Raw genomic sequence first — 452,184 nt, 5'->3', positions numbered from 1 at the left:
GGATCAGCTGATCGCCAACCGGCCGGTCATCGCCGCCGAGATCAACGACCGCCGCGAAGAGGGCGACCTCCGCGAGAACGGCGGCTACCACGCCGCCCGCGAGGAGCAGGGCCAGCAGGAAGCCCGCATCCGGCAGCTGCAGGAACTGCTCAACAACGCCAAGGTCGGCGAGGCACCGAAGCAGTCCGGGGTGGCGCTGCCCGGCTCGGTAGTCAAGGTGTACTACGACGACGACAAGAGCGACACCGAGACCTTCCTGATCGCCACGCGCCAGGAGGGCATCAGTGACGGCAAACTCGAGGTCTACTCACCCAACTCACCGCTCGGCGGCGCTCTTATCGACGCCAAGGTCGGGGAATCGCGCACCTACACGGTGCCCAACGGCAACACGGTCAAGGTCACTCTGGTGAGCGCCGAGCCGTACCACGCCTGACGCTGGGCGCGCGGGGGCAAGCACTACAGTCGGGGCAATGGCGCAAATCGCCGAAGATCTGTTTTTGCTGTTGCTGGACAACGCGTCCGCACAGCCGGGGCTGGATCGGCGTCGCCGGGAACGGGTCCTGAGCGCCGCGGTGCTGTTGGATCTGGCCTACTCGTGCCGGATCCGCCCAGCGATGGCCGGTGAGCCCGTCGAGCCCGGTTTGTTGATCGCGCTCGCGGGCAACTGGCCGGCCGATCCGGTCGCCGACCCGGCGTTTCAACTGCTGCAGCGGCGGCCCCTGTCCGCGCAGGCCGCCCTGGGCAAACTGAGCAAGCACGTCCAGCCCAGCCTTGAGACGTTTCTCGAACGCGCCGGGCAGATCCGCCGGGTCCGCATACCGGGCAAAGGATTCCCGGGCCGCAGCGTGTATTGCTGGCCGCTCACCAACCGAGAGCGGGTCAGCCAAGCCCGCGCGGCCCTGTTGGCCGCCCTGTTCGACGGGCACACCCCGGTGCCGCCCATCGCGGCGATCATCTGCCTGCTGCACGCGGTGGACGGTCTCGGCGCGGTGCTCAGCCTCAACGAGCGGGGGTGGCGCTGGGTGCACGCGCGGGCCACCGAGATCTCGACCGGCAGTTGGGTCGACGACAACGCGGCCGCGCTGCCGGAGATGAACCTCGCCGTGACGACGTCGACCCTGCGCCCGGCGCTGATGTAGCGGTCAGCCCGCGGACAGCGCCTGCTCGATGTCGGCAAGCAGATCGGCGGCGTGCTCGATACCGACCGAAAGACGCACCAGGTCGTCGGGTACCTCGAGTTGAGATCCCGCGGTCGACGCATGCGTCATCGCGCCCGGGTACTCGATCAACGACTCCACCCCGCCGAGCGATTCGGCGAGGATGAAAAGCTCGGTGCGCGAGCACAATTCACGGGCAGCACGCTGGCCGCCCTTGAGCCGCACCGACACCATGCCGCCGAACCCGGTCATCTGCCGGGCCGCCACGTTGTGATTGGGGTGGCTGGCCAGACCCGGGTACAGAACGGTCTCGACCGCCGGGTGCCCTTCGAGGAATTCCGCTATCAGCGCGGCGTTTTCGCTGTGCTGGCGCATCCGCAGCACGAGCGTCTTGAGCCCGCGCATGGTCAGGTAGGCGTCGAACGGGCCGGGCACCGCACCGGCGCCGTTCTGCAGGAACGCGAACGCCGCGTCGAGTTCCTCGTCATTGGTCAGCAGTGCGCCGCCCACCACATCGGAATGTCCCCCGAGGTATTTGGTGGTCGAATGCAGCACGATGTCGGCACCGTGCAACAGCGGCTGCTGCAGCGCAGGCGACGCGAATGTGTTGTCCACCAACACTTTCACGCCCGATGTCGAGGCGATCTGCACGATGCCCGAGATGTCGGCGATGGTGAGCAGCGGGTTGGTCGGCGTCTCCACCCAGATCATGCGGGTCCGCGAGGTCAGTGCCGAGCGCACCGCGTCGAGATCCGACAGCGGCACCGGGGTGTGGGTGATGCCCCACTGCGAGAAGACCTTGTCGATGAGCCGGAACGTGCCGCCGTAGGCGTCGTTGGGGATCACCACGTGGTCGCCGGGGCGCAGCACGGCGCGCAACGCACAGTCCGTGGCGGCCATCCCCGAGGCGAACGCACGCCCATACGCGGCCTCCTCGACCGCGGCGAGGGCGGCTTCCAGCGCCTGGCGCGTCGGATTGCCGGTGCGGGCGTACTCGAACCCGCCACGCAGCCCGCCGACGCCGTCCTGCGCGAACGTCGAGCTGGCATAGATGGGGGTGTTGACGGCCCCGGTGCCCGGGTCGGGCCGGTAGCCGGCGTGGATGGCTTTTGTGGCCAGGCCGTGCCACTTGCGCTGTTCACTCATAACGCTTCGAGCCTATCGGGCCGCGCCGGCTCAGCTGCGCAGCCGTCGTCCGTGCGCATCGGGCAGTGATCGCGTGAACATCATGACTGCATCCACCAGCGCCCAGATACCGACACCGGCCAAAAAGAACAGTCCGACGAGAAATATCGACGTGATCATGCCGACGATCGTGAGGCCCAGCTGGATCGCGCCGATCGTCGTGTAACCGATGTAGAACCGCCCGACTCCGAAACCGCCGAGGAACAACTGCAGTAGGCCGGCCGCGACGGCGGATTTGTCGGAGAGCGGCTGCCCCGTGGCCGGGTCACGACCGAACGGCGCCTGCGGATCGGCGGGATAGGCGCCGTAAGGCTGCGGCGGTACCTGGTACCCGTACGACGGTCCCTGGGGCGGATAGCCTCCGTACGGCTGAGCTCCGTACGGCTGAGCCGCCTGCGGTGGAATCCCTTGCGGCGGAACACCGTGGGAAGGCGCACCGTACATGTCTCCGGGCTGATTTGGCATCGACATCGCGGCCCCGACTTTCTCGAATACACCGAAATCCATGTGGAATCGGCATCGGCAGGTTAGCTCAAATGGGGTTATGACGAACAGCGCCCACGGTGCAGAGCTTCGGCTCTGCGCCGTGGGCGCCGTGACGTGAGTGCGTATTACGGGGTGAGCGGAGCCACCTGACCGCCGGTGAGCTTGCGGAAGGCGTACACCGTGATGAGGGAGATCAGCGGGTAGGCGACCAGCAGGCCGACGAGGCAGGCCAGCACACCGACGATCGCGATCGCGATCGTGACGAGCCAGGTCAGCGCGACGGGCCCGAAGTTGGCCTTGGCGATGTTGAAGCTCGTCATGATGCCCTCGATGCCCGACACGTTGCGATCGAGCACGGCAACGGTGGTGAACATCAACATGATCATCGCGATGATGCCCGGGATGACACACAGCAGGATGCCGACGCCGACGATGATGCCGGACACGACCGACGCGATGATGACGTTGCCGACGTTGCGCGGCTTGAAGAACGACCCGATCGTCACCGGCGCCCCGTTGGCGATGTCGAGCATGCCGCCGATGTAGGCGGACTGGATCACGGCCATGACCACGAGCATCACCAGGCCACCGATGATCGAGACGACGATGCCGCCGGTGCCCATCGAGTAGCTGGCCGAGTAGCCGTAATCGCCGTACGACGAGGTCTCAGTCGTCGCGAACGAACTCGAGATCAGCTGGATGATGCCCTGCAGGGCACCGTAGATCAGCCCGAAGACGAGCGTCGGCACGAGCAGTTCGGCCGGGTGCTTGGTGAACTTGTTCCACGCCCACGAGAACGCCTCGCCCACACTGTAACCCGCACCGGGACCGAATCCCGGGCCGCCGGCAGGCGGGTAACCGCCCGGCTGCCCGTAACCGCCGGGCGGAGGCGGATAGGCACCGGGTGCTCCCGGCGGCGGGGGCGGTGGGTAACCGCCGTGCTGCGGCGGCGGAGGCGGCGGGTAGCCGGCGCCGGGCGGCGGAGGCGGGTAACCGCCCTGCTGCTGCGGCGGCGGATAACCACCGGGCGGAGGAGGCGGCGGGTACCCACCCTCGGGCGGCGGGGGGTAGTTCCCAGGAGGCGGCGGTTGATCAGTCACGTTGAAAGCTCTCCTCATCTCGGATGGCGACCGCAACACGGCCGCTACTTGCTGCCAGCACCTAGATGTTGCGCGAGCGGAACGGCTCAACAGGCAGATTACGCACCGCGGACCCCTTTTGACACGACCACATGCGTGCTCGACAAGTGCGTCGTATCCGGGGATGGTGGACATCGACCGGTCATGGATGCCTTCCGGTATTGAGTTTGCTGGCCTTGAGCCAGCTCACCTTACCTGAGAAGCCGCTGACAGCACGGGATTCCACGCGATGTTCACAGCCCGGAAGTCCAGCCTTTGCAATTTCCGGGGCGTTCGTTACCGGCGGCCGCTGCCCTCGGAGAGGAATCCGAGCAGGTCGTGCCGCGTCAGCACGCCAACGGGTTTGCCATCCTCGACCACCATCACCGCGTCACACTCGCGCAGTGTCTTGGCCGCGGTGCTCACGAGCTCGCCCGCACCGATCAGCGGCAACGGCGGGCTCATGTGCTCGGATACCGCGTCCGCGAGCTTCGCCCGGCCCTCGAACACCGCCGAAAGCAGTTCGCGTTCGGACACGCTGCCCGCGACTTCGCCGGCCATCACCGGCGGTTCGGCACCGACCACCGGCATCTGGGAGACGCCGTACTCGCGCAGAATGCCGATCGCGTCGCGCACGGTCTCCGACGGGTGGGTGTGCACCAGGTCGGGCAGGGCGCCCGACTTGCCGCGCAGCACGTCGCCGACCGTCGGCTGCTGGATCGAACCGTCCAGCCGGTTGCGCAGGAATCCGTACGACGACATCCATGCGTCGTTGAAAATCTTTGAGAGATAACCACGTCCGCCGTCCGGCAGCAGTACGACGACGAGGGAGTCGGGACCGGCCTTCTTCGCCACCTCGACCGCGGCCACCACTGCCATGCCGCACGAGCCGCCCACCAACAGGGCCTCTTCGCGGGCGAGCCGGCGGGTCATGTCGAACGAGTCGGCATCCGAGACCGCGATGATCTCGTCGGGCACCGCGGGGTCGTAGGCCGACGGCCAGAAATCCTCCCCCACACCCTCCACGAGATAGGGGCGGCCGGTGCCGCCCGAGTACACCGAACCCTCCGGGTCGGCGCCGACGATCCGGACCTTCCCGTCGGACACCTCCTTGAGATAGCGCCCCGCGCCCGTGATCGTGCCGCCGGTGCCGACGCCCGCGACGAAGTGCGTCACCTGCCCGTCGGTGTCGGCCCAGATCTCCGGACCCGTCGTCTCGTAATGCGACTCGGGCCCCATCGGGTTCGAGTACTGGTCGGGTTTCCAGGCGCCGTCGATCTCGGTGACCAGGCGGTTGGACACGCTGTAGTAGCTGTCGGGGTGGTCGGGCGGCACCGCCGTCGGGCACACCACGACCTCGGCGCCGTACGCGCGCAACACATTCCGCTTGTCCTCGCTGACCTTGTCGGGGCAGACGAAGACGCATTTGTAACCACGCTGCTGAGCGACCAGAGCCAGCCCGACACCGGTGTTGCCGGAAGTCGGCTCGACGATCGTGCCGCCGGGTTTGAGTTCACCGCTGGCTTCGGCGGCGTCGATCATCTTGACCGCGATGCGGTCTTTGGCGCTGCCGCCCGGGTTGAGGTACTCGATCTTGGCCACAACCCGGCCTGCGCCTTCTGGGACAACGGAGTTCAGCTCGACCAGAGGGGTGTTGCCGATGAGCTCACTGACGTGGCGGGCGATGCGCATATGTCCATGGTCTCAGGCCCGCGTTCGGCCTACCAGGTCGCCTCTCGAATGTACTCACCGATCTGACGCAGCGAGCGCTTCGCTTCCGGCACCATCGGCCCGGCGATCTGGAAGACATGCATCTGACCGGGCCAAACGCGGACCTCGACCGCAACACCGGCCGCGGCGAGCTGGTGCGCGGCTTTGCGCGCATCGCTGATCAGCACCTCGGACCCGGACACATGGATGAGTGTGCGCGGCAGTCCCGGCTCGATGTGGTCGAGCGGCTCGTAGATCTCCTCGCCCTTGCGGGTGGCCGCGGCTGCGACGAGTTCGACCAGTGCGTCGAACGCCTTGGCCGGGAACATCGCGTCGCGGCGGATGTTCGGATGATTCGCGCGCGTCCGGTTGTCGATCTCGAACAGCGGCGACATGGTGACCAGAGCTGCCGGCGATTCGCCTTCGTCGAGCAGCCGTTCGGCCAGCGCCAGACCGAGATAGCCGCCCGCGGAATCGCCCGCGATCACGATCTGATCCGGCTCGTAGCCGGTGAGCCGCAGCCAGCGGTACGCGTCGTAGCAGTCGTCGAGAGCCGTGCCCACCGAGTGCTTCGGGACCATGCGGTAGTCCACGACCAGCACCGGGCTGTCGGCGTATTCGGACAGCGACGTCACGATGCCCGAGTGCGTGTTGGCCCCGCACACCAGGAACGCGCCGCCGTGCAGGTACAGGATGACGCTGCGCTTGCCGTCCGCGGGCAGCACGCCCGCCGCGCGCACGAGCTGCGCGGTGCAGTTCGGCAGCGAGATCGTGGCCTTGATGGTGCCGGGCACCGGGCGCAGGAGCCGCGCGGCGAAGTTGACGACTCCGAACGGCCACGGCAGATGCGGAACATGGCTACCGATTGCCAGTGTCGGACGGATTGTCAGCATGGCTGCCAGCGAAGCGAGCCGGCCGCCGATGCTCGTGCCGTCTTCCACGACCTCGACCGGCGCCGAGTCACTGACTGGATACTTGCGCCCGCGATAGGCTCTAGCTGGGCTTATGCCAGCATGATGAGACCTGGATACCTTACTCGGTGCGGTCATCGCCACCACTTCCTACGCCTTTGTAGTGCTCGGTGTGCAAAGTCACTCAGACAACCCGGGTAACTTAGCTTGACATCTCTAATCTGTTCAACAATCAAATAGATTGTTTTGATACCGCAGTTGATACCGCACCGTGATCCGCGAGCCGCCTCGCCACGCGGAGAACCCTCTCCTTCACCCCTAAAATGGCCCCGTGGGCTCAAGCAGTGATGCTCCTCGCGTGCGTCGGTCAACTGTCGCTCTGGCGGCCGCAGCCATGCTCGCGTCGACCGGCTCCGCGTACATCGGGGCGCGCAACCTGCTGTCCGGGCAGGCCGACAAGGCTCGCCAGGTCATCCCGAAGTCCTGGGACATCCCGCCGCGCGCGGACGGCGTGTACTCACCGGGCGGGGGTCCCGTGGAACGGTGGGAGCGCGGTGTCCCGTTCGACGTGCACCTGATGATCTTCGGTGACTCGACCGCCACCGGGTACGGCTGCCATGTCGCCGACGAGGTGCCCGGCGTGCTGCTGGCGCGCGGTGTCGCCGAACAGCTCGGCAAGCGAATCCGGTTGAGCACCAAGGCGATTGTCGGCGCCACGTCGAAGGGGTTGTCGGGCCAGATCGACGCGATGTTCGTGGCGGGGCCGCCACCGGACGCCGCGGTCATCATGATCGGCGCCAACGACATCACCAGGCCGAACGGCATCGGGGCGTCGGCGCGCAGGCTGGGCGCCGCGGTGCGCCGGTTACGTGCGGCGGGCGCGGTCGTCGTCGTCGGCACCTGCCCGGACTTCGGCGTGATCACCGCGATCCCCCAGCCGCTGCGCTGGTACACGCGTGGCCGCGGGTTGCGCCTGGCGCGGGCCCAGGCGGGGGCCGTGCGCGCCGCCGGTGGCGTCCCCGTGCCGTTCTCCGACCTGCTGGCGCCCGAGTTCTACAAAGCGCCTGAGCTGCTGTTCTCCGAGGACATGTTCCACCCGTCGGCGGCCGGCTATGCGCTGGCGGCCAAACAGCTGCTGCCCGCGTTGTGTAATGCGTTGGGCGAGTGGGACGGTGACGCGGCGCTCGAAACCGGTGCGGCCGATACCAGCACGTTGCTGACCCGGCTCGGCAGCATGAGCAGGCTGTGGCGGCGCTCGACCGGGGTGCCCGCGCCCGTCGTGGTGTCTGCGAGCTAGGTTCTAGCTAGCTACTCGATCTAGGAGCCCGTCATGCCTGAAGCCGTCATCGTCGCCACTGCCCGCTCGCCGATCGGCCGGGCCAACAAGGGATCGCTCGTCGATATGCGGCCCGACGACCTCGCCGCCCAGATGGTCAAGGCCGTGCTGGACAAGGTGCCCGCGCTGGATCCACGCGATATCGACGACCTCATCATGGGTTGCGGTCAGCCCGGCGGCGAGTCCGGATTCAACATCGGCCGTGCCGTCGCGGTGCAGCTGGGCTATGACTTCCTGCCCGGCACCACCGTCAACCGTTACTGTTCGTCGTCGCTGCAGACCACCCGCATGGCGTTCCACGCGATCAAGGCCGGTGAGGGCCACGCGTTCATCTCGGCCGGCGTCGAGACCGTGTCGCGATTCGCCAAGGGCAACGCCGACGGCTGGCCCGACACCAAGAACCCGGTATACGCCGACGCCATGGCGCGCTCGGATCAGGCCGCGGCGGGTGCTGAGGAGTGGCACGATCCCCGCGAGGACGGCCTCATCCCCGACGTCTACATCGCCATGGGCCAGACCGCCGAGAACGTCGCCCTGCACACCGGCATCAGCCGCGAAGATCAGGACCACTGGGGCGTGCGGTCACAGAACCGCGCCGAGGAGGCCATCAACAACGGCTTCTTCGAGCGCGAGATCGTTCCCGTGACGCTGCCCGACGGCACGATCGTGTCCAAGGACGACGGCCCGCGTGCCGGCACGAGCTACGAGAAGATCAGCCAGCTCAAGCCGGTGTTCCGGCCCAACGGCACGGTGACCGCGGGCAATGCCTGCCCGCTCAACGACGGCGCCGCCGCACTCGTCGTGATGAGCGACGAGCGGGCCCGCGACCTCGGCCTCACCCCGCTCGCGCGCATCGTCTCGACCGGTGTCTCGGGCCTGTCCCCCGAGATCATGGGCCTCGGCCCGATCGAAGCCGTCAAGAAGGCGCTTGCCAACGCGGGCATGACAATTGGCGACATCGACCTGTATGAGATCAACGAGGCGTTCGCGGTCCAGGTGCTCGGCTCGGCCCGCGCACTCGGCATGGACGAGGACAAGCTCAATGTCTCCGGTGGCGCCATCGCCCTCGGCCACCCCTTCGGCATGACCGGGGCCCGCATCACCGCCACGCTCCTCAACAACCTCCAGACCTACGACAAGACCTTCGGCATCGAGACCATGTGTGTCGGTGGCGGCCAGGGTATGGCGATGGTTGTGGAGCGCTTGAGCTAGTTTTTGTTGAGTCTGCGCGGAGGGCGCAAAAGTGCGAGAAGCCAACGCCCTCAGCGCAGAGTCAACGGCGAAGTCAGGCGATTCCACGCCCGAAGCAGGCGAGCGATGATGCCGGGCCTGCGATCGCCCGCGGCCACTCTGATGGTCGTCCAACCAGCGTCGGCGATGTACTCATGACGGGCAATGTCATACGCGAGTGTGCCGGCATGCTGCTTACCGTCGTATTCCACAGCCAACGGGATGTCCTCCCAACCCATGTCGAGGTAATACAGCGGCGATCCGTCAGGGCCGGGCACTGGGATCTGTGTCCGCGGCCGCGGGAAACCCTCGTCGATCACCACGAGCCGCAACCACGTTTCCTTCGGTGATTGTGCGCCCGGGTCGTACAGGTCGAGCGCGGCTTCGAGCTGACGAAGACCACGGACGTGAGGATGCTGTGCGGCCAGGCTCAAAACGTCAGCACGTTTCGGCCTGGTCGCATTGCCGAGCGCGTCGAGTCGAGCCACTGCCTCGTTGAGTCGGCCACGCCTGCCGAGGTCGAACGCGGTCCGCTCGGGCGTCGTCACGTTCAGTCCTTCGATCGATTGAAACTCCCCTGCCGGCAGTCGATCGGCACGGGTGATAACGCCTTTCGGTGCCCTGGCATTCGCCCAGATCAGTTCAACCGGGGCTTGAGCGTCGATCCACCTGGCCCCATGCAACGCCGACGCAGCAAGTCCGGCGACCACGGCCTCCCGCTTTGACCACAGCCACGCCGCCTGCACGCGCTGACGCAGCGTTGGAGTAATCCGTTTGTCCAGGTACACATTCGGCATCACGGCGCGGTAATAGCGACGTAGCTCGTAGCGGGTCAACGCACCCGAAGCCAGCACTTCGGTGCCAATGAAAGGGTCTGTGCCAATTTCCATGGCGTCAGGCTGATTATTGACGCCGACGCCGATGTCGGCCCCACGGTTCTTGGGCCATCAACTGTGGACGAAACGCGTTCTGTGGATGGCCACCGAATCGACTCTGCACGCACGGTGCAAAAGTGCGAGAAGGGTGCGCCATCACCGCAGAGTCAAAGCCATATGAAAAAGGCGCCCGCAATCGCGGACGCCTTTCTCGGGGTAGGGCTGCTAGTCGTTGTTGAAGTAAGACAGCAGCCGCAGGATCTCGATGTACAGCCACACCAGGGTGACGGTCAGGCCGAGGGCGATGCCCCACGCAGCCTTCTCCGGCGCACCGGCACGGATCATCTGGTCAGCAGCATCGAAGTCGAGCAGGAAGCTGAACGCTGCCAGACCGATGCAGACGAGCGAGAAGATGATCGCGATCGGGCCACCGTCGCGCAGCGGGCCCGCGCCATCGGTGAACAGCGCGTACACGAAGTTGCCGAGGGCGAGGACGACGACGCCGATCATGGCGGCGATCAGCATGCGGGTGAACTTCGGCGTCACGCGGATGGCACCGGTCTTGTAGACGACGAGCATGCCGAAGAACACGCCGAAGGTGCCGAGGACGGCCTGGCTGATCAGCCCGCCCGCGCTGGCGCCCTGGATGTTGAAGGTGAGCAGGAACGACACCGCGCCGAGGAACAGGCCCTCAAGAGCGGCGTAGGTCAGCACGATCGCCGGGTTGTCCTGCTTGCGGCCGAAGGTTGCGATCAGGACGAGGACGAGGCCGCCGATGCCACCGATCAGGGTGAACGGCGCGGCCAGCGCCATGTTGCCGGACACCAGGAAGTAGGAGACGACGGCGACGATCGACAGCACGCCCAGCGTGACGCCGGTCTTGGTGACGACGTCGTCGATGGTCAGCGGCCGCGACACGCCCGTCTGCTGCTGGTCGAGGTACTCAGGTGCATACTGCTGTGCGTGCACCTGCTGCGCACCGAAGCCGGCGGCTCCGGTACCGAATTGTGCGTATCCGCCCTGCGTCTTCGGCAGGCTGCGGAATACCGGGTTGCTGGTCTCGCGCACCGTCGGGTTCCTCTCTTATGAGACGTGTTCGGTTAAGAACTACGGGTTCAACGATCAATGATCCCGAGCGGTTCCCGTCGACGCCAGATATCTCTCAGGAAACTTCCAGGTTTGATCTTGAGGCAAACCCTACCCGGCGCACGCGACCGGTGGGCATCGAACTAGATTGCAAACCGTGACAGAAAACGAGGACGTCCTAGTAAATGTCCGCAACGGCGTCGGCATCCTCACGCTGAATCGTCCCAAGGCGATCAACTCCCTCAACGAGGTCATGGTCGCCGGCATCGCCGAGGCGCTCGGCGCCTGGGAGGACGACGACTCGGTGCACACCGTGCTGCTGACGGGCGCCGGTGAACGCGGCCTGTGCGCCGGCGGCGACGTCGTGGCGATCTACCACAGCGCGAAGACGGGCGGCGCCGACGCACGTCGGTTCTGGTACGACGAATATCTCCTCAACTCGCGGATCGGGAAATACCCCAAGCCGTATGTCGCACTCATGGACGGCATCGTGATGGGCGGCGGCGTCGGCGTGGCCGCACATGGCAGCGTGCGCGTCGCGACCGATACGACCAAGATGGCGATGCCCGAGGTCGGTATCGGGTTCATTCCCGACGTCGGCGGCACGTACCTGCTGTCGCGCGCGCCCGGTGCGCTCGGCCTGCACGCGGCGCTCACGGGTGCGCCGTTCTCGGGCGCCGACGCGATCGCGATGGGCTTCGCCGATCACTTTGTGCCCCACGACAAACTCGCCGACTTCACCGAGGCCGTCGTCGACGAGGGTGTCGACAAGGCACTCGCGAGCTACTCCATCGAACCGCCACCCAGCCCGCTACTCGCACAACGCGAGTGGATCGACGACTGCTACGCCGGCGACACGGTCGGTGACATCATGGCTGCGCTGCAGAGCCACGAAGCGGGCCCCGCCAATGACGCGGCCAACCTGATCGCGACCCGCTCCCCCGTATCTCTCGCCGTGACGCTCGAAGCCGTGCGTCGCGCCGCGAAACTCGACACGCTCGAGGATGTGCTGCGCCAGGAGTACCGGACGTCGTGCGCGTCGCTGCGTTCGCATGACCTGGTGGAGGGCATTCGCGCCCAATTGGTCGACAAGGACCGGAATCCGAAGTGGTCGCCATCGTCGATCGCAGACGTGACCCAGGCCGATGTCGACGCATACTTCGTTCCGGCAGATCCCGACCTAACGTTCGAGGAGGAGAAGAAATGAGCGACTTCGAGACAATCCTGGTCACCCGCACCGGCCGGGTCGCCACCATCACGCTGAACCGGCCCAAGGCGCTCAACGCCCTCAACAGCCAGGTGATGACCGAAGTCACCACGGCCGCAGCCGAACTCGACAAGGATCCGGGCGTCGGCGCGATCATCGTCACGGGCAACGAGAAGGCCTTCGCCGCGGGCGCGGACATCAAGGAAATGGCCGAGCTGTCCTTCGCCGACGTCTACTCGGCCGACTTCTTCGAGCTGTGGTCGAAGTTCGCCGCGACCCGCACCCCGACGATCGCCGCGGTCGCCGGGTACGCACTCGGCGGCGGCTGCGAGCTCGCGATGATGTGCGACATCCTGATCGCCGCCGACACCGCGAAGTTCGGCCAGCCCGAGATCAAGCTCGGCGTCCTGCCCGGCATGGGCGGCTCACAGCGCCTCACCCGTGCCATCGGCAAGGCCAAGGCCATGGATTTGATCCTGACCGGGCGCACCATCGACGCCACCGAAGCCGAGCGCGCCGGTCTGGTGTCACGCTTGGTTCCCGCGGACTCGCTGATCGATGAGGCGCTCGCCGTCGCCGAAACCATCGCCGGGATGTCGCTTTCGGCCTCGCGGATGGCCAAGGAGGCGGTCAATCGCGCGTTCGAATCGAGCCTTACCGAGGGCCTGCTCTACGAGCGCAGGCTGTTCCACTCGGCGTTTGCCACTGCCGATCAGAAAGAAGGCATGGCCGCGTTCACCGAGAAGCGCGCCGCCAACTTCACCCATCGCTAAAGTCGACGGGTGACCGCCGGGGAAAGCACTGCAGACACTGCCGAAATCTCCGAGGACGAGGCGCCACCCGCACCTCCCGAAAAGCCGATGTGGTGGGTGCGCCATTACACGTTCTTCGGCACCGCGGTGGGCTTGGTATTCATCTGGTTGTCGTTGACTCCGTCGCTGCTGCCGCGCGGTCCGTTGTTCCAGGGACTGGTCAGCGGCGGCGCCGGGGCGATCGGCTACGGGCTCGGCGTGTTCGGCGTGTGGTTGGTGCGGTACATGCGCTCGGCCGAGACCAGCCCCAAAGCGCCGAGGTGGGCCTGGGTGGCCCTCGTCGTGGTCGGGATCGTCGGCCAGATCCTGATGATCATCTGGTTCCACGTGTGGCAGGACGACGTCCGCGACCTCATGGGGGTGCCCCGCCTCGGGTTCTGGGATCACCCGCTGACGGCCGTGCTGTCGATCGTGGTGTTGTTCGTGCTGGTCGAGATCGGCCAGTTGATCGGCAAGCTGGTGCGTTTCCTCGACCAGAAGCTGGATCGTTTTCTGCCGCCCCGTGTTTCGGCCGTGGTCGTGGTGGCACTGCTGCTCGCGTTGTCGATTGCACTCCTCAACGGTGTGGTGGTACGCGTCGCGATGGACACCATCAACAAGACCTTCGCCGCCATCAACGACGAGACCGACCCGGATTTCGCGGCACCGAATTCGGTGCTGCGGTCCGGTGGCCCGCAATCGCTCACGAGCTGGGAATCGCTGGGCCATCAAGGCCGTGTCTTCGTCTCCGGCGGTCCCAGTGCAGAGCAGATCTCGCGATTCAACGGAACTCCCGCCGTCGAACCCATCCGGGCTTACGCGGGCCTGCATTCCGCTGACGGCATCCAGGCCACCGCGGCTCTCGCGGCGCGGGAGTTGCAGCGTATGGGTGGCCTGGATCGTGCGGTGATCGCGGTCGCGACGACCACGGGAACCGGCTGGATCAACGAGGCCGAAGCCTCGGCCCTGGAGTACATGTACAACGGCGACACCGCGATCGTGTCGATGCAGTACTCGTTCCTGCCGAGCTGGCTGTCGTTCCTCGTCGACCAGGAGAACGCCCGCCAGGCCGGCCAGGCGCTGTTCGAGGCGATCGATGCGCTCGTGCGTGAACTGCCCGAGGACCGCCGCCCCAAGCTCGTGGTGTTCGGCGAGAGTCTCGGCTCATTCGGTGGCGAGGCCCCGTTCCTGGCGCTCAACAACCTCATTGCCCGCACCGACGGGGCCCTGTTCTCGGGCCCGACGTTCAAGAACACGATCTGGACCACCCTGACCCGCGAGCGCGATGCCGGGTCGCCCGAGTGGTTGCCGATCTACGACAACGGCGAGAACGTGCGTTTCAGCGCTGAGGCCCAGAACTTGGACCGCCCCGACAAGCCGTGGGGCAACCCGCGTGTGGTGTATCTGCAGCACGCGTCCGATCCGATCTCGTGGTGGACGCCGGATCTGCTGTTCTCCAAACCGGATTGGCTGCGCGAACCCCGCGGTTATGACGTGTCACCCCGCATGGAGTGGATTCCGGTGGTGACGTTCCTGCAGGTGTCTGCTGACATGGCGGTTGCGGTCGAGGTGCCCGACGGCCACGGCCACGTCTTCGTCAAGGATGTCGCCAACGCGTGGGCGGCGATCATGCAGCCGCCCGGCTGGACGCCGGAGAAAACCGAAAAGCTGCGGCCTTTGCTGACCAGTAACGAAAATGCTTGAGCGCTCGGCGTTTCGGGCGCCGGGGGTGGCCACTGGCGGTCTGCCCGGCTATTAGCGACAAAGTCGCGGAAAACACCCCTTGGGCCACATCCGGCACGTAGGCCCCAGACCGGTAGTCACACCGGCACCTCTGACGACGTTGGCCACGATCGTCACAGGTTTTGGGCTGTCCACCTATCAGCGACAAAGTCGCTGACAAGCGGGCAGCTCGAAAACCGTTGCCAGAGTTGCCAATGCGTTCATTGCGCCCGCTGGGATTCCAGGCGTGTTGCGCCAGCTACCGCTGGGACCCGTGTGGCGATTTCCGCGACAAAGTCGCGCATAGGCGGGCAGGAAGGCACCCATGCTCAGATCCGCCGGCGCGCCACGCGACCGCGAAACCGCCCGTCACACCTGACCGTTGGCGACCAGCGCGTGATATCCACCGATGACGTCGGTGGCCCGGTGCAGGCCCAGGTCCAACAGCGACGCCGCGGCCAGGCTCGACGTGTAGCCCTCCGAGCACAGGATCACCCAGTACACATCGTCGTCGACGGCCTGCGGGATCCGCGCATCAGACGTCGGATCACACCGCCACTCCAGGACATTGCGTTCGATCACCAGCGCGCCGTCGACCTCCCCTTCGCGGGCACGCTGCGCGGCGGGGCGGATGTCGACCAGCACGGCCCCGTCCGCAAGCGCGGCGGGCACGTCGGCCGCGGGCAGGCGGTCCAAGCGGGCACGCGCCGCCTCCAGCACTGCGTCGATGCGGCTCATCGTCATCCCTCCGGCGCGTCGGTGAGTTCAGTGCGGCTGCGGCGCAGGGTGTTTCGCGAAGTCACTTCGTAATACGACATCGCGGTCAACGGTGGCGAATAGGCGTGGACGCTCAGCGTCGGCCCACTGACCGGGCCAGGTGCCCGCACGACATCGTGCACCCAGCCCAGCGGGAACGCCGCCTGACTTCCGGCGGACAACTGCCTGCGCTTCAACCCCTCACCGTCCCAGCGAGTTTCGGTCAATGTGCCGGAAACCACCGTCAACGCACCGAGCGAGCCACCGTGATCGTGCAACTCGGTCGACCGGTCGGGCACCCAGCTGATCAGCCAGACATCGAGCTCGTCGTTACCGACGAGCCGGGTGTACCAACGTTCGTCCTCGGGCAGCCCGCGCAGCATCCGGTCGTAACGACCGGACAGCACGTCGTCGGCCGCGCGGTCGGTGGTGTTCAACAGATCGGGCAACCGCAGCCGGGTGGGCGCGGACACCGCGGGGACAAAACTGGGCGCAACCGTAGGAACGGTGGAAAGCATGGAAGGACTCCAGGAATGACGGGTGGAAAGGGAGGTCGGTCGGTGCTCTACCGAGCCCGACAACACTCCTGATATCCGGTCCTTTCCGTCACGGCCGCCAGTGTTGCATAGATTGGCGGCATGCGCAGTTACACGTGGGTGTCGCGGGCGACCGCCGGAGCCGTCGCGGCGGCCGGTCTCAGCCTGCTCGTCGGATGTTCGTCGGGGGATGACAAAGACCAATCGCAGGAGTCCTCGGCGCCGGCGACGACAGCGACCACCACGGCCGAGTCGCCGACTCCGACGGCTGCGCCGGGTGAGGTCGCGGTGTCGCCCGGTGGGGTCACGACGGCGGTCGGCGCGGACGCGCAGTCCACGGAAGAGGAGTACTTCCAGGCCTGTCACGCCGCCAAGGTGTGGATGGACGAGAAGGGCGGCGATCCCAAAGCCCAGATCGAGCCGTACCTCGCGAGCCTGCAGGCGCCGGACGCTGCCCCCGGTCCTGGCACCTACAACAAGCCATGGGCGGAGCTCGAGCCGGCGCGGCAGGCGGCCGTCATCGTTGCGGTCCAGGCCGCGGCCGACCAGCTGTGCAGCTAGTTCGAATCACGTTGCGTTAAATCACCGGGCTCGCCCCGCTGGGCGGCGATCCAGGCGCGGCCCTGCGCGACGGCCGTGTCCAGCGCCCCGAACACGCGATCGGTGGCGGGCACGATGCCGTCGGGACCGAGCAGATCGTCGAGGTCGCCGCGTCGCAGCACCTCTGCGGTCGCCGCGTCGACGCCGCTGACGATCAGTCGCCCGTTGTTGGCCTTGAGCTCGCCGCCCCAGCGGCGCAGTGCCTTGATCGCGACCGACGACGGCACATCGGGCAGCGCACGCATGCTCAGTACGACGACGGCGTTGGTGCTCCCCTCGGCACGCGGCCAATCCTCGTCGATGCGGGCCACTTCGGCGAACAGCCCGACACCGGCGTAGTGCAGGATCGTGACGTCGTTGCTTGCGCACTGGTCGGGCACGGGCACGCTGCGCCAGCCGCCGTTGTCGGGCTCCAACGCCATCAGCTGTGCGGACTTCGCCGCCTTGGCGCAGTAGAGCACCAGAGAGGTGATGACACCGATGAGGATGGCGGTGTGCAGCGGCAGCTGCGTGGTCGCGGCGAATGTGATCAGCATGGCCAGCGCTGACAGCGGGGCGACCCGCAGCACCAGCTTGATGTCCTTCCACCGGCCGACGACGAGTTCGGCGCCGATCACCAGGATGAGTCCGCCGATCACCGGCATCGGGATGATCTCTGCGGCCGAACCGGCGATCAGCACCAGCAGGGCGAGCCAGATGCCGGCGAAGATGCCGGCCCACCGCGTCTGAGCGCCCGCGGACGTGGCGACTCCGGTGCGTGACAGCGACCCACCGGTCGGCAGCGCCCCGAAGAAACCGCCGACCGCGTTGGCCGCACCCTGTGCGAGGAAGTCGCCGTTCATGTTGGTGCGGCTGCCATCCGGGTTGGGTACCGCGGCCGAGATACCTGCCGCCTGGGCGAGTGCGACGAGCGCGACCGCGACACCGCCCATGAGCAACTCCGGCATGGCCGCGAAGTTCGGAACGGTCACCGGTGGAAGCGAATTCATGATCGAGGCGATGTCGCCGACGGTTTCCACATCGACTTTTGCTATCGCCACCACGGCGGTGACAACCACCAGCGCAAGCAGAGTCGCGAACGACTCCAGCGGTTTGATGAAGTGGAAGACGGCCCACACCGCAACGGTCCCGAGCGCGACCGCGACCGCAGCGCCCGACCACAGTCCGATGTGGGCCAGCGAATCGATGAACTTGCCGATTGTGTTGCCGCTCTGCGGTTTGTAGCCGGTGGCGTCGCCCAGCACGCCGGCGATGATCTGCAGCGCGATGCCGGTCGAGAACCCGGTCATCACCGCGTTCGACACGAAACTCATGATCGAACCGAACTTCAGCAGCCCGAACACCAGCATCACGATGCCGACGACGATGGCGAGCGCGGCGACGTTGGCCGGGTCGGCGGGATCGAGTCCGGCGTCGTGCAACACACTGCGCGAGGTGAGCGCGATCGCGCTGGTCAGCGTCGTCACCATCAGCACGGTGCGGGCGAACAGCGAGCCGATGATCCCCGGCACCACGCCTGCGTACAACCCGGCCACCGGGTTGAATCCGCCGATGCTCGCGTATGCCATGCCTTCGGGGATGGAGAACAACCCGGTCACGAGGCCGGCGATCGCGTCGCGAGGCGTGGGTTTGCCGAGCTTGCGCACGGCCGCCGTTGCCCTTGCTGGCACGCTCATGCTGAACAACCTTGCCACGGTTGGCCGCTCGGCGGGCGATACTCGGCCAGTGGCTGCCCGCAGCCACCGGATCGTGCGGTGATCGGGCGGCAGGGTAACCGCGAATAGCGCTGTGACACTGGGCGATCAGCTTGCGCTCGACGACCAGAGTCACTCGAGACCGCCTCGGCGGAACCGAAGACTGAATTTCCCCTTGCGTTGAATTTCCGGCGGCCGTAGCGTGACGCACTATGCCGCCCGATGCCGTCGCACTGGATCGTCCGTGGAAACGTCCTGGTGCCGCGCGTTATGCGCTGACGCGCCTGCGTGGAATCGTGCGTTCGCCCGTCGAGGTCTATGAGCCGGCACCCGGCGCCGTCCGGGTCCACCACGACGCGGAGGTGCCCACCCGCGACGGCACCGTGCTGAAGGTCAACGTTCACGTGCCCGCCTCCGACGATCGCTTTCCGGTGCTGTTGTGCGCGCATCCGTACGGCAAGGACAAACTGCCCACCAAGCGAAAGCGGGGCACGGGCTATGCACTGCCGTTCCAGTACCGCGTGCTTCGGCAGCCCAGCCCGGTCCGGTTTTCGACGCTGACGAGTTGGGAGGCGCCGGACCCCGCATGGTGGGCTGGCCGCGGGTTCGCCACGGTGAACTGCGATCTCAGAGGTGCGGGCACCTCGGGCGGGGTGGGTTCACTGCTGTCCGACCAAGAGGGCGAGGACGTCTACGACCTCATCGAATGGGCGGCCGCACAGCCATGGAGCACTGGGGCGGTCGGCATGGTCGGGGTGTCGTATCTGGCGATCTCGCAGTGGAAAGCGGCCGCGCTCAAGCCCCCGCACCTCAAGGCGATCGTGCCGTGGGAAGGCATGACCGATCCCTACCGTGACCTACTGCGGCCCGGCGGCATCCAAGAAGTCGGCTTCGTCAAGATGTGGGGTCGCGGGCTCAAGGCCGCGCGGCTGAAATATGAACTCGGCAAGGAGAATACGAACCGGCCGCGGTACGACGACTGGTGGCGCTCACTCGTACCGGCGCTGGACCGCATCGAGGTGCCCGCCCTCATCTGCGGCAGCTTCTCCGACAACAACCTCCACAGCCGCGGATCGATCCGGGGCTTCGAACGGATCAGCTCGGTCGAACGCCACCTGTTCACACATCGGGACGGCAAGTGGGCGGCGTTCTATTCCGATGAAGCCCTGCAGGCACAATTCGATTTCCTGGACCGGCACCTGCGCGGCGGCACCCGCCCAGCACTCCCCCGCGTGCGACTTGAGGTGCGGGAAAGCCGAGACCGCGTCGCGGGTGTGCGCGCCGAGACCGCCTGGCCACTGGAGTCCACGCAGTGGACACCCCGCTATCTCACCGAAGCCGGTCTGGTCACCGAGCCGGCCGGCGCACCGGGCTCACGAGAATTCGACTTGCGTTCAGCTGCAGTTCGTTTCGGTTGGACGATGTCGACCGACACCGAGATCACCGGCCCGATGGCGCTACGACTCTTCGTCTCGACCGAGGCCGGGGATGCCGACCTGTTCGTCGGCGTGGAGAAATGGCGTGGCCCGGACTACGTGCCGTTCGAGGGGTCCTACGGTTTCGGCCGCGACCGGGTGACCACCGGCTGGGCGCGGCTGTCGCTGCGCGCGCTCGACGAATCGACGTCCCGCCCCTTCCAACCGGTCCGTGCGTTCACTCACAGCCAGCCGATGCAGCCCGGAGAAGTTGTGCCCGTGGATATTCCGCTCGGGCCATCGTCGACGTTGTTCCGAGCCGGTGAGCAATTGCGCCTGGTGGTCGCCGGGCGCTGGCTGTGGCCCAGAAATCCACTCACCGGTCAATTCCCGGCCTGGTATGAACGCCGTTCACGAGGCGTCTGCACCCTGCACTGGGGCCCGGCCCGACAGGCTCGGCTTCTCGTGCCGGTGATCCCGTAGCGCCGTCGTCAGCGCACAATGAAGACATGCGAGTTGCGTTGGCCCTCGGCAGCGGTGGCGCGCGCGGCTATGCGCACATCGGCGTCATCAACGAACTCCGCGAACGCGGTTACGACATCGTCGGCATATCCGGCTCATCGATGGGCGCACTGGTGGGCGGCCTGTACGCGGCGGGAAAGCTCGACGACTTCGCCGATTGGGCACGCACTCTGACACAGCGTGCGGTGCTGCGTCTGCTGGATCCGTCGATCACGGCCGCGGGGATCCTGCGGGCCGAGAAGATTCTCGACAAGGTGCGCGACATCCTGGGCGAGGCGACCATCGAGGAACTGCCGATCCCGTACACCGCGGTCGCGACGGATCTGATCTCCGGGAAGTCGGTGTGGCTGCAGCGCGGGCCGGTCGACGCCGCGATCCGCGCGTCGATCGCCATTCCCGGCGTGATCGCGCCGCACGTGCTCGACGGCCGGCTGCTCGGCGACGGCGGCATCCTGGACCCGCTTCCCATGGCACCGATCGCCGCGGTCAACGCGGATCTGACGATCGCGGTGAGCGTCTCGGGCAGCGAGCCCGAGACACCCGCGACCGAGCCCGGCCCGCGTCCCACCACCGAATGGCTCAGCCGCATGATGCGCAGCACCTCGGCCGTGCTCGACACCGCGTCGGTGCGCAACGTGCTCGACCGGCCGACGGCGCGTGCCGTGCTCAGCCGGTTCGGGGCGTCGGTACCCGAACCCGGTGACGAGGCCGAGCCGGACGGCGAACTGCCCGAGATCCCGGAGGCCACAGGAGTTCCGCGGCTGGGAAGCTTCGAGGTGATGTACCGGACCATCGACATCGCGCAGGCCGCGCTCGCGCGTCACACGCTGGCGGCCTACCCGCCCGACCTGATGATCGAAGTGCCGCGCACGGTGTGCCGCAGCCTCGAGTTCAACCGCGCTGCCGAGGTGATCGCCGTCGGCCAGGACTTGACGGCCCGAGCACTCGACGGCTGATCAGGCCAGGAAAGCCGCGATCTCGGCGGCGACCTGCCTGCCCTGAGCGCGGCCGGCCCGCGCCGACGGCACGCGGCAGGCCGGGTCGAGCGGGTTGGCTCCGAACGCTTCGAGTGCGTCGTCGTCGGCGAAGATGCCGAACGCAGGTCCGTCGAACTCCTCGATTTCCGCGGCGGTGCCACCCCCACCGAACGGTGACGGCACCGAGCGGCCCGACGGCACGAGCACGACCGCGCTGTCGCAGTCGTCGGCCAATTCCATGTTGACGCTGCTGCCGACCCCGCCGTCCATGTAGCGGCGGCCGTCGATCGTCACCGGCGGCCACGCGCCCGGCACCGCGCAGCTGGCCGCGACCGCGTCGACGAGCTCGACCCCGGAGTCGCGGTCGAACCCGACCAGCTCGCCCGTCGCGATGTCGATCGCCGAGATCCGCAGCACCCGGTCGGGCCAGCGGTGCGAGGGCAGCCGTGCGGCGATGACCTCGCGACGGACCGGCTCGTCAACCGTCGGCGCACCGAGCGCGATCTCGCCGATGCGCTGCAACTTCTGCTGTTTGGTGGTGTTCGGGGTGAGCATCGCCGTGACGAACAGCTCGGTGATGCCGTCGATGCCCACGCCCGGGTTCAGCTCAGCTGAGACCGCGTCGATCTGGCGGTCATAGAGCTCGTCGAGGCTCAGTCCGCTGCCCAGCTGAGCGGCCACGGTCGAGCCCGCCGAGGTGCCCACCAACACATCACTCGCCAGCAGTGCGCGTGCCGTGTTCGGCGATTCGTCGGCGATGCCTCGCAGAATTCCGGTCTCCCAAGCGATTCCCGCGATACCGCCACCCGCGAGTACCAGCGCACGTTTCGACATGGCCCGAGTGTGCCAGGGCTAGGTGTGCTGCGACGCGGCCGCCTTGGCGCTGAGCTCGTCGCGGCGCAGTTGACGACGCGGCGGGTCGGGGAACGCCATCTGCCGGTGGATCTCCAGGTCGGCATCGACGTGCACGAGTTCGCCGGGGGCGATGAGTCGCCAATGTTCACCGTCCATCGGCTCACTGGCGAACACGATTGACGGCATTGTGGTCAGGTGCTCGGATTCGGCGTGGATGCGGCGACTGTGTAACCGCAGGCGCTTTTCGACGGCGCGCCGCCGATCGAGCACGTACACCTCGTGGGTTTCGGGGTAGCGCAGTGCCCAGATGTCGGTGGCCGTGCTGAGCAGGATGTTCACGGCGTAGATGGGAACGTTGTCGGCCAACCAGCCGATCGCGTCGACGATGCCGGCACCGATGTCACCGTCACGCGCCCGGATCGCCGCGGTGATCAGTGCGAAAACGCGTTCGGAGTCGGTCTGGCCCGCCACGAGCCCGTCGACACCCAACTCACGTAGCCGGGCGTCGAGCGCGTCCATTCCCTCGACAACGCCGTTGTGCGCGAAGATCCGGCCGTCCTGCAGGAACGGATGGGTGTTCGCCACGTCCAGCGCACCCGTCGACGCATACCGGACATGTGCGACGAACGTCGTCGCCGAGACATCGTGCGCCTCGGTAGCGAACTCGGAGTCCTGCCACGCCGCCACGGGCTCCTTGCGCACCACCGGAGCGCCGTCGGCGCCGAAGACCCCGAGACCGGTACCGTCGGGGTTGTGCTTGCTTTGCTCGGCGAGGTTGTCCGGTGCATCCAGCAGCCAGAAGGTCGCGGTCACCACACGGCGCCCGGCATGCAAGCCGAACAGTCGGCACATGAACGCTGATGTTAGTAGCTCGAGCGAGGAGAGCGATATGGCATCCACCATGCGGGCAGAGCGCTTCTATGCCGACACCAAAACAGTTGTGGTCGAAGATGTTCCGATTCCCGAGCCGGGACCGGGCGAAGTTCTGGTCAAGGTCGCGTTCTGCGGGATCTGCCATTCCGACCTGAGCTTGATCAACGGCACCTTCCCGGCGCAGGCACCGGTGGTGACGCAGGGGCATGAGGCGTCGGGCGTCATCGCGAAGCTCGGCCCCGACGTGACCGGCTGGGCGGAGGGCGACCGGGTGATCGTGGCGGCAGGCCGGCCCTGTATGAGTTGCCCGAACTGCCGCCGCGGCGACATCGCCAACTGCATGCGGATCCAGTTGATGGCCTTCGCCTATGACGGGGCATGGGCCGAATACACCGTCGCACAAGCAGTTGGACTCACCCGGGTGCCCGACAACGTGCCACTCGAGCAGGCGGCGATTCTGGCCGACGCGGTGTCGACGCCGTACGGAGCCGTCGTGCGCACCGGAAAGGTCGGCATCGGTGAATCCGTCGGTGTCTGGGGACTCGGCGGGGTCGGCACCCACATCGTGCAGCTGTCACGGTTGGTCGGCGCGGTGCCCGTTGTCGCTGTCGACATCAAACCCGAAGTGCTCGAACGTGCGCTTGAGCTGGGCGCCGACTACGCCTTCGACGCGCGCGACGAGAATCTCGGCGACGAGATCGCCGAGGTGACCGGCGGCCGTGGGCTGGACGTGGCGTTCGACGCGGTCGGCTTGAGGTCGACGTTCGAACAGGCGTTGAGTCAATTGACCGTTGGCGGGCGGCTGGTCGCGGTCGGGATGAGCGCCGAATCCCCCACCGTGGGCCCGACGTCGATGTTCGGTCTGACGCAGAAGCAGGTGCTCGGCCACCTGGGTTATCAGAACGTCGACATTTCGACGCTCGCGACACTGGTGTCCCTCGGCCGGCTCGATCTGTCCCGCTCGATCAGCGAGGTCGTGTCCCTCGAAGACATCGCGGCCGGAATCGACAAGCTCGAACGTCAGGAAGGCAATCCGATCCGCATTCTCGTGCGGCCCTGACCGCGCTCACCGCAATCCGGGCGCGGCCTTCGCGCTGAATAGCGGCAGATCGAAGTAGGTCGCGATACCGGGCTCGGCCGCACACACCGCCGGAATCGAGTTGACGCAGTGTGCCGCGGTGGCCACCACGCCAGGCTCTGGGCCGTCATCGCCGACGTCCCCCTGGAATCCCTTGATCGCAACGGTGAAGTCGGGATTGCCGCGGACCTCCATCTCGTAGCGCTGGCCCTCAGGACCGAAAGTCCATGCCGGGTCGAGGTTTTCCTCGCCCATCAGCCAATTGACGGTCACCCGGACGACGGGCTCGCCGTCGACGAGCGCCTCCCAGTGGAACTTCCGGGCAGCGACCTGCCCGGGCTCGATGACGCCGATCGGCGACTCGATCGGGGCCGTTGCCACCGCGATCTCCTGTGAGGCCCGTATCCGCGGATCGGCGTTGAATCCGGCTTGATCCACCACGAGTTTGACGGCCTGGATGAATCCACCATCGAGTAGCTTCTGCATCGGCCCGCTGAGCGCCTTGTCCGGGGTGTCGCCGAAACCCATGACATGGCGCACCACGTCGGGCGCATCGTAGGTGCGCAGATCCGAGAATTCCTCGGCCCGAATGAAAGTCACCCCCGTCGACATGACCGAGAACAGCAGCGGGAACTTCTCGCTGATGCCGCCGGGCGCGATGCCGGTGCCGTGCAGCGTGGCGTTGCCGGCTTGCGCCGCTTCGCGTAACGCCGCGCCTTGGCGCTCGCCGGGATAGATCCAGCCCACCGGGGTCACCACGTTCTTGCCCGACCGCAGCAACGCGGCCACCTCGTCGGCATCGGGCAGCAGCGGCGCATAGATCACCGCATCGGCGTCCAACACCAGGATGTCGTCGACGTTGTTGGTCGCGATGACGCCGAGTGGTTGCGTTCCGATGAGGTCACCGACGTCGCGACCGTTCTTGGCCTCCGAATGCACCCAGCAGCCGACGAGTTCGAGGTCCGGGTGTTCGAGCACGCCCTTGATGGCGGCCACGCCAACGCCCCCGGTTGCCCATTGCACGACCTTGAGCGCCACGCGACCTCCTCGGTGAAACTAGAACGCGTTCTACTTTAGGTCTACACCACCGTCGTCGTCAGGAGAAGTGCGATCCCGTCGCGCCACGTACGACACGACAAGAGCCACGAGGACGGCAGGCAGGAATGCCGGCACGGTGAGCAGCAGCGAATGGTCGGCGAGATAGGCCATACCGGTTGGACGAGATGGCACGCGCGATTGTGACTGTCACATCCCGGCGGGCTGCGTCGTCTGGTGAGTATGCAAATGAGATTCATCCAGATCGTCGTCGTTGTGGCCGCGCTGAGCATGCTGGTGACCGGGGTGTGGATGCGGATCGACCCGGCATCCTTCGCACAGTGGGCGAACTGGCCCAACCACGAACATTTTCTGCACGATGCGGGGGCGTTTCAGATCGGGATCGGCGCGACGATGCTGTTCGCGCTGTGGTGGCATGACGTGATCGCGGTGGTGCTGGCCGGGTTCGTGGTGGCCAACACCTTGCATGCGATCAACCACTTCGTCGACCGCGATGGCGGAAACGCCGCCGACTGGTGGCAGCTGGGCATCTTCTCTCTGCTTGCCGCCGCCGGGCTGGCGGTCCGCATGCGTCAGCTGCGGCTCAAGAACGTGTCCTTGTCCGCGAATCGTTAGCGTCGTATGTTCCTCGACATGGTTAACAAAGTGTTCGTTGTCGGGGTGGGGATGACGAAGTTCGAGAAGCCCGGTCGCCGCGAGGGCTGGGATTACCCGCAGATGGCCGACGAGTCGGGCACCAAGGCATTGGCCGACGCCGGCATCGACTACTCGCAGGTGCAGGCCGGCTACGTCGGCTACGTCGCCGGGGATTCCACGTCGGGCCAGCGCGCGCTCTACGAGCTCGGCATGACCGGCATTCCGATCGTCAACGTCAACAACAACTGCTCGACCGGTTCGACCACGCTTTACCTTGCCGCCCAGTCGATTCGGGGCGGCTTGGCCGACTGCGCGATCGCGCTGGGCTTCGAGAAGATGCAGCCCGGATCGCTCGGCGGCGGCGCCGAAGACCGGGAGTCGCCGATGGCCCGTCACGTCAAGGCGATGGCCGAGATCAACGAGTTCGGCTTCCCGGTGGCACCGTGGATGTTCGGTGCCGCGGGTCGCGAGCACATGAAGCAGTACGGTTCCACGGCTGAGCATTTCGCGAAGATCGGCTACAAGAACCACAAGCATTCGGTCAACAATCCCTACGCCCAGTTCCAGGACGAGTACACACTCGACGACATCCTGGGCGCCCGCATGATCTCGGACCCCCTGACCAAGCTCCAGTGCTCCCCCACCTCCGACGGCTCGGGTGCGGCGATCCTCGCCAGCGAGGCGTTCGTCGACAAGCACGGCCTGGCCGGTCAGGCGGTCGAGATCGTCGGCCAGTCGATGACCACCGACTTCGCCTCGACGTTCGACGGCACCGCCAAGAATCTCATCGGCTACGACATGAATGTCAAAGCCGCACAGCAGGTTTACGACCAGTCCGGCCTCGGGCCCGAGGACTTCCAGGTCATCGAACTGCACGACTGCTTCTCCGCCAACGAACTCCTGCTGTACGAAGCTCTCGGCCTGTGCGGCGAGGGTGAGGCGCCCGCGCTGATCGACAAGGACGACACCACCTACGGTGGCCGCTGGGTCGTCAACCCCTCAGGCGGGCTGATCTCCAAGGGCCACCCGCTCGGCGCGACCGGCCTGGCCCAGTGCGCCGAGCTCACCTGGCAATTGCGAGGCACCGCCGACAAACGTCAGGTCGACGGCGTCACCGCTGCGCTGCAGCACAACATCGGCCTGGGCGGGGCGGCCGTCGTGACGGCGTATCAGCGCGCCGAGCGCTGAATCCGGTTCACGCCAGGGGTTGTCACGCTGGCGTTTGTCACGCTGGCGTTTGTCACGCTGGAGTGGCTGCAGAAGCCAAGCGTCACTCTGGCGTGACAATGACCGGCGCACACACCCGCCACACCCCACGCTTGTCACGCTGGAGTGGCACCAGAAGCCAAGCGTCACTCTGGCGTGACAATGACGGGCGGCACACCCCGCCACACCCCACGCTTGTCACGCTGGAGTGGCTGCAGAAGCCAAGCGTCACTCTGGCGTGACAATCGCGGGCCAGCACCCCCGCCACACCCGCCACACCCAACTCCTAGAGCGTGATCACCTCATAGACGCCCTCGGCGTGGCGGGCGCGGATGGTCTTCTTGTCGTACTTGCCCACACTCGTGCGTGGAACTTGGTCGATGAACGTCCATCGTTCGGGCAACCACCAGCGAACGACCTTGTCAGCCAGGAACTCCCGAAGTTCCTCCGGGCTCGCGGAAGCGCCCTCCTGTAGTACGACGACCGCGAGGGGGCGTTCCTGCCAACGGTCGTCGGGCACTGCGACGACGGCGGCCTCGAGCACGGCAGGGTGGGCGATCAGGTGGTTTTCGAGCTCCACCGACGAGATCCATTCACCGCCGGACTTGATGACGTCCTTGGCCCGGTCGGTGAGCGTGACGTAGCCGAGCTCGTCGATCGCGCCGACATCGCCGGTGCGCAGCCAGCCGGAATCGAATTTCCCGGCGTCGCGCCCCAGGTAGTAGCTGCCGGTGATCCACGGCCCACGCACTTCTAGCTCGCCGACGGTCTTGCCGTCGGCCGGCAGCGGATTGCCTTCGTCGTCGACGATGCGGATCTCGACACCGCACATGGGCCTGCCCTGTGTCGCCCGCATCGACCAGTGCCGCTCGTCGGACACATCGCACAACGGCTTGGCGACCGTCGCGAGCGGTGACGTCTCGGTCATCCCCCACGCCTGTTGGATGTAGACGTCATGGCGTTCCTGGAAGCTCTGCATGAGCGACACCGGCACCGCCGAGCCACCGCAGGCGACCAGTCGCAGTGACGAAACATCATGGCCCGAAGCCTTTTCCAGACAGTTCAGTACGTCGTTCCAGATCGTGGGCACCGCACCCGCGACGGTCGGGCGTTGGGATTCGATCAGCTCGATCAGCGACGCCCCGTCCAGGAACCGGTCGGGCATGACCAGGTTCGCGCCCGCCATCAGCGCCGCATACGGCAGGCCCCACGCGTTGGCGTGGAACATCGGCACGATGGGCAACACCACGTCGGTGGTGCTCACGTCGAGTGCGTTGGCGGTACAGGTGTTGAGCGAATGCAGATAGCTCGACCGGTGACTGTAGACGACTCCTTTGGGGTTGCCCGTGGTTCCGCTCGTGTAGCACATTGCGGCAGCGGAGTTCTCGTCGATGTCCGGCCAGTCGAACTGCGGTGACTGCCCGGCCAGCGCCTCGTCGTAGCGCAGCACGGTTTTGCCGGAGGCAGTCAGCGGCGCCAGGTCACCGTCACCCACCACGAGCACGGTGTGCACCGTTTCCGCGAGCGGGAGCACCGGAGCCAGCAACGGGATCAGCGACGAGTCGGCGATGATCACGCGGTCCTCGGCCTCGTTGGCGATGAAGGCGATCTGCTCCGGGGAGAGGCGGATGTTGAGCGTGTGCAACACCGCGCCCATCGCGGGCAGCGCGAGGTAGGCGGTCAGGTGCTCGGTGTTGTTCCACATGAACGTGCCGACGCGCTCGTCGCCCGTGATACCCAGCCCACGCAGTGCATGCGCCAGCCTGGCGGCCTGCTCGCCGACCTCGCGGTAGCTGGTGGTGCGGTAGCCGCCCTGGCCGGTCGCGGTGGTGACCGTGCGGTCACCGTTGACGCCGCAGGCATGCCGCAGGATCGCCGTAATCGTCAATGGCCACTTCTGCATAGTGCTGTCCACGGGCGCGATGCTATCCGCGGCGGCGCCCGCTCCGGGGCGATTCGGCAGCTATGCGCCAGGCTTGAGCAGCTCCAGGTCGATGACCGCAGGAACGCTGTCCACCCCGACATAGCCGGGCAGAATGTCGGCGAACTGTTCGATGGCGTCGCCGAATCTCGACCGGTACCGATCGAACAGCGGCGCGGCCAGCGCGACCGTGACAAAGCGGACACCGTCGGACGACAGCGTTTGCGCGAGATGGCGCCAAAGTTGTTCGGAGACACCTGTTTTGCGGTGTGACGCAACCACCGCGTGCGTGGCGAGTTCGGCAACGCGGTTCGGCGAGACGGTGGCGAAGAACGCCTGCCAGTCGCGGTAGATCAGGTTCGCCTGCCCGGCGACGTAGGCCGTGCTGAAGCTGTCGATGCCGAGGTCGGGGGTCGCCCGCAGCGCCCGCGCGATACCGACGGGCTGCTCGTCCCCGCCGAGCCCGACGAAGAACTCCGATGACTGCTCCCAGCGCCGGAAGTGACACATCTCGCCGGCCGCGTCGTCGTCTGCGCCGGCATATCCGTTCCCCTGGCCGAAGACCTGATACTCCCAGCGTTTCGCCCGTCCGAATCGCTCGTCGGAACTGTCGATCCGGTCGATCTGCAGCACTGGCGCCGACATCGGCCACCCCTCCTTCGTCGTACAGCAAATATTCAGCAAGCTCACAGGAAGCATGCGTCGACAGAACTCGGCACCGGACGGAACTCAGCACTCCCCACCGCCCCTGCGCCGAATCACAAGCAACATAGAACGAAACACCGTTCCCGGTGGGGGCTTCGTTTCCGGCCGGGAGCATCTATCCGGGCCGCTTGACTCGATTACTACATGAACCGCCAGCCCTGTCAGCAAACATCGATACACCCGGTGACACCGGTACGAAACCCGCACACTGCCACCGTGTTCCGGTTCGACGAAAGCGGTCGAGCGCCCGCCGAACGCACATCTGGCGCACTTTGCTGTCCGGCCAGGTGTAAGTCACACAAACTCGGCCGCAGAACCGGGAACGAAAGGAGTTTCCGAAACGATGTATGGAGAGGAAGATGTGAAGTAACTGAGGAGAGGTGCGGTCAATGCGCGTGAAGTGGTCCCTGGTTGCAGTCGCTGCAGCTGCGATCGGGGTGATGGGCGCGCCTGCCGGTCTCGCCTCCGCCGAGGAAACGGCTCAGCAGGTGATCAGCCGGCTGCAGTCCGAGGGTTACACGGTCAACATCGACCGGGTCGGAACCGCGCCGCTGGACCAGTGCGTCGTCACCAGCGTGCGCAACCCCCAGCAGGTCAAGCAGTGGGTGCCCTACATCGGCCCGGGCTTCAACAACGACCGCGCCCTGGTCGAGGTCGTCACCAGCCAGACGGTGTCCGTCTCGCTGAACTGCCAGCGCTGAGCGAACCGTTCGAACTCCGCGTCACTCGCGCCCCGGTCGCTGCCGGGTCATGCGTTCCCGGATAGGGACGTAGTGCGCGCGGATTGCGGCGCGCAGTTGCTCGGCGTCACCCATCTCGATCGCGTCGAGTATCGCGACGTGCGCGTTGACGGTGGCCTGCAGATCATCCGGCGGGCCGACCGCACGGGAGGCCAATGCGTGCACGTCCCAGAACGCACCTGTCATACCGACTGCCAGCGCGCCGGTGGTCTCCATCAGCAGCAGATGGAATTCTCTGTCCTCGGCGGCGAACTCCTGCCCCTGCGCGGCCTTTTCGGCCATCGTCTCGGTGAGGCGCCGCATGCTCAGTGCCGCCTGCGGGGTGAGGCGCTCCATGATCTGTCCGGCGAGGCTGGTTTCGATCAGCTCTCGGAAGTCGACCAGCTCGGCGAAGACGTGTAGGCCGTCCTCGGCGTTCAGCATGCCCCGGAAGGCGAGCGATTCCACCATGGCGCGAAAGCTCAGCCGCCCGACGTAGGTGCCGTAGCCGTGGCGTACCTCGACGATGTCGAGCGCGGACAGCGTCTTGATGGCCTCCCGGATGCGGGACCGGCTGACGTTGAGCTGCTGACTGAGTTCGTTCTCGGTGGGCAGCGGATCGCCTGGAGACAGCCGATTGGCGAGGATGTACTCCTTGATGCGGCTCACCACGGTGCCGCCCCCGAGATCTGCGGGAGCAATGAGGCTCGACACATCGTGCTGCATCGACGGATCCGGTCCTTCCAGGGCTCGACGGGTTTCGCTCGGGTCAACAGACCACGTCCTGGCAACGAAGGTACTACATCAGATGTCCTTGGCAGCGCTGGCGCGAGTTATCTACCAGGCCTGAAGACGGGTCTTGTGCTGAGCGTCACTGCGCTCTACGGTCTACACGACATAGGACATCAGACATCCGACGTTCAAGGGAGAGCGATGTGGTGAGCACGGTCGGCGGCAGCACCAAAGAACCCACTGTCTGGTATCGGCAACTCACGCGACGGCAGTGGAAGGCGTTCGTCGCCTCGTGGCTCGGATATCTGCTTGACGGTTTCGACTTCGTGATCATCACGCTCGTCCTCACCGAGGTGATCCGCGAATTCCAGCTCACGCCGGTGATGGGCGCAACGCTGGTGTCGGCGGCGTTCATCTCCCGCTGGTTCGGCGGATTGGCTCTCGGTGCGTTCGGTGACCGGTTCGGCCGAAAGAACGCAATGGTCGTGAGCATCGCGTTGTTCTCGCTCGGGTCCGTACTGTGTGCGGTCGCGCCCGGCTACTGGGTTCTGTTCGCCGCGCGGCTGTTGATCGGCCTCGGCATGGCGGGCGAATACGGTTCCAGTTCGACGTATGTCATCGAGTCCTGGCCAAAACACATGCGTAACAAAGCTTCCGGGTTCTTGATCAGCGGTTTCTCGATCGGTGCCGTGCTGTCCGCGCAGGCGTACCGGTTCGTGGTGCCCGAATGGGGCTGGCGCGCACTGTTCGCGATCGGCCTGGTCCCCATCGCACTCGCGCTGTGGCTGCGCCGGACCCTGCCCGAGTCCGACGACTGGGAGCGTGCCAGGGAGCAACACCACGCCGGCACCCGCACCGCGGCACCCGATATGTTCAGCACGCTCTACAAGGGTCGCCGGTCCGTGTTCAACGTCGTGGCAACCATCCTCGCGTTCGGCGCGTTGTTGCTCATCTTCACCCACACCGTCGGCAACCCGTTCGCGGTGGCCGCGCTCGCGCTTCTTGCCGCGGCGGTGTTCGTGTCGTTCATGGTGCAGTTCGAAGGATCCCGCTGGCCAACCGGTTTGACCGTGATGGTGGTCATCTTCACCGCATTCCTGTACTCGTGGCCGATTCAGGCGTTGTTGCCCACCTACCTCAAGACCGATCTCGAACTCGACCCGGCGGATGTCGCGAACATCTTGTTCTTCTCCGGCTTCGGCGCCGCGGTCGGCTGCGTCGTCGCGGGCTTCACCGGCGACCGATTCGGCACCCGGCGGGCGTACTGGATGAGTCTCGTCATCTCACAGGTGCTGATCTTCCCGGTGTTCCTTGTCGGGGGCCACAATCTTCTCGTTCTCGGCCTGCTGTTGTTCCTGCAGCAGGTGTTCGGACAAGGCATCTCGGGACTGCTGCCCAAGTGGATCGGTGGTTACTTCTCGGTCGAGAAGCGTGCGGCCGGCCTCGGATTCGCCTACAACGTAGGCGCATTGGGCGGTGCGGTGGCCCCGGTACTGGGGGCAGGCCTCGCCACGAAGATGCCACTCGGCACCGCTCTGGCCGTGCTGTCCTTCGGGCTCACCGCCGTTGTCATCGTCTTGATCGGCATCAACGCCCCGCTGCGGGTCCAACGACTGGTCAAACCCAAACACGTCTGGCCGACCGACAGCACCGAGACGATGCCCGATGCTGCGCCCGCCGACAAGTAACACCTTCAACACGTTCCAGGAGCCACCGACATGAGCACCGCAGGCAAGCTGACCGGAGTCATCCCCCCGGTCGTGACCCCACTCACCGACGACCGCCGCCTCGACATCGCGTCGTTCGAGCGGGTGATAAACCGACTCATCACCGCCGGGGTGAACGGGCTGTTCGTACTCGGATCCACCGGTGAGGTGGCCTTCTGCACCGATTCCCTACGGGCGCAGATCATCAAGGAGGCCGCACGGATCATCGACGGCCGCGTCCCGTTGCTCGCCGGTGTCATCGACACCCAGACACCACGGATACTCGACCACGTCGCCGCGGCCACGGCCGCCGGGGTCGACGCGGTGGTCGCCACCGCACCCTTCTACGCGGTCACGCACGCCGAACAGATCAGGCGGCACTTCGAGATCCTCGGTGATCGCTCGCCGGTTCCGGTGTACGCCTATGACATACCGGTCGCGGTGCACACCAAACTCGATCCCGACATGCTCGTCGACCTCGGCCACGCGGGCGCGATCGCGGGCGTCAAGGACTCATCGGGAGACGACATCTCGTTTCGCAGGCTGTGCCTGAAGAACCGGGCAGCAGGCGAACCGCTGACATTGCTCACCGGGCATGAGTTCGTCGTGGACGGCGCCTACCTCAGTGGTGCGCACGGCTCGGTCCCCGGCCTGTCCAACGTCGACCCCGACGGCTACGTGCGACTACACCGGGCGTTCCTGGCCGGCGATTGGACGACCATGCGCCAAGAGCAGGATCGTTTGGCGGCTCTGATGGAGATCTGCCTGTCCGCCAAGGCCGTAACGGGCTGGGGTGCCGGCGTTGGCGCCTTCAAGACCGCGCTCATGCTGCAGGGCATCATCTCGACCAATCAGGTGCCGGAACCGTTCGATGCCCTGAGCGGCGACGACGTCGACGCTGTCCGCGCGATCCTCGCCGCGGTCGGCCCACGCGAGCCGCTGCCCGCCGGCGGACGATGACCGACGCGGTCGCAATCGGTGTGGATCTCGGTGGCACCAAGACGGCCGCCGGGCTGGTTCTACCGGGCGGCGATGTCGAATTGCATTGCACTGCATCGACTCCAGCTGCCGAAGGGCCCGAGGCGATGATCGACAACATCGTCGCCCTCGTCACGGAGATCCGCCACAAAGCCGCACACAGCGGGTTGCCGACGGCGGCCGCGATCGGCATCGGATCGGCCGGCGTGATCGACTCCGATCACGGGACGGTGTTGTCGGCGACCCACAACCTGTCCGATTGGGGCGGAACGCCGCTGGCGGATCTGATCTCGGCGCGCACCGGCCTGCCGGTACGCGTCGTGAACGACGTCCATGCGCATGCCATCGGCGAAGCCCGCCACGGTGCGGGCCGAGGTCTCAAGAGGCTGCTGATGGTCGCGGTCGGTACCGGCATCGGCGGCTCGCTGCTCGTCGAGGGTGCCCACGTGGCCGGCGCCCGGCATGCCGCCGGTCACCTCGGCCACACTCCGACACATGCAGCGGCCGGGCTGCTCTGCACCTGCGGCCGCACCGGCCACCTCGAGGCGATCGCCTCGGGGACGGGACTTCTCGCGATGTATCACCGCCGTGGTGGTAGCGCGCCCGACAACCGGAGTCTCATCGCATTGGCCGAATCGGGTGATCCGCTCGCACTCGACTGTGTGGCCGTGGCCGCCCGTGCCCTCGGCGAGGCCGTCGGCGGATGGGTCAACACCCTCGATCCCGACGCCGTCATCATCTCCGGTGGGCTGGCCCAGTCCGGTCCGCTGTGGTGGTCGATGGTCACCGAGGCCGCCCGGTCGCACTACATCGACGCCGTATCAGAATGTCCGCTACTGCCCGCCGAACGCGGCACGCAGGCGGCCATTCTCGGCGCAGCGGCATTCAGCTTGGGCGCCGAACGCCCATGACCGACGTGATCGACGCACTCGCCGGTGGGCTGATCGTGTCCTGCCAGGCCTATCCCGGCGAGCCGTTGCGTCACCCCGACACCATGGCCAGGATGGCCGATGCGGTCGTCGCGGGCGGCGCGGTGGGCATCCGCGCCCAGGGCGTCGACGACATCGCAACCATCAAGAGCCACACCACAGTTCCACTGATCGGCCTGTGGAAAGAGGGCACCGACGGTGTCTTCATCACACCGACGCTCCGCCACGCCACGGCAGTCCGGGAAGCCGGGGCGGACATCGTCGCACTGGACGGTACTCGTCGCGCCAGACCCGACGGCCGCACCCTCACCACGACCATCACGCGGCTGCGAGACAGTGCTCCGACGGTTGTGATGGCCGACTGCGCATCGCTGGACGACGCACTTGTCGCACGCGACGCCGGTGCCGACATCATCGGCACGACGCTGGCCGGATACACCGACTACCGGCCGATGACCGATGGCCCCGATCTGGATCTGCTGGCGCAGTTGGTGTCTCGGCTACCCGACGTGCCGATCATCGCCGAGGGCCGTGTGCATACTCCCGCACAGGCCCGCGCCGCGCTCGACACGGGTGCGTACGCGGTTGTCGTCGGGACCGCAATAACGCATCCCACCACGATCACCGGCTGGTTCCGGCAGGCGCTCACCGGCGACTAGCTGCCATCCGGGTCGTCTGAGAGTGCATACAGCGCTGGAAGATTGACGACGATGGCCTCCTGGGTGCTGCGTGCGATCACGACGACAGCCGGATTGTCGGGATCCGGGTTCTCCTCCCGATGCGGCACATAGGGCGGAACGAACACGTAATCGCCTGGCGCGGTGGCGATGCGCACCTCCTGAACACCGTCATGGAAGACGAACTCAGGGTTGCCGCTGCGCACGAATATGGCCGTCTCGGACTCGCCGTGGTGATGGTTGTCCGAGGCCGTGGCCGGCGAAACATGAGTCTCACCCATCCAGATCTTCTCCGATCCGACGGACCCACCACTGATCGCGGCGAACCGCTGCATACCGTCGGTCTGAGCGGTGGACGAGCTGAGTTCCGCTGCCCTCACATGATGTACTCGGGTGCGCTGCGGCCGATGACCATGCGCGGCTTCGGTGAGGTCCGGGTGAAACCCGTCGTGCCTTGCGGTGGAACTCATGATGTTCAGCCTTTCTGGGATCGCTGTCCCCCAGGCTTGCACACCGCAGGCCACCGCGACGGATGCTGAAGCAGTACCCGGTCTTCTCGCTACTCGCACGGCTTGGCGGTGGACACCGCTGACCGTCGGGACCCTAGCGCGAACAGTCCAGCGACACCGTGATCGTGCGGCGGACGACGACCGGGATCAGATCGAAATCGCGCTTGCCGTTCTTGCCGATCCGCTCGACGCGGATGAGCTTGGTCTGCGTCTGCGGATTGCGGACGCTCGTGACGATGCACTGATCCAGCGGCGCACTGCCCACCCGGTCGATGTTGACGGAAAACCCTTGCGCCTCGAGTTGGCCGATCGTCACGATCGGCGACTCTGCGCTTGCGTGCCCGGCGGGTGCCAAGATGGTTCCCACTGCCGCCCCCGACGCGGCCAGCATGACGATTGAAACTCGCATGGCCGTGTCTTCCTTACCTTCTCGTAAACGTTGTCGTGAATCGGTTCACCTGTGTTACGAGCAGGGCACGGCAAGGGTTCAACGGCGACAGGCCCGGCCGGGTTCACCGGCCGGGCCTGTCGTCGTCAGCTAGACGCGGGCGGGTTCCTCGACAACCGACGGGCGGTGGTCGTCGACCATCGTGAGCTCGTCGAAGGGATCGTCACCGCGCAGCACCGAGTCGACGCGGTCCTTGTCGATCGTCTTGGTCCATGAACCGACCAGGATGGTGGCCACGGCGTTGCCCGAGAAGTTGGTCAGCGCGCGGGCTTCGGACATGAACCGATCGATGCCGACGATCAGGCCGACGCCGTCGAGCAGGTCGGGGCGGTGGCTCTGCAGACCGCCGGCCAGCGTGGCCAGGCCGGCACCGGTCACCCCGGCCGCGCCCTTGGAGGCCACAATCATGAACACCAGCAGGCCGATCTGCTCGGTCACCGACAGCGGGTCGCCCAGCGCACCGGCGATGAACAGCGACGCCATCGTGAGGTAGATCGCCGTGCCGTCGAGGTTGAACGAGTAGCCCGTCGGCACCACGACACCGACCGTGCTGCGATCCACGCCGAGGTGCTCCATCTTGGCGATGAGCCGCGGCAGCGCCGACTCGGAGGATGACGTGGACACGATCAGCAGGTACTCGCGGGCGAGGTACCGGACCAGCTTGAAGATCGAGACGCCTGCGACGGTCCGCATGAGCAGCCCGAGCACACCGAACACGAACACCACGCACGTGAGATAGAACCCGAGCATCAGGGCCAGGAGCTGCGTCACCGCGGACCAACCGGTCTGGCCGACGACGTTGGCGATCGCCCCGAACGCGCCGATCGGCGCGAGCCACAGGATCATCACCAGGATCTTGAACACGAGCTTCTGCAGGTGCTCGATGCCGCGCAGGATCGGCTGACCCGCATCGCCCATGGCCTGCAGGGCGAATCCGACGAGCAGCGCGACGAACAGCGCCTGCAGGACACTGCCGGCGGTCAGTGACGACAGCAGCGTCTCAGGGATGATGCCGCGGACGAAGTCCATCAAACCGCCTGCCTCATGCGCGGTTTCGGCGAGCTCGGCGCCCTTGCCCGCAGCGCTGTCCGACAGCTGCATGCCGGTGCCCGGATGCAGAACATTGCCGACCACCAGGCCGATCGCCAGTGCGAACGTCGACATCAGCAGGAAGTAGACGAACGCCAGGCCACCGACCTTGCCGACGGTCGCAGCTTTACGTACGGATCCGATGCCGAGCACGATCGTGCAGAAGATCACCGGCGCGATCATCATCTTGATCAGGTCGACGAACATCGTGCCCAGCACGCCGACGCTCTTGCCGACCTCGGGTGCCAAGATCCCGACCGCCACACCGGCCAGCACCGCGATGATCACCGCGATGTAGAGCCAGTGCGTGCGGTCCCGGCGCCGCGGCGGCGCCGGCTCCGGTTGACGGTCCAGGGTGACGCTCATCGGGGACTACCTCCAGTTCGACATCGAATGCGGTCTGGAAGTAGGTTCGGCGATGACGTGAGCCAGGTCACGTTTTAGTTCATTACGTTCAGAACCGGAGGTGTTGTGGCGCGCTGGTGGCCCCGCTCACTGGCCGGTCAGGCGATCGCCCTGCAGGTCATCGTCGTCGCGGTTGTCGTGTTGGCCGGGACTGCGCTGGCACTGCTGGACGCGCGCCGCGACGGTGACGCCGCCGCGCGGCAGCAGGTGATCGGAATCGCGACCGCGCTGGCCGACTCGCCGTCGACGGCCGAGGCCATCCGGTCCGGGCGGGCGACGCAGGTCCTGCAGCCGGTCACCGAGGCGGTCCGGACGAGCACCGACATCGCGTTCATCACGATCATGGCGCCCGACGGCACCCGGTTCACCCACACCGACCCCAGCCAGATCGGCGGCAAGTATCTGGGCACGGTCGAACCGGCCTTGCGCGGTGAGACTTTCAGCGAGGTCTACACCGGCACGCTCGGTCCCTCGGTGCGCGCCGTCGCACCCGTACGCGACCGCGACGGGCGGATCGTCGGGCTGGTGTCGGCCGGCATCACGCAGCAGACCCTGGCGCAGCGCTGGCGCGCGCAGATCCCGATGATCGCGGCGATAACGGCTGGCGCCCTCGCGGTTTCGCTGGTCGGCGTGTGGGCGATCCGGCGCAGGCTGCTGCGGCAGACGCACGGTCTGCGGCCTGATGAACTGCGGGTGATGTACGACCATCACGACGCGATCCTGCATTCGGTGTCCGAGGGGCTCGTCGTGCTGGACCGCAACGGCGTGGCGCTCGTGAACGACGAGGCGCGACGCCTGCTCGGCTTGCCACCCGGACCCGTTCGGCCGGACGATCTTCCGGAGTTCTTGCGCAGTCACGATCCCGGGGTCCGCGACGAGGTACACGTGACCGATGAGCGGGTGCTCGTCGTGAACCGGGCCCGCGTCGCGGACTCCCGCTCCGAAGTCGTCACGATCCGTGACCGCACCGAATTGCAGGGAGCCCTCGGCGAACTCAGCTCACTGCAGGTGCTGACCGATTCGCTACGGGCCCAGGCCCATGAATCGGCCAATAAACTGCACACGGTGATCACCATGGTGGAGATGGGCCGGCCCGAGGACGCGGTGCGCTTCGCCACGAGCGAGCTCGAGCTGTCGCAGCGACTGGTCGACCGACTGTCGGACGCCGTCAGCGAGCCCGCACTGGTGGCGCTGCTGCTCGGGAAAACCGCGCAGGCCGACGAGCGCGGGATCGCGCTCACGGTCACCGAGGACACCCAGCTACCGGCCGAGACCGTGCTGACCGGACCGGAGATGGTCACCGTGCTGGGCAATCTCATCGACAATGCGATGGACGCCTGCGACCGCGACGATCCGTGGGTGGAGGTCACGGTCGGTCAGGACGACACCGAACTGCTGATCCGGGTGGCCGACAGCGGAGCCGGGATGGACCCCGCGACGTTCGAAAGGGCCATGCAGCGCGGCTATTCCACCAAGGGCGGGGACGGTGCGGACCACGGGCTCGGCTTGGCCCTGGTGGCGCAGGTGGTCAACAAGCACGGTGGCACGCTGCGCGCCGACGTGACGTACGGGTCGGTGGTGACCGTGACGGTGCCGCGCCGATGAGCGCTTGCGCGAAGAGCATGGGGCAGCGATGAGCGCTTGCGCGAAGAGCATGGGGCAGCGATGAGCGCTTGCGCGAAGAGCATGAGGCCGCGATGAGCATCAAAGTGCTCATCGTCGAAGACGATCCGCTGATTGCCGAGGCCCATCACGCCTATCTCGGTCGGCTGGAAGGGTTTTCCGCGGCAGCCGTCGTGCACACGGCACGTGACGCCATGCGGGCCGCGGCCGAGGCCGCCGCGGCCGACGAGCCGATCGATCTCGTGCTGCTCGACATCGGCCTGCCCGACGCCAGCGGAATATCGTTGGCATCCGGGCTGTCGGGGCTGCATCCGGCGCCCGACATCATCGCGATCACCTCGGAGCGGGATCTGGAGATGGTGCGTGCGGCGGTGGCCCACGGCGCGCTGGCCTATCTCCTCAAGCCGTTCACGTTCGCGGCGTTCCGCGATCGGCTTGAGCGCTATCGCCGCTACCGCACGGCGCTGCCTGCCGGCACCGATGCCGCCAGCCAGGCCGAGGTGGACCGCGCGCTGGCCGAGTTACGGGTTGCTGCAGACAAATCGGTCGCACCCAAAGGCGCGGCGCCGCAAACCACCGACGAGATCGCGCGGACAGTTCGCGACGAACCAAACGGACTCACCGCGGAACAGGTCGCCAAGCTGGTGGGCGTATCACGCGTGACGGCCTGGCGTTATCTGGAGCGGCTTGCCGACGACGGAACCGTCACCCGCAACACCGAATACGGCAAAACTGGCCGACCCCGCACGCGCTACCAGTGGCACTGAGCTGATCCCGTCGCACCCCGCACCGCGAGCGACCGTGTTTGTACCTCGACACGCCGCAAATGGCGTGCATTCGCGGTCGCTCGCGAAGCTCGGCCAGTAGATCAGGCGCCGGCAGGTGCCAGTGCGGGCAGTTCAGGCAGCGGAGCCGGCTCCGTGGCGACGAGCTGCGAGTACAGCGCGGGCAGCGGGGCGGCGACGTCGAACGCGTTGACGTGGCCGGTGTAATCGGCGACGTACACGCGCGCACCGTCGTCACGCACGGTGACCGCCGCGGGCTGCGCGTGCAAGACGACGCTGCCGAGAACCTCGTTGGTCAGCGTGCACAGGACGATGACGCGGTCGTAATCGACCACATAGGCGCGGGTGGCATCGGGGCTCAGCACCAATTGCGTAGGTGCGCCGCCGATCTGGACGGCACCCACGACCGTGGCGGCCGCGAGGTCGACGAGGTGTACGACGCCGCGGTACTGCCGGTCCGATGTCAACACATACGCGATGCCGTCGGCACCGAGAGCCAGGTCGCGGATCGGCGCGCCGATCCAAACTGTCGATTCGATCTGGGCGGTCTCGGCGTTGACGGTCACGACGCGGCTGCCGCGCGCGTCCGATGTGGCCGCATACAGCCGCTTGCCGGTGGAATCGACGTGCAGCGCGTCGAGGCTGACGCCCACGCCCGTCGCGATGTCGATGGTTCCGACTCGCTGCGCGGTGGTGTCGATGACGGCGATATCAATACGGTCGTCACCGCTGCGGCCGGCGAACACGCGCTTGCCGTCCGGGCTCATCGCGAGCGCGGTCACGGTGAGGGCGAGTGGATACTCGGCGAGCACCGCACCCGTGATGGTGTCGACGACGACGATCGCGTCGTGTCCGGCGGACGTCACGCTCACGTAGGCGCGGTCATCGGCCGCGGTTACCGCGAACGGCTCGCCGCCAAGCCGGACCGACCTGACCACGGCGAGGGTGTAGGGGTTGATCACGGTGAGGCAGTCGGTCGCGGAGTTCGTCACAACGATGGTGTCGCGCTCGGCGTCGACGGCGATGTCGCCGATCGGCCCGCGCCCCACTTCCACCAGACCGGCCACGTCCACGTCATCGAGCGCACCGTCGAACGTGACGCTGCCGGCCGACGGCTCCTCGGCAGCGGTCTCATGTCGTACGACGCGGCTCAACGCACGCAGAAAGTTCTTTGCCATGATCAATCGGCACCTCCGCCGGCATGGCGTTCACCGGCACTAGATTCCAGGTCAGTCTGCGCCGGGGTGGCGCGGTTGCATCGAGTCTAGCGACGGAAACAGCCAGCCCAGGACGGCTCGACAGCGAATGAGTCGCATGTGGCGACATTCTCTCAGACTGCGCTTAAGAAATTCTTCGTTATCCATTTGTTATGTTTTTGTCGCAATACGTTAAATGCGGGTTACCTGGGGCAACGCCACGGCCGGCAACCGGTTTTCCGGTTTCACCCGGCGGTGTTGCCAGAATGGATTCTTACCATTCCCGTCGAAAATGAGCGGTAAATCACACCCCGACACGCCAGCAAACTTTCTCCAGCGTCAGGGCGGCGGCCATCTGGAATCGGCCTGGTCCCATGTTACAGCTGTGAAAGATGAGTCGCGGTTGGCCATTTGTTCGCTGTTCACCCGTTGATAACCCTCACACCGCGCGCACAGCACGGCATGGGTCACAGCTCCACCCCCAAGGGTTCGCACCGAGCGTGCGGCCCGATACGGCAGAGACGGCATGTCGCGGATGGATCCGCACATCGGGCAGGGGCGCTAAGCGGCCGCGGGCGCGACCTTGAGCTTGAGCGCCGCCGCGGTAGCGGGGCCGACGATTCCGTCCACCTTCAGCCCGCCGGTCCGACGCTGGAAAGCGCGGACCGCCGCCTCGGTCAGCGGCCCGAACATTCCGTCGACCGCGAGATCCGCCGCGGATGGGGCGTTGACCGCGTTGAGCCGGCGTTGCAGTTCCGCGATCTGAGGCCCCTCCATCGGGCGGAACAGCAGAACGTCGGCATACTCGCCGACCGGGACCGGGGGCCGCGGGGTCGGAGCGGGGTTGGCGATCGTGCCGATCTGCGCCTGGACATCGGCGCGCAAAGTGTCCATGTCGATGGCGCCCGGATCCCACTTCCCCTGGGCGCGGCCCGCGTACTCCTTGTGTCCGATCGTGCGCGCCGAACTCTGCGCGAGGCGCCGGTTGATCGCGGCACAGCACCGCACCATCGCGAAATACTGTGCGTCGGGCCAGTTCTGGCGGTGTGGCGCGGTCGGGCTGGTTCCGCTGTTGGCGCATTCGATGCCGATCAGATGCCAGTTGCCCATGTTCGTCGGCAACCACGGATACATACCAGCCCCGGCATGCCAGGCGACGCCCACCGCCACGAGCGTGACCGTTCCGTCGCGCGCGATGTGCAACTGCGACAGCGGGCCTGCGAGATCCGGACGGCCGTCGGCGATCGAGGCCGCGGTCGCGTTGTCAGATCCGGTGTGGTGCACCATGACGCCGCGGATGTCCTTGAAGTCACCGTGCCCGCGGGTACGCCAGCCGGGATACTCGACGAGATCGACGCCTTCGGCGCGAAGTACATCGGCGAGCCAAACCGGATCTCCGGTCCATGGTCCCGTCTGCGGCACGGTGAATCCTCTCGGTCGTAGCAAACACTTGGGAACTTTGATGTTACGCAGCGCCTACGACACCCGTCCGCACCCCAAACTGGTGACGCGTCAATATTTCTACTCGCCACGAAGGCGGGCCGGTCAGCCGCCGATCCGGGTTCGCCAGGACGCTGCGCCGCAAACTCCGCACGCCTGCGGCGATAGATTGCTTGTCGTACCTGTCCCCCACCGCCCGCCGGATGTGCGAGCATCTGCGCATGGACCCGCAGGACGACCCCGAGGCCCGCATCCGCGAGCTGGAACGCCCGCTCGCCGACGTCGCGCGCGCATCCGAGCTCGGCACCGGTCACGACGTCAGTCCGACGCAGCCGTGGACGCACGGCAACACCTTCCCGCCGCCCCCGCCCGGGCCGCCGGCGCCGTGGCCCGGATATGCCGATCAGTTCGCGCCGCCGCCGCCGCAACCGCACAGCGGGTCCGGCGCACGCATCTTGGTCGTGCTCGGCCTCATCATGGTGTCCTTGTTCGCCGCGGGCATCGCGGCCTATGTCATGTTCAGCGGCAGCGGCGGTGACACCAGCACCGACGAGACGGCGTCGCCGCCCAACCCCACTGTGCAAGCCCCCGTCATCGCGCCGCCGCGAGTCACCACGGACAGCACGACCGTGACCGCACCCGGCGAAACGGTGATCGTGTCGGGCGTCAACGAGAACCGGACGGTCGCGTGCAATGGCAACGCGGTGATCGTCAGCGGCATCGAGAACACCCTGACGATCACCGGCCACTGCGCCAATATCGCGGTGTCCGGCATCCAGAACACCATCACGGTCGACTCTGCCGACACCATCGGGGTGTCAGGGTTCGAGAACCGGGTCACTTTTCACACCGGACAACCCGAGATCTCGAAGTCCGGCCACGACAACAGCGTCGAGCAGGGTTAGAGCACCTTCGACAGGAACTCTTGCAGCCGAGGGTGTTTCGGGTTGTCGAACACCTCGGCGGGAGTGTCGTCCTCGACGATGTTGCCGTCGGCCATGAAGATGACCCGTGAGGCCACCTCCCGCGCGAAGCCCATCTCGTGGGTCACCACCACCATTGTCATGCCGCCCTCGGCGAGCTCGCGCAGCACTTCGAGCACGTCGCCGACCATCTCCGGATCCAGCGCGCTGGTGGCTTCGTCGAACAGCATGATGGACGGGTTCATCGCCAACGCGCGGGCGATCGCGACGCGCTGCTTCTGGCCACCGGACAGGGTCGCGGGTTTGACGTGTGCCTTCTCGGCCAAGCCCACCTGTGTGAGCAGTTCCATCGCGCGCTTCTCCGCGGCGGCCTTGTCCATCTTCTTGGTGAGCAGCGGTGCCAGCGTGACGTTGTCGATCACGGTCATGTGCGGGAACAGATTGAAGTGCTGGAACACCATGCCGATGTGCTGACGCACCTTGTCGAGGTCGACCTTGCGGTCGGTGAGGTCGAACTCGTCGACGGTCACCTTGCCGCCGGTGATGTCCTCAAGCTTGTTGAGGCAGCGCAGGAACGTCGACTTGCCGGAACCGGACGGTCCGATGACGCAGACGACCTCACCCTTGCTGATCGTGGTGGTGATGCCGTCGAGCACCACCAGGTCGCCGAAGGACTTCTTGAGCCCTTCGATTCGAATCTTGACCGTGCCTTCCGGCTCGGATGCGGCGGCTTCCGGTACGAGCTGGGTCATTTGACGAGCCTCTTCTCAACACGATCCGACAGCTTGGTGAGCGCCATGATGACGATGAAATAGATGATGCCGATGATCAACCACATCTCGAAGGATTGGAAGTTGCGGGCGATGATGATGCGCCCGGTCTGCGTCAACTCGGCGATGCCGATCACCGACAGGATGGACGTGTCCTTGAGCGTGATCACGAACTGGTTGATGTAGGACGGGATCATGGTCCGGATCGCCTGCGGCAGAATCACTTTCCGCATGGTGGGCAAGTAGCCGATGCCGAGGCTGCGGGACGCTTCCATCTGGCCCTTGTCCACCGATTGGATTCCGCCGCGCACGATCTCGGTCATGTAGGCGCCGGCGTTGAGCGACAGCGTGATGATGCCTGCGGTCAAGGCCGACATCTGGAAGCCGAGCGCCGACGGGATGCCGAAGTAGATGAAGAACGCCTGCACCAGAAGCGGTGTGCCGCGGAAGATGTCGACGTAGGTGGTGCCGATCGCGCGTAGCACGATGTTTCGAGACACCCGGAACAAACCGAAGATGATGCCGAGCACCAAGGCGATGGCGATCGAGACGACCGTCAGGATGATGGTCATCTTGAGACCGACCATCAGGATCGGGAAGGTGCTCTTGAGCAGGCCGAAGAACGAGTTGTCGGTTTCGACCGCGTCCTCGCCCAGGTAGGTCTCGAGAATCTCGTCGTAGCGGCCGGAATCCTTGAGGCTCGCCAGCCCCGCATTGAACTTCTGCAGCAGTTCCCCGTTCTGGCCTTTGTTCACCGCGAACCCGTAGCTCGCGCCTTTCTCCTTGGGTGTGACGGTCTTGAACCCGTTGCCCTGCGCGATGCCGTACTGAAGCACCGGATAGTCCTCGAAAACCGCCTGCGAGTTGCCGGTACGGACTTCGTCGAACATCGAGGCCGAGTCCGCGAAGTACACGGTCGTGAACCCGTACTTGTCCTTGATCGACTCGGCGAACTCGGCGCCTTCGGTGCCGTTCTTGACGGCGACGCGCTTGCCGCGCAGGTCTTCATAGGACTTGATGTCCTCGTTGGTGGCGAGCACCGCCATCTGGACGCCGGACTCGAAGTACGGATCGGAGAAGTCGAACACCTTCTTGCGTTCGTCGGTGATCGACATGCCGGCGATGACACCGTCGGCCTGGTTGGCCTGCACCGCCTGCAGGGCGGCGTCGAAGCCCAACGGTTTGATGGTGACGTTGAATTTCTGGTCGGCCGCGATCTCGTTGATGAGATCGATGTCGATGCCCACGAATTTGCCGCTCGCATCTTGGAATTCGAACGGCGCGAACGTGATGTCGGTCGCGATGACGTACGTCTCGCCCTCCGCCGACGCGGTCGCGGGAGCGAGCAGCGCCGTCCCGAACAGGCCGACGAGTACGGCGGCGCAGAGCGCGAGAACACGGGCCGATAATCGCGAACCTGATCGTCGACTGGGAACGTGCTGTGGACAACCGGCTCGCATGGTGCGACTCCCATCGTTACGGCAGTGCAGGACAGCCCACCGTATCGCCACCCCGCAGCGGGATGGGAGATTTCGGGCCAGTTGCGGTTAGCTCCGCAAACGCGGCAAGCGACTGTCAGGTCATGGAGCGACCTTGTAGTGGCTGCTGATCGCGATCCGGTTGAACGCGTTGATCACAATGGCAACCCAGCGCAACGCCGCGATCTGCGCAGCGGTCAGCGCCGACAGTCGCTCGGCGTCCGATTGCGCGGTGGCGCGATCGGCGATGTGGGTGATCTCCTCGGCGATGGCCAGTGCGGCGCATTCCTCCGCGGTGAAGTACGACGTTTCACGCCAGGCCGGGATCACCGCGATCCGGTCCGTGCTCTCACCCTTCTCCAGCGCGTCGCGAACATGCATCCGCAAACAGAAGGCGCACCCGTTGAGCTGCGATGCGCGGATTCGCACCAACTCGACGGTCAGCGGATTGAGGCCGGCGTCAGCGACCGCCTTTTCGCACTGGTCGTTGAGTGCGAGCACCGACTTGTACGCCTCGGGCAACGCGGTGTTCAGGGCTGGGCGAATGGACATGTGCACTCCTGCCGACGACTACCGGTGATCTCCACCTGATCTCCATACAACCTTCAAGCACCACGTGTCCCACCGCGACACCATCGAGGACATAACAAGAAACGCCGGCATCACAACGGCTCATCCATCAGGGAGTTTCAGATGAAGAACATCCTCGTCGCAGCAGTGGGCAGCAGTGCGGCAGCACTCGGCGCGTTGCTCGCGCTCGCCGCGCCGGCACAGGCTGAATCCGCCGCGCTGACCATCGGTCAGCTCGAAGCGCAGGGTTTCGATGTGCGGCTCGACCGGATCGGCAGTGCACCACTGGACCAGTGCATCGTCACAGGCGTCCGAAACCCACAGGAACAAACCAGGATCGTGCGGTTCGACGGGCCCGGCGGCCGCGACCGTTTCGTTCCGGTGGTCGTCCGTCGCACCATCACGGTGTCGCTGGACTGCTCGCGCTGACTTACCGCCAGACGATGGCCTGCCCCGATACCATCACCTCATGGTCCGGGGCTGGGGGCGTCCGACATGAACCTGACCAGCGGCTGGCTGCCGATCACACTGCAGATCTCGACGTTGGTCGTGCTGGTGGCCGCGATCGGCTGGCGCACGCCGCGGTGGCGGACGCGCTGGGTGCCGATTGCGATCGGCGCCGGCGTGGCGTTCGCCGTGATCGTCCGGTTGTTCGTGAAGTTCCAGGGGTGGTCGGACCGGGCTGCCTCCACCGCCACGGTCGTCTGGGTCGCGATCACGGGTGTCGCGATCGCCATCGCCGTCCTCGGGTGGCGGAATGCGGCGTGGTGGCGGCGGTCGCTGTCGATACTCGCGGTGCCGCTGAGCGTGGTGTGCGCGGCAGCGGCGCTCAACACCGCCACCGGGTACTTCCCGACGGTCCAATCGGCATGGCAGCGCCTCACCGGGACCGAGTCGCCTCAGTGGATCGACGAAGAGACACTGGCCGCGATGCGACGCGACGGCGAGCGCCCGACTCGTGGCACGATCGTGAAAACCACGACGCCCGACAACGTCTCGGGCTTCAAGCACCGCCAGGAATTGGTGTACCTGCCACCCGCTTGGTTCGCGTCCGATCCCCCGCCACAGCTTCCGGCAGTCATGGCGCTGGGCGGCGAGTTCAGCCATCCAGAAGATTGGCCCGAGTCCGGTGGGGCACTGAAGACCCTCGACGAGTTCACGGCGCGACACCACGGCAACGCTCCCGTGATGGTGTTCCCCGATTCCACCGGATCGTTCAGCAACGACACCGAATGTGTCAACGGGCCGCGCGGGAACGCCGCCGGCCACCTCACCAAAGAGGTTGTGCCCTACGTGGTCTCGAAGTTCGGCGTCAGTACCGACCCGGCGAACTGGGGCCTCGTCGGGTGGTCGTCCGGCGGCACCTGCGCGCTGACACTCGCCGTCACCCATCCGGAGTTGTTCAGTGCGTTCGTCGATCTCGACGGTCAACTCGGGCCGAACACCGGAACCAAACAACAGACGATCGCGCGCCTGTACGGCGGCGATGCCGAGGCGTGGGCCGCGTTCGACCCCCAGACCGTGATCCTCGAACATGGCCAGTTCCCCGGCATGGCGGCGTGGCTCGGAGTCTCCGACGACACGCCCACCGTCTACCGGCCTGCCGGTGATAGGCCGCCACCACCCGAAGAGATCGCGGATTGGGATCCGTATTCCGAGGAGCATGCCGAGAACACCAAGAAGTTGTGCGCATTGCTCAGTGGGCACGGCGTGGAATGTTCGGTTTCGAGTTACTCGGGCTCGCACGATTTCCCCTCGGCGGGAAAAGGTTTCGCGGCAGCGCTGCCGTGGTTGGCCGGCAAGCTCGGCACGCCAGGCGTGCCCGTCACCCCCATGCCCGGTGCGTCGGAGGGCTGACCGCTAGGGACTCCCCAGCCGCGGGTGCTGGTCGCGCGCCGGTTGCGAATAGCCTGGGCACGTGACGTCGATCTCGAACTGCCGCCATTCGAGTTGACCGTCTTCTGGCGGCAGCCGACCGCTGATGTTGTAGGCGTCGTCGACCTTTGTCGCCACCATCTCGCCCGGGTCGTCGCCGAAACGACGAACCTCGGGCAGCCGGAAACCCGCGGCGTAGACGACCAGCCGGTGCTCGGTCCCGAGCAATACGCGTACGCGTTTCGTGGCGTCGAATTTCGACGGCGCCGCGTAGATCAGCAGCTTGCCGTCGGGGAACTTGGTGCAGCTCACCCGTGCGCTCACCGTGTGCGTGCGGCCGTCGACAACGATGGTGACGTCGGAAACCGGGCCGGAGGCACAGCCCGCAGCCGACAGGAGCGCTGCGGCGAGTGCAACCGCCGCTCCCGCCGTGACACCACGCATGTCAGCAGTATGGACGCCGTTCGGCGGGCCGACTCGGCAACGGCGGCTTCACGTGCGCGGTCAGCCGTCGACTGCCAGGTGCGCCCGCCAGCGGCCCTTTGCCAGTTTGGCAATCATTCTTGCCAAAGAGGCGATGTAGAAGCCACCATCGACGGCATGAACCCGTTCAGCGATCCGAAAACGGTTGCGACGTACGCGGACCGCCCACCGCGAGTGGTGCCGGGGTACGCAGCCATGCAGCAGATGGCCACGGTGCTGCTGGCCGAACACGTGCCGGACGACGGCCGCGTTCTCGTGCTCGGCGCCGGAGGTGGCCTCGAACTGAGAACGTTCGCGCAGGCTCGCGCCGGCTGGGCATTCGACGGCGTCGATCCGGCTCGCGAGATGCTGCGCCTGGCCGAAAACACGTTGGGGCCGCTGTTGCCGCGGGTGCGTCTGCACGAGGGTTACATCGACGACGCACCGACTGGCCCGTTCGACGGCGCGACGAGTCTGCTGACGTTGCAATTCCTCGACCCGGCTGAGCGCAGGCGGACCGCCGAGCAGGTACGGCGTCGACTACGGCCCGGTGCACCGTTTGTCGTCGCACACTTCAGTTTTCCGTACTCCACCGATGACGAACGCGAGTTGTGGCTGTCGCGGTACAGCGCATTCGCAACGGAATCGGGCATCGACGCCGCCGCGATGGCCTCCGCGCGCACGGCGATCGAAACAAAGCTGCACATCCTCACGCCCGACGAGGACGAGCAGGTGCTACGCGACGCGGGCTTCACCGATGTCAGCCAGTTCTACGCGGCATTCACGTTCCGCGGCTGGGTGGGATACGCGGCCGGCTAACCGTTCACGTGCATTCTTGCGCTGACCCTCTCGACCACAGTGGGCCCCTTCCCGAAGGAAAGGGGCCCACTGGGTCGAGCTACTACTCGGCTCCGCCGGATTCCGATCCGCCGGCCGAGCTGGACCCACCGGCGCTGCCGGAGGCCCCGCCGGAGTTGGTGCTCTCAGCCTTCGCCGGCTTGGCGGGCTTGGCGGTCTTGCCGCTCGCACCGGATACGGCGTCCTTGAACCCCTTGCCCACGTTCTTCAACGCGCCGCGGATGCCGTCGCCGACATCCTTGAGCGGGTTGGCCTTCTTGGTCGAGGTGTCAGTGCCGGTCTTGCCCGGGACAGCCTTCGGGCTCTCCTTCACCGCGTCCTCGGCAGGCGCCTCGGCGGCCGCTTCTTCAGGGGCGGCCGGCTCGGCCGCGGTCTCCTGCGCCGGAGCCTCGGCCGGGGTCTCGGCCGGTGCTTGCGGCGCGGAGGCCTCTGCGGAAGCGTCCTTGGTGGTCGACTCGCCGGCGGTCTCCGTCGACGAAACCTGTTCGACCGCAGTGCCTTCCTGAGCCTTCGGCGCCTCGATCGCCTGAGGCGCCACGTCCAGCGTGACGGTCGTCGAGGCGGCTTCGGTCTTCAGCAGGGTGGCCCCGGCGAGCGCGGACTTGGCCGCCGCCGGAGTGATCGCGTCAGCGACGATCTCGCCGATGGTGATCAGGCCGGCCACGATGCCGTTGGGGCCGAGCAGACCGGCCGCGAAACCGCCGCCCATCGAATTGCCGTTGAGGATGGCGTTGGTCAGGTCCGGGCCGAAGTTGAGCACGGCGTTCGCGACCTGCTCCAGGTCCCCGTCCTTGATGCCGGCGAAGATGTTGTCACCGGCACCGCCGACGACGTTCACCACGTCGGTGATGACCTGTACGGGGGCGAGCAACGGCCCGAGCAAGTTGATGATGTTGGCCGGCTGGAGCAGATCGACGATGGCGAGCGTGTTCGCGATGGGCTGGCGCAGCGCGTTCTGGAAGCCTTCCCAGACCTCCGGGTTGAGGAACAGCGTGTCGAACACCGCCTGCACGACCGGCCCCAGCAGGGCATTCTGCACCGTCGTGAGTGCAGCTGTCACGTCGCCGTCGGCAAACTGTTGCGCCGCGACCTTCAGGTGCGCAGGCACTTCGGCGTAGCCCTCGCTGAGGCTTCCGCCGAAGGCATCGACGAAGGCGCCGATTGCGGCCGCACTGGTGAGCTGGTTCCGCACGATCTGCGACAGGATCGGGGCAGGGTTGTCGGCGACTCGTTGCCCCAAAGCCACCGCGTTCTGGAATGCCAGGCTGAAGGCGTCGGCATAGCCCGCGATCGGATTGGCCAACGCGGACAGCTCGACGGCTGCCGACGAGTGCGCTGCCTGCACCTTGAGGTCAGGCATCGGCGGCGCTACGGGACTGGCGGCCAAGACGCCGACACCCGCGACCGCCACGCCCGTAGCCAAGTACGAGCGAACAGCTAGCTGCATGGGTACTCCTTTTGCTGGTTTACGTTCCCAGCCGGAGAACTTACCCCTTAGTAAGTTAAAAGCAAGCAAAATTCGCAGATCAACTGCCCTGTTTGTCATCGCAAGCGTTCGTGCGCCTCGGACTGTATCCAATTCGAAGTTTGCTCATTAGCGACGCGTGATTACGGTTCAGCTAACTACTTCTGTTGGCAAGTAGCTGACGGTCGCGCAAACATTCGCCAACGAAGCCGGCCGTGCGGTGCATCCCGCCCGCGAATTAACTGAGCTGAAGACAAAACTGGACGTCAGGCTCTACTTACCGATTGGTAACTAGCTTCGACTATGTCGCGGCTCACTTTGCTACTTCAACGTGCCCGCGGTCACGTCCTGGAGTGCCAGCTACAGAGTGGCACCTTCAGACACGAAGCGGCCAGCAATGAGCCGTGTACAAATCGCGCGACATGTCTAGTTCGCTGGCGTCTTCGCGTCACGTGTAAAGCGCGGATTCCGTTGCCGGCCGGTAGGTGTCCCCAGTCGTGCTGAGCAACGTCGGGAAGCACGCGAAACCGAACACCGGATCGTAGGCCGGTTCGCCACAGATTCTCGCGCCGGCCCGCAGATATCCACGCATGAGCGCAGGCAGCTCCGGTTGGCGGTGCGGCGCCAAATCGCTCAGACAGAGCGCATCGATCACGACCGGCCGGTGCGGGCGCACCGTGTAGCAATCGGGCGCGCGGTAGTTGCGCCGCAGGTGACTCCATACGTGGTGCATCACGTTTCTGCCGCGACCGCTCGTCTCGAAAGCCGGCATCGTCACACAACCCAGGACATGGTCGTAGCCGTACCGGTACGCGTACTCGAGGACGGCCGACCACATCATCAGCACCACGGCGCCGTTCCGGTGATCGGCGCGCACCACGGCGCGCCCGAACTCGAGCATCGAGAGCCGCAGCGGTTCGAGTGCGGAGATGTCGAATGACGCTGCGGTGCAAAGATCCCCTGCCGCGATCGCCCCACCCGAGGGCAGCATCCGGCAGCAGGCCACAAGTTCGCCATGTCGATTGTCCTGGATGAGCACGTGCACGCAGTGTTCGTCGAAACGATCGGCATCGAGCCCGAAACCGGATGCGGTGCGGCCGCGTTCCTCGGCAAGCACCGCGTAGCGCAACCGCTGTGCGCCATCGATGAGATCGGGGTCTGTCGTCAACCGCACGCTGTAACGCGGCGTCGCGGTCTTCGTGGGCAGCAGAGTGGTGAGGTTGGTCATCTGATCGCTCCTTCGTCAACAGCGTTGAATCACTGTGACGCGCAGGAGCGCTCGGATATATCGGGCGATCGGAGGATCGGCCGGATGAATCTGTTGTCCCCCGATCGCCCGACAGCAGTCAGCGCAGCTACGTGTCAGCGCGACGAGCCGAACTCGGCGCTTCACGGGCCATACCGCTTGAAAAAGCAGAAACACGAAGCGATTTGTCTCCTCGATGAGGAGCCGAATCACACTCGTGCGATATGCGGAATCGGCCGTGCTCAGTCGATTCGGATGACGTAGGTACCGTCGTCGTCGCGTTCGATCTGATGGTCCAGAGCGTTGACCCAGACGGGGGTATCGCGGCGCGAGCCGAGGAACGCGGCCTGGACGGCGCCGCCCGGCTGCAGGTCGACATTCCACTCGTCGTCTTCGGCGACGATCGTCAGGATCTCGTCACCATTCGCGCGCCGGATCGAGATCACCTGGCCGTTGAGGTCCTGGTCGTCCAACTCCGCCTCATACTCTTCCAGCTCGATTTCATCAGCGATCTCGGTGTCCAGCCCGGTGGCGTCGTCATGCACGCCGACGACTGTACCTACCTCTACCTGTCGCCGCTTCGGCGACAACACGCAACCGGTCACGAAATCGCAGGTCCAGCACAGCCAACGATCTTTGCCATCCGCCACCTTCCAATCCCACAACTGCACTGATGACGACACCGGCGATAGCCAGATAGAGAGGTAGTGCACTACTCGTGAACTGGTGCAACGTTCGCCGTAGGTTTCTACTCATCAAGCGTCAGATATTCCGGCGCTGCGATCAGAGGAATCTGAAATGGCCAAGTTGACAACGTCTTCCGTGTCTTCTGGGGCCTCCGCCACGAAACGCGAGACCCGAGAACACACCGCACGCGCGAGCGGGACGCATGTACTCATCACCGAACAGGAAGTGCTGTTCGGCACCGCGGCCGCCGCTCCGTTACGGCGGCGCCGGCCCATCGACATTGTGACGAGCGCGCTGTCCTCCGCCCGGGCGCGGTGGCAGACCAGCGCCGAACGCAAGCCGATTCGCCATGATCGCCCCTCGCGGCTCGGCTACCTGGAGCACTCGCTGATGTCGCGTGAGATGGATCGACTCTGATTCTGTGAATCGCGCGAAGAAACAAAGGTTCTGGTGGGCCGAATATCGGCAGCCACTGTTCAGATGCGATGCCGTGGGTCGAAGTTCGAGAGCTTGGGATCGGGGACCTCGGCGGCGAAGTCGCTGTCGGAGAATGTGTAGCGGTACCACGGGGCGTCATCGCAGCGGCCGAGCCGCGGGCGCAGATTGCTGAAGGCTCGGTAGATGACCTGGTACGGCTGGCCGTTGTAGTGCTGCAGGATCTCCTTCCAGGTGCGGGGCGCCTCGCCGATCAGGGTCTCCATGTCAGACGTCAGTTCGGCCTCGGTCATCGCCACGACGTCGGGCGGCGGATCACCGAGGACGAAGACCGTGCTGCGGTCGAAATGCTCGCGAGAAAACTGCGGCCCCATGGGAATCGTGCAGTCCATGCCCATCTTGGACGCCGTACCCGGCGCGACGTCCGATCCGATCATCGGGTCGACGGTCATGGTGTTGCAGCCGGGGATGATGATCGTGTCGAGATGTGGCATGAATCGGAAGGCCATCGCGAACTTCACCGCGTTGTCGTCCCAGATGTCGATGTCTTCGTCGAACACCATGGCGATCTTCGGCAATGCGAGTTTGGAGCACGTCAGCATGATGCCGAGCGCCTGCTTGCCGTCGCCCGCCCCGTTGGGCTTGATCTTGGCGTAGGCGATGTTCGACAAACCGCCGAGATCGCAGCGCACTTCCTTGACGTCGATGCCGGCGAACTTGAGCGCCCCGAAGATGTCGGCCTCCAGCGCAGGCAGCTGCAGCATGTTGTCGGTGTACCACGGGTGGGTTCCACCGATCGTGGCGTGCTGGTAGATACCGCCCTTGCGGTACGTCATGGCCTTGACGACCGCGCGGTAGTTCTTTTTGATGCCACCGCCGTACATTCCGGTGAATTCGCCGTAGGGTCCCTCGTCGTGCGTCAGCCCCTCGCTGGCCATCAGTTCGCATTCGAGGACGATCTCGGCGTTGGCGGGGACGAGGACGTCGATGGTCTCGCACTTCACCAGTTTGGCGGGATGTCCGTAGAAGCTGCCGAGCACCTCGAAATCGTCGGTGTCCGGCGGTACGCCCGTCAGTGAGGCGATCTTGTCGACGGTCGGACCGCCGATCACGATGGCGACTTCCAGATTCTCGCCTTTATCTTGCGCGGCAATGGCATTCAGCCGCTGACGATGCGACGTGCACGTCATGTCGAACATCTTCTCGTTCTTCGACCGGAACATGCTGCGGTAGATGCCCCAGTCGTAGACACCGGTGTCGGGATGCTTGCTGATCACCAGGTTGTCGTTGGTGAATGCGTGACCGTCCCGGTCGTGATGCAAAAACAGCGGCAGTCGGGTCAGGTCGACCTCGTCGCCGATCAGGACGACCTCCTTACACGGTGCGGTGTCGACGATCTCGGGCTTCACACGCCCCTTGGCGAGTTCACTCATGACGAGCCCGCTGCGGCTCTTGTCGCACCCGAGCGCCCACGCGGTCTGATCCTGGTTCGAGTACGCGTTGGCCAGGAACTGGAACTCGCAGTCCTTGACGTTCTCCACCAGGACGGCCGTGAGCGGGTTGGCCTCCATGACCGCGGGCAGTTCGTCCACCCGCTTCTCTTCGGTGACGCGGACGAGCATGCCCGCCTTTTCCATGTCGTCGACGAAGTCGCGCAGGTTCTGCTGTGGCACGGCCGCCCCCTAGTCGAATGCCGGTACGGCGTCACCGGTCTCGGCATAGTCGCGCAGGTGGTGCAACAGCACGCCCCACGTCGTGTTGCACTTGCGGAAGTTTCCATGCGTGCCGGGCCAGCCCGCGTGTTGAAGCTCCAACAGCGTGCGGTCGGCGACGGGCGTGATGACGAAAGTCGCAGTGGTGCCGACTGAATCGCCGGGCCCTCGCGTGCAGCGCCAGGCCACCCGGCCCGGGGCATCCGATTGCGTGATCTCCCATCTGAACTCCGGATGGTCGGCGAAGGCGAACACCCATTCGCTGCCGACCGATCCGTCGCCCGATGCGTTCGGTGTATGCCAGCCCTTGACGCCCTCGAGTGTCGTCAGAGCCGCGAACACGCGCTCCGGAGGGGCGGAAACTTTGATCTCGTGGTCGATTTCGGGCACTGTTCTCCTACCTCGCGTCGAGTTCTGGGAATGCATAGTCACGCCATCCGGGAACGTCGGCCACCTCGACGAACTCCCGGCCGTGCTCGGCCTGCGCGGGGCCGCATGCTTCACCGGCCACCTTGACGGCCGTTCCATATGGGTAGGTCGCGTCGATGCCGAGTGCCGATCCGGTACGGCGGTCCGGTGGCAGTGTGTCGTCGAGCGTCGGATCGAGCGGCCCGCCTGGCAGGTCATCGACGATGATGACGTCGCGCGCGGGCTGCGTCCGAAAGGCCAACGCCCACTCCACCTCTCCGGAATTCTGTACGTCGATGTCCGGGTCGACCACGATGACCGTCTTCGGCCGCACGTTGGATCCCATCGCCGTCAGGATGGCGTTGCGCGCCTCGCCGGCGAATCGCGGCCGCATGGCCATCACGACTCGGAAATTCACCCCGCCGGACGGCGGAATGGCGACTCGCTCGATCGTCGGGAACGTCTTTCGCATCGAGTCGAGAAACGAGGCTTCGAACGCCAGCTGCTTGAGAACGTGGTTCTCGGTTGTCGGCTTCCCGGTGAGCAGCGCCTGGAAATACGGTTTGTCCCGATGCGTCAGCGCAAGCGGACGGGCGATCGGTTTCATCGAGCCCGGCGTGTAGTAGCCGGTGTACTCGCCGAGGGGTCCCTCGAAGACAGTGTGGTCGAAATTCACCTCGAACTCGATGACGAACTCGGCGTGCGCGGGCACTTCCAGATCGATCGCGCGGCACTTCACCAACTCGACCGGCGCACCGCGCAATCCGCCCGCAACCTCGAAATCGTTGGTGTCTTCGGGAACTTGGATGGGGCCGGTGTAGGCCAGCATCGGGTCGACACCGATTACCAGCGCCGCCCGGAAGCTCTTTTGCCCCCGCGCAGCGGCCTTCGCGAGGTTCTTTCCGAATCGGTGATTCGGCATGGCCAGAAACGACATGGTGTGCTTGTCGATGATCTCGAAGCGGTAGTGGCCGATGTCGGGTGTGCCGCTGTCCGGGTCACGGCTGACCACGATGCCGGCCGTGATGTAGGGGCCCCCGTCGTCGGGGCTGTACCTCGGCACCGGCAGCGTCGCAAGGTCGACGTCGTCGCCGAGGATGACGTTTTCGTGCACGGGCGCGTGCTCGGTGACCACGGGTGGGATGCGCTGGGCGAGTCCGTGCAGGATGTGTTCCACGACCGTGTCCTCGTCGCAGCCATAGGCAATCAGGGCTTTGGCCCGCGAGTTGTACACCCCACCGACCAACGGAAACTCGCTGCCGTTGTTCGTGAACACGATCGCCGGGCCGGCCACCGCTGCGCTCTTGCGCATGGCCTTCGCCACCTCGAGTTCGAGTGCGACGGGACGGTCGACGTCGATGAGTTCGCCCCGCGCACGCAGCGCATCGAGGAACTCCCGGAAATCCTGGTACGGCACGAGGGAGCCTCATCTCTCTGCGGGGCGAGTCCAGCGAAACCAAGAAGTACGGTGTCATCGTTGCCGAGACCTCCCGCTTCCGCGAGCCGAATCGGCAAACACGTTGCCGGACAGGGGCTTGCAGAGGCAAGCCGCAGACGTACGAGTGGCGCGACCGAATGGGTCCGGCAACGTCATCGGCGCGTTTCGAACTGACGACGACGTCAATGCCCTGCTTGTAGCGGCCATGCGGCCATCGCCTACGGTGTCTCTGCTGCATGCCGGCCGGAAGGGAGGATCTCATGGCTGAAGCCGCCATTCGTCAGCGCATCGACGACGCCGTGGGCGCCGTCCGCTCGCGCGACATCGACACGCTCACGTCCCTGTATGCGCCGGATGTCGTGTCGTTCGACCTCGGCGCACCGCTGCGGTACACCGGGCGGGACAACAAGCGACGCGCCTGGGCCGAATTCTTCGCCGCCTACGTCGGACCCATCGCCTATGACGTCCATGAGTTGAACGTCACAACACAGGGAGATGTCGCCTTCGTTCACAGCCTCAATCACGTCAGCGGGACTCTTGTGAACGGCCGCGTGACCGACATGTGGGTTCGGTGGACGGCGTGCTTCACGCGTGTCGACGGAGTTTGGCTCGTCACGCACGACCACGTGTCAGTGCCCGCACACCTCGAATTCGGCAAGGCGATGGTGAACCTGACGCCCTGATTCATCGTCTGACAGCTATCCACGTTTACATCCGGTCCGCACGGGGAACAACGGACGCCTCAGCGACGTTGCCCAAGCACCGGCCTATAGAGGGAGGATCACCAATGGCTACCGACTACGACGCGCCTCGCACCAAAGAAGCTGATGAGGTCGGCGACGAGTCACTCGAGGAACTGGCCACCCAGCGACGGGCTTCCGTCGACACGGCAGTGATCGACGAGGACGAGACCGTCGATTCGTTCGATCTGCCCGACGCGGACCTGACCGGTGAGGAACTCACCGTCCGGGTGATCCCCAAGCAGGCCGACGAGTTCACGTGCTCGAGCTGCTTCCTCGTGCAGCACCGCAACCGCCTCGCCCTGCAGCGCGGCAACGAGCAAGTCTGCGTCGACTGCGTGTGACGCGGCGGCGTCCCGCTGTCAGAAATGCCAGCGGGTTGTCGCGACGCGTTCCTGGAACGCGCTCAGAGCTTCGAGGTCCTTTTTCATCAAAGGTTTGTTGACTTTCTCGGTGAAGAAATCGATGAGCGGACCGGCGAAGAACGCGGTCATGACGGTTCCGATGCCGACCTGCCCGTGGAACGCCAGGGCCAGCGCCACGAACGTGAGGTCCTGGGCCACGCGCACCACTCGATAGGGCAGTCGCCTGTGGTCGACGATGATCGGGGCGATCGCGTCGTATGGGGAGTTGCCAAGGGCGGCGGTCATGTACATCGACGCGCCCGCGGCGAACAGCGTGATCCCGATCAGGAACATCACGGTCTGCTCCAGCCGGGTCGGCTCGCCGGGAACCAGCGGGGTCAAAAACGCTGAGAACCACTGGATGAAGTAGCCGGTCATCACCATGTTGATGACCGAACCGATCCCGATGTACATCCGGCCGAACAACAGGATCGGGATCAGCAGCACCGCATTGCTGATGAGTTGATAGGTGCCCAGGTCGAGGCCGATCGTGTTGCTGATGCCGATGTTGGCGGCGGTGTAAGGGTCGACGCCCACCTGCGCGACGCGCAACACCGCAGACCCGAATCCCAGCACGGCGACCCCCACGAACGCCCAGAAGGCGCGCCGCCAATAGTGGTTCTCCCGGTTCGCCACGTTCCCCCTTCCGACGGCAGCCTGGTGCCGACTTTGCCATGGAATGCGGGTCGATCCGGGTGGATTTCACTACGGCGCGCGAGCCGGTCGAGTCACTGGCTGTGCGCCTGCCACGCTCGGGCCGCGATCAGTTCCGGCACCAGCGTCTCGGACAACAACCGAACGTCGTCGGCGTCGTCGCCGGGATAGCGCAGCGTCAACTGCGTGCCCGGCACGTCACCGCCGACGCCTACAACGGTGCTGTTCCGCATCGTGGTCCACTCGGAAAGCTGAGCCTCCCACGGAGATCCGGCGAACACGAGCAGCCGGTAGTCGGTCGTCTTCGTCAGGTACACGTCGACGTGGCTCCAGTCGCCCGTCTCACAGCCCACCGCACCGAGCCGGGGTCCCTCACGGAGCATGAGAGCGCCCTGTTGGGCGGAGGAGAACCGGTGCGCCGGTGCCGCGAGGTGCGTGCCGGCAGGGCCCAGCAGCAGATCGGCAGCCGCTGGCCGCCAGTCCGATTCGGTGTCGAGCAGATGCGCACTCGCGGTGGCCGCCGCACTGATGGCGGCCACGAGCGGATGGCTGTCCTCGCCTGCCAGCTGGTATTCGAGGGCAAGCAGCAGCGCGAGGGTGTGCTGATAGCTGCGGCAGGCGACGCCGCCCTCCTCCTTGTCGGCCGCCAGGTCGACGACGGCACCACAACGCTCCGCGAGCACCGATCCGGGCGTGTTCGTCAGGGCGACGAAGACCGCTTCGTCGTTCACGCTTTGCATACGGTCAAGCGCGTCAAGGGTTTCCGCCGAACCCCCGGTGGCCGAGATCGCCACCACGAGCGTGCCTCTCCCCCAGGTCGGCAACAGTTGCGACGACGCGATCTCCGACACGGCGACCATCCCGCGCGTCCGCATCCGCGCTGCGGCCACCCCGCCGGCGTAGGCCGACGATCCCATGCCGAGCAGCACGACGCGCTCGACGTCCGACGGCACGACGTCTGCCCATGGATTGCCTTGTGTCAGCGTGTCGGCGAGCCGGGTGAGGGTTTCCGGTTTGCGCTGCAGGTCGGTGTAGAAGGCATCCGGATTCACGGGGCGCTCCCTTCGTCGAGCAATGCGGGCAACGCCGCGTCGGGCACATACATCCAGCGCGGTAAATGCCGTGCTGCGTAGATGATTTCACGCAGCACCTGCTGCAGGCGAAGCGCCCGCAGCGCAGCGGGATCGTAGCTCTCTGCATATCCCAGCTCGGTGAGCCGGGTGGTGTAACTGTCCAGGAGTGTGCTCCGCGTGAGCGTGTTCACCTCGGTGAGGGTGGCTCCATCGAGCTCGGTGTACTTGCGGGCGACGATCGCGACGTGGGCGAACGACTGAACCATGCCTGCGACGTCGAGCGCGGCGGGTATCGGTTTCATCCGTTCCTCGGCCGCGAGCACGGGATTGCCATCGAAGTCGGTGATCACGAACCGGCCGTCCGCCAACAGCACCTGGCCGACATGAAGGTCGCCGTGCCCTTCTATCACCGGCGTTCCGCCGAGATCGCCGAGCCCGTCGAGGATCTGCTCGATCTCCGCGCGCCGGTCGCGCAGCACCGCCCGGCAAACGGAGGCACTCAGGGACACCGCGGTTTCCAGCGTCTCGAATGCGGCGTCGCGCCATCGGGCCACCTCTGTCTGATCGGCGACCGATGCGGTACCCGCCAGCGCCGCATGGAGTTCGGCGATGAGGGCGCCCACGTCAGCCGCGGCGTCCCGGATCCGCTCTGGGCGGCCCGCCCGCGCTGCATCTGTCACGAAATCCACGGCCCAGGTCCAGCCGTCGACGGCACCGGGCAGATACTCGTCGATCGTCGCGACGAGCGTTTCGGCCCCGTCCGCGGGCTGCCAGGTCACCAGACCCCACGGAGCGGGCATGCCGCGGAAACCGGCGGCGCGCAACGCGCTGATGCGGTGGGGCGCCGGGTGCGGGCCGCTCTGGAGGTGGGTTGCCCATTTGACGACCGCGGCATCGCCGACGATGACCGACTCATTGGTCTGGTCGACCGTGATGGGCCGCTCCCCCGCGGCGCTGCGCCCGGTCCACGAAATCACCGTGAAGGCACCGCTTTTTGCTGAACCGTTCACGCTGCACAACATGTCCAGCATGGCTTCGGCGGCACCGTCGCCAGGCCGCGCGCGGCGCCAGTCGCCGTCTGGATCGCGCACTGCGGGGACGGCGGCCAGACCCTCGGGGCTGGTGGTGACGACCAACCGTCGGCCCGGTCCGAGATCGAGGTGGTCGAGGTCGATCACGCCTGGTGTTCCAGGCCGACACGCTCGATGGCGTCGGCCCCGACACGCAGCCCATCACGCGCCCGGATCGCGGCGCCGATGTCGGCCAGTTTGGCGCGTAGCTCGGTGTCGGCCAGCAGACGGTCGACCGCGTCGGTGAGTTCGGCGTCGTCGAACGCGTAGGTGTCGAGCCGTATCCCGAAACCGAGTTCATCGATGCGCTGGGCGTTTTCGTACTGGTCCCAGAACAGCGGCAACACGATGAGCGGCTTGCCGAAGTGCAGGGTTTCGGTGACAGTGTTGTTACCGCCGTGGGAGATCACCAGATCGACCTGTGGGATCACCTTCGTCTGCGGCAGCATCTGTTCACCGACCATGTTGTCGGCCAGGGTGATTCGATCGGCTTGCGGCCCCTTGCTGACGATGAAGCGGTGCCGGGTCTTACCGAGCACGTCGACGAGACGTTGCATCAGTTCCACGTCGGCTCCGCCGAGCGAACCCAGCGACAGGTAGATGAGCGCACTGTCACCGGGCCGATCGGCGATCTGCCCGGGAACGACGTACTCGTCGTCGGTCTCGCGGACACTCGAGTCCATCCGGATCCAGCTGTCATCAAGCGGGCGGGCCTGCAGATAGTCTGCCTCGGCGGGGTACACATAGAGGTTCGCGGCGTTCGCGCGAGGCATGAATTCCAGGTCGGGTAACGGGTCTGCGCCCTGCGCCTGTACCCACGCGTTGAAGTCTGTCCACATCTCCCGGTGCGTCCGATTCAGCTCGGCGCGGTAGGCCTCCCAGTGCGATGAATCCGCGCTCGGCAGGCCCGAAAACGGCGGAGGCACGCGAGGGCTGGAGATCTCAAGGGGGCTGCAAGAGACGATCCGCACGAACGGGGCACCCGCGGTGGCCAGAGCCGGAAAGAGTACGACGTTGTCCTCGACGATGACGTCGGGCTGGTGCGTGGCGATGATCTCCCGCAGCCGGGGCTCACAGTATTTGGCCCCGTCGATGAGCGCCTGATACGTGGGCTGGATGAAGGTTTCGAGTTGCTCGATCGTGGGCTTGCGGAATTCCGGTGCGGTCTCGGCGATGAACTCAGTCCAGAATTTGCCCGCGTCGTCGTCTTCGCCTCCCGCGGCAGGCTCGGCCAGATCGACCAGTTCTTCGATGAAGCCGAACGGAGCGAGCTTGCCCGCCCACGAACTCTCGGCCGCGAACACGATCCTATGGCCGCGGTCGCGCAGCACGGCTGCCAGCCCGATGCACTGATTCGTTGGCCCGTAAGCCGATTCGGGCCAGAACATGATGGTCAATGGCCGGGTGTTGGATGACGTCATGGGCAGCCCTTCATGCTCGGACGGGACGGGGAAGCGGATGGCCGGTCGCCACCCGCGCGTAGTCACAGATCAGTTCGATCGCCGCCTCGGCATCGAGGCTCGGGTGCCGCGCCACCATGCGATAGCCGTACGCATCTTCCAGTGCGACGATGTTGCGCGCGGTCGTCAGCGACGACGATGTCAGGGTGAAAACACCTTGGGCGGCACCGGTTTCCAGGATGATCTGATACATCGCCACCTGGCGGTCATAGAGCGCGGTGAGCATGACCGCGTATGCGGGGTAGCGCGCCGCCGCCCCGCCGAGCGCGCACATGAGCTTGACGTCGGGGTCGTCGGAATCGGTGGGCAAACCGGATTCGATGGTGATCACGAGCTTTCGATCAGGCTCGGCGACGCCGTCGATCGCACGCAGCCGCGCGTCATAGAACCGCTCGATGCCGGCCCGATTGGCCTCGACGAGCAGGGTCTGGATGTCGGGAAAGTGATAGAGCACCGCCCCCGGCGTCAGGCCCGCCTCCGCGGCGACCTGCTTGAGCTGGACGTCGACACCGTGCTTCATCACCGCGGTCTGCGCGGCACGCAGCAATCGCTCACGGCGTTCGGCTCGGCTCACAGGCACGCGCCCATGGTGCCAAGCTCGGCGGCTGGCCGCTGGACTTTCCTGAACTTCAGTGCAGTTTTTATCCAGGTTTTACATGTGAGCTGCGTTTAAACGGCTGCATCCGCCCTGAATCAAGGTGCAGTAGAGGCGGCCTTCGCATCGTCGCCAGCGTCCTGCGTCGCGTTCGAAGCTCTCTTGTCCTCGGCATGCTTCTTGATACCGGCGGTCACTCGGTCACTCAGGTTCTTGACGGACGCCTCGATGCGCTTCACCGCGTCCTTGACGGGAGTGGCTCGTACCGGCTTCTTCGGCGCATCGGCGGACGGCTCCGTCTCGGGAACATCGGCCACCGGTGAAACATCCGGTTCTTCAACCGCTTTGACCGGCGCTTCCGGTTCAGCCTCGGGTACGGTCTCGACCTTCTCCTCGCTCACTGCGGGGGTGTCGAGTGTGACGGTCTTTACCGGCGCGCCGAGACCGAACGTTGCGTCTACCGCGGGCGTGCTCACTTCAGATGTGCCGAACGTGGGCGGCGGTGGCGGTTCGGTCGCGAGTGCGGTGGAGATGCCGAGCTGCGCCGCCTCGATGCCATCGACGATCAAGCGGGCGCCGTCGCCGAGGGAGATCAGGAAGTTCCGGGTGCCGTCGATCGCGGCATCGACGATGTTGCCGAGGTCGAACGTGAGCACGGCGGCAACGAGATCTTGCGTGCCCTGGATGAAGGCGTTCGCGACTCCGCCGCCGGCGTCGAGGAATCCGTTGGCCACATCGATGACCGCCTGCGGCCATGCGGCTGACAGCGCTGCCTGCACCACGAGGTACTTCTGATTGCGCCAGATCGCCGAGTCCAGCAGTGGTTGTCCCACTGCGACGACGGTGTCACGGACCGCGGTCGTGAATGTGTCGAAGGCACCGACGAAGTCGAGGTTGAACAGCTCCTGGATGATTTCGACGGCGATGCCGGGTATCGCCACCACGGATTGGGCCAGCCCGATACCGGACTGCGCGAGCCCGCGCAGGTAGACCACCCAGTTTTGAGCCCAGTTGTAGAGCGCCTGCCGCACGATCGGAAACGTGAGGATGTAAGGGATGTCGATATCGGTGAGTTGAACTTCTGTCGAAATCGTGGGTGTCGCAACGTGCACATTCTCCGCCGGCCACGAGGGCGTGATCGGGGCCATCGCCACTGCGCTCGCACCGACGAACGCGACTCCGGTGGTGAGCAACGGTCGTAGCGAAACGTCCATGTCTCCAACCCCGATCCTGAGAATTTCCTGAAGGTCACGCGAACTGTAGCCTGCTGCGCTGCCGCTCGCGCGTGAAGCAGAAAATCTGTTGGCGGGCCGAACGTTATGGTTTGTGGCTCGCGAGGAACGCTTCGCAGTCGTTGGCGGACGGTATCGACTTGAATCGTTCGCCGAGCCAGCCCAGTGCGGCGACGGGGCTGGTTCCTTGGTGGGCTTGATCGGGCCAGAACGCGATCTGAACGGTGTCGCCCATCTGGCAGGCGCGGGTCAGCGCACTGTCGGTCCACGCGGCGGGGATCGCCGGATCCCGGCCACCGTAGATGATGTACATCGGGGCGTCCGTGGGGCCTTGGGGCAGGGTCGTTTTCTGTAGATAGCCGCGAATGGCGGCGAGCGCCTCCGGGGACGCCGGCTTGAGGTCATCCGGGCCGATCTGGGCGGCCAGTCCCATGCGTTCGGTTTCGTTGCAGGACATCAGCGCATCCCAGTGCTGCTCGGCGCTGCCGCGCCGGTAGTCGTCGAGTTCGAAGTCGTAGGGGTACGCGTTTTTCACCGCAGCCAGGAACGCGACGTAGATGAGTTTCTGCTCGGGGGTCAACGTGCCCGCCATGGCGGCGTCGGCGAGACCTTCGAAGTCGGCGATCGGCGACAGGCTCGCGGTGGCCATCAGTTCCATGCCGCTTCTGTAGTTGGCCACGAGTTCATTGGCCGCCCAGGCCGCCTGTCCTCCTTGGTAATTGCCCAACGCGGCCCACGACGTCGAGGCTTCGGGGACCATCGTCAAAGCCGCCCGCACACCGTCGATGATGACGTAACCGGCCGTGGTGGAATCCAGATAAGGGTGATAAATGTCCTTGCCGTCCGACGGCTTTCCCAGCCCTTGATAGTCGGGTACGAACACCACGAAGCCGGCCTTCAACAACTCCTGCACGGTCCCGGAGTTGCCGCCCAGGTTCGGTGAGAGGGATGCAGCGCAATCGGCGGCCGTGCCGTTGACCTCAGGCGCCAGCGCCACGACGGGAAACCCGCCGTCGGGTGCGTTTCCCTTCGGGACGAACACCGAGCCGGTGACATGGGTGTTGTCATCGTCGATTCCGGAGCGCGACCGATACGTCATACCCCTGGCCGACGAGGCCGCATCACGCAGCGCCTGGTCGAGATGGTCCAGCGGCGCTTCTGCGACGACGGTTCCCGCGCCGGGCTCGCCTTGTGCGGTGTCGGACGCGTCCCCGGAGCCTCCGCCGCAGCCGGCGACGAGGAAGATGACCGACAACAGCGCCAGGACTCGAACCATCTCTTGCGTCTCCAACGTTGGCTTGTGTGCGAGTTCTCACCACAATCTCGCACACAAGCCAACGTTCGGCGTCAGACTGACCCGAGTTCTCTGGCCGCAATCCCGAAAATCTCGTCAGCGCAGCCGATCGCGACGAAGTGACCCGCGCCCTCGACGGGATGCCAGATGGCCCCGGGCATGTGGTCGGCCACCGCCCGATTGATGGGATCGGGAACCATTCGATCGTCGAGGCCCTGCCAGATATGTACCGGCCGGTCGATCTGCGCCACATCGAAAGCCCAGCGTCGGTACAGCAGTTCGGCGTCGCGTACCAGCCCCGCACTGCCCTGTGCGAAGCACTCGGCCAGTTCGTCGACGAACACGGATTCGTTCTCCGGCTGAAGCAGGATCTGCCGGTCGTAGTCGTTGACGGCGGCACGCGTCTGCTTGACGAAGCTCGCGCCAAAGTGCTTGGCGGTCAGGCCAAGACCGGCGTACATCAATCGAAACCCGGGCTTGAACCGCAGCGCGAGAGTCGCGCCCAAGGCATCGATCTTCGACAGATACTGCGCCGCCGAATTGTCACCGAATGCCCCGTAACTGCCGGGCGCGATGCTCGTGACATGTCGCAGGCGCGTGGGGTCGATGTAGGCGGCCGCGGCAAGAGCCCACGGACCACCCTCCGACCAACCGGTCACGCCGAATTCCCGATAACCCATCGCGTCGGCGATGCTGGTCAGGTCGTCGGCCCAGCCGGCATACGTGCGCGCCTTCTGGGGCGTGGACCCGCCCATACCCGGCCGGTCGACGCAGATCAGCCGGAGGCGGTTCGTGGTTGCCGCTTCCGCGAAGAACTGCGCCTCGTACCTGCTGCCCGGACCGCCGTGGTTGTGAATGACGAGCGGGCCCTGCGGATCGCCGACTTCGGCGTACGTGAGCTTGCGGCCGTCTGTGGTCGTCACCGATTGGGCCACCTCGGCCACCTCTCGTGTGCGCGGTGACGGAGCCGCTCACGACTACTTCGGCGTGATGGTCTCTGCGAACGTCCCGTCACCGTGGTTCAACCACGTGATCGTGCCATGCTGGAACTCGCTGATCCAGCCCCCGTTGGCGACGTCCGGCCCGCCGGCCGTTTCCGCCTCGTCGGTGGTGGGGAAACCCAACTGGCCTGCCGGTCCGCCGTTTTCGGTATAGACCCGCAAGATCTCACCCTGCACCACATGGGCGCCGGTCGAGGGCGACGAGTAGATCGTGCCGTTGGCGAAAGCCTGAACCGTGCCATCGCCCACCTTCTCCGGCTGCGCCGTCGGGAGACCCAGGGTGGCCTCGCCGCCCGCCTTCGCGAACGCCTCGGCGGTGGGGCCGTCAAGTGTCACCTCACCGACACCGGGCGCGTTGATGGTGCTGAGCGCGCCGCCGATGGCCGACGACACCGCGCTCGATGCCGAGCTTGCCCCCGATTCCACTGCGCTCGTGCCGGCATCGACGGCCGACGACGCGGCACTCGATGCACTGGACAGCGTGTCCTTGGTGGCATCTTCTGCTTGCGAGCATGCGACGGCAGCTGCGCCGGAGATGGCTAAAGCTGCAGCTACCGCACCTGTGCGTTTCATCAGCTTTGCGTTCATTTGCCGAACGTAACACCGAGGCCCGCGCTTCGTCAGCACCTGACCGAACACTTGGGACAACAAGCCCAAATCTGGGATTCCGCGCGAAAAGTCCGACGCGATACCTCAGACAAGTAGTTTGCTAGCCGCATGCAGCGGCCCTCACCAGGCGTTTACCAGCGAACGACGAATCACTTCAATTCGTGGTTGGTCGCCAGGACCGCAGCGTGCGCAAGAGCGTGTTCTTCTTGTACAGATGCTCTTCCATGCGGTCGAGAATGCCCGCCAGCGTCTGCACGGCGTCGACGATGTAGGGCCCCTTGTTGAGCATCACGCACTCTGCTCGGACACCCATCGACGCATCGCTGACCTCCGAGCGCGCCGGTTGGCCCTTCTTGGCCAGCTGCTCCAACACCTGGGTCGCCCAGATCACCGGCAGATGCGCGGCCTCACACAACCACAGCATCTCCTCCTGCAGTTCGGCCATGCGTTCGTAGCCGACCTCGACGGCCAGATCGCCGCGCGCGATCATCACGCCGACCTTGCGCCGCGCCATTGCCGCCATGACCAGCTGAGGCAGGTTCTCGAAGGCCGGCCGTGTCTCGATCTTGAGTACGACGCCCAGGTGGTCGGCGCCGATCCGATCCAGTTCGGCGAACAGCTTGTCGATGTCGTCGGCGGTCCGTACGAACGAAAACTCCACCACGTCAGCCACTTCGGCAACCGTGCCGAGGTCCTCGATGTCCTTGTCGGTCAGCGCCGAGATCGGCAGTTCGGTGTCGGGGACGTTGATTCCTTTGCCGGCCTTTAATTTTGCCGAGTTCAGCGCCGGGTGGTCGATCCGTACCTCGAGGACATCAGGCTTGGCTTCCACAATGGTGCCTGCGAGCTTGCCGTCGTCGAACAGCACCCGCTCCCCCTTCTCCGCGCGCTCGAAGACCTCGGGCAGCGTGCAGCCGATCCACGGATCGTCGGTCTCTACCGGGGCGGGCGAGCAGTCGCGGGCCACCCGCAGGACATCGCCGCGCTGCAGGCGCAGCGCGCCGTCCTCGGGCTCCAGCGGGCCGGTGCGCAGCTTCGGTCCGGCGAGATCCATCGCGATCACGCACGACTCGCCGGCCTTGCGCACGTGCGCAGCCATTTCGCGCCACGCGGCAGCGTCGTCATGCGCGCAGTTGATGCGAGCGACGTTCATGCCGTTGTCGACGAGGTCGGCGATGAGTTGCGGGTCATCGGCCGCCTCCGACGGCAACGTCACCATGATGCGGACACTGCGCTCCGCGGGCGATGGTCCCAACAGTTCGGCCGCGTTGTGCATGAGGAGTTCGGCGCCTTCCCCGACACGCACGACGACGTCGTCGGGCGGCACATAAGAAGCACCCGCAATCGACTTGAGCGCAGCCGAGACGAGTTTCAGCGTCGCCTGCACATGCGCCTCACTGCGACCCAGTGACGACAGACCCAACTCCGCGAGCCGGCCCTGCAGGTCCCGTAGGTCGGATTGCCTGATCGCCCAGTAGTGCGCGAGGTTGACGGCGCTGCGTCGATGCTCGGGCACGGTCCGTTCGATCCACGACGCCCACTGGCGCTCGGCGTCGTCGAGCCGGCCGAGCAGCGCGTCGATGTCGCGTTGCAGTTCATCGAGATCGACGTTGGTGTCGGAGGCCATGGTGGTTGATTGCCCTGACCGTGGATGCTCAAACGGAGCCCGCCGTGCAGTCTGTGAGGGCATTCACTTTTGGGCTCGCCGCAGGTGGGTTATGCGGTCAAACGTGGAATTCGACACCCAACGTCAGCGCGCTCTGGCCGATCGCGTCGGACCGGCCATCCAAGTGCCCGCTACCAGCAACGAAAACGCACGTCTGCGCTCGGTGAAGGCGCAGGTGAAGGAGAAGACCAACGTCGACCTGCGCGACGACGTCGTGCTCGCGTGGTTACGGCGTCGTGAGCAGCCGTAGCCGGCCGCGCGCTATGACAGCTTCGTCAAGGTGAATGACCACGGATCGCTTCGCTCCGCGGGGCCACATGCGCTGGCTTCCGTATCGGCAAATCCGCTGCCTTCCAATGTTGCGGCGTCCCATGAGAGGGTGCGGGTGCCGGTCATCGGAACGCCGTCGCACGTCCCCGCATCGGGCCACGGGCTCACCATCGTCCACCGCCCGCTGTCCAACCGGGCCTGGCCTCCGTATGGTTCCCACCCCGCGCCACCGGTTGCGGCCACTTCGGCGCATCCCGGCCCGCACGACGTCACGGTCCAGGTGCTCCACGTCGATGGCCCGCCCACGTCATAGCGGTAGGAACCGGCGAAATCGTCCGCCGCGGCGGCCGGGCTTGCGAAACCCACTGCCGCTGCGGCCAGAACCGTCGCCGGGAGCACGCCCAGAACAACCCTCAACTTCGCCCTCCTGAGTTGGCGTCGACCCACATCCCCACAGATGCGCGGCATGAGCATTGCATGTGCCGTGCCCTACCCCCTAGTGGCAGTCAGAACTTCCAAGGTGACGGGTTCTGTGAAGAGTCCGCTCGGGTCGATCGCGAGCAACGTGTCGGTTATCGCCTGCTCGAAGGCAGCTTGCCGTTCCCCGAGTAGCCGGCGAAGCGGCAGCGAGGTCGAGTAGAGGTATCCGATGGCTTGTTCGATGGTCCATGGACGGTCGTATTCATAGGTGGTGCGGTCGAATGCCGGAAACGGTGAGCGGGCCAGGATCGCCTCATGGGGTTCCGGGGTGCCGGCGGGGGTCCTGAGTGTTTCGGGCGGAAGGAAGCGGCTCTGGAGGTCCTCGATAGCTTGTTGCCATCGGGTCGTTGGGCGAACGAGGCAGCCGTCGTTGGCGATCACCAGGCCACCGTCGTCGTCGACCATTCTGTCGAGGTCGGCGAGGACCTGTTCGCGGTTCATCCAATGGAATGAGCGGCCCATGGTCACCAGTTTGAATCGTCGGAGGCCGTCGGGCAGATCGTTCGAACTGCCTTGTGCCCAGGCCACATTGGTGACGCCGGCTGTCTGGGCTTGTCTGGCCGCTTCGGCGAGCATCTCCGGCTCGGGATCCATGCCGACTGCTTGCGCGACATGCTCGGCGAGTGGGAGCGTCAGCTGGCCGGTCCCGCAGCCGAGGTCGAGGAGTCGGCCCGTTCCGTCCAAGGAGAACCGGGCGACGATGCTGTCGAAGAACCGCTTCGGGTAACCGGGCCGGTATTGCGCGTAATGCCAAGCGGTTCCAGCGAACAGGCCGCGGCCTGGTGAATCAGTCACACCGTCGCCTCATCATTTTCGCCACAGCGCTCGCGCGGCCGCGACAACCACCGATCCCCCGACGCTCAACGCGAACACCGCGACCACCACGTGGCGGGGGCGATCGGTGTCGACGAACGCCCATAACTGCAGACTGCCTGCGACCAGAGCCAGGACGCCGAACGCCAGTCCGGCGAATGCGAGACGCCTGTCTGCCATGCCCACAAGTGTAGGTCGGCTCGCGTCCGGGCCATGGAATTGGTTGTGGGAGAACAGCTTCTTACCGCTGCAACGGCGCCCTGACACCGAGAGCTATGGTGGGAATGGCGATTGGAGGCCATATGACGCAACTCGACCGCACCGGCGCTGCCACCACCGTGACCGAACACCCCGACCGGTTCACGATCGAGGTTGAGGGCCGCTCGGTGGGACTCGCCGACTACCACGACCGAGACGGCCGCCGGATCTTTCCGCACACCGAGGTCCTGCCGCAGTACCGGGGCCGCGGACTCGCGACGATCCTCATCGCCGAGGCCCTGCGTTCCACGCGTGCCGCCGGCCTGCGGGTAGTGCCGCAGTGCCGGATGGTGGCCGAATATATCGACAAACATCCGGAGTACGCCGACATCACCGATGACCGGTGAGCGTTGAGATTGCCGTCACGGCTGCGATTCCCGCAGAAGCGCAGCCCTGACGGCAATCTCAACGCAGAACGTCAGCGGCTGACGAGCGTGAAGATCGCTTCGGTGAGCCGATCGAGATAGTCATCGTCAGCGTCGACCTGCATGACCGACTGGCGCCAATAGAGCGCTCCCCCGACCATGTCGAGTGCGACCTCGAGGTCGACATCGTCGGCGATCTCGCCACGCCGTCTGGCGCGTTCGAAGAGTTGAACCGCTTTGAGCCGCCGAGGTTCTCGGATCTGGGCGGCGATCGTGGCGGCGTATTCGGGATCGCGGGCGGCCTCGGCGAGCAGGTCCGGGATGATCGTGCGGGCCAGCCGATGCGTGAGCGCCGCACGGCCATTGGCGAGATACGCCCTGATGTCCCCGCGCAAGGTTCCGGTGTCGGGGACGTCGATCGCCGCGACAGCGACCTTGGTCACGAGGTCGGCGGCCAAGTCCTGTTTCGATTTCCAGCGGCGGTAGATCGCGGCCTTACCGACGCCGGCGCGCTTGGCCACGGCATCGACGGAAAGTCTGCCGTAACCGACGGATGCCAGTTCCTCGAAGAACGCCGACTCGATCGCTGCGGTCACGTCATCGAGGAGGACGGGACCGCCCGACGTCCGTCGCGCTGGTGTGGCCACGCCCCGATTGTACGAGACGGAACGGTTGCGTTCCGTTAAAGTCACGCCTACTCTAAACGAGACGATGCAGTTCCGTTTCGTTGAGGAGACACCATGAAGTTCCTGTTCGACGACGAGTCGTTCTCGTTTGAGACACTGCGCGCGGCCGGCTACGCGAACGCCGGCGGTGCCGATCTGGGCGAGATCCTGGTGACCGCGCGCGCCATCCCCGAGGGCGACGAGGCGGCATGGCATCGGGAATGGAAGGCAACCGCGCAGCGCGTCGAGGCGCTCGGCCGTCAATCCTTGGCCGCCGGCCGCGCGGTCAGCGCGCGTGAGGCGCTGCTGCGGGCTTCGAATTACTACCGCACCGCCGAGTTCTATCTCCGCGAGAATCCCGCCCACGATCCTGAGGCAAAGGAGTTGTTCGCGCGTTCGCGCGAGACCTTCCTGGACGCAATGCCGTTGTTCGACTTCGGTTTCGAGCGCATCGCCATCCCCTACCAGGACACCGCGCTGCCGGGTTTACCTCTATCGGGCCGATGACTCCGGGCGTCCGCGGCCGACGGTGATCTTCAACGGTGGATACGACTCGACACTCGAGGAGTCCTACGTCGCGCTCGCCGCCGGAGCACTCGCCCGCGGGTACAACGTGCTGGCGTTCGACGGACCCGGACAGGGTGCGGCGTTACGCGAGCAGGGCCTGACCTTCCGGCCGGACTGGGAGGCCGTGCTGACCCCGGTGGTCGACTTCGCACTCACCCGCCCGGAGATCGCACCCGACGCGATCGCGCTCTTCGGCTACAGCCTCGGCGGTTACCTGGCGGCCCGCGCGGCCGCCTTCGAGACCAGGCTCGCCGCGGTGATCCTCAACGACGGCGTCTACGACTTCTACGGAGCGTTGGCCAACATGATGCCGCCGTTCCTCATCGACTGGATCGAACAGGGCCGCGACGAGGCCGCCGACGCGGTCATCGGACTGTTGATGGCGGTGAACACCCAAACCCGCTGGGCGGTGCGAAACGGTCTGTGGGCCTTGGGAATCGACACAATTCCCGATCTGGCGCGGGCCTTCAAGGCCTACACGATCGCCGACGTCGCCGCCAAGATCACCACCCCGACGCTCGTGCTCGACGCCGAGAACGACCAGTTCTTCAAGGGGCAGCCCGAACAGGCCGCCGCGGCGATGGTCAACGCGAAGACCACCCTGGTGACGCTCCATGAGGCCGACGGCGCCGGCGAGCACTGCCATATGGGTGCGGCGTCCCGCGCGAATCAGGTCATGTTCGACTGGCTCGATGCCGAGCTACACCGGGCAGTTGCCCCCGGTGAACAGATCGCAGGTGGTCTGTAGGCCGTTGAGTACACCGGCCGGGATGGCGGAGATGAAGTCGGTGACGCTGATGGCGCGCAACGAGGTGAGATCTCTGGCTCGTTGGGAGCCGATCACCACCGCGACTGCGTCGCCCTCCGGCGTGGTGATGGTGAACGAGTCGCCGCCGTCGCCGTATTGCCCCGCGCAGTCACTCTCGCATTCCCCGGTGGTGGGATCGATTTTCTCGTCGAACATGTCGTTGATCCATCCGGCGGACAGCTCGCGGACGGCCAGCGGGTTCTGCGGTTGCGGGAATCCGGCGATGACGTAGGCGGCGACCTGGATGAGCGGGTTACCGCCTTGCATGGGATCCATGTGCACGCCGTCTTCGAGCACCACACCGGTGAACTGGCCCGGGCGGGCCTCCGACAGCTGATCGTTGACGTCGCTGAACACGTTGAGGTAGTTCAGCGGTGCGCCGATCTCGTAGATCGGGATGTAGTCGTTGGGGTCGTCGTCGCTGGGGTCGAGGGTTCCGTTCGTCTCCAGCTCATCCAACCGCCCCATGGCGTCGGGCACGATCGAGCCCATCGGCACCGCGTCGTAAATCACCGCGCCCGCAAGGTCATTGGGCGCGTCTTCGCCGGCCTGACGCCGCGCGATCAACCCCTCCGCGTAGTACCCGGCAACCCCGGGCGCGAAGCCGCCGCCCAACGAGTGACCGACGAGGACGAACTGCGTCGGCACGTCGACGTCGCCGGTGCGGCCCGCCTTCAACTCCGCGGTGTCCATGCTGGCGTTGAGGGCCGTGCGCTCCGGATCGAGGAACAGCTGAGCGACCGCCTCGTGCAGGTTGTCGCCGCCCAGCCACATGCCGTCGGCCTCGAATGGGTTCGATGTGAACGTCGTGGTGACGACGATGCTGTTGGTCTGGTGGGCCAGATACGACGCGGTATAGCTGTAGATCGGCCCGTTCGCCAGGAATCCGTGCTGCAGATAGATCATCCGGGTCGGCGCTGGTTCGCCCTCCGCGGTATTCGGGAAATACCAATTGGATTCGACTTCATGGCCTTCGGAGACGACGAGCGTGGACGTGCTGACCTCGACGTCGTCGCGCAGCGCCGGCGGCACCACCGGGTCGCCGCCGACGGCGCGTTCCAGCGTGGCCAGCGTGTCGAACACGACGTCGCCGATCGCCGACAACGGCTTCGGATAGTTCTGCGGCTCGGGATTGAGCACCAACGCCCCGAGACTGCGGATTACGTCGTGAATGGTCTCGACGGGATCGTGCGGCGTCGGGGTGGCCGACTCCAAGGCGTTGCGCTGCGTCTTGCCGACCGGGATATCGCGTTGGTCGGCAACGTGTTCCGGTGGCGTGGCCGCCGAACTGATGTCCTCCGACCGCGCGGCAAGCGCCGACCGAAGACTGATCGGAGGCCGGACCCGGACTTCGGCGGTGCGCGGGGTATTCGCTGTGACGTTGGTGGTCGCATCCTCGACGGCTTCGCGAGCGGCGTCACCGATGTCGCGTACCGCGTTCCGAACGTCGCGGGTGGAATCCTGAATCGCGTTGCGTACCTTCGTCCGAACCGCTTCACCGACCGGACGCGCCGGCCGCTCGGACTTCTCGGTCCGGGTTTTCTGTTGTTCGGTGTCGTCGGCCTTGTCTGCGGTCGCGGTGTCGGCCGCTTCGGATTTCGCCCGCTGTTTCACCGAGCGGGTGTTGCTGCGGTTGGGCCGTTGATTCTCGTTCTGCGACGACGACGGCTTCGCCTCCTGCTTCGGTCCGCCGTCCTCATCGGCGTTCGCGGTTCCCGCCCCGGCGAGCACGGCCGCCGACAACCCCGCCGTGAAAACTCCAGCACCAACCCACGCTGCTAATCGTGTCATTCCCCCGCCCCCTTGCGTGTCGAACTTTAGCGACGCTAACGGATGCGACCGGGGTTGCGGGCGAGTTTCGACGAGATCAGTTGGTGTGCACCAGCGTCGTCGATTCGGGAGAGAATGGAGCCACCAGGTTGGGGGGCGGTGTGGCGTACACGGTGTCGAAGGTTCGCAATTCGAAACCAGACTTGCTGAACGCTGCCTCTCGGGATGCCGAGCAGTCGGCGTTGCGGGTCGACGCGCAGATCACCCAGGGGCGCGAGCAGATGGACACGCTGCGTGAGGACTGGATCGGCACCGCGTCGGACGCCGCCGGCAAGCAGTACGGCGAGCTCATCGGCTATCAGCAGACCTACCGCGACCAGTTGCGGGCGCTCAAAAAGGTGCTCGCAGAGCGAGGCCCGAAGCTCGTCGAATTGCGGTCCCAGTTGGACACCGCGGTCAACGACGCCGAGGGTAGATGGGATGTCGCCGACGACGGCTCGGTGTCGCCCGGCTTCTGGTTGGCGTGGTATGTGTTCACCAGCCCCGCGGAGGCGTTGAGGATCGAGGCTATGCGGATCGAGATCGAGTGCAACATCAAATTGCTGCTGGCTCAGTTCGAGGCCGAAGACCTCGCCACGGGCAACGCGATCCGCCAGATCGGCAGGGAGCTGGCATGACACAGCCGACCACCATGACGGTGGTGATTGACGACCTGCGTGCCACCTCCGGGGTGATGAACAACATCGCGAGCGGGTTCTACAACGACGGTGGCGGGCCGATCCTCAAGAGTGTCACGAGCGCGGACACCGAACTCGACAGCACGAAGGCCTGCGGCGAGGTGGGTGACATCCTGCTGGCCTATGCGCAGACCCTCGGCGACGGTGTGTCCGAGCACGCCGGCAAGCTGAGCGCCGCCGCCGGCCACTACGAACGAGGCGACACCGCGGCCGCCGAATCGATCGACTTCGATCCGCCCGAGGAACGCGAACTCGAAGTCGGAGACGATCCCGGCGAACCGGGATACGACCCGGTCAACGAGTACGAGCAGGCACTGCAGAATGCGGGTCTGCTCAACGGCCCGAGCTCGGGCATGTACCGCGAATGGCTTCAGAACGCCGCCGACAACGACGTGCCCCCGGAGACGATCGTCGAGATCGCCCGCCAGCAGAACATCTCGCCGGCGAGCTTCGATGTGCTCAACGGCCTGGAACGCGTCACCAACGACAACCAGAATGACGATCCCAAGGACGACACCGACTACTTCATGTTGCCCGAGAATGTCACTGCGGAGCAGGCGCGTCAGGCGGCGCTGATGACCTACATCTTCAACGCGGGCACCGGGTACGGGTCCTCGCGAGGCAACGCCAACAACGACTTCGCGGAGACGCCCTACTCAGCGGCGGAGGTGCAGCGGATCAAGGACCGTCAGGAAGCCAACAGCTGGAGCTACGACTTACTCGAACGGGCGACCGGAACATTCGCCGCCACACCGAACGGCATGGTGATGGGCGTCGGCGGCGAGTTAATTCAGCAGACCGTCAGCGCACAAGCCGGCACATGTGTCGGCGATGTCTTCGCAGTCAACATGGACCATCCGCCCGGTGGCGCCGCTGAGGAGCTGCGCAAGATCATCCAAACGGGAACGCCCGCATGGCAGTCCGACGATGGAAAGGTCCATCGGAACGTGGATCTCGACCTCGACCGAGTCCTGCACCACGAGGAGCGGCACTCTCAGCAATGGGCCCAAAAGGGTTTTCTGAAATTTGTGCAGGAGTACTTCACACCGACCGGCGCCGAACACAATCCGTTCGAGACCAACGCCGGCGCCGGCGACGGCGGGTACCACTGATGCTCCGTCGTGTTGGCGCGCTCCTGGCGATCACCGCAGCGATCGTCTCATCGACCGGTTGTGGACCATTCCGGCAAGAGAATCCGATGGAAACCTCACTGCCGTCCGCCAAGTTTGGTCTGCGCGTCACCGACGGTGAGTTGCGTTTCTGGACCGGGGCGCCATGTCCCGGCACCACTGGGGTCACCCTCGAGTTCTCGAATCCACAGACCGACGATGCCACCCTCGAGCTGTCCACGCCGTCCTACGACGAAGGGCTCATGCCCGGAGTCGAGCTCGAGCACTTAACCCTCGACGGGCCCTATCCCGGCTTCAGCGTCAAGCAGCCCCTGCCACAGGGATTCGATTGGCACACCGCACAGCGTCTGGATCTGCTCATCTACGGACCCCCGCACTCACAGGGCATCGGGATCGATTTCGCCCCGATCGCCACCGAGATCAGCGAGCATTCGGCCGAGCACCCTGAGGACACCTACTACTTCCCCGACATCGGCTGGCTCAGCCCCGCAGAGGTCGCCGCGAAAGACGGCAAAGAGTTCATGACCGTCTGCACACCCGACCCTGCCGGGGACGAGGCCGTTGCGGCGACCGTCGGGGTCCGCGTCACCGATGGGACGCTCCGATTCTGGACGGGCACACCATGTCCGTTCGACTCCGGTGTGGTCCTTACCTTCCAACCCGGGCAGGTCGAGACGACCCTGAAAAACACCGAGCTGGACCCCGACTTCGAACACCTCAATCTCGGCGAGCCGGCTCCGCAGTTCACAGTCACTCGCCCACTGCCGAACGACTTCGACTGGCGCACGGCCAAATCGGTCCTCTTCCGGCTTGTCAAGACCGATACGGCAACCAATCGCGCCAACCAACTTGTGTGGAGCAAGACCACCGAATTGGCCACTCCGATCGCCGAGTCCGCACAACATCCCGCCGACACCTATTACTTCGAGGGTCACGGCTGGCTCAGCCCCGCAGAGGTCGCTGCGAAGGACGGATCAATTCAGACCATCTGCGACAAGTAGCGTCCCAGGAATCGCTAGAGCCGGCCGGCCGTGAAATCAGCTGCCTGCGCGACCTTTCCGGACTGCACATAGGACACATGGGCGCCCATGTCCCAGCCGCCTTCCCAACAGATCGGGTCGCCCTGGTTGCACTGGTCGATGGAGTTGCCGGCGAATTGCGGCGCCAGCGTCGGTAGCGCCCTTCCGGCGAGCATGTTGGCGAATCCGGTGCGCGGGGTACCGAACAGCGCCGTCGCTGCCACCCGATCGGCGACCTGGGGAGACGCCTCGTTGGTGGCCAGTTCGATGACCGCAGCCCCCTGCGAGTAGCCACCGAGCACGATCTTCGTGTTCGGACAGTCGGCGGCGATGGACTCGATGAGGGATCGCGCAGCGTCGACACCGGCCGGCGTGCTGACGTTGAAGTCATTGCTCGCCGGGTACTCGACCGCGGCCGCGTCGACCGTGCGCGGTGCGACCCGCGCACGCAGGTCCTCGACGAACGGACCACCGACACTCCCCAAGCCAGGCGGCTCGTTGGTGCCGCGCGCGAACACCACCTCGACATCGGCGCATGGCGCAGCTGAGGCCGGCGCAGGTGTAACGGTCGGAGCAGCTGCAGCCAATGCCGCGAACACCAAAATCCATGCGGGCTTGATCGTCATACCGACCGATCGTAGGAGCCCCACGCTGACGGGACCGGTTTGAGCCGGGTCACGAGGCCAGCGAGTTGCCCTCTCGCGGCGTCGAGGTCGACCCGCCCCGGATCCGTGGCCGCAGGCCGTAGTCGTCTGGGCGGAGCGCGATGTCGCCGTAGCTTGCGAGGTCTTGTTCGGTGCCCAGGGTGAGCTCGACCGCGGTCTTGGCCTGGAAGAGCGCGATCACCGCCTGCTGATGATGTTCGGTGCCGAAGGACGTGAGAGCCAGCGTGAGCTTCCGGTCGACGTACTCCACCGACTTCTGCAGTTCCGAATCGGCCGGCTCAGCGGGGCGGGCATCGGTGCGCTGAGCCGTTTCCTCGCCGAGTCTGCTGTACCAGCGGTGCCCGAGCGCGCCGAGAACGCCTGCGCACACCGGCACCACCGCGACCGTGCACAGCACACCCAGAGCGTTGTCGAGCGCGATGGCGCCGGAGATTCCGAGGAGTAACGCGAGCAGCGTGAGCGAGGACAGCTTGCCCGCTGTGGGCACCGCTTCGAACCGACGCCACATTTTCGCGACACTGATCGCGCCATACCGAGCAGCGGTCGCAACGAACCCCGCGACGCCGGCCATGGCCTTGAGCACGCGGCGGCCGATGTCGTCGACCTGCTTGCGGTTGATCGGCGGCTTCGGCATCGACCACGTGCGCTGCTGATTCGACGGAGCGTGCCCCGCCTGTTGCTCAGCCGACGTTTCGACGGTCGGTTCCACGCCAGTCACATTTGCCTCAGCAGACACATGCGTATCATCACTCACTTAGCTCGGATGCTTGCGCTGGCGCGCCGATAGCCGACACAGCTGTCGTACCTTTGACCCGATGCGGATCGCAGTGGTGGAGGACGACGACGGCGTCGGTGAGGCGCTGGTCGACGCGCTCGCCGAGGTCGGCCACTCGCCGGTCCGGATGCGCCGCGGCGCCGACCTTCTGCTCGGCCATCGCGACGTCGACCTCGTCCTGCTCGACCTCGGCCTGCCAGACGCCGACGGGCTGACCGTCCTTCGGCAGCTGCGGGCGGTCAGCCAGATCCCCGTAGTGGTGCTGACCGCCCGCGACGACGAGCGGTCGGTGGTCCGAGCCCTGCGCGGTGGCGCCGACGACTACGTCGTCAAACCCGCACGCCTCGGCGAACTGCGCGCCCGCATCGAGGTCGTCGCGCGCAGGCGGATGGCAGCCGCCGACGAGGAGCCCGACACGGTCGAGTCCGGCGACATCGTCGTCGACCTCAATGCCCGGCGGGTCGAAGTCGGCGGCGAGGAAATCTCGCTCGCGCCCAAAGAGTTCGAGGTGTTGGCCTACCTCGTGGCCCGCCGGGGCGAGGCGGTCAGCAGGCAGGAAATGATGGACGCGATCTGGGGCGACGCCTACGTGGCGATCTCCCGCAGTCTCGACGTGCACATGACGTCGCTGCGCGCCAAGCTCGGCCGGCCGGAGGCCATCACGACCATCCGCGGATACGGCTACCGGTGGAGCACATGACATGTGGCGGCGTGTTCTGCTGGTCCTCGTCATCTACTCCGCGATCGCCGTCCTCGGCCTCGCGATTCCACTGGCAGCGACCCTCGGCCGAGAACGGCTGCAACGGTTCGGCGAGAACAGATTTGCCGCCGCCTCACACTTCGCCGACCTGGCTTCGCGGCGGGATGGCTACCAGGACGTCGATCTCCAGCAGGCGGTGGACCGCTACTACGCGCTCTATGGCGAGCCCGTTGTCATCGTCGACAGGAGCGGCAATCCACGGGCATCGGCAGGTCCGGGCACCAACTCACCAGACGTCGCGGGCGCCGTCTCCGAGGCCCTCCGCAATCAGCGCAGCCGCGTTCCGGGCACCCTGACTCCGTGGTCGCCCGCACAGGTACTGATCGCCGTACCTGTCGGAACCGGCACACAGGTCGACGGCGCCGTCGTGCTGGCCGCCTCGACCGCCGCCGCCAAAGGCGACGTGACCCGCGCGTGGCTGATGATCGTCGCCGGAGCGGCCGCATTGCTGGCCGTGGCATCATTGATCGCTCTTGCGCTGTCGCGGTGGACGATCCGACCGCTGACCGAGCTCGCCGCACGAGTATCCTCCCTTGGCCATCGCGTACTCGATCACGCGCCCGCGTCTGGCGACCATGACAATGGACAGCCCGCCACCGTGGGTAGATACGCCGGCCCGCAGGAGGTCCGGAGGCTTTCGGCCGTCTTCGACGCCATGGCCCGTGATGTGGAAGCCGCCGCCGCCGCCCAGCGTCGGCTGGTCGCCGACTCGGCACATGCACTGCGAAACCCGCTGGCGGCGCTACGGATTCGACTCGACACCCTCGGCATGGCACTGCCGGAATCCTCGGCTGCCGCGCACCGCAAGGCAGCGGCGGAAGTCGATCGGCTCGAAGGCATCGTCGCCGACCTACTCGCGTTGGCCACCGCCGAGACTCGTCCCGACCCCGACGGCGAGATCCGCAGCGCCGACGTGAGGGCCGCGATCGCCGATCGCCACGAGTTCTGGTCGGCTGCCTTGGCCGAAGCCGGCATCGAAGCCGGCGTCACCGACGAATCTGATGACCCGCTGTACGCAACCATCCCCGACCGCGACCTCACCCAGATCCTCGACATCGCCCTGAGCAACGCGGTGAAATACGCAGGCGCAGGCGCCCACGTCGATCTCGGCGCCCGACGCATCGGCGACGACATCGTGGTGTGGGTCGAGGACAACGGTCGCGGGGTCTCCGAGCAGGATCTTCCGTTGATCTCGACGCGCTTCTACCGCGCCGCCAACACCGTCGGACAGGGCACCGGGCTCGGGCTGTCCATCGCTCGGGCACTCACCGAACGTGCGGGCGGGGTGTTCGGCGTCGGCCCCGGCCGCAGCGGCGGTCTACGCATCGACCTGCGGCTACCGGCTGCCGATCGCGACGAACGGCTTTCGTCCTAAGGGAGTGTTAGGAATCGCGCCCGAGCCTTCCTAAGACCCTGTGACTGCTACCACAGTGTCCTTGCGACGGCGATGTCGGCGACTCCGGTTCCGCCACATCCCCGTCGCGGACAAGGAGAAAGCAGCCATGACCAGTTCGGCCATCCGCGAGCCGCTCGACGGCGGCGCCGGGTCGACGACACCCGTGTCGTCCCCGGCAGCCACCCGCCGCGCGATCTTCAACACGTTGCGCGGGTCCTCGGGCAACCTCGTCGAGTGGTACGACGTGTACGTCTACACGGTCTTCGCCACCTACTTCGAAAGCCAGTTCTTCGACTCCGCGGACAAGAACTCGACCGTCTACGTCTACGCGATCTTCGCGGTCACCTTCCTGATGCGTCCGGTCGGTTCGTGGTTCTTCGGCCGTTTCGCCGACCGCCGGGGCCGTCGTGCGGCGTTGACGTTCAGCGTGTCGCTGATGGCTGCGTGCTCACTGGTGATCGCGTTGACGCCGGGCAGGGAGAGCATCGGCGTGTGGGCCGCGGTCATCCTGGTGCTGTGCCGCCTGGTACAGGGTTTCGCCACCGGCGGGGAGTACGGAGCGTCGGCGACATACATGTCGGAGGCGGCGACCCGCGAGCGGCGCGGATTCTTCTCCTCTTTCCAATACGTCACGCTCGTCGGCGGTCACGTCCTGGCGCAGCTGACCCTGCTCGTGATGCAGGTGTTCCTCGATCGGGAACAGATTCAGGAGTTCGGTTGGCGCATCGCCTTTTTCATCGGCGGTGTAGCCGCGGTGGTGGTGTTCTGGCTGCGGCGCAGCATGGACGAGTCGTTGACCCGCGAACAGCTCGATGCGGTACGGCGCGGCGAGGACGACGGCTCGGGCTCGATGAAAGAGTTGGTGGTACATCACTGGCGGGCCCTGCTCACGTGCTTCGCCGTCACCATCGGCGGCACCATCGCGTTCTACACCTACAGCGTCAATGCCCCGGCGATCGTCAAGTCCACCTACGAAGACCACGGCATGACGGCGACGTGGATCAATCTCATCGGGTTGACCTTCCTGATGGTGATCCAGCCGATCGGCGGATTGATCAGCGACAAGGTGGGCCGCAAGCCGGTACTGCTGTTCTTCGGGTTCGGAGCGGTGGTCTACACCTACGTACTCATCACCGTCCTGCCCCAAACCACCTCGGTGGCAATGTCTCTCACGCTGGTGTGCGTCGGCTACGTGATCCTGACCGGATACACCTCGATCAACGCCATCGTCAAGGCAGAGCTGTTCCCGTCGCACGTACGGGCCCTCGGAGTGGGTCTGGGCTACGCGCTGGCGAATTCGGCCTTCGGTGGCACCGCGCCGCTGATCTACCAGGCGGCCAAGAACGGTGGTCACGTTCCGTGGTTCATCGGTTACGTCACCGTCGTCATCGCGGTATCGCTGTTCGTCTACCTGTTCGTGTTGAAGAACAAGTCCGAGACGGCGCTCGATCGCGAACAGGGCCGCGCGTTCGTGTGACGTTCTAGGCTTGCCGACTGTGTCGTCGATGTCCCGAAGGTCTGTCCTCCGGGGCATCGCGATGCTGTCGGCCGGCGTGTCGATCGCGTCCTGCCGCACCGGGGACGACGCCCCGGTACGTCTCGCGGCGGGCGAGCAGGGCGGCTTCTTCTGGGAGTTCTCCGGTCTGCTCGCCGCGGCAGGCGCCCGATCGGCGACCGCGCGCATCGAACCACTGCAGACCAACGGGTCAGCCGACAACATCGAGGCTTTGAGATCGGGACGTGCCGAGCTCGCGATGAGTCTGCTCGACACCGCGCAGGACAGTCCCGACGCCGACGCGCTGACGGCGGTCGGCCGCGTCTACGAGAACTACTTTCAGGTCGCCGTGCGCGACGACTCCCCCATCACGTCGCCGTTGGACCTCCGGGGACGCGTCGTCAGCGTCGGTGCACCTGGTTCAGGGGCGACGTCGCTGTCGCAGCGCGTGCTCGACGCTGCCGGTCTGGCCGAGCCGGGCGCTGTTCGCCAAGTGCAACAGACGATGAGCGACGCCGCGGCCGCCCTCGTCGCAGGCGACATCGACGCGGCCATGTGGGCAGGAGGCCTGCCCACCCCCGCCTTCGACGAGTTGAGTGTCGGCATCCGACTCCTCGACCTCGCAGCGGTGGTGCCCATACTGCGACAGACGCACGGGACCACCTACGAGCCGGTGTCGGTGCCGCCCGACGTGTACGGTCACCACCCCGCGGTGGTCACCGTGGGGGTCGCCAATCTGCTATTGGCCCGCCGCGATGTCCCCGACCACATCGTCGCCGCCATCGTCGATCTCCTTCTCGACGACCCGTCATCACTCGTCCCGACACAGGCCATCGGAAGCCAATTCCTCGACGCCCAATCACTCATCCAAACCGGGCCTATCCCACTGCATCCCGGGGCGGCCGCCGAGTATCGGCGCAGGCACGGTTGAGACGGAACGGAATGGTGTCTCAGTGACGTACTCCGACCGGCACGATCATGACTGCCCTGCCCGCACGTCGGGCCTCGGCCGTGTTCACGTGCGCAACACTGGCCCGCAATCGTGACCGCTCGGCATAGAACGGCACGACGACACGGCGCTGGGCCGTGTTGACGATGTGGTCGATGAGGATGTCGCTCATCATCGAAGGGTGGTAATCGCGTCCGTAGGTCTGTTTGAGGACCTTCTCGAGCGCGATCCGGTTCACCTCCGCTTCGCCCTCGCCGAAGAACAGTTCTTCCATACCCTTGCGGATCCACGTGTTGCTCAGCTGAGTCCCGGATCCCGTCTGCCCGAGTTGAATCTGCCACGAACTGCCTTCCCGAACGTACTTGCATTCGATCACCCAGAACGTGACCTGATCGCCGTTCCGTGACACGCCGAGGAGATCGATGCCGTTGCCCGACTCGTTGTGAATGCCCGGGACGACGCGCATCTTCGGCAGTCCATTGCCCGCGAAGTCGCCGCGTTGCAATGCCTCGGCGACCGCGAGCTCGAAATCGGAACCGGAGAAGCCCGCCAGGCCGGGCGCCAACTGCGGAAGCGGCGGTAACGGAGGCATCGGCGGTTCCGGCTCGCGCTGAACCATCTTCTGCGCCACCGGCTTCTTCCCCGCGACGACGCTGAACGCACTTGCCAGGTCGATTGATGCGGCGCTGCCACCGATGCCGACGCCGACGTCCTGTGCCATCCCGCCACCCTCCATGACCAACGAAACGGTCACGCCCAGTGCGGCTTCCGCGACGGCGGGTGCGCAGCCGGCGGCCTTGGCCAGGTAGTCGCGCGTGGCCGACACCGGGTCGGCGAGGTCGGCGTGGCTGGCCCAACTTTGGGCCTGCGCTACGACACTGTCACGCCAAGCCGCGAGCCGCGTCAGCGCAGGCCCCTCGCCCAGCATTGTCGCCGTCATCTCCCACGATGGCAGTCGCTTGACCGTCTCCGCGGGCCCGAGCACGTCGAGGGCCTGTTGGATGAGCTGTTGGCGCTGCGCGGTCGGCTGCTTGTCGATCGTAATGAGGCGCTCCCGGATCCCGGGCGCGTCCAGGGTGTTCACCCCGGACGCGAGATACTCGGAAATCCTTCGTCCACTGGGGCTTTCGGCGCCGACCAGGTCCCGCAGTTCCTCTGCAGGGCGGTTGGTCTTGTGGACGGTCGGCCCGACGCCCTCTTTGTCGATCGCCTCGGCGATCAGCGCGCGTTGTTCGTTCTCGGGCAGGGTTTTTATCTTCGCCAGGCGTTCGGTGAGCCTCAGCCCGGCCATGACGGCGGACACCGCTCCGGTGATGCCCGCGCCGATGGCCGCGTTGGCGATGCTGGTCTTGAGGATGTGGGCGAGCCCGCGGTCGCCGCCCTGCGCCCACGTCTCGTTGTGCACCGACGCCTCCACGGCCGTCGAGAGGGCGCCGGTCACGGCGTTTTCGAGCATTTTCTTGCCGGTATCGGCAGCGAACGTGCGGAACGACGCGGGAGCCGCGGCGCGGGCGGCATCCGTCGCGGCCTCCTTCAGCGCACCTGTGGCGACCCCGGCGGTGACGACGCCGGCGATCACGTTGAGCGCGCCGTCCACGGCGCCGGCGACGAAAGCGCCCGCGCCGTCGTCACCGATGACGTCGAATCGGTCGCCCATCACCACCTTCTTGGTCACGACCTTCGCCATCGCGGAAGCCACCGCTGCCCGGGCGATCGCCGCCACCGCCATCTCGACGCTCGCACCGCCGGTCGCGAGTCCGAGAATCAGCCCGACCGCGGCACTGACGACGGCGTCGACCGTGGCCTCCAGTTCGTCGCGGTAGCGAACGAACGCACGCAGCGAACCTTCGGTCGCCGCTGCGAGTTTGGCGATCTCGGCAAGCTGCTTCTCGTCGAGTGGCTTACCCGCGGCTTGTGCCCGAGCGACCGCCGCCTGTAGTTCACGGTTCTCGTCCGCCACGGCGTCGGCGGCGTTGGTCACCGAGCCAACCCCGCTGCTCGTTTCACGGCCGACGGCGTCATTGAGCCACTTCGCCTTCTCCAGCGGCGCCATATCCGGTGGCGCAAGCGCCATGAGCACCTTGTTCGCGTTGGCAGTGCCCTGCCCGCGGACCTTGGACATGAACGCCGCATCGCGAGACAGCTCACGCCGCGTCGTGCCGTCGGTGAAATTGTTGATGATATGCACGAGATAGTCGGTGTTGCCCGGGTTCGCGAAGGTCCACTCGATGCGCGCCTTGGGGTCGGCGAAGACCTGGCTGTCGAGCCAACCCTTCTCGGCGGCAACGCAATACGTGCTGACGAACTGATTCAAGGGCGACTTGACGTCGCGATAGCCGTTCTTGAACCGTTCCCACTGTGGCGGTGTCGACATCTTGAGCACGTCGAACACGCTGCCGCTGCCGGTGCCACCCGCCTTCTGCAGTTCCTGAACGAGCGGGTCGGCGAGGATGCCGGCTCCCCCGATCCCGACCATTGCCTTCAGCCTGTTCAAGTCCTCCTCGCCGAGACCGCCGAAGAAGTCCTTGATGCCCTTCAGCTCGCCCTCGCCGCGGAGACCGGCCTCCACGGCCGTCTTCACCGGGCCGAAATCGGTGAGCGCGCCGAGGACCTGCCAGATGATCTCGGGTGCGGACTTGACGCCCGACGTGCAGATCTTGATGACCTTGACGGCACGCTCGGCCGGTGAGCGGTTGCCCTCCAACAGTGCGGCCGCGACGTCCCGATCCTTGAAAACCGTTGACATCTCACGGTTCAAGTTGTCGGCGAGTTCCTCACCGTACGAGGCCTTGTACTGGGCCTTGATGGTCTCAACCTTCGGGTCCTGCACGAGCGCGCCGATGAGCATCTGCGATTCATTGATGAACCGACCCGCGACGGCGATGCGGGCCCGGTCCGCCGGCCGCAAACTGCCGTACGCGAGCAGAGCCTTGGCCTTGGTGAAGTGCCAGTCCAGCGACAGCGACGCCCGCTCCATCTGTGTGATCACCGCACCGGCGATGGTGCTCGAATTGCCATCGGGCAGCTTCTCGTTGCGGTTGCCGTACTTCGACGAGTAGCTCGCCGAGAAGTCTGTCTCTGCCTCCTTGAAGGAGCCACGGAGCTGGGTCAGGACCGTCTCCATGGTGGTCAGGTCCACTCCCCACCCGGATATGGTGAAGTAAATCTTGTCGGCGGCCCGCAATCCACCGTGCTCCAGATACACCTGGCCGCGGATAGCATCGTTCCCGCCAAGCTTCTCGAGATCCTTGATCAGGTCACGCTTCTTGCTGTCGGCGTACTTCTGCTTGAGCTCTGCGCCCTTTCCTTTCTGCAACAGCAGTGTCTGCAGCACGCTCTCGACGGGCACGACGTTCTTCAACACCAACGCTTCGTGGAGATCGGTTACCGCCGCGTCGAGGTCACCGGGTTTGGCCAGCCGCTGGACATGGGCGATGCCGTTCTGCGCGGGCGTTGACGTGGTGGTGGTTTGCAGCCATGACGCCATCGCCGCGTTGCCCACCAGCCGCTGCAGATCTTGCACTGCGTCCTGGGAGGGCATGGGCCGCTTGGGAATCGGCCGCTTGCGCGGCAACCGTGGGGCCGCACCTGGACGGTCTGATTGAACCTTCTCGCTGCGAGCAACGCGTTGGTTCACGCCACGACTTCCTTCCCGGGGCCACTCACAGTATGAGTTGCTCACCGGGTTGGTCGCGACGTCGCGAGGCGCGCCAAAGGGGTAATGTCGAGTGCCCGAATGGGCTGTTCAGTCGCGTTCGGCGCGGCGTCGAGATTGCGCTCAGGGCTGTGGTCGCTGCCCAATCACGACCGTGGACGCAATCTCAACGCTCGCCGCGGTCAACGATTAGGCCGGCACTCTGTGCGTCGCCGACTATGTGTTCCCAGTTGACCACCGCGGCAGCGATCAGTGTGATGGCGGTGGCAAAGCCGAGAAGTGAAGCGAGCACTTCCGCCCACTCCCCGCTGGTGCCGGCGCCGAGCAGGATGGCCACCACCGCGCCTGCGATGACCCATCCGGCGGTCAACGCGCTTCGCCACCACTCCCGGCGCCGCATGCCAAATGCGGATTGGGCGCCAGCCCGGCGCGGAGATTCGATCGGCGTGGTCATGAGATCCACTGTCCCGTTGCTGACTGAGAAGGTGTGAAGCGTTCGTTATGGAAATGCTCTGAACTCCGGCCTGCCGGTCAATCAGTCCGGTGAACGAAACCGGCGTCATTTCGTTCACCACAACATCGGCCGTTACTGCACTTCGAAAATATCGTCAAGATTTCCCGACGCAAGTTTCGGCAATCGCACTCGACACGTCATCTCTGGGCATAACTTAAACGACGTTCGCGTCAATTTCCTGGGGAGGAAGGTAGCCATGAGTATCTCGATGGACAAGGTGACGAGGGCGGGAATAGTGGGTGCGGTGGCCTCGGCCATGGCAGTCGGAGCGTTCGGCGCGACCGCACCCGCGCACGCATGGTGCGTCGGAATCAGCGGCATCAATATCGGTGGGGGCTGCTCAAGCACCTTGGGCAACTTCGCACTCGGCCTAGGGCCGAACGCGGTGGCGAGTTCGAGTGGGTTCATCACCGGCGCCATCGCCTTCGGAGACGCTTTTGCCGCGTCTGCGGGCACTCTCACCGCCGCGTGGGCAGGCGGCACCGGTTCGGAGTCATACACCAACGGCTTCTTCAATTGGGCTGTGGCACAAGGCACCAACGCGTCCGCAGTCGCAGGTAGGCAGAACAGCGACTTTGCCAACTTCGCCTTCAACTTCGGCAACGCCGTGGAGCCATGGCTCGGCGGAGAAAACGAAGAGTTGGGAACAAGCAACGTCGACGCGAGTTACGGCAGCTTCAACCTCGCAGCCAACCTCGGCGGAAATGCCAATGCCGTAGAGGGAACCACGAAAGACCTGCGCGTGTGGGCCGGCGGTTTGGAAGGCGAGGAGAATTTCGGTTCCGCGGCACTCAATCTCTTCGGCAACCGTAACGATGTGCAGGCATTCGGCTCTGGCGTTGCGGCCATCGCCGTGGGCAATCCCTTCGGGTTCCCGAACGGCAGCGACAGCATCGTTCGGGTCGGCGATTTCGTTGAGGGGATATCCGGCGGAAGCCTGAGCCTGGCGTTCAATATCCAGCCACCCTTCATCACCGAGGAATGCGACACCGGGCAATGCGGCAACACCGTGACGGTCGGCAACGGCTACCTGTCCATCGCGGGAGCGGTCGGGTTGGTCAATCGGGTCGTCGAACAAATCGGACCGGGCATCCGGATCAACACCCCATTCAATCCGCCTCCGACCGTCACGAACGAGCTTGCCGCTGACAGCACGTCGACGACGACGCTCACAGCGTCAGCGCCGAAGTCCACCAGCGATGGCGTCAAGGGCAACCAACAGCGAAGCCTCGTCCGATCCAGCCTCGACTTCAGCGGAGGCGCCAAGGCGGACGCGGATCGGAGTGACAGCACGTCGAAGGCCAGCGACCAGGGACCGTCCGCACCGAAGTCGCTCAAGACTCGGTTCAGCGAGACCAAGAAGAAGGTGAGCGACGCCGTCAGCAAGGTCACCGGCAAGAAGTCGACGAAGTCCGACGCCAACACCGGTGGTTCCGACGACGAGTGACGCTCCGACTTGAACCCGTCTCAGTGACCGGGCCCTAGCCCGGCGCCCATACGGTGCTCTAATCGCGATCGCGCTTGTCGCAACGCTCCAGCTTCAGTACGGTGAGGTACCAGATCGGTACCAGCGGTACCGCATACTCGCGCCTTCCGAACGGAGTCACGATGCCGGTCAAGGATCACCCCAACAACGCTCCTGGCATGCCGATGCTCTTTCCAGCTTGGATCGACCGGCTGCAGATGAAATACATGAATCCGGTGGCACGGCGGTTCGCGCGATTCCTACCAACGTTCGCGGTGATCTACCACCGGGGCCGCAAGTCGGGCCGTCCCTACGAGACAGTTGTTCAGGCTTACCGAAAAGGCAACGTCCTGGCGATCCTGCTCGGTCACGGTCAAACAGATTGGGTCAGAAACGTTTTGGCCGCAGGCGAGGCCCATGTGCGCCGCTCAAACCACGACTTACATATCACCGAACCACGCGTGGTCCCGATGGGCAGTCGCGCTGAAGGCTTGCCATGGATCGCCCGACTCGGAAGCCGGCGCATGGCCGTGCTCATCGCCAATATCAACTGACACGGCCCCGCACGCTCTGAACCTGTCCTGATGTCGGTGCCCCCAGTCGGACTCGGACCGACACTGTGCTTGAGCCGCTTCCCGGCTCTGAGTCCGGTGCGGTACAGAGGTCAGCCCGCAGAGCCCGCATTCGTCAGCAGAACGGCTGCCTCGTTGTAGGGAAACACGCGGTAGAGCGGCCGAGAACGCGGTATGACGAGGGCCGCGGCCTCGGCCTTGCTCACCACACGTGGGTTGACGAGCGCGACAGCCCGTCCACGCTTGCGCAGCACCGTCGGTCCGCCGGCCAGCACGTTCTTCAACCAGTCCGTCTGTAGGCCGTAGCCGATAAGGATGGCGTAGCCATCATGGGTCTTGAATACCAACAGGGGCGTTCGATATCGCTTACCCGACTTCCGCCCGACGTGCTCGAGAGTCCCGAGGTTCGGAAGCCACGGTGCGATCGTGCGAGCCGCCGGATTGGTGACTCGCTTGTTGAACTCTGCAATTCGGCGAGGCACGCGCATTCTCGGAGTCTAGGTATTGGTCGAAGTTCCTCGCTCACGCGGTGCTGACACGAATCTTTCAAGGCCCAACAAGCGCTTGCGTGTTCGGCGTGAATACTGCATCTACCTGCCAGAAGGCCTGTGCCCCCAGTCGGACTCGAACCGACACTTGGCGGATTTTAAGTCCGCTGCCTCTGCCAATTGGGCTATGGGGGCCTTGCAGCTCAGCGCGTAATTTAGGCCCTTTCCGCCCCGTCACGATGCTCTGAATACCGCAGTGATACCGCAGTTCTATCGATAGCCTTCCCCAGGGCGTCCGCCACACCGCTCAAATCGTCATTGAGAAGATGGCCGTAGCGGTCGAGCGTCATCGCGGCGGTCGCGTGCCCAAGCAGTCTCTGCACGACCTTGACGTTAGCGCCTGCACTGATCGCCAGTGACGCCGTGGTATGTCTCAGCCCGTGCGGTACCAGCCCGTCGATGCCGATATCAGCACACGCGTTGTCGAACGCCCAGCGGTATTCGCCGAGTGGAAGGAACCCGCCCTTTCGGCTGGGAAAGACCAGCGCGTTGGGGTCGGCGGGCAGCTCGGCCTTGAGCTTTTTCCAAACCGGTTCGGGCACAGGCACGTGACGATCCCGCTTCGTCTTAGTCGTTGACTCCACGATGCCCTTACCGGTGACGGCTGTTGCGGACGAGCGCACCGTCAGCATCCGATCCCCCACATGCCGGCGGCGCAACGCAACGGCTTCGCCGAACCTCAGTCCGCAGTACCCGAGAACGAGCGTCAGCGTCTCGAACCGATCAGCAGCCTTCGCCAGCATTAGGAGCTCGGCATGGGTCAGATAGCGCCGCTCACGCTCGCCTTGCTCGGGAAGATCTTCGTCCCGCTTGATCTCGAACGCGACGTTCTTCGCCACCTTGCCAGTCCGTTGGGCGTACTTCAGGACAGCGCCTACCAGCTGATGAGCTTGGGTGATCCGACTTGCCGACAGGCCGGTTCCGCGTTGCCCGCCGTTGACTGACAGCGCCCCTAGCCACGTTGAATATGATTCATAGTCAATCCTTTTCAGCTGAACACTTTCCCACTTCGGCAGCACCACAGTGTCGAGCAACGAGCGATATCCGGCAACGGTTTTCGGCTTGCGGTGCTGTTTGGTGGCGAACCACTGCTCGGCCACCGATCCGAAAGTCTCCGCACTCTTCCGCGGATCGACATACTCGCCGCGCTGCACATCGGCGGTCAGCCCATTTAGGTAGGCCTGCGCATCCGGCTTACGCTGGAAACTCTTGGTGCGCTCGGCTCCACTGGCGTCAACCCACCTGACACGCCATCGCGACACCTTGCCATATACCGCAGACCGCTCAGTGCGCATCGCGCCGTCCGGCGCCTTGACTCGTTTGTGCCAGCGGTCGTCAATTCCCGCTCGCTCGTTTCGAGTCGTCATACGCTGAAAGTACCGCAGTACTCCGCTCCCCCCATCCGCTTCGTTGTCTGGAGGCCGGACTATGAGCCCGCCGAAGACGTCACGACCCCCGAGACGTTGAAAAACTCTTCTTCAAGCGAATGTGGCTGTGGTCGTGGACAGACCGTCATGTAACCAGTCACTGTTGGCTCAGGCGAACCGACCATAGCTGAGGAGGAATTTGATGGATTTGCTGGGAGCGAAGGAAGTTTCGGACATTACTGGAGTTCCGATGGGAACGCTGAGGTACTGGCGGCATTCGAATATTGGGCCGGCGAGTTTCACCTTGGGACGCCGAGTCGTTTATCGGAGGGCCGAGGTATTGCGCTGGATATCGGAGCGAGAGAGCGCAACCCGCCGCGGAGGCGGCGACGCCGCTTAGTGCCTGCGCACGAAAAAGACCTCGGGGACTAGCCGAGGCCTTCGTTCGAACCACCCGATCACGCCACACGGAAGTTCCTCATGAGACTAGCGCAGCATGCCCATAAGCGACAGCACCACGGGCAGGAAACCCCTTGAGCGGCAGGGGGGAAGGGGACAAGAAGTCAGTCGCGGCACGCTTAGTCGATATGGCCCGGGAACGCTATGTTCTCGGAGTCTCCAAGGACGGCGAACCATTTGGCGCCGAACGCAGTCGACCCCACCTCGCGATACTCCTGCGTGGTGGGAGGGCTGGCCTACGGGCAGATCTCGCCGCTCGCTACTTCACCGAGACCGGTGCGGTCGCCGGGGGCCAAGCACTTACCGACGCCACACTGATTTTGGAAGGTCTGGCGGCCACGCAGGCACCCGACAAGTTGAACCTACGCGTTGCCGACCACCACGGAACGATCTACATCGACACCGGAGATCCAAACGGTCAAGTAATCAAAGTCTGCGACGGAAGGTGGTCGATGGCTCCCACTGCGCCGGTGCGGTTCCTCCGAAATACGAAGCTGACGGGGGCGATGCCGGCACCAAGCTCCCGCGGGGATGTGACGAAGCTCTGGGAGTTCGTCAATGTCGCCGTTGAGGACCGCCCAGTTCTTCTCGCGTTCCTAGTAGCTGCTTTGGTTCAGTGCGACGTCCCGCATCCGGTACTAGCCCTGTTTGGCGAGCAAGGTAGCGCTAAAACGACATCGACACGGAGCTTGGTCGAACTCATCGATCCTTCGCCCGCCCCCTTTCGTCAGGCGCCGCGGGACGCGGACTCATGGGCGGTTGCCGCGTCTGGATCGTGGGTCGTTGCTCTGGACAACCTGTCGGCCATCCCGCCGTGGCTGTCGGACTCGTTATGCCGCGCTGCGACAGGCGACGCCATGGTGAAACGGTCTCTATACACCGATGCCGATCTGGCTGTCATCAAGTTTCGTCGATGCGTGATTATTAACGGAATCGACGTCGGCGCCATCCGACCCGATCTGGCAGAGCGGCTAGCGATAGTCGAGCTGCGACGCATCGACCCCAGAATGCGACAGTCAGAGGCCGAGATGCGACAGCGGTGGGAAACAGCTCTACCAGGTATTTTTGGCGGACTACTTGACTTGGCTGCCTCCGTTCACCATCGGTTGGAGACCATCAAAGTTGAGGACTCGCCCAGGATGGCGGACTTCTGTCGCACGCTGGCGGCCGTGGACGAGATCTTGTCGACTAATGGCGTACGCCGGTACATGTCGCGCGCCAATCAGTTGTCTGAGGACAGTTTGTCCGTCGACCCGTTTATCGAACAGCTTCGCTCGCGGACATTAGAACCTGCTGTTGGTCAATCCGGCAGTGATTTGCTGATGCTGCTCACACCGGTCAACGACGACTGGCAACGACCGAGGGACTGGCCGAAGAACGGTCGCGACGTTTCTGGGCTGCTGCGTAGGCACGCACCCGCTCTACGCAACCTCGGATGGGTGATCGAAGATGATGGCGCGCGCAACCGCAGGAACGTACTGCTGTGGACAATCTATCCGCCGTACAAAGATGTTGTGGCTCAGCGAGCCTCGCAACCCTCGCGTCTCTCGCTTACACAGACCAGCGAGAACGCGAACTTCGACCGGAGTCAGCAGAAAGCTTTGAATGCCGACGCGAAGGCTGGCGAGGGTCGCACGGCGGCAGCGTCGTGACCGTGCGCTGTGGTGCAGAGAATCAGGTGCCCAGATAGTTGATCGCATACCGTTTCATCCGGTTCGATGATGCGTCAACGCCGGCGAAGCGTCGACGAGTGGCAGCTCGCCTCGGTGGGTCGGCTGGGTCCTAGAGCTCATCCTGAATCGGCAGCAGCAGGGCGATGGCGTGACCATCCTCCGCCCGGATTTCGAATGAATTCCCTACCGACGCTCAAGAGCACTTCGTCGAAGTTCTCTAGGAGGTCCTGCATTGCAATGATCTTCACGATTGGTCCAAGAGTATGAGGTCACCGGTTACATGCCCGAGAGCAGTGAAGCACCGTGAGGCCAAAGACTGCCGCAGGCGCCACTCTCGCATTTGCGTCGGCCTAGTATCAGCCGGCGGAGCAGGTCAGGGCGTGGGAGGGCACCAAACTTCCTGGACTGCTCTGCAATCCGCGACAGCTTGCGGGTCTACGACCTCGATGTCGCGAAGCACGGAATCACAATCACCCAAGGAGCACCCATGGTCGGTCAGTGCCTTCATCCAACTCACCAGCACGGTCATTGAACGAGTTCCATCCTCGGAAGATCCGGCAGCCCACGCACGACCAAACGTGGCGGCCGCACTGTCGAGAAACGCTCTGTGCACCACCCGATATGCTTTGTCGAACTCCGATCGAGCCATCCAACCGTACGCAACTAGTTGCGGCACACCGATTTCGCGTTCGATGACGCTTGGGCTCGCAAGGCGAAGGGCAGCGCTCCACTGTTCCCGAGCGGTAGCCGGGTATCCGTGTGGCGAAGTGGGCTGAAGCATCAGCAGGTACCGACCGCCTTCCGAGTAATCGGCCCGTCGCCAATCTGGGTCTCGCCCGGGCACCGCTATAGCCGGGGGCGCATGCAGGGTCGTGCGGTCCCAGGTCGGCGGCGGAGGCTGTAGCGAAGCAATTGCGCACACTCTTTTTAGTGCTGAGCTGAGCTGTCTCAGCCTGTTGGCGTAGTCCAGCAGGGGATAACTCTTTATTGAGGTGTAGTTGCCGCACAGCTCAACCTCAGTTTGAACGTGGAACTCGCGCGTCCAGGCACATGCTTGATCGACAACGTTCGCCAGATACGTATGCTGCCGCGCGAGCTCGGCGCGCCAAGCTTCACCATTTACCTCATGAGGCAGCGAATCCATTATCAGGATGAACCGCCTGCAGCGTCGAAAATTGCAGTGATCCAGCCGGTTCCCCGACTGTCGAGGTAGGCATGTGCTGCGGCGTAGATCATGTCTTCCAGCGGCAGGTCCGCCTGCATTGCCCCGCAGTTGTCGTCAGCTAGCCACCCCAGGACCACCTCAAGCGCCCGGCAAATAAGCCATTGCCCCCTGTACTCTGCACAGACGGTGTCAGTGCGTTCATCTTCCCAACCCGGCTGCACCATTCCAATGCTGAACCATTGCTGCTGAACCGCTTCGGCGAAACGGGCGCGGTCCGAAGCATCTACTCTGCCGTCTGCTGCAGCCGGCCATACCGAGTCGAAGTTCGGCGGAATTCGGGGGCCACCGTCGGCGACGATCGCAAGGCGCGCGTCGGAAACGATTGCTTCCGTGACCAGTTTGGCGGCTCGCTGGGTAAGCCCTCTGGCACGAAGTTGCGATACTCGTTCGAAAAGGTCGGGGTACTCCCGCTCCAATCGGTGCGGAGTATTCGCGTTGGCGATAGCGTCCCGTTTTCCGATTGAGGCGGGCATGGACATACCGGAGCAGGTGGCCCACTCAGTGCCCCAGCGTTGCGCGGCAGTCATGAGCGCTGTTACGTCAGACCAGGTGGTCGCTGCAGCGGCTAAGCGCCAGCCAGCCGGCTCCGCGGCCTTGACTTCTGCGAAGGCGATCAGTGTCGCAGCCGGATCGAGATTTCCGATCCATCGGCTACGAAAGCCCTCTCCAATAGCTTGGTCAGACCAGAGCATCCGCACGCCCTTAGGGACCACAATCCCCGCGGGGACGTAACCCGCACCGTGATGTGTCAGCGCCACAACATGCCGATCGCCAGCCGCTGAATACATCAGGCCGACGGCCCACAGTGCGAAGGTTCGGCAGGATTCGGTGGCGTACAACAGTTCCCACGCCAACCATTTAACCGTCTGTAGATCGCTCGACTCGTTGCGCCGCCGTTCCAAGTCCCGGGCCGCCGCGGCCGCTACCCGGGACGGCAGCGTCGCGGCGGGAGTTGTCAACGCTGCCGTCGCGACCGATGCGGCGGCAGGCGCCATTGAGGTGTGAGCGCCGCCAATCAATGGGACAGCACCGGCGGCCGGTGGAATTGCGGCCGGAACTGAAGGCGGCGGACCCAGCGGCCCCGGGGGCAGCAAGGGTGCTGAAACCGCTGGATAGGGATTAGTACTCGACACTACCTGTGGCCCGGCAATAGACGCTGGCACGGCACCCGTGGTCGCTCCTATTAACGAATGCCAGATTCCACTCGGAGATGCCGTCGGCTGCGCCGGCGTCGCAGTGGCTATGACAGCAGGAAAGCTAGTCGTCTGAGCGCCGGTGACCGATGACAGCGGCGCAGGACCACTTGCAGGCATGACCCCTTGCAGCGCGACAGCAGGAGACGGCGATGCAGATACTGCCGGTCGTACCAAACCCGACTGCGACATTCCTCCAGTGCCCGCTCCCGGTAGCGGCGATGCCGAACTTCCGAACGCGGCCAACGAGCCTATGGATGAGGAACGTCCTGGTCCGGCGAGGCCTACCCCACTGCTTCCGATGTCACCAACCGCGGCTACGGACGCAGGACTGGCGCTCTGCGCCGGGGGGTGCGGTGACAGCGATGAAGGACCAGGGGTAGGCCCGGTGCTGACTCGCGGCGCAGTGTTACCAGACCTGGATTCGGCATCAGACGGGTCTGGCACCGAAAGACGGGGCTGCGTATCACCGGTCTCCACTGCTGCCTCGGGTGGACGCTCAGGCGATTCGTCGGATCGCTTATCGGTCGACCGATCGTCATCGCCGGTACTAAACGGATCGCCATTCGGGGGTCCCTCCGGCAGAGGCGTAAACCCCTGGACGAATTGCACAGTTAAAGCGCGGATCTCATCGGCGGCCCCTACTGCGATTCCTCGCGCCCGCGCGGCAGCACTGGTAATGATGTTGATAGCGGTGGGACTTCTGCTCGGCACGTGTACCAGTTGTTGATGTGCCTCAGCATCAATCGTGTCAATCATCAGCTCAGCACTCATCTGGATCGCCGCAACACTCTGCATCAGATCAGCGGCAGCCATATCCGCGTCGGCCTTATCGTCGGCCCGAACCTGAATACGCCTGTAGGCAGCGTGCATTGCTTCGAAGCCATTTGACTGCGCCACACCGACAACCTGCAAGCCGTGCAAGGCGATCCGATGAGCATCTACTGCAGCCGCAGTCGCCATCGCCAGACGACGTTGAGCAGCAGCCCGCCCTTCAGATTGCTCGCGGGTGACCGGCCATACATCGGGCGCCACGATGAAGCGTGAATAGCTACGAGCGGGTGGTGAAGCGGCCATTAGCCGACCCCCGTTGCTTCGCAGGCACTTTCAGCGGCCCGCAGGGCACTCGAGTACTGATCAACCATGTCGTTGGAAACGGAGGCGGGTTCACGGCGCAAATCTGCGTCGACCACAGCCACGATCGACCGCCGGACACCAGCGAGCGCATCAACAATTTCTCGTGGTACGCCTGGACCTAGCCGGGTGGCCATATAGTTCAACTCCGCACCCACCGCGCCGAAGTAGTAGCCCTGCACCCCCAGGCTTTGTGATGATTCCCAGTCATTGGCCCGGTCGACGCGATCGATGAAGGCGCCACGCGCAATCCCAACACCGCTCTTGAAGTTCCTCAGGCCAACACACGCCTCAATTGCTGCGTCGTGCTTTTCTGAGGGCTCCGCAGCAGACGTGGACGAGGTCGACGGCCTTATCGCGTGTTCAGTCTGCCCACGTGGGAAGATATTGAGACTCACAGCGAGTGACATGATGGCAACGACGGTGCTAACGACCGCGAGGTAGAACGCCAGCTTGCTCACAGTCACTCCACCACGGATTGAAGCTGTGTCGCGTTCAGTTCATCAACGACAACAAGGGAATTAACTGCTGCGGCCGCTGCAGTGCTCAACGCTTCAACACGCAGAAGAAGCCCCGCCGCGTGACCCTGCTGGGCAGCGACAGAAGTGAAGTCTGCGAGGCCGGCTGCGGCGTCGATGATGGACAGTCTGCCGCTAGCGATTGGACCGGCCGGTTCAACAGACGCGGCGTCTGAACCGGCCACGGCAGCTGCCGCAATTCCGCCCCATGCGGGCGCCGGCTGCAGATCTAGACGCTCCATGACTCATAAAGTACCGCTTCGCACAGACAGTTCGCCACAGTTGAGCACACATTTGTTCAGCGGATAATCCCAGTTCAGTAGGCTGATCTGCAATTTCACGCAAACAGGACACTGGCAGCCGCGTCATGTCCAAAACGTTTGATTCCAACCGAACTCTCATATGTCAGGATCAGTCACGCTGGGATTGACGCCGGCGCCTGTTTGCATGGCCAGCCATGCCTCATCAAGTGAAGGCGGAACACGACATGCTTCGCATCTGACGGGGTAGCGCCGAGCCAGGGTATGCGGCGTTAACCCCTATTTGGATAGACCACTTTGGCGAGTTCTCGGGCGGCCTCAAATGTGCTGCGGTCCAGCTCTTTACGCCGTGCCCGCTCAGCCACACTCGACAATAGTATCTTCATGGCATCCGCGTTTTGGAGCGCGAATTCTACCGCGTCGCATGCGGAACGAATTACCGGAGCGGTGGCGCCGTGTTGCTGTGTACTCGATGCACTTCGGACGGCAGCACGAGGAACCTCGACGATGCGAATCGGTTCTCCGTGCCGCTGTGCTGCTGTACGCGCCGCCGAGGCGTCTCTGCGGCACGTGTCAGAGCAATAGCGACGCGGACGCCCTCGCCGGGAAGTGACTTCGGGATCCAGCATGACCGCATCGCAACGGACGCACCGATTCGGATCGGATGTCGGGTAGTTGTCCGCTGCGATCGGTTGATGATGGTCAACGCCAACTGCGCTATGGCTCACCAAACTTGCGCCGTTTGCGCTTAGAGCCGCGGCGTTTCGAGACTCCGTTGCACGCTGCGCGCCGCCCTCGTCAGCACGCGCTCTGCGAAGGACATTTTGGAGGTCGCGAACCTCGACCTCCGCAAGAGTAGCGATCGACGCGATCGTCTGACCGCGGTCCCTCATCCGCCCGGTAACCGTTTGCAGGTTGACGAAGTGACTCACACGCTTGCGGGCTGCGTCCATGCGCACGTTTTCATTCACTTGATCGAGGCGCACACTCTCCCAAGCGTCAACGGCGCGCAGCCGCTGGAGCAGTACACGAACCGAGGCGGCATCGTCTACGTTGGCACGTTCAAGGTTCGCGCGTTTCTCGTTCGCCCTGCGCTGCGCTTCCACCGCACGCTTGCGCGCCCGCAACTTCTCACTTCCGCTCATAGACGCAAACGTAGGACGGGCCGCGCGCTATCGTCCACCACCACAGCCACATTCGCGAGCAACTAGGGCTGGCTGCTCGGAATCTCCGAACTGCCTACGATGCCACCGCGCCGTCTACGCAGGGAGAGTCGGTTAATACACCAGTCAGCGGCAAGCCGATTAACCGTCAGTCGTCGACGGTTGTTTCGCCCTCACGGCGGCTTATGTAGTTGCCGCGCGCCGCGCGCCTCTCTGCGTCGGCGACGTCAGCGTTGAACGTGGCGGCGAACTCTGTGTACTTGACGTCGAGCAGGTGCTCGTCAGGCGGCGCGGGTTGCACGGCGGCTGGATTTGTGAGGGCGTAGTAGGCGTAGCGGCTGTCGAGACGGTTTTCCGGCACCAAGGTGATTAACCGTGGGGTGAGGCCGCACTCTGCCGCCAGGTTCCAAAACCCTTCGATGGTGAAGGTGGTGGTCGATGCGAGGTTTCGGTCGTAGGCTATCCCGGCGAAGCCGCGGGTCCGACGATCGCTGGTGTGGTACTTGATTTGGACCAGCGCCATGCCTCCGGGGGCCAACACGGTGCGGGCGATTTTAAGGATGGCCCGTACCGCGTTCGCGCCCGTCGTTAGCTCGATCACGTATAGACACAGGAAGACATCGCAGCTGCCCGCCAATCCGACGGTGGCTTGTTCGGGGCAGGCGAGGTCGATGCGCCGTGTCTCGACGGGTGTCGTGCACGTTGCGCGGACTTGTCGGACGCATTCGTCGAGGTTTTCTTGGGAGATGTCGGCGGCGATGAAGCGCTGCGCATGGGTGGCGAAAGCCACGGCGTTGGCCCCGCCGCCGGCGCCCCACTCCATCACCGTGTTCGGGCTGAGCGAATTAAGGGCTCGGGCGAAGGTTTCATAGATCTTCCAGTGGTCGTCACCAACCTCTAGCCAGGCTTGATCGCCGATTCCGTTGCGCCAGTGTGAGTTCGCTTCCCAGGCCGATCCTGTGGGCGCAGACCAGTAGCGGGCGGCTTGCCCGGCGATCCGGTTCCGGAATCGCCGCCTTCCCGCTGCTGCCAGCGCTGCTGCCAGGAATCGCTCGCCTCGCACTGCCACGTCGATACCTCCGGTCAAGGACTTGTTTCCGGTTGGGCTGACAGTAACCGGCCTTCCCTGGACATCGCCGCCTTCGACGCCGGACCGACCCCGCACCAGTCGCCGCACTCTAAGACTCGATGATCATCCCGCCGATTGGAACGGGTGTCGCGTCCACACCAGTCAGCTAGCAACCGGCGCCGACGATCGCTAGCGGCACACCACTGCGCCTCCAGAGACACCTGCGGGCAGCTTGCGGGCCAGCCAGCGCGCGGCCGGTGGCCGAGCGGGCAAGGAATCCTCGGACAGCTATCTGGAGGCTGTTGGCGCTGCTAGGGGGCACGACATTGTGCGGCGCTGCACCCGCGGTGGTGAGCGCATCTGCAATGATCGAGCGAGCGGCATTGTGCAAGGAGGGGGCCATGGCGAGGTCTGACCTGGTGATTGATCTGGTCGAGGCGCAGCAGCGTGGCGACGTCGCCCGCTTTCGCATGCTGGTGGAGGCGATCATCGCCGAGGAGCGCAATAATCAGCACCATCTTGTGGCTGATCGTCTGTCTGAATTGATCACCACTGCCGGTGCTCGCAGCCTGCTCGCCCGTGATGACACCGCCCGCCAGGTCGCTGATCTGGTCACCGAAATTGTGCCTAAGCGGCGATTGTCAGAGGTGCATCTGGCGCCGGCCGTCACGGCGGCGGTGACCGAGACCATCGAGGAGCATCACCGTAGCGAGCTTCTCCGCAGCCACGGCCTGGAACCGCGTAACCGCATCCTTTTGGAAGGTCCGCCTGGTAACGGTAAAACCTCGCTTGCTGAAGCGTTGGCAGCAGAGTTGATGGTGCCGTTCTACGCCGTGCGTTACGAGGGAGTTGTATCTAGCTTTCTTGGAGAGACAACGAGTCGAATCGATCACGTTTTCGAGTTCGCAAGGACTCGGCGCTGCGTGCTCTTTTTCGACGAGTTCGACACCATCGCAAAGGAGCGCTCCGACGCGCACGAAACCGGCGAAATCAAGCGCGTCGTTTCGACGTTGCTCCTACAGATCGATCGCTTGCCCTCCCACGTCGTCGCCGTCTGCGCGACCAACCATGGCGAACTGCTCGACCGCGCGGCATGGCGCCGCTTTCAGGTGCGGTTAACGCTGCCTCCCCCGTCGCGCATACAGGCCACGGCTTTTCTCGAGCAGCTGCGTATGCGGCTCGGCGGGAACCTCGGTATGGCGCCGCGCACCCTCGCCGACAAGCTTGCCGGCGCCAGCTACGCCGACATTGAGGAGTTCGCGCTGGATGTCATGCGGCGCTATGTGTTGTCGCTACCCGATGGCCGTGTCGAGGATGTGGTGCGCGAACGGCTCAAGCAGCGCAACGCCATGAGGGAGATGTGACCTCTCCGCGTCCACCGCTGTCGTTCGGCGCCCCGGTGACCGGGCCTATACCTACCGGCGCGCCCCGCTTTCCTGGGACTCGCATCGCCGGACCGGAACCGGCCCGGCAAGGGCAGCGGCTAGCACCACAGTTCGCCGCTCTCCAAGAGGCTTTGCAGGCTGGGCGCGTCGACGTGGACGGTGACACCAGTGAAGCCGATCCCGAGCTTGTGGTGGTCTTCGACCTCGCCGCGCCCGTAGCCGAGTTCGCGCGAGCCGCAGGCCGTGTGCCCGGCCTGGAGTTCCTCCTCGAAGTTGATGGCGACGAGTTCGCCGCCGACGACGACTTCCACGCCGTACGCGATGGCGAACCGAGCGACGATGCCGTGACCGACAGTCTCTATGTTGTGATGTCGAACAGCCAGGCCGTCGTTGAGCTCCTCACCCTCTTCGCGCGATGGCAGGAGAACCGCGATGCAGCAATGCCTTTCGGGTTAGCTCCCTTACGCGATGTCTTTTCGCTGTTGCGCGAGGTGAGGCGCTGGGGACCCCAAGATCGGGTCCGTGAGACTGGTCTGCTGGAGCGCTGGCGCGAAGACGTCGCCGTCGTGGGACAGTCAGCCACCACGGCCCGCGTCGAAGTCGAGCTGTGGTTCCGCCGCGATGCCGCCCGCCGGGCGGTTGCCGAAACGACTGTACGGGAACTCATCACCGCAGCCGGCGGCCAAGTCATCACTCAATCGACACTCACCGGCATCGGCTATCACGCCATTCTCGCTGATATCCCCTACAGTCAGGTCGAAGCGGTCCTTGATCGCGGGCCCGACGCGATCGCACTGTTGACTACCGACACCATCATGTATGTGTCCCCGGCACGGCCGATGACCATTCCGTCAGCAGCGCCCTCCGACGAACCTGTTGAACCCGAAGTGTTTTCGGTGAAGCCCACCGACCGACGTCCACGGATCGCCCTGCTCGATGGCCTGCCGATGGCCGGTCACATCGCCCTCTCCGAACGACTGATCATCGACGATCCTGACCAGATCGCTGCGTCCTATACCGCATCACAGATGCAGCACGGCACCGCCATGGCGTCGCTGATTTGCCACGGCGACCTCAACGCTCCCGGCAGACCAACACAGCGCCGCGTGTACGTGCGGCCGATCATGCAGCCACACCCATTCAGTGGCCAAGGCGAAACCGTGCTGAGGGACCGGCTATTAGTCGACCTCATCCACGAAGCCTTTCGACGCCTGTTCGAGCGACACGGCCAACACGATCCTGCGGCTCCCAGCGTGAGAATCGTCAACTTTTCCATCGGCGACCCCATCCAGATGTTCGTGCGCCGTATCAGCCCCCTAGCGAAATTGTTGGACTGGCTCGCCCACACGTACAACGTGCTCATCCTGGTCAGCGCGGGCAACCATCCCATTGACGCCGACATCCCCGCAGCAGCGCTGCTCGATGTATCCGAACTACGGCGCGCGGTGGGCACCGCCATGTACGCGCAGGCGCGCCGTCGACGACTCCTCTCCCCCGCTGAGGCAGTGAACGTCATCTCCGTGGGAGCCCTGCATGCAGACGCCGCGACCACCCCAACCAGCGACACGGTGCTCGACACCGCCGACGCGGGAATGCCCGCGCTCTACAGTCCCGTGGGTTTCGGCCACCGCAACTCGGTAAAACCGGAAATACTGCTGCCCGGCGGTCGAAGTCTGCACCAGCGTCCGACTTCGGCCGAAGGAACCACGACCTTGTATCCGGCGGAAACAACGATCACCGGCCCCGGTATGCGCGTCGCCGCACCCGGACACGGCGGCGCGCTCAACGGAACGGCCTATCTGCACGGAACCAGCAATGCCACCGCCCTCGCGACGCGCACCGCCGACCACATCTTCGATGTGCTTGAAGCCCTACAGTCCGCCGACGGCGAACCACCGTTCGCCACCGCCGAATACCATCCTGTGCTTGCCAAGGCTTTGCTTGTTCACGCCGCATCCTGGGGCGCCATGCGCGAGGGGCTGACCCGCACCATAGGCGGCGGCGCCGATCTCAACCGTCGTGACATCTCTCAGCTACTTGGCTACGGCGCCATCGACGCCGAACGGATCGTCACAGCCGCGACCAACAGAGTTCTCCTCCTCGGCGCCGGGTCCATCACAGCCGACCAACGCCAGACATTTGCACTGCCTCTGCCGGCCAGCCTGGCTGCGACGACCGACTGGCGACGGCTGACGATAACCCTGGCCTGGCTTTCCCCGGTCAACACAGCGACGCGCCGACATCGTATGGCCCGTTTATCTTTCGAGCCGCCGCGTCAGCCACTGGGAGTCGAGCGCCTGGAAGCTGAAGCGCGCGTGTCCCGCAACGGTACGGTTCAACACGAGATTCTTGAAGGTCAGCGGGCCGTCGTGTTCACTGCCAGCGATGCGCTGGAGATCAACGTCGACTGTCGCGTCGACGTAGGACGCCTGGCGGCACCAATTCGCTACGGACTGGCGGCGACACTTGAAGTTGCCCCAACCATTCGTGCTGATATCCACCAGGACGTTCGTCAACAACTGCAAATACGACTGCGCACCAGGACACGGTGACACGCGTAGTCCCGGCGACACTCTGAGCCGTTTCCGGACGCGAACAGCGACGTGCGCTACTGCCGCATCGGCGAGGTCTCAAGAGAAGCCGGTGTTGGTTATCGCCGAACGGCGGTGGTTGAGACGCGCAGACGAAGGGTCGCATCGAGCCATCTACGTAGGACGGCAGTAGTTGATGACGAATGAATCTCGTTCGTATTGAGATGTGGCCTCATGCCGCCAGTGTCGAGGGTGGCGCTGTCATCCTGGTTCGGTGGCGCCTAGGACAGCGAAGAAGACCGACAGCCGGTTAGCGGCTCGGCTTGCCGCGCTCGCCTCACTAGGCGCTTCTGTCATCCATTTCGCCGTCGTTCCCACGCACTGGCAGGAATGGATGCCAGCGGGCCTGTTTTTCGCTGGCATCGCGCTGTTCCAACTGTTGTGGGCGCGGCTAGTACTCACCCGTACCACCACCCCGGTGCTAGCTCTCGGCATCATGGTCAACCTTGCCGTTATTGCGCTTTGGTCCGTGTCGAGAACCGCGGGAGCGCCGCTTGGGCCCCACGCCGGTCAAGCCGAACTGATCCAAGCCGCGGATCTATGCGCGTTGCTGCTTCAGATCTATGTCGTCATGGGCGCTGGCTGGGTCTGGCACCGCGGCCTTCAAGGAGAATCGGTGCCCGCCTTCGGCAGTGCCATGGTGCTCCTGGGCGCGATTGGGATCGTCACGTTGGCGTCCACAGTGGGCGCTGCCTCTGGTCTACGGCACGGCCACCACGCCCCAGCCGGCGCTGAAGCAGGGGCTCATCACCACGGACCTGGTGCAGAGCAGACTGACGACCATCACAGCCATCCTGAACCATCCCCTGCAGCGCCCGCTGGGGAGCCCGCCTCCGATGATCACGGAACCGGTGCAGAACACGTCGACGACTATCACAGCCACGATCCGGAGCCGACGTCTCCCCCGCCTGCCGTGCGCCCAGCCGAAGCTCCTGCGCCCGGCGCTGGCTCTGGCGGCGCGCCTGAGCAGTCTACGCCCGTGCCCATCAGCGAGCCGCTTCCAACGGCGACGCCGCTAGACGACCACCAAGACCACGACCATGTGCATTGACCTACGCCTGGGTGGCCAATTCACGGCCTGACGGCTAGTTTCCGCCCGTCAGGTCTGCCCGCCCGATGGCGTCGCCCGGATGACGCACGATGTCGAGGGCCGACATTCCGATGCCGTAGGTGGATAACCATCGCCTCGGCCGGACCGCGATGAAGCACAGCTCAGCACGCTGAGAGACGATGCGCTCCTCGGCGGCGAGAATGCGACGGAGGAACCAGCCCGCGTGGAATGCCCCTCGCGCGTCAGCGTTTTCGTGGTTCAGTATTTCGGCCGACCCCGCAAACTGGACAGCTGCCGGCGGCATCATGGGGAGAAAGCGGTGCGGCACGGGAATGACGAAGGCTACCTGTGGGCGTCGTCGGATGTTTCCCACCTTGACGTTCGTAGTCCGGGTCGTGATGTACAACGTCAGGTTTGTGCCTTCACCGGCCGCTGCGTACGTGACGGCCGTCGCGTGGGGGTTGCCGCTGCTATCGAGCGTCGACAGGGTGCCGAACGACCGTCGTCGAATCGAATTTTCGACAGTGGCGAGGTCGGTCACTGGTGCTCCTTCCTCCGCTTCCCCGGCTCCGATTGGGTGGCTTGTCGCTCAGCTACACGCCGTCTACGGCGCATCCGAAGGTACCGGCGGTCGACGGATAATTGAGAATTCGACCGGCGACTGCATTTGCTTTCTTCGTGCGAAGCTCCACATGGTGGGGAGCGGCGATTCGAACTTCCCATGGTCGCCGGATGCTCCACATGGTGGGCCGTCCCCTAACGGTTGAGAACGGCACGGGTGCTCGCCTCGGGCGCCAAATCGAGGCGGCGCAGAAGTTGCGCGTTGAGCGCTACGACGATCGTTGACAGTGACATGAGGATGGCGCCGACCGACATGGGCAGCACGATGCCGATGGGTGCCAGCACACCAGCAGCCAGGGGCACAGAGATGAGGTTGTACCCGGCGCCCCACCAGAGATTCTGTTTCATCTTGCGGTAGCTGGCGCGGGACAGCTCGATGACCGACAGCACCGAGCGGGGGTCGGAACTGGCCAGGATGACACCGGCGGAAGCGATGGCGACGTCAGTGCCGGCACCGATGGCGATGCCGACGTCGGCCTGCGCCAAGGCGGGGGCATCGTTGACTCCATCGCCGACCATGGCAACCTTTTTGCCCTCGTGTTGCAGGGCAGCAACTTTCGACGCCTTGTCTTCGGGGCGCACCCCCGCGAACACCCGGTCGATGCCCAGTTCGTGGCCGACACTATTGGCGACGGCTTCGGCGTCGCCGGTGATCATGACGACTTGCACGCCAAGCTTGTGCAGCGCATCGACGGCTTCGCGGGATTCGGGGCGGATCTCGTCGGCCAAGCGCAGGCCGCCGAGCACCTCTCCGTCGCGGATGACGTGCAGAATGATGGCGCCTTCGCCGCGCCACGCGGTGGCCGCGGGGACCTCCTGGGCGCCGACTTCTTCGAGAAGTCGGGGGCCGCCCACTCGGATTTCGTGCCCGTCGACCGTCGCAGTCACACCGACGGCAGGAGAGGACGAGAAGCCGCTGGCGCGCGGCACGGTTAATCCCCTATCCTCGGCGGCTTTCACGATGGCCCGCGCCAGGGGGTGTTCACTGTCGGTCTCGGCGGCGGCGGCGAGCGCGAGCACGGTGTCGCCGTCGTCGTCTCCGGTCGCCTCGACGGCGGTGACGGTGGGTTCGCCTTTCGTCAGGGTGCCGGTCTTGTCGAACAGCACGGCGTCGACAGTGCGCATACCTTCCAGGGCCAGCCGGTCTTTGATCAAGACGCCGCCTCTGGCGGCGCGTTCGGTGGCGATGGACACGACCAGTGGTATCGCCAGGCCCAGCGCATGAGGGCAGGCGATGACCAGCACGGTGATCGCTCGTACCACCGAGGCATCGGGGTTGCCGACGATTGTCCATGCCGCCGCGGTGATCGCGGCGGTGATCAGGGCGAACCAGAACAGCCAGCCGGCGGCCTTGTCGGCAAGGCGCTGGGCACGCGAGGACGAATTCTGTGCTTCGGTGACTAGGCGTTGGATGCCTGCTAGGGCGGTGTCGTCGCCGGTGGCGGTGATCTGGACCCGAAGCCCGGAATCGGTGGCGACGGTGCCGGCTGTGACGGGATCCCCGACGCCGCGGGTAACGGGCCGGGATTCGCCGGTCACCATGGACTCGTCCATGTCGGCGCGTCCGTCGACGATCTTGCCGTCGGCAGGGATGCTGCCGCCGGGTCGGACTACAACGACATCGCCGACGTGCAGGTCGGTCGGCGAGACGGTGACGGTGCGGTCGCCGTCGATCTTCTCGGCTTCGTCGGGAAGTAGTGCGGCCAGTGAGTCCAGCGCTGAGGTGGTCTGGGCCAGCGAGCGCATTTCTACCCAGTGGCCGAGCAGCATGATGACGATGAGAAGGGCGAGTTCCCACCAGAATTCCAGCTCGTGGTGGAGCAGGCCCAAGCTCGCGCCCCAGGACGCGAAAAAGGCGACGGTGATCGCCAGTCCGATCAGGAGCATCATTCCTGGTTTGCGGGAACGGATCTCGTTCAGCGCACCGGTGAGGAAGGGGCGGCCACCGACGACGTACATCACTGTCCCGAGCAGGGGCGCGATCCAGCGTGCGCCGGGGAAGTCGGGGACGTCGTAACCGAGCAGCATCGCGAACATGGTTGAGAACGCGACGACCGGTATGGCGATGATCAGGTTGATCCAGAAGAGCTTGCGGAATTGGGCCACGTGGTCACCGCCGTGGCCGCTATGGCCAGTGTGGCCGGTGTGATTGTCATGGCCGTGGTGTTCGCCGTGTGGGTGGGTGTCAGGGTGTGCGCTGGGGAATTGGTGGTGGGCGTGCCCGCCAGGGTGGGATGTTGCTACGCCGTGGTCATCGCGGTTTGTCATGTTCTTTCCTTAGGGGACTTCGCGTTTCAGTCGACGCGCATTGATGATGTGGGTGTTAGGAACGCACCAAGCGGGCGATGGCTTCAGAGGCTTCTGTGAGTTTGGCGTCAGCGGCCGGTCCGCCGGTGGCGGCGGCGTCACGGACGCAGTGGCGAAGATGGTCGTCAAGCAGTGCCAGCGCGACGCCTTGGAGGGCTTTGGTGAGCGCGTCTGTTTGGGTCAGGATGTCGATGCAGTACCGCTCCTCTTCGATCATTCTGCTGATGCCGCGGGCTTGGCCTTCGATGCGCTTCAACCGCTTGAGGTATTTGTCTCTATCGGTGATGTAGCCGTGGTGGGTGGTGCCTGTTGAGGGGCAGTGCCTGGTGTTGTCGGCGTGGGTCATGACGCTTTCCTTGTGCGTGGTGGTGACTAACTTTGGGTGCCCGGCGAGGAGTGCGCGACGAGGGTCGCGGTCATGCGGCGGAGGCATACTTGTCGGGGTCGCGGTCGAAGCGTGGTCCGCATCCCTTGCAGCAGAACCAGTAACGCCGACCGCGATAGTCACGGAATAGTCCCGCTGCTTCGGCGATCGTCTTGTTCACCGGCGTGCCGGGCATCACGGGGCAGGTGGTCTCGTTCTGCGATCCGAGGTCAAGCAGGTTCCTCGCCGTAGGGTCGATGGCTGAGGTATCGATTTTGTCGGCTGCGCCGCTGCAGCAGCAGGCTGACGTGCGGTTCTGATTCTCGGACATTGGTTCTCCTCACAGGTGGCGGTGATTTAACTGGTGGTGTCGGCGGAAGTGGTTTTGAAGCGGCGCAGGCGCAGGCTGTTGCCCACCACGAAGACGCTGGAGAATGCCATTGCGGCTCCGGCCAGCATCGGATTGAGCATGCCCAGTGCTGCGACGGGGATCGCTGCGACGTTGTAGGCGAACGCCCAGAACAGGTTGGTTTTGATCGTCGACAGTGTTTCGCGGGACAGCCTGATCGCGTCAACGGCGCTGCGCAGATCACCGCGCACCAGGGTGATGTCGGAGGCCTCGATGGCGACGTCGGTGCCGGTGCCCATCGCCAGACCGAGGTCGGCTTGGGCGAGGGCGGGCGCGTCGTTGACTCCGTCGCCGACCATGGCGACCGTCTTGCCTTCGGCTTGGAGGCGTGCGATGACGTCAACCTTGCCTTCGGGCATGACTTCGGCGATGACGTCGTCGATGCCGACTTCGGCGGCGATCTGTCGAGCGACGGCTTCGTTGTCGCCGGTGAGCAACACGGGGGTCAGCCCAATGTCACGCATCTGCGAGATTGCCTGTGCGCTCGTCGATTTCACGGTGTCAGCGATGACGAGTACACCGCGCGCCTGCCCGTCCCACCCGACCGCTACCACGGTCTTTCCCTGGGCTTGCGCGCGGGCCTTGGCGTGGGACAGATCCGGGCTGAGGTGTTGCGCCCAGTCGGACAGCAGTGATTCGCGCCCAACGATGACGGCGTGTCCATCCACGATGCCGTGGACGCCTTTACCTTCGACATTCGCGAAGTCCTCCGGAACGGGCAGGGCCTGGAGTTCCTCGGCCGCCGCGGCGGCGACGGCTTGGGCGATGGGGTGCTCGGAGGCGTTCTCCAGGGCGCCGGCCAGTCGAAGCAGCTCCGCGCGTTCGGTTTCCGGCGCTGTGATGACATCGACCAGCGTCATTTTGCCGGTGGTGACGGTTCCGGTCTTATCCAGCACCACGGTGTCAACCTTGCGGGTGGATTCGAGCACCTCGGGACCTTTGATCAGCACGCCGATTTGTGCGCCGCGACCGGTGCCCACCAGCAGGGCGGTGGGCGTGGCCAGCCCGAGGGCGCAGGGGCAGGCGATGACGAGGACCGCGACCGCTGCGGTGAACGCGGCGGCGACTGAGAATCCCGCGCCCAGCCAGGCGCCGAGGGTGATCACGGCGATAGCGATGACGATCGGTACGAAGACGCCGGAAATGCGATCGGCCAGGCGTTGCACTTCGGCCTTGCCGGTCTGGGCGCGTTCGACCAGCTGGGCCATCTGCGCGAGCTGGGTGTCCGAGCCGACGCGAGTGGCCTGCACCACCAGCCGACCGCCGGCGTTGACGGTGGCACCGACCACGGTGTCGCCGGTAGCGACTTCCACGGGTACCGCTTCGCCGGTCAGCATCGAGGCGTCGACAGCCGAGGAACCGGACACCACCACGCCGTCGGTGGCGATCTTCTCCCCCGGGCGCACGATGAACTCGTCGCCAACCACGAGTTCTTCGATGGCGATCTTGGTTTCCGTCCCGTCGCGCAGGACGGATACGTCTTTGGCGCCTAGGTCGAGTAGGGCTCGTAGTGCCGCTCCGGCCTGCCGTTTGGACCGCTTCTCGAAGTAGCGTCCGGCCAGGATGAACGTGGTTACGCCGGCGGCGACTTCGAGGTAGATGTTGGCGGCGCCATGCGACGGCGCCAGGGTGAACGCGAAGGGATGCTTCATACCCGGCGTGCCGGCGCTGCCCAGAAACAGCGCATACAGCGACCACAGGAACGCTGACACGGTGCCCAGCGAAATGAGCGTATCCATGGTCGCGGTGCCGTGTCGCAGGTTGGCCCAGGCGGCCCGGTGGAATGGCCATGCTGCCCACACGACGACGGGGGCCGCCAGCGTGAGCGACGCCCACTGCCAGTACGTGAACTGCAGCGCCGGGATCATCGCCATCGCGACGACCGGCACCGTCAGGACGGCCGAGGCCCTCAGGCGGTGCCGCAGCGAGGCCAGTTCGGGGTCGGCGGTGTCCGCGGCGTGCGGGGTGTCACCGGATGCGTCGGAGGGCATCGGCGTGCGCGGTGTCGGGAGCGCGGCGGTGTAGCCCGTCTTCTCCACCTCGGCGATCAGCAGCGCCGGATCGTATCCGTCAGGCACCGTGACGGTGGCCTTTTCCGTCGCGTAATTGACTGTCGCGGCCACGCCGTCGAGCTTGTTGAGCTTGCGCTCGATGCGGTTGGCGCAGGAGGCGCAGGTCATTCCCCCGATGCGAAGTTCCACACTCGGGCCAGACACCGGTGTCGATGTCGTCATGAAGCCACTGCCTTTCAGTTTCTGATTCGGACGGGATAGCTCAGTGCCCGCCGGCATGGCCGGCGTCACGCGATGGCTCTGGCGCGGGCTCGTTGGTGCCACCGGGTGCGGCGTCGACGACGAAGCTGGCGGTGTGCACGGTGTCCTGGACTTTGAAGTCGAGGTAGAGCAGGTAGCGCCCCGCTGTGGGTGCGGTTGCCGCGAACGACACCGCAGGCCCACCGGTGCCGCCCGGTACCGGCTCGGCCCCCTCAGGGTGCACATGTAGATACGCCAGGTCTCCCTCACGCAAGGCGACGAGATGGCCGTAAGCCCCCAGGTAGGGCTGCAAGGTCATCACCGGCCGGCCGTCGCGCGTGACTGTCGCGGTGAGTTGGTGGGAGACGCCCGCGGTGAGTGCACCGTCCAGTTTCACGGTGTATCCGGCGATGTCATCCACGGTGCGTGTGGCACTCGCCACCGCCGGGACGAACGCGCCGGCCACCTGCACGGTTCGGGTGAGGGTGAGTTTGGCGCTGCCCGCCCCTGCGGGTTGGAAGTCGGCGAACACGCGGTAGGTGCCGGCGGCGTTCCACGTCCACGGCGTTGACCACGTGCCGGTGGCCGCGTCCAGCCTTGGGTGTACATGGGCGAAGTGCTGGCCGTCGGAACGGACCACGATGAGGTGCAGTTGCTTGTCGTGCACGGTCGCGTAGTCCAGCAGCGGCGTGCCGCCCGGGTCGACGATGGTGAAGCTCATCGTTCCCCGATCGTTGGGTGCGCTGGGGGACCGCACCGGGCTCAGGACGTATCCGTCTTCGGCCAACGACAACCCCGGCGGGTCGGCGAAGGGATCGACTGGCGACGCCTGCTCGGTCGGCGGCGCGCTGTGATCCGCTGCAGCATCGGAAGTTTGGGTCTGGGGAGATGTCGCCGCGGTATCAGGGACGACCGCTGCGGCGGTGACGTATGCAGCCGTGAACGCCACTGCCAGTCCGGCGCCAAACGCTGTCAATCGTCCCGCGGCGTTCATGCGACACGCACCGCCGAGTAGCCGGCCTCGTCGACGGCGTTGAGGATCTGCGCGTCGTCGACGGGACGGCTCGACGTCACGATCAGGGTGCCGGTTTTGGCGCTAACTTCGACGTCTTCAACTCCGGCGACCTCGCTGACCTCTTCGCGCACCGACAGCTCGCAATGTCCGCAAGTCATTCCTGTGACGGCGTACGTGCTCGTGCTCATCACCAATCTCCTATCCTCGACGGGTGTAGATACCCCTACCGGGTATACGTAAGAGAGCATATACCCCTTGGGGGTATGCTTCAAGGGTTACTTTCCGGGGTCATTGGTTTGGTGTCGACGCGCGTATCACTATCCCGGAACGACGGGAGGGATCAGTTGGTGGTGCGCGCGTTGCACGTCGGAGATGATGGCTGGCCCCTCATGGGGGAGGTCGTCGGGCGCGGCGAACTGATCATCATGCTTCATGGTGGGGGTCCGGATCACTACAGCATGCGACCGCTTGCTGACCGGCTCGCTGGCCGGTATCGCGTTGCGTTGCCTGACATTCGAGGGTACGGAGCATCGCGTTGTCCCGACCCGACGTTGCACCGATGGGATCAGTACGTCAGCGACGTCATTGCGATCGTTCACGCGCTCGATGACACCTGCGCCCACCTTGTCGGCGCCGGACTGGGCGGCACCATCGTTTTGCGGACGTGCCTCCAGCACCCCCGTATCGCCCGGTCGGCGGTGGTCATCAGTGCTGAAGCGATAGAGGACGATGCGGACAAAGCCGCAGACACCGATCTGATGGATCGTTTCGCCGAGCATGCCCGTTCCCGCGGTCTGCAGGCCGCCTGGGAATTGTTCATTCCTGATCTTCAGCCGCTGATCGCCAACCTGGTCGCTGAGGCTATTCCGCGCGCTGACGCCCACAGTGCGGCGGCCGCGGCGTCAATCGGTCATGACCGCGCCTTTGCAACGGTCGAGGACCTCCGGCGCATCGACACTGCGACGCTCGTCATCGCCGGCGACGACATCCGTCACCCCGAGTGCTTGGCCCACAGCCTCGCCGATGTCCTTCCACGAGGGGTCCTCGCCGAAGTTTCGATGTCCCGCCAATTCGTCAACGCTGAGGACATGGCACACGCTTTCGGCCCAGCGATCGAGAACTTCCTTCGCAGAACATCGGACCGGGACACTCGGGTCCATAAAGACTAGGCACTAAGGACGGCGGCAGCAGTGAGGGGCCTCACGCTCCGGCGGCAAGCCGCTCGGGGGCAGCCTGTCGCGGTGCTGTCAGCCGCAGCAGGACTTTCCCTCGCCGGCCTTGCCTGAGCGGCGCCCACTAGTGACACGACCCACCGCGCACAAAGCGATGCATTTGGCGATCGACCGTGCGGTCTGGCTTTGCACGAGCTGCCGAAATCTTTCTTGTACGCTCACCAGCGATACGCCTTCCAGTCGTCGGGCTACCCGCCCCGGGTGATACAACGAAGGTACCCCTGAGGGGTATACGGTACAAGGGCAGCCCGAGCTAGGCGCGGCGGTGGGTGACTGGCCCACGGCGCATATCCTGCATTACCCGTGGCGGCGGATGGCTCCACGCCTGATTCGATGTTCCCCGTTGCTGGCGCCGCGGTAAGTCGATTAATGGAAGGCCGTAGCATCGATTCGTGGCGATGATGCGGGATGGCGGTGGTATCACCGGTGAACCGCACTGGGGCGGGACTGCACTGCTGCGACCTGGGGTGTTGGCGTTCACCGGATCGATTGGCACCACCGACCTACACGCCCACCATGCCGTCCAGATTGTCACCGCAACAACACCTTTCACGATGCGTGACGAGCACGGCAACCAGCATCGCGGCACCAAGGTGGTCGTGCCCGCCGATGCGCCACACCGAGTCGAAGTCGGCGCGCCGGAGGGCACCGTAGTGTTCTTGGAACCGGAGTCTGCCCCAGGGCGCTCGGCGCACCTGCGCGCGCTTCGGTCCGGCTGGACTGTTGCTCCGGTGTTGACGTTCACCCGCCGACGTCCGTTGGCCGTCGTGGTCGACGAGCTGATCGATGTCCGTTCTCATTGAATCTGGGGCACATTTACTAGTCTGACCTGCATTGCCCCAGATTGGATGAGAATTTCGATCGCGACGTTTCTCATTGAATCTGGGGCTACCCTGCTTCCGCGCCCGGCTGCGAGCGCAGCAGGGTAGCCGGAATGGTCTCCTGTCGATTCCGTTGGCTCGGGTACGTCTTCGGTATAACTACTGTGATCGTGTCTCTCGTGACACACGATCATGATTCTGTGGTGCGCTCGCTCGTGTTGGTAGTTCGGGTGCCGGCTGCGGCCTTTGAGCACCTTGGCCACCGCCCGTTTTAGATTGTCATAGCGGATACGGGCCGGGACATCACCAAAGTGGTTGAACGCCAACACATGCCGATGCAGGAGCGCCTCCTGGCCCTGAGTGGTGAAGTTGCTCCGAGCTAGAGGGCGAACGCTCCGCCTTTGATGAGGATGAGGGCCCCGATTGTGATCAGTGCAACGGGCAGAACGATGTGGCCCCAGCGTGAGAGTGCTTTGGCGATGATCGGGTGGGAGGCGAAATATCGGCCGGCCGCGCACCAGATGGCCACACCGATGAGGAACACGATGATGTAAACACCGATGGTGGCGATCGTTGAGACGGCGAAGATCGGAACGTACACGCCGATGTTGTCGCCGCCGTTGGCGAAGGTGATGACTGCGACCTGCCAGGTGCCAGGCGTCAACAGTGTTGCGGGATCATCGGTCGGCGCCGGTTGGGTGCGGCGATCCCGCCAGGCCAGCCATGCCGCCCGCAGCCCCAACACGATGGGCAGCAGCCCGAAGTACGGCAGTGCGGCTGGAGGAAGCAGCGTGGCACCCAGGAGTGCGCCGCCGACCGAAACTGCCAAGATGGCGGTGAAGCCGAGGTACTGACCGGCGGTCACTCGGATGGCTGCGCCACGATGACCGGGCGCCTGGCCGAACATCACCGCGAGGACCACGATGTCGTCGATATTGGTGATGGCGAAGGTGGCGATCGCCTGAACGAGTGTGGCTGGGCTCAGCACGGCCAATGCGACCAGCTTCGAGTGAAATCCCACCGCATCGGGTGAGCCTACTGCTCAGCAGGCCCCGCGCTCCCGCGCACCAACGACCTCCAGTGGGGCGGAAATTCATGACGACTGCCGGGGTCAACGGACTTGACGAAATACATGCCTCCGGTGCCACGGAGGTGGCTCCTAGAGGTATCGACATACGTCATCGGCGCTGCATGATTCCGGGTCGACGCTTTCGGCGCCCTGCCGCAGCCGGGCGATGGTCTCGCGCAGTGCCACCAGTGCGCTGATCTGCTCGTCGAGGTCGGTCAGTCGGATGTCGAGCAGGTCGCGCACGTGCGTGCACGGCGCGTGGCCGCTGTCACGGATGTCGAGGATCTGCCGAATCTGGGCGAGGCTGAACCCGGCGGCCTGTCCCCGTCGGATGAAGCCGACCCGGGCGATCGTGTCGGCGGCATAGTCGCGATACCCCGCCGGGGAACGTTCGGCGGGCGGGAGCAGGCCTTCGTCTTCGTAGTAGCGCAGCGTCGCGGTGGTGGCCCCGGTCGCCTCGGCGAGCTTCCCGATTCTCACGATGTCTCCTCAGAACACTTGACCTTCAAGCCTACTTGAAGGTCAAGGATGGGTGCATGAGTCAGGGATTGGACCTCGCGGTCATCGGTTCCGGCGGCGCGGCGATGGCCGCGGCGATCCGCGCTACCGCGCTCGGCAAGTCCGTCGTCATGATCGAGCGCGGCATCTTCGGTGGCACGTGTGTCAACACCGGCTGCGTGCCGTCAAAGGCCCTGATCGCAGCGGCCGAGGCCCGGCATACCGCAGCCGACACTGCCCGGTTCCCGGGGATCGCCACCACGGCCGGCCCGGTGGACATGGCGGCCCTGATCGCCGGCACGCACGATCTGGTGGAGTCGCTGCGCTCAGAGAAGTACCTCAACGTGGCCGAATCGTATGGCTGGCAGCGCATTCAGGGCCAAGCGCGGTTCGCCGGAACCCCGGACGCGCCCGTCATCGAGGTCGGCGATGCCACCATCGAGGCCGAGCACTACCTGATCGCCACCGGCGCGAACCCAGTCATCCCGCCCGCATTCGAGGGCGTCGCCTACCTGACCTCGACCACCGCGATGGAAGTCACCGAGGTCCCGGAGTCGCTGCTGGTGATCGGCGGCGGCTACGTCGCGTTGGAGCAGGCGCAACTGTTCGCCCGGCTCGGGTCAACGGTGACGGTGCTGGTCCGCTCCACGCTGGCATCGAAGGAAGAGCCGGAAGTCGGCATGGCGCTGCTGGAGGTGTTCGCCGACGACGGCATCCGGGTGGTGCGCCGCGCCACGGTGAGCGAGGTCGAGCAGGCCGACGATCAGGTCACGGTCACCGCGACCATCACCGGCGGAACGCAGCAGTTCCGTGCCGCGAAAGTCCTCGTCGCCACCGGCCGCCGTCCGAACACCGACGGCCTGAATCTCGAAGCGGTGCAGGTCAAAACCGGCGAGAACAACGAGGTCGTGGTGAGCGACGGGCTGCAGTCGTCGAACCCACGGATCTGGGCGGCCGGCGACGTGACCGGGCACCGCGAGTTCGTCTACGTCGCCGCCCATCACGGCGCGATGGTCGCCGACAACATCTTCACCGACGCCGGCCGCAGGGTCGACTACCGCCATCTGCCCCGCGTGACGTTCACCAGCCCCGCGGTCGGTGCGGCCGGGACGACCGAGGCCGAGCTCCTCGCCGCCGGGACACGGTGCGACTGCCGGGTGCTGCCGCTAAAACATGTGCCGCGTGCGGTGGTCAACCGAGACACCCGCGGTTTCATCAAACTCGTCGCCGACGCCGGCACCGGCCGCATCCACGGCATCACCGCCGTCGCCAAGGATGCTGGCGAGATCGCCGCCGCCGCGGTCTACATCCTCGACGCCGCGATGACCGTCGACCAGGTCGCCGGGTCCTGGGCCCCGTATCTGACCATGGCCGAAGGCATCAAAATCGCCGCCCAGTCCTTCAGCGCCGATATGTCCCGACTGTCCTGCTGCGCATCCTGACGCATGGCTCACTCGAAAGGTTCCTGATGCCCAATTTCCTTGACCGCCTGACCATTCCGGAAGAGTCCGGGCTCGACCCGACGATGCTGGTGCCGTTGCTGCGGCTGCTCGCCGCCGGCGAGCCGGTCACCGTGGAGGCGCTCGCCGCGGCCGTCGGCCTCCCGGTTGACGAGGTGACCCGGCGTCTGGCCGCGGTACCCGACACCGAATACGACGAGCAGGGCCGCATCGTCGGCCAGGGCCTGACCCTGCGCCCGACCCGCCACCGATTCACCGTGGCCGGCCAAGAGCTCTACACCTGGTGCGCCCTGGACACCCTCATCTTTCCCACCATCCTGGACCGGCCCGCCAGCATCGAATCCGAATCACCCGTCAGCGGGCACCCGATCAGGGTCTCGGTCGGCGAAAACGGTGTCACCAGCGTGCAGCCCGAGACCGCGGTGGTCTCGCTGGTCAACCCCGACGACCTCACCTCGATCCGGTCCTCATTCTGCAACCAGGTGCACTACTTCACCTGCGCGCAGGACGCCGCGCCGTGGCTCGCCGAGCACCCCGAAGGTCAGATCGTCAGCGTCGCTGAGGCCCACCAACTCGGCGCAGCCCTGACCACACAAATCCTTACCCAGCTCCATACCCCGCCAACTGCCCACCCCGGCTGCTGCAGCTGACCAGCCGCACCCAACCTGATGAGGAGAAATCAATGAATCAACGTCCACGAAGAAATCCCGTGCTGCTGGGTGCGGCAGCGGTGCTGGTGACGGCCCTGTGTTGCGCCGCGCCAGTCCTGATCGCCGGCGGCGCGCTCGCCGCCGTGTGTGGACTGCTCGAGAATCCATGGGTCATCGGGGCAGCCGTCGCGCTGCTGCTGGCGGCTGTGGTCGCCTTCGCCCGCCGCGGTCAACGCGGCGATCACTGCTGTCCCGCCGACAGCCATTCACCCGCGACGCACACGCTCGACGACCTGACGAAAGGAAGCATCGACAATGTCTGAAACGCGTTCGTTTACACCCCACAGGTGGGCGGGCGTTACGGCTGTGATGCTGGCAGCGGGCGCGCTGACCGCGTGCGGCCAATCGGCCACAACCAGCAATCCGACCTCACCGCCACACGCCAACGCCACAACCCAGGCGACGGCGGCGACACTGACCACGGTGGACGGCAAAACCGTCGAACTGCCCGCTGCCGCCCCGACCGCGATCCTGTTCTTCTCCTACGGGTGCGGCGAATGCGTCGGCGGCGGTAAATCCCTGGCCGCTGCTCGGGCGGCCGTGGAGAAAGCCAGAGGCAGCGCCAAGTTCCTAGCCGTCGACATCGTCCCCACCGAGAAACCCGCCGATGTTCGCCACTTCCTGGACCAGATCGGCGGCACCAGCCTGCCCGCGGTCGTCGATACTAACGGGGCCCTGACCAGCCGCTACCAGGTGACCGCGCCGACCACCGCCCTCGTCATCGACCCGTCCGGGCAGATCAGCTACCGCGGCCACGCCCCGTCCCAGGATCAGATCCTGGCCGCCCTCGGCAGCAGCGCCGCACGGTGAACCTGCTCGCGCTCGCGTTTACCGCTGGCATGCTCGCCCCGGTCAACCCCTGCGGGTTCGCGCTGCTACCGGCGTGGATCACCGGCACCATCGCCACCGGCGGCACCGATGCGGTGCTCGTGCGGCTGGCCCGGGCACTGCGCACCGGGGCCGTCCTGACCATCGGGTTCACCGGCACCCTCACCCTCGCCGGTATCGCGATCAGTGCCGGTGCCCGGACCCTGGTGACGGCTGCTCCCTGGCTCGGGATCACGATCGGGCTCACCCTGGCCATCTTGGGCGGCTTCATGCTCACCGGCCGCACCATCGGTCTGCGTATGCCTGCCCGGACGCGTCATCGGCCGGACTCCCCAACAGCCGGTGGTGTGCTCGCGGCCGGAATCGGCTACGCCCTGGCGTCACTGTCCTGCACCTTCGGGGTACTGCTCGCGGTGATCGCCCAGGCCCAGGCCACCAGCGGATGGGGCGGTCTGCTGGCAGTGTTCACCGCATACACAGCCGGTGCCGCCACCATCTTGATGCTGGTCAGCGTCGGCACCGCCATCGCCGGCACGGCCCTGACCCGGCATCTGGGTATCCTCGCCCGCCACGGGACCCGCGTCACCGCCGTTGTCCTCATCGCCACCGGCGCCTACCTCGCGTGGTACTGGCTGCCCGCGGCCACCGGGCACACCGCCAGCGGCGGCAACCTGCTCACCGGCTGGTCGGCCACCGCGACCGGATGGCTGCAGGACCACGCCCTCCCGGCCAGCGTCATTGCCGCCTTCGCTGTGGTGGTCAGCGCGGTGGCCGCGTGCTGGACCACCCACCGCCGGCCAATCACCGGCAAGCAGCGCCGCCGGTGATGATTCACCGGCCGATACACCCAGCCAGATACCACTGTCCCTAACGATTAGAAAGCCGATAGATACAACCGTCGGACACAGTCAGATGCACACCACAAGTGCCTTACTGATAAGGCACATTCAAGACTGCCGACCCCTAAGCGCGACACGCCAGTTCTGCGCCGTCTGAGCGTGTCGTCAATACGGCAGTGGCGAATAGGCGTCGGTACTGCGCCCATTGCTCGACGGGGGTGGCGTCGGCATGGTGGGCGCCGGTGCGTTCGTTGATGCGGTCGAGCAGTAGCGTCGGCCAGGCGGGTTCCGTTGGCGTCCTGGGCTGTTCAACCCGAGGGCGAGCTGTGAGCAATGTTGCGGCTACGGCGATCACATCGGGGTAGGCCACCACGTGCGCTTCTAGGCCATTCTGCAGAATCCCCGCCGCCACGTGACGCTCTGCGTGAGCCCAGAAGACCAGGATGTGGCGGGCGTCGCCCAAGGCGTCATGAAGGTCGACCTCTGAATACTGACGGGCCAAGCGCCGATGCGTGCGCCCGGCACTGAGCACCGTGGGCCGGTCACGAAGATCCACCTGGTCGTCAAGAACGCGCGTTGGTGAACCGATCCAGCGTCGGTGACGGTGGCATACGGAGACATGTGCAGGCAGGTAGCAGTAGACGGGTTCGTGTATTCCCTTGCGTGCCATACATCTTTGACACAAAGGGCGGCGGAGATATTGCTTGAGCGCGGTGGGGTCGCCAGCAAGCCCGCAGAGACGGGACCGGATTACCTGCTCAGGTTGGCCGCTGACGACGGCCAACCAGTCCGGTCGCGGCCGGGCTGCGCATGATTCGGCGACATGGCCGCGCAGTGTGGAGACGCCGATATGGTTGGCGCGGGCCAGCCTGTCGATGTAGGACGATACGGCTTCCCAACGGAACGGTGCGATCGTTCGCGGGAGCCGCTGGTGTGGCACCGCTCATCCTGATCGGTCTGCCCGTCAACGTCGCCTCCCTGCTCGCAATCGCGGTGGCGATCCAGCTGCTGCTGCAGCACTCCAACGCCGACTACCGCGTGGGCCCCGCCAAGCACGTCTTGGCTCTCAACGAAGGCCACCGCTTCCATCACCTCAAGTGGGCCGGCATCGGCGACGTCAACTTCGGGCTGTTCACCCTGGTCTGGGACCACCTCATGCGCACCTACTCCTATAACCCCACCCGCCGATTCGACTCCACCCAGCTCGGCATGGCCGCACACCCCGACTACCCCACCGCGTACGGGCGGCAGCTGATACACCCCTTCACCCCCGCCGGAGGGTGCAGCCTCAAGTCCACCACCGCGACGAAGGACCCCACCGCGACGAGACCGACACCGGAGCAGGGCTGAGAGGGACCAGCGTCTAGCGCTCCCGGACCGTGATTGCCTCAAGCGTTCCCGATCAGCCCAGAACGCGTACTAGACCCATAGCCTTCTACGTGGCCTATTGCGCGCCACGGTCCGACGATCGACGAACAAAGGATCGGCAGCCCGTTCGGCGCCTGCCAGAGCTAGCCGGATGCCATGTCGGGCAGACCAGTGCGCAAGTCTGCGTCTTTACTGAATCTTCATCGAAGGACTAAGAAAGCCAAATGACGCATCAGCACACTTGAACCATATCCGTGAACGGTGCACCGCCGCCCGCGAACGGCTGTCGCGGCGCACGCAGTGCCCGCTCATCAGCGATGTCAACATTCGGATACGGAGACCACACTGATGCCGCAGGCGACTTGCCTCCCACCGTTTCGCAGGACGGCGCAGTGGCTGCGGACGGCCGTCCTGGCGATGGCGGTGCTGCTGATCGCGGCCGCGTGCAGCTCGTCGCCGGCCGCCGCGCCCCAGCCCGAGGTCATCACTGATAAAGGCACCCCGTTCGCCGACCTGCTAGTGCCCAAATTGCAGGCGTCGGTGACCGACGGAGCGATCGGTGTCGCGGTGGACTCCCCTGTTACCGTGTCCGCCGGTGACGGCGTTCTCGGCCAAGTCTCGTTGACCAACGAAGCCGGCGATCTCGTCGACGGACAGCTCAGCCCCGATGGCGTGTCCTGGTCGTCTGCCGAGCCGCTGGGCTACAACAAGCAGTACACCCTTCATGCCCAGGCCCTTGGACTGGGCGGCGCGACCACTACGACAGCGACCTTCGAAACCCACTCGCCCGACAACTTAACGATGCCCTACGTCCTGCCCAACGACGGCGAGACGGTTGGCGTGGGCCAACCCATCGCGATCCGCTTCGATGAAAACATCACCGACCGGATTGCGGCGCAGCAAGCGATCAACGTGACCACCACCCCCCCGGTCGAGGGAGCCTTCTACTGGCTCAATAATCGCGAAGTACGTTGGCGCCCAGCCGAATACTGGAAACCGGGAACAACAGTAGAGGTGGCGGTCAACGCCTACGGCGTCAACTTCGGTGACGGGCTATTCGGTCAGGATGACGTCACTACCCAGTTCACCATCGGTGACGAGGTCATCGCCACCGCCGATGACGCCACCAAAACGATGACTGTGCGGCGCAATGGTCAGACCGTCAAGACCATGCCCATCTCCATGGGCAAAGCCAAGACCCCGACCGATAACGGCGCCTACATCATCGGAGATCGTTACTCGTTTCTGGTGATGGATTCGTCCACCTACGGAGTTCCAGTCAACTCTCCCGACGGATACCGCACCGAGGTGGAGTGGGCGACCCAGATGTCCTACAGCGGGATCTACGTGCACTCTGCACCGTGGTCGGTGGGCAGCCAAGGCATCGCCAATGTCAGCCACGGATGCCTCAACGTCAATCCGGCCAACGCCCGATGGTTCTACGACAACACCCGACGCGGCGACATCGTTGAGGTCATCAACACCACCGGCCCCACGCTGTCGGGAACAGACGGTTTAGGTGACTGGAACATCCCTTGGGATCAGTGGAAAGTCGGCAACGCCAACCTCTGAAATCAGATCAGAAGCGGAGACTCACAACCGCCGCCTCCCAGTCACCTCGTGGCACCAGTTACGCGTGTCAGCAGGACGTTCGCATCCACCGAACCGGGTTTCGCATGCCGAGTGTCACCCAAGCATCGCGCGCCGTGGGGCCCACGCCGCACAGGTAGCGCAGCCCTTTCCGCTACGACACCTTTGGTTTGCCGCCCCCAGGTAACGGCGTTTTCACATGTCCGGACCACCGCTACTTCGTAGTCCCGCCATCGACGATCGACTCTTTCAGGCACCCATCGCAAAACACCATTCGCAATTTCAGCCGAAATTCCAGCATTGTAATTATGTTGCTGATGTTACTAATGAGGCATATGTGAGTTAGGCTGATCTACGTATTTGCTACGTATATCGTTGCTGCGCAGTATGGAACGCTCTGTTTCGCCTTTGTTGGCGAAACCAATCACCGGCGCTCCGACAGCCGAAAGAAAGAACGCCATATGGAACCGATGGCCCGATGCGTCCGCCCGGAGGAAGGCCGCGTATCTGCGTTCGGCTTTCGCCTGACTGGGGTGATCGTTGCCGTCGTCGCGACGGTACTTCTGGCGTGCACGCCAGCAGCCTCCGCCGAGCCGACAGGCGGTCCGTGGGATCCACTCCTGCCCAAGATCCCGAGTGCGGGAGCGCCCGGCGATCCGGTTGCCATCGCCAACGCGTCCTTGCAGGCGACGGCCGTTGCCACCCAGACTGCGATGGATTTGGGGCGTAGCTTCCTGAGCAGTCTCGGACTCGTCAGTCCCGCGGCAAGCCCCCAAACGAGCGTCCGCGGCAACCGCCTCTACGGTGCCCAGGCGATCGAATACGTTATCCGCAGGGCAGGAACGCAGATCGGCGTTCCCTACTCCTGGGGAGGGGGCAGCCTCACCGGCCCTAGTCGCGGTGTCGACCAAGGCGCAGGCACCGTCGGTTTCGACTGCTCAGGACTGACACGATTCGCCTTCGCCGGCGTCGGAGTACTGTTGCCGCGATGGTCCGGCGACCAGTACAACGCTGGCCGCAAGGTACCTCCCGCGCAAGCTAAACGCGGTGACCTCCTGTTCTGGGGGCCCGGCGGAAGCCAACACGAAGCGATCTACCTGGGCAACGGAAAAATGATCGAAGCGCAACAAACCGGCGTTCCCATCAAGGTTTCACCGGTGCGTACCGCCGGGATGACACCCTACGTCGTACGGATTATCGAGACCTGACCGAACGCTTTCGCCACAGCTCCTCCCACCAAAAGCCTTGTCCGCACCGGGTAACGGTTCAGCCGGCCAGACAGTAGCCGATGCCGCGGACCGTCCGGACATAGCGCGGACAAGACGGGGCGTCACCGAGCTTGCGACGAAGATTGCCGATGTGCACACCCAGTGCCGACCGCCCGCCGGGCTGCGTTGCCCCCCAAAGGGCTTCCTGAAGTCGTCGGCACGTAACGGGCTCCCCTGGATCATCGGACAAAACCCGGAGGATCGCGAACTCCGTTCGAGTCAGCGATATGACGTTGCCGCGCTGATAGACCCGCCGGACCCCCACGTCGATCACCAGATCGTCGACGTGGCGTCGCTGCGCGCCGCCGTCCTCGCTGCGTTGGTGAGAATGCCTGAGTGTCCGCCGTATTCGCGTGCTGAGCATGTCGCGGGAGCCGATGGGAACCACTCCGACGCGCGATACCAGAGGCGCCACCTCTGTGTCGGCGAGCGCGACGACGCCGCACTGGGCAGCCTGGCGAACACGGTCAAGGACGACGGCGCCGTGCGCGGATGATCCCAGGCACACCACCACCACGTCGGGGTCATCGTCGCGCACCGCGGTGAGCGCTGCAGCGTGTGAGCGTGCGACGTCGACGGCGAACTCTTCGGCGCGCAGGGTGCGGGCCAACATGTCGGCGTAGATGCGCCGAGGTTCAACCAGCAGAACGCGAATGCGCCCAGCAGCTATCGCCGGAGAGGCAACGCTGCCCGAAGCGGGGTGCGGCTCGATGGTCGTGGCAGTCTCCTTGCCAGCGTGGGCCATTCACGGCGTGAAGGTGTTCGCGCGGATGCTGGAACCAGCATATCGCCATCTACGTAGTTATTACGTAGATGGCGATATGGGGTGTCGGGCATGTTCGCGTCTTCGGGTGTTCAGCGGGGGGTTTGCGGGCCAGAGGATGTCAGCTGTTCGGGTTGAAGTCGGCCGCGTCGGTCCAGCCGGAACAAGGCCGCTGCGGAGGCCAGCCCGATTGCCGACAGCAGAACCCACAGCAGCCAGGGTTGCCCGAGATCTCGGGCGGCCTGCATCAGCGAGCCGGTGGCCAGATTGCCGACAAGAATGCCGACTCCGACGATAGTGTTGTAGAAGCCATAGTGCGTTCCGATGAGACGGTTGTTGGCCAATGAGACGACGGTGTCCATCTCGAACGGGAAGACGGCCGCCGACCCGACCGCCAGCACCGCCGTGGCGACGAGTAGCGCGGTCGCGGCGGCGACTCTGCCTGCCCTGGTGTCATCGGGCAGCACGATCAGCGGCAAAAACGACGCCGCGAGGATCAGCATGCCGATCACCAGGGAGCGGCCGGCGCCCCAGCGGTGGGCGAACCATCGGGTGATCCGCATCTGGCCGAGGACGGCAACCAGACCCGAGACCACGAAGATCATGGCGGTGACAACGGAATCGTTGCGCGGAAACAGGTCTCGCGCCTGAAGCGGCAATGCCAGATAGACCTGGAATGACAAAACATACGACCCGATCATGGCCGCGGCGAAGAGCAGAAAGGAGCGGTTGGCCGCTACTGTTCGCCAGTCCTGCAGCACCGATGTCTTCTCATCAGGCGTCCCCGCGGCGCGGTGGGGCAATGCTAAGAGTTGGGCCACGGTCAGCGCTGCGAACACGACCGCTGCGGCGGCTGCTGTCATTCGGAAATCGACGAACATCAAGGCCAGCCCGACAAGGGGTCCGGCCAGGATGCCCGCCTGATAGAACACGTTGAACACCGCGAAGGCTTCCACGCGCCGTGGGCCCGCGTCGGCCGCCAGATAGGCGCGCACCGCAGGATTGAACAGGGCGCCGGCGAAGCCGGTTGCTGCCGAGGCGATCAGGACCGCCGGCAGCGATTCGGCGAAGACGAGCAGGCCGAATCCTGCTGTCCGTAGGACACATCCGCAAACGATGAGCGGTTTGTAGCCCAGCCGGTCTGCCAGAGTGCCGCCGATGAGAAACATGCCTTGCTGGGAGAAGTTACGTACACCCAGCACCAGGCCGATGGCCCACGCGGCCAGCCCCAACGGGCCGGCGAGGTAGCCGGCCAGGTAAGGCATGAGCATGTAGAAGCCCAGGTTGATGCCGAATTGGTTGATCATCAGCATCCGGCTGGGCCAACCAAAACTGCGGAAGGCTGACAGCAGGGTCATCGTGGCTGCACCTCGGTGGGGTCGACAACGGTGGTGCATCGCGTCCACGCCGTGACTGTCTGGGTCATCGGGTCCTCAATGGTGGCGGGATGCCGTGGGGGCGCTGCGTCGAGCAGGCCGTGGGCGCGGCAGTAGTCGTCGTTGTAGATGGTGTCGAAGTAGCGTTGCGGACCGTCCGGGAAGATCGCTGCGACAGTGGCTCCGGCAGGGCTATTGCGTGCGACCCAGCCTGCAACCAGGGCGACCGCACCGACGCTCCAGCCGCCACTGGCGTAGTGGGTGGCCGCCAGGGTGCGGCATGCCCACACCGACTCCGCGGGGGCAACCCAATGCACTTCGTTGAACGCTTGGTAGTCGACGTTGCCGGGATAGATGCTCGATCCCAGGCCGCGCATGAGCCGAGAAGCCGCGGGCTGGCCGAAGATCGTCGAGCCCACCGTGTCGACGCCGATCAGCCGCAGCTGCGGGTTGAATTCACGAAGGACGCGTGCGACGCCGGCCGAGTGGCCTCCGGTGCCCACCGAGCACACCAGGACATCAACGGCGCCGAGTTGTTCGTTCAGTTCCACTGCCAGGCCGCGGTAGGCCTCGACGTTATCGGGGTTGCTGTATTGATCGGGATGCCAGGCGCGTGGGTCGGTGGCCAAGATCTTCTGCACGCGGTCACGGCGGGCCTGCTGCCAGCCTCCCTGTGGGTGCGGTTCAGTGACCAATTCGATGTCGGCGCCGAACGCGGCGAGCATATTCTGGATGATCGGCTCCATCCCGGGGTCGGTGACCAACGTGACGGGGTGCCCGTAGACCGTTCCGGCTAGTGCGAGACCCAATCCCAGTGTGCCGCTCGTGGATTCGACGATGCGGGCGCCGGGGGCAAGTGCCCCGCGGGAGCGGGCGCGTTCGACCATGTGTAGCGCGGGTCGGTCTTTCATTCCTCCCGGGTTGAAGCCTTCGAGTTTGGCCCAAAAGCCCCGCTCTTCTGACGTGAACGGTGCGCTGATTCTCAAGACAGGGGTCTGGCCGACCATGGTGGCCGGCCGCTCGTTGCGGCCGCGTTGTGGCTGTGCCGATCGGGTGTGGGAAGTGCGTGCATGGCGGATTGGCAGGGCAGGATTCATCGATGAATGTCGCTTCTGTGAGGCCGCGACGATGCGCGGCGACTGACGGCAGGTAGCGGTCACCGGCCACCGTCGAAGACGACGGGGCCTGACGCTAGCCGATCAGCGGCGCGCGATACACAGGTGGGCGAGCACGTCGCGGCCGGTGCGCAGGGCGCGGGCGTTCCGTGGTGGACCGCGGATAGGCGCCTTCGCCGCCTGGCACCACAGCAGCGGAAGCACAGCCACGACGAGGCCCAACGCGAGCGCGATCAGGGAGACCGTTCCCCGCGGCAGGATCGCTTCGGCCAGGGTGTCGGGCGTGCACTCGGCGTCGGGTTGGGAGACGTGGGGGTGGTCGAGCTCGACAGACATCGGCGCGCCGACCGCACTGGCGGCCAGTGTGTGCGGTCCGTGCGCAGGTGCCGCATTCACGCCGGGCAGTGCCCACTCGGCTCCGACGATGACGGTCCAGAACGCGATCAACGCCGCGACGATGGCGCGGCGGCGTTGCTCAGAGTTCGCGTCGAAGTACTTCACGATGTTGCCGACTGTAGCAGCGGATCGGCGAATTCAGGCTCGGCCCCTGAGCCGATGCCGGGTTGTGATCAGACAGCGACCGCCGTTGCGCCGAGCCAACCGGCCGTTCCGTCGCATGATCGACTTCGCCCGATGCCCCTGCGAATACGCCCTTTTGAGGTTCCGCGAAGGAGATGCAATAGACCAGTGCGCTGCCTGTACCGCAGATCATCTACGGTTTTACTACGTAGATAATCTGCTCTCTATCGGCCCGCGCGCCAAGCGGTGTTTCCTTTGCTGACGGCCTACGCGCATTGGCTTCACCTGCGGAACGTGCGGCGGGCGTTGAGGCGCTAGTGGTGGCAGAGCACCTGAATGAGAGCGGGTGTGGCGAGCATGGCGGTGATCGCGGCTGTCAGGCAGATGCGGTGGCGCCATCGCACGTGCCGACGTGTCGGGGTGAGCAGGCGCTGCGCTCGCGCGATGACCGCTGTTCCCGCCGCGGCGAGGCCTTCCCGTGCAGGCGGGTGTTCTCCGGCCAGAGCAGATAATCCAGCCAACAGCGGATGCGTGCCGACGCGGCGCACGGCGGTGTCGTCAGCGCACATCTCCAGCAGTTCACCCACACGATGAGGGGCCGTCGCGAAAAGCGGAAGCCACGGCAGTGTGCCCCCCAAAGCGCGGAGCGCCATGAGGATGTGGTGGTGGCGCCCCGAGATGTGCGCGTTTTCATGCGCCAGAACCGCTTTGAGCTGTGATCGGTTCAACGACTTCATCGCCGCGGAGGTAACGATGATGGCGTTCGGGCGTCCGACCACGCAGTAGGCAGCAGGCCGGTCGGCCTCCACGACCACCACATTGGGATGGTCGGTGGGTCGGCCGACGATCCGCGCGGCATGCGCGTGCTCGTGACTTCGCGCCCGCAGCCGCGACAAGCAGCGACCGATCCGCATGACGACGAACCCTGATGTCAGGGTTCCTACCGCGATGAGAACAACAGAACCGATTCGTCCGGCCATGGGTGTGTGCTCGGAGAAGCCAAACAGCTCCAGGCACAGCGTCACGACCGCGCCCGTACGAATACTATCCGTCGTTGCGCCGATGACCAAGATCAGCGCGACGAGCCACGCCGCCAACGTCGCGGCGACGGTGGCCAGCCAGGCGGCCACTCCCATATGGGGGCTGATGCCGTGACTGGTCATCCGCCTCAGAACCGGTGGCGCCCACCAGGCCAGCGCGCTGCCATAGACGAGCAGCCACAGCGCGGCGGTCATCACCGACGCCCCTTGCGCAGAGCCGCCTTCAATTGAGCGGACTGCTCGGCGTTCATCTGCTCAACAAAGAAGGCCAGCACCGCATCGGTATCCCCGCCGGCGTCGAACGCGGCCTTCATCAAACGCGCGGAACGCTCCTCGCGGCTCATGGACGCCTGATACACGTACGCTTTCCCATCGCGCTGACGTTGCAACCAGCGCTTGCGGTACAGGTTGTCCATCGTCGACATCACGGTGGTGTACGCGATCTGGCGCCGTTGAGAGATCTCGTCGAAAACCTCACGCACCGTGACAGGCTCGGCGTAATCCCACACGCAATCCATGACCACCGCTTCGAGGTCGCCGAATCCTCGCTGTTCCATTTGCGCCTCTCCCGCTCTCCGCGACGAGCTGGCCTCCTCGCGCCCCGAGCCCCTTCAGCCCCCAATGTAGCCGCCGAGCTGGCAAAAGCCGCGATACGCCTCACCTCGACCGCATAGGCCAGCATCTCTGCACTACCGGCCGCGGCGCGTGAAACTAGCGCCCGTGGCGCACAGTCGTAACCGATCTGAGACTGTGACAGACGTTCCTCCTGATACCAAAGTGATGTACGTTCCGACTGAGTACTATCGTGCTACGTACTCAGCTCGATAGTAGAAGTGCCGCGGGCGCCGTTCGGCTTAGGTGCGCGGCTCGACAACGCTCACCCCAGCTGAGGAGATTCGATGCTGCGCCTCACTTCTTTTCTGAGTCTCTGCGCACTGACGCCGGCACTGGTAATCAGCGCCCCGGGTACCGCTGTTGCCGGTCACGACGGCACCCCCGACCGCGACGACGTTCCCTCATTGGTTGCAGCGGTCGCCGACGCGAACCAGCGGATGGCCGACGTCGGTAGCGACATTCAGATCAAGCAGGAGGGCGTCAACCGTGCCCTGGTCGAGGTCGCGGCCGCCCGCGACACCCTCGCGCAGGCCCGGCGCGACGTTGTTGCCAGCGACCAAGCCCTGACCGACAGCCAACACGCAATCGAGGCCGCGCAAGAGCGCTTCGACCGCTTCGCCGCGTCGACCTATATGAACGGGCCGTCGGGTGCGTTGCCGCTGGCGCAAAGTCCCGAGGAGATCCTGGCCGGGGCATCGACCCAGCAGACCCTCACTATCAGCTTTCAGCGGGTCCGCAACAACCTCCTGCGCCGGCAGACCGATCAGGCCAACAAGCTTTCTGCTGCGACGGCAGCGCGGGCGCGCGCCGAGAGCGCCGCCGCGGACGCCCAACGCCGCCAAGACGACGCGGTAGCCGCACTCCGGGACGCCCAACAGACGTTTACCGCACAGCAACGCGAGGTCGAACGGCTCGCTACCGAACGCGACTCCGCTCAAGCTCGACTGGAAGCCGCCCGACCGGTGGCGGCGACAGCCGCCGCGCCCAGTGCCGCGCAACCCGGCACTGTGCCGGCATCCGGTGCTCCGTGGGACCGCGGCACCACGTCGCCGGGGGGCGCCACCAAGGGGGGCCTGTGGGACACCACGTTGCCGATGGTGCCCAGCGCTAACGTGGCCGGCGACCCGGTGGCCATCATCAATGCCGTCCTCAAGATCATGGCGACCTCGGCGCAGCTGACGGCCGACATGGGCCGCAAGTTCCTCACCAAACTCGGCATTCTGTCTCCTGTCACCGCCGCCGCAGATCCCGGCATCACCAACGGACGCATCCCCCGCCTCTACGGCCGCCAGGCCTCAGAGTTCGTGATTCGCCGCGCCATGTCACAACTGGGGGTGCCTTACTCCTGGGGCGGCGGCAACGCCAACGGCCCGTCACGAGGCATCGACCAGGGCGCCAACACCGTGGGTTTCGACTGTTCGGGCCTGATGCTGTATGCCTTCGCCGGCGTCGGCATCAAACTCGACCACTACTCCGGGTCGCAATACAACGCAGGCCGCAAAATTCCCTCGTCACAGATGCAGCGCGGTGACCTTATCTTTTATGGCCCCAACGCCAGCCAGCACGAAGCGATGTATCTGGGCGACGGCATGATGATCGAAGCCCCCTACACCGGGTCGGTCGTCAAGATCTCGCCCGTGCGCACCTCCGGCATGACGCCCTACGTCACCCGCTTGATCGAATATTGACATCGCCGCGATGTCGAGCCGGTGGACCGGTCAGTGCGCCGCGGTGCGGCCGCTGCGGATCGGCCTCCTCGGGCACGTCAGGCCGCCCCGAACGACGCGGCCAGCGAGACGCATTGAATAGCGCCGTCGCGCCGGCGATCGCAGCCGCCCACAGCACCACGACCACGGCACACAGGATCAGCCACGCTTGCCACCCGAGACCGTTCGGGCACACGTCCATCAGCCAACGCATGTCAGGCCCTCCTCCACAGTGAGCCTCACCCCACCGCAGGAGGAAAACGGTATGAGTCCTGTGAAGATCTGCTGAAGATCGAGCCGCTCGGGCAGCCACGCCTCGTTACGGGCGCACCAGCAGGCACCATATGGGACATGCAGCACCACCACCTGGGCGCGCCTGAGAGCGCGAAGGGATACCGCGCGCTGGTCGTCGACGACGAACTCCCCCTAGCCGAAGTGGTAGCCAGCTACCTCGAACGCGAGCAGTTCGAAGCCGTCGTCGCCGGCAACGGTGTCGACGCAATCGCCGTCGCACGCGACCTGGATCCCGATGTCGTCATCCTCGACCTCGGCCTACCCGGCATCGACGGACTCGAGGTCTGCCGGCAATTGCGGACCTTCTCCGACGCCTACGTCGTCATGCTCACCGCCCGTGACACCGAACTCGATACCGTGCTCGGCCTCACCATCGGCGCCGACGACTACATCACCAAACCCTTCAGTCCCCGCGAGCTGGTAGCGCGCATCCGCGCCATGCTGCGGCGACCCCGCATCCTGCAAACAGCCGCCGCACCCGCCGAACGAGAGACAGCCCCGCCGCGCCGCTTCGGCGCACTGAGCATCGACGTCGCCGCCCGTGAGGTACATATCGACGACGAACTAATCCTGTTGACCCGCACCGAATTCGACATTCTCGAAGCCCTGTCCGCGCGGCCAGGAATCGTGCTGAGCCGCCGACAACTTCTCGAAATAATCCGCGACGAACCCTGGGTCGGCAACGAACACCTCGTCGACGTCCACATCGGACACTTACGACGCAAACTCGGCGACGACGCCGCACGCCCCCGCTACATCGCCACGGTTCGAGGTGTCGGATACCGGATGGGAACCGGACAGTGACTCCCCCACCTACGTCGACCCCTCGCCGGCGTCGACGGCCGGGCCGTCCCGGTATCGGCCTGCGACTCCTGGCGGCCCAAGCCATCGTGCTGGCGGCCGGAACGGCGACGACCGCGGTGGTCGCTGCCGTGGTCGGCCCACCGCTGTTCCGCGAACACCTCCACCGCGCCGGTGTCCCGATGGACTCCCTGGAAGAAGTCCACGCCGAAGAGGCCTACGGCTACGCAACGGTCATCTCCATCGGAGGCGCCCTAGCGGTGTCAGCACTGGCCGCCCTCGCGGTCAGCTTCTACGTCAGTCGACGCCTCCAACGCTCCGTCACCGAAGTCGCCGCCGCGGCCACCGATGTCGCTGAAGGGAACTACGACATCCGCGTGTCACCGCCGCGCCTCGGCGATGACTTCGACGCCCTCGCAACCGCATTCAACCAAATGGCCTCCCGGCTTCAAGCCGTCGATTCGACACGGCAGCAACTGTTCGGAGACCTCGCGCACGAGATCCGCACACCCGTGGCAGTACTCGAGGCCTACATCGAGGCACTCGAAGACGGTGTGCGCTCCTTGACACCCCAGACAGCAGCCATGCTGCGCGACCAAACCCGTCGGCTGGTGCGATTCTCCGATGACGTCGCCGCGCTGGCGAAGGCGGAGGAAAGTGCGGTGTCTATGTCCTACGCCTCCCTCGACGTGGACCGCCTAACCCGCCAGTGCGTCGCAGCAGCACAAGAACGCTATGACACCAAGGGGGTCAGACTGCACGTACACCTCCAGCAACCGCTGCCGCCGCTGTGGGCCGACGAACAACGACTGTCTCAAGTGTTGGGGAACCTGTTGGAGAACGCGCTACGGCACACACCGCCCGGCGGGTCGGTACACCTTCATTGTCTTCGTGACGGCGACCGAGTAAAAATCGCTGTCGCTGACACCGGAGAAGGGATCCCCGCCAAGCACGTCACCCGAGTGTTCGAACGGTTCTACCGGGCAGACACCGCCCGCGACCGCGAGCACGGCGGCGCCGGATTAGGTCTCGCCATCGCCAAAGCGCTCATCGAAGCCCACGGCGGATCCATCTCGGTAGCCAGCGCTGGACCCGGCGCCGGCGCAACATTCACCATCGCCCTGCCCATCACCCCGATACGCAGCGAGCACCACCCTGCGACGGCTGACTCAACGCGTCCCTGACGAGTGCCCCCTCCGCGCTACTTGTCCAACATTCCCTGCATCGTGTCGATCTCCGCTTGCTGAGAAGACACGATGTTGCGCGCCATCTCGACCGCCGCCGGGAACTTGCCGTTGTCAACTTCCTGCTGCGCCATCATGATCGCGCCCTTGTGATGCTCGATCATCTGCGTCAAAAAGAGTCGGCTTGCCTCAGCGCCTTGCGCGTTCTGAAGTGCAGCCATATCGGCCTCCGACATCATGCCCATACCCCCGCCGCTCATGCCCGGCATGTCACCCGCGTCTCCGCTGGGCATTTGATGGCCGGGCATGTCATGGCCGGGCATTGCGGCGGTGGTGGAAGCAGTTGTCGACGAGGAGGCTCCCCAGTCCTGCAGCCAGCCCTGCATCTGTTCGATCTCAGGACCCTGAGCGTTCTTAATCTCGTTGGCGAGTGACACTACGGCAGGATCAACTCCCTGCTTGCCGAGCAGCATGTCGCTCATCTCGATCGCCTGCTGATGGTGCGGGATCATGCCCTGAGCGAACGTCACGTCAGCATCGTTATGGGCAGCGTCGCGGCTAGCAGTACTGGGCGAAGCCGACGCCGACGCTGCTGCCGAGGTGCTGCTCATCGATGACGGAGACTCGTTTCCCGCATTCGAACAGCCGCTGATAAACAGGGCCGACACCGCAAGCGCCGCAACCCCGAATCCAAAACGCTTGTGCTGCATCGCACATCCTTCCTCGAACATCGTCGTGACACCGTGCCTCAACGGCACGCCCTCGCGCCGCCGCACTCAAGCGTCGGCAAGCCGGGTATGGGTCGGCTCGTGATCCGATGAAGATTTGATGAAGACGTTTCCAGCTGCGAAGAAGTGTTCGAGCTACCCACTGCCGCGTCACGCGGTAGCCGAAAACCGCCCCTCTATTATTGACTTACGTAGCCTGAACCTCGGGTTGTTACTGGAATGGTGCACATCCACGGCCTTGACATCAACCCGTCGAACGGCAGCTTTACGTGGCAACTCAATACTGCCCCTACACCCCTGAGCAAAATAAGGCGCCGCAGCTACTGCACCAGGCGGATCTTCCTCAATTACCGACAGACGGACGTCAGCGGGTCGACGGTCGTCATCCCTAGGAGGCTGCGCAGCGCCGGGCATGCTAGCTCTCTAAGCGTCGCGGCATCAGAAAGGTGTTCCACGGCATTCCCACGGTGGCGCGGACCAGCTGATCACGCGTGAACTGCATCCCGAGCTGGTTCTATTTAGAGAGTGCCTCCTTGATCGCGGTGCCGAGGTCTGCATAAGTTTGGATCTGCAGTTGCTCGCCGTTGAGGAAGAAGGTGGGTGTGCCCTGGACGCCGAGTGCCGTGCCGTCTGCGACATCCTCTTGGATCCGATCGAGCGTGGCCTGCGCGTTGTAGGCTTCGTCCCACGCGGCCATGTCGAGGCCGAGTTCCGTTGCGAATCCGCGAAATACGTCGTCAGCCGGTACCTGCTTCTCGCCCCACTGGTCTTGCGTCTCGAACATCTTCTTGTACATAGCCTCAAACTGGCCCTGCTGGGCGGCCGCCTCGACTGCGCGGGCTGCTCGCTCTCCGTTGAAATGGCCGGGCATCGGGAAGTAGCGCGCAACGAAGTTGACTTGCTGGCCATATTGGGTGCGCAGTTGTTCAACGGCAGGGAAGGCTGCGCGGCAGCCTTCACACTCGAAGTCGAGGAACTCGACAAACGTCACATCGCTGTCCGGAGCCGAGCTCAGGCGATGGCTATTCTCGCGGACCACCTGCGGCCCGCCTTCTGCCTGCGACGTCGGTGCAGATCCCCCGTCCCGGGTCGAGAAGTACACACCCGCGCCAATGGCGACCGTTATGGCGAGGAAGGCGGTCAGCAAAATTCGCGTCATTGGGTTCATGGTGCGTTTCCTTTCGCTCCGTAGCACTTCGCACGCGGAGCGATCTACGGTGTATCTACGTAGATAGTTCTACCATGGTGACGATCATCGGCGTCCGAGCGCCAGTCGCTTCATGCCCCACCAAGCGACCGGAGCAAGCACGATTACCGTCCACATGCCAGGAACATAGGCGAACACGCGATCGTTCAACCACGGAAAGACGAGGTAATGGGCCAACTCGGTGATGCCCATGGAAGTGAAGAACGTCCACGCGAGATAAGTTCCGAATGGGCTCTCGCGCTTCATCAACGGCGGGATCAATGACCACGCGCCGACCGAAACGATCACCAACGCAAGGACCGTCGGCGACAGTGTCGAAGGTTTGCTGGCCCCAGTGACATTCGATAGGAAGTCGAAGAAGCCGAACTGTTTCTCCTCGACGCGGTGGAGGACAAACAAGAACAACGCGATCCAGTATGGCGCCTTCACATCGGCCCAGTTTCCGTTGGATGGTGTCACCAGCCATAACACCAACCCGCCGGCGAATCCCACAGTGAAGATCAGCATGGTCAATGGTCCGAATGCCACCAAACCCAGCACCAGCGTTCCGGCACTGAGGCAGACCGCGAATAGAACCGAACTCAAAGACGCCTTACCTAACGGTTGCTTGGCGGCTCCAACGCCGTTGCCGGATGGCGGTTCGTCGCTCGTCCCGATAGTTCCGCCATCAGGTCGGGCGGAATCGCCATGGGAGTCATCAGGCCGACGGTGGCCCGGCCGGTGTTTCCCGGAGGATAGCGCCCGCTCAGCGAGCCTGGCGCCGCCACGGTCACCCGGAGCAGTTGTCCGAGTGCTTCGCGCCTATCCCGCTGGCACACCGCGAGATACAGCATCGCAGCGTGGTTGCGCGTGTGAAGCCAGGGGTAGGGCTGCGACACGATGTGAGCACGTTCTAGGTGCAGCCAGCGGTCATCGGTTGAAGCCGCTGCTCTGGCCGAGCCCATCTCTCGGTCATACAGTTCACGAACGTGAGCTGAGGGTCGAATCATGGTGTCTGCCGCCTTTCGGTGAAAGTCGCTTGCTTGCCATTCCTCTGTACGACTCAATTCATTCGCGGGTCGCGAAGTTCGGCGCGGACGATCTGAAACGGCACGGACCAGCTGCTGGCAGGGTGATGGTTAGTGACGACGAGGCGATGGTCGACGAACAGATCCGCAAGGCCGCTCCCCAGAACCTCTCGCGCATGCGCGCGCTCAATCAGTCCGATGTACGCCCGATAAGCCCGGCCAAGTTTGGGCGGCGCGTCGTGATCGATCGCGATAATGGCGCCACCGGGTCGAAGCACCCGAACGGACTCCTTGACTGCCTCGCGGCGGGTATCCGTGGGTAATTCATGCCAGCCGAAGACACTCATCACCACGTCGAAGGTGTTGTCGGGGAATGGGAGTATCGCAGCATCTCCTCGGTGAAGTGTGACGTTGCCAACTCCGCTGCGCCGCAGTTGAGAGCGGCCGACGGCGAGCATTTCCGGCGAGATGTCAATCGAATCAATTCTTGTATTGGGCCTGAGCTCGGCGACCAACCGTGACGCGTAGCCGGTACCGCCACAAAGCTCGAGCACTCTGCGCGGCCGCTCGGCCGCGACCTCCTGGGCGAGGCGCTGGTGCGGGCGACCGAGCATGAACCGATTGCCGGCCTCCAGCAATGGCCCGGCGAGGAGAAACTTCAGTCTGTTCCGCGTCCACCGTGACGACGTGCTCATGCTGTTTTGCCCTTCCGTGTTCACCACACCATACATAGTGACATTCGCATATGTCTATATGTTTCTACGTCAGCGAGCGTCGCTCAGCGACTGCAGGAGTGCGGGTATCCGCCGGCATGGCCGTCACCCGTTCCACGAGTCGATCGAATTCCTCGCCCCAGCCCGCGTTGTCGGTGCGCGCCAATCCCCCCATCTCGACCTCGGCGTGCTCCGAATCCAGTCCCTGCCGGATCTTGATCCACAATCGTCGGCGTCTGACGACCAGCGACACCAGAAGTCCCCCCATCATCGTGATGGCGAAGACCAGCACCCAAACCTGCGCCGGGTCGTAGGAGACCTGGAGGCTCACGAAATCTGTGACGGCGTCGAATCTGATGATGGTGCCATCGTCGAGTCGCGTTTGCTCTCCGAGACTCAGATTGACGCGCGCCATCCGGACGAGGCGGCCCTGGTCGATCATGCGTCTGTCGAGCGCGAAGATTGATTGCGGCCTACCGGTGTCGAGCCCCGTGTCACCTTTGTAAATGTCGATAGCCACTGCGGGGTCATTCGCGGCCGGGAATGCTGACGACAAGAGCGTGCCGTCGCGCTGCTGCGTAGGCGCGAGAAGCCCTTCAATCGCGATCTGGTTCTTGCGTCGCTCGCCAGGATCAGGGAACGTACCGGCCGGAGGATCGAATCTCAGTGCGCCCGCGGACAACAGCGTCTGCAGCTCTTCGGGCTGCCATTGCAATGTCTGGGTTCGTTCTTGCCCGTCGGGGAAGACGACCGTGAAGGTTGGCGCGTAGCCATGCCCCAGGAGGTAGACACGAACGTCGCCGACCCGAAGGGGGTAGTTGACCCGTAGCGGGTAGGACCGCCAGGTGCCGTTGATAAGGTCTTCGTCCGCCTGATACTCGACGTCCGCGGAAAATGAGGTCGCCTGACCGCTGGGTTGAAACTCGGCGTCGAAGTTGTTGACTCTCAGACAGATCGGATAGAGCGATGTGCCGTCAACGGTAGTTCCTGGCCGGAACGCGTCGAACGCGGCGGGCGACGCTGAGCACAACCCGGGCCGTCCGTCAGCGATCACGATGGCGTTTCCCTCGTAGGCAAAGAGTTTGCCCGCTGCCATCGCGACCAGGAGGCCGATCAGCGAGAAATGAAAGACGAGGTTCCCCGCTTCGCGCAGATAGCCGCGTTCCGCGGATAGCTCTAGAACATCGCCGTCTCTGCGTAAGACGGTGCGCCACCCGCGGAGTCGGCGCGACATCTCGTCGGCGACCGTCTGCGGATCCCCTATAACAGCGGGGTTCTGATGTTTGGGGAGTCGGCTGAGGTTGCGCGGAGCGCGCACGGGCGTGGCGCGAAGACTGCGCGCGTGATCGATTAACCGCGGCACCAGGCAGCCGATTAGCGATACGAAGAGCAGGACATAGATCGAGGTGAACCACACGCTGGAGAACACGTCGAAGATCTGCAAGCGGTCAAGCCATGGGGCGAGATTCGGATTGTCAGCGATGTAGCGGTCTACGGTCGTCGGGCTGACGGGGCGCTGCGGCCACAACGCCCCGGGAATCGCTGCAAGAGCCAACAAAAACAGCAGGGCCAGTGCGGTACCCATCGAGGTGAGTGTGCGCCACGTATTACGCACCAAGGCGCGAGCGCGTTTCATATCGGCAACGTCGTGTTCGTGACGAATGCGTCTCGGACCCACGTGACGAATTCATTCCACAGTCCGGTCACCAACGCGGCACCGACCGCGACGAGCATCACTCCCCCGACGATCTGGATGGTGCGCGTGTGGTCGCGCAGCCAACTCAGAGCGTGTATTGCACTCGCAGAACCCAAGGCGAGCAAGAGAAATGGGATGCCGAGCCCCATGCAGTAGGCGATGACGAGCACCATTCCGCGAGCAATGTTCGCGCCTTGGGTCGCCGACGCTACGGCGATGACACCGGTGAGCGTCGGCCCCAGACAGGGTGTCCACCCCAAACCGAAGACTGCTCCGAGCAGAGGGGCACCGCCGACCGTGGACAAGGATCGAGGGGTGAATCTGATGTCCCGTTGGAAAGTGGGGACGAACCCCATGAACACCAATCCCATGAGGATGGTGACGACGCCGCCGATACGTTGCAGCAGAATCTGATTGGCGATGACGGACGTCGTCAGCCCGAGAATCGCGATCGTTCCGAGCAGGAAGACGGCGGTGAATCCCGCAACGAACAGCGCGGCCGCCCCCGCCACGCGGAGTCGAGCGCTTCTGGACGCGCGGTCGGCCGACCGGTCATCGACGCCGACCACCGCGGCCAAGTACGAGAGGTAGCCCGGCACCAACGGCACGACACACGGCGATGCGAACGACACTAACCCCGCCAATACAGACACCAGGAGGGCGAGCGCCACCGGCCCAGTGGTGGCGATCTCGGTGAAATCGTTCACTGCCGCCTCCAACACGTCACGCCGTGACTGCGAACGCCCAAAGAGTGTCCTCACCAGAATGTCTACGTATCTACTACGTAGGTTAGTAACATTACGAACACTGGCAAGTTCTTGTCCAACACCGCAGTGCGACATCCCAGCGCAGACAGGTACCGTCTGTCCTACGTACTTCGTTAGTAGATTGCGATCGGGAGGCTGCAGCGTGGCCGATTCCACGTCCTCCGGCTTCGCCGCGCATGTTTGACGGCCTTGGCACGCTCCCGTTAGAGCCGCCCACACTCGGCACGTTGATCGGTTGGTACCCGACCGCCGTCCCGCTGTTCCCGGCGCTGGCCGCCCTGGCAGCCACCCTTTACCTTGTTGGTGTACTTCGCTTGCACAGGCTGGAGCGGCCGTGGCCCTGGCCGCGCACGGTGAGCTTCCTCTGCGGATGCCTCGCCCTGGCGGCGGTCACCGGGCTGGCGATCGAGGGATACGGATTTCGGCTTTTCAGCGCCTTCATGTTTCAGCACCTGACGCTGTCGATCCTGGTGCCGCCGCTGCTCGTGCTGGGCAGCCCGGGGGCCTTGCTGCTCAGGTCGACGCCCCATCACGGTGTTGGCCGGTTCGCACTCATCGTCGCCCTCGGCGCATTGCGCAGCCGAGCTGCGCGGATCCTGCTACACCCCGGCGTCACGATCCCGCTATTCCTGTTCAGCTACTACGGCCTGTACTTATCGAGCCTTTTCGACGTCGTGGCGTCGTCGTGGATCGGCCACACTGCCCTGGAAGCGTTCTTCCTCGCTTCCGGAATCTTGTTCATCGTGCCAATCCTGTCTGCGGATCCACTTCCGGTGCGGCAGTCGAACCTGGGCAGATTTTTCGACATCTTCCTGGAGATGCCGCTGCACGTGTTCATCGGCGTGATCTTGATGATGGCGCCACGGGCATTGACGACTACCTTCGCTTCGCCGCCTCCGGAATGGGGCATCGATCCCGTCGCAGACCAGGCCGTCGCCGGGGCCCTCGCCTGGTCATACGGGGAGCCCATCGCACTGTTGACGGTCCTGATCTTCGCCATTCGATGGCGGCGGGACGAGGAGAAGACGGCAGTGCGGCACGACATCGAAGGCGGAACCCATGATGAAGACCTGGCGGCGTACAACGCCTTTCTGCAACGTCTGCACAATCCTTCAGCCACTGACCCGGATTCCTCGTCGGACCGCACACCCTAGAAAGTCATTACAACGTCCGTTAGTATGTCGAGATGACCGAGTCAATGGACAGTTGCGATCTCCTCTGCCTCGATCTGCCTCACGCGGAATCAATCCGCGCATCACTCCCCAACCTGGCGGCGGTCGAGTCCGCCGCCGCGGCGTCCCGCGCCCTGGGCGATCCCACACGTCTGTCCATTGCGACCGCGTTGAGCAACGGGGACGAGCTGTGCGTCTGCGACATGGCATGGGTAGTCGGGTTGGCACAGAATCTCGTCTCCCACCATCTGAGGCAGTTGAAGATCGCCGGCCTGGTCTCCTCGCGGCGCAGCGGCAAGCTGGTGATGTACCGGCTGACCGAACGTGGCCGCCAGCTCGCCGCGGCAGTACTGGCTCCGATACGCGCCGAGGAGGTTGATCATGTCTGATGCATGCTGCGCGACCGACGTGAAGGATCCAGAGTCAGGGCCCGCACGGCTCTGGCGGGTCCGCGAACTGCAAATGTCAGCCGCCGCGGCGGCGCTGCTCGCCGTCGGCTGGCTGATCGGGCCCGCCGGCTATGAGCGCATAGCGTTGGCGACCGAGCTGATCGCCGCGGTCGTCGCGGCATCGACGTTTGTCCCCGACGCGATTCGAAACGCATGGCACCGCCGCATCGGGGTCGGGACACTGATGACCATTGCCGCGATCGGCGCCATTGCTCTCGGCCAGATTGCAGAAGCGGCCCTCTTGGGCATCTTGTTCTCGATCGCCGAGGGGCTGGAGCACTACGCCGTTACCCGTACCCGCCGGGGTCTTCGCGCGCTGTTGTCACTAGTGCCTCCGCAGGCCTCTGTCATCCGCGACGGTCACGAAGTGGTGGTGTCGCCGGAGGACCTCGTCGTTGGTGATGTCATGGTCCTGCGTCCGGGCGAACGCGCCGCCACCGACGGAACGATCACTACAGGCCGGACCAGCCTCGATCTGTCAGCCATCACCGGTGAATCCGTCCCTGTGGAGGCTGGCCCGGGCAGCGATGTCTACGCAGGTGCGATCAACGGAGGTGGAGCGATCGAGGTCAAGGTCACCGCCTTGGCCGCCGACAGTTCTCTTGCCCGCATCGTTCATATCGTCGAGGAAGCGCAGGAGCGCAAGGGCGTCGGGCAACGACTGGCGGATCGGATCGCACGCCCCCTGGTTCCGGCCATCATGGCGCTGGCCGCAGCCATCGCGGCCCTCGGGGCGCTACTGGGTGACCCGATGCTGTGGATCGAGCGGGCGCTGGTGGTTCTGGTCGCCGCCTCACCGTGTGCGCTCGCCATTGCGGTTCCTCTCACGGTGGTGGCGGCCATCGGTGCCGCCAGCCGCCAGGGGGCCCTTGTCAAGGGTGGCGCCGCGGTCGAAGAACTTGGGCGCATCAAAGTCGTCGCCCTGGACAAAACCGGGACGTTGACGCGGAACAAGCCTCAAGTGGTGGAGGTCGTCACCGTCGAAGGGACGACCGCATCGGAGGCTTTGCGGGCAGCTGCAGCCCTCGAATCACGCAGCGAACACCCTCTCGCACAAGCGATTTTGGCTGCCACAACCAACGTGCCGCCCGCTTCCGACGTCACCGCGATCGCCGGCCACGGCATCGAGGGCCGCATCGACGGAGCGCAACTGCGACTCGGTAAACCCAGCTGGGTAGCCCCGCTCTCCCTCGCCGATGACGTCGCCCGCATGCAGGGTGCCGGCGCGACCGTGGTGGTGCTCGAACGGGACGGCCGAACGCAGGCTGCGATCGCCGTACGCGACGAGCTTCGCCCCGAAGCTCCCGAGGCGGTGAGACTGCTGAGCAAGATCGGTATCGAGGTGGCGATGCTCACCGGCGACAATGCGCTGACCGCCAAGGCGCTTGCGAGGGATGCGGGGATCACGAGAGTCGAGTCTGAGCTCCTGCCGGAGGACAAGGCGCGAATGCTCGGCGAATTGTCGCGCGGTCGCCCCATCGCCATGGTCGGAGATGGCGTCAATGACGCCCCAGCTTTGGCCACTGCCGATATCGGGATCGCGATGGGGGCGATGGGCACTGACGTCGCCATCGAGACCGCTGATGTCGCGCTGATGGGTGAGGACCTGCGCCACCTCCCGCAGGTCCTGGCCCATTCCCGCCGTGCACGGCGAATCATGGTGCAGAACATCGGCTTTTCGATGGCAATCATCGGGTCTTTGATTCCGTTGGCGGCGTTCGGCGTGCTCGGACTAGCAACCGTGGTGTTCATCCATGAGGCTGCCGAAATTCTGGTGATCCTAAACGCAATTCGAGCTGCACGCACCCCATCATTGCCCGGGTTGACAGCGGCGCCCGTTAACAACTCGGCAGCGCATCACCTCAATATCGGTCAGGCGCCTACCCCCATTGACGCGTGCTGCGGTCCTGCCGTCGTCGCACCGCAACGCTCATCGCTGCCGTTGACCCTGATCGAACCTGCCCCTCAGGGCTCGCCAGATGACGGGTGTGACTGCTGCTCCGCGGTTGAATCCTCAGCGCCACAACAGCTAGAGATCAGCAACAGCGAACGGCGCGATCAGCGTTGACGAAAAAATGCCGACGTTGACGCCGTGAACGATCCCGACCCCGATCGCGCTAACCTTCCTTCCTCTGCGGCACTACCCGGCATCGGTGCGCGGACTGCGGCGGTCCTTGTATTCGCCTCGTCGGCCGCGGTGCTCGTCGTCGAGATCACCGCGCTGCGGTTGCTGGCGCCCTACCTGGGGCTGACGCTGGAGACCAGCACACTGGTTATCGGGATCGCTTTGGCAGCAATTGCTCTCGGCTCCTGGGCAGGAGGACGGCTTGCTGACCGCGGCGATCCTCGCCGCTACCTCGGGTTGTCTCTGGGAGTATCCGGCGCCGTGGTGGCGTTCACGCCGGCCGGAATTCGGATGGCGGCCGAATGGGCGCCTCCGACGCTGCTGCTCGTCGCTGCGCTGGCGATCCTGGTGCCCGGCGCTCTGCTGTCCGCGGTGACTCCGATGGTGACCAAGATGCGCCTGCTCACCCTGGCGCAGACCGGGACCGTCGTGGGACAACTCTCCGGACTAGGCACGATGGGCGCTATCGCGGGCACCGTCCTCACGGGGTTCGTGTTCATTTCGCGAGTGCCAGTCAGTGTCATTCTCATCGGGCTCGGCCTCCTGCTGGTTCTCGGTGGCATTCTCATCGAATGGCGCCTACGCCGCTGGAACACCAGGACCGCCATCGTGCTCACCATCGCTGTCTTCGGCGCCGGACTGGCCGGCTATACGGCTCCTGGCGGATGCGATGTGGAGACCAAATACCATTGCGCCCGGGTTCTTTCCGACTCCGAACGAAACACTGGCCGCACGCTCGTCCTCGACGGTGCGCGTCACTCCTACGTCGATGTACTGGACCCGACACTGTTGAAGTTCCTGTACATCCGCGCCTTCGCAGCGGTTGTCGACGGGGCCTTCCCGGCAGGCGAGCCGCTTCAGGCCCACCACCTCGGTGGGGGCGGGTTAACATTCCCGCGGTACCTCGCCGACTCACGGCCGGGAACCCAGAGCCTCGTCTCGGAAATCGACGGTGGTGTGGTGAACATCGATCGCGAACAGCTGGGATTGGTTTCCGACTCGGGTATTGAGGTCCGCGTCGAGGACGGTAGGCGCGGGCTGGCACAACTTGCCGACGACAGCCGCGATCTGATCGTCGGTGACGCCTTCGGCGGCGTCAGTGTGCCGTGGCATCTGACTACTGTGGAGGCGCTTGCCGACGTACGCCGGGTCCTCAAGCAGGATGGCATCTACGTCGCAAACCTTATCGACTACGGCAGCATGGCATTCGCCCGCGCTGAAGTTGCCACACTCACAGAGGTTTTCGACCATGTCGTCCTCAGCGGTGAACCCAACGACATCGGCATGAATTCGGCGGAACCCAACGGCGGGAATGTGGTCGTAGTGGCCTCTGATCGCCCCGTGGACCGTCGCGCGATACAGAGCATCTTGGACACCCGCCAGACGCAGTGGATCACGACAGCTGGTGCCGAACTCTCGACGTGGATCGGTAATGCCCGGGTGCTCACCGATGACTATGCGCCAGTAGACCAACTCCTTGATCCCTATCGGCGGGAACTGAGCGGGTCGTAGTCGGCGCTATGGCGGCGCCCGTCTGATCCGTTTAAAGACTCAAGAGAATTCGGCTGAGTTCGGTGGTCGTAGTGACCCCGTCCTCGTATCCGCCCTCGCCGCCGAGTGAGTTCATGATGGCCAACGTGTATCGCTGCTGTGGTCCGGCGAAGCCAACGGAGTTGACGACCCATCCACCTTCCTCCTGGGACCAGCCGTTCTTACTCCCGGGATTCATGGCCTTTCCCGCTCCCCACACTCCCCACTGCTGATCACCGACGACGCGTTGCATCTCGGCGACGACGGCGGCTGCGTTCGCCGGTGTGAGCTTGGTCAGGACGTAGTTCATCAGTCCGTCGAAATCGTCGGCAGTTGCCTTCTGATATCCCCAGTACGGATAGACATCACCAAAACCAGGCTGTGGTCGCACGTTTGGCATGCCATAGCGCGCGAAATTGGTGTTGAACACCTGTATCGAACCACCGTAGCGAGACCACAGCGCGTCAGCCGCAGCGTTATCAGAACTGCGCAGCATGTCGGCCATCTGCTGCCGGTCGGCGGCGGGCAGGCGAAGGGCACCAGCCTGTTCGCGCGAAAGAAGGTCAGCGACCATCGCAAGCTTGATCGTCGACGCGGTCCAGATCGGCGTGCCGGCCTCGGCATTGCGATATCGAGCCCCCGTCGCGCGATCCCGGAGGACAAATCCTACTGTTCCTGGCCGGGTGGCGATGTATCGCTCAGCGGCGGCGAAGCGATCACGCAACACACATTGGACATCAACGGAGGCACAGGACGAGCTCGTGTCGGGCTGAGCCTGGACACCGGCGGTCACGGTCAGGGATCCACTCACGGCGACGACGGTCGCCAACAACCTCCAGCAGAACGATTGAGCCACTACACCACTCGATTCCAGCCGCGACGCCACCGACCTGTCATCGCTTCTACTGCTTCAGTACGTAGGTAGGTGTAGCACGGACAACACCGTGAGCGGCGGCGCAACCGCGGTGTGTCGATAAGATCAGCGGTGTTTCAGCAACACGGAGATTCGGCGTTGTCACGCAGGGCCGAGACGGCAGCTCCCTCGGGCACATACGTTTGCGGCCGCCGGACAAACTGCTCAGCACAGAGCGGGGAACAGAACCAGTACAAGCGGTCCTCATGCGTCGCCGCTGAATGCCTGGCGTCAGCCGAAAGGTGTACGCGGCAGACCGGGTCGACGTGATCTTGGTGGCTGGACCCTGAGTCGATGATGACGACATCGACGGGCGCACGCACATTACGGATGGTGGTCGAGCCGATGTCCCTCACGAGGTCAGCAGGCACACAGGCACGCGAGGCGACGTCGCGTGTCGTCGCGACTTGTCCGCCGTGGGCGAGTCCAGCCAAGCGCGCTGCGGTATTCACCGTGGCACCAAAGATGTCACCGCGGCGCCAAATCACCGGGCCTTCGCTGAGGCCGGCACGTACCAACGGGAAGCCGGGAGTGCGACGGGCCGCCTCGCCGAGACGAGTGAGATAGGCAAGAGCCGCGTGGGCATCCGGCGCTGTCACCATGACGGCATCGCCGATGGTTTTGATGAGAGCATCGCCAGGGCCCAGGACTTCCGTCGCGATGGAGCCGAATTGATCTGCCAGTTCCGCAGCGCGGTGATCCCCATGGACCTCGGTTGAGTGCGGTGTAGCCTGACATGTCGGCGAAAATGACGACGGCCTTCGCGTCTGCATGCTCGAAGCCGCTCACCCGACACCTCCCGTCACGGTCACCGAACCCACAATACATGCATATATGCGCATATGTCTATGCGCTCGTTAGCGGGGCACACGCCTGTTTGTCCGACCCGGTCAGCTTCGGACTTCGACGTCGTCGATCCTCGTCACGTCGCCGTCTTCGGGTCCGTGGGCACGGCCGACGTGCGCTTCTCGACGCATCCGCTCGATCATGTGCGGGTAGTGCAGCTCAAATGCCGGACGCTCCGAACGGATCCGGGGCAGCTCGGTGAAGTTGTGCCGCGGCGGTGGGCAGCTGGTGGCCCACTCCAGCGAGTTGCCGAAGCCCCAGGGGTCGTCGACCGTGACGACCTCGCCGTAGCGCCAGCTCTTGAACACATTCCACAGGAACGGCAGCGTCGACGCACCCAGGATGAAAGCACCGATCGTCGAGATGATGTTCAGCGTGGTGAACCCATCGGTGGGCAGGTAGTCCGCATAGCGCCGGGGCATCCCCTCATTGCCGAGCCAGTGCTGCACCAGGAACGTGGTGTGGAAGCCGATGAACGTCAGCCAGAAGTGCACCTTGCCCAGGCGTTCGTCGAGCAGCCGGCCCGTCATCTTCGGGAACCAGAAGTAGATGCCCGCATAGGTGGCGAACACGATGGTGCCGAAGAGCACGTAATGAAAATGGGCCACAACGAAATACGAATCCGTCACCTGGAAATCCAACGGCGGACTCGCCAGCAGCACGCCGGACAGACCGCCCAACAAGAAGGTGATGATGAAGCCGACCGAGAACAGCATCGGTGTCTCGAACGTCAACTGCCCCTTCCACATCGTGCCTATCCAGTTAAAGAACTTGATACCCGTGGGCACGGCGATCAGGAACGTCATGAACGAAAAGAACGGCAACAGCACCGCACCGGTGGCGTACATGTGGTGCGCCCACACCGCCACCGACAGCGCCGCGATGCCCAGCGTCGCGTAGATCAGCGTCGTGTAGCCGAAGATCGGCTTGCGGCTGAACACCGGGAAGATCTCACTCACGATGCCGAAGAACGGCAACGCGATGATGTACACCTCGGGGTGCCCGAAGAACCAGAACAAGTGCTGCCACAACAGCACACCGCCATTGGCGGGGTCATAGACGTGGGCGCCGAGATGGCGGTCGGCGGCCAGGCCAAATAAGGCCGCCGTCAAGATGGGAAAGGCCAACAGCACCAGGATCGACGTCACCAGGATGTTCCAGGTGAAGATCGGCATCCGGAACATCGTCATACCGGGAGCCCGCATGCAGACCACGGTCGTGATCATGTTCACCGCCCCGAGGATGGTGCCCAGACCACCGACGGCCAGACCCATGATCCACAGGTCAGCACCCGCACCCGGCGAGTGGATCGCGTCCGTCAGCGGCGAGTAGGCGGTCCAGCCGAAGTCGGCAGCACCACCAGGGGTGACGAAGCCCGCGGTGGCGATCAACGCACCGAACAGGAACAGCCAGAACGAGAAGGCGTTCAGCCGCGGGAACGCCACGTCCGGAGCGCCGATCTGCAGCGGCAACACCAGGTTCGCGAACCCGAACACGATCGGGGTGGCATAGAACAGCAGCATCACCGTGCCGTGCATCGTGAACAACTGGTTGAACTGCTCGTTCGACAAGAACTGCAAGCCGGGAGAAGCGAGCTCCGTGCGCATGAACAGCGCCATCAACCCACCGATGAGGAAGAACGCAAAGCACGCGACGCAATACATCATGCCGATCAGCTTGTGATCGGTGGTCGTGATCAGCTTGTAGATCAAGTTGCCCTTGGGGCCGATCCGCGCCGGGAACGGACGCCGGGCCTCAAGCTCACCGATAGCGGAGACATCCAGTGCCACACCGACCTCCAGAGCTACGGGCCGGGTATTCACAGCCCGTCCATCTACTATCGAGCTTAGTAGATAAACGTCTGGGGTTGAAAGCCCCTATCGTCAGATGGATACAGGAGATGGATGCTCTCGCTTCCACGCCCATTCCGAACCCTCTTCGCCGCGGCTGTCACCACCGTGGTGCTTGCCGCGTGCACGGAGTCCGGACAGACATCGCCGGGTAGCGGAAGCTTCGACTTCGTCTCGCCCGGCGGAAAAACCGTGTTGTTCTACGACCCGCCGACGGACCGTGGATCCATTGGCGCAATGTCCGGTCCCGACTTGATGAACGACGCCACTGTCAGCGTGGCCGACTTCGCCGGCGACATCGTCGTGATCAACGTGTGGGGGTCGTGGTGCGCACCCTGCCGCACGGAGACACCGGAACTGGAGACCGTCCACGCCGAGTTCCAGAGACGTGGCGTTCAATTTCTCGGGATCAATGTTCGCGACAACCGTGAATCGGCACGCGATTTCGTCACCGATCGCAATGTGACGTACCCATCGATATTCGATCCCGAGATGCGCTCACTCATCGCGTTTGGGCGCCGCTATCCGACCAGCGTCGTGCCGACCACCGTCGTCCTCGACAGACAACATCGGGTGGCTGCGGTGTACTTGACGGCGGTACTTGCCGAGGATCTGCGGCCCTTACTCCAACGCCTCACCGCGGAGTCCTGAGTCGTCCGAAGATGGCCTGCGCCAGCCGTCGAGCAGATATCCAAATCCACTAGAAACGAGATCGGCGCGCAGTGCCGGACTTGGCCTGTGAGCACCAAGCCATTGACGTAAGACCTCTGCCTGCTTGCCGTGCGGCGCGTCCGCGGCGCCGGCGTCATCGAGGATGAAATAGCACAACGTTTCCCGCCCATAGCCCCCGAGTTCCATCGTGTAGTCGGCACAGCGCAGGTCCATTGCGGCCAGGTGGAGCTCCAACCACACGGGCATCCACGGGTCGCACGGATCCAATGGCGGCGAAGTAACGAACCACTCGTGAAACTCGTCAAATAGATTCCGCGGCAGCGGTATCCGACACCGCACCAAGGCGCGCACTGACGCGAGAATGACATGGACCGACTCCGAAGCGTTGAGTGCCACACACATCGTTGAACGCTCGGTATCCGATAGACATGAGTCAGCGACCTCCCACATCAATTCGGCGAGTGCAAACTCCTCGCGCATTCAGCCTCCGGCAGACCCGCTAGCACCAATGCCTTACTATCTCAGATAGTACTGAGTTAGTACGTAGATAAGCTGATCGAGCAAGAGGCGGACGATGGCAACTGGTACTGCGATCACCTCGCGGGTGCACTCGCTCAATCGTCCCAACATGGTGAGCATCGGCACCATCGTGTGGCTTTCGAGCGAGTTGATGTTCTTTGCCGGCTTGTTCGCGATGTACTTCACCGCCAGGGCTCAGGCCGAGGAGTGGCCACCGCCTCCGACTGAGTTGAACCTCACTCTGGCAGTGCCGGTGACTCTCGTTCTGATCGCCTCGTCGTTCACCTGTCAGATGGGGGTATTCGCAGCCGAGCGAGGCGACGTCTTCGGATTACGCCGGTGGTACACGGTCACATTCTTCATGGGCCTGTTCTTCGTGCTCGGCCAAGGCTACGAGTACTTCAAGCTCGTCGAAGAGGGCACGACAATCGCGAGCAGCGCCTACGGGTCAGTCTTTTATCTGACCACCGGTTTCCACGGTCTCCACGTCATCGGCGGTCTGATCGCCTTCGTCATGCTGCTGGCGCGCACCAAGATGAGCAAATTCACGCCCGCCCAGGCGACGTCAGCGATCGTCGTGTCCTACTACTGGCATTTCGTGGACGTCGTGTGGATCGCCCTTTTCGCTGTCATCTACTTCGTGAGATGAGATTCCAGCGTTGGCTGGCGGCCGCCGCCGCAGTCGCATGCCTAGCCATCAGCGTGCCATCAATCGCAGTAGCGCAGACCTCGCAGCCCGCCGCTCCGACAACTCATTCCTACGACGACTCCCATACGTCGGAGAACCGCAGCGAATCGCTGCCGGCGTTGTGGATCTTCGTCGGCGCCGTCGGGGGGCTCGCGCTCATCGCCACACTCCTCATTCGGCATAACGCCTCTGGCGGGCGCCATTCGACCACTCAGGAATGACAGATGACGGCGATGAGCACTGGGGCGAGGACCACCGCCGCCAGGGCTGAGATCGTTGCGATTCGCTCGCGCAGGAGGGCGCCGGCTACGGCCGGCACGGCGAGACGCTCAGCCCTGGCTAGCACGGCAGTGTCGGCCGCTCCGAGCGCGCCGTCTGCAGTTCGAGGGGCTCCCGCGAGAGCAATCAAGCCATCCAGAACAGTCTCACGTCCGTGACGGCGCGCCGCCGTATCGTCGGCACACATCTCGAGCAACCGACCTACCACTGCAACGGCGTTGGGAAGCAACGGGAATCTCGGCATCGAGGTTGCCAATGCTCGTAATGCCATCATGAGCTGAGGATGACGGCCCGCCAGGTGGGCACGCTCGTGGGCCAGCACTGCCGCCAGCTCTGCCTCGTTCAGTGTCGACATCGCTGCGCTGGTCACTACGATCGCGTCCGGACGTCCCACGACGCAATATGCGGCCGCGCTTCGCTCCTGGAGCACGACAACTCCCGGATGTGTCGACGGCGACCCGAGGATGTGCGCGGCGTGCGCATGCTCCCGGCTGCGCCGCCAGAATCGACGGACCGCGACCAGCGACCGGCGCGCCACCACTGACGTCGCGATCAATGCGGCAGCGCAGGCCACGATGATGGCAACGTGGCCGGCCCACCCCAGATGGTTGAGCGCCAGCAGTGCGTCCATGCAATAGCGCAAAGGGCCGGCGGGGTGGGGGCCAAAAACTTCAGCAAGCATGCCGACCGCGCCAACGAGCCACGCGGCAATAGCGATCACAATGGTCACCAACCACAGCACGACCGACAACCGAGGCGCTCCACCACCGCGTGACAGCCAGGAAAGAAGTCGCGGCCCCATCCACACCAGTGCTGCCCCATAGACCAGCAGGCAGAGTGCCGCGCTCATGATTTACGAGAGCGACGACTGACTTTGCGCAACGCCGCACGGAGTCGCTCCGACTCGTCGTCGTTCATCTGGCGCAGAAAGTAGCTCAAGACGACGTCGACGTCTCCCCCGTGCTGAAACGCGTCACGCATGAGTTGAGCGGACCGTTCTTCGCGGGTCATTGCCGCCCAGTAGCTATAAGCTTTGCCAACCCGTCGACGCTCCAACCAGCCTTTACGGTGGAGGTTGTCCATGGTGGACATCACGGTTGTGTAAGCGATATCCCGTTCAGCAGCCATGTCATCGAAGATCTCCCGTACGGTGACCTCTTCGCCGTAGCCCCACACGTGATCCATCACCGCCGACTCCAGGTCGCCGAATCCCCGCTGCTGCACCGCCCTGGCTCCTACCCGTCGGACAATATCTGCACCTTATGTTAGCTGCCAGCCTCGTCGAAGTGCGTCAAGCGACAAGCCGCCAAAGGCGGAGTCCCCGCGCATGCCAACGACCGAGCGCCTGATCCACCTGCACAACGCGGCTGCACGAGCGATCGATCCCCGACGGGAGCACCTTGCCCCGCCCACAGCATCATCTACTATCCGCCTACGTACTATTGTACTTAGTAGCCGGTGGCCTCGGCCACGACCCATTGCGCGCGGACATCAAGAGGAGACTTGCGGAGTGTCACTTTCGCATCGAATGCTCGGCAGCCAACCCGGACATCACGCGGGGATAATCCACAACCCACGCACGTACGAGATGCTCGCCAACCTGCAATTCCTCGGCAAGCGGCGACGGATATGGAGACAGTTCGCAACAGCATCTCGCGCCACCCTCGGCGAGAAAGTCATCGACATCGGTTGCGGGACCGGCTACTTCGCCGCGACACTCGCACCCATCGTGGGTAGCGGCGGTTTCGTCGTCGGTATTGATCCGTCCGCGCAGCTCATCCAGTACGCCGACGATCACACTCCCGTGAACTGCGGCTTCACCGTGACGGGCGCTGAGAATCTACCGTTCCCGGACGCAGCTTTCGACCTGGCCGTGTCAAGCCTCGCATTCCACCACATTCCCGAAGAACTCTGGCCCCAGGCCCTCAGTGAGATATTTCGCGTTCTACGACCAAGTGGCCGACTGTTCCTGGCCGACTACCGTCCGCCCGAGCGCCGCTGGGCGCAGAAGTTATTGAAATCTGTCGGAGGCGAGCAAGCCACGCACGACCCTCGGCCAGACCTCAAATCCGCGATTTTGACAGCCGCTTTCGCCATTTCCGACGTAGGCACATATCCTCGCATGCACCACATCGTGGCCTTCAAGACACAGACGGCTGCATGAGGTAGCACTCACGCCACCTCCACCCACCCACTTTCACGTTTGGCAGAGCGCGATGACCACGGCTGGTGCCGAGATGATGAGCGCCATCAATGCCAGCAGCACAACACGGTTGAGGGTTTCGCCGACTCCTCCGCCAGAGGTGCTGAGTCGGCTGGCACGCAAGGTAAACCCCTGGTCGGCGACTCCCAGAGCGCCGCCGGGCGACAGTCGATACGGCGCGGTGAAAACCAGCAGACTGTCCAACAGAGCATCGCGACCATGGCTACGGGCGGCGCGGTCGTCGGCACACATTTCGACCAAGAACTCGACGGTAGCCGCAGCAGCCCGGAATAGCGGTACTCGCGGCACTGATGACGCCAGTGCACGCAGAGTCATCTTGATTTGAGGGTGACGGCTCGATAGATGAGCACTTTCGTGAGCCAAGACAGCGGCAAGCTCGGTCTCCTTCAAACGCGCCACCGCGCCGGTGCTGACCACCACGGCATGCGGGGGCCCTGCTACGCAATATGCCGCGGGCTGATCGGCCTGGATGAGAAAGACTCCCGGATGCTCGGTTACTGATCCGAGAATCCTTGCTTCTCTAGAGATCTCACTGCTTCGCTCCCGAAATCGCCGTAACGTCAGGAAGACACGTTTGGCGATCAAGATGGACACTCCCAGGACAAGAAGCGCGGAAGCGACAAAGACGACGTGCCCACGCCAACCGAAGTGATTGAGCGCGAGAAACATATCCACACAGAGTTGCGCGGGCAGTGCCGCGTGTTTGATCAGGAGCTCGGCCATGACATTGACGCTGGCCGCCATCCAGGCGGCGAGGGCACAACCCACGGCAGTGAGCCAGACCGCCACGGACAGGCGCGGATTGCGTCCACTACGAGTCACCTTCTCAAGGACCGGCGGCAATAGCCAGGCCAGAACGAAGCCGTAGAGCAGAATGCAGAGGGCGAAATTCATGACGCCCGGTGCCGAGGCGCCTTGCGCACCGCAACCCGAAGTCGTTCCGACTCCTCGTCATTCATCTGACGCAGAAAGAAATTCAACACCTGATCGGCGTCGCCTCCGGAATGCAGCGCATGCGCCATCAGGTGAGCCGACCTCTCCTCGCGCGTCATCGTCGGCCAATAGCTATAGGCCTTCCCGATCCGCTTCCGCGCGAGCCACCCTTTCCGATGCAGGTTGTCCATCGTCGACATCACCGTGGTATACGCGATGTCTCGGCTCGCGACCAAATCATCGAACACTGTGCGGACCAACACGGGGCCCCCCGTTGCCCAGACCCGATCCATCACCGCCGACTCCAGGTCTCCAAAGCCCCGCTCCTGCACCGTCACTCCTACCGCGAATGTCGTCACAACGATGATTCCTTCAATATGCCCGCCGCTAACAAGTTAACCGCACGGGGACCACTTACGTACAGCGTCACCGCATTCAATTGGCCACTAAACCCCCGCGTCGAGGTCCCAGGTCTGTGACAAACGTGAATTGAGAGACCAAAGTGATATACGTTGCGTCCACGTACGTAGCTGCGTAGTAGATTGGCTCACCGCGGAGGCGAAAGGTATATCCCAATGGATCCGGCGCAAAGACCGGCACGATGGGTGCTAGCGCTGTCCATGGCTTCAAAGCTGGCGTTCAATTGGGTCGGCACCGCCACTGCAGAACCCGGCTCAGCGCAGGACAATTCCATCGCGCGACTGGGCGGAGATGTTGCGCGCGCCGATCAACGCCTCGCCGATCTGCAGGCCTCTGTCCACAGCCAGTCATGAGAGCGCTCGTCCAGGTCGAAAGCGCCCGCGCCGACAAGACTTCTGTCCAGACTGCCCGCAGCCGGGCCCAAGACGCCACCACCCGGATGGAAGACGCCCAGCGTCGGTCGACGAGTTCACCGCCACGCAGTACATGAGTGGACCCGCGGAGAACACGATCTGGGCCCCAAGCCGAGAAGAGGTCGTTTCCGTCGCGCGAACACAGCAGACGCTCGCGTTGGCCTTCACTCGAAGCCCGTAACGAGCTGAAAGCAGCGAGAACCGAACACACGAATCTCGAATCCGCGGCTCGTCGAGCTCAATCCGACGCGAGATCGCAGAACGTCTGGCGCAGAGTCGCTACGACGAAGCTGTCGACGCTGTGCGCGCCTCCGAGGATGCCTTTATCGCGCCACGGAGCGAAATCGACTCTGCCACCGACGAAGCGCGGACGGCGCGGGGGCGACTCGAGAAGGCCCGCAGTACCCCACCACCGTCCGAGCCGGGTAGCTGGGATTCTGCGCCCGACACCCAGGTCACTGGCACAGAGTGGGACACCGCCGTGCCGGCGGTTCCCGCCGCGGACCTCTCGGATCCGGTGGCGATTGTCAACTCGGTGCTGCAGATCTCGGCAGCGTCCGCACAAGTCACAGCCAGCCTCGGGCGGCAGTTCCTTGTCAAGCTTGGCTTGATAGCCGAACCCTCGCCCTCTGTTGCCGCCGTTCCTGGGCAGATTCCGCGCGTATACGGCCAGCAGGCAGTGGAATTCGTCATTCGCCGAGGCATGACCCAGCTCGGTGTCCCGTATTCCTGGGGCGGCGGGAACGCCAGCGGGGCCACCCGTGGCGTCGATCGAGGTGCTGGCACAGTCGGTTTCGACTGTTCCGGGCTCATGGTCTTCGCCTTTGCCGGGGTTGGCATCAGCCTTCCGAAATACTCTGGCGCGCAGTATGAAAAGGACCGCCGGGTGCCTGTGGGAGAAATGCGTCGAGGTGATCTGATTTTCTACGGCCCCAACGGCAGTCAGCACGTTGCGATCTATCTGGGTCAGGGCCAGATGCTGGAGTCACCGTTCACAGGCTCCCAAGTGCGGATCGCTCCTGTCCGCACCAGCGGGATGACCTCGCACGTCGTGCGACTCATCGACTACTGACAGTCGGTCAGCGCAGGGCGCTTCCGCTGATCCACTTCTCCCAAGGCACGGACCAGTCTCCGTTCTGCCACTGTTCCAGCGGTGCGCCGCCGGTATTGCGAATCTCCACCACGTCACCCGGGTTGGCAAACTCGTAGTACCACTCGGCGTTCTCTGCACTGAGATTCAGGCAGCCCGCTGACACGTTTGTGTTGCCCTGCGCCCAGACTGTTGCCTCACGCTCGTGGAGGTAGATGCCGTCGGGGCTGATCCGAACCGCGTGCGGGACGCTGATCTTGTATCCGGACGCGGAATCCACCGGTAGCCCGTACGTCGACGAGTCCATCAGGACGGGATTCTGCTTCTCCATCACGGTGTACACACCGGGTTGCGTCCAGAACGCAATAGTCTTGCCGCCGACGGTTTCCGTGCCGCCCCTGCCCATCGACGTCGGCATCGTCCGTATGAGGACGCCGTCTTCGTAGACGCTCACCTGCTTGGTGGTGTCGTCGGCGATCGCGATCCGCGATTGCCCGATCCGGAAACTGACCTGCTTGTCCTCTTCACCGAAAAGGCCATCCCCCAGGGGGGTGCCGTAGAGACCGGCCTTGACCGTCACTTCGGTGCCGGAGGGGAAGTATTCGCGCGGGCGCCAGTGTGCCTTTCGGTCGTTGATCCACGTCCAGGCACCCTCGATCTTGGGCGCCGTGGTGACCTGAAGTCGACGCTCGGCGGCAGCCTTGTCCGATATTGCCCTGTCGAATGTCGCCACGATGACAGTTCCGACGCCATAGACGCCGCCCTCCGAAAGGGAAGCGCCATTGGTCATCCCGAGTGTGACGCCGACTTGCGCCTGTGGCGAGACGGTGGAGAACTCCGAGACAGTGGTCACTGTGGTGGCGCCGCTGCCCTGGCCGGTTGCGCTGAGGGTGTATGTCCGTCCATACCCAAGCGGCTCGTCGGGCTGCCAGGCGCGGCCGCCCGCCGTCAACCGACCCGTGACTACTCGACCGTGTTCGTTCTGCATGCGCACGTCGGTCAGCGTGCCTGATGTCGCGGTCACCTTTACCGCGCCGACAGGCACAACATCGCTCGCGCCAGTTCGCGGAAGAATGTCGACCGCGGGCGGTTCGGGCACGGCCTTGGGCTTCTGTTCAGCCTCCAGAGCGCTGGGAGCCACCACTGCGTCAGACAGCCGAGACTTGAGCGCGCTTGTCTGCGATGCGGTCACAAGCACGCCGACCACGGCGAATACGCTCAGCGCAACTATCTTTCGGTGTCCAGCCAACACTTTCATCACAACTATCCGTCGGGGTGGTACCTCGTCAAATTACGTATCCACATAGTAGTTGGTCGATGCGGTGAAGGTGCGACGGCGCGACGACCAGCGGAACGAGTCGCCACACAGGTTCAGTACCGACGCGCGTTGTAGATCGGCGCCATCGTGATAGGGGCGACTTTGACAGGAGTCCCGTAGGTGGATGCGTGCACCATCATGCCGTCGCCGATGTAGATGCCGGCGTGGGAGGCGTCGCTGTAGAAGGTCACGATGTCGCCTGGAAGCAGGGCTTCCAGCGCCACAGGCTGGCCGCCACTGGCCAATGCCTGGCTGGAGCGGGGTAACGATTTGCCTTGCTGCAGGAATGACCACTTGATGAGTCCCGAGCAGTCGAATGCGTTGGGCCCATTCCCGCCCCACACATACGGGAGCCCACTCGACTCAAGGCCGTCTGCACTACTGCAGCTCCGCCGCCGGTTCCTGCCGGCGGCCCCGGGACGGCGCCGTCAGGGTTCGGCATCGCGACGATATCGGACGGCGGTGGCGGTGCGGCCCCAGAAGGCGGGGGCGGTCCGGGCGCAGCGAGAACGGCGCGCTGCTCCGTGGTCAGAGCCGCATATTGTGCTTCGACACTTGAGATCTGAGTGCGCAGATCACCCTGCCGACGTTGAATGTCGGCGCGCACTTTCGCGGTGGCATCGGTCGCTGCACGCGCCTGCGCGGCAGCGACACGAGACTCGTCTTCGGCCGCGGCAGCACGGGTGCGCGCTGCGCTGAACTGAGTCATCGCGTCTCTCATCTGCCCGGACATCACTCGCTGCACAGACAGCCGGTCGAGCAGCTCCTGGGGTGAGCCGGCACCCAGCGTCGCAGAGATATTTCCGGAAGGTCCACTGACGTACTCGGCGACAGCGACGCGGTCAACAGCAGCTTGATAACTACGCAGATCCGCCGAGGCGGCCTCCGCTCGACCAAGATCCTCCGCCAGTTTCTCCTCAGCGGCTCGCTGCGCCTCGACTTTGAGGTCGAGATCCAATTCAGCCGAATACAACTCTTCGCTGGCTTGTTCGGCTTGTCGCGAGAGCTCCGCCATTCGCGCGAGCGCGTCCGCGGCAGGGTCTGCGCTGACCACGCCCGCGACGCTGGAGGCACCCACCGTCAAGACTGCAAGGGTAAGTAGAGCGATGACGCTTCGCAAAATCTGCGGCGGGCGCCCGTGTCTCAAAGCGACTGTCCTCCGGTGACCTTGATCTACGTAGTTGGTACGTAGATAACGGATCACACTAGAGAACGCTCACACTTTTGTCCAAACAATCAGCCCGCAGAGCATAGGCAAGGCCCGACCCGGGATGACTATGGCGGAATCCCCCGACAGGATTCCGCCATAGCGCCTTCGCCGGGATCAGCCCATACGCGGCGCCGCTCCCGACGTCTGGATAATCTACTATTCAACTTAGTAGATGGTTTGACGTTCTGCTTACGGACGCGTGATCCTCAACCGCCGAAGAGCAGGTACAACCCTGCGAACGTGTAGCCGACCATTGTCAGCATCATCGCCACTTGGCCGGTGATCTGATGATCCCGCGGCAACAGTCGCAGAGCGCGATCATGTGCAGACACCACCGCAACCATGTGTCCCACGACCACGCACGAGACCTTGATCGTCCAGAGCACCGAGGGATGCTGAGACAAGATGTAGCTGACGTCGTCCTGCGTAAGCCCGAGGAGCTGCCAGCCCAGCCCGAAAGGATCTGCTAGGCGCACGATCGTCTCTTGCCCGCGTTCAACGAGGTACGACAAGTAATGGGCGAAGATGTAGCCGACGACGATCGGAATAAGTGAATGCGCCAACTGTCCCGGAAGTTGCTGTCGCTGCTGTGGATTGATGCCCCCCGTCGCCCGAGCGGCGCCACAGAACGTCAGTCCGACGACGGCGACGAACACGAACAGTATCGCCGTCCGCAACGCTGTCGCGCCGCCGGCATCCCCCACGAGTGGAACTGCCGCCGCCGCGCGATCGACGAAGTTCCGAAATGTCGGGGACTGGGAGAAGCTGTCGAACGCCGTGGAGCCCAGCAATACCGCCAGAACTGCCACCGTTCCAGGTCGGACCGGCAGCGTCGGCAGGTGGTCGAGCGGATTGACCCACTCCACGCGTCCGGTGCCTCGGGCACGTCGGAAAGGCGACATCCGCGACACGGCCATGCTGTACACCTCGAAGGGGTCAGCGCGTGCGAACCACCGAGCGCCGAAGACCCAGGCACCGATCCCCACCACCGCCGCGTAGATCAATAGCCACAGCTTGATGGCCGTCAGCGAACCGGGGTCCGGGCTTGCTAGCTGTACTGACCACGGACGTTGGTGACGGCGTGGTGAGGTGACAAGACGAAGACCTCCGAGTGAAGTGCGAACTGCCTAGGAACGCACCAACTCACTTCGGAGGTCTTCGTGTCTCACCGTAATGCCCCTTTGTCCGAAACCGGTCGCCTGCGGCTGGCTCGTTGCGTCGTCGATGATGGCTGGTCTTTGCGTCGGGCTGCCGAACGTTTCCAGGTGTCGGTGTCCACGGCCTCGCGGTGGGCGGGCCGCTATCGCGAGCAGGGTGAGTCGGGGATGGCCGACCGCAGCTCACGCCCACACCACAGCCCCAATCGCACACCTACACGCACTGAGCGGCGCATCATTGGCGTGCGCGTCACCCGGCGGTGGGGGCCAGCCCGTATCGGCTATCTGCTCGGGATTCATCCCTCAACGGTGCATCGGGTGCTGAGCCGCTACCGGATCGCCAAGCTGCGCTGGCTCGACCGCGCGACCGGACGCGTCGTTCGCCGAATGGAGTCCGCAGGCTGCGGCGACCTGGTGCACGTCGATGTCAAGAAACTCGGCAAGATCCCCGCCGGCGGCGGCTGGCGCATGGTGGGCCGTACGAAGGGCAACCGCAACGCCAGGGCCGACAAGAGCAGCGGGGTGACCAACAAGTACGGCAACCCGGTCCGCGGTTACCACTTCATCCACACCGCCATCGACGCGCATTCGCGGCTGGCCTACTCCGAATTACTCGCCGACGAGGGCAAGGACACCGCCGCCGGCTTCTGGCGGCGTGCCAACGCGTGGTTCACCGATTGCGGCATCACCGTTCGAAAGGTGTTGACCGACAACGGGAACTGTTATCGATCGCACGTCTTCCGCGATGCCCTCGGCGATATCGAGCATCGTCGCACTCGGCCCTACCGGCCGCAGACCAACGGCAAGGTGGAGCGCTTCCATCGCACTCTGGCCGACGAGTGGGCCTATGCGCGGCTCTACACCAGCGACGCGCAACGCTGCGACGAATACCCGCGCTGGTTGCACACCTATAATCACCACCGCGGCCATCACAGCACTCGGCGGTCAAGCACCAGCCAGCCGCGTACCTAACCTCTCAGGTCAGTACAGCTAGCTCGAGCCACACAAAGGCGAAGAGCCCCATAGCCGCCGGCCAGTAACCCCATCGTTGCGGATACGGGCGGGGTAGCGGTCCAAGGTCCCCTTTGCGGACGACTCCGCAGAACCGATACACGGTGCGCAGGGGAGACAGCAGGCGCCAGACGGGTCCGATGCACACCGACACCGCGACCAGCCCGACCCAGAGCAGGACGTAGAACGCGCCGGCCAGCGCATTGTCGCTGCCTTGTGGACCCCATAGGGCGGCCGCCGCCACCCAGAGGGCGAAAGTCAGTGCCGCTAGCGCAGCGATCCAACGCAGCACCGCGTTATCGACGGTCCGGGTTACCCACTCTGGTAACTCGCGGCCCGGCTTCGCCGGGTCGAAGCGCGGGTTCTTCCACGCGAGCGCGACGACGGCGAACGTCGCCGTAAGCGCCCACGCCGCGCCGATCAAGGCGAAAGACAGCGGTACAGGGAGATCTGTCGACCCGCCGACGCCATGGGCAAGGATGTCGACACGTGGGGTCACGGGCGAACTTGAATGGTGACGACAGTGCGGTTGACATCGTGGAGCTCGACGTCGACCTGACCAGGCACGTCGACGGTGAATTCGAAATTCTGGTCCGGGCGCGGTTCGACATTGAACGTGTGCTCAGGCACAGAATGCACGTGCAGCTGGTCGGCAACGTCGCTGGTCACCTGGAGCACGATCGGTTTCCCGATGGTCGCCTGGGTCTGCCCGTTTGTCGGGGTAACCGTGCCGCCGCTGATGGCGATTTCGACGATCGTGGCTTCTTCGGGAAGTGGCGCCTGATGAGCCCGCGGCGATTGGGTAGCGCCGGCCGCAGAAGGCGTGGGAGCCGCTGACGGACTGGTCGATGCCGAATCGGTCGTCGTCGAGCCGCAGCCGGCCAGCAGGACGAACAGCGCCACCGGGGCGAGGGTCACGACAGATCTGGCTGTTCAGTGGTCATGGGCGTTCGTTCCTCTCAACGACGGGATTCTCGGCGGAACCCGCATCTACAGCGGGTTCGCGACGACGATTTCGGCGCGCGATATAGAACACGACGCCGACAATGATCAGCGCGGGCGCAAACGCGGGCAGGGACATCCACAGCCCTACATCGGTTGCGAGATATGTGACTACGGGAGGCTTCATGATCTTCGAGCCGATTCCCTCGTCGCCGTGATCGCATCCCGATCAACCGCGGCGAACTTCAACATCTGCGACTCCCCACGACATGCATCAGCACCTACGTACTGTCTCCGTAATTCGCGTGGACGAAACATACCGGAACCTCCGGTACCGCGTACCGCTAGGTGAGTCGAACGCCTCGTCGGGCATCGATGGGTGCGAGGCCGAACATCTCGTGAAAAGCCCGGTTTGCATGGGAGCTGTCACTAAAGCCGGCGGCGTGTGCGGCATCGGTGATGGTTCCACCATCACGGGCCACCGCCATCGCACGAATGAGTCGACTCCACCGCACGTAGGCGGGAAACGACATACCGACCTCCTGCGCCATCAGCCGTCCGAGTCGGTCGGCGGACAGGTGCACCGCCTTGGCTACGTCGGTCAGCTTGACCGGGCCGCTGAGCATGTCGGGCAGCATGCCGACCACCGCTTCGACGCTGGGGTGCAGCGCGCCACTCGCCTGCTCCTTCGGCCCGACCAGTCGCGCAATCACGTCATCCGCAGCTGAGGAAAGAGGTTGTCTCGCATCGATGTTGAGGATGCCGGCACCGAGGCGCACCCATTCGTGGACATCAGGGCGGATAGTGCTGCCGAAGAGACGCGTCACTTGCCGGCCGACGACGCTCGTAGGTTCCAGGTACACCATCACTCCAGAGCCTGTGCCGGTGTCGATAGAGTGCGCAGCGCCCGCGGCGATCACCGCCGCAGACGCGGACAGCCTTTGGCCATCGGCGTCGGACAGGGATACCGCACCATCAGTGAGAGTCACAATCTGAAGGGCTGCGTGCGCGTGCTTGTGGGCCGAGCCGATCCGTCCCCGGAAAACGAGCCGCCCCGGCTCGATCAGCGCCTCGCCAGCCCACGTCACGTCCTTGAGTATGCCGTGTGCCGCCATCGCTAGGTTCAGATGCGCAATCCCGAGCGTCTCGGTATCGCCTACCGTGCGACTTCCTCGGGTGATACGGTCGCATCGTCGTTCATGGCACCGAATTTGCATGCGCCACTTGCCCGGAACGGTTCCGCCAGCTGCGCGAGATATCCCGCCGGGTAGTTGGGTTTTGCCGCCATGCCGAGATCATCCGAGCGAAAACGGCGGTCAGGATCGAAGGAGAACGTGCGCAAAGCGTGATCCCATGTCAACGTGAATAGTCCGAAGTTGACATCACCAATACCAGCCCACTTGAGGTGGTGGAAACGGTGGCCTTCGTTGAGTGCCAGCACTTTACGTAGAGGTCCGACGCGGTAATCGGCGTTGGAGTGCTGAAGCAGAAGCTGTACCGCGATCGCCACCGTGAGTACCTCTGCAACGGGTTTCGTCAACCCAAGGATCAGCAGGGGTGTGATGCCTGCCGCCAGTTCAAGTGCTCCGTGCAGCGGGTGCTTCATGAGGCCATTGAAGCCGTAGAAACGCTTGACACTGTGGTGGACAGCATGGAAGCGCCACAGCCACCCGACTCTGTGACTTGCCAGATGTACCAAAGTGACTCCAAGGTCGGTGACAAAGATTGCGATGACAACCTGAACAACAAACGGCAACGACGAAGGCCACCATGCACTGAATGGATTAAGCATCGCCAGGACGGGAACGACGAGCACAGTCAACAGCAACGACGTTTCGTTGATCAGAGCATGTGCGACATCGCGCCGACTGTCACTGATCGGCTCGTTCCAAACATCGCTGTAGGGCAACACCCGCTCAGCCGCGAACGACAAGCCGATCGCAATCAGAATGAGCCCCGCCATGCAGACCTCTGCCCACGCGGCGTGCGCCAACGCGATGGCTGCGCCGTTGACGCCTATCAACATGATCGGCGCATAGCCGTATCGGACGATCGTTGTAACCATGATTACAGCGTCGGCGCAGAAAGATGTCCACCGCTTGAACAGATCCGTTCAATCGCGAAGAGCTGGCGTTCAATGCTAATTAGACAACGAAGTAACGACAGCCAGCTGCTATAAGCCGTGCGGCGTCCCGCCACCTACCGGGGCGTGTTGTTATGCACGATAACGTTACGGTTTGGCGCCACGCTGACGCGCCTATAACGATATGAGAGTTAGCCTGATGCCCAAGCGCAGTCACCGGGAGCACACGACAGCGGGGATCGACTGCAAGGTGTTCGATCTTGTGCAATCCCTTGCAGAAGCGTGCTTATGCGGCAATGCGAGTATTTCATTGGGGTACCTTCGACGGCGAGACGCGGACGGCGACTGTCCAATACATAGGGTTCAGTGAAGATGTCCTCTTTCACGGGCGGCTGCATCGCCGAGGGGTGAGCATCACGGGGGATCGGCAAAGCTACAAATACATGACGGGCTTGCCGGTCCAGGCCTGCTCGGACCGATGCATTCCAGAACACCACCCGGCGGTTGGCACCATAGAGAAGCGTCGTGGATAACGACTGATATCCATAGCGCGGTTGACTTGTCCCCCACGACCCGATCGAGTCGATGCGACAATATGCGGGAATCGAATATGCAGGTTTACCGGTATTAGTCTGCTCATTGCATCCGGTGAATTTGGCATCCTCGCACGGTCAGGACAACAAACATTCCCCAGCCGAGCGAGCGTCCAACAAGAACGAGCTGCAAGACGCTCCCCTGGGGCGGGGAGCAGGCCGCCGCCCCTAGTTAAGGGTGCCGCAGTTCTCCGTAGCGGATAGGTGTCAGATCCTCGCTGTGGCTGACGTGGAGCTGACCGGGGCGGGTCCGTTGTTCGTAGGCGGTGATGACCAGCCAATTCCCCCGGCGGCAGGCACCAGTACGCCTTGCACATGCAGGAACCATGCGGCATGGCCCACCGCTTGGCACGCCGGCCAGTCGTCGCCATAGATGTCGTCGTCCTCGAGCCCCACCGCTTCGCGGGCGTCAGAGGTGATGAGATCCAGGACGGCCAGGTCGGTGGCCTCGATGGTGTGCAGTCGATACGAAGCTTCGAGCATCTTCTCGCGGGTCGTCGACGCCGCCCGCGCGGCGCGTTCTACTTCGACCATGCACGCTTGCGTGGAGTCGGCCAGATAGATCGCCGAGAAGAGTCCGGCAGGGTTTCCATCTTCCGCCGAATCTGCGCGCCCCTTCCCCGACAAGGGGTCACGGTGGGCGCCCCTGTAGCGAGCGCACGTGCCCGACCACCGGCTGGTGCCGCGCGCGTCGATGCGCTGCACCAGGTCCTCGTCGAGCGCATCGCTCACACGAAGATCCCTTCGGCCATGGCGTCGATGAGGGCCAAGACGCGCTGGTACTCGCCGTCACGCACCAGGTCGGCGGGCTTGGCGTGGGCCAGTAATCGATTCGGGGAGAACATCCAGACGTTGGCCTGGTCTCGGGGAAGCACTTCGGCCAGCGCGTCGGCGACGTAGGCCAGTTCGATGAGTCGTTGTTTGTTGAGTCGTTGTGGAACGACCTGTCCCGAGGTCCAGCGCGCCACCGAGCGCGCCGACGCGTCGACGATGTCGCCGACCTCTTCGTAGGTCAATCCCAAGCGCTCGATCGCACTCGACACGGTCGAGGCGAGCGCGTTAGCTCCCACATCGTCTGCCTGTCTTGCTTTTGTCTGCGTGTGTGTCATGCATTCTGTCATGAAACAACGCCCGAGGTCGAGAGGACGTTTTCACACGATGGGCATTCAGTTTCGGCTCGGACCCAACGACCACAAGCAGGTCGAAGATTTCCTGTCGCGTGAGCACGCTGGCACCGACGCCATCACCCTGGACACCAAAGCTGCACGTCACCAGGCCGCTGCGGCGGCAGCCGCCGTGGAGGCGGGCCTGCGGGTGTACTGGGAGCCCGCCGCTGAGCGGCTTGCCGACGAGGGCTTCGGCCTCGACAAGCTGCCGTGGACCGGCCGTCCCTACGGCATCAATGCCCTTGCCGAGGATCAATCGGCACGCCGCGCTGGTAGACCTGACGGTGCAGAAGCACCCGGAGCTCGTCACCCACGTCACGGCCCCGCACTTCTACGTCACCGACGAACGCACTGCACGACTGAACGTCGATCTCGCCGAACGCACCCGCCTGGCCGTCGGCAAGGACAAGCCCACCCGGGCCGTGATCGCCGTTCACGCTCAACGTCAAGTTCACCGACCTCAATAAGGAGTACGGCCTCACCGTCGAGAACGCGGTGCTGCACTACGCTCCCGAGCCGGTACCGAACGCCAACGCCAGCCTGACACTGCTAAAGCCACGCTGGACGATATTCAGCTGGGCACCATCACCCTTGACGACGCCAAGAAGCAGAACAAACTCACCATCGATGGCCAAGAAGCGTCGTTCAACGATTTCCTTGGCCTACTCGACACCTTCCCGTTCTGGTGCAACATCGTCACCCCATAGCCCGAAGCCGGCGTGGCCGTTCACCGAAGACTGACCTGAGATAAAACCGGCCCTAGCCATCGGCACCGATGGCACCTGTCCCAGATGTCGAGTCCGACACCGTGGGCCCGCACACCACATGGCGGTGAAACGCGCGATCTCCGAGGCGTGCGCCAGCCGGTCCACGATAACCTCGCCGCGCTCCTCAAGGACCGGTGAACCTAACAGCCGGCACCGACGTTCACCGCGGCCCGCGTATTCGGCCACCGCACCACGCCGCACGCCCCATCAGACAGCGTCCGCGTCGACACGACCGCGACCCCGCAGCCGCGCTGCGGCGACGCATCGCTCAGTGCGCCCAGCAGGCCGGCGGGAGTGCGGGATCGCGGCCCCGCGGCAGCGTCCCCGCGACGGCATCAACTTGCGCGCTGCCCTGCGCCGTCGCAACGCCGCGCCGAGCGCCCTTCTGTCGTCGGGTTCAGGACGTAGCGCACCCTTGAGACTTCCGTCGCCGCGCCACCGCCGAACCGTCACGCTGGCGCCGCTCCGGCCGGCGGTTCGCCCGCGTCCGGGCCGACCTCCCCGTCCGCCGCCGCCTCCCCCGTTCCGGACACATTCCGACCTAGTGCCTGCGAACCGTTCCGCGATACCGGATTTGCCGCTTTCGGCGCATGCCGTGCCATCACGCGAACGATTGCGATCCCGAGGTCGTGTTTGGTGGCGATCGTCGTCAGCGTCTCACCCCGCTCACGCATCCGTTCGACGGCCGCGCCCGCCGCTTCGCGATCGTCGCCTACCCGTTTAGCTTCTTCGCGCGCCAACTGCGCGTCGGCCTGCGCGCGCAGCTCCGCGCGCCGCTGCTTCTTCCACTCGCCAATCGCGTCGAGTTTGTCGATCGCGTGAAGCAGGATCGTCGCGTCCTTAAGGTTCGCCTTCTCCCGCGCCGCAAGCTCCTCGTTGGCGCGCCGAGCCGCTTCCACAGCCCGGCGCCGGGCCTCCGCCTTGGATGTTCTCGCTGCCGTCATGGTTGAGGACCTTAGAAGTGTTCGGGCCGTGCAGGCCACCACCACAGCCACATTCGTCGCCCACGACTTTTTTCGTCCGCCCTCCTGACCGCTTCACCGTCGCCACCCTCAACCCACCGTCACCCACCCCACTCGCCAACCACCGCACCCACCGCCAGCCGCCCACCTCACACCCCGTTTACAGCCCGCCGACAGACCACACACCTCTTGCACTATGGGTCGGAAGGTCGCGAATCAACCTGAAGTTGACGCGTATATCTGGCGCATGGGACCAGCGCCGGATGCGCTTCATTGAACCACTTTCGTGTTCCTCCTGGTAGACGGATTTCGCTCGCAGGTGTGGTAACTTGCGGTTGTCATTGACAACTCTAAGTTGACGATAGATGGAGGTTCTCTTGTGAGCGTTCCGGGGTCGGCGCACTTGGTTCTTGCCTCGGGCGTGGTTCACCTGGACGAGGCCAGCGCAGTCTTCGAAGCGATGCTGTCTGGGTGGGGTCGTCAACAGGCGTCTCGGCTACTCGCTGCTGAGGCCACGATCGAGCCGCGGCTGGCGTTGGTGCGGCGGTTCGCAGAGTTCGCCGGGGCGCCTCCGTGGGACTGGACTGCCGGCGATGTCGAAGACTTCACGGCCGCTTTGATGTCGGGCCCGGAACGCAAAGCACCGTCGACCATTCGCGGCTATCACATGTCGTTGCGGATGTTCTGCGACTACCTACTCGATAGCCGCTACGGTTGGATCGCGCAATGCGAGAACAGGTTCGGACGGATCCCATCGCAGGTCTGTCACGACTACAACACCGCCGCGCATCTGGTCGACTACGAGGGCAAGCCCGCGCGTCGCCCGTTCACCTACGACGAACTGGAAACATTGTTCGATTTCCTCGATGATCGCGTCGATGTTCTCGCTCGGTCCAGGAACAAAGGCGCGTTCGCGGCGCTGCGCGACGCACAGATGATCAAGACGGCCTACGCCTTCGGTTTACGCCGCCGCGAGCTGTGCTATCTCGATCTCGCCGACCTGCGTCCGAACTCGCGGATGCCGGCCTGGGGCACGTTCGGCGCCGTCCACGTTCGCTACGCCAAATCACGTCGCGGCAGCTCTCCCAGGCGTCGCACCGTGCTCGCCGTTCCGGAGTTCGACTGGGTGATCGACGGACTGCGCCAATGGGTCGACCACGGCCGCCCACTCCTCAGCCCCGGGAACCGTCAAGAGCTCTGGCTGACCGAGCGTCGACGGCGCGTGGCGACCAAGACCATGGATAGGCGATTCGCCGTCGCACGGGTGCAAGCGGGACTGCCTGCCGAGCTCACCTTGCACTGCCTGCGGCACTCCTATGTCACCCATCTGATCGAGTTCGGTTATCCGGAGCGGTTCGTCACCGAACAGGTGGGGCACTCGTATGCCTCGACCACCGCGATCTATACCTCGGTGTCCGACGACTTCAAGACCAAAACACTGCAGGCGGCGCTGCGCCGCGTCTACGGATCATCCACGACGACAGGTGAAGGCGGAGATGAGCACTAGGACCGTGCTGCGGTGGAACCTGCGTCAGCTGATGGCCCAGAACGGAATGTTCGCCACCACCGACCTTGTCGCACCGCTGCACGAGCGTGGCGTGGAGATCTCCCGACAGATGGTGCACCGGATCGCGACCAAGCCCCCGCAGCGCATCAATCTCGACCTGCTCGCCGCCCTCTGCGACATCTTGTCGTGCACGCCCAACGACCTGCTCGAGCTCGTCGCCGAACAAGTCCGTGAGGCGCCCGCGGTCAACGACAGCGGACCCGGCATCGGCGACCTGCGACCCATCCGCGCCACCATCCGCCGCCCCCACGACAACCAGTGACTCAGCGGGCCTGCTGGGAGTGTGCAAGCACCATCCGGCTAACCCCACTGACGCACGGGCGTCGCATCTGTGTCGCATGCCGTCGCAGACGGCACTATCACCCCGAGAAATGCCCGCGGTGTGAGACCGTGCGGCCACTGGCGTGGCAGCTCGACGATGCCATCGTGTGCGCCTCCTGCGCCGGTGTCGCATCGATCTTCACCTGCAGCGAATGCGGCCGCGAAGAACACCCCTACGGGTTCTACCGATGCGCCCGCTGCTTCCTACGCGAGCGCCTCACCGAGCTGCTCACCGACCCGATCAGCGGCACGATTCATCACCGACTACGGCCCGTGTTCGACGAACTGATCAACGCCGACCGCCCACAGACGGTGCTCTGGTGGCTGCGAAAGAAGCCCGGTACCGGCCCGCAGCTCCTTCGCGACATGGCCTGCGGAACGCGTGAAATCAGCCACGACACCTTCAGCGATCTTCCCTCGGACCGAGCCCACGATTACTTGCGCAGCCTCCTGGTCGCGGTCGGCGTTCTGGGCCCGATCGACATCCGCGTCGAACGGATGCTGCCCTGGATCGAGGACGTTGTAGCCGAGCTTCCGGCCGAAGACGCCGCCATCGTTCGCCGATTCGCGCATTGGCATGTACTGCGCCAGATGCGCAAGGCCTCCCACGAGAACCGGCTGACGAGATCGATGACCGATGCCTGCCGTCGTCGCGTCCGCGTGGCGATTCAGTTCATGGCGTTTCTGCACACCCACGACGCCACTCCGGCGACAGCGACACAGGAGATGCTGGAGCGCTACCAGGCGCTCCACCGGAGGCCGCTCACTGCCGAGTACGCCTTCCTCGTCTGGCTACGCCAATCCCGCATCAACACCACACTGAGGGTCACCGATCCGCCACGGTCACCTCCCTCGGTAACCGTCTCGGATTCCCAGCGGTGGGCCGCCGTCGGGCGGCTGCTGCACGACGACACAATCCGCCGCAAAACCCGCATCGCGGGACTGCTCACATTGTTGTTCGCCCAACCTCTTTCGCGCATCGTCGCCCTGCGATCAAGCCAAATCTCGATCTCCGACGATCACGCCGTGCATGTCGTCTTCGCCGCCATCCCCATCCAAATGCCTCCCCTACTCGACGACCTCATCCGCGAGCATCTGGAGCAGCAATGCGAAAGCCGCTACACCCCATCCCATACGGGCTGGCTGTTCCCCGGCCGACTTCCCGGCACCCACCTGTCCACCGAGAACATCCGCACCCAGCTCGTCGCGGTCGGGGTGAAACCCTACGAACATCGCAAAGCCGCCCTCTTCCAGCTCGCCAGCGACATGCCCGCACCCGTGCTGGCCGAACTGCTCGCGATCACCACCAAGAACGCAGCCGCCTGGGCCAAACTCGCCGCCCGCGACTGGACCGATTACGTCACCGAACGCGGCAGATCAATGCCGCATCGAAGGCGGAGCTAACTCGCAACAGCGATGTCGTAACCACTCCATGCCGCCGAGGCCACGATTCGCCTGCTCTCGTCAAAGTTGTTCTTTGTCAATCCTCCTCGCCACAAGTCAAGCAATCGAGAAACGGGTTCAAGCAGTTGCGCGCCCTCAAGCGTCTGAGACGCCGAACCGCGGGTGACCTGCACTTCGGGTAGCTCACTACCCTGCTGCGAGTCTCCGCACCTCGCTGTGGAACGGAAACCAGCGTACGGCCTCGCCGATGATGGCGACGAATGGTCCTTCGATGCCATCACCGACGCGATTTGCGAGAGGCGAAAAGGGCCCGAAGACCAGCCGGCTCGACATTGTGATTTCGTTGTGCCTAGCGAGCTGAGCGCGCCGGGCGGCCCGTCTTCTTGGTGGCGATGTTCGATTTTATGGCGTCGCTGTCGGTGTTGCGGTGGGCGGCGAGAAAGTCATCGACGATGTTCGCGCAGTCATTGTGAGTGATAGTGCGAAGCCCGGTCATTCGGGCGAAGGCGAGTGGTCCGACGAGTTGGCAAAGCGCCAGTTCCTGGTCGAAGTCGTTGAGTTCGGCTTGAGCTTTTGGGCTGGTGAGTACGGCGTCAAATGGTTGACGATATTGATCGACAACTCGGGTCCGTAGCGCCCCGGATGTGTGGCGGTCTTCCGCTTGGGCATTGGAGCCGGTGGGCCCCAATGAGAGCCACGCGAGTGTCGTGACATGCAGCGGTGCGTCGTTGAAAAGGGCGGCTTGGCGGCTGAGCAATTCGATCAGCTGCTCACGGAGGGGTCCGCTGGTCGGTGCCGGAGTGGTCACTTGTGGAAGTAGGCGTTCGAACGTGGCTGCCAGTAAATGCGACGAACTGTGGAAGTGGCGGTACAGCGTGGTTCGGGCCACTTTGGATGCTTTGGTGACGGCATCGATAGTGACCGCTTCCACCCCACCGGTGCTCAGTAGCGTTGCCGCAGCATCCAGCAGCCGGGTGCGTGACCGGATGAGCCGAGGGTCCACGTCGTCGTCAGGGACGGGCACTGCCTGACTGTCGCTCACTCGTTCACCTCGGCGGTCGATCTTCACGCGATGCTGTCACGGCAGTCTAGCAGTGTGGTACTAACGGTAGCGCAGCGAAACCGATCGTATTGGAGGGTGACGGTGCCCGAAAGCCTGTTGCCGCCCGAGCGGCTGCCCTCGCACACCACGACATGCATGGGTTGCGGCCCGGACAACCCCCACGGACTGCGGTTGGTGGTGCATCGTAGCGGCGACGCGGTGTACACCGATGTGACGTTCGATGAGCGCCATATCGGGGCCCCGGGCCTGGCCCATGGCGGGGCAGTGGCCGCGGCATGTGATGACGTCCTGGGCTTCACGTTGTGGATCGCCGGAACCCCGGCGGTGACCCGCACCCTGACGGTCGAATATTTGCGGCCGGTGCCGCTGCATCAGACCCACCGGATTACTGCCCACATCGTCTCTCGTGAAGGGCGGGCGCTGCATGTCACGGCGACAGGCACGGGTGAGGGTGGGATCGCCCGCTTCACCGCCAGTGCAGTGTTCATTGTCGTCAGCCCTGAGCACTTCGCCGCACACGGCGATGTCAGCGCTTTCGGCGATCTTCTGGAGCAGTTCTCGCGCCGCGGCGGCCTCGACCCGGAGCCGTCATGACTGTCCCTCAGGCGCGCAGCCACGGGAAAACCCCGCCTTCGGAAGCGAACTCGGTCGCTGCAGAGAAGCGAGCCGCTAACGCGTCGCGTTCACGCGCGTCCGCACGGCGCCGGGAGACCATTCTTGATGCAGCTTTGGTCGTGGCCGCGGCGGGTGGTTACGAGGCGGTTCAGATGCGGACAGTTGCCGAGCGGGTCGGCATCGCCGTCGGCACGCTTTACCGCTATTTCCCGGCGAAAACCCACTTGCTGGTGGCAGCGCTGACGCGCGAGTTCCGTCGACTCGACTCGGCCGGGGACTGGGCGAGTGGTGAGGGCACACCGCTGGAACGGCTCGAACGGCTCACCGCACATCTGCATGACCGCTGGCAGCGCGACCCATGGCTGACGACGGCCATGACACGGGCCTTCGCAGTCGCAGATACCCGCGCCGCCGCGGAACTCGACCGCGCGGCCGATGAGATCCAGATCCTGCTGGCCCGCACGCTCAGGGGCGGCGAGCCCACTCCTACCGATCTGCACGTGGCTGGGATCATCTCCGACATCTGGCTGGCCAACCTCGTGGCCTTCAGCGGCCACCGCGCGACAGCCGCCGACACCCGCGACCGCATTGACCGAGCCACCAGGCGCGTCGTGACCAGCGCTGCTAGGCCAGCCGTCTACCGGTAACGATACTGCTGGTATCGCAGCGATACTTGGCGTACTCTTTGGGGATACGGCTCAACGATGCGTCGAAAAGAGACTGCCATGTACACCCAATGGATCGAAAACCTTGTCGTACAACGCCTCTCGCTGCACGGCGGCCTGGTTCTGGATTTCGATGATTACAACGAAATCGTCATCTCCTGCCCCCTACTATTGACGCTTCCTGCCGTCGGCACCTACCCCATCGAGGCGGTGCGTATTGACCCCCTCAGGATCGCGACCCACGAACGCCCGCTGCTGAACCTCGCCGGCGCACTGTGCACCCAGGCCTGGTCCAGCGACGATGGAGGGCTACACCTGAGCTTCTCGCGCGGACATCGCATCGATGTCGATCCCGACGCTGAACAGACAGCGTGGGAGCTCTATGGCATGCGCCACGGCTACATGGCCTGTCTACCTCAAGGACGGGTACGCGTGGTCCGCCATGACCTCCCCGACACCGACGACGCCAACATCGTCAACAGCGTCAGGCAATCATCGGCGGGGTCGGCGCGGCAGACCCACTAATCCGGCCGCGGACACTGCGACGGGTCGACTTGGGCGGCAATACGTGGATCAGGTTGAACGTGGACAGGACCGCCCTGGCGACATCGAGGCGGGCGAGCATTCCCGGATGATGCTGTCGAGGTTTTGTTGCACGCGTTCGGCAGTGATGCCGACCGATGGTGAATACAGCATGATGTGGTCGAGGACGCCGTTGTACCGTCTCAATTGTTCACGGACCTCGTGCGCCGTCCCGGCGACACCCATGGCGTCGATCATCTCCTCGGACACAGCGGCGAACATCGCCGGGAAATCGCGCTGGGCGAATGCTTGCCGGATGGCTCGGCCTTCGCTGGCGAAGCCGTTCACATCGAGTACCGTCTCGTAGGATTTGACCGAGGAGTAGAACGCAATCTGCTGCGCCAGTTCGCGCCTGGCGACCTCGGCGTCGTCGTGGATGGCGCACATCACCATGGAAATGATTTCCACGTCATTGGGGTCGCGGCCGGTGTGCGCGGCGCCCCTGGCGATAGCGGGCCGGACGACCTCTTCGACGTAGGTGGTTGTGAACAGCGGATGTCCGGCTAGGCCGTCGGCCACCCGCCCGGCCGCCTCGCACATCCGGGGCCGGACACCGGCAGTGACGATCGGGATCGGCCTGCTGGAGGGTCCCACGTCGCCGGTCGGGGTGAGATTCATTCTGTAGAAACGGCCCTCGTGATGGATCGGGCCTTCATGCAGGTTCCATATCCGGCGCAGCAGCATCACGAGTTCTTCCATCCGCAGGGCGGGTGCGGAGGTGTCGGGCACGCCGTGCCAGTCGCCCATCATCCGTTTGGTGCCGTTGCCGATGCCGAGTACCAGTCGTCCGTTGGAGAGTTCGTCGAGGTCGCGCGCCTCGGTGGCCAGCACCAGGGGGCTTCGGCCGACGCCGTAGAGAATGGAGGAACCGATCCGACAGTTCTGGGTGCTGTTGGCCATCGCGGCCATGGAGATCGATCCGGACCGAGAATAGAACTCCGAGGCCCATACGGCGTCGAACCCGGCCGCATCAGCGGCCTGGGCGGTCTGGGCCAGTGACTTCAGATCCGCGCCGAGAACCGACAGGCCGTAGGTGCTCATGACTGGTCTCCTGTGCGCGGGCGCAGCCCGTCGAACATGACGGCGCTGAGGGTGCTGGCGACCACCGTCTCGTCGAGGTGGTTATCGGTGACCAGGTACATGAGTGCATTGATGGTGACCGCGCCGAACAGCGCAATCGACGTCGATCGCGCATCGGGCTGAGCGACGAGGGATCCGTCGCGGGCCCCTTCGATGAGCAGGGTTTCGACGGGTTGTTGGTAGGCGGTATTGATCATCTCGGCGATAGCCGGCATGCGGGCCGCTCGTCCCAATTCGCCGATGAGTGCACGGCATACCGCTGGCCGCTGCGCCATTGCCCGCAGTTGTGCGCGGATCACGAGTTCGAGGCGTTCGGCACCGGTGCCGCCGGTGTGCACGATCGCGGTCACAGCATCGAAGATGTCCTTGAGGAGGTCTTCGAGCAGGAAAGCAAGGATGTCCTCTTTACCGGCGAAGTAGTAGTACAGCGTCGCTTTCGGCACACCGGTCACCGCGGCGACGTCTTCGATCTTGGAGTCGTTGAGCCCCTTCTCGGCGAACAAGTCCGCCGCGGCGGGAAGCCGGTCAGAGATCTGACGTGGAATCTTGCGCATTGCCCCCCTGTCCCGTTCGGCCGGTTTAGACTGCGAGTCTAAACCGTCGTTACTTTGGTGGTCGGAGGTCTTGGTGGTCTCGGTGCAAATTCGTTACGACCCGTTCGACGCCTCGATTCTCAACGACCCCTATCCGACGTATCGGTCGTTGCGTGACACGGCTCCGGTGTACCGCGCCGAGGAATCCCATACCTGGGTGTTGAGCCGGCACGCCGACGTCCAGGCCGCAGCACTGGATCACGGCACGTACTCCTCGGTGGACGGCATCTTCCCCACCCCACCGGGATCGGACTTCATCGGCTCGTTCCTGCCGATGATGATCGTGATGGACCCTCCGCGCCACGACCAGTTGCGTGCCCTGGTGAGCCGGGCGTTCACTCCCCGGCGGGTGGCCGGGCTGCAGGGCGCCATCACACAGATGGCCGCGGAGTTGTTCGAGCGCCTCGACGAGGGCTCTGGTTCGGCGGACTTCGTGACCGACTTCGCCGCGATCCTGCCCGCCGCGGTGATCGCCGATCTACTGGGCATTCCCGCCACCGATCGTGATCAGTTCCGATTGTGGTCGAGCCAACTGGTCCAGGTCGACGTCAACCACGGACAAACCACCGACGCACTGACCGCCGCCACCTCGATCTACGCCTACTTCACCGACTTCCTCGCCGACCGCCGCCAAACCCCCCGCGAGGACATGATGTCGGCGTTGGCGAACGCCACAGTCGACGGGATCAGACTGACCGACGAGGAAGTCCTCGGCTTCTGCGCGCTGCTGCTCGTCGCGGGCTACGAGACCACCACCAATCTGCTGGGGAACTCCGCGGTCGTGCTGGCCCAGCATCGGCAGACCCGCCGACGCCTGGCCGCCGATCGAACACTATTGGGGCCGGCAGTTGAGGAGTTGCTGCGCTACGACTCACCGGCACAGGGACTTTCACGAACCCTGACCCGCGACGTCACACTGCACGACACGACCATGCGTCAAGGTGAGAAGGTGCTGCTGCTGTTCGGGTCGGCCAACCGCGACGAGCGCGCCTTCCCCGATCCTGACGTGTTCGACATCGAGCGCACCAGTGAGCACCAGGTCGCCTTCGGTCGCGGCATCCACTTCTGTCTGGGCGCGGCACTGGCGCGGATGGAGGCCCGCATCGCTCTGGATGCTCTGTTGGACAAGGTGCCCGACTGGGAGGTCGATCTTGAATCGGCGCGGCGGCTGCGGTCCGGACCGATCCGCGGCTACACATCGCTGCCCATCACTTGGACCACACCGGTCTAGCCCGTGCCCCTCCTCGACGACGCGTCGTGTGCATCACCGCGCGGCCAGGTTCTTCATCGCCGTCGATATCGAGCACTCCGCCGCGCACGGCGACCTCGGCGCATTCGGCGACATGCTCAAACGATTCGCGGGCTCGAACGGTGATCGACCCATGACCGGACAGGAGAAAGGGGCATGGTGGTGGCAGTGACATTCGCGCACTTCGATGAGCAGATCGCCGACCAGCTGCTCAGATCGCCGAACACAGCAGGTGGACTGTCGAGGTTTCTGAGCTTTCGGCACACCGAACTCGCCGCCGGTCGGCTGGTGGCAGAGATGGAAACCCGTGCCGAACTGCTCACACCCTTCGGCACCCTGCACGGCGGATGTCTATCGGCGATGGTCGACCACTGTCTCGGAGTCGTGTTCTACCCCGTCATTCCGGCCGGATCATGGGTCGCCACCACCGAATTCAAGCTAAACCTGCTGCGACCCGTGTCCACCGGTGTGTGTGTCGCCGTCACCGACATCGTGTCGCTGGGCAAGCGCAGTGGAGTGGCGCGCATCGACATTAGCAACGGCGACAAAGCCGTCTGCGTAGCCCAGGGCACGGTCACGATCGTGAACGCCGCGGGCAACGCACTATGAAGGCGCTTGCTGCCGGGCCCACGCTTCGGGCGGACGACGATCTCGCCAGGAAGGTGTCATGACCTCCGCCGTGCAGCATCGGGTCCGAACCCAGGACGGGATCGCCCTGGCTGCGGACTGCTACGGCCACGATGACGCCCGTCCCGTCGTGCTGCTCCTGCACGGCGGCGGCCAGAACCGGCACGCGTGGAGCACTTCAGCGCGTCGCCTCCACGCATGCGGATACACAGTCGTCGCCTACGACACCCGCGGTCACGGCGACAGCGACTGGGACCCAGCCGGCAGGTACGACATCGAGCGACTCGCGACCGATCTTCTCGCCGTGCGCGAGCACTTCAGCGCCTATACCGCCCCTGCGGTCGTAGGTGCATCCCTTGGGGGCATGACCGTGCTCGGCACGCATCTGTTGACATCCGGGGCGTCGTGGGCGGCGGTCGTCCTGGTCGACGTCACCCCGCGACTTGAATTCCAGGGCGCCCGTCGCGTGGTGACGTTCATGGCCGCACATCCCGATGGCTTTAGCACCCTCTCTGACGCCGCAGAGGTGATCGCCGCGTACAACCCCCATCGCTCGCGCCCGGCCAACGTCGACGGCCTGCGCAAGGTGCTACGGCAGCGTCACGACGGCCGCTGGATCTGGCGGTGGGACCCGGCATTCATTCACTCCAACTTCGACTTTCTCCGCGACGAATCGACCACGGGAACGGAGCAATTCGACGCAATCAGCCACCTGCTGATCGACGGAGCCCGACGGGTCAATGCCCCAACACTTCTCGTAAGGGGCCTCTTGTCCGACGTGGTCTCCCAAGCCACCGTCGACGAGTTCAAGCAACTGGTTCCCCACGCCGAGACCGTCGACGTATCCGGCACCGGACACATGATCGCCGGCGACGACAACGACGCCTTCGGCTGCGCCGTCACCGAGTTCCTCGGCCGGAACCTCCTGTAGGTCGCGACGTTGGTCGAGCACCATCGATCGGCCAGTAGTCAGAACCGATCTTGACTTCACAGCGCGCGAAGCGGAGCCCATGAAGTGTTCTTCGGTTAAGGCCGACTTTGAACTGTGCCGGGCTCTGGTCGAGCTAGACGCCACTACGCACTTGCTGGCCACCATCGGCGTCGAAGAGTTCCTTGGTCCAGCGTTCGAGGATTTCTGCGCTGTCCCAGTCGTCGGGATGAAATCCGGCGCGGGTGTAGGAGCGAAAGCGCGCAATTGCTGCTGGGCTGAATAGCGGGTTATGACGGAAGGCTCGAAGGCTGCGCAGCAAGCGCACCGGGTTGTAGGCGGAACGGTCACCAGCCAGAGAGCGGGTGGTCTGGATGACCAACTCGCTGAACAAGAGGAGGCTGGCGATCCGCATCCCCCAGACCCTGGTGCGTTCGCTTCCACCGACCGTCTCGTAGACATCGAAAGCAACGGCCTTATGCTCGCATTCTTCCAGTGCGTGCCAGAGCAGAATAGGCCGCACTTCGGTGTCGCCGATCAGTTCTTGAGCTTCGTCGCTGGTGAGAATGATCTCGGCGAATGTCGCCGTGTAGTGCTCGAGGGCGGCCGTCACAGCCAGGCGCATCTTGGGAGAAAAACGCTTCTCAAGTCGGCCAACCAGCTTCTTGACATGCCGATCGATCCCCTCGGTGGGATAGCCCATTGCTTGAAGCCGATCGTTGAGCAGCCGATGCTGGTGTCGGTGGGTGGCCTCTTGTGCGATAAACCCCTTGACCGCCTCCTTGAGGTCAGCGTCGCTGATGTGGTCCCGGTACTCGCGGACTGACCGGATAAAGAAGTCTTCGCCTTCGGGGAACGTGGCCGACAAGGTGGACACAAAGTGGCTCATCACCAAGTCGCCATCAACGAAGTGCTGCCGACTGGTCCCAGCAGGCATATCGAATCGAACACGGCGGGGCTTCGGGACGACCCGTGCGGTGGGCCGTGTGGACGAATCGTCGCTCATGTTGTTCTCCCATTCGCCAAGGACGCGCTGTCAATCTGACTCTAAGCCTTGTCAGAATTAGATGGCAAGCTATCCACGTGGTTTCGGCGCGGGTGTATAGCGGAATGTCCGCCGAGGAGCGTCACCGGAACCGGCGCACCCGTCTCATCGAGGCCGCAACGGAGTTGATCGGCACGCGCGGCGTTGCCGCCGCCACTGTGACTGCCGTCTGCGCTGAATCGGGTGTCACGTCACGGTACTTCTACCAGCACTTCTCCGACCGAGACGCACTCCTGCGGGCTGTCTACCAGCAGCTCTATGCCACCTTCCAGGAGGTGATAGTCGACGCGATCCCCGATGCCGGCGAGCCACCGGAGGTATTGGCGTACGCGCCAATCCGCAGGCTGGTCGGCATGATCGACAACGACCCGCGGCTGGGTCGGATCCTGTTCGTGGAATCTGCAACCGAGCCGCTGCTCCGAGAGCTACGCAGCGAACTAATGGCAGGTTTCACCGACCTTGTCTTGCGCGAAGCCAGACTTCACCTCGACATCGCCGACTCTGCCGTGGGGGTTGCCCATTTGGCTTCGACCTTGGGCGTGGGAGGGCTATTCGAAGTCTTGCGCCGCCGACTCGACGGAGAACTGGAATTCACCACAGATGAACTCGTTCAGCACTGCGCAGGTTTCCTGGGCAGCCTAGGCAATTACGTGCTGCTGCAGAACACGGGCCAGTCGGCCACAACCGAAGCGCAAACCTAGAGCTAGCGGCCCCGCTACGCGATGTGGCCGTGCGTGCGCCCGACGACCAACGTCCGAGAACAGCAACAGCAAGACCCTGAACGGCATCCAAGGCCAGTGTCGTCGACTTACAGCGTCAGCCCTGGCTTCCAGAAACCCACTGAGTGTTCGATCATTCCTCTGCCCACTGCGACCGTCGGCCCGGTCCCGACTCGATAGCGGTCGCCGGCCCCTTCGCCAGCCGCGCGCTTTGCGCGGCCTGGCGACGACGGCCCCGCCACCACTTGCACTACATGCGGTAGCGTAGCGATACCGATAGTATCGCTACGATTCGCTACTAGTGGAGGCCCAGTGACCGACGGCACTGCAGATTCCCCAGGCCAGGCCACGCGCCGTGGCCAGCGGGACAACGGATCCCCCAACCCGGCCGAAACCCGCGAGTACAGCGAACGGTTGGCAGCGCTAGCCCGATTCACCCTCCGACACAAAGCGCTGGTCATCGGGGTATGGCTAGGCGCCGCGGTCGTCCTCGCGTTGCTGTTCCCCCAGCTAGAAACCGTGGTGCGCCAACAGTCGGTGGACCTCATCCCTCGCGATGCGCCGTCCTTGCAGACGGTTGACCGCATGAGCGCCGCTTTCGGCGAAGAAGGCTCAAAAACCATGGTGTTCGTCGCCATGGAAGACCCCAATGGCTTGACTCCGACTGCACGGCAGCGCTACGGCGAACTCGTGCGCCGGTTGCAGGGCGAAGGCAACCACGTCCTGCTGGTGCAGGACCTACTGTCCGATCCGATTACCGAAGCCCAGGCAGTCAGCGCCGACCGCAAAGCTTGGTACCTGCCCGTAGGTGTCACCGGCACCCTCGGAGACCCCACGGCCGCCGAATCGGTAAACGCGGTGCGCAACATCGCCGCCGAGGTCTTCACCGGCTCGACCACGACTGTGCAAGTGACGGGACCACCGGCAACCTTCAGCGACATGATCGCATCCGCCGAGCACGACCTGCTGCTGATCTCAATCGCTACCGCGGGCGTGATCGCCCTGATCCTGCTGATCGTCTACCGGTCGGTGTTCACCGCGCTGTTACCGCTGCTAGTAATCGGGTTGAGCCTGGCAGTCGGGCGCGGCGTGCTGTCCGCCCTCGGCGAGATGGGCATGCCCGTCTCCCAGTTCACCGTCGCCTTCATGACTGCGATCCTGCTCGGCGCGGGAACCGACTACACCGTATTTCTGATCAGCCGATACCACGAACAGCGCCGCGCCCAAGTACCCGCCGATCAGGCCGTCATCCACGCCACCGCCAGCATCGGGCGCGTCATCCTCGCCTCCGCCGCCACCGTCGCACTCGCGTTCCTGGCCATGGTCTTCGCGCGGCTCAGCGTCTTCGCCGCCCTTGGCCCCGCGTGTGCCATCGCCGTACTGTTCGGATTTCTGGCCACCGTAACCCTGCTGCCACCGGTGCTGTCGCTAGCCGCCAAACGCGGCATCGGTGAACCCAAACCCGATCGCACCCGCCGCTACTGGAACAGCGTCGCCGTCGCCGTGGTCCGCCGTCCCGTGCCACTACTCATCGTCAGCCTGGTCATCTTGCTCGCCCTGTCGGCAGCGGCAGCAACCATCAAAATCAGCTACGACGACCGCAAGGGCCAACCAGACACCACGGCCAGCAACCTGGGCTACCACCTGCTGGACCGCCACTTCCGCAAAGACGTCGTCATCAGCGAATTCCTCGTCGTGGAAAATCCGACCGACATGCGGACCGGCAAAGGACTGGCCGATCTTGACGAGATGGCCTCCCGCGTCTCCCAGATCCCCGGCGTCACCAAGGTTTCCGGAGTCACCCGCCCCACCGGAGAGCGCCTCGACCAAGCAGAACTGGCCTGGCAGAACGGCCAGATCGGCGACAAAATGGCCGGCGCCGTCGCCGAGGGCAACTCCCGCAAGGACGACCTCACCAAACTCACCGACGGCGCCGACCAGCTCGCCGACGGCCTCGCCCAACTCGACAGCACCGTGCGCACCGCCTTCACACCACTAGCCGGAATCCTCACCCAAGCCCAATCCGCAGGAACTCAGGTCAACCAATTCCGGCCGCTGCTGCAACAACTTTCCGCCACTGCCCCCGCCGTCGACCAAGCCATCCAATCCGGCCCAGGACTACGACCGCTGGCCAACCAAGCCCAAAACGCAATCACTCAACTCGACCCACTCGTCGGCGCCCTCAACACCTCACCCTGGTGCGCCACCACCCCACAATGCGCCCAAATCCGCAACCAGGTCCAGATCCTGGTCACTCTGCGCGACAACGGATTCTTCAACCAAATCGCCGACCTCGGGGACCGCTACGATCCCGCCACCAATGCCACCGTTGGTGGCACCCTCGCCAACGTCCAGAACGCAGTCGCCTCACTGGACAAGGCATTCGGAGCCCTGGGTGACCCCGCCGACCTGACCACAAATCTCCGCCGATTGCAGGACGGAATCGGACAGCTGGCCTCCGGCGCCCAAGCACTCGCCACCGGCGTCCGCACCCTCGCCGACAGCAACATCGAAATGCTGTCCGGCATGAGCCAGATCGCCACCCAACTACAGAACTCCTCGCGCGCAGCGGCCGACTCCGACTCCTCGAGCGGTTTCTACCTGCCCGCCAACGCATTCGAGAACCGGCAATTCACCGACGTCGCCGAACAATTCCTCTCACCGGACGGCAAAACAGCGCGGTTCATGATCGAAAGCAGCCACGACCCATACAGCGTTGAAGCCATGGACCTCGCCAGCCGCATCACCGACACCGCCAACACCGCACGACCCAACACGTCACTCGCCGACGCCACCGTGTCCGTAGCCGGCTTCCCCGCCGTCAACTCCGATATCCAACGACTCCTCTGGGCCGACTTCGCACAACTAGCCATCGCCACCATCATCATCGTCGGCGTCATCCTGGTCCTACTACTGCGCGCACTCCTAGCACCGCTCTACCTACTAGGCACCGTCGTGCTCAACTACCTCGCATCACTCGGCATCGGCGTCGTAGTCTTCCAATGGGGACTGGGCCACGAAATCGCCTGGCCCGTACCGCTGCTGGCGTTCATCATCCTCGTCGCCGTCGGCGCCGACTACAACATGCTGCTCGTCTCACGGCTCCGCGAAGAATCCGGAACCAACATCCGCGTCGGCGTCCTGCGCACCGTGGCAAACACCGGAGCCGTCATCACCTCCGCTGGCCTCATATTCGCCGCCAGCATGTTCGGCCTCATGGTCGGCTCAGTCGCCATCATGATCCAAGCCGGCCTCATCATCGGCTTCGGGCTGCTGCTCGACACCTTCCTCGTGCGCACCCTCACCGTGCCCGCCATCGCCACACTCCTACGCGAAGCCAGCTGGTGGCCCACCAAAGCAACAAACCCGCGACCCGGTCAGACCAACCCAGGAGGCATTAAGGACGCACCTCACGTGCTGGTCCAGGAGAGGTGAAAAGCGAACAGAGCAATACCCGGCGCTACATGCCGACCAGCGTGAAGGCGTATTCACCCCGAATGAATACGACCCCTGCGCCGGTACAGCGGACCGCTTATCGACGGACGAAAACGGGTACGGCTGCCGATCGGCCCCCGGTGCTGCGAGGATGGCGAGGCTCGCTGACGTCCGACGTCTGCCGCGGCGACGCTCGTCGAAGGGCACGGATTGCATCTCGGAGGCCCCGATCATTAAGACCTGCGGAAAGCGGTTGAACGACCAGGCCAATGCAGAGAAGTCCGCGCTACCGTGCAGCAATGGCATCGACGGTCGGCGCTCTGTTCGCCGCGGCCGGTGTTCGGCGCCTCGGCGCCGTTCCGTGGCAGACAGCCGTGCCATCGGTGTGTCCGGGCGTTTACGTCGTGGCCAGAGTCTCCGACCCCGCCGGGCAGGTTTCAGGCGACGCGGACATCGACCTATCCGCGGTCAGACAGCTGTTGGAGATCCGCAAGGAGTTGACCCTAGACGGGCAGCGACCCTCGCCAGAAGCGCTGTCCGACCGGCTCATGTCAATGTGGCTACCAGACGAACCTGCGATCTACGTCGGGCGAGGAATTGTCAATACCTGTGGATCGGCGTGTTTCAGGCGACCTCCGTTCCGGCTTGCTGATCGCCGTCTGAGGGCGGTGTCGGTGGGGTGATTTCGGTGGGGCGTTCGAGCAGTTTGCCCTTGTGGAAGACCGCGCCGGCGCGGACCAGGGCGACCAGGTGTGGTGCGTTGACGGCACGCCAGCGGGCCGCGGCGGCGTCGATGAGCTTGTAGGCCATGGCCAGACCAGCCGCACGTGATCCCGGCCCCTTGGTGACCTTGGTTCTCAAACGTACTGTGGCAAAGGTGCTTTCGATCGGATTTGTCGTGCGTAGGTGGATCCAGTGCTCGGCGGGATAGTGGTAGAACTCCAGTAGGGTGTCCAGATCGTCGGTGATCTTGGCGACCGCCTTGGGGTACTTGGCCCCGAAGTCGACCGTGAAGGCCTTGACCGCGACCTGGGCCTTGTCGATATCCTCGGCGTTGTAGATCTCCTTGAGCGCCGACAACGCCGACGCGTGCGCTGATTTCGGCAGGGCGGCAAGCACATTGGCTTGCTTATGAAACCAGCACCGCTGTTCTTTGGTGGCCGGGAACACCTCGCGTACCGCTTTCCAGAAGCCGAGTGCGCCATCGCCGACGGCGAGCACGGGTGCGGTCATGCCGCGTCGTTTACAGTCGCGCAGCAGATCAGCCCACGACTCGGTCGATTCCCGGTAGCCGTCGGTGATCGCCACGAGCTCTTTGCGGCCGTCCGCGCGCACGCCGAGCATCACCAGCAGACACAGCTTTTCCTGGTCCAGGCGGACCTTGAGGTGGATGCCGTCGACCCACAGGTAGACGTAATCGGTGCCCGACAGGTCCCGGGCGGCGAACGCGCGGGCCTCGTCCTGCCACTGGCTGGTCAGCCGGGTGATCGTGGTGGCCGAGAGCCCGGCACCCGAGCCCAGGAACTGCTCCAGAGCGGGGGTGAAGTCGCTGGTGGACAGCCCGTGCAGGTACAGCAGCGGCAGCACTTCGCTCATCTGCGGTGACTTGCGTGCCCAGGCCGGCAGGATCGCCGAGGAAAACCGTTTCCGCTCACCGGTGTCGGGGTCGACGCGTTTGTCGTTGACTCGCGGTGCTTTCACCTCAACTGCCCCGGCTGCCGTCAGCACCTCGCGGGCCTGGTGATAGCCGTTGCGGACCACCAGCCGATGCCCCTTCTCATCGAGCTGATCGGCGAACTGGGCCACGTAGGCGGCGACCTCAGCCTTCAACGCGGCGGCCAGCATCTGACGGGCGCCGTCGCGGACGATCTCGTCCAACAACGACCGACCAGCACCGCCAGTGCTTTCGTTGGCCTCGATGGCATCGTGAACTACGGTGAGCATGGGCGTACCTTCCCGAACCAGCGCGCCAACGCCGGCTCATGATCGGACCTTCGGATATTCAGATCATCCTCGGGAAGGTGCGCCCACTTTCACGCCCCCTCACCGAGGCTCATCCACAGGTTCTGATCATTGCTCACGTCGGGCTGGCTAGCTGTACTGACCTGAGAGGTTAGGTACGCGGCTGGCTGGTGCTTGACCGCCGAGTGCTGTGTGGCCGCGGTGGTGATTATAGGTGTGCAACCAGCGCGGGTATTCGTCGCAGCGTTGCGCGTCGCTGGTGTAGAGCCGCGCATAGGCCCACTCGTCGGCCAGAGTGCGATGGAAGCGCTCCACCTTGCCGTTGGTCTGCGGCCGGTAGGGCCGAGTGCGACGATGCTCGATATCGCCGAGGGCATCGCGGAAGACGTGCGATCGATAACAGTTCCCGTTGTCGGTCAACACCTTTCGAACGGTGATGCCGCAATCGGTGAACCACGCGTTGGCACGCCGCCAGAAGCCGGCGGCGGTGTCCTTGCCCTCGTCGGCGAGTAATTCGGAGTAGGCCAGCCGCGAATGCGCGTCGATGGCGGTGTGGATGAAGTGGTAACCGCGGACCGGGTTGCCGTACTTGTTGGTCACCCCGCTGCTCTTGTCGGCCCTGGCGTTGCGGTTGCCCTTCGTACGGCCCACCATGCGCCAGCCGCCGCCGGCGGGGATCTTGCCGAGTTTCTTGACATCGACGTGCACCAGGTCGCCGCAGCCTGCGGACTCCATTCGGCGAACGACGCGTCCGGTCGCGCGGTCGAGCCAGCGCAGCTTGGCGATCCGGTAGCGGCTCAGCACCCGATGCACCGTTGAGGGATGAATCCCGAGCAGATAGCCGATACGGGCTGGCCCCCACCGCCGGGTGACGCGCACGCCAATGATGCGCCGCTCAGTGCGTGTAGGTGTGCGATTGGGGCTGTGGTGTGGGCGTGAGCTGCGGTCGGCCATCCCCGACTCACCCTGCTCGCGATAGCGGCCCGCCCACCGCGAGGCCGTGGACACCGACACCTGGAAACGTTCGGCAGCCCGACGCAAAGACCAGCCATCATCGACGACGCAACGAGCCAGCCGCAGGCGACCGGTTTCGGACAAAGGGGCATTACGGTGAGACACGAAGACCTCCGAAGTGAGTTGGTGCGTTCCTAGGCAGTTCGCACTTCACTCGGAGGTCTTCGTCTTGTCACCTCACCACGCCGTCACCAACGTCCGTGGTCAGTACAGCTAGCACGTCTCTGCGGAATCGCGTGAGCCAGTTCTACCGGACACGCCTCGCCGCGAGGTCGCCGCACGCCGGAGGGGGGACTGCCCCGGGTTCAGTTGACTCGCAGGGTGTGAATTTCAGGCCGCGGTTGCGACCGGTGTGTGAAGCAGTTCGAACTCTATCGGGGTGAGCCTGCCGAGGGCGCGTTGGCGCCGGCGTCGGTGGTAGGTCCGCTCAATCCAGGTCACGATGGCCAGGCGAAGTTCGGCTCGGGTCGACCAGCGCCGCCGATCGAGAACGTTGCGTTGCAGAAGAGCGAAGAACGACTCCATGGCGGCGTTGTCCCCGCAAGCGCCCACGCGGCCCATCGATCCGTGTAACCCGTTGTGCGACAGTGCATGGACAAATTTTCGCGATCGAAATTGGCTACCCCTGTCGGAGTGGACGATCGTCGCGACAGGCGATCGAAGCGCCACGGCATGGTCCAGGGCAGTCACGGCCAACGTGGACTTCATTCGGGAGTCGATGGAGTAGCCCACGATCCGGTTGGAGTAGACGTCTTTGATCGCGCAGAGGTAGAGCTTGCCTTCGTCGGTGCGGTGCTCGGTAATGTCGGCCAGCCAGACCTGGTTGGCAGCCTGGGCGCTGAACTGACGCTGCACCAGGTCGTCATGCACCGGCGGGCCGGATCGACGATTTAGCCCACGCTTCTTGGCGAAGATCGACCAGATCCGCTCCTGCGAGCATAGCCGTGCGACGCGGTTCTCCCCGGCGGTGATCCCGCGGCCTGGCAGTTCGTCGGCAATGAATCGGTAGCCGAATGCGGGGTCATCGGCGTGGATGGCGCGGGCGGCGTTGATCAGGTGGGCATCGTCCCAATCCCGCTGTGACAGGGGTGCTTTGCGCCACTTGTAGAACGCCTGGGTGGAGAATCCCAGGACCCGGCAGGTCACCGTGACGGGCACGCCGTCCGCGGCAAGGTCGAGGACCAGCGGGTACATCATTTTGGGTTGGCATCCCGCGACAGGTAGCCAACCGCGCGGCGCATCACCTCAGCCTCCTGCTCGAGGAGCTTGATCCGCTTGTGCGCTTCGCGCAGCTGCGCGGCCATGTCGTCAGCATCGGCCGCTGAGGCGGGCTGGCCGCGGCCATCCTCACGGTCAGCGATCTTGAGCCAGCGGTGCAGGCAGGCCTCCGAGATGCCGAAGTCTTTCGCGATCTGGCGCAGCGGAGCCTCGCCCTTGCGGGCCACGGCGATGACGTCGGCTCGGAACTCGGCGGGAAACGGTGTCGGCACGAGATTGATCCTTCCAGCAAGGACGAATCCTCACAGGTCAGGAGTCAACTAAACCGGGGGCAGTCCCGGGTGGCCCCTCAAGTGCATCAAGGACTTGAGTACCGCCTGGGTGCACTTCGGTGAGTGCGCCAACGTGAAGGTCGCTGAGCGCAAGATGTTGGAATCTTTCATGTCAGCGTTGGGGCCTGTTGCGAGGGAACGCACGATCGATCCTGAACTTCCCTTGCCTTACGCGAATCTCGAGATCAAGGACTCCTCGAATCGCCGCCGAATCAAGCGACATGGAATCAGCGGTGCTAAAGCTACCCGCTGAAATGCAAGATACGAGACGCAAGCTGGCACCAATAGACCAGTGCCCAAACCCGTTCGGCCGGTTCAGTACGGATCCAGCGCCGATGCACATCCCGAGTCGGATCTTGGGCAGACAAAATCAGTTCGTCTCAGTCTCTTGCAGCTCACGAATGATTCTGCGACCGAATTCATTTACTCCGGTGATGCTGTAGTTCTCAGCTCGGGGGATGCTGTACAGGCCGCTGGATACAGGCTGTGAACCCACCAATACAAGTCCGGTTCTTACCAGAACCGCCTTCACCGCCGGTGGCTCGTTGCTAAGTGCGGTCTGCAGGGTTTCGTCGTTATTGCCGGGATCTTTTCGGTTCTCGTCATCGGCGGCTATGAGTCTGACAAGTGCGCGAACGTGCGGACCCTCAAGCTCGCGCAAGGCGGCCACGATGAACTGAGCGTCATCCATCTTCGTGTCGTCCGTTAGGGCATTCGCCACCACGCGCGCAAGATAGATGCGCTTACCGCTGTCTGCCGCCGACATCGCGGCTTGGATGCCATCCCAGAGCAGATTCTGGAGCCCCGGATCTGCCCGGACCTGTTCCAACAGTCGGTGTGCATCCACGAGATCGGCAACACCATCGACGAACTCTTCCGCACGACCTTGACGAGAATCGATCAGCCCCTGAACCACGGCGCCGGTTCCCGCGCCAACACCCGGCACACCAGCCTGCCAGCCGAGCACCTCCGCGCCGGAAGCAACCGCAGCTCGCACGACTATCTGTTTCCACGAAGGCACTTCTTCGTCGACCATGCGCCGATGCTATGCCGACGCTCGCGGCTGGAGCTGGCCTCGGCAGCGAATGCAGTCAGGCATGCGACCTGCAACCTCCCCGATCCAGTCGGCGCTAGCGGGTTGAATAGAGCGAGCGTAAGACGGCTCCCGACGGCGATAACGGCACGATCGGGGTTGGATCGAAGGAGTCAGCCATTGCCCGAAAGCCGGCACCGATACCTCTACGAACGCCTTGGCGATCACGATTTTCAGCAGCTCGTCAGCGCTCTGTTGGCAATACAGTTCCCCGACTACTGCCCGATGGCGCTGAGGCAGACCGACGGCGGTGTCGACGGTCTCCGCAACATCGATCCGGAGACATTACTGATCTATCAGGTCAAGTGGTCGGTCAGCGGCACGGAGAAGAACCCCGTCAGCTGGCTGGACGCGGTCGTGAAGAAGGAGCTAAACAACCTGCGCCAGCTAGCGAAGGACGGCATACGCAACTACGTCCTGGTGACCAATGTGGCAAGTACGGCCAAGCCAAAAACCGGCACGTTCTCCCAGCTAAACCGAAAGCTAAAGGAGCACGCCAAGAACGTCGGTTTTGACCAAATGACATGCATCTGGCGTGAGGCGCTTAATCCGTGGGTCGACAACGCTCCGGACTCGACAAAGTGGGCCTACGCCGACATGCTCGCAGGCTGGGATCTCATCCGATACTTGGTCGCTGAGCAGGTCGGCACCGCCAAGAACCAGGCAGACCGCAAGCTGATCCGCAAAATCGCCGCGGCGCAATGGGACGACGACCAGCGTGTCAAGTTCAGCCAGGCTGACGTCGACCGCGAAATGGTGGTGGACCTCTTCGTCGACGTCACCGCCGATCAGGTGCATTCCCCGACCGAAACCCGGATGCGATCAAGCGCGCCGACCCCACTCGGCGGAGCGGCCGCTCACCTGCTGCACTCACCAATACCGTTCACATTGGTGCGAGGCGCCCCCGGTCAAGGAAAATCCACTCTCAGCCAGTACATCTGCCAAGTGCACCGCAGCGCGTTCATCCCGGAATCGGAGCGGCCAGAATCGCTTCCAGAGCTGAAGAACCCTCGATTCCCGATCAGGCTGGACCTCAGCGACTACGCGCTCTGGCTCGCCGGCAACGACGTGTGGGACCACTCCGACGATCGCAGGCCGGCGACGAAGAAGCCACGCAAGGGTGAGCAGGCGGCCATCGAATGCTTCCTCGCCGACCTGTTGACCCATGACAGCGGCGGTATCACCACCACCGCGACAACCGTGCAGGACATATTCGAGCGAGTACCCAGCCTCGTCGTACTTGACGGTCTCGACGAAGTCGGCAGCGCCAGCATCCGGCGCAGGGTGGTCAACGAGATCGACGCGTTCGCCAGCCGGGCGAAGACTTACAGTGAGCCGCTGAAGGTAGTCGTCACCACGCGCCCCAGCGCCGGTGAGCTTGCGGAACCGTCGCCACACATGTTCGGGATCGTCACCTTAAACCAACTCACTGGTGACCAGCGGGCTGATTACCTACGCAAATGGTGCGCCGTCCGAGGGATCAAGAGCAAAGACGGTCGCGCGCTGCGCAGGAGCTTCCAAGAGAAGAGCCGCGAGCCCTACATTCATGAGCTCGCCGGTAACCCAATGCAGCTCACAATCCTGTTGGACCTTCTCCACCAGCAGGGGGCTGCCACCCCCACACAGCGGACCGACCTATACGACAAGTACGTTGACCTGCTCTTGGCCCGCGAAGCCAACAAGCACCCGAAGGCCGTCCGCGACCACAAGGAAGAGCTCCTCGAGATCATCCCGTTCCTCGGCTGGTACTTGCACGCACACACCGAAGAATCGCAGATCAACGGGCGCATGAGCATCGGCGATTTGAAAGCGGCGATGCGCCACTTCCAGCACACCTACGGCAACCGCGAGTCGATTGTCGATCAACTCTTCGAGGGCGCGAGCGACCGTTTGTGGGCTCTGACGAGCAAGGTGGATGGCACCTACGAGTTCGAGGTGTTGTCGCTGCGGGAGTACTTTGCTGCGCGGTTCCTCTACCGCACTTCAGGCGAGGACAACGCTGATTTCGACAGCACAACGGTGCTTCGGGAACTTCTGAGACGCCCGTACTGGCTCAACACCGCAAGGTTCTACGGAGGAAACGCTAAGGGCAGCGACGTTTACTCGTTGACCGCCGGGATCGAGCAGGAACTGGGGAAAACCTCAAATGCCCCGTCGTACCTCGCCGCGTGGGCGCTGCTCACCGATGGCGTCTTCCTGCGTCGTCCGCGTGAAGCTCGAAAGGTGCTGACCGCGCTTTGTTCGGACACCGGAAGCGCGATCTTGCTATCCGCGCTCGACCGCCGGGACATCGTTGCACTCCCTGAACTTCCCGACCTACCCGCCGACGACGGTGTCGACCCGACCTGGGCACGGCTGACGGCCCTAATCAGCAGGAATCCGAGCGATGTCGAGAACCCACAGCGTGTGCGAGTCCTGCGGGAACTGCTTAACCAATGCAGCGACTTTACGGCGTGGTGGTACCAGCAGCTCACTGCAGCGATTGGCACGACCCAGCAGAACGCGTGGCTCGCTGTCGGTGCCTGCTGTGAAGCTGGAGCCGGCATCACCTCGAAATTCGAGAACTTGGATCTGTCCAACGGCGCCGCCGAACTCTTCCCTCAGTACCGGGCTAACCCCGGAGCGTGGAAGTTCGTTGGAGGCAGCTCTGCTCACCGCGGTGCTGGATGGGCAATGTCCCTGCGTCACGTCGACGCGCTCGATGCCTGCGCAGGTCGCGGTCGCCCTGGCGCCCGGAGAGTTCCTGACCAGCTCCACGACAGGCTTCATCTCCGGCGACGAGAGGGCGAAACGTCGCAGATCTGAGGCGATCAACCAGCTCAGAAGGGCCCGCTCACCGTGGGAGCAAGTCGGAAGGAAACGCACGTTTAGGTCCGGTTATAAGGCGAGCACATTTCCGTGGGCAGACACCGCCAAAGCGGTGTACGAGCAAGCCGGTCGTTGTTGGATCGCTACGGAGATCGCCATCATCGGCGCGGCCTCTCCGTTCGGACTCGCGTACAGGAAGTGCGCTGACGCTACGGCCTTTGGAACGATGAGCCACCCGACCGAGCTCCTTGCTCAGACCACCACGCACTCACGCAATCCCGGCTGGTGGCGGGAACAGCTGGAGGTCATCGACGACGGCGACCTAGGCCAAGCGGAATGGGCACTGGCCCTATGGTCCGTCGCATCAGGAGCCGTCGTCTCCGAACTCCTGCCGGAATTAACGCTCGTTCTCGGACAGCTCTCGGCGGGGCGACGACGTACGGTCCTCCGCGCGGCTGAACAGATCGCTCGCTTCGGCTGGCTGACAAACCGCCCCGTCACCGGCGACACGACCGACGCCGAATTGGCCGAACTCAATCGGCTCCGAGTGGCAGCACCACCGGCGGAGCGGCCAGGCAAGACCGAGGCTCTTGATCACACGACGATGCCTTCGCTCCTCAGCGTTGCCCGCGCCGAACGGTGGCTGAAGGTCGACAACGCGGCCGCCTACCGCTGAGGGTCCCCGCCCGCGCAACGACAGATACCGGCCGCGTACCGATCAGCACGCCCTTCACACTTGCGAGAGCGTTGCGATCCGCAATTGAACGTCACAGATGCTCCGTTTGATGCGAATGTTGCCCACCCCTCCTTTGGGCGTTTGCCAACACTAGCGCGTCAACCAGTACATTTCGGCCAACGGGTCACACGCTAGCCTGTTTGTGACGTAAGCAGCAGAACGCGTGCGCGCGACGAAAGGCGAGCTCCATGTCAGTCACAACGAAGATCCGCCGTCGACCTGCGCCGGCGATTGCTGTCGTTGGGTTCGGAGCCGCGGAGGCGTTCGCCATCAACAAGGTCACTTCGACGCCGGCCTGGTGGTGGTGGTTACTCCTCGTCGTCGCTCTCATTGGCGCAATCGGTTGTGCGGTGTTGGTGCAGCGCGCGCCTGAAAACGACGCTGGCCGCGATGACCCTAGCAACAAGGTGGAGGGCCCGGTGTCAGGCGGTAGCGCGATAACGCAGCAGTCAGCCGGTGACAAAGGACAGAATATTTCAGCCGACAACGGATCCTTCGCTGCAAACCGCGTGGACAAAATCGGCGACATCACGCTTGGAGGGCAGCGACCCACGGGCGACGATCCCAAGAACCGCTGACGTTTGTGACCTCCCCATCGGAAGGATCAGAAGCGCAGCAGCAAGGAGTGGCGGCCAACGACCACTCCGTCGCGATCGGCCAAGTGGGATCTCTCGGCACTCTGAATGTCGAAGCACGCACGGTGCATATGAATTTCCATGTGCCGGCCCCCAGCTCCTCCATTGCAGAGGCAGTTGGGCCGAGCCCCCTTGACACTGCAGATGCCGTATCACTCGGGCCTCTCGCCAGCACTGAAGCCCAGGGCCTGCTCGACAGAGCGAATCAGCTCGCTGCCGACGACCCACGTGCGGCGCTCGAGCTTTTCCGCGAGGTTCAAAGACGTTTAGTGGCTGCTGGTTTCCCGATTCACGCTGCAGAATTCGACCATCGGGTCGCGGCCCTGTGCGTCAGTACCGGGGAGGAAGACACCGCCGTCCGGCTGATGCTGCAATCGCTATGGGAAGCCGACATCTCTGGAAGCTCAATGCGCGCCGATCGGGTGCTCGGGGCGTTAAGGAATCTGGCGGGTTTTCCCGATTTCCCGAAAGGCTCAGAAGAACCCCTAACTGCGCGCCTGGGTGCTGCGGTCGAGATCGCCGAATTCGTCTCAGATCACCTGCAAACTCCTGTGCCGTTACCAATCGAAATCCCCTCCGAGGCAATATCACTGGTCGATGCGGAAGACCGTGCACGGACCGTCTTGTTCGCAGCAGAGAGCGCGCTAGGCGACGACAACCTGGCCTGGATCGTGAATAACCGCCAAGTGATCACGACGGCCGCGGACGAGATCGCGCATACCCTCCCGGAAATCGCGCTTCGTTTGAGACTGGCATCTGCGGATGCGACGGGAGAATGGGGCGACCTGCTCCACGCGTCAAGTTCTGGAATAGCGAGAAACCTCAAGGCATTGGTGCTCGCGCGACATGCGCGCCACAAGCTACTGCAGGCCGTGCCAATTGAAGCCGACCGGGACTGGCGCGCAGCAGTCAATGAGGCATGTCTGTCGGAGCGCTACACGGACGCTGCCGACTGGCTCTTGAGTCAGCGGTTCGTTGCGAACCGCTTCGGTGTGTTGGCCGACGACAAGTGGCACCCTCTCGCTCAGGCGCTGCTGAACATGCCATCCAAAGCCCGTATCGTGGCTGGGGCTGAGAGCGTTCGCGAACTTGGGCTAGCAGCTTTGCATTTCAATAGCCCGCGTATCGCCGCCATCAATCTAAGACGGCATCTACTTGAGGGAATACGGTCAGCGTCCTTCTTTGACGAAAGAGACGCTCGCGGGCTACTCGGAGCTCATTACCTCGCGTGCGGTGAGTTGCCCCTCGCTGCCTTCTACACCATCGGCGCCGGCAACTATAAGGAATCTCGGGACGTTGCCAAAGCTTTTGGCGACACCTACCACGATGTTACTGAGCTCATCAAGAGTCCACTATCGTGGGTGTGCGCATCCGCACTCGAATTCACAACTCAGCAAGCCGATCTCATCCCTGACAACGATCTCAATTCCGTCGTAGCGCAGGCGCTATCGACAATTGATGACGTCGCTTCGGGTGCACGGCTCGACTCTCCCGTCTTCAGTCCTCAGATGCGCCGATCTGCCTACGGCCTTCTGGCCGCCGTGTCTGAACGTCTTACCGCCTGTGACGCGGAAACCGTCCTCAAGCTGCTATCTGGGTTTGTCGAGTGCGAGAAGCACCACTACCGTCCCACTGACGAAAGCCACGTTCTCATCGCGGCCGGCATAGCTCAGACACACACCGGCGAGCTCCGTGGCGCCGCCGTTGAGCAACTAATCGGTCTCTACGGGAGGGCCTCTCACGCGTTTGGCGATTCGGCTCGCAGAGCGTTAGCGGCCAACTTCGACCAAGTCCGCGATCGACTCCATGAGATGGCGGAAGGTACCCACCTCGACGCTGCAGCTTTCCTCGCGTGGCAAGACCCCGCCGACACGACGACCGATGCTGCGCAAGCTGCTGCACAACGATTGTGTCAACCTGCGAAGAGCGGTCCAAATGGTTTTGGCGTCGGAACTGGGGCAGTCAACGACTCGCTGCTTGCCGCGTCCCTTTCTGAGCCAGAACGCATCAGCTGCATCGAGATGCTTTTTAAGAAGGCAGAGTCCTCGTGGGAACCGGCCACGAATCGCGACGATTACCTCCGCGCCGCCAGCAATCTCGTTAACGGAATTCCCGAGGATACCCGCCGCACATACTTCACGAAGGCGCTGTCGTTCGCTTCGGACATGCCTCATTCGAAGGCCGACGCTTTTCAAGCGTCCATGAGCAGTCCTTTGAGCGCAATGAGGGTCAATGACGGCAGTGACTGCAGACCGGCGGCGGTGTATCTAGCAGGCAGGCTCGCAGACACAGTCGAGGAGAAACAGCGGGTACGAGATGCAGCTCTCCGTCTCGTTGGTGTCGGAACGGACGAAGACTACAGAGTCACGAAAACCTTGCAGCTCGTCCAGTCTCAGCTTGACGGAAGTGTCGGCCTGCTTGCTCAGGGAAGTTGGACCCTGAAAAGTCTCGCGGCCATGTTGTGGGTCGAATCGACAACGTTGCCGGACGAGGTTGGTATTGCATTGAGCCGCGACCCCGATGTCCGAGTCAGAAAAGCTCTCGCCCGGGCCCTGAGTTCGTCACCGAACCGTGCCGACTCCATCGCGCGAATCACTCTTGCCCAAGACCCGCGGTGGTCAGTTCGCACACTGTCGAATAACCGCAGCACCGACAGATGAACAACGGCAGTAGCTCGCAAGGCGCTGAAATACGTGTCAATCAGCGTCATCGTATTACCCTCGGCAGCAACCGCCTACGGCGACCTCGAAGAGACACACAACAATTACCGGCGTCCACAGATACGACAGCAAGAATGCTGAAATTGAATACGCGAGGCAGACGGCACTCAGCGAAAATCCTACGGCCGGCGCAGCATTCCGATGCCGCCGAGCAGGTCGCCACCACCATCGTTGCAGCCGTTAGAACCACGCGGGGCGACCGCCGTGCTCAACGGAGCATCGCGCCGCTTGATCTCTTCACTGTTGCGTTCGCTCGCATAATCGAACGCGTCCCGCCCAACGTCCGCCGCCTGCCCGAACGCGGCGAATCTGCTCACAGGGTGTCGCACCCGACGTTCGATAACGTCAGCGCTGCAATTTTTACTCGGCTCGTTCGTAACTGCTTTTTCTCTGTGCCAGCTGACGGAGGACATGCTCAGGATCACGAACTTCTACCCCTCATACCGCAGTAGTTACCGCAGTGCTTTCGTTTAGACTCAGCTCCGGCCAACGCAGCCAACACCGTATCCGCAGCTAGAGGCATATCTCCCGACGGATTCCAGAACTGGCAAACACAACAAACGCCCAGTTCAGAGGATTTTAAGTCCGCTGCCTCTGCCAATTGGGCTATGGGGGCTGTCTCGGATGAGACCTTATTTCATGAGGTCGGTCAGGATGGAATCGCGTTCGACATGAGCCGACCGTGCCACCTCACGGAAGAGTCAGTCGATCAGACTGAAGTCGGCGGGCTTCCAGGTCCCGTCGAAGGCCGGCTTGTCGGGCCCATAGATGCGGAAGTACGCGAACCAGCCCCGCCCCGGAACCGTCTGAATCCACCGGTCGGCATGGTCGGCGGGGGCGGTCGGGCCGAAGTACAGGTCGACGGTGTCGCCGGTCAGGTCTCTCAGCTCGAACAACGATCGGAGTGCGGCGTTGGCCTGCTCGGTCTGGACTTGGCTGCGGGTCTCGGCGTCGTAGACCGTCACCGACCAGAACAGGTGGGCCGGGACCGGGAGCGGCACAGTCAGCCGGTAGTTGTTCGAACCGTCCAGGTAGGCGCCGGAGCCGTCGCGCAGGCCCAGCCAGTACAGCGAGCCCGCGCCCGGGTCGCGGCGGAACATCGCCGGTGAGGTGGCGATGGCCTGGAAGAACCATTTGTCGAGCGCATAGGTGTCGCGGTAGTCCGCAGTGTCGAACGTGCCGTTCTCGAACCGCAGACTGACCCATTCCCACAGCCGGTCGGGCCACACGATGCGGTCGGGCCGCCGGTCGGCGAATCCCTCCGCACGCATCTGCGCGAACCCGATCTGGGCGGCCTGCTCGAAGATCGCCGTCATCCGGGCATCGGGCGCGAACGGCAGCCCCTTGGCGATCCCGAGGGCAGCCAGGTCGCCGCAGTGCGGACGGCTGTCCGCCAGTGCCGGCTCAGAGTCGACGACGCGGTGGAGCACTTCCCAGAACTTCATCGTCTGCTCGTAGACATGCGGCGTGGTGTCCTGCGGCATGTCGGTCATGTCGAACCATGTCGGTGCCGTCCAGTCCGGTCCGGCGTCCAGCGGATACACCTTCACTTCGCGGATTCGCGCCATCGCCGTCTTCACGTCGCCGTGCTCGGGCAGTGAGCGCAGCGCACCGATGACGCGATACGAATCAGCCTGTCCCACTTGGTGATCCGCCGGGACAGCGCCTTGGTAACCCGGGGGCAACAGCAGGTGTTTGCCACCGCGGCCGCCGTCGGGCCCCGGCAGGCCCATGTCGAAGATCCAGCGTTGGTGGAGATCGAGTGCGGCGCCGATGAAGGGCCCGGGCGGTAGCTCGATGACCATCGGACCGGCGTGCAGGTCCAGCAGCAACGCGCCGTACGGGGTGTCGGAGTTCAGCGTGTAGCCGACATGGTGTGGGAGGGTCTCCATGTAGCCGAACGCGTGGTTGGGCCGCACGCCCACCGCGGCGGTGCCGTCGAAGATCGCGGCTCCCGACACCGAACGATAGAAGTAGCGGTACATCGCGACCGCACGGTTGAGATCCAAATAGTCGTAGGCCGTCGCTGCAGCCTCGGGGCCGGGAAATCCGCCTTCTGACATACGACCACCCTAGTGCGTGTCGGGCGAATGCCTGTTTGAATGATGAGGAATCGAGGGGTATGACAATGCCGAGCACCATCGCGAATTCCATTGCTGTAGTTGCCGAACGGATCGCGTCGCTTCTCGGCCCACGCATGATGCGGCTCATCGCACGGTTCAACAAGTACGTGACCAACCCGCTGCAGCGAATGTGGGCACCGCGTCTGCCGTACATGGCAGTCATCGAGCACACCGGCCGCAAGTCGGGCAAGTCGTTCCGCACCCCGGTCATGGCGTTCGTCGGCGACGGCACCGTCTCAGTCGTACTGAACTACGGCACGCAGTCGGACTGGGTGCGCAATGTGCAGGCGGCGGGCTCGGCCGGGGTGGTGCACCGGGGCAAGCACTACCGCCTCACCGAGCCACGCATCCTGCTCGGCGACTCCCCACACCAGAAAGCACGCCTCGTCGCCACCTTGGCAACACCGCGAGTGTGAGCTTGTGTGCGAGTTTTGTCGAGAACTTCGCACAGAAGCCCACGTTCGACGAGCCGGGCGCTACACCCGCACACTGCCCGGCTGAGCGGAGACGACAACCACCGGCCGCGGGAAACGCAATGTGGCGCAAGCGTCGTCGAGCGTTTCGTCGATCGCGTTCGCCACCTCGGACAGATCGCCGGGGCCCGCCCCGAAGGTCAGGCCACAACCGCCGAGCGCGATGCGCGTGAGCACGACGCCGTGAGTACGACGGATCTGACTCATCTCCAAGAGCATGTCACCGATCGCCGCGGAGTAGCTCACGAAATGATGTTCGTCGGGCCCGATCTCGCCGTACAAGCCCACGAGTTCGAACCGTCGGCAGTCGGCAACCGGTGCAGCCAAGCCGCCGCGGCCCATGCTCACGAGCACCCGATGCCCACGCCGGCCGGTCGCCGCCAGCACATCGACCTGAGCGGGCCCGTTGACGACGACGCGACCGACCCCGAGGTTGGCGGCGCAGAACACGAGCTCGTCGGCGGTCAGACCGGCGCCGTGCGCGGTCATCCGGATCGGGTGGATGCCTGCCCCGACGGCCACCGCGAGCTCTCGGCCATCCCGAACATCAACCGCCACACTGTGATCCCGTGCCCACCGCGCCACCACCGCATTGCGCAGCGCCATGGCGGGTAACACCAACTCCACCATGCCGAGCGACCGGCGACTGACCGCACAGCGCCGCAAGGTTTCCCGGTCCTGCGGGGGATCCGCGGGCCGGGATGAGACGGAGCGCTTGGACAGGAATGCCGCCGAGAATGTCACAACTCGACCGTCCACGAGACGGGCCATACCGGCCAGTGTCCTTACGAACTCTTGACGCGCCCTGTGCGGACCTTGACGATCTGCTTAGCTCTGCCTTCGCCACACCGTCCCGCGCCGCTCATACTCCAGAACCTCCTCGACGGCGATGGCCACATCCGCACTCAGCTCCCGCTGTATGAGCCATAGCGCGAGGTCCAGCCCAGACGTCACACCGCCGGACGTGACGAGATCGCCGTCGTCAACGATCCGCGCCTTGGTGATGACGCCGCCCTCCCGCTCGAGCTGCTCGAGCAGCCGGTGATGCGTTGTGCATGGCCGGTTTCGGGTGATCCCGGCCGCCGACAGCAACATCGCGCCGACGCACACCGACGCCACGGTGAGGCCTGGGCGTCGTGCCGCGCCCAGCAGCCGAGGCAGGTGCCCGCGCGTGATCTCACTCGGGACACCAGGCGAACCCGGCGGTCGGCCGTAGCCACCGCCGGGGACCACCAGCACATCGGCACGCTCCGGGGACCACCCGGACCGGACCTCAATTGTCGTGCCGGACATGAGCACAACTGCGCCCGGACCAGCACCGGTCACCAGCTCGACCTCGGCACGAGGGTCGAAATGCGTGGCGTAGCCGAAGACCTCCAACGGCGCGAAGATGTCCATGTCATCCACACCGTCGAACACCAGGATCTGCACCCGCCACGGCCCCTCTGTGGGCGGGCCCGACGCGGGCGCATTCGGACCGGCCAAGAATCCCGCGGCGGTGGCAGCGCCGAACCCGGCACCTGCCCGCAACACCGCGCGCCGATTCACGAGCACGTGCGCTCATCGCGGGCCAGCGCCGTCATCACAGCGAGAAGTAGGGGTCATCGATCACGTAACGCCAGGATCCGTCGTTACCCCGCCGGGCAACCTCAGTTGAAGTGGAAGTGGTGGCACCGCCCGACGCCACACCCGAGACCGTGGCGTCGTTGGAGATCAGCGCGAGATCTCCCACCACGTGCACACGGCGGGTCCGTAATTCGATCTTCGCTCCCGAGTTGATCATCGCGCCGAGCGCATCCTCGGTCGCCGTGCCGGATTGTGCGACCCCGGGGGCCGGAAACACCAGTGCCGCAGGCTCATACAGCGACATCACCGCGGCGAGGTCACCCGCATTGAAGTACTGCATGAACAACGACGCCAGCTCGGCCGGTTGCGCGGCGCCGGCGCGACCGGAGCCGGTGGCCACCGGGCGATCGTTCCAGCCGGCGTTCTCGACGGCGTCGAACCACGTGGTCGGCGCATGTTTCGGGTAGTACAGCTGACAGAGCTGCCCGGGAAACGTGAACCAACTGCCCTTGTCCGGGTTGTCGCTCACCTGCTTGGCGAGCATTTCCCCGAACACGTACCCGAGATTGTGGCGTGGCCATACGGCATGCACCCGGTCAGCGAAACCGTCCGGGAGCAATTCGCGCTTCAATCCGACGATGTCAGCTCCGGTGCCCATCTGCATGAGGCCCTCGACGATCCCGAAACGAGGCGCGATTCCGTCGCTGGTGTGCAACGCGACAGCGTTCCACACCGTCTGCACACGTGCCGCGTCCACACCTTTGCTCCTGAGGAATTCCGCAGCGGCGTCGGCTCCGTCGAGCTCGAAACGCTGGCTTCCGTTGGCATAGTCCACTGCCCCCAGATCGTGGAGCATGCAGCTGAGATAGAGCAGTTCGTCATCGTAATCGACCCTGGCCCGAAAACCGTTGACAGTGGCCAGCTCCCGCGCATAGAGATAGGCGCGCACGCAGTGGTTGTAGACCAGGGGTGGCGAAACCTCGGCCACCAGCGCGTCCGCCGCGACGGCAAGCTCGGAGGTGGGCAGTCCGAACTGGGTCCGCTCGATTTCTTGAACTGTCATGGTGCTCCTTCCGGAATGTGCGCACTCAGTGTGTGCCCGGAAGGAGCGGTCGCCCAGCGGCCAGATGGCCAATAAGTGACAAAATCTGGCCACCGCGTCGGCCGCGTCAGATGCCGCCGTGTTCAGCCGGCCTTGGCGGCACCGGCGTGGTGAAAACTGTTGCGGTAGGCCAGCGGAGACGTGTGCGTCAGGCGCGCGAAGTGGTAGCGCAGCGTGGTCGCGGCGCCGAAGCCGGCCTCCTCGGCGATGCGATCGACAGACAGGTCGGTGGTCTCGAGCAACTGCTGTGCGCGATGCACCCGGGCGCGCAGCAACCACTGCAACGGCGTGGTGCCGATCTCGGCGCGGAAACGCCGGGTCAAACTACGCACACTGATCGCCCCGTGCGCGGCGATGTCGTCGAGGGTGAGCGGACGATGCAGGTTGGCTTCCATCCAGTCGAGAACCGGTTGCAGCGTGTCGGGGCTCTGCGGGTCTGTGTGAGCGATGAATTGCGCCTGCCCGCCATCCCGTTGCGGTGGCATCACGATCCGGCGTGCGGTATCGGCGGCCACCGTGGCACCGAGATCCCGGCGAACCATGTGCAGGCACAGATCGAGCCCAGCCGAGGCCCCGGCCGAGGTGAGCACCGCGCCGTTGTCGATGAACAGCACCGAGGCGTCGACCTCGACACGGGGGTACCGGCGCGCGAGCTCGGCCGCGTATTCCCAGTGCGTCGTCGCCCGCTGCCCGTCGAGCAGTCCGGTCGCGGCAAGAGTGAACGCGCCCACGCAGATGGAAGCCATCCGCGCGCCACGGGCCGCGGCGTCCCGTAGCGCGTCGCGGACGGGGCCGGCCGGTTCACTGAAGAAGCCGACCTGCCCGGGCACGACGACGGTGTCAGCGTCGGCCACGGCATCGAGATCCCACTCCGTTTCCAGTCGCACCGCACCGTGCATCGGGGCGATGACGCTCGAGCCGCCGATCGTCACGACGCGGATGTCGTAGTGATCGTCTCCGCTGACCGAGTTGGCCGCCCCGAACACGAAACCCGGAAGCATGACCTCGAATCCGAGCGCGTTGTCGAAGGCCAAGACCGCAATGATCGCCATGGCCGGAATTTAGCAGGTGCCCGTAAAACAGCCACTGACGCAGCCGCGCGATCGAAGACCGTTAAGGACCGCCGCCCGGGCGTAAAGAAACCGTCAAGAACCCGTACACCCTCCTGAACTGGGCAGATCCTGGTTCAGGCCGCCGAAATCCGGAGGCCCGTAAACGTGGAGACGAGATGTCTGTACTCATCTACACAGTGCTGACGGTGGCGGTCTTCGCGCTGCTCGGCCTGGTGCAGAGGCTGGTCGAACGCCAGTGATCGAAAACGTCGTCGGCTTGATTCTCGCGATTCTCATCGCCGTGTTCATCTTCGCCGCACTGCTGTTTCCCGAGAGGTTCTAGTGACTACCACCACCGCGGGGATCGTGTTCCTCGCGTCGCTCGTCGTGGCCATAGCACTGGTGCACGTACCGCTGGGCGACTACATGTACCGCGTCTACACCAGCCAAAAAGATTCGCGGGCAGAACGATTCATCTACCGGGCCATCGGCGCGGACCCGAAGTCCGAGCAGACCTGGGGCTCCTATGCCCGCAGCGTGCTCGCGTTCTCGGCCGTGAGCCTGCTGTTCCTGTTCTTCTTCCAGCTGCTCCAGGGCCGGCTTCCGCTGCACCTCAACGATCCGGGCACCCCGATGACCCCGGCGCTCGCGTGGAACACCGCCGTCAGCTTCGTCACCAACACCAACTGGCAGGCCTACTCCGGTGAATCCACCCAGGGCCACCTCGTGCAGATGGCCGGGCTCGCGGTGCAGAACTTCGTCTCGGCCGCGGTCGGCATGGCCGTCGCGGTCGCGTTGGTGCGCGGCTTCGCGCGCCGCCACACCGGTGAGCTCGGCAACTTCTGGGTGGACCTGGTGCGCGGCACCCTCCGCATCCTGCTGCCCATCTCGATCGTCGGCGCGCTCGTGCTGGTCGCCGGCGGCGTCATCCAGAACTTCGCGCTGCACGACCAGGTGATCACCACGCTGAGCGGCGCCCAGCAGACCATCCCGGGCGGCCCGGTGGCCAGCCAGGAGGTCATCAAGGAACTCGGCACCAACGGCGGCGGCTTCTTCAACGTCAACTCAGCGCATCCGTTCGAGAACCCGACGACGTGGACCAACTGGTTCGAGATCTTTCTCATCCTGCTGATCCCCTTCTCGATGCCGCGCACGTTCGGCCGCATGGTCAACAGCACGAAGCAGGGTTACGCGATCGCCGCCGTGATGGGCGTGATCGCCACCGCGAGCGTCAGCCTGACCATGCTGTTCCAGCTGCAGCACCACGGCACGGTGCCGACCGCCGTCGGCGCGGCCATGGAGGGCGTCGAGCAACGCTTCGGCGTCGCCGATTCGGCGGTGTTCGCGGCGTCGACGACGCTGACGTCGACGGGTGCGGTCAACTCGTTCCACGACTCGTACACGAGCCTGGGCGGGCTCATGACGATGTTCAACATGCAGCTCGGCGAGGTCGCACCCGGTGGTGTCGGCTCAGGCCTGTACGGCATGTTGATCCTCGCGATCATCACGGTGTTCGTCGCGGGCCTCATGGTCGGGCGGACCCCGGAGTACCTCGGCAAGAAGATCACACCGCGCGAAATCAAGCTCGCCGCAAGCTATTTCCTGGTCACGCCGCTGATCGTGCTGACCGGAACGGCGGTGGCAATGGCGATGCCCGGTCAACGCGCAGGCATGCTCAACACCGGGCCACACGGCCTGTCGGAAGTGCTGTACGCGTTCACGTCCGCGGCCAACAACAACGGCTCGGCGTTCGCGGGCATCAGCGTCAACACCGAGTGGTACAACACCGCACTGGGTCTGGCGATGGTGTTCGGCCGTTTCCTGCCCATCATCCTGGTGCTGGCGCTGGCCGGATCGCTCGCCAGCCAGGGCACCACCCCCACATCGATCGGCACCCTGCCCACCCACCGCCCACAGTTCGTCGGGATGGTCGTGGGCGTCACTCTCATCCTGGTGGCCCTCACCTTCCTGCCGATGCTGGCACTAGGGCCTCTCGCCGAAGGAATTCACTGACATGTCCAACCCCCGCACCTCCGTGCCCCTCGAGCGTCACGCTGGAGTGGCAGCCGCGCCCGCGAGCCACTCTGGCGTGACAAACACGGGCGAAGCGACCCACACGCCAGGCAAATCCAAGCCCGCCAAGGCTGTCCAGGGCGGCCTGCTCGACCCGACCGTGCTGTGGCGCTCGCTGCCCGATGCGCTGCGCAAGCTCGATCCGCGCACGCTGTGGCGCAACCCGGTGATGTTCATCGTCGAGGTCGGCGCCGTCTGGTCCACGATCCTCGCGGTCGTCGACCCGACGTGGTTCGGCTGGCTGATCGTCGTATGGCTCTGGCTGACGGTGATTTTCGCGAACCTGGCCGAGGCCGTTGCCGAGGGCCGCGGCAAGGCTCAGGCCGAGACGCTGCGAAAGACCAAGGCCGACACCATGGCCCGCCGGCTCAGCGACTCCGGAGCCGAAGAATCCATCCCGGCACCCCAGCTCAGACAGGGCGACATCGTCGTCGTCGAGGCCGGCCAGACGATCCCTGGCGACGGTGACGTCGTGGAAGGCATTGCCTCGGTGGACGAATCGGCCATCACCGGTGAATCCGCGCCCGTCATCCGCGAATCGGGCGGTGACCGCTCGGCCGTCACCGGCGGCACCACGGTGTTGTCCGACCGCATCGTCGTCAAGATCACGCAGAAACCCGGCGAGAGCTTCATCGACCGGATGATCGCCCTCGTCGAAGGCGCCAACCGGCAGAAGACGCCCAACGAGATCGCGCTCAACATCCTGCTGTCGGCGCTGACGATCATCTTCGTGTTCGCCGTCGCGACGCTGCAGCCGTTGGCGATCTACTCCAAGGCCAACAACCCCGGGGTCCCGGACAGCCTCGCGCTCACCGCAAACGGCGTGAGCGGCATTGTGATGGTGGCGTTGTTGGTGTGTCTGATCCCGACGACCATCGGCGCGCTGCTGTCGGCGATCGGCATCGCCGGAATGGACCGGCTCGTGCAACGCAATGTGCTGGCCATGTCGGGCCGTGCGGTCGAGGCGGCAGGCGATGTGAACACGCTGCTGCTGGACAAGACCGGCACGATCACGCTCGGTAACCGGCAGGCCGCGGCGTTCGTCCCGTTGACCGGGGTGTCGGCCGAGCAGCTCGCCGACGCCGCACAGCTGTCGAGCCTGGCCGACGAAACCCCCGAGGGCCGTTCGATTGTGGTGTTCGCGAAGCAGGAATACGGATTGCGGGCCCGCACCCCCGGCGAGCTCGCCACCGCCACGTGGATCGAGTTCAGCGCCACCACCCGCATGTCGGGCGTGGACCTGGACGGGCACAAGCTGCGCAAGGGCGCGGCAAGCGCGGTCGCGGACTGGGTGCGCGGCGAGGGCGGTGTCGTGCCTGCCGAACTGGGCAACATCGTCGACGGCATCTCGGCGGCAGGCGGCACTCCCCTGGTCGTCGGCCAGGTGACCGACAAGGCCGAAGTGCTCGGCGTCATCCACCTCAAGGACGTCGTCAAGCAGGGCATGCGCGAGCGGTTCGACGAGATGCGCCGCATGGGCATCCGGACGGTGATGATCACCGGCGACAATCCATTGACCGCCAAGGCGATCGCCGACGAGGCCGGGGTCGACGACTTCCTCGCCGAGGCCACACCCGAGGACAAATTGGCGCTCATCAAGGAGGAGCAGGCCGGTGGCCGGCTCGTCGCGATGACCGGTGACGGCACCAACGACGCGCCCGCCCTCGCGCAGGCCGACGTGGGTGTTGCGATGAACACCGGCACCTCGGCCGCCAAAGAGGCCGGCAACATGGTCGATCTCGACTCCGACCCGACCAAGCTGATCGAGATCGTCGAGATCGGAAAGCAACTGCTGATCACGCGGGGCGCCTTGACGACGTTCTCGATCGCCAACGACATCGCGAAGTACTTCGCGATCATCCCGGCGTTGTTCGTCGGCCTGTTCCCTGGCCTGGACCTGCTGAACATCATGCGGCTGCACAGCCCGCAGTCGGCGATCCTGTCGGCGGTGATCTTCAACGCGATCGTGATCGTGGCGCTGATCCCCTTGGCGCTCAAGGGCGTCCGGTACACGCCGAGCAGCGCGTCAAAGCTGTTGAGCCGCAACCTCTACCTCTACGGCCTCGGCGGCATCATCGCGCCGTTCATCGGCATCAAACTGATCGACCTGGTTATCCAACTCCTTCCTGGGATGTCCTGACATGCAATTCACCAATCTGATCCGCCAGCATGCAGCCGCGCTGCGTGCACTGCTGGTGCTCACCGTGATCCTCGGTGTCGCCTACCCGGTGTTCATCTGGCTGGTCGCGCAACTGCCCGGCCTCAACCACAAAGCCGACGGATCGATCATCGAAGCCGACGGAAAGCCCGTGGGTAGCAGCCTGATCGGCCAGTTGTTCACCGACGCCGACGGCAATCCCCTGCCGCAGTACTTCCAGGGCCGTCCGTCCGCGGCCGGGGACGGCTACGACCCGATGGCGACGAGCGCGAGCAACCTCGGCCCCGAGAGCATCGTCGACCAACCGGACAAGCCGAGCCTGCTGACCCTGGTGTGCCAGCGCAGCCAGGCCGTCGGGGAACTCGACGGGGTCAGTGGAGCGCGCCCGTTCTGCACGGGAGACGGTGTCGGTGCGGTGCTCTCGGTGATCGGCCCGCGGGATTCCCGCGGCAACGTGATTCACCCGACCCGCGTGGTCAGCGTCAACGAGCCGTGCGATACGACGAAGACGCCGTTCCTCAACACCTACGAAGGCGTGCGGGTCGAATGTGCACAAGCCGGCGAGGATTACAGCGCCGGCCAGATCGTGCCGATCCACGGCAGTGCCGACGCGCAAGTGCCCGCCGACGCGGTCACCGCGAGCGGCAGCGGACTCGATCCGCACATCTCGCCGGCGTACGCCGACCTGCAGGTCAACCGGGTCGCCGAGGCCCGCGGCCTGGCGCCCGAGCAGGTTCGCCAACTGGTCGCGCAGCACACCGACGGCCGCACCCTCGGGTTCCTCGGCGAGCCGCGGGTGAACGTGCTGGAACTGAACATCGCGCTCGACACTTTGTCCGCAGGTGGATGATGGGCTGGTGAGTACGTCGGCGCCGGCCACAAAACGCGGGGAGCTGCGCATCTATCTGGGCGCGGCTCCCGGCGTCGGCAAGACTTACGCGATGCTCGGCGAGGCCCACCGCCGCCTGGAACGCGGGACCGATCTGGTGGCCGCCGTCGTGGAAACGCACGGCCGCAAGAAGACCGCCGAACTGCTCGACGGCATCGAGGTCATCCCGCCCCGCTACATCGAGTATCGGGGCGGGCGGTTCCCCGAACTCGACGTACCTGCCGTGCTGGCCCGCAAGCCTCAGGTCGTGCTGGTCGACGAACTCGCCCACACCAACACGCCGGGCAGTAAGAACGCCAAGCGCTGGCAGGACATCGAGGAACTCCTCGACGCGGGCATCACGGTCATCTCGACCGTGAACGTCCAGCACCTGGAAAGCCTCAACGACGTCGTCACCGGCATCACCGGTATCGAGCAGCAGGAGAAGGTGCCCGACGAGGTGGTGCGGGCCGCCGATCAGATCGAGCTCGTCGACATCACCCCGGAAGCCCTGCGACGCAGACTGTCCCACGGAAACGTGTACGCGCCGGAACGTATCGACGCCGCACTGTCGAACTACTTCCGCCGCGGAAACCTCACCGCGCTGCGGGAATTGGCGTTGTTGTGGCTGGCCGACCAGGTCGACGCCGCGCTGGCCAAGTACCGCGCCGACAACAAGATCACCGACACCTGGGAGGCCCGCGAACGCGTCGTCGTCGCGGTCACCGGCGGTCCGGAGTCAGAGACGTTGGTGCGCAGGGCATCCCGCATCGCCTCGAAATCCAGTGCCGAGCTCATGGTGGTGCACGTCGTGCGCGGTGACGGGCTGTCCGGGGTGTCGGCACCGCAGATGGGCCGGGTCCGTGAGCTCGCGACGAGCCTGGGCGCGACGCTGCACACCGTCGTCGGCGACGACGTGCCAACCGCGCTGCTGGATTTCGCGCGCGACATGAACGCGACCCAACTCGTGCTCGGCACCTCACGGCGCTCACGGTGGGCGCGGATCTTCGACGAGGGCATCGGCTCGACGGTCGTGCAGCAGTCGGAGAAGATCGACGTCCACATGGTGACCCACGAGGCCGCCAAGCGAGGCTTCCGGTGGTCATCGACCACACCGCGCCAGCGACACGTCGCGTCGTGGCTTGCCGCCCTGGTGGTTCCGTCGGCCATCTGCGCGCTGACGGTCGCGCTTCTCGACCCGTTACTCGGTGTCGGCGGCGAAAGCGCGCTGTTCTTCGTCGGCGTGCTGGTCGTCGCACTGCTCGGCGGTGTCGCGCCCGCCGCGCTGTCGGCCGTGCTGTCCGGGCTGCTGCTCAACTACTTCCTGATCACTCCGAGACACACGTTCACGATCTCCGACCCCGACAGCGCCCTGACGATCGTCGTGCTGCTGGCCGTGGCGGTGGCCGTCGCGGCCTTGGTGGACGGCGCGGCCAAACGCGCCAGGGAAGCCAGGCGTGCTTCGCAGGAGGCCGAACTGCTGGCACTGTTCGCCGGGTCGGTCCTGCGGGGAGCCGACGTGGCGGCCCTGCTGGAACGGGTCCGCGAGACGTACAGCCAGCGGGCGGTGAGCCTGCTGCGTGAGACCGACGGCCACCCTGCCATCGTCAGTTGCGTCGGCCAGGATCCGTGTGTGCAGGTCGACACCGCCGATACCGCGATCGAGGCCGGTGACGACGAGTTCTGGCTGCTGATGGCGGGCCGCAAATTGTCCGCCCGCGACCGCCGCGTGTTGACGGCGGTGGCCAAACAAGCCGCCGGCCTCGTCCGGCAACGCGAGCTCACCGAGGAAGCCGGCAAGGCCAACGCGATCGCCAAGGCCGACGAACTGCGCCGCTCCCTGCTCTCGGCCGTCAGCCACGACCTGCGCACACCGCTCGCCGCGGCCAAGGCCGCGGTGTCCAGCCTGCGCAGCGACGACATCGACTTCTCCCCCGAGGACACCGCCGAACTCCTGGCCACGATCGAGGAATCGGTCGACGCGCTGACCGCCCTGGTGGGCAATCTGCTCGACTCGTCGCGGCTGGCGGCCGGAGTCGTGCGGCCGGAGTTGCGCGCGGTGTACCTCGAGGAAACCGTGCAGCGGGCCCTGCTGGGAATCAGTCGCGGCGCCACCGGCTTTGGCCGCGAGGGCCTGGACCGGGTCAAAGTCGAGGTGGCGGATTCGGTGGCCCTGGCCGACGGTGGCCTGCTGGAGCGGGTCTTGGCCAATCTCATCGACAACGCGCTGCGCTACGCCAAGGACGGGCCGGTGCGGGTGACCGCGGGCCGGGTCGGAAACCGCGTCCTGATCGCGGTGATCGACGAGGGGCCCGGTGTTGCGCGGGGCACCGAGGACGCGTTGTTCGCGCCGTTTCAGCGGCTCGGTGACCACGACACCAGCAGCGGCGTCGGGCTGGGGCTTTCGGTGGCCAAGGGCTTCGTCGAGGCGATGGGCGGCACGATCTCGGCCACCGACACCCCGGGCGGCGGGCTCACCGTCGAAATCGATTTGGCGGCACCGGCATGACGGTCAAGACCAGGGTGCTGGTGATCGACGACGAACCGCAGATCCTGCGGGCCCTGCGCATCAACCTGTCGGTGCGTGGTTATGAGGTCAGGACGGCGGCCACCGGGGCCGAGGCGCTGCGCAGTGCGGCCGACCACCGCCCCGATGTCATCGTGCTCGATCTCGGGCTGCCCGACATGTCGGGCATCGACGTGCTCGCGGGTCTGCGGGGCTGGCTGTCGGCCCCGGTGATCGTGCTGTCGGCCCGCACGGACTCCTCCGACAAGGTCGAGGCGCTCGACGCGGGCGCCGACGACTATGTGACCAAACCCTTTGGTATGGACGAGCTTCTGGCCCGGCTCCGCGCCGCGGTACGCCGGGCGACCGTGACGGAATCCGATCAGCCGGTCATCGAAACCTCGTCGTTCACAGTCGATCTCGCGGCCAAGAAGGTCACCAAGAACAACGCCGAGGTGCATCTGACCCCCACCGAGTGGGGCATGCTGGAGATGCTCGTGCGCAACCGCGGGAAGCTGGTCGGCCGTGAAGAGCTGCTGCGCGAGGTGTGGGGCCCGGCATACGCCAAAGAGACCCACTACTTGCGGGTCTATCTCGCGCAGCTGCGTCGCAAACTGGAAGACGATCCGTCGCACCCGGTACATCTGTTGACCGAGGCCGGTATGGGTTACCGATTCCAGGAGTGAATTTTCTCCGACGAGCAGTCGTCGAGGTGCCGAGAAGTCAGGCGTATCGGGTACGTTGGCGTCTGCTCGCGGAGATCAGGGAGTCGGACGATGTTCGAACGCGTGAAATACATGGTCGGCTTTGCCGGCGCCTACCGCCGGTCGCGCAGCGCCGGTGCCGACCACTTCGATGCGCTCGACACGGCTGCGCGCGACATGATGCTGCGAAAACTGGACGATCGGGATGAGCCGACGGCAGACCAGACGCTTCCCGAGCCGGTCGCCGAGATCTGGCGGGACCCGGAGTCGACGTGTGCCCTGGCCGACGGCGCGTGGTTCGGCGACGGGTCGATCGAGATCACGAGCCGTCACATCGGCCTGCTGCGGCAGATGAGGTTCGGCTGGGACGGCGCCGAGCGGGGCGCGCCGATGCTCGACCCGAAACAGCCGTACGGGCGAACGGATCTGCTGGCGCAGCTCGGCGAGGTTTTCGAGTCGGACGACGCGCGCGAGCTCGCCCGCCGGCACGTGGAGATGTTCTTCGTGCTGGCCCGCGCGTTGCGACACGGCGAACTCGCGCCCGGCCGATACCCGCTCGGCAACATCGGCCCGGACGACGCGCGCCGCGCGATGCGCGGCTATCCCGACGTGACCGATGCCGACCTCGGGCTCGACGCCGACGGCCAGGTCACGATCAGCGACGATCATGTGCGGTTGTTACGCGCGATCGACATCCGCTGGCCTTCTGGGTACGACTGCGAGGACCTTCTCGCGATCGGTCGGTATCCGGCCGCCGCGGCAGACCCGAAGCGAACCTACGGCGACTTCAGCTTCATCGAAGTCGACATGGCGCGCGTCCTCGACGTCCTGCCGCCACCGCCGGTGGACGGGCCCCCGGTGTTCGAGCCGAGTCCCGAACTCGCCGCCCGATTGCAGCGACTGCACTGGCAGATGCTCGTGGCGATGCAGGTGTTCGTCGAGCACGCGAACTTGGCACCGGGCGTATATTCGCTCGACGGATAGCCGGTTCACCGCACGGTCAGCACGTCGCCGATCGCGTCGACCGACAGCACGCGGTAGCCGTAGTAGTCGAACAGCGCGGTGATGCGGTCGGCATCGCCCTGCAGCACGACGCCGGGTCCCCATTCGCGATGTTCGACATGCGTGCCCGCCGCGATCGCCGGCTTCTCCGACGTCGGCGCAGCGCCACCGTCGCGGCAACGGTCGCAGTTCCCGCACGGCTCGGGCAAATAGTCACCGAAGTACGCCAACAGGAACTGGCGGCGGCAGTCCGGTGTCTCCGCATATGAGCGCATCATCTCCACCCGGGTCCGGTCGACGCGTTCGCCGATCTCGGCCATCTCGACGGCCTTGCGCACCGCCTCGTCCTCGGCGAGGCCCGTGCCCGAGAACCCCGATCGCCCCGATGCGACGGCGCCGGCCTGCTCCAGGAGGTTGAGGGAAGCCGTCAACGGGCGGCCCCGCACCTCGAGTTCGTTACGAAGTTCCTTGAGCCGCTTCGGCTTCCGTTCGCCCAGTGCCGCGTGCACCTGGCGCAGCAGGTCCTCGTCGACGTGCCGGGTGGCGAAGAAGGTACCTAGCGAGAGGTCTTCGGCGCGGTAGAACAGCACCGCCCGCGCCGGGGCGTCGTCGCGCCCCGCCCGCCCCACCTGCTGGTAGTAGGCGTCAACCGAATCCGGGATCGAGGCGTGTGTGACGAACCGGACATTCGGCTTGTCGATTCCCATCCCGAACGCCGACGTCGCGACCACCACGTCCACGTCGTCGGCGAGGAATCGGTTGTGCACGGCGTCGCGCTCGGCCGCGCCGAGGCCCGCGTGGTATTCGACGGCGGCGACACCGCGTTGTCGTAACTTGTCGGCGTAGAACGCGGTGTCCTTGCGGGTGGCGCAGTACAGCAGCCCGGGGCGCTCGAGCGCTGCGACCGTGTCGACGACGGCCTCGCGCTTGGCCGCATCCTCGGTGTGGTGGCGCACCTCCAATGCGATGTTCGGCCGGTCGAAGCCACCGGCGATGACGACGGGCTCACGCAGCCCCAGCAATTCGACGATCTCGCGGCGTACGACCGCCGAGGCGGTCGCCGTGAGCGCCGCGACGGGTGGCCGACCGAGACGCTCGATCGCATCGCGGACGCGGAGATACGTCGGACGAAACTCGTGTCCCCACGCCGAGATACAGTGCGCCTCGTCGACGACGACCAGCGCCGGGCCGGCGTCGGCGAGGCGGGCCACCACGTCGTCCTTGACCAGCTGCTCGGGCCCGAGGAAGACGTAGCGGGCTTCGCCGTGCTCGACTGCGGCCCACGCGTCATGGAGCACCGTCGCTTTCTGGCGCGAGTTGATCGCCACCGCACGGGGCGCATCGGCGCGTTCGAGTTGCGCGATCTGATCGTGCTGCAGTGCGATCAGCGGCGATATCACGAGCACCGGCCCGGACAGCAGCACCGCGGGCACCTGGTAGATCGCCGACTTCCCGGCTCCGGTGGGCATGACCGCGAGAACGTCGCGGTTGTCGAGGATCGCCGACATCGCCTCGATCTGGTCGGGCCGCAGCGTGTCCCACCCAAAGACTTCGGCGGCAACGGATTCCAGCGAGCGCCGACCGCTCATCGCGTCATCAGCGACAGCACGGTGCGATTGAGCCGTCGGCGCGGCCAGCCAAGCACGCCGGCGCCAGCCAGCGCGGCTTTCGCGGCGTTGCGGCCGCACACACCGTGCACGCCGCCGCCGGGGGTGGCGCCCGCACTGCCGAGATAGACGTTGTCGACCGGTGTTTCAGCGCGCCCGAAGCCGGGTGCCGGCCGAAAGATCAACTGCTGGAACAGCTGAGACGTCCCGCCGTTGACGGCACCGGTGTGCAGGTTCGCATCACCGGCCTCCAAGTCCGACGGCCGTTGAATCGTCTTGCCGACGATGTGCTGACCGAAGCCCGGTGCGTACTCCTCGAGCACGTCGTCGACCCGTTCCGCAAGCCGGTCCGCGGATGCGTCGTCGGACACCCCGCGCGGCAGATGCGTGTAGGCCCATGCGCTTTCGGTGCCGGCGGGCGAGCGGCTCGGGTCGGCCGTGGTCATCTGGCCGAACAACATGAACGGTTTGTCGGGAAGGGTCGCGGTGTTGAGGTCGGCCATCCAGCGGATGAGGCCGTCGTGGTCGGCGCCGACATGCACCGTGCCCACGTCGTTCAGGTTTTTCGACCGCCACGGTATCGGCGCGTCGAGCGCGTAGTTGACCTTCAAGACCGGTGTGTCCCAGACGAACCGGCTCATGTCGCGCACCATCGCGTCGGGTACCGCGTCGGCGGGCAGGAGGTCGCGGAACAGGCGCGGCGCCGAGGTGTCGGCGATCACGGCGCGGCGTACGCGCACGCGCTGCCCGTCGGTCGTGCGCACCGCGACCGCACGCCCGCCACGGACCTCGATCCCGTCGACGTCCCGCCCGCATTCGATGCGGGCGCCCGCCGAACTGGCCCGGTTCACCAGGGCCGCCGTCAATTGTCCGGCGCCGCCGACCGGTACGGGCCAGCCACCGTCCTGGGCCATCATGATGAGCAGGTAACCCATGACACCGCTGCCCGGCGCGTCGATCGGCACATCGGCGTGCATCGCATTGCCCAGCAATAACAATCGGGCCGCCTCGCTGTCGAACAACTGCTCGGCCATCACGCCGGCAGGCAGCAGCAGGAGATGAGCAAGCTTGAGCGCGTCGGAAGTCCCCAGCGCGCGCAACAGCTGCGCGAGGCCCCGCACGGGAGGGAACGGCGCGAACAGCGACGAGATGAGACCGCCCTTGACGCGCTGCCATTGCTCGAACAGCGCAATCCACCGGTCACCGTCGCCGCTGTGATGGTGGTCCAGTTCCGCTGCGGTGCGGTCGATCTCACGATAGATCACCGCGGCGTCCTCGTCGCCGGGCGAACGGGGGTGGCCCACCACCGCGGGGGCATGCGTCCATCGCAGGCCGTGGTCTTCGAGCTGTAACGCCGTCAAGGCCGGCGACGCGACCGACAACGGATAGAACGCGCTGTAGAGATCGCTGATGTAGCCGGGAAAGAGCTCGGCGCTCTTCACCGCACCGCCGGGCTGGGGCTGCGCCTCGAGCACCTGGACGTCCCAGCCCGCGTCGGCGAGCATCGCCGCGGCGACCAATCCGTTGTGGCCCGCGCCGATCACCACCGCATCTGCGCTGTCGCGGCTCATTCAGGCTCGGCCCGGCGTTCGGCGAGGGCCACCAACCGCTCCGTGCATTCGCGGTTGCGGGGATAGGCCAGAAGCAGGGCGAGCCGGCGGGGCACCCAGTCGAGCGGTCCGCCGACCGGCACCTCCGCCATCTCGACCCGCGAACCGGTCTCGGTGTCGTACAGCCGCAACGCGATCTGCGCGCCACCGAACGGCCGGCCCTTCGCCCGCAGCACCAATTCCTCGCCCGGGACACACGATTCGACCACCGTCTCGTCGTTGAGCACCACGGGCCAGATGCCGATCGTGTGGTGGATCTTGCTGCCCGGGGCCGGCCAGCTGGGATCGACGGCCCGCATGCGGGTGTTGCCGACGACCCACTGCGAGTACGTCCACCCGTTCGCGATCACGTCCCAGACCTGCTGCCGGGTTGCGGTGGTATCGCGTTTGACCGTCAACGAACTGTCGACAGCTGCCGGTGTTGACTCCATGCTCATATCCCTTTCATTTCCGGATTCGGTCTACGGGAAGGGAAATCACGCGACTCGTGACCGCCTTGACCGAATCCGGCAGCACGCGGTTGGCCAGGCCCATGGCCTTGGTCATGACCGACTCCGCGACGACCTTGCGCTGCCCGCTCAGCAACGCCTCGTAGCCCTGCTTGGCGACTTCGGCGGGGTCGTCCTTCGGCATCCGCCCGACGACGGTGTCGAGCATGTTTCCCCGCCGGAAGAAATTCGTGTCCGTCGGCCCCGGCATGAGCGACGTGACCGTGATGCCGGTATCGCGCATCTCGTCGTAGAGGGCTTCGGAGAACGACTGGATGAAGGACTTGGAGGCGTTGTAGACCGTTTGCAGCGAACCCGGCATCGTGGCCGCGATCGACGACGTGAACAACACCTTGCCGGAGCCCCGCGCCACCATGTCACGCAGCACCAACTTGGCGAGGTGCACCGTCGAACGCACATTGAGATCGACGATCGACAGGTCGGAGTCGAGGTCCCCCTCGACGAACGGGCCGGCCCGCCCGACGCCCGCATTGAGCACTGCGACGTCAAGGGACCGCCCGTCGTCGGTCGCGGCGAAGTAGAGGCGTTGCACGTCTTCGGGGTTACGCAGATCGACCTGCACGGCGCGGACGCCGCTGCCGCCCGCCCGGAGTTTGTCGGCGCTCGCGTCGATCGCGCCGTTGTCGGCTGCCACGACGAGGTCGTAGCCGTCGTCGGCGAGCAGCTTCGCGAGTTCGAATCCGATGCCTCTCGAAGCCCCGGTCACCATCGCCAGTGGTCGCGTTTCCACCATGACGGCTGGCTACCCGGAGGCGCCCACCTCAAACGTGTCGCAGTGTTTTGCGGGGTTGCACCAACGTTGCATGTGACGCGGATTACGGTTTGCGATATGTCCGGCAATCGCGACCTCTACCGTGCCTTGTTCGATGCAAGCATCAACGATCCGACCACGTTCTGGGCCGACGCCGCCAAAGCGGTCGACTGGACCAAGAGCCCGGAACGGATCCTGGACGACACGAACCCGCCGTTCTACCGCTGGTTCCCCGACGCCGAGCTCAACACGTGTGCCAACGCGCTCGACCGGCACGTGGACGAGCGCGGTGACCAGGCCGCACTCATCTACGACTCCCCCGTCACCGGGACCCAGCGCACGTATTCCTACCGCGAGCTGCGCGACGCGACCGCCCAGTTCGCCGGGGCCCTGCGCGGACTCGGTGTCGGCAAGGGCGACCTGGTCGTGATCTACATGCCGATGATCCCGGAGGCCGTCATCGCGATGCTGGCCTGCGCCCGGCTCGGCGCGGTGCACTCCGTGGTGTTCGGCGGGTTCGCCGCACACGAACTGGCCGCCCGCATCGACGACGCGCGGCCGACGGTCGTGGTGAGCGCGTCCTGCGGCGTCGAACCGACGCGCATCGTCGAATACAAGCCCATGCTCGATGCCGCGCTCGACCGGGCCGAGCACAAGCCCCAGGCCTGCGTCATCCTGCAGCGCGAGCAGCGGCCGTGCGAACTCGTCGACGGACGCGACCGGGACTGGCGCGAACTCGTGGCCGCGGCCGAGCCCGTCGACCCGGTACCGGTCGCGGCGACCGACCCGCTCTACGTGCTGTACACGTCAGGCACGACCGGCAAGCCCAAGGGCATCGTGCGCGACAACGGTGGCCACGCCGTGGCGCTGCTGTGGAGCATGCGCCACATCTATGACGTGCAGCCCGGCGATGTGTACTGGGCGGCCTCCGACGTCGGCTGGGTCGTCGGGCATTCCTACATCGTCTACGCGCCGCTCATGCTCGGCGCGACAACCGTTCTCTACGAAGGCAAACCGATCGGCACGCCCGACGCCGGGGCGTTCTGGCGGGTGGCCGCCGAGCACAAGGTCAAGGTGCTGTTCACCGCGCCCACCGCGATCCGCGCCATCAAGAAGGAAGATCCCGACGGCACCCACATCGGCAAGTACGACCTCTCGGGGCTGAAGTACCTGTTCCAGGCCGGCGAGCGGCTCGACCCCGACACCTACCACTGGGCCGCCGACAAGCTGGGCATCCCCGTCATCGACCACTGGTGGCAGACCGAGACGGGCTGGGCGATCGCCGCCGACCCGATGGGCGTGGAACCGATGCCGGTCAAGCCGGGCTCGGCGACCGTGCCGATGCCGGGCTACGACGTGCAGATCCTGCGGCCCGACGGCTCGGTGTGCGAGGCCGACGAGGAGGGCGCCATCTGCATCAAGCTGCCGCTGCCGCCGGGCACGCTGCCCACGCTGTTGGGCGACGACAAGCGCTACGTCTCGTCGTATCTGTCGGCGTTCCCCGGCTACTACCTCACCGGTGACGGCGGCTACCTCGACTCCGACGGCTACCTGTTCGTGATGGGCCGCACCGACGACGTCATCAACGTCGCCGGGCACCGGCTCTCGACGGGTTCGATCGAGGCCGTGCTCGCCGAGCACCCGGCGGTGGCCGAATGCGCGGTGATCGGTGTCGCCGACGAGATCAAGGGTCAGGTGCCGCGTGGCTTCGTGGTGCTCAAGTCCGGCGCTTCGGCCGAAGGGCTGAGCGACGCACTCGTCGCGGCAGTACGCGAAAACATCGGGGCGGTAGCGGTTTTCAAGGCGGTCGACGTGGTGGCGGCGCTGCCGAAGACCCGGTCCGGCAAGATCCTGCGCAAGACCATGCGCGGTATCGCCGACGGCCGTGACGAGCCGGTGCCGTCGACGATCGAGGATCCGTCGGTGCTCGAGGCGCTCAAGGATGTCCTGCGCGGCTGAGTTTCCCCGCGAGCAGACGCGCAGGTACCCGAGAACGCACGTTCTGCGGTACCCGCGCGTCTGCTCGCGGTACTAACGGGAGGCGCGGCGCCAGGCCCGGTTACTGAGCAACCGCAGGCCGTTGAGCGCGACCAGGATCGTCGATCCTTCGTGCCCGGCCACGCCGAGCGGTAACGGCAAGTGCCCGAACAGATCCCACGCGACCAGCACCATGATGGCCGTGGCCGCGATCACCAGGTTGGCGATCACCATGCGCCGGGCCCGGCGGGCCAGCGCGATGACCGTGGGAACGGTGCCGAGTTCGTCGCGGATGGTCACGACGTCGGCGGTCTCCACGGTCAGGTCCGCGCCTGAGGCACCCATTGCCATCGACGTGTGCGCGGCGGCCATGGCGGGTGCATCGTTGACGCCGTCACCGACCACCAGCACACGCATACCGTCGGCCTCAAGCCGTTGCACCGCATGGACTTTGTGATCGGGCAGGAGTTCGGCGTGTACATCGCCGATCCCGACCTGCTGCCCCAGCCGCCGGGCCGCACGCTCGTTGTCGCCGGTCAGCAGCACCGGCGCCCGCTCGGTCAGGGTACGGAGTCGCGCGACGGCGGCCGCGGCGTCGGGCCGCACCCGGTCGGCAAGGCCCAGCACGCCGACTGCCGCCCCGCCAACGGTGACGACGACCGCGGTGGCGCCGGAGTCCTCGATCTCGCGCACCGCGACGAACTCGCCGCCGTCATAGGCCGCGGGGCTGAGCACCTCGACGGTCTGTCCGCCGAGCACCGCGCGGACGCCGCGGCCGGGAAGTGCCGCGAAATCCGTCGCGGCCGGGACGGTGATGCCGCGTGCCCTGGCCTCGCCGACGATCGCGCGACCCAACGGATGCTCACTGAATTGCTCTGCAGCGGCCGCCTTTTGGAGCACATCGGATCCGTCGAACGTCACCACGCGCGACACCTGCGGGGTGCCGGCGGTCAGCGTCCCGGTCTTGTCGAGCGCGACCACGCCGGTATCGGCCAGCCGTTCCATCGCCACCGCGGATTTCACCAGCACGCCGTGGCGGCTGGCGTTGGCGATCGCCGACAGCAGCGGCGGCATGGTCGCCAGCACCACCGCGCACGGCGACGCCACGATCATGAAGGTCATGGCGCGCAGCAGAGTCGAGCGCAGATCCTCGCCGAGGGTCAGCGGCACGATGAACAGTGCGAGCGTCGCGACGACCACGAGCATCGAGTAACGCTGCTCGACCTTTTCGATGAACAGCTGTGTCTTGGCCTTCGTGGCGGACGCCTCGGCGACCATCGCCACGATGCGCGCCACGACGGTCTGCGACGGATCGCGGGTCACCTCGACGCGCAGGGAGCCCGATCCGTTTAGCGTTCCGGCGAACACCTCGTCGCCGGGTCGTTTGACGGCGGGCATCGGTTCACCGGTGATCGAGGATTGATCGACCTCCGAGGAGCCGTCGACGACGGCGCCGTCGGCGGAAATCCGCTCCCCCGGCCGGATCACGATGCGGTCGCCGGGCCGCAGAGCGTCGGCGGCGACCGCGCGTTCGGTGCCGTCGTCGTCGACGATGGTCGCGCTGTCGGGCGCCAGGTCGAGCAGGCCGCGCACCGAGCGTTCGGTGCGCGTGGTCGCGACATCCTCCAGCGCACCCGACGTCGCGAAGATGACGATCAGCAACGCTCCGTCGAAGACCTGCCCGATCGCCGCCGCACCGACGGCCGCGACGATCATGAGCAGGTCGACGTCGAGCGTCCGGTTCTTCAACGCCTGGATGCCCGCCCACGCGGGCTCCCATCCACCGGTGACGTAGCAGGCGAGATACAGGCCCCACCACAACGGTTCGGGTGCACCGGCGAGCTGGGCCGCCAACCCGGCGAGGAACAGTCCGAGGGCGCCTGCCGCCCATCGCACCGAGGACACCGACCACAGCCAGCCGGCCGAGCTCGAAGCCGATGCCGCGGACCGGCTGGGTGCCGGCGCGTTGGCCAGTGTGGTCATCAACCGTCTCCTGTCAGATGCAACAACGCACACCTTTATACATGTAGAGATTGAAATGTATCAACGGTTACTTGCCCGCCATGCTTGAATGGATCACATGGGACACGGAGTCGAGGGGCGTGCTACGCCTGCGGCATCCCTCGATGCCGCATCGGCGGCCAAGGTCGCCGAGACCCTGCAGGCCCTCGCATCCCCCAATCGGTTGCTGATCCTCACGCGGCTGCGGGAATCACCGTGCACGGTGACCGAATTGTCGGCAGCGGTCGGCATGGAACAGCCGGCGGTATCCAATCAGCTGCGGCTATTGCGGGCTTTGGGGCTGGTGTCGGGTGACCGATCCGGTCGCAACATCGTCTACCGGCTTTACGACAATCACGTCGCACAACTTCTCGACGAGGCCATCTACCACATCGAACACTTGCGACTCGGGGCCCGCGACACCACCGCGTGAATTCAGAAAGCGTTGCCGGCAAAGAGTTTCACACGCTGTTCACCGCTGCGCCATATCACTGCTGATGCAGGCGCGCCGACGCTCGCATGATCCCGGAGTTCCTTTATTTTCGAGATGACCCGAACTATTGTGAAGTCGTTATATGTTGATATCCGCCCGTGCCCGGGCGTTTGCTACCGGCCACCGCCGGTAAGACCGGGCGAGTAAGGAGTGAACAACGATGCGCATCGCAACCAAGGGAAACTGCACCTGTCGCTGCAATGCCTGCGACGGCGGCCACCACTGCGGAAACCCCCCGAACTGCAACGTCCGACGCTGACGCGTGGGTGACCTGCCGCCAGGACGTCCCGCGGCAGGTCACCACCACAATTCAGTTCTGAACATCCGAGCCCATCGATCGCGGTGATCGATCGGGCTCGTTTACGTTGCGGGCCGTATGCTCCGAACTGTGCTCACCGCGCTGCTCTGGGGCTTGGTCGCCGCATCGTCGTTGGTCATCGGTGCGGTCGCCGGTGTAGTCCGCGACTGGAACCGCCGATTCGTCGGCCTGGTTCTGGGCTTCGGCGCCGGGGCGTTGATCTCCAGCATCTCGTTTGAGTTGGCGGAGGAAGGTTTTCGCGCCAGCGGCGCGCTCGCGGTCGCGGTCGGGCTCGCGGTCGGAGCCGTCGTCTTCTACGTCGCCGACACCGCCGTCGACCGGATGGGCACGTCCAACGGAACCCAAACAGCCGGTCTCCCACTGCTCCTCGGCGCACTTCTCGACGGCATACCCGAACAGGCCGTCCTCGGTATCGGTATCGCCGGCGGTGCGGGCGTGAGCCTTGCCCTGGTGGTCGCGATCTTCGTATCCAACCTGCCCGAGTCGATCGGATCGGCCAGTGACATGAAGTCCGCGGGCCACTCGGTTTCGCGAATCGTGGGTGGCTGGACCGCGATCGCGGCGGTGTGTGCACTGGCCACCGTCGGCGGGTATCAGCTGCAGAAGGTCGCGGGAGGCGCGCTGCAGGGCGGCATCAACGGATTCGCGGCCGGCGCACTGCTGGTCATGCTGGTGGGCTCGATGATCCCGGAGGCGACGGAAAAGGCCCGCGAGAACGCCGGACTGGCGGCGGTGCTCGGATTTGCCGTGGCCGCCGGTCTTTCGCTGGCCGACTGACCGGCCGGGCGCTAAGTTCGGCAAATGGAACCCGTGTGGCAGGTCGGTCCGGTGACCGTCCCGGTGCACGGACTGTTCGTCGCGCTCGGGGTTTTCGCGGCGATGCTGGTCTTCATCGCCGAGGCGCGCAGGCGCGGCGCGGTCAACGAGCAATCGGTCGTGGCCGTCGCCGGTGCGCTCGTGGGCGGTGCGATCGGGATGCGGCTGTCGGGCTGGGCCCAGCACCTGGATTTCAGCGCCAATCCAAGCCTCGCGCAGGCATGGCAGTTCGGCTCACGCAGCATTCTCGGCGGCCTGCTCGGCGCCTACCTCGGGGTGCTCGTCGCCAAGCGGCTCGGCGGCTACCGCGGTAAGACCGGTGACCTGTTCGCGCCCGCGGTCGCACTGGGCATGGCGATCGGCAGAATCGGTTGCCATCTCACCGAAGCGCCCGGCCGGCCCACCACGCTGCCGTGGGGCATCCACGCCCCGGCCACCACGCCGGAATGCCCGGGATGTATTGCCGGGCAGGCCATGCATCCCTCGTTTCTCTACGAAATCGCCTTCCAGCTCACCGCTTTCGCCATCCTGCTGTGGTTGCGCAACCGGATCAGCCATCCCGGCGAGCTCTTCGTCATCTATATCGCCGGCTACGCGGCATTCCGCTTCCTCGTCGAGTTCGTCCGCGCCAACGACACCGTGTGGCTGGATCTGACGCGCCCGCAATGGTTTCTGCTGCCGTCTTTGCTGATCATCGGTATTCGCCTGTGGTACGGCCACCGGCACGGTTACTATCGCCCAGCAGCCCGCAACCAGGAAGTGCCGGTATGACGACACCACCGCCAGGGACGCCGCCCGGCGATAATCCGGGCGACTCCCCACAAGACGTTCCGCCGCAGGACATTCCGCCCGCATACCAATACAGCACTCCGCCGCCGAACTACCAGCCACCGCCACCGGGTTATCCCTACGGGGCGCCGCCGCCACCCCAGTCCCGCATCTCGATCGGCATGGTGTTCATCGGCCCGATCCTCTACGCCACGATCAACCTGATACTGGGCTTCATGGCCTTTATCGCCGCGGGTTCCTATGACAGTCAGGGCGGCAACCCGAACATCGTGTTGGCAGCCGCGGCAGTGGTGTTGGCGGTCATCGCGTTCGGCGGAGGCATCGTCCTGCTTCGTCAGAGCAGCCGGTACGCCAAAGGGCTCGGCATCGGCCTGATGATCGGCTGGGCCCTGGTCTCACTGTTCACCGCCGGATTCTGCACTGGCGTCAACCCCCAGCTGTACACGATATGACCGCCGGGATGGGGTTGCGCGGCGACCGGCTGCACCGCTACGTCACCGCGTTCTGCCCGCGCTGCCACGACGAGGCACCCGAACGGCCCCTGGCCGACGTCGTGCGGTTGAGCGGCATGCTGATCGAGCGCGACGGACACATTTGGCTCGAGCGCGGCTGCCCCGCCCATGGTTTGGTCCGCACGCTATACGACGAGGACCCCGAGATCCTGTCGTATCTCGAGGAATGGACCGCACCCACCAAGGCCCACACACCGGATGTCGCGGGCAACTTCGACCCCATCCCGTCGGCATATCTGCGCGGGCTCCCCGAGATGCAGACCCAGCACACCTGCATCCTCCTGGAAGACATCGCCGAGACGTGTAATCTGCGCTGCCCAACGTGTTTCACCGACAGCTCGCCCGATCTGCGCGATGTCGTGCCGGTCGCCGACATTCTGGCCAATGTCGACCAGCGGCTGGCCCGTGAGAACGGCCGCCTCGACGTGCTGATGCTCAGTGGCGGTGAACCCACTCTGCACCCGGCGCTCCCCGACCTGCTCGCCGCACTGGTGACGCGGCCGATCACGCGAATCCTCGTCAACAGCAACGGTGTCCGCATCGCCACCGATGACGCGCTGCTCGACCTGCTGACCACACACCGCGAACGTGTCGAGGTCTATCTGCAGTACGACGGGCTGTCCGCCGAGGCCCACCGCCACCATCGCGGCGGCGACTTGAGAAGATTGAAAAGCCAAGCATTACAAAGGCTTTCCGAACGCGAGATCTTCACCACGCTGGTCATGACGACGGCGTTGGGCGTCAACGACGACGAGATCGGCGCGATGGTACAGCTCGCACTCGACACGCCCTACGTCGGCGGGCTGACGATCCAGCCGCAGTTCGGCTCGGGCCGCTCGGGACGCATCGACCCGCTCGAGCGGCTGACGCACACCGGGGTGCTCAAACGGCTCGGGCCGCAGACCGACGGTGCGGTCACCTGGCGCGATCTCACCGCACTGCCCTGCTCACACCCGCACTGCTGTTCGGTCGGATATCTCGTGCGCGACGACGGCGGGCAGTGGCGCTCGTTGGTGTCGTTGATCGGCACCGAGAGCCTCAAGGACAAGCTGGGATTGGTGGCGAACCGGATCGCCGACACCGAGATTCCGCGCCAACTACGCCTCGCCGTGCAGGAGTCCCTACTGGGCCTGTTGTCGGAACAGTCGTCCTTATCGCATCCGCAGATCGGCGACGTCTGGCGCAACATCTGCGAGAACTGCGATCTCGGCATGTCGACGCTGCTGACGCTGGCGTCCTCGGCACTGCCGGGCCGCCGTCGCAAGATTCGAAAGCTGCTCGGCGAGCGGGTCGTGCGGCTGACCGTCAAACCGTTCATGGACATGTCGACGATGATCGAGGAACGCCTGGTGCAGTGCTGCGTACACGTCGGCACGCGCTCGTCTCAAGATCAGTGCGCTCCGTTCTGCGCGGTCCAGGCCTGGCCCGCACTCGGGCGCCAGCGGCTGTCGCTGAGCGCAGGCGCCGAATTACCGCTATTACCGCTCATCGAGATTCCATGAGCCAGCAGGCGGGCGAGCCCTACGATCCGCTGCGGCTGTGCGTGTATGCCACGGTGGCGCTGCTGGCGTGGTTGTTGGGCCCATGGGCGGTCGCGGCGTTCGCCGTGCTGGGGCTGGCCGGCTACATCCGCGCCCGTCGGGCCGGCCTCCTGCACAGCAAATGCGTGTTGCGCGATACCCGGCTCGTGATCGGGTACCTGGGAGTCATCGCGGCGATTGCCATCGCTGGGATCGTCGTCAGCTACCTTCCTCAACAACCTGCTCCGTGACGTTTTCGCCGGGCGGCGTCACCACAATCTGCCCACACCTGTTTCACAGACTCCTCTAATACTGCTAACTTCGCTAATGAAGTGGGCAACCCCACTGTCGGGGGCCTGCCGTCTATCGGATTACTCAGGAGTGAATGCCTTGAAGATCGCGAATGCCAGAACCGCCCTGGCCGCGGCCGCAATCGCCGCAGCCGGAATCCTCGCCAGCGCGCCCGTCGCGCTCGGTGACGCCAGCGCCGTCACCACCGCCACGCTGGGCAGCCAGGCGAAGTTGGACAACGGAAACGTGATCCAGGGCTGGACGGTCACCGACCTCAAGCCCAGCACCGACGCCATTCCTTACGACGTGCGCGGCACCCTGTGGGAGGTCACCGCTACCGATGAGGCCATCCAGGGTTCGGTGACCCCGATCGTCTCCAACTTCAACCTCCGCGGGGCCGGCGGCGAGAACTACCGCGCGCTGTTCCAGGTCGCCACCCCGCAGGGCGTCAACCCGGCCACGATCCCGCAGGGCCAGAAGACCAGCGGCAAGATCTACTTCGACGTGACCGGTGCCCAGCCCACCTCCGTCGTCTACAACGCCGGTGGCCGCGATCTGCTCGCGTGGGACAAGCCGGCCGCACCGGCACCGGCACCCGCCCAGAGCGGCAGCCGGCCGGCGACCTCGGCCGCCACCCCGGCCACCGCCGCTCCTGCCGCGGCCGCCGAAGCCGAAGGCGCCGAAGCCACCCCGGCGCCTGCCGCGGCCGAGGCCACCCCGGCTCCGGCAGGCACCGAGGCCGTCCCGGCCGGCGCGGGCACCCGTGCGACTGACCTGCCTGCCGCCACCGCCGCAACCCCGGTCGGCACCGAGACCGCTCCGGCTCCGGCGGGCGCCGAGGCCACACCGACCCCGGTCGCGCACGGCACCCCCGTCGCCGAAGGTGGACCGGCGCCCGCAGCCGTGCCCGCGGGTGCGGGCAACGCCGCGACCGCTGTTCCGCCCGCTGAGGTCGCACCGGTTCCGGCAGGCACCGAGGCCGTCCCGGCCGCTCCGGCCGACCCGGCGCTCGTGCCCGCCGGCGTGCAGCCGACGACGACGGTTGTCCCGGTTCCGCCTGCGCCCGGCACCGCCCCGGCCAGCAATCACGGCCCGGCGGCATAACCCAGAGCAGTACGGCAACGGCCGGAGGTGGGAAACCACCTCCGGCCGTTCGCTTTTCCGGCGTCTGGTCTTCTCATGAATTCGTGACCCGTCGTTGGTGGACACCGCCTCGGGCCGATGTCAGGCTGACCGTGCGGGGTGGTCAGTCAGCCAGGGAGGGCCTGAAGGGCACCATCTCCGCAAGCACGCCGTCGTCTGCGGCGCAAGCATGGCCGGATTACTCGCGGCTCGAGTGTTGTCCGACTTCTACGAATCCGTCACGGTTGTCGAGCGTGATGTCTTGCCGGACAATGCGATCCAGCGCCGCGGTGTTGCCCACGGCCGACATCTGCAGATGATGCTGAGCGGCGGGTCGTCGCGTCTGGCACACTTGTTTCCCGGCTTGTTCGACGAACTCGCCGCCGCCGGTGCGCATGTCATGGACGGCATCGACGATCCGTCACTGTTCTATCTGCGGGTCGGTGAGCACGTGGCCTGCCGATCCGGGCGCTTCACCCGATCCGACGACGTGGTGATCGTTCTGGCCAGCCGACCCTTGTTGGAGACACACGTCAGGCGGCGCGTTTCGGCGTTCGGCAACGTCACGATCATGGACGGTCACGACGTGATCGAGCCGGTCCTGGATTCGTCCGGTCGGATCAGCGCTGCCCGGGTGGCCAACCGTGAGACGGGTGCGGAACGGATGCTGGAGGCCGACCTCGTGGTCGACGCGACCGGCCGCGCGGGCCGCACGCCCGCATTTCTCGAAGCGAGGGGTTACGAGCGTCCACGCGAGCGGAAGTACCCGGTCGGTCTCAGCTACTCGAGCCAGTTCTTCCGGTTGCCGTCCGGCGCGCTCACCGAGAAGGTCGCCGCGGTCAACGATCTCGTCGAAAAACGCTGCGGCGCCGGCGTGTTGGCGTACGAGGACGGCACGGCAATCCTCACCCTGATCGGGGTCGCGGGGCACAAATTGCCCACGGACCTACCGGGTGTGCTCGACGCCGCCACCGAACTACTGCCGCCGCAGTTCAGTTCGGCGCTGCGCGCCGCGCAACCGCTCGGCGCAGTGACCGCTCAGCACTACCCCGTGAGCGTGTGGCGCCGCTACGACAAGCTCAACCGATTACCGCAAGGTCTCATCGTGATCGGCGATGCGGTATGCAGTTTCAACCCGGTATACGGCCAGGGCATGACCTCGGCTGCGTTGCAGGCCATGGCGCTGCGCCAATGCTTGTCCTCGGCCGATACCACCGACCTCGCCACGCGGTACTTCCGCGCGGCCGCCAAGAAACTCGCGCCGATCTGGTGGTCGAACCGGTTCACCGATTTCAACTTCACGCCGACCGATGACTGGCGGACGAAACCCAGGCGGCTACTCAATCGTGGCATGGACAGAGTGTGGGCAGCGCTGGCCACCGACATCGTGCTTGCCGAAACCTTCATCCGTACACTGCAATTGGTCGACGCGCCGACTGCCATGTTGCAACCGGCCATGCTGCGGCGCCTGCTCGCGGGCGGGCGCGTCAGCCCGGTGCGATAGACAACGCGATGCCGTCGAGGATGTCATGCTCGCTGACCACGAGCTGATCGATGCCGGCCCGGTCACCTAACACCGCAGCCAGTTCCTCGACGATGATCGCGCCGCCCCCGATGACGTCGGCCCGCCCCTCGTGCATGGGCCCGAGCGCGAGGCGCTGCTGCTTCGTCATGCCGATGAGCTCATCGCACACTCGCAGCAGATCATCGAATCCGATGCGCGACAGGTGAATAGCGTCGGCATCGTATTCGGTCATCCCCTGCGCGAGCGCGGACAGCGTCGTCATCGTCCCCGCCACACCCACCCACGTGTGCGCGCCGTCCACGGGAACCGCACGCAGCGCCTCGGCAAGCCCGTCACGCACCACGGCGCGGGCAGCCTCGACCTCGGCGGCGGTCGGCGGATCGCTGTGCAGGCACCGCTCGGTCAACCGCACGCAGCCGATGTCGGCCGAGAAGCTGGCCTGAACCGAATCTTTTCCGACGACCAGCTCAGTGGAGCCACCGCCCAGGTCGACGACCACGAAAGACGCCTCCACCGGGTCGAGTTCACCCACCGCGCCGCGGAACGAGAGTTCGGCCTCCTCTGTTCCGGTGATCACCTCGGCGACACTGCCCGGCACGACCGCGCCCAACTGGCGCGCGGTCATCGCGAAGAACTCGTCGCGGTTGCCGGCATCGCGGGCGGCCGAGGTGGCGACCATCCGCACCGCCGACACCGAGTGCTTGGTCATCAGCGCGGCATAGTCGGCCAACGCGGACTCGGTGCGCGCCAACGCTTCCGGCGCGAACTCACCCGTCGCATCGACACCCTGACCGAGCCGCACGATCCGCATCTCGCGATGGACGTCGTGCAGCCGGCCGTCCACGGCGTCGGCGATCAGCAGGCGAATCGAGTTGGTGCCACAGTCAATTGCTCCGACGCGACTCATACCCAGATACTCCGATCCAGTATTCCGGCCATGGCAGGTTCGACGGCGAGGATCGCCAACGCCTCATCGCCCAACGGGTTGACACCCGGCCCCTTGGCCAGCGAGTGCGCCATCAGCACATGCAGGCACTTGACGCGGTCGGGCATGCCGCCGCCCGTGAAGGTCGTGCCCAGCGGCTCGATCGCGTCGCGTTCGGCCAGATACGACTCGTGTGCGGCCCGGTAGGCCGCGGCCAGCTCCGGATCCTCCTGCAGCCGTTGGGTCATATCGCGCATCAGGCCCGACGATTCCAGCCGGCTCGCGGCCGCGGTCAGCACCGGATGCGTGAGGTAGTACAGCGTCGGAAACGGCGTGCCGTCCGGCAGCTTGGGCGCGGTTTTCACCACACCGGGCTCACCGTTCGGGCAGCGGTAGGCGATTTCGAGGACACCGCGCGGCTCACGGCCCAATTGCCGTGTGACAGCGTCGATGTCGGCGGCGTCAACCACCGGGCGCCGGGGGTGGTGGGGGTCCCGGAGGCGGCGGGACCGGCGGGACGGCGGGCGTCACTCCGTGCGGCTGATCGGCGATCGTGTGCCACAACGAGGTGTACCAGGGCTGCCCGGCAGGCACCGTGGAGCCGGGCGCGCCGGGGACCCCGGGCTCGGCGGGCACGGCAGCCGTGGGCGGCAACTGAACCTGATACGGGGTGTCACCGGGCATGACGAAGCCCAACCGCTCACGCGCCTGGGCCGCGATGTACACCGGGTCGGCCAGTTTGACCTTCTGCTGTTCGAGCTCGGCAATCTGCGCTCGCAATTGCTCCTCGCTGGCCTTGAGCTGTTTCATCTCGGTGCGTTGCGCGAAATATGTCCGGACCGGTCCGGCGATGGTCAGCGTCAGCACACACACCACGGCAGCCAGGATCGCAGCGCGCCGGGCCGCCGAGCCGAACCGCTGTTCGGACTGCAGCTCGGCCTGTTGTTGCGCTTGTACCGCAATGGCTTTGGTGACAGCCTCGTCGGGCGCCTGCTCGATCTGCGCAGGCCGGTTGTCGGTCACCCGGCGCCGGGCCTGCGCCGGTCGCGGCCGATTCGACTTGCCCGACTTCCCCGGCCCTCCAGGTCGGGAGGCCGGGGATCGTCGCTTCGGATCGGGCATCGTGGTCAGGCCAACCCGGTCAGGTCCGCATCATGGGGCGCTCGGCTACTTGGCTTCGAGCCGCGGGAACGCCAGATCGCCTGCGTAGCGGGCGGCGTCGCCGAGGGTTTCCTCGATGCGCAGCAGCTGGTTGTACTTGGCCACCCGCTCGCTGCGGGCCGGCGCGCCGGTCTTGATCTGGCCGCTGCCCACCGCGACCGCCAGATCGGCGATCGTGGTGTCCTCGGTCTCACCGCTGCGGTGGCTCATCATCGTGCGGTAACCGCTGTTGTGCGCCAACGCCACGGCATCCAAAGTCTCGGTGAGCGTGCCGATCTGGTTGACCTTCACCAGCAGCGCGTTGGCCGCGCCGCGCTCGATGCCGTCCTCAAGCCGCTCGGGGTTGGTGACGAACAGGTCGTCGCCCACGAGCTGGATCCGGTCACCGATCGCGGAGGTCAGCGCGACCCAGCCGTCCCAATCGTCCTCCGACAGCGGATCCTCGATCGACACCAGCGGGTAGGACTCGATCAGTCCCCGGTAGAACTCGGTCATCTGGTCGGCCGTGCGGGTCTCCTTCTCGAAGGCGTAACCCGTTCCGTCGGTGTAGAACTCGGTGGCGGCCACGTCCAGTGCCAGCGCCACGTCGCTGCCCAGCTTGAAGCCGGTGGCCTCGATGGCCGACGAGATCAGGTCCAGCGCCGCCTTGGTGCCTGCGACGTCGGGAGCGAAACCGCCCTCATCGCCGAGGCCCGTCGCCAGGCCCTGCTTCTTGAGCACGGCCTTGAGGGAGTGGTAGACCTCGGCACCCCAGCGCAGCGCTTCCTTGAACGAAGGCGCACCGATCGGGGCGACCATGAACTCCTGCACGTCCACCCCGGTGTCGGCGTGGGCACCGCCATTGAGGATGTTCATCATCGGCACCGGCAGGATGTGTGCGTTCGGCCCGCCGATGTAGCGGAACAGCGGCAGGCCGGCCGATTCCGCGGCGGCCTTCGAAACCGCAAGCGAAACACCGAGAATCGCGTTGGCGCCCAGGCGGGACTTGTCGGGCGTGCCGTCCAGGTCGAGCAGTGCCTGGTCGACCAGCCGCTGATCGTCGGCGCCGAGCCCGATGACCGCGGGCGCGATCTCGTCGAGCACCGCCTCGACGGCCTTTTCGACGCCCTTGCCGCCGTAGCGGGCTCCGCCGTCGCGCAGCTCGACTGCCTCGTGCTCGCCGGTCGACGCGCCGGAGGGCACCGCCGCCCTGGCAAACGTGCCGTCGGTCAGGGCCACCTCGACCTCGACCGTCGGGTTGCCGCGGGAATCGAGAATCTCGCGGGCTCCAACCTGCTCGATGATGGGCACTGGCTTCTCCTTATTGCGTCCTTGATCGAGTCCTTGGCGTGCTTGGCGCTACTGCATGAGCCTAGAGCCTGCGGTAGCCGGAGTCGTGTCAGAGGGGGTGACCGGACGCGTACGCGGTGGCCCAGTCCCGCACCGCACGCGCGTACTGCTCGGAGTTGTTGTAGGCCTTGAGCGCCTTCATCCAGCCGCGCGGGTTGGACAGGTCCTTGCCGTTCCAGCACAGCAGGCCGGCCGCCGAGAGCGCGGCGTCGTCGAAATTGTCGGGGCTGACCTTGCCGTCGTTGTTGGCGTCCACCCCGAAGTGGCCCCACGTCTCGGGGATGAACTGCATGGGCCCCATCGCGCGGTCCAGCTCGTCGTCGCCGTCGAGCTTGCCGCCGTCGGTGTCGGCGATCCGCAGATTCCCCGCCGTCCCGTCGAGCTGCACGCCCCGGATGGGCGGGCTGACGTCACCGTTCGGGGCGACCATCGCGCCGCGGTAGGTGCCGTGGTGGCTCTCCACCATGCCGATGCCGGCCAGCGTGGTCCATTTGACGTTGCAGTTCGGGTTCTCGACCTCGGCGACGCGGGCGGCGTAGGCGTAGGCCTCCAGGGCGTTGACGGGCATGCCCAGCGCGGGAGCCCGCTCGGCCGCCCACTCGCGGAGCGCATCGGCGGGCCTGCCCTTGGCGTAGGTGTCGATCTGGGGAACCGGATCGCCGGCGGGCGGCGGCACGCCCTCGGGGATGGGGGTGCCGAGCTGCCATGAACAGCTGGAAGCCATCAGCAGTGCTGTCGCTGCGATCACCGCGACAGCCCGCAGCCAACGAACTGGCGACACCGGACTCCCTCAACCTGCTCTACTCGTGGCCCATCGTCCCATGCGCGGGGCCCGGCTCGGTGACCGACAGCCCCAGCGCGAACTCGACCGAACGTTGACCGCCCCCTGCTAAGGTGAGCCACGCCTTGCTATGGCAAGCCAAGGCTACGTATTTTCTCCGGTCAAGCGAGGACGCTTTGATGACTGCCATCGCAGACGCTCCGACCAGCCTTCTGGCCGCATCCAACGTCACATCGCAGCTGTTCGGCAGCGGTTTGATCGGCCTGCGCGAAGGTTTGGAAGCCGCGATCGTGGTCTCGATTCTCGTCGCGTTTCTCGTCAAATCCGAACGCCGAGACACACTCAAATGGGTGTGGCTGGGAGTTGGCTGTGCGATTGCTGTGACCATCATCGTGTTCCTGGCGATCCAGTTCGGGGAGAACACGATCAGCGGTCTCGGCGCGGAAGCCATCGCCGGCATCGCCTCACTGCTCGCGGTCGTCATCGTCACCACGATGGTGCTGTGGATGAAGAAGGCCGCCGCGTCGATGTCGGGCGAGCTACGCAGCGAGATGTCGCGGGCACTGCAGACCGGCGGGCCCGCGGTCGCGCTGCTGGCGTTCCTCGCGGTCGGCCGCGAAGGCGTCGAGACCGCGCTGTTCATGGTGGGCTACGCCGAAGCCGAGACACTCTGGCCGCTGACGGGCCTCATCATCGGCGTGCTGATCGCGGCTGCGATCGCCTACGGCATGTACGCCGGCGCGGTCCGGATCGACCTCGCGAAGTTCTTCAAGTACACCGGCGTGTTCCTCATCGTCGTGGCGGCCGGGATCCTCGCCTACGGCATCAAGGCGCTGCAGACGGTCGGCTGGATCCCCGGCCTCGGCTCGGTGGCCTTCGACATGAGCGGTGCGTTCGACTGGTCGGCCTGGTACGGCGAGATCATCCAGGGCATCTTCAACATCGACCCGACGCCGACGGTGCTGCAGTTCGCCGCGTGGCTGGCCTACATCGTCATCGTGCTCGCGCTGTTCCTCAAGCCGGCCCGCTCAGCTGACGTCTCCACATCCTCCGAGCCGAGTGTCGACCCGGAGACCTCCACCTCCTCCGAAAGGTCGCCCAAGTGAAGATCACCCCCGCTGTGAAGTCTGGAGTTGCGGCCACTGCCGCCGTCCTTGCCGGTTTCTCCCTGGCCGGCTGCCAGGCCAAAGAATCCGCGCCCAGCGGCGAGGCGGGCGGCGACAAGCCTGCCCAGATCACCGTCGACGCGTCGGACACCGAGTGCAAGCTGTCGGGCACCGAGGCAGCCACCGGGCCGAGCACATTCGTCGTCACCAACAACGGCACCAAGGTCACCGAGTTCTACGTCTACGGCGAGGGTGAGCGTGTCATGGGCGAGGTGGAGAACATCTCCCCCGGGCTCAAGCGTCAGCTCATCGTCCAGTTGACCCAGCCCGGCACCTACCAGACCTCGTGCCGGCCCGGGATGGTCGGCGAGGGCATCCGCGGTGACTTCGTCGTCAGCGGCGAAGCCGTGCAGGTCGACACCGAGGGCAAGTTCAAAGAGGCCGCCGACAGCTACAAGCGTTACGTCAACAGCCAGACCGACGCGCTGATCCCGGCCGTCGAAGAGTTCGTCGCCGCGATCAAGGCCAAGGACATCGCCAAGGCCAAGTCGCTGTTCCCGACGTCGCGCACGTACTACGAGCGCATCGAGCCGGTCGCCGAGTCGTTCCCCAACGACCTCGACCCGCGCATCGACCTGCGTGAGGCCGACCTCGAGCCGGGCCAGAAGTGGACGGGATTCCACCGCCTGGAGAAGGACCTTTGGGTGACCGGGCTGCAGCCCGACACCAACGCGATCGCCGACCAGCTCGTGGCCGACGTCAAGGAACTCGACGCCGGGGTCAAGGCGCCGGACTGGAGCATCGACTCCACCCAGATCGCCGGTGGCGCGCAGGGCCTGCTCGACGAGGTCGCGATCAGCAAGATCAGCGGCGAAGAGGACATCTTCAGCCACACCGACCTGTGGGACTTCAAGGCCAACGTCGAGGGCTCGCAGACCGCGGTCGCCTCGGTGCGCCCGATCCTCGACGAGCGCAACCCCGATCTGGGCAAGCGCGTCGATCAGCGCTTTGCCGAGGTCGAAGCCTTGCTGGAGAAGTATCGTGAAGGCGATGGTTTCGTCTCCTACGACAAGGTGACCGAACCGCAACGTCAGGAGCTCTCGCGCGCCATCGACGCGCTGAGCAAAGAAGTCAGCCAGGTGCAAGGTGTCATCGCCCCACAGTGAGTCCGTCGACGAGTCCGTCGACAAGCGGGAACCCCAGCCGTCGGGCATTTCTCGACGCAAGCTGTTCGGTGCGGCCGGGGTCACCGCGGCGGTAGTCGGTGCGGCCAGCGCGGGTGCGCTGGCCGGCCGCGCTTCGGCGGCGGCCAGCTCGCCCCACGGCCAGCTGCAGGGTCCGGTGCCGTTCCGCGGTGAGCGGCAGGCCGGCATCATCACCGAGGCGCAGGACCGGATGCACTTCTGTGCGTTCGATGTCACGACCGACAAACGCGAGGACGTCATCGCGCTGCTGCAGCAGTGGACGGAGATGGCCGAGCGCATGACCCGCGGCGAGGAAACCGAGCCGGGCGGAGCGGTCGACGGCAATCCCTACGCGCCACCGTCCGACACCGGCGAAGCTCTCGGCCTGCCCGCCTCGCAGTTGACCCTGACGATCGGCTTCGGGCCGACCTTCTTTCTCAAGGACGGCAAGGACCGCTTCCGTATCGCCGACCAGAAACCCGCCGAGCTCGCCGCCCTGCCGAAATTCCCCAACGAGACGATGGATCCGGCGAAATCCGGCGGCGACATCTGCGTACAGGCCTGCGCCAACGATCCGCAGGTTGCCGTGCACGCGATCCGCAACCTGGCCCGCGTCGGTTTCGGGACCGTCGCAGTGCGCTACTCGCAACTCGGGTTCGGCCGCACGTCGTCCACCACGCGCGATCAGGCCACACCGCGAAACCTGTTCGGGTTCAAGGACGGAACCAACAACATCAAGGCCGACCAGACCGATCTGCTGGACAAGCACGTGTGGGTCGCCGACGGTGACGGCCCGGCCTGGCTGACCGGCGGCACCTACCTCATGACGCGACGCATCCGCATGCGCATCGAGAACTGGGACCGCACCACCCTGCTCGAGCAGGAGCGCGTCATCGGACGCCAGAAGGGCAGCGGCGCCCCCAACGGTCTGCAGGAAGAATTCGAGGAACTCGATCTCAACCTCGCCGACGACAAGGGAACACCGTTGATCGACGTCGACGCCCACGTCCGGCTCGTCTCACCACAGAATCTCGGCGGCATCGAGATCCTGCGCCGCGGCTACAACTTCACCGACGGCACAGACGGTTTCGGCCATCTCGACGCGGGCTTGTTCTTCATCGCGTTCGTGCGCAGCCCGGAGAAACAGTTCATCCCGATGCTCGGCGAGATGTCGCGCAAGGACGCCATGAACGAGTACATCACCCACACCGGCACCGCGGTGTTCGCCTGCCCGCCTGGGCTGAAGGAGGGCGACACATCGGGCTATTGGGGTTCGACGCTGTTCGCCTGAGCGCTGTCTCCTGCGCTGTTCCCCGGCGCTGTCCCCCTGCGCCAGCCGGAGCGCCGCCGCTGTCCCCACGGTGGGGTTGTGCCCGCCTATTAGCGACAATGTCGCGGAAATCGCCTCACGAAGCCCACTGGTCCCGTAAGCACCACGCCGTGAACACCTTCAGGCACTTGAGTCGCAAGCGCCTCTCCTGCAACGGAATTCGGCGTGCCCACCTATGAGCGACTTTGTCGCTGTTGGCCGCATCAAGCGGCGGCGCGTGGCCCCGGCCCGCGCGTGAAGCGCTATGGCCAAAAAGAGCCCCGGGACCGCCATCACGCTTCAAACGCGGAACGTGGAGCTCGAATGGTTGATGTATCTGGCAATAAATTTCGAGTGGTCGGCCGACCGCCAGCGACTTTGTCGCTGTAATGCGGGCAGCCTGTTGCCTCATGTCAATATGCCCGCGGGGGGATTCGTTGCCTCATTTGGAAAATGCCCGGCTGGGATCGTTGCCTCATTTGTGGGTGCCCGGATGGGCTGGCGGGTTAGGCGCCGGCGGCTGAAATATTCGTTGCCTCAGATTCGGGTGCCCGCCGAGGGTGGGGTTTTGGCCGCGGGCCAGCTTTGCTGGTAGTCAACGTGAGCAGCTCGGAGCACAGCGCCTGGATGTGGCGTTGCAGGGCGGCCGGATTGAGATCGGCGTAGACCTCGGTGAGGCGTTTGACCTCCTCGACGGTGGTCGTCTTATCCGCTTGCGCACGCCGGTACGGAGTGCGGGCTTTTTCGTATTTCTTGGTCACCTTTGCGCCGGTGCGCACCTTCGATTCGAGCTTTTGCTGTGGATAGAAGTAATTGGCCAGCAGTGACTGAAGTTCCCAGATCTTGTTGAGTAACACCAACTCCGCGGCCGTGTCGTAGCGGTGATAGCCGACCATCACCCGCACCGTGGTCCAGTTTTTCTGCTCGACATGACAGCCATCGTTCTTGTTGCCCACCCGTGACCGGGTGAAGGTGATGCGCCGCTTGCGACACCACTCGAGCAAGGTGAAGTTGATGAATTCCGATCCGTTGTCGGAGTCGACCCCTCGGATCGGAAACGGCATCACCACCACGATCTCGTTGAGTGCGGCCATCACCCGTTTCTGCGCTTTGCCCAAAATGCTGCGGGTCTCGGTCCAGCCGGTGGCGATATCGGTGACGGTCAACGTCCAGGCATGCACCCCGGCGGGGTTGCCGCCGTCGTGGCTGACCAGATCGATCTCGACGAAGCCGGGCACCGCGTCATCCCACGCCGCCCAGGTGCGCACCGGGATCTGCGATTTGAGCAAGGTTCCCGGTTTCGTCCTACAACGGCCCTTGAGCTGGTACTTCTTGCGTTCAGAGGCCAGTCGGCGGTCGATGGTGGCCGCCGACATCGCCACCAGCTGCCCGGCCACAGCGTCGTCGATGACCAACTCGCCGCACCGGCGCAGCACCACCACCAATTCACCCAGCATCGGTTCCAGCCGTTTACCGGCCGGCATACCCAGTACTTCCCAACAAAACACGAGAGCCTCAACCACTTTCGGGCCATACGTGGGCGGTCGTGGCCGCCGCGCCCGCACCACTCGCGGCACCAGCGCACCCCGCAACGCCTTACGGGCATGATCACGATGCCAGCCCGTCGTCGCACACAACTCATCCAGAATCGTGGCCCTGCCGGCCCGCTGATACCGAACCGCGATCGCCCGGGTCACCGCCATGCGCTCAGCCAATGTCAACCCCATCCTCCGGCCCTAGCCCACCCCGCAACCTCACCGCCCACGACACACCGCACGCGGGCATTTTCAAATGAGGCAACGAATCAGCAAAACGGGCATTTTTGATGAGTCAACGCGGCAGCCGAAAACGTGCGACGGACGTGGTGGATGGTGCTGAGGGTAGCGGTGTGATCCGGCAGCTGAGACACCAGAGGTTTATGCGGCGCATGTGGCGATTTCCGCGACATTGTCGCTATTAGGCGGGCAGCACGGCACCTAGCCCAGAGCCGCGCGAAGGTCGGGCTCAGTCGTCGGCGCGGTCGGGTTGTGAGGGACCCTCGGATTCGGTCTGCGCTTCGTCGGGCTCGGATTCCTCGTCCGGCGTGGGCTCCTCAGCCGGCGTCTCGTCGGGCGCGGATTCTTCGTCGACGTCGGCGGTTTCGTCGACTTCGGGTTCCGGCTCTGCCGCAGCGAAGTCACCTGTCGGCCAGTAAGTCCGCCACTCGTCCTCGGTGATCGTGCCCAATGGGGTCACATCGAGTTCCTCGGGGACGTCCTCGCCCCGGCGGCCGGCAGCGACGTCGGATTCCACCAGCCGCACGGTGTCCATGAACTCCAACACCGCTGTGCGGAGCTCATTTTCGGCGTCGGTATCGCCCGACACCGTGACCGATGTCAGCGACGCCGGCACCAGATCGGCGGGAAGGCCGGCTTGTGTCACGCGGGCAATCACCTTCTGCGCCAACGCCAGCGCCGGCTGTCCGGTGGGCACGTCGTCCATGCTGGACGTGCGGGATTTCACCGACCGCTCCTGGGCCTTGCGTTCTTCCCATTGGGCGAGTTGTTCGTCGAGTGAAATGGATTCGCCCGCAAGGACTGCCGGAACGCGGTTGCCGAGTTTGCGGACGAGCGCGTCGGCGACGTCGTCGATGTTGAACGGATGGTGTGGCGCGTCCTCGGCGATGCGCGCGTGGAACAACACCTGCAGCAGCACGTCGCCGAGTTCCTCGCGCAGCTCGTCGGCGTTGCCGCCGCGGACCGCGTCGAACAGCTCGTAGGTTTCTTCGAGGAGGTAGCGGCGCAGCGAGTCGTGGGTCTGCTCACTCTCCCACGGCCCGGAGGTGCGCAGCTTGTCCATCATGGCCACCGCATCGACGATCCGCTCACCGGGCTGCGCCTCGGGCGCGGCGATGAGGCGTTCGCCTGCGGCGAGACGGGCCTTGACCGCTGGATGCTCGGGATCGGAGGACAGCAGGACGGGAGCGTCGTCGCCGTCATAGGCGGGGCGCGCGGCAGGCAGCGACCACGGCACCTTGACCGGCATCTCCTCGGTGTACTGCACATCACCGGTGAGCAGATCGATCGCGTCGACTGGGATGAGTGACGGGCGGCGGGGGTCGACCAATACGACGGTCATCGGGCAACACCCCCTCACGCATTTCGACGAGACCGCTGATCTCGGTTATACCAACACGTTGCCGGACCCGGACGCGCCTGGTCACACGGGATGGCCGCCCTGCCCGAAGGCAAGGCGGCCATCATGTCACATCCGGGCGAGTCAGGACTCCGGCGGGAACGGAACGTCCGGGATCACCCAGTGACCCGGCACCTCATCGAAGAACGGGTTGACGATTCCGTTCACCGTGGGAAGCTTCTTCAGCTCGCCAGGGGGAATTCCGAAGAACGGATTCGCGACACCGTTGATGGTCCGTGAATTCTTCAGCTGCCCCGGCGGGATGTGGCCGTTCGGGAGCCCGAAGAAGTTGTCTACCTCAGGGAATTGCACCGTCGGAACTTCGACGTCCGGGACATTCACGTCCGGCACGTTGACATCCGGCAAATTCACATCCGGCACGTCGACGTCGGGAACGTTCACATCCGGCACTTCGACGTCGGGAACGTTCACGTCCGGCACGTCCACATCCGGGACGGCAGGACCCGGAATCGGCGGTGGCGCAGGCACATTCGGTTCCGCCTGCGCGAGACCTGTGCCCAGGCCGAGCGCGCCGAGTCCCAGTGCACCGGCCGTCGTCGTGGTTACTGCGAGCTTCTTGATGTCCATGGTCACTCCTTCGCCTTGCGTCATGCGAAAACTCACCAATCGGTGGCAATCGCGTGATGTTCGGTTTAGGAAATTGCATGACCGCCCTATGGCTGACGATCTTGCCGTCTCTTCTCAACGACAACGCAACACCTTGACCCCCCGTGGTGTATGTCGAATCCGCACCCCGGATGCGTTATCAGCGTTTCGCCGATTCGACCGCCACAGGCGCGCAAAATGCGCGCTTACCAGGCAATCAGCCCGAGAAATTAAATTTCGCGGTCAGGTCGACACTGCCCGGCGTCTGTCCGTTGAGCACGAGCACCAGTCCGGCCACCCACTGCACGAGCTCAAGATCGCGGATGCGGGGCGCGCCGACGCCGTCACCGGCGCGAGGCAACGGCACCTGCACCGTCGACGTGGTGGCGCGGTAATGCCCGCCGGGGTACATGCGCTTGAGCCGCAACTGTGCGGAATCCGGAAGCACCACGGGCGACAGCTTCACCGTCGACGCCGACACCGCACCGATCTCGGTGATGCCGTACTCGCGGCACAGCAGCCGCAGCAACGCGACCGCGACCAGGCGCTGCGCGGGTTCGGGCAGTGGGCCGTAGCGGTCGACGAGTTCCTCCACGACGGCGCGCACGGCATCCTCGTCGGAGGCCGCGGCGAGTCGCCGGTAGCCCTCGAGCCGCAGCCGGTCGCTGCCGATGTAGTCGGGTGGCAGATGTGCGTCGACCGGAAGGTCGACCCGTACCTCTTTCGGTTCCTGAGGTGTGGCAACGGTTTTCCCGTCGGCGGCCGCCCGATAGGCCTCGACGGCCTCGCCGACCAACCGCACGTACAGGTCGAAGCCGACGCCTGCGACGTGTCCGGACTGCTCGACACCGAGCACGTTGCCCGCGCCGCGGATCTCCAGGTCCTTCATGGCCACGGCCATGCCCGCGCCCAGCTCGTTGTTCTGCGCGATGGTCGCCAGGCGGTCATAGGCGGTCTCGGTCAGCGGCACCTCGGGCGGATACAGGAAGTAGGCATAGCCACGTTCCCGGCTACGGCCGACGCGGCCGCGCAACTGGTGCAGCTGCGAGAGCCCGAACGTGTCGGCCCGCTCGACGATCAGCGTGTTCGCGTTCGAGATGTCCAGGCCGGTCTCGACGATCGTGGTGCAGACCAGGATGTCGTACTCGCGGTTCCAGAAGCCCTCGACGGTTTTCTCGAGGGTCTCCTCGTTCATCTGACCGTGCGCGACGACGACCCGGGCCTCCGGAACGAGCTGGCGCACACGGGCGGCGGCCTGGTCGATCGAGCGCACGCGGTTGTGGATGTAGAACGCCTGCCCGTCGCGCAGCAGCTCGCGGCGCAGCGCGGCGGCCACCTGCTTGTCGTCGTGTGGGCCGACGTAGGTCAGCACCGGGTAGCGCTCCTCGGGCGGGGTGAGAATCGTCGACATCTCGCGGATGCCGGCCAAGCTCATCTCCAGGGTGCGCGGGATCGGGGTCGCGCTCATGGTCAGCACGTCGACGTGGGTGCGCATCGACTTGATGTGCTCTTTGTGCTCGACGCCGAACCGCTGCTCCTCGTCAACGATGATGAGGCCCAGGTCTTTCCACGTCACGCCGGTCTGCAGCAGGCGGTGGGTGCCGATGACGATGTCGACCGAACCGTCCTTCATGCCTTCCATGACGGCGCGGGACTCCATCGGATCGGTGAACCGCGACAGGCCCTTGACCGTGACCGGGAACCCGGCCATACGTGCGGTGAACGTCTGCAGATGCTGATCGGCCAGCAGCGTCGTCGGCACCAGCACCGCAACCTGCTTACCGTCCTGCACGGCCTTGAATGCGGCCCGCACCGCGATCTCGGTCTTGCCGTAGCCCACGTCACCGCAGATCACGCGGTCCATCGGCACCGGCTTCTCCATGTCGGCCTTGACCTCGGTGATCGCGGTCAGCTGATCCATGGTCTCGGTGAACCCGAACGCGTCCTCCATCTCGGCCTGCCACGGCGTGTCGGGGCCGAACGCATGACCGGGTGCGGACTGGCGTTTGGCGTACAACGCGACGAGCTCGCTGGCGATCTCCCGAACCGCCCGGCGCGCTTTGGTTTTGGTATTGGCCCAGTCGCTGCCGCCGAGCTTGGACAGCGACGGCGCTTCACCGCCGACATAGCGCGACAGTTGGTCGAGCGAATCCATCGGCACGTACAGCCGGTCCGACCCGCCGCCGCGTTTCGACGACGCGTACTCCAGCACCAGGTACTCCCGCCGCGCCCCGCCGACCACGCGCTCGGTCATCTCGACGAACTTGCCGATGCCGTGCTGATCGTGCACCACCAGGTCGCCGGCGGTCAGCGCCAGCGGGTCGACGACGTTGCGCCGTTTGGCGGCAAGCTTTTTGCCCTCCGAGGCCGTCACGCGGTTACCGGTGAGGTCGGTCTCGGTGATGATGACGAGATTGGCGCCGGGCAGGATCACGCCGTCGTGCAGCGGACCTTTGAGCACGCCGACGACGCCGGCCTTGGGCGCCGTGCCGGGCTCCAACATCGTTGCCGCGATGTCGGATTCGGCGAGCTGCTCGACGACGCGGTGCGCGGTGCCGGTGCCGGGCGTGACGATGGCGGCGTAGCCGCCGGTCGAGACGTGCGCCCGCAACATCGCGAAGATCTCTTCGAGACTCTGCTGACTGCGGGCCGATGGCGCCGGACGCAGATCGAGTTCGGTGGCGGACTCGTCCGACAGCTGTGACAGCGTCCACCACGGGTGGCCGGCCTTGCGGGCACCGTCACGCGCCTCGCTGAACGGCACGAAGCCGGATGCACCGAGCGCCTCGATGTCGATCGGGGCGTCGCCACCCACCGCGGCCGTCGACCACGACGCCTCAAGGAACTCGCGGCCCGTCTTGATCAGATCCGCTGCGCGCGTGCGCACCTTCTCCGGGTCGCACACCAGAACCGGGGCGCCGTCGGGCAGGTGGTGGGTCAGCGTCGTCGGCTCGACCGGATGCAGAAGCGGCAGCAGCGCTTCCATGCCGTCGACCGGGATGCCTTCGGCGAGCTTGGCGAGCATGTCCGGCACGCTGCCCGGCACGGTGTTCTCGTGCGTCGGGTGCTCCGCGGCCAGCGCGGCGGCACGTTCGCGCACGTCGGGTGTCATCAACAGCTCGCGGCACGGCACCGCGACCACGGTCTCGACCGGAATCTCGGGGATCGACCGCTGGTCGGCGATCGAGAACATGCGCATCTCGGAGATCTCGTCGCCCCAGAACTCGACGCGAACCGGATGCTCGGCAGTGGGCGGGAACACGTCGAGGATGCCGCCGCGGACCGCAAACTCACCGCGTTTGCCGACCATGTCGACGCGGGTGTAGGCCAGGTCGACGAGCCGCGCGATCACGTCGTCGAAGTCGGCGTCCTGCCCGAGCGACAGCTGCACCGGCTCCACGTTGACCACATCGGGTGACATCGGCTGCAGCAGCGACCGGGCCGTCGTCACGACGACCCGCAGCGGCGGGCCGAGCGTCGCGTCGTCGGGATGGGCGAGCCGGCGCAGCAACAGCAGCCGCGCGCCGACCGTCTCGACGCCCGGTGACAGCCGCTCGTGCGGCAGCGTCTCCCACGACGGGAACAGCGCGGCCGCGTCGCCGAACACGCCGCGCAGCTCGGAGGTCAGATCGTCGGCCTCACGCCCGGTGGCCGCCACCACGAGCAACGGGCCGTTCTGGGCCAGCGCGGCAGTCACCAGCACGCGTGCGCTGGCCGGTCCGACCAACGCCAGATCGGCGGGCCGGCCTGCGGCACGACGAATGACGTCCTGCAGGGACGGATCGGACAATGCCAGCTCGACGAGACCCGCGATCGGGGTCTGGACATGGGTGTGCCCCGGTGCGGTCATGATTGCTCCATCCTAGGCGGCGTCAGTTCGTCAGGATTGGGCCCGGTGACGTAAAGAGACCGTCAAGCCCGCTGACCGTCTCACCAGCGCGGTCCACCGTGAAGTCATGACATTGCTGGACATCCTGCCGTCGCTGCGATACGCCGCCACCCCGCGCCTCGATCCGGCGATCTGGCCGCTCACCACCGGAGTCGACGCGCAGGGCCGGATCACCGTCGGCCGGGTGGCGCTGACCGACATCGCCGACGAGTTCCACACCCCCGCCTATGTGCTCGATGAGACCGACTTCCGGACGCGGGCACAGCGCTACCGCGAGGCACTGCGCGGGACCGAGGTGGTGTACGCGGGGAAATCCCTGCTGACCACGGCGGTGGCGCGGTGGGTCGCCGAGGAGGGTCTCGGGCTCGACGTGTGCTCGGCAGGTGAGCTCGCGACGGCACTGGCCGGCGGCGTCGCCCCCGAACGCATCGTGCTGCACGGCAACGCCAAGTCGTGCGATGACCTGCGCAACGCGGTCGACGTCAGGGTCGGGCGCATCGTGCTGGATTCGTCGATGGAGATCGCCTACCTGGCCGGGCTCGCACGTAAGCGTCAACGCGTACTGATCCGGGTGACGCCGGGCATCGACATCGCGGGCCATCGGGCCGTCGCGACGGGCGTGTGCGATCAGAAGTTCGGCTTCACGCTCGCCGACCGGCAGGCCGCGCAGGCCGCGGCGCGGGTCCTGGCCACACCACAGCTCGACCTGGTCGGCTTGCACTGCCACATCGGCTCACAGGTCACCGATCCGCTGCTGTACGGCGAGGCGATCCGGCGGCTGATCACCGCGATGGCCGACATTCGCCACGCCCACGGCGTGGTGCTGACCGAGCTGAACATCGGTGGCGGGCATGGGGTTCCCTACGTCGGGGGTGACGCCGCGCTCGACCTGGGCGCGCTTGCGGGCGTCATCGACGAAGCCCTCGACAGCGCATGCGCCGCCGAAAGGTTCCCGCGGCCGCGGCTGGTGGTCGAACCCGGCCGGGCGATCAGCGCCCGCGCGGGCGTCACGCTGTACCGGGTCTGCGCCGTGAAGGCCCAGCCCGGCGGGCGGACGTTCGTCGCAGTGGACGGCGGCATGAGCGACAATCCGCGGGTCGGACTCTACGGCGCGAAATACACTGTGGCGCTTGCCAACCGGCACGCGCTAGGGCCGACGATGCGGGTCACGGTCGCGGGCAGGCACTGCGAGGCCGGTGACGAGATCGTGCGCGACGTCGACCTACCCGCCGACATCCATCCCGGCGACCTGTTGGCGGTGGCCGGGACGGGCGCCTATCACCACAGCATGGCGTCGACGTACAACATGGTGGGCCGCCCGCCCGTGGTCGCGGTGCGCGACGGTGCGACGCGACTGCTGGTGCGCCGCGAGACGACGGCCGATCTGCTCGCGCGGGATATGGGTTAGCTAGTCGGCTTCGAGGTGCGGATCGGCCTCGAGGTGGGTCAGCCCGTTCCACATGAGGTTGACCACATGCGCGGCGACCACTTCTTTCTTCGGCTCCCGGACGTCGAGCCACCACTGCGCGGTCATCGACACCGACCCGACGAGGGCCTGCGCGTACAGCGGGGCCAGGTCGGGATCGAGACCGCGCCGGGAGAAGTCGCCGGCCAAAATCGAGGCCACCTGGTTGACCGCGTCGTTGAGCAACGTGGCGTAGGTGCCCGACGTGATCGCCGCGGGCGAATCGCGGATGAGGATGCGGAAGCCGTCGGTGTGTTCCTCGACGTAGGTGAGCAGCGCGAGCGCGACCCGCTCGACCCGTACTCGGGACCGGTTGTTGGTCAGAGACGACGTGATGCCGTCGAGCAGCGCCGACATCTCCCGGTCCACGACGACGGCGTACAGCCCCTCCTTGCCGCCGAAGTGCTCGTAGACGACGGGTTTCGAGACGTTCGCACGCAGCGCGACCTCCTCGATCGAGGTGCCGTCATAGCCGCGTTCGGCGAACAGCGACTTGGCGATCTCGATGAGCTGTTGCCGCCGCTCGCTACCGGTCATCCGGGCGCGAGGTGCACGCACTTCCTTATCGGGTGCTGCCACGCGTATCAGGCTAGCCCTTTCGACTAGAGTCTCACCCGGACATTCCGTCGTGGTGTAATCGGCAGCACCTCTGATTTTGGTTCAGATAGTTCAGGTTCGAGTCCTGGCGACGGAGCTCAAGCAGCGCGAGTGACCCCAAACTGACAGCGTTGACGGCGTGTTTTTGTACAGACACGGTCGCTCGCGGAGGAGGAGATTGGTGTCCACCACCGAAACCGCCGTGATCGTCCTGGCCGCGGGCGCGGGTACCCGGATGCGGTCGGCCATCCCCAAAGTCCTGCACGCCGTGGGCGGGCGCAGCATGCTGGCCCACACGCTGCACGCGGTCACCGCGCTGACGCCCAGCCACATCGTCGTGGTCGTCGGACATGGTCGTGAACAGGTCAGCGCCGAGGTGGCCAGGGTCAGCAGCGTGGCCACCGCCGTCGTGCAGGACGAGCAACTCGGCACCGGGCACGCGGTCAGTGTCGGCATGGCCGGGCTGCCGAGCGATTTCGGCGGCACCGTCATCGTCACCACCGCCGACGTTCCGCTGCTCGACGGTGCGACGCTCGCCGGTCTGGCCGCAGCCCACCGGGGCGCGGGTGTGACCATCCTGACCACCACGCTGGCCGACCCCACCGGCTACGGCCGCATCATCCGTGACGCCGACCGCGCGGTCACCGCGATCGTCGAGCACGCCGATGCCGACGAGGCGCAGCGTGCGGTCGCCGAGATCAACTCCGGGGTGTATGCCTTCGATGCGGCCGCGCTGCGCTCGGCGCTCACGCAGTTGCGCACCGACAACGCCCAGGGCGAGCTGTACCTCACCGACGCGATCGCGTTGATCCGCAATCAAGGTCTGCCGGTGCAGGCCGAGCACGTCGACGACAGTGCGCTCGTCGCGGGCGTTAACGACCGGGTCCAACTCGCCGACCTCGGTGCCGAACTGAACCGGCGCATCGTCGCCGGACATCAGCGCGCCGGGGTGACGATCATCGACCCGGCTAGCACGTGGATCGACGTCGACGTGACGATCGGGCGCGACACCGTCGTCCGGCCCGGCACGCAGTTGTTCGGCACGACCGAGATCGGCAGCGGCTGTGAGATCGGCCCGGACACCACGCTGACCGACGTCGAGGTCGGCGACCGCGCCTCGGTGATCCGCACGCACGCACAGCTCGCAGTGATCGGCGAGGCCGCGACCGTCGGCCCGTTCACCTATCTGCGGCCCGGCACCACGCTCGGCGCCGACGGCAAGCTGGGCGCGTTCGTCGAAACCAAGAACGCCAAGATCGGCACCGGCACCAAAGTGCCGCATCTCACCTATGTCGGAGACGCCGACATCGGCGACCACAGCAACATCGGCGCATCGAGCGTGTTCGTCAACTACGACGGCGAGAGCAAGCACCGCACCACGGTCGGCTCGCATGTCCGCACCGGCTCGGACACGATGTTCATCGCGCCGGTCAACGTCGGTGACGGTGCCTACACCGGCGCCGGGACCGTGCTGCGTGAAGATGTCCCGCCCGGTGCGCTGGCCGTCTCCGACAACGCACAACGCACGATCGAGGGCTGGGTCGAGCGCAAACGCCCCGGCTCGGCGGCCGCGGAAGCCGCGCGCAAAGCGCGGGGCGAAAGAGACTAACTCGACGTTTTCCGTTGGCAATCTGGTAACCCGGCTACGAGCACCAGGAAACGCTACGTACGATTGGCCCGTATCGATTCCCGACCGCGAAGGCAGCACACAGTGGCCACGGACTGGACCGACAATCGCAAAAGCCTGATGCTGTTCTCCGGCCGAGCCCATCCGGAGTTGGCTGAACAGGTCGCCAAGGAACTCGACGTCCATGTGACGGCGCAGACCGCGCGCGATTTCGCCAACGGCGAGATCTTCGTCCGGTTCGACGAGTCCGTGCGCGGCAGCGACGCATTCGTGCTGCAGAGCCATCCGGCGCCGCTCAACCAGTGGCTCATGGAGCAGCTCATCATGATCGATGCGCTCAAGCGCGGCAGCGCCAAGCGCATCACCGCGATCCTGCCGTTCTATCCCTACGCGCGTCAGGACAAGAAGCACCGCGGCCGCGAACCGATCTCCGCGCGACTGGTCGCCGACCTGCTCAAGACCGCGGGCGCCGACCGCATCGTGTCCGTCGACCTGCACACCGACCAGATCCAGGGCTTCTTCGACGGCCCGGTCGACCACATGCGCGCGCAGTCGCTGCTGTGCGGCTACATCGCCGAGAACTACTCCGACCACGACATGGTGGTCGTCTCCCCCGATTCGGGCCGCGTGCGCGTCGCCGAGAAGTGGGCCGATTCGCTGGGCGGCGTGCCGCTGGCATTCATCCACAAGACCCGCGATCCGCTCGTGCCCAACCAGGTGAAGTCCAACCGCGTCGTCGGTGAGGTGAGGGGCAAGACCTGCATCCTGACCGACGACATGATCGACACCGGCGGCACGATCGCCGGCGCGGTCAAACTGCTCAAGGAGGACGGCGCCGCGGACGTCATCATCGCGGCCACTCACGGCGTGCTGTCGGATCCGGCCCGCGAGCGGCTGGCGTCGTGCGGGGCGCGTGAGGTGATCGTCACCAACACCCTGCCGATCGGCGAGGACAAGCAGTTCCCGCAGCTGACTGTGCTGTCGATCGCGCCGCTGCTCGCGAGCACCATCCGCGCGGTGTTCGACAACGGTTCGGTCACCAGCCTCTTCGACGGGTCGGCCTAGTGGCTACCGAAGCCACCATCTATCACAACCCCAAATGCTCGACGTCACGTAAGACGTTGGAGTTGTTGCGCGGCAACGGTATTGAGCCCGAGGTCGTGCAGTACCTCAAGACGCCGCCGACGCGCCTCGAGCTGAAGAAGTTGATCGCCGACGCGGGCATCGACGTGCGCACCGCGGTGCGCAAGCGCGAATCCCTTTATGCCGAGCTGGGTTTGGCCGATGCGTCCGACGACGAGTTGCTCGATGCGATGGCCGAGCATCCGATCCTGATCGAGCGTCCGTTCGTCGTCACCGCCAAGGGAACCCGGCTGGCCCGGCCGATCGATTCGGTGCAAGAGATTCTGTGAACCGGCTGATCGCCGTCGGCGCCGCGGCGGCCGTGCTGCTCACCGGGTGCGGCGCCGAGACCCCCGACTACCAGTCGATCTGGACGACGACCACGACCACCACGTCGTCGTCCGACGCGCCGCCCGTGCCGCTGTGGCAGTACCTGGAGAACTCGGGCGTCGTCGGCGAACCGGTCGCACCGGAAGACATCCCGGACCTAACGATCACGATGCCGACCCCGCCGGGCTGGCACCCGTACAACAATCCCAACCTGGCGCCCCGCACCCGGATGATCGCCAAGGGCGACACGTATCCGACGGCCATGCTGCTGGTGTTCAAACTGCACGGCGACTTCGACGTGCCGCAGGCCCTCAAGGACCACGGCTACGCCGATGCCCAACTGTCGGAGAACTTCAAACAGCTCAACGCCTCGACCGACGACTGGCGTGGTTTCCCGTCGGCGATGATCGAGGGCAGCTACGACCTCAACGGCAGGCGCATGCAGAGCTACAACCGCGTCGTGATCCCCACGACCGTCGAGGCACCTCCGCAGCGGTACCTGATCCAGCTGACAGTCACCACGTACGCCGACGAAGCCGAGGCGCAGGCCGCCGACATCGAATCGATCATCTCGGGGTTCACGGTCGCGAAGAAGTAAGTTGTCCGCATGACCGAATGGACCAGCGCCGACCTGCCCTCGTTCACCGGCCGCAGCGTCGTCGTCACCGGCGCAAACAGCGGGCTTGGCCTCATCACCGCACGCGAGCTGGCCCGCGTCGGCGCGAAGGTGATCGTCGCCGTCCGCAATCTGGACAAGGGCACGGCCGCCGCGGCGACCATGACGGGCGGGACGGTCGAGGTGCGCAAGCTCGACCTGCAGGACCTGGCCTCGGTCCACGAGTTCGCCGACACCGTCGAGACCGTCGACGTCCTGGTGAACAACGCAGGCATCATGGCGGTCCCGCTGAGCCGCACCGCCGACGGCTTCGAGAGCCAGATCGGCACCAACCATCTCGGCCACTTCGCGCTGACGAATCTGTTGCTGCCCAAGATCTCCGATCGCGTGGTCACGGTGTCGTCGCTCATGCACTGGATCGGCGTCATCAGCCTGCGGGACCTGAACTGGAAGTCGCGCCCGTACTCGGCGTGGCTGGCCTACGGGCAGTCCAAGCTCGCGAACCTGATGTTCACCTCTGAGCTGCAGCGCCGGCTGTCGGCGTCCGGTTCGCAGGTGCGTGCGGTCGCCGCCCATCCCGGCTACTCGGCCACCAACCTGCAGGGCCACACCGGTAGCCGGTTCGGCTCGCGGATGGCCGCGGCGGGCAACCGGTTCATGGCCACCGAACCCGAGTTCGGGGCCCGCCAGACGCTGTACGCCGTGTCCCAGGACGTGCCGGGCGACAGCTTCATCGGGCCACGGTTCGGGCAGTTCGGCCCGACCCAGCCCGTCGGGCGCAGTCCACTGGCCAAGCGCACGGAGACCCAGAAGGCGTTGTGGGACCTGTCCGAGCAGCTCACCGGGGTGTCCTATCCGCTCGACCGCTGACGCCGTTTTGGGAACCGCGCCCTGCCTTTGCTAACCTGACCAGGCGTCACGGCGAGGGTGGACCATGTGGACCACCGTTATCGACGGGAACTTCTGTAAGTGTTGCGACCCTGGCCGTGCTGACGAATGACCGCAGTACCGCATATGAGGAGCAACACAATGGCCAAGGCCGCAAAAACCAATGCCACCAACAAGCTGACCGCGACGGTCCGCACCCGCACCGGCAAGGGCGCGTCGCGCCAGGCCCGCCGTGCCGGCCTGGTGCCCACCGTGCTCTACGGCCATGGCACCGACCCCCAGCACCTCGAGCTCAACGCCCACGAGTTCGCCGCCGTGCTGCGTAAGGCAGGCACCAACGCCGTCCTGACGCTCGACATCGACGGCAAGGAAGAGCTCGCGCTCACCAAGGCGCTCGACATCCACCCGATCCGCCGCAACATCCAGCACGCCGACCTGCTCGTGGTCAAGCGCGGCGAGAAGGTGACCGTCGAGGTCACCGTCGTCGTCGAGGGTGAGGCGCAGCCGGGGACCCTGGTCACCCAGGACGCCAACACCATCGAGATCGAGGCCGAAGCCCTGTCGATCCCCGAGCAGCTCACCGTCTCGGTCGAGGGCGTCGAGGCAGGCACGCAGTTCACCGCGGGCCAGATCGCGCTGCCCGCGGGCGTCAACCTGATCTCGGATCCCGAGTTGCTGGTGATCAACGTCGTCGAGGCCCCGAGCGCCGAGGACCTCGAGGCCGAGGGTGCGGGCGAGACCGCCGAGGCTCCGGCCGCCGAGGAGCCCGCGGCCGAGGCAGCCGAAGAGTCGGTCGAGTAATCCTTCGTGGCCGAGCCGCTTCTGGTGGTGGGCCTGGGAAACCCCGGGCCCGCCTACGCCAAGACCCGGCACAACCTCGGCTTCATGGTGGCCGACCTGTTGGCCGGGCGAATGGGCTCGGCCTTCAAGGTGCACAAGAAATCCGGTGCCGAGGTGGCGACCGGCCGGCTCGCCGGTGCACCGGTGGTGCTGGCCAAGCCACGCTGCTACATGAACGAATCAGGCCGCCAGGTCGGGCCGTTGGCGAAGTTCTATTCGGTTCCGGCCTCACGCGTCGTGGTTCTTCATGACGAGCTCGACATCGACTTCGGCCGGATCCGGCTCAAGCTCGGTGGCGGCGAAGGCGGGCACAACGGGCTCCGCTCGGTGGCGTCAGCGTTGGGCACCAAGGACTTTCAGCGCGTACGCATCGGCGTGGGACGCCCGCCGGGTCGCAAGGACCCGGCAGCGTTTGTGCTGGAGAACTTCACCGCCGCCGAGCGGGCCGAGGTTCCGACGATCTGCGAACAGGCCGCCGACGCGACCGAACTGCTGATCGCCCAAGGTCTCGAGCCGGCCCAGAACACCGTGCACGCCTGGTAGTTCCCGTTCACCGCCCGCGGATGCCGCTGTCGACGACCTTCACGGTCTTGTGTGGATACCGCTTCTCGGCGTGCGCCTTGGCCGCGGAGTTCGGCAGCACGTAGAGCGTTTCCTTCTTGTCCTGCAACGGTTTGAGCACCAGGTCCATGAAGCCCTTGCGGTCGTCGAGGTACGGCTCGATGACGTCCTCCCCCGCCGGGCACACCGCCAGGCAATAGGCAGCCTTGTAGTTCGCCTTGAACGACAGGCTCTGCCACATCGACGCGTTCTCGGAATCGCTTACCCGCGAGCGGAAGTCGGCCGCGTCTGCGCTGTCGGCGATGGTCTGCGCCCAGTCGGTGAACCCGCCCATGAATTCGCGGTAGTTGTGCACCGAGCAGGCGAGGAAGTCGAACTCGCCGTCCTTTCCGATCGCGCCGACCGGGCAGGCCGCCACGCACAGTTTGCATTCCAGGCACGGTGAATAGTCCAGTGGTGCACCGTAACTGCTGATCGGATCGCCGACCAGAATGGTGGCGAGCAGGATGAAGTTGCCGAAGCGGGGATGAATGACGTTGCGGTGGATGCCCATCACGCCAAGGCCCGCGGCCACCGCGATCGGTTTGTGTGCGACGACCCAGATCCGGCCGGGGAACCGGTCCATCTCCATCGGGAAGGTGGCCGACGGGTTCACCGCGCGGTGGCCGGCATCCTCCAGTGCGCGGGTGATCCGGTGGGCGGCCTCGTTGATGATCTCGCCGCTGCGGTGGAATTCCTGATTGGCGACGCTGCGGGCGGTGGACCGGACGTTGTCGCGGTTCATCTTGACCACGAGCGAGATGTAGCTGCGCACGCCGGGCAACGCCACGCCGGCATGCTCGCGTTCGGATTCCAGCGCGGGATCGTCGACGCCGGCGAAGGCGACGTCGTCGGCTCCCGCGTCCAGGCACAGCTGACGCAGCCAATCGGCGTCGATCACGCGCGGCGGCGGCGCTGCACTGCGGGCCCGCACCGCGCGCACTGTCGGGTGGTCGGCGAGGCGGGCGGGGAGTCTTTCGGCCATGCAGCTGAGTATAGAGATCTATACTCAGACTGCAAAGGGAGGCGGCAGCGGCGTAAAGAATCCGTTCGGGCCGGGTATGAGGGCCGCGGGCCGGGGTACACCGGAGGTATGAACACCGGGGCGTTGCGTCGCTTCGGCGAGCGCCTGCTCGACGGCACCCGTGCGTGGGGGTCGGTCGAGATCCGGCCCGGCCGATTCGGGATCGTGCAGTACCGCCTGGTGGTCTACCCGCCCGGGTTGAGCCGCTCAGAACGCCGCTGGCTGCGGCTCGCGCGGGGTTGGCCGGTGTGGGGCTTCATGGTGTGGCTGCTGTGCCAGATCGTGCTGACCGGGACCATGACGTCGTGGGCGGTGTTCGGCGCGTCCACCGCGGTTGCCCTCGGCGCGGGCGTCGTCGCGTTCGCGATGGCGGGTGACGCACGCACGCGCGTGCGCAGCATGCTCGTGACGACGATGCTCGGCTACCCCGATGCGACGGCCGAGGCGAACCGTGACCGGCTCGCCGAGCTCGCGGCCGTGCTACTTGAGGCCGACGAATGGCTCGCGCGCGGTGACATCGGCGTCGTCGAGCACGAGCTGATCTGGTGGCAGGTCTACGACCGGCTGGCCGACAGCGTCGCCGCCGGACCGCATGCGTGATGGCCGACCTGTTCGAGGAGCTGGCGTTGATGGCTGCGCCCGCCGTACTTCTGCTGGCCATGCGCGCGAACATCGTCCGGCAGAACCGGGCCGCCGCGAAAGCTGAGCGGATGCCGATGGTTGCGAGCGTGCGCCTTGGGTGCCAGCGGGCAGCGCCTGTGTCCCTAATGCCGTTGCGGCCGCACCGGCGGCGCCTGCCCGGGCGGCGGCGGGGCCGGGTACCACTCCTCGGGCTCCGGCCACACGAAATCCGAAGGGATCGAATAGGTTTCGAATACGGTGCCGGTCGCCGACTCGGTGTCAAAAAAGGCGAAGGCGTTGGCGTCGACGAACCGGCCCGATTGCACCAGCGGGAATCCGCGACGCCCGAACTCGCCCAGCCGGTCCTGCCACGGCTTCTCGTCGCAGTCGAAGGCAATGTGCTGGATGCCCTCGCCGTGGGTATCGAGGAACTCCTGGAAGATCGACGGCCCGTACAGCGGTTCCATGATCTCTACAGCCAGGTCTCCGACGTCAGCGAAGCACACCTTGATGCCGTAGTCCGCCGTCTCCCCGCGGTAGGTCCGCTCGGTGACAGTGGCGGAGTCGAAGGTGTACACCCGCCACGGCCCGATGCCCAGCCGCACGAGGCCTTCCATCGTGCGCCGGTGGTCGGCGGTGACGAAGCAGACCTCGATCAGTTTGCCGAGGAAGCTGTTCGACAGTTCCGTTGCGCTTACAACCTGCGGTAGTTTGCTGTCGTCGGTCATGCCCGCACCGTACGCCGAGCGAGCACGAAGTACAGGATGCCGGCGACGAGACTCCCTGACAGCCAGGAGAAGTCGGTGTTGCCGAGTGCGGTCGCGAGCGGGCCCTGCATTGCCGGCACGAGACCGTACTGCCATGCCCAGCCGGCGACGACGCCTGCTGCGAGGCTCGTCAACCCGGCGGAGTTGAACATTCCGTATATAGACGCCTCAGCCGGCAGATACAGCGAGTCGGTGTCGAGACGGCCACGGCGAATTGCGAAGTAGTCCACCAGCATGATGGCCGCCCACGGGCTGATCCAAACCAAGATGGAGACCATCCAGTTGTCGAAGGCATGCGCGAAGCTGTCGGCGTTGACGAACACCGCGAGCACCGCCGAGGCCACCAATCCGGCGATCAGAGTCACCTTCCATCGCGTGGCCCGCACTCCGATCGACAACGCCGCGAGCGAGCACGAGTAGAGGTTCAGGATGTTGGTTGCGATCGGACCGTGCACCAGCAGTAGCAACACGGGGACGGCCATTACGCCGAACGTCCCGACCACCAGGGCCGACGGGTCACTGCCGCCGCCTGCGCTGGCCAGACACGCTCCGAGTGCGGCCAACCACACCGTCGGGATGTACATGCCCAGCGAAGACGACCAGAACACCGCGCGGGCCGACGCGCCGACGCGAACGAATCGGCTGTAATCCGACGCATACGGGATCCACGTCAGACCCCAGCCGATGCCGATGGCCGTCAACAGTTGTGTCACCGCCGTGATCTTCTCGCCGGGCTGCAGCTCGGCTCCGGCGAAACTCCAATTGATATCGGTGGTCGCGATCGCCAGCACGGTCATCGCCGCCATCACGACCACGGTGGCCGGCACGGTCCACTTCTCAAAGCTGCGGATCGCATAGAACCCGTACAACGCCAGACCGAGTTGCACCGCCATGATTCCCGCGGCTACCAAAAAATCCAGCCAGGCCCCGCCGGTGACGCCGAGTTCCGCCAGGACGGCCAGCACCAGGTCGAGCACCACCCAGGTGTTCACCCCGACCCAGCCCATCGTGAGCAGGAACTGCGCCACGCCCGGCACGATGGCACCGAGCCGGCCGAACGGTGCCCGGCCCAGCACCATCTGATTCACCGCGGTGCGGTGGCCGACGACATTGAAGAGGCCGAAGACGCTGCAGCCGAGAAGGTTTCCCACCACGACGACCGCGAGTGTCTCGACGAGGCTCAGACCAAGCGTGATCCCGAGTGCACCGAGCACCCAGTTGATGGGCGCGATGTTGGCGCCGGCCCAGATCCAGAACAGTTCCCACGGTGAACAGTCCCGACTGTCGTCGGGAATGGGTTCGATGCCATGCGCGTCGAACGGTACGGCTGGGTCAGACCCCTGAGTGCGCGACCTGGTCTCAAGCGGACTGGTGGACATCGGCGGCTCCTCGCTGATTGACTACCGCTCATCGAAACACCGCGAACTGAAGGCGCCGAGTGTATAAACATCCACAAACTGCCCGTTTGAATGGATGTAGATACACCGATGCTGAGCCTGCAGACACTCCTCGCGGACACCACCTTGGAACTCACCCTGCTGACGCCTGGTCCGGTCGACGCGCTCGACAGCGAGGTGCTGTGGCTGCACAACACCGAACTGCCCGACCCGTCGCCCTACATCCGGCCCACGGAACTGGTGTTGACCAACGGCTTGTGGCGCGATTCAGTGACCGCCGGCGAGTTCGTCGCCGCGCTGCAACGTGCCCGCGCCGCCGGACTGATCTTCGGTCTCACCGCGCAAACACCAGTCGCCCCAGACGATCTCGTCAAAGCCTGTGTCGTCGCGGGAATTCCGCTCGCCACGGTGTCGATCAGGGTGCCGTTCACCGCCATCACCGAGACAGCGGCACGGATACAGGGTGCGGCACGACAGGATGCGCTGGCTCGTCTCGTCCGCCGCGGCAATGCGCTGGCAACGTCCATCTCGCGCGGCGGCGGCGCCGAAGGCGTCCTGGAGGTCTTGCGACGCGACCACGAACTGCCGCTGCTGGTGGTCGACAGGATGGGGAGGCGGCTGGCCGGCGATGCGCCCGGTACCGACGCCGACACCGACCGGGCGGCCGCCGAGGCGCTGGCTCGTCGGCCACCGCCGCTCGAAGTCGATCTGCCAGGCGCCGGGCTGGCATCGGTGTACCTCGTCGAAGGCGCAATGGGCGATATCGACGCCGGGCTGTTCTGCCTGCGTCCGCTGGCAGAACTCAGCGGAGTCGAGCGTGACGCGATCGATCAGGCCGCGCGATTCCTCAGCCTCGAGGTCACCAAACAGCAAGCGCTGCATGCGATAGAGTCACGCTTCTCCAGCGAGCTGCTGGAGATGATCCTGTCCGGTGCCGCTCGGGCTGCCGATGTTCAGGATCGATTGCGGGCGTTCGGCATCGACCCCGCCGCGCAGCTGGCCGTCATCACGATGGTGGTCGGCGACGAGCCGGTGCGACCCGCCGGTTCCACCGACGAGATCGAAGGGTTCTTCCGGCGCCGTGGCATCCCGGCGGTGGTGGTGGCGGGCAGCCAGGACACTGTGGTCGTGTTCCCTTGGAGCAGCACCGGCGAGGACCTCGCCGGGTTCTGTCATCAGCTGTCCGACGCAGTGCGCCGACGCTTTCCGGAACACCGTGTCGTGGTGGGGATCGGTGCACCGGCGGCCGATTCGAGGGAACTGCGCGAACCGCTGATCGGCTCCCGAGAAGTGTGCCAGGTCCTTCGCCGACGCAGCAAAGACTCGCGCGTCGGCACTTTCGCCGATGTCGGTACCCATCGAATGCTGCTCGGACTGCACGACCGGGCGCTGCTGCGCCGCTTCGCCGACGACATCCTCGGCCCGTTGCGCACGAACGACGAGCACAACGGCACTGAGCTGGAGCGCACCCTTCGCACGTTCTTGAGCAACGACGGGCACTGGTCGGCCACCGCGGGCGATCTGTACGTACATGTCAACACCCTCCGTAACCGGGTGTCTCGCATCGGCGAGCTGACCGGACGTGATGTGACTCGACTCGAGGACCGGGTCGATCTGTTCCTGGCGCTGGAAGCCGATGCCTTGAGTTGACGAAGAGTTGACGACGCTGCGTCAGTCCGGGTAGACGTCCGCTTGCGCGACCGGCGGTCGGAGGGTGCGCGGCTGGATCGCGCCGTCCCCGTCCACTGCCTCGGCCACGTCGCGGCACCGCGCGAACCGGACGTCACCCAGTTCCAGCGCGTGTTCGATCACGCCGCGCAGGGCCATGATGCGCCCGGGGCGGCCCGAAAGAAACGGGTGCACACAGAGGTTGAACAAACACCGGTATCGGCGCATCCCGTCGAGCTCTGCACGCCACATCTCGGCGACCTTCACCGGTGACTCGATCACCGAACCGACGTGCGGGTCGGGCAGGTAGGCGTACTGCTCCCAGTCGTCCAACGACCAGTGCACCGGCAACTCCACGATGGGGGCGACGTCGGTGTTGATGCGGTACGGCCGGTCGTCTCCCATCAGGGAGGAGTCGTAGGACAGACCGTACTCGGCGATCAGACTCGGAGTCTGCCAGCTCGCACCCCACAGGGCGGCACGGTGTCCTCGAATGTCGATGTCCTGCTTGGCGAAAACCTCCATTCCACGCTCGAAGTCCGCGCGTTCCTCTGCCGCCGTCATCGTCACAGGCGATCGGTGGCTGTAGGAGTGGTGTGCGACTTCGTGACCGCGCTCGACAATCGAGGCCGCCAGCCCGACCCGCTGCTCGGCCACCCATCCGGGCACGAAAAACGTTGCCGGCACATGAAGTTCGTCGAGCATATCCAGAATGCGCGGCACTCCGACATCAGGCCCGTACGACTGGTGCGCCATGGTCATCATGTGGTCTGCATAGCGACGCCCCTGCGCGAGGATCGGCGTTTCGGCGTCGAGGTCGAACGTCAGTGTCGCCACGGCCGCAGCGCCGCGATGCCAAGGCGTGGTCATGAGTGAACGCTCTGGGCTGCTCGCCAATTGCGGGCGTTGGCAATTGTGGCCATCGGCGAGAGCATTTCGTGATCGAACCGTTCCAGGTCCTCCCCAGCCGCCACCCGCCTCGGCAGGTCGGGATTCGCCAGTGCGCCGCGGCCGACCGACAACAGATCGGCATGTCCGCCCTCGAGTACGTCGGAGGCCTGTCGCAGGTCGTGCATACCACCGTTGGCCATCACCGGCAACCCGCTGACCTCGCGGGCGAGCGCCGTGATGGTCCTGCCATCCGAGAACCGCGCGGTGTCGATGAAATCGCGGCCCTCGCTGGCGATGTGCAGATAGTCGGCACCGGTGCCGGCCAGTGTCGCGAAGATGATCTCCGCGTCGGCCGCGCCGCCCGGCCACCGGTAGGTGAAGTCATTGACCTTGGTCTGTGACAGCCGGACTCCCACCAGGAATCCCTCGGCGACCCGGTTGCGGATCTCACTGAGCACGCGTGCGGCGAGCTTGATCCGGTTGGCGACACCGCCGCCGTACTCGTCATCGCGGGTGTTGGTGTAGACGGTCAGAAACTGGTCGAGAAGATAGCCGTTGGCCGCGTGCACTTCCACACCGTCGAAACCGGCGGCTTGCGCACGGACGGCGGCATCGCCGAAACTGCTTACCACAGTATCGATCTCATCGCGGGTCATTTCCTGCGGGGTTGGCCATCTACCAGAGCCACCGTATTCGTCGAGCATCGTACCGCGCGGTGTGATCGCCGACGGCGCGACCGTGCCGGCGCCGTGCGCATTTCCCTGCGACAGTGCGCCGGCGTGCATGAGTTGCGCGACGATCGGTACGCCATGAGCGTGTACACCATCGGTCACCGGCCGCCACGCCTGAACATGGGCGTCGGTGGCCAGGCCTGGCTGGTTGAGATAACCCTGGCTGTGGGTGATGTCGGTGTAGATACCTTCGGTCAGTAGCAGGCCGAATCCCCCGCGCGCGAAATCTCTGTAGTAATCCGCCATTTCAGTAGTGGCAGCGCCATCCGGAGTTGCCGACACGCGTGTCATCGGCGCGACGGCGAACTTGTTGTCAAGTGTCAGGGTGCCGACCCGCTGGGCCGTCAGTGCCGGGTGTGCGTTGGCCATGCTCGAATCTCCTCGGTGTCGATGTGGGGCGTTGTGATGCGTAGGGCGAGCGGAGTGGGCCGATCACCATTGATCGGGTTGAGATCCATGGGGCAGGCGGAGACCACGACGACGCAGTCCATTTCCGCTTCGAGGGTGACGGAGTCGCCGGAACGACTCACGGCGGGCAGCCAACTCAACGTGCCCTCCGCGCTGACCGGGATATTCATGAACAGATTGACCGGCTGAGGCACGACATCCGTGACGAGTCCCAGCTCGGCCAGCGCTGCTTGCAGGTTGGCGGCGCACGAATTGTGGTCGTCGACACCGAGTTTGCGGTAGCGCTCGGGATCGCACGCGGCGATCAGCATGTCGTGCGTGCCCGGCGAAGTGTCTTCGGCCAGGGTCAGAATGGGCCGACGGCGGTTGGTGACGAATTGATCGCCGATCTGCGGGAACAGACTGCCGGTTGCCGTGCGGGTGTGGCTGGCCGACAGATACTCGCCGACATCGGCTGTCGCGAAGGCGAATAGGTCGCCCACCTGCCCGCCGTCAACGTCGATCACTTGCAATCGGTCACCACGACAGATCTGCACAGCGCGCCCGGCGCCGGCCGGCACCTCGAGGTAGCCGGTGGTGTTTCTCAGCTTCATGTACGCATTCAACGGGCGACACCGTGTCGACCATCATGGTTGTTCACACACTCTCACCCGCCGCGTAGTGGAGCTTCCTCCATACAGGTGCCCTCAGGAGGCTGCCTAGCCTGCGGTAATGCCGCAGACCACCAGTGCGCAGCAGATGTGTGAGCTCAGCCTTGCCCGCGCCCACACCCCCGCTGCGCGATCGACCATGATCACGATGACCGCTGATCGGGCCCGCCGTGAAGCCTTCGACAGTGATGCCCGTCGGCTGCGCGGCACCCTGCGCAGCACAGTCGACGGCGTTCCGGTGGTGTGGAAGGACCTATTCGACGTCGCCGGCACCGTGACCACCTGCGGGTCGTCTTCGCGGCTCGATGAACCGCCCGCGCAGGCGGACAGCACGCTCGTGCGCCGCCTCCGTGCGCTCGGCACGGTCACGGTCGGCAAGACCAACCTCAGCGAGTTCGCGTTCTCAGGGCTCGGCATCAACCAGCACTTCGGTACACCGATCAACCCGCTGGATGCGGCGCGCGTACCTGGCGGATCCTCCTGCGGTGCCGCTGTTGCCGTCGCCGTCGGGGTCGCGAAGCTGGCCGTCGGCACCGACACCTCCGGCTCAGTGCGTGTCCCGGCCGCATTCACCGGCTGCGTCGGCTTTCGGGCGAGCCACCACCGCTACGGGCCCAACGACTTTCACGCACTGTCGCCGACCCTGGACAGTGTGGGGTTCATAGCACGCTCGGTCGGCGACATCCAGCGCGTCGACCGGCTGTTGGTGCGCGGGCAACATCCCGTCCCACCGGCATCGCAGCTGATCATCCCGGCAGGCGAATGGGTCGACGACTGCAGTCCCGGCGTGCACGCGTCGTTCACGGCAGCCGTCGAGGCGTTACGGCGCAACGGAGTCGTCGTCACCACCCGCGAGTTGCCGTCACTGCGGCAGGCTCAGCGCCTACTCGACACGCACGGCACGATCGTCGGCGCCGAGGCCTACGCGGCATTCGGGGCGCTGCTTGCCGATCCGGCCGCGATGGAGGCGGCGACCCGACGTCGGTTGCGCCGCAATGCCAGTGCCGATGTGGCCCCCTTGCGCGCGGCGATGCCGTTGCTGCGCCTGCGATTCCGTGCCGAACTCGGAGGCGCGATAATGCTGTGTCCGACGGTGCGCCACGAACCGCCACACATTGCCGACCTGCTCGCCGGCGCTGCGGCGTACGACGCCGCCAACGCGTCGACGCTGCGCACCACGATGGTGTTGAGCTATCTGGGCGCGTGCGGGGTTACCCTGCCCGTGCCGGGGGTCGACGACGAATTGCCGAGCGGGTTACTGCTCTCAGCGCCTGACGGGGACAACGGCGTTCTGCTCGCTACGGCAGCCGATTTCAGCCTGCCCGAGGGCCGCGAGCGACCGCAAAATGCCGCCGGATAGCGGCGTGTCGGCGTACAGACACGGTCGCTCGCGGTGCCGAGTCAGCCGGTGACCAGCGAAACCGAATTCGCGCGGCGGAGCTTGCCCGACGGCGTCTTCGGGATGGTGCCGGGGCCGAGCACGACGACGTTGCGTGGCCGCACGTCGACCTCGGAGACCACCTCGTGGGCCACCTGATGCTCGATGCGACGCACCTCGGCCGGATCCTGCCAGGCGTTGGATTCGACTGCGACAGCGAAGGTTTCGCGTGAGTGCCCGGCGTCCAGGCGCACCGCCACGGCGCAGCCGGGGCGCACGCCCTCGACGCGGCCAGCGGCGCGCTCGATGTCGGTCGGGTAGATGTTGCGCCCGGCCATGATGATCACGTCCTTGACGCGGCCGCACACGACGACGTTGCCTTCTTCGGTGATGTAGCCGAGGTCGCCGGTGTCGTACCAGCCGTGCTCGTCCTGAGCAGGCAGGAAGCCGCCCATCGTGATGTAGCCGGGGGTCAGCGATTCCCCGCGCAGCTCGATGACGCCGACGCCGCGGGCGGGCATGACCTCACCGTTCTCGTCGACGACGCGGGCCTCGAGGTCCTTGAGCAGCGGGCCGAGCGAGGCCAGCCGCTTGGTGTTGCCCTTGGTGGCGGGCACGGCGCGGCGAAGTGCGGCCAGCAGGTCGGCGTCGACCTCGTCGACCACCAGGCCGGCGTTGCACGGCGAGAACGACACCGCCAGGCACGTCTCGGCCATGCCGTAGGCCGGCAGGATCGCCGACGACTTGAGCCCGAACGGCTTGCCCGCGTCCAGCAGGTCCTCGACGTCGGCGGGCTCGACCGGCTCGGCACCCGACAGCGCGAACCGCAGCGTCGACAGGTCGAAGTCGCCGGGCTTGGCCTGCCGGCGCAGTCGCTTGGCCAGCAGCGCGTAGGCGAAGTTGGGCGCCGCCGTCATGGTGCCCTTGTACTTGTCGATCAGCTTGGCCCACAGCAGCGTGTCGCGCAGGAAGTCCATCGGCGTGACCTTGACGAGCTCGGCGCCGAAGTACATCGGGATGGTCAGGAACCCGACCATGCCCATGTCGTGGAAGCACGGCAGCCAGCTGACCATGACGTCCTTGTCGACGTCGTACTCCGCGCCGATGAACATGGCCTCGGCGTTGGAGTGGATGTTGCGGTGCGTGATCTGGACGGCTTTGGGCGATCCCGTCGATCCGGACGTCAGCTGCATGAGAGCCAGATCGTCCTCGCCGGTCTCGACGGGGTCGATCGGATCGGCGGCCAGCAGGTCGGCGACCTTGAGGACCTTGACGCCCTTCTCCTCCAGCACCGGGATCGCGACGAGGAACGGCTCGGAGACGATGACGGCGTCGGCCTCGATCATGCCGATGACGTTCATGGTGTCCTCGGCCCACACCGCCAGGTCGGTGCGCGGGGTCGGCTGGTGCAGCATGGTCAGGCTCGCGCCGCGCATCCACACGCCCTGCGCGGTCGGCGCGATCTCCACCGGGAAACCGGCCAGGACGCCGACGGCGTCGCCGTGATTGATTCCGGCCGCGGCCAGACCGCCTGCGATACACCGGGCGCGCTCGTGCACCTCACCCCAGGTGTGTCGCACCGGCTCGTGCGGCTCACCGGTCACCATGCCGCGCTTGCTCTCACGAGCGTTGCGGTACATCTTCTCGGTGAATCTGCTCACGACGACCTCCTAGGTGCCGGCGTCATTGCCCGGCTATCCATGCTCCGCCCTGTGCGCGGCGCTTTTAAGTAGGCACACGCACACAATTGGGCAGCAGTTATGTCTCGGTTCGGTGATGACTTCCGTAAGGGCACAGCCACCGCCCGCAACGTTGCGGGAGTAAGGGCACCGGTACCGGCTACAGGCCTGTAGAACCGCCCGCCCACACCTGCGGCGGGCGAAGTCGCGTCCGATGCTTGACCGCTAGCTTTCACCGTCGATCATCTTAAGAGACCCTTAAGTAGCTGCCAAACTCTCGCGACAATTGAGGTCTGTGTCACACCGCGCGCCCGTCAGACCGACGGCGACGGAGCAGGGACGACGCGGGCCCCGTGCACCGGTCCGCTGGCGACCCGGACCGTCCGGCACACGCCGGCCCCGGCCAGCTCAGCGCCCACGTCGACGGCCGCGGTCGACGACGGGCACAAGAACGCGCACGTCGGCCCCGAGCCGGACACGATGCCGGCCAGCGCGCCTGCCTCGACGCCCGCCCGCAGCGTGCGGCGCAGATCGGGATACAGGCTTAGCGCGGCCGGTTGCAGGTCGTTGCCGAGCAGCGCGGCGAGCTCGGCCGGATCGCCCGAAGCCAGCGCCGCGAGCACGGGCTCGGGCTCCTCGGTTCGCGGTAGCTCACCGCGGCTCTCGTCGGCCCGCAGGCGGTCCAGCTCCCCGAAGACCTTCGGCGTCGACAGCCCGCGGTGCGCGAACGCCAGCACCCAGTGGAACGTATTTCGCGCCAGCACCGTCGCGAGCTCCTCGCCGCGCCCGGACCCCAGCGCGGTCCCGCCGTGCAGCGCGAACGGCACGTCGCTGCCCAGCTGGGCCGCAAGGGCATGCAGGTCGCGCCGCGGCACGCCGAGTTCCCACAGCGTGTTCATCGCGACGAGCACCGCCGCGGCGTCGGCACTGCCACCGGCCATGCCGCCGGCGACCGGGATGGACTTCTCGATGCTGATCGCGACGTCGGGCGCACGGCCGACGTGCTCGGCCATCAGCACCGCGGCGCGCCACGCCAGATTGCGCTCATCGGTCGGCAACGATTCGACGCCCTCGCCCGACAGCGTCAGCGACAACACATCGGCGTTGCGCACGGTCACCTCGTCCAGCAGCGAAACCGCGTGGAACACCGTCGTGAGGTCGTGGTAGCCGTCGTCGCGCAGATCTCCCACCGCCAGGTACAGGTTCACCTTGCCGGGCACACGCACCGTCACCGACCCAGTGGGAACCCACTCGGATGCGGTACTGCCGTCGGATGCGGACACGGCCACGACACTATCGCCGACCGGTCCATACCGTCGCTGAACCTAAGCTGTGATGGTGGTGTCACCCGGCGAGACGATCGCGGGATACGCCGTCGAAGAGGTCGTGGGCCGCGGCGGCTGGGCCGTGGTGTACCGGGCCCGCGACGGCGCCGGGCGTGCGGTCGCACTCAAAGTGCTCGACGATGCGCACCGTGAACCCGATCATCTCGCGCGGTTGCAGCGCGAGTTCGACTTCGCCGGGCGCGTCGAGCACCCCAACATCGTCAAGGTCTTCGAAGCCGGGCCGGCCTGGCTGGCCATGGAACTGATCGACGGCGGAACCGTCGGCGCGCTGCCGACGACCGGTGAACGCCTGACCGCGCTGCGACAGATCGCCGCCGCACTCGACCACGCGCACCGGCTCGGAATCGTGCACTGCGACGTCAAGCCGACGAATATTCTTGTGGACCAATCGGTCCCGGCTGACCGGCCGAGGGCGGTGCTGATCGACTTCGGCGTGGCGCATTCGGTCGCCGAGGACGTGGCCATGCGCCTGTCACACGACGGCGGACGTCTCACCCTCGACCCGGCCAAACGGATCGCCCGCCAAGCCCAGGGCCCGCACCCGCAGGTGCAGGCGTCACTGCCCTATTCGGCGCCCGAATTGCTTTGCGGCCGTTCGCCTTCGGCCGCCACCGATGAGTACGCCCTGGCCTGCACGACGGTCGAGCTGCTCACCGGGTCGCCGCCGTTCGCCGCCAAAACCGCGATGGGCATGGTCGACCAACAGCTGCAGGCCGCGCCGCCACGCATCTCACGGCAACTCGACTGGATACCCCACGCCGTCGACTCGATCCTCGCCAAGGCTCTGGCGAAAGACCCCGAGCGGCGCTATGACTCGTGCGCCGAGTTCATCGACCTGATCGCCAACGCGCTGCGTTGAAAACGACGAAATGGTCGCGCACTGCGAAAGGTGGACGACCATATCGTCGATCTCAGCGCCCTAGGTGGCGCGGATGGTCTCGGCCGTCTTGCTTTCCCAGGCGTCGCCCGCCGCTTCCTTCGCCCGCTGCAGCAGCCGCACGAAATCGGCGATTCCGAGGGTCTCGCCACGACGCGACGGGTCGATGCTGGCAGCCAGCAACCGCTCCGCCGACTCGTTGCCCGACCCGGCCCACTCCGCGAACGCGTTACGCGACGTCTTGCGACGCTGCGCGAACCCGATGTCGATGAGGTTGAACACCTCGTCGCGGAACTCCGCGTCCATCGGCCATGCCGGATTCTCGTACCGGTCGAGGCGGACCAGCCCGGAGTACACCCGCGGGATGGGCCAGAAGACCGTCGGCGAGACCATGCCGTGCCTGCGCACGTTTCCGTAGAAACGCATCTTGGCACTGGGCACGCCGTAGTCCTTGCCGCCCGGCTCCGCGGCCAGGCGTTCGGCCACCTCGGCCTGCACCATGACCATGACCGTGCGAATCGACGGGAACTCGGCCAGCAGGTGCAACAACGCGGGCACCGCGACGTTGTACGGCAGGTTCGCAACGAGCGCCGTGGGCTGCTCGGTGAGATCGGCCGGCATCAACGTCAGGATGTCGCGGTTGAGCACCGTGAGACGGTTGATCTCACTGTGCGAGTGGTCGGCGATCGTGGCGGGAAGTTGCCGTGCCAGCAGCGGATCGATCTCCACTGCGGTGACGCGGGCCCCGCGATCCAGCAACGCAAGTGTCAGAGAACCGAGTCCCGGCCCGACCTCGAGGACATGGTCGTTTCGATGGACACCGGACGCAGACACGATGCGCCGCACTGTGTTGGCATCATGGACAAAGTTCTGCCCAAATGACTTGCGTGGCCGAAAGTCGATCTCTTTGGCCAAGCGTCTTATCTCGGTCCGCCCGAGCAGTCGAATAGTCAGCGCGCCCCAATCCTCCCGCTACAAACCGGCCAGGCTCCCCAACCTTGCCGGGCTTGCGTCACCGTAGCAATCGCAATCTGCTCTTCTCTAGTCGCCAAGTCGGCTCTCGGAGCATACCGCAGACCGCCGCTTCTCTCCCAAGTGTTTTGATCAAATTGAACACCACCGTAAAAACCGTTACCAGTGTTAATGGCCCAGTTACCTCCGGCTTCGCACTGCGCAAGCGCGTCCCAGGCGGCCGCATTGGTAACCGGCGGCACTTCGGTGCCCGGCTTTGCTCCCACTCGGAGCACACCGTCGCGGGCCGGATTGATAACGACATTGGCTACTGGCAGCCTGCCGGTTTCCACCCCGTTTACCTTTGCGACGGCAAAAGTTACATCCTGGGTGCCCGGCGCACCCGGATCCTCGACGACCTGACGGCTCATGTTGAGGGTGACGTCCTCGATTCGCTTGTTGCCCGGGGCAAGAGGCACGCGTTCGGTCACCTTCTCGATGCGCATGCGCGTCACCTGGATCTGCATACCGTCGATGACCGGCGACGATGCGGCAGGAACGACGGTGTCGTTCTGCTCGAGCGGAACACCGGCGGCCCGCAACAGGCCCGCGACGTTCGGCGCCGCGAGATGCACCGTCGAGACCACTCCCCCGTCGTCGATCTGCACGGTCTTGGGGCTGACCACGGGCAGGGCCATGCCGGCCAGCGGCACCCGGCTGCCGCGCGACGCCGCGGCGGGCGCCTTGTCGGTCATCCGCAGCTGCGCGAGCGCCTCGTCGACGGTCGATGCGGTGGTCCAGACCTGCTTGCTGTCTTGACCATCGAGCGACAACTGCAGCGGCCGGCTACGGCGGAGCACGATGGTGTCGGACTGGTGCACGGCCTGCTCGGCGGCCGGGTAGAGATCGTCGCGCTCGCCGACGTCGAACCCGTTCTCCTCGACGACGTCGATCACGCGGGACTTCATCGTCGTCACCGTCATGGGCGATCCGTCGACGCTCAGCGTCACCGTCTTGTGCGACGACACGGCGTAACCACCGGCCGCGGTGAGAGTCACCAACAGGGCGCCGACGACGCCGCGAAGCAGGGGGGATCGGGATTCATGAATTTTGTTCAGCGCGTCCACGGTTCTCGCGTTTCGGTTCTGCCGGCACAGTTCACCGCCGGCCAGTCGGAGCGTTTGATCACAAGACGGTAACGAATCGGTCTAGGACCGGCAACTCCCGTTAAGTCCGTACACCCGCGCGGCAGTGGCCGCGGTCTCGGACGCGACCTCCTCGGCGGGCCGGTCCAGCAACTCTGCGAGTGCCCGGACAGTGTATGGCAGGCAATAGGGCTCGTTCGGCGCTCCGCGGTACGGGTGCGGCGTCAGAAACGGCGCGTCGGTCTCGACGAGCATCTGGCCGGCCGGGATCAGCCGCGCGGCTTCCCGCAGCTCATGCGCGTTCTTGAAGCTCACGGTGCCGGACAGGCTCAGCACCCAGCCGGCGTCCACACATGTGCGAGCCATGTCCGGTCCGGACGAGAAACAGTGGAAGATCACAGTCTCGGGCGCACCTTCGGCACGCAGCACGTCGAGCACCTCGGCGTCGGCGTCGCGGTTGTGGATCATCAGCGGTTTGCCGCTGCGCTTGGCCAGCTCGATGTGCCAGGCGAAGCCGTCGCGCTGCTCGGCCGGCGTCGCGCAGCCGTCGAGCCGTCCGGGCCAGTACATGTCCATCCCGGTCTCGCCGACCGCGACCACCCGCGGATGGGCGGCCAGCCGCTCCAGGTCGGCCTTCGCGTCGTCGGTGAGCGCATTGGCCCGCGTCGGGTGTAGCGCCACGGCCGCGTAGACGCGCTCGTCGGCGTCGGCCGCCGTGGTCACCCAGTGCGCCGACGCGAGATCGTCGGCGATGGTCACGACCTGCTGCACGCCGACCGCGGCCGCCCGGTCGAGGATGGCCCGCACATCGTCGGCCGTCTCGGCGCCGCACGCATCGAGATGGGTGTGCGCGTCGACCAACGGCGTCAACGGATCCGGGGCGGGCGGCTTGTCCCTGGCTGAGCGTTTGGAACTCACCACCGAACAATAGAGTGGGAGCCCTGATGAGCAAGCCTGCCTACTACATCACCACGGCCATCGCCTATCCCAACGGTGCGCCGCACATCGGCCACGCCTACGAGTACATCGCAACCGACGCGGTCGCGCGGTTCAAGCGGCTCGACGGCTTCGACGTGCGGTACCTGACCGGAACCGACGTGCACGGCCAGAAGATGGCCGAGACCGCAGCCGCCGAGGGCGTCACCGCCGCCGAGCTTGCCAACCGCAATTCCGACGTGTTCCAGCGTCTCCAGGAGAAGCTCAACGTCTCCTTCGACCGGTTCATCCGGACCTCCGACGCCGACCATTACGAGGCGTCCAAGGAGATCTGGAAGCGGATGAACGAGGCCGGTGACATCTACCTGGACTCGTACAAGGGTTGGTACTCGGTCCGCGACGAGCGGTTCTTCACCGAAGGTGAGACCACCGAGCAGCCCGACGGCACGCGCATCGCGACGGAAACCGGCGCGCCGCTCACCTGGACCGAGGAACAGACCTACTTCTTCCGGCTGTCGGCATACGCCGAGCGGCTCCTGGCGCACTACGACGCGCATCCGGAGTTCATCGCACCCGAAGTGCGCCGCAACGAGGTGAAGAGCTTCGTGTCGGGTGGGCTACGCGATCTGTCGATCTCGCGCACCACGTTCGACTGGGGTGTGCCCGTCCCCGACCATCCCGATCACGTCATGTACGTGTGGGTGGACGCGCTGACCAACTACCTGACCGGCGTCGGGTTCCCCGACACCGCGTCGGAAGCCTTCCAGCGGTACTGGCCGGCGGATCTGCACATGATCGGCAAGGACATCATCCGGTTCCACACCGTGTACTGGCCGGCATTCCTGATGTCGGCGGGCATCGAACTGCCGAAGCGGGTATTCGTACACGGCTTCCTGCTCAACAAGGGCGAGAAGATGAGCAAGTCGATCGGCAACGTCATCGACCCGGTGAACCTCGTCGACACGTTCGGCCTCGACCAGGTGCGCTACTTCCTGTTGCGCGAGGTGCCGTTCGGCCAGGACGGCAGCTATAACGAAGAGGCCATCATCGGCCGCGTAAACGCCGACCTGGCCAATGAGCTCGGCAACCTCGCGCAGCGCTCGCTGTCGATGGTGGCCAAGAACCTCGACGGTGTCGTACCCGATCCGGGTGAGTTCACCGACGACGACACCGCGCTGCTGGCCGCGGCAGACGATCTGCTGGAGCAGGTGCGCGCACACTACGACGTGCCTGCGATGCACCTTGCGCTGGAGGCGATCTGGTCGGTGCTGGGTGCGGCCAACCGCTACTTCTCCGCGCAGGAGCCGTGGGTGCTGCGCAAGTCCGACGCTCCCGCCGACCAGGCGCGGTTCCGCACCGTGCTCTACACGACGCTGGAGGTGGTCCGCATCGCGGCACTGCTGACCCAGCCCGTGATGCCCGAGTCGACGGCCAAGCTGCTCGACCTGTTGGGCCAGCCTGCCGACGAGCGCAGCTTCACCGCGATCGCGACCCGGATCAAGCCCGGCGTCGCGCTCCCGGCCCCGACCGGCGTGTTCCCGCGCTACCAGGCGGACTGACGTGGCCGAACTACATCCCAAGCTGCAGGCCATCTTCGAGGAAGTGACGCGCCGCAACGCCGGCGAGACGGAATTCCACCAGGCCGTCACCGAGGTGCTCACGAGCCTCGGGCCGGTCGTCGCCAAACATCCCGAATACGCCGACAACGCGGTGATCCGCCGGCTGTGCGAGCCCGAACGGCAGATCATCTTCCGCGTGCCGTGGCACGACGACTCCGGCACCGTGCAGATCAACCGCGGGTTCCGCGTCGAATTCAACTCGGCGCTCGGGCCGTTCAAGGGCGGGCTGCGGTTCCACCCGTCGGTCTACCTCGGCATCGTGAAGTTCCTCGGCTTCGAGCAGATCTTCAAGAATTCGTTGACCGGCCTGCCCATCGGCGGCGGCAAGGGCGGATCGGACTTCGATCCCAAGGGCCGCTCGGACGCCGAGGTGATGCGGTTCTGCCAGTCCTTCATGACCGAGCTCTACCGTCACATCGGCGAATACACCGACGTTCCCGCCGGCGACATCGGCGTCGGCATGCGCGAAATCGGTTACCTGTTCGGCCAATACAAGCGGATCACCAACCGCTACGAGTCGGGCGTCTTCACCGGCAAGGGACTGACGTGGGGCGGATCGCAGGTCCGCACCGAGGCCACCGGATACGGCACGGTGTTCTTCGTCGACGAGATCCTGCGTGCGATCGGGCAATCCTTCGACGGCAAGCGCGTCGTGGTGTCCGGCTCGGGCAACGTCGCGATCTACGCGATCGAGAAGGTCCACGCGCTCGGCGGGATCGTGGTCGCCTGTTCGGATTCGGGCGGCTACGTGGTCGATGACAAGGGCATCGACCTCGACATCCTCAAGGAGATCAAGGAGGTGCACCGCGGCCGCATCGATGACTACGTCGAAGCCCGCGGCGGCACATCGCAATTCGTCGCCGACCGCAGTGTGTGGGAAGTGCCGTGTGACATCGCGCTGCCCTGCGCGACGCAGAACGAGGTGTCCGGGACGGATGCCGGCCTGCTGATCGAATCAGGCTGCCGCATCGTCGCCGAGGGCGCCAACATGCCGTGCACACCCGAGGCCGTCAAGCTGTTCGACCAGGCCGGCGTGACGTTCGCCCCGGGCAAGGCCGTGAACGCAGGCGGCGTCGCCACGAGCGCATTGGAGATGCAGCAGAACGCGTCGCGCGATTCGTGGACGTTCGACGAGACCGAGGCGCGCCTCGCCGAGATCATGCGCCGCATCCACGATCGCTGCCTGTCGACCGCCGACGAATACGGGCAACCCGGCAACTACGTCGCCGGGGCCAACATCGCGGGGTTCATCCGGGTCGCCGACGCCATGCTGGCGCTCGGCCTGGTCTGAGCGATCATCGAGGTGATGTAGACCACAGGGGCGGCCTGGCTGTCACATTCCGGCGACGCGCGGTGTCTTGAGGGCACAAGCCTTTGAAAGGAGACACTCGTGACCAACCAGACACCACACGTAGTCGTCATCGGCGGTGGATACGCCGGCGTCCTGGCCGCCAACCACCTGCAGAGCAACCCGCGCGTGGCGATCACCCTGGTGAACCCGCGGCCGACGTTCACCGAGCGGATCCGGCTGCACCAGATGGCGGCAGGCAATTACGACGCCGCCGCGAACTACGCCGAATTGCTGGGCGACCGGGTCCGGCTCGTGGTCGACGGTGCCGAGCGCATCGACGCCGACATTCGTCAGGTGCAGCTGACCTCGGGGGACGTGCTGGACTACGACTATCTGATCTACGCCGTCGGCAGCACCGGCGGCGTGCCGGCATCGGTGCCGGGCGCAGCCGAATTCGCCTATCCGCTCAGCGAATTCGAACAGGCCCAACGCCTGCGGGCCCGGCTGCAGGACGTGCCGATGTCCGCGCCCCTGGTGGTGGTCGGTGGCGGCCTGACCGGAATCGAGGCCGCGAGTGAGTTCGCCGAAGCGGGACGCAACGTCACCCTCGTCACCGATGTGGTCGGGGCTTCCCTCGGCGTCCAGGCCCGGCGCTCGGTGGTCAAGGCGCTCACGAAACTCGGCGTCACGATCGTCGACGGCCCCGACATTCTGGTCGCATCGGTTTCCGCGACTGAGGTGTTCATGGCCGACGGCAATCGGCTGCCCAGTGCGGTGACGGTGTGGACCACCGGATTCGGTGTCCCGGGCCTGGCCGCGGCCAGCGGTCTGACCACCGACGGGCTCGGCAGACTGCTGACCGACGAAACCCTCACCAGTGTCGACGATGCTCGCATCGTCGCGGCCGGCGACGCCGCATCGCCGTCGGGCGTGCCGCTACGGATGAGCTGCCAGGCCGCCGGGCCCATGGGCGTGCAGGCCGCCAACACCGTCCTCGCCCGCATCGCCGGCGAGAAGCCGGCAGAGCTGAACCAGGCGTTCAGCGGGCAGTGCATCAGCGTGGGCCGCACCTTCGGATCCGTGCAGATCTCGCATTCCGACGACACTCCGCGACGCATCTACATCGGCGGGCGCACCGCGGCTTTCGTCAAAGAACAGGTCTGCCGGGCCACCTTGACCTTCATGCGCAAGGAAGCCCGCAAACCCGGCTCGTACTTCTGGTTCAAGGGCGGCGACCGGGAACGCCAGATCGCCGAGGCACGCAAGGAGGCCGTGGCCCGATGACGTCACCCAGCGCGGGTAACTCGACCGAGCACGCCGAACGGTTCACGCTGCTGCGGCCGTTGCTGTTCACGATCGCCTACGAAATACTGGGCACCGCAACAGAATCCGACGACGTGCTGCAGGAGAGTTACCTGCGCTGGGCCGAGGTGGACCTGGCGACCGTGACCGACACCAAGGCCTATCTGGCCAAGCTCGTCACCCGCCAGGCCCTCAACGCCCTGCGCGCCGAATCCCGCAGGCGCGAGGACTACGTCGGGCCGTGGCTGCCCGAGCCGCTGCTGCTCGACCACCGCGACGGCGCGGCCGACGCGGTGCTCGCCGAGTCGGTGTCGATGGCCATGCTCGTGGTGCTGGAGACGTTGACGCCCGACGAGCGCGCGGTGTTCGTACTGCGCGAGGTGTTCGGTTTCAGCCATGACGAAATCGCCTCGGCGATAGGCAAATCCGGGAGCGCCGTGCGGCAGATGGCCCACCGGGCTCGCGAGCACGTGCAGTCGCGGCGCAAGCGCTTCGAGCCGGTCGACCCGCAGGTCTCGATGGAGGTCACCGCACGGTTCTTCGCGGCGGCCTCGACCGGTGACATGGACACGCTGCTCGAGGTGCTGGCACCCGACGTCGTGTGGACGGCCGACAGTGCGGGCAAGCGCAGCGCAGCCCGGCGCCCGGTTTCGGGGGCCGTGGCGGTGGCCCGGCTGGTCATGGGCCTGGTGCGGATGGGCGGCGAGTCGGCGCGCGTCGAGCCCGCGATGTTCAACAACTCCCCGGCACTCAAGCTCTACCTCGGCGACAGCTTCGAAGGCGTGATCACCGTCGAGATCGTCGACGGCCGCATCACCCACTTCTACGCGATGCGCAATCCCGACAAGCTGACCGGCGTCGACATCCCGCGAACGATCAGCCGCTGACGTTCTGCCACGCTGGTGGCATGCGGATCGAGCGGCTCGGCGACCTGGGTGAGGCACCCGCCGTGCTGCGCAGCGTCGCGGCCGCGGCGGCCGCCGCTCACTTGCCGCCGCCCGCCGCACTCATCGGCGACTGGTTCGGCTCCCGCGCGGTGATCGCGCCGTCACTGGCGGCCACGCCCGTCGGTCCGGCGGAGGTGTTCTACGCACCGCCGGGGACCGCGGACGTGATCGGCGGCGGCTGGTTCGGCTACCTGTCATATCCCGATCCAGGCGCCGACGAGTCGACGCCGCGTATCCCCGAGGCCGCCGGTGGCTGGTCGGACTGCGTGCTGCGCCAGGACGGCGGCGGCAGTTGGTGGTACGAAAGCCTCACCGGCGCGGCACTTCCCGATTGGCTGGGCACTCTGCCGCCCGCACCGCCCGCGCCGTACGCCCTCGAGTGGATCGCGCCCGACCGCGCTCGCCACCGGCACGGGGTGCTCGCTTGCCTTGAGGCCATCGCGGCGGGTGAGGTGTATCAGGCCTGCGTCTGCACGCGGTTCACCGGCCGGATCGAGGGGCCGCCACTGGAGTTCTTCGCCGATGCGGTGACCCGGACCGCACCCGCCCGCGCGGCGTACATCGCGGGCGACTGGGGTGCGGTGGCGTCGCTGTCACCGGAGCTGTTCCTGAGCCGGCGCGGCACATCGGTGACGTCGAGCCCGATCAAGGGCACGTTGCCGAAGGATGCCGATCCGGGCGGCCTGCTGGCGTCGGTCAAGGATGTCGCCGAGAACATCATGATCGTCGACCTCGTCCGCAACGATCTGGGCCGCGTGGCGCGCACCGGCAGCGTGACGGTGCCCGAACTGCTCGCGGTGCGCCCCGCCCCAGGGGTGTGGCATCTCGTCTCGACGGTCAGCGCGCAGGTCGACGCCGCGGTGCCCATGTCGGCGTTGCTCGACGCGACGTTTCCGCCTGCGTCGGTGACCGGAACGCCCAAGGGCCGGGCCCGCGAGCTACTGCGGGTGTGGGAGCCCGCGCGGCGTGGGGTCTATTGCGGCACAGTCGGTTTGGCGTCACCTGTGGCGGGGTGTGAGCTGAACGTGGCGATCCGCACCGTGGAGTTCGACGCCTCGGGGGCCGCGGTGCTGGGTGTCGGCGGCGGTATCACCGCGGACTCCGACCCCGACCGCGAGTGGGACGAGTGTCTGCACAAGGCATCGAGCCTCGTGGCCCGGACGCGAGGAGGAAAACCGGCTCAGCCCCGCGCGCGAAGCACGGCGTCGTAGAGCTCGCGCCGTGACGGTGCGCCGGGATGTGCGGCGATCACCTCGGCGCACGCGTCCTTCACGCGGGCGCCCCCTTCGACCAGGTCCTCGACTTCGGCCACCAACGTGTCGAGATCGGCCGTCGGCGTGGCACCGGCCAGCACGACGGTGATCTCTCCCAGGACTCCGTCGGCGGCCCACTCGGCCAGCTCTTCGAGAGTTCCCCGCACGATCTCCTCGTGCGTCTTGGTCAGCTCGCGGCAGACCACCGCTCTACGCGCCGGACCGAGCGCGTCGACCGCATCACGCAGCGTCTCGGCGAGCCGTCGCGGCGACTCGAAGAACACGCACGTGCGCTGCTCGGTCGCGAGCGTCCGCAACCACGTCATGCGGGCCGCGTGCTTGCGCGGCGAGAAACCTTCGAAGCAGAACCGGTCGGATGCCAGCCCCGATACCGCGAGCGCCGTCGTGACCGCCGACGGGCCCGGCAGGCAGCTGACCGGCAGGCCGGCCTCTATGCAGGCACCCACCAGGCGGTAGCCAGGATCGTTGATCAGCGGCATTCCGGCGTCGCTGACCACCAGGACCGTCGCACCGGACGCGATGTCGTCGATCAGGCCAGGCACTCGGCTGGCCTCGTTCTGGTCGAAGAAACTCAGCACCCGACCACGCGGGGTGACCTCAAGGGCCTGCGCGAGCGACCGGATCCGCCGGGTGTCCTCGGCAGCGATGATGTCGGCGCTCTTCAGCGCCGTGACCAGCCGCGCCGACGCGTCCGAAGGCTGGCCCAACGGCGTGGCGCCGATCAACAGTTTGCCGGGTGTCACGACCGACAGCCTACGATCGCTTGCGTGACCGCCCCCGCCACCGATGTGCCGACGGCTGGACGCTCGGTCCCCCTGATCAGCCCGGCGCCGGTCATACCGGCACCCGATTTCGGTCCGGTCGACCGGTTGCAGGGCTGGGCGATGACGGCCGTCATCACCGCTCTCGCCGCCGTGAGCCGATTCCTGAACCTGGGCTCGCCGACCGACGCAGGCACGCCGATCTTCGACGAGAAGCACTACGCACCCCAGGCCTGGCAGGTTCTGCACAATCACGGTGTCGAGGACAACCCCGGCTACGGACTCGTGGTGCATCCCCCGGTCGGCAAACAACTGATCGCCATCGGTGAGTGGCTGTTCGGCTACAACGGGCTCGGCTGGCGGTTCTCCGGCGCGGTGTGCGGTGTCATCCTCGTGATGCTCGTCGTGCGGATCGCGCGACGGATCACCCGCTCGACACTCGTCGGCGGTATCGCCGGACTGCTGCTCATCGCCGAGGGCGTCAGCTTCGTCTCGGCGCGTACGGCACTGCTGGACGCGTTCCTGACGATGTTCGTGGTCGCGGCGTTCGCCTGTTTGATGGTCGACCGCGATCAGGTCCGCGAACGCATGCACGTCGCGTTCATGGAGGGCCGCATCGCCGAGACGCCGTGGGGCCCGCGCCTCGGGGTGCGCTGGTGGCGGTTCGGCGCCGGGGTTCTCCTCGGATTGGCCTGTGCGACAAAGTGGTCCGGCCTGTACTTCGTGCTGTTCTTCGGTGTGATGACGCTCGTGTTCGACGCCGTCGCGCGCAAGCAGTACCACGTGCCGCAACCGTGGCGCGGCATGCTCCGGCGCGATGTCGGCCCCGCGGTGTACGCCCTCGGGTTGATTCCATTCGGGGTGTACCTGGCCTCATACGCACCGTGGTTCGCGTCCGAGACCGGGGTCGACCGCCACGAGGTCGGCCAGTCGATCGGCGAGAACAGCATCCTCCCGCTGCCCGACGCCATCCGGTCGCTGTGGCACTACACGTATGCCGCGTACCGGTTCCACTCCGGGCTCACGAACGCCGACGGCAACCACCATCCATGGGAGTCCAAGCCGTGGACCTGGCCGATGTCCTTGCGGCCCGTGCTCTACGCGATCGACAACCAGGATGTGCCGGGTTGCGGCGCCCAATCGTGTGTGAAGGCCGTGATGCTCGTCGGCACGCCGGCGATGTGGTTCATCGCGGTGCCGGTAATCGGCTGGGCGTTGTGGCGCGCGGTGGTGCGGCGTGACTGGCGCTATGGCGCGGTGCTCGTCGGCTACTCGGCGGGCTTTCTGCCATGGTTCGCCGACATCGACCGGCAGATGTACTTCTTCTACGCGACCGTGATGGCGCCGTTCCTCGTCCTGGCGATCGCACTGATCCTCGGCGACATTCTGTACAAACCCAATCAGAACCCCGAGCGACGAACCTTGGGCCTGTTGACGGTGTGTTTCTATGTGGCGCTGGTGATCACGAACTTCGCCTGGATGTATCCGATCCTCACGGGCCTGCCGATCTCACAGGCGACGTGGAACCTGCAGATTTGGTTGCCGAGCTGGCGGTAGTGCTCGGTGGCTGCGCGTTGAAATTGCGCTCAGGGTTGTGATTTCGAGTTATCCACAGCCCTACGCGCAATCTCGACGTCAACGCCGAGAATTGTCGGTCGGGCTGCGCAACATCACGCCATGCTCGACGTATTCATCGGCAGCGAAATGCTCAAAGCCGGTGCTCTGACGCGTGGCGAACTGCGGTGGAACTACCGGGCGATATTTCCCGACGTCTACGTGTCGAAGACGGCAGCGCCTTCGCTGCGCCGTAGAACCGTGGGCGCATGGCTGTGGTCGGGCCGCAACGCCGTGATCGCCGGACGGGCGGCGGCCGCTGTACACGGTGCACGATGGATTTCTGCCGCCACACCCGTCGAGTTGATCTGGCGCAACGGTCGTCCACCTCCGGGCATCGTCGTGCGGAACGAGCGGTTAGACGCAGACGAGGTCATCGAGATCGACGGATTGCCGGTGACGACGCCGGAGCGCACGGCGTTGGACCTGGGACGGCATCTACCCCGCGACCTCGCGGTCAGCTACCTGGACGCGCTCGCCCGCGCCACCCACGTCAAGGCAGTCGATGCGCTGATGCTGGCCGACCGTTACCCACGGGCACGTGGCCTGCGCCGATCCGAGATCGCTCTCGACCTGATGGACGGAGGTGCCGAGTCGCCGAAAGAGACCTGGCTGCGCCTGGTTCTGATCGACGGCGGTCTACCGCGACCAAGCACGCAGATCCAGGTGACCGACGGGTTCAACGAGGCGTTCATTGACCTGGGCTACGAAGGGCCGAAGGTCGGCCTCGACTATGAGGGCAAACATCACAGCGAGGACCGCAGGCAATACGTGTTCGATATCGGGCGAGCCGAGCTGATCGACCGCGAAGGCTGGGACGACATCCGCGTGGTAGCCGAGCACAGCAAGTCCTACATCCTCCACCGAGTGCGCGAAGCGTTGAAATTGCGCTCAGGGTTGTGAGTTCGCCGAAATCACAGCCCTCACCGCAATCTCGACGCCCAACGGCGATCTAGAGCGGATCCCGCGCCGCCGGGCACGACATGCAGCGTGGTCCGCCGCGGCCGGTGCCGAGCTCCGACGCCGCGATCGGCAGCACTTCGATGCCGGAATCGGCAAGGCGGGCATTGGTTTCGGAGTTGCGCTCGTAAGCGACGACCACGCCCGGCGCCAAAGCCAGGGTGTTGTTTCCGTCGTCCCATTGTTCGCGTTCGGCGGTCACCGGATCGAGCCCGGTATCGATGACCCGCAGTTTGTCGATGCCCATGGCCTCTGCCGCGGCCCGCACGAAAGGCACCTCGTCGTCGATGCGGACTTGACCGGAATCGCGATGAATCGTGAACGCCGACAACGAATCCACGATGTTGGGATACATGACGACGGCGTCGACGTCGACCATCGTGCACACGGTGTCCAGATGCATCTGGGCACGCTCTTGCGCGATCGGCACCGCGAGCACGGTGTGCGCGAGATCGTCGTCGAACAGGCTGCGGGCCAAGGCTTCGGCACCGGCAGGCGTCGTACGCTCCCCCACCCCCACCGCGACCACGCCGGGCGCCAGCAGCAGCACGTCGCCGCCCTCGACGGGCGCGGACCGCGATTCGTAGGCGCGGCGCACGCCGAGGAAGCGGGGATGGTGGGCATAGATCAGGTCGGTCAGCGACGTCTCACGCACACGGGCCGGCAGCGCCAATGACGTGATGGCCACGCGTGGCCCGATCCAGAACGACGAGTCCCGGGTGAACAGCAGGTTGGGCAGCGGATCGATGACGAAATCCCCGCCGTGGTGCATGAGCCGGACGAGTGAGAGCTCGGCGCCGCTGAACGGCAACTCGTTGAACGTCATCCCGGCCATCAGGACATGGGCCAGCGCGACAGGTTCGAGAGTGCGCAGGTATGCCGAAAGCTCTTGTGCCAGGGGCAGGCCCAGTCGGCGTGCGTCGACCGCGGCGGAGATGCCGTGCATGCGGGCCGCACCGCTGTGCGCGAGCGCCTCGGTCAGCAGATCGGCCAGCAGCAGCACCTCGACGCCGCGTGAGCGCAGCAGGTCGGCGAACGCATCGTGCTCCTGCTGCGCCTTGGTCACCCACGGCAAACCGTCGAACAGCAGGGCGTCGTTGTTGCGGGGTGTCAGGCGCTGCAGTTCGGGGCCGGGCCGGTGCAGGATGACCACGCGCAGCGTGCCAACCTCGGAGTTCGAGCCCAACACCACATCAGTCACGTTTAGAACGGTAACCCCATCCATCACCTCAAGTAGGGTTTAGGTGTCATGGATATGCACGAACTCACCCCGGGCGAAATGGCGCAGCGCAGCGGCGTCGCGGTCTCGGCGCTGCATTTCTACGAACGCGAAGGGCTCATCATGAGCCGTCGCACCTCGGGCAATCAGCGCCGCTACGCACGCGAGACGCTGCGCCGCGTGGCGTTCATCCGGATGTCGCAGCGCCTGGGCATACCGCTGGCCAGAATCCGCGAAGCCCTTGCCACGCTGCCGACCGACCGGGTGCCGACGAGCAAGGACTGGGCGCGCCTCTCCGCGGGCTGGCGCCAGGATCTCGACGACCGGATCCTGCACCTGCAACGCTTGCGCGACAACCTGACTGGCTGCATCGGCTGCGGCTGCCTGAGCCTGAAAACGTGTCTGCTGACCAACCCGGGCGACGTCCTGGCCGAACAGGGACCGGGTGCGGCTCGCCTCTGACATATCGAACGTGTGTGCGATACACTCGCGCGCATGGAGCTGGCGCTGCAAGGCTCGCTGTTCGAGCACGCGGAACGTCGCCGACTCGGCAGTGGCGCGTGGGTCGAGCTGCGGTCGGGCTGGCTGCCCGATGCCGATTCGCTGTTCGAAGAGCTCATGGACGCCATCCCGTGGCGGGCCGAGCAACGGGAGATGTATGACCGCGTGGTCGACGTGCCGCGCCTGGTCAGCTTTCACCATCTGGTGAACGAGCCGGTGCCACACCCGCGGCTCAAGCAGATCCGCCGCAGGCTCAACGACACCTACGGCGGTGAGCTCGGTGAACCGTTCACCACCGCGGGTTTGTGCCTGTACCGCGACGGCAACGACAGCGTGGCCTGGCACGGCGACACGATCGGGCGCAGCCGCGATCAGGACACCATGGTGGCCATCGTGGGCCTCGGAGCGACAAGGGTTTTCGCGCTCCGGCCACGCGGCGGCGGGCACGCGCTGCGGCTGCAGCACCGGCACGGTGACCTGCTGGTGATGGGCGGCTCGTGCCAGCGCACGTGGGAGCACTCGATTCCGAAGACCAGCCGCTTGATCGGGCCGCGCATCAGCATCCAGTTCCGGCCGCACGACGTGCGTTAGCGCCTACCCCTTCACGGCGGCGACGGCGGCCGTCAGCAGATCGCGGGCCCGGGCGGTGTCGACGGGGGCGACCGGCTTGTCGGGCACCACGAGCGGATTGGCCGTCACGATCACCATGAACGACCCGAAGCTGGCCACGTAGTTGTAGAGCTCGCCGGTTCGCGGCTTGCCCTGAACCGTCGTCTGCACGACACGATGCGTGCCGACCGTGCGCGCGCCATCGATCTGGGGCGATTCGACCACGTCGACCTGCCCGCGCGACCCCGGCCCGAGGAATTTGACCTGCTTGCACGCATCGCCCGGATCGCTGAGCGGTATGGGCTCCGAGGTCTCGACCGCCAGGACGATGAACCGGTTGCCCGCGCCTTCGGCCGCGGTCGCGGCCATGTTGCCCTTCAACCCGGGCGGCATCGACTGCCCTTCGGCGAACTTCGCGCAGTCGGCGGGTTCGAACTTGACCCCGGGCGGCAACTTCTGCGGTGCGAGCATTTTCGGGTCGATCCCCGTCGGGGCGACATCGCTGACCTTGTACTCCGGGCCGAAGTTGGACCGAACCTTGCTGACGTTGGCGATGTCACCGTTGGGATACTCCGGTTCGTCGGATTGACCGCAGGCGACCAACGCGGCCGCACAGGCTCCAATGCACATCACGACGGGTAGCACGTTCCGGTTCGGCATCGCGGTAAATGTACCCGCCGCAACCGGTTCAGCCCCGTAACGCCGACACCGTTTTCACCAGCAGGCCCGCCGCGAAGTCCGCGCCGAGTGCGGCATTCGGCGATCCCGGGTCGGTGACGACGGTGACGAAGCAGTGGTACGCGCCGAGGTCCGCGGTGAAGGTGTCGGCGTGCGAGCGCGTCTCGGTGCCGCCTTCGACGACGGTGTCGATGGCGGCCGCCATCCCGGCCGTCTGTGCCCCGTCGATCGTCGGGGCGGCGAGGCCCGTGACGATCGCGGTGGCGTGGCCGCCCGACAGCGTCCACTGCCCGCACTGACCGGCAAGCGCGGGGTCCGGGGGCGCGGTGGTGCGCGCAACGACGGCGTAGACGATCCCGCCCGCGCCCGACGCCGACCAGCCGCGTGCGGTTGCCGGGTCCACCGCCGCGGCGGCCAGTGTCGCGCACGGTTCCGGCTCGGCCTGCCAGTCGGGGCCGAAACCCCACAGCGCTATCGGACTGGTTCGGGTGTCGATGCTCGTCACCTCATACCCGTCCGGTAACTCCTGGCGTACCCGGTCGATTCTCGCGGGATTCACCGGCCCGTCCGGGGCTGTGGTGGTGACCGGTGTCGACGTCGGGGCCGGAGCCGGCGGCTGCCCGCAGGCCGCCGTACACAAGGCAACGGCCACTCCGGCAGCAATCAGGCGCACGGCGCGTTGATATCACAAAGTTTGCTACCGAGGAACCGTCCGGCGGGAATGTCAAGCCGTTTTCCGGCGTCAGGAACACGGCAAGCGTTGCGATACAGCGGAATTTAACGGCGGCACGGTCGGTTTCAACCAGCAGAGCGCCGAGGTCGCGATAGCCCGGCGATGACATTGCGAGAGGCACGACAGGTGTACGAATTGGCAGTCGCTGCGCTGACCGGCAGTGCGTTGTCCGCACTGACGCTGGGCTTCCCGGCTGAGACGCTGGCCGCACCGTCCGGCATCGGGTCGGCGCAGGACACCGTGAACGAACTCGAGCAGGACGGCTACCGCGTCGTCCTCTACAAGATGGGCCCTGCGCCGCTGGACCGCTGCACGGTGGATTCGGTTCGGCCGGGCGAGGCCGTGACGCAGACGGTTTACCTCACGGCCAGGTGCTGACCGGTACCGCCGCCAGTGAACTAGTCTGCGGCCATGTGCACTCGGGTTCTGTGGAACAGCAACGATCTCGCCGTCCTCACCGGCCGCAGCATGGATTGGCCGGAATCGACTGAACCGCTGATCGTCGCGTTCCCGGCGGGCCGCTCGCGCGACGGCGGGCTGCTGGCCGGCCACCCGGTGGTGGCCGAGAACCCGTTGCGCTGGACGAGCCGCTACGCGAGCCTGGCCACCACGGTGTACGGACTCGGCACGGTCGACGGCATCAACTCCGAAGGCCTGGGCGTCCATGCGCTGTACCTGCGCTCCACTGACGTCGGCCCGCGCAATCCCGACCTGCCGGGTCTGCACACGGGGGTGTGGGCGCAGTATCTGCTCGACCAGGCGGCCACGGTCGAGCAGGCGCTGGCCCTCATGGACGGCGTCCAGTTGGTCATGGTGGGCGCCCGCGGCCGCGAGGCGACCCTGCACTTGGCCATCGAGGACGCCTCCGGCGACTCGGCGATCCTCGAAATGGCTTCGGGCAAGCTCGTAGTGCACCACGGCAGGCAGTACACCCTGATGACCAACGACCCGACGTATGACGAACAGCTGGCGTTGTTGGCCGAGCAGGATTTCTCGCACCCGAGCCGGGAACTACCGTTGCCGGGCAACGTGAATCCGGTCGACCGGTTCCAACGGGCCGCCTACTACTCGGCCCTGTTGCCCGAGCCGGCCAACATCCGGCAGGCCGTGGCCGGCGTGATGGCGATCATGCGCAACGTGTCGGTGCCGTTCGGCGCGCCCTACGGTGACTTCGGCGTCTACAACACCGAATACCGCACCGTCAGCGACCTCACGCAGCGGCTGTATTTCTTCGAGCTCAGCACCAGCCCGAGCACCCTCTGGGTCGAATTCGACCGGCTGGCACTGCCTGCCGGGGGTCAAACGCTCGCGATCGACCCGTACGACGAGTCGCTGGTCGGCAACGTCACCGAACGCTTCACGCCGCGCGACATCGCCTTCTGAATCACTCGGCGGCGTCCGCGCCCGCCTGCGCTCCAGACTCTGCGGCTGATGCCGGCTCGGGCTGCGACGTCTGGTCGGCGGTCTCCGATTGACGGCCGGTCAATGCGTTGACCACGCGCTTGAGCGGCCGGCTGACCGAGAGCTTGGGACCGTCGAAGGATATAGGTCCACGAACCTTGGGGCGCACCCGTTTTGGCCGATCGGATTTCTTGGGTTCCGGTGCGTCGTCAGTGTCGGCTACCGGTTCGGCGGCCGGTGCGGCCAATGTCGTCGTCGTGGAATCGTTTGACGCCGTGGTGGTGGTCGTGGTGGCGGCGGCCGGGTTCCCGAGCGGTATGAAGCCGGGTGGTGCCCCTTCGAGGTCCTCGTCTTCGCCACCGACCCCGAACGGGCCGGACGGCGTGGTGCCCAGCGGCCGGCCGAGATCGCTTGCCTGCAAACCGTCGTCGATGCCCACCGGAATGGCGGCGACGAAGTTCGTGGTGAGCGATACCGGGTTGATGACGGGAACGAGGTACGCGGGCGTGGGTGCACCGGGATCGATGTCGCGGCGGTACCCGGCCTCGATGAGCACCCGCACGGGCTCGTCGACGGCGAGCAGGATCGGGCGGGGCACGCCGATCTGTTCCAAGGGCATGAGTAGCGGCACGATCTCGGTTTCGATGACGAAGTACTCGGTGTCGCCGGTGCGGCCCACCGGTACCAGCTCGGGCTGGTCCAGCTCCGGATATGTGCCGTGCAGCAACACGATTCCGGCGATCCCGTTCGCGAGCGCCAAACCGTTCAACGGGTAGATCGGGAAATCCGACCAGCCGTCGTGGACGATGGTGATGCTCTTGGTGTCCAGCGCGTAGTCGTCCGGTCCGACCTGCGGGCTGTCGGTGCGCGTGGCGCCGTCGAAAGTCACTCCGAGCAACGGGATTTCCCATCCCGGGAACCGGGCCAGCACGCCGCCGTTGCCCTTGTTAACGTCAGACACCAGCACGAAGCTGATGTCCCTTTCGAAGTCCTGGGCCGCGATCAGCTTGTTCTTCTCGGCCGATACCAGCCGCGTGCTCGACGAGTACCCGAGGATCACCAGCGGCACGCCTTGATGTTCGGGCTTGGCCATCTCGGCTTCGAGGTCCGCCACGCCCTGTGCGGTCGATTGATCGAACGTCATGGTGCCGTTGACCGGCCAGAACTGCTGGGGCGTGTGCACCGGGTAGCGGTACTGATCCGGGAACCCCACCCCGATGTAGTTGTCGACCATGTTGTCGACGTACTCGGGACTCGGATCGGGATTGGTGTTGCCGCCGATGACGAGGGCATGGGGTTGGTTCAACACGAGTTGGACGACGGTCGACATGGAGGCCGAGATGGCAAGCGCCACCACTCCGACCATTGCGAGCACTGCCAAGCCCAGCGAACGTAGGGCACGCACCATGGTGTCGACCTCCTCCCGATGCCCGCCCCGCCCGGGCAATGACCGGACAGTCCTCATCAGTTACGCCAACGTCAATCCAGAGTGTCCGGTAAAGCAGTATTTTTCACTCGTTCGGCTAACCGTCAAGCAGATTCGCGAAGGTCGACGGGCAATCCGTGAACATGCAATCAAAGTTGCTTGATGTCTCAACAGATGGCGTTGACACCCGATGCTGGCAAACGTCGAACCGGCGGCTGCGGCGGTTCCAATCCGTTTCCAATCGGTGCCCGCTACGGTGCGTGCCGATTTCTCCAACGGATAGGAGACCCCATGACCACATCGCTGCGCGCCGGCGGTATCGCCGTCGCCGCCATGGCGCTCGGCATCGCGCTGGCCGGCTGTGGATCCAACACGACCGAAGGCGATGCCACCACGGAGTCGGCGACCGCGACCAGTGAGACGACCACCTCCGAGAAGGAAACAACCGCGGCAGCGACGTCACCGGCGCAGGCGTCCGGTCCGAACTACACGATCGTCGACTACATCCGCGACAACAAGATCGTCGAAACCCCGGTGCACCGAGGCGATCCGGGAACACCCGCCGTCAATCTCCCGATCCCCGAAGGGTGGGAGGATGCCGGCGCAACAGCCCCGGACTGGGCGTGGGGTGCGATCGTCTCGACCGATCCCGCGTTCGCCGCCGACCCGCCGTCGATCATCGCGCTGATGTCGAAGCTGACCGGCAACGTCGACCCCGCGAAGATCCTCGAGTACGCACCGAACGAGATCAGGAACCTGCCGGGTTATGAGAATCAGGGCGACGGCTCGGCCGGAACGCTCGGCGGATTCGACTCATACCAGATCGGCGGTATCTACGTTAAAGACGGTGCCCGCCGGTTGATCGCACAGAAGACCGTGGTCGTCCCCGGGCAGGACGGTCTGTTCGTGTTGCAGCTCAACGCCGATGGAACCGAGGACCAACTAGGTCCGTTGCTCGACGCCACTGCGATCATCGACGAGCAGACCACGATCACGCCCTGAGGTCAGCGGCCACCCCGGCCGGCCGCACGGAGTGCACTGTGCACGCGCAACACCTCGCGCGAGCGCCCCGCGACGTGGCTGGGCCGCGCACTCGGCGACGAAACGGCAGAACCCGTTCGCCTCCAGTGGAGTTCGGTTGCTTCGTCACGGATGGCCGCGGCGATCCGTTGCAGCTCAGCACCGGGCTCGACACCGAGCTCGGCGTCCAGCAGAGCGTGCGCCCGCCGATACGCCTGCAGGGCGTCAGCGCGTCGGCCCGCCCGGTACATCGCCAACATCAGTTGGGCCCACAGCTTTTCGCGCAAAGGATGGGCCGCCACCTCGGATTCCAGCGGTGCGATCAGCTCCCAGTTGCGACCCATACCGAGTTGCGCGTCGAACCGCGCTTCGAGCGCATCGACCCGCAGCGCCTGTAACCGGTGCACCTCGTGGTGGACGAACGCCTGATCGCGAAAATCGGCCAGTGGCGTGCCGCGCCACAGGCGCAGCGAGCATTCCAGCACACGTGCGGCAGCGACATCGTCGCCTGCCGCGAGGAGGCGACGGCCGTCGCACACCAACGATTCGAACTCACGGATGTCCACGAGATCCGAGCCCAAGTTCAGGCGGTAACCGTTGTGATCGGTGACGAGCCGGTCGCCGCTCAGGATGCGGCGCAGGTTCGCGATGTAGGCCCGCAGCGACGCGATCGGCTTGGGCGGCGGGGTGTCGCCCCACACCATGTCGACCAACGCGTCGGTGTCGATCGTCCGTCCCCCGGCCAACAGCAAAGCGGCCAGGACACCCCGCTGGCGAAGGCCGCCCAACCCGACCAATTGATCGTCCCGCACGACCGACATCGGGCCCAAGAGCAGATAGTGCATCAGGCTCCGATCGGTTCGGCAGGCGGCACACGGCGTGACTCCTCCAGCATCCAACCGCGTCGCGCCACGTCGCGCAGCACAATCCGTCAGCTCGGCGGCAAACTCAGGAGCGGGAGAACTCCGACGCGGCGGCCACCTGCTCGGCAGTCGGCCGCACGCCGGTGTAGCGCTCGAACTGCTCGGCGGCCTGCAATGCGATCACCTCGGCGCCGGTGATCACGCGTCTGCCCGCGGCCCTGGCCGCCGAGATCAGGGGCGTTTCGGCCGGCATGGCGACGACGTCGAACACGGTGTGCGCGGCCTCGATCGTGCCCGCCCCGAATGCGTTGCGGTGCTCGTCGGGGCCGTCCGCCATGCCGATCGGGGTGACGTTGACGACGACGGGTGCGGTCAGGTCACCGACCTCGGGCGCGTAGTCGTAGCCGAGGCGTTCGGCGAGCGCAGGGCCCGCCTGACGGTTCCGTGCGACGATCACGCCGCTACGAAACCCCTTGTCCCGGAAAGCGGTTCCCACCGCATTCGCCATACCGCCACTACCGCGGATGATCACGGCGTCGCTCGGATCGAGACCGTCGATCAGCGTCTGCACGGCGACGTAATCGGTGTTCGACGCGGTGAGATGTCCGTCATCGTTGACGATCGTGTTGACGGCGTCGATCGCACGAGCCGACGGCTCGATGTCGTCGACGAGGCGCATCACGTCCTGTTTGAACGGCATCGAGACCGAACAGCCGCGAATTCCCAGCGCGCGCACCCCGCCGATCGCCGCTGCGATGTCGGTGGTCGTGAATGCCTTGTACAAGAAGTCCAGCCCGAGCTGTTCGTAGAGGTAGTTGTGGAACCGGGTGCCGATGTTGCTGGGCCGTGCGGCCAGCGAGATGCACACCTTGGTGTCCTTGTTGAGTTGCGGCCTCACTGGCTCACCGCCCGGATGACCTGGCGTGTGGCGTCGCGGATCTGGCCGATCAGATCGGGCGAGAACGGAACGGTATCGACCGGCGGCACGTCCACCTCGGTCACCACCACCCCGAGATCTTCGCGCTGCCACGTCGCGCCGAGCCGATCGAGAATCCTTCGCATGGCGTAATTGTCGCTCAGTACGCGTGCGGAGAAACGTTGGACACCAACATATCCCGCCGAGACCACCAGCGCCCCCATCAACAGGGTGCCGATTCCGCGGCCCTGATAGTCGTCACCCACCGTGAACGCGACCTCGGCCGTCGTCGCATTGTGGCCCTCCCGCACGAACCGGGCGTCGGCGATCACCGGTCCCAGCGCACCCTCGGTCAGCACCCACACGAAGTGATCGGTGTAGTCCACCTCGAACAGGTACTCCAGCAGGGCCTTGGTGGGCTTGCGCACCGACTGGAAACGGCGGTAGAGGGTCTCGCTGGAGAACTCGACCGGACCGTTGAGAGTACGTTCCACATCGCCGGGCAGCACCGGACGCAGGTAGAACCAGTCGCCGTTGCGCACCTGCACCGGGATGGGCGTGATGAACGCCGCGAGCCGCTGGCGGGCGATCCGCACGAGCCGGTCGAACATCCCGGGCAGGTGCAGGATGGTGTCGAACGCATCGCGGTCACCGATCCAGCCGGTGACGGCCTCGGTCGCGATGACGGTGGCGGTGCGCGGGGCGTCGCGCAGCAGGGCGATCTCCCCGACGATGAGGCCGGGTTCGATGTCGAGGACCACGGGTTCGGCGTCCGGGACCGCATGACTGATCTGAACGCGACCGGATTCGATCAGCATGAAGGTCACGGCCTGGTCGCCTTGCCGGATCAGCACCTGGCCGGCAGCAGCGTGGAGCGGACGTAGCTGGGCGGCGAGCTCCACCAGACTGGACGGCCGACATCCGGCGAAGAACTCCAGAGCAGCGAGGTCGGCGGCGCTGGCCTCGGTCAGTTCGGCCACGTCCCCCAGGCTACGGCGCGACCGCCCGTTCGGTCAGGGCTTGGTGAATCCTTCTTCGGCGAGCACCTTTTGGCCCGCCTCACCGGTGACGAGATCGACGAAGCGGTTCGCGAGCTCGGAGTTCTGCGAGTCCTTGAGCACCGCAATCGGATACGTGTTGACGGCCTGGGCGGCCTCGGGGAACGGAACGCTGGTGACCTTGTCACCGGCGTCGGCGGCATCTGTGACGTAAACGATGCCGGCGTCGGCTTGTCCGGTGGTCACCTTGTTGAGGACGTCGGTGACCGACGTCTCCTCGCTCACGGGTGACAGCGTCACAGCAGTGGCCTTCTCGACTTTTTCGGTCGCACCGCCGCACGGCACCGGCGGCGCGCATACCACGACGGCCACCCCCGGCTTGGCGAGATCCTGAAAACTCTTGATGCCTTTGGGGTTTCCCGGCGCAACGGCGATCGTGAGGGTGTTGGTCGCGAAGTCGACGGGAGCGCCGTCAACAAGACCGGCCTGGGCGGCTTTGTCCATGTTGCGGGTGTCGGCGGAGGCGAACACGTCGGCGTCGGCCCCCTGGGTCAGCTGGGTGACCAGATCCGAGGAACCCGCGAACGAGAACTCGACTTTCACATCGGGGTTGTCCGCCTTGAACTGTTCGCCGATCTGGGTGAACGCGGGTTTCAGCGACGCGGCGGCGAACACCACGATCGAATCTCCGGCAGGCGTGGACGGCTCCGATGAACAAGCACTGACGAGCGTTATCGCGGCGAGCATCGCCACACCGGCCCGCACACGGGTCATGACTGTCCTTTCGGGGTTTCCACGATTACGGTGGTGGCTTTGACCACCGCCACTGCGACACTGCCGGGTTCGAGACCGAGATCCCGTACTGACCGACTACTCATCAGCGACACGACGGTGAATGGGCCGCACTGCATCTCGACCTCGGCCATGACCTCGTCGGCGACGACGTTCGTGACCAGACCGGCGAACCGATTCCGCGCCGAACTTCCGATACGCAGCGGGTCTTTGGGCGCGGCGGCGGCATGGGCGCGCGCGAAGGCCGCGAGCGCCGCACCCTCGATCACCTTGCGCCCGGAGGAGTCCAGATGCGCGGGCAGCACGCCGTCGTCGATCCAGCGCCGAATCGAGTCATCGCTGACTCCGAGCAATTCGGCCGCATCGCGGATCCTGATCTCCGGCACCGCGTCAGCGTAGCGATCCAGCGGGCCCGATACAACCGCATCTGCGGATGTATGACGGGAATAGATCCGCAGGTACGGATTACTCGCCGAACAACAGCGGCCCTAACACTCTGGCCGAGTCCAGCACTCCTGGCTGTTCGCCGCCGTGCAACACCGTGGCGTAGACGTGATCGGCACCGGCGGCCCGTTGTTCGCGCAGCCGTTCCGCGATCTGGCCGGGCGTCCCCCACGCCACCAACGAATCCACCAGCCGATCGCTCAGGCTGTTCACATCGGCCTCGGTAAAGCCTTGCCGCAGAGCGGAGTTGACGTAGCTGGGCATCGAGAACAGGAAGCGCAGCGGAACGCGCGCGGTGTCGCGGGCGGTCTCCGGGTCCTCGTCCATCACGACGTACTGGCCCAGCGCGAGGATGCGGTCCTCACCGAGCCGTCGTCGCGCCGCGGCGGTGCCTTGCGGGGTGAACAGCATCGGCACCGCACCGGCGCAGTACTCGCGCGCCAGCGCGAGGCGGCTCGGCCCGAAGGCCGCCAGCAGCCGGCGGTTCGGCGGGATCGAAAACTCCGGATCGCCGAAGTATTCGGCCAACCGCCTCGACGCGTGCGCCCCGGCGAGCGGCCCCAATCCCATCACCAGTCGACCCGGAGTGCGGTCTTCGACCTGGCGGTAGAACGCACCCAGTTCGCCCGGGCGGTAGCCGTCCGGCATGACGACCGCCGGGGCGACCACCGCTCGGCTCGTGGCCTCGATGAGTTCACGCAGCCGATCCAGGCGATCCAGTTGGCCGCCGTTGACCCACAGCGTGCCGAAGCCGAGAGCTTCGATCTCCGGGGCGGTTTCCAAGTACTCGGCGCCGACATCCACGGCTATCCCGAACGGGCCCATCGTGTTCATGATGGGAAACCTAGAACCTCAATGATTGTTCAGGTCAAGCCGCTCAGGCCTCGAACTGCATCCCGTCGAGCTCGAGCGCTTTTCCTTGAAGTCGTTGGCCGAGATAGATGTCGGTCTGCACGAGCCGTTCGGCGTGCCACCGAATATCCTCGGCATGTTCACGGGAAGCGGTGTAGCGCTTGGCCATCGTCGAGACGTCGATGCGGCGGGTATCCCGGACCGACAGGTCCTCGCCGACCTCGAACCCGTCGGCCTCGGCCGCGGCAATGGCGTCGAGTACCTGGCCCACGGCGAGCCGAAGGTCCCGGCTGCCGTCCTCGGCGATGTTGGCCGCCTCACGTTGAATGTCGCCCTGCTTGCGGACGACGGCGGCATCGGTGGTGACCCTATTCAACGCGGACTCCCCGGCGTCACCGGACCATTCGGTCCCACCGGGGGCGGCCACGTTTTGCCGGTGCCACTCGAACAACTCCTCGGACTGCGCCGCCATCTGACGCCAGCGAGCCGCCGCGTCGTCGAGATGCGTTGTGTCCCAGGCCTCTATCCGGGAGCGGGTCAGTTCTTCATCGGATGACCCAGCGTTGTCAGTCGAGCTCACATCAACTCCGCCAGGCCCCCAGCGGTTTCCTCATCGACGGCCTCGAACCGGCTGGCGCCGGCCAGCATGCCTCCGGCCTGTGCACTCACGCGTGTGGATTGGCGGATCCGGACTGCGGACACGGCGGCGTCCATCGCCGACACACCCGTGTGGGTAGGGCTGCCCGAGGCGACACCGACGGACGCCGTCGTCAATTCGGCAGCGATCATCTCGCTGCTTATAGCGCCTGCCCTGAGCCCGCCCGGGTCGACTCTCAGATCGTTCGCCACCACAATCCCCCAACTGGCCAATCTGCTCAAGGCAGGCTACTCCACCGGCACCCCGTTCCCCTACTAAGGGGGGTATTGATTCTGCTCCGAAAATACTGCGAAATCTCCAGCAATGAAAATGGCAGATCAGTTGCCGGGTCCGGCATTTGAGAATCATGGCGCAGATCGCATTCGCCGAATCATTGTCGGGCGCGTCAGTTCAACACGAACCGTCAAATCTGGCAAAAGCTAGTGTGTCGCCTGCCCGCCATAACGGCGTCGAGCAGCAAATTCCGGCACGATTTCATTCGCTGGGCAGCCGGACGGCATGCGACGCCCGCTCGATACGGCTGCCGAATCCACGGCCCAAACGCACCAACATCGGCATGGCACGCAACGCCTGATTCCGTGCCACGATCGCGCCACGAGTGGACGGAAGCAGCATGCGCATGCCGGATGCGGCCAGGCGCTGATTCTCGATCACATTGGGCCGAAAACCCCGCTCCCACCGCATGAATGCGGCTACACTGCCTGACCCTTCCCGCAGGGCATGTGCCAGGAGGTACGCGCCGATCAACGCCAGGGACGTACCTTGACCGGACAGCGGCGACGGGCCGAACGCCGAATCGCCGAGCAGCGCCACCCGCCCAGTCGACCACTGCGGCAAGTGAACCTGACTCATCTCGTCGAAGTAGAAGTCGTAGGCGCCCGCCATGGCGTCGATGAGTTCCGCGGTGCGCCAGCCCATCGACGCGAACCGCCGCGCGAGCAGCGCCTTGTGCGCGGCGTCGTCGCGAAGGTCGATATCCAGGGGTTCGGACCGAAACAGCAGCAACGCCTTGGCCCGCTGATTGCCGCGCACCGTGAACACCGCCGCGGCACGGTTGGGTTCGTTATAGAGAATGGCGCGATCGGACAATCCGAGCACGTTGTCGATCGTGAATATGGAGACATAGGCCCCGAGCGGACGGATGAATCGGTCCTCGTCGCCGAAGGCCAGCAACCGAACGGACGAATGTTGCCCGTCCGCACCGATCACGAGATCGAACTCGCCGCTGCGCCCGCTGGCGAACTCGATCGCTGCCGGCCGATCGGCAGGCTGAGATATGGCACGCACGGAATCGCCGAATACCGTCTCGACTTCATTGCGGACGCCAGGCCCATCCGCTCGACGACTTCGAGCGCGGTGCCGCGGATGTCGACCGCATGCCCGCCGGTTCTCAGTTCGGCCGTGCGTTCCACGAGCGTGACCTGATATCCGTGCCGCACAAGCCAGTACGCGACGGCGGGACCGGCGATGCCGGCTCCGACGATCAGCACCCGTGGTCGAGATGCCATGTGAGGACACTAGCCGCGGCTTGCCCCGCGGAGTCGGCCACCTCGGTGGTTCACGAGTGCAGTTCGGCCCAATCCGCGAGTGCCGCTTCGGTTGTCACGTGATCGATGGCCAGCGCCGCGGCCCCGTACATCGGGGCGTCCTCGCCGAGGAGTCCGTCGCGGACCGGGGGCGCCGAAGCCTTCCGGAACGTCATCAGTCCATCGCGGTATGCCGTTTCGAACGCTTCGGGCGCGGCCGCACGCAGTGGGGGTGCCAGGCCGCCCAGTGTGACGATGTCGGGATCGTGGATGTTGACGAGCCCCGCGACGCCGCGGCCGAGCGCGGTCGCCACGGCATCGAACGCGGCCCGCAGCTTCGGCTGCGCGGGGTTGGCCTTCAGCTGTTCATAGGCGAACGCGATGGGGTCGCGGGGCTGCGGCAGCTTGAGATGGCGTGCCAGCGCGCGTCCGTCGACAGTCTGATCCCAGCAGCCGCGGGCGCCGCACGGGCAGCGCAGGCCGGGATCACCGAACGGTATGTGCCCGTATTCGCCTGCGGCACCGTGGGAACCGGTGACGGGCTCGCCGTTGACGATCAGCGTGCCGCCGATACCGACCGTGATGATCAGATGCAGCGCGGTGCCCGCATCGCGGGCCGATCCGGCGCGTGCCTCGGCCAGCCCCGCCAGTGTCGCGTCGTTGCCGAGCAGCAGCGGCGGCCTGGTCCGGGCCGGTAGCCGCGACATGATCGCCGAGAGGTCGATGCCGCTCCAGCCGCGTGGCGTGAATTGCACGAGCCGCGAATCGCTTACCGTCCCCGCCACCGCGACCGCAACGGCCCGCACTCGGCCGGCGTGTTTCCGGTGGGCCTTGGCGATCTCGCTTGCGATGTCGTCGAGCAACCGCGCCTGCTCGCCCGAGCTCCCCTCGGCCACGATGTGCGGCACGCCGTCGAACCCGGCTTGCGCGAGCCGCCAGTCCCCCGGGCGTAGGTCGGCGACCAGAACAAGTGGCCCGTCGGGGTGCGGACCGAGCACCGTTGTCGGCCGGCCACGGCCCTGTGCGGGCGCCGGAGTCTCGTCGAGCAGGTGTACGCGCCGCAATCGGGCCAGCAGATCGGTCGCGCCGCCGCTGCTCATGCGCAGCCGTTGGGCGGCGACGGCTCGGGTGATACCCGGCTGAGACCGCACCAACCCGATCATCTTGGCCGCGCCGTACCAACGCAGCTGAGACGCGGGTCGGTGCTCGGTCGGCATTGAACAAATATCCCATTTGATTTAACTCGCCCTCTGAGTATATTCGGCATCATGACGGCCACGCCTCTGACACAGGGCGAATCCACGCGCTCCGCGGCGGGTTTGCGGGCCAATCTGCCTGGCCTGCTGTCATTGGCCGCCGCGTCCTGCCTGGCCGTCACCACCGAGTTGTTGCCGGTGGGACTGCTGCCCGAGATCGGGAAGGCCTTCGGCGTGTCAGCATCGCTGACGGGCCTGCTGGTCAGCCTCTACGCGGTCATGGTCGCCACGCTGGCCGTGCCGCTGACGGTCGTCACCGCACGATTCGGTCGCAAACCACTGCTTCTGCTCACGCTTCTCGGTTATGCGGTGTGCAACGTCATGGTCGCCCTGGCACCGGTGTTCGCGCTCGTTGCCGCCGGGCGGGTGATCGGGGGCATCAGCCATGCCCTGTTCTTCTCGCTGTGCATCGGCTACGCGCCGCGACTCGTGCCGTCGGCCTACGTCGGTCGCGCGCTCGCCATCGCGGGCGGCGGCGCATCGGTGGGAATCGTTCTCGGCGTGCCACTCGCCACGTCACTGGGGACGGCCTTCGGCTGGCGGGTGTCGTTCGCCGTACTCGCCTGCGTCGCGGTGGTGATCCTGGCTCTTGTCGCACGACTGCTGCCGAGCGTCTCCGGCGACCACCCGGCAGGCACGGTACGCGGCAGCCGGGCCAGCCTGGCCGCGGTCGTCGGCGCCAACGCGCTGACGTGGCTCGGGCAGTTCAGCATCTACACCTACATCAGCGTGGTGCTGCTGTCGTCCGGGCTGGGCTCGGCGTTCGTCGGGCCTGCGCTCCTGGTCTGCGGCGCGTGCGGGGTCATCGGACTGTTCTGCAGCGCAAAGGCTTTGGACCGCAATCCACGGCGAACGGCCACCGTCGTCCTGCTGATCGTCATCGGCGGGCTCGCCATGCTGGCCCTCACGTACCCGGCACTGACGTGGGTGCTGCTCGCGGTCGCACTGTGGAACGGCGCGTTCGGCGGTATGGCGTCGATCTATCAAGCCTGCGCCGTCCGGTGCCACGCGGTCGGTCCGGAGCTCGCGGGCGCGTGGGTCAACGCGAGCGCCAACCTCGGCATCGCGGGTGGTGCGGCAATCGGCGGCGGATTGCTGAACGTCGCCGGGATCGGCGGCCTGCCGATCAGTGCGATCACGCTGATCTCCGCGGGACTTGCCGTGGTCGTGATCGCGCGGCGGGCGTTTCCATCCCGGCCGTAGCCGAGCCGCCGCGAACGTCGAACTGAAGTGGAGCTAAGGGGAATCGAACCCCTGACCTACTCGATGCGAACGAGTCGCGCTACCAACTGCGCCATAGCCCCTGATACCGGTAGCACAGGCTACCAGCCGAGTGCCCAACTACAGAAACCGACCGGCCTACTGCCCGGAAGCCCGTGGTAGATCGTATGCACGTGAAAACGGCGCGTAGTCCAGATGCTCGAAGATCGGGTCCTCGTCGTCGATCTCAAGGACCACCGAACCGGGCCTGCGCAGCCGTGCCGGCACGACGTCGAGCTTGTGATCGTCGGTGTTCTCGACGCCCAGCCGCGACCGCATCATCCGCTGCGCGCGGCGGCGGCGCAGTTGTTCCTCGATGCGGGTCTGGCGGCGCAGATAGGCCAGGTACAGCACCGTCAGGGTGGCCGCGGTGCCACACACCCACCACGCCGTGGGGTTCACCAGGAACGCCATGACCGCCGACGCCACGAGCACGATCGCGAACACCGCGAGCACGCGCTTGCGGAACTTGTACTTGCGTGCGCTCACCTGGGCGGCGGTCTTGGATTCGTAGCGGCGTTGCCGGTTGGCGCTCAGCGACGCGACGGGAGTCTCGGTCCGCTGATCGCGGTCATCGCCATCGGATTCGGCCTCCAGACCCGACGAGTCGTCGACGTACTCGTATTCGTCGTCCGTTGGGTCGGAACGGTCCTCATGCTCATCACTGTCATCGATGAGATCCTCGGGGTCATCGAGATCCAGTGGCAGCTGGCCGGTTTGAGCCTCAGCGACGGGCTCGGGTTCTTCGGATTCGGCGACCTCTTCGACCGCAGGCTCCGGCTCGACCACAGGCTCGGGTTCAGAGTCGGCGACAGTCGCACCGACCGGAAGGGCTCCGGAATCCTCCTCGACGATGTCGACGTCGAGGTAGTCGGGCTCGGGCTCCTCGGCGACCGCCGCCGCCACGACCACGGTGCGGCGCGGTTCGTCGTCGACCTCGTCGAGTTCGCCGTCGAGGTCCTCGTCGAGGTGGTCTGCCTCGGGCTGCCAGTGCGGGTCGCTGTGATGGCCGGCGGCGGGACCGCGCCGTAGCCGTTGCGCATTGCGCCCGCTGTTGAGCACGCGCGTCGCCAGGGCGACGTCGCTCGTGCGACGAACCGAGTCACGCTTGCTGATCAACATCGGAACCAGCACGAAGAGCCAGAGCACGACGAGGGAGATCCACAGCAATGATTGGGGGATGCTTGGCATGACGCCTGCTCCTTTCCCCTCCAGGCTAGGTCTGTGACCAGCGCATCCATGGAGGCGCGCCGAGGACAATTACACACCTGTAATTCGCTGGAGACAAGCACCACCAGTCACAAATGTCACATTTGTAACAGCTTCGGAAATCGCTTCCCGTCGAATTTGCTTCCAGGGCTGTATATCCGGAGAAATCACGACCGTGAGTGCAATTTCGGCGCTCGGCGCGCCGTGAAGCTCACGCCCACCTGGCGCGGCCGGCCTGCACGAGCGCATGGGCGGCCGGCTGCGACAACTCCTCCACGGTGATCGCCACGAGCAGGTGATCGCGCCACGCCCCGTCCACTTCGAGATAGCGCCGCAGCAAGCCTTCTTCGCGGAATCCGACGCGCGCGAGCACCGCCCGGCTCCGCGCGTTCTCGGGCCGCACCGTGGCCTCGACGCGATGCAGCCGTACACCCGTGAAACAGTGGTCGAGCCCGAGTGCGAGCGCGGCCGTCGCGATGCCGCCACCGGTCTTCGAACTGGCCACCCAGTAGCCGATCCAGGCGGACCGCAGCGCCCCGTGCGTGACGTTGCCGATCGTCAGCTGACCGACGAACTGCCCGTCGAGTTCGATCACATACGGCAGCATCCGCCCCCGTCTGGCTTCCGAACGCAAGCCCGAACAGACCGCCGGCCATGACGAAACCGCATGGCGCACAGTCCATTCCGCTCCGGTGACCGGTTCCCACGGCTCAAGGTGTTCCCGATCGGCGAGCCGGATCCGGCTCCACGTCGCCGCATCGCGCAACCGAACGGGACGCAACCGCACCACACCGGCGGGTACGCGCAGTGGACCCACACAATCGGGCCAGCCCGGATGCGGACCCTCGGCGCGGAAGAGACCCATGACGCTTCAGCCCCGTTGGGCCAGAAACGCAACATCAACGGTCTCGCCGGTGCGGACCTCTTCGACCTCGCTGGGAACCACGACCAGACAATTTGCCTCGGCGAGCGTGGCGAGCAGATGGGTGGACGCACCCGGCGCGCCGCCGAGCGCCTGCACCAGGTACTCCCCGGTGTCCTGGTCGCGCATCAGCTGACCACGCAGATAGCCCTTGCGGCCTGGCACCGAGCTGATCGGGGCCAGCGTGCGGGCCTGCACGATGCGCCGCATCGGCTGCCGCTTACCCAACGACAGCCGGATCAGCGGACGCACCATGACCTCGAACACCACGAGTGCGCTGACCGGATTGGCGGGCAACAGGAAGACCGGCACCCGGTCCCGCCCGAGCTGTCCGAAACCCTGAACCGAGCCGGGGTGCATGGCGATCCGGGTGACCTCCATATCGCCGAGCTCCGACAGCACCGTACGCACGGACTCGGCGGCCGCGCCGCCGACCGCACCCGCGATCACCACGATCTCGTTGCGATTGACTTGGCCCTCGACGGTTTCGCGCAATTCGCCGGGATCGGTGCTGATGATGCCGACGCGGTTGACCTCGGCACCGGCATCGCGGCCCGCCGCGGCTAGCGCGTAGGAGTTGACGTCGTAGACCTGCCCGGTGCCGGGCGTGCGGGATACGTCGACGAGTTCACCGCCAACGCACATCACCGACAGCCGGGGCCGCGGATGCACCAGCACCCGATCGCGCCCGACCGCCGCGAGCAGACCGACCTGCGCCGCGCCGATGATCGTTCCGGCCCGTACCGCGACGTCACCGGGCTGCACATCGTCACCGGTGCGCCGGACGTAGGCACCCGACCGCACACCACGCAGCACCCGAACCCGGTTCTGGCCCCCGTCGGTCCACCGCAACGGCAGCACCGCATCGGCGAGCGTCGGCATCGGCGCTCCGGTCTGCACACGCGCGGCCTGACGCGGTTGCAGCCGGCTCGGTGTGCGCGCGCCCGCCTCGATCGCTCCCATCACCGGCAGGCTGATCTCACCGCCGCCGTCTTCGGAGTCGGCGTCCCCCACGCCGAGGACATCCACGCTGCGCACCGCGTAGCCGTCGATGGCGGCCTGATCGAATCCCGGCATGGGCCGCTCGGTGACAACCTCCTCGGCACACATCAGACCCTGCGATTCGGCTATGGCCACCCGCACCGGCCGTGGTGCCACCGCGGCGGCCGCCACCCGAGCCTGCTGCTCCTCCACCGAACGCACAACACGCCTTTCTACCCGTCAGCCGGGTCCGGCGCGCGGCCAGGGGTAGTGCACTACTGGCTAGTGCTACCGCCTACTTCACGTTCGGCCAGACCCAGTCGTTCGACCAACCACTGCCGCAGTTCAGGGCCGTAGTCATCCCGTTCCAAGGCAAAGTCAACCGCAGCCTTCAGGTAGCCGCCGGGATTTCCCAGGTCGTGTCGAGCGCCGCGGTGCACGACGACGTGCACCGGATGGCCCTCTTCGATGAGGAGCGCGATGGCGTCGGTCAACTGGATCTCGCCGCCGGCACCGCGCGAAACGCGGCGCAGCGCATCGAATATCGCCCGGTCGAGGACGTAGCGGCCGGCCGCGGCGTACGGCGACGGCGCATCCTCGGCCTTGGGCTTTTCGACCATGCCCTTGACCCGCAGCACGTTCGGATTGGCCGCGTCGGGCACGGGCTCGACGTCGAACACGCCGTAGGCGCTGATCTTGTCGCCAGGCACCTCGATCGCGCACAGCACCGAGCCACCGCGCTTGGCCCGCACCTTCGACATCGTCTCGAGCACGCCGGTCGGCAGCACCAGGTCGTCGGGCAGCAATACGACGATGGCGTCCTCGTCGGGCGACAGGGCAGGCTCGACACAACTGACGGCGTGGCCCAGGCCAAGCGGCTCGGCCTGAACCACCGATTCGACCTTGATCAGGGCCGGCGCGCGTCGCACCTTCTCGAGCATCGTCTTCTTGCCGCGGGCTTCGAGCGTGCCCTCGAGCACGAGGTCTTCGACGAAGTGGGCGACCACCCCGTCCTTACCCTCCGAGGTGATGATGATCAGGCGCTCGGCACCGGCCTCGGCGGCCTCGGCGGCCACGAGTTCGATGCCCGGCGTATCGACGACGGGCAGCAGTTCCTTGGGCACGGTCTTGGTCGCCGGCAGAAAACGCGTCCCCAGACCCGCAGCCGGGACGACCGCTGTGTAGGGAATAGGCACCTCAGGTGCCTTTGGAGGCGTGGTCATCGTTCACACATTAACGCCCAATTTGAAATGGTGGAGGTCGTGGTGCAAAGGACGAAGAACCAGTTACGCGCTGCGCTTTTGCGAAAACGGCGCGGGCTGGCTCAGCACATCCGCGAAGCCGAGGCCACCGCACTGCGCGGCTGGCTGCCCGCGCTGGTCGCCCATGGCCAGACGGTGTGCGCGTACGTACCGGTCGGCTCCGAGCCGGGCTCGCCGGCAATGCTCGACACCTTGCTGAATCTCGGTGTGCGAGTTTTGCTTCCGATAGCCCGTAACGACTCCGACGGTGAGCCGATGCCGATGCAGTGGGGCACTTACCGGCCGGGCGGCCTGCTCGACGCGGAGTTCGGTCTGCGCGAGCCACCGCCGCCGTGGCTGCCCGCCGAGGCGGCAGGCGAGGCCGACGTCATCCTGGTGCCCGCGCTCGCCGTCGACCGGTCGGGCTCCCGCCTGGGTCGCGGCGCCGGCTTCTACGACCGCACGCTGGGCTGCGTCGCGCCGGACGCGCGGCTGGTCGCGGTGGTGCGCGACGAGGAACTGCTCGACGAGTTGCCCGCCGAACCGCACGACGTCCGCATGACGCATGCGCTGACGCCGGACGGCGGAATCGTGGCACTGGGCGGCTGACACGCATCGACCACGAAGAGCCCTGTGGGCAAAGCCCCCGAAGTGGGTATGTGACTTCAATCACTTCTCACGGAGGGCCGGTGACCGAAATGGGCGAAACCCTGGGACTCAAGAAGGCGCTGAGCCAACGGCAGCTGCGCATGATCGCGATCGGCGGGGTCATCGGTGCGGGCCTGTTCGTCGGCTCCGGTGTGGTGATCGGCGACACCGGGCCGGGAACCTTCATCACCTATGCGCTCGCGGGCGTGCTGATCATCATGGTCATGCGGATGCTGGCCGAGATGGCCGTGGCCAATCCCTCGACCGGATCCTTCGCGGACTACGCACGCAACGCCATGGGCAACTGGGCAGGTTTCTCGGTGGGCTGGCTGTACTGGTATTTCTGGGTCATCGTGGTCGGCTTCGAGGCGATCGCCGGCGCGAAGATCATCCAGTACTGGATGGATGTGCCGCTGTGGCTGACGGCGCTGATCCTGCTGATCGCGATGACGGCGACCAACCTGTTCTCGGTCGCGTCGTTCGGCGAGTTCGAGTACTGGTTCGCCGGGGTCAAGGTGGCCGCGATCCTGGTGTTCATCGGGCTCGGCTCGTTGTTCGTCCTCGGCCTGTGGCCTCAGAAGAGCCTGGATTTCTCCAATCTGACCGCGCACGGCGGGTTCTTTCCGCTGGGCGTCACGGCCATCACGGTCGGCGTCGTCACCGTGATCTTCTCGATGGTCGGTGCCGAGATCGCGACGATCGCCGCCGCGGAGTCATCGGATCCCGAACGCGCCGTGGCCAAGGCCGCCAATTCGGTGATCCTGCGCATCGCGATCTTCTTCGTCGGCTCGGCGTTCCTGCTCGTGACGATCCTGCCGTGGAACAGCGAGCAGACCGCCGCGTCGCCGTTCGTCGCGGCGTTCACCGAGATGGGCATCCCCTACGCCGACCACATCATGAACGCCGTGGTCCTCACGGCCGTGCTGAGCTGCCTGAACTCGGGCATGTACACCGCGTCGCGGATGCTGTTCGTACTGGCCGCGCGTCGTGAGGCGCCGGCCCAACTCGTCGCGGTCACCCGGCGCGGCGTCCCTGCGGCGGCGATCCTGACCTCGTCGGTGATCGGTCTCATCTGCGTCATCGCTGCGGCGTTCTTCGAGGACACGATCTTCGCGTTCCTGCTGGCCTCCAGTGGCGCGGTGATCCTGTTCGTCTATCTGCTGATCGCGGTCTCGCAGATCGTGTTGCGTTACCGCACACCGGATTCCGAGCTCAAGGTAAAGATGTGGTTGTTCCCGGTGCTGTCGGTGCTCACCGCGCTGGCGATCGGGGCGATCCTGGTGCAGATGTTCCTGCAGGGCGGCGAGAACCGTAAGGCGTTGATCCTGAGTCTGTGTTCGTGGGCGGTGGTGATCGTGCTGTTCCTGGCGAACCGGTGGTTCATCCGACGCCGGCCCGAGGTGGCCGGTGTCGCGCCGACACCGCACCCGCACCGGGTCCTCGTGCTGGCCAACCAGACCGTGCACTCGGACGAGTTGCTCGACGAGCTTCGCCGCATCGGCGCCGATCGCGAATCCACCTATCACGTGGTGGTGCCCGCGAGCCCGATCGACACCGGCGTGGCCGCCACGCACGGACCGCTCGACATCTCCGAAGCCACCCAGCAGGCCGCACAACGCCGGCTCGAACACACGCTGGCCACGTTGCGCTCGGACGATCTCGAGGCGAACGGCGAAGTGGGTGACTACCGGCCGCTGCGTGCCCTGGCCACGGCCGTCAACACATTCCGTCCCGACCAGATCGTGATATCCACACTGCCGCCGGAAGAGTCGGTGTGGCAGCGCTTCGACGTCGTCGACCGGGCGCGTGCCGAGCATAAGATTCCGGTGACCCACGTGGTTTCGCGGATCCGCACGGAGGAGCACGCATCATGACGATCCTGGCGGCGTTCAGCGCCAGCAGGCAGGGCAGCGCACCGCTGCACCTGGCGGCTCAGATCGCGCGCGCCACCGGCGACACGGTCGTCGCGGCCGCCGTGATCGAACGGCCGTGGCCGCCGAGGGGCGATCCGGTCGAACAGGAATACCTGCGATACATCACGACCCAGACCGAGTCGGCGCTGCGCCGGGCGTTGCCCCGCGATGTCGAGATCCCGACCTTCATCCACGAAGCCACATCTGTCCCAACGGGTTTGGCGGAGCTGACCACGGCACACCGGGCCAGCCTGGTGGTCGTCGGATCGTCCTCGTCGGGTCTGCTGGGCCGGGTGGCGCTCGGCAGCGTGACCGAGCGCCTGGTGCACACCGCGGAAGTACCGGTCGCGATCGCGCCCCGCGGATATGCGCAGAGTTCCGGGCGGATCCGACGGCTCACCGCGGCCTACGGCGGCGAATCCGATGTCAACGGGCTCATCCCGGCGGCCGTCGACCTGGCCAAGGCCTGGTCGGCGACGCTGCGCATCGTGTCGTTCACGGTGCGCAACGTGGCGGCGTTCAGCGGCACTATCGAATCGGCGGCCGAGGACTTGGTCGTACAGCAGTGGTCGCGTCGGACGTACGACGACATCGTCAAGCTGCTCAACAGTGTTCGTGAACGCGCGTCGGTGCCCGACGTCGACGTGGTCGTCGGCAGTGGGCCGGATTGGCACTCGGCAGTGGAAGACGTGACGTGGGAGACCGGCGACATGCTGCTGCTCGGCTCGGGGGCCGCCGCACAGACCGCGCACGTGTTCCTCGGTTCGGCCGCGGCCAAGATCCTGCGGCATTCGCCGGTGCCGGTGATGATCGTGCCGCGCTACCCGACGTGACCGGCTGGGCCTAGCAGCCGGCCAGCACCGCCGTCATCGCCTGCTTCTCCTTGGCCGAAACCCACAGTCGATAGGCGGCTTTGACGGCGACTTGCCTTGCCACGAATTCGCAGCGGAACGCCGGGTTGGGCGGCAGCCAGCTCGCGGCGTCGCGAAGAGCCTTGTCGAAGTTGGGTTGCGCGGCCACCGCTACGAGGTTGCGCGGGTCGTTCGCAAAATCCTTGCGCCGCTGCGGGTCCCACTCGCGAGCGCCCTTGTACCAGGCATCCGACAGCGACACCAGATGATCGATCTGCACGGCACCCGACGTGTCGGGCCCGCGGACGAACCCGATGGCGGTGCCGGTGTACGGATCGTGCAGCAGGCCCCGATCGGCGAAACACGTGCCCGGTCGCACCACGAGATCGGCCAGGTCGCGGCGCAGGATGTCGTCGCGGGTGTTGCATCCGTTGCGCCCGAACTCGACGTCGACGTCGTCGCTCCAGGCCTCGCCGAACAGTGCGCGCGAGTAGTCGGTGTGCCGGTCCCATCCCTTGACCGGAAGTTGGGCAAGCAATGCGCGGGCATGGTCATAGCCGGGGTCGTGCGGCCGGGCCGCCGTCGACGGCTGGGGTGCGGCCGGGGTCTGGATCTCGCGTGCGCGGGCCAGAACCAGTAGCGCGACCACGGCCAGGATGACCGCGACCACTGCCAGTACCGCTACCCTTCGGGAGCGCCTGCGCCGCCGGCCCGCGGGAATGACATGGCCCACGTAGCGGTTCTAGCACTTGAGCCGGTAGAGTGCTAACAAGTTTGACGAACTCGGAGGTTTTCGTGCCTACCTATTCCTATGCGTGCACCGAGTGCGGAAATCGGTTCGACGCGGTGCAGGCCTTCAGCGACGATGCGCTGACGACGTGCCCCAAGTGCTCCGGCAAGCTGCGCAAGCTCTTCGGCTCGGTGGGAGTGGTGTTCAAGGGCAGCGGTTTCTACCGCACTGACAACCGGGACTCGAGCAAGAGCTCGTCCAACGGGTCGTCGTCCAAGAGCTCGGAGAGCGGTTTGTCGGAGAAGTCCTCGTCTTCGTCGTCCTCCTCATCGGACAGCTCGTCGAGCAGCTCCAGCTCCACGCCCGCCGCGGCCGCCTCGAGCTGACAGCCGAGTTATCCACAGGCCGGCAATTTCACCGTTCTGGCCGGGCGCGGTTGCGCCTACGGTGACGCCATGGCCGAATCCCTCAATCCGTCGGCACTGCATCGGCTGACTGCTGCCCTTCGCCCGGATTGGACCCGCACGGTCGCCGCGCGCCGAGCAGTCGCCGCCGGGTTGGTCGTGCTTGCCGCTGTTGCCGCGGTTCGGTCGGACCCGCGCGGCGATCACGCCGACATCGCGGTGGCCACGCGTGACCTGGCCCCAGGCACTGAATTGACCGCTGCGGACGTAACGCTGGAGAGCCGCAGCACGGCCACCCTGCCCGACGGCACCCGTAGCGATCTGGCCGACCTGGTCGGCGCCACCCTGGCCGGGCCGGTCCGCCGCGGCGAGGTGCTGACCGACGTCCGAGTACTCGGCCCGCGGCTGGCCGAATCCGCCGCTGGGCCCGACGCGCGAATCGTGCCGCTACAGCTCGGCGATGCCGCTCTGCTCGACCTCATCCGTCCGGGTGACGTGGTCGACGTACTGACTGTGACGGAGGGCGCCGAGCAGGCCGGCGCGCAGCCGGCGCGGCCGGTGGTGGTGGCCACCGACGCGGTGGTCGTGCTCGTATCGGACAAGCCCAAGGGAACCGGAGGCGATCGAGTGGCGCTCGTGGCGCTGCCCGCTCGCTCAGCGAATGAGGTGGCCGCCGCGAGCCTCGTACAGGCGGTGACGCTGACGATTCACTGAGCCGGCCGGGGCGCCGGCGCGGTGCTCGTCGCGGGACCCTGCTCCAGCGCGTCGAGCACCATGTCCGTCAGCTCGTCGGTCGTCGACGTCTCCGACGGCACGGCAGGCGTCGTGGGGGTGGCAGGCTCCGCCCAGCCGGCGGGTGCGAATGCGAGCCCGATTCCGAAGCCCACCGCCAGCCCCGCGACAACCGTGCGGGCTTTACGTGGGCTCATCTCGGCTCCGTTCCGATATCACTGGCACACAACTCAATTGGAAGTCCGCGAAGACCGTAGCAGTCCAATCCTGATGCCGCACGCCGAACTCGGTTAGTGTTCGCTTGTCCCACGAACACACTCGTTACTGCAGGAAGGGTCCCCGCATGTTAAAGGGCTTCAAAGAGTTTCTATCCCGGGGCAACGTCATCGACCTTGCGGTTGCTGTGGTCATCGGTGCCGCCTTCACCGGCCTCGTCACGTCCTTCACGGAGAAAGTCGTCCAGCCTCTGGTCGATCGCGTCGGCGCGGGCGGTGACCGCGAGTACGGCATTCTCAAGATTCCGCTCGGCGGCGACCCGGAGCAGTTCGTCGACCTGAACGCGGTGTTGTCGGCGTTGATCAACTTCCTCATCGTCGCCGCGGTGGTGTACTTCGTCATCGTGCTGCCCTACAAGAAGCTGCGCGAACGCGGCGAGGTCGAGCAGGCGCAGGACACCGAGTTGAGCATCCTCACCGAGATCCGCGATCTGCTCGCCGAGAACGGCAACGGATCCACCGGCAAGCACGTCACCGGCCCCGGCACCGGGCCCAGCCCAGACACCGCCAAGCACACGAGCGCCGACCGCACCTGACCGAACACGGCGCACACAAAAACAGCCCCCGGCCGAAGCCGGGGGCTGTTTTTTGCCTGGGAGATGTCAGTTCATGTTCCAGGGCTCGCCGTAGGTGGTGACGCTGTCACCGGTCGAGGCGATCAGGCGAGCGAACGGACGCAGCAGCACACCGCCGGCCGCACCGGTCACGGTGCCGTGGGCGTTGGAGACCGCCACGCCGCCGGCCGCACCGGAGACGTCGACCGAGAAGGTGGCGACTTCCTGGATACCGGGGCCGTTGCCCAGGTCAGCCGAGATCGACACGCCGGGGAACAGGTTCGGGGTGATGACCGACTCCAGACCGAACGGCGGCTGGGTGATGTTGCCATCGTCGATCAGGATGTTGGGGGTGGTGTAGCTGAAGTTGATGCCAACGCCCAGCGACCACGGGAAGCCGATCTGGTAGCCGAGCTCCAGCGTGCCCTCGAACTCATCGGCACCGGGGCCGGCGACGATGTACTTGGCGCGACCGGAGTGGAACCACTCACGGGTCAGGCGGTTGCGGTCCAGGGGGAACACACCGTTGAGGAAGGTGTCCCACTGCTGGATGGTCAGGGTGCGGTCCTGACCGTCAACCAGGCTCAGCTCGTTATCCAGACCTGCGTGAGAGGTGCCAGTGCTCGTAAACAGAGCCGCGATGGCCGCAACCAACGCGATCAGCACCCGACTGATTGCCTTCATGTTCTCCCTAGCTATGTCGCCGGTGGATCCCGGAGGTCCACCGATTTTGTTGTTTGGTGCCCGGCCCTATGCAAGACCACACACCCTGCAAGACCCTCATGTGGTGCGAATTAAAGACTCCACATGCTGCTCTTACGTTTCGCTCATCGTTGACACGAGGAACATAACGGGGAGGCATCCGACCGGCAACGCAAGGACACACATGCGTGGACCTGTATGGCCATCCGGAAGAACTTTGCTGAGATTGCGCTGAGAGATCACTTACTGCAGCGTCACGGTGCGACTTGGCCCACCTGGCAATGATGTGACGTAGTTCGCTTTGCTAAAGACGAGCGACGCATGTCACATGCCGTGACCATGCGTTTTAGGCGTTCACTGCCCTGTCGCAGCTCAATCGTGATGAGGCGGAATATTGCTCTGCAACCACTGGTCGTGGTCGGCGTCGTCGTCTGGCGAAGCTGCATCACGTTCGTCGGGCGCGATCCCCGGCAGTTCCTCACCGAAGATCTTGTTAACTGCGTGGCGGCTCGGCTTGTCCGGATCTGTCATCGACATTCCCCTTTGTGACGAAGATCACATTCGACCATAGCGTCGAGCGAGGCACTTGTTAACCTGCTGGTAACCACGAGCACCCCGCTCCATTCTCATTCGCCACGCCTACGAAAACGGCGGCCGTTTGGCCGCCGTTTCGTCTTGGTTAGATCTCCAAGCTTGATAGCTGGCCGATTATCTGCACCGCGAGCGGACTCAACGTGGCCATCCCGTCGCGGACTGCGGCCCGCGACCCGGCGATGTTCACCACGAGCGTGCTGCCGGAGATGCCGGCCAATCCGCGCGACACCCCGGCGTCGACGATGCCCGCCGACAGCCCCGAGGCACGGAGCGCCTCGGAGATCCCGAGCAATTCACGGTCGAGGATGTCGCGGGTCGCCTCCGGGGTGACGTCGCGCGGTGTCACGCCGGTGCCGCCGACGGACACCACGAGATCGACTCCACCGATAACGGCAGTGTTCAGCGCGTTGCGGATCTCGACCTCATCGGCCGCGACGACCACGACGCCGTCGACGACGAATCCGGCCTCACCCAACAACTCGGTGACCAACGGACCGCTGTGGTCCTCTTCGCCATGCGCTGTGCGGTCATCGACTACGACGACGAGCGCGCGCCCCACCAACTCCCCTGGCTGTTCCATGTCTGCAACCGTATATGTGGGGACGGACAGCGGCCCATCCACCGTTGATGTCACTCGCAACGTGACCGTCCCACGGCCCGGTGTCAGCGTGCTCACTGCTCGGCCCTACCCAAGGTGACCTCCAGAGTTTGTGGTTTGCCAGCCGGATCGAGGTAGGTCAAAGTGACCTTCTCACCGGGAGCTTTGGACCGGACCGCGGCCACGAGCGCGTCGGCACTGCTGATCACGCGGTCGTCGACTTTCGTAACCACCACGCCACTTGGCAGACCGGCAGCGGCAGCGGCGCCGCCGTTGGTGACCTCGACGATCTTGGCTCCGTCAGTGGCTCGGTCGTTGGCCACCTGAACGCCCAACGAGGCATGCGATGCGGTGCCGTTCTGGATGAGTTCGTCGGCGATCCGCTTGGCTTGGTCGACGGGAATCGCGAAGCCCAGGCCGATCGATCCGCTCTGCGCCTGCGGTGAATCGCCGCCCATGGTCGCGATCGCCGAGTTAATGCCGACAAGTTCGCCATTCATGTTGACGAGCGCACCGCCGGAGTTGCCCGGGTTGATCGCGGCATCGGTCTGGATGGCGTCGAGCACGGTGTTCTGGTTGCGGGTGTCGCCGCCCGCGGCGACCGGTCGGTTCAGCGCGCTGATGATGCCCGTGGTGACGGTTCCCTCAAGGCCGAGCGGCGAGCCGATGGCCACCACGTCCTGGCCCACCCGCAGGTTGGCCGACGAGCCGAGCGTGATCGGGGTCAGACCCGACACATCCTGTGCCCGTACCACCGCGATATCGCTGCTGGGATCCGTGCCGACGACCGTGAACGGTTTGGTGCTGCCGTCCGAGAACGTCACCTTGGTCTGCGCTGCCGTTTGCGCACCGGGCCCCGGCTTCGCGGCCTCGACGACATGGTTGTTGGTCAGGATCAGCCCGTCAGCGGTCAGGATGATGCCCGAACCCTCCTCGGAGGCCCGGCCCAGGTCGGTCTCGAGCTTGACCACGCTCGGCACCACCTTGGCCGCGACCTGCTCGACCGAGCCGGCCGGCAGGGCCGCCGCGGGAACCGTCGGCGCCGCACTGCTCGACGATCCGAGGCGCGGGCTGTCCTGATGCACGAGTGTCGCGACCCCGCCGCCGACACCGGCCGAGACGACCGCGACGGCCAGCGCACCGGCGGCCAGTCCGGCCTTGGACCGCTTCTTGGTCACCACGACCGGCGGCTGTGGGCTTGCCGGGATCCGGTACGGATCGTAGGGCGCGCGATAAGCCTGCTGCTGCGTCTGATGGGCCTGCTGGGCGTAGCGCCAGTCATAGTGCTGCTGCTGATACGGGTCAGGGCGTCCACCCGAGTAACCGGGCGCGGCGCCAGGACGCTGGTCCGGCTGCTGTGTGTACCTCGGATGGTTCGTCATCTCGCTGCGGTGCTTCTCTCTCTTCTAAAGGGTCCTGCGATTGTGCCGTGCTCACTACGTCCAACGAAGGTGCTGGCCATCAGGTTGCATAGGCGGACTGAGAATCCACTTAGAGATCATTCGGCCCCACCCATGAACCGCCCCCCGGCTGAGTTAACTGTCTCACCTTTTCTCGGCGCCGACAGTGTCCTCGTCATGGTCGCTGTGATCGTGTGTCGTGGCGCCTGCGGGTAGCGGTCGGCCCGGCAGCATCATGTGGATCGACGTGCCCGGCGGGTTGCCGCCCGGCACGGTTTCGTCGATGCGAAGGGCGCCACCGTGTTTCAGCACGACCTGCTGCACGATGGCGAGCCCGAGACCGGAGCCGGGCATCGCGCGTGCCGCGGCCGAACGGTAGAACCGCTCGAACACCAGGCGCCGTTCCTGTGGGGGTATGCCGGGTCCGTGGTCGGACACGACAAGCTCGGCGTGCACCGGGTCGATCTGGTACAGCCGCACACCGACGCGTCCGTTGGGCGGGCTCCACTTGGCGGCATTGTCGAGGAGGTTGAGCACTGCCCGGCCGAGCCCGGGCCCGTCGCCGAACACCTGCCAGCCGATCACGTCGACGTCGAACTCGATGTCGTTGCGGCGCCGCCGGACCCGTTCGAGGCTGCGGTCCACGACGTCGGTCATGTCGACCGGTTCCGGCGTGATGCCACCGGCGTCGTCGCGCGTCAGGTCCACCAGATCGCCGACCAGAGTCGACAATTCCTCGATCTGGGCGATCACGTCCGCACGCAGCCCCGCCATCTCCTCTTCCGGGAGCCGGGGCGCGCCGGGTTCCTGTGCGGCCATGAGGAGCTCGACGTTGGTGCGCAGTGAGGTCAGCGGTGTTCGCAGTTCGTGGCCGGCATCCGATACCAGGCGGCCCTGCCGTTCACGGGATTCGGCCAGGGCGCGCAGCATCAGGTTGAACGCCTCGGTCAGCCGGGCGAGTTCGTCGCTGCCGACGACGGGGATGGGCCGCAGGTCGTCGGTGCGCGCCACCCGTTCGGCGGCCTCGGTGAGTCTGCCGACCGGGCGCAGGCCCGCCCGGGCGACCGCACCACCTGCCATCGCCGCCACCGCGACGCCGATCCCGCCGACGATGAGCAGCACCGTGCCGAGCCGTCGCAGCACCTGCCCGGTGGGCGCCAGACTCTTGGAGATCAGCAGCGAGCTGCCGTTGGCCAGATGCACCGCGAGCACCCGCTGATGATTGGCGGTGCGCAACGACATCAACAGCTCCCCGGAGATGACGTCTTTCTCGGGTTGCCCGAGCGGCAGCATCTGCCCCTGCTGGTTGGCCGTATAGATGGACCGGCCGGGGATCACGAGCATCGCGTTGACGTCGGAGTAGGCAGTGCCTTCGATCGCCTTGCCGGGGTCGGCGGCCAGCGATCCACTCTCGATGAGCAGTCGCGCCCGGCTGTGCAGCTGATTGTCGAGGTCGTCATAGAGCGCGCGCGACACCACGGCGTAGACGGCCACCGCCATCAGGACGACGACCATGGCCACCATCGACATCGCGAGCATCATCACGCGCCAGCGCAGCGACAGTGAGCTGGTGTTCGGCAGCGCGGTGGTGGGCCGCCAGAAATTGGAGTTGAGGGCCATCACCGATCAGGGTGGGGTTTCGCGCAGCACGTAGCCGACCCCGCGCACGGTGTGGATCAGCCGGGGCTCGCCTTCCGCTTCGGTCTTCCGGCGCAGGTATCCGATGTACACCTCGAGAGCATTGCCCGAGGTCGGGAAATCGAATCCCCACACCTCCTCGAGGATGCGGCTACGGGTGAGCACCCGACGCGGATTCGCGATCAGCATCTCCAGAAGCGAGAACTCGGTGCGGGTGAGGCTGATCTGGCGCTGACCGCGCGTGACCTCACGCGTCACCGGGTCCAGCGTCAAATCGGAGAACGACATGATCTGCGAATCCGCGCCGTCATCGGAGACCGTGCGACGCAGCAACGCCCGCATCCGGGCGAGCAGTTCTTCGAGAGCAAACGGCTTGGGCAGGTAATCGTCGGCCCCCGCGTCGAGCCCGGCCACCCGCTCGGAAACGGAGTCGCGGGCCGTGAGGACGAGAATCGGCAGATCGTCGCCGGTGCTCCTGAGCTGCCGGCAGACTTCCAGCCCGTCGAGCCGCGGCATCATCACGTCCAATACCACGGCGTCGGGCCGGTCATTCGCGATCACATCGAGGGCTTCGACACCGTCTTGGGCAAGCTCGACCGAGTAACCATTAAAGGAAAGCGACCGGCGCAGAGATTCGCGCACAGCGCGATCGTCATCAACGACAAGAATGCGCACAGGCACAGTCTCAACCTGCTATCTGAGAGTGGCCTGAGAGGCGCGCCGCAAATTGACCCAACATTTGTGCCCGCACGTCGAAAGCCTGCCGAATCCGCGCACGCGAAAAAGCGCTATCACACGTGATAGCGCTTTTCGGTTGCGTGCGGAAGGCTAGCGCTTGTCGAGGTCGATCAGACCGAGGCGAGCGGCCTTGAGCAGGCGACGCGGCACCTTGCGCTGCTGACCCGCGACATTGACGCTGACGAGACCCGTGGCCTCCGCCTTCCACTGCGCGCGCCGGCTACGGGTGTTCGCGCGCGACATTCTGCGCTTGGGCACAGCCATGACGTGCATCTCCTTGCTTGGGGTGGTGCGGCCGCGCGAACGTGTTCTCTCGCCGGCGGCGACGATTGCACTACAGAGTAACGGTTGACCTGCGTCGGCTCCAAAACGTCGGGGTACCGACGCAGGCCCGCCGCATGATCAGGGGACGATGACCGTCTTTCCGGCCAACCGCCCGGCGTCAGCGTCGGCGTGCACCGCCGCCAATTCCGTCAGCGGGCGGCGGTCGGCCACGTCGATGCGCAACTGCCCCGCGTCGACCCGCTTCACGAGGCCGCCCAACTGCTCGGCGTCGCTTCTGGCGAACACCCGCACGGTGCGGACCCGACGATTCTCCGGCGCCGGGGTTGTGGAGCTGACGAGAACACCACCATCTTTGACCAGCTCGACGAGTGCGGCCGTCTCGTCGGATGTCGTGTTGACCAGGTTGAGTACGACGTCGAACGGCGCACCGTCGACGGCGAGAGCCGCGTAATCGAGATGGCCGATGATGCGGTCGGCCCCGTATGCCTTCACCCGGTCGGCGCTGCGCGCCCCGCCTGTCGCGGTCACGACGGCATCGGCCTGTTTCGCGAGCTGCACCGCATAACCACCGACCGCTCCCCCGGCACCGTTGATCAGGATCGTCTGACCGGCCTTGAGCCCGGCGTGTTCGAACAAGGACTGCCATGCGGTCAGGCCGACGGCGGGCAGGACGGACGCGTCGGCCAACGGCACGGTGTTCGGCGCGGCGGCGAGCACGGCGGCGGGTGCGATGACGTACTCGGCGGCAGCACCGTCGGCATTCATGGGCAGGAAGCCCACCACGGATGCGCCGACCTGCCAGTTCGACACTCCGTCGCCGAGCTGTGCGATGGACCCGGCCACATCGATGCCGGGCACGTGCGGAAAGTCGAGCGGGAACGCGTCAGTGAGGTAGCCGGCACGGATCGCGGCATCGACCGGATTGAACGATGTGGCGGCCACCTCGATCAGCACTTGGCCGGCACCGGGTGCCGGGCGGTCGGCGTCGCCGTACACCAGGACGCTGCTGTCGCCGTAGCTGTCGTAACGCACTGCTTTCATGGTTCCTCCTTCATCAGATTTGCTTCGAATTCGAAGCATCTACGGTTTGCACAACCGCTTCGATGTCGAAGCAATTCCCGGAACGGCCGAATATTCTGAACCGGTGGGCGAAGCACTGGAGCCGGAGCAGCTACACACATACTTCGCGTTGATGGAGGCCGTGAGTCTGCTCCAGCACGCGGTCGCGCAACAGCTGCGTGCCGAGGGAGACCTCAGCTACGTGCAATTCCAGCTGCTGGCCAAACTCGTCGACGCCGACAAACCGCTGACCATGACTGAACTCGCCGACGGGGTCGTCTACAGCCGCAGCGGGTTGACGCACCAGGCCGGGCTGCTCGAGAAAGCCGGGCTCATCGAGCGGCGGCACAGTACCGATGATCAGCGCGCCACCCTGGTCAGCATCACCAAGAGCGGACGAGCGCTCGTGGCCAAGGTGTTGCCCGGGCACATCGATGTCACGCGCAGTCTGCTGTTCGACCCCTTGAGCGAGCGGGATCTGCGTACCCTCGGCGACATCATGACCCGGGCTCGCGACCACATGCGCAGCCTGCCGCCCCGCTCGGCGCGCCGAAGCGCCCCTTGACGTGAGACCGGCGGTACCCGCTAACCTACCGGTTGGTTGGGTACCGAGGTCAGCGACGACGGGAGTGTGCGTGACGGTCCGTATCGGGAACTGTTCGGGCTTCTACGGTGACCGGCTCGCCGCGATGCGCGAGATGCTCACCGGCGGAGATCTCGACTATCTCACCGGCGACTACCTCGCCGAGCTCACCATGCTCATCCTGGCTCGTGACCGCGCCAAGGACGCCGACCGCGGCTACGCCAAGACCTTCCTGCGCCAGCTCGAGGAATCGCTGGGACTGGCGCTCGACAAACGCGTGAAGATCGTCGCCAACGCCGGCGGCCTCAACCCCGGCGGGCTGGCCGCCGCGGTCCGGGCACTCGCCGAACGGCTCGGCCTGACCGTCAACGTCGCCCATGTCGAGGGCGACGATCTGGTGGCCCGCGCGAACGAACTCGGCCTGGGCAACCCGCTGGCCGCCAACGCCTACCTGGGCGCGTGGGGAATCGTGGATTGCCTCAACGACGGCGCCGACGTCGTGGTAACCGGCCGGGTCACCGACGCATCGGTGATCGTGGGGCCGGCCGCCGCGCATTTCGGCTGGGGCCGAACGGATTACGACGCGCTGGCCGGCGCGGTGGCCGCCGGGCACGTGATCGAATGCGGCGCGCAGGCGACGGGCGGAAACTACGCGTTCTTCACCGAGGTTCCGGACCTACGTCACCCCGGATTCCCGCTCGCCGAGATCGCGGCCGACGGCTCGTCGGTGATCACCAAACATCCCGGCACCGGCGGACAGGTCAGCGTCGGCACCGTGACCGCGCAACTGCTCTACGAGATCGGCGGCGCGCGGTACGCGAACCCCGACGTGACATTGCGCGTCGACTCCCTGAAGCTCAGTCAGGACGGCGATGATCGCGTGCGGATCTCCGGGGTCAAGGGCGAAGCTCCGCCGCCGACGTACAAGGTGTCGCTCAACAGCATCGGCGGTTTCCGCAATGCGACGACGTTCGTGCTCACCGGCCTCGACATCGAGGCCAAGGCGCAACTGGTGCGTGACCAACTGGAGGGCGCGCTGAAAGTCAAACCGGCCGAGCTGGAATGGACGCTCGCCCGCACCGACCATCCCGACGCCGACACCGAAGAGGCCGCCAGCGCACTGCTGCACTGCGTGGTCCGCGACCCGGACCCGAACAACGTGGGCCGCCATTTCTCGTCGGCCGCAGTCGAGCTCGCGCTGGCCAGCTACCCGGGCTTCACCGCGACCGCGCCGCCCGGCGACGGCCAGGTGTACGGGGTCTTCACGCCCGGATATGTCGATGCCACGCAGGTGCCGCACGTTGCCGTGCACGCGGACGGCACGCGCACCGACATCGCGCCCGCGACCGAAACCCTCGAACTGTCAACGGTTTCGGAGCCACCACTGCCCGAGCCCCTTCCGGCCGGGCCCACCCGCCGCGCACCGCTCGGCCTGATTGCCGGCGCGCGCAGCGGCGACAAGGGCGGCTCGGCCAATGTCGGGGTGTGGGTGCGTACCGACGAGCAGTGGCGGTGGCTGGTCCACACGCTGACGGTCGACAAACTTCGTGAACTGCTGCCCGAGGCCGCCGAATTGCCGGTGACACGACACGTGCTGCCGAATCTGCGGGCGGTGAACTTCGTGATCGAAGGCATTCTCGGCCAGGGCGTGGCCTATCAAGCCCGGTTCGATCCGCAGGCGAAAGGGCTGGGCGAATGGTTGCGCAGCCGTCATCTCGACATCCCGGAGGAACTCATCGGATGAGCATTTGGACCACACCCGAGCGCGAAGCGCTGCGTAAGACCGTGCGCGCCTTCGCCGAACGCGAGGTGCTGCCCAACGTCGACGAGTGGGAACGCACCGGCGAACTGCCGCGCGAACTGCACCGCAAAGCCGCCGACGCCGGCCTGCTCGGCGCGGGTTTTCCCGAATCGGTCGGCGGTGGCGGCGGGGACGGCGCCGACGCGGTGATCATCTGCGAGGAGATGCATCACGCCGGTTCACCGGGCGGCGTGTTCGCCTCGCTGTTCACGTGCGGCATCGCGGTTCCGCACATGATCGCCTCGGGCGACGAGCGGCTGATCGAGACGTATGTGAAGCCCACGCTGCGCGGGGAGAAGATCGGGTCCTTGGCCATCACCGAACCCGGCGGTGGCTCCGACGTCGGCCACCTCACCACCAAGGCAGTGCGGGACGGGGATGACTACATTCTCAACGGCGCCAAGACGTACATCACGTCCGGCGTCCGCGCCGACTACGTCGTCACCGCGGCCCGCACCGGTGGCCCCGGCGCGGCCGGAGTATCGCTGATCGTGGTCGACAAGGGCACGCCGGGATTCGAGGTCAGCCGCAAGCTCGACAAGATGGGTTGGCGATCGAGCGATACCGCCGAGCTGTCCTACACCGACGTGCGGGTTCCGGTCGCGAATCTGGTCGGGGCGGAGAACTCGGGCTTCCTGCAGATCGCCGCGGCCTTCGTCTCCGAACGGGTGGGCCTTGCGGCACAGGCGTATTCGAGCGCTCAGCGGTGCCTGGACCTGACTGTCGAGTGGTGCCGCAACCGCGAGACCTTCGGCAAGCCGCTGATCGCGCGGCAGTCGGTGCAGAACACCTTGGCCGAGATGGCCCGGCGCATCGACGTCGCACGCGTGTACACGCGCAACGTGGTCGAGCGTCAGCTCGCGGGTGAAACCAACTTGATCACCGAAGTATGCTTTGCGAAGAACACCGCGGTCGAGGCCGGCGAATGGGCGGCCAACCAGGCCGTGCAGTTGTTCGGCGGCATGGGCTATATGGCCGAATCCGAGGTCGAGCGGCAGTACCGCGACATGCGCATCCTGGGCATCGGCGGCGGCACCACCGAGATCCTCACCTCGTTGGCGGCAAAGACGTTGGGATTCCAGTCGTGACCACCCTCAAGTCCGCCATCGATCCCGGCTCCTCCGCGTTCGCCGAGGCCGCCGAGGTCATGGCCACCAAGCTGGCCGAACTCGAAACCGAGCATGCCAAGGCCCTGGCCGGTGGCGGCACAAAGTACGTCGAACGCCATCACTCCCGCGGCAAGCTGACCGCACGCGAGCGCGTCGAACTGTTGCTCGACCCCGACGCACCGTTCCTGGAGCTGAGCCCGCTGGCCGCCTGGGGCAGCGATTTCGCCGTGGGCGCCAGTGTGGTCTGCGGTATCGGCGCGGTCGAAGGTGTCGAATGCCTGATCGTGGCCAATGACCCGACGGTCAAGGGCGGCACCAGCAATCCGTGGACACTCAAGAAGATTCTGCGCGCCAATCAGATCGCGATGGAGAACCGGCTTCCGGTGATCTCGTTGGTGGAGTCGGGCGGCGCCGACCTGCCGACGCAGAAGGAGATCTTCATCCCGGGCGGGCAGATGTTCCGCGACTTGACCCGGTTGTCGGCAGCGGGCATTCCGACCATTGCTTTGGTGTTCGGCAACTCGACAGCCGGCGGTGCGTACGTGCCCGGCATGTCCGATCACGTCGTGATGATCAGGGAACGGTCTAAGGTGTTTCTGGCCGGACCGCCGCTGGTCAAGATGGCCACCGGCGAGGAATCCGACGACGAATCGCTGGGCGGGGCCGAAATGCACGCCCGTACTTCGGGTCTCGGCGACTACCTGGCCAACGACGAGCACGACGCCATCCGCATCGGCCGCCGCATCGTGGCCCGCCTCAACTGGCGCAAAAAGGGCCCGGTGCCCGCGCCCGTCGTCGAGCCGTTGTACGACCCGGAAGAACTGATCGGCATCGTGCCCGCCGATCTGCGGATCCCGTTCGACCCGCGCGACGTGATCGCACGCATCGTCGACGGCTCGGATTTCGACGAGTTCAAACCGCTCTACGGGTCGTCACTGGTTACCGGGTGGGCCACGCTGTACGGCTACCCCGTCGGCATCCTGGCCAACGCGCGCGGTGTGCTGTTCAGCGAGGAATCCCAGAAGGCCACGCAGTTCATCCAACTGGCCAACCGGGCCGACACCCCACTTCTCTTCCTGCACAACACCACCGGCTACATGGTGGGTAAGCAGTACGAAGAGGGCGGCATGATCAAGCACGGCTCGATGATGATCAACGCGGTGTCCAACTCGACGGTGCCGCACATCTCGCTGCTGATCGGCGCCTCCTACGGAGCCGGCCACTACGGCATGTGTGGGCGGGCCTACGATCCGCGGTTCCTGTTCGCGTGGCCGAGTTCGAAGTCCGCGGTGATGGGCGGGGCGCAGCTCGCGGGTGTGCTCTCGATCGTCAGCCGCGCGGCGGCCGAGGCCCGCGGGCAGGCCTTTGACGAGGCGGGCGACGCCGCGCTGCGGGCCGCGGTCGAGGCGCAGATCGAAGCCGAGTCCCTGCCGATGTTCCTGTCCGGCCGGCTCTACGACGACGGCGTGATCGACCCCCGCGACACCCGCACCGTGCTTGGAATGTGCTTGTCCGCCATCGCCAATGGCCCGATCGAGGGGACGTCGAACTTCGGCGTCTTCAGGATGTGAGCGGCTCGATGATCACAAGAGTTCTGGTCGCCAACCGCGGGGAGATCGCCCGCCGCGTGTTCGCCACCTGCCGTCGTCTCGGTATCGGCACCGTCGCTGTCTACACCGACCCCGACGCCGGTTCACCGCACGTTGCCGAGGCCGACGCCCGCGTGCGCCTGGATGGCAACAACGGCTACCTCGATGCCACCCAACTCATCGCCGCGGCCCGCGCCGCCGGCGCCGATGCGATACATCCCGGCTACGGGTTCCTCTCGGAGAACGCCGATTTCGCGGCCGCGGTGATCGACGCGGGCCTGACCTGGATCGGCCCGCCCGTGCCGGCCGTGCAGGCCATGGGTTCCAAGATCGAGGCCAAGAAGATGATGGCCGCGGCCGGTGTCCCGGTGCTGGCCGAGCTCGACCCGGACACCGTCACGGCAGATCAGCTGCCGGTGCTGGTGAAGGCCTCGGCCGGCGGCGGTGGCCGCGGTATGCGCGTCGTGCGGGAACTGGCCGAGCTGCCTGCCGAAGTCGCCGCGGCGCAGCGCGAGGCACAGTCGGCGTTCGGCGACCCGACCGTGTTCTGCGAGCGCTACCTCGCCGCGGGCCACCACGTCGAGGTGCAGGTGCTCTCCGATGCGCACGGCACGGTGTGGGCGGTCGGCGAACGTGAATGCTCCATTCAGCGCCGTCACCAGAAGATCATCGAAGAGGCTCCCTCACCTCTCGTGGAACGCACACCGGGCATGCGCGACAAGCTGTTCGAGGCGGCACGACTGGCTGCAGAGGCCATCGGCTACACCGGTGCCGGCACCGTCGAGTTCATGGCCGACGATCATGGCGATTTCTTCTTCCTCGAGATGAACACACGCCTGCAGGTCGAGCACCCGGTGACCGAGGCGACCACCGGCCTCGACCTCGTCGAGCTACAGCTGCGGGTCGCCGAGGGCGCACGGCTCGATCCCGCACCACCGCCGTCGCGGGGCCACGCCATCGAGGCGCGGCTGTATGCCGAAGACCCCGCGAAGAATTGGCAGCCGCAGGCCGGAACGGTGCACCGCTTCGATGTTCCCGGTGACGTGCGCGTCGACACGGGCATCGTCGACGGCTCGGTGGTGTCGATCTTCTACGACCCGATGCTGGCCAAGGTCATCTCGTATGCGCCGACCCGCCGCCAGGCCGCCGGTGTCCTGGCCGATGCACTGGCCCGCACCAAGATCCACGGGGTGCGCACCAACCGGGATCTGTTGGTCAACGTGCTGCGGCATCCCGCTTTTCTCGACGGGGCGACTGACACCGCGTTCTTCGACACACATGGGCTGGACGCCCTTGCGGCACCACTGACCGATCCGGCGGCGGTGACACTGTCGGCCGTCGCCGCCACACTCGCCGATGCCGCGCACAACCGCGCCACCGCACGAGTTTTCGATGCCGCCCCGAGCGGGTGGCGCAATCTGGCGTCGGGCTATCAGTCCCGGCTGTTCCGCGACAGCGCCGGCGAGGACCTGTCGGTGCGGTACCGGTTCACCCGAACAGGTGTCGATCTGCCCGACAACGCCGCCGTCGCGCTGGTATCGGCGACGCCCGAGCACGTCGTGCTCGCGGTCGACGGAGTGGAACGGCCGTTCGAGGTGGCTCGCTACGGCGCGGACGTGTTCGTCGATTCGCCGCTCGGTGCAGTGCAATTGGCGGCCCAACCGCGCTTCCCCGACCCCGACGCCGCCGTCGCGCATGGTTCCCTGCTGGCGCCCATGCCGGGCTCGGTGGTGCGCGTCGGCGCCGCTGTCGGCGACACCGTGACCGCGGGCCAACCGCTCATCTGGCTTGAGGCCATGAAGATGGAGCACACGATCGCCGCACCCGAGGACGGGGTGCTCGCCGAATTGAATGTCGAAGCCGGTCAACAAGTCGAAGTCGGCGCCGTACTTGCCCGCGTCCAAACCCCTGAAGGAGAACAGTCATGAGTGGCTTCATCGAGACCGAGGAACAGCAGGCGCTGCGTCAGGCCGTGGCCGCGATGGCCGCCAACTACGGTCAGGACTATTACCTGGAGAAGGCCCGCGCCGGTGAGCACACCACCGAGTTGTGGAACGAGGCAGGCAAACTCGGCTTCATCGGGGTGAACCTGCCCGAGGAGTACGGCGGCGGCGGTGCCGGCATGTACGAGCTCAGCCTGGTCATGGAGGAGATGTCGGCCACGGGCTGCGCGCTGCTCATGATGGTGGTCTCCCCCGCGATCAACGGCACGATCATCTCGAAGTTCGGCACCGAAGAGCAGAAGAAGCGCTGGATCCCCGGCATCGCCGACGGATCGATCACCATGGCGTTCGCCATCACCGAACCTGATGCGGGCTCCAACAGTCACCGGATCACGACCACGGCCCGCAAAGACGGCAGCGACTGGATCATCAAGGGCCAGAAGACATTCATCTCGGGTATCGACCAAGCCCAGGCCGTACTGGTCGTGGGCCGCACCGAAGACCACAAAACCGGCAACCTCAAGCCAGCGCTGTTCGTCGTCCCGACCGACACCCCTGGGTTGAGCTGGACCAAGATCGACATGGAGATCGTCAGCCCGGAAAGCCAGTTCCAGGTGTTCCTCGACGACGTCCGGCTTCCGGCCGACGCGCTGGTGGGTTCCGAGGACGCCGCTATCGCGCAGTTGTTCGCCGGCCTGAACCCCGAACGCATCATGGGTGCGGCCAGCGCGGTCGGCATGGGTCGGTTCGCCATCAACAAGGCCGTCGAGTACGTCAAGAACCGTCAGGTGTGGAAAGTTCCGATCGGCAGCCACCAGGGCCTGTCACATCCGTTGGCGCAGAACCACATCGAGATCGAACTCGCCAAGCTCATGATGCAGAAGGCCGCGACGCTCTACGACGCGGGCAACGATTTCGGCGCGGCCGAGGCCGCCAACATGGCGAAGTACGCCGCGGGTGAGGCGTCGGTGCGTGCGGTGGACCAGGCCGTGCAGTCCCTGGGCGGCAACGGTTTGACCAAGGAGTACGGCATCGCGGCAGCGGTGACGGCGTCCAAGCTCGCGCGCATCGCACCGGTCAGCCGCGAGATGATCCTCAACTTCGTCGCGCAGACGTCGCTGGGCCTGCCCCGGTCGTACTGATGTCCAAGCTCGTTCAGTACACGGTCGACGGCGCCGTCGCTCGCCTGACCCTCGACTCACCGCACAACCGCAACGCACTGTCGACCGCTCTCGTCGAGCAATTGCACGAGGGTTTCGCCGGCGCCGCCGCCGAACCCGGTGTGCGAGTGGTGGTGCTCGGCCACACCGGCGGAACATTTTGTGCCGGAGCCGATCTCAGCGAAGCGGCGGGCCGGGATCCGGGCGATGTCGCCGTCGACCGGGCGCGGGAGATGACCAAGCTGCTGCGCACGATCCTCGAGCTGCCGCTGCCGGTGATCGGCGCGATCGACGGGCATGTCCGCGCAGGCGGCCTCGGTCTCGTCGGCGCCTGCGACCTGGTGGTGGCCGGCTCCAACAGCACGTTCGCGTTGACCGAGGCACGCATCGGCGTTGCACCGTCGATCATCTCGCTGACCTTGTTGCCCAAGATGACGCCCCGCTCGGCGGGGCGTTACTTCGTCACCGGTGAGAAGTTCGGGGCCGCCGAGGCGGCTGCGATCGGCCTGATCACGCTGGCCGCCGACGACGTGTCCGCCGCTGTGGCGGCATTGACGCGCGAGATCGCCAAGGGTTCACCGCAAGGGCTGGCCACGTCGAAAGCCTTGACTACTGCGTCGATCCTGCGCAGTTTCGATGAACACGCCGAGGACCTCACTCAGCAGTCGGCGCGGCTGTTCGTGTCGGACGAGGCCCGCGAAGGAATGATGGCATTCCTGCAGAAGCGGCCGCCGAGTTGGACGACGGTGTGATCTGACTCTCAAATAGCAATTGGCGTCGATATCCGGTTTGGCCGTCCGGGAGCCGTGGGAAGGACACGGTACGTGCCTGAGACGATCGAGCTCGAGTCCGCCACCCATTTCGCCATCACGGCGGCGTGGGTAGCCGCTGCCGTCGCCCTCGCATATGGGGTTGGCCTGATGCTGTCGTGGGTGATGCAACGCCTCGGCAGGCGCAGCGCGGTCCTACGCGACGTCGCGCAGCTGACGCGACGGCCGGTGCGCGCCACGCTCATGGTCATCGCCGCAACGGTGGCGCTGCAACGGACTTCGGATGCGCAGGCGAGTTGGCGTGGCTGGATCGACCACATCTTGGTCATCGCACTGATCGCGACGATCACGTGGCTCGTCGCGAGTTTGGTCGTGGTCGCCGAGCGGCGCGCGATTGCCCACTTCGCCGGCGGCGACACCGGCCTGACCGACGCCGATCGGCACTGGCGCAAGATCCGCACTCAGGTGACCGTGCTGCGCCGGATCGTGATCGCGATCGTCGCCGTCCTCGGCGCCGCAGCGGCGTTGATGACGTTCCCGTCGTTCAGCGACGTCGGCAAGACGCTGTTCGCGTCGGCGGGCGTGCTGTCGGTTGTCGCGGGCCTGGCGGCACAGACGTCGCTGGGCGCCGCGTTCGCAGGCATTCAGATCGCGTTCTCGGATGCGATTCGCGTGGGCGATGTCGTCGTCCTCGAAAAGGAGTGGGGCCGCATCGAGGAAATCACGCTGACGTACGTCGTCGTGCACCTCTGGGACGAGCGGCGCCTCGTGCTGCCGTGTACGTACTTCACCACCACGCCATTCCAGAACTGGACCCGCAACGCCACCGAACTGCTGGGCACGGCCGAACTCGACGTCGACTTCACGGTCCCGCTCGACGAGATGCGCGCAGAGCTCGACCGGCTGCTGCGTGCCAATCCGTTGTGGGATGAGCGGGTCGGCGTGCTCCAGGTGACCGACGCGGTCGGGGGCCTGGTACGGGTGCGGATGTTGGTGAGCGCATCTAATGCGGGTGCGTTGTTCGACCTGCGCTGCGATGTCCGCGAGGGCATGGTCGAGTGGCTGCAACGGACCCATCCCGGCGCACTGCCGCGCCAACGGCTGGAAATTCCTCGTGAGCAGCCAGTCGAACCGCCAAGGCGCACAACAACTGTCGGACGGCCCCAGGCCGATTCCGGACTGTTCACCGGCAATCCCGAGGCTGAGCGGCGGGGCCGGGCCTTCGACCAGTCCGAACCAGATGCGCCTGGCCGGACCGACCGCGAACTGGTGCGAGTTCCGTATGCTGACGAGTAAGCATCGGCACACTTTATGCAGCTCAGCATAGGTAGTTGTGGTGTGTTAATTGTTGCCAGTGGCAGAACTTGGCTCGTCGCATCTGTCGCAGCGGTGGCGCGCGACATACCGTTTTTTGTGCGGACATCCTCTGCCGCGCGGTTTCACCGAAAGGCCGGAATCATGGCCGAACACCAGAACAAAGCTGTGGCTCGGCGCGCTTGGGAGATATTCGCCTCCGGCGATCTCGACGCGCTCGACGATGTCGTCGCACCGGGAGCCGCCTTTCACGACACGCAAGATCCGTTCGGGAGCCAGCGTGGACCCGAGCACATGAGAAACCTCATCCAGATGTATCGAAATGCCTTCTCCAACATGCGCTTCGATGTCAAGCTGCAAATCTCCGAGGGCGATTACGTGTGCACACTGCTCGAAGCGCAAGGCGACAACACCGGCGAGCTCATGGGTCGGCCGGCCACCGGCAGGCACAGCAGGATTCAGATCACCCAGACCGACCGCATCGTCGACGGCAAGATCGAAGAATCGTGGGTCACCTGGGACACCCTTGGGATGTTGCAGCAATTGGGGCTCGTCCCGACGGGGCCGCAGGCGGCTCACACCTGAGTGACGCGACGCTGTCCGTCAACGCCCAGCGGCTGATTCACGCAGGCGGTCGAACGCGCGCGCTCTCGGCGCGGGATGACGCAGATAGTTGCGGATCTGCGCCGAGCAGCTTTCGGCGGAGTCAGTGCTGGTGTCCACCTCGACGTCATAGATCCGGTGGGCGTGGACGGTCGCGATCTGACCGATCGCGGTTCCCAACGATCGGTCTCGCCTACGACCTTCGCGCTCATGCGCGTCGGCGACTGCGCAATGCACGCCGACGAATACGACGTCGATACCGGCCATGACCTTGAGCAGATCACGCAGGCGCCAAGGTTCGCTGAGCACGTGGTCCATCACGATGTCGTTGCCGGCCCGCGCCATCCCGGCGACCGCGCGGTGAAATCCGGCGCGAGTGCGGCGCAGCACCTCTCGCAGATCGGCGGGGTTGCATTCGTGTGTGCGCTGCTCGGCGCGCATCGCGCCGAACATGTCCACGGCCATGTGGAACCACGGGCTCTCGAAGTCGGCCAGTAGTTGGCGAGCGATTGTCGACTTCCCAGAACTGGACACCCCGTTGAGAAGCACCACCTGGCCGGGAGACGTGAAGCTCATACTCCGATTCTGCCCAATGGATTCTTCTTAACTTGACCTTATTTTTGTCTTATTTTTCTTAAACTCGAGGTACGGTGTCGGTACGACGCCGAGGGGGAACATGAGCATCGTTGGCGAACACGCAGTAGTCGTAGGTGCCGGAATGGCAGGCCTGCTCACGGTCGGAGCCGCCTCGCAGTTCTTCCGATCGGTTACCGTCGTCGAGCGAGATCCGTTGCCGGACAACGCGGTAGTACGCAAGGGCGTGCCACAGGGTCGACACCTGCACAGCTTTCTCAGCCGCGGACCCCAAGTGCTGGAGGAGTTCTTCCCGGGCCTGCTCGATGAACTTGGCGCGGCGGGAGCGGTCGTGGTCGACGACGACATCCTGTCGCACATCTATGCCCGCATCGGTCGGCATGAGTTCAACCAGTCGGGCCGGCTCGCCGATCCGGCGGCATTGCGGTTGTACCTCGGCAGTCGGCCGTTCATCGAACTGCATGTTCGCCGGCGCGCTCAGGCGCTCGACAATGTCAGGTTCCTGGACGGCTACGACATGCTCGAGCCGGTCGTCACAGCGGATGCTGCGGTATCGGGCGTGCGCGTACTCAACCGCACCAGCGGCACCGAGTCGGTACTGCACTGCGATCTGTTGATCGACGCCAGAGGGCGCACCGCGCGACTGCCCGCATTTCTCGACGACCACGGTTACGGCCCGCCTCCCGAGGAGACCTGCGTGTCGGAGTGGGCCTATTCGAGTCAGTTGATGACGCTGCCGCAGCCCGGGTTCGCCGAGCGGTTGCTCATGGCCAACAATGGCGATCACAAGCCACGAGTGTTGCTGGTGGCCTACGAGCACGGCCGATGGATGCTGGCGGTCGGAAGGTCAGGTCGGTTCGGCGCGCCACCATCGGATTTCGCAGGCATGCTCGCGTCGGTCGCGGATGCCTTCCCCGCGCGGATCGCAGCCGGGCTGCGCGGTGCACAACCCGTCGGCGACGTGGCGGTGTTCCGCAAGACGGACTCGGTGTGGCGGCGCTTCGACCTGATGCCCCGGTTCCCTGCGGGTTATCTGGTGATCGGTGACGCGTTGTGCAGCCTCAATCCGCTATACGGGCAGGGAATGACGATGGCCGCGCTCGAAGCCCTCGCGCTGCGCGATTGCCTGCAGGCCGGCCCAGATGCCCTGTGGCGAGGCTTCTTCGCCCGGGCAGCCGAACACATCGGCCCAACCTGGGCACGGAACGTCGCCAACGACCGCGTCCCGCCACCGGCCACGGAGCGCCCGACACTCGGCGAGCGTCTTCAGAAATGGTTTGTCGCCTCCGCGCTCATCGCCGCCCGTTCTGACGCCCGGGTGGCCGAGCAATTGCTTCGCGTCATCCATCTCGTCGACCCGCCGACCAAGCTGCGGGATCCCTTGCTCGTCCTTCGCATCCTCTCGGGCCGGGTACGCAGCCGCGCGCACGCGCGCCCATTCGCCTGCGCTCGCCCAATCTCGGGCGCGCACCCATGCTTCAGGCGCATTCGGGTCCGTCGAAGTACCGCTCCGGATGGTGGTATTCGTTGACCCGCGCCTGGCCGGTGTCCAGCTGAGGCGGTGGAATCCATTCCGTGCGGCCATCTTTGCGTATTCGCGTTTTCCACCCCTTGTTGGTGAGCAGTCGATGATCGGGCTTGCACGCCAAGGTCAGCTCGTCCACGTTGGTATGACCCCCGGCGATCCAGTCCTTGTCGCGGTGGTGAACCTCGCACCAGTACGGCGGCGCCGTGCATCCCGGCCGCGTGCAGCCGCGGTCCCTGGCGTACAACACAATCCGTTGGCCCGGTGAGGCGACGCGTTTGGTGCGGCCGAGGTACATCGGGACCTCGGTGTGCGATTCATAGACGCACAGATAGTGGTGGGCGTGGCTGGCCAGCCGTATGACGTCGGCCATCGGGAGCATGCTGCCGCCGCCGGTGACAGCCCATCCCTCCCCCGACTCGATCTCGGCGAGTGTGGTGGTGACGACGACCGTGCACGGCAACCCGTTGTGTTGCCCCAACTCACCGGAAGCCAACATGGCGCGGCCGACCGCCTTGAACGCATCGTGGTTACGTTGGATCTGGGTACGGCTGTCCCGTTCGACGGCCTCTTTGTCGGGTTCGCCGTCGACACAAGGGGTTTCGTCGTCGGGATTACACATGCCGGGCGCGGCCCATTTGGCTGAGATCGCGTCCCACACGGCCCGGGCCTCCGGGTCGAGCAGGCCCTTGACCTCGCTCATGCCGTCGGGACCCTGCTTGCCGACGTACAGGTAACGACGCCGGGCCCGGTCCGCATCAGACGGCGGTTTTCCGTCCGGGTCGATCGTCATCAGCATCCGGTCGGTGGCCTGACGCAACTCGTCGGGCGACAGTCTCGGAGCGGACCGAGCGAGGATCGTCTCGGCCTTGGCCCGGTCATCGGCGCCGACCCATCCCGGCAAGCTCGCGAAGAACTTACGAATAACCCGGACGTGTTCGGTGCCGACCTCACCGCGCGACTGCGCGGCCGCCGTCTTGGGCAGCTTCGGTTGCAGCGATTCGCCATTCACTGCCCGTCGCGGCCCAAGGTCAGCGGCATCGGCGATCCGCCTGCCGGCTTCGGCGCGGCTGATACGCAGGCAGTTCACCAACACATCCCGCATCGAATTGCCGCCCATGGCTTGAGGTGTCGCCTCGGCGGTCATACGAGCGATGATCACGTTGTCCACCGCGCCGTGGGCGCGTTGAATCCGTTCACGAAGCATCGCCACCCGCATCAGGTCGGGCAACGTCAGTGTGTCGTGGGATGCCGCGGCGATGAGGGCACCGGTCTCTTCGAAGACTTGATAGAGCGCGAGCAGCGTTTCGCGATCCATTCGCTCGGCGGTCGCGCTCACGATTCGAACATTAGTGCGAAGGACAGACAAGTCGGCGTGCGTTCATGGCCCGCGTTGTGACAGCTGTACATGAAGTTAATCCGCGCAACCAAAGTGGCCAGAGTTTTTTGAATCGACGATCGCGCGCGGTTCGCGACGCACCAAGATCATGCGAATCTCGCAACGAACTTGGCAGAGACTGCCACTATCGCCTCGCGCGTTTGGCGCGCCGGCCAGAATTCCGGGCACGATTGACGCACACTCGGGGTCACCGCGAGATCGCCCAGGCGAGTTCAGAAATCGCGCACCCGCGGATGCAGTAACTCGCGTATCCGCGTGCCGACATCCGCGCTTCATCAGGCCGAACTGCACAGATTGACGCCACGGAAAGTTTTCTCCGCAAACCTAAGATTTAGCTGAGTACGAATTGCTACCGTGTGCAAGCACTGTTGGCCAGCTCATACCGAAGGCGGCGCGCTTAATGTCCAAGCCAACCCCTCCCCGTCTCCAGAAAGCCAAAGCAGCCGCCGTCACCGCTGCCGTCGTCGCCACGACAGCTGCGCTCACTGCCGGGGCCGCTTCACAGGCGCCCGAGGCTTACTTGGCCCACAAGCGGACGGTCGAGGCCGAGGTTGCGTTGGCGGCATTGCCCGAAGTGCCCGGCCTCGACGACCTCCTGAACGTGCCCGACCTCGTAGGCATCTACGGTGTGGGCCCGGTTTTTTGGGCCGCTCAGCTCTTGGGCCTCACGCCGACGGACGTCATCCAGGCCGCGGCCGGTCTACTCGGCGGCAGCGAAGTCGCCGGTGCGGTAACCGGCCTTCTGGAACTGCTCGACGCGATCTCGCCTGTCGATGCGGGCATCAAAGGTCCGCTGCCAAGCGATGTGTACAACGCCGTCAACGGCCTCGAGTACACGCTGGACGGCGTCACCGACATCCTCGGGGAACCGATCCAAGCGATTCCGATCGTCGGCGACCTCATCTGGAATGCGATAGATGGTCTCGTTGCCGAGATCATCAACGAGGCACCCATCCTCAACCAGCGCCGTGCGATCATCTTTTCGGAAAGCCTTGGTGGACTGACCACATCGCTCGCGTACCGCGACATGATCAAAGCGGTGCAATCGAACGACCCCAACTGGGGCGAGGGTGTCACGGGTCAGTGGCTGATCTTCTTCAACAATCCGAGCCGTCCCGGCGGCGGTCTCTTCGCGTTGGCCACCCCGATCACCAACTTGTTCGGGTTGAACCTCTCGACACCGCCGGCAGGTAGCTACACCAACGAGGATGCCGACGGCGACATCACGAAGGTCCTCAACACCTCGATCCTCGACATCAGCTGGGCCTACAACATCCTGTCGGATGCACCGACGACGCTGAATCCGTTGGCGTGGGCCAACGCAGCAACCGGCGCAGTGTTCCTGACGTACCTGCTCCCGAGCGAGGGCAACAACATCGCGAGCCATGTGCTGCCGCAAGCAGTGGCCGGGATCCTCGACGGGCTGAAAGTCATGGTCGACATCACCGGCGGGCAGGGACTGGAGATGGTGCCGGGCTGGAACGAGATCGTGAATGTCATCGACGATCTCGACATCCTCAACCTTGGACTGGATGAAGCGTTGGAAGCGGTCGCCAACGCCACCAAGTTCCCCGGCACCGCAACGTACATCACTTATGACTCAGGCAATCTCCCGTTGCTCGAGCCGTTCCGGATGGTGCCGCGTCTCGTCAGCCTGCTCCCTGGCGTCGACATTCCCACGCCGATCACCGACAGCTTCGAAGAAGCGCTACGGATGATGGTCAACATGGGCTACCAGGATGTCGACCCGGTGACGCTCGAACGGGGCTTCGACATGGCGGGTGAACAAGCGTATTTCTATGATTCACCGCTCACCCCGACGCAGAAGCTCGCGGCGAGACAGACGATCTTCAACGCGCTGATCGACGGTATCCAGGAGAATGCGCTGGACCCGCAGAAGTGGACCCCGACGATCCCCGGCATCGACCTGTCGCCGGTCTTCGAGAACCCGCTCACCGAGACTGCGGCAGCGGCGCTTTCGGCCGCGCTGGAAGCTATGCAAGACGCGGCCAACCCGATGTTCGACGCCGTCGAGACGGGGCTGGCACCGGTCACCGGTGTGCTCGACGACATCGACGCGCAGGTCACCGCGGCCCTCGACAATGTGTTCAAGGTCAACGAGCCCGCGCCCGGCGGACCGGCAAGCCCGCTGTCGGCCACTTCCGTTCCCTCCGACGACAACACGCTGCGCACCCTCAACGTGTCGGCCGAGGACGTCGGCCCCGTGGTCGAGAAGGCCGATGAGACAACCGATGAGACAACCGAAGACACGAAGGCGACGCCGATCAAGGACGCGGTGAAAGACCTTGATGCCGAGACGGATTCGCTGAAGGACCGCGAGCCGCTGAAGGGCTTGAAGAAGATCACGGAGTCGTTCAAGGCATCACCCGGCAAGCACACCGCCGACGCGGGCGATCCGGTCAAGAAGTCGGTGCAAGAGACGGTGGACAAGGTGAAGGACACCGTCGACAAGGTGGAGCAGGCCGGCAAGGACGCGGTGAAGAAGGTCGAGAAGGCGGCCAACGATGCCAAGGATTCGGTGTCGAAGAAGCCGGCCAAGGAGACCTCGAAGGACAAGGCAGCGGCCTAGCCGTAAAGATTCCGTCTGAATCGAGAAGACCCGCACCCACGTTCCCGCCGGGCCGTGGACGATGAGGCGCATGAGCGAACGCCGGTGGCAACGCGGAATCTGGTTGGCGATCGCACTCGTCACGGTGGTGATCCCGGGCTGCGACAGCCCCGCGCCAGAGACCCCGTCCACGTCCGCGGATCAACAGTGCCCCGGCGCCGGATTCACCGTCGAGCAGTTCATCGGCGACTGGCAGGAGCAGGACAGTCCCACGACAATCTCGCTGGGCGCGCACGGCGCGCTGAAGTCCGACACCGACGGCGTAATCGACTTCGGCACTTGGCGTTTCACGCGCTGGGACGAGACGCCGGCAAAGGACCGCCAACCCGAGTCCGCCGCCGACACGTGCGTGCTGTGGTTGCAGTGGACCGACGGCGCAGGCGATCGCGATTTCGTCTACGTACCGCTCAAGGTCGCCAAGGACAGGCTGGAACTGAGCTACGTCGGCCGCGGCAACACACTCGTGTGGTTGCGCTCGCCGGTCAGCCAGTGATCGGCTGACCACCCGAAGTACCTGACAGCATCGGTGATGCATCGGTAGCGTGGCGCACATGCCACGCACTGTGCTCGTCACTGGCGCGACCGGCACCCTCGGCCATCACGTGGTGCCCGAGGCGACCGAAGCCGGTCATCACGTCAAGGCGCTCAGCCGCCGGGACCGCGTGGGCTACACCGGTGTGCACTGGCAGCGTGGTGACCTCTTGGCAGCTGACGGGTTGGATGGCGCGCTCGACGGCGTCGACGTCGTCGTGCACTGTGCGACCCAGCCCACGGGGAGCAAGGACGTCACGGCCACCCGGAACCTGATCGAGTCCGCCCGCCGCGCCGGCGTCGGGCACCTCATCTACATCTCGATCGTGGGGATCGACGACATTCCGTTGCCGTATTACAAGACCAAGTTGCGGGTCGAGCAGTTACTCGCTTCGTCGGGTTTGGGTTACACCGTGCTGCGCGCGACGCAGTTCCACGAGCTAATCGAAATGATCTTCTCGATCCAGCGGTTCTCCCCCGTTTTGTGGGCATTGCGTGACGTGAGATTCCAGCCGATCGACACTCGTGATGTCGCGCGCCGACTCGTCGAGTTAATCGATACAGAACCGTCCGGACGCGTCGCGGATATAGGCGGACCGGAGGTTCGCCCTCACTCAGAATTGGGACACTTGTATCTCTCAGCGCACAATAGCGGGCGACACGTGGTCAGTTTCACGATGCCTGGGCGCATCGTCGCGGGTTACAGATCTGGAGCCAATCTGACCCCGGAGAACAGCGTCGGCACCACAACTTTCCAGGATTATCTGGGTTCTACCGCATAAACTTTGGCCGCCTACTGGGTTCGCCGCGTCAAGGTAGCGCCACAGTTCGGCCATCGGCCTTGCATGTGCCAGCGATAGTCGTAGGCTCATCAGTGATGAGCACTTCAGCGTCGCAGAATGGGTCGTTGCGGGCTGCTGACACCGATCGAATTCAGGTGGCGCAGCTGCTCACTGATGCTGCCGCTGCGGGCCGGCTGCCGATGACCGAATACGAGGACCGGCTAGCAAAGGCATATTCGGCCGAGACCTACGGCGATCTCGCCCGAATCAGCGCGGACCTACCCGGTGCCGTCAACTACTCCCGCGGCGCCGGCCGCCCCTGTCCGTCGACGCTGCTGCTGGCGATCATGAGCGGTTTCGAACGTCGCGGCCGCTGGAACGTGCCGAAGAAACTGACGACCTTCGCGCTCTTCGGTGGTGGCGTGGTCGATCTGCGCTACGCCGACTTCACCGCCACCGACGTCGAGATCCGCACCTATTCGATCTGCGGTGGTCAGACGATTCTCGTGCCGCCGGAGGTGAATGTGGACGTGCACGGCGTCGGCGTCATGGGGAACTTCGACCACAGCGTCAACGGCGAAGGTACGCCCGGCGCTCCCCGCGTCCACGTCCGCGGGTTCTCCCTGTGGGGCAGCGTCGGCGTCAAGCGCAAGAAACGCCGTAAGCAGATCGGCTAGCTCGACAGGAGCGTACGAAAAGGGCGGGCCCGAGAGGGCCCGCCCATTTTTGTTCGAGGACGTCAGCAGCTGGCGGCTTGAGCGCTGACCTTGGTCTTGGCGGTCGACGCGGTGCAGGTGTTCGACACTTTCTCCGCGGATCCCGTCTTGGCGGCCTTTGCGTTGCCGCTCAGCACCTTCGGCACGACACCGGGCAGATCCTTCTCACCCGGCAGCGGCAGCCCCGCGGCCTGTGCCTGGTCGTAGTAGTACTTGCCGGCGTTGACGTTCAGCTCGCCCACGACGACACCGTTCTTGCCCGGGGTGATGCCGTCTGCGCTCGTGGTCCCGAAGTTGAGGTGGTAGACGCGGCCCAGCCCGCTGTCGTCGAGAGCCTTGTTGACCGGGGTGTTCTGGTTGAAGACGTGATCCCCGATGGCCTGTGCCGCACGGACACCCGGCGCAGGGTTGTCCAGCGACGCCCTGCCCACGGCGTCAGCGGACGGGTTGCCGGTGTTGGTCGGCACCGCGAATGCCGCACCCGCCGGACCGGCCACTGCCAACGCACCGCCCGCGAGAACACCGCCCACCAACGTCCGGGTCCGCACCGACCGCTCGGAGATCTTCCGATGTTTTGCCATGCCCGTTGCCTCTCATGATTGGCGTTGCGCCACAGTCATATTGGGGCCAACGGCGACATTGCCGCTGACCCGGAGGAAACGTATGGCACCGGGTGAGTTCGCGAAAGGTACTGGTAGCGATATTCATTCGGTGTTCCGCCGTCGCTCACAAATTCAGACAGCCAACCCACAGCGACTTCACAATCCTCGAAAACACAACGGCCCCCTCCATTTTGGAGGGGGCCGTTGTTATGGCTATTGATTACTCGTCGCCAGAGTCGCTCTTCTTCTCAGCCTTCTTGGTGTCGGCCTTCTTCTCGGTCTTCTTCTCCGGCTTGCTTTCCTTCGACCCAGCGTCCTTGGTGTCGGCGTCCTTGGTGGCCGAATCCTTGGTCTCCGTGTCCTTGGTCTCCGAACCGGACGTGGCGCTCTCCGACTCCGAGTCCTTGGGCGAGGACAGGCCGAGCGACTCGCGAACCTTCTCACGACGCTCCGCGACGCGCGCCTGGAACTTGGCCCGACGCTCTTCGGCCGTCTTCTGGATCTCGTTGGTGGTCTCCTCGACGGCGGTCGCCGTCTTGTCGACCTGCTCGTGGACGGCAGCCGTGGTCTTCTCGATGTTCTCCTGGACCGTGGCGGCGGCGTTCTCGACGTTTTCCTTGACGGTCTCGGCCGGCGTCTCGGCCTCTTCCACAACCTTGTCAGCCGGGGTGGCCTCAGGGGTGGTCTCGGGCTCGGCCTTCAGCGACACCAGCTTGCCGAGGTTGAGCTTCGCAACGCCGGGGTCTTCCGTCGAGGTCTCCTCGGCGCCTTCAACATTGGCGACGAGCGTGGAGACCAAGCTGCTTTCCTCTTCATCGGGAACCTCGAACGGGTTACCGACGACGTAGTTGAACGCTCCGACGACGCCCTCTTCGAAGAACGCGTTGTTGAGGCCCTTGGTCCACTCACCCAGCGGAGTGTCGGGCAGGTTGTCGTTGATCAGGTTCTGCACAACGAGGGCAGCGCCACCGGCGAACAGATCCTCGACACGACGGGTGAGATCGAGGCGACCGGTCGGATCCAGCTCGTCGATCGTTGCGGCGACGGTCACGGAGGCAATCCGCGCGAATTCGGTGAAGCCGGCCTCGAAGAAGATGTCATCGATCGGGCCCAACGGCAGCAGCTCGTTGCTCAGGTAGTACGCCAGGCCGGTGAAGCCCTGGTGGCACACAGCGCCGGTCGCGCTGCAGTTGCCGGGATCGGCGACGACGACGGGATTGCCTTCCGCGTCGAGGAACCGGCCCGTCGTGCCAAGCGTCGCGGCGGTGGCGGCAACAAGCTGGCCGCTCGCGTTACGTGTGTAGACCTGGTTTCCGTCCGCATCCAGCAGAGGGGCGTCTCCGTCTGCGGCAGTGGCGGCGACGAGCTCGCCTTCGGCGTTCTCGACATAGTAGGTCGTGGCAGGAACCACACCCTGGTAGTAGTAGCCGCCGTAACCCTCGAAGAAGGAATCCCAAGCGCCCGCCAGGCTGACGGCCAAGAGGTTGTACTGCTCGACAGTCAGCGTTTTCGTGGCTGGCGCCGGCGCGGCGGAAGGTGCCGCAATCGCGACTTCCTCATTCGGAACGAACAGCGACGGGGTCGCGGCAACCACCGCGGCTGCACTCAGAAGCGCGGCGCCGGTGGTGATGTATGGCTTGAGTGCCATGCAGTACTCCCTGGGGGACGGGGCGACAGTGGATTAAGCGCTTCGACTGACGCAACTTAGAAGTTCCTGAGAGATCGTAAAGGCAAGTTTGCCCCCCGGCAAGCCGAAAACGCGCACGGTTTCGACTGCCGTCCGAGCCTCAAAAACCCCATCCGCCTTTGGAAGCGGGCCAGGGCCACTTATGTCCCGTGGTGCGGGTTTCCCCAAGAAATCCAGGCAAAGTCCGTCCACTAACCACATCCCGTATGTTGCGGCAACCACCTCCCGTTGTCCGTCAGGTTAATTTCGTGCTGGGATCGATCACGATCGCCGATCTGGCAACCAATCAAGCAGTGACAATGTTTGCCAGGGACTGCTGTTCGTCATGCCGATTCCCCGCGTGACGTCATCGCTCACAACTGCGCCCGCAACACTCGCGTCGCTCTTCACCTGACTACGTCGTGCTCGCATGCGGTCACGAGAATTCGCCAAGCCGTCGACCGCCATCCAACCGCTGCGGTTGAAATCTTCATCGAAGTTTCGCCTACCAGCCATACCCGGGTCATCCGAGCCGCTGACCCAAGAGATCAATGATGCACGGCTATGTATGCGTTCTGGCCAGACCACACCATGTTCTTCACCGATAAGATCGCGGAACTCGTACAGATACAAGTGACCCAGGCGCGGTCTCGAGCTGACAACGGCCTCCTCATATTTCGAGGAGGCCATTGCAAGCGGCATATCGGCCACTATCGCCCGGTTACTCGTCGTTTCCTGAAGCTGAGCCGTCACTACTGGTGTCACCGCTGTCAGCGCCACCGCCGAGAGCCTTCTTCACGGCCTTATTCAGATTGCTCAAGAAGTTCCCGCCGCCTTCGCTCGACTTCGGCTTTCCGAATGGAATGACTGGCTCTACTTCGGCCTTATTGCCGTCTTTAGTGTCAACGGGCTCCGTCCCGTCTTCAACGATGGCCTCTTCTTTCTCGACCACTTTGCGCTGCGGAAGCTTCAGCTCCGGAAGCTTGGGCACCTCGAACTTCGGGAACGTCGGCGCCGCCGGCTGGGGGTTCGCCACTGGGGAGACGCCGCCATCGACGACGGTATTTTCTTCCTCAACATCGGCCTTGGCCTCGGGTTCCTCCTCAGGAGCTGCCATCCGCTTAAGCGGTGCTCCGAGCGAAGGTGTTGAAACGCTGACGAGAGACGATCCGGACGGCATTCTCGTCGAAGTCGGACCAGATTCCTGGCCACTTTCTACGTCCGTTTCCTCCGACAGGAGCGTCGCACCTTCGGGTGCATCGGCGATTGTGGGCACAGGGGTGGGGGTCCCTTGTCTGAACGCATCGACGACATAGTTGATGACGCCCACGAAGCCCGCATCCTCTAGTCCGGGCGTGCCGTAACCAAAGAAGAAGGCGTCCGTGATCCCGTAGACGAAGGTGTCCTCCGGAAGGTTGTCGAGCAGAAGATTTCCGACGAGCTGCGTAATCCCGCCCTCGAAGAAGTCGTCTACACGATCCCCCAAGTCGAGACGACCCGTCGGATCGGCGTTGTCGATAGCGTCGGCGAAGGCGCCCGTGAGGTCGTGCGCCACTCCCGTAAAGCCTTCCTCGAAGAAGACTCGGTCGATCGGGCGATTGTTCGGCGGGCCATCGCCCGGACGTACGTCGATATCCGGAATGAACTGGTCAACAAGGTAGTACGCCGCGCCGGTGAAGCCTTCGAGACAAACTGCACCATCGGCGCTGCAGCTCCCCGTCCCGTCACCGGTCACCAGCGCTCCGTGGCCGAACAAGAAAGCACCCACCAACGACGTTGCCACGCGGAGCAATTCGTATTGCTCAGCCGTGAGCGTCTGCCGTTCCACGGCGGCTGGCGCAGCAATCTGGACCTCATCGTTCGGCACAAGCAACGCCGGCGTCGCTGCAACAACGGCGCCTGCACTGAGCAGCGCGGCGCCCACAGTAAAGATCGGACGGACAGCCATGGTTTTCCCCCGCAAGAGTCGGCAAAAGCTGAGAAGAACTTAGAAGTTCCTGAGAAGCGTATGACGGGATTTGCGGCCCCACAAGGAAAATGGGGGAAAAAATTAGCCATGTTTGGATTCACCGCTTTACTACCATCCCAGTTGGTTGAACTTTCAAACATATGAATGGATCAATCAAGATCATTGAAAGCGCAGGTTGTGCGGCCGTAGGCGTAAAGTATTTGCATCTGAAATAACTCGGCTTGCTAACTACTCGTCAATGCGCAGTCACCAGGCCTGACGTTGCGAGTCGAGCTATTCCCGCGCAGTCATATCGTTTGCTTGATGCGTCGAACGGGGCCAGCTCCGGGCGGAGCGGAACTCGGCAGGCACACCACGGGTGCGCTCAACTGAAAGGACCGGGAGCGGCGGCACTCAGCCTTCAGTGGGCCCGGCGCTCGATGTTTCGGCGGAGCCAGCAGCAGGCTCGGGGGCCTCATCGGCTTTCGCTTGAAGCCGCCGGGCCAAGGTGCGAACACCCTCCACAACGGACTCGACCATCGTCGCCCCCGGCCGCCGCGGTTTCGAATCGCGCGATGGCTTCGGCGAGAAGTCGAGACTCTTGCGGACGAGCGGTCGGGTGACTGTCGATGGCTCGTCGTCGCCCCGAAGGATTTCGACGCCCTCGTCGATGCCGGCCCTGAATTCGTCGACGAATCGCTCGGTCTCCTGCCGGGTCGGCACGAGCCGGGCTGAGACGTACTTGTCGGGGTCGGCCAATGGGTCGTTGTCGGGATACCCGTAGTCGACGGCAGCGCTCAGCGCAGGCGTCATCGCATCCGCGAGTCGGTTGCCCGGTTCGCCGAACGCCCGCAGCGGCGCCACCAGCGGCAGGTTCGTGGATTCGTAGCCGACGTAGGTGGTGTCGTCGACGCGGCTGATGCGGACGGTCTGACCGTCGGCCATGGTGCGCTCGATCGTCCCGCCCGAGTCCAGGGTGGCCTCGCACGCCGCGTCGCAGTCCCGCACCTGTCCGTCGGCATCGATCGGGAAGTCCAGACTTTCCTGGTTGAGCCGCCGCTCGAAGTAGGCCATCAATGAGTTCGCCATCGCGGGCGCGTTCCAGAGGTAGGCCGGGATGTTGGAATTGATGTCGTACTCGTAGACCACGTTCACGACGGGCACGCCCGGATCGGTCGGCGTCGGTATCGGATTGACGCCGATGACCGCGAAAGCCGGCAGCCGGGTTCCGAATCCGCCGTTCGGACTGGCGACGTTGTTGTCGAGCACGTACAGCGTGGGGTCGGCCAGCACCGGATCGTTCGTCGCTTTGAGATAACTCAGCAGCAGGCTGGTGTTGGCCGCGCCCCATCCCGACGACAGCACGACGTTGTTGTCGTCGTCGCGGTTGTCGTAGATCGCAAGATAGATCCCGGGTGGTCCGGTGAAGAAATTGGCGACGACGGTTTCACCGGGCCCCTGTTGATAGAGCCCGCCGTAGAAATCCTCGACGCCGTCGCCGCTCGGGTTGGTCGAACTCGCGCCGATGATGAGCGCCGCGAGCTGGACGGTCGTCACGGGTTGGGTGACGCCCAGCGCGGCGACCATCGTCAACGCCACGCCGCCCAGGACTGATGCCGTGCGCTTAGCCATCCCATGCCTTTCGCCAGAATGAGCAGAAATTACCGGACGCCGCGACACCCGCGCGCCCGCTCCAGCAACTTCCACGAGGGAATCTTCACGAATGCAACGACCAAGTACTCACGCATCTCGTGGTGAGGGCAACGCCACCGTCGGCGTCCCCCGCACGCTATGCGGGCGGCAATTCCCTGGTGTACAACGGCTTTCCGGTGGCATCGCACAGGTTCACCGTCAGTGTCCGGGAATCTGAGTCGATCACGACCTCGCCGAAATGCTGAAACCCCTCCGCCGGGGACGTGTTCTTCTCGGCCGGCGCGTGCACGAACTCGTACCGCGCACCGAACGTGCCGTCGAGTGGGCTCTCCGGGAACGAACCGGCATTGAGCGGCCCGGACACGAACTCCCAGAATGGCGTGAAGTCGGTGAACCCGGCCTGCTCCGGGTGATATGAAATCGCCGCCGTGTAGTGCACGTCGGCCGTGACGAAGACGACGTTCTGAACGTCTTTGGTCTCGGACAGGATGCGGGAGAAGGCTATTTCGCGTCCCAGCGGCCGCCCGTTCTCGCCTTGTGCGACGGCCTCCATCGATTTGGGACCGTCGACCGGATCGGTGGCCGAGTCCGGTACCACGATGCTGATCGGAAGGTCGTTCGCGACGACCTTCCAGACTGCCTTCGACTGCCGGAGACCGTCGATCAGCCACTGCGTCTGTTCGCGTCCCAGGACCCCGCCGTCGTCGGATTGGGCCCATGCCTGCGTGTTGGGGTTCTTGTACGACCGCATGTCCAGGACGAAGACGTCGAGCAGCGGGCCGTATGAGATCTTTCGGTGCAGTCGGCCGTCGACGGCTTCCGACGGCTCGACCGGCTGCCACTCGCGCCACGCTTGATAGGCGTAGCCCGCGAGCTTGTCGGCGTCGGTTTCGGTGTAGCCCTTACGGTTCTGCCCGGCAAGCGATTCGCCGGGGAACCAGTTGTTCACCACCTCGTGGTCATCCCACTGAACGAGTTGCGGGACTGTGGCATTGAAGCGCCGGTAGTGCTCGTCGCCGAGGTTGTAGGCATAGTTGCCGCGGAAGTCATCAAGTGTCTGCGCCACATGGTCCTTGGCCGGCGCGGTGACACTCTCGTACATGCGGCCGTCATTCTGTTCCTGGGACGCCGGCACCGGGTTGTCAGCATAGATCGCGTCGCCGGAATGCACGAAGAAATCCGGGTTGCGGTCGGCCATCGCACCGAAGATCGCCATTCCGCCCTGCCGGTTGATTCCCCAGCCCTGACCGACGACATCGCCCGACCAGACGAACTTGATGTCCTGCGGTTGTGCGGGAACGGTTTTGAAGATGCCCGCCACAGGTTCGGACGTGGCGCCGTTCTCCCCCTCCAGTGTCACGCGGTAGTGCACGGTCTGTCCCGGCTCGAGACCGGTGATGCGCACGCGTCCGGTTCCGTCGGTCGCCGGAGTCAACTGCGGCCCCTCGACACGCACAGGATTCGAGAATGACTCCGTGGCCGAGGTCTCGACGATCATCCGGGCTGTCGAGTCGGAGCGGGCCCACACCAGCGCACCGTCGGCCCGCGGGTCGCCGGTGGCGACGCCATGGGTCAGACGCGGGCGGTTGGTGATCAGACCGGTCGTCGTCTGCGGGCCTCCGGTCGCCGAGGTGCCGCAGGCTTGCAGCGCGGCCGCGGCGGGGACCAGTAAGGCCCCGGCCAGGGAAGCGCGGAGGAGGGTACGACGGGGCAGCATCGGTCGGTGATCGGTATGGGCCATGCGCGTCAGCGTGCGGTGTCTCGGCGACGCGACGGCCAACGGGCGGTGAGGAGAAGACCCAACTGCCGGTGTCGCATTGGTGAATCGATCGTCTTCGAGTGTGATCGGGCGCACAATTGAGATAGTTGCCGGTTCAACTTCAGGGGTGGAGATGGTCAGAACACACACGGTCGTCGCGGGGGAAACGCTCTCTGCACTGGCGCTGCGCTTCTACGGCGAAGCCGAACTGTATCCGCTGATCGCCACTGCGAGCGGAGTGCCCAATCCCGATGTGGTGAATGTCGGCCAACCGCTGATCTTCCCCGACTTCACGCGTTACACCGTCGCGGCAGGCGACACTCTGTCGGCAGTGGCTCAGCGGTTCTACGGCGACGCCGCACTGGCACGGTTCATCGCAGGGGCCAGCGGCACCAACACATCCGCGTCCCTGGCGGCCGGGCAGCGGTTGATCATCCCGGATATCGCGCGCCACCGCGTCGTCGCAGGAGACACGCTGGCAGCCTTGGCGGCGCGGTTCTACGGCAACGCCTCGTTCCATCCGCTGCTTGCCACGGTCAACGGAATCGCCAATCCGGATGTCATCAACGTCGGGCAGGTACTGGTCGTATTCACCGGCCGCAGCGACGGATTCGGCCTGCGGATCGTCGATCGCAACGAGAACGATCCGCGCCTGTGGTACTACCGATTCCAGACCGCCGCGGTGGGCTGGAATCCCGGTGTCAATGTGCTGCTTCCCGACGACTACCGCACCAGCGGACGCTCCTACCCCGTCCTCTATCTCTTCCACGGCGGCGGCCCCGACGCGGATTTCCGCAGCTTCGACTTCATGGGAATCCGCGACTGGAGCGCAGGCAAACCGATCATCGTCGTGATGCCCGACGGCGGGCACGCGGGCTGGTATTCCAACCCGGTCACCTCGTTCGTCGGCCCCCGCAATTGGGAGACATTCCACATCGCCCAACTACTGCCGTGGATCGACGCGAACTTCCGGACCTTCGCCGAGTATGACGGCCGCGCGGTGTGCGGGTTCTCGATGGGTGGTTTCGGCGCGCTGAAGTACGCGGCCAAGTACTTCGGCCACTTCGCTTCGGTGAGCAGCCATTCGGGCCCGGCGAGTCTGCGCCGCGACTTCGGACTCGTCGTGCACTGGGCGAACATCACCTCGGCCGTTTTGGACCTCGCCGGCGGCACCGTTTATGGCGCACCGTTCTGGGATCAGGCCAGGGTAAGTGCCGACAATCCGGTCGAGCGCATCGAGAGTTACCGCAACAAACGGATCTTCCTGCTTGCCGGCACCAGCCCCGACCCACTCAACTGGTTCGACAGCGTGAACGAGACCCAGGTGCTTGCCGGCCAGCGGGAGTTCCGCGAACGCCTCGGCCAAGCCGGCATCCCGCATGAATGGCACGAGGTGCCCGGCGGCCACGTCTTCCGGCCCGACATGTTCATCCGTGACCTCGACGGCATCATCGCCAGGCTTCGCCACGCTGAGATCGCCAGGACCACAGACGAACTCGTCTAGGACGCAGTTGCTCGGAGTGTCGCGCTGACCGTTCGGGCGTCGGCGAACGCGGCGAACATGTCATCACCGGGCAACTCGAATCCATTGGCGGCATAGACCTCTTCGAGGGTCTGTGACGTCACGTCCCAGCCGTGTGCGCTCAGGTAGTCGGTCACGTCGCTGCGCTCGCCCTCATAGACCAGTTCGGACAGCTGACCGTCGAAGCCGAATCGGTGAAAGCCGTCCGAGACGCGTCGTGACCGGGTGTCGGAGAACGCCGCGGCGTCGGGGATGTACTCGGTGGCCAGGTGGCTGCCCGGCGCGCTGAGCTGCGTGATGTTGTCGAACAACCGGTCCTGGGCTTGGGGCGGCAGGTAGATCAGCAGCCCCTCGGCAATCCATGCCGTGGGTTGATTCCTGTCAAATCCGCTGTCCAGCAGGGCCTTCGGCCAGTCGTCGCGCAGGTCGATGCTGATGGTCCGCCGCTCAGCGGTGGGATACGCACCCAAGCCTGCCAACGTGTTGGTCTTGAACTCGATGACCGCCGGCTGGTCGATCTCGTAGACGACCGTGCCCGCCGGCCACTCCAAACGGTAGGCCCGGGTATCCAGCCCGGAGGCCAGGATCACGGCCTGACGCACGCCCGCGGCTGCCGCGTCGGCGAACAGCTTGTCGAAGAAGCGGGTACGGACCGCCATCGCCTCGGCCACCTGCTTGAGACCGAAGGCACCGGGCTCCTCGTCGGTGGAGGCATCGAGCATGCGTATCGAGGTGTCCGACCCGACGGCGCGCACCAACGGTTCGGCGTATGGGTCGTGGATGAGCGGATCCGGCCCGCGAGCCGCGATGGCGCGTTGAGCTGCCACCACGGTCGCCGTCGCACCGACGCTTGACGCCAAATCCCAGCTGTCGTTGTCACTTCGGGTCATCTTGGCCTCCTCCATAGGTGAGCGCCCGGAATTCCTCGGCGAGCCGCTCGTAGTGGGCGATCACTTTCGCGGCGGCAGCGTCGAGGTGCTTGCGGGCGGGAGATCGTGCAGGTTCGAATGCGCGGCGCAACGTGCTTGCCAACTGGTCGGCCTTCTCGTCCAAGGTGAGGCCGAGCTCGTCGGGCAGCATGGGCTCGGCCGCGAAGAAACCGAAGACCGACGCGGTAAGCGGGTAATGCACATCTTCGGGTCGCAGGCCCGCGCCCAGCAGACCGTATTCGTGCGCGATCGTCAGATACTCCCGCCAGCCGGCGAAGTTCGTTGCACCCATGGCCTTCTGGGCGCCATCGGTAACCAGGGCATCCACCGTCTCGATGTCCTGGGTGTAGATCGCCCGCAACACCGGTCGGCTCATCGCCTCCACGAAGATGCGCCGCATCAACCGATGCGGTGCCACCTCCGCCGAATCGACCCGCAGCGCCGCGACGACAGCGTCCACCATCTCCGCGGTTTCCCGGGTGCCGACAGCCGACAACATCTGCTCACGCGTCCGCCAGTGCAGGTAGACGGTGCCCTTGCCGACGCCGGCCCGTTTCGCCACCTCGTCGATCCGAATCCGCCGATAGCCCCAGCGCAACAACAGATCCTTGGCCGTGTCGAGGATCCGGTCGGCACGCTCCTGTCGCGCATCCACAACTCCAGCTTTGACCAAAATGCGATTTTGGTCAAGAGTCAGCCCGAGGCGTCCCACGCGGGACCGACGCAATGGTCGAAGTTGTCGCGGCGGATCGACCACTGCGTCGTTTTCGTGCTCTTGACGGGGTGACGTCCGGCCGCCCAATCGCCGGGATGGTCGAATGGGGGCATGGGGATGTGGACGAGAGGGGCGATTGTTGTCGGCACCGCGTTGGCCTGGTGTGAGTGGTTGACGTGGCGGGCGTCGCGGGAAGATCTGCCCGCCGAAGGCCTTGACCCAGGCCGTGTCGAGGACGGTGAGGTGATCCTGGTGCTGGGCTGCCCGCGGCCGGCCCTGCACCGGTGGCGCGTACGCATCGCGGTGCGGTCGACTGACCCGGCGCGTGCGCGCTTCATCTTCTCCGGCGGAGCGGTGCGCTCAGAGCTTTCAGAAGCGCAGATGATGGCCAACTACGCGGTCGTGACGCTCGGTGTTCCCGCCACCAACATCGCTCTCGAAGACCAATCGAGGACGACCGTCGAGAACATCACCAACTCGATACCCATGATGGCCGACGCGCCGGCGGTCAAGATTGCGTCGAACACCTTCCACGCCCGTCGCGCCCGACGCATCCTTCGGGACGAATCACCTGAATTGGCAGCGCGTTTAGTCCGTGCCCGCGATTACCTCCCGTGCGAATGGGGTTTGGCGCACGCGCTTATGGTGGCCCACGAGGTGCTCCGGCGCCGCGTGGCGCAGCATTCCCGTCCGCGAAACCTACGCTCTGGCTGAAATATTCGCGGCGCGACGACCATTGCGTCGGCTTCGGTGAGTGGGTTTCCAGCCGCGCGACAGCAGAGCGGTGCGCGCCTGCTCCACGATGTCGGAACCGTGATCTTCCTTGATCACGTGGATGACGTGCCAGCCGAGGCGCTGCAGCGTCCGGTTGACCTGGACATCCAGGACATACTGACGGCGACTGTTGAGATGCTGCTCGCCGTCGTACTCGGCTCCGACTTCGAATTGCTCCCAGCACATGTCGAGTCGCCGGACGTAGCGTCCGCGCTCGTCATGAACCACGAACTGCGTGGTCAGGCGCGGCAGCCCGGCGTCGTGGAACAGCAACCGCAGCCAGGTTTCCCGTGGTGACTCGGCGCCGCCGTCGACAAGCGGTAACGCCGCCCGTAGCCGCCGCAGGCCACGCGCCCCGCGATGACGCTTCGCCAACAGCACGACGTCTTCGACGGCGAATGGCCGGGCGTTCATCAACGCGTCGAGACGTTCGACCGCCGTGTCACGCGGGAGATGGCGGCCAAGGTCGAACGCCGTGCGGGCCGGCGTGGTCACCCGGATGCCTGCGACGTCGGTCACCTCCTCCTCATCGAGGGTCTCGTCGCGAACGATCAGCCCCTTTTGGCGTCGCACGCCCGCGATCAGCTCGACGGGAACGTCGTCGTCAACCCACTTCGCCCCGTGCACGGCCGACGCGGCCACCCCGGCGATCACTGCTCCGGGCGACGAGAGGCCCACGCCGACAATCCGGTCGCGCAGCGAACGCCTGATACCGGCGCGGGACGTAAACGTTGCGGTACAGCGGCCGATACTGGCTGCGCAGGTGGGCCCTGGTGAGGTGGCCCGCGGCTATCGCGTGACTGCCGATGAATGGAATCTCCACATTGTTTGGACGCAGCCAGGCCCGGCGTGGCTCCCACTGTCATCGAGATCGACGCAAAGGTCGATCCGCCGCCGTCGAATCAGCCAAAGCGTCGGGTTCGGCGCAAACGCGAACCTAGTGCCGACGCGAACGCAGATAGTCCCCGACAACCGCGGCGCCCAGGCCGTCAAGGTCCGGCACGACAACGCGGCCTGCCACGCGACGCGCCACCTGGTCGATGAATCGGGCGAGCCCCGGATCGGAGCCGAGTCGGAAGATCGTCACCTGCGCACCCAGCCGGGCCACCTCGTCGAAACCGCGCACGGTATGGGCGATGGTGCGTGGGTGTGGAGGGTAGTCGAAGAAGACCTCGGAGCCGTCGTCGAAACCCTCGAGATGCGCGGTCGGCTCGCCATCGGTGACCACGAGCACGACCGGTTGTGCGTTGGGGTGACGACGCAGATGCCGCGACGCGAGGGCCAGCGCATGGTGCAGGTTGGTGCCCTGCTCGTAGACGCCTTCCAGGCCGGTCAACTCGGCGGCGGTCACGGTGCGGGCATAGCGGCCGAACGCGATGATCTCCAAGGCATCTGATCGGAAACGGGTCGAAACCAGGTGGTTCAACGCGAGCGCGGTGCGCTTCATCGGCAGCCAGCGGTTTTCCATCACCATCGAGAACGACGTGTCGACGAGCAGCGCCACCGCCGACTGCGTGCGGGTCTCGGTCTCGGAGATCTCGACGTCCTCGACGGCGAACCGGATCGGACGCTCGACCGTGCCCGTACCGGCCTGGCGCAGTACGGCATTGGTCACCGTGCGGGTGACATTCCACGGCTCGGTGTCGCCGAACTGCCATGGCCGCGTCGCACCGGTCAGCTCGCCGGCCGCACCGGCACGCCGGGTGTCCCGCTCGCCATGCCGGCCCGAAAGGCGTTGCGCGACATCACGGAGTGCGGTCTGGCCGAGCTGCCGCATGGCCTTGGGCGACAGCCGCCATTGCCCGTCCGAGCCGCGATCCAGAAAGCCCTGATTGACAAGGGCGCGCTCCAACTCCGCGAGGGTGCGGGCGTCGACCGCGGCCTCGTCGCCGAGCTGGCGGGCCAGCATGTCGAGGTCGACGTCGTCCATGGTGGCCCCGGCGTAGCTCTGCGAGAGCGCATCGGCCAACTGCTCCAACTCGGCGATGTCGGACAGCGCCTGGGCGCCCTGCCCCATGCCGAGCGGGTCGTCACCGGAGAACCGTTGCGAGCCCGTCCAATCCTCGCCGGGCCGGGCCGCCTGCAGATGTGCGTCAAGGCGGTTCAGCGCATTCATCAGCGACGGTGAGCCGAACGCCTGCTGCGCCAACGCATCCAGCTCGGCCCGCTGCTGCTCGGACAGACTGTTGCGGAACCGCTGCGCGGCGGCGGCCCGCTTCGCCAGCGAGTCCAGCAGTTCGTCGATATCGCGCGGGTTCTCCGGGAAGAACTCGCCGTGCTTATCCATGAAGTTCTGAAAGTCCTGCTGGGTGTCCTCGCCGCGCGCGTGCTTGTCCAGCAGGTCGTTGAGATCGTCGAGCATGTCGTTGACACGCTGACGGTCCTCGTCGGTGGCATTCTCGAGGGCCTCTTTCATGCCGGCGAAACGCTGATCGAGCATCTCGCGGCCGAGGAGATCCTTGATCTGCTCGTACTTTTCGCGGGCTTCCGGTGACCGCCAGTCGTATTCCGAGAGCTCCTGCACGGCCTTGGCCGGCGAGGGCGACAACGAGTCGAGCTGCAGTTCACCGAACCGGGCATCGTCGTCGAGCGCCCGTGCGAGTTCTTTGCGCTCGGCCAGCACCGCCTCGTCGAGCAGCTTCTTGATCTCCTGCAATGTGCCGTCGAGGTTGTTGCGCTGCAACAGTTCCCGACGCCTGCGGTTGGCCTCGGCGGCCAACCGGTCCGCGCCACGCATATCGCGGGTGCCGCGCCGCATGAGCTCCGACAGCGCCCGCCGCGGCGAGCTGCCCTCCATCACGTTCTGGCCGATCTGCTCGAGCGCGTCGCGCAGATCGATCGGCGGCGCCAACGGGTCGGGGCCACCGGTGTACCTCGAATACCGCGAGGTATGCCCATGGCCCCGGCCGGCGCCGCGGCCGGGATCAGCCATAGACGGTCTCGCCCTCCCCTGACACCTTGTCGATGCGTTTGGCCAGATACAGCGCTTCGAGCGCCAATTCGATCGCGGCGGCGCGCTGTCCGACCGACACCGCATTCAGCCGAGTCGTGATCGCGTCGACCGCGGGCAGGTCCGGCAGCGCGGCCAGCACGTCCTTCGCCGACACCCGCTCGCCGGTGGTCACCGGGGAGCCTTCCTCGACCGCGGCCACCACCGGGCCGACGTCGATGCCGCCCAGCAGCCGCTGTGCGGTGTCGGCGGTCGCGCGTCGCAGGAGATGCTCCAGCACCGCCTGCTCGCGCCCTTCCTCGCCCGTCTCGAACTCCAACTTGCCGCGCAGCACGTCGATCACGGTGGCGAGGTCGACGACACGCGCCACGGGATCGTCCTCGCCGAGGATGGCCGAGCGGTGCCGCGCCGATGCCGCCACCGTCTCGGCGGCCGCGATCGCGAACCGGGCCGACACACCCGAACGCTGATCGATCGAGTTGGAATCACGCAGATTGCGTGCAAACCGGGCCAGGATCGCCAGCAGGTACTCCGGCACCTCGGCCGCGAGATGCGCCTCCTGGCGGATGACGCCCACCTCGGCATCGATCTCCAGCGGGTAGTGCGTGCGGATCTCGGCGCCGAAGCGATCCTTGAGCGGGGTGATGATGCGGCCGCGGTTGGTGTAGTCCTCCGGGTTGGCGCTCGCGACGACGAGGACGTCCAGCGGCAGCCGCAGCGTGTAGCCGCGCACCTGGATGTCGCGCTCTTCCATCACGTTGAGCATCGACACCTGGATGCGCTCGGCCAGATCGGGCAGTTCGTTGACGGCCACGATGCCGCGATGCGCGCGCGGGATCAGCCCGTAGGCGATCGTTTCCGGGTCCCCGAGGCTCCGGCCCTCCGCGACCTTGATCGGGTCGATGTCGCCGACGAGATCGGCCACGCTCGTATCGGGCGTGGCCAGCTTCTCGGTGTAGCGCTCACTGCGGTGGCGCCATTCGATCGGCAGATCCTCACCCGAATCGGCGGCGCGGCGGATCGACTCCGGCGTGATCGGGCTGTACGGGTGCTCGCCCAGCTCGGCCCCCGCGATCACCGGCGTCCACTCGTCGAGCAATCCGGTCAGTGCCCGCAACAACCGGGTCTTGCCCTGGCCGCGCTCACCGAGCAGCACCACGTCGTGTCCGGCGATCAAAGCCCGCTCCAGCTGCGGGATCACCGTGTCGTCGAATCCGAGAATCCCGGGCCAGATGTCGCGGCGGTCCGCGAGTGCTGCCAGCAGGTTCTCCCGGATTTCGGCCTTGACGCCCCGTTCGCGGTGACCGGAAGCACGCAGCTCACCGACGGTCCGGGGCAGATCCTTGGGTTGACTCACCACTCCAAGCTACGACTGTGTGCGCCAGTAAGCATGGCCACCTACCTGACTCGGGGTTGCGATACCCCCGCCAAAGTCGTGGCGAGCGCCGTGCGACCGGTAGTCTGCGGGCCATGCCGTTGGCTAGCGGTCAAGTCTTCGCGGGGTTCACCATCGTCCGGTTGGTGGGCACCGGTGGCATGGGCGAGGTCTATCTGGCAACGCATCCGCGGCTGCCACGTGAGGACGCTCTCAAAGTGCTGCCCACGAGTGTCAGCTCGGACAACGAGTTCCGGCAGCGGTTCATCCGCGAGGCCGACATGGCCGCGACGCTGTGGCACCCGCACATCGTCGGCGTCCACGACCGCGGCGAGTTCGAAGGCCGGCTGTGGATCTCGATGGACTACGTCGACGGGCACGACGCGGCACGGCTGCTGCACGACCAGTACCCGGGCGGCATGCCTGCCGAGGACGTGATCGACATCGTCACCGCCGTCGGTGACGCGCTCGATTACGCGCATCAGCGCCAACTGCTGCACCGCGACGTCAAGCCGGCCAACATCCTCGTCACCAGCAAACAAGGCACGAAGCGGCGCATCATGCTGACCGACTTCGGTATCGCGCGGCGCACCGACGACGTCAACGGGCTCACCTCCACCAACATCACGGTGGGCTCGATGTCCTACACCTCTCCCGAGCAGTTGATGGGTCAGCCGCTCGACGGCCGCGCCGATCAGTACTCGCTGGCCGCGACCGCCTACCGGCTGTTCACCGGCGCGCCGCCGTTCTCCCACAGCAACCCGGCAGTGGTGATCAGCCACCATCTCAACTCGCCGCCGCCCAAGCTCGGCGACACCAAACCTGAACTCGCCAAGTTCGATTCGGTGATGGCGAAGGCACTGGCCAAGGACGCCAAGGACCGCTACGACACGTGCCACGACTTCGCGGTGGCACTCGCCGAGGCGGCCACCGGCACCGTCCCTGGCGTCGCCGCGGCACCGACCTCGGTGCCGTCCGCACCGCCGACCATGCCGTTGAAGGCCCAGCCGCTCCCGGTGCCGATGTCGCCGTCGAATCCGCAAGTGCACCCACCTCAGGCCGCGCCGTCGCAGCCGCCGGTGTACCAGTCCTCGTGGACCGGCACCGACGACCTGTCCGGCAAACAGCCGGTGGCCAGTCGGCCGGGGCCGCCGCCCCCACCGACGAACTTCGGTCCGCCGCCGCTGCCCTATACGACGCCGCCGCGCAAGTCCGGCGACAAACGCAAGCTGATCCTGGCCGCCGCCGCGATCGGTGCGGTGGTGCTGCTCGTCGGCGGTATCACGCTGGCCGTCACGTCGGGCGGTGACGATTCGGCGGCCGCCGATCAGACCACGACGTCGGTGGAGACGTCGGAGACCACGACCGAGACGACCGTGTCGACCACGCCGAAGCCGCCCGGCGGCCGCTCGTACACGATCGCCGACTACATCCGCGAGAACAAGATCACCGAAACCCCGATCCACCGTGGCGATCCGGGTGCACCGGTGTTCACGATGCCGACGCCGCCCGGCTGGGTCGACGCGGGCCCGCGCACGCCGGCCTGGGCCTACTCGGCGATCGTCAACGACGCGATCTCACCGACCGATCCCCCGTCGGTCATCTCGCTGATCTCCAAGCTCGCGGGCAACGCCGACGCGAACAAGCTGCTCGAGTTCGCCCCCAATGAGCTACAGAACCTGGCCGAATACGAGCCCATCGGCGGGGTCACGCGCGGAAACCTCGGCGGGTTCCCCGCGGTGCAACTGGGCGGCACGTACTTCAAGGACGGCAAGCGCCGCGCGATCACTCAGAAGACCGTGGTGATCGAATCACCCACGGGCTTCTACGTGTTGCAGATCAACGCCGATTCGCTGTATCGCGATTTCCAGGCGCTCGTCGATGTCAATAAAGCCATCGACCAGCAGGCCACCGTCACGCCCTAGCCCTTTGTCGGCGGCAGCATCTGGAAGCCGGACAGGATCGTCTCGGCGTCACGCTGATACGCCGGATTCGCCGGGTCGGTGGTCTGCACGGTGACGGCCGCGACGAAGGTCATGTCATCGGTGTGCAGTACCGCCGCGGTCACCATCGCCGGATGCGGCGCGACCAGACCCATCGGCGGCATCTGGTAATGGATTGTCTCGGCGGGCAACCCGCACAAGGTGTGGCTCTCGACCGAGATGTCGGTGGCGCCGAGCCCGGATTCCAACGCGTCGCGCTGGCTTGAGAAAACGACCTCAGGGTCTTCGTTGCCCGGCCCGCTCTCCAGCGTCACCACTGCGGTCGGGGCGAACTCGGGCGTGCCGAGCGCGGGATTGGCCATCGCGAACCGGATCAGCTCCGAGTCCATCATCGTGGTGCGTTCCCAGCCGTCCGGCTGCGGGACCTTGAGCACCGGCTCGTCGGGGTTGCGCGAATCGACCGTCGCGAGCTGCGCGTCGACCTCTTCACAGTCCGGGTTGTCGGTGGCCGCGGCCTCCAACAGATCCTGGCCGGGCACCGCCTGCGCGTCTTCGACGACGCGCGTGCACGACGCCGTGACCAGGGTGAGCATCGCCAGGATGGCGGCAGTACGCGTGGTGGCCTTCATAGCTGCCGCCTTCCTGCGACGAGTCGCATGCTAGTGCGCGAAATGTCTTGCGCCGGTGAGGTACAGGGTGATGCCGGCCTTCGCGGCGGCTTCGGTCACCACGTCGTCGCGCATCGAACCGCCGGGATGGACGATGGCCTTGACGCCCGCCTCGGTGAGGACTTCGAGCCCGTCGGGGAAGGGGAAGAACGCGTCTGAGGCCGCCACGGCGCCCTGCACGCGGTCAGCGGCGCGCTGTACGGCGAGTCGCGCTGCATCGACGCGGTTCACCTGGCCCATGCCGACTCCCACGGTCGCGCCGTCCTTGGCAACGACGATCGCGTTCGATTTTACTGCGCGGCAGGCACGCCAGGCGAAAGCCAGATCGGACAGCGTCTGCTCGTCGGCGGGCTGCCCCGTCGCCAGCGTCCAGTTGTTCGGATCGTCGCCGTCGGCGTCGAGGGCGTCCCGCTGCTGCAGCAGCACACCACCGCTGATCTGGCGCAGCTCGATACCGCCCACGAGCGGTTCGGACGCGACGAGGATGCGGATGTTCTTCTTGCGGGACAGCACTTCGACCGCACCGGGTTCGTAAGCGGGCGCGATGATCACCTCGGTGAAGATGTCGGCGATGGTCTCGGCCATCTCGACACTGACTTGGGTGTTCGAGGCGATGACGCCGCCGAACGCACTGAGCGGATCGCATTCGTGCGCTTTGCGATGCGCGTCGGCCACCGACTTCGATGAGATCGCGATGCCGCACGGGTTGGCGTGCTTGATGATCGCCACACAGATCTGCTCGTGGTCGAACGCTGCCCGCCACGCCGCGTCGGCATCGGTGTAGTTGTTGTAGGACATCTCTTTTCCGTGCAGCTGCTCGGCCTGGGCCAGGCCCGGCCAGGCGGAGTCATCGCGATACACGGCCGCCTGCTGATGCGGGTTCTCGCCGTAGCGCAGCACCGCGCTGCGATGCCAGGTGCCGCCGAACCACTGCGGCAGCTTCTGGGCGTGCTCTTCGGGAGCGAGCGTGGACCCCATCCAGGTCGCAACGGCCACGTCGTACTCCGCGGTGTGACGGAACGCCAACGAAGCCAAGATCTTTCGCTCCGCGAGGGTGAAGCCGCCGGCACGCACCGCGGCGAGCACACCGTCATAGCCGATCGGGTCGACGACCACCGCCACACTGGGGTGGTTCTTGGCCGCGGCACGGACCATCGACGGGCCGCCGATGTCGATCTGTTCGACGCATTCGTCGACCGACGCTCCCGATTCCACGGTCTCGCTGAACGGGTAGAGGTTCACCACAACGAGTTCGAACGCCTCGACGTCGAGTTCCTTGAGCGCGGCGAGGTGTTCGGGCTTGCGGGTGTCGGCGAGCAGCCCGGCGTGCACGCGGGGGTGCAAGGTCTTCACCCGCCCGTCGAGCACCTCGGGGAAGCCCGTCACGTCTTCGACCGGGGTGACCGGAACACCGGTGCCGGCAATCGTTTTCGCGGTCGACCCGGTGGAGACGATCGTGACGCCCGCCTCGTGCAGGCCGCGTGCCAGATCGGCAAGGCCGGTCTTGTCGTACACACTGATCAGCGCCCGCCGGATCGGTTTCTTGTCGCTCATCGCAGTCTCCTCAGCATCCGAAGGTCGCCTTTCGTCCAGTCCAGGTCACGCCGCGGGTCGCCAGCGCGGCCAGCACGTCCACCAGGAGCCGTCGTTCGACGACCTTGATGCGTTCGTGCAAAGTCTCTTCGGTGTCGTCGTCGGCCACCTCGACAACCTGTTGCGCCAGAATCGGGCCGGTGTCCATCCCGGCGTCGACCAGATGCACGGTGCACCCGGTCACGCGCACGCCGTAGGCCAGCGCCTCCGGCACGGCGTGCGCCCCGGGGAAGGATGGCAGCAGTGCCGGATGCGTGTTGACCACCCGGCCCGGGAAGGCGCTCAGGAACTGCGGGCCGAGAATTTTCATGAAGCCGGCCGAGACCACCAGGTCCGGTTGATGTTCGGCCGTTGCGGCCGTGATCGCAGCGTCCCAGGCAGCCCGGTCGGGGTGATCGCCGAGGCGCACGGTGTAAGACGCCACGCCGGCGTCGGCCGCGATGTCGAGTGCCGCGCACTTACGGTCGGTGCCGACGGCGACGACCCGTCCCGGATAGTCGTCGACGGCCGCGGCCAGTAGCGACGCGAGCAACGATCCGGTGCCCGAAGCCAGCACTACCAGCCGTGCCGGTGCACTCGGGGGCACACGTAGCGGTTGCTGCACGCGCAGCAGCCTAGTCGGCCTTGTCGCGCGGCTTATCGCCGGACACGTCCTCGTCGGCGATCTCGTCCACGATGAAGTGATCTTCGGGGTCGTCATGCAGATCGACGACGGGCCCGGCGGGGTGCGCACCGGTGTCCTCGGAGTGCCACGACACGATCGGTTGGTCGGGCTCATCGGCGTCGAGGGGAACCTCCTCGACATCGACGAAGGCGTCCTCGTCCTCGGGCTCGGGCTCGCGCTCGACTTCAGGCTCCGGTTCGGGCTCGGGCTCTGGCTCGGGAGCCGGAGCAGCCGGAGCCACCACCGGTCGGCGGCGTCGCGCGAATCCGCCGGCCATCGACACCGTCAGCCCGCCGATCCCGACGAACCACAGGAACACCGCGGGCGCGAACGTCGCCTGGTCCACCCCGACGTCACCGAAATTGCCGAGGCGTCCGCCGCCGGCATAGCCGAGCAGCGCCATCGCCGCGGCCGCAAGCGCAGCGGCGACGACCAGCTTGGCCAGCGCGGGCAGCACCGGGAGCGGCCGCCGGGCGCATTGCTGACCGACCGCGACGGCCGATGCCGCGCCGACGATCAGCAGCGCCACCCAGACCGGGCCGAGCGGCGGCGCAGGCACCGCGGCCAGCACGGGCACCGCCGGGATGTCGCCGCCGAACACCGTGAACGAGCTGAACGTCGCCAACCCCACGTGTGCACTGGACCCGACCGCGATGGCCGAGGTTCCCACGATCACGTTCGGTATGTAGAGCATCGACAGCACGGTCAGGCTGAACTGCCCGAACACCGTGTCGGTGATGGCATAGAGGTCGTGCATAGTGCCCCAATGCACGACCAACGACGCAGCCGTCACCACACCGGACAGCCCGAACAGCGCCAGCACGCCGGCAGCGGCCGCGCGAAATGCGTCGGGCAGCCAATTGGGCAGCGGCGACGCGGCCAGGGTGCGACGCCCAATCTTCGACGCCACCCCGATCACCGCGCCGATGGCGTGCACGGCCAACACGCCGCAGAACGCACGCAGTGCGTTCGGGGTTTGCAGTTCGGTGATCACCGACGCCGCGTCGTGGATCACCGCCAGCAGGATGGCCGCGATCAACAACGGCCCGCCGAGAGCGGAGGCCACGACCCAGCGAGTGACGAACCACGAGGAGTTGGGTGCGGTGGCCGCCGCGGTGGTGCGGGCGGTTCCCCACACCATCGCGAGCACCGGCAGCAACGGCATGACGCCGAGTTCGCGCCCGCCGATCGACACCGGCACCTGATGCACGCCCAACCACATGCTCGCGATCGCGCCGAACGCGCCCGTCATGTCGCTGTTGGCAATGAGCAACTGCAACAACACGACCGCGGCGATGATCACCAACGCCACGACGGACGGCCCGAACGCGACCCGAAGCAGCTCACGCGCCTGGCGTGCGCCGACTGGCCGGGATTCCACTAGCTGGGCCGCTCCTCGCATGTGATCGCGCGTGCGCAGGTCACGCACGCGCGGATCAGCTTACGACGACGACTGGCCAGATTGCTGTGAAGACGGCTGCTGTGCCTGCGGCTGCGCCGGAACCTGAGTGGTGGGCGCCGACGAGCCGGTCTGCTGCTGCGGCTGGCCGTAGGTCGGAAAGCCGGTGGGCGGGGTCGGCGGGCCGCTCTGCTGACCGCCCTGCGGGGCGCCCTGGGGGCTCTGCGACGGGAAACCGCTGCTGCCGGGGTAGCTGCCGTACTGCGACGGGTAGCCGGGGCGCTGCGGAGCGGACTGCCCGTAAGGCTGGCCGCCGCCGACCTGCGGCTGGCTCTGCTGACCGTAGTACTGCGAAGGTCCGCCGTACTGGCCGTACTGCGGCTGCTGCTCGTAGGCCGGCTTGGGCGCCGGCGGCGTGAGCACGCCCGAGTCGAACAGGAGCGCCGCGATTGCCGAGCCGGCCTGGATCAGCGTGAGCACCAGGATCGTGTAGAGGGCCCAGCCCGCTTCTCCCCCGGTCGCGACCAGATCGGAGATCGCGAGCAGCAGGGCAAAGGTGGCGATCACACTGACGACGGCCACGTAGTTCTTCTGCTTGGGCAGCAGGCTGACGCCGGCCAACAACCCGGCCAGCAACGACAGCAGGACCGGCAGGGCACCGAGCCCGGCCGCGGCTTCCAGCGCGAAGCTGACCAGGTAGGTGATCGGGCCCGCGGCGGCGACGACCGCCAGCAGGATTTCCGGCAGCTTGCTTTCACCGGGCGCTACGTCCGTCTTCGCGAACTGCTGTGTTGCGCCGTATTGAGAACCCGACTGCGGTGCGGGTGGGTATCCGGGGCTACTAGGCGGGTAGGTCATGACCTCTCCTGTGCTGATCGAGCGTCGCGTCGTGCATTCCACGCAGGCATGGATGCGGACCTGGTACGGACCACGTGAGCGATTCGAGCTTCCACGCTAGCGCACCCGCATGGGTGCAGGGCACACGCTCTGTATGTCAGACAGGTCTCAAGCAGATACCAGTACGGGCGCGTCGATCGAATCCTGTTCGGCCGCCTCGATTTCGCGGACGAGCGGCAGCACCTTGGCGCCGAAGTACTCTATTTCCTCTTGGAAATGCAGGAAGCCGCCGAGGATCAGGTCGACACCGCGTTTGCGGTACGCCGCAATACGTTCCGCGATCTGTTCGGGGGTGCCGATCAGCTGTGTGCGGAACCCATCGTTGTACTGCACCAGATCCTCGAAACTCGAATCAGCCCACATACCCTTCTTGTCCGCGGTGGAGTTGCCGGCCTGCTGCACCGCCGATCGGAAGCCCTCGACGGCAGGTTTGTTGGCCTTCGCGACGATTTCCCTCAAGGTCTCCTTCGCCTCGGCCTCGGAGTCACGCGCGATGATGAACCCGTTGAGCCCGAACTTCACTTCACGATTTGCGTCGCGGGCATGTTCGCGAACGTCGACCACCTGTTCGGTGAGACCGTCGAAATCCTTGCCGTTGGAGAAGTACCAATCCGCGTAATAGCCGCCATTGCGCCGCGCGGCGGTGGAATTGCCGCCCTGGAACAGCTCCGGGTTGGGCCGCTCCGGGGTGTTGAGGGGTTTCGGCTTCAGCGTGAAGTCGTGAATGCGATAGAAATCACCACGGAAGTCCACGTCGTCCTCGGTCCAGATCTTGCGCAACACCTGGAGGAACTCGGCGCTACGGCGGTACCGCTCGTCGTGTTCGAGCCACGGTTCGCCGAGATGGGTGAACTCGTCCTTGAACCAGCCGCTGACGACGTTGACCGCGAATCGTCCGCCGGACAGATGGTCGGCGGTCGCGCCCAACTTGGCCAGGACGGCGGGTTGCCACAGGCCGGGATGGACGGCCGCGATGACCTTGAGCTTCTGGGTCGCTAGCAGCAAGGCCAGGGAAAAGCTCGTGGATTCGTGCTGATACTCGGCGCCGTAGCTGGCCTCGTAGCGGACCTGGCTCAGCGCGTACTCGAAGCCGTTGTTCTCGGCGGTCTGCGCGAGCTTGGCGTTGTACTCGTAGTTCCAGTCGGTGCGCTGCTCGACGTCGCTCGTGACCAGGCCGCCGCTGACGTTGGGCACCCAGTAGGCGAACTTGACGTGGTCGGCGATGCGTTCGGTCGTCATGGACAGTGATCCCAGCAAACACCGCACCGGTCGTCGCGGGTATCGCTCGCGCTGAACTTTTCTCCGCACCGTCCGCGCAACGAGGCGCGGCGTCTTGCTACCCAGACTGAAACACGTTCTAATTCTGGTCATGGATTACGGGCTCGTTCTTTTCACCAGCGACCGCGGCATCACCCCGGCTTCGGCGGCGAAGCTGGCCGATGACCACGGTTTCACCACCTTCTACGTGCCCGAACACACCCACATCCCGATCAAACGCGAGGCCGCGCATCCCACCACCGGTGACGAGTCGCTGCCCGATGACCGCTATATGCGCACCCTCGATCCGTGGGTGTCGTTGGGCACGGCGTGTGCCGTGACGTCGCGCGTGCGGCTGTCGACGGCCGTCGCGCTGCCCGTCGAACACGATCCGATCACCCTGGCCAAGTCGATCGCGACGCTGGATCACCTGTCCGGCGGCCGGGTCAGCCTGGGCGTCGGATTCGGTTGGAACACCGATGAACTCGCCGACCACAAGGTTCCGCCCGGCCGCCGCCGCACGATGCTGCGCGAGTACCTGGAGGCGATGCGGGCGCTGTGGACCGAGGAAGAGGCCTCCTACGACGGCGAATTCGTGAACTTCGGACCGTCGTGGGCCTGGCCCAAGCCGGTCCAATCGCACATCCCCGTGTTGGTCGGTGCGGCCGGCACCGAGAAGAACTTCAAGTGGATCTCCCGCTCCGCCGACGGCTGGATCACCACGCCGCGTGACTTCGACATCGACGAACCGGTGAAGCTGCTGCAGGACACGTGGGCGGCGGCCGGGCGCGACGGCGCCCCGCAGATCGTGGCGCTGGACTTCAAGCCCGACGCCGAGAAGCTGGCCCATTGGCGCGAGATCGGCGTCACCGAGGTGCTCTTCGGACTACCCGACAAGTCGGAATCCGAGGTCGCCGCCTACGTCGAGCGGTTGGCGGGCAAGCTGGCTGCGCTGGTGTAGTCAGTCGCCGATGCGATCCAGGATCCCCTGGGCGATCGCGACCACAGCGCCGGCCGGCTTGGCGTCTTGAAGCTGCACTTCGACCAAGACGTTTCCGCGCGCTGCCACCGCTCTGTCGAGGTACAGCTCTTCGCCGTCCATCGCGTTCTGCAGCGTGGTCATGCCGTCGTGGTTCGACTCCGGGGTGCCCAACGTCCATGACTCGCGCGCGTCCGGCCCGGTGTAGGTGAACTTCTTCTCGGCGCAGCTTTTCCACAGCTCGATGTAGTCGCCCAATGCCGATTGCGCGGCGTTGGCACTCTCGAAAGTCGCCACCGATTGGTCGACGGCAGGCAAGCCCTTCTTGTTACTCGGCCCCGTTCTGGTCTGGAAGATCGCCTCGTAGCCGTTTTCGTCGTAGACGACGGACATGCCGCTGTACATCGCGCCCAGGCAATCCAGCGGGTCGTAGCTGCCGGGATCGTCGGCCGCGTCCGGATTCATCCACGACGCGACAGTCACCATCCCCGGCAACTTCACGATGTCCGAGATCTCGTCCGGACTCAGCAGGAGGCCTTCGAGATCGGAATCGTCGACAACCGGGCCCCCGGCCTGCACCGCGGCCGCCTGCCCGTCGACCGTCCGCGGCTGCACACCCCAAATGACCAGTGCCACAACGGCAACCAACGCCACCAGGGCGGCGGCGACGAGGCCGACGGTTCGTCCGGTGCTCGACTTCTTGGGCGGTTTCGGCACCGGGTACCAGACCTGGGTCATGGGGTCAGCCTACGGACCATCGGGTGCTGTCAGCGGGTCAACACGTGCTTTTGAGAGGTGTCAACGCGCATACCCGTCCGGGCAGCCCACCTCTTCAACGCACTGTGACGAACGTGCAGGCTTTCGTGCCCGCTGGGCGACGACGCCACAAGAGGTTGCACGTTCGTCACAGCGCGACCACATACCCGCCTGGGGCTCGGCCGCTGCGCGGGACATCGCTCAAGCGAGCGACGCGCGGTTGCCCTTGTCACCGGAGCGCACGACGATCGCCGCACCGAGCGGATCGCCGTCGGACAACAGGCCCACGAGATCCTCGTCCTTGGTCATTGCGAGGAACCGGCCGCCGTCGGAATCCAAGCGGCCGATGATGATCCCCGTGCGCACCGGCCAGTCGTAGCGCACGGTGTAGGTCTCGATCGTCGCAGCGCCGTCGGCGTTCTCGGTGATGGATACCGCGGGCAGCGCCGCGACGTGCCGTTGCAGCTCGGCGCTGTTATCGGGTGCCCAATCAGCGGGTTCGGTCGAATAGATGCCGACCGAGTACTTGCTCGCGATACCGCCGTTGGCGCCCACCAACGCGAATTGCCCTGGTTTGTCGCGCATTTCGTTGACGGCCTCGGCGATGCCGTGCATCGAGTAGTTGTTGCCCGGACCACCGAAGAACGGCAGCCCGCCGGTGAGCGTCAGACCGCGCGGATCGTCCGTGGCCAGACCGATTCCGTCGCAGATGTTGAACACCGGGAAGGGGAAGCAGCTGTAGAGATCGAAGGCCGCGACGTCGTCGAGTCCGATGCCGGCAACCCGCAGCGCCTCGTTCACCGCCGTCACCGCGACGGCGCTCGCGCCGATGTCCGCGCGCTCCAGCAGCTTCTGTTCTTTCATGTCGGCGTGCCCGCGCAGGTACACCCATTTCTCGTCGGGCACCCCGAGCCGGCGTGCGGTCCCTACCGACATCAGCAGCGTGGCAGCGCCCTGGTTGACCTGATCGCGGGCCACCATCAGGCGCGGATACGGGTCACAGATCATGCGGTTGCTGTCGGTGACGGTGGCCAACTCCTCGACCGAGCGCTCCACCGGCGCCGCCGAAAACGGGTTCTTGGAGGCAACTTTCGAGAACGGAGCGAACAGCTCGGCCATCGCTTGCCGGTAAGCGGCGACCGACAAGCCCAAGCGGGTCCGGCGGGCGTTCTCCAGCAAGCCGTACTGCACGGGTGCGCCGATCAATCCATGCTTGACCGTGTACTCGTCGAAGATGCCGTCGTAGCCGAAGCCGCGGTCTTCCAATTGACCGTCGATCGTCTCGGTGAAATCCGGCTTGTCGTCCCTCTTCGCGAAATATCGTTCCGTCGACACCGCGTCGGACCCGAACAACAGCACGACGTCGGAGTCTCCGGCCGCGATGGCCGCCGCGAACTCGGTGACCAGGTGCTGAGGGCCCTGACCGCCGATCACTTCGAGGATTGCCCTGGCCGGCTCGGCACCGACTCGGCGCGCCACCGAACGCGGGTAATTGTTGGAGGCACCCAACGGCGGCGGCGTCGGCCCGGAGATCTCGAACTGGCGAACGCCCGCGACGGTGTCGATGGCCCGTGCTACGGCGTCGATGTCGGCACCACAGTCATGGAGGGCGGCCTTGGCCGCCTCGGTGGCGAGTTCCACAGACGACATGCCGCGGTACCCCGGATCGTCGATGCGTTCGGTGAACTGCCCGACGCCGACGATGACGGGTGTGCGGGGATCGACCATGACAAACCTCCTGACACGTGTTAATTCGCCAGGCTAACGGATGGGTCTTTGACGGGCGAATTCGGTGCACACGGACCCGCTTGACGAGCCTGTCACTTAGTGACACTCTTGGAGTTGTCACTAAGTGACAGGGCGGAGGTGAGGGGTATCAGCGACAAGCAGGCCGAAGCACGGCTGGCCGTATCCCGACATGCCTGTGCCCTGTTCTGGGAACGCGGTGTCGCCGGCACGAGTGGTGACGACATCGCCGCTGCCGCAGGGCTTTCCACCCGCACCATCTGGCGCTACTTCCGGACGAAGGAAAGTTGCGTCGAGCCCCTGCTGGCCAAGTCGGCCGACCGATTCGTCGCGTCGGCGCGTCGGTGGCCCCACGAGCTCTCCCTGTCCGAACACCTTGCGGCAGACAGCATCGAACACCCGCTCACGCCGCAGGACATCGAGGACGAGATCAGCGCAATACGGCTCGCCACGATGACGTCGTCCGAACCCGCCCTGCGCACTTCGTATCTGATGGTTCACGACCGCATGGAGCAGGGACTCATCCCGGTGATCGCCGACCGGCTGGGTCTCGCGGAAGACGATCTCACCGTGCGCCTGTGCGCGGCGGCCGTTACGGGCGCGTTCCGCGTCGTCGACGAAGACGTCAGCAAGGCCGTCATCGTCGACGGAAAGAAGGTCAGCCAGTCCGAGGCCCTGGCGCTCATGGACAGGGCCATCCGGGAAGCCACCAACGGTCGATTGGGCGGCCCGGTCGAACCCCGATAGCACAACTGAAAACGCACACAGCGAGTCTCCCGTCGGGAGGCCCGGCGAACGAGCTTGCCTTCCAACCAGAAAGGACCACAATGGCCCTCCCCGAACTCATCACCGTCGAGGACTTCTTCAGCGCCCCAGAACGCGCGGCCGCCACCATCTCACCGGACGGCACCAAGCTCGCCTACCTCGCGCCGTGGCGCAACCGACTCAACGTCTGGGTCCAGGGCATCGACTCCGATGACGCGCCGCGGTGCGTGACCGCCGACGAGACCCGCAGCGTCTACATCTACCAGTGGACGCACGATTCGCGGTGGCTGATCTATATGCAGGACAGCGGCGGTGACGAGAACTGGCACGTCTACCGCGTCGACCCCGACAACCCGGATGCTTCGGCCGTCGATCTCACGCCGTTCCCCGGCGCCAGAGCACAATTCGACCTTCTCAAGGGCCGCCCCGGAAAGGCTGTCGTTCAGATCAACAACCGCAATCCCGAACTGCTCGACGCCTACGAACTCGACATCGCCACCGGCGAGCTCACGCTGCTCGCTGAGAATCCCGGCAACGTCGTCCAGTGGATCAGCGGGCCCAGCGGGGACCTGTTCACCAACACGCTCACCGCCGACGGCGATGTCGAGATATCGCAATGGGACTCGGCCACAAGCACACTGCGAACCATCAAGGTCTATGACGGAACCGACTACCCCCTCGGCATCAATCCCGTCACCGTCACGCCCGACGGCACCGGCATCTGGCTGGGATCCAACGAGGGCACCGACCTGACGCGGTTGGTCCGCCTCGACGTGGCGACCGGCGAAGAAACCGAGGTGGACAGCCACCCGACGCTCGACCTGGCCTGGACGCTCGGGCTTCCGGTCGCGCCGCTGATCCTGCGCCGACGAACCGGTGAGCTCCTCGGTGTCCGCTACTACGGGGAACGTCAGGTGATTCACGCGCTCGACCCGGATTTCGCTGCGGTACTGGAGAATCTGACCAAGCTCTCGGACGGCGACCTCACCGGCATGTCCTGTGACGACAGCGAGCAGTGCTGGGTCGTGAGCTTCAATCACGATCGCGATCCCGGGGCAACCTATTTCTACGACCACTCGACAGGCGAGAGCCGACTGCTGTTCCGGCCCTATCCGAAGCTCGATCCAGAGAAACTGGCACCGATGACCCCGGTGACCATCACCGCGCGCGACGGCTTGCTGTTGCATTCGTATCTGACGCTGCCGGTCGGTGTCGAACCAGTCGATCTGCCGATGGTTCTGCTGGTCCACGGCGGGCCTTGGGCCCGCGACAGCTGGAGCTTCCAGCCCGATGTCCAGATGCTGGCGAACCGTGGATATGCGGTGCTGCAGGTCAACTTTCGCGGATCGACCGGCTATGGCAAGGCGTTCACCAAGGCCGCCATCGGTGAATTCGCGGGCAAGATGCACGACGACCTGATCGACGCCGTCGATTGGGCCGTCAAACAGGGCTACGCCGATCGCGATCGCGTCGCGATCTTCGGTGGCTCCTACGGCGGATACTCCGCGCTCGTCGGCGTCACGTTCACACCCGACGTGTTCGCCGCGGCCATCGATTACGTCGGGATCTCCAGCCTCGCGAACTTCATGCGCACGCTGCCGAATGTCGGTCGGCGATTTCTCGCCACCAACTGGCATCTGTACGTCGGCGACCCGTCGGACCCCGAGCAAGAAGCCGACATGCTGGCGCGCTCCCCCATCACGCGCGTCGATCAGATCCGCACGCCGCTATTCGTGGTGCAGGGCGCCAACGACTCTCGCGTCGTCCAAGCCGAGTCGGACAACCTCGTCGAAGCACTCCGCAAGCGCGGCGTCGAAGTGGAATACATGGTCAAGGAGAACGAGGGACACGGATTCCTGAATCCCGACAACAACATTGACATGTACCACGCGGTCGAGCGATTCCTCGCCGAACACCTGGGCGGTCGCCTTTAACTGCCGAACAGACGCGTAGGTCCCCGAAATCGGGTGATTTCGGGGACCTTAACGTCTGCTCGCGCAGGGAAAGTTACAGCGACTCGAGGATCTCGCGAGCCAACTTGGCGGTCTCGGACGGGGTCTTGCCGACCTTCACGCCCGCGGCCTCCAGGGCCTCCTTCTTGGCGGCCGCGGTGCCCGACGAGCCCGACACGATGGCCCCGGCGTGGCCCATGGTCTTGCCCTCCGGCGCGGTGAAGCCCGCGACGTAGCCGACAACCGGCTTGGAGACGTTGGCCTTGATGTAGTCGGCTGCCCGCTCCTCGGCGTCGCCGCCGATCTCACCGATCATCACGATGACCTTGGTCTCGGGATCCTTCTCGAACGCCTCGATGGCGTCGATGTGGGTGGTGCCGATGACCGGGTCGCCGCCGATGCCGATGGCGGTCGAGAAGCCGAAATCGCGCAGCTCGTACATCATCTGGTAGGTCAGCGTGCCCGACTTCGACACCAGGCCGATCGGGCCCTTGCCGGTGATGTTGTTTGGCGTGATGCCGACCAGCGACTCGCCGGGCGTGATGATGCCCGGGCAGTTGGGGCCGATGATGCGGGTCTTCTGGCCCTTCTCCACGTTATAGGCCCACGCATAAGCGGTGTCCTGCACCGGGATTCCCTCGGTGATGACGACCAGCAGCGGGATCTCGGCGTCGATGGCCTCGATGATCGCGTCCTTCGAGAAGGCAGGCGGCACAAAGGCGATCGACACGTCGGCGCCGGTCTCCTTCATGGCCTCGGCGACCGACCCGAAGACCGGCAACTCGATGTCGTTGCCGTCCTTGTCTTTGTGCGACACCTTGGTGCCGGCCTTGCGCGCGTTGACACCGCCGACCACCTGGGTGCCGGCCTTGAGCATCAGCGCGGTGTGCTTGGTGCCCTCACCGCCGGTGATGCCCTGGACGATGACCTTGGAATCCTTATTCAGGAAGATAGACATTCTCGTTGGCTCCCTTACTTGTTCGCCAGCTCGGCGGCTTTGTCGGCACCGGAATCCATGGTCTCGGCCTGGATCACCAGCGGGTGGTTGGCCTCGGCCAGGATGCGGCGGCCCTCCTCGACGTTGTTGCCGTCCAGGCGCACCACCAGCGGCTTGTTGGCCTCGTCACCGAGGATCTGCAGCGCCTTGACGATGCCGTTGGCGACGGCGTCACACGCGGTGATGCCGCCGAACACGTTGACGAACACGCTCTTGACCTGAGTGTCGTTGAGGATGACGTCCAGGCCCGCGGCCATCACCTCGGCCGAGGCACCGCCACCGATGTCGAGGAAGTTGGCCGGCTTCACGCCGTTGTGCTTCTCGCCCGCGTAGGCGACGACGTCCAGCGTCGACATGACCAGACCGGCACCGTTACCGATGATGCCGACCTCGCCGTCGAGCTTGACGTAGTTGAGGTCGTTCTCCTTGGCCTTGAGCTCGAGCGGATCGGTCGCGTCCTTGTCCTCGAACTCGGCGTGGCCGGGCTGACGGAAGTCGGCGTTGGCGTCGAGGGTGACCTTGCCGTCGAGCGCAAGGATCTGATCGTCGGGGGTACGCACCAGCGGGTTGACCTCGACCAGGGTGGCGTCCTCCTTGACGAACACCTCCCACAGCTTCGCGATGGTCACCGCGGCGGCGTCGAGCACCTCGGCCGGCAGGTGGCCTTGCTCGGCAATCGAGCGAGCGAACGCCGGATCGACACCCTTGACCGCGTCGACGGGCACCTTGGCCAGCCGCTCGGGCTTGGTCGCGGCGACCTCTTCGATCTCCATGCCGCCCTCGACCGAGCACATCGCGAGGTAGGTGCGGTTCGCGCGATCGAGCAGGAACGAGATGTAGTACTCCTCGGCGATGTCGCTCGCCTCGGCCACCAGCAACTTTTTGACGACGTGGCCCTTGATGTCGAGGCCGAGGATGTTCCCGGCGTGCGTGAACGCGTCATCAGGGGTGGCTGCGTACTTGACACCGCCGGCCTTGCCACGGCCACCGGTCTTGACTTGTGCCTTCACCATCACCGGGCGGCCGATTTCCTCGGCGATCGCCTTGGCGTCCTCGGCGGAGTCGGTCACCCGGCCGGGCGTCGTGGGGACGTTGTGCTTGGCGAACAGCTCTTTCGCCTGGTATTCGAAGAGATCCATTTGCTTCCTAATTAGGCGGTGTCTGTCTGCTTGGCCTCGAACGCGCGTCGAAGCCGCCCGGTCCGGTACCTCTCTGACGGGCCCGGACGCACTTTATCCACCGAAGAGTGAGGCTTAGGCACCGCCTACGACTCATGTGGCAGATCTCACCGGGGTCGGTCGGTGATACAGATCACATTCCGGCGCGGAATAGTCGCATAAGTTGCCACCATCATTGGGATTTGGTTAACGTGCCTCTGGTCCAGATAACGTTCAGGTCACGTCGAGAAGGATCTTCCAGGTTGCCGCAGCATCGTTCTTCCGCGTCTCCCAAGGGAGTACCGACGAACGCACGGCACCGCACCATCCCTTCGCCCGACGAACTCGACGCTGCCGAAGTCACCGACATCATCCCGTTCAACGAGTTCGGCAAGCTCACTGATCTGGAGTTTCACTCCTCGAGCGCCTTCGATCGGGAATCGCGCGTCATCCACGCACCCGAGCTCGACGACTTGCACGACACCGACGATCTCGTCCCGGTCCGGCTCGCCGTGCCGTCGCAGTTCCGTCCCGATGCCGGCAAGGAGCGCAGCTCCGCCCACGCGTACCGCGACAGCCACACCGACGTCAGCGACGGCGTCGCCGCGACCGACATCATCGACATGGCCGGCCGCCGCGGCGCGCACCGCAAGGAGAGCACCGGCGCCGTCAAGAGCCGTCTGATGATCGCGGCCATGGCCGCCGGCGCCACCGCGGCGGGTGCGTACTCGTTCGGCAACGGCACCGAGGCCCAGGCCGCCGACGACACCGTGATGGCGAGCGGACAGACCCGGGTGAACGGCGCTGCCGTCACCGGTTCCGTCGACGGCATGCAGATCGTGTCCGTGGCCTCGAACACGGACTCGTCGGTGCACGCCGAGGAGATCACCAAGGCCGCCGCGTTCGCACAGGAGCGCGCCGAGCGCGAGGCCCGGCTCGCCCGCCCGCTGTTCGCGATGCCCACCAAGGGTGTGTGGACGTCCGGCTTTGGTTACCGCTGGGGCGTTCTGCACGGCGGCATCGACATCGCCAACTCGATCGGCACCCCGATCTACGCCGCCTCCGACGGCGTCGTGATCGACGTCGGCCCGACGGCCGGTTACGGCGCCTGGGTCAAGATCCGGCACTCGGACGGCACCGTCACGCTCTACGGCCACATCAACACGTGGCTCGTCAGTGTCGGCGAGCGCGTCATGGCCGGCGACCAGATCGCCACCATGGGCAACCGCGGTAATTCGACCGGCCCGCACCTGCACTTCGAGGTCATGCTCAACGGGTCGGACCGCATCGACCCGACGAGTTGGCTGGCCAAACGTGGTCTCAGCGTCGGCGGCTATGTTGGCTGAGTGAGCCATCCAGGTCCTTCCGACGCCGATTCTCCCGACCAGGACGACCACACCCGCATCCTCCGCCGCCAGCCCGAGGGATTCCCTTCCGGTCCGGTTTCGAAACCTTTGCCAAGTTCCGATGACCCGAAAACCAGCATCATCCGGCGTCATCCCACGGGCGCCATTCCCACCGCCGCCGACGCGGAGCCTCAGATGAGCCTGATCGGCGATCCCGCCGGCGGTGAGGCACAGACCGGTCTCATCGGTCCAACGGCCGTCAGCGACGCCCAGACGGGCCTTATCGGCCGCCCCGCCGACGACGCACGGACCGGCTACATCCCGCGTGCTCGGCCGATCGCGATCCCGCGGACGTCAGCGAACACCAATCCCCGGTCGGCCGTAGCGGCCTCGGTTGTCAGCATCCTCAGCGGGTGGGCGACCGGTGTCATCGCCACCGACCTCATCGCCGGCTGGTGGCGCACCGACGCATTGTTCTGTGTCGCGATCGGATTTCTCGCCGCGATCTCAGCCGCAGCAACCATCGGCGGGCTCATCGCCTTGTTGCTGCGCCGCAGGATGGGTCGGCTGCTGATCGTCGTCGGCGCGATCATCGGGCTGCTCATCTTCGGCAGCCTGTTCATCGCAGGTGCCAAGTTTCATCCGGTCGTCTACGCGATGCCGATCCTTCCGGCGGTCAGCATCGGCCTCACCTTGCTGCCCTCCACGGGCCGCTGGGCGGGGTCGCGGAACTAGCGTCGGCGTCGCTGCCCGCGTTCACAGCTTCCGGTCAGCCTGATCCAAACCGTCGACCCGAATTCGGGCGCAGGCGTCTACTGGGGCGGATTCGCGTGTGTTCACGCCATGACACCCCTCCGGAGGCCCGCTCCCATGTTCAGCCGCATGTTGCGCATCGTGTTCGTATTGGCAATGGCCGCAACGGCTGTCGCGTGCTCCGGCAATGACAGCGGTCCCGGTGGGTACACCCTGCGGATCGGGGCCACGTCGGTCACCGGAACCCCGGCGGGATCCCTGGGATGGGGCGATCGCGAAGGCATCCTCGCCGAACAGCTCAAGGCCGCGGGCGTCGACAAGATCGAGTACTCGTTCTTCCAGTCCGGCAGTGACGTGGTCTCGGCACTGTTCGCCGGCGCGATCGACGTGGCGGCGGTCGGCGACAACCCGGCGCTGCGCGCCCGCAGCAGGGACGCGAAAGTGGTTCTGCTGTCCCTTGATTCGATCAACGGCGACGCCTGGATCGTCGGCGCGAAGGGCGGGCCGACCGATATCCAGGGGCTGGTCGACAAATCCGTCACCGCGCCGCAAGGCACGATCCGCGACCGGGCCGCGCGCCAACTCATCGACACCGCGGGCTTGACGGGCAAGATCCAGGTGCGTGACGTGCCGACGCCCGAATCCATCGCCGGGCTGAGTTCCGGACAGATCGACGCGACCGTGGTCACAGGCGCCAGCGCAATAGAGCTGCAATCCAAGGGCTTTCCCGTCATCGACAGCCTGTCGCGGCACGGGTTCGGCAGCACCGGGACGAACATCACCCTGACATCATTCACCGATCAGCACCCCGAGTTCGCCGGCGCTTGGCAGCAAGCCGTCACCGCGGTCAACCGCGACATCAACGAGAACTTCGACGACTATCTCGCCTGGGTTGCCGAAACCGACGGCACCGAACTCGAATTCGTGCAGAAGTCGACCCGTGCCGAGGAGTTCAACACCGAGCCGTTCCCCGAGGTGGGGCTGAACCAGCTGGAGGCGGCCTACAACTTCCTCAACGCCGATGGCTCGTTCGACAACGAGTACTCCGTGCGCGAGTGGGCGGGAGCGAAATCGTGACCCTCGCCCCCGAAGTCACTACGGCGCCGAAGCCCGAACTGATCGAGGTCGTCTCCGGACGACACGGCCGAAAAGGGCTGTGGTCGCGCATTCCCCGGCCGGTCCGCCGGCTGCTGGGCCCCGTGCTGATCCTCGCGGCATGGACCGTCGGATCGGCCACCGCACTGCTCGACCCCGACCTGTTTCCGCCGCCGAGCGAGGTGGCGACCACCGCGTGGCGGCTGCTCGTCGACGGCCAACTCGCGACGCATGTCGGCGCATCGGCGACACGGGTGCTCACCGGGACCGTCCTGGGCATCGTGATCGGCGTGCTGCTCGCCGTCGTCGCGGGGCTCACTCGCACCGGCGAGGATCTGCTCGACTGGACCATGCAGATCCTCAAGGCCGTACCGAATTTCGCGCTCACACCGCTGCTCATCATCTGGATGGGCATCGGCGAGGGGCCCAAGATCGTGCTCATCACCACGGGCGTCGCCATCGCGATCTACATCAACACCTATTCCGGGATCCGCGGCGTCGACCGTCAACTGGTCGAGATGGCACAAACTCTGGAGGCTCCGCGGCGCACGCTGATCACGCAGGTGATCCTGCCCGGTGCGATGCCGAATTTCCTTGTCGGGCTGCGTCTCGGGCTGTCCAGCGCGTGGCTGAGCCTGATCTTCGCCGAGATGATCAACACCACCGAAGGCATCGGGTTCCTGATGTCGCGCGCCCAGACGAATCTGCAGTTCGACGTCTCTCTCCTGGTGATCGTCATCTACGCGGTCGCGGGCCTGCTCTCCTACACCCTCGTACGCGTTCTCGAACGGCTGTTGTTGTCCTGGCGCAACGGCTTTGACGGCGTCTCATGAGTTCGCCGGTCGTAAAGGTCAGCGGGCTTCACCGGGCATTTGGGGCCCAGCAGGTACTGCGCGATCTCGACTTGCACATCGACGACGGCGAGTTCGTCGCGATGCTGGGCCGCTCGGGGTCCGGCAAGAGCACGCTGCTGCGGGTGCTGGCCGGGCTCGACGATCAGGTCACCGGGTCGGTGGTGGTGCCGCGGTCACGAGCCGTCGTGTTCCAGAACCCTCGGCTGCTGCCATGGCGGCGCGCCCTGGCCAACGTCACGTTCGCACTCCCCGACGCCGGCCCCGATGCGCCCAGCCGTACGGACCGCGGCCGGGCCGCGTTGGACGAGGTGGGCCTGGCAGACAAGGTCAAGGCGTGGCCGCTGTCACTGTCCGGCGGTGAGGCCCAACGGGTTTCGTTGGCCCGGGCACTGGTCCGTGAACCCGACCTGCTGCTGCTCGACGAACCGTTCGGCGCGTTGGACGCACTCACACGGCTCAAGATGTACCGGTTGCTGCACGAGCTGTGGGCACGCCGGCACATGGCGGTACTGCACGTCACTCACGATGTCGATGAGGCCATCCTGCTTGCCGACCGTGTCGTGGTGCTCTCCGAAGGCCGCGTGTCGCTGGACCGGCAGGTCGAGTTGCCGTTCCCGCGTAGTCGTGGCGACGCGGGCTTCGACGAGCTGCGTCGCGCCCTGCTGGCCGAACTCGGGGTTCGCGAGGAGGTCGGCCATGACCGGAGTCGATGAGCACCGAGCCGATGTCCTGGTCGTCGGCGGCGGTCCGGCCGCGACGTGGGCCGCGATCTCGGCGGCGGAGTCCGGCAGCCGGGTCACCCTCGTAGACAAGGGTTATTGCGGTACGAGCGGGGCGACGGCGGCGGGCGGCAACAATCTGTGGCTCATTGCGCCAGGCCCGCGCCGCGAGGAGTCGATCCGCGAGCGCGAGCGGGCGGCCGGGCGCATCACCGACTCGGAGTGGATGTTTCGCGTCCTCGCCACGTCGTGGGACCGCGTCGAGCAGTTGGCCCAATGGGGATACCCGTTTCCGATCGGAGCTGACGGCCGGCCGATGCGCAGCAGCCTGCAAGGACCCGAATACATGCGTCGTATGCGGCGCAAGGCTCATCGCAGCGGGGTGCGCATCCTCGACCACCACCCCGCGCTCGAGTTGACCGCCGACGCCGACGGTGTCGTCAACGGCGCCATCGGCATCGCGCGACAGGACGGCGGACGGCCGTGGCGGATTCACGCCGGGGCCGTCGTGCTGGCAACCGGCGGTACGGCGTTTCTGTCCGGCACGTTCGGCACCAACGTCAACACCGGCGACGGCCTGCTGATGGCCGCCGAACACGGTGCCCAGCTGTCCGGCATGGAGTTCTGTTCGGCCTACGCACTCGCACCCGAATGGGGCACCCACACCAAGGGCCGCATGCTGCAGTGGGCCAGTTTCTACGACGAGGACGGCCAGCCGTTCCCGACGCAACTCGGGCTCGGCGGACGACAGGACGCCCAGTGGGCGCTGGCGCACGGCAAGCGGGTGTTCGCCCGGCTGGACCGCGCACCCGAACACATCCGCCAGACCATGCGCGACGCGCAGCCCAACTACTTCCTGCCGCTCGACAAGGCCGGCATCGACCCGTTCGTGACCGCCTACCCGATCCGCATGGTCTACGAAGGGTCCGTACGCGGCACCGGTGGGCTGCGCCTGACCGGGCCCGATTGCGCGACAACGGTTCCCGGCCTGTACGCGGCCGGCGACGCCGCGACGCGCGAGCTCATCACCGGCTCGCTGTCCGGCGGCGGAAGCCGCAACGGGTCATGGGCGATCGCGTCGGGCACCTTCGCCGGCCGCGGCGCGGCGGAGTTCAGTCGGGGTCGCACGGCCGGGCCGGTGGCCTCCGATGGGCCCAGCCGTCCGGCACGCCCGGGCGCCCCGGCCGTCGAGGAGGTGGTGCGAGCAGTCCAGGCGCACATCCTGCCGCCGTTGCGCAGCTATCTGAAATCGTCCGAGCGTCTTGCGGCGTCGGCGGCCGCCCTCGACAACGTGTGGCGCGACATCGCCGAGGGGTTCGCGCCGGTGGCGCCACGGGATTCGTACAAGCCGCGCCAGGCCGTCGCGCTCGTGGCGGCGGCCCGATGGATCACCGCGGCATCGCTGGCCCGCGCCGAGAGCCGTGGCTTGCACCGCCGCGAGGACATCACCGGAAGTGACGAGCGGTTCGATCACCGCATCCTGGTCGGCGGCCTGGATTCGGTGTGGACTGCCGACGATCCGGTTGCACCCCAACTGATCTCGTCGGAGGCGGTCGCGTGATCGAGATCGTCAGCTCGACTGCCTGCATCGCGTGCGACATTTGCGTCAAGGTCTGCCCTACCGACGTGTTCGACCGCGGCACCGACGGCATACCGGTGATCGCACGACAGTCGGACTGCCAGACCTGCTTCATGTGCGAGGCCTACTGCCCCACCGACGCCCTGTACGTCTCGCCGGTGTCGGTGCCAGTCGAGCCGGGCAGCCCGCACGCCTCCGAAGACGCCGTCAGCCGCGCCGGGCTGTTCGGTGGCTATCGGGAGTTGGTCGGCTGGGGCCGGGGCCGCACGCCGGGTTCCCGTCGCGACCAGAACCCGGTGCTGACGTCGGTCCCGCCGCTGCCCGAAGCACGTCTACCGGTGCCCGCCGCGGTCGTGAATTCTCCCTGGAACCATCCGACGAGGTAATCGCTCGGCACCGCTCGCCCGAAAGCACAACCGCTTCTGAAATGCGATATCACATGCGATATCGGGTTTGAGACCCATATGTGCCCCGACTCAGGACGTCTTCAAAGCACAAGGAGAGCCGCAAGTTCGCTCAGGGAATCCACCCGCACATCGGCGAGCGCGACCTCGGGACGTTGCGCATGCATGAAGCCCCATGGGCCACGCCGAATGTGAGCGGTTCGCATCCCAACTGCACGGGCAGGCAGGACATCGTTGTCGAGTCGGTCACCGACATAGAGGATGTCGGGCGCAGGCATCCCAGCTTCATCGACCAATCGCCTGAAGAAAGCCAGATCAGGTTTCGACACATCCCATGCGGCCGAGGACCCGATGAAGTCGGCCTCCAGTCCCGCGGCACGTAGTAGGTTCTCGACACCTTCGGGTTGGTTGCCGGCGATGCCGACCGAGAGCCCGCAGCTTCGAACCGCAGCAACGCAGTCGAGTGCGTCGGAACTCACAGCTTTTGCACCGGAGCGTGATTGTGCATCAACTTGACCCGACCGGCACTGCCGAAGTCGATCAACGACATCGCGGATTCGCCGACCCCGGAGACCTCTTCCACGCGACCGAGACCGTACTTGTCGTGGGTGACCCGATCGCCGGGTTCCAGCGTGATCACCGGACGGTTGCGCGCCGCGGCGGGCCGGGCCGGTGACGGGCGGGGTGTGCCGTAGCGGCCGGCATTTCCCATGGGTGCACTCAGCGAAGACGAGGGCTGTTCGACCCGTCGCCAGTTGATGAGCTCCTGCGGAATCTCCCGCAGGAAACGGGATTCGGGGTTCAGCATCGGCTGGCCCCACGACGAGCGCACCTTGGCCCGGCTGAGGTAGAGCCGCTGCCGCGCGCGGGTGATCCCGACGTAGGCCAGCCGGCGTTCCTCGGACAATTCGGTCGGGTCGCCCAGCGCCCGCATGTGCGGGAACATGCCGTCCTCCCAGCCGGTGACGAACACCGCGGGGAACTCCAGACCTTTGGCGGTGTGCAGCGTCATCATCGTCACCACGCCGGCGCCCTCCTCGGGAAGTTCGTCGGCGTCGGCCACCAACGAGACCCGCTCCAGGAACTGCGCGAGCACGCCGGTGTCAGGGATGTCCTCGTCGACCGGCTCGTCCTCGGCGAGCGCCTGAGCGTTCGCCAGGTCGGTGCTGAATTCGTGTGCGACGCTGACCAATTCGTTCAGGTTGTCGAGCCGGGCGAGATCCTGTGGATCGCTGGAGGCCTCCAGCTCACGCTGGTATCCGGTGCGTTCCAGCACGGCCTCGACCAGATCGCCGAGCTCGTCGTCGAGCTTGGCCCGCAGCCCGTCGAGCATCTGCACAAACGATGCGATCGCCTTCTCCGAGCGCGTGTTGAGCATCGGCACCCGGCCCTCGGCCGCGGCCTGCAGGGCATCGTTGAAGCTCGCCCCGGTGTTCTCGGCGTAGACCGCGACGCACGCCTCGGCGCGGTCACCGATGCCGCGGCGCGGAGTGTTGAGGATGCGGCGCATGCTGACCGAGTCACCCGGATTGTCGAGCACCCGCAGATAGGCGACGATGTCGCGGATCTCGCGGCGTTCGTAGAACCGCACGCCGCCGACGACCTTGTAGGGAATGCCCGCGCGGATGAAGACCTCTTCGAGCGCACGCGACGAGTTGTTGGTGCGGTAGAACACCGCCATGTCGTTGTAGGAGAAGCCTTCGCGGTCGGCCAGTGCGTCGATCTCGTCGGCCACGAACCGTGCTTCGTCGTGCTCGTTGTCGGCGACGTAGCCGACGATCAGCTCGCCCTCCCCGGCGTCGGTCCACAGTCGCTTCTCGCGCCGGCCCGCGTTGCGCGCGATGACGGCATTGGCGGCGTTGAGGATCGTCTGCGTAGAGCGGTAGTTCTGTTCGAGCAGGATGGTGGTCGCGTCGGGGAAATCGCGTTCGAAGTCCTCGATGTTGCGGATCGTCGCCCCGCGGAACGCGTAGATGGACTGGTCGGCATCGCCCACCACGCACAGTTCGGCAGGCGGCACGCCGTCGTTCTCGTCGAGGTGATGGCCGACCAACTCGCGCACCAGGACGTACTGCGCGTGGTTGGTGTCCTGGTACTCGTCGACCAGGATGTGCCGGAAGCGCCTGCGGTAGTACTGGGCGATCTGCGGGAAGGCCTGCAGCACCGCGACCGTCTCACCGATCAGGTCGTCGAAATCCAGCGCGTTGGCCGCGCGCAGCCTGCGTTGGTACTCGCCGTAGACCTCGGCGATGATGCCGGCCATCTCCTCGGCCGCCTCCGACGCCTCGGCGGCCGCCTGCTCCGGGCCGATGAGCTCGTTCTTGAGGTTGGAGATGCCGTTGGCCAACAACCGCGGCGAATACCGCTTGGTGTCGAGCCCCATGTCCTTGCCGATCATCATCAGCAGGCGACGTGAATCGTCGGAGTCGTAGATCGAGAAGTTCGAGTTGAGCCCCGGCAACAGCGAAGCCTGGTTGCGCAGGATGCGCACGCACGTCGAGTGGAACGTCGACACCCACATCGACCGCGCCCGCGGCCCGACCAGCTGCACGACACGTTCCCGCATCTCCGCGGCGGCCTTGTTGGTGAACGTGATCGCGAGTACCTGGCCGACGCCCACCTCACGCGCGGCCAGCAAGTAGGCGATGCGCCGCGTCAACACCGCCGTCTTGCCCGACCCGGCGCCGGCGACGATCAGCAGCGGCGACCCTTCATGCAGCACCGCCTGGCGTTGTTGCGGGTTCAGGCCGTCGAGGAGTTCATCGGTTTCGGTCGCGAGCGTCATCTTGTGTTCAAACTTACCGCCGGGCTCCGACATTCTTTGCGCAGGCGCGGCAGCAAATGGCACACTCGATGAGTGCTCACAGAGCAGAGGCGATTTTTCTACGGGTACCGGCCAGCGGTGCCCGTGGTCTAGCTGCCTCCCTATCAGCCCCGCGGTCCGCATTCCGGATCCGGGGCTCGTCTCTTGTGTGAGGCCCGAAACCGGATGAGACCCCCACACAACGAGGAGCCCATCATGACTGAGACCATCGACTCCGTGCCTGACATCGATGACCTGCGTCGGGAGATCGACGAACTCGACGCCACCATCCTGGCCGCGATCCAGCGGCGTACCGAGGTCTCCAAGGAGATCGGTAAAGCCCGCATGGCCTCCGGCGGGACCCGTCTCGTGCACAGCCGCGAGATGAAGGTCATCGAGCGCTACAGCGTGCTCGGCCCCGAGGGTAAAGACCTGGCCATGCTGCTGCTGCGGCTCGGCCGTGGGCGGTTGGGGCACTAGCGCCACGCCACGGAACTGCATTCCCGGTCGTTTAACCGGCCGCTAAGCAGCCCTGGCTTCCATCTCGCGGCGGGCCCACGCGGCCCGCACCCGATCGAGAATGTCGCGCGGCCGATCCTCCTTGATGACGCGGATGTGCAACCAATGCCGGCGTTGGATCTTCCTCAGCCTCACCACGTCCCACGCATACGTCGCCCGGTCGGTGCGATGGTGGTCGCCGTCATACTCGACGGCGATCATCGCGCTCTCCCAGCCCATGTCGAGGTAGGCGAACTCCGAGCCGTAGTCGTCGAGTACGGGGATCTGAGTCTGGGGCCGTGGGTAACCAGCGTCAATCAACAGCAAGCGCAACCACGTTTCTTTGGGCGACTGCGCGCCCGCGTCCATCAGGTTCAGCGCTTCGCGGCATCGCCGCACGCCGTGAGCGCCGCGAAAATCTTCGCCGAGCGGTAGGACATGATCGGCCGTCAGACCGGTCGCGCGGGCGAGCGCGTCGAGGTGAGCAACAGCGGCGCCCCTTGGCAAGAACCGACCGAGATCCAACGCGGTCCGCTGGATGGTCGTGACAGGCATGCCGTCGATCTCGACGACGTCGTCGCGGGTGAAGCGATCGTTGTGGGTGATGATGCCCTGCGGCGGGCGGTGGTTCTTCCAGATCAGTTCGATCGGCGCATTCTCGTCCACCCATTTGGCGCCGTGCAGCGCGGCGGCGGCCCTGCCCGTGATGACGCCGCGGCGCTTGGACCAGAGCCACGCGCCCATGGTGTTGGCGTACAGCGACGGCTCGGCGATACGCAGTCGATAGACGTCGGGGAAGATCGGCCGGTACGCCGCCCGCAGCCGTCCACGGGTCAGTTCACCGCGAGCCAGCGCTTCACTGCCCAAGAAAACAGGTCCCATGCCGCGATCCTGCTGGCGGCCTCCGACAACCTCACCGAAACGGCCGTGAGGGTTGCTACCAGCTTGATTTAACGACCGGGAATGCCGTTCCGCGGAGGAGAAGGCTTCTTCGGCTTGAGCGAATCCACCAGCCACGGCGTCAGCCATTTCACGGCCTCGGCGGTCGGATGCACGCCGTCGCTGCGCATCCGGATCCCGTCGACGCGCGTGGTGTATTCGCCGTCCGGGTTGAGCTTGGCGTTGAAGTCCAGCACCGTGACGTTGGGTCGCTTGCCCACGACGTCACGCAGCAGTGAGTTCCACTCCTCGACCCGTGCCGGCCGGTCTTCCGGGTACAGGCTGCCGTCGGCCCGCTCGCCGCGCCTGGTGTAGGGCGCCGTGGTCACGACGACGCGCGCGCCGGTCGAGCCGAGGATGTCCAGGGCACGTTGTAGTTCACCGCTGAGGTATTTGTCGTAGTCGTCGTCGCCGATGTGGGTCCACTCACCCCCGCGCATGCGGTCGACGATCTCCCAGCGGCCGATCATCAACAGCACGGTGTCGGGTCGGTCGTGTTTGATCCGCTGCGACCAGCGTTCGGGCCAGGTGTCGCATTCCGGTTTCTGGTTGAGGGTCTCGCCCGCTGACCGGTACGGCCCGCCACGCGCGATACCGCAGCCGATCGTCGTGTAGTCGCTGAAGCTGAAGCCGGGTGTCTTCGGCAGGTAGCGCATCAACGTCCAGGCGATCGAGTCGCCGAACACGGCGACGGTCTGGGTGCCGGGATCGCGACGGACGGGTGGCGCTCCGATGGGAACGGGGACCTCGGCCCCGACGTCGGCCTGCGTCAGCGCGGTCGACATGACGTCGGGTCCCGCGGGCTCACTGGACCGGGTGGTGACGGGCATGACGGTCATGGTGACGACGGCCGCGGTCGCCACCGTGGCGGCCGCCAGCGGGAGCATCGGCACATGCTGGGGACGCCAGCGCCGCACGGGTTGTTCGATCAGCCACCACGACAGCCACGACACCCCGATCGTCACGGCACACCGCAGCGCCAGCAGCGACCAGCTCGTCAGCCCGGTGCGTTCACCGTTGAGGATCAAGAAGATCGGCCAGTGCCACAGGTACACGCCGTACGAGATGGCACCGAGCGCGACCAGCGGACGGCACGCCAGCACCCGGGCCACGTACCCGTCCTGATCGAGCGCGACGGGCGCGACGACCAGAACCGCGCCGAGTGCGACGGCGATCAGCAGGCCATGCCGGAAGTCGCTGACATCGCCGGTCGCAAAGTGTGCGGCGGCCGCGAGTACCGCAATGCCAGGAACCGGCAGGAGCCACGCGATCCAGCGCCGCCACCGGGTACGGATCAGCGTGCCCGAGACCGTGAGCGCCGACCAGTCGCGGACCAACAGGGCGGCCGCCGCCGCACCGATGAGCAGGGCCTGCGCTCGGGTATCGGTGCCGAAGTAGATGCGATTGAGCGTGGCGTCGTTGACGAACAGGATCGACGCGGCGGCCGAGGCGGCCGCACCGGCGGCGGCGAGTACGAACACCGCGATGCGGACCGTGCGCGCCGAGCGGCGACGCAGCAGCAGCGCGACCGCCACCAACAGGACCGGCCAGACGATGTAGTACTGCTCCTCGACGCCGAGCGACCACGTGTGCTGCAGCGGCGAGGGCGGGGCGCCCTGCGAGAAGTAGTCGGCCTGTTGAGCGACGAAGATCCAGTTGGCAATCCAGAAGAATGCGGCGACGGCGTCGTCGCGCAGTGATGTCACGGCGTCGGGCGGGAACAGGTCACGCACCGCGACCACGGCCAGCGTCATCACGAGCATCGCGGGCAGCAACCGGCGAGCGCGGCGGATCCAGAACCCCTTGAGGTCGATCCGGTCGGTCCTGGCGTACTCGTCCAGCAGCAGCGAGGTGATCAGGAACCCGCTGAGCACGAAGAAGACGTCGACGCCGATGAACCCGCCCGCCACACCGGGGACTCCCCCATGACTGGCCAGCACCAGCAGCACGGCGATCGCGCGGATGCCGTCGAGCGCGGGGATGTCCCGACGGGCGGGAACGGTCCGACTTCGGCGAGCGGCAAGACTGGCAGCACGGACTGTCGGCGCAGTCACGTCATGCCCTCCCGTCTGGCGTCCGAGCACCAAAGTCTAAGGGCGGCTCGGCGCCGGATCGGGAAGGCGCGCCTGCGTTTCTACTTCGTCAACGCGATGTATTTGGTGTCGAGGTACTCCTCGATGCCCTCGGTTCCGCCCTCGCGGCCGAACCCGGATTCTTTGATGCCGCCGAACGGCGCGGCCGGATCCGAGATGACGCCGCGGTTGATACCGACCATGCCGGACTCGATGGCCTCGGCAACCCGCAAGGCGCGGTCCAGCGATCGCGTGTAAACGTATGCCGCCAAGCCGTATTCGGTGTCGTTGGCGGCGGCGACGCCTTCGTCCTCGGTGTCGAATCCGGTGATCGGCGCGACCGGCCCGAACACCTCTTCCTTGAGGATGCGCGCGTCGGCGGGCACATCGGCCAGCACGGTGGCTGGGTAGAAGTTGCCGGGGCCGCCGGGTGCGACGCCGCCCACCGCGACCGTCGCGCCGCGCGACACCGCGTCCGACACGAGCTCGGTGACCGTGGCGACCTGCTTGGAATTGATCAGCGGGCCCAACGTCGACGACGGCTCGATGCCCTTGCCGAGGGTGAATTCGCTCATCCGCTTGACGAGCTTCTCGGTGAACTCCTCCCGCACCGCGTTGGCGACGTGGAACCGGTTGGCCGCGGTGCAGGCCTCGCCGCCGTTGCGCATCTTGGCCAGGATCGCCCCGTCGACGGCCGCGTCCACATCGGCATCGTCGAACACGATGAACGGCGCGTTGCCGCCCAGCTCCATCGACGTGCGCAGCAGCTTGTCCGCCGACTGCTTGACGAGTGCCTTGCCGACACCGGTCGAGCCGGTGAAGGTCAGCTTGCGCAGCCGGCCGTCGTCGATCAGCGCACCGGTGACCTCACGTGGATTGCTCGTCGGCAGAACCGACAGCACGCCCTTGGGCAGGCCGGCCTCGTCCATGAGCTTGGCCAGCAGCAGCATGGTCAGCGGGGTTTCCTGGGCGGGCTTGACGATCATGGTGCAACCCGCGGCAAAGGCCGGGCCCATCTTGCGAGTGCCCATGGCCAGCGGGAAGTTCCACGGCGTGATGGCATAGCACGGGCCGACGGCCTGCTTGGTCACGATTATGCGGCCCGTGCCCGCAGGCGCCGGGGTGTAGCGGCCGCCGATGCGCACGGCCTCCTCGGCGAACCAGCGGAAGAACTCGCCGCCGTAGGCCACTTCGCCCTTGCTCTCGGCGAGCACCTTGCCCATCTCGAGAGTCATGAGCGCGGCGATGTCGTCGGCGCGTTCCTTGATCTTCTCGAACACCGCCCGCAGAATCTCGCCACGCTCTCTCGGCGCGGTCGCGGCCCACTCCGCCTGCACCGCGCACGCGGCGTCCAATGCGGCGACTGCGTCGTCGGCGGTGGCGTCGGCCACGGCGGTGATCACCTGATCGTCACTGGGGTCGAGCACGTTGAACGTCGACGAGCCTTCGCGTTCCTCACCGCCGATCCACAATCCGGTGGGCACGGATGAAATCAGGTCTTCAATGTGCATACATCAATCATGTACACCTTCGAAACGAGCACCGCACTAAGGTCGAGAGAATGAGTGCTGACATCACCTCAACTCCCGCGTGGCAGGCCCTGGCGAGCCACTTCGACGACATCGGCAACAAGCATCTGACGGAGTTGTTCGCCGAGGATCCCTCGCGCGGAACCGAGTTGGCACTGACGGTCGGCGACCTCTACATCGACTACAGCAAGCACCGCGTCACGCGCAGGACCCTGGAGTTGCTGGTCGATCTGGCCCGCGCCGCCGGGTTGGAGGCGCGCCGCGACGCGATGTTCGCCGGTGAGCACATCAACACTTCTGAGGATCGCGCCGTACTGCACACCGCGCTGCGACTCCCGGCCGATGCCTCGCTGACCGTGGACGGCCAGGATGTGGTCACCGACGTCCACGAGGTGCTGGACCGCATGGGCGACTTCACCGATCGCCTGCGCAGCGGCGAGTGGACGGGCGCGACGGGCGAGCGGATCACGACCGTCGTCAACATCGGCATCGGCGGTTCGGATCTCGGGCCCGTGATGGTCTACGACGCGCTGCGGCACTACGCCGACGCGGGCATCTCGGCGCGGTTCGTGTCCAACGTCGACCCCGCCGACCTGGTGGCCAAGCTCGACGGACTCGATCCGGCCACAACGCTTTTCATCGTGGCATCGAAGACGTTCTCGACGCTGGAGACGCTGACCAATGCCACGGCGGCGCGCCGCTGGCTCACCGACAAGCTCGGCGACGCGGCGGTGTCGAAGCACTTTGTGGCCGTGTCGACGAACAAGAAGCTCGTCGACGAGTTCGGCATCAACACCGACAACATGTTCGGCTTCTGGGATTGGGTCGGCGGTCGCTACTCGGTGGATTCGGCGATCGGGCTGTCGGTGATGGCCGTGATCGGCCGCGAGCGATTCGCCGAATTCCTGGCCGGATTCCACCTCGTCGACGAGCATTTCCGCACCGCACCCTTGGGCGAGAACGCCCCGGCACTGCTCGGGCTGATCGGGCTGTGGTACTCGAATTTCTTTGGCGCGCAATCACGCGCGGTGCTGCCGTACTCCAACGACCTGTCGCGATTCGCGGCGTATCTGCAGCAGCTCACCATGGAATCCAACGGCAAGTCGGTGCGCGCCGACGGAACACCCGTCACCACCGACACCGGCGAAATCTATTGGGGCGAACCGGGAACCAACGGGCAGCACGCCTTCTACCAGCTGTTGCACCAGGGCACGCGATTGATCCCCGCCGACTTCATCGGGTTCTCCCAGCCCACTGATGACCTGCCGACCGCAGACGGCACCGGTAGCATGCACGACCTGCTCATGAGCAACTTCTTCGCGCAGACCCAGGTCCTGGCATTCGGCAAGACGGCGGAAGCCATTGCGGCCGAAGGCACTCCGGCCGACGTGGTACCGCACAAGGTGATGCCGGGCAACCGCCCGACGACGTCAATCCTCGCTACGAAGTTGACGCCGTCGGTGGTCGGCCAGCTGATCGCGCTCTACGAACACCAGGTGTTCACCGAAGGTGTCATCTGGGGTATCGACTCGTTCGATCAATGGGGTGTCGAACTCGGCAAGACCCAGGCAAAGGCACTGCTGCCGGTGATCACCGCTGAGGCGTCACCGGCCAAGCAGTCCGATGGTTCCACCGATGCCCTGGTCCGCCGCTACCGAGTGGAGCGCGGTCGAAGCGCCTGAGCGCGTTCAGGACTTACGGGGCGGGGATGGTGGCGCATCCGACGTTCGGGATGCAGCCGCTGGCTCCGCCAGGGCCGGCAGTGCCGCCAGGGCCGCCGGGAATCGAGCCGGTTGCGCCGCCCGGGCCGGCTGTCCCGCCAGGCCCACCGGGGATCACGCCGGTCGCGCCCTCAGGTCCGGCCGCACCGCCCGGTCCACCGGGAATGGCGCCGCTGGCGCCGCCCGGGCCGGCAGTGCCACCAGGTCCGCCAGGAATCTGGCCAGTGGCCCCACCCGGTCCGGCAGTGCCGAGATCCGCACACGGCGTGCCGTCGGCGTTGACGCACGGCGGCGGTGGCGGAGCCGGCTCAGCCATCGCGATGGGTGCGAATGCCACCGCTCCCGCGGCAGCGCCTGCAAAGAACATTGGGGTGAGAAGTTTTGCCATCATGACTCCCGTCTACCCACGACTCCCGGAAGTCAAAACCACCCTGCGATCTTGTTTTCCTGCGACACAGGCCACATAGATAGCAGGTTTACAGATTTTCGAGGTCCGGATCGGTGCGCGTCCAGCCCAGGATCATCGCGGGCGTGCAACCGCCGACGAGCAACACCGTCAGCGCCATGAGACCACCCGCGTAGGCCATGTCGACATCGGCGCCGCCGGTGATCACCGCCCCGAAGATCAGGTACGCGATCGGGATCAACATCAAATTCTGTGTTACGGTCAGCCCGATCGATCGGGCGCTGTTGCGCTGCGCGATCTCGTATTCGTCCAACGCGGCCTGCGGAGCGTCGCCGCGTCGCCCGGACACGATCTGCAGTGCGATCCACGCCGGAAAGAACGCGAGGCACGCCGGAAGCCACAACAACGGAGCCCATTTCACGCCGTACGCGCACAGCACCGCCACGGCGAACATGAACGCGAACGTGGCGGCCAGCCAGCCGACGAGGATTCGCCGTCGGCGTTTGTTTCGCCAGCCGGGCAACGAATTGGCGTATGTGCGTTCGTGTTTGAGGAACCGCTGGATGCGATAGTCCTGATAGCGATCGAGCAGGGTCGGGTCAGCCTGTGTGTTCGGTCGAGACATCTTTCTCGCCATTTCCTTCCGCTCGTGTTCGGTTTCCGTAGACCTCGGCGGAGAGTGGGGTGAACGCTTCGCGCGAGAAGACGGCTTCGACCGGCAGGCCGAAGACGTCGCAGATCCGGAAAGCCAGGTCGAGGCTCGGGTAATGATCGCCCCGTTCCAAAGCGCCGACTGTCTGCGGATTCACGTTGATCAGCGCCGCGAGTTCGGCGCGCGTCATCCTCCGCTCCGCGCGCAGCACGCCGATACGGTTGTGAATCGGGAGGTTGTCCCCACGTCTCACCGGACTCATACAACTGATTGTTTGGAAAACCTAACAAAATGTCAAGGCTGTGTGCGGCTTCGCTGGGGTTTCTGGCCGACGAGACCGGTTGGCGGCACGACGGCCTCACGACTCGGCTGGGCGGGATGCGACCGGCTCGGGGCGGGATCTGACCGGCTCGGGGCGGGAGGTGTCGTCCCGCCCGCCTATGCGCGACAAAGTCGCGGAAACCGCCTCGTAGGCAACATCAGCCTCAGCAGCCTCGCGTCGCTGAGCTCTCGTACCCCATAGGCCCAATCAGTCACTTGCACAACAGAAATCAGGCTGCCCGGCTACGCGCGACTTTGTCGCTGAGTAGTGCCGTGGACGTTCTCGTCCGCGTGTGTAGGGATGGTCGCGGACCGCCAAAGGGCGCCCGCGTGCGTAAGCAGCGTGCGTCAGCGGCGTGCGCGCCCCCGTGCGTCAGCGGCGTGCGTAAGCAACGTGCGTAAGCAGCGTGCGTAAGCGAGCGGTGGCGCCCCGGACCGCCGTGACGCGGTGCCACCACGGCGGCCGATACGTCCGAGGCACTGCCCGCCCTGCGCAGCGACATTGTCGCTGGTAGCCGGGCAGCCGAAATCACGAGGCCACCGTGGCCCATGAGGCCCGAGCGACAGGAGTGATCGGGCATGCGGGACTGCCGTGGCCTCTGTTGCACAAGAGGCGATTTCCGCGACATTGTCGCGCATAGGCGGGCAGAGCCAATACCTCCAGGCGGAGAGAGTTCTGCGCCGAGAGAATCCGCGCTGAGAGAACTCAGGCGAAGCGCTTGGTGTACTTCGGCGGCAGCAGCCGCATCACCTGTGTCAGCGGCGCCCACGGCCAACGGGGCACGACCGCGCGGCCCTTCTCCTTTTCGATGGCCTCGACCATCGCGCGCACGCCGGTCTCGTTGTCCACCATGAGCATGGTCGAGTTGGCGCGAGCCGTCATCTCGGACTCGATGTAGCCGGGCTCGATGACCGTGACCCGAATCGGGCCCTTGTCGTATTCGGCACGCAAGGACTCGCCCAAGGACGTCATGCCGGCCTTGCTTGCGCAGTAGGCGGCCTTGCCACCGGGCACACCGGTATTGCCGAGCACCGATGAGATGAGCACCAAGTGGCCGCTGCCGGACTTCTTGAACATCTCCAGCGCGGATTCGATCTGCACCAACCCGGCGATCAAGTTGGTTTCGAGCGTGGCCTTGTTGGCCCACGGCTTGCCCTCACCGAGCGGCCAACCCTTGCCGATGCCCGCGTTGACGATCACCCGGTCGATGCCGCCGAGTTCCTCCGACATCTCGCCGAACACCCGTGGCACGGCTTCGTGGTCGTTGACGTCGAGCGCCGCGACGGCGATCTTGATGTACGGATGCCGGTCGGCCAACTCGGCCTTGAGCTCGTCGAGCCGGTCGGTTCGGCGCGCGCACAACGCCAGGTCACGGCCCTTGGCAGCGAATTGACGGGCCATACCGGCGCCCAAGCCCGAGCTGGCGCCGGTGATGAGGATCTTCTGACGGGTCATCGCAGCAGGATAACCGGGTTAGACAACTGTCAAGAACTCGCCTACTTGAGCAGACGTGACATCCGGCGGTCCGCGAGTACCTTGCCGCCCGTCTGGCACGTCGGGCAGTACTGGAACGACTTGTCGGCGAACGACACCTCGCGCACGGTGTCACCGCACACCGGACACGGAAGTCCGGTGCGGGCATGCACGCGCAGTCCGGACCGCTTCTCGCCCTTCAACGTCGCGGCCTGCTGTCCCACCGACCGCGACACCGCGTCGGTGAGCACTGAGATCATCGCGTCGTGCAGGGAGGCGAGCTGCGCGTCGGTCAGTTTCCCAGCTGTCGCGAACGGCGAAAGCTTGGCCACGTGCAGGATTTCGTCGCTGTAGGCGTTGCCGATCCCAGCGATCACCTTCTGATCGGTGATGACGGTCTTGAGCCGTCCGGACTGCCCGGCCAGCACAGCGGCCAGCCCGGTGGAATCCAATGACAGCGCATCGGGACCGAGCGACGCGATCTGGGGCACATCGAGTGGATCGGAGACCACCCACACCGCAAGCCGCTTCTGGGTGCCGGCCTCGGTGAGATCGAACCCGACGCCGTCCCCGAGATGCACGCGCAGCGCGATCGGCCCCTTACCCGGCTTGAGCGGCGTCGGCGCCAATTTGTCCGACCACCGCAGCCACCCGGCGCGCGACAGGTGCGTGATCAGCCACTGCGATCCGGCCTGCAGCCCCAAGTACTTGCCCCAGCGGGCAGCGTCGGTGACCGTCTCGCCGTGCAACGCGGTGATCGGTGGGTCGAATGTCTTGAGGACGGAGAGTGCCGATACGTCGACACGGGTGACCACCCGTCCGACCGCATGCCGGCGCAGATGGTCGGCCAACGCCTCGACCTCGGGCAGTTCGGGCATGCCTCCCAGTGTGTCAGCCCGTCGCCGAGCATGCTGGTAACCATGTCCGATCGGCAAGCGCCCAAGCCGGTTGCCAACCCGCTGCGCACCATCTTCGTGATCAACAAGGTGCCCCGCCGGTGGCCGTTCGCGCTGCGAGCCGGCATCTGCATGGCCGTTCCGGTTCTTGTCGGCTGGGTGGCCGGCGACACCGCAGCCGGCCTGATCGCCACGATCGGTGGGTTCACGTCGCTGTACGGCAGCGGCCGCCCCTACCTCAACCGCAGTGTCTACCTCGGCGTGATCGCGGTGTGTTTCGCGGCCGCCGTCGCACTCGGCGACTGGGCGGCGCAGACAGCGTGGCTCGCGGTCGTCACCGTGACCGTGATCGCGATGTTGGCGGTTCTCGTATGCCATGCACTGGCTGTCGGACCGCCAGGTGCTTACATGTTCGTGCTCGCGTGCGCCGCGGGCACCGGAGTGCAGGCCGCGTCGCATCTGAGCCCCGGCCGCCTGGCGGCGCTCGTGCTCGCGGGCGGCGCGTTCGCGTGGTGTGTCCACATGGTCGGTGCGCTCGTGCGGCCCCGCGGACCGGAGAGGGCGGCGGTGGCCGCGGCCGCGGCGGCCGTCGCGGCTTACGTCGACAGCGTCGGTTCCGACGCGGACGCACAGGCACAGGCCCGCCACCGGGCCGCGATGCTGCTGCACACCGCATGGGTCACGCTCGTGAACTTCCAGCCGGTGCAGCCCAAACCGGACCGCGCCCTGTACCGGTTACGGGTCGTGAACCGTCGGCTGCACGTGCTGTTCGCCACGGCGATGCGGGCCGCCGACACGGGCCAGGCCCGGCCGGCCGGTGCCGCCGACCTGGCCCGCCATCTCGCGACAATTCCCGCCGATGTGATCACCGATGAGCATGGCGCCGAAGGGGTTCCGCTCGGCAGGCCGAGTGCGTGGCAACTGCTGCGGCGCGCGATCACACCCGGTTCGGTGTCACTGCAACTGGCCGTGCGGGCGGGCATCGCGGTGGCGATCTCGGGCGCGATCGCGTCCGCTCTGACGATGAACCACGCCTACTGGGCCATGGCCGCCGCGGTGCTCATGTTGCATCAGGGCTTCGACTGGCTGCGCACCGTAGTGCGCGGAATCGAACGCGCGGTGGGCACCCTGCTCGGGCTCGGTGTGGCGGGTGTGATCCTCGCGCTACACCCGCAAGGGCTGTGGCTGGCCCTGACGATCGGCGCGCTGCAGTTCGTCATCGAGATGTACGTCGTGCGCAATTACACGCTCGCCGTCGTGTTCATCACGCCGGCCGCGCTGACCATCGCCTCGGGCGGTGCGCCCGTCGCCGAGCTCGGCGAATTGCTCCTCGCGCGCGGCGGCGACACCGTGATCGGTTGTGCGGTGGCACTTTTCGTGTATTGGTCGACCCAACGCCTGCGCAAACAGCGCGGGCTTTCCACCACCATCTCCGCGACGGTCGACACGATCAGCGCGGCACTGCCCCACCTCGCCGCGGGCGACGCCACGACACCTGCGGCCCGCGCCGACCGCCGTGACCTGCAACTGCGCGCGATGGCGCTACTGCCGGCCTACGATGCCGCGATCGGCGGTTCTGCCGCGCAACGCGTTGCGGCCGAACGTATGTGGCCGACGGTGGTGTCGGCCGAACAGGTCGCCTATCGCACGCTGGCGGCGTGCTGGGCACTCGAACACGACGGCGACGTCAAGGCTGCGGGCGATACCGCTGCCGCGCTCGCCGACGAGGTGTCAGCTCTGCGCCGCGCGGTGGACGAAGGACAGTAGCCAGCTCACGATCGACAACACGATCGCGGCCCAGATCGCGGTCCACCAGAAGTCGTCGATCTGCAAACCCCAATGTGTGGTGTGCTCGGTGATCCACGACGTGATCCACAGCATCAGTGCGTTGATCACGATGTGGATCAGGCCGAGGGTGAGGATGTAGAGCGGGATCGACAGGATCTGCACGATCGGCTTGATGATCGCGTTGACCAGACCGAAGATCACCGCGACGACGAAGATGATGCCGACCCGTGTCAGAGTCGAGTCGCCGCCGACGAAGCTCATCCCGGGAACGATGAGAGTGACCACCCAGAGCGCGAATCCGGTCAATGCGGCGCGCAACAGAAATGAGCCCATGGGTGATCAGTCTGCCGACCGCAGCAGGTAGGTGTCCATGATCCAGCCGTGGCGAGTTCTGGCTTCGGCGCGGACCGTGGCGATTTCATCGCCGACCTCTCCGACCGTGCCCGCGATCAACAGCTCGTCGGGGGTGCCGAGATAGGCGCCCCACCAGATGCGGGTCTGCGGTGCGCAGGTGCGGAACGAGCAGTCGGCGTCGAGCATCACCACGGCACTGCCCGACAAGCCCTGTTCGCGGAGCCGGCGGCCCGTCGTGATCAGGACCGGCTCGCCGACGTCGTTGAGCGGGATGCGGTGGCGCGCGGTGAGGGCCTGGATCGCGGTGACACCGGGGATCACGTCGTACTCGAAGTCCACGTGCTCGGCCACTTTTTCGAGGATCCGCAAGGTGCTGTCGTAGAGCGACGGGTCACCCCACGCCAGGAAAGCCCCGGTGCCGTCGGGGCCTAGTTCGGTCTCGATCGCGTGCGCCCAGATCCGGGCCCGCTCGGCGTGCCAATCCGCCACGATCTGGCGGTATTCGCCCTCTTCGGCGCGCTTGGGGTCGGGCAGTTCGACGAATCGGTAGCCGGGTTCGCGAATGAACCGCTCGCAGATCAGCCGGCGCAGTGCGACAAGTTCGTCTTTCGACTGGCCCTTGTCCATCGCGAAGAACACCTGCGTGTCGTTCAACGCGGAAACGGCTTGTGCGGTTACGTAGTCCGGATCGCCGGCCCCGATTCCGATGACATGGATGCGACGCACATGCGAAGGTTAGCCGCCGCCGGAAAGTACCCAAAGTATCCGATACCCCGGGTATTGACATCTTGTGTTGCGGGTACTTACGTTCGAAGGGCGAAACGTCAACGAAGGGACGTCAAGGGTGACAGCCTCGGTAAGGGCGACCAACGCCGCCACGCGCGACGAGTTCTCCGAACGCCTCCTCAAGGGTTCGGTCAAGAAGTCATACGCACCGATCGTCGACATCGACTGGGATGCGCCGCTGGATCCCGACAAGTTCTACCTGCCGCCCAGGGTGGTATCCCTGTACGGAACACCGTTGTGGGACAGCATGTCCCGCGAGCAGCAGATCGAGCTGTCCCGTCAGGAACTGGCCAACACACTGTCGGCGGGCATCTGGTTCGAGAACATCCTCAATCAGGCGCTGCTGCGCAAGATGATGCATCAGGATCCGACGGCCCGGTCGACCCACTACGAGCTCACAGAACTCGGCGACGAGACCCGGCACATGGTGATGTTCGGCAAGGCGATCGACAAGATCGGCGCCAAGCCGGTGCGGCCTCGGCTCTATCAGCGCATGATCATCAATTCGCTGCCGTTCATGTTCCAGGGCTCGGTCCTGTGGGTGGCCGCGTTGATCGGTGAGGAGATCTTCGACTCGCTGCAGCGCCAGATGATGGACGATCCCGACCTGCAGCCAATGGTGCAGCGTCTCATGCGCATTCACGTCACCGAAGAGGCGCGCCACATCCAGTTCGCCCGCGACGGTCTGCGCAAGCGCACGCCGACGATGCCGTGGATCACCCGCGTGTGGGTGAGCAACCTCAACGGCGTCGGCGGGCTGTTCTTCCGGTACCTGTTCACCAACAAGGTGCAGTACCAGCGCGTCGGCCTGGACGCACGCGCCGCGCGTCGCATGGCCCGCGCCAGTGCACATCGCCAGAAGGTCCAGATCGCCGGGTTCGCGCCACTGGCGGCGTTCCTCGAAGAGGTCGGCCTGATGGGCCGCATCGGCCGCCGGATGTGGCGGCGCAGCGGCTTCCTGCCGCTGGATGCCGGTCACCGGTCGAAGATCAACTGGCGGCGACGGATTGCGTTGGAGCCCGGTGCCGAGCCGTCGATGGACGAGGACGTTTACGACGGGCCCGCCGTTGTGCACGCCGCCGAGCGTGAGCACGCGGTACGGGTATTGCTCACCGGACACCTGGGTCCGATCGACGGCCGCTACCGCTGGCAGGGTTCGATCCTCGACGGCGACATGCCCGCCGGTGCCGGGCCCGTGCGGCTGACCATCGGGTCGCGGACCGTCGATGCGCGGATCACCGAACGCACCGCGCAGGGCACGTTCTCGATCGCCGGGGTGGGTGAACCGCCGTTCCCGCTCGACGACGTCGAGATCACCGTCGCGGGCTGACCACCGCGGCCACGAGGAGCGCGACGGCGAACACGCCCCCGGCGATTCCGGAGACCAGCAGGGGCAGCTGCCCCGGCTCGCCGGGCACGGTGCTCCACAGCAGCCCGGCCCACACCCCGGCCGCGAGCACGGCGAAACCACTGAGGCCCTGGAACACTCCCTGCGCGCTGCCCTGCAGATCCGGGCCAACCAGTGACGAGATCCAGGCCTTGCCGACACCGTCGGTGCACGCGGTGAACATGCCGTACGCACCGATCAGCAACCACGCGAGCACAGGGTCGGACGTCATCCCGAGACCGGCGTAGCCGACCGCGAAGAACACGAGCCCGATTCCGAACACCGGTACCCGGCCGATCCGGTCGGCCAGCAGGCCGGCCGGATAGCTCGCGACCGCGTAGACCGCGTTGTAGGTGACGTAGGCGAGGATGACCTCGACGACCGAGAAGCCGATCCCGTTGAGCCGCAACAACAACAGCGCATCCGGGAAGTTCACCAGTCCGAAGCCGACGAGGACGGCCGTCACGCGCCAGTATCGACCGGGCAGATCACGCACCCGGGCGAAGACCGGCTGGCGATCTCTGCGCGGCATCTCTCGCCGATGTTCGGATACCAGGAACACCAGGGCGACGCTCAGCACCGCGGGCACGATCGCGACCCACAACAGCGGTGCGATCCGGTGGTCGAGCAACTCGTACCCGACCAAGCCGAGCAGCGGCCCGAGCACTGCGCCGAAAGTGTCCATGGCGCGGTGAAATCCGAACACCCTGCCGCGTGCCGCGGCATCGACGTCGGCGACCAGCAGGGCGTCGCGCGGCGCGCCGCGGATGCCCTTGCCGAGACGGTCGACCACGCGTCCGGCCAGCACGCCCTGCCACGCGCCCGCCGCCGCGACCATGACTTTGCCGAGCGCGGCCATACCGTAACCCGTCGCGATCAGTGGCCGCTTGGCGAACCGGTCACCCAACGGACCCGCCGCGAGTTTCGTCATCGCGGCCGCGCCCTCGGCAGCGCCTTCGACGGCACCCACCACCGCAGGCGGGGCTCCTAACACCGACGTCAAATAGATTGGCAGCAGCGGATAGAGGAGTTCGCTCGCGGTGTCTTGCAGAAACGACACCGCCGACAGCACGCGGACGTTGCGGGTGAGCCACGTGCGGCCGCCGGGCCAGGTCTCACGCGGCTCAGTGCTCACGCTGGACATGATGCCGTGCACATTCCGGCCGAGCGTCCCGCCACACGGTTGCGCAAGCGCATACTGGGTATCCGACTCCCGTTGGGTTGAACGGGGACAGAAGTGAACGAGACTTTCGGAGTGGTAGCAGTCGGCGCCTCCGCCGGCGGCGTCGAGGCGCTCACTCGCCTGGCTGCCAACCTCTCGCCCGACCTGTCTTACGCAGTGCTCGTCGTGCTTCATATGCCGGCGAATGCGCCCAGCGTGCTGGCCAAGATTCTCGATCGGGCGGGACCGTTGCCCGCGGAAGCCGCGTGCGACGGCGCCGCGCTCAAACCCGGCACCATCCATGTAGCTGTCCCGGATCGCCACCTGTTGGTCGACGACCACCACGTCGTGTTGTCAGAAGGCCCGACTGAGAGCGGTCATCGCCCGGCCATCAACGCTCTGTTCCGATCGGTAGCCCTCACCTATGGGCCACGCGCTATCGGCGTGCTGCTGTCTGGCGTTCTCGATGATGGCGTGCTGGGAGCCCGGGCCATCCGGGCCAGAGGTGGCACAACCATCGCACAGACGCCTGAGGACGCTCTGTTCCCGGCAATGCCGACCAACGCGCTGGAGGCCGGCGTGATCGACCACCTGGCTGCGGCCACCGAAATGGGCGGATTGATCAAACAGCTGACCGCGCAGGTCATCGAGGAGCGCGAAATGGAACGTGACGAGTCCATGGAGCTGGAGAACAAGATCGCAATGGCCGGGCGCTTCGCCACCGATTTCGACACCGAGACGTTGGGTCCACCGTCGAGCTATATCTGTCCGGACTGCAACGGTTCACTCGCCGCAGTTGGGGAAGGTCAGTACCGCTGCCGAGTCGGCCACGCTTGGACGGCCGACGCCTTGCTGCGTGCGCGCGACGAAGAGATCGAGAACGCGCTGTGGATCGCACTCCGCAGTCTCAAGGAGAAGGCTGGACTGTCGCGACGCCTGGCCGAGAAGGCCGGTTCCGGTGTTCTGGCCGACCGGTACGCAGCGCTTGCCCACGAGGCCGAGCGGGCGATTGTGGTTCTGAGTGAAAGGCTTTCAGAAGTGAGCCAGCAGGCGGAGGATGACGGTGGCTAGGTCGCAGAGTCCGTTGTTGATGTCGACCAGGAGCCTCGACAGCGTGCGGATCCTGGCGGTCGACGGCGTGCTCGACAGCACCACCTATCGCGATTTGCGTAACACCATCATCAAGATCGCACTCGACGAGCCGCGCGCCGTGGTTATCGATATCACTGACCTGCACATACCGGCCGAATCGGCATTGGCTGTCTTCACGAGCGCACGGTGGCACGTCAGTGTGTGGCCCGATGTCCCGCTCGCGCTTGCGTGTGGCCACCCAGCCGGCCGGGCCGCAGTCGTCCGCAACGGCATCACCCGATACGTCCCGGTCTATGCCGGCGTGGAGTCGGCGCTAGCCGCGCTCGGGGGCGCCGGCCTCGATTCGCCACGCCGGCGCGCGAAGGCGCAACTGCCCGCGCTGCACTCGAGCGTGCGGCGGGCGCGAACACTCGTCACCGAATGGATGTTGGCTTGGTCACGAGCGGAGCTCATACCAGTCGCGTCCGTGGTGGTCGACGTCTTGGTGGAAAACGTCCTGGAACACACGCAGAGTGCGCCGGCCTTGGTGGCGGAGTCCAAAGCCGACAGTGTCACTATCGCGGTGACAGACAATTGCGTGGCGCCGGCCGTCCGTCGTGAGGACCCGTACCGCGGGAGCGAATCCGTGTCCGGTCTCGCCGTGGTCGCCGCATTGGCTCGGACATGGGGCAGTACGCCGACATCCACCGGGAAGACGGTGTGGGCCGTCATCGGTCCCGAAAACTGCATCTAGCCGCGGGTAGTGTTCACCCACACGACGTTGACGCGCGAATGGGACGACATGGAACCTACCGATGAAGCCTTCGAGGCCCTCCTGCGATACATGCGAGATTCACGTGGCTTCGACTTCACCGGGTATAAGCGGACCTCGCTGATGAGGCGGGTCCGCCACCGGATGGACCATGCCGGCTACGAAACCTTCGAACAGTATCTCGATGTCCTCCAAGCCAGTTCCGAGGAATTCTCCGCTCTGTTCAACACCATCCTCATCAATGTCACCGCATTTTTCCGTGACCCCGATGCATGGGAGTTCGTGCGCACCGACGTGATTCCCCGACTGCTTGCCGAGCGCGGACCCGATGACCCGATCCGCGTCTGGAGCGCGGGTTGTGCGTCGGGTCAGGAGGCTTACACGCTCGCAATGCTGCTCGCCGAGGCCCTCGGCGCCGATGAGTTCCGACAGCGGGTCAAGATATACGCGACGGACATCGACGAAGAAGCGTTGACAGAAGCGCGGGCCGCATCGTACGACTCGCGAGCAATCGAATCGGTTCCCCCTGATCTGCTCGCGCGTTACTTCGAACAGGTCAACGGACGCTACGTATTTCGCAAAGATCTGCGACGAGCGGTGATCTTCGGACGCAACGATCTGGTCAAGGACGCGCCCATCTCGCGTGTCGACTTGCTGGTGTGTCGCAACACGCTGATGTACCTGAATGCTGAGACCCAGCGGAATGTACTGAGCCGCTTGCATTTCGCCATGGCTGCGCAAGGCACGCTGTTTCTCGGGCATGCCGAGATGCTGCTCAGTCACGCTGACCGGTTCACCCCGCTGAATCTCAAGCACCGGGTGTTTCGGAAAGCAGCGGGATCGCACACCGGTCTTGATCGCTACGACGCGGCCGCAACGATGTACGACCGGCACGGCGAGCTCCACGGCCTAACCACCGTGCGTGAGATGGCATTCCGCGCGAGTCCGGTCGCACAGATCGTCGTCACCGGAGACGACACCGTCGCCATGATCAACCAGCAGGCCGAATCCATATTCGGCCTTTCCGCGCGCGACATCGGCCGGCTGTTACGTGACCTTGAAGTCTCCTACCGACCGGTCGAACTACGCGCCTACCTCGAGCAAGCCAAGGTCGAACGACGGCCGGCCCGTATCCAGGATGTGAAGTGGCAGCGACCAGGCACCGACACGGTGTGGTTCGAGATCCATGTCAACCCGTTGGTCGACGCGGAGAACGGCCTCCTCGGCGTCTCGATCGTGTTCTTCGATGTCAGCGCGACACGCGCACTCGTCGACAAAGTGGTTCAGACGAACCGTCAGCTCGAAGCCGCGTACGAGGAACTGCAGTCCACCAACGAAGAGCTGGAAACCACCAACGAAGAACTCCAATCGACGGTGGAAGAACTCGAGACAACGAACGAGGAGCTTCAATCCACGAACGAAGAACTCGAAACGATGAATGAGGAGTTGCAGTCCACCAACGACGAGTTGCACACCATCAATGACACGCTGCGCGAACGCAGCATCGAACTCGATGATGCCCGATCGTTCCTTGATTCGCTCGTCAACTCCATCCACTTGGGCATGGTGGTCGTGGACCGGGAGATGCGGGTGGTCGTGTGGAATCGGCACTGTGAGGACCTTTGGGGCTTGCGCGCCGATGAGACCACCGGCAAGACCCTGACCTCGTTGGACATCGGGCTCCCCCTTGACTCGGTTCGGCCACTCCTCGGCAACGCGTTCGTCGATTCCGAACAGACCGGCGAGACGGTCGTCGATGCAGTAAACCGCCGAGGCAGACCGACCCGTGTCCGGGTCACTTGCACTGCGTTTCGTTCAGGCGATGGCAGCCTGAGGGGCGCCCTGCTCCTCATGGAGGAGCAGGCTTAACAACCCCCGGCCTTCGCATCCTCGGCTGCGGCGGCCTCATGCCATGCTGCGGCGTAGCGGTGCATTTCCGCGGCATCCTGATGCGTTTCTGTCTCTCCGGTGTCGGCAACCATGGCGGCCTGCTCGTGCGCCGCCGCCGCACGAAGGTGAGCCTGACCGGCCTCGGTGTGCCGCCGCGCCGCGGAGCGATGGGCCCGCATCGCGTCTTGGCGCGATTGCTCTGCACGAAGTCGTGCGACCTCGACGTCCTCTGCTGTCGAGGCGAGGCCCCGGGCGAGATCGGTACGCCGTTGTTGAAGCTCGTCAACCCGCCTGCGGGCCGCCGCGGCGCGCACGGCAGGTGAGATGCCGGACGCCGGCTCAGTCACCGCTCCCACCCGTCGACGTTTCGGAATGGACGATCTCGTGCGCCACCTCTTTGAGAGGCTTGTTGGCACTCTGCGAGAGCTTCTTGAGCACCTCGAACGCTTGCACGGCATCGATCTTGTAGCGCTCCATCATCATCCCCTTCGCCTGGCCGATGATGTCGCGAGATGCCAGCGCGCTCCGGAACTGCTCGTCACGGCGCAGCAGGTTCCAGGCGAGCGCCGTATGCGTCGCAACGATCAACCCCGCCTCGATCGCATCCGCATCGAACGCATATGGCTCTTCGGCGTAGTAGTTCAAGGCGCCCATGGTCTTGTTGTCGGCGTAGAGCTGGAACGCCATGATCGACCTGACCGGGGTTTCCTCACGGGCGTCCCGGCAATAGGCGGGCCACCGCTGTTCGGTTTCGACGTCGTCGATCTTGGTGACGTGTTGTTCCCATGCCGCGGTGAGGCATGGGCCTTCGCCGCAGCGCTGCTGGATCTTGTCGAGAAGAGTCGCGATCTCGCTCGTCGCGGCCGCGGTGTGCAACTTGCCGTCGCTGGAGGCGATGGTGATGCCACCGTGCTGGGCGGCGGGGATGTAGGTCACGCCGCTTTCGGTGAGCTCGGTGAGCGCTGCGTCGATGTCGGTGGGCGGATTCTGCTGAATGTCGCGGATCAGGTCAGCGACCTGCAGGGCGATGACCTGGTGACGGCTTTCCGACATGGGCGTGGCTCCGATCCCGCACGGCGACCGTCGTCGCAGAGGTATATGCAGTCTTCAAGACTAACCCCGTCGGCGCCAACCAATAAGCCACTCAGTTTTAGAACACGTTCTAGTGTGGGGGCATGCGGTTCACCTATGCAGAAGCGATGACCGATCCCACCTATTACATCCCGCTGGCCAAGGCTGCCGAGGCGGCCGGCTATTACGCGATGACGATCCCGGACAGCGTCGCCTACCCATTCGAGTCCGACTCGAAATACCCCTACACGCCCGACGGCAACCGCGAGTTCCTCGACGGCAAGGCGTTCATCGAAGCCTTCGTGCTGGCGTCGGCGCTGTGCGCGGCGACCACGACACTCAAGTTCAACTTCTTCGTCCTGAAACTGCCGATCCGGCCGCCGGCCCTGGTGGCCAAGCAGGCCGGGTCGCTGGCCGCGCTGTTCGACAATCGTCTGGGCCTCGGCGTTGGCACCAGCCCGTGGCCGGAGGATTACGAGCTGATGGATGTGCCGTTCGCGAAACGCGGCAAGCGGATGGACGAGTGCATCGACATCATTCGCGGACTCACCACCGGCGAGTACTTCGAATACCACGGCGAGTTCTACGACATCCCCAAAACCAAGATGACGCCTGCACCGTCGAAGCCGGTGCCCATCCTGATCGGTGGGCACGCCGACGCCGCGCTGCGCCGGGCCGCCCGCTGCGACGGCTGGATGCACGGTGGCGGCAGCCCCGAGGAACTCGATCAATTGTTGGGGCGGCTCAACAAGTTTCGGGAAGAAGAACCGGAGGCGGCCCGTACGGACGACTTCCAGATTCACGTCATCTCGACCGACGCCTTCACGGTCGACGGCATCAAACGGCTGGAGGACAAGGGTGTCACGGATGTCATCGTCGGCTTCCGAATTCCCTACATCATGGGCGAGGACACCGAACCGCTCGACAAGAAGATCCAAAACCTCGAGTGGTTCGCCGAGAACGTGATCGCGAAGGTGTAGTCGCCTAGAGCCGGTCGATCGCGCCCGCGCTGAGCACCTCGTCGAGAATCATGGTGGCGCAGCCGATCACGCCCGACCGGTCCCCGTACGTCGACGGCACCACCTGCAAGGTGCGGGTCGCCAACGCAGTGGCGTTGCCGTACAACGTCTCTCGCAGCCCGGCCACGAATATGTCGTAGCCGCCCGACATGTCGCCCGCGACCACAAGGACAGCGGGGTTGAGCAGGTTGACCGCCGCCGCGAGCACTTCGCCGACATGGCGGCCGCTGTCGCGGATCATCCGCCTGGCATCGGCATCGCCGCTGTGGGCCAATGCCACCACGTCGCGCAGGTGACTGACGGGCTTGCCGTCCTCCCGCAAGGCGGTCACCAGCGCCCAGCCGCCTGCGACGGCCTCCAGACAGCCGGTATCTCCGCAGCGGCAGGGTAATCCCGCCGCCGCAGGGGTCTTGTTGTGTCCCAACTCCCCCGCCGCGTTCATCGCACCGCGCTGCAACGCGCCGCCCGCGATGATTCCGGTGCCGATGCCCGTGGAGGCCTTGAGCACCAGCATGTCGTCGACGGCACTGTGCTTCTCGGCGAGCGCGATGACGTTGACGTCGTTGTCGACGACGACCGGCGCGTCAGTCAGCTCACGGAAGTACGTCTGCAGTTCGACCCCGTCCCAACCGGGCAGGATCGGCGAGTCCAGGCTCGCCCCGCGGGTCCGGTCGACGGTTCCCGGCAGGCTCGCGCCGACGCCGTACACGTGGGCACCGCGGTGGCTCGCGAGCAGCGCGTCGAGGCGCTTGACCACGTCGGGCATGAGATCGTCGGGCCCGAGCTCGGGCTGCTGGTCGATGTCGGTGAGGTCGAGCACGTCCCCGGCCAGGTTGCACACCGCGAGCCGCGTCCGGCTGCGACCGATGGCCGCCGACAGCACCACGCCGGCGTCGGCGTTGAAGGACAGCAGCGTCGCGGGCCGCCCGCCCGTCGAGGGGGCCTGCTCGCTCTCGACAACCAGGCCTTGCGCGGCGAGCGAGGCCACCCGAGCCGACACCGCGGTGCGAGAAAGGCCGGTGACCTGGCCGATCTCGGTGCGGGTGATGTCGCGACGCCGCCTGATCAAGGCAAAGACGTCGCCGACGGTCGACATACCAACAGCGTAACGTCCATCACTTACGCATTCAAAATGCAAAAGTAAGTTGATGGAACATCAGAAGTCCCGATAGCGTTGCAGACGCCGTTCTCGCCAACGCTGCCCGAGAGCTCAGCCCCACCCAAGCCATCGGAAAGCCGCAACGTATGACGACTTCACTCGAACGCCCGACCGGCCCCTCTTCCGTCGTCGCACCCGACCCCACGGTGCGGTGGCTCGCAGTCTTCGCCCTGGCCCTCGGCGGCTTCGGCATCGGCACCACCGAGTTCGTCGCGATGGGCCTCCTGCCCGACATCGCGTCGGGGTTCGGCATCACCGAGCCCACCGCGGGCCACGTCATCTCCGCCTATGCGCTCGGCGTGGTGATCGGCGCCCCGGTGATCGCCGCGTTGACCGCCCGGCTTCCGCGCAAGGCGCTGCTGCTGGGACTGATGGCGGTCTTCACCCTCGGCAACCTGGCGAGCATGGTGGCGCCGTCGTACCCGACACTCGTCGTCGCGCGGTTCGTCGCGGGCCTGCCGCACGGCGCCTTCTTCGGCATCGCCGCACTCGCGGCCGCGCATCTGATGGGGCCGCAGAACCGGGCCAAGGCCGTCGCCCACGTGTTGTCCGGTCTGACGATCGCGACGGTGCTCGGCGTTCCGATCGCGTCGTGGCTAGGCCAGGCCCTGGGCTGGCGCAGCGCATTCGGGCTCGTCGTCGTCATCGGCGTACTCACCTTGACCGCGCTGTGGTTCTGGCTGCCCGACCAGTTGCGGGCGATGCACGTTTCCAGTGCGCTGACCGAGCTCGGCGCGTTGCGCCGACCCCAGGTGTGGCTCGCGGTGCTCGTCGGCATGATCGGATTCGGCGGCATGTTCGCGGTGTACACCTACATCAGCACCACGATGACCGACGTTGCCGGGCTCTCCCGATCCCTGGTTCCCGTCGCGCTCATGGTGTTCGGGCTCGGCATGGTCGTGGGCAACCTCGTGGGCGGCCGGCTGGCCGATGTGTCGGTGATCCGTGCGCTCTACTCGTCGATGGGCACGCTGGGTGTGCTGTTGGCGGTGTTCGTGCTCGCATCGCACAATCCGTGGACGGCGCTGCTCGTGCTGTTCGGCATCGGGGCGGCCGGTTCGGCGGTCGGTCCCGCGCTGCAGACCCGGCTCATGGACGTCGCCCATGACGCACAGACGCTCGCGGCCGCACTCAACCACTCGGCACTGAACATCGGCAATGCGACCGGCGCGTGGGTCGGCGGGCTCGTGATCGCGGCAGGCTTCGGCTACACCGCTCCCGCGGCGGCCGGCGCGATGCTCGCCGTCGGCGGGCTGCTCGTGCTGACGGTGTCGGTGGCGTTGCAGCGCCGGGGCGCGACCGCCTGAGCTGTTCGAAGGCTGAAAACTGCTGCACCTGACCGCCATCAGGCGGCCATAGGATCGACGCAGCATGAGCAGCCTCGACGCCCAGAACCCCGGCCGACGATCCGGACGGAGGTTGTCACGGCAGCGCCGCAGAATCGGGATCGCCGCCGCGCTCGCCGGCTGCGCGGCCGCCATCCTGGTCGCTGTAACGGCCACGCTCACTGCGCCCGGCGAACGCGACACCGTAGACGCCACGACCGCTGACCCTGTCGATATTCCTGCGCGGCCGGCAACCCTTGGGCAAGAGCGGTTTCGGCTCGCGCTGCCGTATTTCAGACCGCATATCCGGCCCGCCGGCGCCGGGTTCATCGTGTGGACGCCGTACTGGTCGAAGGACGATGCCGCGCCCGACATCGCCGCTTTCGACAATGCCGGGGCCGAACGGTGGCACTACAGCCGCACCGGCCCAGACGAACGCCTCTCCCGGGTCGGCGTCTACGACGACGGCCGCATCGTCGTTGTCGGCTTCGCGGGCAACGACGACCTTGGCCGGGCCCCCGAGATGGTGGGCCTCGACGCCGTCACCGGCGAGCAGTTGTGGACATCGCACGACGCTGCCATGTGGAAGGCACTCGACATCAACGAAGGCGGCTCGTTCGCATCATTCATGGTGCGCGGCAAGGATTCCTGGACCGGTTTCAACGCCCGCACCGGTCGGCAGGCATGGCAGATACCCAACCCCGCGGGCTGTGGCGCAGGACCGCTGGAAACACTGTCCAGCCTCGATGAGCCCTACACCGTTCGCGAGGCCGACACCACGACGCACCTCGTCACGGTCAACGACTGCTCCACGCCCGACACCATCAGACTGCGGGTCCTCACCCACGATCCGGCGACAGGTGCGCAGATCGCCGACGAGCCGATCCCCGGAGCCGACAACCAACCACGAGACACCTGGGAAAACCTGCGCGTCGACCGGGCCGTCAACGACAGCGTGTCACTGACCCTGAACAAGGCGTGCCCGAGGCGCCCCGCGAACGGACCGTGCATCACTCTCGGCGAGAGGAAACACATGCTCGTCAACTACCTCACCGGCCAATCGGCCGACCTGCCGCCGGGATCGGTTTACCCCAGCGATGACGGTCGCGGTGACTTCGTATTCTCGCCGGGCGGCGATGGTGTGACCTACCCGGGTGAGCTCAGCCAGGACCGAACCACCGACCTGATGAACGTCGACCGTTCCCTACGCTGCCAATACCCCAGCCAACCCTGGGCCGGGGCCGTCCCCACGTGGCTCACCGATCAATTCGTCATCCAGACCGTGACGCCGAACGGCGAGGAACTTGAGGTACGGGCCCTCAACCGCGACACCTGCCATCTCGAAGTCACCCTGCCGTGGCCCGTCAAGTCGGACAAGAAGTCCGATGGGCGCTACATCGCCGACAGCCAGGGCGCCACCCTGTTCGTGCAAACCTATGACGACTCGACCGTCGAGATCGTCGGCTACACACCGTGACTCTACGATTCGACGGCGAGAGTCGCTCCCACAGGAAGGCGTCACCCCATGGCTGAACACTTACCGGTCGACCATCTTTCAACATCGTGGCGTCGGCGGTTCGACTTCTTCGACACCTATGGCCTGCCCAACTCGACACCGCAATCGAAGGCCGCCTACCGCGCCCTACCGTTCGGCACCAAGCTGCGGCTCACGTCCAACGTCCTCGCGTTCCTCTTCGGCCCCATCTACTTCTTCGTCAAGGGCATGTGGCGCAAAGGTCTGACCCTGCTTGCCGTGGCTGTCTCGGTCGCGGTGGCCATGGTCTTTCTCAACGTTCCCGACTCGATCGGCCGCGCCGTTGGGATCGGCGTTGCTGCGCTCGCAATGTCGACCGCCAACTACGCCTACTACTTGCACATCGTCGAGAACAGCCAGTCCTGGAACCCGTTCGAGGGTTTCGGCAGAAAACGCTGACCCGTTCATCGAGCCAAAAACAATTGGCCGCACATGATGTGCGGCCAATTGCAGGCGCGGTTTATCGACGAACCGCAATTCATCGTTCGAGCGCCTTAAACAAATTGATGGTGCGTTTTATTCCCGTCAGCAGGCCACGTCCACATAAGCGGTCTGCGAGATAACGGTCGTGTTGATGGAGCCGCCACCCCGAGAGTCCTTTGTGGAGTGGGTCGGCCCCTGGCGGACCCCGACCACCGTGCAGCTCGACAGCGGCGCGGCGCCGGTACGGTTGACGATGACGTGATAGCCGCTGGTCTCAAGGCTTTTCACGGTCTGTTCCACCGACTGCTCTGTCGGCGCGGCGGCAGCAGTGCCACCCATGATGAGCGCAGTCGATGCCAATGCACCTGCACCGAGCGCCGCCAACGCATACTTCTTCATTTTCCCAACCCTTCATCTTTGGCGACCCGTAAGTCCCGCTGCTTCCGGTTGCCGCCTATAAGCTCCAATTTCGAATCGCGCCGGAAAATTCCAGATTTTCTCAGCCGATTTTCAGTCATTCGCGATGATCTGCCGAGCGACGTCGATCGCGCGGTCGATCGGAACCGCGAACCCGATCCCGATGTTGCCCGCCTCGGCCCCACCGACGGTTGCGAGTGCGGTGTTGACACCGATCACCTGCCCCTGCAGATTCGCCAGTGGCCCGCCCGAGTTGCCGGGGTTGATCGAGGCGTCGGTCTGCACCATCGGCAGTCCCGGCTGCCCGCCCAGGCGAGCCGTGCGGTCGGTGGCGCTGACGATGCCCGCAGTCACCGAACTCGACAGGCCGAGTGGCGCGCCGACGGCGATCACGGGCTGCCCGATGCGCAGCGCCGAACTCGTCCCGAGTGCCGCCGCTGCCGGCGCGGAGCCCGCGACCTCCAATACGGCGATGTCGGTCGCGGGGTCGGTACCCACTACCCGGGCCGCCGACTCCCTACCATCGGCATAGGCCACCGATACCCTCGAATAGCCCTGTACCACATGGTTGTTCGTCATCACTCGACCTTGGTCGTCGATCACGAAGCCCGAACCCCGGGAATTGCCCGCCCGGATGTCCACCACGCTGGGCAGCAACGCAGCTGCCGCGGCTTGCGCATCGGGCACCGCACCGGATCCCGCGGTGGCGGGCGGCTGTTGCCGTATCACCGTCGCGACGTCGGCGCCGCCCGCCATCAAGCCCGCACCCGCCCCGGCCACCGCGCCCGCCACCAGGCATGCCGTCACCAACAGAGCACGGCGTGGTGCGCGTACCGGTGGCTGCGCCGGCGTCGGTGGCACATCGTGTGCCGCCGCCGGCGGCGGTAAGCGGATCCGAGTCGGCACCGCGGCCGGGACCGGCCGAGCCGGCGGAGCCCGGTGCAGCGGCGTCACGAATTCCGGCCCGGCCCGACATCCCGCACGGCCACCCAGATGCCCCTGCTGATCGGTCATCTCACTTCCTCCTCACACCAACCTGGAAAACCAGCGCAGCGAAAGCCCCGCCGCGACGAGTCCGAACACGAGCGCCAGGGCGGCGACGAACGGCGTCACCTCACGCCATTCGGTGCGCCAGCCGATCGACGAGCTGATGTCTCGGTAGACGTCGGCCAGTTCGTCGCTGCTGGCCGCGGCGTACGCCGTCCCACCGGTCGTATCCGCCAGTTCGGCAAGCGTTTCCGCGTCCACCGGCACCGGAGTCGAGTAGCCATAGCTCTCCATGACTCCGCCCTCGGTGCCGTAGGCGATGGTCGAGACGGGCACCCCGGCGGCAACAGCGGCGCGTGCCGCGGCGGTGGGACTGCGGCCGCTGGTGTTCGTACCATCGGACAACAGGACCACATGCGCCGGCAGATCGGTTCCCTCGTCTCCCGTAACCGTCCGGATTTGAGCGAGAGCCGCGAAGACTCCTTCGCCGATCGCGGTGCGCGACGAGGTGCCTATCGACCGCAGGCTGTCCTTGGCGCCGGCGTGGTCGGTGTCCGGCGCGTGCACCACCACCGTCGATCCGGCGAATGCGATCACCCCCACGTTGAAGGCCGGCGGCAGCTGATCGATGAAGTCGCCCGCCGCCGCGATTGCCGCGGTCAACCGGTCCGGTTCGACGTCACGGGCCTGCATCGACTCCGACGTGTCGATGGCGACGATGATCGTCGCCCGTTCATACGGCACCCGAACCGCCATCTCAGGCCGGGCCGCGGTGAGCGCGAGCAATCCGAGCGTGATGAGCAGCAGGGCCGCAGGCACGTGCCGTCGCCACTGCGGTCGCTCGGGAATCACCTTGTCCAGCAACGGAAGCGCGGCATACCGCACGGCGTAGCGCTGCTTGCGCCGCAGCGTGACCAGATATCCGACGGCGAGCAGCGCCACCGGCACCAGCAGCATCAGGGCAGCGGGAAAGAGAACCGTCATCGCGCCCGCGTCCCTCGGCTACGGCGGCGCATCGTGCGCCTGCGCGCCGCGATGAACCGCGCGAGATCGCGCACCCAATCGCGCCCGGTGCTGACCGGAAGATGCTCGGCACCGCTGGACCGGATGGCCGCCGACACCGATGCCCGATAGGCCGCCGCGGCGTCCTCGTATCGGCGCCGCACGGTCCGGTTCGACGTCCAGATCTGGCGCTGCCGGCCGGATTCGGGATCCATGAGCAACACCGAACCGACGTCGGGCAGCGCCATCTCGCGCGGGTCGACGACCTCGATCGCGATGACGTCATGGCGCGCGGCCAGTCGGCGCAGCGGCCGGTACCAGTCGTACGGCGGATCGAAACCGCCTGCGGGGTCGAAGAAATCCGACACCACGATCCGCAGCCCCTGGCGGTGGCGACGTCGGCCGAACTCATCGATGGCCGCGGCCAGGGTGATTGCGGATCCGGTGCGCCGATCGTCTCCGGCGAGTTCGCGGGTGAGGCGGTGCGCCGCCAGGCGCGAGGAATCCGGGCGGTGCCACCGCACACCGTCGGCGCCGAACGTGGCAACCCCGAGCCGGTTGCCCGGGGCGTCCGTCAGGAGTCCGATGGCCGCCACGATCTTGGCGGCGAGTTCACGTTTCTCGTCGGTGACCGTGCCGAACGCCATGCTCGCCGTGGTGTCGAGCAGCACCCAGGTGTCGAGTTGGTTGTCCGCTCGGGGGCGCCACACGTGCAGATCCGTACTGCGCGCGGTGATGTTCCAGTCGATCCGCCGAACGTCGTCGCCGGGTTGGTAGCGCACGACCTCTTCACGTTCGCTGCCCAGGCCGAGCCGGCTGCCTTCGTGATCGCCGGGCACCAGGCCGTCGATCCGGCGCAGCACGTCGAGATCGAGTGCGCGCCACGGGTTCGCGCTCATGACGCCATCTCGTCGAGCTCGGCGTGACGCGGCGCGATCTGTGGTGCGGGCACCCGGTCGAGGACCTCGGCGATCACCTGACGCGGATCCACCCCGTCGGCGACCGCGTCGAACGTGAGGACCAGGCGGTGCGCCAGCACGTCGGGCGCGATCTCGGCGACATCGCCGGGCAGCACGTAGTCACGGCCACGTAGCAGCGCGAGAGCGCGACTCGCCGACAGCAGGCCGAGCGAACCACGCGGGCTCACACCGTATTCCAGCAACCCGGCGACACTCCCGACGCCGTAGCCGGCAGGCTCGCGGGTCGCCATCACGAGACGAACGATGTAGTGCGCGACGGCGTGATGGACGAAGACGTCTTCGGTGGCGCGCTGCATGGCGACCACGTCGTCGGTGGTCACCAAGGTGCGCGGCTGCGGCGGCTTCGCCCCCATCCGGGCCAGGATCGCCATCTCTTCCAATTCGTTGGGATGCGTGAGGTCGACCTTGAGCAGGAAGCGGTCCCGCTGGGCTTCCGGCAGTTGGTACACCCCGTCGGTCTCGATCGGGTTCTGTGTCGCGAGCACGAGGAACGGCGTCGGCAGCGCGAAGCTTCGGCCGCCGATGCTGACCTGCCGTTCGGCCATCGCCTCCAGCAGCGCCGACTGCACCTTGGCCGGTGCGCGGTTGATCTCGTCGGCCAGGATCAGATTGCCGAAGATCGGCCCGAGCTCGATCTCGAACGTCTCCCTGGACGGCCGCCACACCCGGGTGCCGAGAATGTCGGCCGGCATCAGGTCGGGCGTGAACTGCAGCCGGTGAAACCTGCCGCCGACGACGGTGGCGACGGTGCGCACCGCCAGCGTCTTGGCGATCCCCGGCACGCCCTCCAGCAGGATGTGCCCGTTGGCCAACAGGCCGACAAGAAGCCGCTCGAGCATTCGATCCTGGCCCACGACAACGTGTTTCATCTCGAACAACGCCCGTTCGACAACGGCGCTGACTTCCACGGGTGCGGTTTCAGCAGTGGTCATGGACGTCAGTTCACCAGGGGCACACGAAAACCAGCGCAAGGCGAAACGAAAGCCGACCGAAAGCGCTGTAGGCACCGACCCCACTACATGGCTATCCTCGGCAACCATGCGGGTGTTGATCGTCGAGGACGAAGAAGGCCTGGTCAGCGCGCTACGAGTGGGTTTGCAACGCGAGGGCTACGCAGTGGACGCCGCGCTGTCGCACGCCGAGGCCGAAGAGCGTCTGGGGATCAACGAATACGACGTCGCGCTCGTCGACGTGACTCTGCCCGACGGCAACGGGATGCGGCTCGCGGGCCGCGTGCGCAGCGGCGATCTGGACTGCCGGTCTGGGCGTGATCTGCGCATCGTGATGTTGACCGCGCATGGCACCCTTCCCGACCGGGTGCGTGGCCTCGACGCCGGCGCCGACGACTACATCGTCAAACCGTTCGCCCTTGCCGAACTCACCGCACGGTTGCGCGCGGTGCTGCGCCGCGAGGTACGGGGTGAGTCCACGGAATTACGCGTGGGTGACATCGTGCTCGACGTCGCACGCCAGGCGGTGCGCCGTGGGCCGCGCGAGGTCGATCTCACCCTCAAGGAATTCGCCGTTTTGCGCTTCCTCATGACCAGGCCAGGCCACGTCGTGTCCGCCGAACAGATCCTCGAACACGTGTGGGACGAGAATGCCGACCCGTTCACCCAGACTGTCCGGGTAACCGTCGGCACCCTGCGCCGCAAGCTCACCGTCGACGCCGAGGAGCAGGTGCTGCAGACGCTCGTCGGTCGCGGATACCGGTTGAAGGAGCCTGCCGCACAACCGGTTTCGCCTGCGAGCAGTCCGTGAAGCTGCCGGCGTGGGCCCGCACCATCCGGGCCCGCATGGCGATCACCACATCGGCGTGGCTGTTCGCGTTGTCGGCGCTGATCCTGCTCGGCGTCTACTTCGCGCTGTCCCGCACGATCGACGCCGCACCGCTCGACGCGGTGACGGTCAAGCGGTTCGAACGCAAGCCCGACGGCACCATGGTCTACCGGCCCGGGGAGAACTTTCAGGCCGCCGATCTGCGCAGCGTGCAGCAGGCCGTCAACCAGTCGACGTTGGACCTGCTGCGCAATTACTCGCTGATCGCGCTGGCGGCGATATTCGTCATCTGCCTGCTCGTGGGTTGGATCGTCGCCGGCCGACTGCTACGGCCCATCGGGCAGATCACCGCGACCGCCAACCGCCTGCGCGCCACCGACCTGTCGCAGCGCATCGGCGCCACGGGTCCGCACGACGAACTCCGGGCACTCGCCGACACATTGGACGGCATGCTCGACCGCCTCGACTCGGCGTTCCGCGCTGAACGTGCACTGGTCGAGGACGTGTCACATGAACTGCGGAACCCGGTCGCGGTCGTGCAGGCCAATGTCGAGGCCGTGCTGGCCAACCCCGATGCCACCGCGGCCGAGCGCGAACATGCGCTCGTGGTGATCTCCCGTGCGACCGCACGGATGTCGCGGCTGTTGGAGGATCTGCTCGCGACGGCGCGACGACGCTCCGGTAGCTTCGCCGATCGCAACGTGGACCTACACGGATTCATCGGCGATGTCGTCGACGAGCACAGCCTGCTGGCCGCCGAGCGGCCGCTGGCCGTCGTCGCCCGCAGCTCCCCCGGACCTGTGGTGTATGCCGACCCCGAGTCGCTCGGCCGGGCAGTGGCGAATCTGCTGTCCAATGCGATTCGGCTCGCACCGACCGATTCGACCGTGACAGTTGCCGGGGGAAGCACCCGAGGTTGGGCATGGATAGCCGTGCAGGACGACGGTCCCGGCATCGCCGACGACGAACAGCCACACGTGTTCGATCGGTTCAAGCGCGCGTCCAACGGCGACAACGGGTCTCGCCGGGGTTCGGGGCTCGGCCTGGCCATCGCACGCCAGATCGTCGAAAGCCATGAGGGCCGGATAACGCTGTTCAGCCGGCTCGGCGAAGGCAGCACATTCGTCATCTGGCTGCCCGACCGCGCCGTGGCCGATGGACCGGAGCGCGCCGCGGCGCCACCTTCGGAGTGCCCGCTTCCGCGGCACTGAATGTTGTCGGTGGGTGTTATGTCTCAGGACATCGGTGACAGTTCTGCATCAGGACATCGGTGACAGTTCGGGTCGTCTTGGTGGTGACACTTCTGCCTTGAGGCTCGGGCGGTGGCTGTCAATGAACCTATCGATCCTCGTGTCCGCCTCGCGATCTCGCAGTGGCCCGATGATGCACCCCGCGGCGCGGTATCGACGTTCTGCGCCGAACACGGCATCTCTCGAAAGTCGTTCTACGAGTTACGCAAACGCGTCAAGACCGACGGGCCGGCCGCCGTACTCGAGCCCAGAACCCGACGGCCGAAGTCGAGCCCGTCGGCGCTGACCGATGAGGTCAAACAACAAGCCGTGGCGGTGCGGGCCGCCCTGGAAGCTTCCGGCCTTGACCACGGGCCGATCAGCGTCCATGACAAGATGGGTGCGCTCGGCCTGGGTCCAGTGCCCTCGGTCGCATCGCTGGCCCGGATTTTCCGCCGGGAAGGTGTGGCCAAGGCCGAGCCGAAGAAGAAGCCCCGCTCGGCGTGGCGGCGGTTCGTCTATCCAGCCCCGAACGCTTGCTGGCAGCTCGACGCCACCGGGTACGTGCTCACCGGTGGACGCCAGTGTGTGATCTTCCAACTCATCGATGACCACTCCCGCTACGCCGTCGCCTCCCATGTGGCCTGCAGCGAAACGGCCGAGGCTGCGATCGCGGTGTTCGACAAAGCTGTCGCCGCCCATGGTGTGCCGCAAAGGCTGTTGTCGGACAACGGAATCGCGCTCAACCCTTCACGGCGCGGATACCTGGGCAAGCTTGTCGAACACGTCTCGAGGCTGGGTGTCGAGGCGATCACCGGCAAGCCCTACAAGCCGACCACCCAGGGCAAGAACGAACGCTTCCACCAGACCTTGTTCCGCTACCTGGACAAGCAACCGCTGGCTAACACGCTGGCCGAACTGCAAGCCCAAGTCGATGCGTTCGACGACATCTACAACACCGAACGCCCCCATCAGGGGCTGCCCGGGCGCGTGACACCCCGCACGGCTTGGGAGTCCACGGCGAAGGTACCGGCCCCACGCCCCAAACACGATCTGCCCTGGTTCGTCCCACTCGCCCCGAAGCCCAAGCGGCCAGCACCGCAGCCACAGGACCTGCCCGCCGGGACCCACATCATGACGCTGAGTACCGCCGGCACGGTCAGACTCGCCGGCGTCACCTACAAGGTCGACGGACGACTGGCCTGCCAACAAGTCCTGGTCGTCACCAACGCCGAGAGCATCATCGTGGCCGACCTGGACGGCGAAGTCCTCATCGAGCACACCCGACCCCAAGCCGGAGTGAAATACGTCGGCAACGGACGCCCCCGCGGCCAACGCCCGAAGAGTGATGAAACGTCACCGATGTCCTGACACATCAACTGTCACCGATGTCCTGATGCAGAACTGTCACCGATGTCCTGAGACATCACAAATGTTGTCGGTGGGTCGGCGTAGCGTTCCGAACATGAGTTCGATATTGGTATCCGAACGGGACGTCCTCGGTGATGCTCTCGAACATCTGGCCACCGCGTGCAAAGAGATCGACGCCTTGTCGGTGCACGCCTTGACACGGTCCGAGCTCCAGGAGGTCTTGAGCCGCCTGCACGCCGGTGAGAAACGGTTGGCGACCGTTCAGCAACGGCTGCTCGGCCGCATGGTCGCCACCGCGACCGCGTCGCCGCCGCAGTTCGACCCTGCCGCGGTACTGGCGAGGCGGCTGCGGATATCGCTCGGTGAAGCGAGGAGACGGATCTCGGACGCCGGCCCGCCTGCGGCCTGAGCTTCAGTCGGGAGTTCAGGGCGGGCCATAGTGGGTACCCGACCGGTCGATGGCATTTGATATCACCCCCACCGCGGCCCAGCACGACCTGGCGCGGCGCACACACGAGTTCGCCGAACAGGTCATCCGCCCCGTCGCATCGGACTATGACCGACGCCAGGAGTTTCCGTGGCCGGTTCTCGAAGAAGCGGCTGCCCAGGGCTTCTACAGTCCGCTGTTCTACCGCGACCTGATCGGGGACCCGACCGGACTGTCCCTGCCGATGTTCATGGAGGAACTGTTCTGGGGCTGCGCCGGCATCGGCTTGGCCGTCGTCATGCCGGCGCTCGCGCTCTCGGCGATCGGGCAGGCCGCATCACCGGAGCAGATGCTGCAGTGGGCGCCGGAATGCTTCGGGACGCCGGGCGACCTCAAGCTCGCCGCGCTGGCGATCTCCGAACCTGAAGGCGGCAGCGATGTGCGCAACCTGCGCACCAGGGCCGTTCGCGACGGCTCGGGACCCGACGCGGACTGGATCATCAACGGCCACAAGATGTGGATCGGCAACGGCGGCATCGCGAATGTGCACGTGGTCAACGCGGTGGTCGATGAACAGCTCGGACACAAAGGGCAGGCACTGTTCATCGTGGAAGGGGGCACACCTGGGCTGGAGATGGTCCGCAAACTAGACAAGCTGGGCTGCCGCGCATCGCACACCGCCGAGCTGAAATTCACCGACGTCCGGGTTCCCGCCGACCACCTTCTCGGCGGGCACGAAAAGCTCGAGCGCAAGCTCGCCCGGGCCCGCGAAGTGATCGAGGGCGCGAGGCATTCCGGTTCGGCGACGCTGGGCACCTTCGAGCAGACCCGGCCTATGGTGGCTGCGCAAGCCCTTGGAATCGCCAGGGCAGCAATAGAATACGCCACCGAATACGCCAACCGTCGGGTGGCGTTCGGCGGGCCGATCATCGACAACCAGGGCATCGCGTTTCCGCTCGCCGACCTGGCCACGCAACTCGACGCCGCGCGGTTGCTGACCTGGCGCGCGTCGTGGATGGCAGCGACCGGCGTTCCGTTCGACCGGGGCGAGGGATCGATGTCGAAGCTCGCGGCCAGTGAGGTGGCGGTCCGGACCACTGAGCGGGCGATCCAGACGATGGGCGGCTGGGGCTATGTCACCGACCATCCGGTCGAGAAGTGGTATCGGGATGCCAAGCTGTACACCATCTTCGAGGGAACCAGCGAAATCCAGCGCATCGTCATCGCGCACGCCCTCGGCGCCGCCGACGGAAAGCCGCCGCTGCACGTCGATCTGGAGCCGTCCGGCGGACCGCTGAACCGGTGGTTCGGTCGAGGCACGCCGTTGCGTACCCGCGCGGCCAACGCCGCGCTGTCGGCCAAAGACAATGTGCCCGCACCGGTCATGCGGTTGGCGATGAAAGCGCTACGTCCGCCGCGCAAGTGAGAGAGACTTTTACGTCGTCACTGCATCGGCGATGGCCTTGCCCAGAGTCTCGGTCGTAGCGGAACCGCCCATGTCGGGCGTCAGGCTCTCACCGCCGCGTGCCAGGACAGTCTCGACCGCCGCGAGCACCGCTGCCGCGGCATCCGGTTCGCCGAGATGCTCGAGCATCATTGACGCACACCAGATCTGACCGACCGGGTTGGCGATACCCCGGCCCGCAATGTCGGGAGCCGAGCCGTGCACCGGCTCGAACAAACTCGGGAAGGCACGCTCCGGATTGATGTTGCCACTGGGCGCGATGCCGATGGTTCCTGTGCACGCCGGGCCGAGGTCAGAAAGGATGTCACCGAACAGGTTCGACGCGACGACGACATCGAACCAGTCCGGGTGCATCACGAAGTTCGCCGTCAATATGTCGATGTGGTACTTGTCCACCGCGACGTCGGGATAGTTAGCGGCCATCGCCTGCACTCGCTCGTCCCAATACGGCATCGAGATCGAGATGCCGTTGCTCTTCGTAGCCGAGGTCAGGTGTTTGTTCGGCCGCCGCTGCGCAAGATCGAAGGCAAACTTCAGGATCCGATCGACGCCGATCCGCGTCATGACGGTCTCCTGCATCACGATCTCGCGATCGGTCCCTTCGAAGATCTTGCCTCCGACGCTGGAGTACTCACCCTCGGTGTTCTCCCGCACGACGTAGAAGTCGACCTTACCCGGGCGGCGTCCGGCGAGCGGGCTGGGCACGCCGGGCATGAGGCGGACCGGCCGCAGGTTCACGTATTGGTCGAAGGCACGGCGGAATTGCAGCAGGCTGCCCCACAGTGATACGTGATCTGGTACCACCTCGGGCCAGCCGACCGCCCCGAAGAAGATGGCGTCGAACCCGCGAAGTTCGTCAAACCAGTTGTCTGGCAACATCTTCCCGTGCTTGATGTAGTAATCGGCACTTGAGTGATCGAAATGCTCGAAATCGAAACTCACGCCGAATTCCGATGCCACGGCGTTCAGGACCCGTAAACCCTCAGGGACGACTTCGGTGCCGATACCGTCGCCAGGGATGACGGCGATTCGATGCGTTTTGGTTCCTGCCATGCGATCGATCTAACGGCGCGGTGAGGGGCACGTCCAAGACTCAAATTCGACCAATCCGATAGACGATAACTATCAGTTATCCCGCGATGTCTCTATAAAGGCGGCGGCTGCCGGACTGAGGCGTTGGTGCTCCCAGGCCAGCCCCACATGCAACACCTCTGTTGTCGGCAGCGTGCGCACGGTCAATCCCACAGCGTGGGCCAGGGATTGCCAGGATTCGGCCACAACGGCGACGCCGACACCACCGAGGACCAGTGGCAGAAGCGCTTCTCGATGCTCGATTTCCACCGCCAGCCGACAGTTGGTTGCCGCGATGATCTCGTCAGCCACCCGGCGCATGCCGGTACCAGGTTGGCCGACGATCAGGCGGAAATCGCTCAGGACCGAGATGTCGATCGGTTCACCGTCCGGCAGCTCGACGTCGGGGCGCGCAACCAGTACGAATCGTTGAGTTTCGATCGGCAGCACATGAAGATCGCCGAATTGGTCAAATCCGCGCGGCGTCGCCAAGACGCCCAGTTCCGCGGCCCCGGTCCGCAAAGCCTCGCGGACGTCCTCCGGTCTGTCACTGGCCACGACCGCTACTTCGACATCCGGATACCGATCGGCGAATGCCTTGATCATCCCGGTCAACGGACTCACCGCCTGTGACGGCATCGACGCAATGGTGAGGCGCCCGCCGCGCAGCCCATCGATCGACTCGACAGTGGCACGTGCCACGTCCATCAGCCGCAGAAGTTCCCGCGCCGGATCCACCAATGCCTGGCCGGCCGAACTCAGCACCAAACCGCGGCCACGCCGCATGAACAGTTCCGTGCCGAGCTCCTCCTCGAGGCGGCGCAACGTGTGTGACACCGAGGGTTGGGCCACGTAGAGATGTTCGGCGGCTCGATGGACGGTGCCGTGGTCCACCACGGCCAGGAAGTAGCGCAGGTGTCGGATGTCCATAGAGCCTCCGAGCTGCACGTGGGGTCAACCGATAGACGCAGACTATCTAATTCACTCAGAACACGTCTTGGACAAAGCGGTAGTGACTGCGGTCACCTTTTTTCATGTCGGATCAGGTTCTGTTGTTCCTCAATGCCGCGGTCGCCATCGTCGGGATCGTTGCCAGCATCACGTGGCTGAAGTTTCCGCCCGTATTCGCCCTGCTTCTGGGCACCCTGTACCTCGGCGTGACGACAAAGCTGGGATTCGAAGGCACCCCAGAGGCGGTCACCGACGGCTTCGCCGACGTCATGGGCGACATCGGTGTTCTGGTCACGTTCGGGGTCATCCTCGGCGCACTACTGACCGTGACGAACACGATGCAACGCTTGGTCGAGGCGATGCTGCGTTTGTTCGGTGAACGCAGCGTTCCGTATGTATTCGCCGCGGCGCTCAGTTCATTGTTCTCGTCGATCTATTCAGACGTGCTGCTCGTTCTCTCGGCGCCTCTTGCCCGCCGGCTCGGGCCTCGGATGGGAGACCGCGGCCTGGCTTTGATGGGCGGCGCACTCACTGCGGGAATCGAAGTGGGTCTGGTCTTCGTTGCGCCCGGGGTCGCGGCCGTGGCTATCGCCGGCATTCTCGATGTCCCACTCGGTCAGATGTTCCTCCTCGGTCTCGCTGTCGGTCTCCCGACTGCGCTACTGACGATGTTCGCCTTCAAGCTGCTGCTTCCCGTGATGGGCTGGGATACCAAGCTCGACGAGATCGACGTTGACGACAGCTTTGATACGAACGACACAGCCGAACATGATCCGAACCATGCGGCGAACGATGCACGGCCCGCTGGAACCGGCGGCGGCACCGTTACGGCAACCACCTCCAAGCCAGCAGTCCGCGAATTGAACCTGTTCGTCTCCATCACCCCGGTTCTGCTCACGCTGGCACTGATCGCCGGTGGTGCGCTCGCCCAGGTCGTCGGTTGGGACGCCGATTTCATCACGTTCATCACCGATCCCGTCGTCGCAATTTTCGTCGGTGCCGGTTTGGCATTCATCCTCGCGAGCCGTGTCAGGCAACGTGCAGAAATCTCGATCGCCATCAGTTCGGCCCTGACCTCGTGTGGCCCCATCCTGGTGCTGAGCGGCATCAGCGGATCCCTCGGATTCGTCATCGAGGGCTCAGGACTGGCCGACGTACTCGGCACTGCATTTCGATCCGACTTCTTGCCGCCCTTGCTGCTCGTCTGGCTGGTGGCCGCGATCCTTCACATCGCGCTCGGATCGATCTCAGTCGCGGGGATCACGGCGGCGGGCATCCTTGCGCCAATCGCAGGAACCCTAGGCGTTCCCGTGGTCCTGGTGGCCCTCGCCGCCGGTTCGGGGGCACTGTTCCTGCCGCACGTGAGCAGCAATTTCTTTTGGATGTTCCAGTCGCTATTGGGATTCTCGACCAGGGGCACGTTCAAAACCCACAGTGGTGCAATGACTCTCGCGTCGGTGATCTCACTGCCAATCATCCTGGGGCTGAGCGCGATCCTCTAGATGAGCCGAGGCGGCCGTCGCTTCACATGGACGTCAATCATCACGAAGTACTCTGAGCCGCATCAACTCCCGTGAAGATAAGGTGCGAAGTCCATGACCGTCACCGTGGCCGAGTTCGAAGTCGCAGATTCACCGGACGCTTGGACACGGGCAGGTTTCACGGTCGATGCCGACCCGGTCTGCCGGGTTGGTGGCGTGCGAATCCGACTGGTCGGACGCGAACGGGGCAGCGGGATAGTCGGGTGGTCGTTGCGGGGCGTGCCAAAATCCGCAGGCTCGGACGATGTCGACGGCATCCCGACCACGCACTCGACCGCCGACCCAGTCCGGCCTGCCACCCACGCCAACGGCGCCACCTCGATCGACCACGTCGTTCTGATGTCCCCCGACCTCGACCGCACGGTCGCATCGCTGGCCGCCATCGGCATGGCCCCCCGCCGCGAACGCGACGCCGAACTCGGCGGGCGGCCAATACGCCAGATCTTCTTTCGGTTCGGGGAGGTGATCGTCGAGGTCGTCGGCTCGCCGGAGATCGCGAGCGAGGGTCCGTCGACACTCTGGGGCATCACATACGTCGTCGCGGACATCGACGCGACAGCGTCGTTCTTCGGCGAGCACACCGGGCCGGTCAAGGACGCGGTGCAGCCCGGTCGGCGGATCACGACGCTGCGGCATCGCGATCTCGGCATGTCGGTCCGGACCGCGATGATCTCGGCGATACCCGAGCGCTGACGTGTGTCGGGACGCCTGCCGTTCGATGCGGTTGCCTATTCTCTGCGCATGACCGATCCCGCGGACCGCGGCCCGCTGTTCGACGGCATCCAGATCGGCCGTCCCGCAACCGGCGCCCTCGTCGACGCCGGTTACCGAACTCTCGCAGATCTGCCCGCGGACCTCGATGAGCTTCTCGCCCTGCACGGCGTCGGCCCGAAGGCGGTTCGTGTGCTGCGCCAGGCCAGGGACAGCTCATGAACAACGACGTCGTGGTCATCCACACCGACGGCGGATGCCGGCCGAATCCCGGCCCCGGCGGCTGGGGCGCCGTGCTGCGTCATCGCGAGCACGTGCGTGAAATGTGCGGCGGCGACCCCGGAGTCACGAGCAACAATCGTATGGAGCTGACGGCGCCCATCATGGCGCTCGAGGCGCTCACGAGGCCCGTGGTCGTGCATCTCTACACCGACAGCACCTACGTACGCAACGGCATCACCAAATGGGTGCTCGGCTGGGAACGCAACGGCTGGCTGACCGCCGCGAAGCTACCCGTGAAGAACGTCGACCTCTGGCAGCGGCTGCAGGCCGCCTGCGCGCGCCACCAGGTCGAGTGGTTCTGGGTGAAAGGACACTCGGGGGTCGGCGACAACGAATTGGCCGACGAGCTGGCTACCCGAGGGATGCGGGAAGCGCTCGACGCGTCTCGCGATCTGATTCCCTGACCGTCACAGCGATCTCGCTGTTGCCGCAACCGCTTCGACCGCCTTGCCCGCGCCCGGCCTCCACACCATCGCGAGTTCCGCCGGAGGCAGATCGTCGAGGATCGTCAGGCACGTCAGACCGGCAGGCAGAGACCGGCTGATCGAGGTGGGTAGCACGTTGAACCCGCCGGCATGGAGATCGCCGAAGTGACGTAGCCCGGGCAGCGGGTTCTCCCAGAGTGTGAATTCGACGCCCGTGCTGCGCACCGCGTGCAACACCGCGTCGTAGTACGCCGCCGCGAACCGTCGGGGCAGGAACCGGAACGTATCGCCGGCGAGTTCGTGCAACTTCACGGCCGTTCGGCCGGCGAGTGGGTGGTCGTCGGCGACCACGACGACGTACGGGTCGCGCCGCAGAACGCAGCGCGCCAGCTCGCCGCCGACCGACAGGTGCCATCCGATCGCGATGTCGACGTCGCCGCTGACAAGCGCGGAACACAGTGCGGTGTCCCATAATTCGCTCACCTCGATGACAACTCCCGGGTGCCTGGCCGCGACCGCGTGCACCAACGCCGGGACGTCAGTGGAACCTGACATCGGCCCGCAACCCACTCGCACCACACCCGCTGCCGCGCCGCCGGCCGCTCGGGTCTCGGCCACCGTCCGCTCGACCTCGGCCAGCACGGCGCGAGCGTGCTTGACGAAGACATGTCCCTCGGCCGTCAGACGCGTAGGCCTGCGATGGAACAGCGCGACGCCGAGTTCGCGTTCGAGTTCCCGGATTTGACGGCTCAGCGGCGGCTGCGCCATGTGCAGTTGTTCGGCCGCACGCTGAAAGCCGCCGGCCTCGGCGATGGCGATCACGTAGCGCATGGTGCGCAGTTCGATCGACATACCTCAAAGGTACTGCCGCGTACTCAATCGGTCCGTGTGTTCGGGCGGGTTTACGCCGATCCTGAAAGCATGTGGCAGCCAACACGACGGCAGGTACTGCAAATTGGTGGGCTCGGGGCGGCAGCGACCGTCGTGGGCGGTGGGGTGCTGGCAGCGGTGTCCGACGGCGGCTCGGATCAGCTGCCGGCACCGACGAGCGGCACGCAAATCCGAACGAACATCCCCGGATCCGACATTTCACTGCCCGCGGTGGGGCTGGGGACGTTCCAAACCTTCGACGCGTTGCCGGAAGACGCTCGCGCGCAGCGGGTCGAGGTCTTGCGCCGGTTCTGGGAAGCCGGCGGCCGGGTCGTCGATGTGTCACCGCTGTACGGCACGTCGGAAGAGAACATCGCGCGCTACGCGGTACCCACGGGGATCCAGAACGACATCTTTCTCACCAACAAGATCTGGTCGACGGGCGCACATCTCTGGGACGAATCGCATGCGCTCGAAAGCCTGAATACCTCGATGCAACGCCTGTCGCGCACCAAACCGATCGACGTGATGCAATGCCATTCCCTCGTCAACGTCGAGACGGTCGTGCCGATCCTGCATGCCTGGAAGGCAGAAGGCCGGATCAGCCGGATCGGTGTGACACACCACGACCCAGCCTATTTCGGGCAACTGGCCAACTGGGTGCGGACCGGCGACGTCGATTTCGTGCAAACCCGTTATTCGATCGCCGAGCGGAGTGCCGAGCAGCAGGTATTTCCCGTCGCGATGGACCGCGGCGTGACTGTCATGGTCAACATGCCGCTCGAGAAGGGGCGGCTACATCAGTTGGTCGGAGATCGCCCACTTCCGGATTTCGTTGCCGACCTTGGCATTCGGAGTTGGTCGCAGTATTTCCTCAAGTGGGTGATCTCGCACCCCGCCGTCGCGGTGGCGCTGCCGGCGACGTCGGTGCCCGACCACGTCGTCGACAACATGGCGGCCGCGCGCGGCCCGATGCCGGACGCTGCCATGCGCGCCAGGATGCTCGAACATGTGCAGGGCATACCAGGTTTCGACGAGGTCACTCGGCAACCGTGGTATCCCGGCAAGCGTTACCCGGGCATAGTGAATCGCGACATGCGAGCGCTTCAGGAACGCTCGTCCTGGCGACCGGCCGGGTGGGTGTAGCCGCCAGACAGCCGACGGAGTTGACCGCGGACGAACGGCCACCACGCGCTGGGCCGCCGAGCCACGGTGCCGAGAATCACGAGCGGATCGAAGTATGCGACGCGCTCACGGATCAGCCCGTCTTCCAACTTGATTCGGTCAACCAGAGGCCATTCGATCGGCCCGCCGCCGATCGTGCCGTACAACCGACCCCAGATGATGACGTGGTCCGATCCGCTCGCCCAGCCCTGAACGTCGTAGCGCAGGTCCGGAATCAACAACATGGTCCGCGCCATGAAGTCTCGCGCCTGCTGCACCCCGTGTGTGTCACGTTCGATCGGGTGAATCAGGTGGACATCGGGCCGGAACAGCGGTGTGAAGGCGTCAGGGTCCATCTGGGCCCAGGCCTGCGCGAACCGCTCGACCAGGTCAGCGGCCCCGGGTACCGGTGCGACCTGCTCGGACTCGGAAGAGGGGGACGACATCGTCAGCGCTCCTTTTACCTATCCGGCGCAACTATTGCAACGGTTGCAAGATCCATGCTCGACACTACCGCGACCACCGACTTGTTGCAACGATTACAAGAACGCGGACGCCCGCCTTACGATGGTCGGGATTGCCATGGCCGCCTCGAACTCCACCGATCCCCGCAAGCAGCGGACCGTTGATGCACTGCTCTCGGCCGCCGAGGCGGTCTTCGCCGTCCTGCCGTTCGAAGAGGTGACCGTCGACGAGATCGCCGCGCGGGCCGGCGTCGCAGTCGGGTCGATCTACAACAACTTCGGCTCCAAGTCCGCTCTGTATGCGGCAGTCATCGAGCGGGCGCTCGACGTCGACCGCGAGTACATGGACAAGGCATACACGCCCGAACGCTCACCGATCGAACAGCTCGAGGCGGCCGCGGAGCAGTATTTCCGGTTCTACCTCGATCAGCCCGAGTTCTTCCGCATGCTCGCCTTCCCGCCGCCACCCGGCCCCTATGCGGCGGCAGCGGAGACCGCCGAACGGCTCGCGCGTCGGGTCGACGAGCAGAACGCGCGCATGGTCGATGCGATCGAGCGCGGAATCCACGACGGCACAATCCGTCCGCTCGACGCCCGCAAGGCTGCAACCGTGCTCTGGGCGAGCTGGAACGGGGTCATCAGCCTCGCCTGGCGCACCGACGGCCTGCATCAGGGCGACGAAGCCCTCGCCGAACTGCTCGCCTTGGCCGCAGACGTCGTCGGGCGCGGCTTACGACCGTGATCGGTCACCACCAGGGCTCGGGTGGCTGGGCGGGCCTGCGCTCCAGCCAGGTCCATTCGAGTTCACGGCGCGCGAACTTCCAGCCGTCCGCGGTGAGTGCATAGTCGTCGATGTAGCGAATCGGAGCCAGGATGACTTCGAGACTGCCGTCGGCGTTGCGCAGCAGATGCCTTGCGGTGCAATAGGTTATGCCCTTTGCGCGATCACCGTCGACATCGACGATGTGGTTGTGGACCGCGTGGAAGGTCTGCTCGAACATCTGATTTCCGCTCGGGCCGAACTTCACCTGTTCCCGGCCGCGTAGGGTCACGGGCTCGGTCGACCCGGGGGCCGACGTGACGAATTCGCCGTCGACCGTGAACAGCGAACCGAACCGTTCGAGGTCGGCCGTGTCCGACGCCAATGCGTATTCGTCGACCAATGCGCGCAGTGCAATCCGCGCGGTCGAGTGCTGCTCGGCCATATTCGTGCGTCCCTCTCGATCAAATTCAGATGACAATGTCATCTGACCTTCTTCAGATGACATTGTCAACTCAACCGGTACGCTGGGCGAGTGAATCGAGTCGAATCGGCGGCGGCCACCCGCCGCGCGCTGCTGCAGCAGGCCGGCGCGTTGCTCGACGGCGGCGGTCCCGACGCGGTCACGTTGCGGGAGGTGGGCGCCCGCGCCGGGGTGAGCCGCGGCGCGCCGTACCGGCACTTCGCAGACAAAGAGAGCCTGCTGACGGCCGTTGCCGCCGAGGGTTGGGAGCGCCTGGGCGACCACATGCGGACGCTGCGCACCGACAGCAGAGCATTGCCCGCCGAGACGTTGCGCGCGGCGCTTCACGCGGTCATCGCGATCAGCCGCGAGCAGCCACACCTCTATCGACTGATGTTCACCGCACCGGACAGCGACCCGTCGGCAGTCGTCCGGGCCGCGCAAGCGATGTGCGAGGAATTCCTGGCCATCGTCGCTGCAGTCGTCGGCGAACAGGACGCCGCGCGCTACTCCGGCATCCTGTTGACGGGCGTGCACGGCGCCGCAGGCATCGAAGCAAGCGGCCTGCTACATACCGACAAATGGCAAACGACTGCTGACGAGTTGACCGACGCGCTGCTCGGCATGGTCACCGCAGGCTGACGATCGCCTACACTGCGCAACTGGCGGAGATGTATACGCGAAGGGTGCGGAATTCCCAGCCGTCATATGCCGTCGTCAACGAGATCCAGAAAGACTTTTGGAACGGTGATTACTGCCGCGCTCATCGACCATTCGCGGAAAAAGCGGCGCTCCTCGCAGCGGGCGGTAGTCAGCCGCTGCAAAGGCTGCAGCGGCTGCCGATACCAACGCCAGGATCAGGGCCGGCTGGCGGCTCGCGTGCGCAGGGAAGTCGTACAACAGCAGCCAGGCCAGCGTCACTGCGGTAATCACACCAAGACCATCAGTCGCGCCGATGATTGAAACATCCGGCCTGTTGAGGCCGATCTGTCCGCCGGTGATCGCGGTGGTCAACGCACACACGGCAAGAGCCACGCAGAGCGGAAAAGTGAGCCTCCACAAATCCCACGCGATCCGATCGGCGTCCTGAACATGGGCCCACGGCAGCAGCATTGCGACGACCATCAAGGCGCCCGCTGCGCCGCAGACCAGCCGTCGAGGCAATGTAATCATGTCATCCTCCTAAGGTCGTGTCAGTGATGGTCACGATCGGAGGTCGTGCTGTCGATTACCTAGAGGTAATGGAGCAACGAACCCGGTGCGGCTACAGTCGGTGCGAATGGCGACCACTAGCCCTGCTCCTCAGGTCGGGCCGCTGCTGCGGGAGTGGCGGCAACGGCGTCGGCTGACCCAGCTAGAGCTTGCGCTCGACGCGGGCGTATCAGCACGACATCTGAGTTTCGTCGAGACCGGCCGCTCCAGGCCCGGCCGAGAGATGTTGCTGCGCCTGGGAGAGCGGCTCGAAATCCCGTTCCGCGAACGCAACCGGCTACTGCTCGCCGCCGGGCATGCCCCAGCATTCCCCGAGCATCCATTCGGCGCACCCGAACTCGCTCCCGTCCGGGAAGCGCTTCAGCGGATTCTGAAGAGCCACGAGCCGTATCCGGCGGTCGTCTTCGATCGTCACTGGAATCTGGTCGCCGCAAACACCGCCATACGACCCCTCGTCGCGACCATCGATGCCGCCCTGCTCAACCCGCCTGTCAACGTTCTCCGCATTGGCCTGGCATTGATGCCGCAGATCATCAACGCCCACGAGGTCATGACCTACTTCGGTGATCGCATCGAGCGCCAGCTCGCCACTACCGCCGACAAACAGCTCGCGCACCTTCTGGAGGAGTTCGCCAACTACCTACCCCGCGAAGAGCGCAGCGCGGCAAGCGAATCCGACTTCGCTCAAAATCTCGGTCCGGTCAGAGTCCGGGCACCCGACGGCGGCGAGTGGTCGTTCTTCGGCATGTTCGGCATATTCGACATGCCGTTCGAGGTCACGATTTCCGAATTGGCCATCGAGTTGCTCTTTCCCGCCGATCGCGCGACGGCTGATGCGTTTGAATCGCTTGCTCAAGAACGCTGAAAGATCTCGACAGGCGCGGACCGCGCCGGCCTTCCTCAGTCGTCCCCACGATGGTGCATCTGTTCCTATGATTCCCACACGATCTCGTCCGGAGTCTTGTCGGGCCGCAGCCCGCGCCAGCTCGGTTGGCGCAACCGATTGTCCGACGTGCGTTCGCTGTAGCGGACCTCCCCCACCAACTCGGGTCGCACGAACGTGACGCCGCGGGCGTCGAGCTTCGGCAGTGGTTGGTCGAACGGCGACTCGTCGGCGTGCAGGGGTGCGAGCATCTTCTTGAGCTTGGTCAGTTCCTTCTCGGTGAAGCCCGTGCCGACGCGGCCGGCGAACTGCAGGCCGTCCGGCCCGGGCACACCGAGCATGAGTGCTCCGATGCCGCTGGACCGGCCACCCTCACCCTGCCGCCAGCCGCCGATCACCACTTCCTGGGTGTTCCAGATCTTGTCCTTGATCCAGGACGCCGAACGCCGGCCCGGTTGATACGTCGAGTCGCGTTTCTTGGCGACGACGCCTTCGAACCCCTTCTTGCGCACGTGCTCCATCGCCGCGGGCCCGTCGTCCCCGGGCAGCAGGTCGGGCACGATCAAGCCACCCCCGGCGGCAAGCGCCTCGAGGATCTTGCGGCGATCGGAGTACTTGGCGCGCAACAACGATCGCCCGTCGAGCCACAGGATGTCGAACGCCCAGAACTCGACGCGCGTGGAGCGGGCGCGGTTCTGCATCTCGCCGAAACTCGGCACCCCGGATTCATTGAGCGCGACAGCTTCGCCGTCGAGGATCACGTGATGGTCGGCGAGGTCGGCGGCCAGCGCCTTCAGTTGCGGATACTCACCCGTGACGTCGCGGCCGCGGCGAGAGCGCAGCTGAAGCCGGCCCCGGTTGGCGTCGACGAGCAGTCGGTAGCCGTCCCACTTGCCCTCGAATGCCCATTGCGTCGCCTTGAGTTTGGCGACCGAACCCTCTGTCGCCAGCATCGGCGCGAAGTCCTGAGGCTGAGGGTTCTTCTGGTCCTTCATCCGGTGCGCGAGCCAGTTCTTGCCCTCGGTCTGGATCAGCGCATAGCGGCCGTCGATGCGGCTGCCGTGCAGGGTCATGATGATCTCGCCGTGGGTGTCGTCGGGATCGTCGGTGACCCGGAACTTCTCCGCCTCATATGTTCCGGTGTCCCAGACGGTCATGCTCCCGGCGCCGTACTCTCCCTTCGGAATGGTGCCATGAAAGGTCAGATACTCCATCGGGTGATCTTCGGTATGCACCGCAAGGTGATTCACCGATGTGGAATCGGGAAGGTTCTTGGGCACCGCGAAACTGACCAGCACGCCGTCACGCTCCAGACGCAGGTCGTAATGCAACCGGCGGGCGTGATGCTCCTGGATGACGAACTTGTCGTTGTTGCCGGTCTTGGGAATCTCTTTGGGAACCGGTTCGGGCGTCTTCGACGCGTCGCGCATGCTGCGGTAGGTCGTGAGTTTGTCGGCCACCGGTGCGTCTTCGTCGAGCTCGGCCAACAGGTCCCCGTCATCGGAAACCCGTTGCAGTACTTCGTCGAACCGCAGATGCCGAAGGTCGGGATCGGAGATCTCATCCCACGTGCGAGGCGCGGCAACGGTCGGATTGTCGCGTCCGCGTAGGGAATACGGCGCGATCGTGGTCTTTGCGGCGTTGTTCTGGCTCCAGTCCAGGAACACCTTGCCGGCCCGCAGGCTCTTGGTCATGGTCGCGGTGACGAGCTTCGGCATGGCCTGCTCGAGTTGCTGGGCCACCCGCTTCGCGAGCACGGAGGCGCCGCGCGAGCTGATCGGTTCGGCCAGTGGCACATACAGGTGCAGGCCCTTGCTGCCGCTCGTGAGCGGATAGGTGCTCAACCCGATGTCGCCCATCAGTTCCCGCACGGACTGCGCGACCTCACACAGCTGCCGCATGGTCACACCCTCACCCGGATCGAGGTCGAACACGATGCGGGTGGCCGGCCCCTGCTCGCCGTCGGTGAAGCGCCACTGCGGCACATGCACTTCCAGTGAGGCCTGCTGCCCGATCCACGCCAGACCTTCACGCGTGTTGATGATGGGATAGGTCGTCGTCCCGGACTTGTGCACGATGGTGCCGCGCTCAAGCCAGTCCGGCGCCGACGACGCGAGTTGCTTCTCGAAGAACGAGGCCTCAGCGACGCCGTTAGGCCAGCGCTTGCGGGTCACCGGCCGCCCGGCGATGTGCGGAACCATCACATCGGCGATGGCCAGGTAATAGTCGAACACCTCCGCCTTTGTGGTGCCCGTGGCGGGATAGAGCACCTTGTCAGGGTTCGTCAGGCGAACCCGTTCGTAGCGCTCCATGAACTCAAAGTACCCACTTTCACCGACCCTGCGCTGAGATCGCCGTTTGACGAAAAATCGCGATCTGTGCGCAGTCTCGGTGACCGATTACAGACGCTCACCCGACTCCGGATGGAACATGTGGACCACGCCTTCCGGTGTCTTGCGGAGTTCGATGCTGTCGGCCAGCTTGATCGGGCCGCGGGACAGGGCACGCGCGACGATCTGTACGTCGGGTCCGGCGTGGGTGTAAAGGTAGATCTCGCTGCCCAGATCCTCGATCAGGTCGATGACGACGTCGATGCCGCCGCTGTCGGATACCGAGAGATGTTCGGGCCGCACGCCGACGGTGACGGTTTCCAGACCAGCCTCGTGCAGAAGCGTGAGCTGGTCGCGTTCCAGGCGAAGCGTCGCGTCGTCACCGATGCGCACACCGTCGGCGACGATCGGCCCGGTCACCAGATTCATGGCGGGAGAACCGATGAACCCGGCCACGAACGCGTTGGCCGGCTTGTTGTACAGGTCGGTGGGCGAGGCGAACTGCTGCAGCTTGCCGTTGCGCAGCACCGCGACCCGGTCCCCCATCGTCATGGCCTCGACCTGGTCATGGGTGACGTAGACCGTGGTCGTGCCGAGCCGGCGCTGCAACGCGGCGATCTGTGTGCGGGTCTGTACGCGCAGCTTGGCGTCGAGGTTGGACAGCGGCTCGTCCATGCAGAACACCTGAGGTTCGCGCACGATCGCGCGGCCCATCGCGACGCGCTGCCGTTGCCCGCCGGACAGCTTGGCGGGCTTGCGATCCAGGAACGGCTCCAGGTCGAGCAGCTTGGCCGCCTCTTCGACTTTGCGGCGCCGCTCGGCGGCGGGCACACCGCGCAACTTGAGCGCGAAACCCATGTTCTCGGCGACGGTCTTGTTGGGATAGAGCGCGTAGTTCTGGAACACCATCGCGATGTCGCGGTCCTTGGAGGGCACGCCGCCCATGTCGCGGCCGCCGATCTCGATGTTGCCCTCGTCGATGTCCTCCAGACCGGCCAGCATGCGCAGCGCGGTGCTCTTGCCGGATCCGGAAGGACCGACCAGCACCACGAATTCGCCGTCGGCGATGTCGAGGTTGAGCGAGTCGACGGCCAGCTTGTCCGAGCCCTCGTAGATGCATGAAGCGTTGCGATAAGTGATTGCAGCCATGAGAATTTCCCCTTACTTGATGGCGCCGAACGACAGTCCACGAACCAGCTTGTTCTGCGCGATCCAGCCCGCCAGAACCACCGGAAGCGCGGCCATCGTCGCCGCCGCGCACAGCTTGGCCCAGTACAGGCCTTGACCGGCGATGAAGCCGACCATGTACACCGGCATGGTCTGCGCCTGGACCGCAGTCAGGCTGACCGCGAAGAAGAACTCGTTCCAGGCGAAGATCACACAGATCAGCGCGGTCGCCGCGATACCCGGCGACACCAGCGGCAGGATCACCTCACGAACCGATCGCCAAGTGCTGGCGCCGTCGAGACTCGCCGCCTCCAGCAGCTCGCCGGGAACCTCGAGGAAGAACGACCGCATCATCCACACCGCGATGGGAAGGTTCATCGCCGTGTACAGGATGACCAGCCCCCAAATATTGTCCAGCAGGCCGATATTCGACACGATCACATACAGCGGGATGATCGCGGCCACGATCGGCAGCATCTTGGTGCTCATGAAGAAGAACAACGCGTCCTGGGTCTTGCGGACCGGCCGCAGCGACAACGCGAACGCGGCCGGGATACCAAGGGCCAGCACCAGAATGGTCGAAACCGTCGTTGCGAAAAGCGAATTCAGCAACGCCGTACCGACGCCCTGCTCGAACACCGCCTTGAACTGGTCGAGGGTCGGCACGAAGAACAGCTTCGGGGTGGCGGTGTAGGCGTCGACCTCCTGCTTGAAGGCCGTCAGCACCATCCAGAACACCGGAAAGACGAACCCCAGCCCCACGATCCAGGCCACCGCACCCCACGGATCGAACTTGCGGCGCTTGACCTTGGCCTTCCGGACAGGCGTTTCGACTGGCTTTTGCACCTCGGTCGTGGTCATCAGGCCGCCTCCTCCTTGCCGGTGAACGATTTGAAGATCAACCGCAGGGCGAAGCTCGCGATGACCATCGTGAAGATCACGACGATCACACCCATCGCCGCGGCCTGGCCGATGTCGAAGCCCAGGAATGCGCGCTGGTAGATGTAGAACGGCAGGTTGGCGCTCGCCGTACCGGGACCGCCCTGGGTGATCATGTAGATCTGGTCGAACGTGTTGACCAGATAGATGGCACCCAACACCGCCCCCAGTTCGATGAACCGCCGCAGGTGCGGGAGCGTCAACTCGCGGAAGAGCTGAAACGCCCCCGCACCGTCGACTCGGCCGGCCTCCAGGATGTCTCGCGGCATCGACTGGAGGCCGGCGAGGATCAGCAGCATCATGAATGGGGTCCACTGCCACACCAGCGCGAGGATCACCGACGACACCGGGAACCTGCTCACCCAGTCGATGTCGGGGCCGGGCAGCACCCAGTTGACGATGCCGAACACCGGGTCCAGCATCGCCGTCTTCCACATCAGTGCTCCCGCAACGGGTGTCACGAGGAACGGGGTGATGAGCAGTGTGCGCACCACGCCGCGACCCAGGAACGCGCGGTCGAGCAGGAGCGCCAGGAGCAGGCCGAGCACCACCGAGATCAGCACCGTTGCCACGATGATCCACACCGTGTTGAGGGCGACCTGCCAGAAGACGCTGTCGCCGACGACATCCAGGTAGTTCTGCAGTCCGACGAACTGGCGTGAGCCGGGCCGGACCAGGTTCCACGACAGCGTCGAGTAGTACAGCGTGAACAGGAACGGGATCTGGGTGACGACGATCATGAAGATCAGCGCCGGCAGCAGCGGCCCGCGGCGCCGCCAACCCTCGGCGCGCGAAACACCCAGATCCTGCTTCTGTTTGATGCGGGCGACGTGCTGGGCTTCGGTTTCGGTTTCTCGCTCGAGAGTTGTCATGACTTCTCCTGATAGCTGCGGCCCACGACCTCGGCGTATTGCTGGGACTGTTCGAGCGCTTCTCTGACCGACTTCTGCCCGGCGATCGCGGCGTTGATCTGCTGGCTCACCCGGGTGCCCAAGTCCTGGAACTCGGGGATTGCGAGGAACTGCACGCCGGTGTACGGCACGGGTTCAACGGTCGGCTTCAGCGGGTCGGCGCCGTTGATCGAGTCCAGCGTCACCTGACCGAAAGCCTGTGACACGTCCTTGTATTCGGGAATCTCGTAGGTCGAGAGCCTGCTACCCGGTGGCACCCTCGCCCAGCCCAGTTCCTCGCCGACCAACTTGATGTAGTTCTTGTCGGTCATCCACGAGATGAACTTCCATGCGGCGTCTTTCTTGTCGCTGCTGACCGGGATGCCCAGCGACCACGTATATAGCCAGCCGGAGTTTGGCTTCTCGACCGTGGGTGCCATCGCATAGCCGACCTTGCCCACGACGTTCGACTCTTGCGGATCCTCAAGCACCGACACCGCAGACGTCGCGTCGTACCACATCGCTGCCAGGCCCTGCGCGAATTGTGTTGCGCATTCGCCGAACCCAGCTGCCGGGGCGTTCGGCTCGCCGTGCTCGCGCACCAGGTTGGTGTAGAACTCGACGGCCTTCACGACCTCGGGACTGGTCAACTGCGCGTTCCATTGCTCGTCGTACCAGCGGCCGCCGAAGGTGTTGATCACGGTGTCGAGCGGGGCCAGCACCTCGCCCCAACCGGGCTTGCCGCGCAGGCAGATCCCTACCATGTCCGGGCTGTCGAGCTTGGCGGCCGCGTCGGCGACCTGCTGCCAGGTCGGGTTGCGGGGCATCTCGATACCGGCCTGCTCGAACAGGTCCTTGCGGTACATCAGGAACGAGGACTCACCGTAGAACGGGACCGAGTACATGTTGCCCTCGTACGACAACGAGTCCTTCAACGACGGGATGAAGTCGTCCTCGTCGTAACCGGGTGTCTGGCGAGCGTAGTCGGAAAGGTTGACCAGCCAACCGTTTTGCGCCCACTGCGGCGTTTCGTAGTTGCTGATCATCACGACGTCGAACTCACCGCCACCCATGGCCGTCGATGCGGTGATCTTGGCACGGGCCTGATTCTCGGACAGCGTGATGAATCGCAGTTTGATGTCCGGGTTGGCCTCTTCGAACTTCGCGGACAGCTCGCGTGCGTCCGTCATCTGCGAGTTCGAGACCATTGCGATGGTCACCGTCTGGTCGGTCGCGCCGAGCGTGCCCGCGCCCGCGCAACCGGCCGTCGCCAGCAATCCCGCGGCTGCTACGCAGGCCGCCAATCTTTTCAACCGATTCACCTGTACTCACCTCTCATTGGGTCAACAGCCAACGGGCGCAGTCGATATCGCAGACAAGCAGCCGAGCCAGCTTGCCCCGCAGGGCACCGAGAATGGCCTGGTGCTTACTCGCGCCGCCGGAGACCAGGATGGTCTTCTCACAGGTCCGGATGTCCTCGAGCGGGACCGACATCGCACGCTGCTGCAGTTCGTCGTGCACGGGCTCGCCGTAGGCATTGAAGAACCGGCCGCCGATCTCGCCGACGGCGCCGAGGGAGACCAGTTCGTCGAGCATCCGGATATCGAGGAAGCTGCCCTCGAACAGCGTCGTCGATGTCGACACCGCACCGACTCCGAAGAGCATGACTTCGGCGCGCCTGCCGGCGTCGAGGGTCCGCGAGATCACCGAGTCCTCGCGCATCGACACCACGGTCGCCGGATCGGCGTACAGCGGCGCGGGCAGCCGGAACGTCTCGGCGCGCAAGGTGTCGGCGCATCGAGTGAGGATCTGTTCGGTGCCGGTTTGGTACGCGGCGGTCGACATGGCCCCGTCGAGCTGCACGACCGCGCGGCAGCTCGCGACCCCGGGAACGAGCGCGCTCGCCACGCCGACCTGCTCGGGCCCCCACGTGAACCCGAGCACCTCGTCGGCTCCGATCCGGCGCATCAACAGCGCCGCCCCGGCCCGGCTCGCATTGCTTGCGACGACAGCCTCGGTCAGCCCGAACCGCCGTTCCAGTTCGCGCTCCTCGTCGGCGTGTAAGTCGTCGGAGATGTCGGGCGGCACCACCACCTCGATGCGTACCAGGCCATTGGCCTTCGCCTTGGCCACGAGCCGACCGGCGGTCGGGCGGGAGACGCCGAGCCGCGACGCGATCTCGGCCTGCGTGAGGCCGTCGAGGTAGTACAGCGTCGCCGCACGCAGTGCGAGGCGCAGATCCTCGGGCGTCGGTCCGGTCACTGATCACCACTTCCGATATGAGCAGATGCTCAGGGTCGCGAGTAGATGCTCAACACGCTAACATGAGGATTGTGACGTACACAACACCTCCGGTTAAGCTGGCCGCCTCGACGCTCAAGGAACTGCCCATTCCGGGTCCGAGCTACAACCGCGACGAAATCCAGGTCGGAATCGTCCATTTCGGTGTCGGCGGTTTTCACCGGGCCCATCAGGCGATGTACGTCGATCAGCTCTTGGAGCAGGGCCTGGCCACCGATTGGGGCATCTGCGGCGTCGGCGTGCTGCCGTCCGATCGGAAGATGGCTGACGTGATGGCGGCCCAGGACGGCCTCTACACGCTGCTGCTCGTGCACCCCGACGGTAAGCGCGAGGCACGGGTCATCGGTTCGATCGTCGACTACCGCTTCGCGCCCGACGACCCCGATGGCGTCATCGAACTCTTGGCGAGCCCATCCACCCGGATCGTCTCGCTGACCATCACCGAGGGCGGCTACGACATCGAGGCCGTGCCGGAACTGAACGTCTTCGGCCTGGTCACCGAGGCGCTGTCCCGGCGCCGCGACCGCGGCCTCGGTGCGCCGACGATCGTCTCGTGCGACAACATCGAGGGCAACGGCGAGGTCGCCCGCCAGGCCTTCACCACATACGCCGACCGGCGCCATCCCGGTCTGGGTGATTGGATCGCGGCCAACGTCCGGTTCCCGAATTCGATGGTCGACCGGATCACGCCGGTCACGACACCCGACGTGATCGCCACGGTCGAGAGTGAATTCGGTGTCGCCGACCAATGGCCGGTGGTGGCCGAGCCGTTCACGTCGTGGGTTCTGGAGGACTCGTTCTCCGACGGGCGCCCGCCCTACGAGGACGCCGGGGTCATGCTCGTCGACGACGTCACGCCCTACGAGCTGATGAAGCTGCGCCTTCTCAACGCGAGCCATCAAGCGCTGTGCTACTTCGGTTACCTGGCCGGCTACCGCCTGGTGCACGACGCCGCCAGCGACCCGCTGTTCGCCGAATTCCTGTTGGCCTACATGGATTCCGAGGCGACGCCGACGCTTCAGCCGGTGCCAGGGATCGATCTCGCCGACTACAAGCGCACACTGATCGAACGATTCGCCAACCCGGGGGTGCGCGACACGATTGCCCGGTTGTGTTTCGGCTCGTCGGACCGGATCCCGAAATGGCTCCTGCCCGTCGTCCGGGAAAACCTCAAGACGGGCGCGCCGGTGCGGCTGTCGGCGGCTGTGGTGGCCAGTTGGGCCCGCTACGCCGAGGGCGTCGACGAGCAGGGCGAGCCGATCGACGTGCAGGATCAGCTTGCCGAGACGCTCGTGCCGCTGGCCCGGTCCCAGCGGGAGAATCCGACGGCCTTCATCGAGAACACCGCGTTGTTCGGTGATCTCGCCTCCGCACCGCGGTTCGTCGACGACTATCTGTGGGCCCTGGATTCGCTACACCGCCACGGCGCCCGGGCCACCCTGGAATCATTGAGGCCATGAGCCGGGCTCTGGTTATCGGTGAGGCACTGATCGACATTGTCGAGAGAGACGGCCGCATCAGCGGCGAGCACGTCGGCGGCAGCCCCCTCAACGTCGCCGTCGGCCTGTCGAGGCTGGGCCGCGACGTGGATTTCCTGACCCACATCGCCCATGACGACCGCGGCAAGCGCATCGTCGACTACCTGAAAGCCTCAGGGGTTCAACTGGTTTCAGGAAGCCTGTCGGCGAAGCGCACGCCGACGGCGCTGGCCGTGCTCGACACCTCCGGCCAGGCGCGGTACACGTTCGACATCGACTGGCAGCTGGCGGGCACGCCTGAGGTGGCGCCCCCGCTCGTCGCGCACACCGGCTCCATCGCGACCGTGCTCGAGCCGGGTTGCCGCGCCACCGCCGCGCTCCTCGACGCCTATCACCTGTCGGCAACCATCACGTTCGATCCGAACGTGCGGCCGGCGTTGATCACCGACGACGAAGCCGCCAGGGGCCGCATCGACCGCCTGATCGAGCGAGCAGACGTGGTCAAAGCCAGCGATGAGGACCTGCGCTGGCTCGATCCGCGCCGCGATCCTGAACAGGTCGCGAAGACCTGGCTGAGCATGGGGCCCTCGATCGTCGCGGTGACGATGGGTGATCGGGGTGCGTTCGCGATGTGTGCCGCCGGTGTGGTGCGGATTCCGGCGCGGCCGGTGCAGGTGGTGGACACCGTCGGTGCAGGCGACGCATTCATGACGGGGTTGATCGACGCGCTGTGGTCACGCGGGCTGCTGGGTGCCGATCGGCGACGGGAGTTGGCCCGAATCAGCACCGAAGCGCTGGAGCAAGTGTTGTCGACGGCGGTGCTGGCGTCGGCGTTGACGGTCGCCCGGCCAGGCGCCGATCTGCCGGACCGGGTCACGCTGGAGGCGACCCGAGACTGACGCCGGGTGCTGCTAGCAGCAGACCCCCGGGTTTCGGGGGTCTGCTGTACTCACCTTCCGCGGTTACTCCTCCCCGGCGTCAGCAGTGGCCTTCTGCTCCTTGTTTTCCTTCTCCTTCTTCGGTTTCACGCCGAGCGCCTTCTTGACGTCGTCACCGATCTTCTTGACGGCCTTGCCGACGTCATCGCCCAACGACTTGACCGCCGCCGCAGCCCGGCCCTGGCGGTTCGAGTCCGGACCAAGCTTGCCGAGTTTGGCCAGCGGGTTGTTCTTGACGACAGCCACCTCGGCGGCCGGCGGCGCCGACTCGTCGTCACTCTCGATGTCACCGGCGACATCGCCCGTGCCGACGTCTTCGGCAGCCGCGTCTTCGGCAGCGGCGTCTTCGGCAGGCGCATCATCAGAAACCGCGGCAAGCCCATCCGCCGAACTGTTCTGCGCACCGTCGATCTCGCTGGTGTCGATGGTGACAGCTTCAGCATTCAGGTCGGGCGCCACACTGGGCGAAGGCGGACTGGTCAGCACGGGCGGCTGGATGGAGTCGGCGATCGCCCGACCAAAGGCGAGCAGACCGGGCACCAGGCCGAAGTCAGCCCCGATGAGTCCCGGGAAGCCCATTTCGGTATTGCCGTTGACGATGGTGTTCACCATGTCCGACGGGAAACTGATGATGGCGTTGGCAACCGCTTCGAAGTCGTTTGCCTGCAACCCGTCATAGATCGCCTGTCCGGTGAGGCCGATCTGACCGACCGGCGCGAGCACCTGCGTCAGAAGCGGGAATCCCACGTTCAGGATGCCCTGCGTGATCGCGGTTTCGATGACTGCGGCCGTGTTGACGAACGGGTTCTGCAGCACGGCTATGAGATTGGGAAGCTGGTTCAGCGCGCCGAATGCACCTCTCACGATCGGCGACAGGAAGGCGGTCGCCAGATTGATCGAGCCTTGATAGATGTCGCCTGCCAGGATTGCGCGGATGGAATCCTCGATCTGCTGCGGCATCAGGCCCACTCCGTCGGCGAAGCCGCTGGCGAATGTGCTCGCGAGGGACGCGAACACCTGGGCGGTGATCAGCTGATTGTCGATGATCTTGCCCAGGATCGGGGCGGGGTTCTCCAGCACCGTCTGGGCGATGCTGCCCAGATTGGTCGCTGTCGTGCTCAGGACCTCGGCCCACAACTCGATCGGGTTGACCAGGGCATTGAGCTCAACCGACGCCGATGACGATGGTATGGCCGGGGCTTGGCTAGCCGGCAGGACCGGATGAATCGGTGCCGCCGCGATGGCGCCGGCACCGACAAGGGCGACGCCGGCCATCAGGCATGAGCGAGCCGCTGTTTCCATGTTTGTCCCCTTCTGAGGCGGATGGATGTGAGCCCGGGCAAACCAGAACCTACCTGAGAAAAACCTGAGCAAGCCGCGGTTGCCGCAGGTGTCAATTAATCCGCTCCGCGGCCCGCAGCCGTGCAACATCAATGCATTCAAATATGCCAGCTCATGTGTCCAGCCGCCTCCGGTCAGCACACTTGTGGCAGCGGCGGACAGTTTCAGTGCACAAGTACTGTATTCAGAAATTGAAACGCGTTCACCGGGTTGCCGCAGTTGCAGCCAGGAGAACAACGGCTGGCCACACCACTAGCCGAGGTTTATGCGCTTCGCTGGCCGAATACGACGACGACGAGCCGTCATAAATCAAATGCGGCCGATCTTTGCCGCCATTCGGGACTTCAAGCCAACCGCTACTCGACGACTGCTTTCGCCGAGGGCAATCATCTGCTGGCGGCTCATCTGGCCCAGGTAAAACGTCCGGACGACGCGCGAATAGGTCACGAGGGCGGGTTTCAGCCGTGCGCGACCCTCCTGGGTGACGGTGGCAACCACGCCTCGCCGGTCTCTTTTGCTGGCTCGCCGCAGCACCAAGCCGTCGGATTCCAGCCGGCGGATCTGCTCGGTCACGCGACTCGGTTGCAGGATCAACGCCTCGGCCACGTCGCCCATTCGCGCGGATCCGCCTTCCGACTTGGCGAGGAGGTCGAGTAGCTGGACATCGAACAGGCTCAGGTTGTGCGTGCCGACCAACTCGCGGTTGAGCGTCTCGTAGAACAGCCACGCCGATTGAAAGAATTGATCCCAGCACTGCATCTCGGCCTCGTCGAGGCCCGATAAATCACCGGGCTTACCGAAACCGGGGTTTCCCACCATTGCCGACATCCAGGAATCCTTCCCAGAAGTATTGGTCCAGAGCCGCACGGTCGTTCTAGAACGGGTTACACAGCTGCTACCCCGCCCGCCGTTGTCTGCGCCGGATGCTACTGCACAAGATCATCAGTTGAATCCAATGTCGGAGAATCGCCTGACTTGCGGATTGAAAGACTTTGCCGTCAGCGTCCCGCCCCGGCGACTTGCCGACATCGCACCGACTCTCTGGCGGCCGCATCATCGGGTCCGCGGATAGAACCTCCGCAAACATGTCTCGGATCCTCGCCGGACCAGCAGTCGGCGTCGCCGACACCACCGGGCCGCGGTCGGCCGGCAAGGCCACGGCTCCGTGTCCCTGGAGCAACTCCCGCGACTCGGCGAGCCGGTGGGCCATACTGGCCATATGCGATCCATCTGGAAGGGTTCGATCGCCTTCGGCCTGGTGAACGTGCCGGTCAAGGTCTACAGCGCGACCGAGGACCACGACATCAAGTTCCATCAGGTCCATGCGAAGGACAACGGGCGGATCCGCTACAAGCGTGTCTGCGAAGTGTGCGGTGAGGTCGTCGAGTACCGCGACATCAACAAGGCCTTCGAGTCGGACGACGGTCAGATGGTGGTCATCACCGACGAGGACATCGCCACGCTGCCCGAGGAACGCAGCCGCGAGATCGAGGTGGTCGAGTTCGTCCCGGCCGAGCAGCTCGATCCGATGCTGTACGACAAGAGCTACTTCCTCGAACCCGATTCGAAGTCGTCCAAGTCCTATGTACTGCTGGCGAAGACGCTCGCCGAGACCGACCGCATCGCGATCGTGCACTTCTCGTTGCGCAACAAGACCCGGCTCGCGGCCTTACGGGTCAAGGACTTCAGCAAGCGCGACGTCATGATGATCCACACCCTGTTGTGGCCCGACGAGATCCGCGATCCCGATTTCCCGGTACTGGACAAGGAAGTTCAGATCAAACCGGCCGAGCTCAAGATGGCCGGTCAAGTCGTGGAGTCGATGACCGACGATTTCAAACCGGACGAGTTCCGCGACGACTACCAGGAACAGCTGCACGAGTTGGTGCAGGCCAAACTCGAAGGCGGCGAAGCATTCGCCGTCGAGGAGCAGCAGCCGGCCGAGCTCGACGAGACCGAGGATGTGTCAGACCTGCTGGCCAAGCTCGAGGCCAGCGTGAAGGCTCGGCGCGGCGGCAAGGACGCCGACGACAAAGACGGCGACAAGAGCGGCAAGGAAGACAGCAAGCCCGCCAAGAAAGCGCCCGCGAAGAAGGCCGCCGCCAAGAAGGCTCCCGCAAAGAAAGCTGCGGCGAAGAAGTCGTCCTAGGCCGCCGCTCGGCCACTCACCGCTTACAGTCGAGATCCACATAGACCGTCGTGTACTGCAGCACCTGGCCCGGACCCATCAGCGTGAAGTTGCCGTTGACGGGCGGCTGCGGACCGGTAACAGTCCGGCCCGGCCGAACCGCGTTCACCGTGCAGTTCTCGATCGCCCCATTGCCGACCTTGCTCAGGATCACCCGGTATCCCTCGCTCTGCAGTTGATTGATTGTCTCCGTTGCCGACGCCTCAGACGGCGCAGCGGTGGCGGACGGTCCGCACGCCAGTGCGCTCGCGATCAATCCGACACCGGCGGCTGAACACTTTGCGGTCATTTTCACGGATGTTTCTTGCTCCTTAGGGCTTCGGCCAACGTCCGTTAACCCTAAGCAGCGGTATTCCACCGTTTCACGAATTCATATGGAACACATACGAACACCTGTGTCCGACCAAATTCTGGGCTGGTTCAAAGAATTCGCACATGCATCAACGAAATGCGGCATGGGCAACTGAGATTCATGGCGCGTCGCCGACCTCGGGGGCATCGGTGGTGACATCGCCTGCATCACCGGAATCGTCGCCCTGCGGCGGCGCATCGACGTCGGGCGCATCGTCGACCGGCGGCCCCGCGGTTTCGGGTGCGTCGCCGGCGCCGTGGTTCGGATTGGTGCAAATCGTTCCCTCACACGGGACGTATCCGTTACTGCCATCAGGGTTCTGGATCGCGTTGGGTGCCACATAGCTTCCGACGGGGCAGCCAGGATCCTGGTTCTTCGCGCAGTACTCCTGCGTCAGATTGTTGTTGACCGAACCGTCCGCACCGACCGGTCCACCGTTGACCGGCTGGCCGTCCGGCCCCCATGTACCGGCGGGATCCGCACCGCCGTGATTGGGGTTGGTGCACACCGTACCCTCACATGCCACATAGGTATGGCTGCCGTCCGGATTGCGAATGGCGTTGGGCGCCACATAACTTCCGATCGGACATGCCGGGTCCTCGTTGCGCGCGCAGTACTCCTGCGTCAGGTTGTTGCCGGTCGAACCGTCGGCGCCGACCGGTCCGCCGTTGACGGGTGCGCCGTTGGCATCCCAATGCCCGCCTCCGGCGGTCAGCGAGACGAACGGGCCGAGATAGCTGCCTGCCGCGCATTTCGGGTCCTGGTTGTGCGCGCAGTACTGGGCGTCGGGCCCTCCCCCCGGCCGAGCCTGCGACGACGCCGTCGGACGACCGCTCGTCGACGATGTCGATGTGGGCGACAACCCCTCACTGCAACCCACAACGAACACCATGAGAATCATCCCAAACATGACGAGTACCGCAGAACGCAACTTCACCTAGAGACCTCCCGAAAACCTTTGCGACACATAACGTTGGCTCAACCTTGCGCGGAACCTGTGACAGGATCCTGGGCAACGGCAAGACATTTCACCGTACGGTTACTCGATGACCACGTCTCCCGAGTTGGCCGTAGATCGTCGATATCAAAACCGGCCGCATCTTCGGCTGCATACTTGGCGAACTCGCTACTACACCTGCTGGTGTACTTCTCGAGGACATCGTCACCTGGATATGTATCACCGGGGACGGTGAACACCGCGAGAACCTCTGAACGATGCGGCTGATCGCATGCCACCTCATCGCTCTCGTCCAAGCCGTCATCAGGTTCGGATGCGTAGCAGGTGCCGACCGCCGGGGGATAGCGAGTGCCGGGACTGTCGTCAGGAAGAAGTACGAAGACCGCGACCGCGATCACCCCGACGACAATCCAGGTTCCGGACAGGATCAATCCGGAGATTGCCAGACCACGGCCGCCGACCTGGCCAGTCCTGGTCTTGGCCAGGGCGATTGCCGCACACACGATGCTCACCAACGCGCCGCCGATGATTCCGAAGATGAGAGCCGCGATAGCCCACGCCGTCGTCGGGGCTCTGATCGACTGTTGGGGTAGACCGACCGATAGCTGATCGTTCATGCTGGTGCGTCCGTCACGATGAGATCGTGTCCTCCAGGAGCCCAAGCACTTTCGAATGCATCCAGGTCGACCTGTTCACCCGCACCGTCGTCGGTTCCGCTGTCGGACAAGTACACGATCCGTTGATCGGTATCGACGGCCGCCACGACGACCGAGTGGTCGTCCTCGGTATGGTCGCCGTCCTCGCCCCAGATGGTTTCAGCATTAACGCCGACGATCACCTTACGGCCCGCACCGAGGTACTGCTCCAAAGCCGGTAATCCCGTGGCAATTCCACCCGACGACGAGGCGTCGTCATCGGTCGCCGTCGCATCGACGCCGAAATGCTTGAGCAGCCGGATCTGATCGGCCGACGACGTTCCGTTATCGGTGGTGTCGTCACCCGGGTCCGGCGGCTCGTAAATCGGTCCTGACCTCGTGGGGCTCGGGGTGTTCGCGGCAACATCGATCACGACGTCCTCCGTCGGGAAGTCGCCCGTCATCAGGCCCACCACAATGGCGACCGCCATCAGGCCACAGTCCTCGAAACTCTGCTTCGCCCAGTGCTCGGAGGCTTCTACCGGATCACCGTAAATCGGTCCTGCCGCGACTTCTTCAGGTGTCGCGGGGTCGGGTTCAGCCGTTACGGAACCGGCAGGGGTCGCGGCGTTCGCCGCCCGATGCGCTGCGTCGTCAGCGGGTGGCCCACCACAGCCGACCACCACAACGGACGCCAGCACCGCAGACGCCACAGCGCTTGCCAGTCGGGGTGCCATTTGCTTCAGGTAGAGGGCCAGCAACTCGCTCCAAGCATTGGTCATCTCGGTGTATTCGTCTTCGCATCGCGACCCGAGCCGTAGATCCAGCATTGCGTCCCACGCCTCGTAGGAACCTCACAGGACCTTAGGGCGGGCTGTTTGCTACACGCTTTCGAAAAATCTTCGTGCTTCAAGAAAATGAGCGAGAGGCCCACACAACCTGTGGGCGGATAGGACCTCAGTCCTACATCGAAACGTTGACCCGCAACGCCTCGTGCTCGTCGAGAATCCGGCTGAGCGCGGCATCCATCGGATGGGCGGCGGCAAGGTCGTTGCAGCATCGCCGGTCCACTGCGACCACTTCACCCGGATGCATCTGCACACTTTCGACCTGATCGACGAACGGGTCGAACAGAGCGGCCGGTGTGGCGAGGTAGTAATGCCGGTGCCGGCTATCGCCGAAGCCCGCGGCGTACATCAGCCCGCATTGGGTTATGACGAACAGCTCCGAGGTGATGCCGGCGGGGCTGCGCTCCTCCCTGCTCCACGCCAGTGCGGCGTGTCTGGCCTCGGCCAGCCGGTCCTGGACGTCGTCTGTCGACGTCATCAGTCGGTGGACCAGCGCAGCACCCATCCCCGGATATTCGTCGACCGCAGGTCTGAAGTAGCGCTGGAAGATGTCGCCGAAGAAATCATGGGCGTGATCGTTCATCGGGGCTCCCCACGTCGGTACGCGACACCCCAATTGTGCGCCTGGGCGCGCTACGTCGGGGGTGGTTTGTTGCGTTCGGCAAGATAAGCCCGATTGAGTGCACGCTCCGCTTTGATCTGGCGTGCTTCCCGCTGGGCGCGTGTGAGCGCACGCCGCGGCATCATCACGCCGCGATCGGTCGCGACCGTCCTTCCTCGCGGTGGCGGCAATGCCGCGGTGGTGGTGTCCCAGTGCGGGAAGAACAGCCGGCTCGCGGGTTTCTTGGTGTACGTCCGGCCGCTCGGCGTCGTCCACACGACCGTTCCGTCCGGCAGCTGACGGTCCGACCAGCCGTCCCAGAAGGTTTTCAGAAGGTGATGAGTTCTACACAGGCACTTCGTGTTTGACGGATGGGTCGCTCCGGCCGGGTACGGCACCGAATGATCGATGTCGCAGTTCACCGCGGGGCGGTCACAACCGGGGAACATGCACGTCATGTCTCGCATGCGCACGAACGCGGCCAGCCCTGTCGAAGGCCGATAGCGTGGCTCCGGCTCACCGCAGGGTTGCGCAAGTTCGCGGACCTTGGCCCCACAAGCGATCAGCTGAGCCAGCAACGGTGTGGGCACCACTCCGCCGCCGATGATCACGGCGCTGGCCGGCTTCTTGGCCGGACGGGGCGGCTCATCGCGCGGTATGGGATTCGACTCGTCGTCACCCGACAGGTAGGGATCCGGCTCGGCGTCGAGCGCGGCAGGTTCTGCCAGCACGTAGACGACGGTGTTGGCGGCGCGCGCATCCACCACATCCGCGGCCGGACAGTCCGACTTCCCGCATTGGCATTTGAGCCGATCCCCGCCGGCGCCGAGCACCCCCATCGCGTCCGACCGCCGCTGCCCGAGCGTCCGCGGATCGTCCTCGCACACACCGCTGATCATGTGTGCGAGGCGGTTTTCGAATGCCGCCCTATCCGTGGCCAACAATCTGCCGTATAAGGAAACCGTGCCGGTGGCGTCGTCCGGCTTTCCGAAACACACGTCGCGGTCCCGCGCGACGGTCCGGGTCCGGCGCAAGGCCTCCGGATCGTGGCGCTCGATCAATGCGTCGATGGACTGTTCGAGCTTCTCCACCGACAGCGGTCCCCATTCGACGACACGATCGACCAGCGCAGCGTCCATGATCTGCAGCGTCTCGGCATCTTCGATCAACCGCGTCCGCCACGTGACCGTCGAGATCAGCCGAGAACTCAACCGGCCCTGGGCATACAGTGCGGCCACCCGCGGAAAACGCTCCTGCAGGGCCACGGCGATCAGCATCTCCCGCGAAGCGGCACGGTGACCGACGTTCATCGCCGCGGCCACCTCCCCGGCCGCGGAATCCCAGTAATCACAGGCCCAGTGCAGGAGTTCGTCGTCTTGCTCAGCGACCCGTCGACCGATCAGCTCGGCGATCATCTGCAGCCGGCGTGAATCTGACGCAGCCGCGGCGCGGGTCTCGTACTCGATCCCGGCAGCTAGCGCTGCGTCATCGAGTTCTTCGAACATACGTTCGATGATGCCAGACGGGTATGACAAATCCCGCCGAACTAGAACGCGTTTCAGAAAGTCGCCCGAATCCGCGGCGTGCACTGCTACCGTGACGCGCGGTAAGCGAATGGAGCGCACGTGATTCTCGATAGATTTCGCCTCGACGACAAAGTTGCGATCGTCACCGGAGCCGGCCGTGGGCTCGGCGCCGCGATCGCCGTGGCGTTCGCGGAAGCCGGTGCGGACGTGGTCATCGCGGCCCGAACGCAGTCTCAACTCGAAGAGGTCGCCGAACAGGTGGCGGCGGCGGGCCGGCGCGCTCACATCGTCGTCGCCGACCTCGCACATCCCGAGTCCACCGCCGAGCTCGCGACCGCGGCTGCCGAGGCGTTCGGGAAACTAGACATCGTCGTCAACAACGTCGGCGGCACCATGCCCGCGCCACTGGTCAACACGTCGGCCAAGGACCTTCGCGACGCCTTCACCTTCAACGTGTCGACCGCGCACGCGCTGACCGCGGCGGCCGTACCGCTCATGCTCGAACACTCCGGCGGCGGCAGCATCATCAACATCACCTCGACGATGGGACGGCTCGCGGGGCGCGGGTTCGTTGCCTACGGCACCGCGAAAGCCGCGCTGGCTCATTACACGCGCCTGGCCGCGCTCGACCTCTGCCCGCGCATACGCGTCAACGCGATCGCGCCGGGCTCGATCCTCACCTCCGCGCTCGACATCGTCGCGTCCAACGACGAACTCCGTGAACCGATGGAGAAGGCAACTCCGATGCGGCGTCTCGGCGATCCGGCCGACATCGCCGCCGCCGCCGTCTACCTGTCCTCGCCCGCAGGCAGTTACCTGACCGGTAAGACTCTCGAGGTCGACGGCGGCCTGACCATGCCGAACCTCGATCTGCCCATCCCCGACCTGTAAGGACACCCATGGCAATCAAAGTCGCGGCGATCGGAACCGGAAACGTCGGCCGGCACGCGCTCAAGCAACTCATCACCGACCCGGCTTACGAGCTCACCGGCGTGTGGGTGTCCTCGGCCGCCAAGGCCGGCAAGGATGCGGGCGAACTTGCCGGGCTTGATGTTTCGACAGGCATCCTCGCCACCGACGATCTCGACGCAGTGCTCGCGACCGGGCCCGAGTGCGCGGTCTACACCGCCATGGCCGACAACCGGCTGCCTGACGCGCTTGAGGATTACCGACGCATCCTGGCGGCCGGCATCAACGTGGTGGGTAGCTCGGCAGTGTTCCTGCAGTACCCGTGGCAGGTGCTACCCGACGAGCTCGTCACGCCCATCGAAGAGGCGGCGAAGGCCGGCGCGGCAAGCCTGTTCGTCAACGGCATCGATCCGGGCTTCGCCAATGACCTTCTGCCCCTTGCGCTTGCCGGAACCTGCCAGCAGGTCGAGCAGATCCGCTGCATGGAGATCGTCGACTACGCGACCTACGACAGCGCGACGGTGATGTTCGACGTGATGGGTTTCGGAAAGTCGCTCGACGAAACCCCGATGCTGCTGCAGCCCGGCGTGCTGAGCCTGGCGTGGGGTTCGGTGGTCCGGCAACTCGCCGCGGGTTTGGGTATCGAACTCGAAGCGGTCACCGAAGAACATACGCGGATCCCCGCGCCCGAGGATTTCGAGATCGCCGCCGGACACATTCCGAAGGGCACCACCGCGGCGATGCGGTTCGAGGTTCGCGGCATGCGCGACGGAAAAGCTGCCGTGGTGCTCGAACACGTCACTCGGCTGCGCGATGACCTCTGCCCGGACTGGCCGCAGCCCGCACAGGAGGGTGGCTCGTACCGGATCGAGCTGACCGGTGAGCCGTCCTATGCCCTTGATCTGTGCCTGAGCAGCCCGAACGGCGATCACAACCACGCCGGTCTGGTGGCCACCGCAGCCCGTGTCGTCAACGCGATTCCCGCCGTGGTGGCCGCGGCCCCGGGAATCCGGACCACGCTCGATCTGCCACTGATCACTGGCAAAGGGCTGTACGCTGCCGGGTAAAACACCCCGGGGAAGGGACGCTCTGATGAAGTCACGCCTCACCACGCTTGCCGGATGTTTGCTTGTCGGCGGCGCTTCCGCCGCGATAGGTCTGGCACCATTGGCCGCCGCCGAACCCAGTGCGCCGAAAGAGCCGCATCTGCTGCCCCAGTGCCAGGTGACCGGCGGCAGCTCGGTCGAAGGCGGACAGACCACCGAGTGTGCGTCCGAGGGCAACGTTCAGATCGACGCCACGCCGCCCCAGCCCGGCTATGGCATGTTCCCTTGGGACGACGAGTTCTTCATCCTCTGACCCCGGCTTTTTCGGACGTAGACTTGCTCTAGCGATCGGAGTAGGTCATGACAAATAAATCCCGGTACCTGGCCGCCGTACTGGCCGTGCCATTCCTGGCAGTATTCGCCGCATCCGTGGCCACGGCCGCACCGCAGTGCACGAACACCGGACCCACCACCACGCAATGTCAGACCGGCGGCAGCACCCAGATCGTCACGTCGCCTCCGGCCATGAACTACGGGCCTTGGTATGGCTGGGGATTCGGAGTAGGAGGAGTCGTCATCGGATGGTGAACGTCGCGAAGATCGTTAGGACCCTTGTCGGCGCATCCGCAGCACTTGCCGTATTCGGACTTGTCGGAGCGCCGACGGCCGCAGCCGATCCGCAGTGCACCGATGTCGGCGGAGCGACGCGCTGCTCGAGCCCCGGCAATGTGCAGATCAACGCCACCCCGACGCAGCGCGGGCCCTACCTCCCATACGGATGTGATCCGGCGTACGCCGCACTTTGCTACGACGATCTACCCGGCATCGCCATCGACTTCGGCGGCGGCGGTGACCACCACGGCGGCGGCGGTCGACACCCCCGCCGCTAGCCCAAAGACAAGGTTTCGGCTAACCTAACTTTCCTATTCGCCTATCCGGATAGGGAGTTGGACAGTTGTTGGAAGACACCAAGGTGCGCACCAGGCCGAGCTGGTTGCTGCTCGGGCCCGCGTTCGTCGCCGCCATCGCCTACGTCGACCCCGGCAACGTCGCGGCCAACATCAGTGCCGGAGCCCAATTCGGCTTCCTGCTGGTCTGGGTGATCGTCGTCGCCAACGCGATGGCCGGCCTCGTGCAATACCTGTCCGCCAAGCTGGGCCTGGTCACCGGGCGCTCACTGCCCGAGGCAGTCGCCGACCACACCCGGACCCCGAGCCGGATCGCCTACTGGGTGCAAGCCGAATTGGTCGCCATGGCAACCGATCTCGCCGAAGTCGTCGGCGGCGCCATCGCGTTGTACCTGCTGTTCGACCTGCCGCTGCTGATCGGCGGGGTCATCACCGGCGTCGTCTCACTACTTCTGCTCGCCGTACAGAACCGGCGCGGCCAGCAGATGTTCGAGCGGGTCATCAGTGGTCTGCTGCTGGTCATCGCGATCGGCTTCCTGACGAGTCTGTTCGTCGAAACGCCGCCGGCGGCCGCGGTCGCCGAAGGGCTGATCCCCCGTTTCGAGGGCGCCGAGAGCATCCTGCTCGCGACCGCCATGCTTGGCGCAACAGTGATGCCGCACGCGGTCTATCTGCACTCCGGACTTGCCCGCGACCGCCACGGTCATCCCGAAGCCGGCCCGCGGCGGCGCATGCTGCTGCGCGTCACCCGCTTCGACGTCGGCATCGCGATGGTCGTGGCCGGTGCGGTCAACCTGTCCATGCTCCTGGTCGCCGCGACCAACCTGCAGGGCCGCGACAACACCGACTCGATCGAAGGCGCACACGCCGCGGTCCGCGACACGCTCGGCCCGACGGTCGCGCTACTGTTCGCGATCGGCCTGCTGGCCTCGGGTCTCGCGTCCACATCCGTCGGCGCATACGCGGGCGCGATGATTATGCACGGCCTGCTGAAGCGGTACTACCCGCTGCTGCTGCGCCGCCTCGTCACCCTGATCCCGGCGCTGGTCATCCTGGCCATCGGCGTCGACCCGAGCCGCGCCCTGGTGCTCTCCCAGGTGGTGCTCTCCTTCGGCATACCGTTCGCGCTGATTCCCCTCGTCCGCCTGACCAGCAACAAAGCGCTGATGGGCGCCGACGCCAACCATCGTGTGACCACGGCACTTGGCTGGGTGGTGGCCGGACTGATTAGTGTGCTGAACGTGGTGCTGATTTATCTGACCGTCACAGGCTGAATGCTTCACCCGTACTTCGCCTACGGCTCGAATCTGTGCGTGGCACAGATGGCCAGACGCTGTCCGGGTGCCGTCGATCCACGACCAGCACGCCTGGACGGCCACGACTGGCTGATCAACCAGCGCGGCGTGGCCACCATCGAGCCGTTCGACGGATCGCACGTGCACGGAGTGCTGTGGCACGTGACCGATCACGATCTCGACGCCCTCGACAGCGCCGAAGGGGTGCCCGTTCGATATCGACGGGACCGGCTGACGGTGCACACCGCCGACGGCGCGGCGCCGGCATGGGTCTACATCGACCACCGCGTCGACCCTGGGCCACCGCGTCCGGGCTACCTCGAACGCATCCTTGCCGGAGCCGTTCATCACGAGTTGCCGCACCGCTGGATCGAATTCCTTCGCCGCTGGGACCCGATGCACTGGCCGCAGCGCGCCCTTGCGACGACTTCGCCCGCGCCAGAATCGCTTTCGGAGTTGCTCGCCGCGCCGGGTATCGTCGAATCCGCAACGCTGCGTTCCCGTTTCGGGTTCATGGCGATCCACGGCGGCGGCCTGGAACAGATGACCGACGTGATCGCCGAACGTGCTGCCTCCGCATCGGATGCCTCGGTGTATGTGGTGCGCCACCCCGACCACTATCCACACCACCTGCCGTCGGCCCAGTACCTTCCACACGAATCCTCCCGGCTCACAGCATTTCTCCACCATGTCGACGCGGTGGTGTCGCTGCACGGCTACGGCCGGATGGGCCGCGGCACACACCTGCTCGCCGGTGGACGCAACCGGGCATTGGCCGAGCACGTTGCCCAACACGTAGCGATACCCGGGTATCACGTCATCACCGACCTCGACGCAATCCCCCGCGAACTGCGCGGCCAGCACCCCGACAATCCCGTGAACCGCGCCAACGGTGTTCAGCTCGAGCTGCCTTCGCGCGTGCGCGGCCTGAGCCCGCGCAGCCCGCTGCCCGGCGATGACGGGCTGTCGCCGGTGACCTCGGCTCTGGTCGACGGCCTCGCGGCAGCGGCGCGCAGTTGGAGCGCGGCCGGCTAGGCAGTCGTCGTCGCACTCGCCAGTTCGGCGATGACGTCGGCGACATCGCCGTGCGAGCGCCACGCCCGTCGCTGCCGCATCGCGCCGTTGCCCTGCCCGGCGATGCGTTCCAGCTCGTCGCGCACCATGTCGTAGTCCCCAAGGTCCTCCAGAGCGGGCCGCAGGCGTTCGATCAGACCGCCGAGCAGAACCCGGGTCGGCGCGGTCGCATGGCTTTCCATCAAGTCGATCGTCTCGCCGTCAAGGCCGTCGTGGGCCGATTTCCAATATGCCGCGCGCAGAACGTAATCCGTGATCGGCGGTGTCGGCTCGCCGTTGTCCTGCGCGTCGAGCGCCGTCATCACGCTGGCTCTGACCAGCGTGGCCAGCAACACCGTTTCGGCGACGGTGGCGGGTACATCGGACACGCGCACTTCCACGGTCGGGAAGCTGGCCGACGGGCGGACGTCCCAATAGATCATGCCGTCGTCGAGCACCGCGCCGGCCTGTCGCAGCATTCCGACGGTGGCGTCGAACTGTTCGAGGGAATCGAAATAGGGCGGCGGTCCCGCGCTCGGCCAGCGCGTCCACACCATGCTCCGGAAGCTCGCGTAGCCGCTGTCGGTGTTGCGGTAGATCGCCGAGTTCGCGGTCAGCGCCAGCAACAGATGCAGCCACGGACGGATCCGGTTGCTGACGTGGATGGCGGCTTCGCGGCTGGGCACCGCCACATGGACATGGCAGCCACAAATGCCTTGCTCGTGCGCGATCATGCCGAATCGATCACCGATCTTCCGGTAGCGACGGGTCGGGGTGATCGGGAACTTGTGCGGCACGGTCGGCGGCAACGCGACCGCCAGCAAGCGCGCACCGTTGGCCTCGGCGGCCTCCGTGGCGACCCGGCGCAGGCGGATGAGCTCGTCGCGCAGCGCACTGCTGCTGCTCATCACGTCGGTGCTGGTCTCGACCTGACAGCTCGTGAGCTCGAGCTGAAGCTCCACTCCGCGCGTCGAGGCGTAGCCGGCGACGGCCCTGTTGCGGGCAACCGGTTCGCCGTGTTCGGGATCGACCAGTAGGAACTCTTCTTCGACGCCCATGGTGGGATGACGGCTCACGGCTGAAGATTGCCCGAGTTTCACCACACCAAACATTCAGGCGCAGTGCATAGGATCGGGTGATGCCCAACGATTTCCGCTTCGGCGTGAGCCTGCGTACGGCCGAGTCACAAGCACAGGTCACCGACGCCGCCCGCCGCGCCGAAGACTTCGGCTTCGATGTCATCAACGTGCCGGACCACCTCGGCGCGCCGGCCCCGTTCCCCACCCTGACCGCGGCGGCCGCCGCGACCAGCACGCTGCGGGTGGGGACGTTCGTGCTCAACGCCTGCTTCTACAAGCCGGCGCTGTTGGCCCGCGATGTCGAGGCCCTGCGTGACCTGTCGGGTGGCCGGCTGGATCTCGGGCTGGGCGCCGGATACGTGCGCGAGGAGTTCGAAGCCGCCGAGCTACCGTTCCCCGGCGCACGCGAACGCATCGCGTATCTGCGCCACGTGACCGAGCACATCAATGAGTACCTGCCCGATGTGCCGATCCTCATCGCAGGCAACGGCGATCGGCTGCTGACGGTGGCCGCCGAGACCGCCGACATCATCGGGTTCACCGGCGGCGACCACGTCGACGGCGATCCGCTGGCGGAGCGAATCACGTTCGTACGCAACGCCGCCGGAGCCCGATTTTCAGGCCTCGAACTGAACATCGCCATCACCGCGATGCCCGCCGTCGGCGAGGAGATGCCCAACCTTTCCATCCCGCGCCATTTCCTGCCCGGGCTTCCCGACGAGCAGCTACTGCGGCACCCAGGAGTGCTGTCCGGGTCGACAACCGCGATCGCAGACCGGCTGCGCGAACTCCGCGAAACCTATGGGATCAGCTACTTCATCGTGCAGGCCGCCCATGCCGAGGCGTTCGCGAAAGTGATCGCCGAGCTTCGGTAGTCGACGTTCCATCCGGGGCGAGCCTGGCTCCGAATACCTGGTGTGGAACAGATGTTTCGGAGTGATCAGGAGTTCGTCGCCAGCCGATCTGGTTTCGCTGAATACTGCTCTCCCGCTTCGCTTTTCACACCGCTATCATTGAGATCTCGATTAGTGTGACGACGCTGGACGGGCTGGCTAGGCTACCGAACGTGACCACCGACCTCGACGCCCTCCTGCGCCGGGTGGCCCAGCGCGACGTCGACGCCTTCGCAGCGTTTTACGATCACACCCGGTCGAGGGTGTTTGGCCTGGTCACGCGGGTCCTGCGCGACCCGGGCTACAGCGAGGAAACCACACAGGACATCTACCTGCAGGTGTGGAACACCGCTGGGAGCTACAACCCTGCCGCGGGCTCACCGCTGGCCTGGCTGATGACGCTGGCGCACCGGCGTGCGGTCGACCGGGTGCGCTCCGAGCAGGCGGCAAGCCAACGCGAGTCCCGCTACGGCGCGGCCAATGTCGAGACACCCGCCGACCACGTCGCCGATTCGGTGATCACCCTCGACGAGCAGCGCCGGGTCTCCGACTGTCTCGACTCGCTCACCGCCGCCCAGCGCGAGTGCATCCACCTCGCCTACTACGACGGGCTGACCTACAGCCAGGTGTCGCAGCGGCTGGCGGCGAACCTGGCGACGATCAAATCCCGGATGCGCGACGCCATCCGGGGCCTGCGCAATTGTCTGGGAGTGGCATGACCAGCCCTGGCGATCCCGAACTCCTTACCCTGGCGACACCGTACGCACTGCACGCGGTGCCGGAGTCCGAGCTGGCCGACATCGAACGACGCGTGGCCGCCGCACCACCGGAAGTCGCCGAGCAGTTCGCCGCAGAGGTGCGGGCCGTGCGCGAGACCATGGCCCGCGTGGCCGCGAGCACCGCCGTCGAGCCGCCGACCGATCTGCGCGACCGGGTGCTGGCAGCCGTCGCTCCCGGGAACGTGCGCGAATTGCGGCCGTCTCGTCCGCGGTGGCGCACCGCCCTCCTAGCCGCCGCCGCAGCTGTGGTTATTGCCCTCGCCGGTATCGGCGTCGGGATCGTCATGCGCCCCTCGGCCACGCCGTCGACGGCCGAGCAGGTCTTCGCCGCACCGGACGTGCGGACCGTCTCCGGTCCGATTCCCACCGGCGGTACCGCGACGGTCGTGTTCTCCCGCGACCGCAACGCCGGCGTGCTCGTCATGAACGGTGTCACGCCACCCGCGACCGGCACCGTCTACCAGATGTGGTTGATGCGCGACACCGGCCCGGAGTCGGCAGGCACGATGGACTCCGCAGCCGTCGCACCCTCGACCACCGCGGTCCTGCCCGATCTCGGCGACGCGTCTGCGCTCGCGTTCACCGTCGAGCCCGGGACCGGATCATCGACCCCGACCAGGCCGATCTTCGCCCGGCTGCCACTGCGCTAACTCGGTGTTCAGGCACATCGCGGCTTCGGTAAGCTGCCATGGTCCCCGCCCCCGTAGCTCAGGGGATAGAGCACGGCTCTCCTAAAGCCGGTGTCGCAGGTTCGAATCCTGCCGGGGGCACTCTGCCAAGCATTCACCGCCGCGACGAGCACGGTCACCCTCGCCCGGAAAGGGCCGGCCCCGTCCTGTGTTGGCACTGTGCCGAACGTGCAGGCTCTTGTCGGACCGTCCCAGTACCGTGAGCCCCAGATCAAGGCAGTAGAGGGGGTGGCAGGTGAACCGAACAGTGCAGTACTGGCGCCTGCTGCAGCCCGACGGCACTCCGTTGTCCGGCAGGTTTCCGGCCGAGCGCGTCGTCAAGCGGCTGGCGCATGCCGAGGCCGAAGGGCTCAACCGGTACCGGCGCTGCCCGGACGGCATGGTGTTGATCGGCCACGGGGCAGCCACGGCTGACCAGAGCCTGCTGATCCTCGACAAGGTCCGGCGGGAGAACCTGCCCAGTGTCGGTGACGCGGCCGGGGCCCGCCGCGCGATCGCGCTGACCGCCGACGAGAGCCTGCTGGAGCCGACGTATTGCCAGTTCGCCGAGCGCAACATCGTCGCGATGCTGACGAGCGGTAACGGTCCACGCGCGCGCCGGCTGGTGGACTACCTCAAACACAAGCTCGACATCGACGTCGGCATCGAGCCCGTGCTCACACAGAACCTCGACCAGGTGCTGAGCGAGATGAGCGTTTCGAGGATCGATGTGGCGATCCCCGTGAGCCGTATCAATCGCGACCTCGTCGGGGGCGATTGGGTTCAGGCGCTCGACGGCGCACGCGCCCTCGCGCACGACGGCGTCGTCCGCGTCGGAGTGTCGGTGGGCCGGCGGGGCAGCGAGTCGCAGAAGGACGCCGTGCGCCGACGCATCCGCGAGTTGATCGATGCCCTACGCGGTTCGGGCGCGCTGTCAGAGTTCGACAGCGCCCACGTCGTCGGATCGATCAGCGGATCGCAACGGTCGGTCGACCTCCTCGAAGACCGGTTCGTGGAGAAGACCGAAGTCGACGCCGACCGCTTGAATGACCCGGCCCAATCGACCGCGTATGCGCGAGATCTCTTGGCACAGTCGTTGACTCGCAACCATGAGTACCTGTCGTCGGCCGTTGCCGAGGTTCCTGGCGAGGACGCGCCGTTTCCCGACACCCTGATCGAATTGCCCGACGATGAACGCCAGTAGCCGACCGGTCACGCAGTTCAGTCTCCCGGAAAGGCTGCAGCACAACTGGGTTCGGCATCGATGGACGGACTGGCTGCTCGCACTGATCGTGGTCGGCGGGTGGCTCGTGTTCGGGAGGATCGGGTGGCTGCCGGTGGCGTTGACGGAGGTTCCGGAGGCCGCGCGGCGCACCGCCTACCAGATACTCGCGACCGTGGCGGCGACGATGGGCGGGTTCACGTTGACCAGCATTTCGATCCTGGTCAACCTGTTGCGTACGCCGATGACGGCGGTGGACAGGCTGTTGCCTGCCGGCGACAAGCAGCGGGTGGGCGCCGCGTTCGTCGCGGCGTTGCCCACGCTGTTCGCACTGTTCGTCGCGGCCCTCGTCGGATTGACGACCGATGCGAACACCGCAACAGGTTATTGGTGGGTACAGGCGCTGGTCATCGCGGCGGCCTTCGCGGCGGTCGCGTCGATCGCGCGTGTCGTGTGGATCCTGCGTCGGCTGCTCGCGTTGTCGTCGGACAGCTAGCCGCCTCAGTTCAGCCCGTTGGACAGGATCATCGATTCGCCGGTCTGCAGCCGGCCCTGCTCCGACACCAGATAGAGCACCGCGTTCGCGACGTCCTCGGGCTCCAGCAGACCGGGCCGCGGACGCCCCTGCTGGAACATCTCCTCGACATCGGCGAGGCCGGGATTCTCCAGATCGGGCCGGATGACCTTGTAGGTGGCCGGATTGTGGATCATCGGTGTGTTCACCCCGGAGGGCAGCACTGCGTTGACGGTGATGCCGTGCTCGGCCACCTCATAGGCCACCGATTTCACGAGCGCGACCACACCGGCTTTGGCTGCCGCATAGTGACCAGAGTTCGTCGCCCCGGTTCCGGCGACGATCGAGGATGTCGCGACGATGCGTCCCCCGCCACGTTCGATGAGGTGCGGCAGAACAGCCCGAAAGGTGTTGAACACACCGGTGAGGTTGATGTCGATCATGGTGCGCCAACGCTTTTCGGACATCGTCGCGGTCGGTGCGCTGCTGGCGATGCCCGCGTTGGCGATCACGATGTCGATGCCGCCGTACTCCGCGATCGCCGCGTCGACCACCGCCTGCATCGCCGCCAGATCCCGAACGTCGGCAGTGATCGCCAGACAACGTCGCCCCAGCGCCTTGACCTGTGCGACGGTCTCGTCGAGATCGGCGGCCGTGGCCAGCGAGTAGTCGACGTCGTCCACGTCCGCCGCGATGTCGCACACGACCACATCGGCGCCCTCGCGCGCCAGCGTCGTGGCGTGTGCCCGCCCTTGGCCGCGGGCACCGCCGGTGATCAGCGCGATCTTTCCCTCGAGCGCACCCATCCGCGCCACCTCCTCGTTCTCGGTCCACGGTAGAGACCACCGGGTGCGACGAAACTCATCGGAGGCTGGCTTCGCTTCGGGCACACGACCACGCGCTAACTGACGTCAGCGCAAACACCGCGGGCTAACCAACCAGCCCGCCGAGCTACCGGCCCGCCCGTCGCACAACCCCGGCGCCCGACGCGTGTCGTCGATCTTGACTGCAAACGCCTCCAACGCCGTGACTGGTACGGGCTTCACGAGAGCAAAGTGACTGCAGCGCAGGCTCTCAACCCTTTCACAGGAAGATGCTGAGATGCACTAAGGTTATTTACAGACGGGGGTTTATAGCTCGTACATGGCAAACAACCCGGAGGTGGGGAATGAACCGTTCGAAACTGATGCGGGCCGCTGCGCTCGGGCTCGGCGCGCTGGCAGTGCCGGTGGGCGTGGCAGTGGCGGGCGCGGCACCTGCGGCGGCAGGTCCGGAGATCTGCGCGACCGGTCCGTACGGCTATGTGACCGCATGCGTCGAAGGTCCCGGCTGGATCCGCCCGTGGTACGACGACGGCCCACACTGGCGGGGCCACGGCCGCGGTCATGGTCACGGCCACGACGACTGAGCCGAAGTAGTCACGCAACGCCGTGGCGGATGTCCGAAGGGATGTCCGCCACGGCGTTTCTTGTTGGGTATCCGAGGTAGCTGGCTGGAGGTCCGCAGCGCAGCCGCGCCTGTCCGCTCGGCACTACGGGCGAAGGTTCCACTACCCGAACGGCGACCAGCGGCGTATGACTGCCCCTTGACGCACATCAGCACATCGAGAAGCCGCGATCATCTGCCGAAGAATCGATCTTCGCACTGCTCAGGTACCCAATTTTGATCCGGAAATGTACTAGCACTCTCCTATCGCGAGTGCTAACATCGGCGTTGCACAGTGATTGGCTGCCCGCCAGGGTGGCGGGCCTTGAGTCGACACAGGAGGTGGATTGCTGTGCTTCGTTTTGATCCGTTCAGTGACCTTGATGCGTTGACCAGGAGTTTGCTGTCAGGTGATGCCGGGTCAACTCGCACACCGCGGTTCATGCCGATGGACCTGTGCAAGATCGACGACCACTACGTCCTCACCGCGGATCTTCCGGGCATCGACCCGGGCTCGGTGGACGTGAACGTCGACAACGGCACACTGACCATCTCGGCACACCGGACCGCCCGCTCGGAGCAGTCCGTGCAGTGGCTGGCCAATGAGCGGTTCTTCGGCAGCTACCGACGGCAACTGTCGCTCGGCGACGGCGTCGACGCGTCGGCGATTTCCGCGACGTACGAGAACGGCGTTCTCACGGTCACGATCCCGATCGCCGAACGCGCCAAGCCACGCAAGATCGAGGTGGCCCACGGCGCCGACAGGAAGTCGATCGAGACCAACACCGTCGACGCAGATTAAACAGGCCGGCCGCGGCGGTCCAACCTGAACCTCAGGTTGGACCGCACTGCCGGCCATTCGATGTCGATGATCGAATACACCACGGTGTCGCGGCGTATGCCGTCCGGCCCGAGTTGGTGGCTGCGCAGCACGCCGTCCTGCTTGGCGCCGAGCCGCTCGATCGCGGCCCGGCTCGCGAAGTTGAAGAAGTGGGTTCGGAATTCGACTGCGACGCAACCCAACTCGTCGAAGGCGTGGCTCAGCAGTAGCAGCTTGGCTTCGGCGTTGACTCCGGTGCCCCGCGCAGCTGCGGTGTACCACGTGTGCCCGATCTCCAACCGTCGATTAGGGCCGTCGACGTTCAGATAGCTCGTCGAACCTACGAGCCGGCCGTCGAGGCTGCGCACGACGAAGCTGACCCCGTGATCGGCCGCGCGCAATTGCAGCATCCGCTCGACCCACCATTCGGCCGCGCCGGGCGCCGGCGTCATCGTGTACCACAGCGTGCCCAGTTCGCCGTCCGCAGCGACGTCGTCGATCTCCGGGATGTGCGCACGCGTCAACGGTTCCAACGTGACCCACCGTTCGCCGGTCAGCACCACCGGCGTCACGAACTCGCTCATCAACGCCCCACCGTCGCCACCAGCGCCCACACCGAGCACACCACCGCCAGCAGCGCCAACCCGCCGCCGACATACAGCCCATACCCGGCCGCGACCGGCGGTTTGACGTTGAGCGTGTAGTACCACACGGTCAGTGCGACGAGAACCAATGAAATCAGCACTCCGGCAAGCGATGCCCAGCGTTCGGAGATGCCTTGCCCGGCCATCGCGCCCGCGACGATGAGGGTGGACCCGAGCAGCACGATGAGCTGACCCGGCCCGAAGCCGCGTGGCAGCACGATGCTGCCGACCGCTCCGCCGATCGCGTTGGCGCGGCCACCGCCGTCGACGCCGGTGGTCAACCAGGGCAACCAAGCGGCGACCACCACGATCGCCGCACACAGTGCCACCAGCCATCCTGGACGCAGACGAACCATACCGACGAGACTATCGGGTGTGACCGAACTACCCGACTGGGCCAGGCGACTCGACCTCGCCCCACATCCCGAAGGCGGTTGGTACCGGGAGACCTGGCGCAGCGAGCTGACCATCAGCCAGTCATCGCTGCCGTCGGGCTACACCGGACCGCGCAGCGCCGGCACCGCGATCCTGTTCCTGCTCATGCCGGGCCAGCAGTCGGCGTGGCACACCGTGCGCAGTGCCGAACTGTGGTTCCACCATCGCGGCAGCCCACTGTTGTTGGAGATCGGCGCACAACAGGACAGTGCGACAACGCATCTGCTGGGCTCCGACATCACCGCGCGTCAGCAACCACAGGTGCTTGTTCCGCCTGGGCACTGGCAACGTGCCCGGCCCCGCGACGACGAACCGTCCCTCGTCAGTTGTGTCGTGGTGCCCGGCTTCGACTTCGCCGACTTCGCGCTGGCCGCGTCTACCGACTGAGCAGCCGCATCGCCGCCGCGACGAGCGCCGGGTTGTCCGGCGCGGGGGCGCCGTCGGGAAGCAAGAGGGT

General features: G+C 65.6%; 437 protein-coding genes, 4 tRNA genes and 8 pseudogenes (2 of these 449 running past the window's edge). 208 read left to right on the top strand and 241 right to left on the bottom strand.

Going from position 1 to position 452,184, the window contains the following annotated elements; all coding sequences use genetic code 11:
• Positions 1–433: the 3' portion of a transcription elongation factor GreA gene (greA, locus tag ACOI2T_RS08470; RefSeq protein WP_067844633.1), read on the top strand. 62 nt of this gene lie to the left of the window's left edge; 433 of the gene's 495 nt are visible here — the last part of the coding sequence; its start codon lies beyond the left edge, outside the window; it ends in the stop codon at positions 431–433.
• 37 nt (positions 434–470) lie between these two features.
• Positions 471–1,139, top strand: a complete 669-nt coding sequence (locus ACOI2T_RS08465) for a GOLPH3/VPS74 family protein (RefSeq protein ID WP_085144009.1) — start codon at positions 471–473, stop codon at positions 1,137–1,139.
• Positions 1,140–1,142: 3 nt separating this feature from the next.
• On the opposite strand, the gene ACOI2T_RS08460 is transcribed toward ACOI2T_RS08465, so the two are convergent.
• From ACOI2T_RS08460 to ACOI2T_RS08440, 5 genes are all read right to left on the bottom strand, one after another.
• Positions 1,143–2,303, bottom strand: a complete 1,161-nt coding sequence (locus tag ACOI2T_RS08460; protein WP_067844629.1) for a cystathionine gamma-synthase — start codon at positions 2,301–2,303, stop codon at positions 1,143–1,145.
• Positions 2,304–2,333: 30 nt separating this feature from the next.
• Positions 2,334–2,849, bottom strand: a complete 516-nt coding sequence (locus ACOI2T_RS08455; protein WP_409503303.1) for a TM2 domain-containing protein — start codon at positions 2,847–2,849, stop codon at positions 2,334–2,336.
• Positions 2,850–2,953: 104 nt separating this feature from the next.
• On the bottom strand, positions 2,954–3,928 hold the full coding sequence (locus tag ACOI2T_RS08450) for a DUF2189 domain-containing protein (protein ID WP_409503304.1): 975 nt from the start codon (positions 3,926–3,928) through the stop codon (positions 2,954–2,956).
• A gap of 315 nt (positions 3,929–4,243) precedes the next feature.
• Positions 4,244–5,638: a cystathionine beta-synthase gene (locus tag ACOI2T_RS08445; protein WP_409503305.1), complete on the bottom strand. Its 1,395-nt coding sequence runs from the start codon at positions 5,636–5,638 to the stop codon at positions 4,244–4,246.
• A 29-nt stretch (positions 5,639–5,667) separates the two neighbouring features.
• Positions 5,668–6,705 (bottom strand): alpha/beta hydrolase, encoded by a 1,038-nt coding sequence (locus ACOI2T_RS08440; protein WP_085144296.1) that lies wholly within the window; start codon positions 6,703–6,705, stop codon positions 5,668–5,670.
• A 256-nt stretch (positions 6,706–6,961) separates the two neighbouring features.
• Here ACOI2T_RS08440 and ACOI2T_RS08435 point away from each other — a divergent pair, with 256 nt between their 5' ends.
• Together ACOI2T_RS08435 and ACOI2T_RS08430 are read left to right on the top strand one after the other, a co-directional pair.
• Complete coding sequence (locus tag ACOI2T_RS08435) at positions 6,962–7,864, top strand: SGNH/GDSL hydrolase family protein (protein WP_409503395.1); 903 nt, start codon at positions 6,962–6,964, stop codon at positions 7,862–7,864.
• 33 nt (positions 7,865–7,897) lie between these two features.
• Complete coding sequence (locus ACOI2T_RS08430; RefSeq protein WP_409503306.1) at positions 7,898–9,115, top strand: acetyl-CoA C-acetyltransferase; 1,218 nt, start codon at positions 7,898–7,900, stop codon at positions 9,113–9,115.
• A 50-nt stretch (positions 9,116–9,165) separates the two neighbouring features.
• On the opposite strand, the gene ACOI2T_RS08425 is transcribed toward ACOI2T_RS08430, so the two are convergent.
• Complete coding sequence (locus ACOI2T_RS08425; RefSeq protein WP_409503307.1) at positions 9,166–10,023, bottom strand: endonuclease domain-containing protein; 858 nt, start codon at positions 10,021–10,023, stop codon at positions 9,166–9,168.
• Between the two features lie 210 nt (positions 10,024–10,233).
• Positions 10,234–11,076, bottom strand: coding sequence for a Bax inhibitor-1/YccA family protein (locus ACOI2T_RS08420; RefSeq protein WP_067844616.1), 843 nt, complete (start codon positions 11,074–11,076; stop codon positions 10,234–10,236).
• 175 nt (positions 11,077–11,251) lie between these two features.
• On the opposite strand from ACOI2T_RS08420, the gene ACOI2T_RS08415 reads away from it, so the two are divergent.
• The 3 genes from ACOI2T_RS08415 (at position 11,252) to ACOI2T_RS08405 (ending at position 14,796) form a co-directional block, all read left to right on the top strand.
• The gene (locus tag ACOI2T_RS08415) at positions 11,252–12,301 is read left to right on the top strand and encodes an enoyl-CoA hydratase/isomerase family protein (protein WP_409503308.1); all 1,050 of its coding nucleotides are present in this window, start codon (positions 11,252–11,254) and stop codon (positions 12,299–12,301) included.
• Positions 12,298–13,074, top strand: coding sequence for an enoyl-CoA hydratase (locus ACOI2T_RS08410; protein WP_085144023.1), 777 nt, complete (start codon positions 12,298–12,300; stop codon positions 13,072–13,074). Before ACOI2T_RS08415 ends, ACOI2T_RS08410 begins: the two co-directional genes overlap by 4 nt.
• Positions 13,075–13,161: 87 nt before the next feature.
• Entirely contained in the window at positions 13,162–14,796 is a 1,635-nt protein-coding gene (locus ACOI2T_RS08405) for an alpha/beta hydrolase (protein ID WP_409503396.1), read from the top strand.
• Positions 14,797–15,183: 387 nt separating this feature from the next.
• On the opposite strand, the gene ACOI2T_RS08400 is transcribed toward ACOI2T_RS08405, so the two are convergent.
• Both ACOI2T_RS08400 and ACOI2T_RS08395 read right to left on the bottom strand, forming a co-directional pair.
• Positions 15,184–15,552, bottom strand: coding sequence for a rhodanese-like domain-containing protein (locus tag ACOI2T_RS08400; protein ID WP_409503309.1), 369 nt, complete (start codon positions 15,550–15,552; stop codon positions 15,184–15,186).
• A gap of 2 nt (positions 15,553–15,554) precedes the next feature.
• Positions 15,555–16,088 carry a cysteine dioxygenase gene (locus ACOI2T_RS08395; RefSeq protein ID WP_067844608.1) on the bottom strand — a complete coding sequence of 178 codons (534 nt, stop codon included), beginning with the start codon at positions 16,086–16,088 and terminating at the stop codon, positions 15,555–15,557.
• 120 nt (positions 16,089–16,208) lie between these two features.
• Here ACOI2T_RS08395 and lpqV point away from each other — a divergent pair, with 120 nt between their 5' ends.
• Positions 16,209–16,667, top strand: a complete 459-nt coding sequence (lpqV, locus tag ACOI2T_RS08390; RefSeq protein WP_409503310.1) for a lipoprotein LpqV — start codon at positions 16,209–16,211, stop codon at positions 16,665–16,667.
• Here the strand turns inward: lpqV and ACOI2T_RS08385 are convergent.
• Entirely contained in the window at positions 16,664–18,382 is a 1,719-nt protein-coding gene (locus tag ACOI2T_RS08385) for a SulP family inorganic anion transporter (RefSeq protein ID WP_409503311.1), read from the bottom strand. The genes lpqV and ACOI2T_RS08385 overlap by 4 nt on opposite strands.
• Before the next feature lie 230 nt (positions 18,383–18,612).
• Between ACOI2T_RS08385 and ACOI2T_RS08380 the strand changes: the two genes are divergently transcribed.
• Positions 18,613–20,298: a CocE/NonD family hydrolase gene (locus ACOI2T_RS08380; RefSeq protein ID WP_409503312.1), complete on the top strand. Its 1,686-nt coding sequence runs from the start codon at positions 18,613–18,615 to the stop codon at positions 20,296–20,298.
• A gap of 26 nt (positions 20,299–20,324) precedes the next feature.
• Entirely contained in the window at positions 20,325–21,293 is a 969-nt protein-coding gene (locus tag ACOI2T_RS08375; protein WP_409503313.1) for a patatin-like phospholipase family protein, read from the top strand.
• Here the strand turns inward: ACOI2T_RS08375 and ACOI2T_RS08370 are convergent, their stop codons facing one another.
• Positions 21,294–22,148, bottom strand: a complete 855-nt coding sequence (locus tag ACOI2T_RS08370) for a patatin-like phospholipase family protein (RefSeq protein ID WP_409503314.1) — start codon at positions 22,146–22,148, stop codon at positions 21,294–21,296.
• Positions 22,149–22,166: 18 nt separating this feature from the next.
• On the bottom strand, positions 22,167–23,021 hold the full coding sequence (locus tag ACOI2T_RS08365; RefSeq protein WP_409503315.1) for a class II glutamine amidotransferase: 855 nt from the start codon (positions 23,019–23,021) through the stop codon (positions 22,167–22,169).
• A 37-nt stretch (positions 23,022–23,058) separates the two neighbouring features.
• On the opposite strand from ACOI2T_RS08365, the gene ACOI2T_RS08360 reads away from it, so the two are divergent.
• A complete protein-coding gene (locus ACOI2T_RS08360) occupies positions 23,059–24,102 on the top strand; it encodes a zinc-binding dehydrogenase (protein WP_085144033.1) in 1,044 nt (347 codons plus the stop codon).
• Between the two features lie 6 nt (positions 24,103–24,108).
• On the opposite strand, the gene ACOI2T_RS08355 is transcribed toward ACOI2T_RS08360, so the two are convergent.
• Complete coding sequence (locus ACOI2T_RS08355; protein WP_409503316.1) at positions 24,109–25,158, bottom strand: NAD(P)H-dependent amine dehydrogenase family protein; 1,050 nt, start codon at positions 25,156–25,158, stop codon at positions 24,109–24,111.
• A gap of 30 nt (positions 25,159–25,188) precedes the next feature.
• Entirely contained in the window at positions 25,189–25,350 is a 162-nt protein-coding gene (locus tag ACOI2T_RS08350) for a hypothetical protein (protein WP_409503317.1), read from the bottom strand.
• A gap of 54 nt (positions 25,351–25,404) precedes the next feature.
• Here ACOI2T_RS08350 and ACOI2T_RS08345 point away from each other — a divergent pair, with 54 nt between their 5' ends.
• A complete protein-coding gene (locus ACOI2T_RS08345; protein ID WP_409503318.1) occupies positions 25,405–25,791 on the top strand; it encodes a hypothetical protein in 387 nt (128 codons plus the stop codon).
• A gap of 18 nt (positions 25,792–25,809) precedes the next feature.
• Entirely contained in the window at positions 25,810–27,000 is a 1,191-nt protein-coding gene (locus ACOI2T_RS08340) for a lipid-transfer protein (RefSeq protein WP_409503319.1), read from the top strand.
• 304 nt (positions 27,001–27,304) lie between these two features.
• On the opposite strand, the gene ACOI2T_RS08335 is transcribed toward ACOI2T_RS08340, so the two are convergent.
• Positions 27,305–28,933 carry a fatty acid--CoA ligase gene (locus tag ACOI2T_RS08335; RefSeq protein ID WP_409503320.1) on the bottom strand — a complete coding sequence of 543 codons (1,629 nt, stop codon included), beginning with the start codon at positions 28,931–28,933 and terminating at the stop codon, positions 27,305–27,307.
• Positions 28,934–28,981: 48 nt separating this feature from the next.
• The gene (locus ACOI2T_RS08330; protein ID WP_409503321.1) at positions 28,982–29,584 is read right to left on the bottom strand and encodes a hypothetical protein; all 603 of its coding nucleotides are present in this window, start codon (positions 29,582–29,584) and stop codon (positions 28,982–28,984) included.
• Between the two features lie 449 nt (positions 29,585–30,033).
• Between ACOI2T_RS08330 and ACOI2T_RS08325 the strand changes: the two genes are divergently transcribed.
• Positions 30,034–30,345: a hypothetical protein gene (locus tag ACOI2T_RS08325; protein WP_067844588.1), complete on the top strand. Its 312-nt coding sequence runs from the start codon at positions 30,034–30,036 to the stop codon at positions 30,343–30,345.
• Positions 30,346–30,366: 21 nt separating this feature from the next.
• Here the strand turns inward: ACOI2T_RS08325 and ACOI2T_RS08320 are convergent, their stop codons facing one another.
• On the bottom strand, positions 30,367–31,089 hold the full coding sequence (locus ACOI2T_RS08320; protein WP_409503322.1) for a FadR/GntR family transcriptional regulator: 723 nt from the start codon (positions 31,087–31,089) through the stop codon (positions 30,367–30,369).
• 209 nt (positions 31,090–31,298) lie between these two features.
• Between ACOI2T_RS08320 and ACOI2T_RS08315 the strand changes: the two genes are divergently transcribed.
• From ACOI2T_RS08315 to ACOI2T_RS08300, 4 genes are read left to right on the top strand one after another with little or no spacing between them, the layout of a single operon-like run.
• Positions 31,299–32,783 carry an MFS transporter gene (locus ACOI2T_RS08315; protein WP_421876260.1) on the top strand — a complete coding sequence of 495 codons (1,485 nt, stop codon included), beginning with the start codon at positions 31,299–31,301 and terminating at the stop codon, positions 32,781–32,783.
• A gap of 30 nt (positions 32,784–32,813) precedes the next feature.
• The gene (locus ACOI2T_RS08310; protein ID WP_409503324.1) at positions 32,814–33,761 is read left to right on the top strand and encodes a dihydrodipicolinate synthase family protein; all 948 of its coding nucleotides are present in this window, start codon (positions 32,814–32,816) and stop codon (positions 33,759–33,761) included.
• On the top strand, positions 33,758–34,690 hold the full coding sequence (locus tag ACOI2T_RS08305; protein WP_409503325.1) for an ROK family protein: 933 nt from the start codon (positions 33,758–33,760) through the stop codon (positions 34,688–34,690). The genes ACOI2T_RS08310 and ACOI2T_RS08305 overlap by 4 nt, the downstream gene beginning before the upstream one ends.
• Positions 34,687–35,367 (top strand): N-acetylmannosamine-6-phosphate 2-epimerase, encoded by a 681-nt coding sequence (locus ACOI2T_RS08300; protein ID WP_409503326.1) that lies wholly within the window; start codon positions 34,687–34,689, stop codon positions 35,365–35,367. Before ACOI2T_RS08305 ends, ACOI2T_RS08300 begins: the two co-directional genes overlap by 4 nt.
• On the opposite strand, the gene ACOI2T_RS08295 is transcribed toward ACOI2T_RS08300, so the two are convergent.
• The 3 genes from ACOI2T_RS08295 to ACOI2T_RS08285 all read right to left on the bottom strand — a co-directional run bounded on the left by ACOI2T_RS08295 (position 35,364) and on the right by ACOI2T_RS08285 (position 37,797).
• A complete protein-coding gene (locus tag ACOI2T_RS08295; protein ID WP_409503327.1) occupies positions 35,364–35,855 on the bottom strand; it encodes a cupin domain-containing protein in 492 nt (163 codons plus the stop codon). The genes ACOI2T_RS08300 and ACOI2T_RS08295 overlap by 4 nt on opposite strands.
• Before the next feature lie 133 nt (positions 35,856–35,988).
• Positions 35,989–36,303 (bottom strand): hypothetical protein, encoded by a 315-nt coding sequence (locus tag ACOI2T_RS08290; protein WP_067844574.1) that lies wholly within the window; start codon positions 36,301–36,303, stop codon positions 35,989–35,991.
• A gap of 129 nt (positions 36,304–36,432) precedes the next feature.
• Positions 36,433–37,797: a cation:dicarboxylate symporter family transporter gene (locus tag ACOI2T_RS08285; RefSeq protein WP_067844572.1), complete on the bottom strand. Its 1,365-nt coding sequence runs from the start codon at positions 37,795–37,797 to the stop codon at positions 36,433–36,435.
• Positions 37,798–37,902: 105 nt separating this feature from the next.
• On the opposite strand from ACOI2T_RS08285, the gene ACOI2T_RS08280 reads away from it, so the two are divergent.
• Together ACOI2T_RS08280 and ACOI2T_RS08275 are read left to right on the top strand one after the other, a co-directional pair.
• Positions 37,903–39,441, top strand: a complete 1,539-nt coding sequence (locus tag ACOI2T_RS08280; protein ID WP_409503328.1) for a sensor histidine kinase — start codon at positions 37,903–37,905, stop codon at positions 39,439–39,441.
• A gap of 92 nt (positions 39,442–39,533) precedes the next feature.
• A complete protein-coding gene (locus ACOI2T_RS08275; protein ID WP_409503329.1) occupies positions 39,534–40,226 on the top strand; it encodes a response regulator in 693 nt (230 codons plus the stop codon).
• Positions 40,227–40,327: 101 nt separating this feature from the next.
• Here the strand turns inward: ACOI2T_RS08275 and ACOI2T_RS08270 are convergent, their stop codons facing one another.
• Together ACOI2T_RS08270 and ACOI2T_RS08265 are read right to left on the bottom strand one after the other, a co-directional pair.
• Positions 40,328–41,422, bottom strand: a complete 1,095-nt coding sequence (locus ACOI2T_RS08270) for an MmpL3/TtfA transport complex stabilizer (RefSeq protein ID WP_409503330.1) — start codon at positions 41,420–41,422, stop codon at positions 40,328–40,330.
• 579 nt (positions 41,423–42,001) lie between these two features.
• A complete protein-coding gene (locus ACOI2T_RS08265; RefSeq protein WP_409503331.1) occupies positions 42,002–42,862 on the bottom strand; it encodes a peptidoglycan recognition protein family protein in 861 nt (286 codons plus the stop codon).
• 239 nt (positions 42,863–43,101) lie between these two features.
• Here ACOI2T_RS08265 and ACOI2T_RS08260 point away from each other — a divergent pair, with 239 nt between their 5' ends.
• Complete coding sequence (locus ACOI2T_RS08260; RefSeq protein ID WP_409503332.1) at positions 43,102–43,785, top strand: DUF3060 domain-containing protein; 684 nt, start codon at positions 43,102–43,104, stop codon at positions 43,783–43,785.
• Here ACOI2T_RS08260 and ACOI2T_RS08255 read toward each other — a convergent pair.
• From ACOI2T_RS08255 to ACOI2T_RS08245, 3 genes are all read right to left on the bottom strand, one after another.
• Positions 43,782–44,555 (bottom strand): amino acid ABC transporter ATP-binding protein, encoded by a 774-nt coding sequence (locus ACOI2T_RS08255; RefSeq protein WP_067844560.1) that lies wholly within the window; start codon positions 44,553–44,555, stop codon positions 43,782–43,784. The two genes, ACOI2T_RS08260 and ACOI2T_RS08255, sit on opposite strands and share 4 nt — an antisense overlap.
• Positions 44,552–46,033, bottom strand: a complete 1,482-nt coding sequence (locus ACOI2T_RS08250; RefSeq protein ID WP_409503333.1) for an amino acid ABC transporter substrate-binding protein/permease — start codon at positions 46,031–46,033, stop codon at positions 44,552–44,554. The genes ACOI2T_RS08255 and ACOI2T_RS08250 overlap by 4 nt, the downstream gene beginning before the upstream one ends.
• 120 nt (positions 46,034–46,153) lie before the next feature.
• Positions 46,154–46,603, bottom strand: coding sequence for a carboxymuconolactone decarboxylase family protein (locus ACOI2T_RS08245; RefSeq protein WP_409503334.1), 450 nt, complete (start codon positions 46,601–46,603; stop codon positions 46,154–46,156).
• A gap of 141 nt (positions 46,604–46,744) precedes the next feature.
• On the opposite strand from ACOI2T_RS08245, the gene ACOI2T_RS08240 reads away from it, so the two are divergent.
• On the top strand, positions 46,745–47,050 hold the full coding sequence (locus tag ACOI2T_RS08240) for a hypothetical protein (RefSeq protein ID WP_067844554.1): 306 nt from the start codon (positions 46,745–46,747) through the stop codon (positions 47,048–47,050).
• Positions 47,051–47,116: 66 nt separating this feature from the next.
• Positions 47,117–48,478: an alpha/beta hydrolase gene (locus ACOI2T_RS08235; RefSeq protein WP_409503335.1), complete on the top strand. Its 1,362-nt coding sequence runs from the start codon at positions 47,117–47,119 to the stop codon at positions 48,476–48,478.
• A 3-nt stretch (positions 48,479–48,481) separates the two neighbouring features.
• Here ACOI2T_RS08235 and ACOI2T_RS08230 read toward each other — a convergent pair whose 3' ends face one another.
• The gene (locus ACOI2T_RS08230; protein ID WP_409503336.1) at positions 48,482–48,940 is read right to left on the bottom strand and encodes a lipoprotein LpqH; all 459 of its coding nucleotides are present in this window, start codon (positions 48,938–48,940) and stop codon (positions 48,482–48,484) included.
• 156 nt (positions 48,941–49,096) lie between these two features.
• On the opposite strand from ACOI2T_RS08230, the gene ACOI2T_RS08225 reads away from it, so the two are divergent.
• Positions 49,097–49,777 carry a class I SAM-dependent methyltransferase gene (locus ACOI2T_RS08225; protein ID WP_409503337.1) on the top strand — a complete coding sequence of 227 codons (681 nt, stop codon included), beginning with the start codon at positions 49,097–49,099 and terminating at the stop codon, positions 49,775–49,777.
• Between the two features lie 82 nt (positions 49,778–49,859).
• Here the strand turns inward: ACOI2T_RS08225 and ACOI2T_RS08220 are convergent, their stop codons facing one another.
• The 3 genes from ACOI2T_RS08220 to ACOI2T_RS08210 form a co-directional block, all read right to left on the bottom strand.
• On the bottom strand, positions 49,860–51,263 hold the full coding sequence (locus ACOI2T_RS08220; protein ID WP_409503338.1) for a hypothetical protein: 1,404 nt from the start codon (positions 51,261–51,263) through the stop codon (positions 49,860–49,862).
• A 466-nt stretch (positions 51,264–51,729) separates the two neighbouring features.
• The gene (locus ACOI2T_RS08215; RefSeq protein WP_409503339.1) at positions 51,730–52,509 is read right to left on the bottom strand and encodes a GNAT family N-acetyltransferase; all 780 of its coding nucleotides are present in this window, start codon (positions 52,507–52,509) and stop codon (positions 51,730–51,732) included.
• 260 nt (positions 52,510–52,769) lie between these two features.
• Positions 52,770–53,072 (bottom strand): hypothetical protein, encoded by a 303-nt coding sequence (locus ACOI2T_RS08210; protein WP_421876248.1) that lies wholly within the window; start codon positions 53,070–53,072, stop codon positions 52,770–52,772.
• Positions 53,073–53,325: 253 nt separating this feature from the next.
• Here ACOI2T_RS08210 and ACOI2T_RS08205 point away from each other — a divergent pair, with 253 nt between their 5' ends.
• On the top strand, positions 53,326–53,631 hold the full coding sequence (locus tag ACOI2T_RS08205) for a hypothetical protein (RefSeq protein WP_409503341.1): 306 nt from the start codon (positions 53,326–53,328) through the stop codon (positions 53,629–53,631).
• Between the two features lie 59 nt (positions 53,632–53,690).
• Here ACOI2T_RS08205 and ACOI2T_RS08200 read toward each other — a convergent pair whose 3' ends face one another.
• Genes ACOI2T_RS08200 through ACOI2T_RS08190 form a run of 3 tightly spaced genes read right to left on the bottom strand, consistent with a single transcriptional unit; the run spans position 53,691 to position 57,186 of the window.
• Positions 53,691–55,322: a UbiD family decarboxylase gene (locus tag ACOI2T_RS08200; protein WP_409503342.1), complete on the bottom strand. Its 1,632-nt coding sequence runs from the start codon at positions 55,320–55,322 to the stop codon at positions 53,691–53,693.
• Positions 55,323–55,331: 9 nt separating this feature from the next.
• Positions 55,332–55,751, bottom strand: a complete 420-nt coding sequence (locus tag ACOI2T_RS08195) for an SRPBCC family protein (RefSeq protein ID WP_409503343.1) — start codon at positions 55,749–55,751, stop codon at positions 55,332–55,334.
• 7 nt (positions 55,752–55,758) lie between these two features.
• A complete protein-coding gene (locus tag ACOI2T_RS08190; protein ID WP_409503344.1) occupies positions 55,759–57,186 on the bottom strand; it encodes a UbiD family decarboxylase in 1,428 nt (475 codons plus the stop codon).
• Positions 57,187–57,467: 281 nt separating this feature from the next.
• Here ACOI2T_RS08190 and ACOI2T_RS08185 point away from each other — a divergent pair, with 281 nt between their 5' ends.
• Positions 57,468–57,890: a YybH family protein gene (locus ACOI2T_RS08185; protein ID WP_409503345.1), complete on the top strand. Its 423-nt coding sequence runs from the start codon at positions 57,468–57,470 to the stop codon at positions 57,888–57,890.
• 104 nt (positions 57,891–57,994) lie between these two features.
• Complete coding sequence (locus ACOI2T_RS08180; RefSeq protein ID WP_067844532.1) at positions 57,995–58,291, top strand: DUF4193 domain-containing protein; 297 nt, start codon at positions 57,995–57,997, stop codon at positions 58,289–58,291.
• 18 nt (positions 58,292–58,309) lie between these two features.
• Here ACOI2T_RS08180 and ACOI2T_RS08175 read toward each other — a convergent pair whose 3' ends face one another.
• From ACOI2T_RS08175 to ACOI2T_RS08130, 10 genes are all read right to left on the bottom strand, one after another.
• Positions 58,310–58,987 (bottom strand): YczE/YyaS/YitT family protein, encoded by a 678-nt coding sequence (locus ACOI2T_RS08175; RefSeq protein WP_409503346.1) that lies wholly within the window; start codon positions 58,985–58,987, stop codon positions 58,310–58,312.
• Between the two features lie 92 nt (positions 58,988–59,079).
• Entirely contained in the window at positions 59,080–60,057 is a 978-nt protein-coding gene (locus tag ACOI2T_RS08170) for an SIS domain-containing protein (protein ID WP_409503347.1), read from the bottom strand.
• Entirely contained in the window at positions 60,054–61,256 is a 1,203-nt protein-coding gene (locus ACOI2T_RS08165) for a glucosamine kinase (protein ID WP_409503348.1), read from the bottom strand. The genes ACOI2T_RS08170 and ACOI2T_RS08165 overlap by 4 nt, the downstream gene beginning before the upstream one ends.
• On the bottom strand, positions 61,253–62,569 hold the full coding sequence (locus ACOI2T_RS08160; RefSeq protein ID WP_409503349.1) for a glycosyltransferase: 1,317 nt from the start codon (positions 62,567–62,569) through the stop codon (positions 61,253–61,255). The genes ACOI2T_RS08165 and ACOI2T_RS08160 overlap by 4 nt, the downstream gene beginning before the upstream one ends.
• 10 nt (positions 62,570–62,579) lie before the next feature.
• Entirely contained in the window at positions 62,580–63,188 is a 609-nt protein-coding gene (locus tag ACOI2T_RS08155) for a TetR/AcrR family transcriptional regulator (protein WP_409503350.1), read from the bottom strand.
• Positions 63,189–63,301: 113 nt separating this feature from the next.
• Complete coding sequence (locus ACOI2T_RS08150) at positions 63,302–64,417, bottom strand: hypothetical protein (RefSeq protein WP_409503351.1); 1,116 nt, start codon at positions 64,415–64,417, stop codon at positions 63,302–63,304.
• A gap of 103 nt (positions 64,418–64,520) precedes the next feature.
• Entirely contained in the window at positions 64,521–65,711 is a 1,191-nt protein-coding gene (locus ACOI2T_RS08145) for a lipase family protein (protein WP_409503352.1), read from the bottom strand.
• A 71-nt stretch (positions 65,712–65,782) separates the two neighbouring features.
• Positions 65,783–66,652: an alpha/beta fold hydrolase gene (locus tag ACOI2T_RS08140; protein ID WP_409503353.1), complete on the bottom strand. Its 870-nt coding sequence runs from the start codon at positions 66,650–66,652 to the stop codon at positions 65,783–65,785.
• Between the two features lie 54 nt (positions 66,653–66,706).
• Positions 66,707–67,318 (bottom strand): LGFP repeat-containing protein, encoded by a 612-nt coding sequence (locus ACOI2T_RS08135; protein ID WP_409503354.1) that lies wholly within the window; start codon positions 67,316–67,318, stop codon positions 66,707–66,709.
• Positions 67,319–67,493: 175 nt separating this feature from the next.
• Positions 67,494–68,966, bottom strand: a complete 1,473-nt coding sequence (locus tag ACOI2T_RS08130; RefSeq protein ID WP_409503355.1) for a pyruvate kinase — start codon at positions 68,964–68,966, stop codon at positions 67,494–67,496.
• Positions 68,967–69,057: 91 nt separating this feature from the next.
• Between ACOI2T_RS08130 and ACOI2T_RS08125 the strand changes: the two genes are divergently transcribed.
• Positions 69,058–69,255: a hypothetical protein gene (locus ACOI2T_RS08125; RefSeq protein WP_409503356.1), complete on the top strand. Its 198-nt coding sequence runs from the start codon at positions 69,058–69,060 to the stop codon at positions 69,253–69,255.
• An 11-nt stretch (positions 69,256–69,266) separates the two neighbouring features.
• Here the strand turns inward: ACOI2T_RS08125 and ACOI2T_RS08120 are convergent, their stop codons facing one another.
• From ACOI2T_RS08120 to ACOI2T_RS08110, 3 genes are all read right to left on the bottom strand, one after another.
• Entirely contained in the window at positions 69,267–69,692 is a 426-nt protein-coding gene (locus ACOI2T_RS08120) for a hypothetical protein (RefSeq protein ID WP_409503357.1), read from the bottom strand.
• A 72-nt stretch (positions 69,693–69,764) separates the two neighbouring features.
• A complete protein-coding gene (locus ACOI2T_RS08115) occupies positions 69,765–70,550 on the bottom strand; it encodes a class I SAM-dependent methyltransferase (protein ID WP_409503358.1) in 786 nt (261 codons plus the stop codon).
• Positions 70,551–70,562: 12 nt separating this feature from the next.
• Positions 70,563–70,748, bottom strand: a complete 186-nt coding sequence (locus ACOI2T_RS08110) for a hypothetical protein (RefSeq protein WP_409503359.1) — start codon at positions 70,746–70,748, stop codon at positions 70,563–70,565.
• Positions 70,749–70,870: 122 nt separating this feature from the next.
• Here ACOI2T_RS08110 and ACOI2T_RS08105 point away from each other — a divergent pair, with 122 nt between their 5' ends.
• Positions 70,871–71,173: a GNAT family N-acetyltransferase gene (locus ACOI2T_RS08105; protein WP_409503360.1), complete on the top strand. Its 303-nt coding sequence runs from the start codon at positions 70,871–70,873 to the stop codon at positions 71,171–71,173.
• Positions 71,174–71,244: 71 nt separating this feature from the next.
• Here the strand turns inward: ACOI2T_RS08105 and ACOI2T_RS08100 are convergent, their stop codons facing one another.
• Entirely contained in the window at positions 71,245–71,838 is a 594-nt protein-coding gene (locus ACOI2T_RS08100; RefSeq protein ID WP_409503361.1) for a TetR/AcrR family transcriptional regulator, read from the bottom strand.
• Between the two features lie 93 nt (positions 71,839–71,931).
• On the opposite strand from ACOI2T_RS08100, the gene ACOI2T_RS08095 reads away from it, so the two are divergent.
• Positions 71,932–72,363, top strand: coding sequence for a hypothetical protein (locus tag ACOI2T_RS08095; RefSeq protein WP_409503362.1), 432 nt, complete (start codon positions 71,932–71,934; stop codon positions 72,361–72,363).
• 22 nt (positions 72,364–72,385) lie between these two features.
• Complete coding sequence (locus ACOI2T_RS08090; RefSeq protein ID WP_409503363.1) at positions 72,386–73,171, top strand: alpha/beta hydrolase family protein; 786 nt, start codon at positions 72,386–72,388, stop codon at positions 73,169–73,171.
• On the opposite strand, the gene ACOI2T_RS08085 is transcribed toward ACOI2T_RS08090, so the two are convergent.
• On the bottom strand, positions 73,124–75,022 hold the full coding sequence (locus ACOI2T_RS08085) for a hypothetical protein (RefSeq protein WP_409503364.1): 1,899 nt from the start codon (positions 75,020–75,022) through the stop codon (positions 73,124–73,126). The two genes, ACOI2T_RS08090 and ACOI2T_RS08085, sit on opposite strands and share 48 nt — an antisense overlap.
• A gap of 182 nt (positions 75,023–75,204) precedes the next feature.
• On the opposite strand from ACOI2T_RS08085, the gene ACOI2T_RS08080 reads away from it, so the two are divergent.
• The 3 genes from ACOI2T_RS08080 to ACOI2T_RS08070 all read left to right on the top strand — a co-directional run bounded on the left by ACOI2T_RS08080 (position 75,205) and on the right by ACOI2T_RS08070 (position 77,869).
• Positions 75,205–75,678, top strand: a complete 474-nt coding sequence (locus tag ACOI2T_RS08080; RefSeq protein ID WP_409503365.1) for a hypothetical protein — start codon at positions 75,205–75,207, stop codon at positions 75,676–75,678.
• Complete coding sequence (locus tag ACOI2T_RS08075; protein WP_409503366.1) at positions 75,675–76,850, top strand: ESX-1 secretion-associated protein; 1,176 nt, start codon at positions 75,675–75,677, stop codon at positions 76,848–76,850. The genes ACOI2T_RS08080 and ACOI2T_RS08075 overlap by 4 nt, the downstream gene beginning before the upstream one ends.
• Positions 76,851–76,936: 86 nt before the next feature.
• Entirely contained in the window at positions 76,937–77,869 is a 933-nt protein-coding gene (locus ACOI2T_RS08070; protein WP_409503367.1) for a hypothetical protein, read from the top strand.
• 14 nt (positions 77,870–77,883) lie between these two features.
• Here the strand turns inward: ACOI2T_RS08070 and ACOI2T_RS08065 are convergent, their stop codons facing one another.
• Positions 77,884–78,513, bottom strand: coding sequence for a cutinase family protein (locus ACOI2T_RS08065; protein ID WP_409503368.1), 630 nt, complete (start codon positions 78,511–78,513; stop codon positions 77,884–77,886).
• A 49-nt stretch (positions 78,514–78,562) separates the two neighbouring features.
• Positions 78,563–79,261, bottom strand: a complete 699-nt coding sequence (locus ACOI2T_RS08060; protein ID WP_409503369.1) for a hypothetical protein — start codon at positions 79,259–79,261, stop codon at positions 78,563–78,565.
• 106 nt (positions 79,262–79,367) lie between these two features.
• On the opposite strand from ACOI2T_RS08060, the gene ACOI2T_RS08055 reads away from it, so the two are divergent.
• The 4 genes from ACOI2T_RS08055 to ACOI2T_RS08040 all read left to right on the top strand — a co-directional run bounded on the left by ACOI2T_RS08055 (position 79,368) and on the right by ACOI2T_RS08040 (position 83,909).
• Positions 79,368–80,027, top strand: a complete 660-nt coding sequence (locus ACOI2T_RS08055; protein ID WP_409503370.1) for a response regulator transcription factor — start codon at positions 79,368–79,370, stop codon at positions 80,025–80,027.
• A 1-nt stretch (position 80,028) separates the two neighbouring features.
• Positions 80,029–81,462, top strand: coding sequence for a sensor histidine kinase (locus ACOI2T_RS08050; protein WP_409503371.1), 1,434 nt, complete (start codon positions 80,029–80,031; stop codon positions 81,460–81,462).
• A 127-nt stretch (positions 81,463–81,589) separates the two neighbouring features.
• Entirely contained in the window at positions 81,590–82,960 is a 1,371-nt protein-coding gene (locus ACOI2T_RS08045) for an MFS transporter (protein ID WP_409503372.1), read from the top strand.
• Between the two features lie 28 nt (positions 82,961–82,988).
• Positions 82,989–83,909 carry a TAXI family TRAP transporter solute-binding subunit gene (locus ACOI2T_RS08040; RefSeq protein WP_409503373.1) on the top strand — a complete coding sequence of 307 codons (921 nt, stop codon included), beginning with the start codon at positions 82,989–82,991 and terminating at the stop codon, positions 83,907–83,909.
• A 19-nt stretch (positions 83,910–83,928) separates the two neighbouring features.
• On the opposite strand, the gene ACOI2T_RS08035 is transcribed toward ACOI2T_RS08040, so the two are convergent.
• Both ACOI2T_RS08035 and ACOI2T_RS08030 read right to left on the bottom strand, forming a co-directional pair.
• Positions 83,929–87,468, bottom strand: coding sequence for a hypothetical protein (locus tag ACOI2T_RS08035; protein WP_409503374.1), 3,540 nt, complete (start codon positions 87,466–87,468; stop codon positions 83,929–83,931).
• A gap of 280 nt (positions 87,469–87,748) precedes the next feature.
• Positions 87,749–88,036 (bottom strand): hypothetical protein, encoded by a 288-nt coding sequence (locus ACOI2T_RS08030; RefSeq protein WP_409503375.1) that lies wholly within the window; start codon positions 88,034–88,036, stop codon positions 87,749–87,751.
• Positions 88,037–88,292: 256 nt separating this feature from the next.
• Between ACOI2T_RS08030 and ACOI2T_RS08025 the strand changes: the two genes are divergently transcribed.
• Entirely contained in the window at positions 88,293–89,543 is a 1,251-nt protein-coding gene (locus ACOI2T_RS08025) for a hypothetical protein (protein ID WP_409503376.1), read from the top strand.
• A gap of 161 nt (positions 89,544–89,704) precedes the next feature.
• Positions 89,705–90,115 carry a nitroreductase family deazaflavin-dependent oxidoreductase gene (locus ACOI2T_RS08020; RefSeq protein ID WP_409503377.1) on the top strand — a complete coding sequence of 137 codons (411 nt, stop codon included), beginning with the start codon at positions 89,705–89,707 and terminating at the stop codon, positions 90,113–90,115.
• 110 nt (positions 90,116–90,225) lie between these two features.
• Here ACOI2T_RS08020 and ACOI2T_RS08015 read toward each other — a convergent pair whose 3' ends face one another.
• The 3 genes from ACOI2T_RS08015 to ACOI2T_RS08005 all read right to left on the bottom strand — a co-directional run bounded on the left by ACOI2T_RS08015 (position 90,226) and on the right by ACOI2T_RS08005 (position 92,048).
• Positions 90,226–90,621: a nitroreductase family deazaflavin-dependent oxidoreductase gene (locus ACOI2T_RS08015; protein WP_409503378.1), complete on the bottom strand. Its 396-nt coding sequence runs from the start codon at positions 90,619–90,621 to the stop codon at positions 90,226–90,228.
• 121 nt (positions 90,622–90,742) lie between these two features.
• Positions 90,743–90,816, bottom strand: a tRNA-Leu gene (locus ACOI2T_RS08010).
• 20 nt (positions 90,817–90,836) lie between these two features.
• Positions 90,837–92,048, bottom strand: coding sequence for a tyrosine-type recombinase/integrase (locus ACOI2T_RS08005; RefSeq protein ID WP_268787752.1), 1,212 nt, complete (start codon positions 92,046–92,048; stop codon positions 90,837–90,839).
• Positions 92,049–92,250: 202 nt separating this feature from the next.
• On the opposite strand from ACOI2T_RS08005, the gene ACOI2T_RS08000 reads away from it, so the two are divergent.
• Both ACOI2T_RS08000 and ACOI2T_RS07995 read left to right on the top strand, forming a co-directional pair.
• Positions 92,251–92,448 (top strand): helix-turn-helix transcriptional regulator, encoded by a 198-nt coding sequence (locus tag ACOI2T_RS08000; protein WP_011856752.1) that lies wholly within the window; start codon positions 92,251–92,253, stop codon positions 92,446–92,448.
• 187 nt (positions 92,449–92,635) lie between these two features.
• Positions 92,636–94,159: an AICE element replication initiation protein gene (locus tag ACOI2T_RS07995; protein WP_268787753.1), complete on the top strand. Its 1,524-nt coding sequence runs from the start codon at positions 92,636–92,638 to the stop codon at positions 94,157–94,159.
• 1,167 nt (positions 94,160–95,326) lie between these two features.
• Here ACOI2T_RS07995 and ACOI2T_RS07990 read toward each other — a convergent pair.
• Positions 95,327–96,259, bottom strand: coding sequence for an EspK C-terminal domain-containing protein (locus ACOI2T_RS07990; RefSeq protein WP_421876228.1), 933 nt, complete (start codon positions 96,257–96,259; stop codon positions 95,327–95,329).
• Positions 96,260–97,312: 1,053 nt separating this feature from the next.
• Here ACOI2T_RS07990 and ACOI2T_RS07985 point away from each other — a divergent pair.
• Positions 97,313–97,489, top strand: coding sequence for a hypothetical protein (locus tag ACOI2T_RS07985; protein WP_409503380.1), 177 nt, complete (start codon positions 97,313–97,315; stop codon positions 97,487–97,489).
• A 185-nt stretch (positions 97,490–97,674) separates the two neighbouring features.
• Here ACOI2T_RS07985 and ACOI2T_RS07980 read toward each other — a convergent pair whose 3' ends face one another.
• From ACOI2T_RS07980 to ACOI2T_RS07965, 4 genes are all read right to left on the bottom strand, one after another.
• The gene (locus ACOI2T_RS07980) at positions 97,675–98,193 is read right to left on the bottom strand and encodes a hypothetical protein (protein ID WP_409503381.1); all 519 of its coding nucleotides are present in this window, start codon (positions 98,191–98,193) and stop codon (positions 97,675–97,677) included.
• Between the two features lie 2 nt (positions 98,194–98,195).
• Complete coding sequence (locus ACOI2T_RS07975) at positions 98,196–98,492, bottom strand: hypothetical protein (protein WP_082753906.1); 297 nt, start codon at positions 98,490–98,492, stop codon at positions 98,196–98,198.
• 290 nt (positions 98,493–98,782) lie between these two features.
• Complete coding sequence (locus ACOI2T_RS07970) at positions 98,783–99,655, bottom strand: hypothetical protein (protein WP_409503382.1); 873 nt, start codon at positions 99,653–99,655, stop codon at positions 98,783–98,785.
• 166 nt (positions 99,656–99,821) lie between these two features.
• Positions 99,822–100,742, bottom strand: coding sequence for a class I SAM-dependent methyltransferase (locus tag ACOI2T_RS07965; protein WP_409503383.1), 921 nt, complete (start codon positions 100,740–100,742; stop codon positions 99,822–99,824).
• Between the two features lie 401 nt (positions 100,743–101,143).
• Here ACOI2T_RS07965 and ACOI2T_RS07960 point away from each other — a divergent pair, with 401 nt between their 5' ends.
• From ACOI2T_RS07960 to ACOI2T_RS07950, 3 genes are all read left to right on the top strand, one after another.
• The gene (locus tag ACOI2T_RS07960; protein WP_409503384.1) at positions 101,144–102,106 is read left to right on the top strand and encodes an AAA family ATPase; all 963 of its coding nucleotides are present in this window, start codon (positions 101,144–101,146) and stop codon (positions 102,104–102,106) included.
• A 173-nt stretch (positions 102,107–102,279) separates the two neighbouring features.
• Complete coding sequence (locus ACOI2T_RS07955) at positions 102,280–104,679, top strand: S8 family peptidase (RefSeq protein ID WP_409503385.1); 2,400 nt, start codon at positions 102,280–102,282, stop codon at positions 104,677–104,679.
• Positions 104,680–104,884: 205 nt separating this feature from the next.
• A complete protein-coding gene (locus ACOI2T_RS07950) occupies positions 104,885–105,769 on the top strand; it encodes a hypothetical protein (protein WP_283615967.1) in 885 nt (294 codons plus the stop codon).
• Between the two features lie 34 nt (positions 105,770–105,803).
• Here the strand turns inward: ACOI2T_RS07950 and ACOI2T_RS07945 are convergent, their stop codons facing one another.
• The 7 genes from ACOI2T_RS07945 to ACOI2T_RS07915 form a co-directional block, all read right to left on the bottom strand.
• Positions 105,804–106,310, bottom strand: a complete 507-nt coding sequence (locus ACOI2T_RS07945) for a pyridoxamine 5'-phosphate oxidase family protein (protein WP_283615968.1) — start codon at positions 106,308–106,310, stop codon at positions 105,804–105,806.
• Between the two features lie 215 nt (positions 106,311–106,525).
• A complete protein-coding gene (locus tag ACOI2T_RS07940; RefSeq protein ID WP_348729167.1) occupies positions 106,526–108,658 on the bottom strand; it encodes a heavy metal translocating P-type ATPase in 2,133 nt (710 codons plus the stop codon).
• A 55-nt stretch (positions 108,659–108,713) separates the two neighbouring features.
• Positions 108,714–109,043, bottom strand: a complete 330-nt coding sequence (locus ACOI2T_RS07935; protein ID WP_409503386.1) for a metal-sensitive transcriptional regulator — start codon at positions 109,041–109,043, stop codon at positions 108,714–108,716.
• Positions 109,044–109,113: 70 nt separating this feature from the next.
• Positions 109,114–109,392 carry a YHS domain-containing protein gene (locus tag ACOI2T_RS07930; protein WP_283615971.1) on the bottom strand — a complete coding sequence of 93 codons (279 nt, stop codon included), beginning with the start codon at positions 109,390–109,392 and terminating at the stop codon, positions 109,114–109,116.
• Between the two features lie 26 nt (positions 109,393–109,418).
• Positions 109,419–111,704: a heavy metal translocating P-type ATPase gene (locus ACOI2T_RS07925; protein ID WP_409503387.1), complete on the bottom strand. Its 2,286-nt coding sequence runs from the start codon at positions 111,702–111,704 to the stop codon at positions 109,419–109,421.
• Between the two features lie 40 nt (positions 111,705–111,744).
• Entirely contained in the window at positions 111,745–112,716 is a 972-nt protein-coding gene (locus ACOI2T_RS07920; protein ID WP_024444593.1) for a DUF8832 domain-containing protein, read from the bottom strand.
• A complete protein-coding gene (locus ACOI2T_RS07915) occupies positions 112,713–112,925 on the bottom strand; it encodes a heavy-metal-associated domain-containing protein (RefSeq protein WP_011856847.1) in 213 nt (70 codons plus the stop codon). Before ACOI2T_RS07915 ends, ACOI2T_RS07920 begins: the two co-directional genes overlap by 4 nt.
• Positions 112,926–113,081: 156 nt before the next feature.
• Between ACOI2T_RS07915 and ACOI2T_RS07910 the strand changes: the two genes are divergently transcribed.
• Together ACOI2T_RS07910 and ACOI2T_RS07905 are read left to right on the top strand one after the other, a co-directional pair.
• Positions 113,082–113,906 (top strand): alpha/beta fold hydrolase, encoded by an 825-nt coding sequence (locus tag ACOI2T_RS07910; RefSeq protein WP_024444594.1) that lies wholly within the window; start codon positions 113,082–113,084, stop codon positions 113,904–113,906.
• 461 nt (positions 113,907–114,367) lie between these two features.
• Positions 114,368–114,757: pseudogene (locus ACOI2T_RS07905) on the top strand (AraC family transcriptional regulator); the annotation flags it as partial.
• 412 nt (positions 114,758–115,169) lie between these two features.
• Here ACOI2T_RS07905 and ACOI2T_RS07900 read toward each other — a convergent pair.
• Both ACOI2T_RS07900 and ACOI2T_RS07895 read right to left on the bottom strand, forming a co-directional pair.
• Positions 115,170–115,811 (bottom strand): cadmium resistance transporter, encoded by a 642-nt coding sequence (locus ACOI2T_RS07900; protein WP_079481877.1) that lies wholly within the window; start codon positions 115,809–115,811, stop codon positions 115,170–115,172.
• A gap of 138 nt (positions 115,812–115,949) precedes the next feature.
• Positions 115,950–116,339 (bottom strand): heavy metal-responsive transcriptional regulator, encoded by a 390-nt coding sequence (locus ACOI2T_RS07895; protein ID WP_005148625.1) that lies wholly within the window; start codon positions 116,337–116,339, stop codon positions 115,950–115,952.
• A gap of 56 nt (positions 116,340–116,395) precedes the next feature.
• Here ACOI2T_RS07895 and merA point away from each other — a divergent pair, with 56 nt between their 5' ends.
• Genes merA through ACOI2T_RS07870 form a run of 5 tightly spaced genes read left to right on the top strand, consistent with a single transcriptional unit; the run spans position 116,396 to position 120,182 of the window.
• Entirely contained in the window at positions 116,396–117,799 is a 1,404-nt protein-coding gene (merA, locus tag ACOI2T_RS07890) for a mercury(II) reductase (RefSeq protein ID WP_005148655.1), read from the top strand.
• A 26-nt stretch (positions 117,800–117,825) separates the two neighbouring features.
• A complete protein-coding gene (gene merB / locus ACOI2T_RS07885) occupies positions 117,826–118,467 on the top strand; it encodes an organomercurial lyase MerB (RefSeq protein ID WP_005148656.1) in 642 nt (213 codons plus the stop codon).
• Between the two features lie 32 nt (positions 118,468–118,499).
• Entirely contained in the window at positions 118,500–118,790 is a 291-nt protein-coding gene (locus tag ACOI2T_RS07880) for a mercuric ion transporter MerT (RefSeq protein WP_005148657.1), read from the top strand.
• 46 nt (positions 118,791–118,836) lie between these two features.
• Positions 118,837–119,337, top strand: coding sequence for a TlpA family protein disulfide reductase (locus tag ACOI2T_RS07875; RefSeq protein WP_234788714.1), 501 nt, complete (start codon positions 118,837–118,839; stop codon positions 119,335–119,337).
• Positions 119,334–120,182: a cytochrome c biogenesis CcdA family protein gene (locus ACOI2T_RS07870; protein ID WP_024444598.1), complete on the top strand. Its 849-nt coding sequence runs from the start codon at positions 119,334–119,336 to the stop codon at positions 120,180–120,182. The genes ACOI2T_RS07875 and ACOI2T_RS07870 overlap by 4 nt, the downstream gene beginning before the upstream one ends.
• 136 nt (positions 120,183–120,318) lie before the next feature.
• Here the strand turns inward: ACOI2T_RS07870 and ACOI2T_RS07865 are convergent, their stop codons facing one another.
• The gene (locus ACOI2T_RS07865) at positions 120,319–121,134 is read right to left on the bottom strand and encodes a hypothetical protein (RefSeq protein ID WP_036463922.1); all 816 of its coding nucleotides are present in this window, start codon (positions 121,132–121,134) and stop codon (positions 120,319–120,321) included.
• Here ACOI2T_RS07865 and ACOI2T_RS07860 point away from each other — a divergent pair.
• From ACOI2T_RS07860 to ripB, 3 genes and pseudogenes are all read left to right on the top strand, one after another.
• A pseudogene (locus ACOI2T_RS07860) lies at positions 121,122–121,544 on the top strand (sterol desaturase family protein); the annotation flags it as partial. The gene ACOI2T_RS07865 and the pseudogene ACOI2T_RS07860 overlap by 13 nt on opposite strands.
• A 366-nt stretch (positions 121,545–121,910) precedes the next feature.
• Entirely contained in the window at positions 121,911–123,134 is a 1,224-nt protein-coding gene (locus ACOI2T_RS07855; RefSeq protein WP_421876212.1) for a L,D-transpeptidase, read from the top strand.
• A gap of 479 nt (positions 123,135–123,613) precedes the next feature.
• A complete protein-coding gene (gene ripB, locus ACOI2T_RS07850) occupies positions 123,614–124,360 on the top strand; it encodes an NlpC/P60 family peptidoglycan endopeptidase RipB (RefSeq protein WP_024444601.1) in 747 nt (248 codons plus the stop codon).
• 58 nt (positions 124,361–124,418) lie between these two features.
• On the opposite strand, the gene ACOI2T_RS07845 is transcribed toward ripB, so the two are convergent.
• From ACOI2T_RS07845 to ACOI2T_RS07820, 6 genes are all read right to left on the bottom strand, one after another.
• Positions 124,419–125,165 carry a winged helix-turn-helix transcriptional regulator gene (locus tag ACOI2T_RS07845; protein WP_024444602.1) on the bottom strand — a complete coding sequence of 249 codons (747 nt, stop codon included), beginning with the start codon at positions 125,163–125,165 and terminating at the stop codon, positions 124,419–124,421.
• Positions 125,166–125,275: 110 nt separating this feature from the next.
• A complete protein-coding gene (locus ACOI2T_RS07840; protein WP_024444603.1) occupies positions 125,276–126,541 on the bottom strand; it encodes an MDR family MFS transporter in 1,266 nt (421 codons plus the stop codon).
• On the bottom strand, positions 126,538–127,656 hold the full coding sequence (locus ACOI2T_RS07835) for a PLP-dependent cysteine synthase family protein (RefSeq protein ID WP_024444604.1): 1,119 nt from the start codon (positions 127,654–127,656) through the stop codon (positions 126,538–126,540). Before ACOI2T_RS07835 ends, ACOI2T_RS07840 begins: the two co-directional genes overlap by 4 nt.
• Positions 127,657–127,758: 102 nt before the next feature.
• Positions 127,759–128,175, bottom strand: a complete 417-nt coding sequence (gene lpqS / locus ACOI2T_RS07830) for a putative copper homeostasis (lipo)protein LpqS (RefSeq protein WP_024444605.1) — start codon at positions 128,173–128,175, stop codon at positions 127,759–127,761.
• 332 nt (positions 128,176–128,507) lie between these two features.
• Entirely contained in the window at positions 128,508–129,428 is a 921-nt protein-coding gene (locus ACOI2T_RS07825; RefSeq protein ID WP_024444606.1) for a M56 family metallopeptidase, read from the bottom strand.
• A complete protein-coding gene (locus ACOI2T_RS07820; RefSeq protein ID WP_024444607.1) occupies positions 129,428–129,790 on the bottom strand; it encodes a BlaI/MecI/CopY family transcriptional regulator in 363 nt (120 codons plus the stop codon). The genes ACOI2T_RS07825 and ACOI2T_RS07820 overlap by 1 nt, the downstream gene beginning before the upstream one ends.
• Positions 129,791–130,132: 342 nt before the next feature.
• Between ACOI2T_RS07820 and ripA the strand changes: the two genes are divergently transcribed.
• Positions 130,133–131,536 (top strand): NlpC/P60 family peptidoglycan endopeptidase RipA, encoded by a 1,404-nt coding sequence (gene ripA, locus ACOI2T_RS07815; protein WP_024444608.1) that lies wholly within the window; start codon positions 130,133–130,135, stop codon positions 131,534–131,536.
• On the opposite strand, the gene ACOI2T_RS07810 is transcribed toward ripA, so the two are convergent.
• A complete protein-coding gene (locus ACOI2T_RS07810; RefSeq protein WP_234788710.1) occupies positions 131,514–131,768 on the bottom strand; it encodes a hypothetical protein in 255 nt (84 codons plus the stop codon). The genes ripA and ACOI2T_RS07810 overlap by 23 nt on opposite strands.
• A 137-nt stretch (positions 131,769–131,905) precedes the next feature.
• On the opposite strand from ACOI2T_RS07810, the gene ACOI2T_RS07805 reads away from it, so the two are divergent.
• Both ACOI2T_RS07805 and ACOI2T_RS07800 read left to right on the top strand, forming a co-directional pair.
• On the top strand, positions 131,906–132,652 hold the full coding sequence (locus ACOI2T_RS07805) for a response regulator (RefSeq protein WP_024444609.1): 747 nt from the start codon (positions 131,906–131,908) through the stop codon (positions 132,650–132,652).
• Positions 132,649–133,833: a sensor histidine kinase gene (locus ACOI2T_RS07800; protein WP_024444610.1), complete on the top strand. Its 1,185-nt coding sequence runs from the start codon at positions 132,649–132,651 to the stop codon at positions 133,831–133,833. The genes ACOI2T_RS07805 and ACOI2T_RS07800 overlap by 4 nt, the downstream gene beginning before the upstream one ends.
• A gap of 17 nt (positions 133,834–133,850) precedes the next feature.
• Here the strand turns inward: ACOI2T_RS07800 and ACOI2T_RS07795 are convergent, their stop codons facing one another.
• The 7 genes from ACOI2T_RS07795 to ACOI2T_RS07765 form a co-directional block, all read right to left on the bottom strand.
• Positions 133,851–134,543 carry a DUF305 domain-containing protein gene (locus tag ACOI2T_RS07795; protein ID WP_024444611.1) on the bottom strand — a complete coding sequence of 231 codons (693 nt, stop codon included), beginning with the start codon at positions 134,541–134,543 and terminating at the stop codon, positions 133,851–133,853.
• A gap of 532 nt (positions 134,544–135,075) precedes the next feature.
• Complete coding sequence (locus tag ACOI2T_RS07790) at positions 135,076–135,729, bottom strand: DsbA family protein (RefSeq protein ID WP_024444612.1); 654 nt, start codon at positions 135,727–135,729, stop codon at positions 135,076–135,078.
• Positions 135,730–135,813: 84 nt separating this feature from the next.
• A complete protein-coding gene (locus ACOI2T_RS07785; protein ID WP_318264063.1) occupies positions 135,814–136,353 on the bottom strand; it encodes an HXXEE domain-containing protein in 540 nt (179 codons plus the stop codon).
• Between the two features lie 11 nt (positions 136,354–136,364).
• Positions 136,365–136,757 carry a DUF3703 domain-containing protein gene (locus ACOI2T_RS07780; protein ID WP_024444614.1) on the bottom strand — a complete coding sequence of 131 codons (393 nt, stop codon included), beginning with the start codon at positions 136,755–136,757 and terminating at the stop codon, positions 136,365–136,367.
• A gap of 53 nt (positions 136,758–136,810) precedes the next feature.
• Positions 136,811–137,497, bottom strand: a complete 687-nt coding sequence (locus tag ACOI2T_RS07775) for a class I SAM-dependent methyltransferase (protein WP_234788711.1) — start codon at positions 137,495–137,497, stop codon at positions 136,811–136,813.
• A gap of 37 nt (positions 137,498–137,534) precedes the next feature.
• A complete protein-coding gene (resB, locus tag ACOI2T_RS07770; protein WP_409506450.1) occupies positions 137,535–139,073 on the bottom strand; it encodes a cytochrome c biogenesis protein ResB in 1,539 nt (512 codons plus the stop codon).
• A 47-nt stretch (positions 139,074–139,120) separates the two neighbouring features.
• On the bottom strand, positions 139,121–139,891 hold the full coding sequence (locus ACOI2T_RS07765) for a cytochrome c biogenesis CcdA family protein (RefSeq protein ID WP_024444617.1): 771 nt from the start codon (positions 139,889–139,891) through the stop codon (positions 139,121–139,123).
• 236 nt (positions 139,892–140,127) lie between these two features.
• On the opposite strand from ACOI2T_RS07765, the gene ACOI2T_RS07760 reads away from it, so the two are divergent.
• Genes ACOI2T_RS07760 through ACOI2T_RS07745 form a run of 4 tightly spaced genes read left to right on the top strand, consistent with a single transcriptional unit; the run spans position 140,128 to position 145,209 of the window.
• The gene (locus ACOI2T_RS07760; RefSeq protein ID WP_024444618.1) at positions 140,128–141,105 is read left to right on the top strand and encodes a cytochrome c oxidase assembly protein; all 978 of its coding nucleotides are present in this window, start codon (positions 140,128–140,130) and stop codon (positions 141,103–141,105) included.
• A gap of 32 nt (positions 141,106–141,137) precedes the next feature.
• Positions 141,138–141,512, top strand: coding sequence for an ArsR/SmtB family transcription factor (locus tag ACOI2T_RS07755; RefSeq protein ID WP_024444619.1), 375 nt, complete (start codon positions 141,138–141,140; stop codon positions 141,510–141,512).
• On the top strand, positions 141,505–143,640 hold the full coding sequence (locus tag ACOI2T_RS07750) for a heavy metal translocating P-type ATPase (RefSeq protein WP_409506449.1): 2,136 nt from the start codon (positions 141,505–141,507) through the stop codon (positions 143,638–143,640). The genes ACOI2T_RS07755 and ACOI2T_RS07750 overlap by 8 nt, the downstream gene beginning before the upstream one ends.
• 24 nt (positions 143,641–143,664) lie before the next feature.
• Positions 143,665–145,209: a fused MFS/spermidine synthase gene (locus ACOI2T_RS07745; RefSeq protein ID WP_064280687.1), complete on the top strand. Its 1,545-nt coding sequence runs from the start codon at positions 143,665–143,667 to the stop codon at positions 145,207–145,209.
• Between the two features lie 31 nt (positions 145,210–145,240).
• On the opposite strand, the gene ACOI2T_RS07740 is transcribed toward ACOI2T_RS07745, so the two are convergent.
• The gene (locus ACOI2T_RS07740; protein WP_036463938.1) at positions 145,241–146,020 is read right to left on the bottom strand and encodes a serine hydrolase; all 780 of its coding nucleotides are present in this window, start codon (positions 146,018–146,020) and stop codon (positions 145,241–145,243) included.
• A gap of 527 nt (positions 146,021–146,547) precedes the next feature.
• Between ACOI2T_RS07740 and ACOI2T_RS07735 the strand changes: the two genes are divergently transcribed.
• A complete protein-coding gene (locus tag ACOI2T_RS07735; protein ID WP_234814211.1) occupies positions 146,548–146,859 on the top strand; it encodes a hypothetical protein in 312 nt (103 codons plus the stop codon).
• 171 nt (positions 146,860–147,030) lie between these two features.
• Here the strand turns inward: ACOI2T_RS07735 and ctaD are convergent, their stop codons facing one another.
• Positions 147,031–148,776, bottom strand: coding sequence for an aa3-type cytochrome oxidase subunit I (ctaD, locus tag ACOI2T_RS07730; protein ID WP_024444624.1), 1,746 nt, complete (start codon positions 148,774–148,776; stop codon positions 147,031–147,033).
• A 114-nt stretch (positions 148,777–148,890) separates the two neighbouring features.
• Between ctaD and ACOI2T_RS07725 the strand changes: the two genes are divergently transcribed.
• Complete coding sequence (locus ACOI2T_RS07725) at positions 148,891–149,487, top strand: TlpA family protein disulfide reductase (protein WP_024444625.1); 597 nt, start codon at positions 148,891–148,893, stop codon at positions 149,485–149,487.
• On the opposite strand, the gene ACOI2T_RS07720 is transcribed toward ACOI2T_RS07725, so the two are convergent.
• The gene (locus ACOI2T_RS07720) at positions 149,458–149,988 is read right to left on the bottom strand and encodes a hypothetical protein (protein WP_064280689.1); all 531 of its coding nucleotides are present in this window, start codon (positions 149,986–149,988) and stop codon (positions 149,458–149,460) included. The genes ACOI2T_RS07725 and ACOI2T_RS07720 overlap by 30 nt on opposite strands.
• Before the next feature lie 94 nt (positions 149,989–150,082).
• On the opposite strand from ACOI2T_RS07720, the gene ctaE reads away from it, so the two are divergent.
• Positions 150,083–150,676 (top strand): aa3-type cytochrome oxidase subunit III, encoded by a 594-nt coding sequence (ctaE, locus tag ACOI2T_RS07715; protein WP_024444627.1) that lies wholly within the window; start codon positions 150,083–150,085, stop codon positions 150,674–150,676.
• Positions 150,677–150,926: 250 nt separating this feature from the next.
• On the opposite strand, the gene ACOI2T_RS07710 is transcribed toward ctaE, so the two are convergent.
• Positions 150,927–151,844 carry a M56 family metallopeptidase gene (locus ACOI2T_RS07710; RefSeq protein ID WP_024444629.1) on the bottom strand — a complete coding sequence of 306 codons (918 nt, stop codon included), beginning with the start codon at positions 151,842–151,844 and terminating at the stop codon, positions 150,927–150,929.
• Entirely contained in the window at positions 151,841–152,218 is a 378-nt protein-coding gene (locus ACOI2T_RS07705) for a BlaI/MecI/CopY family transcriptional regulator (protein WP_024444630.1), read from the bottom strand. Before ACOI2T_RS07705 ends, ACOI2T_RS07710 begins: the two co-directional genes overlap by 4 nt.
• Positions 152,219–152,582: 364 nt before the next feature.
• Here ACOI2T_RS07705 and ACOI2T_RS07700 point away from each other — a divergent pair, with 364 nt between their 5' ends.
• Complete coding sequence (locus ACOI2T_RS07700; protein ID WP_160109705.1) at positions 152,583–153,158, top strand: class I SAM-dependent methyltransferase; 576 nt, start codon at positions 152,583–152,585, stop codon at positions 153,156–153,158.
• A 33-nt stretch (positions 153,159–153,191) separates the two neighbouring features.
• On the opposite strand, the gene ACOI2T_RS07695 is transcribed toward ACOI2T_RS07700, so the two are convergent.
• Complete coding sequence (locus tag ACOI2T_RS07695) at positions 153,192–154,112, bottom strand: M56 family metallopeptidase (RefSeq protein WP_024444632.1); 921 nt, start codon at positions 154,110–154,112, stop codon at positions 153,192–153,194.
• Positions 154,109–154,483, bottom strand: a complete 375-nt coding sequence (locus ACOI2T_RS07690) for a BlaI/MecI/CopY family transcriptional regulator (RefSeq protein WP_024444633.1) — start codon at positions 154,481–154,483, stop codon at positions 154,109–154,111. The genes ACOI2T_RS07695 and ACOI2T_RS07690 overlap by 4 nt, the downstream gene beginning before the upstream one ends.
• A gap of 802 nt (positions 154,484–155,285) precedes the next feature.
• Here ACOI2T_RS07690 and ACOI2T_RS07685 point away from each other — a divergent pair.
• Positions 155,286–156,056, top strand: coding sequence for an NlpC/P60 family protein (locus ACOI2T_RS07685; protein WP_064280690.1), 771 nt, complete (start codon positions 155,286–155,288; stop codon positions 156,054–156,056).
• Positions 156,057–156,063: 7 nt separating this feature from the next.
• Here ACOI2T_RS07685 and ACOI2T_RS07680 read toward each other — a convergent pair whose 3' ends face one another.
• From ACOI2T_RS07680 to ACOI2T_RS07670, 3 genes and pseudogenes are all read right to left on the bottom strand, one after another.
• Complete coding sequence (locus tag ACOI2T_RS07680) at positions 156,064–157,332, bottom strand: L,D-transpeptidase (RefSeq protein WP_051226997.1); 1,269 nt, start codon at positions 157,330–157,332, stop codon at positions 156,064–156,066.
• A gap of 113 nt (positions 157,333–157,445) precedes the next feature.
• Positions 157,446–158,539 (bottom strand): annotated as a pseudogene (gene ripC / locus ACOI2T_RS07675) (peptidoglycan hydrolase RipC).
• Positions 158,540–158,808: 269 nt separating this feature from the next.
• Positions 158,809–159,660 (bottom strand): annotated as a pseudogene (locus ACOI2T_RS07670) (hypothetical protein); the annotation flags it as partial.
• 102 nt (positions 159,661–159,762) lie between these two features.
• On the opposite strand from ACOI2T_RS07670, the pseudogene ACOI2T_RS07665 reads away from it, so the two are divergent.
• Positions 159,763–160,753, top strand: a pseudogene (locus ACOI2T_RS07665) (IS481 family transposase).
• On the opposite strand, the pseudogene ACOI2T_RS07660 reads toward ACOI2T_RS07665, so the two are convergent.
• The 6 genes and pseudogenes from ACOI2T_RS07660 to ACOI2T_RS07635 all read right to left on the bottom strand — a co-directional run.
• Positions 160,748–161,269: pseudogene (locus ACOI2T_RS07660) on the bottom strand (hypothetical protein); the annotation flags it as partial. The pseudogenes ACOI2T_RS07665 and ACOI2T_RS07660 overlap by 6 nt on opposite strands.
• Positions 161,266–161,673: a hypothetical protein gene (locus ACOI2T_RS07655; RefSeq protein WP_318264064.1), complete on the bottom strand. Its 408-nt coding sequence runs from the start codon at positions 161,671–161,673 to the stop codon at positions 161,266–161,268. The pseudogene ACOI2T_RS07660 and the gene ACOI2T_RS07655, both read right to left, overlap by 4 nt.
• Before the next feature lie 383 nt (positions 161,674–162,056).
• Complete coding sequence (locus tag ACOI2T_RS07650) at positions 162,057–162,827, bottom strand: helix-turn-helix transcriptional regulator (RefSeq protein ID WP_036466280.1); 771 nt, start codon at positions 162,825–162,827, stop codon at positions 162,057–162,059.
• A gap of 41 nt (positions 162,828–162,868) precedes the next feature.
• Positions 162,869–163,777: a sterol desaturase family protein gene (locus ACOI2T_RS07645; RefSeq protein ID WP_085176793.1), complete on the bottom strand. Its 909-nt coding sequence runs from the start codon at positions 163,775–163,777 to the stop codon at positions 162,869–162,871.
• 818 nt (positions 163,778–164,595) lie between these two features.
• Positions 164,596–165,120 (bottom strand): RES domain-containing protein, encoded by a 525-nt coding sequence (locus ACOI2T_RS07640; RefSeq protein WP_370475987.1) that lies wholly within the window; start codon positions 165,118–165,120, stop codon positions 164,596–164,598.
• Positions 165,117–165,458: an antitoxin Xre/MbcA/ParS toxin-binding domain-containing protein gene (locus tag ACOI2T_RS07635; protein WP_011856840.1), complete on the bottom strand. Its 342-nt coding sequence runs from the start codon at positions 165,456–165,458 to the stop codon at positions 165,117–165,119. Before ACOI2T_RS07635 ends, ACOI2T_RS07640 begins: the two co-directional genes overlap by 4 nt.
• Before the next feature lie 338 nt (positions 165,459–165,796).
• Here ACOI2T_RS07635 and ACOI2T_RS07630 point away from each other — a divergent pair, with 338 nt between their 5' ends.
• Both ACOI2T_RS07630 and ACOI2T_RS07625 read left to right on the top strand, forming a co-directional pair.
• On the top strand, positions 165,797–166,021 hold the full coding sequence (locus ACOI2T_RS07630) for a hypothetical protein (protein ID WP_160109709.1): 225 nt from the start codon (positions 165,797–165,799) through the stop codon (positions 166,019–166,021).
• A gap of 25 nt (positions 166,022–166,046) precedes the next feature.
• Positions 166,047–166,261: pseudogene (locus ACOI2T_RS07625) on the top strand (alkyl sulfatase C-terminal domain-containing protein); the annotation flags it as partial.
• Between the two features lie 509 nt (positions 166,262–166,770).
• Here the strand turns inward: ACOI2T_RS07625 and ACOI2T_RS07620 are convergent.
• Positions 166,771–167,265 (bottom strand): hypothetical protein, encoded by a 495-nt coding sequence (locus ACOI2T_RS07620; RefSeq protein ID WP_011856867.1) that lies wholly within the window; start codon positions 167,263–167,265, stop codon positions 166,771–166,773.
• A 397-nt stretch (positions 167,266–167,662) separates the two neighbouring features.
• Between ACOI2T_RS07620 and ACOI2T_RS07615 the strand changes: the two genes are divergently transcribed.
• From ACOI2T_RS07615 to ACOI2T_RS07605, 3 genes are all read left to right on the top strand, one after another.
• Complete coding sequence (locus tag ACOI2T_RS07615) at positions 167,663–168,790, top strand: tyrosine-type recombinase/integrase (protein WP_046363131.1); 1,128 nt, start codon at positions 167,663–167,665, stop codon at positions 168,788–168,790.
• Positions 168,780–169,112 carry a helix-turn-helix domain-containing protein gene (locus tag ACOI2T_RS07610; protein WP_024449211.1) on the top strand — a complete coding sequence of 111 codons (333 nt, stop codon included), beginning with the start codon at positions 168,780–168,782 and terminating at the stop codon, positions 169,110–169,112. Before ACOI2T_RS07615 ends, ACOI2T_RS07610 begins: the two co-directional genes overlap by 11 nt.
• 128 nt (positions 169,113–169,240) lie before the next feature.
• Complete coding sequence (locus ACOI2T_RS07605) at positions 169,241–170,575, top strand: hypothetical protein (protein WP_011856875.1); 1,335 nt, start codon at positions 169,241–169,243, stop codon at positions 170,573–170,575.
• Positions 170,576–170,924: 349 nt separating this feature from the next.
• Here the strand turns inward: ACOI2T_RS07605 and ACOI2T_RS07600 are convergent, their stop codons facing one another.
• The gene (locus tag ACOI2T_RS07600; RefSeq protein WP_011856876.1) at positions 170,925–171,617 is read right to left on the bottom strand and encodes a TetR/AcrR family transcriptional regulator; all 693 of its coding nucleotides are present in this window, start codon (positions 171,615–171,617) and stop codon (positions 170,925–170,927) included.
• Positions 171,618–171,719: 102 nt separating this feature from the next.
• On the opposite strand from ACOI2T_RS07600, the gene ACOI2T_RS07595 reads away from it, so the two are divergent.
• From ACOI2T_RS07595 to ACOI2T_RS07585, 3 genes are all read left to right on the top strand, one after another.
• Positions 171,720–172,232 (top strand): PaaI family thioesterase, encoded by a 513-nt coding sequence (locus ACOI2T_RS07595; RefSeq protein WP_011856877.1) that lies wholly within the window; start codon positions 171,720–171,722, stop codon positions 172,230–172,232.
• Positions 172,229–172,900 (top strand): TetR family transcriptional regulator, encoded by a 672-nt coding sequence (locus tag ACOI2T_RS07590; RefSeq protein WP_011856878.1) that lies wholly within the window; start codon positions 172,229–172,231, stop codon positions 172,898–172,900. Before ACOI2T_RS07595 ends, ACOI2T_RS07590 begins: the two co-directional genes overlap by 4 nt.
• Before the next feature lie 78 nt (positions 172,901–172,978).
• Positions 172,979–173,443, top strand: coding sequence for a DUF6188 family protein (locus ACOI2T_RS07585; RefSeq protein ID WP_024449209.1), 465 nt, complete (start codon positions 172,979–172,981; stop codon positions 173,441–173,443).
• Positions 173,444–173,491: 48 nt separating this feature from the next.
• On the opposite strand, the gene ACOI2T_RS07580 is transcribed toward ACOI2T_RS07585, so the two are convergent.
• On the bottom strand, positions 173,492–174,541 hold the full coding sequence (locus tag ACOI2T_RS07580; RefSeq protein WP_011856880.1) for an LLM class flavin-dependent oxidoreductase: 1,050 nt from the start codon (positions 174,539–174,541) through the stop codon (positions 173,492–173,494).
• A complete protein-coding gene (locus ACOI2T_RS07575) occupies positions 174,538–175,134 on the bottom strand; it encodes a TetR/AcrR family transcriptional regulator (protein ID WP_011856881.1) in 597 nt (198 codons plus the stop codon). The genes ACOI2T_RS07580 and ACOI2T_RS07575 overlap by 4 nt, the downstream gene beginning before the upstream one ends.
• 73 nt (positions 175,135–175,207) lie before the next feature.
• Between ACOI2T_RS07575 and ACOI2T_RS07570 the strand changes: the two genes are divergently transcribed.
• From ACOI2T_RS07570 to ACOI2T_RS07555, 4 genes are read left to right on the top strand one after another with little or no spacing between them, the layout of a single operon-like run.
• The gene (locus ACOI2T_RS07570) at positions 175,208–176,404 is read left to right on the top strand and encodes a cytochrome P450 (RefSeq protein WP_011856882.1); all 1,197 of its coding nucleotides are present in this window, start codon (positions 175,208–175,210) and stop codon (positions 176,402–176,404) included.
• Positions 176,405–176,432: 28 nt separating this feature from the next.
• Entirely contained in the window at positions 176,433–176,594 is a 162-nt protein-coding gene (locus ACOI2T_RS07565) for a hypothetical protein (RefSeq protein WP_156442342.1), read from the top strand.
• Complete coding sequence (locus ACOI2T_RS07560; RefSeq protein ID WP_011856883.1) at positions 176,579–177,031, top strand: PaaI family thioesterase; 453 nt, start codon at positions 176,579–176,581, stop codon at positions 177,029–177,031. Before ACOI2T_RS07565 ends, ACOI2T_RS07560 begins: the two co-directional genes overlap by 16 nt.
• Before the next feature lie 58 nt (positions 177,032–177,089).
• Complete coding sequence (locus tag ACOI2T_RS07555) at positions 177,090–177,980, top strand: alpha/beta fold hydrolase (RefSeq protein WP_011856884.1); 891 nt, start codon at positions 177,090–177,092, stop codon at positions 177,978–177,980.
• 133 nt (positions 177,981–178,113) lie between these two features.
• On the opposite strand, the gene ACOI2T_RS07550 is transcribed toward ACOI2T_RS07555, so the two are convergent.
• Positions 178,114–178,983 (bottom strand): metal-dependent hydrolase, encoded by an 870-nt coding sequence (locus ACOI2T_RS07550; protein WP_011856885.1) that lies wholly within the window; start codon positions 178,981–178,983, stop codon positions 178,114–178,116.
• A 104-nt stretch (positions 178,984–179,087) separates the two neighbouring features.
• On the opposite strand from ACOI2T_RS07550, the gene ACOI2T_RS07545 reads away from it, so the two are divergent.
• Together ACOI2T_RS07545 and ACOI2T_RS07540 are read left to right on the top strand one after the other, a co-directional pair.
• On the top strand, positions 179,088–179,723 hold the full coding sequence (locus ACOI2T_RS07545; protein ID WP_011856886.1) for a TetR/AcrR family transcriptional regulator: 636 nt from the start codon (positions 179,088–179,090) through the stop codon (positions 179,721–179,723).
• Positions 179,724–180,053: 330 nt separating this feature from the next.
• Positions 180,054–183,176, top strand: a complete 3,123-nt coding sequence (locus ACOI2T_RS07540) for an MMPL/RND family transporter (protein ID WP_011856887.1) — start codon at positions 180,054–180,056, stop codon at positions 183,174–183,176.
• Between the two features lie 624 nt (positions 183,177–183,800).
• Here the strand turns inward: ACOI2T_RS07540 and ACOI2T_RS07535 are convergent.
• The 4 genes from ACOI2T_RS07535 to ACOI2T_RS07520 form a co-directional block, all read right to left on the bottom strand.
• Positions 183,801–185,120 (bottom strand): IS256 family transposase, encoded by a 1,320-nt coding sequence (locus ACOI2T_RS07535; protein ID WP_064961518.1) that lies wholly within the window; start codon positions 185,118–185,120, stop codon positions 183,801–183,803.
• A gap of 147 nt (positions 185,121–185,267) precedes the next feature.
• A complete protein-coding gene (locus tag ACOI2T_RS07530; RefSeq protein ID WP_099961896.1) occupies positions 185,268–186,257 on the bottom strand; it encodes an IS481 family transposase in 990 nt (329 codons plus the stop codon).
• Positions 186,258–186,482: 225 nt separating this feature from the next.
• Positions 186,483–187,642, bottom strand: a protein-coding gene (locus ACOI2T_RS07525) for an IS3 family transposase (RefSeq protein ID WP_099961884.1) whose coding sequence is annotated in 2 segments (ribosomal slippage) — positions 186,483–187,351 and positions 187,351–187,642 — 1,161 coding nt in all. Because the reading frame shifts where the segments join, the coding sequence is not laid out codon by codon here.
• Positions 187,643–188,072: 430 nt separating this feature from the next.
• Complete coding sequence (locus ACOI2T_RS07520) at positions 188,073–188,738, bottom strand: hypothetical protein (RefSeq protein ID WP_024449596.1); 666 nt, start codon at positions 188,736–188,738, stop codon at positions 188,073–188,075.
• A gap of 177 nt (positions 188,739–188,915) precedes the next feature.
• Here ACOI2T_RS07520 and ACOI2T_RS07515 point away from each other — a divergent pair, with 177 nt between their 5' ends.
• The 4 genes from ACOI2T_RS07515 to ACOI2T_RS07500 all read left to right on the top strand — a co-directional run bounded on the left by ACOI2T_RS07515 (position 188,916) and on the right by ACOI2T_RS07500 (position 195,634).
• Positions 188,916–191,600, top strand: a complete 2,685-nt coding sequence (locus tag ACOI2T_RS07515; RefSeq protein ID WP_421876183.1) for an NACHT domain-containing protein — start codon at positions 188,916–188,918, stop codon at positions 191,598–191,600.
• 115 nt (positions 191,601–191,715) lie between these two features.
• Positions 191,716–192,279, top strand: coding sequence for a hypothetical protein (locus tag ACOI2T_RS07510; protein ID WP_421876181.1), 564 nt, complete (start codon positions 191,716–191,718; stop codon positions 192,277–192,279).
• Between the two features lie 248 nt (positions 192,280–192,527).
• Entirely contained in the window at positions 192,528–192,917 is a 390-nt protein-coding gene (locus ACOI2T_RS07505) for a hypothetical protein (protein ID WP_024449594.1), read from the top strand.
• A gap of 47 nt (positions 192,918–192,964) precedes the next feature.
• Positions 192,965–195,634 carry a hypothetical protein gene (locus ACOI2T_RS07500; protein WP_024449593.1) on the top strand — a complete coding sequence of 890 codons (2,670 nt, stop codon included), beginning with the start codon at positions 192,965–192,967 and terminating at the stop codon, positions 195,632–195,634.
• A gap of 179 nt (positions 195,635–195,813) precedes the next feature.
• Here the strand turns inward: ACOI2T_RS07500 and ACOI2T_RS07495 are convergent, their stop codons facing one another.
• Together ACOI2T_RS07495 and ACOI2T_RS07490 are read right to left on the bottom strand one after the other, a co-directional pair.
• Positions 195,814–196,011 (bottom strand): hypothetical protein, encoded by a 198-nt coding sequence (locus tag ACOI2T_RS07495; RefSeq protein WP_085172324.1) that lies wholly within the window; start codon positions 196,009–196,011, stop codon positions 195,814–195,816.
• A gap of 384 nt (positions 196,012–196,395) precedes the next feature.
• On the bottom strand, positions 196,396–197,757 hold the full coding sequence (locus tag ACOI2T_RS07490; protein WP_409504863.1) for a DUF1254 domain-containing protein: 1,362 nt from the start codon (positions 197,755–197,757) through the stop codon (positions 196,396–196,398).
• Positions 197,758–197,891: 134 nt separating this feature from the next.
• Between ACOI2T_RS07490 and ACOI2T_RS07485 the strand changes: the two genes are divergently transcribed.
• The gene (locus ACOI2T_RS07485; protein WP_409505069.1) at positions 197,892–198,233 is read left to right on the top strand and encodes a nitroreductase family deazaflavin-dependent oxidoreductase; all 342 of its coding nucleotides are present in this window, start codon (positions 197,892–197,894) and stop codon (positions 198,231–198,233) included.
• Positions 198,234–198,293: 60 nt separating this feature from the next.
• On the opposite strand, the gene ACOI2T_RS07480 is transcribed toward ACOI2T_RS07485, so the two are convergent.
• The 4 genes from ACOI2T_RS07480 to ACOI2T_RS07465 form a co-directional block, all read right to left on the bottom strand.
• Positions 198,294–199,061 carry a type III PLP-dependent enzyme domain-containing protein gene (locus ACOI2T_RS07480; RefSeq protein WP_409504864.1) on the bottom strand — a complete coding sequence of 256 codons (768 nt, stop codon included), beginning with the start codon at positions 199,059–199,061 and terminating at the stop codon, positions 198,294–198,296.
• A gap of 57 nt (positions 199,062–199,118) precedes the next feature.
• A complete protein-coding gene (locus ACOI2T_RS07475; RefSeq protein WP_409504865.1) occupies positions 199,119–199,844 on the bottom strand; it encodes a DJ-1/PfpI family protein in 726 nt (241 codons plus the stop codon).
• Positions 199,845–199,872: 28 nt separating this feature from the next.
• Positions 199,873–200,919, bottom strand: coding sequence for a DUF4440 domain-containing protein (locus ACOI2T_RS07470; RefSeq protein ID WP_409504866.1), 1,047 nt, complete (start codon positions 200,917–200,919; stop codon positions 199,873–199,875).
• A gap of 122 nt (positions 200,920–201,041) precedes the next feature.
• On the bottom strand, positions 201,042–202,010 hold the full coding sequence (locus ACOI2T_RS07465) for a GlxA family transcriptional regulator (protein ID WP_409504867.1): 969 nt from the start codon (positions 202,008–202,010) through the stop codon (positions 201,042–201,044).
• A 342-nt stretch (positions 202,011–202,352) separates the two neighbouring features.
• Here ACOI2T_RS07465 and kdpA point away from each other — a divergent pair, with 342 nt between their 5' ends.
• From kdpA to ACOI2T_RS07435, 6 genes are all read left to right on the top strand, one after another.
• Complete coding sequence (kdpA, locus tag ACOI2T_RS07460; protein ID WP_409504868.1) at positions 202,353–204,023, top strand: potassium-transporting ATPase subunit KdpA; 1,671 nt, start codon at positions 202,353–202,355, stop codon at positions 204,021–204,023.
• A gap of 1 nt (position 204,024) precedes the next feature.
• Positions 204,025–206,223, top strand: coding sequence for a potassium-transporting ATPase subunit KdpB (gene kdpB, locus ACOI2T_RS07455; protein ID WP_409504869.1), 2,199 nt, complete (start codon positions 204,025–204,027; stop codon positions 206,221–206,223).
• 1 nt (position 206,224) lies between these two features.
• Complete coding sequence (locus tag ACOI2T_RS07450) at positions 206,225–207,091, top strand: potassium-transporting ATPase subunit C (protein ID WP_409504870.1); 867 nt, start codon at positions 206,225–206,227, stop codon at positions 207,089–207,091.
• The gene (locus ACOI2T_RS07445) at positions 207,084–209,618 is read left to right on the top strand and encodes a DUF4118 domain-containing protein (RefSeq protein WP_409504871.1); all 2,535 of its coding nucleotides are present in this window, start codon (positions 207,084–207,086) and stop codon (positions 209,616–209,618) included. The genes ACOI2T_RS07450 and ACOI2T_RS07445 overlap by 8 nt, the downstream gene beginning before the upstream one ends.
• The gene (locus tag ACOI2T_RS07440; protein WP_409504872.1) at positions 209,615–210,301 is read left to right on the top strand and encodes a response regulator; all 687 of its coding nucleotides are present in this window, start codon (positions 209,615–209,617) and stop codon (positions 210,299–210,301) included. Before ACOI2T_RS07445 ends, ACOI2T_RS07440 begins: the two co-directional genes overlap by 4 nt.
• A gap of 90 nt (positions 210,302–210,391) precedes the next feature.
• A complete protein-coding gene (locus ACOI2T_RS07435; protein ID WP_409504873.1) occupies positions 210,392–211,303 on the top strand; it encodes a hypothetical protein in 912 nt (303 codons plus the stop codon).
• 5 nt (positions 211,304–211,308) lie between these two features.
• On the opposite strand, the gene ACOI2T_RS07430 is transcribed toward ACOI2T_RS07435, so the two are convergent.
• From ACOI2T_RS07430 to ACOI2T_RS07415, 4 genes are read right to left on the bottom strand one after another with little or no spacing between them, the layout of a single operon-like run.
• Positions 211,309–212,910 (bottom strand): RecQ family ATP-dependent DNA helicase, encoded by a 1,602-nt coding sequence (locus ACOI2T_RS07430; RefSeq protein WP_409504874.1) that lies wholly within the window; start codon positions 212,908–212,910, stop codon positions 211,309–211,311.
• Positions 212,907–214,499, bottom strand: a complete 1,593-nt coding sequence (locus ACOI2T_RS07425; protein WP_409504875.1) for a phytoene desaturase family protein — start codon at positions 214,497–214,499, stop codon at positions 212,907–212,909. The genes ACOI2T_RS07430 and ACOI2T_RS07425 overlap by 4 nt, the downstream gene beginning before the upstream one ends.
• Positions 214,496–214,969, bottom strand: coding sequence for an SRPBCC family protein (locus ACOI2T_RS07420; protein ID WP_067844907.1), 474 nt, complete (start codon positions 214,967–214,969; stop codon positions 214,496–214,498). The genes ACOI2T_RS07425 and ACOI2T_RS07420 overlap by 4 nt, the downstream gene beginning before the upstream one ends.
• Positions 214,970–214,982: 13 nt before the next feature.
• Positions 214,983–215,780: an SDR family NAD(P)-dependent oxidoreductase gene (locus ACOI2T_RS07415; protein ID WP_409504876.1), complete on the bottom strand. Its 798-nt coding sequence runs from the start codon at positions 215,778–215,780 to the stop codon at positions 214,983–214,985.
• A gap of 96 nt (positions 215,781–215,876) precedes the next feature.
• Here ACOI2T_RS07415 and ACOI2T_RS07410 point away from each other — a divergent pair, with 96 nt between their 5' ends.
• Positions 215,877–217,757 carry a propionyl-CoA synthetase gene (locus ACOI2T_RS07410; RefSeq protein ID WP_409504877.1) on the top strand — a complete coding sequence of 627 codons (1,881 nt, stop codon included), beginning with the start codon at positions 215,877–215,879 and terminating at the stop codon, positions 217,755–217,757.
• A 72-nt stretch (positions 217,758–217,829) separates the two neighbouring features.
• Here the strand turns inward: ACOI2T_RS07410 and ACOI2T_RS07405 are convergent, their stop codons facing one another.
• Positions 217,830–219,758: a heavy metal translocating P-type ATPase gene (locus tag ACOI2T_RS07405; RefSeq protein WP_409504878.1), complete on the bottom strand. Its 1,929-nt coding sequence runs from the start codon at positions 219,756–219,758 to the stop codon at positions 217,830–217,832.
• A gap of 97 nt (positions 219,759–219,855) precedes the next feature.
• Here ACOI2T_RS07405 and ACOI2T_RS07400 point away from each other — a divergent pair, with 97 nt between their 5' ends.
• The 8 genes from ACOI2T_RS07400 (at position 219,856) to ACOI2T_RS07365 (ending at position 227,142) form a co-directional block, all read left to right on the top strand.
• Positions 219,856–220,209 carry an ArsR/SmtB family transcription factor gene (locus ACOI2T_RS07400; RefSeq protein WP_067844906.1) on the top strand — a complete coding sequence of 118 codons (354 nt, stop codon included), beginning with the start codon at positions 219,856–219,858 and terminating at the stop codon, positions 220,207–220,209.
• A gap of 448 nt (positions 220,210–220,657) precedes the next feature.
• On the top strand, positions 220,658–221,365 hold the full coding sequence (locus ACOI2T_RS07395) for a ZIP family metal transporter (RefSeq protein ID WP_409504879.1): 708 nt from the start codon (positions 220,658–220,660) through the stop codon (positions 221,363–221,365).
• Between the two features lie 24 nt (positions 221,366–221,389).
• The gene (locus tag ACOI2T_RS07390) at positions 221,390–222,175 is read left to right on the top strand and encodes a prolipoprotein diacylglyceryl transferase (protein ID WP_409504880.1); all 786 of its coding nucleotides are present in this window, start codon (positions 221,390–221,392) and stop codon (positions 222,173–222,175) included.
• Entirely contained in the window at positions 222,172–222,645 is a 474-nt protein-coding gene (locus tag ACOI2T_RS07385; protein WP_409504881.1) for a hypothetical protein, read from the top strand. Before ACOI2T_RS07390 ends, ACOI2T_RS07385 begins: the two co-directional genes overlap by 4 nt.
• Positions 222,642–224,207 (top strand): radical SAM protein, encoded by a 1,566-nt coding sequence (locus ACOI2T_RS07380; RefSeq protein ID WP_409504882.1) that lies wholly within the window; start codon positions 222,642–222,644, stop codon positions 224,205–224,207. The genes ACOI2T_RS07385 and ACOI2T_RS07380 overlap by 4 nt, the downstream gene beginning before the upstream one ends.
• Positions 224,204–224,476 carry a hypothetical protein gene (locus ACOI2T_RS07375; RefSeq protein WP_409504883.1) on the top strand — a complete coding sequence of 91 codons (273 nt, stop codon included), beginning with the start codon at positions 224,204–224,206 and terminating at the stop codon, positions 224,474–224,476. Before ACOI2T_RS07380 ends, ACOI2T_RS07375 begins: the two co-directional genes overlap by 4 nt.
• Positions 224,477–224,615: 139 nt before the next feature.
• Entirely contained in the window at positions 224,616–225,620 is a 1,005-nt protein-coding gene (locus tag ACOI2T_RS07370) for an MPT63 family protein (protein WP_409504884.1), read from the top strand.
• A 208-nt stretch (positions 225,621–225,828) separates the two neighbouring features.
• Positions 225,829–227,142 carry an FAD-dependent oxidoreductase gene (locus tag ACOI2T_RS07365; protein WP_409504885.1) on the top strand — a complete coding sequence of 438 codons (1,314 nt, stop codon included), beginning with the start codon at positions 225,829–225,831 and terminating at the stop codon, positions 227,140–227,142.
• On the opposite strand, the gene ACOI2T_RS07360 is transcribed toward ACOI2T_RS07365, so the two are convergent.
• From ACOI2T_RS07360 to ACOI2T_RS07340, 5 genes are all read right to left on the bottom strand, one after another.
• Positions 227,126–228,070, bottom strand: a complete 945-nt coding sequence (locus ACOI2T_RS07360; RefSeq protein ID WP_409504886.1) for a Ppx/GppA phosphatase family protein — start codon at positions 228,068–228,070, stop codon at positions 227,126–227,128. The genes ACOI2T_RS07365 and ACOI2T_RS07360 overlap by 17 nt on opposite strands.
• Positions 228,067–228,558 (bottom strand): DUF501 domain-containing protein, encoded by a 492-nt coding sequence (locus ACOI2T_RS07355; protein WP_409504887.1) that lies wholly within the window; start codon positions 228,556–228,558, stop codon positions 228,067–228,069. Before ACOI2T_RS07355 ends, ACOI2T_RS07360 begins: the two co-directional genes overlap by 4 nt.
• On the bottom strand, positions 228,551–229,210 hold the full coding sequence (locus ACOI2T_RS07350; RefSeq protein WP_409504888.1) for an FtsB family cell division protein: 660 nt from the start codon (positions 229,208–229,210) through the stop codon (positions 228,551–228,553). Before ACOI2T_RS07350 ends, ACOI2T_RS07355 begins: the two co-directional genes overlap by 8 nt.
• A gap of 45 nt (positions 229,211–229,255) precedes the next feature.
• Entirely contained in the window at positions 229,256–230,539 is a 1,284-nt protein-coding gene (gene eno, locus ACOI2T_RS07345) for a phosphopyruvate hydratase (protein ID WP_409504889.1), read from the bottom strand.
• Positions 230,540–230,627: 88 nt separating this feature from the next.
• Positions 230,628–231,359 (bottom strand): lytic transglycosylase domain-containing protein, encoded by a 732-nt coding sequence (locus tag ACOI2T_RS07340; RefSeq protein ID WP_409504890.1) that lies wholly within the window; start codon positions 231,357–231,359, stop codon positions 230,628–230,630.
• Positions 231,360–231,538: 179 nt separating this feature from the next.
• Here ACOI2T_RS07340 and efeU point away from each other — a divergent pair, with 179 nt between their 5' ends.
• The 3 genes from efeU to efeB are packed head-to-tail and all read left to right on the top strand — an operon-like array spanning position 231,539 to position 234,940.
• The gene (efeU, locus tag ACOI2T_RS07335) at positions 231,539–232,465 is read left to right on the top strand and encodes an iron uptake transporter permease EfeU (protein ID WP_409504891.1); all 927 of its coding nucleotides are present in this window, start codon (positions 231,539–231,541) and stop codon (positions 232,463–232,465) included.
• Entirely contained in the window at positions 232,462–233,631 is a 1,170-nt protein-coding gene (gene efeO / locus ACOI2T_RS07330; protein WP_409504892.1) for an iron uptake system protein EfeO, read from the top strand. Before efeU ends, efeO begins: the two co-directional genes overlap by 4 nt.
• On the top strand, positions 233,612–234,940 hold the full coding sequence (gene efeB / locus ACOI2T_RS07325; RefSeq protein WP_409504893.1) for an iron uptake transporter deferrochelatase/peroxidase subunit: 1,329 nt from the start codon (positions 233,612–233,614) through the stop codon (positions 234,938–234,940). Before efeO ends, efeB begins: the two co-directional genes overlap by 20 nt.
• 524 nt (positions 234,941–235,464) lie before the next feature.
• On the opposite strand, the gene ACOI2T_RS07320 is transcribed toward efeB, so the two are convergent.
• From ACOI2T_RS07320 to mfd, 4 genes are all read right to left on the bottom strand, one after another.
• The gene (locus tag ACOI2T_RS07320; RefSeq protein WP_409504894.1) at positions 235,465–236,685 is read right to left on the bottom strand and encodes an integrase catalytic domain-containing protein; all 1,221 of its coding nucleotides are present in this window, start codon (positions 236,683–236,685) and stop codon (positions 235,465–235,467) included.
• A 277-nt stretch (positions 236,686–236,962) separates the two neighbouring features.
• A complete protein-coding gene (locus ACOI2T_RS07315) occupies positions 236,963–238,075 on the bottom strand; it encodes a nucleoside triphosphate pyrophosphohydrolase (protein WP_409504895.1) in 1,113 nt (370 codons plus the stop codon).
• Positions 238,076–238,216: 141 nt separating this feature from the next.
• Positions 238,217–238,720: a hypothetical protein gene (locus tag ACOI2T_RS07310; protein WP_409504896.1), complete on the bottom strand. Its 504-nt coding sequence runs from the start codon at positions 238,718–238,720 to the stop codon at positions 238,217–238,219.
• 235 nt (positions 238,721–238,955) lie between these two features.
• Positions 238,956–242,588: a transcription-repair coupling factor gene (mfd, locus tag ACOI2T_RS07305; protein WP_409504897.1), complete on the bottom strand. Its 3,633-nt coding sequence runs from the start codon at positions 242,586–242,588 to the stop codon at positions 238,956–238,958.
• A gap of 106 nt (positions 242,589–242,694) precedes the next feature.
• On the opposite strand from mfd, the gene lysA reads away from it, so the two are divergent.
• Positions 242,695–244,035 (top strand): diaminopimelate decarboxylase, encoded by a 1,341-nt coding sequence (lysA, locus tag ACOI2T_RS07300; protein WP_409504898.1) that lies wholly within the window; start codon positions 242,695–242,697, stop codon positions 244,033–244,035.
• Here lysA and ACOI2T_RS07295 read toward each other — a convergent pair whose 3' ends face one another.
• Positions 244,036–244,629, bottom strand: a complete 594-nt coding sequence (locus ACOI2T_RS07295) for a TetR/AcrR family transcriptional regulator (protein WP_067844396.1) — start codon at positions 244,627–244,629, stop codon at positions 244,036–244,038.
• An 85-nt stretch (positions 244,630–244,714) separates the two neighbouring features.
• Here ACOI2T_RS07295 and ACOI2T_RS07290 point away from each other — a divergent pair.
• The 8 genes from ACOI2T_RS07290 (at position 244,715) to pth (ending at position 250,655) form a co-directional block, all read left to right on the top strand.
• Positions 244,715–244,786, top strand: a tRNA-Gln gene (locus ACOI2T_RS07290).
• Between the two features lie 138 nt (positions 244,787–244,924).
• Positions 244,925–246,298 (top strand): bifunctional UDP-N-acetylglucosamine diphosphorylase/glucosamine-1-phosphate N-acetyltransferase GlmU, encoded by a 1,374-nt coding sequence (gene glmU / locus ACOI2T_RS07285; protein ID WP_421877237.1) that lies wholly within the window; start codon positions 244,925–244,927, stop codon positions 246,296–246,298.
• Between the two features lie 102 nt (positions 246,299–246,400).
• The gene (locus ACOI2T_RS07280) at positions 246,401–247,381 is read left to right on the top strand and encodes a ribose-phosphate diphosphokinase (protein WP_067844389.1); all 981 of its coding nucleotides are present in this window, start codon (positions 246,401–246,403) and stop codon (positions 247,379–247,381) included.
• Positions 247,381–247,728: an arsenate reductase (glutaredoxin) gene (gene arsC, locus ACOI2T_RS07275; protein ID WP_409504900.1), complete on the top strand. Its 348-nt coding sequence runs from the start codon at positions 247,381–247,383 to the stop codon at positions 247,726–247,728. Before ACOI2T_RS07280 ends, arsC begins: the two co-directional genes overlap by 1 nt.
• Positions 247,725–248,366: an LpqN/LpqT family lipoprotein gene (locus tag ACOI2T_RS07270; RefSeq protein WP_409504901.1), complete on the top strand. Its 642-nt coding sequence runs from the start codon at positions 247,725–247,727 to the stop codon at positions 248,364–248,366. Before arsC ends, ACOI2T_RS07270 begins: the two co-directional genes overlap by 4 nt.
• 9 nt (positions 248,367–248,375) lie before the next feature.
• Positions 248,376–249,254 (top strand): oxidoreductase, encoded by an 879-nt coding sequence (locus ACOI2T_RS07265; protein ID WP_409504902.1) that lies wholly within the window; start codon positions 248,376–248,378, stop codon positions 249,252–249,254.
• Positions 249,255–249,413: 159 nt separating this feature from the next.
• On the top strand, positions 249,414–250,073 hold the full coding sequence (locus ACOI2T_RS07260; RefSeq protein WP_409504903.1) for a 50S ribosomal protein L25/general stress protein Ctc: 660 nt from the start codon (positions 249,414–249,416) through the stop codon (positions 250,071–250,073).
• A gap of 6 nt (positions 250,074–250,079) precedes the next feature.
• Complete coding sequence (pth, locus tag ACOI2T_RS07255) at positions 250,080–250,655, top strand: aminoacyl-tRNA hydrolase (protein WP_409504904.1); 576 nt, start codon at positions 250,080–250,082, stop codon at positions 250,653–250,655.
• A gap of 7 nt (positions 250,656–250,662) precedes the next feature.
• Here the strand turns inward: pth and ACOI2T_RS07250 are convergent, their stop codons facing one another.
• Positions 250,663–251,697 (bottom strand): 4Fe-4S binding protein, encoded by a 1,035-nt coding sequence (locus ACOI2T_RS07250; protein WP_409504905.1) that lies wholly within the window; start codon positions 251,695–251,697, stop codon positions 250,663–250,665.
• 108 nt (positions 251,698–251,805) lie between these two features.
• Here ACOI2T_RS07250 and ACOI2T_RS07245 point away from each other — a divergent pair, with 108 nt between their 5' ends.
• Positions 251,806–252,336: a DUF6611 family protein gene (locus ACOI2T_RS07245; RefSeq protein ID WP_409504906.1), complete on the top strand. Its 531-nt coding sequence runs from the start codon at positions 251,806–251,808 to the stop codon at positions 252,334–252,336.
• A gap of 164 nt (positions 252,337–252,500) precedes the next feature.
• On the opposite strand, the gene ACOI2T_RS07240 is transcribed toward ACOI2T_RS07245, so the two are convergent.
• Together ACOI2T_RS07240 and ACOI2T_RS07235 are read right to left on the bottom strand one after the other, a co-directional pair.
• Complete coding sequence (locus tag ACOI2T_RS07240; protein WP_409504907.1) at positions 252,501–253,085, bottom strand: VOC family protein; 585 nt, start codon at positions 253,083–253,085, stop codon at positions 252,501–252,503.
• Positions 253,082–254,503 (bottom strand): cytosine permease, encoded by a 1,422-nt coding sequence (locus tag ACOI2T_RS07235; RefSeq protein ID WP_409504908.1) that lies wholly within the window; start codon positions 254,501–254,503, stop codon positions 253,082–253,084. Before ACOI2T_RS07235 ends, ACOI2T_RS07240 begins: the two co-directional genes overlap by 4 nt.
• A 90-nt stretch (positions 254,504–254,593) precedes the next feature.
• On the opposite strand from ACOI2T_RS07235, the gene ACOI2T_RS07230 reads away from it, so the two are divergent.
• A complete protein-coding gene (locus ACOI2T_RS07230; RefSeq protein WP_409504909.1) occupies positions 254,594–256,171 on the top strand; it encodes a helix-turn-helix domain-containing protein in 1,578 nt (525 codons plus the stop codon).
• Between the two features lie 21 nt (positions 256,172–256,192).
• Here the strand turns inward: ACOI2T_RS07230 and ACOI2T_RS07225 are convergent, their stop codons facing one another.
• From ACOI2T_RS07225 to ACOI2T_RS07215, 3 genes are read right to left on the bottom strand one after another with little or no spacing between them, the layout of a single operon-like run.
• Positions 256,193–257,059 carry a polysaccharide deacetylase family protein gene (locus ACOI2T_RS07225; RefSeq protein WP_409504910.1) on the bottom strand — a complete coding sequence of 289 codons (867 nt, stop codon included), beginning with the start codon at positions 257,057–257,059 and terminating at the stop codon, positions 256,193–256,195.
• Positions 257,056–258,180: an NADH:flavin oxidoreductase gene (locus ACOI2T_RS07220; RefSeq protein WP_409504911.1), complete on the bottom strand. Its 1,125-nt coding sequence runs from the start codon at positions 258,178–258,180 to the stop codon at positions 257,056–257,058. Before ACOI2T_RS07220 ends, ACOI2T_RS07225 begins: the two co-directional genes overlap by 4 nt.
• The gene (locus tag ACOI2T_RS07215) at positions 258,156–258,812 is read right to left on the bottom strand and encodes a DUF1989 domain-containing protein (protein ID WP_409504912.1); all 657 of its coding nucleotides are present in this window, start codon (positions 258,810–258,812) and stop codon (positions 258,156–258,158) included. Before ACOI2T_RS07215 ends, ACOI2T_RS07220 begins: the two co-directional genes overlap by 25 nt.
• 118 nt (positions 258,813–258,930) lie before the next feature.
• Between ACOI2T_RS07215 and ACOI2T_RS07210 the strand changes: the two genes are divergently transcribed.
• On the top strand, positions 258,931–260,229 hold the full coding sequence (locus ACOI2T_RS07210; protein WP_409504913.1) for an amidase family protein: 1,299 nt from the start codon (positions 258,931–258,933) through the stop codon (positions 260,227–260,229).
• Between the two features lie 41 nt (positions 260,230–260,270).
• On the opposite strand, the gene ACOI2T_RS07205 is transcribed toward ACOI2T_RS07210, so the two are convergent.
• Both ACOI2T_RS07205 and ACOI2T_RS07200 read right to left on the bottom strand, forming a co-directional pair.
• Positions 260,271–261,908, bottom strand: a complete 1,638-nt coding sequence (locus ACOI2T_RS07205) for a fatty acyl-AMP ligase (protein WP_067844347.1) — start codon at positions 261,906–261,908, stop codon at positions 260,271–260,273.
• 332 nt (positions 261,909–262,240) lie between these two features.
• The gene (locus ACOI2T_RS07200) at positions 262,241–263,209 is read right to left on the bottom strand and encodes a 4-(cytidine 5'-diphospho)-2-C-methyl-D-erythritol kinase (RefSeq protein ID WP_409504914.1); all 969 of its coding nucleotides are present in this window, start codon (positions 263,207–263,209) and stop codon (positions 262,241–262,243) included.
• 55 nt (positions 263,210–263,264) lie between these two features.
• Here ACOI2T_RS07200 and ACOI2T_RS07195 point away from each other — a divergent pair, with 55 nt between their 5' ends.
• On the top strand, positions 263,265–264,131 hold the full coding sequence (locus ACOI2T_RS07195; protein ID WP_409504915.1) for a serine/threonine-protein kinase: 867 nt from the start codon (positions 263,265–263,267) through the stop codon (positions 264,129–264,131).
• Positions 264,132–264,191: 60 nt separating this feature from the next.
• Here ACOI2T_RS07195 and rsmA read toward each other — a convergent pair whose 3' ends face one another.
• From rsmA to ACOI2T_RS07180, 3 genes are all read right to left on the bottom strand, one after another.
• A complete protein-coding gene (rsmA, locus tag ACOI2T_RS07190) occupies positions 264,192–265,103 on the bottom strand; it encodes a 16S rRNA (adenine(1518)-N(6)/adenine(1519)-N(6))-dimethyltransferase RsmA (protein WP_067844343.1) in 912 nt (303 codons plus the stop codon).
• Entirely contained in the window at positions 265,100–266,227 is a 1,128-nt protein-coding gene (locus tag ACOI2T_RS07185) for a resuscitation-promoting factor (protein ID WP_067844340.1), read from the bottom strand. Before ACOI2T_RS07185 ends, rsmA begins: the two co-directional genes overlap by 4 nt.
• An 81-nt stretch (positions 266,228–266,308) precedes the next feature.
• Positions 266,309–267,163 carry a TatD family hydrolase gene (locus ACOI2T_RS07180; RefSeq protein WP_409504916.1) on the bottom strand — a complete coding sequence of 285 codons (855 nt, stop codon included), beginning with the start codon at positions 267,161–267,163 and terminating at the stop codon, positions 266,309–266,311.
• A 26-nt stretch (positions 267,164–267,189) separates the two neighbouring features.
• Between ACOI2T_RS07180 and metG the strand changes: the two genes are divergently transcribed.
• The 5 genes from metG (at position 267,190) to ACOI2T_RS07155 (ending at position 273,551) form a co-directional block, all read left to right on the top strand.
• On the top strand, positions 267,190–268,740 hold the full coding sequence (gene metG / locus ACOI2T_RS07175) for a methionine--tRNA ligase (protein ID WP_409504917.1): 1,551 nt from the start codon (positions 267,190–267,192) through the stop codon (positions 268,738–268,740).
• 1 nt (position 268,741) lies between these two features.
• On the top strand, positions 268,742–270,091 hold the full coding sequence (gene gdhA, locus ACOI2T_RS07170; RefSeq protein WP_409504918.1) for an NADP-specific glutamate dehydrogenase: 1,350 nt from the start codon (positions 268,742–268,744) through the stop codon (positions 270,089–270,091).
• 99 nt (positions 270,092–270,190) lie between these two features.
• A complete protein-coding gene (locus ACOI2T_RS07165; protein WP_409504919.1) occupies positions 270,191–271,375 on the top strand; it encodes an NAD(P)/FAD-dependent oxidoreductase in 1,185 nt (394 codons plus the stop codon).
• Entirely contained in the window at positions 271,372–272,280 is a 909-nt protein-coding gene (locus ACOI2T_RS07160; protein ID WP_409504920.1) for an RNA polymerase sigma-70 factor, read from the top strand. Before ACOI2T_RS07165 ends, ACOI2T_RS07160 begins: the two co-directional genes overlap by 4 nt.
• A 20-nt stretch (positions 272,281–272,300) precedes the next feature.
• Positions 272,301–273,551, top strand: a complete 1,251-nt coding sequence (locus tag ACOI2T_RS07155) for an aminodeoxychorismate synthase component I (protein ID WP_409504921.1) — start codon at positions 272,301–272,303, stop codon at positions 273,549–273,551.
• On the opposite strand, the gene rsmI is transcribed toward ACOI2T_RS07155, so the two are convergent.
• Entirely contained in the window at positions 273,521–274,357 is an 837-nt protein-coding gene (gene rsmI, locus ACOI2T_RS07150; protein ID WP_067844322.1) for a 16S rRNA (cytidine(1402)-2'-O)-methyltransferase, read from the bottom strand. The two genes, ACOI2T_RS07155 and rsmI, sit on opposite strands and share 31 nt — an antisense overlap.
• 24 nt (positions 274,358–274,381) lie before the next feature.
• Here rsmI and ACOI2T_RS07145 point away from each other — a divergent pair, with 24 nt between their 5' ends.
• Positions 274,382–275,932, top strand: coding sequence for a dolichyl-phosphate-mannose--protein mannosyltransferase (locus ACOI2T_RS07145; RefSeq protein WP_409504922.1), 1,551 nt, complete (start codon positions 274,382–274,384; stop codon positions 275,930–275,932).
• A 120-nt stretch (positions 275,933–276,052) separates the two neighbouring features.
• Complete coding sequence (locus tag ACOI2T_RS07140; protein WP_409504923.1) at positions 276,053–276,892, top strand: type IV toxin-antitoxin system AbiEi family antitoxin; 840 nt, start codon at positions 276,053–276,055, stop codon at positions 276,890–276,892.
• A gap of 49 nt (positions 276,893–276,941) precedes the next feature.
• Here the strand turns inward: ACOI2T_RS07140 and arcA are convergent, their stop codons facing one another.
• Positions 276,942–278,150, bottom strand: coding sequence for an arginine deiminase (gene arcA, locus ACOI2T_RS07135; RefSeq protein ID WP_409504924.1), 1,209 nt, complete (start codon positions 278,148–278,150; stop codon positions 276,942–276,944).
• A 48-nt stretch (positions 278,151–278,198) separates the two neighbouring features.
• Here arcA and soxR point away from each other — a divergent pair, with 48 nt between their 5' ends.
• Both soxR and ACOI2T_RS07125 read left to right on the top strand, forming a co-directional pair.
• Positions 278,199–278,630 (top strand): redox-sensitive transcriptional activator SoxR, encoded by a 432-nt coding sequence (soxR, locus tag ACOI2T_RS07130; RefSeq protein WP_409504925.1) that lies wholly within the window; start codon positions 278,199–278,201, stop codon positions 278,628–278,630.
• Positions 278,631–278,663: 33 nt separating this feature from the next.
• Positions 278,664–279,260, top strand: coding sequence for an alpha-ketoglutarate-dependent dioxygenase AlkB (locus tag ACOI2T_RS07125; RefSeq protein ID WP_067844309.1), 597 nt, complete (start codon positions 278,664–278,666; stop codon positions 279,258–279,260).
• 3 nt (positions 279,261–279,263) lie between these two features.
• On the opposite strand, the gene ACOI2T_RS07120 is transcribed toward ACOI2T_RS07125, so the two are convergent.
• Positions 279,264–279,938: a DUF5642 family protein gene (locus tag ACOI2T_RS07120; RefSeq protein WP_085144140.1), complete on the bottom strand. Its 675-nt coding sequence runs from the start codon at positions 279,936–279,938 to the stop codon at positions 279,264–279,266.
• A gap of 28 nt (positions 279,939–279,966) precedes the next feature.
• Positions 279,967–280,629 (bottom strand): DUF5642 family protein, encoded by a 663-nt coding sequence (locus tag ACOI2T_RS07115; RefSeq protein ID WP_409504926.1) that lies wholly within the window; start codon positions 280,627–280,629, stop codon positions 279,967–279,969.
• Between the two features lie 186 nt (positions 280,630–280,815).
• Here ACOI2T_RS07115 and ACOI2T_RS07110 point away from each other — a divergent pair, with 186 nt between their 5' ends.
• Both ACOI2T_RS07110 and ACOI2T_RS07105 read left to right on the top strand, forming a co-directional pair.
• Complete coding sequence (locus ACOI2T_RS07110) at positions 280,816–281,067, top strand: hypothetical protein (RefSeq protein WP_067844300.1); 252 nt, start codon at positions 280,816–280,818, stop codon at positions 281,065–281,067.
• 33 nt (positions 281,068–281,100) lie between these two features.
• Positions 281,101–282,072, top strand: a complete 972-nt coding sequence (locus ACOI2T_RS07105) for a bile salt hydrolase (RefSeq protein WP_409504927.1) — start codon at positions 281,101–281,103, stop codon at positions 282,070–282,072.
• Position 282,073: 1 nt separating this feature from the next.
• On the opposite strand, the gene ACOI2T_RS07100 is transcribed toward ACOI2T_RS07105, so the two are convergent.
• Positions 282,074–283,555, bottom strand: a complete 1,482-nt coding sequence (locus tag ACOI2T_RS07100; RefSeq protein WP_409504928.1) for a PE-PPE domain-containing protein — start codon at positions 283,553–283,555, stop codon at positions 282,074–282,076.
• A 252-nt stretch (positions 283,556–283,807) separates the two neighbouring features.
• On the opposite strand from ACOI2T_RS07100, the gene lpqN (ACOI2T_RS07095) reads away from it, so the two are divergent.
• Positions 283,808–284,518, top strand: coding sequence for an envelope biogenesis lipoprotein LpqN (lpqN, locus tag ACOI2T_RS07095; RefSeq protein ID WP_409504929.1), 711 nt, complete (start codon positions 283,808–283,810; stop codon positions 284,516–284,518).
• Between the two features lie 2 nt (positions 284,519–284,520).
• Here the strand turns inward: lpqN (ACOI2T_RS07095) and ACOI2T_RS07090 are convergent, their stop codons facing one another.
• The 11 genes from ACOI2T_RS07090 to ACOI2T_RS07040 form a co-directional block, all read right to left on the bottom strand.
• Complete coding sequence (locus ACOI2T_RS07090; protein WP_409504930.1) at positions 284,521–285,381, bottom strand: AfsR/SARP family transcriptional regulator; 861 nt, start codon at positions 285,379–285,381, stop codon at positions 284,521–284,523.
• Positions 285,382–285,484: 103 nt separating this feature from the next.
• Entirely contained in the window at positions 285,485–286,297 is an 813-nt protein-coding gene (locus ACOI2T_RS07085; protein WP_409504931.1) for a shikimate 5-dehydrogenase, read from the bottom strand.
• On the bottom strand, positions 286,294–287,295 hold the full coding sequence (locus ACOI2T_RS07080; RefSeq protein ID WP_409504932.1) for an acetyltransferase Pat: 1,002 nt from the start codon (positions 287,293–287,295) through the stop codon (positions 286,294–286,296). The genes ACOI2T_RS07085 and ACOI2T_RS07080 overlap by 4 nt, the downstream gene beginning before the upstream one ends.
• Positions 287,296–287,328: 33 nt before the next feature.
• On the bottom strand, positions 287,329–288,087 hold the full coding sequence (modA, locus tag ACOI2T_RS07075; protein ID WP_409504933.1) for a molybdate ABC transporter substrate-binding protein: 759 nt from the start codon (positions 288,085–288,087) through the stop codon (positions 287,329–287,331).
• Positions 288,084–288,491: a TOBE domain-containing protein gene (locus tag ACOI2T_RS07070; protein WP_409504934.1), complete on the bottom strand. Its 408-nt coding sequence runs from the start codon at positions 288,489–288,491 to the stop codon at positions 288,084–288,086. Before ACOI2T_RS07070 ends, modA begins: the two co-directional genes overlap by 4 nt.
• Before the next feature lie 79 nt (positions 288,492–288,570).
• Positions 288,571–289,383, bottom strand: a complete 813-nt coding sequence (locus ACOI2T_RS07065) for a TIGR03620 family F420-dependent LLM class oxidoreductase (RefSeq protein WP_409504935.1) — start codon at positions 289,381–289,383, stop codon at positions 288,571–288,573.
• 43 nt (positions 289,384–289,426) lie between these two features.
• Positions 289,427–289,981, bottom strand: coding sequence for a hypothetical protein (locus ACOI2T_RS07060; protein WP_067844274.1), 555 nt, complete (start codon positions 289,979–289,981; stop codon positions 289,427–289,429).
• The gene (locus ACOI2T_RS07055) at positions 289,978–290,250 is read right to left on the bottom strand and encodes a hypothetical protein (RefSeq protein WP_409504936.1); all 273 of its coding nucleotides are present in this window, start codon (positions 290,248–290,250) and stop codon (positions 289,978–289,980) included. The genes ACOI2T_RS07060 and ACOI2T_RS07055 overlap by 4 nt, the downstream gene beginning before the upstream one ends.
• 283 nt (positions 290,251–290,533) lie before the next feature.
• The gene (locus tag ACOI2T_RS07050) at positions 290,534–291,346 is read right to left on the bottom strand and encodes a Rossmann-fold NAD(P)-binding domain-containing protein (protein ID WP_409504937.1); all 813 of its coding nucleotides are present in this window, start codon (positions 291,344–291,346) and stop codon (positions 290,534–290,536) included.
• On the bottom strand, positions 291,265–291,567 hold the full coding sequence (locus ACOI2T_RS07045; protein WP_409504938.1) for an FAD-dependent oxidoreductase: 303 nt from the start codon (positions 291,565–291,567) through the stop codon (positions 291,265–291,267). The genes ACOI2T_RS07050 and ACOI2T_RS07045 overlap by 82 nt, the downstream gene beginning before the upstream one ends.
• Before the next feature lie 50 nt (positions 291,568–291,617).
• The gene (locus ACOI2T_RS07040; RefSeq protein WP_409504939.1) at positions 291,618–292,802 is read right to left on the bottom strand and encodes an ROK family protein; all 1,185 of its coding nucleotides are present in this window, start codon (positions 292,800–292,802) and stop codon (positions 291,618–291,620) included.
• A gap of 51 nt (positions 292,803–292,853) precedes the next feature.
• On the opposite strand from ACOI2T_RS07040, the gene ACOI2T_RS07035 reads away from it, so the two are divergent.
• Positions 292,854–294,044, top strand: a complete 1,191-nt coding sequence (locus ACOI2T_RS07035; protein WP_409504940.1) for an MFS transporter — start codon at positions 292,854–292,856, stop codon at positions 294,042–294,044.
• Between the two features lie 28 nt (positions 294,045–294,072).
• Here ACOI2T_RS07035 and ACOI2T_RS07030 read toward each other — a convergent pair.
• The 5 genes from ACOI2T_RS07030 to ACOI2T_RS07010 form a co-directional block, all read right to left on the bottom strand.
• Positions 294,073–294,145 (bottom strand) — tRNA-Ala (locus ACOI2T_RS07030).
• A gap of 55 nt (positions 294,146–294,200) precedes the next feature.
• Positions 294,201–295,292 carry a divisome protein SepX/GlpR gene (gene sepX, locus ACOI2T_RS07025; RefSeq protein ID WP_409504991.1) on the bottom strand — a complete coding sequence of 364 codons (1,092 nt, stop codon included), beginning with the start codon at positions 295,290–295,292 and terminating at the stop codon, positions 294,201–294,203.
• Positions 295,293–295,521: 229 nt separating this feature from the next.
• A complete protein-coding gene (locus tag ACOI2T_RS07020; protein ID WP_067844256.1) occupies positions 295,522–296,175 on the bottom strand; it encodes a GNAT family N-acetyltransferase in 654 nt (217 codons plus the stop codon).
• 6 nt (positions 296,176–296,181) lie between these two features.
• On the bottom strand, positions 296,182–297,435 hold the full coding sequence (gene glp, locus ACOI2T_RS07015) for a molybdotransferase-like divisome protein Glp (RefSeq protein WP_409504992.1): 1,254 nt from the start codon (positions 297,433–297,435) through the stop codon (positions 296,182–296,184).
• 53 nt (positions 297,436–297,488) lie between these two features.
• The gene (locus tag ACOI2T_RS07010; protein WP_085144155.1) at positions 297,489–298,436 is read right to left on the bottom strand and encodes a UTP--glucose-1-phosphate uridylyltransferase; all 948 of its coding nucleotides are present in this window, start codon (positions 298,434–298,436) and stop codon (positions 297,489–297,491) included.
• Positions 298,437–298,463: 27 nt separating this feature from the next.
• Between ACOI2T_RS07010 and ACOI2T_RS07005 the strand changes: the two genes are divergently transcribed.
• The 3 genes from ACOI2T_RS07005 to ACOI2T_RS06995 all read left to right on the top strand — a co-directional run bounded on the left by ACOI2T_RS07005 (position 298,464) and on the right by ACOI2T_RS06995 (position 301,848).
• Positions 298,464–299,063, top strand: coding sequence for a 5-formyltetrahydrofolate cyclo-ligase (locus ACOI2T_RS07005; protein ID WP_409504993.1), 600 nt, complete (start codon positions 298,464–298,466; stop codon positions 299,061–299,063).
• A gap of 89 nt (positions 299,064–299,152) precedes the next feature.
• Positions 299,153–300,976: an amino acid permease gene (locus tag ACOI2T_RS07000; protein WP_409505070.1), complete on the top strand. Its 1,824-nt coding sequence runs from the start codon at positions 299,153–299,155 to the stop codon at positions 300,974–300,976.
• The gene (locus tag ACOI2T_RS06995; RefSeq protein ID WP_409504994.1) at positions 300,973–301,848 is read left to right on the top strand and encodes a universal stress protein; all 876 of its coding nucleotides are present in this window, start codon (positions 300,973–300,975) and stop codon (positions 301,846–301,848) included. The genes ACOI2T_RS07000 and ACOI2T_RS06995 overlap by 4 nt, the downstream gene beginning before the upstream one ends.
• A 10-nt stretch (positions 301,849–301,858) precedes the next feature.
• On the opposite strand, the gene ACOI2T_RS06990 is transcribed toward ACOI2T_RS06995, so the two are convergent.
• The gene (locus ACOI2T_RS06990) at positions 301,859–302,599 is read right to left on the bottom strand and encodes an HNH endonuclease family protein (protein ID WP_409504995.1); all 741 of its coding nucleotides are present in this window, start codon (positions 302,597–302,599) and stop codon (positions 301,859–301,861) included.
• A 62-nt stretch (positions 302,600–302,661) separates the two neighbouring features.
• Here ACOI2T_RS06990 and ACOI2T_RS06985 point away from each other — a divergent pair, with 62 nt between their 5' ends.
• Together ACOI2T_RS06985 and ACOI2T_RS06980 are read left to right on the top strand one after the other, a co-directional pair.
• Positions 302,662–302,982, top strand: a complete 321-nt coding sequence (locus ACOI2T_RS06985; protein WP_409504996.1) for an FmdB family zinc ribbon protein — start codon at positions 302,662–302,664, stop codon at positions 302,980–302,982.
• A gap of 69 nt (positions 302,983–303,051) precedes the next feature.
• Positions 303,052–303,714, top strand: a complete 663-nt coding sequence (locus ACOI2T_RS06980; protein WP_409504997.1) for an SAF domain-containing protein — start codon at positions 303,052–303,054, stop codon at positions 303,712–303,714.
• On the opposite strand, the gene ACOI2T_RS06975 is transcribed toward ACOI2T_RS06980, so the two are convergent.
• A complete protein-coding gene (locus ACOI2T_RS06975; protein ID WP_409504998.1) occupies positions 303,708–303,929 on the bottom strand; it encodes a hypothetical protein in 222 nt (73 codons plus the stop codon). The genes ACOI2T_RS06980 and ACOI2T_RS06975 overlap by 7 nt on opposite strands.
• A 146-nt stretch (positions 303,930–304,075) precedes the next feature.
• Between ACOI2T_RS06975 and mscL the strand changes: the two genes are divergently transcribed.
• The gene (gene mscL, locus ACOI2T_RS06970; protein WP_409504999.1) at positions 304,076–304,543 is read left to right on the top strand and encodes a large-conductance mechanosensitive channel protein MscL; all 468 of its coding nucleotides are present in this window, start codon (positions 304,076–304,078) and stop codon (positions 304,541–304,543) included.
• A gap of 66 nt (positions 304,544–304,609) precedes the next feature.
• Here mscL and ACOI2T_RS06965 read toward each other — a convergent pair whose 3' ends face one another.
• From ACOI2T_RS06965 to ACOI2T_RS06930, 8 genes are all read right to left on the bottom strand, one after another.
• On the bottom strand, positions 304,610–305,245 hold the full coding sequence (locus ACOI2T_RS06965) for a porin MspA (protein ID WP_067844230.1): 636 nt from the start codon (positions 305,243–305,245) through the stop codon (positions 304,610–304,612).
• Between the two features lie 390 nt (positions 305,246–305,635).
• On the bottom strand, positions 305,636–305,794 hold the full coding sequence (locus ACOI2T_RS06960) for a hypothetical protein (protein ID WP_409505000.1): 159 nt from the start codon (positions 305,792–305,794) through the stop codon (positions 305,636–305,638).
• A 148-nt stretch (positions 305,795–305,942) separates the two neighbouring features.
• Complete coding sequence (locus ACOI2T_RS06955) at positions 305,943–306,437, bottom strand: MogA/MoaB family molybdenum cofactor biosynthesis protein (protein ID WP_067844227.1); 495 nt, start codon at positions 306,435–306,437, stop codon at positions 305,943–305,945.
• Positions 306,438–306,529: 92 nt separating this feature from the next.
• The gene (locus ACOI2T_RS06950) at positions 306,530–307,837 is read right to left on the bottom strand and encodes a S1C family serine protease (RefSeq protein ID WP_409505001.1); all 1,308 of its coding nucleotides are present in this window, start codon (positions 307,835–307,837) and stop codon (positions 306,530–306,532) included.
• 162 nt (positions 307,838–307,999) lie between these two features.
• Positions 308,000–309,475: a HAMP domain-containing sensor histidine kinase gene (locus ACOI2T_RS06945; RefSeq protein WP_409505002.1), complete on the bottom strand. Its 1,476-nt coding sequence runs from the start codon at positions 309,473–309,475 to the stop codon at positions 308,000–308,002.
• Positions 309,476–309,481: 6 nt separating this feature from the next.
• Entirely contained in the window at positions 309,482–310,168 is a 687-nt protein-coding gene (locus ACOI2T_RS06940; protein ID WP_409505003.1) for a response regulator transcription factor, read from the bottom strand.
• A 153-nt stretch (positions 310,169–310,321) separates the two neighbouring features.
• Positions 310,322–310,495, bottom strand: coding sequence for a 50S ribosomal protein L32 (rpmF, locus tag ACOI2T_RS06935; RefSeq protein WP_067844880.1), 174 nt, complete (start codon positions 310,493–310,495; stop codon positions 310,322–310,324).
• A 138-nt stretch (positions 310,496–310,633) separates the two neighbouring features.
• Positions 310,634–311,557, bottom strand: coding sequence for an NADP-dependent oxidoreductase (locus ACOI2T_RS06930; protein WP_409505004.1), 924 nt, complete (start codon positions 311,555–311,557; stop codon positions 310,634–310,636).
• Positions 311,558–311,660: 103 nt separating this feature from the next.
• Between ACOI2T_RS06930 and ACOI2T_RS06925 the strand changes: the two genes are divergently transcribed.
• From ACOI2T_RS06925 to ACOI2T_RS06885, 9 genes are all read left to right on the top strand, one after another.
• Positions 311,661–312,140 carry a MarR family winged helix-turn-helix transcriptional regulator gene (locus ACOI2T_RS06925; RefSeq protein WP_409505005.1) on the top strand — a complete coding sequence of 160 codons (480 nt, stop codon included), beginning with the start codon at positions 311,661–311,663 and terminating at the stop codon, positions 312,138–312,140.
• Between the two features lie 124 nt (positions 312,141–312,264).
• Entirely contained in the window at positions 312,265–313,902 is a 1,638-nt protein-coding gene (locus ACOI2T_RS06920) for an acyclic terpene utilization AtuA family protein (RefSeq protein ID WP_421877233.1), read from the top strand.
• Positions 313,899–315,047, top strand: coding sequence for an acyl-CoA dehydrogenase family protein (locus tag ACOI2T_RS06915; protein ID WP_409505007.1), 1,149 nt, complete (start codon positions 313,899–313,901; stop codon positions 315,045–315,047). The genes ACOI2T_RS06920 and ACOI2T_RS06915 overlap by 4 nt, the downstream gene beginning before the upstream one ends.
• Positions 315,044–316,639 (top strand): acyl-CoA carboxylase subunit beta, encoded by a 1,596-nt coding sequence (locus ACOI2T_RS06910; protein WP_409505008.1) that lies wholly within the window; start codon positions 315,044–315,046, stop codon positions 316,637–316,639. The genes ACOI2T_RS06915 and ACOI2T_RS06910 overlap by 4 nt, the downstream gene beginning before the upstream one ends.
• 8 nt (positions 316,640–316,647) lie before the next feature.
• Positions 316,648–318,585 (top strand): ATP-binding protein, encoded by a 1,938-nt coding sequence (locus tag ACOI2T_RS06905; RefSeq protein ID WP_409505009.1) that lies wholly within the window; start codon positions 316,648–316,650, stop codon positions 318,583–318,585.
• A complete protein-coding gene (locus ACOI2T_RS06900) occupies positions 318,582–319,742 on the top strand; it encodes an acyl-CoA dehydrogenase family protein (RefSeq protein ID WP_067844203.1) in 1,161 nt (386 codons plus the stop codon). The genes ACOI2T_RS06905 and ACOI2T_RS06900 overlap by 4 nt, the downstream gene beginning before the upstream one ends.
• Complete coding sequence (locus ACOI2T_RS06895; protein ID WP_409505010.1) at positions 319,742–320,512, top strand: enoyl-CoA hydratase family protein; 771 nt, start codon at positions 319,742–319,744, stop codon at positions 320,510–320,512. The genes ACOI2T_RS06900 and ACOI2T_RS06895 overlap by 1 nt, the downstream gene beginning before the upstream one ends.
• A 72-nt stretch (positions 320,513–320,584) precedes the next feature.
• Positions 320,585–321,826: a mechanosensitive ion channel family protein gene (locus ACOI2T_RS06890; RefSeq protein ID WP_409505011.1), complete on the top strand. Its 1,242-nt coding sequence runs from the start codon at positions 320,585–320,587 to the stop codon at positions 321,824–321,826.
• Positions 321,827–321,988: 162 nt separating this feature from the next.
• Positions 321,989–322,429, top strand: coding sequence for an ester cyclase (locus tag ACOI2T_RS06885; protein WP_067844193.1), 441 nt, complete (start codon positions 321,989–321,991; stop codon positions 322,427–322,429).
• Between the two features lie 18 nt (positions 322,430–322,447).
• Here the strand turns inward: ACOI2T_RS06885 and ACOI2T_RS06880 are convergent, their stop codons facing one another.
• Positions 322,448–323,023, bottom strand: a complete 576-nt coding sequence (locus ACOI2T_RS06880; RefSeq protein ID WP_409505012.1) for a chloramphenicol phosphotransferase CPT family protein — start codon at positions 323,021–323,023, stop codon at positions 322,448–322,450.
• A gap of 142 nt (positions 323,024–323,165) precedes the next feature.
• Here ACOI2T_RS06880 and ACOI2T_RS06875 point away from each other — a divergent pair, with 142 nt between their 5' ends.
• Positions 323,166–324,572 (top strand): NAD(P)/FAD-dependent oxidoreductase, encoded by a 1,407-nt coding sequence (locus ACOI2T_RS06875; RefSeq protein ID WP_409505013.1) that lies wholly within the window; start codon positions 323,166–323,168, stop codon positions 324,570–324,572.
• On the opposite strand, the gene ACOI2T_RS06870 is transcribed toward ACOI2T_RS06875, so the two are convergent.
• Positions 324,520–325,884 (bottom strand): HNH endonuclease signature motif containing protein, encoded by a 1,365-nt coding sequence (locus ACOI2T_RS06870; RefSeq protein WP_409505071.1) that lies wholly within the window; start codon positions 325,882–325,884, stop codon positions 324,520–324,522. The two genes, ACOI2T_RS06875 and ACOI2T_RS06870, sit on opposite strands and share 53 nt — an antisense overlap.
• A gap of 481 nt (positions 325,885–326,365) precedes the next feature.
• Here ACOI2T_RS06870 and ACOI2T_RS06865 point away from each other — a divergent pair, with 481 nt between their 5' ends.
• The 4 genes from ACOI2T_RS06865 to ACOI2T_RS06850 all read left to right on the top strand — a co-directional run bounded on the left by ACOI2T_RS06865 (position 326,366) and on the right by ACOI2T_RS06850 (position 330,584).
• On the top strand, positions 326,366–328,555 hold the full coding sequence (locus tag ACOI2T_RS06865) for a PE-PPE domain-containing protein (RefSeq protein WP_409505014.1): 2,190 nt from the start codon (positions 326,366–326,368) through the stop codon (positions 328,553–328,555).
• A 70-nt stretch (positions 328,556–328,625) separates the two neighbouring features.
• Positions 328,626–329,087, top strand: coding sequence for a hypothetical protein (locus tag ACOI2T_RS06860; protein WP_409505015.1), 462 nt, complete (start codon positions 328,626–328,628; stop codon positions 329,085–329,087).
• 58 nt (positions 329,088–329,145) lie between these two features.
• Positions 329,146–329,907 carry an SDR family oxidoreductase gene (locus ACOI2T_RS06855; protein WP_409505016.1) on the top strand — a complete coding sequence of 254 codons (762 nt, stop codon included), beginning with the start codon at positions 329,146–329,148 and terminating at the stop codon, positions 329,905–329,907.
• Positions 329,908–330,002: 95 nt separating this feature from the next.
• Complete coding sequence (locus ACOI2T_RS06850; protein WP_067844173.1) at positions 330,003–330,584, top strand: DUF1707 SHOCT-like domain-containing protein; 582 nt, start codon at positions 330,003–330,005, stop codon at positions 330,582–330,584.
• 62 nt (positions 330,585–330,646) lie between these two features.
• Here ACOI2T_RS06850 and ACOI2T_RS06845 read toward each other — a convergent pair whose 3' ends face one another.
• The 6 genes from ACOI2T_RS06845 to ACOI2T_RS06820 all read right to left on the bottom strand — a co-directional run bounded on the left by ACOI2T_RS06845 (position 330,647) and on the right by ACOI2T_RS06820 (position 338,233).
• Positions 330,647–331,204, bottom strand: coding sequence for a hypothetical protein (locus tag ACOI2T_RS06845; RefSeq protein ID WP_085144174.1), 558 nt, complete (start codon positions 331,202–331,204; stop codon positions 330,647–330,649).
• A 241-nt stretch (positions 331,205–331,445) separates the two neighbouring features.
• Positions 331,446–332,873, bottom strand: a complete 1,428-nt coding sequence (locus ACOI2T_RS06840) for a hypothetical protein (RefSeq protein ID WP_409505017.1) — start codon at positions 332,871–332,873, stop codon at positions 331,446–331,448.
• 300 nt (positions 332,874–333,173) lie between these two features.
• On the bottom strand, positions 333,174–333,671 hold the full coding sequence (locus ACOI2T_RS06835) for a hypothetical protein (RefSeq protein ID WP_409505018.1): 498 nt from the start codon (positions 333,669–333,671) through the stop codon (positions 333,174–333,176).
• Positions 333,613–334,815, bottom strand: coding sequence for a hypothetical protein (locus tag ACOI2T_RS06830; RefSeq protein WP_421876129.1), 1,203 nt, complete (start codon positions 334,813–334,815; stop codon positions 333,613–333,615). Before ACOI2T_RS06830 ends, ACOI2T_RS06835 begins: the two co-directional genes overlap by 59 nt.
• Before the next feature lie 438 nt (positions 334,816–335,253).
• On the bottom strand, positions 335,254–336,471 hold the full coding sequence (locus ACOI2T_RS06825) for a PE-PPE domain-containing protein (RefSeq protein WP_409505020.1): 1,218 nt from the start codon (positions 336,469–336,471) through the stop codon (positions 335,254–335,256).
• A gap of 157 nt (positions 336,472–336,628) precedes the next feature.
• Positions 336,629–338,233 carry an alkaline phosphatase D family protein gene (locus ACOI2T_RS06820; protein WP_409505021.1) on the bottom strand — a complete coding sequence of 535 codons (1,605 nt, stop codon included), beginning with the start codon at positions 338,231–338,233 and terminating at the stop codon, positions 336,629–336,631.
• A 151-nt stretch (positions 338,234–338,384) separates the two neighbouring features.
• Here ACOI2T_RS06820 and ACOI2T_RS06815 point away from each other — a divergent pair, with 151 nt between their 5' ends.
• A complete protein-coding gene (locus ACOI2T_RS06815) occupies positions 338,385–339,755 on the top strand; it encodes an alpha/beta hydrolase-fold protein (RefSeq protein WP_409505022.1) in 1,371 nt (456 codons plus the stop codon).
• On the opposite strand, the gene ACOI2T_RS06810 is transcribed toward ACOI2T_RS06815, so the two are convergent.
• From ACOI2T_RS06810 to ACOI2T_RS06800, 3 genes are read right to left on the bottom strand one after another with little or no spacing between them, the layout of a single operon-like run.
• Positions 339,752–340,663 (bottom strand): class I SAM-dependent methyltransferase, encoded by a 912-nt coding sequence (locus ACOI2T_RS06810; RefSeq protein ID WP_409505023.1) that lies wholly within the window; start codon positions 340,661–340,663, stop codon positions 339,752–339,754. The two genes, ACOI2T_RS06815 and ACOI2T_RS06810, sit on opposite strands and share 4 nt — an antisense overlap.
• The gene (locus ACOI2T_RS06805; RefSeq protein ID WP_409505024.1) at positions 340,650–341,357 is read right to left on the bottom strand and encodes a TetR/AcrR family transcriptional regulator; all 708 of its coding nucleotides are present in this window, start codon (positions 341,355–341,357) and stop codon (positions 340,650–340,652) included. The genes ACOI2T_RS06810 and ACOI2T_RS06805 overlap by 14 nt, the downstream gene beginning before the upstream one ends.
• A gap of 38 nt (positions 341,358–341,395) precedes the next feature.
• Positions 341,396–341,530, bottom strand: a complete 135-nt coding sequence (locus ACOI2T_RS06800; RefSeq protein ID WP_421876125.1) for a hypothetical protein — start codon at positions 341,528–341,530, stop codon at positions 341,396–341,398.
• Here ACOI2T_RS06800 and ACOI2T_RS06795 point away from each other — a divergent pair.
• Positions 341,529–342,131 carry a YdcF family protein gene (locus ACOI2T_RS06795; protein ID WP_421876122.1) on the top strand — a complete coding sequence of 201 codons (603 nt, stop codon included), beginning with the start codon at positions 341,529–341,531 and terminating at the stop codon, positions 342,129–342,131. The two genes, ACOI2T_RS06800 and ACOI2T_RS06795, sit on opposite strands and share 2 nt — an antisense overlap.
• On the opposite strand, the pseudogene ACOI2T_RS06790 reads toward ACOI2T_RS06795, so the two are convergent.
• The 3 genes and pseudogenes from ACOI2T_RS06790 to ACOI2T_RS06780 form a co-directional block, all read right to left on the bottom strand.
• Positions 342,117–343,014, bottom strand: a pseudogene (locus ACOI2T_RS06790) (hypothetical protein). The gene ACOI2T_RS06795 and the pseudogene ACOI2T_RS06790 overlap by 15 nt on opposite strands.
• 114 nt (positions 343,015–343,128) lie before the next feature.
• Positions 343,129–345,123 carry a vWA domain-containing protein gene (locus tag ACOI2T_RS06785; protein WP_067844137.1) on the bottom strand — a complete coding sequence of 665 codons (1,995 nt, stop codon included), beginning with the start codon at positions 345,121–345,123 and terminating at the stop codon, positions 343,129–343,131.
• A complete protein-coding gene (locus tag ACOI2T_RS06780; protein WP_067844869.1) occupies positions 345,116–346,498 on the bottom strand; it encodes a sigma 54-interacting transcriptional regulator in 1,383 nt (460 codons plus the stop codon). Before ACOI2T_RS06780 ends, ACOI2T_RS06785 begins: the two co-directional genes overlap by 8 nt.
• 113 nt (positions 346,499–346,611) lie before the next feature.
• On the opposite strand from ACOI2T_RS06780, the gene lpqN (ACOI2T_RS06775) reads away from it, so the two are divergent.
• Positions 346,612–348,441 carry an envelope biogenesis lipoprotein LpqN gene (lpqN, locus tag ACOI2T_RS06775; RefSeq protein WP_085144180.1) on the top strand — a complete coding sequence of 610 codons (1,830 nt, stop codon included), beginning with the start codon at positions 346,612–346,614 and terminating at the stop codon, positions 348,439–348,441.
• Here the strand turns inward: lpqN (ACOI2T_RS06775) and ACOI2T_RS06770 are convergent.
• From ACOI2T_RS06770 to sfnG, 6 genes are all read right to left on the bottom strand, one after another.
• On the bottom strand, positions 348,438–349,088 hold the full coding sequence (locus tag ACOI2T_RS06770) for an LpqN/LpqT family lipoprotein (RefSeq protein ID WP_067844129.1): 651 nt from the start codon (positions 349,086–349,088) through the stop codon (positions 348,438–348,440). The genes lpqN (ACOI2T_RS06775) and ACOI2T_RS06770 overlap by 4 nt on opposite strands.
• Before the next feature lie 30 nt (positions 349,089–349,118).
• Positions 349,119–350,681 (bottom strand): bifunctional phosphoribosylaminoimidazolecarboxamide formyltransferase/IMP cyclohydrolase, encoded by a 1,563-nt coding sequence (gene purH, locus ACOI2T_RS06765; RefSeq protein WP_085144181.1) that lies wholly within the window; start codon positions 350,679–350,681, stop codon positions 349,119–349,121.
• 10 nt (positions 350,682–350,691) lie between these two features.
• Positions 350,692–351,324: a phosphoribosylglycinamide formyltransferase gene (gene purN / locus ACOI2T_RS06760; protein ID WP_409505027.1), complete on the bottom strand. Its 633-nt coding sequence runs from the start codon at positions 351,322–351,324 to the stop codon at positions 350,692–350,694.
• Positions 351,325–351,334: 10 nt separating this feature from the next.
• Positions 351,335–352,765, bottom strand: a complete 1,431-nt coding sequence (locus tag ACOI2T_RS06755) for a cell division protein PerM (protein WP_409505028.1) — start codon at positions 352,763–352,765, stop codon at positions 351,335–351,337.
• Between the two features lie 60 nt (positions 352,766–352,825).
• Entirely contained in the window at positions 352,826–353,641 is an 816-nt protein-coding gene (locus ACOI2T_RS06750; protein ID WP_409505029.1) for a DUF5336 domain-containing protein, read from the bottom strand.
• A gap of 147 nt (positions 353,642–353,788) precedes the next feature.
• Positions 353,789–354,919 (bottom strand): dimethylsulfone monooxygenase SfnG, encoded by a 1,131-nt coding sequence (gene sfnG, locus ACOI2T_RS06745; protein ID WP_409505030.1) that lies wholly within the window; start codon positions 354,917–354,919, stop codon positions 353,789–353,791.
• 130 nt (positions 354,920–355,049) lie between these two features.
• Between sfnG and ACOI2T_RS06740 the strand changes: the two genes are divergently transcribed.
• Positions 355,050–355,898, top strand: coding sequence for an LLM class F420-dependent oxidoreductase (locus tag ACOI2T_RS06740; RefSeq protein ID WP_085144186.1), 849 nt, complete (start codon positions 355,050–355,052; stop codon positions 355,896–355,898).
• Here the strand turns inward: ACOI2T_RS06740 and ACOI2T_RS06735 are convergent, their stop codons facing one another.
• On the bottom strand, positions 355,899–356,654 hold the full coding sequence (locus tag ACOI2T_RS06735) for a sensor domain-containing protein (RefSeq protein ID WP_409505031.1): 756 nt from the start codon (positions 356,652–356,654) through the stop codon (positions 355,899–355,901).
• A gap of 219 nt (positions 356,655–356,873) precedes the next feature.
• Positions 356,874–358,400 (bottom strand): acetyl-CoA acetyltransferase, encoded by a 1,527-nt coding sequence (locus tag ACOI2T_RS06730; protein ID WP_421876113.1) that lies wholly within the window; start codon positions 358,398–358,400, stop codon positions 356,874–356,876.
• 138 nt (positions 358,401–358,538) lie between these two features.
• On the opposite strand from ACOI2T_RS06730, the gene ACOI2T_RS06725 reads away from it, so the two are divergent.
• Positions 358,539–359,165, top strand: coding sequence for a TetR/AcrR family transcriptional regulator (locus tag ACOI2T_RS06725; protein ID WP_458127392.1), 627 nt, complete (start codon positions 358,539–358,541; stop codon positions 359,163–359,165).
• Between the two features lie 80 nt (positions 359,166–359,245).
• On the top strand, positions 359,246–361,117 hold the full coding sequence (locus tag ACOI2T_RS06720) for a S9 family peptidase (RefSeq protein WP_409505033.1): 1,872 nt from the start codon (positions 359,246–359,248) through the stop codon (positions 361,115–361,117).
• Between the two features lie 73 nt (positions 361,118–361,190).
• On the opposite strand, the gene sucD is transcribed toward ACOI2T_RS06720, so the two are convergent.
• Together sucD and sucC are read right to left on the bottom strand one after the other, a co-directional pair.
• On the bottom strand, positions 361,191–362,093 hold the full coding sequence (gene sucD / locus ACOI2T_RS06715) for a succinate--CoA ligase subunit alpha (protein WP_085144190.1): 903 nt from the start codon (positions 362,091–362,093) through the stop codon (positions 361,191–361,193).
• Between the two features lie 14 nt (positions 362,094–362,107).
• Complete coding sequence (gene sucC, locus ACOI2T_RS06710; RefSeq protein WP_409505034.1) at positions 362,108–363,271, bottom strand: ADP-forming succinate--CoA ligase subunit beta; 1,164 nt, start codon at positions 363,269–363,271, stop codon at positions 362,108–362,110.
• Positions 363,272–363,552: 281 nt separating this feature from the next.
• Here sucC and ACOI2T_RS06705 point away from each other — a divergent pair, with 281 nt between their 5' ends.
• The 7 genes from ACOI2T_RS06705 to ACOI2T_RS06675 all read left to right on the top strand — a co-directional run bounded on the left by ACOI2T_RS06705 (position 363,553) and on the right by ACOI2T_RS06675 (position 370,021).
• Positions 363,553–364,635, top strand: coding sequence for a M23 family metallopeptidase (locus ACOI2T_RS06705; RefSeq protein WP_409505035.1), 1,083 nt, complete (start codon positions 363,553–363,555; stop codon positions 364,633–364,635).
• Entirely contained in the window at positions 364,636–365,370 is a 735-nt protein-coding gene (locus tag ACOI2T_RS06700) for a hypothetical protein (RefSeq protein WP_409505036.1), read from the top strand.
• Positions 365,371–365,505: 135 nt separating this feature from the next.
• Positions 365,506–366,465 (top strand): ABC transporter substrate-binding protein, encoded by a 960-nt coding sequence (locus ACOI2T_RS06695; protein WP_409505037.1) that lies wholly within the window; start codon positions 365,506–365,508, stop codon positions 366,463–366,465.
• Positions 366,462–367,316, top strand: coding sequence for an ABC transporter permease (locus ACOI2T_RS06690; RefSeq protein ID WP_409505038.1), 855 nt, complete (start codon positions 366,462–366,464; stop codon positions 367,314–367,316). The genes ACOI2T_RS06695 and ACOI2T_RS06690 overlap by 4 nt, the downstream gene beginning before the upstream one ends.
• On the top strand, positions 367,313–368,050 hold the full coding sequence (locus ACOI2T_RS06685; RefSeq protein WP_409505039.1) for an ABC transporter ATP-binding protein: 738 nt from the start codon (positions 367,313–367,315) through the stop codon (positions 368,048–368,050). Before ACOI2T_RS06690 ends, ACOI2T_RS06685 begins: the two co-directional genes overlap by 4 nt.
• Positions 368,034–369,617: an FAD-dependent oxidoreductase gene (locus tag ACOI2T_RS06680; protein ID WP_409505040.1), complete on the top strand. Its 1,584-nt coding sequence runs from the start codon at positions 368,034–368,036 to the stop codon at positions 369,615–369,617. The genes ACOI2T_RS06685 and ACOI2T_RS06680 overlap by 17 nt, the downstream gene beginning before the upstream one ends.
• Positions 369,614–370,021 (top strand): 4Fe-4S binding protein, encoded by a 408-nt coding sequence (locus ACOI2T_RS06675; protein ID WP_409505041.1) that lies wholly within the window; start codon positions 369,614–369,616, stop codon positions 370,019–370,021. The genes ACOI2T_RS06680 and ACOI2T_RS06675 overlap by 4 nt, the downstream gene beginning before the upstream one ends.
• A gap of 101 nt (positions 370,022–370,122) precedes the next feature.
• Here ACOI2T_RS06675 and ACOI2T_RS06670 read toward each other — a convergent pair whose 3' ends face one another.
• Positions 370,123–370,518 (bottom strand): HAD family hydrolase, encoded by a 396-nt coding sequence (locus tag ACOI2T_RS06670; RefSeq protein WP_409505042.1) that lies wholly within the window; start codon positions 370,516–370,518, stop codon positions 370,123–370,125.
• A complete protein-coding gene (gene pcrA, locus ACOI2T_RS06665) occupies positions 370,515–372,857 on the bottom strand; it encodes a DNA helicase PcrA (RefSeq protein WP_409505043.1) in 2,343 nt (780 codons plus the stop codon). The genes ACOI2T_RS06670 and pcrA overlap by 4 nt, the downstream gene beginning before the upstream one ends.
• A gap of 201 nt (positions 372,858–373,058) precedes the next feature.
• Between pcrA and ACOI2T_RS06660 the strand changes: the two genes are divergently transcribed.
• Positions 373,059–373,322 carry a chorismate mutase gene (locus ACOI2T_RS06660; protein WP_067844861.1) on the top strand — a complete coding sequence of 88 codons (264 nt, stop codon included), beginning with the start codon at positions 373,059–373,061 and terminating at the stop codon, positions 373,320–373,322.
• 42 nt (positions 373,323–373,364) lie between these two features.
• Here ACOI2T_RS06660 and ACOI2T_RS06655 read toward each other — a convergent pair whose 3' ends face one another.
• The 3 genes from ACOI2T_RS06655 to ACOI2T_RS06645 form a co-directional block, all read right to left on the bottom strand.
• Positions 373,365–374,222 (bottom strand): putative endonuclease domain-containing protein, encoded by an 858-nt coding sequence (locus tag ACOI2T_RS06655; protein ID WP_409505044.1) that lies wholly within the window; start codon positions 374,220–374,222, stop codon positions 373,365–373,367.
• 68 nt (positions 374,223–374,290) lie between these two features.
• Positions 374,291–376,333 carry an acyltransferase family protein gene (locus ACOI2T_RS06650; RefSeq protein WP_409505045.1) on the bottom strand — a complete coding sequence of 681 codons (2,043 nt, stop codon included), beginning with the start codon at positions 376,331–376,333 and terminating at the stop codon, positions 374,291–374,293.
• A gap of 80 nt (positions 376,334–376,413) precedes the next feature.
• Complete coding sequence (locus ACOI2T_RS06645; RefSeq protein ID WP_409505046.1) at positions 376,414–377,862, bottom strand: NAD-dependent succinate-semialdehyde dehydrogenase; 1,449 nt, start codon at positions 377,860–377,862, stop codon at positions 376,414–376,416.
• A 50-nt stretch (positions 377,863–377,912) separates the two neighbouring features.
• Between ACOI2T_RS06645 and pgi the strand changes: the two genes are divergently transcribed.
• Positions 377,913–379,562: a glucose-6-phosphate isomerase gene (gene pgi, locus ACOI2T_RS06640; RefSeq protein ID WP_409505047.1), complete on the top strand. Its 1,650-nt coding sequence runs from the start codon at positions 377,913–377,915 to the stop codon at positions 379,560–379,562.
• Between the two features lie 13 nt (positions 379,563–379,575).
• On the opposite strand, the gene ACOI2T_RS06635 is transcribed toward pgi, so the two are convergent.
• The 5 genes from ACOI2T_RS06635 to ACOI2T_RS06615 form a co-directional block, all read right to left on the bottom strand.
• Positions 379,576–379,992 carry a hypothetical protein gene (locus ACOI2T_RS06635; protein ID WP_198538784.1) on the bottom strand — a complete coding sequence of 139 codons (417 nt, stop codon included), beginning with the start codon at positions 379,990–379,992 and terminating at the stop codon, positions 379,576–379,578.
• Positions 379,993–380,077: 85 nt separating this feature from the next.
• A complete protein-coding gene (locus ACOI2T_RS06630; RefSeq protein ID WP_409505048.1) occupies positions 380,078–380,632 on the bottom strand; it encodes a hypothetical protein in 555 nt (184 codons plus the stop codon).
• Positions 380,607–380,921 carry a helix-turn-helix transcriptional regulator gene (locus ACOI2T_RS06625; RefSeq protein WP_067844061.1) on the bottom strand — a complete coding sequence of 105 codons (315 nt, stop codon included), beginning with the start codon at positions 380,919–380,921 and terminating at the stop codon, positions 380,607–380,609. Before ACOI2T_RS06625 ends, ACOI2T_RS06630 begins: the two co-directional genes overlap by 26 nt.
• Positions 380,922–381,686: 765 nt before the next feature.
• On the bottom strand, positions 381,687–382,436 hold the full coding sequence (locus ACOI2T_RS06620) for an SDR family oxidoreductase (RefSeq protein WP_067844058.1): 750 nt from the start codon (positions 382,434–382,436) through the stop codon (positions 381,687–381,689).
• Between the two features lie 41 nt (positions 382,437–382,477).
• Positions 382,478–383,332 (bottom strand): Fpg/Nei family DNA glycosylase, encoded by an 855-nt coding sequence (locus ACOI2T_RS06615; protein ID WP_067844055.1) that lies wholly within the window; start codon positions 383,330–383,332, stop codon positions 382,478–382,480.
• Between the two features lie 42 nt (positions 383,333–383,374).
• On the opposite strand from ACOI2T_RS06615, the gene ACOI2T_RS06610 reads away from it, so the two are divergent.
• Positions 383,375–385,117, top strand: a complete 1,743-nt coding sequence (locus ACOI2T_RS06610; protein ID WP_409505049.1) for an FUSC family protein — start codon at positions 383,375–383,377, stop codon at positions 385,115–385,117.
• On the opposite strand, the gene ACOI2T_RS06605 is transcribed toward ACOI2T_RS06610, so the two are convergent.
• Together ACOI2T_RS06605 and cobF are read right to left on the bottom strand one after the other, a co-directional pair.
• The gene (locus ACOI2T_RS06605; RefSeq protein WP_085144206.1) at positions 385,082–385,471 is read right to left on the bottom strand and encodes a phage holin family protein; all 390 of its coding nucleotides are present in this window, start codon (positions 385,469–385,471) and stop codon (positions 385,082–385,084) included. The two genes, ACOI2T_RS06610 and ACOI2T_RS06605, sit on opposite strands and share 36 nt — an antisense overlap.
• 6 nt (positions 385,472–385,477) lie before the next feature.
• The gene (gene cobF / locus ACOI2T_RS06600) at positions 385,478–386,218 is read right to left on the bottom strand and encodes a precorrin-6A synthase (deacetylating) (RefSeq protein ID WP_409505050.1); all 741 of its coding nucleotides are present in this window, start codon (positions 386,216–386,218) and stop codon (positions 385,478–385,480) included.
• Positions 386,219–386,336: 118 nt separating this feature from the next.
• On the opposite strand from cobF, the gene ACOI2T_RS06595 reads away from it, so the two are divergent.
• Positions 386,337–387,608 (top strand): diiron oxygenase, encoded by a 1,272-nt coding sequence (locus ACOI2T_RS06595; RefSeq protein ID WP_409505051.1) that lies wholly within the window; start codon positions 386,337–386,339, stop codon positions 387,606–387,608.
• Here the strand turns inward: ACOI2T_RS06595 and ACOI2T_RS06590 are convergent.
• Positions 387,592–388,800 carry an MFS transporter gene (locus ACOI2T_RS06590; protein WP_409505052.1) on the bottom strand — a complete coding sequence of 403 codons (1,209 nt, stop codon included), beginning with the start codon at positions 388,798–388,800 and terminating at the stop codon, positions 387,592–387,594. The two genes, ACOI2T_RS06595 and ACOI2T_RS06590, sit on opposite strands and share 17 nt — an antisense overlap.
• A gap of 102 nt (positions 388,801–388,902) precedes the next feature.
• On the opposite strand from ACOI2T_RS06590, the gene ACOI2T_RS06585 reads away from it, so the two are divergent.
• Genes ACOI2T_RS06585 through ACOI2T_RS06575 form a run of 3 tightly spaced genes read left to right on the top strand, consistent with a single transcriptional unit; the run spans position 388,903 to position 392,539 of the window.
• On the top strand, positions 388,903–389,898 hold the full coding sequence (locus ACOI2T_RS06585) for a chemotaxis protein CheB (protein ID WP_409505053.1): 996 nt from the start codon (positions 388,903–388,905) through the stop codon (positions 389,896–389,898).
• 19 nt (positions 389,899–389,917) lie between these two features.
• Positions 389,918–390,652, top strand: coding sequence for an STAS domain-containing protein (locus ACOI2T_RS06580; RefSeq protein WP_409505054.1), 735 nt, complete (start codon positions 389,918–389,920; stop codon positions 390,650–390,652).
• A 48-nt stretch (positions 390,653–390,700) separates the two neighbouring features.
• Positions 390,701–392,539, top strand: coding sequence for a CheR family methyltransferase (locus tag ACOI2T_RS06575; RefSeq protein ID WP_409505055.1), 1,839 nt, complete (start codon positions 390,701–390,703; stop codon positions 392,537–392,539).
• On the opposite strand, the gene ACOI2T_RS06570 is transcribed toward ACOI2T_RS06575, so the two are convergent.
• Positions 392,536–392,907 carry a hypothetical protein gene (locus tag ACOI2T_RS06570; RefSeq protein WP_409505056.1) on the bottom strand — a complete coding sequence of 124 codons (372 nt, stop codon included), beginning with the start codon at positions 392,905–392,907 and terminating at the stop codon, positions 392,536–392,538. The genes ACOI2T_RS06575 and ACOI2T_RS06570 overlap by 4 nt on opposite strands.
• Positions 392,900–393,613, bottom strand: a complete 714-nt coding sequence (locus ACOI2T_RS06565; protein ID WP_409505057.1) for a GAF and ANTAR domain-containing protein — start codon at positions 393,611–393,613, stop codon at positions 392,900–392,902. Before ACOI2T_RS06565 ends, ACOI2T_RS06570 begins: the two co-directional genes overlap by 8 nt.
• Positions 393,614–393,735: 122 nt before the next feature.
• On the opposite strand from ACOI2T_RS06565, the gene ACOI2T_RS06560 reads away from it, so the two are divergent.
• The gene (locus tag ACOI2T_RS06560; protein WP_409505058.1) at positions 393,736–394,611 is read left to right on the top strand and encodes an LLM class flavin-dependent oxidoreductase; all 876 of its coding nucleotides are present in this window, start codon (positions 393,736–393,738) and stop codon (positions 394,609–394,611) included.
• A 4-nt stretch (positions 394,612–394,615) separates the two neighbouring features.
• On the opposite strand, the gene ACOI2T_RS06555 is transcribed toward ACOI2T_RS06560, so the two are convergent.
• Positions 394,616–395,746 (bottom strand): ROK family protein, encoded by a 1,131-nt coding sequence (locus ACOI2T_RS06555; RefSeq protein ID WP_409505059.1) that lies wholly within the window; start codon positions 395,744–395,746, stop codon positions 394,616–394,618.
• A 149-nt stretch (positions 395,747–395,895) separates the two neighbouring features.
• Between ACOI2T_RS06555 and ACOI2T_RS06550 the strand changes: the two genes are divergently transcribed.
• The 3 genes from ACOI2T_RS06550 (at position 395,896) to ACOI2T_RS06540 (ending at position 399,067) form a co-directional block, all read left to right on the top strand.
• The gene (locus ACOI2T_RS06550) at positions 395,896–397,116 is read left to right on the top strand and encodes an MFS transporter (RefSeq protein ID WP_409505060.1); all 1,221 of its coding nucleotides are present in this window, start codon (positions 395,896–395,898) and stop codon (positions 397,114–397,116) included.
• Positions 397,117–397,180: 64 nt separating this feature from the next.
• Positions 397,181–398,611, top strand: coding sequence for a BamB-related PQQ repeat family beta-propellar protein (locus tag ACOI2T_RS06545; RefSeq protein WP_409505061.1), 1,431 nt, complete (start codon positions 397,181–397,183; stop codon positions 398,609–398,611).
• A 48-nt stretch (positions 398,612–398,659) separates the two neighbouring features.
• Positions 398,660–399,067: a DUF2628 domain-containing protein gene (locus ACOI2T_RS06540; RefSeq protein WP_409505062.1), complete on the top strand. Its 408-nt coding sequence runs from the start codon at positions 398,660–398,662 to the stop codon at positions 399,065–399,067.
• A gap of 126 nt (positions 399,068–399,193) precedes the next feature.
• Here the strand turns inward: ACOI2T_RS06540 and ACOI2T_RS06535 are convergent, their stop codons facing one another.
• The 5 genes from ACOI2T_RS06535 to ACOI2T_RS06515 form a co-directional block, all read right to left on the bottom strand.
• Positions 399,194–399,490, bottom strand: coding sequence for a hypothetical protein (locus tag ACOI2T_RS06535; RefSeq protein ID WP_085144216.1), 297 nt, complete (start codon positions 399,488–399,490; stop codon positions 399,194–399,196).
• A gap of 111 nt (positions 399,491–399,601) precedes the next feature.
• Positions 399,602–400,522, bottom strand: coding sequence for a S1C family serine protease (locus ACOI2T_RS06530; protein ID WP_409505063.1), 921 nt, complete (start codon positions 400,520–400,522; stop codon positions 399,602–399,604).
• 12 nt (positions 400,523–400,534) lie between these two features.
• Positions 400,535–401,479: a VWA domain-containing protein gene (locus tag ACOI2T_RS06525; protein WP_409505064.1), complete on the bottom strand. Its 945-nt coding sequence runs from the start codon at positions 401,477–401,479 to the stop codon at positions 400,535–400,537.
• Positions 401,476–402,396 (bottom strand): DUF58 domain-containing protein, encoded by a 921-nt coding sequence (locus tag ACOI2T_RS06520; RefSeq protein WP_409505065.1) that lies wholly within the window; start codon positions 402,394–402,396, stop codon positions 401,476–401,478. The genes ACOI2T_RS06525 and ACOI2T_RS06520 overlap by 4 nt, the downstream gene beginning before the upstream one ends.
• On the bottom strand, positions 402,393–403,409 hold the full coding sequence (locus tag ACOI2T_RS06515; RefSeq protein ID WP_409505066.1) for an AAA family ATPase: 1,017 nt from the start codon (positions 403,407–403,409) through the stop codon (positions 402,393–402,395). Before ACOI2T_RS06515 ends, ACOI2T_RS06520 begins: the two co-directional genes overlap by 4 nt.
• A 106-nt stretch (positions 403,410–403,515) precedes the next feature.
• Here ACOI2T_RS06515 and ACOI2T_RS06510 point away from each other — a divergent pair, with 106 nt between their 5' ends.
• The 5 genes from ACOI2T_RS06510 (at position 403,516) to ACOI2T_RS06490 (ending at position 408,709) form a co-directional block, all read left to right on the top strand.
• Positions 403,516–404,238, top strand: a complete 723-nt coding sequence (locus tag ACOI2T_RS06510; protein ID WP_409505067.1) for a response regulator transcription factor — start codon at positions 403,516–403,518, stop codon at positions 404,236–404,238.
• Positions 404,235–405,467 (top strand): sensor histidine kinase, encoded by a 1,233-nt coding sequence (locus ACOI2T_RS06505; protein WP_409505068.1) that lies wholly within the window; start codon positions 404,235–404,237, stop codon positions 405,465–405,467. Before ACOI2T_RS06510 ends, ACOI2T_RS06505 begins: the two co-directional genes overlap by 4 nt.
• Before the next feature lie 111 nt (positions 405,468–405,578).
• Positions 405,579–406,856, top strand: a complete 1,278-nt coding sequence (locus tag ACOI2T_RS06500; protein ID WP_067860046.1) for an IS481 family transposase — start codon at positions 405,579–405,581, stop codon at positions 406,854–406,856.
• A 94-nt stretch (positions 406,857–406,950) separates the two neighbouring features.
• Positions 406,951–407,265: a hypothetical protein gene (locus ACOI2T_RS06495; RefSeq protein ID WP_084356432.1), complete on the top strand. Its 315-nt coding sequence runs from the start codon at positions 406,951–406,953 to the stop codon at positions 407,263–407,265.
• A 49-nt stretch (positions 407,266–407,314) separates the two neighbouring features.
• Positions 407,315–408,709, top strand: coding sequence for an acyl-CoA dehydrogenase family protein (locus ACOI2T_RS06490; RefSeq protein ID WP_409506215.1), 1,395 nt, complete (start codon positions 407,315–407,317; stop codon positions 408,707–408,709).
• Between the two features lie 9 nt (positions 408,710–408,718).
• Here ACOI2T_RS06490 and ACOI2T_RS06485 read toward each other — a convergent pair whose 3' ends face one another.
• Together ACOI2T_RS06485 and ACOI2T_RS06480 are read right to left on the bottom strand one after the other, a co-directional pair.
• Positions 408,719–409,801, bottom strand: a complete 1,083-nt coding sequence (locus ACOI2T_RS06485) for a tartrate dehydrogenase (protein WP_409506214.1) — start codon at positions 409,799–409,801, stop codon at positions 408,719–408,721.
• A 72-nt stretch (positions 409,802–409,873) separates the two neighbouring features.
• Positions 409,874–410,749 (bottom strand): LysR family transcriptional regulator, encoded by an 876-nt coding sequence (locus ACOI2T_RS06480; protein WP_409506213.1) that lies wholly within the window; start codon positions 410,747–410,749, stop codon positions 409,874–409,876.
• 104 nt (positions 410,750–410,853) lie between these two features.
• On the opposite strand from ACOI2T_RS06480, the gene ACOI2T_RS06475 reads away from it, so the two are divergent.
• The 4 genes from ACOI2T_RS06475 (at position 410,854) to rnhA (ending at position 413,708) form a co-directional block, all read left to right on the top strand.
• Positions 410,854–412,272 (top strand): GntP family permease, encoded by a 1,419-nt coding sequence (locus ACOI2T_RS06475; protein WP_409506212.1) that lies wholly within the window; start codon positions 410,854–410,856, stop codon positions 412,270–412,272.
• Between the two features lie 93 nt (positions 412,273–412,365).
• A complete protein-coding gene (locus ACOI2T_RS06470) occupies positions 412,366–413,004 on the top strand; it encodes a VOC family protein (RefSeq protein ID WP_409506211.1) in 639 nt (212 codons plus the stop codon).
• Positions 413,005–413,052: 48 nt separating this feature from the next.
• Positions 413,053–413,244: a helix-hairpin-helix domain-containing protein gene (locus ACOI2T_RS06465; protein WP_409506210.1), complete on the top strand. Its 192-nt coding sequence runs from the start codon at positions 413,053–413,055 to the stop codon at positions 413,242–413,244.
• Positions 413,241–413,708, top strand: a complete 468-nt coding sequence (rnhA, locus tag ACOI2T_RS06460; protein ID WP_409506209.1) for a ribonuclease HI — start codon at positions 413,241–413,243, stop codon at positions 413,706–413,708. Before ACOI2T_RS06465 ends, rnhA begins: the two co-directional genes overlap by 4 nt.
• Before the next feature lie 3 nt (positions 413,709–413,711).
• Here rnhA and ACOI2T_RS06455 read toward each other — a convergent pair whose 3' ends face one another.
• Complete coding sequence (locus ACOI2T_RS06455) at positions 413,712–414,581, bottom strand: LysR family transcriptional regulator (protein ID WP_409506208.1); 870 nt, start codon at positions 414,579–414,581, stop codon at positions 413,712–413,714.
• Between the two features lie 69 nt (positions 414,582–414,650).
• Between ACOI2T_RS06455 and ACOI2T_RS06450 the strand changes: the two genes are divergently transcribed.
• Entirely contained in the window at positions 414,651–415,745 is a 1,095-nt protein-coding gene (locus ACOI2T_RS06450) for an aldo/keto reductase (protein WP_409506207.1), read from the top strand.
• Here ACOI2T_RS06450 and ACOI2T_RS06445 read toward each other — a convergent pair.
• Complete coding sequence (locus tag ACOI2T_RS06445; RefSeq protein ID WP_409506206.1) at positions 415,706–416,209, bottom strand: nuclear transport factor 2 family protein; 504 nt, start codon at positions 416,207–416,209, stop codon at positions 415,706–415,708. The genes ACOI2T_RS06450 and ACOI2T_RS06445 overlap by 40 nt on opposite strands.
• Positions 416,210–416,345: 136 nt before the next feature.
• Between ACOI2T_RS06445 and ACOI2T_RS06440 the strand changes: the two genes are divergently transcribed.
• Entirely contained in the window at positions 416,346–416,969 is a 624-nt protein-coding gene (locus ACOI2T_RS06440) for a TetR/AcrR family transcriptional regulator (protein WP_409506205.1), read from the top strand.
• 4 nt (positions 416,970–416,973) lie between these two features.
• Here ACOI2T_RS06440 and ACOI2T_RS06435 read toward each other — a convergent pair whose 3' ends face one another.
• Positions 416,974–417,432, bottom strand: a complete 459-nt coding sequence (locus ACOI2T_RS06435; RefSeq protein ID WP_067843951.1) for a nuclear transport factor 2 family protein — start codon at positions 417,430–417,432, stop codon at positions 416,974–416,976.
• Positions 417,433–417,522: 90 nt separating this feature from the next.
• Between ACOI2T_RS06435 and ACOI2T_RS06430 the strand changes: the two genes are divergently transcribed.
• Positions 417,523–418,092 carry a TetR/AcrR family transcriptional regulator gene (locus tag ACOI2T_RS06430; RefSeq protein ID WP_409506204.1) on the top strand — a complete coding sequence of 190 codons (570 nt, stop codon included), beginning with the start codon at positions 417,523–417,525 and terminating at the stop codon, positions 418,090–418,092.
• A gap of 75 nt (positions 418,093–418,167) precedes the next feature.
• On the opposite strand, the gene ACOI2T_RS06425 is transcribed toward ACOI2T_RS06430, so the two are convergent.
• On the bottom strand, positions 418,168–418,623 hold the full coding sequence (locus ACOI2T_RS06425) for a hypothetical protein (RefSeq protein WP_409506203.1): 456 nt from the start codon (positions 418,621–418,623) through the stop codon (positions 418,168–418,170).
• 106 nt (positions 418,624–418,729) lie between these two features.
• Between ACOI2T_RS06425 and ACOI2T_RS06420 the strand changes: the two genes are divergently transcribed.
• Complete coding sequence (locus tag ACOI2T_RS06420) at positions 418,730–419,527, top strand: helix-turn-helix domain-containing protein (RefSeq protein WP_409506202.1); 798 nt, start codon at positions 418,730–418,732, stop codon at positions 419,525–419,527.
• A gap of 65 nt (positions 419,528–419,592) precedes the next feature.
• Here the strand turns inward: ACOI2T_RS06420 and ACOI2T_RS06415 are convergent, their stop codons facing one another.
• From ACOI2T_RS06415 to ACOI2T_RS06390, 6 genes are all read right to left on the bottom strand, one after another.
• The gene (locus ACOI2T_RS06415) at positions 419,593–421,857 is read right to left on the bottom strand and encodes an ATP-dependent DNA ligase (RefSeq protein ID WP_409506201.1); all 2,265 of its coding nucleotides are present in this window, start codon (positions 421,855–421,857) and stop codon (positions 419,593–419,595) included.
• A gap of 87 nt (positions 421,858–421,944) precedes the next feature.
• Positions 421,945–423,024, bottom strand: a complete 1,080-nt coding sequence (locus ACOI2T_RS06410) for an ABC transporter ATP-binding protein (RefSeq protein WP_409506200.1) — start codon at positions 423,022–423,024, stop codon at positions 421,945–421,947.
• 12 nt (positions 423,025–423,036) lie between these two features.
• Positions 423,037–423,903, bottom strand: coding sequence for a carbohydrate ABC transporter permease (locus ACOI2T_RS06405; protein ID WP_067843926.1), 867 nt, complete (start codon positions 423,901–423,903; stop codon positions 423,037–423,039).
• Positions 423,903–424,853 carry a carbohydrate ABC transporter permease gene (locus tag ACOI2T_RS06400; protein WP_067843920.1) on the bottom strand — a complete coding sequence of 317 codons (951 nt, stop codon included), beginning with the start codon at positions 424,851–424,853 and terminating at the stop codon, positions 423,903–423,905. The genes ACOI2T_RS06405 and ACOI2T_RS06400 overlap by 1 nt, the downstream gene beginning before the upstream one ends.
• Positions 424,850–426,193, bottom strand: a complete 1,344-nt coding sequence (locus ACOI2T_RS06395) for an ABC transporter substrate-binding protein (RefSeq protein ID WP_409506199.1) — start codon at positions 426,191–426,193, stop codon at positions 424,850–424,852. Before ACOI2T_RS06395 ends, ACOI2T_RS06400 begins: the two co-directional genes overlap by 4 nt.
• A gap of 13 nt (positions 426,194–426,206) precedes the next feature.
• Positions 426,207–427,133 carry a sugar-binding transcriptional regulator gene (locus ACOI2T_RS06390; protein ID WP_067843915.1) on the bottom strand — a complete coding sequence of 309 codons (927 nt, stop codon included), beginning with the start codon at positions 427,131–427,133 and terminating at the stop codon, positions 426,207–426,209.
• A gap of 62 nt (positions 427,134–427,195) precedes the next feature.
• On the opposite strand from ACOI2T_RS06390, the gene ACOI2T_RS06385 reads away from it, so the two are divergent.
• Both ACOI2T_RS06385 and ACOI2T_RS06380 read left to right on the top strand, forming a co-directional pair.
• Positions 427,196–428,632 carry a mannitol dehydrogenase family protein gene (locus tag ACOI2T_RS06385; RefSeq protein ID WP_409506198.1) on the top strand — a complete coding sequence of 479 codons (1,437 nt, stop codon included), beginning with the start codon at positions 427,196–427,198 and terminating at the stop codon, positions 428,630–428,632.
• Positions 428,629–429,549, top strand: coding sequence for a carbohydrate kinase family protein (locus tag ACOI2T_RS06380; RefSeq protein WP_409506197.1), 921 nt, complete (start codon positions 428,629–428,631; stop codon positions 429,547–429,549). Before ACOI2T_RS06385 ends, ACOI2T_RS06380 begins: the two co-directional genes overlap by 4 nt.
• 63 nt (positions 429,550–429,612) lie before the next feature.
• Here the strand turns inward: ACOI2T_RS06380 and ACOI2T_RS06375 are convergent, their stop codons facing one another.
• Together ACOI2T_RS06375 and ACOI2T_RS06370 are read right to left on the bottom strand one after the other, a co-directional pair.
• On the bottom strand, positions 429,613–431,166 hold the full coding sequence (locus ACOI2T_RS06375; protein ID WP_409506196.1) for a hypothetical protein: 1,554 nt from the start codon (positions 431,164–431,166) through the stop codon (positions 429,613–429,615).
• 72 nt (positions 431,167–431,238) lie between these two features.
• Positions 431,239–431,757, bottom strand: coding sequence for a MarR family winged helix-turn-helix transcriptional regulator (locus tag ACOI2T_RS06370; RefSeq protein WP_409506195.1), 519 nt, complete (start codon positions 431,755–431,757; stop codon positions 431,239–431,241).
• A 391-nt stretch (positions 431,758–432,148) separates the two neighbouring features.
• Between ACOI2T_RS06370 and ku the strand changes: the two genes are divergently transcribed.
• A complete protein-coding gene (ku, locus tag ACOI2T_RS06365; protein ID WP_409506194.1) occupies positions 432,149–433,078 on the top strand; it encodes a non-homologous end joining protein Ku in 930 nt (309 codons plus the stop codon).
• A gap of 16 nt (positions 433,079–433,094) precedes the next feature.
• On the opposite strand, the gene ACOI2T_RS06360 is transcribed toward ku, so the two are convergent.
• The 6 genes from ACOI2T_RS06360 to ACOI2T_RS06335 all read right to left on the bottom strand — a co-directional run bounded on the left by ACOI2T_RS06360 (position 433,095) and on the right by ACOI2T_RS06335 (position 438,016).
• Positions 433,095–433,406 carry a hypothetical protein gene (locus ACOI2T_RS06360; protein WP_067843900.1) on the bottom strand — a complete coding sequence of 104 codons (312 nt, stop codon included), beginning with the start codon at positions 433,404–433,406 and terminating at the stop codon, positions 433,095–433,097.
• Between the two features lie 181 nt (positions 433,407–433,587).
• Positions 433,588–434,361 (bottom strand): hypothetical protein, encoded by a 774-nt coding sequence (locus tag ACOI2T_RS06355; protein ID WP_421876080.1) that lies wholly within the window; start codon positions 434,359–434,361, stop codon positions 433,588–433,590.
• Positions 434,362–434,447: 86 nt separating this feature from the next.
• Positions 434,448–435,044, bottom strand: coding sequence for a DUF4190 domain-containing protein (locus ACOI2T_RS06350; RefSeq protein WP_409506193.1), 597 nt, complete (start codon positions 435,042–435,044; stop codon positions 434,448–434,450).
• On the bottom strand, positions 435,041–435,892 hold the full coding sequence (locus ACOI2T_RS06345; RefSeq protein WP_409506192.1) for a cysteine peptidase family C39 domain-containing protein: 852 nt from the start codon (positions 435,890–435,892) through the stop codon (positions 435,041–435,043). Before ACOI2T_RS06345 ends, ACOI2T_RS06350 begins: the two co-directional genes overlap by 4 nt.
• Positions 435,893–436,025: 133 nt before the next feature.
• On the bottom strand, positions 436,026–436,493 hold the full coding sequence (locus ACOI2T_RS06340) for a glucose-6-phosphate dehydrogenase (RefSeq protein ID WP_409506191.1): 468 nt from the start codon (positions 436,491–436,493) through the stop codon (positions 436,026–436,028).
• Positions 436,494–436,543: 50 nt separating this feature from the next.
• Positions 436,544–438,016, bottom strand: a complete 1,473-nt coding sequence (locus ACOI2T_RS06335) for an HNH endonuclease signature motif containing protein (RefSeq protein ID WP_409506190.1) — start codon at positions 438,014–438,016, stop codon at positions 436,544–436,546.
• A 120-nt stretch (positions 438,017–438,136) separates the two neighbouring features.
• On the opposite strand from ACOI2T_RS06335, the gene ACOI2T_RS06330 reads away from it, so the two are divergent.
• The 7 genes from ACOI2T_RS06330 (at position 438,137) to ACOI2T_RS06300 (ending at position 443,230) form a co-directional block, all read left to right on the top strand.
• Positions 438,137–438,928, top strand: coding sequence for an SDR family oxidoreductase (locus tag ACOI2T_RS06330; RefSeq protein ID WP_067843890.1), 792 nt, complete (start codon positions 438,137–438,139; stop codon positions 438,926–438,928).
• Between the two features lie 8 nt (positions 438,929–438,936).
• Entirely contained in the window at positions 438,937–440,013 is a 1,077-nt protein-coding gene (locus ACOI2T_RS06325; RefSeq protein ID WP_409506189.1) for an NAD(P)H-dependent amine dehydrogenase family protein, read from the top strand.
• A 25-nt stretch (positions 440,014–440,038) separates the two neighbouring features.
• On the top strand, positions 440,039–440,305 hold the full coding sequence (locus tag ACOI2T_RS06320) for a hypothetical protein (RefSeq protein WP_067843885.1): 267 nt from the start codon (positions 440,039–440,041) through the stop codon (positions 440,303–440,305).
• A gap of 47 nt (positions 440,306–440,352) precedes the next feature.
• Positions 440,353–440,580: a hypothetical protein gene (locus ACOI2T_RS06315; protein WP_409506188.1), complete on the top strand. Its 228-nt coding sequence runs from the start codon at positions 440,353–440,355 to the stop codon at positions 440,578–440,580.
• Positions 440,574–440,882: a hypothetical protein gene (locus ACOI2T_RS06310; RefSeq protein WP_409506187.1), complete on the top strand. Its 309-nt coding sequence runs from the start codon at positions 440,574–440,576 to the stop codon at positions 440,880–440,882. Before ACOI2T_RS06315 ends, ACOI2T_RS06310 begins: the two co-directional genes overlap by 7 nt.
• A 65-nt stretch (positions 440,883–440,947) precedes the next feature.
• Positions 440,948–442,174 carry an Nramp family divalent metal transporter gene (locus ACOI2T_RS06305; RefSeq protein ID WP_409506186.1) on the top strand — a complete coding sequence of 409 codons (1,227 nt, stop codon included), beginning with the start codon at positions 440,948–440,950 and terminating at the stop codon, positions 442,172–442,174.
• Entirely contained in the window at positions 442,175–443,230 is a 1,056-nt protein-coding gene (locus ACOI2T_RS06300) for a poly-gamma-glutamate hydrolase family protein (protein ID WP_409506185.1), read from the top strand. It begins immediately after the preceding gene.
• Here the strand turns inward: ACOI2T_RS06300 and ACOI2T_RS06295 are convergent.
• Positions 443,227–444,324: a glutamate--cysteine ligase 2 gene (locus ACOI2T_RS06295; RefSeq protein WP_409506184.1), complete on the bottom strand. Its 1,098-nt coding sequence runs from the start codon at positions 444,322–444,324 to the stop codon at positions 443,227–443,229. The two genes, ACOI2T_RS06300 and ACOI2T_RS06295, sit on opposite strands and share 4 nt — an antisense overlap.
• A gap of 62 nt (positions 444,325–444,386) precedes the next feature.
• On the opposite strand from ACOI2T_RS06295, the gene ACOI2T_RS06290 reads away from it, so the two are divergent.
• The 6 genes from ACOI2T_RS06290 (at position 444,387) to ACOI2T_RS06265 (ending at position 448,385) form a co-directional block, all read left to right on the top strand.
• The gene (locus ACOI2T_RS06290) at positions 444,387–445,202 is read left to right on the top strand and encodes a TIGR03621 family F420-dependent LLM class oxidoreductase (RefSeq protein ID WP_409506183.1); all 816 of its coding nucleotides are present in this window, start codon (positions 444,387–444,389) and stop codon (positions 445,200–445,202) included.
• 155 nt (positions 445,203–445,357) lie between these two features.
• Positions 445,358–445,939, top strand: a complete 582-nt coding sequence (locus ACOI2T_RS06285) for a sigma-70 family RNA polymerase sigma factor (protein WP_409506182.1) — start codon at positions 445,358–445,360, stop codon at positions 445,937–445,939.
• On the top strand, positions 445,936–446,649 hold the full coding sequence (locus ACOI2T_RS06280; protein ID WP_409506181.1) for an anti-sigma factor: 714 nt from the start codon (positions 445,936–445,938) through the stop codon (positions 446,647–446,649). Before ACOI2T_RS06285 ends, ACOI2T_RS06280 begins: the two co-directional genes overlap by 4 nt.
• Before the next feature lie 47 nt (positions 446,650–446,696).
• Positions 446,697–446,769, top strand: a tRNA-Arg gene (locus ACOI2T_RS06275).
• Positions 446,770–446,923: 154 nt separating this feature from the next.
• Entirely contained in the window at positions 446,924–447,871 is a 948-nt protein-coding gene (locus ACOI2T_RS06270; RefSeq protein ID WP_409506180.1) for an oxidoreductase, read from the top strand.
• Positions 447,858–448,385: a hypothetical protein gene (locus ACOI2T_RS06265; RefSeq protein WP_409506179.1), complete on the top strand. Its 528-nt coding sequence runs from the start codon at positions 447,858–447,860 to the stop codon at positions 448,383–448,385. The genes ACOI2T_RS06270 and ACOI2T_RS06265 overlap by 14 nt, the downstream gene beginning before the upstream one ends.
• Before the next feature lie 5 nt (positions 448,386–448,390).
• On the opposite strand, the gene ACOI2T_RS06260 is transcribed toward ACOI2T_RS06265, so the two are convergent.
• A complete protein-coding gene (locus ACOI2T_RS06260) occupies positions 448,391–449,209 on the bottom strand; it encodes a mycofactocin-coupled SDR family oxidoreductase (RefSeq protein WP_409506178.1) in 819 nt (272 codons plus the stop codon).
• Positions 449,210–449,571: 362 nt separating this feature from the next.
• Between ACOI2T_RS06260 and ACOI2T_RS06255 the strand changes: the two genes are divergently transcribed.
• The gene (locus ACOI2T_RS06255) at positions 449,572–449,811 is read left to right on the top strand and encodes a hypothetical protein (protein ID WP_067845953.1); all 240 of its coding nucleotides are present in this window, start codon (positions 449,572–449,574) and stop codon (positions 449,809–449,811) included.
• A 369-nt stretch (positions 449,812–450,180) separates the two neighbouring features.
• Positions 450,181–450,630, top strand: a complete 450-nt coding sequence (locus ACOI2T_RS06250) for an Hsp20/alpha crystallin family protein (protein ID WP_067845956.1) — start codon at positions 450,181–450,183, stop codon at positions 450,628–450,630.
• Here ACOI2T_RS06250 and ACOI2T_RS06245 read toward each other — a convergent pair.
• Both ACOI2T_RS06245 and ACOI2T_RS06240 read right to left on the bottom strand, forming a co-directional pair.
• The gene (locus tag ACOI2T_RS06245; RefSeq protein ID WP_409506177.1) at positions 450,627–451,232 is read right to left on the bottom strand and encodes a GNAT family N-acetyltransferase; all 606 of its coding nucleotides are present in this window, start codon (positions 451,230–451,232) and stop codon (positions 450,627–450,629) included. The two genes, ACOI2T_RS06250 and ACOI2T_RS06245, sit on opposite strands and share 4 nt — an antisense overlap.
• Positions 451,232–451,648, bottom strand: coding sequence for a hypothetical protein (locus ACOI2T_RS06240; protein WP_409506176.1), 417 nt, complete (start codon positions 451,646–451,648; stop codon positions 451,232–451,234). The genes ACOI2T_RS06245 and ACOI2T_RS06240 overlap by 1 nt, the downstream gene beginning before the upstream one ends.
• Before the next feature lie 19 nt (positions 451,649–451,667).
• Here ACOI2T_RS06240 and ACOI2T_RS06235 point away from each other — a divergent pair, with 19 nt between their 5' ends.
• A complete protein-coding gene (locus tag ACOI2T_RS06235; RefSeq protein WP_067845966.1) occupies positions 451,668–452,114 on the top strand; it encodes a cupin domain-containing protein in 447 nt (148 codons plus the stop codon).
• On the opposite strand, the gene ACOI2T_RS06230 is transcribed toward ACOI2T_RS06235, so the two are convergent.
• Positions 452,104–452,184, bottom strand: the end of a protein-coding gene (locus ACOI2T_RS06230) for a 3-keto-5-aminohexanoate cleavage protein (protein WP_409506175.1). It continues 645 nt past the right edge of the window; 81 of the gene's 726 nt are visible here — the last part of the coding sequence; its start codon lies off the right edge, out of view; it ends in the stop codon at positions 452,104–452,106. The genes ACOI2T_RS06235 and ACOI2T_RS06230 overlap by 11 nt on opposite strands.

Origin of the sequence: Mycolicibacterium wolinskyi str. Jessa 2025 (assembly GCF_049241375.1) — a bacterium.
GTDB classification, from domain to species: Bacteria; Actinomycetota; Actinomycetes; order Mycobacteriales; family Mycobacteriaceae; genus Mycobacterium; species Mycobacterium wolinskyi.
This window is presented reverse-complemented; position numbering and strand designations above follow the sequence as displayed.

What these genes read in the sequence shown, in the direction of transcription:
- ACOI2T_RS08235 (WP_409503335.1), top strand. Translation starts at nt 47,117, where the DNA reads ATGAACCTGACCAGCGGCTGGCTGCCGATCACACTGCAGATCTCGACG.
- ACOI2T_RS08365 (WP_409503315.1), bottom strand. Translation starts at nt 23,021, where the DNA reads ATGTGCCGACTGTTCGGCTTGCATGCCGGGCGCCGTGTGGTGACCGCG.
- ACOI2T_RS08255 (WP_067844560.1), bottom strand. Translation starts at nt 44,555, where the DNA reads ATGACCCAGCTCGTACCGGAAGCCGCCGCATCCGAGCCGGAAGGCACG.
- ACOI2T_RS06315 (WP_409506188.1), top strand. Translation starts at nt 440,353, where the DNA reads ATGACAAATAAATCCCGGTACCTGGCCGCCGTACTGGCCGTGCCATTC.
- ACOI2T_RS07295 (WP_067844396.1), bottom strand. Translation starts at nt 244,629, where the DNA reads ATGACCGGTAGCGAGCGGCGGCAACAGCTCATCGAGATCGCCAAGTCG.
- ACOI2T_RS07790 (WP_024444612.1), bottom strand. Translation starts at nt 135,729, where the DNA reads ATGAACCCAATGACGCGAATTTTGCTGACCGCCTTCCTCGCCATAACG.
- ACOI2T_RS06440 (WP_409506205.1), top strand. Translation starts at nt 416,346, where the DNA reads ATGGCCGCCTCGAACTCCACCGATCCCCGCAAGCAGCGGACCGTTGAT.
- ACOI2T_RS06975 (WP_409504998.1), bottom strand. Translation starts at nt 303,929, where the DNA reads ATGAGCCCACGTAAAGCCCGCACGGTTGTCGCGGGGCTGGCGGTGGGC.
- ACOI2T_RS06310 (WP_409506187.1), top strand. Translation starts at nt 440,574, where the DNA reads ATGGTGAACGTCGCGAAGATCGTTAGGACCCTTGTCGGCGCATCCGCA.
- ACOI2T_RS07925 (WP_409503387.1), bottom strand. Translation starts at nt 111,704, where the DNA reads ATGACGACATCGACACCGGTGTCTGGCCCGAGTGTGGAACTTCGCATC.
- ACOI2T_RS07410 (WP_409504877.1), top strand. Translation starts at nt 215,877, where the DNA reads ATGTCCGGCAATCGCGACCTCTACCGTGCCTTGTTCGATGCAAGCATC.
- ACOI2T_RS07750 (WP_409506449.1), top strand. Translation starts at nt 141,505, where the DNA reads ATGTCTGATGCATGCTGCGCGACCGACGTGAAGGATCCAGAGTCAGGG.
- ACOI2T_RS07265 (WP_409504902.1), top strand. Translation starts at nt 248,376, where the DNA reads ATGACCGAATGGACCAGCGCCGACCTGCCCTCGTTCACCGGCCGCAGC.
- ACOI2T_RS06435 (WP_067843951.1), bottom strand. Translation starts at nt 417,432, where the DNA reads ATGGCCGAGCAGCACTCGACCGCGCGGATTGCACTGCGCGCATTGGTC.
- ACOI2T_RS08385 (WP_409503311.1), bottom strand. Translation starts at nt 18,382, where the DNA reads ATGAGCGTGCCAGCAAGGGCAACGGCGGCCGTGCGCAAGCTCGGCAAA.
- ACOI2T_RS06625 (WP_067844061.1), bottom strand. Translation starts at nt 380,921, where the DNA reads ATGAGTCCGGTGAGACGTGGGGACAACCTCCCGATTCACAACCGTATC.
- ACOI2T_RS07995 (WP_268787753.1), top strand. Translation starts at nt 92,636, where the DNA reads ATGGCCCGGGAACGCTATGTTCTCGGAGTCTCCAAGGACGGCGAACCA.
- ACOI2T_RS07350 (WP_409504888.1), bottom strand. Translation starts at nt 229,210, where the DNA reads ATGCCCGATCCGAAGCGACGATCCCCGGCCTCCCGACCTGGAGGGCCG.
- ACOI2T_RS08135 (WP_409503354.1), bottom strand. Translation starts at nt 67,318, where the DNA reads ATGAACGCAAAGCTGATGAAACGCACAGGTGCGGTAGCTGCAGCTTTA.
- metG (WP_409504917.1), top strand. Translation starts at nt 267,190, where the DNA reads ATGAGCAAGCCTGCCTACTACATCACCACGGCCATCGCCTATCCCAAC.
- lpqV (WP_409503310.1), top strand. Translation starts at nt 16,209, where the DNA reads ATGCGCAGTTACACGTGGGTGTCGCGGGCGACCGCCGGAGCCGTCGCG.
- ACOI2T_RS07315 (WP_409504895.1), bottom strand. Translation starts at nt 238,075, where the DNA reads ATGACCGTCGTATTGGTCGACCCCCGCCGCCCGTCACTCATCCCAGTC.
- ACOI2T_RS08320 (WP_409503322.1), bottom strand. Translation starts at nt 31,089, where the DNA reads ATGCAGCACGATGTGTCGAGCCTCATTGCTCCCGCAGATCTCGGGGGC.
- ACOI2T_RS08400 (WP_409503309.1), bottom strand. Translation starts at nt 15,552, where the DNA reads ATGAGCCGCATCGACGCAGTGCTGGAGGCGGCGCGTGCCCGCTTGGAC.
- sucD (WP_085144190.1), bottom strand. Translation starts at nt 362,093, where the DNA reads ATGTCTATCTTCCTGAATAAGGATTCCAAGGTCATCGTCCAGGGCATC.
- ACOI2T_RS07795 (WP_024444611.1), bottom strand. Translation starts at nt 134,543, where the DNA reads ATGCAGCACAAGCGTTTTGGATTCGGGGTTGCGGCGCTTGCGGTGTCG.
- ACOI2T_RS08095 (WP_409503362.1), top strand. Translation starts at nt 71,932, where the DNA reads ATGAAGTTCCTGTTCGACGACGAGTCGTTCTCGTTTGAGACACTGCGC.
- ACOI2T_RS06445 (WP_409506206.1), bottom strand. Translation starts at nt 416,209, where the DNA reads ATGTCGTCCCCCTCTTCCGAGTCCGAGCAGGTCGCACCGGTACCCGGG.
- ACOI2T_RS06950 (WP_409505001.1), bottom strand. Translation starts at nt 307,837, where the DNA reads ATGACGAACCATCCGAGGTACACACAGCAGCCGGACCAGCGTCCTGGC.
- efeU (WP_409504891.1), top strand. Translation starts at nt 231,539, where the DNA reads ATGACTGCCATCGCAGACGCTCCGACCAGCCTTCTGGCCGCATCCAAC.
- ACOI2T_RS07415 (WP_409504876.1), bottom strand. Translation starts at nt 215,780, where the DNA reads ATGGTGGAAACGCGACCACTGGCGATGGTGACCGGGGCTTCGAGAGGC.
- ACOI2T_RS06730 (WP_421876113.1), bottom strand. Translation starts at nt 358,400, where the DNA reads ATGGTCGATCCCCGCACACCCGTCATCGTCGGCGTCGGGCAGTTCACC.
- ACOI2T_RS08380 (WP_409503312.1), top strand. Translation starts at nt 18,613, where the DNA reads ATGCCGCCCGATGCCGTCGCACTGGATCGTCCGTGGAAACGTCCTGGT.
- ACOI2T_RS06825 (WP_409505020.1), bottom strand. Translation starts at nt 336,471, where the DNA reads ATGGCTAAGCGCACGGCATCAGTCCTGGGCGGCGTGGCGTTGACGATG.
- ACOI2T_RS06955 (WP_067844227.1), bottom strand. Translation starts at nt 306,437, where the DNA reads ATGGAACAGCCAGGGGAGTTGGTGGGGCGCGCGCTCGTCGTCGTAGTC.
- ACOI2T_RS07440 (WP_409504872.1), top strand. Translation starts at nt 209,615, where the DNA reads ATGACGGTCAAGACCAGGGTGCTGGTGATCGACGACGAACCGCAGATC.
- ACOI2T_RS06535 (WP_085144216.1), bottom strand. Translation starts at nt 399,490, where the DNA reads ATGAAGAAGTATGCGTTGGCGGCGCTCGGTGCAGGTGCATTGGCATCG.
- ACOI2T_RS06770 (WP_067844129.1), bottom strand. Translation starts at nt 349,088, where the DNA reads ATGAAGGCCACCACGCGTACTGCCGCCATCCTGGCGATGCTCACCCTG.
- lysA (WP_409504898.1), top strand. Translation starts at nt 242,695, where the DNA reads ATGACATTGCTGGACATCCTGCCGTCGCTGCGATACGCCGCCACCCCG.
- ACOI2T_RS06340 (WP_409506191.1), bottom strand. Translation starts at nt 436,493, where the DNA reads ATGAACGATCACGCCCATGATTTCTTCGGCGACATCTTCCAGCGCTAC.
- mfd (WP_409504897.1), bottom strand. Translation starts at nt 242,588, where the DNA reads ATGACCGCACCGGGGCACACCCATGTCCAGACCCCGATCGCGGGTCTC.
- ACOI2T_RS08110 (WP_409503359.1), bottom strand. Translation starts at nt 70,748, where the DNA reads ATGGCAGACAGGCGTCTCGCATTCGCCGGACTGGCGTTCGGCGTCCTG.
- ACOI2T_RS06545 (WP_409505061.1), top strand. Translation starts at nt 397,181, where the DNA reads ATGAGCAGCCTCGACGCCCAGAACCCCGGCCGACGATCCGGACGGAGG.
- ACOI2T_RS06605 (WP_085144206.1), bottom strand. Translation starts at nt 385,471, where the DNA reads ATGGGCTCATTTCTGTTGCGCGCCGCATTGACCGGATTCGCGCTCTGG.
- ACOI2T_RS07375 (WP_409504883.1), top strand. Translation starts at nt 224,204, where the DNA reads ATGAGCCAGCAGGCGGGCGAGCCCTACGATCCGCTGCGGCTGTGCGTG.
- ACOI2T_RS06960 (WP_409505000.1), bottom strand. Translation starts at nt 305,794, where the DNA reads ATGACAGATCCGGACAAGCCGAGCCGCCACGCAGTTAACAAGATCTTC.
- ctaE (WP_024444627.1), top strand. Translation starts at nt 150,083, where the DNA reads ATGGCAACTGGTACTGCGATCACCTCGCGGGTGCACTCGCTCAATCGT.
- ACOI2T_RS06840 (WP_409505017.1), bottom strand. Translation starts at nt 332,873, where the DNA reads ATGGCACTCAAGCCATACATCACCACCGGCGCCGCGCTTCTGAGTGCA.
- ACOI2T_RS06860 (WP_409505015.1), top strand. Translation starts at nt 328,626, where the DNA reads ATGAGCGAACGCCGGTGGCAACGCGGAATCTGGTTGGCGATCGCACTC.
- ACOI2T_RS08405 (WP_409503396.1), top strand. Translation starts at nt 13,162, where the DNA reads ATGTGGTGGGTGCGCCATTACACGTTCTTCGGCACCGCGGTGGGCTTG.
- ACOI2T_RS07545 (WP_011856886.1), top strand. Translation starts at nt 179,088, where the DNA reads ATGTCCGCCGAGGAGCGTCACCGGAACCGGCGCACCCGTCTCATCGAG.
- ACOI2T_RS08050 (WP_409503371.1), top strand. Translation starts at nt 80,029, where the DNA reads ATGTGGCGGCGTGTTCTGCTGGTCCTCGTCATCTACTCCGCGATCGCC.
- ACOI2T_RS06810 (WP_409505023.1), bottom strand. Translation starts at nt 340,663, where the DNA reads ATGACCCGAAGTGACAACGACAGCTGGGATTTGGCGTCAAGCGTCGGT.
- ACOI2T_RS08020 (WP_409503377.1), top strand. Translation starts at nt 89,705, where the DNA reads ATGCCGGTCAAGGATCACCCCAACAACGCTCCTGGCATGCCGATGCTC.
- ACOI2T_RS08305 (WP_409503325.1), top strand. Translation starts at nt 33,758, where the DNA reads ATGACCGACGCGGTCGCAATCGGTGTGGATCTCGGTGGCACCAAGACG.
- ACOI2T_RS08290 (WP_067844574.1), bottom strand. Translation starts at nt 36,303, where the DNA reads ATGCGAGTTTCAATCGTCATGCTGGCCGCGTCGGGGGCGGCAGTGGGA.
- ACOI2T_RS07160 (WP_409504920.1), top strand. Translation starts at nt 271,372, where the DNA reads ATGACGTCACCCAGCGCGGGTAACTCGACCGAGCACGCCGAACGGTTC.
- ACOI2T_RS06655 (WP_409505044.1), bottom strand. Translation starts at nt 374,222, where the DNA reads ATGGGACCTGTTTTCTTGGGCAGTGAAGCGCTGGCTCGCGGTGAACTG.
- ACOI2T_RS08220 (WP_409503338.1), bottom strand. Translation starts at nt 51,263, where the DNA reads ATGCAGCTAGCTGTTCGCTCGTACTTGGCTACGGGCGTGGCGGTCGCG.
- ACOI2T_RS06630 (WP_409505048.1), bottom strand. Translation starts at nt 380,632, where the DNA reads ATGTCTCGACCGAACACACAGGCTGACCCGACCCTGCTCGATCGCTAT.
- ACOI2T_RS07710 (WP_024444629.1), bottom strand. Translation starts at nt 151,844, where the DNA reads ATGAGCGCGGCACTCTGCCTGCTGGTCTATGGGGCAGCACTGGTGTGG.
- ACOI2T_RS08015 (WP_409503378.1), bottom strand. Translation starts at nt 90,621, where the DNA reads ATGCGCGTGCCTCGCCGAATTGCAGAGTTCAACAAGCGAGTCACCAAT.
- ACOI2T_RS08275 (WP_409503329.1), top strand. Translation starts at nt 39,534, where the DNA reads ATGAGCATCAAAGTGCTCATCGTCGAAGACGATCCGCTGATTGCCGAG.
- ACOI2T_RS08460 (WP_067844629.1), bottom strand. Translation starts at nt 2,303, where the DNA reads ATGAGTGAACAGCGCAAGTGGCACGGCCTGGCCACAAAAGCCATCCAC.
- ACOI2T_RS07805 (WP_024444609.1), top strand. Translation starts at nt 131,906, where the DNA reads ATGCAGCACCACCACCTGGGCGCGCCTGAGAGCGCGAAGGGATACCGC.
- ACOI2T_RS07220 (WP_409504911.1), bottom strand. Translation starts at nt 258,180, where the DNA reads ATGGCCAACGCACACCCGGCACTGACGGCCCAGCGGGTCGGCACCCTG.
- ACOI2T_RS07820 (WP_024444607.1), bottom strand. Translation starts at nt 129,790, where the DNA reads ATGGAACAGCGAGGATTCGGCGACCTCGAAGCGGTGGTCATGGATTGC.
- ACOI2T_RS08225 (WP_409503337.1), top strand. Translation starts at nt 49,097, where the DNA reads ATGAACCCGTTCAGCGATCCGAAAACGGTTGCGACGTACGCGGACCGC.
- ACOI2T_RS06425 (WP_409506203.1), bottom strand. Translation starts at nt 418,623, where the DNA reads ATGATTACATTGCCTCGACGGCTGGTCTGCGGCGCAGCGGGCGCCTTG.
- ACOI2T_RS08045 (WP_409503372.1), top strand. Translation starts at nt 81,590, where the DNA reads ATGACCAGTTCGGCCATCCGCGAGCCGCTCGACGGCGGCGCCGGGTCG.
- ACOI2T_RS07235 (WP_409504908.1), bottom strand. Translation starts at nt 254,503, where the DNA reads ATGTCCACCAGTCCGCTTGAGACCAGGTCGCGCACTCAGGGGTCTGAC.
- ACOI2T_RS07975 (WP_082753906.1), bottom strand. Translation starts at nt 98,492, where the DNA reads ATGGAGCGTCTAGATCTGCAGCCGGCGCCCGCATGGGGCGGAATTGCG.
- ACOI2T_RS07810 (WP_234788710.1), bottom strand. Translation starts at nt 131,768, where the DNA reads ATGCGTTGGCTGATGGACGTGTGCCCGAACGGTCTCGGGTGGCAAGCG.
- ACOI2T_RS06415 (WP_409506201.1), bottom strand. Translation starts at nt 421,857, where the DNA reads ATGGAGCGCTACGAACGGGTTCGCCTGACGAACCCTGACAAGGTGCTC.
- ACOI2T_RS07155 (WP_409504921.1), top strand. Translation starts at nt 272,301, where the DNA reads ATGCGGATCGAGCGGCTCGGCGACCTGGGTGAGGCACCCGCCGTGCTG.
- ACOI2T_RS07010 (WP_085144155.1), bottom strand. Translation starts at nt 298,436, where the DNA reads ATGACCACGCCTCCAAAGGCACCTGAGGTGCCTATTCCCTACACAGCG.
- soxR (WP_409504925.1), top strand. Translation starts at nt 278,199, where the DNA reads ATGGATATGCACGAACTCACCCCGGGCGAAATGGCGCAGCGCAGCGGC.
- ACOI2T_RS06785 (WP_067844137.1), bottom strand. Translation starts at nt 345,123, where the DNA reads ATGGCTGATCCCGGCCGCGGCGCCGGCCGGGGCCATGGGCATACCTCG.
- ACOI2T_RS07400 (WP_067844906.1), top strand. Translation starts at nt 219,856, where the DNA reads ATGGGACACGGAGTCGAGGGGCGTGCTACGCCTGCGGCATCCCTCGAT.
- ACOI2T_RS07260 (WP_409504903.1), top strand. Translation starts at nt 249,414, where the DNA reads ATGGCCAAGGCCGCAAAAACCAATGCCACCAACAAGCTGACCGCGACG.
- ACOI2T_RS06370 (WP_409506195.1), bottom strand. Translation starts at nt 431,757, where the DNA reads ATGTCGGCAATGGTGGGAAACCCCGGTTTCGGTAAGCCCGGTGATTTA.
- ACOI2T_RS06475 (WP_409506212.1), top strand. Translation starts at nt 410,854, where the DNA reads ATGTCGGATCAGGTTCTGTTGTTCCTCAATGCCGCGGTCGCCATCGTC.
- ACOI2T_RS06490 (WP_409506215.1), top strand. Translation starts at nt 407,315, where the DNA reads ATGGCATTTGATATCACCCCCACCGCGGCCCAGCACGACCTGGCGCGG.
- ACOI2T_RS07520 (WP_024449596.1), bottom strand. Translation starts at nt 188,738, where the DNA reads ATGGTCGACGAAGAAGTGCCTTCGTGGAAACAGATAGTCGTGCGAGCT.
- ACOI2T_RS06905 (WP_409505009.1), top strand. Translation starts at nt 316,648, where the DNA reads ATGATCACAAGAGTTCTGGTCGCCAACCGCGGGGAGATCGCCCGCCGC.
- ACOI2T_RS06845 (WP_085144174.1), bottom strand. Translation starts at nt 331,204, where the DNA reads ATGGCAAAACATCGGAAGATCTCCGAGCGGTCGGTGCGGACCCGGACG.
- ACOI2T_RS06735 (WP_409505031.1), bottom strand. Translation starts at nt 356,654, where the DNA reads ATGACCCAGGTCTGGTACCCGGTGCCGAAACCGCCCAAGAAGTCGAGC.
- ACOI2T_RS07725 (WP_024444625.1), top strand. Translation starts at nt 148,891, where the DNA reads ATGCTCTCGCTTCCACGCCCATTCCGAACCCTCTTCGCCGCGGCTGTC.
- ACOI2T_RS06995 (WP_409504994.1), top strand. Translation starts at nt 300,973, where the DNA reads ATGACGATCCTGGCGGCGTTCAGCGCCAGCAGGCAGGGCAGCGCACCG.
- ACOI2T_RS07105 (WP_409504927.1), top strand. Translation starts at nt 281,101, where the DNA reads ATGTGCACTCGGGTTCTGTGGAACAGCAACGATCTCGCCGTCCTCACC.
- ACOI2T_RS07040 (WP_409504939.1), bottom strand. Translation starts at nt 292,802, where the DNA reads ATGCCGACCGAGCACCGACCCGCGTCTCAGCTGCGTTGGTACGGCGCG.
- ACOI2T_RS06555 (WP_409505059.1), bottom strand. Translation starts at nt 395,746, where the DNA reads ATGTCGACCGTCGGCGACGTCTTTGCCTTGATCAGGCGGCGTCGCGAC.
- lpqN (WP_085144180.1), top strand. Translation starts at nt 346,612, where the DNA reads ATGCCGTTGGCTAGCGGTCAAGTCTTCGCGGGGTTCACCATCGTCCGG.
- ACOI2T_RS07140 (WP_409504923.1), top strand. Translation starts at nt 276,053, where the DNA reads ATGCTCGACGTATTCATCGGCAGCGAAATGCTCAAAGCCGGTGCTCTG.
- ACOI2T_RS07380 (WP_409504882.1), top strand. Translation starts at nt 222,642, where the DNA reads ATGACCGCCGGGATGGGGTTGCGCGGCGACCGGCTGCACCGCTACGTC.
- ACOI2T_RS07090 (WP_409504930.1), bottom strand. Translation starts at nt 285,381, where the DNA reads ATGCACTATCTGCTCTTGGGCCCGATGTCGGTCGTGCGGGACGATCAA.
- rpmF (WP_067844880.1), bottom strand. Translation starts at nt 310,495, where the DNA reads ATGGCTGTGCCCAAGCGCAGAATGTCGCGCGCGAACACCCGTAGCCGG.
- ACOI2T_RS07360 (WP_409504886.1), bottom strand. Translation starts at nt 228,070, where the DNA reads ATGAGTCGCGTCGGAGCAATTGACTGTGGCACCAACTCGATTCGCCTG.
- mscL (WP_409504999.1), top strand. Translation starts at nt 304,076, where the DNA reads ATGTTAAAGGGCTTCAAAGAGTTTCTATCCCGGGGCAACGTCATCGAC.
- ACOI2T_RS07680 (WP_051226997.1), bottom strand. Translation starts at nt 157,332, where the DNA reads ATGAAAGTGTTGGCTGGACACCGAAAGATAGTTGCGCTGAGCGTATTC.
- ACOI2T_RS06280 (WP_409506181.1), top strand. Translation starts at nt 445,936, where the DNA reads ATGACCAGCCCTGGCGATCCCGAACTCCTTACCCTGGCGACACCGTAC.
- ACOI2T_RS06680 (WP_409505040.1), top strand. Translation starts at nt 368,034, where the DNA reads ATGACCGGAGTCGATGAGCACCGAGCCGATGTCCTGGTCGTCGGCGGC.
- ACOI2T_RS06325 (WP_409506189.1), top strand. Translation starts at nt 438,937, where the DNA reads ATGGCAATCAAAGTCGCGGCGATCGGAACCGGAAACGTCGGCCGGCAC.
- ACOI2T_RS08455 (WP_409503303.1), bottom strand. Translation starts at nt 2,849, where the DNA reads ATGGATTTCGGTGTATTCGAGAAAGTCGGGGCCGCGATGTCGATGCCA.
- sfnG (WP_409505030.1), bottom strand. Translation starts at nt 354,919, where the DNA reads ATGACGACCGAACGCATCGCCGACCACGTCAAGTTCGCCTACTGGGTG.
- ACOI2T_RS07505 (WP_024449594.1), top strand. Translation starts at nt 192,528, where the DNA reads ATGTCAGTCACAACGAAGATCCGCCGTCGACCTGCGCCGGCGATTGCT.
- ACOI2T_RS06820 (WP_409505021.1), bottom strand. Translation starts at nt 338,233, where the DNA reads ATGGCCCATACCGATCACCGACCGATGCTGCCCCGTCGTACCCTCCTC.
- ACOI2T_RS07430 (WP_409504874.1), bottom strand. Translation starts at nt 212,910, where the DNA reads ATGAGCGGTCGGCGCTCGCTGGAATCCGTTGCCGCCGAAGTCTTTGGG.
- ACOI2T_RS07120 (WP_085144140.1), bottom strand. Translation starts at nt 279,938, where the DNA reads ATGCCGAACCGGAACGTGCTACCCGTCGTGATGTGCATTGGAGCCTGT.
- ACOI2T_RS06720 (WP_409505033.1), top strand. Translation starts at nt 359,246, where the DNA reads ATGGCCCTCCCCGAACTCATCACCGTCGAGGACTTCTTCAGCGCCCCA.
- ACOI2T_RS06815 (WP_409505022.1), top strand. Translation starts at nt 338,385, where the DNA reads ATGGTCAGAACACACACGGTCGTCGCGGGGGAAACGCTCTCTGCACTG.
- lpqN (WP_409504929.1), top strand. Translation starts at nt 283,808, where the DNA reads ATGACCACATCGCTGCGCGCCGGCGGTATCGCCGTCGCCGCCATGGCG.
- ACOI2T_RS06495 (WP_084356432.1), top strand. Translation starts at nt 406,951, where the DNA reads ATGAGTTCGATATTGGTATCCGAACGGGACGTCCTCGGTGATGCTCTC.
- pgi (WP_409505047.1), top strand. Translation starts at nt 377,913, where the DNA reads ATGAGTGCTGACATCACCTCAACTCCCGCGTGGCAGGCCCTGGCGAGC.
- sucC (WP_409505034.1), bottom strand. Translation starts at nt 363,271, where the DNA reads ATGGATCTCTTCGAATACCAGGCGAAAGAGCTGTTCGCCAAGCACAAC.
- ACOI2T_RS06335 (WP_409506190.1), bottom strand. Translation starts at nt 438,016, where the DNA reads ATGTTCGAAGAACTCGATGACGCAGCGCTAGCTGCCGGGATCGAGTAC.
- ACOI2T_RS06900 (WP_067844203.1), top strand. Translation starts at nt 318,582, where the DNA reads ATGAGTGGCTTCATCGAGACCGAGGAACAGCAGGCGCTGCGTCAGGCC.
- ACOI2T_RS06580 (WP_409505054.1), top strand. Translation starts at nt 389,918, where the DNA reads ATGTCGACCAGGAGCCTCGACAGCGTGCGGATCCTGGCGGTCGACGGC.
- ACOI2T_RS06400 (WP_067843920.1), bottom strand. Translation starts at nt 424,853, where the DNA reads ATGACAACTCTCGAGCGAGAAACCGAAACCGAAGCCCAGCACGTCGCC.
- ACOI2T_RS07485 (WP_409505069.1), top strand. Translation starts at nt 197,892, where the DNA reads ATGATGCGGCTCATCGCACGGTTCAACAAGTACGTGACCAACCCGCTG.
- ACOI2T_RS08040 (WP_409503373.1), top strand. Translation starts at nt 82,989, where the DNA reads ATGTCCCGAAGGTCTGTCCTCCGGGGCATCGCGATGCTGTCGGCCGGC.
- ACOI2T_RS06255 (WP_067845953.1), top strand. Translation starts at nt 449,572, where the DNA reads ATGAACCGTTCGAAACTGATGCGGGCCGCTGCGCTCGGGCTCGGCGCG.
- ACOI2T_RS07560 (WP_011856883.1), top strand. Translation starts at nt 176,579, where the DNA reads ATGGTGGTGGCAGTGACATTCGCGCACTTCGATGAGCAGATCGCCGAC.
- ACOI2T_RS07320 (WP_409504894.1), bottom strand. Translation starts at nt 236,685, where the DNA reads ATGGGGTTGACATTGGCTGAGCGCATGGCGGTGACCCGGGCGATCGCG.
- ACOI2T_RS07100 (WP_409504928.1), bottom strand. Translation starts at nt 283,555, where the DNA reads ATGAGGACTGTCCGGTCATTGCCCGGGCGGGGCGGGCATCGGGAGGAG.
- ACOI2T_RS06245 (WP_409506177.1), bottom strand. Translation starts at nt 451,232, where the DNA reads ATGAGCGAGTTCGTGACGCCGGTGGTGCTGACCGGCGAACGGTGGGTC.
- ACOI2T_RS07240 (WP_409504907.1), bottom strand. Translation starts at nt 253,085, where the DNA reads ATGACCGACGACAGCAAACTACCGCAGGTTGTAAGCGCAACGGAACTG.
- ACOI2T_RS06660 (WP_067844861.1), top strand. Translation starts at nt 373,059, where the DNA reads ATGACTGAGACCATCGACTCCGTGCCTGACATCGATGACCTGCGTCGG.
- ACOI2T_RS08230 (WP_409503336.1), bottom strand. Translation starts at nt 48,940, where the DNA reads ATGCGTGGTGTCACGGCGGGAGCGGCGGTTGCACTCGCCGCAGCGCTC.
- ACOI2T_RS08055 (WP_409503370.1), top strand. Translation starts at nt 79,368, where the DNA reads ATGCGGATCGCAGTGGTGGAGGACGACGACGGCGTCGGTGAGGCGCTG.
- ACOI2T_RS07020 (WP_067844256.1), bottom strand. Translation starts at nt 296,175, where the DNA reads ATGGGTCTCTTCCGCGCCGAGGGTCCGCATCCGGGCTGGCCCGATTGT.
- ACOI2T_RS07940 (WP_348729167.1), bottom strand. Translation starts at nt 108,658, where the DNA reads ATGACAAACCGCGATGACCACGGCGTAGCAACATCCCACCCTGGCGGG.
- ACOI2T_RS08160 (WP_409503349.1), bottom strand. Translation starts at nt 62,569, where the DNA reads ATGACGTCATCCAACACCCGGCCATTGACCATCATGTTCTGGCCCGAA.
- ACOI2T_RS06560 (WP_409505058.1), top strand. Translation starts at nt 393,736, where the DNA reads ATGCGGTTCACCTATGCAGAAGCGATGACCGATCCCACCTATTACATC.
- ACOI2T_RS07855 (WP_421876212.1), top strand. Translation starts at nt 121,911, where the DNA reads ATGCCGCAGGCGACTTGCCTCCCACCGTTTCGCAGGACGGCGCAGTGG.
- ACOI2T_RS06540 (WP_409505062.1), top strand. Translation starts at nt 398,660, where the DNA reads ATGGCTGAACACTTACCGGTCGACCATCTTTCAACATCGTGGCGTCGG.
- ACOI2T_RS07760 (WP_024444618.1), top strand. Translation starts at nt 140,128, where the DNA reads ATGTTTGACGGCCTTGGCACGCTCCCGTTAGAGCCGCCCACACTCGGC.
- modA (WP_409504933.1), bottom strand. Translation starts at nt 288,087, where the DNA reads ATGACCCGTGTGCGGGCCGGTGTGGCGATGCTCGCCGCGATAACGCTC.
- ACOI2T_RS07425 (WP_409504875.1), bottom strand. Translation starts at nt 214,499, where the DNA reads ATGAGCCGCGACAGCGCAGATGCGGTGGTGATCGGCGCGGGCCACAAC.
- ACOI2T_RS06620 (WP_067844058.1), bottom strand. Translation starts at nt 382,436, where the DNA reads ATGACCCGTCAGAAGATCCTCATCACCGGCGCCAGCTCGGGCTTGGGC.
- ACOI2T_RS08065 (WP_409503368.1), bottom strand. Translation starts at nt 78,513, where the DNA reads ATGACGATCAAGCCCGCATGGATTTTGGTGTTCGCGGCATTGGCTGCA.
- ACOI2T_RS06530 (WP_409505063.1), bottom strand. Translation starts at nt 400,522, where the DNA reads ATGACCGATCAGCAGGGGCATCTGGGTGGCCGTGCGGGATGTCGGGCC.
- ACOI2T_RS06945 (WP_409505002.1), bottom strand. Translation starts at nt 309,475, where the DNA reads ATGGCCCTCAACTCCAATTTCTGGCGGCCCACCACCGCGCTGCCGAAC.
- ACOI2T_RS08180 (WP_067844532.1), top strand. Translation starts at nt 57,995, where the DNA reads ATGGCTACCGACTACGACGCGCCTCGCACCAAAGAAGCTGATGAGGTC.
- ACOI2T_RS06880 (WP_409505012.1), bottom strand. Translation starts at nt 323,023, where the DNA reads ATGAGCTTCACGTCTCCCGGCCAGGTGGTGCTTCTCAACGGGGTGTCC.
- ACOI2T_RS06850 (WP_067844173.1), top strand. Translation starts at nt 330,003, where the DNA reads ATGAGCACTTCAGCGTCGCAGAATGGGTCGTTGCGGGCTGCTGACACC.
- ACOI2T_RS07405 (WP_409504878.1), bottom strand. Translation starts at nt 219,758, where the DNA reads ATGACCACACTGGCCAACGCGCCGGCACCCAGCCGGTCCGCGGCATCG.
- ACOI2T_RS08445 (WP_409503305.1), bottom strand. Translation starts at nt 5,638, where the DNA reads ATGCGCATCGCCCGCCACGTCAGTGAGCTCATCGGCAACACCCCTCTG.
- ACOI2T_RS06320 (WP_067843885.1), top strand. Translation starts at nt 440,039, where the DNA reads ATGAAGTCACGCCTCACCACGCTTGCCGGATGTTTGCTTGTCGGCGGC.
- ACOI2T_RS07365 (WP_409504885.1), top strand. Translation starts at nt 225,829, where the DNA reads ATGGCCGGATTACTCGCGGCTCGAGTGTTGTCCGACTTCTACGAATCC.
- pcrA (WP_409505043.1), bottom strand. Translation starts at nt 372,857, where the DNA reads ATGTCGGAGCCCGGCGGTAAGTTTGAACACAAGATGACGCTCGCGACC.
- ACOI2T_RS07480 (WP_409504864.1), bottom strand. Translation starts at nt 199,061, where the DNA reads ATGGCCCGTCTCGTGGACGGTCGAGTTGTGACATTCTCGGCGGCATTC.
- ACOI2T_RS06465 (WP_409506210.1), top strand. Translation starts at nt 413,053, where the DNA reads ATGACCGATCCCGCGGACCGCGGCCCGCTGTTCGACGGCATCCAGATC.
- ACOI2T_RS07825 (WP_024444606.1), bottom strand. Translation starts at nt 129,428, where the DNA reads ATGACCGCCGCGCTGTGGCTGCTCGTCTATGGCAGCGCGCTGGCCTGG.
- ACOI2T_RS07490 (WP_409504863.1), bottom strand. Translation starts at nt 197,757, where the DNA reads ATGTCAGAAGGCGGATTTCCCGGCCCCGAGGCTGCAGCGACGGCCTAC.
- ACOI2T_RS08310 (WP_409503324.1), top strand. Translation starts at nt 32,814, where the DNA reads ATGAGCACCGCAGGCAAGCTGACCGGAGTCATCCCCCCGGTCGTGACC.
- ACOI2T_RS08295 (WP_409503327.1), bottom strand. Translation starts at nt 35,855, where the DNA reads ATGAGTTCCACCGCAAGGCACGACGGGTTTCACCCGGACCTCACCGAA.
- ACOI2T_RS07575 (WP_011856881.1), bottom strand. Translation starts at nt 175,134, where the DNA reads ATGCGCAAGATTCCACGTCAGATCTCTGACCGGCTTCCCGCCGCGGCG.
- ACOI2T_RS06895 (WP_409505010.1), top strand. Translation starts at nt 319,742, where the DNA reads ATGTCCAAGCTCGTTCAGTACACGGTCGACGGCGCCGTCGCTCGCCTG.
- ACOI2T_RS06480 (WP_409506213.1), bottom strand. Translation starts at nt 410,749, where the DNA reads ATGGACATCCGACACCTGCGCTACTTCCTGGCCGTGGTGGACCACGGC.
- ACOI2T_RS06485 (WP_409506214.1), bottom strand. Translation starts at nt 409,801, where the DNA reads ATGGCAGGAACCAAAACGCATCGAATCGCCGTCATCCCTGGCGACGGT.
- ACOI2T_RS08285 (WP_067844572.1), bottom strand. Translation starts at nt 37,797, where the DNA reads ATGAGCGTCACCCTGGACCGTCAACCGGAGCCGGCGCCGCCGCGGCGC.
- ACOI2T_RS07580 (WP_011856880.1), bottom strand. Translation starts at nt 174,541, where the DNA reads ATGAGCACCTACGGCCTGTCGGTTCTCGGCGCGGATCTGAAGTCACTG.
- ACOI2T_RS06420 (WP_409506202.1), top strand. Translation starts at nt 418,730, where the DNA reads ATGGCGACCACTAGCCCTGCTCCTCAGGTCGGGCCGCTGCTGCGGGAG.
- ACOI2T_RS06510 (WP_409505067.1), top strand. Translation starts at nt 403,516, where the DNA reads ATGCGGGTGTTGATCGTCGAGGACGAAGAAGGCCTGGTCAGCGCGCTA.
- ACOI2T_RS07755 (WP_024444619.1), top strand. Translation starts at nt 141,138, where the DNA reads ATGACCGAGTCAATGGACAGTTGCGATCTCCTCTGCCTCGATCTGCCT.
- ACOI2T_RS07420 (WP_067844907.1), bottom strand. Translation starts at nt 214,969, where the DNA reads ATGGAGTCAACACCGGCAGCTGTCGACAGTTCGTTGACGGTCAAACGC.
- ACOI2T_RS07005 (WP_409504993.1), top strand. Translation starts at nt 298,464, where the DNA reads ATGGTGGAGGTCGTGGTGCAAAGGACGAAGAACCAGTTACGCGCTGCG.
- ACOI2T_RS06240 (WP_409506176.1), bottom strand. Translation starts at nt 451,648, where the DNA reads ATGGTTCGTCTGCGTCCAGGATGGCTGGTGGCACTGTGTGCGGCGATC.
- ACOI2T_RS08465 (WP_085144009.1), top strand. Translation starts at nt 471, where the DNA reads ATGGCGCAAATCGCCGAAGATCTGTTTTTGCTGTTGCTGGACAACGCG.
- ACOI2T_RS06800 (WP_421876125.1), bottom strand. Translation starts at nt 341,530, where the DNA reads ATGCCCCCATTCGACCATCCCGGCGATTGGGCGGCCGGACGTCACCCC.
- ku (WP_409506194.1), top strand. Translation starts at nt 432,149, where the DNA reads ATGCGATCCATCTGGAAGGGTTCGATCGCCTTCGGCCTGGTGAACGTG.
- ACOI2T_RS06615 (WP_067844055.1), bottom strand. Translation starts at nt 383,332, where the DNA reads ATGCCCGAACTGCCCGAGGTCGAGGCGTTGGCCGACCATCTGCGCCGG.
- ACOI2T_RS08075 (WP_409503366.1), top strand. Translation starts at nt 75,675, where the DNA reads ATGACACAGCCGACCACCATGACGGTGGTGATTGACGACCTGCGTGCC.
- ACOI2T_RS07210 (WP_409504913.1), top strand. Translation starts at nt 258,931, where the DNA reads ATGCCGCAGACCACCAGTGCGCAGCAGATGTGTGAGCTCAGCCTTGCC.
- ACOI2T_RS07245 (WP_409504906.1), top strand. Translation starts at nt 251,806, where the DNA reads ATGAACACCGGGGCGTTGCGTCGCTTCGGCGAGCGCCTGCTCGACGGC.
- ACOI2T_RS07450 (WP_409504870.1), top strand. Translation starts at nt 206,225, where the DNA reads ATGCAATTCACCAATCTGATCCGCCAGCATGCAGCCGCGCTGCGTGCA.
- ACOI2T_RS08185 (WP_409503345.1), top strand. Translation starts at nt 57,468, where the DNA reads ATGGCTGAAGCCGCCATTCGTCAGCGCATCGACGACGCCGTGGGCGCC.
- ACOI2T_RS06520 (WP_409505065.1), bottom strand. Translation starts at nt 402,396, where the DNA reads ATGAGCGCGAACCCGTGGCGCGCACTCGATCTCGACGTGCTGCGCCGG.
- ACOI2T_RS07610 (WP_024449211.1), top strand. Translation starts at nt 168,780, where the DNA reads ATGAGCACTAGGACCGTGCTGCGGTGGAACCTGCGTCAGCTGATGGCC.
- ACOI2T_RS07620 (WP_011856867.1), bottom strand. Translation starts at nt 167,265, where the DNA reads ATGACGGCAGCGAGAACATCCAAGGCGGAGGCCCGGCGCCGGGCTGTG.
- ACOI2T_RS06410 (WP_409506200.1), bottom strand. Translation starts at nt 423,024, where the DNA reads ATGGCTGCAATCACTTATCGCAACGCTTCATGCATCTACGAGGGCTCG.
- ACOI2T_RS06290 (WP_409506183.1), top strand. Translation starts at nt 444,387, where the DNA reads ATGCCCAACGATTTCCGCTTCGGCGTGAGCCTGCGTACGGCCGAGTCA.
- ACOI2T_RS07535 (WP_064961518.1), bottom strand. Translation starts at nt 185,120, where the DNA reads ATGCTCACCGTAGTTCACGATGCCATCGAGGCCAACGAAAGCACTGGC.
- ACOI2T_RS06965 (WP_067844230.1), bottom strand. Translation starts at nt 305,245, where the DNA reads ATGAAGGCAATCAGTCGGGTGCTGATCGCGTTGGTTGCGGCCATCGCG.
- glmU (WP_421877237.1), top strand. Translation starts at nt 244,925, where the DNA reads ATGCGGTCGGCCATCCCCAAAGTCCTGCACGCCGTGGGCGGGCGCAGC.
- ACOI2T_RS08325 (WP_067844588.1), top strand. Translation starts at nt 30,034, where the DNA reads ATGCGCGTGAAGTGGTCCCTGGTTGCAGTCGCTGCAGCTGCGATCGGG.
- ACOI2T_RS07840 (WP_024444603.1), bottom strand. Translation starts at nt 126,541, where the DNA reads ATGACCCTGCTGTCAGCCTTCCGCAGTTTTGGTTGGCCCAGCCGGATG.
- ACOI2T_RS07250 (WP_409504905.1), bottom strand. Translation starts at nt 251,697, where the DNA reads ATGGCCGAAAGACTCCCCGCCCGCCTCGCCGACCACCCGACAGTGCGC.
- ACOI2T_RS06360 (WP_067843900.1), bottom strand. Translation starts at nt 433,406, where the DNA reads ATGACCGCAAAGTGTTCAGCCGCCGGTGTCGGATTGATCGCGAGCGCA.
- ACOI2T_RS07310 (WP_409504896.1), bottom strand. Translation starts at nt 238,720, where the DNA reads ATGGACATCAAGAAGCTCGCAGTAACCACGACGACGGCCGGTGCACTG.
- ACOI2T_RS06980 (WP_409504997.1), top strand. Translation starts at nt 303,052, where the DNA reads ATGGCCGAATCCCTCAATCCGTCGGCACTGCATCGGCTGACTGCTGCC.
- ACOI2T_RS06385 (WP_409506198.1), top strand. Translation starts at nt 427,196, where the DNA reads ATGAGGATTGTGACGTACACAACACCTCCGGTTAAGCTGGCCGCCTCG.
- ACOI2T_RS08025 (WP_409503376.1), top strand. Translation starts at nt 88,293, where the DNA reads ATGAGTATCTCGATGGACAAGGTGACGAGGGCGGGAATAGTGGGTGCG.
- ACOI2T_RS07720 (WP_064280689.1), bottom strand. Translation starts at nt 149,988, where the DNA reads ATGCGCGAGGAGTTTGCACTCGCCGAATTGATGTGGGAGGTCGCTGAC.
- ACOI2T_RS07845 (WP_024444602.1), bottom strand. Translation starts at nt 125,165, where the DNA reads ATGGCCCACGCTGGCAAGGAGACTGCCACGACCATCGAGCCGCACCCC.
- ACOI2T_RS08345 (WP_409503318.1), top strand. Translation starts at nt 25,405, where the DNA reads ATGAGATTCATCCAGATCGTCGTCGTTGTGGCCGCGCTGAGCATGCTG.
- ACOI2T_RS07470 (WP_409504866.1), bottom strand. Translation starts at nt 200,919, where the DNA reads ATGACAGTTCAAGAAATCGAGCGGACCCAGTTCGGACTGCCCACCTCC.
- merA (WP_005148655.1), top strand. Translation starts at nt 116,396, where the DNA reads ATGAGTCAGGGATTGGACCTCGCGGTCATCGGTTCCGGCGGCGCGGCG.
- ACOI2T_RS07065 (WP_409504935.1), bottom strand. Translation starts at nt 289,383, where the DNA reads ATGAACACGATGGGCCCGTTCGGGATAGCCGTGGATGTCGGCGCCGAG.
- ACOI2T_RS08085 (WP_409503364.1), bottom strand. Translation starts at nt 75,022, where the DNA reads ATGACACGATTAGCAGCGTGGGTTGGTGCTGGAGTTTTCACGGCGGGG.
- ACOI2T_RS08035 (WP_409503374.1), bottom strand. Translation starts at nt 87,468, where the DNA reads ATGCCCTCCCAGGACGCAGTGCAAGATCTGCAGCGGCTGGTGGGCAAC.
- ACOI2T_RS07835 (WP_024444604.1), bottom strand. Translation starts at nt 127,656, where the DNA reads ATGAATCCTGCCCTGCCAATCCGCCATGCACGCACTTCCCACACCCGA.
- ACOI2T_RS07970 (WP_409503382.1), bottom strand. Translation starts at nt 99,655, where the DNA reads ATGAGCGGAAGTGAGAAGTTGCGGGCGCGCAAGCGTGCGGTGGAAGCG.
- ACOI2T_RS07930 (WP_283615971.1), bottom strand. Translation starts at nt 109,392, where the DNA reads ATGTCCGAGAATCAGAACCGCACGTCAGCCTGCTGCTGCAGCGGCGCA.
- ACOI2T_RS06550 (WP_409505060.1), top strand. Translation starts at nt 395,896, where the DNA reads ATGACGACTTCACTCGAACGCCCGACCGGCCCCTCTTCCGTCGTCGCA.
- ACOI2T_RS07875 (WP_234788714.1), top strand. Translation starts at nt 118,837, where the DNA reads ATGCTGGCAGCGGGCGCGCTGACCGCGTGCGGCCAATCGGCCACAACC.
- ACOI2T_RS08425 (WP_409503307.1), bottom strand. Translation starts at nt 10,023, where the DNA reads ATGGAAATTGGCACAGACCCTTTCATTGGCACCGAAGTGCTGGCTTCG.
- ACOI2T_RS07920 (WP_024444593.1), bottom strand. Translation starts at nt 112,716, where the DNA reads ATGAACGCCGCGGGACGATTGACAGCGTTTGGCGCCGGACTGGCAGTG.
- ACOI2T_RS08300 (WP_409503326.1), top strand. Translation starts at nt 34,687, where the DNA reads ATGACCGACGTGATCGACGCACTCGCCGGTGGGCTGATCGTGTCCTGC.
- ACOI2T_RS06875 (WP_409505013.1), top strand. Translation starts at nt 323,166, where the DNA reads ATGGCAGGCCTGCTCACGGTCGGAGCCGCCTCGCAGTTCTTCCGATCG.
- ACOI2T_RS08130 (WP_409503355.1), bottom strand. Translation starts at nt 68,966, where the DNA reads ATGGCCTCCGACACCAACGTCGATCTCGATGAACTGCAACGCGACATC.
- ACOI2T_RS08205 (WP_409503341.1), top strand. Translation starts at nt 53,326, where the DNA reads ATGGCCAAGTTGACAACGTCTTCCGTGTCTTCTGGGGCCTCCGCCACG.
- ACOI2T_RS06455 (WP_409506208.1), bottom strand. Translation starts at nt 414,581, where the DNA reads ATGTCGATCGAACTGCGCACCATGCGCTACGTGATCGCCATCGCCGAG.
- ACOI2T_RS08430 (WP_409503306.1), top strand. Translation starts at nt 7,898, where the DNA reads ATGCCTGAAGCCGTCATCGTCGCCACTGCCCGCTCGCCGATCGGCCGG.
- ACOI2T_RS07125 (WP_067844309.1), top strand. Translation starts at nt 278,664, where the DNA reads ATGGAGCTGGCGCTGCAAGGCTCGCTGTTCGAGCACGCGGAACGTCGC.
- ACOI2T_RS07045 (WP_409504938.1), bottom strand. Translation starts at nt 291,567, where the DNA reads ATGGCATCTCGACCACGGGTGCTGATCGTCGGAGCCGGCATCGCCGGT.
- ACOI2T_RS06300 (WP_409506185.1), top strand. Translation starts at nt 442,175, where the DNA reads ATGCTTCACCCGTACTTCGCCTACGGCTCGAATCTGTGCGTGGCACAG.
- ACOI2T_RS06885 (WP_067844193.1), top strand. Translation starts at nt 321,989, where the DNA reads ATGGCCGAACACCAGAACAAAGCTGTGGCTCGGCGCGCTTGGGAGATA.
- ACOI2T_RS06685 (WP_409505039.1), top strand. Translation starts at nt 367,313, where the DNA reads ATGAGTTCGCCGGTCGTAAAGGTCAGCGGGCTTCACCGGGCATTTGGG.
- ACOI2T_RS06865 (WP_409505014.1), top strand. Translation starts at nt 326,366, where the DNA reads ATGTCCAAGCCAACCCCTCCCCGTCTCCAGAAAGCCAAAGCAGCCGCC.
- ACOI2T_RS06645 (WP_409505046.1), bottom strand. Translation starts at nt 377,862, where the DNA reads ATGCACATTGAAGACCTGATTTCATCCGTGCCCACCGGATTGTGGATC.
- ACOI2T_RS06750 (WP_409505029.1), bottom strand. Translation starts at nt 353,641, where the DNA reads ATGACCTACCCGCCTAGTAGCCCCGGATACCCACCCGCACCGCAGTCG.
- ACOI2T_RS08105 (WP_409503360.1), top strand. Translation starts at nt 70,871, where the DNA reads ATGACGCAACTCGACCGCACCGGCGCTGCCACCACCGTGACCGAACAC.
- purH (WP_085144181.1), bottom strand. Translation starts at nt 350,681, where the DNA reads ATGAGCGACAAGAAACCGATCCGGCGGGCGCTGATCAGTGTGTACGAC.
- ACOI2T_RS08260 (WP_409503332.1), top strand. Translation starts at nt 43,102, where the DNA reads ATGGACCCGCAGGACGACCCCGAGGCCCGCATCCGCGAGCTGGAACGC.
- ACOI2T_RS08270 (WP_409503330.1), bottom strand. Translation starts at nt 41,422, where the DNA reads ATGGCAAAGAACTTTCTGCGTGCGTTGAGCCGCGTCGTACGACATGAG.
- ACOI2T_RS08215 (WP_409503339.1), bottom strand. Translation starts at nt 52,509, where the DNA reads ATGACCAACCTCACCACTCTGCTGCCCACGAAGACCGCGACGCCGCGT.
- ACOI2T_RS06575 (WP_409505055.1), top strand. Translation starts at nt 390,701, where the DNA reads ATGGAACCTACCGATGAAGCCTTCGAGGCCCTCCTGCGATACATGCGA.
- ACOI2T_RS08000 (WP_011856752.1), top strand. Translation starts at nt 92,251, where the DNA reads ATGGATTTGCTGGGAGCGAAGGAAGTTTCGGACATTACTGGAGTTCCG.
- ACOI2T_RS06515 (WP_409505066.1), bottom strand. Translation starts at nt 403,409, where the DNA reads ATGACCACTGCTGAAACCGCACCCGTGGAAGTCAGCGCCGTTGTCGAA.
- rnhA (WP_409506209.1), top strand. Translation starts at nt 413,241, where the DNA reads ATGAACAACGACGTCGTGGTCATCCACACCGACGGCGGATGCCGGCCG.
- merB (WP_005148656.1), top strand. Translation starts at nt 117,826, where the DNA reads ATGCCCAATTTCCTTGACCGCCTGACCATTCCGGAAGAGTCCGGGCTC.
- ACOI2T_RS07645 (WP_085176793.1), bottom strand. Translation starts at nt 163,777, where the DNA reads ATGGTTACAACGATCGTCCGATACGGCTATGCGCCGATCATGTTGATA.
- ACOI2T_RS06405 (WP_067843926.1), bottom strand. Translation starts at nt 423,903, where the DNA reads ATGACCACGACCGAGGTGCAAAAGCCAGTCGAAACGCCTGTCCGGAAG.
- resB (WP_409506450.1), bottom strand. Translation starts at nt 139,073, where the DNA reads ATGGGTACCGCACTGGCCCTGCTGTTTTTGTTGGCTCTTGCAGCGATT.
- ACOI2T_RS06525 (WP_409505064.1), bottom strand. Translation starts at nt 401,479, where the DNA reads ATGACGGTTCTCTTTCCCGCTGCCCTGATGCTGCTGGTGCCGGTGGCG.
- ACOI2T_RS06855 (WP_409505016.1), top strand. Translation starts at nt 329,146, where the DNA reads ATGCCACGCACTGTGCTCGTCACTGGCGCGACCGGCACCCTCGGCCAT.
- ACOI2T_RS06915 (WP_409505007.1), top strand. Translation starts at nt 313,899, where the DNA reads ATGAGCATTTGGACCACACCCGAGCGCGAAGCGCTGCGTAAGACCGTG.
- ripA (WP_024444608.1), top strand. Translation starts at nt 130,133, where the DNA reads ATGCTGCGCCTCACTTCTTTTCTGAGTCTCTGCGCACTGACGCCGGCA.
- ACOI2T_RS07555 (WP_011856884.1), top strand. Translation starts at nt 177,090, where the DNA reads ATGACCTCCGCCGTGCAGCATCGGGTCCGAACCCAGGACGGGATCGCC.
- ACOI2T_RS08240 (WP_067844554.1), top strand. Translation starts at nt 46,745, where the DNA reads ATGAAGAACATCCTCGTCGCAGCAGTGGGCAGCAGTGCGGCAGCACTC.
- ACOI2T_RS08435 (WP_409503395.1), top strand. Translation starts at nt 6,962, where the DNA reads ATGCTCGCGTCGACCGGCTCCGCGTACATCGGGGCGCGCAACCTGCTG.
- ACOI2T_RS08370 (WP_409503314.1), bottom strand. Translation starts at nt 22,148, where the DNA reads ATGTCGAAACGTGCGCTGGTACTCGCGGGTGGCGGTATCGCGGGAATC.
- ACOI2T_RS06380 (WP_409506197.1), top strand. Translation starts at nt 428,629, where the DNA reads ATGAGCCGGGCTCTGGTTATCGGTGAGGCACTGATCGACATTGTCGAG.
- ACOI2T_RS06610 (WP_409505049.1), top strand. Translation starts at nt 383,375, where the DNA reads ATGTCCGATCGGCAAGCGCCCAAGCCGGTTGCCAACCCGCTGCGCACC.
- ACOI2T_RS07590 (WP_011856878.1), top strand. Translation starts at nt 172,229, where the DNA reads ATGACTGTCCCTCAGGCGCGCAGCCACGGGAAAACCCCGCCTTCGGAA.
- ACOI2T_RS06870 (WP_409505071.1), bottom strand. Translation starts at nt 325,884, where the DNA reads ATGGATCGCGAAACGCTGCTCGCGCTCTATCAAGTCTTCGAAGAGACC.
- kdpB (WP_409504869.1), top strand. Translation starts at nt 204,025, where the DNA reads ATGTCCAACCCCCGCACCTCCGTGCCCCTCGAGCGTCACGCTGGAGTG.
- ACOI2T_RS08440 (WP_085144296.1), bottom strand. Translation starts at nt 6,705, where the DNA reads ATGACCGCACCGAGTAAGGTATCCAGGTCTCATCATGCTGGCATAAGC.
- ACOI2T_RS08410 (WP_085144023.1), top strand. Translation starts at nt 12,298, where the DNA reads ATGAGCGACTTCGAGACAATCCTGGTCACCCGCACCGGCCGGGTCGCC.
- ACOI2T_RS06795 (WP_421876122.1), top strand. Translation starts at nt 341,529, where the DNA reads ATGGGGATGTGGACGAGAGGGGCGATTGTTGTCGGCACCGCGTTGGCC.
- ACOI2T_RS08125 (WP_409503356.1), top strand. Translation starts at nt 69,058, where the DNA reads ATGCGGTCAAACGTGGAATTCGACACCCAACGTCAGCGCGCTCTGGCC.
- ACOI2T_RS07935 (WP_409503386.1), bottom strand. Translation starts at nt 109,043, where the DNA reads ATGACCCACGCCGACAACACCAGGCACTGCCCCTCAACAGGCACCACC.
- ACOI2T_RS06450 (WP_409506207.1), top strand. Translation starts at nt 414,651, where the DNA reads ATGTGGCAGCCAACACGACGGCAGGTACTGCAAATTGGTGGGCTCGGG.
- ACOI2T_RS07390 (WP_409504880.1), top strand. Translation starts at nt 221,390, where the DNA reads ATGGAACCCGTGTGGCAGGTCGGTCCGGTGACCGTCCCGGTGCACGGA.
- ACOI2T_RS08375 (WP_409503313.1), top strand. Translation starts at nt 20,325, where the DNA reads ATGCGAGTTGCGTTGGCCCTCGGCAGCGGTGGCGCGCGCGGCTATGCG.
- ACOI2T_RS08005 (WP_268787752.1), bottom strand. Translation starts at nt 92,048, where the DNA reads ATGACGACTCGAAACGAGCGAGCGGGAATTGACGACCGCTGGCACAAA.
- ripB (WP_024444601.1), top strand. Translation starts at nt 123,614, where the DNA reads ATGGAACCGATGGCCCGATGCGTCCGCCCGGAGGAAGGCCGCGTATCT.
- ACOI2T_RS06635 (WP_198538784.1), bottom strand. Translation starts at nt 379,992, where the DNA reads ATGATGGCAAAACTTCTCACCCCAATGTTCTTTGCAGGCGCTGCCGCG.
- ACOI2T_RS06355 (WP_421876080.1), bottom strand. Translation starts at nt 434,361, where the DNA reads ATGGTGTTCGTTGTGGGTTGCAGTGAGGGGTTGTCGCCCACATCGACA.
- ACOI2T_RS08070 (WP_409503367.1), top strand. Translation starts at nt 76,937, where the DNA reads ATGGAAACCTCACTGCCGTCCGCCAAGTTTGGTCTGCGCGTCACCGAC.
- ACOI2T_RS07880 (WP_005148657.1), top strand. Translation starts at nt 118,500, where the DNA reads ATGAATCAACGTCCACGAAGAAATCCCGTGCTGCTGGGTGCGGCAGCG.
- sepX (WP_409504991.1), bottom strand. Translation starts at nt 295,292, where the DNA reads ATGCCAAGCATCCCCCAATCATTGCTGTGGATCTCCCTCGTCGTGCTC.
- ACOI2T_RS06345 (WP_409506192.1), bottom strand. Translation starts at nt 435,892, where the DNA reads ATGCTGGATCTACGGCTCGGGTCGCGATGCGAAGACGAATACACCGAG.
- ACOI2T_RS06695 (WP_409505037.1), top strand. Translation starts at nt 365,506, where the DNA reads ATGTTCAGCCGCATGTTGCGCATCGTGTTCGTATTGGCAATGGCCGCA.
- ACOI2T_RS07960 (WP_409503384.1), top strand. Translation starts at nt 101,144, where the DNA reads ATGGCGAGGTCTGACCTGGTGATTGATCTGGTCGAGGCGCAGCAGCGT.
- ACOI2T_RS07550 (WP_011856885.1), bottom strand. Translation starts at nt 178,983, where the DNA reads ATGAGCGACGATTCGTCCACACGGCCCACCGCACGGGTCGTCCCGAAG.
- ACOI2T_RS07215 (WP_409504912.1), bottom strand. Translation starts at nt 258,812, where the DNA reads ATGAAGCTGAGAAACACCACCGGCTACCTCGAGGTGCCGGCCGGCGCC.
- ACOI2T_RS08330 (WP_409503321.1), bottom strand. Translation starts at nt 29,584, where the DNA reads ATGTCGGCGCCAGTGCTGCAGATCGACCGGATCGACAGTTCCGACGAG.
- ACOI2T_RS07695 (WP_024444632.1), bottom strand. Translation starts at nt 154,112, where the DNA reads ATGAATTTCGCCCTCTGCATTCTGCTCTACGGCTTCGTTCTGGCCTGG.
- ACOI2T_RS06470 (WP_409506211.1), top strand. Translation starts at nt 412,366, where the DNA reads ATGACCGTCACCGTGGCCGAGTTCGAAGTCGCAGATTCACCGGACGCT.
- ACOI2T_RS07585 (WP_024449209.1), top strand. Translation starts at nt 172,979, where the DNA reads ATGTACACCCAATGGATCGAAAACCTTGTCGTACAACGCCTCTCGCTG.
- ACOI2T_RS08395 (WP_067844608.1), bottom strand. Translation starts at nt 16,088, where the DNA reads ATGCTTTCCACCGTTCCTACGGTTGCGCCCAGTTTTGTCCCCGCGGTG.
- ACOI2T_RS08030 (WP_409503375.1), bottom strand. Translation starts at nt 88,036, where the DNA reads ATGACCACGCCGATCGAATCTCCGCGCCGGGCTGGCGCCCAATCCGCA.
- ACOI2T_RS08245 (WP_409503334.1), bottom strand. Translation starts at nt 46,603, where the DNA reads ATGTCCATTCGCCCAGCCCTGAACACCGCGTTGCCCGAGGCGTACAAG.
- ACOI2T_RS06260 (WP_409506178.1), bottom strand. Translation starts at nt 449,209, where the DNA reads ATGGGTGCGCTCGAGGGAAAGATCGCGCTGATCACCGGCGGTGCCCGC.
- ACOI2T_RS06930 (WP_409505004.1), bottom strand. Translation starts at nt 311,557, where the DNA reads ATGAAAGCAGTGCGTTACGACAGCTACGGCGACAGCAGCGTCCTGGTG.
- ACOI2T_RS07385 (WP_409504881.1), top strand. Translation starts at nt 222,172, where the DNA reads ATGACGACACCACCGCCAGGGACGCCGCCCGGCGATAATCCGGGCGAC.
- ACOI2T_RS08360 (WP_085144033.1), top strand. Translation starts at nt 23,059, where the DNA reads ATGGCATCCACCATGCGGGCAGAGCGCTTCTATGCCGACACCAAAACA.
- ACOI2T_RS07780 (WP_024444614.1), bottom strand. Translation starts at nt 136,757, where the DNA reads ATGATTCGACCCTCAGCTCACGTTCGTGAACTGTATGACCGAGAGATG.
- ACOI2T_RS06565 (WP_409505057.1), bottom strand. Translation starts at nt 393,613, where the DNA reads ATGTCGGAAAGCCGTCACCAGGTCATCGCCCTGCAGGTCGCTGACCTG.
- ACOI2T_RS07650 (WP_036466280.1), bottom strand. Translation starts at nt 162,827, where the DNA reads ATGGCGGCACACGGCATACTCAAGGACGTGACGTGGGCTGGCGAGGCG.
- ACOI2T_RS07700 (WP_160109705.1), top strand. Translation starts at nt 152,583, where the DNA reads ATGCTCGCCAACCTGCAATTCCTCGGCAAGCGGCGACGGATATGGAGA.
- ACOI2T_RS08250 (WP_409503333.1), bottom strand. Translation starts at nt 46,033, where the DNA reads ATGCGAGCCGGTTGTCCACAGCACGTTCCCAGTCGACGATCAGGTTCG.
- ACOI2T_RS08150 (WP_409503351.1), bottom strand. Translation starts at nt 64,417, where the DNA reads ATGGACGTTTCGCTACGACCGTTGCTCACCACCGGAGTCGCGTTCGTC.
- ACOI2T_RS07000 (WP_409505070.1), top strand. Translation starts at nt 299,153, where the DNA reads ATGGGCGAAACCCTGGGACTCAAGAAGGCGCTGAGCCAACGGCAGCTG.
- ACOI2T_RS08340 (WP_409503319.1), top strand. Translation starts at nt 25,810, where the DNA reads ATGGTTAACAAAGTGTTCGTTGTCGGGGTGGGGATGACGAAGTTCGAG.
- ACOI2T_RS07035 (WP_409504940.1), top strand. Translation starts at nt 292,854, where the DNA reads ATGACGGCCACGCCTCTGACACAGGGCGAATCCACGCGCTCCGCGGCG.
- ACOI2T_RS06740 (WP_085144186.1), top strand. Translation starts at nt 355,050, where the DNA reads ATGGATTACGGGCTCGTTCTTTTCACCAGCGACCGCGGCATCACCCCG.
- ACOI2T_RS07915 (WP_011856847.1), bottom strand. Translation starts at nt 112,925, where the DNA reads ATGAGCACGAGCACGTACGCCGTCACAGGAATGACTTGCGGACATTGC.
- ACOI2T_RS07435 (WP_409504873.1), top strand. Translation starts at nt 210,392, where the DNA reads ATGTTCGAACGCGTGAAATACATGGTCGGCTTTGCCGGCGCCTACCGC.
- ACOI2T_RS07230 (WP_409504909.1), top strand. Translation starts at nt 254,594, where the DNA reads ATGGATGTAGATACACCGATGCTGAGCCTGCAGACACTCCTCGCGGAC.
- ACOI2T_RS08145 (WP_409503352.1), bottom strand. Translation starts at nt 65,711, where the DNA reads ATGGTTCGAGTCCTGGCGCTGTTGTCGGTCATCTTCCTCGTCGCCGGC.
- ACOI2T_RS07465 (WP_409504867.1), bottom strand. Translation starts at nt 202,010, where the DNA reads ATGGCGATCATTGCGGTCTTGGCCTTCGACAACGCGCTCGGATTCGAG.
- ACOI2T_RS06350 (WP_409506193.1), bottom strand. Translation starts at nt 435,044, where the DNA reads ATGAACGATCAGCTATCGGTCGGTCTACCCCAACAGTCGATCAGAGCC.
- ACOI2T_RS06265 (WP_409506179.1), top strand. Translation starts at nt 447,858, where the DNA reads ATGAACGCCAGTAGCCGACCGGTCACGCAGTTCAGTCTCCCGGAAAGG.
- ACOI2T_RS06920 (WP_421877233.1), top strand. Translation starts at nt 312,265, where the DNA reads ATGCGCGAGATGCTCACCGGCGGAGATCTCGACTATCTCACCGGCGAC.
- ACOI2T_RS07225 (WP_409504910.1), bottom strand. Translation starts at nt 257,059, where the DNA reads ATGACCACGCCTTGGCATCGCGGCGCTGCGGCCGTGGCGACACTGACG.